Below are 461,373 nucleotides of genomic sequence, written 5' to 3'. Positions count from 1 at the left end.
GTTTGTAATTTTATCTAAAACAGAATAACAACAACAGCAACAACACATTAGTGTATTTGCGTGCATTCGACCTTTAGGAAAATTAAACATATTTTTTCTTTTATTATACATATTCTATATATTTAGTAGAATTTAATACAAACATACTATAATTTCTCTTTTGCAAAAAATATTTTTTTATTATTTTTTGAAAAAATTAAATTTTATAAATCCCAGCTGCAGTTTTTTCGATAAATACCTTTGGTAATATACGGTTGGCATAAACCGAAATGATATTTGTGAAACCAGGAATAACTTCTGATTTTTTGCTAAACATGGCTTTTACTGCCATTTTTGCAACTTCATCTGGCTGCATATTGAACTTTTCAGCCATTTTGCTTAAGGCGTTTAAGCCAGCTCTTTCGGCAAAACCAGTAGCAACCGGACCTGGACTAAAACAGCTTACTGAAATTGAAGTTTGGGCAAGTTCGAAACGCAAAGCACGCGTAAACGATAAAACAAAAGCCTTTGTAGCTGAATAAACAGCTAGCGTTGGCACAGCCTGATATGCAGCAGTACTCGATATGTTTAAAATGTAGGCTTGTTTTTCTTGGGAAAGTATGGGTACTAATAAATGGGAAAGTTCAACAACTACATTCATGTTTAGCTGCATCATACCAAGCTGATCGGTTAAAGAAGACTGACTAAAATAGCCCCACACACCATAACCAGCATTGTTAATTAGAATACCAATTGGATAGTTATTCATTTTAATCCAATCGGTTACTTTTTGCGATGCACCATTTGTCGAAAGATCAATCGATAAAATAGCAGCATTGATGCCGTATTTAAGCTGAAGATCATCAGATAGTACTTTTAATTCCTCGTCACTTCTTGCAACAAGCAATAGTGGATAACCCTGTTTAGCCAATTCATAAGCAATAGATTTTCCAATGCCTTTGCTGGCACCGGTAATTAAGGCGTAGGGTTTCGTTTTTTCGCTCATTTTATTAATTTAATCAACAAATATAGAAATTAATAATATACTAATACTATAGAATTACTATTAAAAAAAAGACTAAAATGATATTCAACTACCAACTCCTAGCAATCTCCGTAAATCCTCTAAAAATGGTTGGCCATTTTTTTGGTCGGACCATAAGAACAAAACCTTAAACAGCAATTATTTAAGGGTTTGTTATTGAGTTTTATTCGGAAAATATTGATAAAAATAAAACTTCGCTTTACATGAACTTTTAATCCCGATTGATAAAAACCAATGGTTGCGCATAATTTGCAATTGAAATTAGAGCATTATAAATATATTGAGAAACCAAAGCTCCGCCTCTAAAATTAATCAATTCAATGTCATCTTCAGGAGTATGGTATTGCGGATGTCCGCCTGTATGAAATCCTACAGCCGAAATGGAAGATTTGTAAAATGACACATGGTCAGAACCGCCTACTCCACCTGCATGAATAACGGGATTTAAACCACTATTCTCTGCTAAATTCTTCATTAGTTCAACACCATCAGGAAAAGTTCCAGCACCACCCATAAAAATTTGGTTTTCGGCATTTAATCTACCTACCATGTCCATATTGAGCATTACTTTGACCGCATCTTTTGGAATTGGTAAGTGATTTACAAAATATTTGGATCCCAACAAACCTTCTTCTTCCCCACTAAAGGAAACAAAAATAATACTCCTTTTAGATTTTACTTTAGACTTGGAAACTTTCTCTAAAATACATAGTAAAGCAGCTACACCAGAAGCATTATCATCGGCTCCATTGTGGATTGCCATTGTATCCTTTTTTTTGCTGCCAGAAGCAATTCCTCCCCATCCCCAATGATCATAATGCGCTCCTATTACTATAAATTCCTTTTTTAGTTTTTCATCTGAACCTTCAATATAGCCCACAACATTTTGAGTTGTAACAGTATCCGATTTCATCTTATTGATTCCTTCTTTTACAAACAATTGAAAAGACTGATAATAATTGCCATTAAATTTTTCCAGACCATATTTCTGAAAATACTTTCTAATGTAAGCTGCTGCCTCATTATTACCTTTCGTCCCGGGAAATCGCCCTTGCATTTTATCTGATGAAAGATATTTATCGTGTTTGTAAAATGTTTTTTCCAAACGGCTATTTTGAGCAGCAACACTAACGGTAAAGCATACCGAAATCATGAAAAAAAACTTGAATTTTGATTTTTTTAAAAACAACATCATTTCTTTTTTTAATAAAAAACTCAAATTACCTGAGTTCAAAAATTTTATCCATCAACAGCCATTTCTCGCCAGGCTGAGCTCCCGGAAGTGCTTTTTGAAATCGCCACATTAATTCTTCCCAATCTTGAACTTTTGGATTTGTTGCATCTAATTTTGCTTTTTCTTCGAAAGAAAAATGAGCCTCTGCTTCGATAATCATAAACAATCGATCTTGAATAGTATAAATCTCCAGATTTCTAATTCCTGATTCTTTTATACTTTCAATAATTTCAGGCCATACATTTTGGTGAAAGGCTTTGTATTCTTCAATTAAATTAGGTTCGTCTTTTAAATCTAATGCCAGACAATATTTTTTCATCATTTATTTTTTTATATAACTACAATTTCTTTTTTATTTTGCTGTTTTAAAGCGAACATGCTTGATATACTTTCGATTATAAGTATATAAAACATGAATTTCTCCATCTAAAGTTTGGATAATTGCCGGATAGCTGAACTCGCCTTCAGGCTGGTATTCCAAATCGAATAATTTCTGCCAATGAATTCCATCTTTTGAATGCTCTACATCTAAAACGTTGCGTCCATTAAACCAATCTTTTCCTTGTTTTAATGGATTGTTAACCAATAAAAACGATTTTTTAGATAAAGTAACCGCATCAACACCCGAATTTGAATTGACAACAGCAATGCTATCGGTATTTTTCCAGCTATTACCATAATCTTCTGACCAACTCGTTATCAGTTTATTGTGCTTACTTCTAAATAGCATCTGCACTTTTTTATTCGAATGCACTAAAAATGTGGGTTGGATAATATCAAAATTTTGTTTGTTTTCGATAGTAATTTTTGTCCACTTTTCAGTAGCCTCATCATAGGTTTCTACATGAGCTCTCCATTCATTATTTTCAACGCTTTCATTACTACTTCCGCATAAAATTACTCCGGTAGTTAGCTCTATTGGCTTGTTTTTTATAGGACCAAGAATACCTTTTGGGAGCAATTTTGGAACACTCCACGTTGCTCCATCATCAACCGATACTATCATTGCTCCAAACCATTCTCTTGGATTTTTTCCAATTTTATAAAACAAGTATAATTTTTCGCTTTTGCTTTTAAATAAAACAGGATTCCAACAAGGCAAAGTATCTCCTTTTTGGATATAGGGCGGAACCAAATTTTGTGGAGCAGACCATTTCTTATTTTTGTATTTAGAAAAATAAATCCCAACATCTTTGGCACCTTCGTATTTTCCACCAAACCATGCCGCTATAATTTCATTTGGCTTTACCTCAACTAAAGTAACAGCATGACTGTTAGTCGTAATAGGCTGCGTTGTTATAAAAGTATTGTTGATCGAATACACTTTTGGCAACTGCTTTACCGAAGTACAGGCAACACAAACCAAAAGCATTAAAAAGATGGAATATTTCAATTTAAAAATCATTGTAAATTTTAACTATTAATTTATTTTTTACTTAAGCCCAACTTATGTCCTGCTATTGCATAATATAAAATCACAAGATAACAAGGCAATAAAATCCAATATCCTTTAGTTGAAGCGGTTGCAGTAGCTAGGGCTTCATTCATTCCTTGAGCTATATAATCGGCTTTATTGGCATCGACCAAATTTCCGTATAAAGGTGGAATGATGGCACCACCAGAAATAGCCATAATCAATAAGGCCGAAGCGGTTTTAGTATATTTTCCCAAACCTTTTAAAGTTAAAGGCCATACCGCAGGCCAAACCAAAGCATTAGCCATACCCAATGCTGCTACAAATAATACGGAAGTAAATCCATCGGTAAAAACAATACAAAACGACAATACGATTCCTAAAATAGCACTAAGTTTTAAAGCTAAAGTCTGTGTAATGTATTTAGGAATTAAGAACGCTCCCAAACCATAAGTAGCTACCATAGCCATCAAGGTGAATGTGGTAAAAAATTTGGCATCAGCAACTGGAATACCTAATGAAATTCCATAAGCAATAATAGTATCCCCAGCGATAACCTCAACACCTACGTACATAAAAAGAGTTAATACTCCAAGCCATAAATGTGGGAAATGAAAAATACTCGTTTTAGTGGTGCTGCCGTCTTTTGGTTCTTCAATTGGTTCCGCTTCTACATCTGGCAATGGTGCTTTTCGAATTAATATTCCCAAAATAAATAAAACCAAAGCCATTACCACATAAGGTGTTACGACACTATCGGCCATGGTGTTTAATAATTCTGCTTTTTCAGCAGCACTCACGACATTTAGTTTTTCTTTAATTTCATCAATCCCTGATAAAAGTAATGCTCCAAAAATAAGCGAACCTAAAGCTCCTGCCACTTTATTGGCAATTCCCATAATGGAAATGCGTTTTGCAGCACTATCAATAGGCCCAAGAATAGTAATATAAGGGTTGGATGCTGTTTGCAATAAAGTCATCCCTGCACCCTGAATAAATATTCCAGTCAAAAACATCCAATAGGTTCTTGCCTCGGCAGCGGGTATAAAAACCAAAGCGCCTAACCCCATAATAAACACCCCTAAAGACATTCCTTTTTTATATCCAATTTTTGATAAAATATAAGAAGCGGGCAATGCCATCACCACAAAAGAAATATAAGAAGCCGAAGCAACCAAAAGAGATTGCGCTGATGTCAATTCGTTTATGGTTTTCATAAACGGAATTAAAGCTCCATTAATCCAGGTTACAAATCCAAATATAAAAAATAGCCCAGCTATAATTATAATTGGAATTAACGTAGTGTTTTTTGTTTTAGAAGATGCTATACTAATTTCCATAAGTATTCATTTATTTTTTAATAATTTCAATTGTTTTCTTATATATTTTTCAAATCTTTATTTTCTAATTAAAAGCAGTTATTATTTAACTTATACTATCCAAAATAGCTGTAATTGTATCGCTATCCGAATGAACAATAATACGATCGTCAAATAATTTTTGATTGTTCATGGACAGCTTTTCATCCGTTTTTTGATAGCTTATTATTGAAGCTGAACAATGAATTTCTTTAAATTTCTTATTTTTAAATAAGAAGGCATTCTTTTTATTGATTCCTCCTCCCGGAAGAATGATAATCTTATTTTTTGCTCTTTCTTTCAACACTTTCAAAAGTTTCATCCCTTCAAGAGCGGTCTGTTTTTTTCCTGAAGTCAACACTCTCGTTGCTCCAATTGTTATTAATTGTTCTAAGGCTTCAAAAGAATTTTCAACCCAATCAAAAGCTCGGTGAAAAGTAAATTCCAATGGTTTTGATAATTCGATTAATTCTTTTGTTCTTACAATATCAATAGTGTTATCAGGATTTAACACACCAGAAACAATACCACTACAGCCCATATCTTTACACAGTTGAATATCGGTTTTCATGATAGCAAATTCTTCTTCAGAATAAGTAAAATTGCCGCTTCGTGGTCGTATCAACACATTGACAGGAATTGTTACAGTTGCTAACACATTTTTAAGTAATCCATAAGAAGGTGTAATTCCTCCAACCGCTAATTCGGAACACAATTCTATTCTGTGAGCTCCTGCATTTTGCGCATTAATTGCCGATTGATAAGACGAGGTACAAATTTCTAATAACATATTTTTTAACCTTTTATCGAATAATCTTCATAATGAATACATCTTGATTTTAATCTTATAAAAGACAAAAGGAGAGCTGGCTCTCCTTTTAATCTTTTTAAATAAAAGTGATAAACTTTTTTATTTGTATTAACATCTTAATCAATGTCCCACCAAAGTCTTGTACCGCCTGAATCCGGTCCTCCCAATTTTACAATTCCATCAAGTACAGCACTATTATTTGAAGAATATTCATTAGTAGTATAAATGACTCTTTTCATTAAGCTTTTACCAACACCTGCATCCACATTATCAGTATTCAATAATGGATAAACTACACTAACATCTGTTCTGCGTAAATCAGCCCAAGTTTCCCAGGATTCCGGAAATAAAGCCAAATATTTTTGAACTGTAATTTGTTTGCGTTGATCCGCTACAGTACCAGACCAAGCAACTGAAACAGTTACTGGAGGTGTGTATAAATCTAAACTAGGATATAAAGTAGTAATAGCTGGTACTACAGGTGTTGTAGTTCCCGCAATATAATTACTAATTGCTGTAGCATCTGTAATCCCCCATTGATTCATCGATAGAGTAATTCCTGTTTCATACAAACTTTTAGCATTACCATCCATGCTCCATCCATTCAAAGCTCCTTCTGCTCTATTCAGATAACACTCAGAAGCCATCATAATTTCAATAGCTTTCGAATTTTGAAAGTCTCCGGCTAAAGCAGCACTGAATGGAGAAAACTTAGTTGTTCCAAATTGACTTTGTAAGCCTCCTGCCGGTTTACCTAAATAAATTCCATCAGCATTCGGTGCAAACCATTTTTGCATTCTTGGATCATTATATCCTTTAAGAATACTTTCCATAGATGCTGTCATAAAATAGCCCCAACTATTTACAATCATGTTTAAGTTATTTGGAGTAATATCACTAACCTTAAAAGTCGCACTTTGTGTATTAGATTCCATAACCCCAGCAGCAACAGCAGCTTCAGCTTGTGTTTTGGCTTTATCAGGTTGTACATCTGAAATACGTAATGCTAAACGCAATCTAAGACTATTTCCAAATGTTCTCCAATTAGCAACATTACCATTAAAGATTCGGTCAGAAACCGAATACAAACCTACAGTTGATGTTGATGTAGTGCTTAAAGTGGCATTTGCTTCATCTAACAATTTAAAGAAATCTTCATAAATAGACTCCTGACTATCATAAGCAACTTTCGGAAGTCCGTTTCCAGCCTCTGTGTAAGGTATTGGTCCATAATGATCAGTCATTTGATTGAACATAAAAACTTTCCAAATTTTTAAAATTGCCGTTGCATCTGCATCGTCTTTAGCTGCTATAAAAGCATTATTCAATGCTGGAACTGCAACAGTGTAAAATCGTAACCAACCACGTTCTCCAAAAGATCCAAAAGCATTTCTGTCTGTACTATATCCTGTATTCATGTATTGAACAAAAGTGGAAGATATAATACCGGTAGCAATACCCCAAGTACCTTGGTCATCTACACCAGGAGAAGAATAAGAACCATTATGAATTCCCGCATACAAAGCTGATGCAAAAGCAGGACCTGCTAAAGAGGCGTCTAACTGATCGGCTGTTAAGGTATTTTTATTGGTATTTATTTCATCAAAATCTTTTGTACAACTTGAAAAAACGCTAACAGTCAATAATGCTGCTATTGTTTTAATTTTATAACTATTTTTCATCCTATCTTTTTTTAAAAATTAAAATCCAAATTTCACATTCACTCCATAATCTCTTGTTGAAGGAATATTGAAAGATTCTACACCTTGTAAGTTTCCTGTACCTGCTCCTTGTTCCGGGTCAAAATATTTTGCTTTGTTTACTATAAAAAATAAGTTTCTCGCAACGAATGACACATTGAAACTAGTAAAAGCAGAGTTTTTCAATAAACTTTTTGGCATTGTGTATCCTAAAACAAGTTCTCTTAATCGAATATTTGTAGCATCATAAATAAATGGTTCAGCAATTGGAGTTCTTTGCCCTACTGATGTCCAATATTCTTCGGCAGATACTGTTACTGTATTAGGAGTATAACCGCCATTTCCATTTGAAACAACACCATCAACAATAAATCCATTTTCTCTACCTGCTAGTGTCATTGTATTTACTCCCAATCCTGCTTGTCTAGCTTGGGTATATGACACTACTTCTCCTCCAATTCTAAAATCTACTAGAAAACTTAAGTTAAAATCTTTGTATCTAAAATTATTCTTAAATCCGGCTGTCCAATCAGGATTGAAATTACCCGCAAGTACATCAAAACTGTTTGTTGCAAGTGGTAAACCGGCTGAGTTCACAATGATTTCTCCGTCATCAGTTCTTTGAAAACCTTTGATATACAAATCACCATATTCGCCACCTTTAATAATTTTGCTTCTCACTAAACGTCCATCTCCCAGTACTAATTCATCTCTTCCTTCAAAAATAGATTTCACTTTTGATTTATAAGATGCAAAATTGGTTGTAATATCCCATGAAAAATTATCTGTTTCAACAGGAGTTGCAGTTAGCATAACTTCCACACCGTTATTTTCAATATCTCCACCATTTACACTAGCTCTGGAATATCCGGAAGCTTCAGGAGTATTAATGTAAAAAATTTGGTTTTTAGTATTTGTTTTAAAATAAGTAACATCTAATCCTAAACGATTCTTTAGAAATTTTAACTCCGTACCAAACTCCATCGAACTTGAAATTTCTGGTTTTAAATTTGGATTAGCAGCGGTAGTCTGAGAATAAACCATACCACCATTACCTCCTATGTATGACAACTGAGGAACTAAACCATAAGGATTTGTATCATTACCTACTTGAGCAAAAGAAGCTCTTACTTTAGCATAACTAATCGCTTCAGGCAATTCAACGATATCGGAAATCACACTGGAAAGACCTATAGATGGATAAAAATAATCTTCCGGTAAAGTAGAAGACCAGTCATTTCTGGCTGTAACATCTAAGAATAAATAGTTTTTATACCCTAACTGAGCCGAACCATATAGTGAATTAATTTGCTTTTCACTAAGATTTGATGTTGCTCCCGGAGTTCTTAAATTTGACAAAGAAAAATAATTCCTTCTGCTTAATACTCCGCCAGAAGATAATGTTGATGTTGATTGTTTCAATAAACTCGCACCGGCATTGGCTGTTAAAGAAAAATCCCCAAACTTAGTATTATAACTTAATAATGCGTCAGAGTTTAATTCTCTTACTGTTTCTAATGATTCTGCATAGCTTCCAAGATTTTGATTAAACCTGTCTGTAGCATATCTTCTGGAAAAAATTTTGTTTGATGTTTGATCTAAACCTGTTCTTACCTGTAAACTTAATGCGTTAGTGAATTTATATTTCAAGGAAGCAAAACCAATAAATCTATTTCGCTCATCTTCACGGGAATTATCGCGCAAAGCTGACCAATATGGATTTCCTCCTGCTTGTCCTACTTCATCAATAAAATAATTTTGCTGTTTTTGTCCTAAAGCATCTGTATATTCATAATTTTTATAATCACTATGAGCTAAACTTCTTGGTAATAAATAAAGGGAAGTACCTATAGATTCTTCACCTGTTCTTAAAATATTATCGATATTTTGAACGATATAATTCGTTTTCACATCCAAAGACAATTTATCTGTCAACTCGCTAGTCAATCTTAAGTTAGCATTATGCCTTCCTAATTTATTTCCTCCTACAATACCTTCAGCAACGGTATTAGTATATGAAAAATAAGCCTGAGTTTTATCAGAACCTGTCGAAATAGACAAAGTGTTGGCTAAATTATAGCCCGTTTTAAAGAAATCACTAACATTATTAGGCTGAGCAGAATAACTACTAGTTGCTGGTCCAGAATAGTTAGGATTACGCACTAATTGCCAGGCAGAAACCTGACTTCCATCTAAACGTCCTCCCCAGCTCGATTCTGATGTAGCATTATATACGCCACTTTCTCCTTGTCCATATTGATTTTGTAATCCCAATAAATTATACGCTGAAGAAGCCATAAAATTAGAAGAAACAGAGATTTGCATATCTCTTCCTTTTGAACCGGATTTAGTTGTTATAACAATAACTCCATTACTCGCTCTGGAACCATATAAAGCTGCTGCTGATGGTCCTTTAAGTACAGTCATCGAAGCAATATCTTCGGGATTAAGGTTTGAAATTCCGTCCGGCTGTGTTGTTCCCCCTGTATCTACATCAGAATTATCGGTTGTAGAACCATTACTTAACGGTACACCATCCACCACATACAAAGGCTGGTTATTTCCATTAAGCGATCGATTTCCTCTTAAAGTAATTCTGGACGAACTTCCTACACCATTTGAAGTAGTAGAAAAATTAAGACCTGCTACTTTTCCCGAAAGTGAATTCGCAACGTTTAATGATCTTGCTTGAGAAATCTCATCTACATTAACATTTTGTGCCGAATAGGTAATTGCTTTTTTCTCCCTTTTAATACCTAAGGCTGTTACAACAACTTCCCCTAATTGTTCAGCATCCTCTGTTAATGATACATTTATAATAGTCTGGTTCCCTACAACAACTTCTTTTGATGCTGATCCTATATAGGAAAAGACTAAAATTGCCGATTGGTTAGGAACACTAATACTATACTTACCATCCATATCTGATGATATACCGTTTGTTGTCCCCTTAACAACGATGTTTGCTCCCGGCAGTGGAAAACCGCTTTTGGCATCTGTAACTGTTCCCTTCACTGTAGTTTGAGCCTGAACGTTTTGAAAGCCGAACAAGCAAAACACAAACAGTAGTTTTAATACATTTTGAATCATAATTTGGTGTTTAGTTATTAATTTCTCTTTATTCGAATTAACCTCAGGGTTAATACTTTGTTAAATTTATCACTATAAATCCTTACTGGAATATAATTTCGACCAATGACATATTTGCAAAGGTGTTTGTCTAATTTCTCGTTTTTTTTAGACAAAAAGCTGGTTTAATAAACAATTATCAACTAATTACAAATAGCTTTAATTATTTCACAACAAAACTAAACTTATACTAAACAAAAAACATTAACCTTTTTTTAAAGGTTAATGTTTTTAGCATTTTTATAAAAAATAAGTTTTTTGATTTTCCTAAAACAATAATATTTACTCTGAAACCTTAAACTTTGACTTCATTAAATTTACTGAATTTCCTCCTACCATTACTTCAAAATCGCCAGGTTCTACTACGTTTTTCATTTCCCGGTTCCAAATAGCCAATTCGTCAGGAGTTAAAGTAAATTCTACCGTTTCAGTCGCTCCTTTTTTGATATGTACTCTTTTAAAACCTTTTAATGTTTTTTCAGGAGTTGTTACGGAACTATACACATCATTAATGTACAATTGCACCACTTCATCTCCATCATAATTTCCGGTATTTTTAACATCGACGCTTACTTTTAAGCTTCCGTCAGCTTTAATTTCGGAAGTACTTAAAGTTAAATTCGAATATTCGAATGTGGTATAACTCAAACCGTATCCAAAAGTATACAACGGATTTTCACTTTCAGAAACATAACGATGGATTGCAGATGGTTTTTGGTTGTAATAAATAGGCAATTGCCCGACCGATTTTGGAAAAGTAATCGGCAATCTTCCGCCTGGATTGTAATCTCCAAACAAAACATCAGCTACTGCTTTTCCTCCTGCTTCTCCTGGAAACCAACCTTCCACAATAGCTGGAATGTTTTCATTAATCCAGTTTATAGAAAGCGGACGACCGTTTAACAACACACAAACTACTGGTGTTCCTGTTTTTTGAATCGCTTCAATTAATTCCTGTTGCATTCCGTGTAAATCTAAAGAAGCAACATCTCTGTTTTCTTCCACTAATTCGTTTGATTCTCCTAAAACCACAACGGCAACATCGGCTTTTTTAGCAATATCAATTGCTGGCTGGAAGTTTATCTTATCTAAGTTCCAACGCAAATGCGCTCGGGCTCCCCAGCCGCCTTCCCACATTTCAATGCGGACTTTGTATTTTTTTCCTGCCTCAATATTTTTTGGAGTGGTAACAATACTTGTTGCTCCTTTTGTCCAGTTGTCAATAACCAATTGATCGTCAATCCACATTCTGATTCCGTCATCAGAACTTAAGCCTAACCAACCGTCAAAGGATTTTTCGGATTGAATGTAACCGGTCCAGCGAATCGAAAAATCATCATCATTTACCCCTAAACCCGGATTCCAAGGCCAGTCAAATTCTAATTGACTATCAATACGCGTTAATGCAGGAGTTCCTTCCACATTTCTATTATTGAAATATTCTCCTTTTAATCCGTTTTGAGAACCATCAGGAGTAAATAAATATTTAGACGGAATAATTTGCCCTTTTACAATCAAAGGAACACCTTCTTCATAAAGTACATTGCTATTTTTACCCACCACTTGTTTGATTCCCTCCAGAACTGTAGTTCCTACTTTATTTTTAACTGCATAGCCTCCTAATCTTGATGCATCGGCATTAGGTCCGATAACAGCAATAGTTTGAAGATCTTTTTTCAGAGGTAAAAGATTGTTTTCATTTTTCAATAAAACCATCGATTTATGTCCTGCTTCAAGGGCGATGTCCTGATTTTCTTTGGTATGAAAACGCTCTTTAATTAGATTTTTGTCAGTATATGGATTTTCGAATAAACCTAACATAAACTTCAATCGTAAAACACCACCAGCCGCACGGTCAATTTGCTCCATAGTCAGTTTCTTTTCATTTACCAATTCAATCAGGCTTTGTTGCCAAAATTCATTGGTAAAATCATAAAATTGCATATCCACTCCTGCAGCAACTGCTTCACGGATACTTTCTTTTGGAGAATTGGTAACATAATGTGTAGTTTGAAGGTATTTGATAGCTCCCAAATCAGAAACTACAATTCCTTTGAAACCCCATTCTTTTCGTAAAACATCAGTCAACAACCAATGATTAGCAGCACAAGGAATCCCGTCTAATTCAGAATAAGCACACATGGTTCCTAACGCTCCGCCTTTTGTAAATGCTTTTTGAAAAGATGGTAAATGATCTTCACGAGCCGAACGTTCACCCACTAGAATAGGAGAAGAATTTCCTCCAGCTTGCGGAATTCCGTGAACAGCAAAGTGTTTGGGTTCAGCAATTATCGAACGATCTGATTTTAAATCATCGCCTTGCATTCCTTTAATCATTGCCAAACCAATTTCGCTGTTCAAGTAAGCATCTTCACCAAAAGTTTCTGCCACTCTTCCCCATCTTGGTTCGCGACCTAAATCTAAATTGGGTCCAAGGCCAAAATGAACGCCGTGCGCTCTGGCTTCGGTAGCAATTACTTTACCTACTTTATCCATTAAATTAGTGTCCCAGCTAGCTCCTAAACCAATGTTCATAGGAAAAGCGGTACTTCCATCGTCTAAATAACCGTGAAGCATCTCACACATAATCAATGCTGGAATTCCCCAACGGTTGTTTTTAATCACTTCTTTTTGAAGATCATTAATCATTTTTGCCGAACGAGGATAAATATCATGAATGGCTCCTATTCCTAATTTTCCAATTTTAGCATTGGATTTCGTTTTAGAGAAATCTTCTTTTTCTTTAAAAAATTCTCCTTTGTACATATCCATTTGACGTACTTTTTCTTCCAGACTCATTCGGCTCAACAAGTCTTTTACCCGCGCTTCAACTTCTAATTTGGAATCCTGATAAGGTAGTTTTTTTTGAGCAAAGCTAAGGCTGCTAAAACCTACAAACGCTACTAAAACAAGACTTATCTTTTTTACTTTTATTACTAACATAAAGTTGTTTTTTTAATTTTGAATCACTTTTAAGCTTGTTCCATTCACAAAATTATCATGCGAAATAAAATAACTATTTATTGCTTTTCCGTCTAATTGAATTTGTTTGATTGTACCGTCATTATTGACTTCTCGCTCAATTACAATGTTTTCTTTTTTATAATAATTAGCATCTAATTTGATGGTGATTTTATCAAACATAGGCGTTGTAATCGTGTAAACAGGTTCACCCGGAGAAATAGGATAAATTCCCATCATCGAATACACTAACCAGGCTGACATAGTTCCTGTATCATCATTTCCAGGTAATCCTTTTGGCTTGTTTTGGAAATATTCGCGAACTAATTTTTTAACCAAGTCCTGACTTTTAAATTCTTCTCCTTTCAAATAATTAAACAAATACGGATAAGCAATATCAGGTTCGTTTGCCATATCAAATTGCTTGCTATCAAATACTTTTTGCAATTGGCTGGAGAAGCCTTTATTTCCGCCCATCAATTGGATTAAACCTTTAATATCGTGCGGAACCATAAAAGCATATTGCCAGGCATTCCCTTCGATAAAACCTACATTCTCCTCAAAATTAGCTCCCAAAATAGGATCAAATGGTTCGTACCATTTTCCGTCAGCTAGTCTTGGTCGCAATAATTTTAAATTTTTATCGAATAACTTTTTGTACGATAACGAACGCTTTTTAAATCGATTCGCATCGGCAGTTTTTCCCAGGGCTTTCGCCAAAAGTGAAATGGAATAATCCGACGCATTGTATTCTTGTGTGGTAGAAACGGGCCCACGATCATTAGTAGTCAAATATCCTTTTTCTATGTAATCTTTCAATCCTGGACGAAGTGGGTTATTCTCCATTTGATCAGCGCCTTTCAGCATTGCCTTATAGGCTTTTTGAACATCAAAATCACGAATTCCTTTTAGATAAGTATCTGCAATTACAATACTGGCAGGGTCGCCTACCATCGTAAAAGTTTCGGTAGCATTCAATTCCCATTTAGGCAACCAGCCATTTTCATCGTACATTTCGAGCATACTTTTCACCATATCCGATTGTTGTTTTGGATAAGCCAAAGACATCAGTTGGTGCAAATTTCTATACGTATCCCAAAGTGAAAAAACCGTGTAACGAGTGCCATCCGTTTTTCCAATTTTACTTTTTTTTATTTCAGGATATTCTCCGTTATAATCATTTAAAGTATTGGGATGAATTAAAGTGTGATACAATGCAGTGTAAAAAATAGTTTTATCATCTTCTGAACCGCCTTCAACTAGAATTTTAGAAAGCTCAGTATTCCATTCGTCATACGTTTCTTTGTAAACCGCATCAAAGGATTTATTGGCTGTTTCTTTTTCGAGATTTTCACGGGCATTTTCAATGCTTACATAGGAAATTCCTATTTTAACATTAACCGTTTCTTCCTTGTCAAATTGATAGGTAAAATACGTTCCAATACTATCGCCAACTACGGTTTTGATGGTATTTTCCATCATTCGGGTTTTGCCATTATACCCCATCCATTGGGCTTCAGCTCCATTGTATTGGGCTGGTTTTTTCCAAACGCCAAATTGGTCTGCTGGTTTCGAAAATTTGGCTACAAAATAAACGGGGTAAGCATCTTCCGGACTGTTGTAACAAAACGAACCCACGCTTCGCATTCCTTCAATTTCTGTGGAAGAAACTATTTTTACCATTGCTCCTTCTTCATTGGTTAAACCGACACCAAGATTCAGTAAAATATTGGATTGTCCTTTAGGGAAAGTAAATTGGCTGACACCTACTCTTTTCGAAGCTGTAAATTCAGCTTTCACTTTATATTTATCAATATTTACGCTGTAATAGGCCGTTTTGGCAATTTCGTTAGAATAAGTAGAACCGTATTTTAAATGATTGGTTTCAACAGTTCCCGTAGTGGGCATCAGCAAAATAACGCCTAATTCCGGACAGCCAACTCCGCTTAAATTAACCTGACTGAAGCCTGTTAAAAATTTATTTTCGTTCACATACGGATTGGACAGCCACTGACTGTCTTTTTCCAAAGGTCGGTTTTGAGGTCCAGAAACATTAAACGGACTAATACTAGCCATTCCTCTTGGCGCAATTGGTCCTGGGAAAGTAGCTCCAAAATTGGAAGTTCCAATAAACGGATTGACAAAATCGGCTGGCTGCTGTGCTAAAATAGCTGCGCTAAAAAACAGCATGTAAAAAAAACATGCTGTTTGTAATGTTATCCTTTTATATAAAACCATAATTTAATTTTATCTGTTAATCGCTTCAATTTTTAAAGTCCAGGCTTCTTTTGATGGTAAATTATTTCTCAAACTTTCTGGAATTACCACTTTAAATCCTTTGTCTAATTTAGTCCATTTTAAGGACGTTTTAGAACCTAACATGGTGATTTTTGTTCCTTTTTTTGGACTAATCGAATTCACAATCACTTCTGATGGAATGGTGTTTTCTCCTTCTTTAGCCAAATAAAACAAGAACACATTTCCTGCCTTATTTTGAGTCATACAAATATTATTTTCTTTGTATGGAGCAATAGGTTTAGTGTTATAAATGGCAGTGTTGTTTACTTTCATCCAATCACCGTAAGCTACCAATAAATCATAAGCACCTTGCTGCCATTCGCCATCAGGTCCAGGAGCTACATTTAGCAACAAATTTCCACCTTTGGCAACCACATCAATCAACATGTGAATCCCTTGTCTTCCTGTTAAATATTTAGCATCCGGAGTGTAAGACCATCCTCCGCCTGAAGTAATACAAGATTCCCAAGGATAAGGCAAAGTTTTCTCTGGAACACGGTTTTCAGGAGTTAAGTAGTTTTGGTTTTTTCCGTGAACTGCTCTGTCAACTACAATTAATCCGGGTTGTTTTTGACGTGCTTTAACTACCAATTCATCCATTTTAATGTCCTGATCTACTACTCTGTGTTTGATAAATCCGTTCCCTGATTCGTTTTCTGCAAATTTTTCAGCAAATCCTTTCTTAACATCCTCTTTGCTGGTTTTAGCAACCCAGCCACCATCTAGCCATAAAATATCAATTTTACCGTAATCCGTCAATAATTCTAAAATTTGGTTATGCGTGAAGTCAACGTATTTTTTCCATTTATCCGGATATGCCGCTGGATCATAATTTACATTTCTGTCGAAAGGTGGAAAATAAGGATCCCAATAATTTTCGTTATGCCAGTCTGGTTTCGAGAAATAAGCTCCTGTTGAAATATTTTCTTTTCTAAAAGCATTAAAAACTTCTTTTGCAATATTTGCTTTTGGATTTGTACTAAAAGCACAACCTGCATCGGTTACTTTATAATCCGAATATTTGGTATCGAACATATTAAATCCATCATGGTGTTTTGTGGTAAAAACCATGTATTTCATTCCGGCATTTTTAGCTGCTTTTGCCCATTTTTCAGGATTAAATTTAGTGGGATTGAAGTTTTTTTTCAATCCTTCATAATCTTTTACATATTGATTGTAATTGGATGGATTGCTTCCTTTTTTGCGTTCGCACCATCCATAATCTTCTGGACAAATCGACCAGGATTCCACAATTCCCCATTCACTGTAAGTTCCCCAGTGCATTAGCAAACCAAACTTTTTGCCCTGCCATTCGTCCAAATTTTTTAGTACTAATGGATCTGTTTCTGGCACATATCTTTCGTCTTCATAAATGGCTTGTGAAAACATTTGTACCGAAAATAATAGGGCTATGATTGCTATACTTTTTTTCATTCTTTCTGTTTTTAATTATTCAATCTGTTATTAGTTTGTATCTCTATTTAACTTTTCAAGTATCGGTTGATCTGTAAAAGTTAATTCTGTCTGGGTATTTTCATTAAGCTGCTCCAATACAACAAACTTATTCTCGCCCGCTTTCAACCAACAGCCTGGTACATAAAGCGTTTGTTGCGGTCCTAATTTCCAGTAGCGTCCAAGATTGTGCCCGTTAACAAATACAATTCCCTTTCCCCAATTTGTCATATCCAGAAAAGTGTCGGCAGGCTTATCTATGTTTACTGTAGCTTCATATAAAACTGGGCGTCCCGATTTTATCGTTTCATTTTTAATAGCTGGCACTTCATTCATCGGCATTTTATACATTTCCCATCCACCACTAATTTCATACTCATTAATGAATACTGGAGCAATAATTCCTTTAGTATTATGTACAATTTCGGCTCCGTAATTAATACGTCCCATATTTTCAACCAGAATTTCTAAAATACCGTTAAAAGGAATAGAAATTGTCAACTCATAATTTTTGAAAACTCTATTCAATTCACCGACCTTAACTCCATTTACATAAACTGTAGTAAAGTCTCTCAATCCCTCAATCTTTAATTTTCCAGAAGAAATTGGCTGCGTAAATCTTTTTCGATACAAAACATATCCATTTCCCTGACCTAACTTTTCAAATGTCAAAGGTTGATCATTTACAACCGGTTTTTCTTTTTTGATCCAGCTTAAAACATCCATACTCGATTTGATACCCTGATTAGGATATTTTGTAACTGGTATTTTCTCTGGAATCGCTGCTAGTTTTGTTTTAGAATACTTTTGCATGACATCACGTATAGCCATGAATTTTGGTGTTGCCCAACCTGCTTCGCTAATAGGCGCATCATAATCATAGCTTGTAATATCAGGCTGAATATCACTTTCTTCATTATAATTTGCTCCAGAGGTAAATCCAAAATTAGTACCACCATGCGCCATATAATAATTAAAAGAAACACCTGCATCAAGGTATTTTTTAGTTTGGCTTGCAATTTCCTCAGATCCAATCTTAACAAATGGTTCTGCCCAATGATCCAACCAGCCAGAATAAAACTCTGCTACCATATATGGTCCTTGTCCTTTATGGAATTTATCAACCTGCTTCTTTAAATTCTCTATATTTGATTCTCCATTTGCAGTAGGTAACACGCCTTCAACAGCACCGCCTTCAAACAACCAGGTACCGTCAGAAGTAAAAAAAGGCTCTGGAAACCCCGTTTCTTTAAGCATATTGTAAATGGCTGTTTTGTATGCTTTATGATCCTCAGCACTAATATCGGTTCTTTGAGAAACATAAGAACCAAATTCATTTTCAGCCTGAACCATAATAATTGGCCCTCCCTGATTAGCAAAATTTCCTTTTACCACTGCATACAAATTTTCCAGATATGTTTTACAAGCTTCTAAAAATGCTTTGTTATTGGTACGAATTACTAAATCTGGATTATTTTGCAGCCACCAAGGATATCCTCCAAATTCCCATTCCCCACATGCATACGGACCTGGCCTAAGAATCACATATAACCCTTCACTTTTAGCAATGCGTAAAAACTCAGCCAAATCTTTATTTCCTGTTTTAAAATCCCATACACCTGGCTCAATTTCATGATAATTCCAAAACACATAAGTTGCCACAGTATTCATTCCCATAGCTTTAAGCATTTGTAATCGATGTCTCCAATATTCTTTAGGAATACGCTCATAGTGCATTTCTCCCGAATGTATTTTAATAATTTTCCCGTCTTGATGAAATTCTCCATTAGATATAGAAAATCCTTTGGTTTGCGCCATATTAAAAAACGGCATCAGGCAAATCAATAATACTCGGAGCTTAAATAATATCTTATTCATTTTCTTCCAGATTATATTCTTATTAATCAACTAAAATTTCGTCAAAAAACAGAAAAGAACTTTCTCCTTTTGGACTTTTCTTTAAATTAGTTGCAATTACTTTTACAAATCTCGCATTGGTTTTTTCGAAACTAATTTTAAAATCTTTCAATTCTGAATTCGAATTAATAGCAAACGGACGAATTATTTTCCCAACTTCTTTATACATTTTTCCATCGGTAGAAATAAAAGCTTTTATTTCGGTTGGAAAATAAATCCCCGAACCTTGATTTTCTAAAGCCCCTAAAGTTACCTGATGAATGGATTGGTTTTTCTCTAAATCAATAACTACTTCCATATCATCCACCAGCCAGGCTTGCCATTGTCCGTCATGAAAATTTTTGCTTCCTCTAATAATATTAACTAAACCCAATGGACCATCCGCTTTGTAGTTTTCATGATATGGATTTTTAAAAGTCAATTTATTAGCTACCGCTTTATGAAATTGAATGCTATCCGTAAAAACTTTACCTATCGGTTTATCTTCTTTAAACAAAGAAGCTTTTAAAATAGTTGTTCCTTGAATTGTAATAGAATCAGTGTATTTTATGGCTTGATTGTCTAAATTTTTATTGTCCAAAACATAGCGAATATCCGCATTAGGAAATTCATTTTTCAAAGCTACTTTTATCTGTTTTTTATCCAAATGAGCCTTTGAAGCAGCAGATACCAAATAAGCACTTTTAGAATAATTGATTCCCAAATAATCAAAACGTGCTAATAAAGAAGGTAATCTGGTTGTAAAATCATTCCAGTTTCGGGCTGCTTTTGGACTCCATAAAACCTCTGCCATAGCTCCTAATCTTGGAAAAATCATGTATTCTGATTCTTGTGTACTCTCAATGTATTCAGCCCATAAATTAGCCTGAGCGCCTAAAATATGTTTGGCTTGTTCTGGTGTCATTTCGTCCACCACAGGATCAAAATGATATACTTTAGTCAGTGGAATAAATCCTCCAAAAGCCAAAGGTTCTTCATTTTGAGGCCCTTGATAGATGTTAAAATAACAATGTGATTCTGGTGTCATAATTACATCGTGACCTTGTTTAGAAGCTTCAATTCCGCCTTCAGTTCCTCTCCAGCTCATTACTGTGGCATCAGGAGCCAATCCACCTTCTAAAATTTCGTCCCAGCCAATTACTTTTTTGCCTTTCGAATTGATGTATTTCTCCATTCGTTTTACAAAATAACTCTGTAATTCATGTACATTTTTCAAACCTTCCTCCTGCATTCTTTTTTGACAATGAGGACAGGTTTCCCAATTGGTTTTAGTTGCTTCATCTCCACCAATGTGAATGTATTTTGAAGGAAAAATGGCAATCACCTCGTCAATTACATCTTCTAAAAATTCAAAAGTATTCTCTTTTCCCGCACAATAAATATCCGTAATAGGCCAAACTCCACCAGATGGCACACCTATTTTTTGATTGAAACAAGCCAATTCAGGATAAGCAGCAATAGCACTGCTCACGTGAGCTGGCATTTCGATTTCTGGAATAACTTGAATATTTTTAGTTGCGGCGTATTTTACAATTTCTTTTAATTCCTCTTGGGTTAAAAATCCTCCATAAGTTCCTTTTTCATTTGGATCAACAGTTAATCTGGCATTCCAAATCACATTTTCCTGATTGACTCTCCAGGCGCCAATTTCTGTTAGTTTTGGATATTTTTTAATTTCAATTCGCCAGCCTTGATCGTCAACTAAATGCAAATGCAATACATTCATTTTTAGCATTGCCAATCGGTCAATTGTTTGAATTACATAATTTTTATCAAAAAAGTGACGCGATAAATCCAGCATCAAACCTCTCCATTGAAAACGAGGTTCATCTTTAATACTAACATTTGGAATAACCCAATTTAAATTGGACACCTGATTTTTACTTTCGATAGCTGTGGGTAATAATTGTCTAATAGTTTCCAGTCCATAAATCAAACCCGCATTTTCTTTGGCAGTAATTACAATACTTTTAGAAGTTACTTCTAATTGGTACGCCTCACGATTCAGATTTTTATCTATTTTGAATTCGATATAGTTGTTCTTTGGTTTTTTATTCGAAAATTCAGGCTGCCATCCCGTTGCGGCTTTAAATTTGTTCATCAAAGCAGTTGCTATTTCTTTTTGAGTTGCAGTCGTAGCAATAATTTTAGTGTTTTCAGAAAACTGAAAAACGCCTTCTTTAACCTCGATATTAGCGGGTTTTGGTATTATAGCAATGTCTTTTTGTGCAACAACAGCACTCGAAACAAGAATGAAAAGCGCTACTAGGGTTGTTTTGATTAATCTCATAAATTATTATTTTAAAGAAGCTGTTATTTTAATTTGATACTGAATGCGTTTCTTATTTGTCCCAGGACATTTTAAATTTTGCATCTTCCATTCTGTTTCCTTTTTCGTCATCGCAAATGGCATAGTTGAAACCAGAACGTAAACTATACCCAGCGTGCTCACCATTTTTATTCAAAGCAATAAATCCCACTTGTAAATATTCCATGTCTTTATGGTTTTTATGTTTGTTGTAAATACGTTCAGTGATTTCTTTACAAGCTTCGAATGGTGATTTTCCCTGACGCATTAACTCCACCACCATAGCACTTCCAGCTGTTCGAATCACTGCTTCTCCTAATCCTGTTGCCGCAGCTGCACCAACTTCATTATCCAGAAAAAGTCCTGCTCCAATAATGGGAGAATCACCAACACGACCGTGCATTTTCCAGGCTGCCCCACTTGTAGTACAGCCGCCAGAAAGGTTTCCGTCTTCATCAATCATCAGCATACTAATGGTATCGTGATTTTCAATATTAATAACAGGTTTATATTTGGATTCCTCTAACCATTTTTTCCAGTCTTTCTCTGATTCTGGGGTTAGTAAATTTTCTTCTTTAAATCCTTCTGAAAGTGCAAACTGTAATGCGCCTTGCCCGGATAACATAACGTGTGGCGTATTCTCTAAAACTCTTTTCGCTACCGAAATAGGATGCATAATTCCTTGCAAAAAAGAAACAGATCCGCAATTGCTGTTGTGATCCATAATGCAGGCGTCTAATGTTACCTTTCCTTCACGATCCGGATATCCTCCGTAACCCACACTGCGTACATTAGGATCAGCTTCCGGAATTTTCATTCCGGCTTCTATTGCATCCAGAGCTGGTTTTCCTGCTTTTAATTGTTTCCAGGTTTCTGCATTAGCAGGCAAACCATGATTCCAGGTAGAGATCACTACCGGTTTTTTTACTTTTTTGACAGGCTCTTTTTTTACTTCTTCGGTATTTTGAGCCACTCCCTGTAATCCAAATAATGAGCTTACAGCGAATGTTCCTAATGTAGTTTTTTTGATAAAATCTCTTCTGTTTGACATGGCTTTGATTGTTTTATTTCAAACTTGCTTTGGTTGCTGCAATGACTTTTAAATAGGCATCAGAAATGGCTGGACCATCAAAAAAAGTAACTCCAGCTGCACCGTTTTCTTTCGCTAATAAAATCGTTTTTCTCAATTCCTCTTCACTTTCTACACCTGGAATGTAAATTCCTGTGTTTAATTTGGTTTGTTTTCCTTTTAAATCAGTAACTCCTTGTTGGGTAGCAAAACCTATCCAATTCATTCCTTCATTATAAAAGTTATGATAAATCATCGGATACACTTCATCAATATTCCATTTGTCCCAACGTTGACGCACCATGTGATCGGCCATTTCTGGATAAGGAAATACCGCTGCGGTTAATTTTTTTCCGTTTTTGTGTGCAATTTCATAAGCATGATCCACCACATTTTTAATTTGATTCAAACGAAATTGTTTCCATTCCATATCTATTTCAGGATGTTCCAGTTTTCTTGGATCTCTGCCAAATTCCTTCATAAAAGCATTTACGCTGGCATCCGAATAATCAAAATCGTAATCGGGTAACTCGGTGTTTTGTACCAAATTGTATTTCGGTAATAATCCAACAGGTAAAAACACATCGGGATAACGGATGTAATCTAAATGCACACTTTCGATGCCTTTTACTTTTGCCAATCCTTCCAGTAAATCATAAATATGCTGGCGTGCTTCGGGATGACTTGGTGACAACCATTGGTAATAATCCACATAAGGACGATCGTCAAAACAAGATTTTCCACTTCGGCTAACCATATACCAATCCGGATGTTGTAGAGCCACAGCATCTCCCGGACGATTCATGGTCATAATCCAGGCGTGTACTTTTAAACCTTCTTTGGCAGCTATTGGAACTAATCTTTTTAAAAGTTCGGGACTTGTGCTGGTATTAATCAACACTTCATCAATTCCTGCATTTTTATATTTTTTAAATTCTTCGGTATAAGATTCGTTTGTTCTTTTAGCATCCGCAGTAATCCATACTCCAAATTTGAATTCGGTTTTAGTTTCACCCTTTTGAATGCTATTCTTTTCGAAATCCCGAATATTAAAGGACACTAAAAAATATCCAATTATGAGTAGTGTGATATATTTCATAACTCTGAAATTTATTTTTTGGCGGTCATAGTTTCATACAGCTTGTTCAATAACTCTTGCTTGTTGTCTAAACTGTATTCCCAAAACATAGCACCGCCTAGTTTTTTTTGTTTGATAAATGCTGATTTTAAGGCAATTTCTCTTGGCGTTTCATAAGAAATAAAAATCTTGTCCTGTGCATTCCATAAATAGGAAGCTTTTGCCGAATCATCATATAATTCCTGAAATTTTCCTGATTTCATATCGGCTGCAATTTCCCAGGATGCCACAATAGCGCTTCCTGTTTGAGCGGATTGGTATAAACCATTATTTGTTGGTACAACTTTCTCCCATTTTCTTCCATAAAAAGGAATTCCTAAAATAAGTTTGTTTGCAGGAACGCCTGCTTTTAAAAATAAATCTACTGATTGACTACTACTGTTTCCTCCAAATTTTTCTTCTTTAGACGGATATAAATTAGCATGATGTCCGGTTTGAAAAAACCAACCGTTATAAAAATCGTAACACATTAGGTTTATAAAATCCAGATACTGATGCGCCTTTTTTAAATCGGTATGGTTCAAATATTCCTGATCTGCTCCTGCGGCAATGGTTAGTAAATAATGGGTATTATCTGCTTTCGTTTGAATTTCTAATTGATTGCTCAATTCAGCCAACAACAAAGTAAAATTTTCTTTATCCGAAGGTCTAAAAACATTATCCTCTGCACGTTGTCCTGGAAATTCCCAGTCGATATCAATGCCGTCAAAACCATACGATTTCATTAATTTCACAGCACTTTTAGCAAATTTTTCTCTGGATTCAGCATAAGCCGCAATATTCGAAAATTGGTCTGACCAAACCCAGCCACCAATAGAGTACAATACTTTTAAATCAGGATTTTGCTTTTTAAGCCCTATTACGCTTTCGATTTTTGCCTTATCGGTAGCCAACTCAAATTGTACATTCCCATCAACAATATTGGCAAATGCATAATTAATGTGTGTCAATTTAGTGGCATCTACTTTTGCTGGATCAAATTTTTCGTAACCAGCAACATATCCAATTATTTTAAAATCGTCTTTCGATTGATTTTCTTTTTTTCCCAATGAAGCACAAGCCAGAAATAAGCTAGTAATTAGGATTAAAAAAACGGATTTGGTTGCTGTATTGTTCTGTTTCAATTGAATCATTGGTATGAATTGGTATTAATAATTTGTCTAATTTTTTACTTTAAAAACCGACCGTCTTCTTTAATAGTCACTATTTTATTGGAAAAAGGACTCTTTACGGAAATAGTATATCCTGTTTTGTAATTTTCTAAAACGGGTTTTATTGTTTTTCCGTCAATGACAATAGGACTTTTACTCAATAATTCTAATGATTTAGCCCAAGTGTTGTTTTTTTGATAATATCTTTTTTGTGCACGATACAGTGTGTACAATTCCCATTTTACTTTTTCATCTTGTGGAATGGTAAATATATCTTTTCCTTCTTTCGAAGAAAAATAAACATAACCCCATTTTTCAGGTTCGTGCATGTTGATTACCCCTTGCGGAGACCAAACCCAATTGTATTCAGGCAAAAATTTTCCAGCGGCATCTTTCTTCCTTTCGTATTTGCCATTGATAATATCATGTTGCCAATTGACTCTCGAGAAATTGACTCTCCAAAAATTATCTCTTGGTACATTGTCCTCTCCGTACGATTTTTGATAGGCAGCCCACGGAATCGCAATTTCCAGCATCCAGCCTTCATCGGTATCGTTTGGATTATTTAAAGTGCCGCTTATCTTAACCGCCGATTGCAACCCTGTAATATTCCAATCGTTTAAAACCACAAGATCATTTTCTCTGTAAGGTTTTGATAAAAATAAATCCCAGACGGTATTTAAGGCGTTGATTTCTAATTCGTAATAATTAAAAGTATCGCCATCTGGATCGATAAAAACTTCAAAATCGTTATTGTAAAAAATAATAGTATCGCGCTGTTTTAAGTTTGCCCAAACATGTGGTTCCTGCATTTTAGCCAAAATGTAATAATTGGTCTCATCCCAAAGCATTTTTACTTGTGTATTGTACTTTGGTTTTTGTACGCCTTCGATATCGATAAAAGCATCTGACCAATCTACTTTAGACCAGGAAGCATCCGAATCGTCGCCATCTACTACAATTTTATCGATAGTTTTATAAGCTACATACGTTTTTGGCACCATTCCTTTTTTGGATTGGGTAAAACCAATTACAGAAATTAATCCGAATACAAGGGCTAAGTATTTCATTTTTACAACCATACTTTTTTATAAACTGTTCTCTTTTGTAAATTTGATCACTTCACTTAATTTTCCAAAAGCAATTGCTACCGCTGTATCTGCTGCACCGTAATATACGGCTAATTTATCTTCTTTTGCATCATGCAAAGCGGCACATGGAAAAACTACATTTGGAACATCTCCTACCATTTCATAAATTTCTGCTGGTCCTAATAAATACGGCTGTGTTCTGTATTTAACCTGGTCTGGTGAATCAACATCTAAAAGTGCTGACCCCATGGCGTAACGAAAACCATTACAAGTGTTAATTACACCGTGATAAATCATCAGCCAGCCTTCATCGGTAAGAATTGGAATTGGGCCTGCTCCTACTTTGGTACACTGCCAGGCACTTTGTTCAAAAGGACTTGGTTTCATAACCAAACGATGTTCGCCCCAATATTTCATATCCGGACTGTAACTAATCCAAATATCTCCAAAAGGCGTGTGTCCGTTATCACTTGGACGGCTTAACATCGCATATTTTCCATTTATTTTTTGTGGAAACAAAACACCATTTCTATTGAAAGGTAAAAAAGCATTTTCGCATTGAAAAAATTCTACGAAATCGAAAGTGTATCCAATACCAATTGTTGGTCCGTTGTAACCGTTACACCAGGTTATCCAATAACGATCTTCGATAAAAACCACGCGAGGATCATATTTATAAGCTGATTCAATCATTTCAGTATTTCCAGATTGCATTACAATAGGTTCGTGATTGATCTCCCAATTGATTCCATCTTTACTAAAACCAGCAAAAATATTCATTTGAACCGCTTTGTTATCACATCTAAAAACACCTGCAAATCCGTCTTTAAAAGGAACAACTGCACTATTAAAAATACTATTTGATGATGGTATTGCGTATCTGTCAATAATTGGATTTTCAGAATATCTCCACATTACATCGTTACTGTTTTCGGGTCTATCTTGCCAGGGAATTGTACTCATTTTTTTGTTTTTTGTTTATTATTTTTGTTTGGATTCATTTGGGTGTATTTTATTTAAAAAAATGATACATCCAAGGAACCGTTTTTAGGGTTTGTTATTTTTTATACCAAAATGCAATTCTCTGCATTAATCTTCTATTCTTCGAACTTTATCCAGCCAGGTGAATTTTAATATTGTAGTCGTTACTAAAAACACAATTAAGGCTGCGGTTGCTTTTGGATAATCTCTGATGATAAAGAATATTGGAAGTAAAATCATACTCGACTGCCATACAATTCCAATCACACAATTCAACATATCTTTCCAGAAATCATTATTTTTTTCGAAAGACTGATCTTCTATTTTTAAGGTTTTGTAAACCGGATTCCACCAACCCCAAGGTCTTACATTGGTATAAAAAGATTGCAATACTTCCATATCTGTTGGTTTACTTAAAAAAGTTCCTAAAAGACAACCCAAAATAGAGAAACCGAATATTATTGGAAATAGATAAATGGCTTGTACTTGTGCTAAATCGTATAAAAATGAACCTTCGGAGAAACTTCCTTTGGCCTGACCTAAAGCAAATTGTAAAGAAGCTACAACCAATCCAGCGAACATTCCCCAAAAATATCCCCAGCCGTTAAAACGCCACCAAATCCATTTCAAAAAATTGGCTGCGACATAACCTCCGTACAAAGCACTGGTAATCCAAAGTGTTAAAGAATTAATAGAATCAGCAAAGAATCCCATGAAAACGCCTAAACCAACTACAAGGAAAGAAGAAATCTGACTTACCTTAATGTAATGCTCATTTGTAGCAACGGGTTTGAAATATTTTTTATAAATATCATTTACAATATAAGCCGGTCCAGCGTTTACGAATGCGGAGAATCCAGACATAAAAGCAGCTAATAATCCTGCCAATAAAATTCCTTTGATTCCAACAGGAATGTATAAATTGACCACTTTAGGCATTAATAATTCTAAATCAGCTCCGGTTAATCCAGTATTGGCATTCAATTCGGGTGCTAGATTTACTAACGCAATAACTACAATTCCTGTAATTAATAAATACCTTGGAATAAATAAAATCAGATTGGTAAAACCGCTCATATAAGCCGCTTCTTTAACTGATTTTGTCGAAAGAATTCGTTGCAAATCGTAACTCGGTGTTGGCCCTGCAATACTGGCAAAAAATCCTTTGAATAAGGTCATTCCAATAAAAGCACCAAACATTTTATACCCTTCTGAATCTATTAAATTATTGAAGGTTTGGAATTTATCACTCCACTGGGTTTCAAATTGCCAGCCGAAGAAAACATTTTTCCATTCTTCGGTAATAACTGAATTGATCTGAACATCAGTATAATTGATAAAGGCATAACCCGCTATTAAAACTCCGGCAACAATCATAATCAAATATTGAACGACTTCGGTGGCTACCACCGAAAACATTCCACCTTTTACGGTATAAATTGTTGTTAAAAGAATAATGATTAAAGCATAAGAACGCTCGGATGTCAGTAAAATTAAATCACCAGAATGAAGCGTTAAATCCCAGGGAAGAATAATGGTTACGAACTTTCCAATTCCTTCAAAAAAGTAAGCGATAAATCCAATAGTAGAAATAATGGCAAAAATGGCAACAATAATATGTGATGCTTTACCGGCTTTGTCACTTCCAAAACGGGTTAAAATCCATTCCGAACCGGTCATCACTTTTGATCTTCTGATCCAGACTGCCAAGAACATCATGACAAAAATCTGATTCCATATTGGCCAAAGCCACATGAACATAAAACTTTTTACTCCGTACAAAAACAATACTCCAATCATCCAGGAAGTTCCCGAAACATCAAACATTCCCGAGCCATTGCTCAAGCCTAAAAAATACCATTTGATTGTTTTTCCGCCAAGAAAATAGTCATCCAAACCTTTTGATGCTTTTCTTGAAATCCAAATTCCTATTCCTACCGAGAGTAGAATATATGCTACTATGATTGATACGTCGATAATGTCCATTAATCTTATTTATTAGTTAGTTATTTTTTAATCCCCAGTTTTTATTTGGTTCCGATCCCATAACAAAATGAAGCGTTCCACCCCGCAAAAGTTGTTGATGTGAGATTGCTGTTTTATTAAAAGGAACACCATTAAGGGTTGCTGACTGAATGTAAAAATTCTTGTTGGAAACATTTTGAGCTTCAATAACAAAAGTTTTTCCTCCCTGAAGTTGGATGGTTGTTTTTTCAAAAATAGGACTTCCTATTTCGTATTCGCCCGAAGCGGGATTCATAGGATACAATCCCATAGAACTAAAAATATACCAAGCTGACATTTGTCCGCAATCCTCATTTCCACTTAAACCGTTTGGCGTTGTATTGTATTGGGTATCTAAAATATGGCGTGCCCAATATTGCGCTCTCCAAGGCTGATTAGCATGATTGAACATATAAGCAATATGGTGACTCGGCTCGTTTCCGTGTGCATATTGACCAATTAATCCTGAAATATCTGCCGAAATATTGTTTCCTGTAATTTCTGAACTTTCGATGAATAACTGTTCTAAACGTTTTGCAAAAACTTGTTTACTTCCATGCAGCGAAATAAATTCATCTACATTATGAGGCACAAACCAGCTGTGTTGCCAGGCATTACCTTCGGTATAATCGGTATGTTCTCTGTGGTTGGAATGTTTGGGATCAAAAGGTTCGTTCCATGATTTTCCGTCTGCTGATTTTCCGCGCATGAATCCTGTTTTCGAATCAAATAAATGCTGATAGGCTTTAGAACGATTTAGAAAAAACTGATAATCGGCTTCTTTGCCTAATGCTTTTGCCATTTGCGCTACACACCAGTCATCATAAGCATATTCTAAAGTTATAGTAACCGATTCGTCTAATAAATTATAAGGAATAAAACCGTACTGTTTGTAGAAATTCAAACCACGTTCGTCTTGCATCATCGTGGTTTTCATTGCCTGATATGCTTTTTCGGCATCAAAACCTTTAATTCCGTTTTTGTAAGCGTTTAAAATTACAGGAATCGAATGATAACCAGTCATGGTATTGGTTTCATTAGCATATAAAGTCCAAACGGGTAATATTTTTTTGGTTTCATAATATGCCAACATTGAATTGACCATACCCGAAACTCTGTCGGGAGCCAATAAAGTCAACAAAGGATTTTCGGCTCTAAAAGTATCCCAAAGCGACAAAGTAGAATAGGTCGTATTATTTTTATCGGTTACAATTTGATCATTTTCTTTTCTAAACTGACCATTTTTATCGCTATACGTTACAGGTGCTAATTGGGCATGATACATAGCGGTGTAAAAAATAGTTTTCAATGAATCTACAGGAGTTTCTACTTTTATAGTCGATAAAGCCGTATTCCAAGCTGTTGCTGCTGCTGATTTTACTTTTTCGAAATTAAAATTACTCTGGTCTAAATTGTCTTTGGCATTAGCCACACTCACAGATGACAAGGCTATTTTTACGCCTAATTCAGTAGTGTTTTTTTCGTCAAAAAATAACTGTGCGGCAGTTCGTTCTCCTTTTACAGCATTTGATATTATTAATTTTCCATCGGCAGTTAAATCGTGACTGTAAATAGGTTTTGAAAACTCGGCTACAAAAAACACTTTCTGATTTGCTGCCCATCCTTTGCTGTAACGATAACCACTTATAGTTGTTTGATTTTCTATTGTAATCCCCGACTCTGTAGCCTTATCCCAATTAATGGCAAAACCCAAATCAATAATTACGGATTGTTTGTCATTTTTAGTGAAAGTATATTTATGAAAAGCAGTACGTTCAGACGAAGTTAATTCTACATTAATTTTAGGATCATTTAGAAATACCTGATAATATCCTGGACTTGCTTTTTCGTTGTCATGATTGTATCCTGATTTATAAGGAAGTGAATCACGAGAAGTAACTTTAGTAGTTAAATCTACTTTTTTATTGATTGGCATGAAAAGAATATCAGCCAAGTCGCCAATTCCTGTTCCGCTTAAATGTAATTGGCTAAAACCAGCAACAACAGAATCAGAATAATGATAACCCGAACACCAATCCCAACTGGAGATACCGTTATCCGGACTGGGCTGAAGCATTCCAAAAGGAACAGTTGCTCCGGGATAAGTATGTCCATGCCCGCCTGTCCCAATAAAAGGGTCAACATAATTTATTAAATCTTCATTGTTACTGTTAATTTTGTCACTGTTTGACTTACAATTCGAGAGCAAAACCGCAGTTAAAACAACCAAAGCAATATTCTTCATAAACGATATTCTTATATTTAACATTAAATTTATATAAATTTGACCGCAGTCTAAATATTTTTAGACGGACAACAAAAAAACAAAGCTAAACACCACAAAAAAGGTGTAAGAAACCTAAAATCCCTACAATGATCTTCAATTCAAACAAGTTTCACAAAATCCCATTGCATTACCATATTATCTTTTGGTCAATCTACTTTGTATTTAATACTTTTAGATGGGGAAGTTATTTTAATGATTATGTGTATTCGTTAAAATCTAATTTACTAGGGTTTCCTATTCACATGACTTTATGTTATTTGAATATTTTAGTGCTCATGCCTAATTTAGTCTATAAAAAAAGATACCTTACCTATGTTATAGTGCTGTTAGTTGCCTTGTTTAGCATGGTGCTTATAAAATTTAATCTTACATATTTATTAATAAGCCGCAATGTATGGCCTGAAGGTCCGGAACACGTAGATAAGTTATCGCTGAACTACACTATCGATATGATGATAGGCGAACTTTATGTTATTACTTTTGTAACGGCTATCAAAATCACTTTAGACTTTATCAAAGAACATAAACGAGTAACTGATTTAGAAAAATCAAATCTTGAAACCGAATTACTCTTTTTAAAATCACAAATTTCTCCGCATTTTTTCTTTAATACACTGAATAATATTTACTCGTTATCGGTTGAAAAATCGAATAAGACACCAAGAATCATTCTGAAGTTATCCGAATTAATGCGCTACATGCTTTATGAAACACAGAGCAAAAAGCAAACTTTAGAAAACGAAATTCTTTGTATCCAAAATTATCTGGATTTAGAACGAATACGTCATGATGAAAGACTGGAAGTCAATATGTATATTTCTGGCGATATTCAGGATAAGGAAATTTCGCCAATGTTATTACTCACATTTATCGAAAATTCTTTCAAGCACGGTGTCAATAAAAATGTGGGACATGTTAAAATAGATATCAATTTTAAGATTAAAGAAGATTTTCTTTATTTTTCGGTTTCCAACCCTATGCCTACTATAACCGAGCACGTTGATAATTTTAACAAGTCAAGTGGTATAGGAATTGAAAATGTTAAAAAAAGACTCGAATTAGGGTACAACAAAAACGATTATAAGCTGTCAATTAAAAATAAAAACAATATTTTTGTGATTAAGCTTAAAATTAGAGTTTCCTGAAAAACTTATTTTCTCCCTCCTTTTTTACAATTGTTTTGACTCTTAAAAAAATTATATAAAAAATGAAAATCAAATGTCTAATAATAGATGATGAGCCATTAGCAATTAATGTAATAAAAAACTACATCGAACAAATTGAAGATTTAGAATTAATCAATTCATTCAGTAATTCCATTGAAGGTTTAAATTTTTTAAAAAACAACAGTGTTGATGTTATTTTTCTCGATATTAACATGCCCGTTTTAGATGGAATTAATTTTATTAAAAGTCTGGAAAATCCACCGCTACTTATCATCACAAGTGCCTATGACGAATTTGCAATAGAAACCTATGAATTAGATGTTCTGGATTATTTAGTCAAACCTATAGAATTTCCAAGGTTGATGAAAGCCGTGAATAAAATCAACAAAAGACTTGATACTACACATAAAACCCCTCAGGAAAACAGTAAAGATCATCCATTTATTTTTGTGAAAATTGACAAAAAGAAAATGAAAAAAATATTTTTAGACGAAATATTAGTCATCGAAAGTCTAAAAGATTACCTAAAAATAAACACTACTTCAGGCAAATACATCATCCACAGCACCTTATCTGATTTTACTAGTTTATTACCCGAAAGAGATTTTATCAGAATACACCGCTCTTATACTGTAGCTATTGATAAAATTGATGCTGTAGAAGGAAATAGCATCGAAATTGAAGGTTTAAGGTACGTTATAGGAAGATCTTATATTGATGAAGTAAAACAAAGAATATTAAATTCGGCTATTTAATACCGATTTTATAAATTCCATCTATTGGCTTTAACCAAATAATATAACCTTTGGCTAAAGCCAATTTAGCATAAAACCTAAACTCTGTTGACTAAAGTCAACGGCTATTAAAAACAAAAAATGCAACCTTTTCAGATTGCATTTTTATATTGGTAACTTAGTAAATAACCAAAAATAAACTAAATTACACTTTTCACCAACTTAACTTTTATATTAAAAATGATAACGCTTAAACGCTTCAATAGCAGCATATTCCGCTAATCCTAAATCATTGTATTTTTTTGCTGTTGCTCTGTTTCTGTCTTCGGCACGAACCCAAAATTCTCTGCTGTCATCCCCTTGAAACATAACACCATCTTTTTGAGATTGGTGGTAAAAAATAGCATGACGCTTTTTAAGCACCTGATCCGGACTCATAGGTACTGCCATTTCTATATGATAGGTTTCCCATTCGTGCCAGGCTCCACGGTACAACCAAACCCAACAATCATCCATATAACTATGGTGTTTCAATCGTTTTAAAGCTTCAAACAAACTATCCAAACAAACTTTGTGCGTTCCGTGTGGATCGGCTAAATCCCCAGCTGCATAAATTTGATGTGGCTTAATGTCTTCAATAAGATCACACATGATTTTTATATCGGCATCTGTAAGATTTCCTTTTTTTACCGTTCCGGTTTCATAAAAAGGTAAATCTAAAAAGTGAACATTAGCATCCGGAACTCCTAAATATCGGGTTGCTCCCAGAGATTCACTTCTTCTGATTAAGCCTTTTAATTTTCGAACTTCGACCGAATCAATATCATTTTTTCCTTTATTTTTCAAAAAATTAATAATACTATCTGATTCACTTGATAATGAATTTAAAACTGTCGAAACTTCGGCAAATTTCAACGCTTCCTCATTAGAAACAGCTATATTTCCTGAGGTTTGATAAGCAATATGTACCTCATGTCCCTGTTCTACCAGCCTGTCAAAAGTTCCTCCCATCGAAATCACATCATCATCAGGATGTGGGCTAAAGATAATCACTCTCTTTTTTGAAGGATTAGAACGTTCCGGTCTATTGGTATCATCGGCATCCGGTTTTCCTCCCGGCCAGCCTGTAATGGTATGCTGCAATTGGTTGAACATTTTAATATTCAAATTATAGGCCGTTCCTTCTTCTGCTAATAAACCTGACATTCCGTTGTCATTATAATCTTTGTCTGTTAATTTCAAAATTGGTTTTGTTGTCAATTCGCTCAACCATACTACAGCTTTTAATTTTAATTCTTCTGTCCAAATGCAGGATTTAACTAACCATGGTGTTTTTACTCTGGTTAATTCAGATGAAGCTTCGCTGTCTAAAACAAAAGTTGTATTGCTATGCTCCTGCAAATAAGTTGCCGGCACCTGAGATGAAACTTCTCCTTCAATAGTACTTTTTAAAATATCAGCCTTACTGATTCCCCAAGCCAAAAGCACTATTCTTTTAGCAGCTCTTACTGTACCAATTCCCATAGTAATGGCTTTCCTGGGTACATTATCAATCCCTAAAAATGCCGGAGCAGCATCAACACGGGTTAAATGATCCAGTGTAATACTTCGCGTTCCTGAGTTAATATGCGAACCTGGTTCATTAAATCCAATGTGTCCCGTTCTACCAATTCCTAGCAACTGAAAATCCAATCCTCCATAAGATTTAATCTTCATTTCATAATCAATACAATATTGTTGTAGTTCTTCGCTGTTTACATTTCCGTCGGGAATATTAATATTTTCCGGAAGAATGTTTACATGATTAAAAAGGTGCTCATGCATAAAATGGTGGTAACTCTGAATATTATTTTTATCCATAGGATAATATTCATCTAAGTTAAAAGTAACCACATTGGCAAAACTCAAACCTTCTTCTTTGTGTAATCTAACCAGTTCCTCATACACTTTTATGGGCGAAGATCCTGTTGCTAATCCCAAAATACAAGGTTCCCCTAATTCTTCTTTTCTCTGAATTAAGTTGGCTATTTCATGTGCTACTAATACGGAAGCTTCTTTAGAGGAATCAAAAATTACATTGTGAATTTTCTCAAAACGTGTTTCTTCAAACTTTCCGGCTTCTCTATAACTTATACCTTCTTTTATCATTTTAACAGTCATTGGTTTATTATTATAGGATAAAATTAAAACTTTAGTATTGGCTAGAATTAAAAATTCGACTAATAACTATTGGTCTTCGCCAAAAGACATAATTGCAAACGTAAAGTTCTGTTCAAATCCACTATTACAATCAAAAGGAAGCTTGTACTTAGGACACGAAAGACCGTATCAGGCTGTCCGAAGCTTATAAAAGGCTGTTCGGAGCTCGGGGGAGGGCATTATTTTTGCTTCGGACGCCATATTTTACTGGACTTAACGTAAAAACAGCATAAATAAGCAACAAAATTAAAATCCCACTTTGTAAGTATTATTTTCTATATTTGAAAAAAGAATAAACGCTGACGTTTATCAGACAAAGCTACCCAAATACGGGTGTATAAGTCTGACAACGTCAGTAGTTATATACAAGTTAGCTGTGATTTTACCGAAACACTGTTCCAAACCTCACAGAAAAACAATTTGAACTTTACAGAAAAACAATATCATTGAAGCTGTTTTAATTTTGTTAAATAATTTTAAAATAGAATAAAATGGCAAAGACAGTAATTATCACAGGTGGAACAACAGGTATTGGCAAAGCAACAGCTCTACATTTTGCAAAAAATGGATACAATGTTGTTATTACAAGTAGAAATGCGAACAAAGAAACGGAAGTTTTGGAAGAATTTAAAAAAGAAGGTGCAGAGGTAACTTTCTTTCCTTTAGATGTAACGCGTGAAGAACAAGTTAAAAACGTAATTGACAAAACGGTTGAAAAATTTGGAAAATTAGATTCTATCGTAAACAATTCAGGAGTTTCTTTAGGGAATGCTTTATTGGCTGATACAGAATCGGACGAACTGAAACAAATGCTGGAAACTAATGTAATGGGTGTTTATTACGGAATGAAACACGCCATTAATACAATGTTGAAAACAGGTGGCGGAACTATCGTAAACCTTGCTTCCATAGCAGGTTTGAATGGATTGGTAAGCACGGCTCAATACAACGCTTCAAAACACGCCGTTGTTGGTTTAACCAAAGGTGGTGCATTGGATTATGCTACCAAAAATATTCGTATAAATGCAGTTGCACCAGGAGCAATTAAAACCGATATTTTGAAAAATGCAATTGCTTCGGGAACTTATGATGTTTCGGGAATTGAAGCATTGCACCCAATGAAACGTTTAGGTGAAGTAGAAGATATTGCAAAAGGAATTTTCTTTTTGGCTTCAGACGAAAATCCTTTTATGACGGGAACTGTATTGAGTATTGACGGTGGCTATAATGCAAAATAATCAAAATAAATAAATCCCTAAATTGGCTGTCTAAAAAGAGACAGCCTTTTCTATTTAAAAAATTAATAAAAATGGATATAATGCAAAACACTATAAATTGGTATAACGGAGAAATATTTGAGGGAAAATTTATCCTCGGATTTGGATTTTTCTTAATCTTAACGGCTTTACTATTTTACTTTTTAGGGAATACGCCAACCGCAAAAGCATTGCTGATTCCAATGTTGGTTATAGGTATATTTTTTTCTATAACAGGTGCAAATATGATTCGTTCCAACGGAAAACAAAAGCAAGAAATTGCGAAAAAATATGAGCAAAACCCAAAAGAATTTATAAATGCCGAAATTAAACGTGTAGATGATTTTCAATATTTATACCCAATGTCTATCGCTATTAGTTTGGCTTGTTTTCTCATAGCCATTGCCCTGCTTTATCTTACACAAAATGTCCATTTAAAAGCAATCGCCATTTCATTAATCTTATTTGGGATGGCTTTTGCTGTAATCGATTATTTTTCAAAAGAAAGAGCGACAATTTATTACGAACAATTAAAATCATAATTCTGAAATAATGATTGAAGATAGAATCCGAATTAATATTTTGTTTTCTTGCACATCGCAAGAGAAAAAAAATTTTGATCCTTTTGTTCAAGACCACGCTTTGGTCTGCGTTCTAAACGGAAAAATGATAATTAACGACGGCATAGAAACCTTTCAGTATAACAAAGGCGATATTGGTTTTGTATCAAAAAATCAATTAGTAAAAACCCAAAAAATCCCTCAAGACAATAAACCCTTTATGAGTATCAGCATTTTTTTACCCAAAGAAACGTTGTATAATTATTCAAAAGAACACCATATTTTACCAAAAGGAAATTATTTAGGAAAACCTAATTTTATATTTCAACCCGACCCATTTTTAAAAGGGTTTTTCAATTCTATGCTTCCTTATTTTGAAAATCAAGAGGCACTCACCAATAATTTAGCGACTATTAAAACTTTTGAAATTATTGAACTTTTGCTTCGGTATACCACAATTCAAAATTTACTTTTCAATTTTGAAGACGATTTTAAAATTGACTTGGAAGCGTATATGAACAAAAATTATATGCACAATATTCCGTTGGCGCAATTTGCAAAACTCACAGGTAGGAGTATTTCAACATTTAAAAGAGATTTCCAAGAAATTTTCAATCAAACCCCTAACAAATGGCTTATCAAAAAGCGATTAGATTTAGCCCACTTTTTAATATCAAAACAAGGCAAAAAGCCCAATGAAATTTATGACGATGTTGGCTTCGTAAATTTTTCACATTTTTCAAGAAGTTTCAAAGCTGAATTTGGAATAAATCCTTCAGAAATAGAAAAAAACCACAGCTAACAAGGGTTTTACAATAGTGGGGCGAAACTGCAAAGTTGAAAAGTTGTTCTTCGGTTCAACTTTTGTGCAAAATTGAAGATTTGTGCTTCGATTGCCCCACCATCGCAAAGCCCCGAAACGTTAGCATTTTTAAATTATTTCTGTGGTAATCAGTTAAAATCCGTTTAACCTGCCTGTCGGCAGACAGGTCTGTGTACCATTTTTACTCCAAACTCAAAAAAGCTGCACCAAGATGGTCAATAATATCCGAAGCGACGAAAGATTGAAATCCGGTTTTAGGCACAGCAATATCAGCCGTTAATCCATGTAAATAGACTCCCAAAATAGCTGCTTGGAGCGGTTCGTAGCCTTGTGCTAATAAACTCGTAATGATTCCTGTCAAGACATCGCCACTTCCGGCAGTTGCTAAGGCGGGATTTCCGGTTGTATTTTTATAAATAGTTTGACCATCAATAATATGTGTTGGTGCGCCTTTCATTACAACTACTACATGATATTGCATCGAAAAAGAAATGGTTTTTTCAAATTTCTCTTCTTCCGAATTCCATTCTCCAATCAATCGTTCCAATTCTTTGGGATGAGGAGTTAGTATGCTTCTGGATGGCAAAAGCAGAAACCAAGCTTTGTTTTTAGATAAAATATTCAAAGCATCGGCATCAATAACTAAAGGGGCTTTATTGTTTTTTAGAAATTTCAAAAAAGTCTTTTGAGTCAGTTCGTCCTGCCCTATTCCCGGGCCAATTCCGATAGCATCGGGCTGAATATCAAAACTGATATTGGAGATACATTTTTTCTTCACATCAGTCAAAACCATCACTTCGGGAATGGCAATTTGAACTATTTCATAACCACAGCGAGGTACAAAAGCAGTTACTAATCCACAGCCCGCTTTCAGAGCTGCTTTCGATGATAAACACACTGCACCTATTTTACCATAGCTCCCCCCAATAATCAACGCATGTCCCTGAATCCCTTTGTGCGTATCTATAGCTATTGGCTTATAATACTTTAGCATTTCGTTCTTATCAATAGGAATAGAAGGTATCATGATAGCTGTTTTTTGAATATATTCCTCTAATTTAGTGGTATTTCGGCGAATAAAATGAATTTCTAAAGTATTTTTCATTGGCATTTATTCCCGATAAACTTTGACTCTCACGCCTTTGCTACTCAAAATAAAAGCAATAAATTAGCACCATCAAAATTTACACAAAAATCATAATGAAAAATACTGCGCTAACGCACATACACGAAGCCTTGGGAGCAAAAATGCTACCATTTGCCGGATACAATATGCCTATAACTTATGAAGGAATAAACGCTGAACATGAAACAGTTCGTACCGCTGTTGGTGTTTTTGATGTGTCTCACATGGGAGAGTTTTTACTTTCGGGACCAAATGCTTTAGCCTTGATTCAAAAAGTAACTTCTAATGATGCTGCTACATTAACTGACGGAAGAGTTCAATATTCTTGTTTACCAAATAATGAGGGAGGAATCGTTGATGATTTACTGGTTTATAAAATCAAAGACGAGCAGTATTTATTAGTGGTTAACGCATCAAATATTTATAAGGACTGGGATTGGATTTCGGCTCACAATGATTTAGGCGTTGAAATGAAAAATCTTTCTGACGACTATTCTCTATTGGCAATCCAGGGACCAAAAGCAATTGAAGCTTTACAATCTTTGACATCAGTAGATTTATCTTCGATAAAATACTATCATTTTGAAGTTGGTGATTTTGCCGAAATCGAAAATGTAATTATTTCGGCTACGGGATATACCGGTGCCGGAGGTTTTGAAATTTATTGTAAAAATGAGGAAGTAGAACAAATTTGGAATAAAGTTTTCGAAGCCGGAGCTGCTTTTGGAATTCAACCAATTGGTTTAGCTGCCCGCGATACTTTACGCCTTGAAATGGGATTCTGTCTTTACGGAAATGATATCAACGATACTACATCGCCAATAGAAGCAGGATTAGGTTGGATTACAAAATTCAACAAGGAATTCACCAATTCGGATAATTTAAAAAAACAAAAAGAAGCTGGAGTAACTAAAAAACTAATCGGTTTTGAAATGCAGGAACGTGCCGTGCCAAGACACGATTACGAAATTGTTGACCAATCGGGAAATCCAATCGGAATAGTAACTTCAGGAACGATGTCTCCTTCATTAAATAAAGGAATCGGAATGGGATATGTAACCATCGACAATAGCGCAGTTGACAGCGAAATCTTTATTCGAATCAGAAAAAAAGATGTTCCTGCCAAAGTGGTAAAAATGCCATTTTATAAAAACTAATACCAAACATAAATACAATACAGTCCAATCGTTGTGGTATAATGCCGTTGTATATTTCATTTGGACCAATTTTTATTGGTCCAAATGAAATATACAACGGTATAAAACTTAAAAAAAACAAAATATTTATATTTTTGCATCGTTAAAAAATAATCAGAAATGGGAAGAGCATTCGAATTTAGAAAAGGAAGAAAAATGAAACGTTGGGCTGCAATGGCCAAAACATTCACCAGAATTGGAAAGGATATTGTTATGGCCGTAAAAGAAGGCGGACCAAATCCTGACGCTAACTCCAGATTGAGGGCGGTAATGCAAAATGCAAAGGCAGCTAATATGCCTAAAGACAACGTAGAGCGCGCCATTAAAAATGCAACGAACAAAGATACTGCCAACTATAAAGAAATTTTATTCGAAGGATATGCTCCTCACGGAATTGCCATCCTGATTGAAACTGCTTCTGATAATAACAACAGAACGGTAGCTAATATTCGTAGTTATTTCAACAAATGCAACGGAACTTTAGGAACTCAGGGTTCAGTAGAATTCATGTTTGATCACACTTGCAACTTCCGTATTCCAAAAGAAGGTTTAGATGCTGAAGAATTAGAATTAGAATTGATTGATTTTGGTGCCGAAGAAGTTTTCGAAGACGAAGACGGAATCTTAATCTATGCGCCTTTCAACAGTTTTGGAACTATCCAGAAAGAATTAGAAAGCAGAAATATCGAAATCCTTTCTTCCGGTTTCGAAAGAATTCCTCAAATCACAAAACAGCTGACTCCTGCTCAGGTTGCCGATGTGGAAAAACTAATCGAGAAAATTGAAGAAGATGATGACGTAATGAACGTTTATCACACAATGGAAGAACAGGAAGAAGCTTAATTCTTCAACTATTCATAAAAAAAAGAGAGTTTAGCATTACGTTAAACTCTCTTTTTTATTTAGGAATTTACGAAGTTACTTATTTTAACTTCTCAGCAAAATATTTCCTCACTTTCTCTATTTTTGGTGTAATTACAAAAGCACAATATCCCTGAGTTTTATTTTGATTGTAATAATTTTGATGATAGTCTTCGGCAGGATAAAAAATGGTCGCAGCTGAAACTTTAGTAACTATTGGTTTTTCAAAAACAGCTTCCTGAGTCAAAAACCGAATAAAATCTTCTGCAATTTCTTTTTGCTCTTCGTTATGATAAAAAATTTCGCTGCGGTATTGCGTTCCCACATCATTTCCCTGACGGTTTAAAGTGGTAGGATCGTGTGTAGCAAAAAACAATTCTAATAATTCTCCAAACGAAATCGCATTAGCATCAAAACTAATCTCAATTGCCTCGGCATGTCCTGTATCTCCCTGACAAATTTCCTTGTATGTGGGATTTACCGTTTTACCTGCAATATAGCCCGAAACGACAGCCTCTACCCCTTTTAATTCTAAAAAAACAGCTTCGGTACACCAGAAACAACCACCTGCAAAAGTTGCCAATTCCATTTTCATTTCTTTTTCCATAACAGTCTTTGTCTATTTTACACAACAGCTCAATTGGTTTCTAAAAAACGTTTGCTTTTTATTAACCCAAATTTATGACTTTATACTCTAAAAAAATAGCTATTCCCATTTTATAATCCTTAAAATCTTTGTTTCTTTGTACAAACTGCAAACCATGATACAAGCCAAAAACTTACATAAATATTACGACCAACTCCATGTTTTAAAAGGTGTTGATTTACATATTCAAAAAGGCGAAATTGTTTCGATCGTAGGGGCTTCAGGAGCAGGAAAAACAACACTTTTACAAATTTTAGGCACACTCGACAGACCTAACACCTCAGACTATAAAGGAGACAAAAATCTTAAAAACGATATTGAACTCCGAATTAATAATGAAGATATTTTGTCTATGAACGACAAAAATTTATCCCGATTTAGAAATTTGAATTTGGGATTTATTTTTCAATTCCACCAATTGCTACCTGAATTTACAGCTCTGGAAAATGTTTGCATTCCGGCTTACATTGCTAAAAAATCCAAAAATGAAACCGAAGCGGAAGCCATAAAACTACTTACTTATTTAGGACTTTCGCATCGAATCAACCACAAACCCAGCGAACTTTCGGGAGGAGAGCAACAGCGTGTGGCGGTGGCCAGAGCATTGATTAACAAGCCTGCAGTAATTTTTGCCGATGAACCTTCGGGAAATTTAGATACCCATTCAGCAGAAAATTTACATCAATTATTTTTTAAACTAAGAGATGAATTTGGACAAACTTTTGTCATTGTAACCCATAACGAAGAATTAGCCAACATGGCTGATAGAAAACTGGTGATGGTGGACGGAATGATTAGTGACCATTAATCCATCTGTTTTATATGAATTTTGACGAACTCAAAGATTTTCTGGACGAAAAAGTACTGCAATATAACACCTTAGATTTTATCGAAAGTGACCCGGTGCAAATTCCGCATTTATTTACCCAAAAAGAAGATATCGAAATTGCCGGCTTCCTGAGCGCTACTATTGCCTGGGGGAACCGAAAAATGATTATTAAAAATTCCCATAGAATAATAGAACTCATGGGTAATACTCCTTATGATTTTGTGATGTCCCACAATGAAACTGATTTAGAACGACTGGAAACTTTTGTACATCGCACCTTTAATGGTCAGGATTTCATCGGTTTTATCCAATCACTACAAAACATCTATAAAAATCACGGCGGACTGGAAGCTGTCTTTTCAAAAAACCAGGAAGTGAATTCGATGCAAAAAAGCATCTCTGAATTCAAAAAAATCTTTTTTGAAATTCCTCATTTAGCCCGTACCCAAAAACACATTTCGGATCCTTTAAATAATTCGGCAGCAAAACGCATCAACATGTACTTGCGTTGGATGTGCCGTCAGGACAACAAAGGAGTCGATTTAGGGATTTGGAAAAGCATTTCCCCTGCTCTGCTTTCTTGTCCGTTGGATGTCCATTCCGGAAAAGTAGCCCGAAAATTAGGCTTATTGGAACGTAAACAAAATGACGGCAAAGCACTTTTTGAATTAGATTCTAAACTTCGGGAGTTTGATCCAAAAGATCCTGTCAAATACGATTTCGCACTTTTTGGCCTTGGTGTTTTTGAAGGTTTTTAAATATCAATTTTATAATATTCATTATTGGCAATTCTAGTTAATTCAATTATATTAAAATTGACTGTATAAGTGAAATTTTCTTCGAAATTTATTATATAAAATTTTAAACAGCCCAAAACATTATTTACAATATTATCGACATTATCAGTTGGCAGAGTAATTAAACTACTATCACCTATTTTCAAATCTTTTTTAATAGTCAATAATGTAGCTATATTCCAAGTTGCTCTGGCTCCATCAGAATTCCAAACAGCATCATTTGTCCCATCAATTTCAATTCTATTTTTCATTTTGTTTCCTAATTAAATTTAAGATATGAGACAAAGTTACGAGAGATATTTAAATAATAAAAAGTATTAAACTCCAGATTCAAATCTTAAATTTCCTGACAACAAAAACTTGGCAAGATACTTTTTTGCTCTTTTAGAACTTGGAGCATTTGAATATTTTTAGACAGATTTACTATAGATTATTGTTAGTCTCAATTTAAGTAAATTAAAAAGTATAGCACTAGCCAATAAGTTTTTTTGGGAAAAAACTTTTTTTGTCAATTTACCTCTGTTTTAGGATCAAATTGTGATTTGACCCTGCTTTAAAAGCAATTTTTACCCCTAATTTGTTTTTTGTATATCTAATTTTATCCAGTATAAAATATTTATTAAAAGTTTTTTTATTACTTCATGTAAACGTTTACAAAAAAAACAAACAAGAAAATTATGAATGAAAAATTTTAAACAATAAATCGAATTATTAACCCAAAAACCAACCTTAAAATGTTAAAAAATTACATGAAACCGTCATTGGTCAAGGCGATAGTCTGTCTCACAATGACAACAACCGCAATGCTTGCACAGAATCCAGTAGTAAAAATTGATTTTGACCAATCAGGAAGACAATCAGCCGAAGTAAGTGAACCAGGATATACTCCCTGGGTAGTTACAACAAATACAGCCACTAAAATCCAAAATGGAGTTACATTCACAGTAACCAGAGTTGGAGACAAAGGAGATAATTTAGGAACCAACTGGGAAAAAGTAGGTATTCAAGCCCCCTATTATGCTAAATTAGTATGCGATGGACTCACTGTAAAAGGAACAACTGCCAATCAAGGTGGACAAATAGAACTTCGAATAAAAGGATTAGAAACTGGAACTCATACTATAATGGCTTTTTTAAATGCCGTAGACAGTCCTGTTTTTACTTTTAGTCCCATTGATATTTCTGTAGATGGAAATTTAGTTTTTGATAATGTAATTCCGACTATCAGAGCTCACAAAACAGCCGATGCAAAATCAGTTTATCTAACTTTTCAAGCCACAGCAGGAAACGATGTAGTCATCCTTTTTGCGGCAGAAAGATCAGGTACTGAAGTTTATAAAAATGTAATGTTAAACGGAATCGAGTTAAATACCCCTAACATTTTCAACCAGGCCACCAATCCGACTCCTGGTAACAATGACGAACATGTAGAATTAAACTCTGGAGGTACAATTTTGAGTTGGACACCTGCCATAAATGCGGTATCACACAATATTTATTTTGGAACAGATATAGCATCGATTGAGACAGCAAATACTTCTTCTTCACTATATAAAGGAAATCAGCTTAAAGCAAATAGCACTTATACAGTGAATGGGCTATATACTGGAGAAACCTACTATTGGAGAGTTGACGAAGTTTTAGCCAACGGCGAAGTAGTAAAAGGAAATATTTGGCGTTTGCGACCAGCTCAACTAGCTTTTCCGGGTGCTGAAGGATACGGTCGTTTTGCCCGCGGAGGAAGAGGCGGAAAAGTAGTAGCTGTAACAAACTTGAATGACAGCGGTCCAGGAAGTTTGCGTGAAGCGGTTACTAATGATATCGGTCCAAGAACGATTGTTTTTAATACTTCAGGAATTATCCAATTGAATTCCCGTTTGGTTTTAAACCAGCCTTATGTTACCATTGCCGGACAAACTGCACCCGGAAAGGGAATCTGTATTCGTTCTGCTCCTTTCGGTATTACAGGAAATGATGTAATCGTCCAAAATATAAGAGTCCGATTAGGTGCAGGTCCTACTTATGACGGAATGGGATTAACCGGAGCCAATCATAGTATCATAGACCATTGTTCAATCAGTTGGACAATTGATGAAGCATTTAGTTCACGCTCAGGTAAAAACATTACTTTGCAAAGAACATTAATTTCAGAAGCCTTAAATGCAGCAGGGCATCAAAATTATCCGGCAGGAACTGAACATGGTTATGCAGGAACAATAAGTGGAGATATTGGAAGTTTTCACCATAATTTATTAGCACACAATTACGGACGCAATTGGAGTCTGGGTGGTGGATTAGATGGTAGTGGAGCTTATTCCGGCAGAATGGATATCACTAACAATGTAGTTTACAATTGGGGAGGCAGAACTACAGACGGAGGAACGAAAGAAGTCAATTTTGTAAATAATTATTACAAGCCTGGTGCTGGTTCTAAAATATTTGTTGCATTTAGTGCAGATAATGAAAATGTAGGAACTGGAACACAACGTTGTTATTTTAACGGAAATGTAATGCCTGGTTACTTTGATGAAACCAATCAAACTATTGGTAGAAGAGCTACTTTTAGAAATGGAGCTACATATCAATACGATAACTTTGTGAACACTCCATTTTTTCCTTCTTATGTAACAACTCAAACGGCTGGTCATGCCTATAAAATTGTACTTTCTGATGTAGGTTGTGTTCAGCCAGAATTTGACGAACACGATCAAAGAATCATTACAGAGACATTAGAAGGAACTTATACATACACAGGAAGTGTAACCGGAAAACCTGGATTTCCTGACAATGAATCAGATGTAGGGGGTTATGAAAACTATCCTGTAGTTAACAGAGATGTTGATTGGGATACCGATCAGGATGGATTACCTAACTGGTGGGAAGCCATCAAAGGAACTAATCTGAATTCTGCAATTGGAGATTTTTCAGACACTAATGCCGACGATGATTTAGACGGTTACACTAATTTGGATGAATATTTACAATGGATGTCTCTACCTCATTACGAATCTCCAAAAGGACATCAATTAAGTATTGATATCAAAAAACTTTCGAGAGGATTTACCGATGGAGCTAGTTACTCCCTATCTAATGTTGAAAAAGGAAATGCTACTTTAGTTTCTAACATAGTAGAATACAGACCAACAGCCAACGGCTTAGGTTCATTCGATTTTACCGTTACTGACAATACCGGAGCAACAATGACACGCAGAGTAAATATAGTTAACGGATATTCTTTGTCAGCAACAAAAAAAAATCCAGAAATCTCTACTCAAGTTAATGTTTGGCCTATTCCAAATAATGGTTCATTTTCTATACTAATGACCAATGACAGTGATCAAGCTGAAACAAATACTAATTTTAGCTCTAATGCAGAATACAAAATCTATGATATTTTTGGAAAAGAAGTCAAAAAAGGAATTCTTAAAGAAAGTCGTCAGGAAAATGTTAACCTACAATTAAAAGGAGTTTTTATACTAAATGTTTCAAATATTTCAACTAAAAAAATAATACATTCACAAAAAATCATCATACAATAACTTTTACTTAGCTTTTAGACAAATGGCAACTTTTTTAAGTTGCCATTTTTTTTATACCAGATTCCAAATCTAAAACCTTAATTTTCTCACTACTTCACTACAATCCAAAACTATTCTGTAAATACTATTTTGCACTTTTAGTCTTGGTGTTTTTGAAGGCTTTTAATTTCGGGCATACAAAAAAGCTTTATCGTTTTATAAAAATTATAAACAAAAAACTACAAAACACACAAAATATGTACTTAATCGATGTTTTTATACACTTTATCGATGATATTAACATTTATTTATTACATTTATACCGTAAAACACCCCAATTACAAAACTAATAACCTACAAAAGATGAATCTTACAAAAAAAATTGTTCTAGCTGAGGATAATTCAATCCTTTCTAAATTGTTGCAATTCAAATTAGAAAAAGAAGGTTATCAACTCTTAATAGCTGTCAATGGTAAAGAAGCAGTTGATTTAATTGAAGATCACAACCCTGATATGATACTTACCGATATTATGATGCCTTTCATCAGCGGATTAGAGGTTATCAGTCACGTAAGAAACAAACTGGAAATGCAAACTCCTATAGTTGTTTTTTCTTCTGCCGGTCAGGAAGAAATGGTTCTGAATGCTTTTAATTTAGGTGCTACTGATTTCATGAGTAAACCTTTTAGTCCAAACGAATTAATTATTCGTATTAAAAGATTATTACAATAATTCTATAAAACAGCTATTATGTTAGAATTACTTAAAAATAGCGTTGACACATTAAATAATTCACATCCAATTATTCAATTGTGTATTTATGGGACTATCATTTTGACAATCTCTATTGTAATACTCCTTTTTTACTTAAAAAACCTTAGGTATAAATTAAGAATAAAAGGCAGAATTGAAGCAACGTATCAAAAAAAATACGAATCTGACCTTATCGAATATTTATATGCTGGTGATGAACAAGAAATAAATGAACAACAAAAGCAAATAGTTCGATACTTAAAAAAGTGTGCTGAAAACAGCTTAAAAAGAAAAATTATCATTAAAACCTTTTTAAAACTAAAGGATGATATTTCGGGTGAAACAGCTGATGCAATTCAAAATTTATATTATCAAACAGGACTAATTGACTCGGCTACCGGAAGATTAAAAAGTAAAAAGTGGGATACTGTAGCACGCGCCATAAGAGAATTAACGCAATTTGAAATTAAAGAAGCACATGACGAAATTATCTTATTGATTAATCATCCTAAAAAAGAAGTTCGTAATGAAATTCAAAAGTATTTAGTTAAACTATTTCGTTTTGAAGGTCTTGAATTTTTAAATGTTCTGGAAAATGAACTATCAGAATGGGATCAGATTCAATTATTAGAAATTTTAAATAAATTCAACAATCTTCATATCCCTGATATTGGAAATTGGCTGCGTTCTACTAATCAATCAGTAGTTTCATTTGCTTTAAAACTAGCTAAAATATACAAGCAATTTGATGCTAAAGACGATATAATAACGCTATTTAATCATTCCAATGCCGATATTAGAATCGAAGCGATTAATCTTGTAACTCATTTAGGCATTTTTGAAGCTGTAACTATCTTAAAAAAAGATTTATTTGACAGAACTTTAGACGAACAAATTGCTTTTTTTAAAATGATGGAAGAGATGGCTATGCCTGAAGACATTCCGTTTGTTGAAGAACACATACAGCATGAAAATTTCTTTATTCGAATTTCGGTAATGAAAATCATGAACCTGATTACAGTAGAAGATAACAATACATTCAAAATCAATAATGCCGACCAGTACTACATTATAGACAAAAAATTAACCAAAGCCAGTTAGTTATGTTTCAAAATCTACCCCAACAATTAATTGAAATTTTTGATTTTATTTTTTTCGGCTTTGCATTTGCAGCTATATCCTCTTATATTATTTTAGCAATAATATCAGCTTTTGAAACGGTAAATTACATGAAGAAAAATAGTTTTGTAAACTATACCGAAATATTATCTTCTTCAATTTCACCTTCCATCTCCATTATTGCTCCTGCGTATAACGAAAGTTTAAATATTGTTGAAAATGTTCGCTCTTTGCTCTCAAACCATTATGTAAACTATGATGTAATTATAATCAATGACGGTAGTAAAGACGACACTTTAGAAAAATTAATTACCGCTTATAACTTAGTAAAAGTAGATTATTTAATCAATAATCAAATTGCAACAAAACCGCTTCGAAAAGGCGTTTTTAAATCTACTAATCCGGCTTTCGAAAAATTAATTGTAGTTGATAAAGAAAATGGAGGAAAAGCAGATGCACTTAATTTAGGTTTAAATATCAGTACTAACAAATACGTTGCCTGTATTGATGTGGATTGTTTATTGCTGGAGGATGCTTTACAAAAAATGATAAAACCATTCCTTGAATCAACCAATGAAAAAGTAATTGCTGCGGGTGGTGTAATTAGAATTGCAAATTCATGTAAAATACAAGACGGAAAATTATTAGATATTAATTTTCCTAAAAACCGAATTGTCAGAGGCCAAATTTTAGAATATTTAAGGGCTTTTCTTTTAGGACGAATGGCCTGGAGTAAACTCAACGGATTATTAGTTATCTCGGGAGCATTTGGTTTATTTGACAAAAAAATTGCTCTTGAAGTGGGTGGTTATGACACTAAAACGGTGGGTGAAGATATGGAAATCATTGTGAGAATGAGAGCCTATATGGAAGAGCAAAAAGTAAAATACCGAGTGGCTTACATCCCTGATCCGTTATGCTGGACAGAAGCTCCGGATAGTTATAAAATTTTCATTTCACAAAGAAACCGTTGGACACGAGGTACTATTGAAACCCTTAAAAAACACAGAAAAATTGGATTTAATCGAAAATACAATTCATTAGGAACACTTAGTTATCCTTATTGGTTTTTCTTTGAAAGATTAGCGCCAATAATAGAAATACTTGGATTGGTTTACTTTACCATACTTATTGTAACCAATAATGTAGTTTGGACGTATGCCATACTATTTATGATTGTTGCCTATCTTTTTACCGTATTGTTCTCAATTATTACTATTATTGCCGAAGAACTTACTTACCACCAATACACCAAAAAAGGCATGGGATTACAGCTCATAAAAACTGCTTTTACAGAGCCGATACTTAATCATCCTTTTATTTTGTATGCGGCACTAAAAGGGAATTTTGACTACTATTTTAACAAATCAATTAAATGGGGCGAAATGACTCGAAAAGGTATGAGTAGTAATTAATTTAGTAAAACAACACAACTTATTAATAATGGATAACAATCAACAATTAAAAAATCACTTTAGTTACGGCTTCGCTTGTCTTTCTTTAGTAATTTCTTTTTGGTTCATTAGCATTTTTGAAATCATTGCTAAAATTTATACAGGAATTAAAGTTCCTGCTATTGGACTTAGTTTATTTTACAAAATAGTAAACGACTTTAACACCGTTCTTGTTATTAGTCTTGTTGCTTTGCCTGTATATCTTATATTATATTTTAGCAAACAAAACTGGAAAGATACCTTTATAAAAATTATTTTTACATTAATTGTTATTATCCAATTTGGATTAACCAAATACCATTTGACTACTTTGGTCAATCTGGGAGCTGACTTTTTAGGATATTCAACTGAGGATATGTACACCACAGTTACAGCATCCGAAACTTTCTCTGTTTTATATTTTATTCCCTTTATTGCTTTTCCTTTATTATTTTGGGGAATTAACCACTTTATTTCAAAAAAAATAAAGCAAAAAAATGCACTTATAATTGCTGCTACTATAAGCATCATTAGCCTGGGAACGCGATTTTTAATCACCGAGACCAGCGATTCACAATTTCAAAATAAACTGGCCTATTTTAGCAATCAAATTATCCAATTTCAGGAAAATAAAAAACAATTTAACGCTGCCAATCTAAGCTATAAAAAAGAATATCCTTTACTAAAACCCTTCTCTGCAACACCAGATGTTTTAAGTCCTTTTTTTGAAATAAAAGGAGAAAAACCCAACATCGTTATGATAATTGTTGAAGGTTTAGGGGATGAATTTATTGGTAAAAACGAATACCGAGGTTTTACTCCTTACTTAGATTCTATGATTCCAAAATCTTTATATTGGGAAAACTTTGTTAGTAATGCCGGACGTACTTTTGGTGCTTTACCTTCAATTTTAGGTTCTTTGCCCTATGGCGAGAAAGGCTTTTTAGAACTAAAACCTTTGCCAGCTCACAGCTCATTAATTAGTATTTTAAAATCTAATGGATACAATACCTCTTTTTATTGCGGTGACGAATCGAGTTTTGACCAAAGAATCAATTTCTTAGAATACAACAATATTGATAATGTGACAGACATTAACAAATTTGGTTCTAACTATAAAATGACAAATAAAAACGCCGAAGGCTTTAGCTGGGGTTATCCTGATGCCGAAATTTTTAGAAAAACCCTTAGTGAAATTGACACAAAAAAAGGACCTCGTTTAGACATTGTTATGACATTAACTAATCATGAACCTTTTGATTTTCCTGAAAAAGCAGCCTATTTAAAAAAAGTAGATCAGATTATTAGTACCAATAAAAGTTTACAACTTACCAAATCAGAAATAGAACCCTACAAGAACATCTATGCCAGCTTGTTATATACCGATCATTCTATTCAAACTTTTATGGAATCTTATGCAAAAAGACCCGATTATAAGAACACCATCTTTATAATTACCGGTGATCACCGTTTGATTCCAATTGAGCAAAAAGACAAATTATGTCGTTTTCACGTTCCTTTGTACATCTACAGTCCAATGCTGAAAAAAGCAGAATCTTTCAAATCAGTTTCTTCACATTGGGATATTACTCCAAGCTTACTTTCATTTTTAATGAATAATTATAAAATGAATAAAATAGAAAAAACAGCCTGGATGAGTAGCGGATTAGATACTTACAAAAGTTTTAGAAATATTCACACCATTCCAATAATGCAAAATAAAGGTGTAATCAACGAACTGATTTATAAAGATTATTTATATTCAAATGGTGAATTATTTAAAATTGATCAAAATTTTTCTACCTCAAAAATTTATGACAGTGAAATATTAAAAACAATTGAAGACAGCTTACAAGAAGTGAAAAAACTCAATGCTTATTTGACACAAAGAAATAAAATTATTCCAAAATCCTTACTTATATACAGCAAAGCTTCCTTTGAATTTTCAAAAGAAGAACTGGCTACCATAAAAAAACATACCAAAGGATTAGATAATGATCAAATATTCTTTAAAGCCAGAGAATTAGCATTTAACGGTCAAAGAAAAGAAGCCCGCTTATTATGCAATTACGTTCTAAACGAATTGCCGAATTATGCCGATGTAAGAACACTAAAAGGAAGAACCTTAGCTTGGGACAAAGACTATATAAACGCTGAGAAAGAATTGTTGGAAGTAATAAAAAGAACCCCTTTTTACTACGATAGCTACCTTGCTCTAATGGACATGTACTGGTGGACTAATCAAGATAAAAAAGGAATTGCTATTGCAAAAAAAGCTTTAGGAAACGATGTTAAAAACCCCGAATTATCAGTTAAATTAGCTAAAGCATACCAAAGAACCAGACTGCTTGCTATGGCTAATAAAACCATAGATAGTATGCTTAAAAAATATCCAAATAATACCGAATACTTACAACTCAAAAAAGAATTGAAATAATGATAAACAAATCAATTTTCAAAGTAACACTACTTTTTATTCTTTTCAGTTTTTTTCAAATGCAAGGACAAATTGCATATAATGGAAATCCTGATACCTCCTTTGAAACCGCCCGTAAACTAGCCTTCAATCAACAGCGAAAACAGGCTCAGGACACCCTAATCAATATATTAACAAAGTATCCCAATTACCATGAAATTCGTTCATTTTTAGCAACTACTTATGCCTGGGACGGCGATTATAAAAAAGCACGTAAAGAATTTGCTTATGTTATCGAAAAAGCTCCTGAAAATAAAGAGAACTGGATTGCAGCCATAAAAAATGAATCCTGGAGTGAAGCTCCTTATGAAGCATTAGAAATGAGTAAGAAAGCATTAAAAATCTTTCCAAATGATTCCGATTTAACTATTTTAAAAGCAACTGCTCTTAAAAACACCAACAACTCATTAGAAGCTCAAAATACAATCAAAGAATTTGTAACTAAAAATCCTGATGATCAAAAATCAAAAGAATTTCTGGACGATTTAAACAGTACTCTAAGAACAAATACTATTGGAATAAGGTCTGCTGTGGATTTATACTCTAAAACATTTGACCCGATGCAGTATTATACTTTGAGTTATGGCAAACAAACCAAATATGGAAGTATCATTGGAAAATATAATTTTAACCGCCGTTTTAATGAAAATGGTTCTCAGATAGAATTTGATTTATACCCTAAAATTACCAAGGGACTATATGCTTATCTAAATGTAGGTTTTGCCAATACTTTTCTTTTCCCTGACTTAAGATATGGTGCTGAATTGTACAAATCATTGCCACATAGTTTAGAAATTTCGGCAGGTTTTAGAACCTTAAAATACAGTACAACTACCAATATATATACAGGTTCTATTGGTTGGTACACAGGGAACAGCTATTGGTCTTTACGCCCTTACTTTACCCCTGGAGAAGGAGGAACCAGTACATCAGCAGCTTTAAACTATAGAAAATACCGCAGCAATGCCGATAATTATATCAGTTTTATGTACAGTATGGGAGTTTCTCCTGAAGTGAACCAATTCCTGTTTGATACTAATGACTCTCCAATTGTTAACTTAAAAACACAACGTTTCAATATTAGTTATTTCTTTTCGACTTCTAAAAATAAAAATGCCTGGGGAGCACAATTTGACATAGCCCATCAGGAAATAAGTTTTGACCCTGGTAATTATTTTTGGATTTACTCACTTACCCTTTCATGGGATTTGAGATTCAAGTAAGGATATATTGACCGCATTACTCTCAAAAAGACTATCTTTGCAGAAAATATACGTTTTATGGCTACTTTCGAGCAATTCAATCTTCCTAAATCATTACAAAAAGCAATAGATACGTTAGGATTTACAACTCCTACTCCTATTCAGGAAAAATCTTTTTCTGTAATTATGTCGGGAAGAGATATGATGGGAATTGCACAAACAGGTACGGGTAAAACCTTTGCCTATTTATTACCCTTACTAAAACAGTACAAATTTAGCACAACACATACACCTAAAATTGTCATTTTAGTTCCTACCAGAGAACTTGTAGTTCAGGTTGTTGAAGAAATAGAAAAGCTAACCCAGTTTATGTCTATTAGAACCATCGGAATTTTTGGTGGTGTTAATATCAATACCCAGAAAAAAACGGTTTACGAAGGTTCAGATATTCTTGTGGGAACTCCAGGTAGAACCATGGATTTAGCTCTTGACAATGTGGTTCGTTTTGAAGATATGCAAAAGCTGGTAATTGACGAATTTGACGAAATGTTGAATTTAGGTTTTAGAGTTCAACTTACAGCCTTATTAGCGATGATGCCTAAAAAACGTCAAAATATCTTATTTTCGGCGACAATGACAGACGAAGTTGATGCTGTTTTGAACGATTATTTTGATTATCCTGAAGAAGTAACGCTTTCAGCATCGGGAACTCCATTAGAAAACATTAAACAAATTACTTATAATGTTCCTAATTTTAATACCAAAGTCAATTTGCTCAAACATTTACTAAATACTAACGAAGACATGAGTCGCGTTTTGATTTTTGTAAATAACAAAAAGATTTCTGATATGCTTCACGAATGCATTGAAGAAGATTTTGAAGGACAATTTGGTGTTATTCACTCTAATAAATCGCAAAATTACCGATTGAATACTATGGCTGCTTTTCAGGAAGGCGAACTTCGCGGATTAATCACTACGGATATTATGGCGAGAGGTTTAGATATTTCGAATATTACCCATGTTATCAATTTTGAAATGCCTGAATTTGCCGAGTTGTATATGCACCGTATTGGGCGTACCGGTCGTGCCGATGCAACAGGAACTGCTATTAGTTTCATTTCGCCACGCGAAGAAGAAGCTAAAGTAGAAGCCGAAGTATTAATGGATATGGAATTAGAAATTGAAGAATTCCCAGAAGAAGTCGAAATTTCCATCAAACTGATTGGGCCTGAAAAAGACAGACAACCCGTTAAGTTTTTAATGAAAAAACCAAAAACCGATGGTGATGGTGCTTTTCACGAAAAAGCCAAAAAAAATCAAAAAGTAAATCTTGGAGGTCCCTCAAAAACAAAGAAAAAAACACATGGTTCTGTCAATAGAAACATGCTGAAAAATCAAGCTGCCAAAAAGAAGAAAAAGAAATAATCAAAAAAATCCTAAAGATGAAATTTCATTTTTAGGATTTTTATTTTGAGTTTTACTAAACAATACAAACAAAATTAGATTAAAAAATTCTATAAAAAAACTACGATCTAAAAATTAGAATCGTAGTTCTTTTGTTATTGCTATTGACTTATACTATTGTTCTAATCAATATTCTCCGTATACTTATAAGCATCAATTACTTTTTTAACTAATCGGTGACGCACAATATCTTTATCGTCCAGATAAATAATCCCAATACCTTCAATATCTTTCAAAACCAATAAGGCTTCTTTTAATCCTGAAATGGTTCTTCGGGGCAAATCGACTTGTCCCGGATCACCCGTTACCATGAATTTAGCATTTTTTCCCATACGGGTCAGAAACATTTTCATCTGTGAGTGGGTGGTGTTTTGAGCTTCATCCAGAATCACAAAAGCATTATCCAGTGTTCGTCCGCGCATGAATGCCAATGGTGCAATTTGTATAATTCCTTTTGCAATATGATCTTCTAATTTTTCATTCGGAATCATATCTCGCAAAGCATCATAAAGCGGTTGCATATAAGGATCCAGTTTTTCTTTCATATCTCCCGGAAGAAAACCTAAATTTTCCCCGGCTTCAACTGCCGGACGCGTCAAAATAATGCGTTTTACCTGTTTTTCTTTCAATGCTTTGACAGCCATTGCTACTCCGGTATAAGTCTTTCCTGTACCTGCCGGTCCTACAGCAAAAACCATATCATTTTTATTTATGGTATCGACCAATAACTGTTGATTAGGAGTCATTGCTTTAATGATTTTTCCTCCTACTCCATGTACTAAAATTTTGTCATTAGGACTCATTTTTCGGTCGTCCTGAACATCTCCTAAAATTACACGTTCAATCACATTATCGTCAATATTGTTATAACGTGTAAAATGAAGCATCAATCTTTGAAAACGCCTTTCGAACTCGTCCAGAATGTCTTTTTCTCCAAATGCTTTTAAAGTTGTCCCTCTGGCAACTATTTTTAATTTTGGATAGTATTTTTTAATGGTTTCAAGATGAGTGTCTTGAGCACCCCAAAACTCTTTTGGAGCGATGTCTATGAGCTCGATGATTCTTTCGTTCAAAGGGTATAGTTTTAGAATATTACTAAATCAATTAAAAATCTAATCCAAAAGGCTCTTAGACCTTAGGTTTTATTTGGTTACTATTTAGAATTTGTTTTGCTTTTTTGCTTTTTTGAATTTACTATTATTAGCTTTGCATATCTCAAATTTAATGAAAATTAATTTTAGATTTCACCAATAGTTATAAACAAAAATATGTCAATAATTACCCTTACTACCGATTACGGCTTGAAAGATCACTTTGTTGGTGCATTAAAAGGGAAAATTTTATCTGAGTATCCGGAAGCCCAAATTATTGATATTTCACATGATATAGACCCGTTTAACACTGTTGAAGCCAGTTACATCATTGGTGCAGCCTACCCTAGTTTTCCTAAAGGAACCATTCACCTGATTGGTGTGGATATGGAATTAAATAAGGAAAACCAGCACATTGTAATGCAATGGAACGATTCTTACTTTATTGCTGCAGATAATGGAATTTTAAGCATGCTTTCGCAAAAGATTGTTCCTCAAAAAATTGTAGCCATCAACATACATGACCGTTTACCAAACGATGCTTCAGGACTAGATGTTTTTGTCACAGTGGCTTGCCATATTGCCCGTGGTGGTTTACTGAATGTTATTGGAAAAGAAATCAATGCGGTCAAAGAAGTAACCGAAATGAAAGCCGTAGCCTCCAATGACAATAACAGCCTGAAAGGACATGTTATTTATATAGATCATTTTGGAAATGTGGTGACCAATATCAACAAAAAACAATTTCTGGAAGTGGCTAAAGGCCGACCGTATGAAATCCAGATGAAGACCAAAAACATCAAAACCATATTGCCTAATTATTCGGCAATTGCCATTTCAGACAAATACCCAATCAAAAATTATGAAGGAGAACAACTCGCCATTTTTAACGAAGCGGGGTTTCTGGAAATTGCCATTTTTAGAAGCAATCCTTCTAAAGTAGGTTCAGCAAACAGCTTACTGGGATTGAATTACCGCGATGTGGTAACCATAGAATTTAAGAATTAAGTCCCGATAGCCATCGGGATAGATTGTTGATTAACGATTTATGATTTTTGAAGTAGAAAAAAAATGTTTATAAAGCTTATAACTCATAACTATTAACTCATAAAGAATGAAAGCCCTATTATTACGTGAAATTAAATCCTTTTTTGGTTCGCCCATAGGTTATTTAGTGATCGCCATTTTTCTAATCACCAACGGATTATTTCTGTGGGTTTTTGAAGGAGATTACAATATTCCTAACTCAGGTTTTGCCGATATGTCTCCGTTTTTTACGCTTGCGCCTTGGATTTTAATTTTCCTGATTCCGGCAGTAACCATGCGCTCTTTCTCTGACGAAAGAAAACAGGGAACATTGGAATTATTACTGACTAAACCTCTGTCTGTTTGGCAAATAACCAACGGTAAATTTCTGGGTGCTGTACTTTTAATAATCATAGCCATTATCCCAACATTTATTTATGTCAAAGTAATTTCAACTTTAGGAATGCCCGAAGGCAATATCGATATGGGAAGCACTATTGGTTCTTATTTTGGACTTTTATTCTTAATTGGAGCTTATTCTGCAATAGGAATCTTCACTTCTACCCTTTCTGATAACCAAATTGTAGCTTTTATACTTTCGGTGTTTTTGTGTTTCTTTTTCTATTTTGGATTTGACGGTTTTTCGAGCATCATTCCTTCTTTTTCTTCGATTATTTCAGCCATAGGAATGCAGGCTCATTTTAAAAGTATGAGCCGTGGCGTGATTGACACCAGAGACATTATTTACTTTATAAGTGTAATGACAGCGTTTCTGTCATTTACTGTTTACCAACTTAAATCTTTTAAATTGTAATGATAGCTGCCAAAAAAAGAAATCTTAAATCAGTCGTAATTACAATTGCAATTCTGTTAGTATTAAATATTGTTGGTAATTACTTTTTTCATCGTTTTGATTTAACCAAAGACAAAAGATATACCTTATCTCAAACTTCTTTAAATATTATCAAAGAGGTCAAAGAACCGCTTTCGATAAAAATTTATATGGAAGGTGATTTACCTGCCGAATTCAAAAGATTACAACAGGAAACCAAGGAATTATTAGAAGAATTTCAAGCTTACAATTCGAATATTGTTTTCGAATTTGTGAATCCTTTAGAAAATGAAGACGAAAGCATGAACAACATCAAAGCGTTGTACATGAAAGGTATGACTCCTGTAAACATTACCGTTGACGACAAAGGAAAACAATCGCAGGCAATGGTTTTTCCATGGGCAATTGCTGTATATCACAATAAGGAAGTGAATATTCCGCTCTTAAAAAACATTATGGGTGCTTCCACCACCGAAAAAGTAATTGGCTCCGTTCAGCATTTAGAATATTCGATAGCCGATGCTCTGAATAAAATTACCAAAGAGAAACAAAAAAAGATTGCGGTAATCAAAGGAAACGGAGAAATTCAGGATGTTTTAATTGCTAAATTCTTGTTGCAAATAAGAGAAAGTTACCACATTGGCCCATTTACTTTGGATTCAGTTGCCAAGAATCCTGTTGGCAGTTTAGAAGCCTTGCAAAAATACGATTTAGCTATTATTGCCAAACCTACTGAGACTTTCTCTGATAGTGAAAAACAAGTTTTAGATCAATTCATCATCAATGGTGGAAAAACCATGTGGCTGGTAGATCAGGTAGCTGTAGAAATGGATAGTTTGTACAACGATGCCGGAGCAACTTTAGCTTTTCCAAGAGATTTGAATTTGAACGATATGTTCTTTAAATACGGTATCAGAATCAATCCTGATATTGTAAAAGACGAACAAGGAAGTCCTATAAAACTAGCCACAGGAGAACAAGGAAGTGCTACCCAATACCAGACCTTCAACTGGAAATTTGCTCCTTTAGTTTATCCGGCAAGCAAGCATCCTATTGTGAAAAACCTGGGCGGAATCAAATTTGATTTTGCGAATCCAATTGACACTTTGAAAAACGGAATCAAGAAAACGGTTTTATTACAATCGTCTCAATATTCTAAAAAAACAGGAACACCTACAGAAGTCAATTTGAATATTGTAGCCGAAGAAACCAGCCCCAATCATTACATCAATACCGGAAATATTCCTATGGCGGTGTTACTCGAAGGAAAATTCCATTCAGCATTTGAAAACAGAGTTCTAGCTTTCAAACAAAACGATTTTGAATCCACAGGAAAAAGCAACAAAATGATTGTGATTTCGGATGGCGATATTATCAAAAACCAATTGGATAAAAACTTTGCTCCTGTTGAATTAGGATTTGATCAACGCTCGGGAAATTTATACGACAATAAAGATTTCCTGCTTAACTGCGTCAATTACCTGCTTGATGACAGCGGACTTATTAACATTCGAAGCAAAGATTTAGATTTGCCTTTATTAGACAAAGAGAAAGTTTTCGAAAACTACACTCAGACGCAAGTCATAACTATCGGGCTTCCAATTCTAATTTTAACACTTTTTGGAGCCGTATTTAGTTTTTTAAGAAAGCGCAAATACAGCAGATAGATGTTAATAAAAAATTTTCAAAACTAGATTTGTTTACGATATATTTGTAAAAATGTATCTTTTGCAAATTCTAATAAAAGATACCATTTTACAATAAAAAACAAATATAATCTTCATATGAAATTTATAGTATCGAGTTCCTACTTATTAAAGCAATTACAGGTTTTAGGAAGCGTTATCAACAGCAGCAATACTTTGCCTATTTTGGATAACTTCTTATTCGAATTAGACAATAACGAATTAACTGTTTCTTCTTCTGATTTAGAGACAACAATGTCGGCTACTTTGTCAATCGACTCTACCAGTAAAGGAAGTGTTGCCGTACCTGCTAAATTGCTTTTGGAAATTTTAAAAACTTTCCCGGAACAACCTTTGACTTTTACTGTAGAAGAAAATAGCACGATAGAAATTAGTTCTAACTCTGGAAAATATGCCTTAGCCTATGCTCCTGGAGAAGAATTCCCTAAAGCAATCAACTTAGATGATCCATCAGTAACTTTAGTTCCTGCCGATGTTTTGGCAACTGCGGTTAGTAAAACTATTTTTGCTGCCGGAAACGACGATTTGCGTCCGGTAATGTCAGGAGTATTCTTCCAGTTTTCACCTCAAGGTTTGACTTTTGTTGCTACTGATGCTCATAAATTAGTAAAATACGCTCGTACTGATGTTACTGCATCTCACGTTGCTGATTTTATTATGCCTAAAAAACCATTGACTATTTTAAAAAATATTCTTTCTACATCAGACGCTGAAGTAAAAATTGAATACAACGATTCGAATGCTACTTTTTCTTTTGACAACTACGTGTTAATGTGTCGTTTGATTGATGGAAAATATCCAAATTACGAGGCTGTTATTCCAAAGGAAAATCCAAACAAATTAATGATTGACCGTTCTCAGTTTTTAAGTTCTGTACGTCGTGTGGCTATCTTTTCGAATAAAACAACACACCAAATTCGTTTGAAAATTGCCGGTGCTGAATTGAATGTTTCTGCCGAAGATATTGATTATTCCAACAAAGCCGAAGAAAGGTTAACTTGTGATTACCAAGGTGATGATATGCAAATAGGTTACAACTCTCGTTTCCTTACAGAAATGCTAACTAACTTACAATCAGACATGATTATGCTTGAAATGTCATTACCAAATCGTGCCGGAATTTTAACTCCAATTGACGGATTAGAAGAAGGTGAAACAGTAACTATGCTTGTTATGCCGGTAATGCTAAATAGTTAAAATAAAATTAAGAAAATATTAAGTTTTATTTTTGATATTCAAATATAATACTTATCATTGTGCCTCTATTAACCAACCATTTTTTATATTTAAAAAACCGCGATTCCTCCTAGAAAAGCGGTTTTTTTTCGTTTTAAAATTCTTGTTCAGAATTAGATAACCTCCATTTTCTTCATTAAAAAAGTAGCACTTTTATTTTTACAAATACCTTCTCTTAATTTGTAATCAAAATGCAAATCATTGTCTTTAATTTCAACTTCAAAACAATTATTGCTTAAAATTTCCGGATAATCATTGGTAGTCAAACAAACTTCAATATCGTGTGTCGCAATAGCACCAATCGCTTTTTTAGCAATTACTTTTTTTAGCACTTCGATAGTTCCGTTGCGTTTATCATCCGAATTAGTACCTCTTAAAATTTCGTCAAGCAAAACAAAAGCTGGCTCAACTTCCAAACAATCCATAATTTGTTTTAAGCGTTTTATTTCAGCAAAGAAATACGATTCACTATCAGACAAAGAATCAGATAATCGCATGGAAACTAAAACCGGCAAAGGATGAATCGTAGCTTCTGAAGCACAAACTACACAACCCATACCGCCCAAGACCATATTAATCCCTAAGCTTCTCAAAAAAGTACTTTTTCCGGACATATTAGAACCCGTTAAAATCATAAATGATTGCGGATAAAAAAGAGTATCATTCCCTACTCTCGTTTTTGGATTTAACAAAGGATGACTCAAATTAGAAAAACCAATTTTATAGTCGGAATTAATAGTTGGGAAAACAAAATCCGGATTGTTATATGAAAAATTAGCCAGACTGTTGAGTTTTTCGAATTCGCCAATTACAATTAACCAATCTTCAATAGCTTCAGAATGCTCTTTTTTCCACTTTAATAATGCTTTTAAAACATGAAAATTAAAGAGAAACGTACCATTGAAAACTGTAGCTGTAACTAAATTTGCAATAGTATCCATTCTTGAAAACAACTCTGATAATTTTTTAAAATGTGTACTTGCATTGGCTGATTTAAATTGAAGTCTTTTTTGCAAATCAATTAACTTTTGAGAATGAAATTTTTCGTCTTCAATTTTTTTTACCAACAAACCATATTGGGCAATAATTTTATCAATGTTATCGGCATTTGCAATTTCGCTTTGAATTCGTTTAAAAAATTTTCCCAGAAAAATTAAATTAATAACAAACACATACGACATACAACTCAAAAATATAATGCTGTTAGTAATCAAATACGCAATCAATGTTCCTAAAAACAAAGCAGGAAAAACATAAGAAAGAACAATTGCCGTTTTTGATAAATCCGAACGGGAACTTTTACTCCATTTCAACAAAGCTTCATAACTACTTTGATTGTCCTGACTTACTTTGGCAAAAGCCAAAAACTCCTGACGCCAATCTAACTTTTCAGTTAATTCTTTTACGGCTTGCTGATTAGCTATAATCTTGTCATTAGTCGCCTTATACAATAAAGATGTTGCAAATATTTTTTTACCAATAAAAGTAGCGGTTCTGTTTAGATTCTGAAACAAGGAATGTTCTCCGAAAATATCCAAATCATAGGCATAAGGATGGTGAAAATCCTGAAATTCCACTCCGTTTTCAAAAGGGATTTTTTCTCTTTTTAAAAACGAAATTTCATCTTCACTAATTTGCAACAATGCCTTTGTTAAAAGTCTTTGAAAAGACAATCGGGAATGAATTCGCATTAAAAACAAAAAGGAAGTAAAAAATATCACTGCCAAAAGAATCCAAAATCCTTCCGATTTTTGAATGTAAAAATAGATTGAAGCTAGAAACAGAAAAATGCTCAACAATCGAAACAAACTGATTGTATTGTATTTTTTGTTGATTTTGTTTAATTCACCAGTAAAAAAAGTAAGCTTAGATTTATAAATATCCATAATATAACAAATGAGATACAAATATAAACCAGCTAAACCTCAAATTGACAAAATTTACAACTTAATATACAAATTACCTCAATACTACTAAAGAGAAACCCGCAGATTGAAATTAAAAAATACCGCAGATTCGTAGATTTATTATATTTAAAAATCTACGAATCTGCGGTTAAATATTCTGGAATTTAATTTATAATAATCCTTTATTATCTGTTAGATCTATATTTCATCTTTTTCAAAAATAAATTACTCTATTGGAATTGCCAGAATAGGAATATCTAAATGAGCAGCACAATCTTCGGTTAAACTATGATGGAATAAATTTTCGAAAAAATTGCGTTTGTAAGTCAACATAACCAAAACATTGACATCCTTAAACATGATAAAATCCAAAATACTTTCTTTGACTTCTTCGCTAAAAATCACATTAAAATCAATCGGTTCATTAGCAAATTCGGTTTCCCATTCTTTGATAGTTTCTTTTGTCACATCCGAACTGTCTTTTTTCACATAAAGACATTTAATTTTTGCCTTCATTTTTTTAGCAATTACTAAAACTTCTTTCAATGCTATTTTATCTTTGGGTCTAAATCGGGTTGTAAAAACAATATTTTTTATAGGTTTAAATACTGCTTTAGCAGGAATGCTAAAAACAGGAATACTTACATCAGAGATTACCGCTGTAGTTTGCGTACCGAGCAGTAAATCTGACCAATTTTTAGCTCCTTCGGTTCCCATAATGATATAATCAATTTGATCTTCTTTGATGGCTCTTTCTATGGTGTGCAATAAATCGCCGTCCATCAATCGATGCGTCATTTTAATATGACTCAAATTGCGTTTTTGAGCAATTGCGTGCAGTTTAGGCAACTCATCTTTAAAAACCTCAAATTCAGCCAATTCTACTGATTCATATATCAACATGTAATTTTCCGGAAAATACTGACTGTCAAAAACAGGCAAATCAAAGGCGTGCAGCAACACTAACTCTCCATCAACACTTTTGGCAAACTCTAAAGCATGTACAAAAGCATTGGTTGCAGCTTCAGAAAAATCGGTAGGAAATAAGATGCGTTTCATTTTTAATTACTTAAAAGTTAAAGATCAACTAATAAAATAAAGATACAATTTTAACGCTTTAATTCCCAACAAAATATTCTTTTATATTGAGCTGTTCAACAATACTTCATTAGATTTAGTACCTTTGCAACCAATAATTAAGAAAATGCTAAACAACGATTCTATAGTAGCACTAGCCACAGCTTCAGGTGCCGGAGCCATTGCCGTTATCCGTATTTCAGGTCAGGATGCCATCAGCATCGCTAATTCAGTTTTTAAATCAATTAAGGAAAAAGACTTAACTAAGCAAAAAACGCATACGCTGCATTTAGGGCATATTGTTGATGGTGCAAAAACTTTGGATCAGGTACTGGTTTCTATTTTCAAAGGACCTAATTCTTATACTGGCGAAAATACTGTTGAAATTTCCTGTCACGGCTCTACTTATATTCAGCAGCAAATTATTCAGTTATTGCTTCGAAATGGCTGTCGAATGGCCGATGCAGGAGAATTTACATTACGTGCTTTCTTGAACGGAAAACTCGATTTATCACAAGCCGAAGCCGTAGCCGATTTAATTGCGTCTGACAACGAAGCTTCACACCAAATTGCGATGCAGCAAATGCGTGGCGGATTTTCGAATGAAATTGCCAAATTACGTGAAGAATTATTGAATTTTGCTTCTTTAATTGAACTCGAATTAGACTTTGCAGAAGAAGATGTGGAATTTGCCGATAGAAGTCAGTTTAATGAATTATTGAACAGAATCGAATTTGTTTTAAAACGATTAATAGATTCGTTCGCTGTTGGAAATGTTATCAAAAACGGAATTCCGGTAGCCATTGTAGGCGAACCTAATGTTGGAAAATCAACCCTTTTGAATGCTTTGTTGAATGAAGAGCGCGCCATTGTTTCAGACATTGCCGGAACAACTCGTGACACTATCGAAGATGAATTAGTCATTGGGGGAATCGGCTTCCGTTTTATAGATACGGCCGGAATTCGTGAAACTCAGGATTATGTAGAAAGCATTGGAATCAAAAAAACTTTCGAAAAAATAGAACAGGCACAAGTGGTTCTTTATTTAGTTGACAGTTATGAGTTATCGGTTGTGAGTTTAGAAGCTCTAAAAATTGAGATTGAAAAAGTTAAAAATCAATTTCCTTTAAAACCACTTTTGATTGTTATCAATAAAATGGATTTGCTTTCAGAAGAAAAAATCAAGTTAATTGAAACACAACTCACAACACACAACGCACAACTTCAATTTATTTCCGCTAAAAATAAAGTAGGAATTGATGAATTAAAAAATAAATTATTATCGTTTGTCAACACTGGTGCTTTACGCAACAACGAAACAATTGTAACCAACACCAGACATTACGATTCGTTGTTAAAAGCGCTGGAAGAAATTCAAAAAGTAAAATATGGCCTAGAAACCAATCTTTCCAGCGACCTGATGGCTCTGGACATAAAAGAAGCTTTATATCAATTTGGGATGATTACCGGACAGGTTACAAACGACGAATTATTAGGGAATATTTTTGCTAATTTTTGTATCGGGAAGTAATTACCTTTCTTTTAATTACTAACCACCTGTTTTTATTGATTTTACAAATATTATCCTTCTTTTATTTGTTGCCAATTAACACTTTATTCGTTATATTTGTTGTTCAATTGTTGCCCTATGAATAATTTTGTTGCCCAAAACTCAATGACAACAACCTTGGTCAAATGATGCTACCTATTGCTACATTTCGCCACATAAGGCAACATAATGCAACACGTTATGAGTAGTAATATGGCCATACCGAAAACCTGTACTTATTGTGGAAAAGCTTATATAGCCAAAACCACATTAACCCGCTATTGTTGCCTAAAGTGTAATTCTAGACACTACAAACAAAAAGCCAAAGAAGAGAAAATTCAAAACTCTTTAATAGAGCAACAGCAAACAATGCAAAGTTTGCAAACCTTGCCAACTGCAAACCCTAACTCACTAACCAACAAAAACTATTTATGCGTTCAAGATGCTGCCGATTTAATCGGGGTTAGTAGATGGACAATAAATAGGATGATTAAACGAGGGGATTTACAAACACACAAGTTTGGGAGGAAGAAAATAATTGAGCGTTCACAAATAGATAAACTTTTTAATTAACGGTAACATGAAGGTAACTTTAAGACAAAGACAAAAAGGCAAAAAAATAAGCCTGTATCTCGATTACTATAAAAATGGTAAACGAGAGTATGAATATTTAGGACTGTACCTCATCCCGGAACCTGAAACAGGCAAATTAACACAAGCTCAAAAAGACGAAAATAAAAAAATCCTTTCTTTGGCTGAAAGCATTCGTTCTAAAAGACATTTAGAAATCCAAAACGGAATGTACGGATTCAACGATCAAGAAAAACTAAAAGGTTTCTTTATTATCTACATGGAAACCTTAGCCGAAAAACGACTAGAAAGCAAAGGCAACTATGACAATTGGGACAGTACCATCAAACATTTAAGAAAGTTTTGCCCTAAAGATATTTCTTTCGGACAACTTGATAGCAAGTTTGTGGCAGACTTCAAAGAATACTTAACTAAAACAGCTAAAACACCTAGCAATAAAAACCTTTCTGATAATTCAGCACATTCTTATTTCAACAAATTTAGAGCAGCTTTAAAACAAGCTTTTAAAGACGGAATTATCCGCTCCAACCCAGCCGAACAAGTAGAAAGTTTACCACAAGGAGATACCGAAAGAGAATTTCTAACCCTCGAAGAATTACAAAGCATCCTAAAATACGAATGTGAAATTCCAATTCTAAAAACAGCTTTTATATTCAGTTGTCTAACAGGTTTAAGATGGTCTGATATAAACAAATTAGTATGGTCAGAGATACAACACTCTAATGATTACGGTTGGTACATTCGTTTCAGACAAAAGAAAACCAAAGGCGCAGAAACATTGCCAATTTCAGACCAAGCTCGTGATTTATTAAAAGAAATAGGAGAACCTGAAGAAAGAGTATTCAAAGGACTCAAATACAGTGCCTGGCACAACCTAAAATTACAACAATGGGTAATGAAAGCTGGAATAAGCAAAACTATTACATTTCATTGTGCTAGACACACCTATGCCACCTTGCAATTAACTTTGGGAACTGATATATTTACAGTATCAAAATTATTAGGACACAAAGACATCAGAACAACCCAGGTCTATGCCAAAATAATTGATGAAAAGAAAATGGAAGCTGCTAACCGAATTAAACTTGATTTCTAAATATGACTGAATTTATTAAAGAGCGTTTTGTTAAAGTTGTTCATACATTAGAAAGCTTCTATGAATTCCAAAATAAAGAAAACATTTCTTTATCTGAATACACTAACAAACTTCAAGAGCTTTACAATTTTAATTGGTCAACAGTAAGTAATGTCACTATTTTTAACGATAGTATAATTAGGCTTTTTAATATTAGAACTGATGAAAATAATGATGAATTCCTTGAAAGAACTAAAGGAATAAAGATTCCTCCTGTAGATAAAATCATTGCAAAAGTTCTTTATATTGATATTTTAGATATTTTAGAAAATAATTTAAAATCTAAAAAATTCCCTTTTAAAGATTATAAGGCCTATTTTGACAGTATCGATTTAGAAGAATACTGCAATTTTTATTTTTATATCCCTTATAATGCTATCCCAGAGGAATTATCTAAATGCAATACAAATTTCAAAAATGTGGAATCTTTAGATATAGCTAAAGAATTACTAAACCTAATGATTTCAACAATAGAAAACTACATTAATGATATTTTGCTATTCAATATAAAAAAATGGTTTGACCGAACAGAAATTAATTACAGTTATATACAAGATGAAGAAGATAGAATTTATTTTATCAAGCTTAGAGAAAACTATATAAATTCTTGGTTAAATTGTACTGTAACAGCCTCTGGCTGGAGTGTTTTTTCAAAAGAAGATTTATGGGATGAACTTAACAAACTTAATCTAACTGACGAAAAAATAGAAGAAATTGAAAATCACCAACAAAAATTGTTTTTTGAAGAACTAAGCTATTCAATTTATGAAGCAATGCTTAGTTTCAACTCCACCTATATAGTAGACAAAAAATCAGTTATCAAAAAAGAATTAATGCTTTTAAATAATTTCATTAATGGTGATACTTCTGATGTTATAGTAGACAGAATTAGAAAAATCATTGAAATTGATGATCCAAAAGAAGTATTAATTGCTTTTGATGAAATCACAAAATGTAACATCTTTTGCCCTTACGACAGTTATAAATACATTCCCAAAAAAAGTAAAATTTTAAGTCCTAAATTTTCTGCTTACTTCATTAATGGTTATATAAAGCGTTTACAATCAGAATTATTAAAATTACCTTCCGAAATTTCAAATAACAATAAAACAACTACTCCTATTTCTACTTTTAAAATAAAAGCTGGAGCTTCTAAAAAAAAGAAAGCAACAGATCTATTTGAAGCACTTGAAAGAGAAAAACATATTGATCCTAATTCAAAAAATGACTTTATAAATGCTTTCATTGGCAATCCTCCTGACAATAAAATCAATTGGACTGGATTATTTGGCGACTTGAAATCTTTTATTAATTATTCAATCAGCGAAAATCTTATTGAAAAGATTAGTTCTAAATGGATTATCACTGCTGATATATTTTTACACAATGGCATTCATTTCAATAATACTAAAATAAAAGATACCGTAATAACATCAAGCGACGTAAACATAAAAAAAATAGTTAAGTCAATATTATAACTTCAAAAAAATAATCATATTATTGTAAGAAGAATAGTAACGATATATTGCTTCAATATGATTAAACCTTTTATTGAAATTGATGCTTCTAATTTCATTATCCATCCCTTTGAAATTAACAAACCAGATGATTACAATTTTCCAGTTGAATACCCAAACTGTTGCAATGCTCATAAAATTAATTTAAAAAGATTAGAAAACTTTTTTGAACTTTTCCCTAATTGTTGTGAAAAACACTTATCAAGTTACAAAAAATTTAATTTTGATAAGAATACTTTATACAAAAACCTTCCAACACGAATACTAAAAACGGTAGATTATACAAACCACCAAATCATTAAAACAATTGACAATACAGATTGGTTTGAAGATATTAGCGATTATTTTGAATTAGCTATAACTAGCTTGGGTCAACCAGCTGTGGGATATCATATATATGTAGAATTAGTTGAAGCATTTATAAAAAGTAAAAAAAATAAAATACCTGCAAATAAGAAAAAAGTATTATTAAATTATTTTGTCGAACAAAGTAATTATACTCCTAAAAATGAAGAAACAAGCTTGAAATTACTTTTTGAAATTTATCAAAAATGGCTAAGATTCTTTCCTTTTGAATTACCTTTTTTCACACCATTAAAACCTAAGTTTGAAAAAACACTTCCATTTGTGAAAGGAAAACACAAAACAAACAGATATTTAGGACGAACTACTTTACAAATGGTAACTCCCTCTGAACTAGTTGACAGTCTTTACAAAAAAACCTTAGAAATACTATCTTTAATCGAGACTACAATATTAGTTAAAGAAGGAAAAATTACAGATACCGAAAAATTAAAATTTGACTTTATAAATCAAAACCACCAACATAGACAAAAAACACTTTTGAATACCTTCAATAAAGGTGAAAAAAAATACATTAAAACCATAAAGGAATGGCTTGAAAACGAAAAAGAATATTTTACAAGCATTACACCTTTAGCAAGTCAAAAAACTTTAAAAACAACATCTATTATTGAAGCACCAAAAGTATTCAAATTAAAAGGTTTACAAGCCTCTATTAAAGACAAAGCGACCAACTTACATTATGCTTTAGTTACAAAACAATATTTAAACGAAGAGAGTAAAAAAGACTTCCTAAAACTATTCACAGGCAAACAACCGGAAACCAAAATTTCATGGTTAGGTCAAAAAGGAGAATTAAAATCATTTATTGATTATTTATTGTCTTTAGGGAAAATTGAAAACTGCCAAACTAACAAATGGCAAATTACATCAGTTAATTTCAAGTTTGGGAACGAAGACTTTAAACCTGATACTATCAAGGATACCAAAAAGCCAAAGAATGACATCAAATTAAAATACATCGTTCAAAATATTGGCTAACCAACTCCGCACCTCCTTAATTTATTTCAACTTTTTTTAGACTATCTTTCTTTTGCATAGTTAATACTTATTAATCCCAATAAAATCAAGACTCCGCCTTCACTCCGCTCTATAAAGGCGGAGTTCTTTTTGTGCCTGTATCTGAAATATCTTGCACCTATGTTTGAGGATAAAACCTCTCATCCTCAAGCATGAGAGAGGAAGTTTTTAATACTAAAATTTCAAAGCAAGATGGAAGAAATTATCCTTCAAAAATTAGCCAACATCGAAATGATGTTACAAGAGCAAAACTTATTAAAAAAAGAAGTGCTCAATCTTAACGAAGCCTGTACTTATTTAGATATGAGTGCCTCGCATTTGTATAAAATGACTAGCCAAAAGCTAATACCACATTTTTGCCCACAAGGGAAAAAGCTCTACTTCAAACGTGAAGAATTAGACGAATGGTTACAACGCAACCGTCAATCGTCAACGGACGAAATTGAAACTATGGCAGCAAACTATTTACTAACCAATAAAAGAAAATAGGATGCCATTCTACACACCCACCGAAGAAATGTTGGATAAAATCCATACACGCATTAGTGAATTGGCTTTGAATGTAAAAACAAAGCAACACCTAGAACCACAAGATGTATTTTTCGACAATCAGGAATTCCTGCAATTAATGAACATCAGTAAGCGCACAGCACAACTTTGGAGAGACTCAGGTTTTATAGGTTATTCCCAATTAGGCAATAAAATATATTATCGTCTTTCAGACATCCAAGAATTATTAAACGAGAACTATAATCCGAAGAAAAAATGAGCGAAGTAGCAAACAATAAATTGATGGTTAGCGTGTATCAAAACTTTGCAACAAAATTAGAAGATAGAAACATCGTGGAAATCCTAGAAGAAATCAAATCAGGAAAACACCAGGGAGAAATCAATTCTATTCGATACGCTTTACACAAAGGAGACCAAAAAACAGCCGACAAAATCAAGAGTGAATTAATAGGTTTTACAATGTCAGGCACTTTTGGGACAAGCAGAACTAAAGCAAACCTACTCTCCTATTCTCAAATAATAGGATTAGACTTTGACCATATTCCGGTTACAGAACTCAGCACATTGGTAACACTGATAAACGAATGCAAATACACTTTCGCTTCGTTTATCAGCCCAAGTGGCGAAGGAATAAAAGTATTCATTAAAATCGACTCCAATGCAGCACAACACTTTACAGCCTACAATCAAGTGGCAAATTATTACAAAGAGCTTTCAGGCTATGATTTTGATCCAAAATGCAAAGATAGTACCCGATTATGTTTTGTTTCTTCTGATTCAGAATTACATCTAAACGAAGAAGTTACAATTTTCGAAGTTAAGAACGAAGACAAGCCACTTCCTATAAAACAAAAAACAGAAACGCAACCATGGCAATCTACCGACACTTTACTAGATAAATGTCTAAAATTCACGGAAGAGAAAGAAAAGTATGAAATGGGCAACCGTAACAATTTCATTCATCTTTTTGCCTCTAATGCCAATCGGTTCGGGATTATCGAAGCCGATACACTAGACTTTTGTACAACCAATTTTGATTTAGACGAAAAAGAAATTAAAGCATCCGTACATAGTGCTTACAAAAATCAGTCGGCTGAATTTGCCAAGTTTGCCGACTTTGCCAACCGTAAACCTTTACCACAAAAAACAAATGGTAGTAAAACAAAAAAGGAACCAATAGACGACGAAAACTATTTATTAAATACACCAACCATTCCGCAATCGGTTTACGACAACTTACCACCTATTCTAAAACAAGGTGCAGAAGCATTCTCCGAACCAAGAGAAAGAGATACGTTTCTAACAGGTGCTTTAGCAATTCTATCGGGTTGTTTACCAAATGTAACTGGCGAGTATGGTGGAAGAACCGTCTATCCTCATTTATTTTCTTTCATCCTTGCTCCTGCTGCTTCGGGTAAAGGTGCACTTCAATCTTCTAAAGAATTAGCCGATAAATACCACGAAGAAGTGCTCAAAAATTCAAGAGAGCAAAAAAAAGAATACGACATCAAAATGGCGGCTTACAAAAAAGCGCAACGTTTCCAAAAGAAAGACGACAATACACAAGAAGATATTCCCGAAGAACCACCATTCAAAGTAGTATTCATTCCTGCCAATACCAGTAATGCAAAGATTATTCAACACTTGCAACAAAATGAGGGTACGGGAATTATCTGCGAAACAGAAGCCGATACTTTAGGTCAGGTATTTAAAAATGATTGGGGGTCCTATTCTGATTTATTGAGAAAAGCTTTTCATAGTGAAAAAATATCCATTTCAAGAAAAACCAATAATGAGTATTTCGAAATCAACAATCCACGTTTAGCAGTAGCACTTTCAGGCACACCACAACAAGTGTATAACATTATTTCATCTGCCGAAGACGGTTTATTTAGCCGTTTTGTATTCTATGTTTTCAAAACTGATAGCAAATGGATTGATCCTTCGCCGTATGGTTCAAGAGTCAATTTAACAGAACATTTTGCCAAGTTAGCAAATGTAGTCTATGAAATGGTTTTATTTCTCGATAGCGGTAGAACCAAAATACATTTAAGCAGAGAACAATGGGATAAATTCAACCCAACATTCAGTGAATACTTAAGCCAAATCAGTGCTTTTGTTTCCGAAGATGCACAGAGTATTGTAAAACGTTTAGGATTGGTTTTATATCGAATATGCATGATTTTTACAGCGATTAGAAAATTTCAAGCACAGGAAGTAGCTACGGACATTGAATGCCTGAACGAAGATTTTGAAGCAGCATTACAATTGATTGAAGTCTATTTAAAACACAACATTCTAATGTTTGAAAACCTACCAAAACAAGAAGACGAAGAACAAGGGCCTTTCAAATCAGGACAAAACAAAAAAGACTTCTTTGATGCCTTACCTAATCATTTCACTCGAAAAGAAGCTGTTGAACTCGCTAAAAATTTCAATATTGCCGAAAGAACAGCTGGAACTTTTCTTAAATCCTGCCTAGGCAAATACTTACAACAACCTGAGTATGGGGTCTATGAAAAAGTGAATTAAAAGAAGACAAAAAAACAAAAAAAATAAGTTTAAAATACTATTTTTGACCAATAACATTATACTTATGCAAGCAAAACCATTTTTAAAATGGGCTGGTGGTAAAACACAGTTAATTAACGATATTCAAAAAGCCTTACCAAAAGAATTTATTACTCAAAAATTCACCTATGTGGAGCCTTTTGTGGGTAGCGGAGCGGTTATGTTTTGGATGTTAAATGAATTCAAAAATATTGACAAAGCGGTTATTAATGATATTAATAGCGACTTAACTAATGCATACAAAGTCATTGCTACTAAAACGAATGAATTGATTTCTGTTTTACGACATTTTCAAGGGGAATTTCATGCTTTTGAAAACGATCAAGAAAACAAAAAACTATATTATTACGACAAACGCGAATTATTTAATACGCGTTCAACTGATACGGTAATCCAAGCTGCACTATTTATCTTTTTAAACAGAACTTGCTTTAATGGCTTGTACCGCGTAAATAAAAACAACGGTTTTAATGTACCAATGGGGAGTTATAAAAAACCCACCATTTGTGATGATAAAAATTTATTAGCCGTTAGTGAGGTTTTACAACGCGTAGAAATCCTAACAGGAGATTATCAAGAAACCCTAAAACAAACCGAAAAACCTTCGTTGTTTTATTTTGATCCTCCTTATAAACCACTTAGCAATACATCAAGTTTTAATTCTTATGCCAAAGACGAATTTGACGATAATGAACAAATACGTTTACGTGATTTTTGTAAAAAACTAGATAAATTAAACCATAAATGGATATTAAGTAACTCCGATGTGAAAGGAAAAGATATAACTGACACTTTTTTTGACGATATTTACGAAGAATTCAATATCAATCGTGTTTTTGCAACCCGAATGATTAATGCAAATGCTGAAAAAAGAGGAAAGTTAACCGAATTATTAATTACGAATTAAAAGGTAGTGTCTCACTAACTGTGTAAGTTGAAAAGTTATTCTGAAAAATATTTGAGCTCCTTTAAAAAGCTCAAAAATATTTTTCGGAAATAACTTTTTGTTATTTTTAACCTTACATAATTATGATTGACAAAGACGACTTATTAAACAACAAGGATTTCTATAAATCCTTCAAGAATGCAGAAGATTTAACCTCATTCTTTCAAACGATGCACAAACGAGCTGTTGAACATATGCTCGAAGCCGAACTTGATGCTCATTTAGACAATGAAAAACACGATAAAACCACTAAGGGTAATTATCGCAACGGACACGGAACTAAAAAAATAAAGACCTCTTTTGGTCAACAAGAAATCAAAGTTCCTCGTGACAGAGATTCTTCCTTTAATCCCCTGCTTGTTCCTAAAAGAGAAAATATAGCCCAAGGTATTGAAAATGTCATCATCTCACTTTATGCTAAAGGCATGAGTGTTAGTGATATTGAAGAACAGATCAAGGAGGTATATGATTTTGAAGTGTCTTCTTCGACTATATCACGTATTACCAACACAATTACAAATGAAGTAGTTACTTGGCAAAACAGGCCACTAGAAGAGCTTTATTTAATTGTTTGGATGGATGGTATTGTTTTTAAGGTTAGAGAAGGTTCGAAAGTTATCAATAAAACTATTTATTTAGCTGTAGGGCTTAACAGAGATGGTAAAAAAGATGTTTTAGGAATGTGGCTTGGTAAGAATGAAAGCAGTAGCTTTTGGATGAGTGTTTTGACTGATTTAAAAGCCCGTGGCGTTGAAGATATACTTATTACAGCTACCGATAATTTAAATGGATTTACTCAAACAATCCGAAGTGTTTTCCCTGAATCTCAAACACAAATCTGCGTGGTTCATCAAATTAGAAATGCTTGTAAATATGTCGTTTGGAAGGATCGAAAACAATTTACTGCCGATATGAAACATATTTATAACGCTCCAACAAAACAAGCAGTAGAGTTGGCTTTAAACGATTTTGCAGACAAATGGGAATCCAAATATTCTTATGCAATTAAATCCTGGCGAGATAACTGGGATGAATTGACCGTATTTTTTGATTTTCCAATTGAAATTAGAAAAATCATTTATACAACAAATTTAATCGAGAACTTAAACGGAAAAATTAGAAAATACACTAAAAATAAAATGTCGTTCCCAACAGATGATGCTGTATTAAAATCGGTATTTTTGGCTTTAAGAGAAGCGACCAAAAAATGGTCAATGCCTATTCAAAATTGGGGAATTGTTTTAAACCAATTTACCCTTATATTTGAAAAAAGGCTCCGATTATAAAAACGAAGCCTTAACTTTTCAACTTACACACTTTTTGGGATAGTGTCAATTAAAACAGACACATATTTCTCCATATTAAATAATTGGAGAAGTTCTGTAACCTAAATCATAAGCTAATTGTTTATACAACCTTACTTGAAGTCCTTTTCCTGCACCCTTTGAAAAATCTCCATCTTTAGAAAATAATCTTATTGGGTTAAATTTTAAAGTACCGTCGGAATTTTGAAATTCTAATTTTATCTTATCTGCAAGCTCTTTTTCATTACCCTTGTATACAAAATTTTCAACTTTAGGATATATATCTTCAACTAATTTAATAAGCGCAGCTAGACCAGTAGTTTTAAATAAAATGTGTTTATATAAACTAGGTTTATCACCTTCTATTGGCCAAAATTCCTTGAGTAGTTCTTTAATAACATCAAAATAAATTTCTAAAAAAATAATTGGTCTTTCAGATAATGCTTTGTTGGAAATAGATTCATTTAAAAAAACATTCCATACCCCATTTCTTCTTAATAAAGGGAAAAATGATTCAACTAAAAAAGCTTGAGAAATATAACCTTCGCCACTTCCAAGCATCTTTATTTTTTTGCAAAAGGGGCTACCAGATTTGTTATTTAAATATGTTACCCACTGATGTGCAATATATAAATCGTTATTTTCAGTATCAGGATAAGAACCAAAAATATCATAATATAAAGATTTATTTACAGGTTTTTGATTGAAGTTAACGTCGGCAAAAACTTTTCCTTGTTCCCAAACATCAAAATCTAATAATACCATACAATTAAACACGAAATTTTCTACTTTTATTTTTAACTCATCATAATTGTTAAATTCTTCTTTTTCTATGCATTTTCTAGCAAAATCTATTAGCTTTTTGTTTAAATGGTTTCCTTCAATTTCAGATAACAATGAGTAATATATTGCTAGTAAACCTGCAAGTCTATGCTGACCATCTACTACTAATAAAATATTCAAATTTGGTAAAAGTATTTCGCTTTCTGTAATATAAACTCCTACATTTTCATTAAAATCATCTTCATTAAATTCTGTTTCTTCTAAATATTCTAGATATTCCTCTTTTGAATTTAATTCACTGGTATATAAACTAAAAATAAGAGATGTAGGAAACGTTATTAAATAATCGTTGGGATTAGATATTGCAGTTTTTAATTCTTTTATTAGAAATAAAATGACTTTTTTAGTTTTTTCATCATTAATTAGCCTTTGATAATAATCAGTATTAAATTCTGGATATTTTTTACTATCCTGATTAAAAAGATTAGCATCGTCTTGGAATATATTGTAGTTTAATGGCTCTCTTTGTGTGAACTTTAATGATTTTATAAAATCAATTAGTCTCCAAGTCGCATTATATACTCCTTTTGAAGAGTTTGTTTTTTCATTAAATTGATTGATTTTATTTAATTTTAGCGGAATTGCCTTCGTTTTTATCTTTCCCATATGATTTCTCTTATTGTTTTGATTTTATATCCGATACTAAACTCAATAAATCAATATATCTTTTTTCAATTTCAATTATTTTATTATTAAATTCGGTTGTTTTATTATCATTTGTAAGTAGGCCATATGCTTCAGGTCTTTTTAACTTATCAATTTCCTCTTCAATATTAGTTATTCTTTCCTCTCTATTGTCATAATATTCATTTAGTCTAGTTGTCATTTCCCCATTAAATTTATCATCAAAGTATATCTTTATTTCTGATTTAGCTATTTTTTGAGATTCACTTTTAGCAATTTCCTCTGCAACTTCTTTGGCTTTTTCACCAGAGATTCTTTTAGATTCAATTTCTGCAATTTCTTTTGCTTTAGATTCGGCAATATTTTTTGCATCAAACACTGCTCTTTCAATAGCTGCCTGTCTAGTATCAAAAATTGATTTAAATCCAAAAAATCCAACAATAGCAAAGATAAAACCAATAACAGTTAAATAAAACCGGAATGTTTCTGTACTTTCTTTTTGTATTTCTTTTAAATCAGAACTTACTTTATTTATTTTGACTATTTTTGAATTTATACTATCAGTAGTTACATATAAATTGTTGATTAGTTCTTTGTTTAAAGCTATATAATTTGTGTCAATTTTTTTTTGAGAAATTTCAAAATACTTAATTTTTGATATATGAAGTGTATCAATATAAACATTTTCATTTTTTATTTTACTACAAGATCTTGCAAATAAAGTAATTCCAATGGCAAGTATTATAACTGTAATAATTGAAATTCCAGCCCATTCAAGAATCTCTTTTTTCCAATCTTTACTCTCTTTTTTATCTTCAGCCATATTATAAACCTATTTCATTAAACGGCAATTCTTCTATAAAGTATTTACATCCAACACTTTCAATATATTCAAAGACATCATTATATTCAGTTTTATCAAACCAATCATTCAAAACATAATAATATTCTACTTTTATATTAAGAGGAGTAAATAATTTTACATATTGTTTTTTCTTAAAATCACATGTTTGTAGTTTTTCATCAACAGAACCAGAACCTGCTTGGTATTTTTTCTCTATTATATACATTGTGTCTCCAACCAATAGGGCACCATCAGGTAATATTTTCTTAGATAATATACTTTTATAATTTACACCACTAGGTTCTAAAAATCCTTTGTACAAATTATGTTTCTCATAGTAGTGCGCAACAATAGCTCCATCTCTAAATACTTGATTTCCCATCACTGTAAAATCAGGGTGCTGGTTTAATGCTTCTAACAAATCAGTTCTTCCTTCAAAAGCCAATCCATTATGATTCGTTCTAGCTCCACCGCCAACTGTGTTTGGTTTTTTTGCCATTTTAAATTCCTTTTATACCTCCATAAAACATTGCTCTTCCAGAATAATTCCAATAAGTCACATCTTGCTCTACAAACAACCATTTAATACATTCTAGTATTAGTTCCGTTGAATATCCAGAAGTAAAAGCAAAATTAATTTGGGTAGGATTTTGACAATTATAAATTAAATCAATTTGCAATAGTAAAGAATTGTACAATTCAAGATTTTCATTTTTTTTTGATCTTAAATCATCTAATATATGTACATGACTTGGTCTTGTTGTAGATCTTTTTAAATTACCTTTTTCATTATAATAGTCAAGATTAAAATTTATTCCAGAAACATTTAATGTAAAATCAAAACCATTATTAAACTGAGCTGGCCTACTTAAATAAACTTCTCTTCCATCATTTAATGTCTTTGTGATATAATAATATCGACTTGTTAAATGTTCTTTTCCTGTCCCTGGAGTTTCATCTAAAAAAAGGGTAATAATTTGTTTTCTTAAAATTGCTCTATCATTCGAAAAAGCAAAGTTTGTAATATCAATTTTATTCATTCTATTGGTTTAATCTTAATAATTCTGACAATTCAATCTGTAATGAATCTGCCAATTTTTGAATATTAATCAAGGAAGGATTTCTTTCTCCACGCTCTACCATCCCAATATAATTGCGATGCAAACCACTTTTTTCAGCAAGGGCTTCTTGAGATAAATTTTGAGAAATTCGGAGTTCTCGTACTTTATTACCAAATTGAATTAAGACTTCTTCTTTCATAGTTTCAAAGTTGAACTTTTTAATTAACAAAATCTACACACAATAAGTGTGATTATGAATATTTTTCTGTATATTTGTATATAAAAACTTCATTAAATGAAAATAGATTTTAGAGGAATCGAAAAAACAAATTCTAAAATAAAACCCTTAATTGATTTTCTTAAAAACTCAAACGATTATCATATATGGGAATATATGGGTTTAAAAGTAACTATTGATCCAACTGTAGATTGCAAAAATGAAAATATCTTAATAAGATGGCTTGATATTGATGAAGGATTCAATGATAAAAAAATAGTATATTCGTTAAGTGAATTTCAATCACAATTCAAATCCGTTGTTAAATGATAAAACCCTTTTTTAAATCACAAGACAAAAAATTTTATCTTTTACAGGGAGATTGCAAAGAATTATTACCACAAATTGATCATCAATTTGATATGGTTTTTGCCGATCCTCCTTATTTTTTATCTAATGATGGTTTGTCTATTCAAAATGGTCAAATTGTATCGGTAAATAAAGGTAATTGGGACAAATCTGGTGGGTATGACTTTATCAATGATTTCAATCGTAACTGGCTAACTAAAGTACGTGAAAAACTAAAAGATAATGGTACCATTTGGATAAGTGGTACTTATCATAACATATTCTCTATCGGACAATTATTACAAGAATTAGATTTTAAAATCCTTAATGTCATTACATGGGAAAAGAACAATCCACCACCTAATTTTTCATGTCGTTTTTTTACCCACTCAGCGGAGTTAATCATCTGGGCTCGTAAAAAAGAAAAAGTACCTCATTATTACAATTATGAATTAATGAAGCAGTTAAATGACAACAAACAAATGAAAGATGTTTGGAAATTACCTGCAATTGCTGGCTGGGAAAAATCATGTGGTAAACACCCCACGCAAAAACCATTGGCTGTTTTAACTCGAATTATTCTGGCATCTACACAACCTAATGCATGGATATTAGATCCTTTTGCAGGGAGCTCCACGACAGGAATTGCTGCCAATTTATGTAATCGCCGTTTTCTAGGAATCGACTTAAAAACAGAATTTCTGGAAATGAGCACAGCTCGAAAACTAGAAATCGAAAATCCACAAATCGCAGAAAGTTATCGCAAAAAAATAAATGGTTTTGAGAATAAAAAACAATTCCAAAACTATCTTACTGTTGAGCCAAAACCTAAAGAACGTGTTGTCTTAGGATATATAAGAAGTAAAGATTTGGCTAAACTTCCTGAAACAAACACTTTTTATTTTCACTCGACCGATAAGCAAAATAATTTTCTGGAATTTCCTTATGATTTGCACAATGCTAAAAAAATTATCATCTATACTGGAGGAAGATCAAAAGAATTTCAACTAACTGCTTATTGTGGCGAAATAAAATCAATCGCACATAAACACAAATCAAAAATTAAAGGAAAGGAAGATTCAAAAACAGATTATTATTTTGAAATTACATTAAAAGAAAACTTCAAAGAAGAAGCTATGGTTAATCTCAAATCAAACATCAAAAAATGGATGAAAGAATATAGGGAGGAATTTAATTTGAAATCTGTAAATTATCTACCTGTACTAACTTTTTCTGAAAATATTTTTTTAAAAGAAATATAAGTCTTTACTTTAAAAAATCAATTCTATCCTCACTAATATGAACCTCTATCAAGTTTCAAAAACAAATAATCTAAGTGTATTAAAAGAAAAACCTTTTAAATTAGAAAGAGAAATTCAAACCTTGTTTGAGAACAATTTGATAGAATTGATGGGGCTTGAAATGGTAAAGTCTGAATTTGTTATTAAAGGCAAACGAATTGACACTTTGGGCTATGACCCACAATCCAAAGCTTTTATCATAATTGAATACAAAAGAGCTAAAAATGATAGCGTGGTCGATCAAGGTTTTACCTATTTAAGCTTAATGCTCGAAAACAAAGCCGATTTTGTATTGTGCTATAACGAAACCTTGCATAAAACCATTCACAGTTCCACAGTAGATTGGTCACAAACCAGAGTGATTTTTGTATCACCTAGTTTTACAGAGAATCAACGATTAGCTACTAATTTTAAAGACATTGCTATTGAATTATGGGAAATTAAAAGATATGAAAATGATTTAATCGGCATCAGCCCAATTAAAAAAACCAAATCTGCTGAAAGCATTAAACCATTAACGCAACAAAACAGTGTAATAAAGTCAGTTACCGATGAAATCAAAGTATATACAGAAGAAGACCATTTAAATTCATATCCCGAGGAAATAGTTGAATTATACGAAACTTTTAAAAATGCCATCTTAAACCTAACAGATGATATTGAAATTATTCCTAAAAAATTGTATATCGCATTCAAAAAGAACAAAAACATTGCTGACATTGTTACGCTCAAAAAAGGAATTAAAATCTTTATAAACCTTAAAAAAGGAATATTAGATGATCCTAAAAATCTGATGAAAGATGTTTCTGAAACTGGCCATTGGGGTAATGGTGATTATGAAGTCACTGTCAAAGACACCGAAAACTTAGAGTATATTATGAGTCTAGTAAAACAGGCTATTGTCTAGTTATTAAATCATTAATATAATCCCTAACTTTATTATTTGAATTTATTTAAATAATAAAGTGATGGAACAAATTAAACTAACAAGACAGCAACTTTACGATTTAGTTTGGGAAAATCCCTTATCTAAATTGGCAAAGAAATACAATCTTTCAGATAATGGCTTACGCAAAGTTTGCAAAAAACTCGATATTCCATTACCAAAAAATGGCCATTGGCAAAAAATTAAATTCAACAAAAAAGTCATTATTGAAAAGCTTCCTGTAAATAATAAAGTTGAAAACTCAATTACATTAAATTTCAGAGAAAATGCTGAAACAGTCATAAAAGGTGAAGGAAACGAATTGCACCAACTTACAACAGAAATAAAAAACACACTAAAAAGCAGTATTATATTTCCAGAAAAATTAACAAAACCACATCCCCTAATTATTGAGGCAAAAAATGACTTAAAAACTAAAGAACCTTCATACATTCATAATATAAGGGGGCTTCTAAACACTTCTGTTGGTGTTCTCAATATTACGGTTTCACCACAAAATATAAAAAGAGCATTACTATTTATGGATATTTTTATAAAAGCAATACAAAAGAGAGGTCATAAAATAATTGTAAAAGAAGGAAGTAAAATAGTAATTGACAATATTGAGTTAGGTTTTGGGTTAAGAGAAAGATTGAAAAGAAAAATAGTGAAAGGCACCTATTATGATTCAACAGAATTATATCCTTCAAATATTTTATCGCTTAGTTTATATGTTTACCCAGCAAAAGAATGGACAGATACTAATACTAGTAAATTAGAAGATAAAATTCCTAACATAATTGCCAAACTAGAATTACAAGCTGTCAAAGAAAAACAAGACGAAATCCAAAGAGAAATTTGGCATCAAGAAAATGAGAGAAGGCTAAAAATAGAACAAGAATTTAAAGCCCGCAAAGCAAAAGAAATTATTAAAACCCAAAAACTATTTTCAGATGCAGAGAAATTTGAAAAAGCTACAATTTACAGAAACTTTATTAATGCAACGGAGCAAAAAGCTATCCAAGAAAACACGCTCACAGAAGAATTAAAAGAATGGATTAAATGGGCAAACGAAAAAGCGGATTGGTTTGACCCATTCATAAACAGAGAAGACGAATTACTCAATGACAACGACCGGGAAGAATTCCATAAACCGAAACAAACCAACTACTATTACAGATAACAAAAAAACGCATTGTATGCATCATTCACTATGATAAATACAATAGTGAATAATCTATAGTAAAATAATCGTTATGATAAAAATAGGTTCTCCTAATATGCTGATTTTGTTAACAACTACGATTAAATGGTAGTGTCTCACTAACTGTGTAAGTTGAAAAGTTATTCTGAAAAATATTTGAGCTCCTTTAAAAAGCTCAAAAATATTTTTCGGAAATAACTTTTTGTTATTTTTAACCTTACATAATTATGATTGACAAAGACGACTTATTAAACAACAAGGATTTCTATAAATCCTTCAAGAATGCAGAAGATTTAACCTCATTCTTTCAAACGATGCACAAACGAGCTGTTGAACATATGCTCGAAGCCGAACTTGATGCTCATTTAGACAATGAAAAACACGATAAAACCACTAAGGGTAATTATCGCAACGGACACGGAACTAAAAAAATAAAGACCTCTTTTGGTCAACAAGAAATCAAAGTTCCTCGTGACAGAGATTCTTCCTTTAATCCCCTGCTTGTTCCTAAAAGAGAAAATATAGCCCAAGGTATTGAAAATGTCATCATCTCACTTTATGCTAAAGGCATGAGTGTTAGTGATATTGAAGAACAGATCAAGGAGGTATATGATTTTGAAGTGTCTTCTTCGACTATATCACGTATTACCAACACAATTACAAATGAAGTAGTTACTTGGCAAAACAGGCCACTAGAAGAGCTTTATTTAATTGTTTGGATGGATGGTATTGTTTTTAAGGTTAGAGAAGGTTCGAAAGTTATCAATAAAACTATTTATTTAGCTGTAGGGCTTAACAGAGATGGTAAAAAAGATGTTTTAGGAATGTGGCTTGGTAAGAATGAAAGCAGTAGCTTTTGGATGAGTGTTTTGACTGATTTAAAAGCCCGTGGCGTTGAAGATATACTTATTACAGCTACCGATAATTTAAATGGATTTACTCAAACAATCCGAAGTGTTTTCCCTGAATCTCAAACACAAATCTGCGTGGTTCATCAAATTAGAAATGCTTGTAAATATGTCGTTTGGAAGGATCGAAAACAATTTACTGCCGATATGAAACATATTTATAACGCTCCAACAAAACAAGCAGCAGAGTTGGCTTTAAACGATTTTGCAGACAAATGGGAATCCAAATATTCTTATGCAATTAAATCCTGGCGAGATAACTGGGATGAATTGACCGTATTTTTTGATTTTCCAATTGAAATTAGAAAAATCATTTATACAACAAATTTAATCGAGAACTTAAACGGAAAAATTAGAAAATACACTAAAAATAAAATGTCGTTCCCAACAGATGATGCTGTATTAAAATCGGTATTTTTGGCTTTAAGAGAAGCGACCAAAAAATGGTCAATGCCTATTCAAAATTGGGGAATTGTTTTAAACCAATTTACCCTTATATTTGAAAAAAGGCTCCGATTATAAAAACGAAGCCTTAACTTTTCAACTTACACACTTTTTGGGATAGTGTCGATTAAATGTTAAAAAGTTTGCATAATACTGCCTTTGCATCGTATATTTGCACCAATCGTACCAGTAGCGCTTCCCATCAGAACAGCCTTCTGGTCTTTTTTTTTATAACTATATGGCAAATAAATTACCTAAAACAGTTGCTGAACAAATCAATCTTTTAGTAGAAAGAGGAATGTTATTCGCAAATATAGATAACGCTCCACATTTTCTAAAAAACATAAGCTACTACCGGTTAAAAGGCTATTGGTGGGAAATGCAATCGGATAAGGTAGCACATAAATTTAATCCCAATAGTTATTTCGAAGATGTTATCGACTTATATAACTTTGACAGGCATTTACGACTTCTAATGTTTGATGCAATTGAACGTATAGAAGTGGCTTTAAGAACAAAGTTAATTTATCATCTATCATTATCAAAAGGAGCTTTATTCTATCTTGACGATTCTATTTTTACCGATAAATTAAAACAACAGGCAACCGTAGATCATTTAATCAGTGAAATAGACCGAAGCAAAGAACAATTCATAGTAGAGCATAGAAAATATCATAAAGACGAAGCATTCGAGGCATGGAAAGCTTTAGAAGTAACATCATTAGGTACACTTTCTAAATTATATAAAAACCTAAACCATCAACTACCTGAAAAATCAAAAATAGCTCAAGAATTTGGCTTTAATTCTCACAAAGATTTCTCTAGTTTTTTAGAAGCGACAACAGTAATTAGAAACGTCATAGCTCACCATTCCAGATTATGGAACAACAATGTGACAACAAAATACTTATGGCCTAAAAACCTAAAAAATAATCCCATAACATACATACCAAACGAAAATCAAAGAGCAAAACTTTTTCCTTTACTCTCACTAACAGTATATACAATTGAGATCATAAGTCCAGGTAATTCAATTAAAGAAAAATTCTTTAATTTATTAAATGAATATCCAATTGTTCCAGTGCATAAAATGGGATTTCCTGCAAATTGGAAAACACAACCAATATGGATTAAATAAATAATAATTATGCTAAATTACCCAAAATCGATACCCGTGCTAAAAGATAAAGCAGCACAAAATTTTACTAGTAAGATTAATGCTAATACTGCCAAAAAAGCCTCTGTTGATTTTTCCAAACAATTAGAAATTGCAGCAGAAATTTTAAAAAAGGCAAAAATATAATTTTCACAATCAACAATCCGTTAACATCACGGGCAATCAAGCGGTCTCACTACGGTCGTTCCCTTTGTTCCGTTCGGCTGTTCCAGTCGGTCAACCTTATATTTTCATAAGAACTTTTTCGGTAAATAAGCAATCTATTATTTCAATTCAATAATTAGGTTTCCCTCCATTCCACAGTTCGGTCGTCAGCCAAAAACAGCACCAGCCCCAAAAAAGGGCAGGTACCGTTTTCGCTTCCTTCCCCTCATCTTCACACGGTCACTTCCTGCGTTCGGTCGGGCTACTGCATCCACAATACCGCTTCATTTCGTTACACTCCGCAAGCTACGTTTCACTACATTCCAGCAGTATTTGTGTCTGCCGCCCTTTATTTTTTCAGCGGTTGCTCCTTCGCTCAGCCATCGGGGTTGGCTCCGTTAGCACTTTGCCCTAAATCATGGTTTGCCTACGGCAGTTTTTTATTGTGTCCCCGCCGTTACACGCTGCTATCCCTACATTCCACTTCGTCCCGAAAAAGTCGGGACTACGTTTCATTCTCGGTCTAGCGTGGCTGTTCGATTGCCGCAACACCGCCACTGCGCTCCTCATGCATTCCGCTAGAATTCCGCTATCGCTACATTTTAGCTCCATTCCTTGCGGTGCTTGGGGGTGTTTGATTGCCGATTTCCAAAAGAAACATCCCAAACCGATTAAGAAACTCCTTGCTATAAAAAAAAATAAATAAAAAGAAAGTAAAGGTCTGCTACGGTTTCAAATAGTAAAGTTCTAGCCCTACGGGTTTTTGAAAAAATCTCCACCCTTATATTTTCAATTCACCACCCTATTACAAAATCACAATCCGACTAAGCAAGACTAGTTGGGTAGTATTTTTTTCAAAAAAACTTGACTTAATTTGAAACCTTCACAGAAAGGACGACTTTCTTTTTTTTCTTTTTCTTTTAAAATTATATGAAGAAAAAGTGATACCAATTAACGGAACAATTCCGACTTAACTAAGAAGAATTCTAAGGTTAACTTCCAATTATTTATATGAGGAATCTGTTTGTACTGTTTCATCCTTATTAGGTACTTAAAAGCACTATTTCTTATATATAAGTCCCCATTATAGATAAATTGATGCAAAACAAAAAAGCCCTCTCAAAAAGAAAGGGCTTAATTTGCAGCTTTGCAAACTTTGCAGTCTTACAAATAGATGGTTGTTTATAAAACATCTTGGATTTTTAAAGCATTACCTGCATTGAATAAATAATAATTCGATCCTACTTGTTGGTAAAATTCGATACAGATACTTGCTAAAACAGCTACGTTTGTTGTTAATGTTGGTGCTCCCGGTAAAGTAGAAATAACTTCAATTAAAGGAGTTAAACTGTCAACAGCGGTGTAATCAGAATAAGTGATATTCGACATTTCATTGAAACCTGGTTCGGCTGGTTCATAAGCACCAGTTGTAGGATTGTATACAAAATCAGAAAGGACTGATAATGCATTAATAATTCTAAAATGAGTTGCTCCTGATGGAATGTTCAAATAATTAAGAGGATTAAAAGGATAGACGCTAAAAGTACTTTCGTTTCTATCAACTGTTACTGCTAATGAAAAAGGAGCATTAAAAATACCATTAAACGAGATATTTCGATTGAAATCTAAGCCTTTCAAATATTGAGGTTGTTGTGAAACCAAAACAGCTCTTTGCCCTCTAGCTTCTGAACCATCTTCAATATTGATTTTTTTCATAATTGCCGTTAGTCGTCCTGTTAATTGACTATCTGACATTTGTTTCATCAATGCCGATAAACCTGTTCTTAATGATTTACCTGCATTTGCACAAGCAGCAAACTCACTCATATTTTCACGAGTACGAATAAAGCTAGGTGCTGTTTTTACTTGCTCTCCTGTAGGTCCACCTTTTAACCCCGCGAAGTAACCTTCGTTACCCTTTATTTTGAAGTGACGAACTTCACCTAACGTCCCGACATATTTTATATGTCCTTTCTGTCTAGCCATGTTATATAATTTTTAATTACAATTTATTTTGTTAAATTTACACTGTAATCAACTAAATATCAAACACTTAAATAGTGCTATTGAAAGCATTTTAACGCTAAGCAAACAATGAAACAAAATATTATTCTGAAAGTAAAAAGATTTGTAGATGGTGATGGACTTATTGCAGAAGATTTCTATTCTAAAAAAGAATTTGAAATTAGATTATACGGCATTGATGCACCAGAAATGAACTACTGTAGTAAAATAAAAAAAGATGAAAAAGAATTACAACTTCCAGCATCATTATTAATTGAGTTGGGCTATAAATCTTTTGAGTATTTAAAAAATAATGTTTCATTAGGTGATAAATGCACACTCATACAAGAGCAAAATAATCTATATGATAAATATGGTAGATCTTTAGGTTATCTAATTTTAAATGATGGAAGAGTATTAAACGAAATTATGATAAAAGAAGGCTATGCAAAGCCATATAATGACATATTTTGCGAAATGCTTCCAATGTATCAACAATGGAATTTGCAGGCTAAAACAGCTAAAAAAGGATTGTATTCTATTGTAAATAAATTCTAGTATTATTTGTTTATTTTTGCACTGTATTTATGATTACTATCGCTTATCTGATGCCTATTTGTTGCCCAAAATCTGTTAAGTACTATAAATACTGACTACTTCAAATATTGTATCGGGAAGTAACTATCCGAAACATCTAAACCCACAACTTTTTTAAAGTTTTAACACAACAAACACAAATGATAACAATTAACCCAAACCATAAATATTCACTTGATAATGTTCTTTTTGTATTTGCTTTAGAAATGGAAGCAGGCGAAATTTTTCATGCTCAGAATAAATTGTTCACCGGAATAGGCAAACTGAATGCCACCTACGAATTAACAAAGGCAATCCACGAGAAAAAACCTGAACTGATTATCAATTTAGGTTCTGCCGGAAGCAGTCAGTTTAGTAAAGGAGATGTAGTTTGTTGCACGCAGTTTGTACAACGCGATATGGATGTAAGAGGTTTGGGCTACGAACTGTATAAAACTCCTTTTTCTAATATTCCAACAATATTGCAATACGGTTTACCTATGGAAAGTCTTCCTGCCGGAATTTGTGGTACAGGAGATAGTTTTGAAATGGGACATACCGAAACAAAATATGATGTTGTCGATATGGAGGCTTATGCCCTTGCAACTATAGCCATGAAAGAAGAGATTCCCTTTTTATGCCTGAAATACATCTCAGACGGCGCTGATGACAACGCAGCCGATGACTGGACGGTTTTAGTGCACAAAGCTGCTGTTGCTTTTGGTGAAATTCTTCAAATTAATCGCTAATAAATCATAGAAAAATAGCTTTTTTTACAATACTATACCATTAAACCGTTTCAATACTAATTTTGAAACGGCTTAATGGTAAAAACGGTTTGTGGTTCATAACTCCTGATGATTTCTCTTTATTCCCAATTTCAAAAGTCTTAATTTGCGGCCTCAAATAAGGAAGATAAAATGAAGGTCTGTATTGCCGAAAAACCAAGTGTAGCACGTGAAATTGCATCCGTTTTAGGAGCGAATACCAAACATAATGGCTATTACGAAGGCAATGGTTATGCCGTAACCTACACCTTTGGACATTTATGCACCTTAAAAGAACCCAACGATTACAGACCGTATTGGAAAAGTTGGGATTTGAATAACCTTCCGATGCTTCCCGAAAAATTTGAAACTAAGGTAGTGGAGAATGCGGGGATTCAGAAGCAATTTAAAATTGTAAAAAGTTTATTTGATAAAGCCGAATTGGTCATCAACTGCGGGGATGCCGGGCAGGAAGGAGAGCTGATTCAGCGTTGGGTAATGAATGAGGCCAATTATAAAGGAGAAGTGAAACGCCTGTGGATTTCCTCCTTAACTGCCGAAGCTATTAAAGAAGGTTTTGAAAACCTCAAACCATCCACCAATTACGATAATTTATTCTATGCCGGTTTTTCCAGAGCTATTGGCGACTGGTTATTGGGCATGAATGCCACCCGTTTGTACACCGTAAAACACGGCGGTTACAAACAGGTATTATCTATTGGACGCGTTCAAACGCCAACATTAGCTATGGTGGTAGAACGCTTTAAAGAGATTGAAAATTTTGTACCACAACCTTATTGGGAATTGCAGACTTTATACAGAGAAACCCTTTTTAGTTATGAAGAAGGGCGTTTTCTAAAAAAAGAGGATGGAGAACTTTTGGCTAATAAAGTCAACGAAAGTGATTTCGAAATTGTTGCTGTCGAAAAAAAGAACGGAAATGAATATGCACCAAAACTTTTTGACTTAACAGGATTGCAGGTGTATTGCAATACCAAGTTTGGATTTTCTGCAGATGAAACGCTTAAAATAGTTCAGACTTTGTACGAACAAAAAGTAGTTACTTATCCCAGAGTGGATACTACTTTTTTACCAAGCGATATTTACCCAAAAGTGCCTGGGATTCTTCAAAATTTGACTAATTACGCAACGTTGACGGAACCTCTTTTAGGAAAGAAGATTAAAAAATCTCCTAAGGTTTTCAATGATAAAAAAGTAACCGATCACCATGCAATTATCCCAACTGGAGTACAAAATAATCTACCCTACAACCAGCAACAGGTGTATGATATTATTGTAAAGCGTTTTATAGCCGTTTTTTATGATGATTGCCTAGTTGCCAATACGACAGTGATTGGTAAAGCTGCCGATGTAACTTTTAAAACCACCGGAAAAGAGATTTTAAAAAAGGGATTCCGAGTGGTTTTCGAAGACCCAAATACTAAGGAAAAAGAACCTGATTTATTGCCGAGTTTTATAATAGGCGAAAAAGGGCCACACCAACCTTCGTTTTTAGAAAAAGAAACCAAAGCACCCAATCAGTTTACGGAAGCATCTTTATTGCGAGCGATGGAGACTGCCGGAAAACAAGTGGATGATGAAGATTTACGCGAATTGATGAAAGAAAATGGTATTGGACGACCATCTACAAGAGCCAATATTATTGAAACGCTGTTTAAACGCCAATACATTGTTCGAAACAAAAAACAAGTTTTACCAACGCCAACAGGAATTCAGCTTATTGATATTATCCAGAATGATTTATTAAAATCGGCGGAGCTAACCGGTTCCTGGGAAAAACAGTTGAAAGATATTGAAAAAGGAACTTTTACCGCAGCTGCGTTTATCAATAATATGAAGCGCATGGTGGATGCTCTGGTGTATGAAGTTCGAAGTGAAGCTACCCGCGCCAATATTTCGCATGCCGGAAGTATTCAAAAACAGGAAGCGACTGTAGAGAAAAAAAAAGCTGCCGGAATTGCTGCTGAATCTTGTCCGAAATGCAAAAAAGGAAACCTGATAAAAGGAAAATCGGCTTATGGCTGTAGTGATTATAAATCAGGTTGTGATTTTGTATTGCCATTTGTTTTTGGAACCAAAAAAATATCGGAAAATCAATATTTGCGATTACTTCAAAAAGGATCAACAGTCAATTTAAAAGATTTTAAAATAGACGACAATGTTGTTGAAGGTTTATTGCGTTTTGATGAAAATTTCAAACTCAAATTAGAACCTAAAAAAACTTCTCCGAAAGTAACAGAAGCAACTTCAGATGAATTAGCCTGTCCAAAATGTCAACAAGGAACCATTATAAAAGGCAATACAGCTTATGGTTGCAGCCATTATAAATCAGGCTGTAATTTTAAAGTTCCTTTTGAAACCATTAGAGAAAAACTAAATAATGAAAAAGCCACTAAGGAATTGGTCTATGCTATTTTGTGTCAAGAGGCCTAAAGAACAACACAAAACAGCAATAATACCTTTCCTTTTCTGAATCTTTCCTTTTTACCAATCCAATTTAACCAATGCCACTGCCTGACGCATTAATTGTAAAGGCACATTAACTTTTCCTGAACGGATTTCTACTTTTTTAGTCGTCACACATTTTAATTTCCCTGACTTTTCTAAAAGAGCTATTTGCTCAGAAGTCGGATTTTGTGGCGAACCCATTTTTTTCCAAACTTCGTATGAATTACTATTATCCCTGTCGATAAGATAAACGTTTAAAGTCGCTTTCTTAGCAGGAATGCTATTCAAAGTTACATCTACTGCTTCCGCTGAACCTTGTTCGTCTTTATCATGATAGTTCCAAACCATCACAGCCGTAGATTTAGAATCAGCACTGGCTAATACCCCAATATCCGATTGACTGTCACGAATACTTTTTTCAAGTACCGCTTCTAAAGGATACATTCGGTTACTCACCGCTTCCACTCGACTTCCTTTCATCATTCCAAACATTCTAAAGACATTCAACACCGGTTTGTCAACTCCATTTGTTGCCAAATCCCTGAAACCATAAAACCAAGGTTGATTTTCAAATTCGAAAGACCAGGAAACAGCTCCTAGAAAATTAGCTTTGGTCTTATCTGCCAATAAATATTTACGGGCAAAAGAAGCCGCTGTATAACTGGAATACATGGTTCCGTTTCGATACGCATTTTCAGGATTAGTTGCCATACCGCAAGCGGCGCAACCTTCAGGATCTGATTCTCCAATGATAACCGGCAAATCCTTAGTTTCAGGATAAGACATCGTAATTTTAAAACCAGTTTGAATGTCCCTCAACTGAGGAGCCATATCCATTATAACAGTTCCGTCCATTAATCTTGGACGGCCTTTAGCGTGAAAAAGTATTGCGTCTAAAGGAGAACCTATTTTTCCGGTAGCATAATTAGTACCCGAAATACAATGCTTTATAAAATTATTCATCCAGCTGCTTGCTCCTTTTCCGGAAGTTCCCGCAACGTTCAAACCACCTATTTTGGCTGTTGGTAATGCTTTTTTCACTCCATCGGCTGCATAATCGTATAATTTAAAAAATTCTTCCTGAGTTCCTTTCCAGTAATGTCCGTTAGCCTCATTCCAAACTTCCCAATACCAACTCTCCACTTCGTTTTTTCCATAACGTTCAACTGAATGTTTTACCCATTCGTAAACCAGATTACGCCACTTATCATAATCCTTTGGCGGATAAGCCCAACCCGTGATAATATCGGTATAAGGATCGCCCGGTTTCCAATAATGTCTGTACGGACTGGGATGAGTTGATAAAGCTTCGGGCATAAAGCCAATTTGTGCCAAAGGCTTCATTCCTCTTTTTACATAAGTATCAAAAATACTATCTACAATTTTCCAGTTGTAAATTGGATTTCCATTAGCATCTTCTGAATAAGCATTTGTTGAACCCCATTTTAAGGCTGCCACACCATCACCGCTTACTAATAAACTATGTGTACGTACATAAACCGGAACAGGGCTTAAATCAGCAATTTCAGAAAGCAGCTTTTTACCGTCTTTCATATAGGTATAATTAGGCTCATCGTAGCCAAACCAAGCCCAAACAGGTTCCATTGGAGCTATTTCTTTTTTTAAATCAACAGTAATTAAAGCCTTTTTTTCTTGTAAAACCTGCGCACGAACAGATACAAACGAAAAAAAGAACACAGCCCCCAAGAAGCAATTGGATAATTTTAGCATAGTTAAATTGGTTTTGGTAGAATAGAAAACTAAAATAGTACTTTTTAACTTAACTCTTAAAACATTTGAATATTAATCTATTACAAAATTAATTTCTTTAGAAAAAGAGCAAAAAAAACTCCAGATTGCTCTGGAGTTTGCTATAATCGAAAATAGAAAAATCTATTTTATCATTTCAATTTTTTGTACTTCTTCTTCATTGATACTATCAAAGAATCCTTGTTCATTCATCCAGTCATCGCTGAAAACTTTGCTCATATAACGGGAACCATGATCAGGGAAAATAGCAATTACATTACTATTAGCATCAAACTCACCTTCTTCGGCATATTGCTTTATTGCCTGCAAAACAGCTCCTGATGTATAACCTACAAACATCCCTTCTTTTCTGGTGATTTCTCTTGCTGAATGAGCACTTTCCTCATCTGTTACCTTCATAAATTTATCGATAACATCAAAATCTGTTGCTGATGGAATTAAATTTTTCCCTAAACCTTCAATACGGTAAGGATAAATTTCTTCAGTATCAAATTCTCTTGTTTCGTGGTATTTTTTCAATACAGAACCAAAAGCATCTACACCAAGAACTTTAATATTGGGATTTTGTTCTTTTAAGAATTTAGCTGTTCCTGAAATTGTCCCTCCTGTTCCGCTACAGGCAACTAAGTGGGTAATTTTACCATTGGTTTGTTTCCAAATTTCCGGCCCTGTAGTATTGTAATGGGCATCGATATTTAATTGATTAAAATATTGATTGATATAAACGGAGCCTTTTGTTTCTTCGTGTAATCGCTTAGCAACACTGTAATAAGAACGCTCATCATCAGCCGAAACGTGTGCAGGACAAACATAAACCTTAGCTCCTAAACTACGTAGCATGTCTATCTTATCTCTTGATGATTTAGAGCTTACCGCTAATATGCAATTATATCCTTTTATGATACTCACCATGGCTAAACTAAAACCTGTATTACCGGATGTAGTTTCGATTATGGTGTCTCCAGGAGATAATATCCCTTTTTTTTCTGCTTCTTCAATAATGTATAAAGCGATCCTATCTTTTGAGGAATGTCCCGGATTAAAAGCTTCTACCTTAGCATAGAAATTACCTTCTAAATTTTCGGTGACTTTGTTTATCTTGATAAGAGGTGTATTTCCTATCAATTCTAAAACATTATTATAAGCATTTATTTCTTCTTTCATAAAAAAATAGTTAATCAAGATTAAGTTTTATTTAACCTGGATACGCAGCAAATTTAACAAAAAAAAACTAATTAGATTTTAATTTTTTCCAAATCTAGTAAAAAACTAAATTCTTTAGCTAATTCTTTTAATGCTTCAAACCTTCCCGAAGCTCCTCCATGACCTGCATCCATGTTTGTATCCAAATACAAAATAGTATCATCTGTTTTATATTCTCTTAGCTTAGCCACCCATTTAGCTGGTTCCCAATACTGTACTTGCGAATCGTGCAAACCTGTAGAAACATACATATTAGGATATTTTTGTTTTTTAACATTATCATAAGGAGAATACGATCTCATGTATTGATAGTATTTTTTAACATTTGGATTTCCCCATTCGTCATACTCACCCGTAGTTAACGGTATCGTATCGTCCAGCATTGTAGTCATCACATCCACAAAAGGAACCTGCGCAATTACCCCATTATATAACTCCGGAGCTTCATTAATAATCACTCCCATAAGCAATCCTCCTGCCGAACCGCCTTCGGCATACAAATGTGCTGCTGAAGTGTATTTTTGTTCAATTACATACTTAGAACAATCAATAAAATCAGTAAATGTATTCTTTTTATGAAGCAATTTGCCGTCTTCATACCAATGTCTTCCTAAGTCTTCTCCTCCACGAATGTGAGCAATAGCATAAATAAACCCTCTGTCTAACAATGACAAACGTGTCGATGAAAAATAAGCATCCATTGAATGACCGTAAGAACCATAAGCATAAAGCAATAACGGATTTTTTCCGTCTTTATTTAGTTCTTTTCTATAAACCATCGAAATAGGAATTTTAGTTCCATCTTTGGCTGTTGCCCAAATACGTTCTTCGGTATAATTATTTTTATCGAATTTGCCTCCTAAAACCTCTTGCTCTTTTTTGACTTCTTTCTCTTTGGTACGCATATTAAAATCAATCACCGATGATGGCGTTGCCATCGACTGGTAACTGTAACGCAAAATTTCAGTTTCAAAATCAACATTTGTCGATGTGTAAGCCGTATAAGTTTCGCTGCCAAAAGGCAAATAATATTCTTCTTTTCCATCCCAGCTCATGATTCGGATTTTATTCAATCCTCCTTGGCGTTCATCGATAACTAAATAATTGGCAAAAATTTCAATATCTTCCAATAAAACATCTTCACGATGCTCGATAATTTCAACCCAATTTTCTGCGGAAGTAGCATCTTCAGGGGTTTTCATCAATTTAAAATTTTCGGCATCGTCTTTATTCGTAAGAATGTAAAAACTATCTTTATAGTGATTAATGCTGTACTCTACTCCTCTTTTTCGCTTTTGAAAAATTTTAAATTTCCCATCCGGATTATCAGCATTTAAAATACGAAATTCAGAAGTCAATGTACTTCCCGATTCAATTGATAAATATTTTCTGGATTTGGATTTACCTATATCAACATTAAAAGTGTCGTCTTTTTCGAAATAAACTAATACATCATCTTCCTGTTTTGTACCCAATTTATGCTTGAAAATCTTATCCGAACGCAAAGTAACCTCATCTTGTTTCGAATAAAAAATCGTTTTATTATCATTAGCCCAAACTGCTGAACCCGTTACTTTTTCGATTTTATCTTCCAGAATCTCATCAGTTTCTAAATTCTTAACCTGAATGGTATAAATTCTTCTGCCAATAACGTCAGTACTAAAAATAGCCAACTTATTATCGGGACTAATACTCATTCCGCCTAATTTGAAATAAGCCTGACCTTCGGCTAATACGTTACAGTCAAAAAGAATTTCTTCTTTTGCTGAAAGACTGCCTTTTTTTCGGGAATAAATAGGATAGTTTTTAGCCGTTTCATATCGGGTGATGTAATAATAGCCATTGTACAAATATGGAACCGACTCATCGTCTTCTTTAATTCTGGCCTTCATTTCCTCATACAATTGCGTTTGGAAATCCTGCGTATGAGCTGTCATCTGTTGGTAATATTCGTTTTCCTTGTTGAGATAATCGATAACCTCCGGATTTTCGCGATCTTTTAACCAAAAATAATTATCGATTCGTACATCACCAAACTTTTCAAATTCGGTAGCTATCTTTTTAGCAACAGGCGGTTGTAATTTTTCTATCATCTGGTAAATCTTCACATTTATGTAAAAGCTCGCACAAAAATAGTTGAAACAACTTCTAATACGAGCCCCTTTTTCATCAATTTTAACATTGTATTCAGCGTAAAAATAGTAATTTCGTAAACTAATTATTAAAAAAAATAAAAATGGATTTAATGGGAATGATGGGTAAATTAAAAGAAACCCAAAATAAAATTGAAGAGACTAAAAAACGTCTAGATACCGTTCTTGTTGACGAGCAAAGTACAGATGGTTTATTAAAAGTAACCATTACTGCCAATAGAAAAATAAAATCCATCACTATTGCCGATGAATTATTGGAAGACAAAGAACAACTGGAAGATTATATGATTTTGGTTATCAATAAAGCTATCGAAAAAGCAACTAAAGTAAACGAAGCCGAACTGGATGCAGTTGCCAAAATGGATATGCCAATGATTCCTGGAATGGACAATCTTTTTAAGTAAAGAAATTAGAAGTTAGAGGTTAGAAGTTGAGACACTTTGTAAAACTTCTAACCTCTAACTTCAATCTACATTTTCGCCAAGGTTTCAATTACATAGGTGTGCATTACCTCGCGATAATCCAAATGCGTCACCATTCTTAATTTTCTATTTCCAACGGCACTAATCGAGATGTTTTTTTGTTTTAATTTCTCAATCAAATCATCGTCTTTATATTCCGGAACTAAAGAAAAAATTAAAATATTGGTTTCTACAGGCTCCACCGAGGCTACCCAAGTTTTTTTCTTCAAAATATTTGCCAATTCCTTAGCTCTTCGGTGATCTTCGGTTAACAATTTGATATTATTTTCCAAAGCATAAATTGCACCTGCCGCCAAATATCCCGATTGACGCATAGCACCTCCCAATACTTTTCGGATTCTCAAAGCACGCTGAATTGTTTTTTTATCGCCTAACAAAACCGAACCTACAGGCGCTCCCAATCCTTTTGAGAAACAAACCGAAATAGTATCAAATAGTTTCCCAAAATCTTTCGGATTCTGTCTTTTGGCCACCAAAGCATTCCAGATTCGGGCACCATCCAGGTGTAATTTCAAATTATTCTCCTCACAAACGGCTTTTATTTTTTGCAAATCCTCCATTTCATAACAGGCACCACCACCAATATTGGTTGTGTTTTCAAGACAAACCAAACTCGTTAACGGACTGTGGTAAAAATCAGGCTTATTGATTGCAGCGGCCACCTGATCAGCGGTAATCATTCCGCGATTTCCTTCAACTAAGCAGCAGGAAACCCCACTGTTAAAAGAAACGCCACCAGCTTCAAAATGAAATATATGCGAATGTTTATCGGCTATTAATTGTTCACCCGGTTGGGTATGCAGTTTTATGGCCGTTTGATTTGCCATAGTCCCCGAAGGAAAAAACAAGCCCGCTTCCATCCCAAAAATAGCCGCCACTCTCTCTTCTAACTCAACAACCGTAGGGTCTTGTTTATAGACATCATCCCCTACATCGGCGTTAAACATATATTGTAACATTTCGTAGGACGGTTTCGTAACCGTATCACTAACTAAATTTATTTGCATTTTTATATTTTTAATAGAGATACAGTGTCTGTAGTCCCTACGTGATTTTTTTTACTATTTTTGCGCAACAAAATTACACATTTTATGACAACTACCGAACAAATAAAAGGTATTGTGGAGCGCCTTGGTGCGTTGAGGAGGTATCTTTGACGTCGATGCTAAACTTATCGAAATTTCTAACGAAGAAGAGAAAACCTTTGCTCCGGATTTTTGGAACAACGCCAAAGAAGCCGAACTTATTGTAAAGAATCTTCGAAACAAAAAAAAGTGGATTGAAGACTACGACAAAGCCGTTGCCTTAACTGAGGAATTGCAGCTCGCCTACGAATTTTACAAAGAAGGCGAACTCACATCAGACGAACTTGACGAACAATACCAACTGACTCAAAATCATATCGAAGGCATCGAATTTAAAAATATGCTTTCGGATGAAGGAGACACTTTGAGTGCTGTTTTGCAAATTACAGCCGGTGCCGGTGGAACCGAAAGTTGCGATTGGGCTTCAATGCTAATGCGTATGTACATGATGTGGGGTGAAAAATACGGTTTCAAAATAAAAGAACTGAACTATCAGGAAGGCGACGTTGCGGGAATCAAAACCGTGACCTTAGAATTTGAAGGCGATTATTCTTTTGGCTATCTAAAAGGCGAAAATGGAGTGCATCGATTGGTGCGTATTTCTCCGTTTGACAGTAATGCCAAGCGTCACACCTCGTTTGCTTCTGTTTATGTGTATCCATTGGTGGATGACAGTATCGAAATCGACATTAATCCTGCCGATATCGAAATTACCACTTCCCGCTCCAGTGGTGCCGGAGGACAGAACGTAAATAAGGTGGAAACCAAAGTACAGCTGTATCACAAGCCTACAGGAATCCAGATTCAGTGTTCTGAAACCCGTTCGCAGCAAGACAACAGACAGCGTGCCATGCAAATGCTTCGCTCTCAATTGTACGAAATCGAATTGAAAAAGAAACAGGCACAACGCGCCGATATCGAAGCCGGAAAGATGAAAATCGAATGGGGTTCGCAAATACGCAATTACGTGATGCAACCTTATAAATTAGTCAAAGACGTCCGCACAGGATGTGAAACCAGCAATGTCGATGGCGTAATGAACGGCGAAATTGACGAATTCCTGAAAGCTTATCTGATGATGATGGGACAGAAAGAAGAAGAATAGATTGCAGATTTTTGGAAACGTCAGTTCGAGTGTTTTTTGTGTAGTGAAACGAAACAAAAAATGTATCGAGAACCTTTAATAAATTTTACATATCAGAAAGCAGAAGGCAGATTTTAGAATGCAGAACGCAATTTTCTAAAATCTGCCTACTTCTAACTTCCCACTTCTAACTTCTAACTTAAAAAAATGACTGAGTATTTCTTTGACCAACACTACAACAACCTCCATTATGGTCTGGAAACGCTCAACCTTAAAGAATTTGAAAGCTGCTCATTTACCAATTGCAATTTTTCTGAATGTAATCTCATAGGCGTCACTTTTATAGATTGCCAGTTCAACCACTGCATTTTTGATAATGCTAAAATCAATCACACGGCTTTTAGAACCGTATTTTTTAATGATTGCCAAATCAAAGAAGTCAATTTTGCTATGAGCGACAAACTCATCTTCGAAATTCACTTTAACAACTGCGCCTTAGATTTCTCTAAATTCTACGCCTTGAAACTAAAAGGTATCTCGTTTAACAATTCCAGTCTGATTGCTGTTGATTTTATGGCTACTGATTTAACCGGAGCTCAATTTTACAACTGCGATTTGTACCGCTCGGAATTTGAAAAAGCCATCGCCAACAAAGTCGATTTTAGAACGAGCTACAACTACACCATCGACCCCTCGAAAACCAAATTAAAAAAAGCGCAATTCGCGCTTGAAGGGTTAAAAGGCTTGCTGTATAAGCATGGGATTATTGTGGAGTAATATATTCTTTTTCAGCAATTCAACTATTAGCAACCCTGTCAGAGTTTAAAAGGCTGACAGGGTTTTATCGTTCAAAAACATTTATTTCTAAAATACATTTTGTAAGAATATTTTAATATATTTGAGAATAATATAGTAAAACATGAAACAGAAAATTTTAATTTTATTCATTATTTTATCCTCATTCAAAGTTCAAGCAAAAAAAATGATTTTACCTTTAAGTATAATTGCAGGGATCTCAGATTTAATTGTTATGGGAGAAATTGATATTGTAAAAAACGATACCTATATATTCAAAATAAGTGAAACTCTAAAAGGAAAAGCGTATAAGACAATATCTGTACAAATGTTTGAAGAGTGGACTTGTGATAATAGATTTGAAAAAGCTAAAAAAGGACAGAAACTTTGCTTATTTTTAAAGAAAGGACAAAGCCAGTGGAAAATAATCAACGGAAGTTCAGGTGAACTTTTTATTTCTAATAAATCAATCTATTTAGGTGGAGAGGATGCTATAAAAATAATAAATAATAAAATCTCTCGAAATTCTGTATCCTTAATAGAATTTAAAAATGCAGTCAGAGATTTCTGCAAATGCTACATATTCATCGGAGATGGTGATTATCATAACAATAATCCTCAGTATTTCAAACAAATAGGTAGTAACAAACAAATTTCTGAATTCAAAAAACGCAGTAAATTTTCAACAAAATTATTTGAAGAAACAACAAGGTATTCAGTAAAGAAAAATTAAATTTTCCCACTCTAGCACAAACGTCCCACTTGTACCTACAAAAGAGAAGCTTTAATTATCTATACATAAAAAGCAATACAAATAACGATATTCATACTACTTGAAAATTGATAACGAATTAATGCGTTGTCCTAAAACAGTTTTACACAAAAGAGAAAAATTGATGGAAGCTCTAGAAAACTATTACCTAAACAAAACCGAACCCAACCAGAGTTGCTTGCTGGCGTTGCGGAGTATTATCTTAAATCAGGACAAAGACATAAACGAAACACAAAAATGGGGAATGCCCTGTTTTTGCTATAAAAAGAAGATATTCTGCTATTTATGGACCAATAAAAAAACAAACGAACCTTATATTCTTATGGTAGAAGGAAAACTCCTTGACTTTCCCGAATTAGAAGAAGGAGACCGAAAAAAAATGAAAGTTTTAAAAGTCAACCCAAACCAGGATTTACCCATAAAAACAATTGAAACAATTTTACAGAAAGCTTTGGAATTCTATAGAATATAGCTTTTTAACAAAACTAAATTTGACTTTACTATAGTTTACAACCTGAAAAATTGACATTTCTTTCTTAAAAATTATTAAAATTTTTAGAAACAAAAAAGCCTAACAAAAGCAAACAACTTACTTATTGTCAGTTTATTGCAAATGGCATTTTCTTTGTTATTTCAAATAAAAAAGCAATGTTTAACTTAAAAAATTATTTATTATGACAATTGTTAAGTATCAAAACCAATGGCCTAGTTTATTTGACAAATTTTTTAATAATGATTTTGAAGGTTGGAATAGAGACAATTTTTCAAAAACCAACACCACTCTACCTTCTTTAAATATCAAAGAAAACAAAGATTCTTTCTTTGTAGAGGTTGCGGCTCCCGGTTTTGAAAAATCAGATTTCAAAATTGAACTGGATAATGATTTATTGACTATTTCTTCAGAAAAAAAACTAAGCAATGAAGTTAAGGATGGAGAAAGAATTACCAAACAAGAATTCAGCTACCAGTCCTTTAGAAGATCTTTCAGTCTTCCTGAATTAGTGAATGATGAAAAAATTTCGGCTAAATATGAAAATGGAATTTTATCCATCACAATCCCTAAAAAAGAAGAGGCAAAGCCCAAAGCTGCAAAAGTTATCGACATCAAGTAAAATCAGATTTAAGAAATGAGTTAGGAAAACACTAACTCATTTCTTTTTTTATACTAAATTACTACCATAACAGATGCTTCTTGTTTTTACTTATTTTAAAACCGAATATAGTACCAGTCTAATTGCTGTTCTTTTTATAAATTTGAAAAACGAGTTTTTTTCTTAATTTTACCCTATGATTAAAGTAAGTATTATTGGCTCTGGAAATGTAGCCCAACATCTTATCGCTACATTTCAAAACCTTGAAAAATCGGGCAGTGAAATGGAGTTGGCGCAGGTATTTTCGAGAAAAAGAGAAACATTAGTGACCTTACTTCGCCCGGAACAAATCATTACCGACTATTCTGATTTACAAGAAGCTGATTTGTATATCATTGCCGTTTCTGACGATGCAATCGAAACTGTTTCTAAGCAACTTCCGTTTAAAAATCGTTTGGTAGTGCATACTTCCGGCAGCATGCCTTTGACTGCTTTGCATAACAACAACCGAAAAGGTGTTTTTTATCCTTTACAAACATTCACCAAAGGAAAAACAGTCGATTTTAAGACAATTCCTATTTGCTTAGAAGCCGAAAATGCGCCTGATTTTCAGGTTTTGGACAAAATTGCCAAAAGTATTTCGGATAAAGTACACGCAATCAATTCAGAACAACGAAAAGCACTCCATGTTGCAGCCGTTTTTGTCAATAATTTTACCAATCACCTCTACTCAATTGGAAATGATATTTGTCAGAAAAACCAAATCCCTTTTGATATTCTAAAACCTTTGATACAGGAAACGATGGAAAAACTGGCAACTCTTTCTCCTAACGAGGCACAAACAGGACCGGCAATTCGCAAGGATCAGAAAACCATTGCAGCGCATGAAGCCTTTTTAACCAATGAAACACAACTCACTATATATAAAATCCTAACCCAATCGATTCAAGATAATGGCAAAAAGTTATAAAGAAATAATGAACGACATCACTACTTTTATTTTTGATGTTGATGGTGTACTTACTGATGGCTCCGTATTTGTAAGCCCTGATGGCGAAATGCTAAGAACCATGAACATTCGCGATGGTTATGCGTTGAAAGCAGCGGTTGACAGCGGCTACAATGTTTGTATTATTTCAGGCGGAAGCAACGAAGGCGTGCGTGTGCGTTTGCGAAATCTGGGTATCACCAACATTCATTTAGGAACACCGGACAAGGTTGAAACCTTTGATGAATTCATCGATATTCACCAAATCAAACAAGAAAACATTCTATACATGGGTGACGATATTCCTGATTATCATGTGATGAAATTAGTAGCTTTACCAACTTGCCCTCAGGATGCCTCACCGGAAATCAAAGGGATTTCTAAATACATTTCGCACAAAAATGGTGGAAAAGGCGCTGTTCGGGATGTTATTGAACAAGTAATGAAAGTACAAGGGAAATGGATGGAAAGTTTTAACGCAAAATACGATTAAAAGTGGGAAGCTAGAAGTTGGAAGCCAGAAGTTTTTTAAAATCTGTATTACGCCTCCTGCTTTCTGTTTTCTGAAATCTTCCAACTTCTAGCTTCTAGCTTCCAACTCCCTACTCCTAACTTCTAACTTCTAACCCATGTCCTTCCTAAATCTCATTAGATACAAAAACCTGTTGATGCTAGCCTTGATGCAAATCATTTTCAGATATGGTTTTTTGAAATTACAAAAAATTGATTTGGCCCTGGCTGATTGGCAATACGGTCTATTGGTTTTAAGTACAGTTTTAATCGCGGCGGCGGGTTATGTAATCAATGATATTTTTGATCAGGAAACCGACAAAGAAAACAAACCGAATAAGGTCATTGTAGGTAAATTTATTTCGGAAAACCAGGCTTATAATATTTATGCCTTATTAAATATTAGTGGAGTTGCTATTGGATTTTATTTATCCAATGTAATCATGCGACCTAATTTTGCAGCGATTTTTGTTCTAATTGCTGCAACTTTATATATTTATGCTACCAGTTTAAAACAAATGCCACTTTTGGGCAATATAGTTGTGGCTTTGTTATTGTCATTAAGTGTTATTATCATTGGGATTTTCGACATTTTTCCGGCAACTGACACTACCAATAAGGAAATAATGGCTAGTATGTTTTCAATTCTTTTAGACTATGCTATTTTTGCTTTTATCATCAATTTATTACGTGAAATTGTTAAAGATTTAGAAGATTTCGACGGCGATTCTAAACAAGGAATGCGCACCTTAGCAATTGTTTTGGGCGTTCAAAAAACAACAAAATTAGTTTTTGCTTTAAGCTTTATTCCTGCAATTATCCTGCTTATTTACATCAATAATTATTTGGTGACTAATAATTTGATTGCAGCCACCATTTATAGTTTGTTATTTGTTTTAGGACCTATTCTCTATTTTAGCATTAAAATTTGGAATTCACAATCAAAAACCGACTTTCAGAAATTGAGTAAAGTCCTGAAATGGATCTTATTTTTCGGAATTTTATCTATTCTGTTTATCACTTTAAATATACAATATCATGCTTCGAAATAAATTAAAAAACTATCAAATCATATTAGCTTCGGGTTCACCCAGAAGACAGCAGTTTTTCAAAGATTTGGATTTGGATTTTGAAATTCGATTAAAAGAAATTGAAGAAATATTTCCTCCGGAATTAAAAAGAGAGGCAATCACTAATTATCTGGCCGAATTAAAAGCCGCTGCTTTTGATGGTGAACTAAAAGACAACGAAGTTTTGGTTACCAGCGATACTCTTGTTTGGCACAACGAAAAAGCCTTGGGTAAACCAAAAGACAAAGAAGACGCTTTTGAAATTTTAAAATCATTATCAAATGCTACTCACGAAGTAATTACCTCGGTTTGTTTTAAAACCAATACAAAAACAGAAGTTATATACGAAATAACCAAAGTTACTTTCAATGAATTAAGCGATGAAGCAATTAGGTATTATATCGAAAATTACAAACCTTTTGATAAAGCTGGTGCTTACGGAATTCAGGAATGGATTGGTTTTGTGGGAGTTGCAAAAATAGAGGGGTCTTATGCCAATGTTATTGGACTTCCGGTAGATAAAGTATATCAATATTTGAGTAATTTAGCTTAAAAACGAAACAAATGAATTTTCTAAATAATTTTACAACCGAGTCAATTGCCAGCGGTATAGTAGTATTAATTCTGATTATTTTACGAATTACATCCACAAAATTAGTCCGCAAATTTGCTAAAAGCACTCATATCATTGAAAACAGAACTAATTTAGTTATTAAATACATTCACTTACTGATAAATATTCTGGCAGCTATTGCTTTTATTATTATTTGGGGAGTAAGTTCAAAAGAAATTATTTCAGGAATTGCTTCGGTCGCAACAGTCATAGGGGTGGCCGGTGTTGTTATGATTGCCCAATGGTCTATTTTGAGCAATATTACCGCAGGTGTCATCTTATTCTTTTCTTTTCCCTTTAAAATTGGCGATGTAATTCAAATTTTAGACAAAGATTTTCCTATTATAGGCGAAATTGAAGATATTGGGGCTTTTCATGTAACCATAAAAAACAAAGATGGAGAAATAGTTATTTACCCCAACAATCTGTTTTTTCAAAAAGGAGTTTCTATACTTCCTAATCTACATGAGGAGAAAGAATTTACAGATTAATTGCATAAAAAACAGTTTATAAGGTATTTATAAGTAACTTTATAGGAAAGGTAACTTTTATAAAACCTTTTAAACAATCCTATCATGCTATTTAATCATAAAATAACTGTTTATGCTATAATTTTCCTTTGTCACCAATTTTTATTTTCGCAAGACAAACTAATACCAAAAGACAGTAGTACTGTACTTAGTGGCATTGTAACTCCACCGAAAAACAAAACGGCTAAATTTTTTCATCGCTTAGTATTCAAGCCTGCAAAGTCTCAAAAGATCAAAAAAAAGATTATTGTTCCAAAGCATTTAAAGGTAGAGGGCAAAATCATTCGAAATATTATTATTACTACACTTGATCCATTTGGATATTCAGATAGTGATATTGACAAAATCCCTAAAAACTGGTCCGAGAGAACAGGAAACCGGGCGCATCTGAAATCAAAAAAAATAGCGATAAGAAACTTATTGCTTTTTTCAAAAAACAAGCGTTACAGCTTACTTGAAATAAAAGAATCCGAACGTATTTTAAGAGCTCAAAACTTTATAAACAGGGTAACTATTACCGAGAAATTAGCAGCTCCAAAATCAGATTCTGTAGATGTTTTTGTTCGCGTTCTGGACTCCTGGAGTTCAATACCTAAATTCAATATTTCAAATTCAAAAACAGGATTGGGACTCAAAGAACGTAATTTTTTCGGATTGGGACATCAATTAGATTATTACTACTCCAATCGAAAAAGTGATGGAAAAGAGGCCAATAATATTAGTTATCTGATTCCTAATATCAAAAATTCATTCATTAGAACCGAAGTAAAATATAGTGTCGATTTTGATCGTTATTATTCTAAAGGCATTACTATCGAACGTCCTTTTTATTCTCCATTAACCAAATGGGCAGCCGGAATTGCACTTAATCAAAATTACCTAAAAGACAGTATTCAGGATGTAGAGGAAAACTATATCTCCCAAAATTTCAAATACAACAATCATATTTTTTGGGCTGGAAGAGCTTTTCGTATTATCAAAGCAGACACCATTACAGAACGTACAACCAATTTGATTATTGCCGCCTGTTTTTCAAACTTAAATTATCTAATTGAACCTTCAGAAACATTAGATCCAACAGATTTTTATGACTCTGAAAAATTACTTTTAACGGGAATAGGAATCAACACCAGACAATTTATTGAAGACCGTTACATTTTTAAAAACGGACAAACGGAAGACGTACCTGTAGGACGGATCTACGGAATAACGGGTGGTTATCGGTACAAAAATTCAAAATGGAGTCCTTATTTAGGAGCTCAGATATCTTTTGGCAATTACCATTCATGGGGATTTTTAAGTACCAATTTTGAGGTAGGCAGTTTTTTTAAACAAGCTAAAAAGGAACAGAGTGCCATCAGTTTTCAAGCTAATTATTTCACTAATATCATCGAAATTGGAAATTGGAAATTCAGACAATTTATCAAACCTCAAATAATCATTGGTATCAATAGAGAAAAAAGCTTAGGCGATTTACTAACTATAAACGAAAATAATGGTATTCAAGGATTTAACAGTCCTGTTTACGGTACTCAAAAACTAATATTTACTTTACAAACTCAATCGTACTCCCCAAAGTCAATTTGGGGATTTCGTTTCAATCCCTATTTTAATTATTCCATCGCAGTATTGGGCAATAAGAACAATCCAATTCACACTAACAAAACCTATTCAAAAATTGGGATAGGAGCCATTATTAACAATGATTATTTAGTATTTAGTGCCTTTCAATTATCTATAGCTTATTATCCTAATATTCCGTTTCAGGGAGATAATATTTTCAAAACAAATGCGTTTGAAACTACTGATTTTGGATTTCAAAATTTTGAATTGGCAAAACCAAAAACAATATCTTTCAAATAAAAGAAAAGAAAACCTTATTAATTGATTACCAATTAATTAATCAGTATCTTTATAGAAAGAAATATCAATTTTAATCTAATTTTTTTAAATATGAAAAAACTAAACTTTTATTTGATGGTAATGATACTGTCAATATGCGTACTACCTACCGGCACCTATGCAACAGAAAAAAACACTTCTGATACGCCAAAAGAAATTCCTGCAGAAGTTAAAACGATGCTCAATCGATTAAATGAAATCAAAGAAATGGATAAGTCAAACTTATCTTCTTCTGAAAAAAAAGAATTAAGAACAGAAGTTAAAACCATTAAAAACAATTTAAAAGCATCTGGTCATGGTGTTTATTTATCTGTTGGTGCTATAATTATTATCATTCTGATATTAATCCTATTGCTTTAATAATCAATAAAATACAAGCTAAAAACAGCTCATTCCAAAAGGATGAGCTGTTTTGTTAAACTCAAATTTAAACATTCAATAGCTTTTTTGGCACAATAATTGGCTTTTGGAATCTAAAGAATTGAATAACCCTAAAAAAATAGAATTATGAAAACTTTAAAATTAATCGCAGCAGGAATTATATTATTAGTAACGAGTGCCACACAGGCTCAGGTTTCAGTCAATGTAAACATTGGAGCTCCGCCAGCTTGGGGACCTGCAGGATATTCGAATGTAAATTTCTATTATATTCCTGACATTCAGGCTTATTATGACATTCGTCTTTCGCAATTTATTTATTTTGGAAACGGAAGATGGATTCGTTCAAGACAGCTTCCTGTACACTACCGAAATTATGACTTGTATCGAGGTTACAAAGTAGTCTTAACGGATTATCACGGAAAAAAACCTTATATTCATTATAAAGCTCACAAAGCAAAATATTATAAAGGATATAAAGGTAAACCACAAAAAAATATAGGGAAGCACTACGATTACAAACACGACAACAAACGTGATTTTAATTATAGCAAAGGAAACCACCCTAACAAAAATAATTCCGGGAACAACAAACAGAATCAGGGTGGAGGTCACGGAAATAATAAACGTTAAATTTTAACTCCTCAAATACTAAAGAAACGCTAACTGCGTTTCTTTTTTTTAAGCTATTTTAAATAGTTAAAATTATGTTAACAAAAACAATATTGGCACGCAAATTGAATTAAATACTAAAAAAACTATTCTATAAAAAGAAAGAAAAAAATTGATAAAACAATTCGATACTGATATAATAAAGAGAAAGAAAAAAATCCGAAAAGACTTTAATTGCATACTAAAAAACAAAATATATTAGTTTTTTAGGAAATATTAATCGTAGAAAAAAGTTTTATAGCAACGAATGTTTTGGAATACTTTTTTTCAATCTAAGATTAAAAAAGTTAAAACTAAGTTAACAAAATATTTTTGGCACAGTAATTGAAAACAACTAACATAAGTAGAAAATAAATCATAAACCCCAAGTAACTTTAAAATATAGAAATCATGAGAACTTTAAAATTAATCGCAACAGGAATCATTTTATTTGCAGCAAGTACTTCACAAGCACAAGTTTCAATTAATGTAAACATAGGAGCACCGGCAGTAGTTGTTAGACCAGCCTGGGTACCTCAAAACCATGTAAATGTAGATTTTTATTACATCCCTGAAATTGAAGCATATTACGATGTAAATGCCTCTTTGTATGTTTATTTAAACAATGGAAATTGGGTTCGCACCAGATACGTTCCGGTACAATACAGAGGCTGTGATTTGAATCGTGCCCATCGAATTGCCTTGAGAGGTTACCACGGAAATCGTCCTTATGCTTATTTCAACAATCACAATGTTAGATATCATGATAATAGAAATTATCACCCTAGATATGTAGAAGGTCGTCGTTATAATGACAACCGTTATGCCGATAACTATAAATCAAAAAATCGATACGATCGATACGATAGAGATGACAGAGACGACAGACGCGATAGAGGAAATCACTACGGACACAGAAACCGTTAATCAAATCATACAAAAAATTAAAGGCGAATTTCAAATTGGAATTCGCCTTTCTGTTTGTTAAGCATTGGACAAAGCCCCCGATAATGATTTTATTCCAAAAAAATAATTACTACATTTGAGCTTATTGAGAAAAATTATGCAAAAAACACTAGAAAATAGATTTTTAATTATTCTGCTATCCTTATTATTCTTTCAATTTACATCAGCTCAAAAACCACAAAAATGGAATGCAGTTGAAATTTACAACCAAATTCAAAAACTGAATTTTCTAGGGAGCGTTCTCTACATTGCAGCACATCCCGATGACGAAAACACCCGATTAATTTCTTATCTATCGAATGATAAAAAAGCAAGAACTGCTTATTTATCATTAACCCGCGGCGATGGAGGACAAAATTTAATAGGACCTGAATTAAGAGAATTATTAGGTGTAATTCGTACTCAGGAATTGATTGAAGCCCGAAAAATTGATGGTGGAGAACAATTTTTTTCCCGTGCCAATGATTTTGGTTTTTCTAAAAACCCGAATGAGACTTTCGAAATTTGGGATCGTGAAAAAGTTTTGGCCGATGTGGTTTGGACAATTCGAAAATTCCAACCTGATGTTATCATCAATCGTTTTGACCATCGCACCTCAGGAACGACCCACGGCCATCATACCGCTTCGGCAATTTTAAGTGTTGAAAGTTTTAAACTAGCCAATAATCCAAAACGTTTCCCAGAGCAGCTAAAATGGTTTAGTACCTGGCAACCCAAACGTTTATTCTTTAATCCTTCCATTTGGTTTTACGGAAATCAGGAAAAATTTGACCAGGCTGATAAATCCAAATTTATTAGTATGGAAACCGGTGTTTATTATGCCGAAACAGGAAAATCCAATCAGGAAATTGCAGCTTTAAGCAGAAGCAGCCATAAATCTCAGGGTTTTGGAAGTACAGGCAGTCGTGGTCAGGATACGGAATATTTGGAACTAATTAACGGCGAAAAATTAAACAATAAATCGAATATTTTTGATGGCATTGACACGAGCTGGAATCGCGTAAAAGGCGGAAAAGCAATTGGAGAATTACTTAACCAAATTGAATCGAAATTCAATTTTTCTAATCCTTCGGCATCACTTCCTGATTTAATTAAAACCTACCAAATGATAGCTTCTTTAGACGAAAATCATTGGAAATCCATAAAATTAGAAGAGCTAAAAAATATTATTGCCGGCTGTAGTGGTTTGTATCTGGAAGCCGTTTCCAACGTACAACAAGCCACTCCCGGAAGTACTGTCAAATTAAAACTGGAAGCCATTAACCGAAGTGCTATTCCAATGGAATTAAGTGGCATCAGTCTTTTTCCTAATCAAAAAAACATTATTTTAAATACAAAATTAAGCACCAATATTGCCGAAAAAACTACTATTGATTTAGAATTAGACGAAAATTTAGAATACAGCCAACCTTATTGGCTCAAAAACAAAGGAACAACCGGAATGTATGAGGTTACTGAGCAACAAAACATTGGAATTCCGGATATTATAAGAGAGGTTAAAATTCAATTTAACATTAAAATAAATGATATTATCATTCCATTTGAGCGTGATGTTGTCTATAAATACAATGACAAAGTAAAAGGAGAAATGTATAATTATCTCGACATTATACCTGATGCCAGCACTAAAATACTAGATCAGGTTTCTTTTTTTAACGACGGAAAAACTAAAAAAATGGCCGTTCAGGTTAAGGCCGGAAAAGACAATATCGAAGGAAATGTACAACTGGAATTAGCTGATAACTGGCAGGTAACCCCAGCTACAATTGCTTTCAGTCTGGAAAAAAAAGAGATGGAAAAAACATTGTATTTTGATGTTACTCCGCCGGAAAATCCTTCGGAAGTAATAGCAAAAAGCAGTGTAACCATCAACAATAAAAAGCTGGAAAAAGAGCAAATTATCATCAATTACGATCATATTTCCAAACAGCAGGTTTTATTGCCGGCTGAAGCCAAATTTAAAAAACTCGATTTAAAAACCACCAATGAAAGAATTGGCTACATCATGGGTGCCGGTGATGAAGTTCCTGAATGCTTAAGCCAAATGGGATATAGTGTTAGCATACTAAGTCCTGAAGAAATTAACTCCCGAAGCTTAACCAATTTTGATGTTATCATAACTGGAATTCGCGCTTATAATACTTTATCAGGATTAAAAATCAGACAGCATCTATTGCTGGAATTTGTAAAAAAAGGAAAAACATTAATTGTACAATACAATACTCCCGATTCGAATATCCCTCATAACATTGCACCTTATCCACTAACAATATCCCAAGACCGGGTTACCGATGAAAATGCCACAGTGGAATTCCTTGCTCCAAATCATCCGATTTTGAATTATCCTAATCAAATTACACAAAAAGATTTTAAAGGCTGGACACAGGAACAGGGGTTGTATTATCCAAATGAATTCGACTCAGCCTTCACCCCTATTCTATCATCACATGACAAAGGAGAAACGCCTAAAAAAGGAGCTTTATTAGTGGCTACTTACGGAAAAGGACAATATATCTATACCGGTTTAAGTTTGTTTAGAGAATTGCCAATGGGAGTTTCCGGAGCGTATCGATTACTGGCTAATATGATTGCGTTAAAAACACCTGAATCAGAAATTTTTAACCTCAAAGAATAAAAACACATAAAATGGAACAACCAAAAGAGAAAAACTGGAAAACAAATTATACCTGGGTACTCGTTGCCAATGTAATATACATCTTGTTCTTTTATTCAATAATGAAATTATACTCTTAAACTATGCAATTATTTGACTGGATTGTATTAATTATCACCCTGCTCTTCATTGTATTTTATGGAGCCTGGAAAACCAAAGGAAGTAAAAACGTAGAAGACTTTATTCTAGGGAGTAACGAAACCCCCTGGTACACCGTAGGTCTTTCGGTAATGGCTACTCAGGCCAGTGCTATTACTTTTTTATCCACACCGGGACAGGCTTACCATGACGGAATGGGTTTTGTGCAATTTTATTTTGGTTTACCCATAGCCATGATTGTCATTTGTTTGACATTTATTCCCATTTATCATAAATTCAAAGTTTTTACTGCTTATGAGTACCTAGAAAAACGATTTGACTTAAAAACCCGTTCCTTAGCAGCTATTCTTTTTTTATTCCAAAGAGGTCTCGGAACAGGATTAACCATCTATGCACCAGCCATTATTTTATCGGCATTACTGGGTTGGAATCTTAGTTATATGAATATTGTTATTGGTATTCTGGTTATCATTTACACCTTTTCAGGAGGAACTAAGGCGGTAAACGTAACCCAAAAACAACAGATGTTTGTAATTATGTCTGGGATGTTCATTACTTTTTTTCTAATACTTCATTTCCTTCCTAACGACATGACTTTTAGCAATGCCCTTCATATTGCCGGAGCTAATGACAAAATGGATATTGTTGATTTTTCTACCGATCCTGAAGAAAAATACACACTTTGGAGCGGAATAACAGGTGGTTTTTTTCTGGCTTTGGCTTATTTTGGAACCGATCAATCGCAAGTAGGACGGTATTTATCCGGAAAATCGGTTCGAGAAAGCCAGATGGGATTAATCATGAATGGTTTTTTAAAAGTACCTATGCAGTTTTTTATATTGCTGACCGGGGTTATGGTTTTTGTATTTTTCCAATTCAATCCTGTTCCTTTAAATTTCAATCCAAATAATAAAGCTGCAATTGAAAAATCCAAATACAAAGACGAATACCATGCTTTAGAAAAGCAATTAGAAGTTCTTTCAGAAGATAAAAAAGTTATCAATCTGCTGTATATCGACCAATTGAATCAGGATTATGACAATCCGATTCTTAGAAAAGAATTAGTAGCTATTTCGACCAAAGAAAAAGACCTTAGAGATCATGCCAAAGAAATTATTCTAAAAGCCGACAAAGGCAGTGAAACCAACGATAAAGATTATGTTTTCTTCCATTTCATTCTGCATTATTTGCCCAAAGGTTTAATTGGATTATTGCTTGCGGTAATTATCTCGGCCGCCATGTCATCCACAGCTTCCGGACTTACCGCCTTAGCATCTACAACGGCTATAGATATTTACAAAAGAAATTTAAAAGAACCCAAAACCGAAAAACATTATTTGAATGCTACTAAATTTTTCACCTTATTTTGGGGAATCATAGCGATACTTTTTGCCTGTGTTGGAACACTGTTTGAAAATTTAATCCAATTAGTAAATATTGTAGGTTCTATATTTTACGGAACCGTATTAGGGATTTTCTTAGTGGGTTTTTACATCAAATTTGTAAAGGCAAAAGCTATTTTTTACAGTGCTTTATTTAGTCAGTTAACCATTTTTATTATCTACTATTTTGCTATTTACATCTATCCAAGTGGCGAAGAAAAACTGGGGTATTTGTGGCTGAATTTTATTGGAGCCATGATGACGATTGTTCTTTCTTCTTTGTTACAAGCCACAATTTTTAAGCATAGAAAAGTCTAATCCAAAAAAAAATCCCATTCGTACAATTTTGCTCGAATGGGATTTTTTCTTTAATGATTTAATGACTATCCTTTTATTATACCAATTATTGAGAATGCACACAGAGCTGTCTGCCGACAGGCAGGTGAAACTGATTTTAACTGATTTTTTTTGCAGATTGTAATTTACAAAAAGCTTAAAAAATCTGTTTTAATCTGTTTAATCAGTCCCGATAGCTATCGGGATTGTGGCCTCTTTTTCATTTGGTCCGCTTAGTGGACAGCCATTTTTTCTTTTATTAAAGAGCTGAAATAATTACCTACTCCATTCGTCTATACTGGCTTTGTTCATTTCAACATATTCTTTATTTCCGGCAGCCTCTGAAGCCGAAATAGACCATTTTGCTGTTTCTATAGCACCTTTTTTGTCTCCTTGCTTCGCCTGAATTAACGATTTTAATCTCAAATAATAAAAAGGAACCGATTTAGATAATTCAACGGCTTTATCAATATAAGTTCTTCCTTTTTCAATATCACCATTAGACTGATAATAATATTGAGCAGCAGTATAAAATTCTTCCGGTGTAGGACCGGCTAATGCTTTTTCGATACTGGCAATCGCTTTTTTTTGCGTAGGCACTTCAAACTTTAAAGAAACAAATGAATTCTCCCAGGCAATATCCAAAGTAGCCGAATTAGCATCTAAATTTCCAATTGCCAATGTAAATGTTTCAACCGGTTTAATCAAGGCTTCTTCGTTAACAGTAGTTTTCAAAGCCACTTTTGCTTCATCAAATTCCTTAGGTGTACCCCAATTATTGGTTTCGGTATAAAATAATACGTCCCAACTTTGGATATTAGGAATCGTATATAAAGCATATTTACCTTTCTTTAAAGTCTTACCGTTAATCACTACATCATCACTAAAAGATATTGTTGAATTATCATTAGCTCCAGTTCGCCATAATTTACCCAAAGGAACTAAATTTCCTAAAACCGATCTTCCTCTGGCCGAAGGACGTGAATATACAATCTCTACATCAGTTAAACCCACTACTTGTTTTACAACCGATTTTGGGCTTGTTTCAGGGATTTTCACCTGAGCTTCAACAACATAATGAGAAATAATAAGGAATAAAACAACCAATAATCTTTTCATAATTTTGTATTTTTCTTTAATTTCAAATTTACAACTTCCTCTAAAACAAGATGTTAATAATTACATAATTTAGAATCCATTTCTTTAACTCTGGCATAATCCAACTCATCAAAGTGGTTAACAACATAATCCGCCAATGATAAATCCTGATTTTTAGAATGCAAACTATTGTAACCTATACACAAAATCCCTGCCGCTTTTCCTGCAATAATTCCATTAGTACTGTCTTCAATTATAATACAATTCTCTTTTGGAGCTATGGACAAGCTCGCAGCGTGCTCAAAAATAGCCGGATGTGGTTTTGATTTTGGAAAATCTTCTCCACTTACCTTATGTGTAAAATATTGATGCAAATCAAAACGATTAAAAATACGCTCGATAGTAACTTTTGAAGCAGAAGAAGCTAAGATTAACTGCACCCCATTTTGATGTAAATCCTCAATTAAATTGCGAACTCCAGCCAATAATTCCAAATCTTTTTTAGTATCAAAAGCATCATTAAAAATACTTCTTTTTCTTTGAATCAAATCTTCAACTTCGTTTTCAAGTTTGAAAATATCTTTTAACTTTTGGAAAATATTTCGAGTAGAATTTCCCGTAAAAGAAGTGTATAATTCTTCACTTACTTCAATGTTTAATTCGGCAAATTGTTTGTAATAAGCATAACGGTGTACCGGTTCAGTATCTACGATTACACCGTCCATATCAAAAATTACTGTTTGTATCATCTTTTTTAGTTTGTTGTTTTTAGTTTATTGTTTTTAGTTTATTGTTTTTAGTTTTTTTCTATACCCTAATTCCAGCTTACCGCTTCCTACTTCTCACTTTTAAGAATATAACGAATTACGGTTTCGGCTGCATGCAAACCAAATAAACACGGCATATAACTGTTCGTTCCATAAAAAGATTTTTTAAAGTTAGTTCCATCCGTTCTTTTCACACTGCCTTCGTCTGGTTTTTCGACAGAAAATACCGCTTTTACTCCACGGCTCACTCCCATTTTCTTAAGACGTTTTCGAACCACTTTGGCTAACGGACAAACATCGGTTTTACTAATATCTTTTACAACCACTTTACCAGCTTGCATCTTTCCACCGGCTCCCATGTTTGAAATAATTTTGACTCCTTTTTTCTTAGCACCTACAATCAGGTTCAATTTTGGAGTAATACTGTCAATACAATCTAAAACGTAATCAAAATCGGGAGTTACAATTTCGAAAGCACGTTCCGGAGACAAAAATTCCTGTACGCGGGTCAATTGCAATTCAGGATTAATATCCATCAACCGATCCCCAACAATGGTAATTTTAGGTTCTCCTACCGTTGAATGTAATGCTGGCAATTGTCTGTTAATATTGGTAATATCCACCACATCACCATCAACAATAGTCATTTTGCCCACTCCTGCTCTTGCTAAAAATTCAGCCGCAAAAGAGCCCACACCACCTAATCCTACCACAAGAACGTGTGCATTTTGTAATTTTTCTAATCCTTCTTTTCTAAATAATAATTCCGCTCTTTCTGTCCATTCAGCCATAATAAAGTATTCGTTAATTTGGTAATTTATTTATTAAAAACGGTATTGAAATTATTCGAAATAATTTGCTGCAATCCCGTTACAGTTATTTTTTTATATTTTGCTGCCAAGGCATACACTTCTTCGATAGTGTAATCCGAAGTATCGGTTTCCAGAAAAACCCGATTCTCAGGAATACTGTTAAAAACCGATTCCAATTCGGGATTCATCAGTAAATATTTTCCAAAGGAAAGATAAAATCCATTATCTAAAAGTTGTTTTGCCAATTGTTGATTTTTAGAAAAACCATGAATTACAATGGGAACGGTTATTTGTAATTGATTCTTGATTTCTACCAATTCCTGAAAAGCAGCCACACAATGAATCACCACCGGTTTCTTGTATTTTTCGGCCAAAAGCAGTTGTTTTTCAAAAACGGCTTTTTGTAAATCCATCGAAATTTCGATGCGTTTGTCCAATCCGCATTCGCCCAGCGCGAGACAATTTTGCAAAGGCAATTTACTTTCAATAATCGCTAAATCACTGTGAATTCTGGCTTCAACAATATGCCAGGGATGAATTCCTATCGAATAATTAGTAATCGAATCATCAAATTCCCAAGGATATTGATTGACTAATTCCAGGATAGCTTCCTGATTTTTAAACTGATGTGTATGTAGATTGAAATACTGCATTAATCGTGAAATTTCTTTACACCGGCACGAATAGCAACTTTTAAATCATTCTCCAAAGGTACTTTAGGACAAGAATAACGGTAATTATAAGCACAATAGGGATTGTATGAAGTATTAAAATCAATGGCGATGGTATTGCCTTTTGGGATTTTTAAATCAATGTATTTCCCGCCTATGTAACTTTCTTTTCCAGATGTTTTATCAAAAAAAGGTAAAAACAAATCGTCCTTGTATTCTGGATTTCTAGCCGAAACCACATCCTGATAAAGATTCAGTTTGCATTTTTGCCCGTCGATTTCAAAATGTACTTCACCATATTTCACATAAACAGGCGTTCTGTTTGTAGTGGTTTTCATTTGGAATGGCTTCTCTTTTGAAGTTCTCACAAAATGAGCGTTAACAAAAAACTTTTTATTGACAGGATAGAAATCTAAACCTTTAAATCCCCTTAAATCTTCAACTTCCAACGGACTCGTTTTCGGGTCAGCATATTCTTTATTCAGTTCTTGTTGGTACTTTTTGGCAGCAGCCGCATCAAATTTTTTCTGGCTAAAGCCAAAACTACATTGAACTAAAAAAACAAATAACAGAATAAACCTCATCTTCAAAATTTTATGCAAAAATAGCTTAAAAGTTAGAAAGCCACAAAACGGTTTAACAATCCTTTTTTCAGAAACGAAATCATTCCCTTGTTTAATAAACTAATAAGTAACCGCAGCAAAAATATCGTAACCATTTAATTTGTCTCGACCATTTAGAAAAGTCAATTCCATCAGGAAATTTAGCTGTACTATTTCACCACCTAGCTTTTCTACCAATTCACAAACCGCCTTAGCCGTTCCTCCTGTAGCCAGCACATCATCGTGAATCAATACTTTATCTCCTTTTTGAATGGCATCTTTATGGATTTCTAAAGTATCCGTTCCGTATTCCAAATCGTAAGAAGCCGAAATGGTTTCATACGGCAATTTATTTGGCTTTCTAACGGGTACAAAACCAGCATTTAATTCCTGTGCCAATAACATTCCAAACAAAAAACCTCTGCTTTCAGCTCCCACAACCTTATTTATTTTTTGTCCTTTCAAGGATTCCGCCAAAATTTTAAGACATTCCTTAGTCGCATCAGCATCATTTAACAGTGGAGTTATATCTTTAAACAAAATTCCTTCTTTTGGAAAACCCTGAATATCACGGATGTAATTTTCTAACTTCATTTTTTTTAGTATTTATTGAAATTTATGCTTGCAAGTTACACATTTATCCCTATATTTGCACCCGCAATCACGCTTACAAAGCGACTGCAAAATGGCCTCGTGGCGCAACTGAATAGCGCATCTGATTACGGCTCAGAAGGTTACTGGTTTGAATCCAGTCGAGGTCACAAATGAAATCCTTAAACATACTGTAAGTCAGTAGTTTAAGGATTTTTTTTTATTTTATGGAATGGAATTTTAATTATTAAATTCCATTAATTGATCCTTTTTTTCAAAAAGCTTTTTTCGATGGTTTACTCCTCAATCTTGCAACACTTGAAAATATGAAACCATTGGTATTTTGCAGCGCATCAGTATCGAAGAAAAAAATTAATTTAAAAACTCGCACTAACTAAACACTACAAAATAATTATTTTACTCGCATATTTCATGCTTGTCTTTATTCATTGTCTGCTCATTCTGATTCTTTTACAACCTTTCAATTATTGGTTTCTCGAAGTTTATCCATTTCGCATATCCTTTGTCATTTAAATGAATACCGTCTTTTGTCAATTCAGCAGGCAATTCACCTTGTGCATCCACAAATTGTGAATATAGATCAATGACCTCATAACAACCTTTAGCTTCATTTTTTTTTATTATTTTATTTACCGTAAGAATATCTTCTTTAATATATTCCCTTCTACTAGGTAAAAGTGTACGCACATAAATCTTTGTAACCGGCGATTTGCGATGAATTTTTTTTGCAATTTTCAATATATTTTCCCCAATATACTCGGGTGATGGAACAACTTTATCATACTTTAAAGCACGATTGTCTTCATTGTGATGTAAGCTAAACAGGTCATTAATTCCAATAAGAATAAATACCGCTTTTGGTTTGAAATAAATAATTTCATCTAAACGTTTTAATACACCATCGGTAACATCTCCGGCAATTCCACGGTTCCGAATATGATCTATCCCAAATCTTACACTCCAATCCTTTCCTCCTTCTGTAATGCTATTGCCAATAAACACAATTTCTCCAAACTCCAGCGGTTCCTTTTTAAACTCTTGAATACGTTTTGGGTAATATTTTTGTGTCCAATCGTTATGATAAAGAGATACGCTCTTTTTTGTTGGATATAATTTTGACAATTTCTCTGTTGCAAGCGGTAATGATTGTCCAAGAGTACTGCAGCTCAATGCAATCAAAAATAAGACTTGAAATAATTTCTTCATAGTTTTTGGTAATTCTATTTTTAACAGAATAACAATTGATGACTTGGAGTCCTGAATAACTTTTAAAAAGAGCCAAAATACAAATATTTCCTTATAGAATTGTTGGTTTTTATAACTCAAACCAAAACTATTTTGGATTTCATAATCTAGTGAAAAAAATATTTTTACAAAAAAAATGAACGTTGTTCAAAAAATATACATACATTTGCAAAAGAATTTATTAGTTATGAGTGTAGCAGATAGAAAAGCAAGAGAAAAAGAAGCATTAAGAAGCCTTATTCTAAAAGGAGCAAAAAAGCTTTTTTTGGAAAAAGGAATTGAACAAACGACTATTAGAAACATTGCCGATGAAATAGATTATAGCGTTGGTACTGTATATGTCTATTTTAAAGATAAAAATGCGATTTTACATGACCTCCATTCCATAGGATTTCAGGAATTAGGCGGATACTTTAAGGAATTGTTTAGTATAGAAAACCCAATGGAACGACTTCGAAAAATGGGATTTATCTATATCAAATTTGCACTGGAAAATCAAGAAATGTATGATTTGATGTTTAATGTTAAAGCACCTATGGAATTTTTGGAAAACTCCAATAATGACGATTGGGACGAGGGAGCAGTCACGTTTGGTCACGTTAAGCAAACAATTAAAGAATGCATCGATAAAGGGCATTTCGTAGGACATAATGTAGAACCCCTTTCGTTTATGGTATGGAGTTTAGTACACGGTATGTGCTGTCTCCAAATTCGTCAGAGAATCACAGGTGTAAAATTTTCTAATCCCGATACAATTCTGTTTGACGGGTACAATGAATATTTAAAAATAATAGAAAAATTATAATATTTTTTTTGCTAAAAAAATGAACAACGTTCAATTAATAAACAATGTATAAAATGATAAACAAAACACTAACTCTGATACTGGTCTTGCTTGGATATCTAGGATATTCACAAAGTAAGCTTGACGGCTATATTGAAGTCGCACTAAAAAATAATGAAGTAATAAAGCAACATAACTTTGATATCAACAAAAGTATGTGGGCCTTAAAGGAAGCACGTTCCTTGTTCTACCCTACCGTTTCCTTAAATGGAAGTTATACCAAGGCAGAAGGCGGAAGAACAATTAACATTCCTATAGGTGATATGCTAAATCCGGTATATAACACCTTGAATCAAATTACAAATTCCAATGCTTTTCCAACTTTAGAAAATCAGTCTGTACTTATTAATCCAGATAATTTCTATGATGCAAAAATTCATACTACAATGCCTTTACTGAATTTTGAAATTATCTATAATAAAAGGATTAAAACCCAGCAAACGACTTTACAAAAAATAGAATTGGAAATCTACCAACGAGAATTGATTAAGGATATAAAAATTGCCTATTACAAATATTTACAATCGTTAGAGGGAATTAAAATATACGAAGATGCTTTGGCACTGGTTACCGAAAACCAAAGGGTCAACCATTCCTTATTTAAGAATGACAAAATAAACCGTACAGCAGTCTTACGAAGTGATAATGAAGTCATTCGTATTTCAGCCAATTTAGAAACTGCAAAACAAGTTAGCAACAATGCCAGAGCCTATTTTAATTTCCTGCTCAACCAAAAACTCGATACACAAATCATGATTGATGAAAATAATAAAAACCTTCCTAGTGCATTGGTCGAAGGAAATACAGAGAACAGAGAAGAATTAAAAAAATTGGAACAAGTAAAAGAATTAAACGAGAACATTAGTAAACTCACAAAATCACATTGGTTTCCAACTTTAAGCGGTTTTGCCGATTTTGGTATTCAGGATTTTGATTTTGATGTGAACAAAGATTCACGCTATTATTTTGCTGGTTTAGGTTTAGAATGGAACATCTTTTCAGGGAACAAAAACAAATACAAACTCAAACAAGTTGAACAGGATACAAAAAAAATCAGTTCACAGATTGACAATGTAAAGCAACAATTATTGCTTCAGTTTCAGGTTACGCAAAATAATTTAAAATCGGCTTTAGAGCAATTCCATGCTGATAAAAATCAAAAAGAATCAGCAAAAAAATACAATGATGATATAACTAAGCTTTACAAAGAAGGACAGGCTATCTACATTGAACTTCTGGATGCACAAAACCAATGGGTAAATGCCCAGCTCAATGCAAATATCTCTCTTTATAATTCCTGGATCGCTTTCGCAGAAATGGAAAGAGCCAATGCCACTTTTACTTTTAATTAAATCAAAACATAAAATTATGAAATCAACAACAATAATAATCTCTCTATTGACTTTTCCGCTTTTTTTCTCATGTAAAGACGAAAAAAAAGAAAACAATCCATTTGAATCAGCTGATATTATTTCAGTAAAAACGGCATCAGTTGAATCATTAGCATTTACCAACAATATAAGTGTTTCAGGCTTAATAACTACAGAAAACCAAGCTAATTACGGTTTTAAAATTGGTGGCGTAGTAAGTCGCATTTATGTAGAGGAAGGTCAGTTTTTCAAAAAAGGGCAACTCTTAGCAACTTTAGATGAAACAGAAATCGGTGCAGGATTAAATCAAACCGATCTAAATGTAAAAAAATACGAGCGTGATTATACACGAGCCTTAAATCTGTATAAAGACAGTGTTTATACTTTAGAACAATTACAAAATACGAAAACAGGTCTTGACATTGCTAAAAAACAGAAAAATGCTGTGGCTTTCAATGCTCGTTACGCAAAAATATTTGCAACTGCTGATGGTTTTGTAGCAAGAAAAATAGCCAATGTAGGAGAAATTGTTGGTGCTGGTTCTCCTGTTCTAGCGATAAATGAAACAACCCAAAACAACAATTATTTACTAAAAATCGGAGTAACAGACCAAGAATGGGCATCTGTAAAAACAGGTCAGAAAGCTATCGTAAAACTTGATGGCTATCCAGAAAAGAATTTTGAAGCAACCGTATTTAGAAAATCTCAATCTGCTGATGCTGCCTTAGGTTCTTTTCAGGTAGAGTTAAAACTCAAAATGGGAAATATAAAACCAGCTGTAGGTATGTTTGGAAAAGCTGATATTCAAACCAATAAAGCACAAGATCTTATCGTAATTCCATACAATTCACTTATAGAAGCTGACGGAAACAAAGCCTTTGTATTTATCGTAAAGAATAACAAGGTGAAAAGACAGTCGGTTACAATAAATAAGTTTGAAAATAATAAAGTATTCATAAAAGATGGTCTTCAAAAAACGGATCAAATAGTTATTTCTAACAGCGCTTATTTAAACGAACAATCTACAATCAAAATAATTAAATAACAACGTCATGAAGATAACAAACTTTTCAGTTAAGAATTATCAGTTTACACTGATTCTAGCGCTGTTAGTCGCTGTAGTAGGTGTTCTTACCTTATTTACGATGCCACGTGCAGAAGATCCATCAACGCATCCACCACAATATTTGATTACGGTTATTTATCCCGGTACCAGTCCAAAAGATATGGAGGAACAAGTTGTAAAACCTATTGAGAATAAGATTTACAGCTTAGAAAACATCGAAAAAATACTGACAACTGTAGAAGATGGTGTAGCCGCTTTTCAGGTAAAGTTCAAATACGGAGTTGATGTTGATAATAAATATCAGGAAATCGCTACCGAAATGAATGCACTGAAAAGCAGTGAACTTCCAAAAGATATTTATCAGATCAAAACGGAGAAAATTTCGTCTTCAGATGTAAAAATTCTTCAGGTAGCTTTGGTTTCTGAAAATGCATCCGACAAAAAGCTACGAGATGAAGCAGATAAACTAAAAGCAAAAATTGAAAAAATAACCAATCTAAAAGATGTAAAATACTCTGGAATTCCGGAACAGGAAATTCGTGTGGATTTGAACTTGGAAAAATTGGCTCAATTAAGAATCCCATTGAATATAGTAATGGGAAGTTTACAAAGTGAAGCTGCTGATATTCCGGGTGGAAGCATTGATTTGGACACCAAAATATTCAATGTAAAAACAAGCGGAAAATTCAAAAATGCAGATGATGTAGCCAATACGGTTATTTACAATGCCAATGGAAAAATCATCTATATGAAAGATGTAGCGGAAGTAAGTTATAAATCTGAAGTAGCTTATCACATTACAAGAATTAATGGATACCGATGCGTTTTAGTTACTGCCGGAATGAAAGACAATGTAAATATTAGTGATGTTCAGAAAGAATATTTACCAATAGTTGACGAATTCTCTAAAGACTTACCTGCTAACATCAAACTAATAAAAAACTTTGATCAAGCCGATATGGTATCTAAGCGTTTAGGACATTTAGGTTTTGATTTTGGATTGGCCATTCTTCTGGTTGTCATCACATTAGTACCGTTAGGATTAAGAGCATCTGGTATAGTAATGATTTCCATACCGTTATCATTAGCTTTGGGATTAATTGCAATGAATGCTTTAGGCTATTCTTTAAACCAGTTAAGTATTGTTGGATTAGTGGTTGCTTTAGGATTATTAGTCGATGATAGTATTGTAGTTGTAGAAAATATAGAACGTTGGCTTCGTGAAGGGCATTCTAAAATGGATGCCGTTTTAAAGGGTACAAAGCAAATAGGTGTTGCTGTTGTAGGTACTACGGCTACTTTGGTTATAGCCTTTGTACCACTGGCTTTTCTTCCAGATATGGCAGGTGAATTCATCAGAAGTTTACCTATGGCTGTAATCACCAGTGTATTGGCTTCTATGCTTGTGGCTTTAACATTGGTTCCGTTTTTGGGCAGTCGATTTTTAAAAACACACGAACACGAAGGAGGAAACATATTTCTTCAGTACTTGCAAAAATTCCTCACGAATTCGTACAAAAATATCATGCCTAAAGCACTAAAATTTCCAAAAACTACGATTGCCATTTCAATATTTTTAAGTGTAATCGCTTTTGGATTGTTTTCGGTAGCTGGATTTAAGTTATTCCCAACTTCAGAAAAACCAATGTTTCTTATTAATATAAAAATGCCACTTCAAGCCAATATTTCGGAAAGTGACAGAGTAACAAAAATTGTAGAAGCTGAGTTAAAAAAACATAAAGAAATTGTGTATTTCACCTCAAACGTTGGACACGGAAATCCTCAAATTTACTACAACGTACACCCTCAGGACAGAAAATCTGATTTTGCTCAAATTTTCGTTCAATTGGAAGACGAAGCAAAACCTAAAGACAAAACCATTCTGATTGAAAAACTACGTGAAAAATTTAAAACGATGCCTTATGCTAAAGTGGAAGTAAAGGATTTTGAACAAGGGCCACCTTTGGAAGCCAATATCGTAGTACGATTATTTGGCGAAGATCAAGAAGTTTTACGTAAATTATCTTCTCAGGTAGAGACTATTTTAAGAAATCAAGAAGGAACGGTTTACATCAACAATGAATTAAACACCTATAAAACGGATGTTAAAGTAAAAATTAATAAAGAAAAAGCAAGAACATTAGGAGTACTAACGAGTGAAATTGACAAAGTAATTCGTCTTGCCGTTGCTGGTTTAACTGTTGGCGATTATATAGATGACCGAGGTGATGCCAGAAACGTTACTATTACTTTACCTAGGGATAAGTTTTCAAATCTTGATGCACTGAAAAATTTATATGTAAACAATGTCCAGGGAACACCAATTGCTCTAAATCAAATTGCAACAATAACTTTTGAAACAGCACCAACAGCAATAAACCACTTTAACAAATCACGTTTTTCAAAAGTTAGTGCAATGACAAAAGAAGGTTATTTAGCAAATGATTTGTTGGTAGACATTATACCAAAACTGGATAAACTTGAAATGCCAAAAGGATATTATTACAAACTATCTGGAGAAAAAGAATCGGAAGGAGATTCCTTGGGAGGTAATTTTCTTGCTGTAATTATATTGAGTACGTTTTTATTCATCGCTGTTTTATTACTACAATTCAAAACATTTAAAGGAATCATCATTGTGATGTCTATTATTCCGTTAGGAGTTCTTGGAGGTGTCATATTCTTAATAGCATCAGGAAATCCTATGTCACTGGTTTCTATTATCGGCTTCATCGGATTGTCTGGAATTCAAGTAAAAAACTCCCTTCTTCTGGTTGATTTTACAAATCAATTAAGACAAGAAGGAAAATCCATTGACGAAGCTATTGCTATCGCTGGTGAAACTCGTTTCCTTCCAGTGGTTCTAACATCAGTTACCGCAATCTGTGGTTTAATTCCTTTAGCATTAAATTCTAATCCTCAAATATCTCCGCTGGCAATTGTATTGATTGGTGGGCTTATAAGTTCAACAATTTTGGCAAGAATTGTAACACCGGTAATGTATAAACTGATACCACCAACAATTGAGATTGATAATAACTAACAAAATATAAAACATTTAATAAATTCAAGATGAAAAAAACAATTTTAATAACAGGTGCATCATCAGGCTTTGGCTTGATGTTGGCAAACAAATTACACGAACAAGGATATAATGTAATTGGTACAAGTCGAAACCCTGAAAAAATACAAACCCCTTTTAAAATGCTGACTTTGGATATTGATAATGAAACTTCTATCAACCAATTCACCAAAAAGCTTTTTGAAACTTCCAACACATTAGATGTTTTAGTAAACTGTGCAGGTTATATGCTCAATGGAATTGCGGAAGAAACACCAACAGAAATTGCAAAGAAACAATTTGACACAAATTTTTGGGGAACAATAAATGTAACAAACGCTTTATTGCCACATTTTAGAAAACAAAAAAGTGGACAAATTATCACCGTTAGCTCAATTATGGGATTGATTGGTTTACCTAATAATTCTGTTTACGCTGCATCAAAACACGCCTTGGAGGGATACTTTAAATCATTGCGTTTTGAGGTAAGTCAATTCAATGTAAAAGTAAGTATGGTTCAGCCTATGTGGGCGAAAACAAATATTGGTTCTAATATGATTTCGGCAAGTGGAAATATTGCAGAATACAAACAGTATAAGGAACAAGTAAATAAATACATCAAAAATAGTTTGGCAGAAGGAAATGATCCATCTGTAATAGTGAATGCAATTATAAAAATCATTAATACAAAGAATCCAAAATTCCGCAACCTTGTTGGAAAAATGGCAGGGATGATTTTATTCCTTAATAATTATGCCTATTCTATGTTTGAAAATGCAATACATAAAAGTGTAATAACCGCAAAATAAAAGAATTTAAAAAAGTTGAAAATATTTTATTACTACTTTTTAGCAAGATAGCAACATCAATTTCACAAATATATAATTCATTAAAAAATACTATTAAATGAAACAGAAAATAGTTTTTGCTCTCTTAATGGGCATTTTCACAACTGGTATTATTTCTTTCGCACTTATTGCTCTGAACATTGGTTTCTCAGACATTTTTTTTAAAATATGGTTTAAATCATGGCTTCTAGCTTATTTGATGGTGATACCAATTATTTTAATTATTGGTCCAATAATTAAAAAATTAGTAGATAGAATGTTTAGTAATGAATAAAGAAGTCAATCAACTATTTTCTATACTAAATGAGCAATTAACCTTTTGGAGATTTAGAAATAGATAATCGAATAACAAGAAGTGAAATCATAGTAGAAAAATCAAGCCAATTGGTCTAAGTAATAGCAAGTGGTTCAATATTTCAAAATCACGAAGATTTTGTAAAAAAGCTGTCGGAATTCTTAGTTAAAGAACTTTGTTTGTAATTAATCTAAATTAACTTAAAATAAATTTTATATTTGCACTTCTTTGTTAACAACATATAAAATCCTGAATTATGAAATTAAACTTATTCAAAACCGTTTTAGTTACCCTTTTGTTAATTTCAGCACCTGCTGTATTTGCTCACGCCTTATGGATTGAAACTAAAACTACCGGTACTAAAGGAAAACCACAGGAAATCTCGGTATATTTTGGCGAATTTTCAGAAAACGACATCACAAAAGCCGACAAATGGTTTTCGGATTTAAAAGATTTTACACTGACGGTAATCAGTCCGTCTAAAAAAGAAATTAAATTACAATCGACCGCACTGGAAAACAAATATCAGGCTTTCTTTACCCCTGATGAAGATGGCGTTTACACTGTAGTGATGCAGCATACTGTAAAAGATGTTTATGGAACAATGGTACTGGATTACAATTCGAGTGCTAACATCGTAGTCGGAAATAAATTAAATGGTAATTCCGGTACTAACAACACAAACAAAATAGCTGTATTTAGCAAAAACACTACTTCACTAGCAAAAAACACAAAAATTACTGCTGTTGCTCTTTATAACAATGCTATTGCAAAACAACAAAAAGTAAAAGTAATTGCTCCAAATGGCTGGGAAAAAGAATTATGGACAAATGAAAACGGTGAAATTTCGTTTACCCCAATTTGGTCAGGAAATTATATGATTGAATTTTCTCAAACAGAAAAAAAATCCGGAGAACACCACGGTAAGAAATATGACGAAATATGGAAAATGGCAACTTACCAACTGGTTGTAAACTAATCCAAAGTTAATTTTACACAAAAAGGTCTTTAACGCAAATAAGCATTAAAGACCTTTTTTATTTATTATTGTTATTTACTATTGCTTTTAGCCGCTTTTTCAGCCTTAATTTTTTTGGTATAATCGGCATACATTTGACGCCAGTTACGGCCGTTATTGTTTAAATACTGCTCGGCTTGTGTTTTATAAATTTCAAAAATTGCCGAAATCTGCTTCATGCTTTTAAAATCTACAGCCTGTTCACGTGCTTTTTCTAATAATTTTTGAATCTCGGCAGTTTCAGCAGCCGTCATTTGAGGAACAATAGCCTGATAACCTTTCATAGTAAAAGCCACTTTTCCAATGGTGTATTTATCCAAAACCAAAGCTACCTGGTCTTCGCTCAAATCTTTTCTTAAACCGGACATCAAATCCTGATGAATGGTTGATGGCATAGCCGAATCGGCAATAATTTGACGATGCAATTCCGAAAGCGGTTTTCCGTCTAAAGGATTGATTCCGGCCGGAACTGTAGAAGCTGGATGACTATTGTGCCAGTCTTTTATCAGTGAAAGATGTGTTGCAACCACTTGTACTAATCGGTCTTCTTTTGCATCATCCTTCAACGCTAAAGTACTAATCCACTCTTTGGCTTTTTTAACTTCTTCATCCGCTGCCTGAACCGATTGCGCTTTTGCCAAGGTACCCAAAGTAATCAACCCGATAAGCAGTAGTACTTTAATCTTTTTTACTTTCATTTGTAACTATTTTTTAGTTTTAATTAGGAATATAAAATTATGTGTTAAAAACACAATTGCATTAATTATCAAAAAACAAGCCAAAAAGGTTTTTTAAAAATTTATTGGAATAAATTCGGTCATTTGTATCAAAACAATTTTCAATTGCTTATTTTTAACCATCCCTTAAACAAAAAACCTACTCTATGAAAAAACTACTTTTATTTTCTTTTCTTACTCTATCAACCCTAGGCTGGAGCCAAACTGCCGAAAACTATTTTGATCAGGCAATGAAAAAATCAAATGCCGGAAATACCCAAGGTGCAATAGCCGATTATAACAAAGCCATCAAAATGAAACCTGATTTTGTGGTGGCTTATTTAAACCGCGGCATGGAAAAAATAAAACTCAACGATCTTCAGGGAGCATTAACTGATGTGAATAAAACAATAGAAATGCACGATGACAACACCTATGCTTACACAACCAGAGCCAATATTTATTACAAATTAAAAGACTACAAGGCAGCTTTGAACGACTGTAATGTGGCTATCAAATTCAATTCGGGAGATTATATCACTTACAATTTAAGAGGACTTACCTACATTCATCTGGAAGACAAAAAGAGTGCCTGCGCCGATTTTATCAAAGCCCAACAACTGGGAAGCCAGAGCGCAACTAAAAATCTAAAGATGTTTTGCAAATAAAACTCAAAACACAATAGTCTTATAAACTAAAAAAGCGATTTCAAAATTTGAAATCGCTTTTTAGTTATGATTAAAAAATTATTTTTGGGTTAATTTCTTAAGTTCAGTTCCGCCGGGAATTTGCATTTTATCCGTTAAAATAGCAATATCACTCAAACTAAAAACTCCGGTTAACGACATTAAAACAGAACGATTAATTCCGTTAGCATCGTCTTCAATAAACATTAAGAACTCTCTTAATTGATTAGTTCCTGTGCGTTTCACATCTATTGTAACTTGTTTTCCATTCTCGTTTACTTTTTTTAATTCTTCTAAATCAGCAGATTTAATGTAACTATCGGCAACGTCTTTCATTTTTCGGGCAGCCAGAGTATTAGTGGTCGAAAAGACTTTTAAATTTTCTAAATTCTGAATTAATTTCAAATATTGCTGCGTTTCCTTGTCCGAAGGATCTACTTTTACCTTACTCATCAATTCAAACATTTTTTTGTTTACTATTACCGAAACAATTTCTTCTTGCCCATCAAACTGATCAAAAACAGCTTGTCCGTAAAAAAAATTCGAAGCAAAGGCAACTACCAATGTAATCAGTACTTTTTTCATTTTCATATCTTTATATTAAAATTATGTTCTTGTTTACAACTACACTTACCATTTCTATGCCAAAAAAAAATGAACCACTTTTGCATTGGTTACAATCATAGAAAATTCAATTTTAGGTAAAAAACAGTTGTATTTATTCTAAAAAAACGATTTATAAAATTAAAGATAGTATTTTTACGTCAATAGCCCTAATAGTTAACAAATATGAAAAGCCTATTCAACTATTTACTGCTGATATTCATCCCTCTTTTGCTATTACAAAGCTGTCAGGATCAGGATGATGCCCTGGCAATACCGACTGATCTTGATATTCCTAAATTTATTTGGAGAGGAATGAACCAAATGTATTTATGGCAGGCCGAAGTACCTGATTTAGCTAACAAACGATTTTCTTCGAATGCTGAGTATGATTTTTTTTTAAGAAGTTATGCCACTCCGGAAGAACTATTTCAAAATTTACTATTCAAACCTCCCATTCCCGATGATGAATCGGCTGAAGTTGTGGATCAATACAGCTGGATAGTTAGTGATTACCTTACACTGGAACAACAACTGGGCGGAACCTCAAAAAACAATGGAGTAGATTTTGGTTTAAGTACTTTTAATAATAGCGACCAGATTATTGGTTATGTTCGTTATATCATTCCAAATTCGGATGCTGCTGCAAAAGATATCCAGCGGGGCGAGATATTTTATGCTGTCAACGGAATTAGTTTAACCCTGTCCAACTACCGAAGTTTGTTATTTAGTTCAAACGAAAATTATACTTTAAATTTTGCTAATCTCACTTATGACAGCAATAATAATCCTGTGATTACTCCTAATGGAAAATCTCTGGCGTTAACAAAAACAATCCTTGCCGAAAATCCTATTTTTATTAAAAAAGTCATTCCTAGCGGTGCCCATAAAATTGGCTACCTTATGTATAATGGTTTTTTTCCAAGTTATGATTCGAAGTTAAGTGAGGCTTTTGGTTACTTCAAATCAGAGGGAATTACTGATTTAGTCGTTGATTTAAGGTACAATAGCGGAGGTTCTGTCCTTAGTGCAGCACGATTAGCCAGCATGATTACCGGACAATTTAGAGGACAGGTTTTTAGTGAATTAGCTTACAATAAAAAAAAATCATACCTCAACAGAAAATACAATTTCACCAGTACTATCAACGGGACAAGCATCAACAGCCTGAATCTTAACCGAGTTTATGTTTTAACAACAAAAAATACCGCTTCGGCAAGTGAACTCATCATTAACGGACTCGATCCTTATATTAATGTTGTACAAATAGGCGATGCAACTTATGGAAAAAATGTAGCTTCGGTTACACTTTATGATTCTCCGAATATGACAAAAGCCAATGCAAATCCTTCCCACCGCTATGCCATGCAATTAATAGTAGCGCAATCTGTAAATTCAGTAGGTTTTGGTGATTATTTAGATGGCTTAGTTCCTGATTACAAATTAACCGAAAGAATTAGAACCTTAGGGGTACTTGGAGACCCCAGCGAACCACTATTAAGCACTGCAATAGGGAAAATAACAGGAACGGCACGATTTATACCGGCAGAAAAACCAAGCGATAATTTTAAATATATCAATGATTCTAAAACTTTAAGAGGACAAAATCAAATGTATATGGAATAAACAAAAAGTCCCTTCTCGTTACAAAAACAAGATGGGACTTTTTTTTTCAAAGCTAGATTAAATCAGCTCTCATTATTCATTTTCTTCAATATGGTGCGATTTAGAATAATTTCGCCATTTTTCGATACAATCCTTAAAATCATCCGGAAGTTCGGTATCAAAACGCATCATTTTACCCGTATTAGGATGCACAAATCCAAGCGTTTTAGCATGTAAAGCCTGTCTTGGCAAAGCCTTAAAACAGTTTTCTATAAACTGCTTGTACTTAGTAAAAGTAGTTCCTTTCAAAATCAAATGACCACCGTAACGCTCATCATTAAACAACGGATGACCTATGTGTTTCATGTGAGCTCTAATTTGATGTGTTCTTCCGGTTTCTAAAATACAGGAAACCAAAGTTACATAACCAAAACGCTCCAAAACCTTATAATGTGTAATAGCAGGTTTTCCAATTTCAGGGTCGGCAAAAACAGCCATTTGCATGCGGTCTTTTAGGTGTCTTGCTAAATTCCCTTCGATGGTTCCGCTATCATCAGCTACATTTCCCCATACCAGAGCCACATACTCCCTTTCGGTAGTTTTAGCTTCAAATTGTTTAGCCAGATGTGTCATCGCAGCTTCGGTTTTAGCAATTACTAACAAGCCCGAAGTATCCTTATCAATTCGATGTACTAGTCCAGGACGTTCGCTGCTGTTCATTGGTAAATTCTCAAAATGAAACGCCAAAGCATTCACTAAGGTTCCGGTGTAATTTCCATGTCCCGGATGCACCACTAATCCCGGTTCTTTATTTACCAATAATAAAGCATCATCTTCATAAACAATATTCAACGGAATATTCTCCGGAAGCACATGATTTTCAAACGGTGGATGCGATAACATTACCGTTACTATATCAAAAGGTTTTACTTTATAATTAGATTTTACCGTAGCATTATTTACAAAAATATTACCATCGGTAGCGGCATTTTGTATTTTATTTCGGGTGGCATTAGGGATTAAACCCATTAAATATTTATCAATTCGCAATAATGCCTGCCCTTTGGGAACTTCAAATTTATAATGCTCAAATAATTCCTCTTCCTCTAATTCAATCGACTCAATATTATTGTTCATTTGGCAATTCTTCTGTTGGTTCAGCAACTACAGTACTATCTGTTTCACTGGTAATATCTTCTTCGTAACTCGCTTTTCCGTCTCCTAAAACCAAGTCAATTTTAGATGACTTCAACACTCTGTCACCTGGTTTTATATTTCTTCCTTTGTAACGCATTTCAAGAACCATATCTTTTCCAAGGTTAGGAATATAAGTAATTGTACCTTCTTCCAATCCTAATGCTCTTAATGTTGGCAAGGCCTCACGATAGGTCTTTTCGATTAAATTAGGAACTTTAACCGATGAAAAACCCGAACTATTAATCTTAATATATACTTTTCTTCCCTCTTTTACCTTAGCACCCGGAATTGGATCCTGCTGAACAACACTGTATTTTGGATAATCACCTCTGTAATCTACACTATCAAGTAATACATAATCTAAATCCAATTCGTCCAATTTCTCTTCCACCTGTTCTTCTGTCAATTTTCTCAAATCAGGTACTGTGATTTCATTTCCATGATCGGTAGTAAAAGTCAACCAGTGCATAAAAAGATAACCCAAAACGGCAATGATTAAAGCAGCAAGAAAAACCTGTGTAAAAAACACACGACTAGTAAGGTATTTACGTAAACTCATAAATTTAATTTTTTCAAAGGTCACAAAGATAAAGCTATTTCGTTTCAAAAAAAATGATAATTTTGTTTAATCTAGCTTCTGTTCTGGCATATTTTATTTCAGGAGCTTTTACCCGCTATTCGTTACAATCTTTTTATCCCTAAAAAATCCGGATAAAAAGGATTTTCACTTCTATCGGGGCTAAAAAAAAACATTTTTTACAATACATAACGAGATTACATGAAAAACATTGCCATCATCATGGGCGGCTATTCCAGTGAGTACAAAATTTCACTTATTAGCGGTAACGTAGTTTACAAATTCTTAGACAAATCAAAATACAATGCGTTTCGCATCCATATTTTCAAAGAAAAATGGGTTTATGTTGACGATACTGATGTTGAATTCCCAATTGACAAAAATGACTTTTCGGTAACAGTAAACGGAAACAAAATTAGCTTTGACTGTGTTTTCAACGCTATCCACGGAACTCCGGGCGAAGATGGTTTAATGCAGGCTTATTTTGAACTATTAGGTATTCCGCAAACCTCTTGCGATTATTACCAATCGGCATTGACATTCAATAAAAGAGACTTACTTTCGGTATTAAAACCATACGGAATTAAAACTGCCATTTCTTATTACCTAAACAAAGGCGATGTAATCAATACCGCCGAAATCATCAATAAAGTAGGATTGCCTTGTTTTGTAAAACCCAATAAAGCGGGATCCAGTTTCGGAATTTCAAAAGTAAAAGCCGAAGCCGAATTGCCTACAGCCATCGAAACCGCTTACAAAGAAGACAACGAAATTATCATTGAAAGTTTCCTTGACGGAACCGAAGTTTCAGTAGGTGTTATCAATTACAAAGGAGAAATTATTGTCCTTCCAATTACCGAAATCGTTTCTGAAAATGATTTCTTTGATTACGAAGCCAAATACCAAGGAAAATCACAGGAAATTACCCCGGCGAGACTTTCTGACGAAATGACCCAAAAAGTCGGTGCTATTGCTAAACGTGCTTACGAGGTTCTAAAAATGAAAGGATTCTCACGTTCTGAATTTATCATTGTTAACAACGAACCGCACATGCTCGAAATGAACACCATTCCGGGATTAACCACCGAAAGTTTAATTCCACAACAAGCTGCTGCAGCCGGAATTTCACTAGAAGACTTGTTTACTAATGCGATTGAGTTGGCTTTGGCCAATTAAAAACATACATAATTATTTTTGCCACAGCTTTAAAAGATTAGCACAGATTAATCTTTTAAAGCTGTGGCTTTATTTTTTAACACCTCAATATGTCATTGCGAGCGACAGCGTGGCAATCTCATCCAGTAACTCGACAAAGTATTCAAGCTGTTTACTCATCTTTGTGAACACAATTTATGTATCGTCCCTACAGGACTTTAAAATACCCCCTTATTATTTTCTCCGAAATAAATTTCGGAGCTACAAAATAGCCCGTTCCTACGGAACTTCATTATAGGTCTGAGTAAAATCAGGTGTATCCTTACCACAATTTACTTCCTCAATCTTGTCATTCCGACGCAGGAGGAATCTCATACAGTAACTCGACAAAGTATTAAAGCTGTTTACTCATTTTATAGGTAAAAATTGTAAATCTTCGTTATCGGGTTATGTAATATTCACCTATCTTTTTTGTAGTCGCTTTTTACTTTTTGAATTTCATCATTCATTTTTGCTTCCCAATTTTTACCATTTCTTTTTTCTAAATAAGGCTTTACGATAATTTCATACTTTTTTTGAGCTTCTATTGCTTTATAATCAACTATACAACCAGTATTAAAATAAATTATTCCGTATTTTTTTCTAATACTATCAATTTTATCATAAGTGTTCTTATCATATTCAGGTACAGGTAAACCTCCTGCAAATTTGAAAGTTACTTTGTCATTTTTTACATCTTTTTTTGCTTGCTCAATATATTCGTTTTCAATTTTTCTCAATTCAGACTTGTTTTTTGCAAATGTTGAAATTGTATAGCAAAAAGTATAAAGTAAAATCAGGACATTTAGAACCAAAAGGATTTTTTGAAATTTATTTCCATAACTCATTTTTTTGAGTGGAAACAAAGCAAAAATTAGTGAAAGAATAACCATCCCTAAAAATAAGAAAAACATTTTTTCCCATTCAAGTATATATATGACTTCCCATATATCAATTATCATTGGATAGTTTATAAAATAAACTCCAAAAAAACTGACTAATAAAATTAAAGTCAAAGTGATTAAATTCCAAAATGTGATTTTATTTAACATTCTTTCGTATATATTAAAAAATATTCGTTCCTTTTCCAAAGTTTTACAACTTGTCTAAGCGCCATTTTTGCTATCAAATATATAAAATTTATCTTTCAAAAAACATTTTATTCCTAGTCACTAACAGCTCCAAAACATACCCCCAACTCCTAAAAAACTTTGTAACTTAGCAACTCAACACCTTAGAAACTTAAATAAATTTAAAAAATCCCCAATAGTTCGTCTATTTTCGAAACAAATAGCCATTTATTATGAACTTAACACAACTTCTAATTTCAATATTCTTCCTTTCTGGTTCAATACTGGCTCAAAATCCTGATAATAAAGAATTCGACATTCTAAACCAATCAAAACAATGGCAACTGCAATTTAAAGACAGCGGAACTAAAGACTGGCAATCCAAATGGTTTCTGGACGGGCTCGAAGCCACTATCAAAAACACTAAAGCAGGAATGCTTTTTAATGCCGGAACTAAAGCCGGAACCGATACTGACCATGCGGTATTATGGACTAAGAATTCTTTTAAGGGAAATGTAAAAATGGAATTCAGCTTTAACAGAAAAGATACCGAAACCAAATGGGCTATTATTTTATATCTCCAAGCAACCGGCACAGGCCTTGCCCCTTACGTTGAAGACATTTCAAAATGGAATAATCTAAGAACGATTCCGGCAATGAAAACCTATTTTACTAATATGAAAACTTTGCATATTAGTTATGCTTCTTTTGAAAATGATAATACTGACAGCAAAAATGATTACATCAGAGTGCGTCAATATCCAGTAATTATAGGACAAAATTTCAACACCACAACCGAAATCCCAAATCCTTATTTTGAAACCGAATTATTTAAAACGGATGAAACTTATAAAATTACATTAATCAAAACCAAAGCAAAACTCTATTTCAAGGTTGCTGGAAAAAACAGTTCCAAATTATTCTCATGGGATCTTAGCAAAAAACCTGAACTTCTGGAAGGTCGAATTGGTTTCAGACAGATGGCAACCCGTTCAGCCTTGTACAAAGACATTTTGATTTACACAATTAATTAGTGTTCAGAAATTAATATCGTATTTTAATAAAGTCTTAAATATCAATTTTTACCACAGATTTACACAGATTATCTTTAGAAATCTTTTTAATCCTTCAAATCTGTGGTAAAAAGGATTCTTAATAATTGTTGGTGTATTTTTATATTTCGACAATATATCTTTCTAATTAAGTGAGAAAATTACACTTTATAACTAAAAAAACTTAGATTTGTAATTCACTATTACCAAACCATTATATTATGAATTATAAGATTACTAAATGCTTTCTGGCATTACTACTACTACTATTTAATACAGCTACTTTTGCCCAAAAAATCGAACAATTTTTTCCTTCTAAAGATTTGACTTCAGTGGGAGTGTATTATTACCCTGAACATTGGGATCCTGCACAATGGGAGCGCGATTTCCAAAACATGGAAAAAATGGGATTTGAGTTTACTCATTTTGGGGAATTTGCCTGGGCACAACTCGAACCCGAAGAAGGCAAATATGATTTTAAATGGCTGGATAAATCCTTAGAACTGGCTAAAAAATACCATCTCAAAGTCATTCTTTGTACTTCTACCGCTACGCCTCCGGTTTGGTTGGTTCGCAAGCATCCTGATGTTTTAGCCACTATGGAAGATGGATCTAAAATGGATCATGGTACACGCCAGCATGCCACTTTCTCCAGCAATTATTATCGTTCTTATTCGATGAAAATGATTGCTGAATTAGCCAAAAGATATGGTAATGATAAAAATGTAATCGGATGGCAAGTGGATAATGAACCTCGTCGTTTTCTGGATTACGGACAAGATGCACACGAACGTTTTCGCAATTGGTTAAAAGAAAAATACAAAACCATCGATGTACTTAACGAAGCCTGGGGAAACAATTTCTGGAGCGGTACTTACAGTAGTTTTGACGAAATTAATATTCCGAAACATGCCATTTGGGGAATGAATCTACACTCCCAATTGGATCACTATCGTTTTGCTGATGATGAAACAGCGACTTTCCTGGACGAACAGGCTAAAGAAATCCGTAAATATTCGAATCCAAATCAATGGGTAACTTCTAATTACATTCCAATGTACGATGTAGGTTATGTAGGAGCCAGTAAAGAACTGGACTTTGTTTCTTATACCCGTTATATGGTTTATGGCAGCGATTTGGGCATTGGACCAAAAGGCTACCGCGTAGGCGATTATTCCCGAATTGCAATGTCTAATGATTTCTTCCGTCCTCTAAAAGGTGCTTATGGTGTAATGGAACTACAACCTGGACAAGTAAACTGGGGAAGTATTAATCCGCAACCTTTACCGGGAGCCATGCGACTTTGGTTGTGGCATGTTTTTGCCGGTGGCAGTAAATTTACCTGTACCTATCGCTATCGTGCGCCTTTGTACGGCTATGAGCAATACCACTACGGAATTGTAAGTACCGATGGAGTGACTCCTACAACTGGCGGATTAGAATTCAGCCAGTTTATCAAAGACATCAATACTTTGCGAAAAAAATACAATCCTAAAGCCCAATTGCCAAAGGAATATTTGCAACGCAAAACCGGAATTCTGTTCAATACCGATAACGTAATGGGAATTGATTTGAATAAACAAACCAACCAATGGAATACAATAGGTCATTTTACCAAATATTACAAAGCAGTGAAATCTTTTGGAGCAGCTGTAGATTTTGTTCGTGATACGACTGATTTTTCTAAATATCCGGTATTGATTGCACCTGCTTATCAAATGATTGACCAGCAAATGATTGATAAATTAACTGCTTATGCCCAAAACGGAGGAAACTTAGTATTGAGCTGTCGTTCAGGAATTCAAAACCGAAAAGGGCATCTTTGGGAAGCTAAATTCTACGAGCCGATGTGGAAATTAATTGGCTCCGAAATTGAATCCTATGATTTGTTAATGCCGCAATCACCTGACAAAATTAAATTTAACAATCAGGATTTTGATTGGGTTTCTTGGGGTGATTTATTAAAACCAAACAAAGGAACCGAAATCTGGGGAACTTACCAAGGTGATTTCTATGCCGGAACTGCTGCTGTAATTTCGCGTAAATTAGGTAAAGGAACCGTAACTTATATTGGTGTTGATTCGAAAAAAGGAGATTTGGAAAAACAGGTTTTGACCAAATTATACCAACAACAAAATATCCCGATTGAAAATTATCCAGAAGGAATATTAATAGAATACCGTGATGGTTTTGGAATCGCTGTAAACTATTCGGACAAAATTTACGAGATGAAACTTCCTGCGAATGCTGAGATTATCATTGGAACAAAATCCATGAAGACTGCTGATGTATTGGTTTGGAAACTATAAATACAATCTCAAATAAATACTAATAAATAAGGCTTCGTTATAAAAATCGAAGCCTTATTCTTTTATTACTCTATTACGTTTATTTCGCAAATAGTGTGATTATTTCCTTTTTCAATAGCTGATTTGGCTACAAATTTTACATACCTGGCATTAACTGCCGAAAAAAGTTTAATCTGTTCTATTGGATTATTTTTAATATTCGAAAACTCACCTTCAGATTGCCTGCTCCAATGTACATTATCCAAACTGGTAAAAAACTCATAATTAGCAATTAAATTAAGATGATGTCCCTGCTGTTTTGGCACATAAGAGAAACCTTTTATACTCATGATTGCTCCCATATCAATTATGACTTCTTGTGGTAATAGATGGGTTTCATTACCAAAACTCCAATCGGTCACTGGGTCTCCGTCTATAATTCGCTGTACATTAGTCATATCTCCACTGGAAACGGAAACTACTTTCCAATTTTCTTTTGACATGCCATACTTAGCTATTTCAATAGCACTACTCCTCTTTTCTAAGGTATCTATAGCTATGGCTTGTATTTTTACCGCTTTAGGGTATCGAAAAGGGGTTGTGTATAAAACACTCTTTGTTGATGGAACTGAGCCGTCAAGAGTATAGTAAATTCGGCTGCCTTGTTCGGATTTCATACGTACTAAGCCATTTTTATCTCTACTTATTTCAGGCATACGAACAAAAACAGCTGCATCAAAAGCCTGGATATTGGATAGCAGAATACTGGCTTTTGAGTCGGTAATATTCACTCGCAGTGCCGAAGCTACAACTCTGTCAAATCTTAAAATTCGTTTGTAACCAATAGTGGTTTGGCTTGCAATTGTTTTCCATTTTCCATCAATCTTAGCCTCAACGGTAAATGCTTTTACTCTTTGCCCCAGCTGTATGTACTCCTGAAGTAATAGTCTGTTAACCGCTGTTGGTTTTTTAAATTCAAATGCAATACTGGCCGTTTTCACTTCATCATCGGTAGCCCAGTAAGTGTTTTTATTGCCATCAATTGCGTTTTGAGGAGCATATTTATCATTGTTCCCTCTGTAATTATTAGCTGTTACTCTGGTTTTTGCCAGAACTTCGGTTCTAAAATCGGCTTTGATAGTTGCGGTAAATTCTTTTAATCTTCGAATATCATTCTCATTAATTAATCCTCTTTTATCAGGTGGTAAATTCAACAAAAGCGTAGCATTGCGACCTATGGATTTATAATAAATATCGACCATTTGGTCTAATGATTTCACTTTGTCATCTTCGGAAGCATGATAAAACCAACCTGGTCTAATGGAAACATCGGCTTCGCCCGGCACCCATTTTTCACCATCTTCATGCCCTGATGTGTATTCAGAATAATGTACTTTGCCTGCTAAATCGTCTTTTTGACGTAACAAACTCCAATTGGTTTCATTAGCAAAACCGTCCTCATTCCCTATCCATCTGGCTTCCGAAGGTCCTATCCCCCACACTAATGTTTTAGGAGCTATTTTATAAATCAATTGATAAGTTTCTTCCCAATCGTAATAGTCTAAAGTGTTTATTTTTCTGATTTCATTGGCACCACCATAATAGCCATCGCCACCATTGGCACCGTCAAACCACATTTCGAAAACCTCTCCGTAATTTGTCAATAACTCTTTTAGTTGGTTTCTAAAATAGCTTATGTATGCCGGTTTACCATAATCGGCATGATTTCTATCCCAGGGAGAAAGATACAAGCCTAATTTTAGACCGTACTCTTTACAGGCAGCGGCTAATTCTTTAACAACATCCCCTTTTCCGTTCTTCCAGGGAGCATTTTTTACAGAACGCTCAGTATATGCCGATGGCCACAAACAAAATCCATCGTGGTGTTTAGCAACCAAAATAATTCCTTTCATACCAGCCTCTTTTGCCACTCTCGCCCATTGACGCACGTCCAAAGCTGTGGGATTAAATAACTGAGGCGATTCGTCCCCAAAACCCCATTCTTTATTGGTAAACGTATTTAGCGAAAAATGGATAAAAGCATAGAATTCCATTTGCTGCCAATCCATTTGTTTTTGAGAGGGTACAGGACCAAATGGCTGTGGGGCTTTAATCGATTCCTGAGCGCTGACAGTCGATAATACTCCTAAAAAACAGAGTGAAAAAAGAAGCTGTTTCATCAAAATGATTATTTATAAAGTATGAATAAATATTGAAAAGATAAATTTAATACAAAACCGCTGTATGGTTAACACTATTTCGACCAACAACATTTTTAAACATATTTAGGTTAAACAAAGGAGTTCCTTTGCCAATCAATCCAGCCCGAAACCTTAAGATAAATAATACGGAAACAACAAAACCATGTACTAATTTGTAAGATTTATTTATGTATTAGCAAAAAATAAGCACTGACGTATATCAGATAAAACTAACCTGTTTTTTTTGGTAGATTGGAGTCATTTTGTAGCTTGTATGAACGATTTAACAGCTATGCCAAGACGATAATTTAAACATCAAAAACAATAAGTAAAAACAACAAACAAGACAAATGAAAAAACTATTAACAATCGTAATGACAGTTCTGACAGCAACTGTTTCCGGACAAAATTTTCAAGGTCAAATCGTTTACCAAAACACTTACACAAGTAAACTTCCAAACGTAACGTCCGAACAATTTTCAACAATGATGGGTTCAACACAAAACTACATCATCAAAGATGGCGACTACAAATCAAGTACTAACGGAACAATGTTTCAATGGCAACTTTATATCAACAAAGACAACAAACTTTACAACAAAATGTCAAACTCTGAAACTGTTTTCTGGAATGATGGTGCGACAAATCCTGATGGAATTTTAAAAATTGAAGTAAACAAAGGCGTTACAGAAGTTCTTGGTCACAAATGTGACGAAATTGTTTTGACTTGTAAAAGTGGAATACAGAAATATTATTTCAACTCTAAAATTAGCGTTGAACCTTCGATTTTTACAGGACATTTGTTTGGAAATTGGTATGATTATTTAAAAGTCGCAAAAGCATTACCATTAAAAATGGTTATTGAAAATGCCCAATTTACAATGACAAGCATTGCGACAGAAATAAAAGAAATGAAACTTGATGACAAAGAATTTCAACTATCTAAAAATACAAAGACAGTGAAAAGCCCATACTAACAAAAAAGAAAAAGACGCAAGCTGCTAACTCATTTTTTACATCAGGCAAACTAACGTGCAGAAATGGAGTTTTGTTATTCTACTCATAATTCAGTACTGGTTGGCAGTTTTGTGTTCCAATACCAATCAGAACGAAAATTCGGAAACATTAGCAATAAATAAAATATTATGGAATCATTAGCAACTGTAGAAATAATTTTAATTGTAGCAATAACAGTTTTGCCAATAGTTATTATCTTGATAATTAAGAAAAGAAAAAAACAATAATTATGACACAAAACGACCTAAAACTTGCAAATCAAGGACAACGAATTTTAAATGCCATTATCGATATGGTTACATTTTTAGTCATTTGGTTTTTACTTTCAATCGGACTTATGCTTTTAGAGCTTAATCAAACATACCCAGACGAAACGCACAAACAATTACCAATAATCCCAATTATCATTTTACTTCCGACTTTTTGGGGTTATTATCTTTTGACTGAGTATAAATTTCAAAGAACATTAGGAAAAGTATTAACCAAAACAAAAGTAGTTTCATCATCGGGTGACAAACCTACTTTAAAACAACTAATCTTTAGAACATTGAGCAGAAGCATCCCGTTTGAGTATTTTTCATATATAGTAACAGTTAAAGGAATACATGATAAGCTTTCTAACACAAGAGTGATTAAAAACTGACAAAACAGACACCGCTTTAGTAGCAGAAAGAAAACCTGCAACTAATAATTAGAATTTTACTGTCTTCAAAAAACTAAGAAGGAAAAACCTCTTGAATCGACCGCAGCGGACTAGCGGAATCACTGCAATACAACGACTATGAGTTTTTCGATAAACTATTTTTAAAACTCAAGAATTCCTTGTCCTCATTTTTATTCTAAACCGTTAAAAGCCTGCTAAAATTGGGTAATTGTTGTTTGTCTTTTTACTAAGTTCCTACCTTTGCCTGCTCATTTAGTTTACAAATCAGATAGCATAGTATGAAATTTAAAATTGACAAATTCGTCCTTTCGATCATTTTGGTAGTGCTTCTGGCCTATATTTTTCCTCAATTGGGCAGTACATCAAGTTCAATTCCTTTAGATAGTATTGCCAGTTTGGGCGTTTCGTTAATTTTCTTTTTCTACGGCCTCAAACTTAGCCCTGAAAAAATAAAATCAGGATTGAAAAACTGGAAATTACATCTTTTGGTACAAGTCTGCACTTTCGTGGTATTTCCGGTCATTATTCTGTGTTTTTACCCTTTAATCCACTCTGAATACGATAAAAATATTTGGCTTGCCTTTTTATTTTTAGCTTCCCTGCCTTCAACGGTTTCTTCATCGGTAGTAATGGTTTCCATAGCCAAAGGCAACATTCCTGCCGCCATTTTTAATGCCAGTATTTCGGGTTTAATCGGGATTATTGTTACCCCGCTTTGGTTGGGACTGTTCCTGAATACTACAACAAACAGTTATAATTTAGGAGACATTTATACCAAATTGATTATAGAAGTGGTAGTTCCGGTTATTTTGGGCTTGTTTTTACATCGTTTTTGGGGTAATTTGGCTCAAAAACACAATAACTACCTGACCTTATTTGACAAATCCATCATCCTATTAATTATCTACAAAAGTTTTGCCCACTCTTTTGAAGAAAATGTCTTTAGCGAAATTGATGCTTTTGCCATTATGACTATTGCAATAGCGGTCACTGTTTTATTTTATTTAGTTTATTTCCTTACGGGTTTTATAAGCAACAAACTTAGATTTAGTGCCGAAGATAAAATTACAGCTCAATTTTGTGGTACTAAAAAATCATTAGTCCACGGAACCGTATTTGCTAAAATATTGTTTCCAAATCCAAGTGTTATGGGGATTGTTCTGCTTCCCATCATGCTTTTTCATGCTTTACAAATTTTCATCATCAGCTTTATAGCCACTCATGCCGCTAATCGAAAAGAGGAAAATCCGATTTATTTAGACCTAAAATAACTCCTTGTTTTTCAAAGAAGTAAAACCCCAAACCAATAGTATTATTTCTTAACTTTATAAGTACAAAAACATTTGTTTAACTTCTAATTTTTGTACTCATGTATATTGTTCGAGAAATTTTTTATCTGCAATTTGGCCGTTATAAAGAAGCCAAAGTTTTGATTGATGAGGCCACCCAGGGTGGATTGTTTCCTCAAACAACCGGAAACAGAGTTTTAACTGATTTTACCGGAGAAAGCTACCGACTTATTTTTGAATCGTCTTATGCCACACTTGCTGATTTTGAACAAGAATTAGCAAGAGATATGGGAGTTGCAGACTGGAAGCCCTGGTACGAAAAATTCAAAGTTCTGGTTCGTCATTCTGAAAGAGAAATTCTCAAACAAATTGATATTAAAAAATTAATCAGTTGAATTGGAACAAAATCAGTATTTCTCTTTTGGATTATAAACAAGATTAAAACAACTTAACTATTGGAAAATTTAGCCTTATTTATTCTCTTAGCACTATTGGCAGAAATTCTGGGTACTGTGGGCGGATTTGGCTCTTCGCTGTTTTTTGTTCCTATTGCCAGTTATTTTTTAGATTTTCATTCGGTATTAGGAATCACAGCCTTGTTCCATGTATCGAGTAATATTAGTAAAATTGCTTTTTTCAGAAAGGGCTTTGATAAAAAACTGCTCATCTCCATAGGAATTCCGGCAGTAATCTTTGTAATTACCGGAGCTTTTATTAGCCGGTTTATTAATCCCAAAACACTCGAAACAGCACTGGCAATCTTCCTGATTGGGACTAGTTTAGTTTTTTTATTTTTTAAAAATCTGAGTATCAAACCCACTACAACAAATTCAATTTTAGGTGGTACTTTCTCAGGATTAATTGCAGGTTTATTAGGTACAGGAGGTGCCATTCGGGGAATGACTCTGGCAGCTTATAATCTTAAAATGGAAGTTTTTATTGCAACTTCGGCCATCATTGATTTAGCCATCGATTCCAGCAGAAGTATTGTGTATAGCTACAACGGCTATGTTCATAAACACGACATCTACCTCATCCCTATTCTGCTTTTGGTAAGCATAGCAGGTACTTTTATTGGAAAAAAAATATTAGAACGTATTTCGGAAACGCAATTCAAATCGATTGTACTGATTTTAATTTTGATTACAGGAATTGTAACGCTTTCTAAAGTGCTATTCAACTAAAAAAAAATGCAAATTAGATGTGCATTCGTATTAAAAAATTTTCACCATAAATTACACAAATAAACACAAATTAAACCCGTTATAATTACACGAATCTGCCAAAGGCAGATAGAAATTTGTGTTATTCAATTTTAATTTTATCAGAATTAGTGACAATTGGTGTAATTTATGTTCAACTTTTTTTAAAAACCAAAAAAAATCGCAAATTAGACACTCAAAAGTTAATGCTAATTTGCGATTTTATTTGAATAGAATAAGCACTATACCGTTTCTTCCTCTTCAGTAACAAATTCCATGTGGTCTTCTACCTCTGAAACAATTTCTGGCTTAGAAGCTTTAAGTGCATTGAACTTTTCTAATTGTTCCAACTCGTCTTCAGCACCACTGAAATAAGGGAAAACATCCAAAACAGCTGATTCAGAAATTGCAGGAATGGTATAATCGCCCATCGTACCTTTCATCGTATGTACCGTATTGTCATAAGCTTCTTTTACATCATTAGCCTGAACTAAAAAATACATATTGGTCTTGCGCTCTTTACCGCTTTCTTCATCATAAGCCAATAATGAAATTTTGGATTTAAACCAGCGATCGGCATTTTCAAAAGGATGAATTTCGGCATAATTAGCCACTTTAATATTGGCTATTTTAAACTCTTCACTCACATAAGCTTTCATCTCTTCATTGATTCTGCTCTCGGCCTCTGTGAAGGAAATTGCGTCAACCAAATAAATTTCGCCTACCATTTTTTGATTTCCTGTCTCGTCAGTTTTTCTATATTTTACTTTGCATTCGTACCAAATTGCGCTCATAATTTCTTTTTTTAAGGATGCCAAAGATAGATTTTAGAGCAAAATAAACATCAAATAAACAAAAATAGATATTCACAATTTTGAATCAAAAAAGCTATCCATTTTACTACGAAGCATTTAGCTTTTATTAAAATAAGCTGCTGAAAAAATCCTTAATTTTGTATTTCACAATAACTTTTCATGGATTTAGTTGCTCATTACAATCAATTGTTTACCGAATCGGCAGAGGCAATTTCGAATAATAATTATGTAATAGACCCTAAAATTGATGCAGAAAACGACAATCGTTTTGGGATTACTTTACTCATTCGCCCCCCGGAATCAATAAAAAATAAGATTCAGTCGTTTTTAAACGAACTTAAGAAAGAGGATACTGCTCAATATTATTATCCCAATTCGGATATGCACATCACCGTTTTATCTATCATTTCCTGTCATGACGGTTTTTCTTTAAGTCAAATCAATCCTTCTGCATATATTGCTGTCATCCATGAAAATTTAATTCACTTGAAGAATTTGGAAATTAATCTAAACGGAATTACAGCTTCCAATTCGACCATTATGATTCAAGGATTTCCAACGAATGAGAGTCTAAATTCATTTCGGGATTCGCTTAGAAAAGCATTCAAAAAAACTAATTTGGAACAAAGTATCGATAGTCGTTATACCTTATTTACTGCTCACATTAGTGTTTGTCGCTTTAGAAAACATATTACCGATACGACAAAACTCGTTTCTTTATTGGAAAAATACCGCAACGAGGATTTTGGAAAATTTGCAGTAAACCAACTCGAATTAGTCTATAATGACTGGTACCAAAGAAAAGAAAAAACGCAACTTTTGCATCAGTTTAGGATTCAAAAATAAAGGTCTTTGTTAGTTTAATGTTTCCTTCCATAATTCTATTTCTCCATAAAAGCCAAGCAACAAAACCAAACAAGCACAACAGAACCAACAACTTACCACATTAAAAACCTCTCAAAAAGACCGAATCAACTTTGTTAATATTACGTTAAAAAATAATTAAACAGCTGTTTAAATTAAACAGTTGTTTAATTTTGTACTGTAATTAAAAACAAATCCAATTGAAAACTGATTTTAACGAAAAGCAAATTCAAATTCTTCTGATAGCAGAAACGCTATTTGCCGAGAATGGATTCGAGGGAACTTCGATTAGAACGATAGCTAAGGAGGCCGAGATTAATGTCGCGATGGTTTCCTATTATTTTGGTTCGAAAGAAAAATTATTAGAAGCATTGATTGTTTATCGAACTTCTGATTTAAAAATTCAAATAGAAAATCTATCTGTTGAAGATTTAGACCCTATTGAAAAAATTGACAAACTGATTGAACTGTACGTCAACCGTATTAGATGCAATAAAGGGATTTACAGAATCTTACATTTTGAATTTGCAACAGAAGAAAAAGAGGATAAATTGAAAGTTCTGAACGAAGTAAGGGATCGAAATTTAAAATCATTGGAAACTATAATTCGGGAAGGACAACAAAAAGGTATTTTCAGAAAAGATGTTATCATTCCACTGATTCCTCCCACAATTATGGGTACATTTTTCCACTTTAGTATGAATAAAGCTTATTTCAAAAAACTGTTGGCTTTAGAAACCGACGAAGATTTCGAAAATTATATCCAAACAAAATTTAAAACGCACATCCAACAAACAATAAAAGCACTTCTAATATATGAAAGCTAGACAATTAATGCTTTTAGGGATTTTATTTCTAGGGATAAGCTCCACAGAAGCACAACAAAGAAAGAGTTTATCACTCAACGATGCCGTTCACTTGGCCTGGGAAAAGAGTAACGAAGTCAACTTAGCTAATGCCAAAGTAGCAACTAAAAAACACGAATTGCAATCGGTAAAAAACAACTTATATCCCGATTTAAAAGCTTCGGCACAATACCAACGATTGACAAAAGCTTCAGTTAATATAAAAAGCAATAGTAGCGACAGCGAATCAGCTAATAAAGCACCAAACGTTGACCAATTGGTTTTGGGACAAATTAATGCCACTTTGCCTATTTTCTCAGGCTTTAAATTAAAGAATAGCATTAAGGTTTCGGATAATTTGTATCAGGCTGAAACGGCTAATGCTTTGCAAACCAAAGAAGAAACAGCAATGAAAGTCATCAACTACTATGCAGCCTTGTACAAAGCACAAAAAACAGTTGAATTGCTGAACGAAAATTACAAAAGTGCCGAACAACGTGTTAAGGATTTTACAGAATTAGAAAAAAACGAAATTGTTCCTAAAAACGATTTGCTAAAAACACAATTACAACTTTCTAAAGTACAACTGTCTTTAGACCAGGCCAAAAGTAATTTAAGTGTTATAAATTATGAATTGACCAATTTCCTGAAACTGGATCCTAAAACTGCAATTGAAATTAAAGAAAGTGATTTCTACAATTTTGAAACAAATAACATTCCCATAGATGAAAATCCGGCATTGGAAAACCGTAAGGATTTAGAAGCAATCCGCCTTCAGGAAAAAGCAAGTCAGGCCAATATTAAAGTAGCTAAAAGTGGCTACTACCCTTCCCTTTCATTAATTGGCGGATACACTACACTTGATTTAAAAAATGTTGTAACGATTCAAAACGCAATGAATTTTGGAGTGGGAATTTCGTATAATTTGAGTGGTATTTTTAAAAATGCAACTGAGGTAAAAGTAGCAAAAAGTCAGGCCGAAGAATTACAGGCTTCGGAAATGATGCTTACCGATTACATCAAAATTGAGGTACAAAAAGCAATTGAAGATTATGATTTGGCAATGAAACAAAAAAATGTTTACGCCCAGGCTGTAGAACAGGCAACTGAAAATTATAGAATTTTAAAAGACAAATACGACAACGGTCTTGCAGACACGAATGATTTACTGGAAGCCGATGTAGAACAACTCAGTGCAAAAATCAACAATACTGTAGCTAAGGCTGATGTAACTCAAAAATATTACAGGCTCCTGGCCGCAACAGGACAACTAAACCAAACCTTCAAGCTTTCTAAAATATAATCGATACCTAAAATGGAAAAGAAAAAAACAAACAAAAAATTTATCGTTATAATAGGTTCCTTAATTCTATTAGGCGTTGTATATGGTTCCTACAAATACATTCACTCTCTATCGCACGAAGGAACAGATGATGCGCAGATAGAAAAATACATGACACCAATAATCCCGAGAGTTTCGGGTTATGTAAAAAAAGTCTATATCAAAGACAATGATTTTGTAAAAAAAGGAGATACGCTGTTTACCATTGATCAGAGAGATTACCAATTAAAGATTGACGAAGCTACAGCTGCATTGGCAGCCGCCGAAGGAAATTTTGAAGTTTCAAAAGCAGATGTGGGTAGTATTCTGGCTAATATTTCGGTATCGGATGCCAATGTAAAATCGGCAGGCGGAAATATTCAATCCGCTAAAATCAAATTAGGTTTGGCAACCAATGATTTCAACCGCTACAGCAATTTATATAAAAACCATACGATTACCAAACAGCAATACGAGCAAGCTTTGGCCGCCAAACAGGAAGCCGAAAATCAGGTGCGTATTTTACAACAACAAGAAAAAGCAAGTGCTTTTCAAAAATCGGTTATTCAGGCAAAATCAGTTGTTTCCAACAAAGAAACCGATGTGGCTGCTGCCAATATAAAAAGAGCACAAGCCTTGTTAGAATCAGCTAAATTAAACTTAAGCTATACCGTAATTACAGCAGCTATTGACGGACAGGTTTCTAAAATTGATATTCAACCGGGACAATTAGTACAACCGGGACAATCTTTGTTTTACATTATCAACAACAACGAAGCATGGGTAATTGCTAATTTCAAAGAAACACAGTTAAACAAAATGGTAGCTGGTCAAAAAGTAGCCCTAAAAGTAGATGCTTATCCTGATTATGAATTCACAGGAACCATTACTTCATTTTCTCCGGCAACAGGATCTCGTTTTTCAATTTTACCTCCGGATAATGCAACCGGAAATTTTGTAAAAACAATCCAACGTTTGCCTGTAAAAATTAGTATTGATGCTGGCAACGACATTGAAAAAGTGAAACTATTACGTCCGGGAATGAATGTGGATGTAGATGTACATATAAAATAAAAATGGTACTAGCAGACGACGATTTAGTAGAATATGGCTTTAGAAGAGTTATCATAACAATTACAGCAGTACTTTGTGCACTGCTGGAAATTGTAGATACCACTATTGTCAATGTGGCTTTGACCAATATGCGAGGAAGCCTTGGAGCCACTTTAACGGATGTTGCCTGGGTGATTACGGCCTATGCCATTGCAAACGTTATTATCATCCCAATGACAAGCTGGCTTTCGCAGCAATTTGGAAGACGTAATTATTTTGCTGTTTCGATTGTAATATTTACGGTTGCTTCTTTTTTATGTGGAAATGCAACGAATATTTGGGAATTAGTAGCCTTCCGATTTGTTCAGGGCTTAGGTGGTGGTGCTTTGCTGGTAACAGCACAAACCATCATTACCGAAAGTTATCCTATTGCCAAACGTGGAATGGCACAGGCTATTTACGGAATGGGTGTAATTGTAGGCCCTACCCTTGGTCCGCCATTAGGAGGTTATTTAGTAGATAATTTTTCATGGCCCTATATTTTTTACATCAATATTCCTCTGGGAATTATTGCTACGCTTTTAACTTTGAGCTTTGTGAGAAGTCCAAAATATGGTGAAAAATTAAAATCGAATCAGGTCGATTGGTACGGAATCATTCTTTTAGCAACTTTTATTGGTTCGTTACAATTTGTTTTGGAACACGGCCAACAAGACGATTGGTTTAACAATAATCTGATTTTAAGCTTAAGTATTATTTCATTATTTGGATTAATCCTTTTTATCTGGCGACAATTGGTTTACAAATATCCAATTGTGAATTTAAGTGTATTAAAAGACAGTAATTTAAGAATTGGAACCATTATGAGTTTTATTCTTGGATTTGGGCTCTATGGTTCTACGTTAATTATTCCTATCTATACCCAATCTCTTTTGGGATGGACTGCTACCGATGCCGGTTTATTATTAATTCCGGGATCGATAACTACAGCCATTATGATGCCGTTTGTGGGTAAAATGATTCAGAAAGGTGTTCCGCAAGGTTATATGGTGGCTGCCGGTTTCTTTGCTTTCTTTATTTTTACCTTGATGATGTATTATAACATGACTCCGGATACAGGAGTAGAACACATGTACTGGCCTTTAATATTGAGAGGAATTGGATTAGGACTACTTTTTGTACCTATTACCACTTTATCACTTTCTACTCTAAAAGGAAAAAACATTGGCGAAGGAGCGGCTTTTACCGGAATGATGCGACAACTGGGAGGATCTTTTGGTATTGCTATTATTACCACTTTTATCACCCGATTAACACAAACACATCGTGTAAATCTGGTTGCCAATTTGGATGGCAGTAAATTAGAAGTACAACAACGTCTGAACCAGTTACAGCAAGGTTTTATGGCTAAAGGCTATTCGATTAACGAATCTTTGAAAAAAGCATACGAAGTACTTGATTTTTCGGTTATCAAACAAAGTACGGTATTGGCTTATATGGATATTTTTCTATATCTCGGATTACTGTTTTTGTGCTGTATTCCTTTTATTTTATTAATTAAAAAAGGAAAAAACAAAATTAATGCAGCCGATGCAATGCACTAAAAAAACTGATACAAAAACAAAACTGCCCCCAAAAAGTCATCACTTATTGGGGGCAGTTTTAATTTAAAGTATTTTATTATAAATTGATATTTAATCCTAATTTAAAGTTTCTTCCTCTAGTACTGAAACCTCTGGCTTCAACAAAATCCTTATTCAAAATATTTTCTGCAGATGCAAAAACATTAAGTCTGTTTTTAATAACAACATAACGAATATTTGCATTTACCAATTGGTAATCTTTCAATATTTCTGAATTAATAATTGTTTCATAATCAGGTGCCGGACCATAAGTACTGTATTCAGTATATCTATCCGAAACAAATTGATAAGTTGCACTAAAAGCTAAACGTTCAGTTGCCTGAATATCCAATCCTGTATTTACTTTGTGTTTAGGATTTAAAATTCTGGACTGTCTTTCCATTTCTGTAAAAGTATAGTTAGCATTCCATTTTATTCTACTATTTAATTGATACGAAAACATAGTTTCAATTCCTCTTGCCTTATTCACACCAGAAACACTAAAATATTTATATGTAACTAAGTCAAAACCTATGGCATCTACTTCATCTCTCAAAAATGCAATTGAAGTAAGTGTTAATTTTTTATTGAATAATTCAGCTTCAAAACCAGCTTCCAATGTTTTATCTTTCTCTGGAGATAAATTTACGTCTCCATAAGAAGAATACAATTGGTACAAACTAGGTGCAATAAAAGCAGTACTGTAAGAGGCTAATAATTTTATTGGCGTATTAGGTATTGAATACGATGGATTCAAATTAAAAACCCAATTATTCCCAAACTTACTATGAATAGTATAACGCAGACCTGCATTAAAATTAAACCCAAAATCAGAATTATAAACCACCGTTGTATAAGGATCAATCATATTAAATTTAGCCAATTCTTTAGGCAAATCAACATAATCACTCTTATTAGACATTTCATGAAATTGAAATTGAGCACCTGTTACAACAAACAGTTCCGGTAGAATACTATATTTATTAAATAAATCAGCATTAATACTTCTGGATTTGTAATACGAAAAACTTCCATAATTAAACAATGCCCTATCCATCACATTCGCACTGGAGTTAAGCACAATTTCGCCATTTGTATATTTATATTTTGGAGAAAAGCCTACTCTATATTGTTCAGAAGTTGCAAAATTATCCGGATTATCTGCAAATGAGCCTGAATCGAATTCATTTTTTATTTTATCATAATTAGCAAAGAAATCCAATGCTAATTTTTTATTTGGTGTAAAACCAAACTTCACAACAGAATTGATTCTGGAAAAACTATCCGCTTCAAAATTTTCTGTATCCAAAGCAGGTTTTGCTTCCGAAATCCCTGATGTCTCTGTACTATTCAAAGAAGCAAAATAATTGAACTTATCTGATTTCCCATTAAATGAAAATCCCTGATTAAAATCCTGAGCCGAATAATCCTTGTCTTTGGCAGCTGTTTGTGTACCCACATTCATATAAACGTTTCCTGCAATAGCATTCTTTGCTGCTTTTTTCAAAGTAATATTGATTACTCCAGTTGCAGCTCCCGAGCCATAAAGTGTACTCGCAGCCCCTTTCATTACCTCAATGCTTTGTACCTGATCAGCAGCAAGTAAACGCAAATCATAAGACAAACTAATTCCTGAGGCATCAGTAACAGGAACACCATCAATTAAAATTAAAACCTGATGTCCTCGTCCACCTCTAATAAAAACACCTAAATCTTTTCCGTTTCGGCTTTGATTTCCGTTAATTTCGACTCCGGCTACAGTACTTAAAACCTGAGCTATGGATTGCCCTGGTCTTTTTTTCAAATCATCGGCTGTAATTTTTACAATTACTTTTCCTGATTTTTCTTTTGGCAATGCAAATTTAGAATCCGAAATAACTACTTCCTCCAGTTCATTGGCTACTGGAAGCACAACTCCTTTTTTTTGCGCAAAAGCACAAGCACCTATTAATACGAATAACGCACTAATACGAACGATTTTTTTGTTCATTTTAAAAAACATTTAATAACAGTTTTTTACTGTTACATTACTAATAAATGGGAGAAAAGCATAGAATGACCCATACCCAAACCTTTTTTCCCGAAAGTTTGATACTCGATGTAGTAGGCAGGTCTCCTGGCTTGCGTCTTGTTGTTGACCTTCTCATCCGCCGCAGCGGACAATGGTTTTGTAGATAACAACAAGCTTTATAGCTTACAGTTGCGGGTACAGCTCAGGTATTTAACCTGATTCCCTTTTAATGTTATTTTTCGAATAGAAAAACAGCAACCTCAATACGGCGGCAAAGATAAAACTTAATTCAGCTAAAAATCAAATTTATTTATAGAACCATTCAAAAGAAAACAAAACAACTAAAAACCAGACAATTAAACTGTTTTTATTGAAGTTATAATTCCAGTTTTATAACATCTCCAAAATCGACTTTATTAGTAAAAGCATCTTTTAAAGGTAAATTAGAAATGGTACATAAGATACTTCTAATTACTCCGGCATGAGTAACAAGCACTATTGGTTTTGAGGTATTTTTAATAAAATCAGCAGTTAAAAAATCACTTACGCGATGATGTAAATCCACGAACGATTCGCCATTGGGAACGGCTACATTTACAAAATCGGTCATCCAGGGTGTAAAATCAGCTTCGGGAATAGCATCCCATTTTTTCATTTCCCAATCGCCAAAATGCATCTCCATCAATCGGGAATCGGTAATTATCGATGGGGCTAAATAATTTGCCAATTGAACACAGCGCAATAACGGACTCGAATAAACAATCGCATCAACAGGAATTTGGCTTTTAATATATTCAAACTGCTCCAAATAAGGTTCTTTCAAAGCCACATCGGTTTGTCCGTAACAAATGCCTTTTTCACAAACTGTTTCGGTATGACGCACTAAATAAACTTCCATAATGCAAAACTTGACAAATAAAAAACTACTTCACATACTTGCTGTGTTGCACCAAGACAATCCCCGGTATAGCCGCCTATCCATTTTTGGAAATAACGAGCCAGAAAAAATCGGAATAAGAAAACAGGAATTACAGCAAACAATATTTGCCAGTAAAAGAAAGAAAGTATCAAAAGAGGTAACAATCCGAAAAAGAAAGCACCAAATACTTCTCTCCAGGTATAACTTTGAGCTATAGGCTTGCTTTTGCTGGTTGCATCTTCTCTTGAATATTGATGGGTAAAAACTATAGAAATAGCTGCCAAGCGACTTAGAGAATGAGCTGTTATAAAGAAAAGTAAAGTTTCAATCCCAAAACTTCTTGACATATTCCAAATTCCAAAACCAAAATCTGGTATTTGAGCTTTATTTGTTAATTGAACCAAACCCTGAAATTTCAACAAGAAAAGTAAAACCAAACCAATAGCTCCATAAGCTCCAATGGCACTGTCTTTCATGATTAAAAGAATCTTTTCTTTAGTCCATCCGCCTCCAAAACCATCACAAACATCAGCAAAACCATCTTCGTGAAAAGCTCCTGTAACCAGAATACCGGCAATGATTGAGAGTATAACAGCAATTTCATTTGAAAAAACCAAAGCTGCAAAATAAAAAAAAACAAAACTAATACTACCTACTAACCAGCCAATTACAGGAAAATATCTCGAAGCTTTATTTAAATAATCGGGATGGTGATCTATATTTTTAGGACAAGGAATACGGGTGTAAAACATCAATGCTGTAAAAAATATATGGAGTTCTTTTTTCATTCTTTTTTTATAAATATTTTTAATCTACTTCTAACTTCCCACCTCTAACTTCTAACTTTTATTTTTCACTCACTCCGGCACTTTCAAAACTGGCCATCTCATTTAAAAAAGCCACAGCTGATTCAATTATTGGAAATACCAGCGCACAGCCCGTTCCTTCGCCCAGGCGCAAATCTAATTGTAAAACAGCCGACACTCCAAGATAATCCAACAATTTTTTATGTGCTTTTTCAGCCGATTGATGGCTAAAAATGGCGTTGTCAATTATGGCAGGATTTTTTTTGAAAGCGATTAAAAAAGCAACACTACAGATAAAACCATCTACCAGAAAAATCATATTCTGTCTGTAAGCCTCCAGCATTCCACCAGCCATTTGCAAAATTTCAAAGCCTCCAAAATAAGCCAAATAACTATCCAAATCCTTTTGTCCGTGATAATTCCCAATGGCTTTTCTTAAAGTATCAATCTTAAATTGCAGCTTTTCATCACTAACTCCTGTACCTCTGCCTACACAATCTTCGATAGAAAAATTACAAATCACACTCATTAAAACGGAAGCGGTAGCTGTGTTGCCAATCCCCATTTCGCCAAAACCAATACAATTACTTCCTTGTTTAGCAATGTTTTCTACAATTTCGCTTCCTTTCCTAAAACACAATTCCATTTGCGCTTTGCCCATAGCCGGACCACTTAAAAACGAATGTGTTCCTTTGTCAATCTTAGCCGAAATTAATGTCGTATTAGACGGAAAATCATAATTTACACCCGCATCAACTACCGAAAGAGCTATTTTATTTTGTTTGCAAAACACATTTATTGCCGCTCCGCCGTCCAGAAAATTAGTCAGCATCTGGCGTGTTACATCCTGCGGATAAGCACTTACACCATGCTGTGCAATGCCATGATCGGCAGCAAAAACTACAATATGAGGCTGTTTTATTTTAGGTTCCATGGTTTGAAAAACAGTTCCTATCTGTTTCGAGATTTTTTCCAAAACACCTAATGAACCTATCGGTTTTGTTTTTTTGTCGATTTTATCTTCTAAGGCTTTCAATGAAAAATCAGCTTTATTGATAGGAACAACATCTTCTTCAAGTTCCTTTGTTACTACTGAATGAAGTTGCCTAATTTCTGAAACAAAAGGCGCCTCGGATTTTTGTTTCCAATGCAACTGTTGCAACATTGGTTGGTTCTCGTAATTTGTCGCTGGTTTGCCTACGCAAAAATACCCCAGCGGTTCAATATGCTCAGGCAAACCCAATATTTTCTTGAATTGGTAATAATTCAAAATCGAAACCCATCCCATTGAATACCCTTGTTCGGTAAGCGAAAGCCAAATGTTTTGAGCCGCACAAACTGCGCTGAATTTTATGGCTTCATTACTTCCCACTGTCCCGATAGTAAAATGATTCAACACCGAACGGTCGTAGCAAATAACTAATCCTAGTGGTGCATCTTCAATTGCCTCGAGCTTTAATTTTTGATATTGTACTTTTTGTAATTCGTCATCCGTACAGGCTGCAGCTTTTTTATCGTATTCCAAAAACAATTCTTTAACTGCTTTTTTAATTTCAGCCGATTTGATTAGATAATATTTGGTTGCCTCAGTCAAACCAACAGAAGGTGCCCAATGCCCCGCCTCTAATGCTTTTTCGATTACGGCATCAGGAACGGCATCATTAGTAAAATGACGGGTATCGCGGCGTGATTTTATTATTTCGTCTAAATTGGTCATCGTCAATTATTACTTTGTTTTTTTATTTCAACGGATTAATCCCGAATGCTTTCGGGACGTTGCTACAATATAAGCCATTACACTGATAATAAACTGAATACTAAATACTGTCCACTGAACACTACTCAGCTATTCCCAAACCACAAAACAATAGTCCTTATAGGTTTTATTCGTAAAAGCAGGCAATTCAATAGCTTCTGAAAATAAGGGACAATTAATTACCATAGTATGAAATTCGCCATTCTCCCCACAAGGATCTATTCCTTTCTCCAATAACTCCAAGGCCAATTCTTTAGTCAAAATCTTCCCTAAATAACTTTCCCCCATCATCGTATTACAGGAAACAATCATGGTTTCGATTCCGTTTTCAATCATTTCATTTACCAATGCAATACGGTCTTGCTGCCACAACGGTAAAATTGCCTTTAAAGAAGCCGCCTGACAAACTTTCTCTTCCCAATATCTGTGAGGCTGCAAATCGATATCTCCAAAAACCGCAGCTTCCAAATCAAAATTTGCTTTAAGTGATTTTAAAATAGCTATGAACTTTTCCTCATAATCGCCCCAGGTCGCTGGAACGGTCTCTATAGGCAATTGCATTTTTTGTGCCTGTTGTTTCAAAATAGCTAATGGCAAACCATGCGAACGGGAAATTTTGCCATTTTCATTCATCATGTTGAGTAAAACCTTGGGTTTAAATCCTTGTTTGACTGCCTGCATCATCGCATAACAGCTGTCTTTTCCACCGGACCAAGAGGTTACAAAATTCATAATCCTCCTTTTATTACTACAGGAATTCCGGAAACCATTAGGATTGCCTTATCCGCTTTTTTAGCTAAATACTGGTTCATCCAACCTTGTAGTTCTGTAAACTTTCTGCCTATATGTGTATCTGCATGAACCCCCATTCCTATTTCGTTAGAAATAATAATGATGGTCGCATTAGGCTGATTGGCTACCGCTTCAAATTCCGCCTTAGCCTGAATCAAACTCAACTCAACATCGTTTTTAGTATCAATAAAAAAATTGGTCAACCATAAAGTTACGCAATCAATTACAGCCACCTGACCTGAAAAATCAATTTCGCTTAAAAATTTTTCTTTTTCTATATTAATCCAACATTCGTCTCTATCTTTTTGATGACGGTCAATTCGTTTTTGAAAATCATCATCCCATTTTCGGGCTGTAGCCACATACATAGGTCTCGTCGATAATTCTTTGGCTATATTTTCGGCATAACTGCTCTTTCCTGAGCGTTCTCCTCCTGTTATGAAATAAATCATTTTTAATTGTAAATTATAAATTGTTGATTATAAATTTTAATTTCTAATTGCATTTTCACTTATACTAAATCCCCCTCTTCTTCACTTCTAACTTCTAACTTCTAACTATTTTTCAGTACGGACAATGACGGCAACCATTACCACAGCAAGAACCTCTTTTTAAATGAAACCAGGCTTTGAAAACATAATTCCCGTTCTCCAAATAATAATCGATTCCTTCAATCAAATAAGTAGTTTTAGGCAAATCTTTAGCTTTATTTTCTAAGGCATTTTCCGGAGAAATAGTGGCTACATATTCTTCAATCTTTATCGCGCAACTATTCTTAAAACAATCAGGACAAAGACAATCTGCTCCTTCCGAAAGAGTAAAAATAGGTGGAAAATCATTGCACCAACATTTCTTTTCCTGAGAAACATCTCCGCAATCAAAGTTTGTCCCGCAATTGGAACATTGTTTTACTTTTATAGCATTCATGAGGTAAAGATAGTACTTGTTGTTTTTTTTATCCTAAAAAACAAAGAAGATATTTTATGGATTTTCTTATACCTTTGCCTTAAATTTTAAAAATTACTATGAAAACCTCTTTGTATAAAATCTTTTTCATTTTGTTTATTAGTTTTTTTGCAAGCTGTAAAAAATCAGAAAACACTAGCTCTAAAACCATTACAGCTGTAAAAAATGAAATTGAATATTCGAGCAATCTAGCCATTTATAAATACAATGGTTTTTCTATTGTTAAGGTACTCAATCCCTGGCCTGATGCTAATAAAAATTTTACTTATATACTGAAAGAAAAAAATGCTACTGTTCCTGACAGTTTACAAAAATATACACAACTATCAGTTCCTTTACAATCTATAGTGGTGACTTCGACTACTAATGTTCCTTTTTTAGAAATGCTGCACGTTGAGAAATCCTTGACCGGGTTCCCGCACACTGACTATGTTTCTTCTGCAAAAACCCGAAAACTGATTGACGCAGGAGTCGTGAAAAATGTGGGACAAAACGAACGCTTAAATATTGAAAAGCTAATTGATTTAGCTCCCGAAGCCATTGTTACTTTTGGCGTTGACAACAACAATCCAATGATTGCTAATCTGGAAAAAAGTGGCTTAAATGTAATTATTCAGGCCGATTGGATGGAGCAATCCCCGCTGGGAAAAGCCGAATGGATTAAACTGTATGCGGCTTTATTTGGCAAAGAAAAAGAAGGTAAAATCCTTTTTGATAATATTGTAAAAAACTACAATGACGCTTTAAAATTAGTAACCAATCAAAAAGCAGAAAAAACTGTTTTATATGGTTCCATGTACCAAAATCAATGGTTTGTAGCCAAAGGACACAGCTGGGTTGCCGAGTTTATGAAAGATGCCAAATCCAATTATTTATGGGCTGATGTTGATGGAAGCGGAAGTTTGGGATTGCCTTTCGAAAAAATATTAGAAAAAGCTAAAAACGCAGAGGTTTGGATTGCTACAGGTTCTTTTAAAAATGCTACTGAACTAGGAAACAGTAATCCGCATTATGAACAATTTGATGCTTTTAAAGCTAATAATGTCTATACTTTTGAAAGCAAACTAGGTGCAACGGGAGGGACAATTTATTATGAATTAGCCCCTAGCCGACCGGATTTGGTTCTGAAAGATTATATCAAGATTTTTCATCCTGAATTATTAGCCAACTATAATTTTACCTTTGCAACGAAACTAAACTAGAAAATAAATTGAAAAACCAAAAACGAAATACAATTCTATTTTCCTACCTCGTTATAGGACTGTTTTTTTTATTTTTTATAAATATCAGTTTAGGATCAATAACCATCCCTTTCAAAGAAGTTTATCATAGCTTAAGCGGAAGTCAGGCCAGCAAATCGACTTGGGAATACATTATTATGGATTACCGATTACCTAAAGCCATCACGGTAGTTTTAGTTGGAATCGGACTTTCGATAAGTGGTTTATTGATGCAAACTTTATTCCGGAATCCACTTGCAGGACCTTATGTTTTAGGACTGAGTTCAGGAGCGAGTTTAGGTGTTGCCTTTACCATTTTAGGAGCAGGTTTACTGCCTGTCTTTTTACAGGAAATAGTGCTTTCGCCATACGGAATCGTTTTAGCTTCCACCCTCGGGAGCACTTGTGTTTTATTGGCTGTCTTATTAGTTTCTATTCGGTTAAGAGACACTATGACCATCCTGATTGTGGGATTGATGTTTGGTAGTTTAAGCGCTGCAATTGTGGGAACTTTAAGCTTCTTTAGCACTGCCGAGCAATTGCAAAAATTCACCTTTTGGTCTTTAGGGAATTTAGGCAATCTTTCGTGGGCATCCATTGTTATTTTATTAGTTTGCGTATCCATTGGTTTATTACTAAGTCTGTGGAGTATTAAGCCATTAAACGCTTTACTTCTTGGAGAAAACTACGCCCGAAGCCTTGGTTTAAACTACAACAAGGCACGATTGATAATTATTCTAGCCACCAGTATTTTAGCCGGAAGTATTACTGCTTTTGCAGGCCCTATAGCCTTTATCGGACTGGCAGTTCCTCATATTGCCAAATTGGTTTTCCAAACCAGTAATCATACTATTTTGTTTTGGAGTACCCTGCTATTTGGAGCCATTATCATGCTTGTTTGCGATACCATTTCGCAAGTTCCGGGTGGCGAAATTACTTTGCCTATCAATGCTGTGACTTCTATTTTTGGTGCACCAATAGTGATTTGGTTATTACTCAGAAAACAGAAAATGGTGGGTTAAAAACGTCTAATTCTAACTAAATATTTAACCGCAAAGGACGCAGTAAAAATCATTTTTTGTCTTTAAAAACGCAAAGAACACAAAGCTTTGCGTTGCTGGCGCAATACTTTTTAATCTTTGCGGTTAAAAAACAGCATTGATGGATTCCTAAAAATATATAAGAAACCAAAGAGATTTTGTTAGATTTTGAAAAATCAACCTTTATAAACAGCATTCTGTTAAAAGTTTGTGCTTTTGTGAGTTTCAAAAACAGAATAAATCCTTAAATTCGCAGTCTCAATTAATTTAGTAATCTACAGAAGATGAAGACCACATTGGCAAACTTCATTTTTTACAACTAAAAATAAAATACATAGAAATGACATGAGCTTGCTCATCGCATTTCACAAATAATAAACAAATAAATACATAGAAATGAAATACGACGTTATTGTTTTAGGAAGTGGTCCCGGCGGATATGTAACTGCCATTAGAGCATCACAATTAGGCTTTAAAGTAGCCGTAGTTGAAAAAGAAAACTTAGGTGGAGTTTGCTTGAACTGGGGATGTATCCCAACAAAAGCATTACTAAAATCGGCTCAGGTTTTTGATTATCTAAAACACGCTTCCGATTACGGATTGACAGTTTCTGAATTTGACAAAGATTTCCCTGCTGTAATTCAACGTAGCCGTAATGTTGCTGACGGAATGAGCAAAGGAATTACTTTCCTGATGAAGAAAAACAAAATCGACGTTATTAATGGTTTTGGAAAATTAAAACCAGGTAAAAAATTAGACGTTACTGATAAAGACGGAAAAGTTACTGAATACAGTGCTGATCATATTATCATTGCTACAGGTGCCCGTTCTCGTGAGTTGCCAAACTTACCTCAGGACGGTGTAAAAGTAATTGGTTACCGTCAGGCAATGACTTTACCTGAACAACCTAAAAAGATGATTATCGTAGGTTCAGGAGCTATCGGAGTGGAATTTGCTCACTTCTACAACTCTATGGGAACTGAAGTTACCATCGTTGAATTCATGCCAAACGTAGTTCCTGTAGAAGACGAAGATATCTCAAAAGAATTTGAAAAATCTTTGAAAAAATCTGGAATTACAGTTATGACTAACTCTTCTGTTGAAAGAATTGACACTTCAGGAAAAGGAGTAAAAGCATTTGTGAAAACAGCTAAAGGAGAAGAAATTTTAGAAGCTGATATTTTACTTTCTGCTGTTGGTATCAAAACTAACATCGAAAACATCGGATTAGAAGAAGTAGGTATTGCTACTGACAGAGATAAAATCTTAGTAAACGCTTACAACGCAACTAATATCCCAGGTTACTACGCTATTGGTGACGTAACTCCGGGACAGGCTTTGGCTCACGTAGCTTCAGCTGAAGGAATCAACTGCGTAGAGAAAATTGCAGGTATGCACGTAGAAGCTATCGATTACGGAAACGTACCAGGTTGTACTTATGCTACTCCAGAAATTGCTTCTGTAGGTCTAACTGAAAAAGCAGCCAGAGAAAAAGGATACGATTTGAAAATTGGAAAATTTCCATTCGTAGCATCTGGAAAAGCAAAAGCATCTGGAAATGCTGACGGATTTGTAAAAGTAATCTTTGATGCTAAATACGGAGAATGGTTAGGATGTCACATGATTGGTGCCGGAGTTACGGATATGATTGCTGAGGCAGTTGTAGCCCGTAAACTGGAAACTACAGGTCACGAAATCCTTAAAGCAATCCACCCACACCCAACAATGAGTGAGGCAGTTATGGAAGCTGTTGCTGCTGCTTATGGTGAAGTAATTCACATCTAGATTTCAGTCCTGATAGTTATCGGGATTAGATTTCAAATTATATACAAAATCCGATTGGTGCAAACCAGTCGGATTTTTTTTATGCTGTTCTTTTTTGATATTGAAATTGTCTTTCTGAATAATTTGTAATACAATTATTATTTTTATATTTGGATAAAAATACGTTATCCAATAGCGACTATACACCCAAAACGGATAGATTCTCGCTATTTTATAGCGAGAATGCACAAATTGGCAGTAATTTAAAACTAAAAAAGAGTGAAAACAATAATTATCATACTCACATTTATTTATACTTTCTCTTCTTACGGACAAAATAAAGAAATTGATAAGAATTGTAGAATCATACAATTTGTAAACAAAGATTCTATAAACAGTATTTCAAAACTAACGCCAATATACAATAAAAGAGGTTTTTATTTAGTCCCAAATGGAGTTTATGATTTTGTAATTGATGGGGAAAAATATTTTCAATCAATATTACTGAAAATTGAAAATGATAAGTTTTATATTTCGAAAAATTGGCAATCAAATGAACAAAGCGAAATAATTTCGGATTCAATTGCAGTATCAATTAATCAAGAAATCCAAATTAGAATGGTATCTATTGATAAAGGAGTTGGAAATATGCCGACTAAAACAAATTTAAAAAAATATAATATGACAATTATCCCAACTGATAAATACTGTAGGTTTGAGAATGTGGAAATATTGAGCAAAGGAAAAAAATATTTGGGTCATTATTATTTTACTGAAATCGGTTTAAAAAAATTAAAAATCGTGAACGAAACTCCATTTTTATGTGAAGAAAACGGAGAATTTATATTAAGAAGAAACTAAACTACTGGTAACATTCACTACAACGGATTTGGGTAATAGGCTTAATGGAAAGATGTTTTTGCATTTGGCAAAAGCCTAAAACAAAGCCTAATTCAGCTACAAACCCGATGATTACCAAAACATCAACAGACACAAAGTCCTTTTCAATCTAAAAACTAAATATTTAAAAAATGGCAAAACAAGTTTTTATCAATTTAGCAGTAAAAGACGTTCAAAAGTCTATGGATTTTTATACTGCATTGGGTTTTACAAATAATCCTCAATTTTCGGACGATGCCGGAAAGTGTATGGTTTGGAGTGAAAACATTTTTGTAATGCTTTTATCGCACGAAAAGTTTGCCAGCTTTGCAACCAAACCCATTGCCGATACAAAATCAGCCGTAGCAGGACTTTTCTCCTTATCGGTTGACAGTGTTGATGAAGTAAACAACATCATGACAAACGGATTAAAAGCAGGGGGAACAGAACCTAACGAAATGAGGGATTACGGTTTTATGCAACAGCGAACCATTGAAGATTTTGACGGACACACCTGGGAAATTTTCTACATGGACATTTCAAAATTCCCAACAGAACAATAATCAAGTAATAACAGCATAGCATTTGATACTTTTCTTTACTTTTATATAGTTGATTTTAATCTAAAAAAATGGATCGTATAACAATTTATCCGAAATACTAAAAGCTAAAATCTTTGCTAAAATTCTTATTGGAAAAAATGAAAGTTCGTTTTGAAATTACAAGATATGATGAGGAAACTTCGCTAAGCGAAAGTGAATTGATCGCTAAAATTGATAAATCTATCTTACAGACTGATTCAGGAAAAACAAAAAAACTCACAAAAGACCAACAAAAGAAATTTTTAGGTTTATGATTTTTTGTGGATTCTAAAATTCAAATTCCATAGAGTATCGTAAAACCAAACAAATTGCTACAATTCAACAAAACTTATTTTACATTTACGGTTTTACTATTTCTGGTAGAAACCTTAATCGCTTTGTTTGTACATGACCAATTGATAAGACCTTATTTTGGGGATGTTTTAATAGTAATCTTGATTTATTGTTTTTTAAAATCCTTTCTCAATTTCTCGGTTTGGACTACTGCAATAATTGTATTTTGTTTTTCTTTTTTCGTTGAATTCACACAATATTTAGATTTAATTGGAAAGCTCGGCTTGGAACATTCAGGAATTGCAAAGGCTATTCTTGGTAATTCCTTTTCTTACTTGGATTTGTTTGCTTACGCTACAGGAATTCTAGTTGTTCTTATTTTCGAAAAAATTTACTCTAAAAATCCTTATTAAGCCAATATCCAGCTCTACACTTCGAATAGCAATTAAAAATACGAAAAATCGTATTTTTAATTGAATTATTTTCTATATTTGATACTGCTCAAAAAAATGCTGTTTTGTTATAACATGCTAAACCAGAATTTTTAGATACAGTGCATCAAACTGATAAACAATTATTTAATCACAAAAATAAGTCTGTCGATATGGAAAAATCACCAAATAAAGATTATAGCAAAATCATCACTATACTTATTTGGTTTTTACTGTTATTTCCACTCCATATTGAGGCACAAGAAAGCGACTTAATTGTTTCCAATACTTCCTTTGCCGAAAAAATATACCTGCAATTAGACCGAAAAGTTTATACTAATAGCGATACGGTGTGGTTTAAATGTATTGTTTCAAATGCTTCCGAACACATTCTTTCACCTTTAAGTGGTGTATTATATGTCGAACTCATTGATGCCGATGAAGTCATACGCCAAAAAAAATTAATCAAAATAGAAAATGGTATCGGTCATGGAAATTTTGAATTAGATAAAAAAATCCCAAAAGGCAATTACCTCATCAGAGCCTATACACAATGGAATCAGAATTTTGATAATGCTTTTGTTTTTGAAGAATACATTCAGGTATTTACAACCGAAACTCAAAATAATGCAGCAATCGAGAACATTAAACTCATCAAGGATGAGGCTACCGGCGATCATTTGGAAGTTTTTTTCAATCCGCAGGTCATTGATTCATTACAAAAAAATAAAATCACCGTATTTGTCACTGTTGATGATAAAAAAGACAGCTTACTGATTAAAAAAGGAAAAAACGACAAATATGTTCTGGATTATTCTCTTGAAAAAGAAAGCCAGTTTGCTACCTTAAAAATACAAACCGAAAACGAAAAAAAATACAGCAAAACATTTGTTTTAAACAAGGATTATCTGGACTTGCAATTCTTTCCCGAAAGTGGTGAATTAGTCCACGGACTCAGTAGCAAAGTGGGTTTTAAAGCTTTAGATGCGAACGGAAAAGGAAAAATTGTAGCAGGTGATATTATTGATGAAAAAGGAAATAATATCTCTTCGTTTAAAAGTAATACATTGGGAATGGGCAGTTTTTTTATTACTAATGCAGACAGTTCTCAAAAATTTTATGCCAGATTAAAAGTTCCTTCTTTAAAAAAATCATTATTATATCCATTACCGAATGTTGCTGCAATCGGAAATACTTTGGCTGTAAATAAACAAGGAGATAAAGTTCTCCTTAAGGTCTTATCTAACTACTTGAAAAACGACAGTATCTTTGTTCGAATTTCATTTAGAGGGATGGATTTATATGAAAAAAAAGTCAGTCTAAATCAGGGGTTTTACCAATCCTTAATCTCTACATCTGAAATTCCGGAAGGCATTATTTGCTTTAGCATTTTGGATAATTCTAAAAATCCCATTGCCAGAAGACTTTATTTTAATGAAAAACCACAAAGCAGAATAAAGATTCAACTTTCCGCCGATAAGAACAAATACAGCAAGCGGGAATTGACTAATCTCAGTATTCAAACCACAAATTACAGCGAAGAACCGATAAAAACCAATACCTCCCTGCTGGTTATCAACAAAGAAGATTTAGGGAATATGCAAAGTTTACGTCAAAACATACTTTCCTACTTTTTAATCAACTCCGAATTAAAAGGAAACATCGAGAATCCGGGCTATTATTTTAACAATAACAGCAACTATGCCGATTTAGAAGCACTGCTGCTCACGCAAGGATGGAGTAAATACAATTATTCTAAATCGTATCCATCCCTTACTGTCAATCCCGAAAAATCACTAACGGTATCCGGTAAAGTAAATAAGCTTTTTTCAGAAAAAAAAGGAGTAAAAGACATCCAATTAACGATGATGACCAATGGAAAAGACAAATCCTTTTATACTCAGGTAACCGACAGCTTAGGTAAATTTAATTTTAGTTTGAATGACGAATATGGAAAGGAAATAGAAATACTGATTCAAACTGCTAAAAAAACAGATAAAAAAGTAAACAATTCAGTTGTTCTGGACCAAAAGAAATCACCTGCTATTCTTTTTGAGCATCATAAATCTATTGAACCAATAGACAGTATTGTAGAGAAATTCATCAAGAAAAGTATTCAGCAAAAAGAAATAGAAGAAAAATTCAAACTGCAATTTGGCGGAATTCTTCTAAATCAAGTTACCATTAGTGGTAAAATGGCTCCTAACAAGCAAAAAGTAACGGAGAAATACGGCAAACCATCTACCATAATTAGTGGTAAAGAGATTCTTTCTAAAGAAAAAAAATGGTCTTATGGATTGTACAGTATATTATTATTTAATTATCCTGATAAAGTCAGGATAGAAAGAATGCCGGATCAAAATTTATACGCCTCTGTCAACAACGAACCTACTCTTGTTCTTGTTGATGGTATTGCTATTCCTTTTTATGATTATGGACATATTCCTAATATTTCGCCAAGTGAAGTAAAAAGTTTTGAAATTATTGAATATGCCAGCGGTTTTTCAACATTATTTTGCGAAGTACATACTGAACTTAATAATTGTGCATTCACAGCTCCGCCTTGGGGAAATGTCATAGCAATCTATACCCATGCTGGAATAGGTCTTGCAGGTGCATACAAACCAACAGGATTAACAAAAACCGCTATTCCTGTCTTTGCTTCGCCTCAGGAATTTTATACTCCAAAATATGAAAACATTCAGCCCGACAGTTGGCAACATCCGGACATCAGAACATTAATTCACTGGCAACCCATCCTAAAAACGGATGATTCAGGCAAAGCATCGGCTTCATATTACAATGCCGATAATAAAGGCGAAATAATGGTAGTTGTAGAAGCTATTTCAGACAAAGGCGAAGTTGGCTATCAGGAACTTAATTACGAAATAAAGGAATAATGAAGTCTAAAGACTAATTAAAAGCAATCCGTTTATAGATTTTAGAATTTTGATGTCTTGTTATTGCTGTAAAACGTCTCGGTAATTTTTAAAATGGACAATGAAATTGACTTTTGATATTGTTATTTTTCCCTTTTCATCACCCTAATCAACTATTCACCTGAAAAACAACAAACTAAAACAAAGATAAAAATCGCTTTCGTTAATTTTATTTAGAATAAGTAAAAATAATTTGTTTAAGAAATATTTAGCATTTACTTTTGCGCAGAATAATTCTAAATAAGAAATAAATGAAAATAGCTCACGTCCAAAAATTCTTATGTTCATTACTACTACTGAGTACAATCAGCGTTATAGGACAACAAGGAAACGGTAAAATAAATGGTAAAATTTCATTAAGTGACAACACCCCTGCCGAAAGTGTTGCCATTGCTCTAAAAGATACTAAATACAGTACCAATGCCAATCATAATGGACAATATGAAATTAAAAACATCAAACCCGGAAATTATACACTAGTTATTAATGGAATAGGAATAAAATCCATTTCAGAAAACATTACAATACGCAACAATCAAACACTTCTAAAAAACTTCAAACTAACGGAAAGCAAAGAAGAACTAAATGAAGTAATTGTTAAAAGAAATAAATACAAACAGGACAAACCTTCCTTATCGCTGCGTTTAAATACACCTGTATTAGAAATACCTCAAAATGTGCAAATTATTAGTGGTCAAACATTAAAAGACCAACAAATTACCAGCATGAGTGATGGTGTAATCCGAAATGTGAGTGGCGCTGTTCGTTTAGAACATTGGGGTGATTTGTACACCAATATCACTATGAGAGGTTCCCAAATACAGGCTTTTCGTAACGGTTTTAATGTAGTATCTTCTTTTTGGGGACCACTTACCGAAGATATGAGTTTTGTAGATCATATCGAATTTGTAAAAGGACCTGCCGGATTTATGCTTTCCAGCGGAGATCCAAGCGGATTATATAATGTAGTTACTAAAAAACCAACCGGAATTACTAAAGGTGAAGTAAATTTAATGGGAGGAAGTTTTGATTTTTACAGAGCCAGTATAGACTTAGATGGCAAACTGGATAAGAAAGGAAAATTATTGTATCGTTTTAATGCCATGGGACAAAACAAAGGTTCTCACAGATCTTTTGAACAAAACGATCGCTACGTTATTGCCCCTGTTATCTCCTATCAATTGGATGATAAAACCAAAATTACAGCTGAATATAACTATCAAAGAGCCAACATGACCGAAGTGGGTTCCTATTATGTATTTGGTAAAGATGGATACGCAACAACACCTAGAAATTTCACAATGACACAACCTGGTTTACCGGATACAAAAATTAACGATCATAGTGCTTACTTTTTGTTTGAACACAATTTTAACAGCAAATGGAAACTTACAGCACAAACATCTTATTTTAAATACATGCAACAAGGTTACAGTTCCTGGCCTGCTGCTGTAGGACCACTTAGTATTGATACTAATAACGATAATATTCCTGATACTCAAGTGTTAGATTCAGGCGAAATAATTAGAGGAGTGAGCATTTGGGATGCCGATAGTAATATGTACTTAGGACAACTATTTGTTAACGGAAAATTCAACACAGGATCAGTAACACACAAAGTATTAGGAGGAATCGATTTAGGAAGTAAAGATTATATGGCCGATTGGGGACAATCGCACGCTTTAGATACTTTTGAAGACCCTTTTAATGTAAACAATCCTGATTATGGAACTCCAGCTAACGGAATGCCTAATTTTGATCGTGAAACACCACTGAAAGAAAGAGCCGGAGGATTATACGGTTCAGAATACGCAGCCGGTTATATTCAGGATGAAATGGGATTTTTTGAAAATAAAATCAGATTGACACTTGCAGCCAGATATACCTGGATAAATCAAACCAGTAGTTATAGTGCTCCTGCTTCAGACAGTCATATTACACCTCGTGCCGGATTAAGTATTTCACTTACACCTAATACTGCAATTTACGGTTTGTACGATCAGGCATTTACTCCTCAAGCTGGAATTGTCAGAGAAGGAAGTGTAAAACCACTGACAGGTAATAATGTCGAATTCGGAATTAAAAGAGATTGGTTTGACGGAGCATGGAGTACCACATTTTCTGCATACAGCATCTTGAAGAAAAATGAGTTAACTGCAGATCCTGCAAACACTCCAGGACAAAATTTTAGTGTGGTTTTAGGTGAAAAAAGAGCGCGTGGTATAGAGGTTGACCTAAGAGGTAAAATTGTAGAAGGCTTGAACTTGATTGCTAATTATGCTTTTACTGAATCTACAGTAAAAAGTTCTAATGTACCTTCTATTGTTGCCGGTTCTACGGTTCCTGGTTTTGCTAAACACACCGCAAATGCCTGGCTAAACTACACTGTTGTAAACGGAAAACTAAAAGGATTAGGTGCCTCTATTGGAGTAACTTATTTGGCAGGTCGTCAAACCGATACCTGGAGTGTAGGACTTGAAAAACTACCTAATTACTTCAAAATGGATGGTGGACTATCCTACGAAACAGGGAAGCTTAAGTTTACAGCCAATATGTTTAATATTCTTGACAAATATCTATACAGTGGTTCTTACTATGCCTGGTTAGGTGCTTACTACTGGCAATCTGAAGCTCCAAGAAATATTAGAGTTGGCGTTACTTACAAATTTTAAAACAGCCACACTTAATACTAAAAAGCCTGCGAAAATCATGATGTCGCAGGCTTTTTTTTATTCCTTTATTTATATCATTCGAAAATAAATTGACACAAAAGCTTTATTGAAATTTACATTTACAGAACTAAAATCCGATACTATTTCCACCATCCACCGGTAAAACCGTTCCGGTTACATATTTAGATTCGGCTGTAGCATAAAAATAAGCAGCATCGGCAATATCATCCGGTTCGCCTAAAAATCCCATTGGAGTTCTTCCTAAAACCTTGTTTTTTCTTTCCGGATCAGTATCTAAAGCTTTGGCAGACATTTTAGTTTTGATAAATCCCGGAGCAATACAGTTTACACGAATTCCAAAAGTAGCCAACTCTACTGCCATAGCGCGGGTCATTGCTTCAATAGCTCCTTTACTTGCACTATAAGCAATTACCTTTGGGATTCCGTATTGAGAAGCCATCGAACTAATGTTTACAATGCTTCCGTTTTTGTGTTCTTTCATGTTTTTTACAACCTCTCTGCTTACAGAAAAAACGCTTAAAAGATTCGTGTGTATCACAGACAGAAAATCCTCATCGGTAACATCAGTAAATTCTTTTTTCAAATTGATACCGGCATTATTAACTAAAATATCAATTGGGGCATCTTTAGCAATTTCGGCAATCATGGCTGGAATTCCTTCTAAATTGTTCAAATCAAAAATTACAGGAATGGCATTACTCCCTATTTCAGCACAGGCTTCCTCCGTTTTATCTTTCGAGCGTCCAATTATATAGGTTTTAACACCGTTGTCGCATAATTTTTTTGCTGTTGCAAATCCTAATCCTGAATTTCCTCCGGTAACAATTGCTGTTTTAGCACTCATAATATATTTTGATTAAATAAGTTGATTGAAAAGCCCAAAAATAGTCATTTTTTTCAGCAGATTAATATCAAAACAGCCGGTTTATTCAACTGTTTTAGAACAAAAACCGAAAACATTGTCAATTTTTCTAAATCTTATTCTGCTTCACATTCAGCGAAATGTACAATGGGAAAATTGCAGGAATTCGCAATAAAACAAAGTTCATTTGCCTTTGTGTGCAAATTTAAAGCTTCCTCTATTTTTTCTTTTTCTTTTATGATTACCTTAGGATATAAACGAATTTCTATAAAACGTCCCGAACCATTTTCAGAAACTTCAAGAGTTGCCTCAGCGTCATCTTGATAAGAAACTACCGTAATATCGTTTTGTGAACAAACGTACAAATAAGACATCATGTGACAAGAAACCACACTGCTCAACAATAAATCTTCCGGATTATACAAAGCAGGATCTCCTTTGAATGCTTTGGCTGCCGAAACATCTAATATTGCTTTTCCTTCAATGGCAATTTGATGTGTTTTACTGTATTTTTTTGAATTTGAATTCGTTTCTTTTGGAACCGAAGTCCAATTTAATTTTGCTTTAAATAAATGTTTAAATCCCATATTTATTTTTTAAGAAGAACCAAATATAGCCAAATAATACCAGCCCTTTAAATTCGAAAAATTAGGATATTATAAACAATGATTGTGTAAATGCTTTTTATCTTTGTATAAACAGTGATGACTGTAAAAGAATCCCAAATTTAATCTCCGCTTAAAAATTCAAAAATGAAACACTACTTAACCACAATTAGTTTATTTTCTTTATCTCTATTATTTACTTCTTGCTGTACCAGCAAAAAATCGATTTCAGAAAACACTGTTTCTCCAAAAGAATCTACTGAAATAGTAGAAAAATACTGGAAATTAATTGAAATTAGAGGTCAAAAAGTAACTGCCGACGATTTTGCTTCCAAAGAACCTCATCTAATTTTGAAATCAGCGGATAATAGAGTCACTGGAAATGGCGGATGTAATTCTTTTTTTGGAACTTATGAACTTCAAGCCAACAAAAACCGAATTTCTTTTTCAAAAATGGGTTCTACAAAAATGGCCTGCATGAAACCTACTGTTGAAGATGCTTTCTTAAACGTATTGGAAACGGTAGATAATTACACTGTAAAAAACGATACCTTACAATTAAACAAAGCCCGAATGGCTCCGATGGCCAAATTTGTAGCTGTATATCTTAAATAAAAAAACTATGCTAAACTGGAACGATCTTATAAAATTTGCCACACATGGCAATCCTACTCCACTAAAAAGAGTAGAGAAAACAGAACTGGAATGGAAATCAGAATTGAGCGATGAAGAATATTATGTGACGCGTCAAAAAGGAACCGAAAGAGCGCATAGTTCTGAAATGTGTAATCTTTTTGAAGCCGGAAAATATGCCTGCAAATGTTGCAAAACGCCCCTTTTTGATTCTACAACTAAATTTCAAAGCGGAACAGGTTGGCCATCCTTTACACAGCCTATAGTTATTGAAAATGTAGCCTATAACAAAGATGTGAGTTATGGAATGATTCGCATTGAATGTGTTTGTAATATTTGTGATGCACATCTAGGACATGTCTTTCCTGATGGACCGGAACCAAGTGGTTTACGCTATTGCATCAACGCTGTTTCTTTAGAAAAAATAAAAGAATAAAAAAATTTTAAACCATTAAGGAATTTAGAAAAATTAAGAGTTAAAAATTCGAAACATTAAAAACAAAGCCGACAGTTTTTAAAAAACTTGTCGGCTTATTTATTTTTAAAGTAAAGTTTAAAACAACACTTAAATTACCTTAATTTCTTAATGGTTTCAACAAACAATTAATTCATCAAAAAAACGGTCAATCCTCTTGCTCCATGAGCTCCCAAAACTAATGATTGCTCAATATCGGCCGTTTTAGAAGGTCCTGCTATAAAAGTTCCAAAACCATAATCTAAATCACCTATACGCTCATAAGCTTGTTGCATAAAGGGAAGAATATCTTTTTTATTGACAATTATGGATAAATATTGAGGAATAAAAGGAGAAACTCTTTGCCCTAAAATAGCATCCGTTACCCAAAGTGCTGAATTCTCAGCCACACCAAAATGTGCTTTCACAATTGCTAATTCTACATTTTGTAAACTATGTGGATCATCATTTGTCCATTCGGTTTCAGCAATATCAGCTAATTCCTGAATTGTAGTAATCTTTCTTTTATCTGATGGATAATGCGCAGCAATGTAGGCTTTGACTTCATCTAAACTACTCACTTCCTCACAAAATCCTCCAATACCTTTTAGTACTGTTTTATAAGTCTCAATTACATCAATTTTGTCTAATCCTAAAAAACTAAGACTAGGCAATTCGTTCACTGATGTAGGCTGATTGTTTTTGATTTTACTTAAAATACTGTCTCTACTGCTCATTATTTTTTGTCTTTAGATTCTTTTGCTTTTCTGGCATACCATTCTCTAAATGATTCTTCTGGCGGTGCTGGCATTTCTCTTTGCTTGTACCAGGCATTAAGATTGTTGTTTACCATAAAAGGCAAATTCTTCATTACAAATCGACCTGCTTTTCCTGCAATTTTAAAAACTGATGGATTAGCTAAAACAGCCGACATTCCTTTCATAGCCATTGTTTTAGAAGATGGCGTATAGCCTTCTTTCACCAATACCTGACGCCATTTGTACAATTGGTCATGAATATCAATTTTTACCGGACATACATTAGTACAAGAACCACATAAGGTACTTGCAAAAGGCAAATCGGCATTCTTTTTCATGTCTAAGTTTGGCGCTAAAATAGAACCAATAGGACCTGCAACCGCATTGTGGTAACTGTGTCCTCCACTTCTTCTGTAAACCGGACAAGTATTCATACAAGCCCCACAACGGATACATTTCAATGAATTTCTAAACTCTTCACGTCCTAATTGTGTACTTCTGCCATTATCAACAATCACAATGTGCATTTCCTGACCTTCTCTTGGTTTTTTAAAATGACTAGAAAAAGTTGTAATTGGCTGACCTGTTGCACTTCGTGCCAAAAGTCTTAGAAATACACCCAGGTGTTTGCGCTCTGGAATTAATTTTTCAAATCCCATACAGGCAATATGAACATCAGCAAGATGCGCGCCCATGTCGGCATTTCCTTCATTGGTACAAACCACAAATTCACCCGTTTCAGCAACTGCAAAATTCACTCCTGTAAGGGCTACTTTTCTAGTTAAGAAAGTATCTCTTAATTCTTTTCGAGCCGCTTCTGTTAAATATTGTGGATTGTTATTTCCTTTTTCTGTTCCAAGATGTTCGTGAAAAGTATTACTTACATCTTCTTTTTTAAGGTGAATAGCAGGCAATACGATATGGCTTGGTGGTTCTTTTCTTAATTGAACAATAAATTCCCCTAAATCGGAATCAATTACTTCAACTCCATTGTCTGCTAAATATTCATTCAAATGACATTCTTCGGTAAGCATTGATTTTGATTTTACCATTTGGGTAACACCATGCTTAGCAATAATCGAATGCACTATTTTATTGTGTTCTGCTCCATCAGCAGCCCAATGCACAATAATTCCGTTTTCTTTTGCTTTGGCCTCAAACTCCTGCAAATAGTGATGCATGTTTGAAAGCACATTGTTTTTAATATTTGAGGCTGTCTCACGAAGCGTTTCCCACTCTGGGATAGCATGAGCTGATTTATCTCTTTTTGAACGAACAAACCAAAGCGTATCATCATGCCAGTTTACACGTTCCACATCTTTATTAAAAATAGCCGCTGCGTGACTATGATCTATTGTATTTTCTTTCATATATGTGAAAGTTTAATTTTTTATTGTCATATATGTTATCGCCTTTAATTCATCGGTATTTGTTTTCAACAAATTTGTTAATAGTGGCGATTTCATATTGAGTTTAAAATTTCTGCAATGTGAATTACTTTAATATTGCTTTTTTGTCTTTTTAGAATTCCTTCTAAGTGCATTAAGCAGGACATATCTCCACCAGTAATGTAATCTACCTGGTGTTTTTTGTGATCTTCTATACGGTCTTGTCCCATTTTTACTGAAACTGCCTCTTCGGTGACACAAAAAGTACCTCCAAAACCACAACATTCATCTTTTCTGCTTAAGGATACTAAATCCAAACCTTTAATTTTACTCAGTAATTGTTCCGGTTTAGAAAAAGGAGCCGCATTTAACTCTGTCATTTGCGATAATTTCAATCCACGTTGACCGTGACAACTTTGGTGCATTCCTACACGATAAGGAAAATTTCCTTCGATAGATTCTACCTTCAATACATCGGTTAGAAATTCTGTAAGTTCGTACACATTATTTCTAATATGTGTAGCAGCAGCTTCATTCTCCTTAGAATGAAGGTGATCCTTCACATGTAGCGTACAACTTCCTGATGGGCAAACGATGTAATCAAATTCAGAAAAATTAGCTACAAAATTACTATCACATCCTCCTGTTAAATGAGCATAACCGCTGTTTGCCATCGGCTGTCCACAGCAGGTTTGATCCATTGGAAAACTCACTTCGCATCCAAATTTTTGTAATAATTCCAAGCTTGCAATACCTATTTGTGGATAAAACTGATCCACATAGCAAGGTATAAAAAGTCCAACTTTCATAGGTTGTTATTTATATTTATGTCAAAAAAAAATTGCCTATCAATATTCGTTTTAAGATTGAATTATGATAGGCAAATTTAGATATTAATGTTTGTAAAATTTTAAATCAATTAAATCATTTTGAATTGGTTTTGTATTCCAATTTTTATGAATGGCTAAGGCAGCTCCTAACGAACTGGCTTGCGCCATTGACGCTGCGTAAACTTCCATTTCAGGGAAAGCTTCGGCTAACAAATTCATATAAATCGAATTTTTACTGAAACCTCCGTCTACAAAAACTTTCTTTACCGGACTGTTATGAATCACTAATTGAGTCGAAACAATTTGTTGGGCAATTAAATCCAACATTAATTGGTGATACCCTTCATCGTAATTTTCAAAATCAGATAGCTCTCTCTCATTGAAAGGACAATCTTTTAGAATATCACTATCTTCCTTAGTATATTGTTTGAATTTAGCTCTCAACTTAGTAATGATGTCTTTATCGTAAAGAACGTGTTTGTAAGAATCAATTGGAGCATTAAAATGCTTTGCCAATTTTACCGATTGAATTTCATGCTCATTTCCTGCAAACAAACGGGAAGCCTTAACCGGTTTTCCTTTGTAATGCAAAAAGCACAAGCAATCGTTTTGCAATTCCTCAAAGGTAAGCTTTTTAGAATTAAATGGATTCATTGTAATTACCCAGGTCCCAGTTGACAACAATACAAACGGATCTTCAAAATTGATAATGTAAGGAATCAAAGCCGAAGAACTGTCATGCAACCCAATCCCTACTGCGATATCACCTTCAACAGTAATAGCGTCTTCAGAATCGTGAATTGGAGGCAGCTTTTCAGTTATCCCTTCTTTTTTAATCCATTTGTGGTATTTCATTTTATTGAAATTCCAAAGATTAGTATGACAACCAATGCTGGTGATATCAGTAAATCCTTCTTTGGTTAAAAGAAAACTCATGTATTGCGGCAAATGCAAACAGTGTTTTACCTTATTGAAAACCTCCGGGTTTTCATATTTCAAACGGTAAATTTGCATTCCTGAATTCAAGCTTCCTAAAACCGGAGAAGCAGTTTTCACTGCGAAAGCTTCTTCCCCTTTGTATTTAGAATAAAACTCATTTTTAAGATTTTCAGGATATGGTCTAAGATAATTGTACAATGGCGTCAAAGGATTTCCTTCTTCGTCAACATATACAAAACTAGCACCATAAGTACTAAAATTAACTGCTTTTAAGTTGTATTGGGTTTGAGATTTCATCTGTTCCCAACATCCCAAAAACCAGTCTTTTAGTGCTACAATATCTTCGCATGGAAATCCGTTTTCATCAACTGTTTCAGGAAGGTTTACTGAATTTTCCCAAACAATTTGATAACTTTCATTGAATAGAAAGGCTTTTTTATTTGTTTTTCCAATATCGAAAATGGCTACTGCATTCATTAATTATGGGTTAATAAGTTATGGGTTATGAGTTTTGGGTTATGAATTATTTTTTTTGCTCGAATAGTTCAATGGCAATAAGCTAAAATCTTTTTGACATCAAATAATCAGCTTTATAACTTATAACCCATAACTCACAACTTATATTAAAACTACAATCCTGTTGCTACAGTTTTCAATCCTCTTGCTCCAATTAAAGCATCACGTACACCTAACTGACGGTATAATGCAACCGGATTAAGCGCAGCTCCTGCACGTAAACGAGCCTCAGCAACTAATGCGCGAACATCTGTACGGAAAGCATTTTGCAAAATTTCCTGAGCTTTAACTACGTCATTTTCGTTTTGAGCAATTTCTAAAGCTTTTCTGTCTACAGAAAGAGCCTGAGCATAAGCAATCATGATAGCCTCAACAGATTGTAATAAATCTTCCATTGGATCTTTTACGTTGTGAGAAGCATCGATCATCCAACCTAAGTCAGTTGCGTGGTTCATTCCTCTTGCATCCATACCTTCAACTAATTCATTGAATATTAAGAATAATTGGTAAGGTTTTAATGCACCTGCAGTTAAATCGTCATCACCGTATTTAGAATCGTTAAAGTGGAAACCTCCTAATTTATCTTCCATCAATAAGATAGAAACAATTTGCTCGATATTAGCATTTGGAAGGTGGTGACCTAAATCAACCAAAGTTTTAGCTCTGTCTCCTAATTTTTTCACATAAGAGTAAGATTGTCCCCAATCTGCAACTGTAGTAGAATAGAAATTAGGCTCAGCACATTTGTACTCTAAGAATAATTTCCAGTTAGAAGGCATAGCCTCGTAGATTTCCTGTAAACTTTCCAATGTATTTTCGTAAGCTTTACGGAAATTCAATTGTCCAGGGAAGCAAGATCCATCAGCTAACCATACAGTTAACGAGTCAGAACCTAACTCAACACCTTGCTGGATAACATCGATATTGTGTTGAACCGCTTGCTTACGGATTGATTTGTTTACGTTTTGTAAAGAACCAAATTTATAAGAATATTGGCTATCAGCCTGATCCTGAAACGTGTTAGAGTTAACAGCGTCAAATTTCAAACCGTGTTGAGCAGCCAAAGCTTTGATAGCATTACGATCAGAAGGGATATCCCAAGGAATGTGTAAAGAGATAGCTCCGGAAGCATTGTTCAAAGCGTGTAACAAACCTACATCTTCGATTTTTTCTTCTAATGAACGAGGCTCTCCACCACCTGGAAAACGTCCAAAACGAGTTCCTCCAGTTCCTAAAGCCCATGAAGGGATAGCGATTTGGAAATCGACTAATTTTTTAATGATCGCTTCAGTTTCAGCTATTTCAGAAGCTGTGAAAACTAATTTATTTTTATGTGCTGTATAAAGCCCATCATTATGAGCAGCAATTTTATTAGAATCTAATATCATGATAATTATAAATTTTTAAGGTAAATAAAAAACTTCTTTGAGTGAAACACTCACTGGCGAATTGTCCGGATTTGCATCCATAATGTCTCCCATATATTTCCACCATTTTTGCATAACTGGATGTTTAGGAAGTTCGTCTAAACGACTTGGGTCTTCGATTTTTAAAACACCAAAAAGGGCATGTGTATCTTCATCAAAAAAAATAGAGTAATCTTCTACTCCTACACTTTTTAACAAATCGGCTAATTCTGGCCACAATTCATCATGTCTTTTTTGGTACTCCTGAACCTGACCTTGATGCAACTGCATTTTAAATGCTACTTTTTTCATAATTTATGGTGATTATAAGCGGTAGACATAAAACAATTTCGAAACCCTAAATTGTTATGAATAATTGTTTTTAAAAAAGGTAAAAAAATTAAAAATGCAGTTATCAGATTAAGAAAAATCTAACGCCCGAAAAGAATCGGACGTTAGATAAATCAATCTAAAAACTAACATCTAAAATTATCTATAGAATCCCATAGCAACACCACCATCAACATTTAATGCGTTTCCTGTTGATTTGCCTAACAAACCTCCAACAAAAGCATAACAAGCGTTAGCGATATCGTCTGGTAATATAATTTCATTTAATAAAGTACGCTTAGCATAGTAAGCCGGCAATTCAGCTACAGTAATACCGTAAGCCTTAGCACGTCCTTCAGCCCATCCACCTGACCAAATGTTTGAATCAGAGATTACAGCATCTGGGTTAACAGTGTTCACACGGATTTTATCAGCACCTAATTCAGCAGCCATCAAACGAGTCAAGTGAGCCTGAGCCGCTTTAGCTGAACCGTATCCAGGGTTGTTTGGTCCTGCAACTACTGCATTTTTAGATACGATGTTTACGATATCCCCACCAAAACCTTGTTTACGCATTACTTCGATTCCTGCTTTAGAAACAATAAATTGTCCTTTAACTAAGATATCATATAATCTGTCCCACTCTTCTAATGAATGCTCAGCGATAGATTTAGAAATACTGATTCCTGCATTGTTAACAATAATATCAGCACCACCAAATGCTAAACAAGCAGCATCTAAAGCTTTTGCTGTACTATCAGAATCAGTTACGTTTAATAAAGTACTGGAAACTGCATCTTTACCAAAAGTTTTGATAAAATCAGCTGTAGCTCCTTGTAAACGCTCTTCGTTAATATCATTGATAACTACACAAGCACCTTCTTCAGCAAATTTCTTAGCGATAGCCTTACCAATTCCACCTGCAGAACCTGTAATTAAAGCGATTCTTCCAGATAAAGCTTTTGGTTTTGGCATACGTTGTAATTTAGCTTCTTCTAACAACCAGTACTCGATGTCAAAAGCTTCCTGACGTGGCAATGAAGTATATTCAGAAACTGCTTCAGCACCTTTCATTACGTTTACAGCATTGATATAATATTCAGACGCTAAACGAGCCATTGTTTTATCTTTTGCAAAAGTAAACATACCTACACCTGGATATAAAATTACAACCGGGTTTGGATCACGCATTGCTGGTGAGTTAGATTTTTTGCAAGTGTTATAGTACTCAGAGTACATTTGACGGTAAGCTTCAAAAGCTGGAGTTAATTTAGCTTTGATAGCATCAACATCAGATAAATCTTCGTTTGGAGCCAATTCAATCACTAAAGGACTGATTTTAGTTCTCAGGAAGTGGTCAGGACAAGAAGTTCCAAGAGGAGCTAATTTTTCCAAATCATTAGAGTTGATGAATTCCAATACTCTTGCATCATCAGTATAGTGACCAATCATTTTACGCTCAGAAGAACAGAAACCTCTCAAGATTGGAGCTACTTTAGCAGCCTGTACTTTACGAGCTTCTTCAGAAAGGCTTTCAATTTTTTGACCTCCAAAAACCGGACGTGTTTTTCCGTAGTTAGACTCTAAAAACTCAGCACATTTCTCGATTACTTCAAGAGTGTTTACATAACTTTCGTAAGCAGTATCTCCCCAGGTAAATAAACCGTGAGATCCTAACATTACACCTTTTAATTTTTTCCCTTTAGCAGCAGCTTCTTCAAGGCAAGCACGCATTTGCAAACCTAAGTCGAAACCTGGACGTTGCCATCCAACCCATCCAATCTCACCGTTGAATAATTCTTCAGTGATTTTTGCACCGTCTTTTGCAGCAGCAATAGCAATAGCAGCATCCGGGTGCAAGTGATCGATGTGAGCAAATGGTAAGAATCCGTGTAATGGAGTATCAATTGAAGGCGCTTTTGAAGCTAAATCAAAAATACAGTGGTTGAATAATTCCACCATTTCGTCTTCAAATTCGATTCCTCTGTATACATTTTCAAGGTTACGTAATCTCTCTAAGTAAAGAGCAGCACAACCTGATTTTGTTAATGTTCCAATATCTCCACCAGAACCTTTAATCCACATTACCTCAGTAGCAGCTCCAGTCAACGGATCTTTATCAGTAATTTTTACAGAAGTATTTCCTCCTCCATAGTTCGTTAATCTCAAATCAGCTCCTAATAAATTAGAGCGATAGATAAAAAGTGCTACTTCATCTCCTGCTAATTCAGCAGCTTTAGCATCATCCCAAAGGTAACTTACGTGTTTAAAAGTCATTGTATTTGTATTTGACATTGTTATATTAAATTTAAATTGTTAATCTTTTTTTAAAGTGAATTCCCTAAACCTACTAATACGATTGACAAGAACATCAGGGAAATACCGAAAAAGAATACTTTGTATGTCTTATCAGACACACCTTTCCATTCTTTTAAATAAAATCCCCAAAAATTAGCTGTCAAAATAATCGTTGACATGTGCAAGATCCAAGAACCTGCTCCATTCCCCATCTTACTTTCCCCCATTCCGTAGAAGAAGAATTGTAAAAACCACATTGTTCCGGCAATTCCGGAAAACAAAACATTTTTAGCAATTGGAGTTTCCGTATTTGTATAATCTCCAAAAGTTTTATTTTTAAAGTTAAGATACATACACCACAAGAAATTGGTTGTAAGACCTCCCCAAAGCAATACTACATAAGTAACGTTATTTTGATACAAAAATTCACCCTGACCCGGATTTAAGACTTTCCAAGCCTCATTAGCTGTATCCGCCATTGGCTTCCCTGCTTCAATTCCGAAATTAAAAAACGAACTTAAAATCCCTGAAATAATTGCAATAATTAGACCTTTTACTAAGTTAAAATCTTTATCCTTATCCTCATGACCTACTGCAAAATCTTTTTCTTTAAGCATTCCTGCTTTTCCTAAGAACACAATTCCTAAGATACAAACCAACACCCCTAACAAAACCAATTGTCCCCCTGAAGTAGAAGCCATTTCAGTAAATGATTCTTTTCCGATAGTAGGATTAAAATTATAATAAATAGGTGGTACCAAAGCTCCAAATGCAGAACAAAATCCTAAAGTGATTGAGTTTCCTAAAGACATTCCTAAATAACGAACTCCTAAACCATATGTTAATCCACCAATTCCCCAAATCAATCCCATTGTATAAGTAACCGTTTTAATAGATGGAGCTGCAGCACTAATAATATCTGCAAAATTTGGAATTGTTAAATAAGCCGCTAAAGGCGGTACAATCAACCATGAAAAAAATCCTCCTATAATCCAGTAGCTTTCCCAAGCCCAACCTCTTACCTTTTTGAAAGGCATATAAAAACTTCCGGAAGAAAAACCTCCTATTGAGTGAAAAAGAATACCAAGAATTGATTCCATAAAATAAATTTGAGTTAAAGGTTAATTAATAGAAGTGTAAAATAAAAAAAAAGGAAAATTAAAACTGTCCTGTACAGTCCTTGTATTGGCATTATTTATACTTTTTTTACACATTTATGACAGATTTTATACTAATTGTTAGAATTTAATTAGAATTAAACCTGGAAAAAGACTACTCTTTTACATTATATCTAATAGAATTATAAGCAGCTGTCTGTTTTTTTAGACATACTCATTTTGCTTACAGATTAAGTCAAAACTAAAATCTTAATTTTTAGTGTATGAAACAAAAAATGAAACTTACGATACAACTTTAAAGATTAAAGCAGTAGAACTAAGCAAGAAAAGAAGTAAGCTTTCTTAATTGACCAGAAAAATCAGTGCAAAGGCATCACTGATTGATTAAATAACACAATGTTTATCAAGAATGCTGACAAGGTAGTTTTCAGGAAAAAGAAATTTAAATTTGTCCTGAATAAAAATGATTTTAAAGAAAGTCTAAACTACAATTGATAGTATAAAATATCATTGAGCCTTAGTTCCTGCTATATACGAATCCAGATAATCTATAATATGTTTTTGATTTTCCATAATCGTTTTAACCAGGTCCCCTATTGAGATGACCCCAACAACCTGATTATCCTGTACAACAGGCAAATGACGGATTCGTTTATTAGTAATCAAATCCATACAATAATCTAATTTGTCAGTTGGTTTTACTGTAACCAAATTAGTATCCATTATTTCATGTACCAAAGTATCTCTCGAAGATTTGTTTTTCAGAGCAATTTTGCGGGCATAATCTCTCTCAGACAAAATTCCTTTTAGGACATTATCCTCTATAACCAAAACTGCTCCAACATTTCTCTCTCCCATTATTCTCAAAGCCTCATATACTGTAATAGTAGAAACTATAGAGTAAACATCGCTTCCTTTTACGCTTAATATTTGATTTACAGTCATAATAGATGTTTTTAAGTATCTATAAATTTAACAAAAAAAAACGAAAACAGAAAAAGACTCGCTAACTATATTCGTTTTGGGTTAGTCTATTATTACTGAAAAACAAGCAATTAAAATTACAGAGATCCTCTGAGAATCAATTTGAACGGATTTTCGATATGGTCTTTGGAATTGTTTAATACCAGATTGGCGGCGGTAATTCCCATGGTTTTAAAATCAGTGGAAATAGTGGTGAGTCCGCTCATAATATAATTCTTAAGAGGAGTTTCATTGTACGAAATCAAACCTACCTGCTTACCTAAAGTTAGATTTAAACTTATAATTTTGTCTAAAATTTTAACCAAATCTTCTTCCATCAAATTAATATAAACCTCACCTTCACTCACTTGCTCTTGATCCAAATTATGAACTATCTTAAAGTTAAAAGCATAGTTGTAGCAAAAATTCTCGAAACCTTTTATAATCTCTTTAGAGAAATAACTATTAACCGGAAAAATCAATTTTAAAGTATGATATTTACTTAAAGGATCCAAAGCTTCGGTTAAGGCATTATAAATGTCCTGTTCAAAATTTTCATAAACCGCAGCGTAATCTCCTGTTATGTCTTTTATTTTTTTGCCTACCAAAACCAATTTCTCTTTTGGAAGTGCCTCAATCAGCAATCTGTAAGCATCTGATTTTTCAATAAAATGGGGAATAATTACATAATGCGTATAATCTGTCTTTTGTTGTTGCAATAATTTTTTAAACAAAGCATAATCGTTGTTATAAATATAAAAATCAATGGCTGCTTTATCTCCTAAGGTTTCAACAAAGGCATCATAAATGATTTTTTTATGTGCACTTAACTTGTTAAACATCAAAAATATTTTAATATCCTGTGAAACGTCAGTATTGGCAATAAAATATCCCTTGCCATGATAGGCTTCCAGAATCCCCATTTTTCTTAGGGTGTTATAGCCTTTTTCGATAGTTACTCTCGAAATTTCGTATTGAAAACTCAATTCGTTAATTGATGGCATCGCATCGCCTTTTTTCAAAACTCCCTGCTTAATGGCATTTAATATCGCATTCACCAATTGTTGGTATTTAGGCGTAGCCGAAAACTCATCAATAGTAAGACTGGCTATTTTAGAAGATTTTTTCATTAATTTATTAAATACTGAAATTAAAAAAACAGACGTCAAATATAGTGATTATAAAAAAAGTAAAGAGACTATTTCAATTTTTTGAAACCGTCTCTTTCTGCTCTTAATTGATTATAAATTCATCAATACTTTCTTTTCAGCCATGCTTCCGGCACCGGAATGATACAGATATTCATACTGCGATTGTCTTCGCTTAACATAGCCGATTGAATTTGGATTTTAGTCCCATCAGGACTCATTGTAGGATGCGGATGATCGGAGGCCGTTTGTTTATGCCCAGTAGAAAGCAATAGCATTTCATTGGTTTTTCTATCAATTAGATAAATACTTCTGGAGAAATCATCGCCTACTGCCCAGCGACCATCAGGAGAACCGCTTACATGCCATAAACCACTTCCTGAATCCGTTTGTCCTGCTATTTTCATTTCTCTTGTTCTTAAATTTACAATAGCCAATCCGGTTGGTTTTTCTCTGGTTCCCGAAACTCCCCAGGCAGCTTCCTGACCTGGATTTGCTCCACTTACTGCCGTTCCAGTAGTATCTAAACCCTGAATTTTTCGATGCCCCATTATAGCCATTGCCACTTCGTCCTTACTAATTACTGCTTCATGCGTTACCCATTCGTATTCTGATTCCGGATACAAAGGTCGAAGTCCTGTTCCGTCACTCAATACAGTCCAGGTACGTTGCGGCGATTTTCCTCCAGTTTCCCAGCAAAAAACAATTTCGCCCGCTACCCAGGGATTCGTTTGTATGTGTCCAATCTGGAAAGGAACTGATATTACATATTTAATTTCTCCACTATTCACATTCATAGCTGCAATTCCGGATGGTCCAGCCCCCATTTTTCTTGGACCATAATTTTCTTCGAGTTTGGTACCAGAAGGTAAATATTTTGCTGCATATTCTTTTCCTACCCGAAAATAAGCCCAGTTTTCATCTCCATCCAAAGCCAAATCACCGCCTGCTCCCATTTCTGGTTGAGTAGAACCACAAACACGCTGATAATAATCGGCTTTTTTAAGTTTTCCAATTTTACTATCTGCAAATAATTTTGCCAAATCTACTTCTACAATTTGCATCGAAGTTGCTTCAGCTTTCGAAGTTTTATCTTTTTTGTTTTTCTTTGAAAAATCTTCACCTACTTTTCTCATAAAGAAAAGTTTCATGCTGTTGCGAGCCACATTTAACATTCCAACATAACCTCCTTCGGTTACCTGAACCATTTCGCCTGTTTTTTCATTTACAGCCATGGCTTCCCCTTCTACTCTATTCGAACGAAAAATAAGCCACTCCCCATCCGATGTCCACTGATTGTGCGTTTGGTAAATTTTATTATCACCATTTGGCGTACTAGTCAAAAAAGTCAACATAGTACCTGTTACTGGATCTTTAAGCTCTTTTCGTTCTGAAGGAAAGCGTTTGCCAATTTGAGCATTTGTACTTTGTATTAAAAGTAGAAAGCTAACCAAAACGATGCTATTAGAAAACTGTTTCATATTTTAGATTTTTACCGGTCTGAGAATAAAATTTACTTTACTAATAACTCTTTGACTTTATCTTTTTATCATTCTTATCTTTTAAAGGCGTACTATCTTTTATCGATAATTCACTCACGTCTTTCATTACAAGCGTTCTGGAATCTGTTCCTTTATCGGTAGAAACATTTCGCAGTTTTAATCCTTTTACATCGTTTACAATCATAGCTGGACGGGTTTCATTGCCTAACAAATGAAGATTAACATTATTCAATTCTATGTTTTTTACATGACGAATGAAAAAGCCATAAGCAGGAATTATTCCGAATTTCTGTGGTTCCGGATATCCTTTCTCAAATTCTGGAACTTCTTGTTGAATAGCATTTTTTGAAATTGAATCCAATGGACGATACCAAATACTAATATTGCTCAAACGCACATCTTCAATATCATGTCCTGGAATTCCGCTAATTAGTGTAGCAAAACGAGAATCGGCATTGTAAATATTGATATTACTGATATTAATACGCCGTAAAGCCCCCACTGCAGTACCTTCAGGCGCACGCATTCGACCTCCGAGACGTAAAAAAATAGGCGAATTGATAATATCACGCATTGTAATATTACTGATAGTCACATCTTCTAACAAACCACCATCAACGGTTTCGAGTGCTAATCCGCGGCAATATTCAAAAACACAACTACTGATTGTAATGTTTTTAAAACCGCCATTCGATTCTGTTCCAAATTTTATTCTTCCTGTTGGTCCTTCTTTATCAGGAACCAAATGAGCTTCATTGCGCAGGTAAGTTCCGTTGTAAAAAGTACCTCGATCAAAACCGCTAACACTGCAATTGGTAATAGTTACGTTTTCGGTTGGTCGGGCATAACCCAAAGCAAATGAACTTTTAAGACAAATAGCATCATCCCACGGAGAATTTACAGTGCAATTTGAAATACGAACGTTTTTACAACAATCGATATCCATTCCATCCCGATTGGTATCAATTTTTAAATTATCTATAGTTAGATTATCTACTCCAGTTGCTAATATTCCAAAATGTCCACCGTATAATATGGTAAAATCTTTTAACGTTACATTACGACAAAGCTTCAAAGCAATGGCTTTATTTCCTATTGGCGCACGATAAGGGCCACTTCTTGACAATCCTTTTCCATGAATTATTCCTGGTCCCAAAATGGATATATCCTCCAAATTTTCGCCCCAGATTAGACTGTTTTGCCAATGGCTATGTCCAAAATCCTGATAAATTTCATTATCTGCTTTTTCGGGAGCATCATAACCTATTTTATCAGAAGGTGTTGCTGCTAAAATAGTAGCACCCTGATCTAGATAAAGTGAAATATGACTTTTAAGTCGGATAGAAAAACTAAGATAAGTTCCCGCTGGAAAATAAACTGTTCCACCACCTGCCTTGGCAGCAGCTTCAATTGTATTATTGATGGCCTGTGTATCTAATGTAGTACTATCTCCTTTGGCACCAAAAGTCTTTACATTAAAAACGGTATCTGGCGCGGCCTGAATAGTATTTAATCCTAAGAATAAAAAACACAGACAAAGTCTATACTGAAATAAAAATGACTTTAAAAAACCAATATTTTTTTTCATCTAATAAATATAAATTGAAGTAATAGAATAGCAATTTACAAATACAATACAAACACTTCATCCTGTAGCATCCTGTATTTTAAAAGCTATATGAATATGGGTTTCTCATACAAATAATTGAGAATGGGACACAGATAAAACTGATTCTATCGGATTATTGCAGATTTTCATTTCCAAAGAACTATAAAAATCCGTTTTTTATCTGTTCAGTCATTGTCATCTGTGGCTTTTTTTAGTCCGCTTAGCGGACATTCATAAAAGTTAAAATCAAAAAACCAGTAAACATTCTTATTTACTGGTTTCGAATTTTATTTGAGAAACTAAACTTTTAAAATTTCACCAACTTCTTTTCTCCATTTGCCAAAGAAACATTGACTGTATTTTCTTTCGAAGAAAAATCAATTTGTTTAACAGCTAATAATTCTTTGTCACTCCATTTTTCTCCTGATTTTTTCCACAACATTAATGTGGCATAAACAGTGGATTGTTCTTTTTGAGGTACATAATTATTCGAAAGATTAATAACCGAACTTTCATTGGCCTCAGGATGCAAGCCTTTAGCCTGAATTACTTCTGATTTGTCCCAGCCTAAAAGCGGAATCATTGCCAATTGGTATTTTCCATTATCAATAATGGTTACTTCGCGGTTTTTTACTTTTCTAATAGTCGTTTTAATTTCACCATTCAATTTTGGCAAAGCATAATGTCCTAAACGCATTGCAAATGGTACTGTACTGTTATTTTTATCAACTCTTAAAATTCCGTTTGCCAAAGGAATATCAGCCAGATTAAATTTCACATTCGAATCGGTTTCTAAAACTACGTCTCGATAATAAATGCCATCTTCAAACTTTTTAAAGTTATACAATCGAAAAGCTTCCCATTTGTCCGATTTATTTTTAATGACATAATTCATCGCCACTTCGCCCTTTTCACCATCAGCCTGCCAAGGGAATGCACTATTATAGGATAATCGGTTGTAGTTTTCTGTCGATCTAAATTTCTGCCAATCGTCTTTTACTTTAGCATTACACCAGGCTCTTACTTCCGAAGCGCCAATATTTGGATAATCGGTAATTAAAATTTCAGAAACGCCCTGAAATTTATTGTACACTTTATTTTTCTCGAATTGGGTTTCCCAATCACCATTATTTTCTTTGGCTGTCCAAAACGGATTATCATCAGGAACTAATAAACCAAAAAATATTTTCCCCATCCAATACACACTGCCACGACAGCTGTAAACTTGCACCGCAGGTTCAAAAGGTCCATAAACCCCAAGCGTAGGAACATTATCCTCCATAAAATCAGGATGTGTGAAAAATTGTTTAATCACTCCCGAAGCTATTCTTCGCATCCAACCATAATTAATCGAGGAATCTTTTTGAAATCCCATTAGCGGAAACGGAATAACAGCTCCCACTCTGTAACTCATGCTTCTGCCCCACACAATCATTTCACCATTTTGACTAAATAAATACGGGTAATTATTGTTTAATTCCTTGAAATTATTTTCAAATCGGGCTGCATATTCCGGATAATTTTTCTTTCCAAAATATTCCGACCACATCATCCCATACATCTGAAAAGCCCACATACTGTAATAATCATAAGCAGGACTGTCATTGTACCAGCCGTTTCCTCTGTAATCTTTTAGCGATTTTTCTAAATATTCAACTAATAATTTTTCGTTTACTGCGTAACCTTGTTGCTTAAAGAAACTCAACACAAAAATGTTGAAAAACTTCCAGTTCGAATCCACCGTTGGTCCATCTCCATAACTCAGCATGGTTTTTGCCAAAGCATCTTTTTGTTGCTGAGTCAAAGGATTCCATAACACTTCAGGATTCGTAATTAACGAAATAGACAAAGCTCCAAACTCCACTAAATTCTGACTTGGCCCACCATTTTTAGAACGAGGAACAATATAAGACGAACTTTGAGGATTTGTTAGTTGAGTAATCTGATGTCGATAATAATCGGCAACTTTTATGTTATTGATAACTAAAGAAGGATTTTCTTTTAAAAGCGGAGCTGCCACAAACAAAGTTCTACACAAACCTTCCAGTTTTTCAGTTGGCACTTTCCCTTCATCTTGCGGATAACTTTTCCCTTCTTGTTTGGGAAATTTCATCGGATCGTCTAAGGAATGGATATAACCAAAAGCGCCTTCCAAAAGATACATTGCCGCATCTTTCCAATGTTGTTTGGTCATTCCTGTTACAGGACTTAATTTAAAATCGGGATTTTTAATTTCGAAAACCGAATTACTATTCGATTTTTCAAGTGCTTTTTTATTTTCTGATTGTTGCGCCCAAACAGGTAAACACAATAGTAATAAAACTAGAAATTGGTAGTTCTTCATAATAGTTATAAAAATTTAAAAGTTCTTTTTTAAAAGAATATTTATATAAAAAAATGGTAATTGGTTATAGTTATTTCAAAGATAAAAAGTCAACTCAACTAACAACACTACACCCTACCAGTTTATGAATTATATAAAAAAAGGAAAGCAACTTTATTAAATAGTGCTTTCCTTTTTTAAGGCAAAATTTATTCTTTAATTCTTCTTCACAGGATTAATTCCTGCATGAGTAGGAACAACTTGCTTAATCGTTCCGTCAGCATTGAATTCGAGTTTATCGATGGCCACTTCACGATGAAAACCGGCTGCATCGCCCATATTGATTCCGGTAGGGTACGAAAAACGGTGATATACAATATACCATTCGTCTTTTTTAGGAACTTTCACTACCGAATTGTGTCCTGTAGCATAGATTCCTTGTTCTTTGTTTCCCTGAATGACAATATTATCTTTTGGCATTTCAATCGGTCCCAAAGGTGATTTTGAAATGCCATATCTCACTTTGTAATTTGGACTTCTGGTGTCGTCTTCACTCCACATAAAGTAATATTTACCATTTCGGTAAATCACATAAGTTCCTTCTCTAAAAGTGTTATCCGCCTTAATTACTTTAGTGCTTCCGGCTTTAATTGAAACCATGTCAGGATTCAATTCGGCAACTCCCATATACATATTTCCCCAATACAAATAACTTTTACCCGTTTTTGGATCAGTAAAAACATCCGGATCAATTTCCTGACCGTCTTTTATACCTTCAGGTCTGGTAGCTACAATTGGTTTTCCGCTGTCTTTAAAAGGACCTGTAGGATTGTCCGAAACCGCTACTCCTACTTTTTGCGCTCCCGTGTAATAATAAAAATACTTATATTTTCCTTTTATTTTTTTCTCCACAATACAAGGTGCCCAGGCATTTCTTCCTGCCCAAGGGACATCTTTTTTAAGATCTAAAATGACTCCTTCCGGTTTCCAGTCTACTAGATTATCCGATGAAAAAGCTTTAAAATAATAACCACCCCATCCATCAAATCCATCACTGGTTGGGTAGATATAATATTTTCCCGTTTTCTCAGCATACAAAACTTCAGGATCGGCATGATAGCCTTCAAGAGCAGGATTATTATTAATTTGAGGATAAGCTGCTGGTTTTCCCCATTTAGCAATCAAAGCTTTCAATTCAGAGCGTGTAATAGGTAAAATCGTTCCGTGACGTGGATGAAAATCCATTGAAATTTCGTTGTCAATTACCGTGAAATGTTCTAAATCTTTTGTTTTAGTAAACTGATATTTTCCTTTCATGTAGACATCATACATCAAGATATATTCGTCAGAATTATTTAATTTGAACACACTGGAACCTTCAACACCATCTTTCGTTTGTTGCAAATAATTATCATTTTCTGTCCAATTTCCAGAAGTTAAATCAGTCGTTGTTGCCACTTTAATTCCTGGTGTATTGGTTTCTGTTTTATAAAAAAGATGGTAAACGCCGTCTTTTTCGATAATATCTCCATCTATACAGGCATTTTTAGCCTTTGGAACAAACAATACTTTTGGCTCAGATTCCAAGGCTGTAAAATCCTTATTAGCATAAGCATAATAAATAATATCAGGACCTCCGGCATGTTGCATGCTAAAATAAATCATGTATTTACCCGCTTTTGCATCATAGATAGTTTGTGGTGCCCAAACTCTTTTTAAATTTTCATTTCCGGGAAAAGTCTTTTGGATATTGACTACGTTGCTTTTCCAATTTACCAAATCGGTACTTTTTAATAATACCATTGCACGATTAGAATCCCAACCTTTAGAAGAAGTCATATCAGTCAACACCATGTAAAATGTTTTACCATCGTCACCTCTTAAAATATGCGGATCACGAACACCGCCTGTAGAACTGATAATTTTACTGTCTAAAACCGGCTTATTATTGTTTAAATGGTAATAATGATATCCATCGGCACTAATAGCATAACGCACCGCTTCTTCTTCGACTGAATTTCCTGTGAAATAAACAAACAGGTAAGATGTTAAATCTTTTTCGGCAATAACTGGCGGAACACCCGATTTATTTTGAGCTTTTAAAAAACTAGTTAATAGTAAAAATAGAACTAAACTGAATTGTAATTTGCGCATTATTTTTTTGCTTTTAATTTATAAAGAACAGAACTATGAGCCGCTAACGAAGCGGAAATTTCATTAGAAACTGAACCTGTTTTTTTTCCTGTCCATAGATTAGTAACATCGGCATTTTTAATTCCTAAATCAGATAAAGAAACAGTAACATTTTCAGTCTTTTTATCTGAGATATTAAACAATGCTAAGTAAATGCTTCCGTCTTTTGGATTTTTTGAAGTCACTGCCACTTTTCCATCTTTTTGAAAAAGTTGTTTTACATCAGTACTTTCACGGTGCATTTTTAGGACTTCTTTATTGGTCAATAATGATAAAGTAAACGCATCATTACTTGGTAAATCTCCACCAAAGAACAACGGTGATTTAAAAATATTAAAGAAGGTAATCAAAGTATATTGTTCGTCTTTTGTTAAACGGGACATTCTGTCTTCGCCACGTTCTCCTCTTAACGAAATTCTTCCTAACGGAATCATGTCACAATCAGGCCAGGTTCCAGGTGCAATATATGGATACCATTTTTGAGCCACATCCATTAAGTGCGTAATGTGTGGCCAGGTATCCCAAACATCATCCACCATTCGCCACATATTAGCATGAGAACTTACGTGAGCAGCAGCCGAAATTGGCGTTTCTCCAGGTGAAGTACTTAAAACTATTTTGCGACCACATTTGTCAATGGCTTTTCTAATCAAATTGATTTCTGCTTCGTGATAAGGTCTTGACAAATCGTCAATTTTGATAAAATCTACTCCCCATTGAGCGTACAATTCGAATAAAGAATCATAATATTCCTGAGCTCCCGGTTTGTCAGCCAAAATAGTATAATTGTCTTTCAACCATTCGCATTGTAAGGCTGTAGTGTAAATTTGGTCAGCAGTAATTCCGTTTGCACCTTTAATCGGTAGCTTTTCTTGTACTGCTTTTTTAGGAATTCCACGCATAATATGGATTCCAAATTTCAATCCTTTTTTATGAATATAATCCGAAAGTGGTTTAAAACCTTGTCCGTCTTTTGCCGAAGGAAATCTATTCAATGCTGGTAAATACCTTCCGTATTGATCCATTACATAACGTGGATCTTTCTGGTTGTAGCCTCCCGCTTTGTCATTTTCTACAAACCATCTAATGTCTACCACAATGTATTCCCAACCTAATTTTTTTAGGTTTTTAACCATATAATCTGCATTGGCTTTTACTTCATGTTCTTCGACTGTTGATCCATAACAATCCCAGCTGTTCCATCCCATTGGAGGTGTTTGAGCCCATTGTTTGAATTCATCTTTTTTGAAAACTGATTTTTGAGCATTGGTAGTGACCGATACCAATACAACTCCTAGTGCCAGAGCAATTTTATTCTTTATTCTCATTTTTTGGTTTTATATGTGTCAATATTACACTTCAAATATAATAAACATTTTTATCATAAGAAATAAGCTGTCTGCTAAAAAACAAACAGCTTATTCTATAGAAATATTTTTATTTTATGACTGTCCGCTAAGCGGACTAAATAAAGAAATAGGCCACAGACCTGTCTGCCGACAGGCAGGTGACACTGATTGAACAGATAAAAACGGATTTTTCATAGTTCTTTATAAATTACAATCTGCGATAATCTGTTAAAATCAGTTTCATCTGTGTGCCATTCTCAATAATTGGTATAAATAACGGATAGTAATACTTTATTTTAAAAATCGTAAATTACTGTATAAAAGCGTGTTATTTTACGTTGATAGTAACTTCAACAGCTTTTAACCATGGACTGGAAAACTGAACTTTAATAGGCTCGTTTGTTCCATTTGCCTGAATGTAAGCTAAAATACGTCCGTGGAAAACACGTTGAACATTATCTGTATAATCAGTCATATCCGAATTATTTCCAGCTTCTAAGCCTAATAAACTCGCTGAACCACTTAGAATTTTACAAGTAATTTCGTTATCAGAAATCATTACCGGAACTCCGTTTTCATCAACTATTTGTAACATGATTTCGGCTACACCTTTGTCTTTATTGATAACTGCATCAGCACTTTTTACAACAATAGCATGAGGTTGTTTGGAAGAAGTAATAGCATAACGACTCACTTCTTTATTATTCTTATCCAATCCTACTGCCTCTAATTTTCCTGATTGAAACGGAATATCCCAAGAAATAATTCCAACTTCCGAATCATAGTTTTTCACTTCACCAACAACTTTTCCGTCTAATTCAAGTCGCACTTTGGCTGCATTTGTATAACAAACCACTTTTACTTTTTGACCTTCGTTATAATTCCATAACGGCCAGGCGTCCATTGACAGGTCTTTTTTGTTTGGATTATTCGAAAGATAAGTTCCAATGTAAATCATTGGTGTATCAGACCAAAGTGATTGACGGAAATAACCCCTAGGCTTAATTTGTCCGGCAAAATCAACCAATCCCGAATAGAATCCTCTTGATGGCCATCTTCCTGATTCTCCTAAATAATCTATTCCTGTCCATAAAAATTGTCCAAAAATATGTTCGTTGTTTTTTACCGCTAACCAGGCTTCGTAATCATGACGGTTTTCACTACCAAAAATTACTCTTTTAGGATATTTTTTATGATCAGATTGGTATTTACTTTCTGTATAATTGTATCCTGTAATATCCAAAGCTCCCGGATATTCCGTTTCATTAGACATCGCAACCCCAGCTAAACCAGCAGTTGTAGGACGGGATTTGTCGTATTTTTTTACAGCAGCAACCAGACGTTTTGCAATAGCTCCCAAACGCATCGCATCCGGAGCATCTTTTTTATAACCTCCATAAGCAGCTTGAGAGAATCCTGTATCGCCACCTCCTGCTAATACCGGGTGAGAATATGGATCATTCGGATAATCTACTTCGTTACCAATACTCCAGGCAAAAACAGACAAATGATTTCTATCACGTCGTACAAAATCTTCCAAATCTTTTTCGGCCCAATCAGCAAAAATATCAAAAGAGCCTTCAAATCCTGGTGTTCCCTGATTCCATCCTTCTAACCACTTGCGTTTTGGGAATTCCCATTCGTCATAAGCTTCATTTAAAACTAACAAACCTAATTGATCACACAATTCATAAAAATCAGGTGCCTGAGGATTATGGCTGGTACGTATTGCATTTACTCCAATATCCTTTAAGGTTTTCAATCTTCCTTCTAAAACTTCGCGAGGAACTGCCGAACCTAAAACTCCCGCATCGTGGTGTAAACAAACTCCTTTTATTTTCATCCATTTGCCGTTTAAAGCAAAACCTTTATTGGCATCAAAAGTAAAATTGCGGAAACCTGTTTGAGTCACCGAATGATCAACTACTTGTCCGTCTTTTAACACGGTAGTTTTTAGTTGGTACAAATTTGGATGCGCTAAATCCCATAATTTAGGATTATTCACTTTTATTTTTGTCGCTATTTTTCCTGATTGATTAGCAGCAATTGCTACAGTATTAGTACTCTTTGCAACTGTTTTTCTATCATTGGAAATCAATTCGTTAACAACAGTTAAATTGGTATTTCCAGCAGAAGCATTTTCTACATCCACTTCAACATTCAAAGTTCCTGTATTTTTACTTACTTCAGGATAAGCATAAACACCCCATTGTGCAATATGCACCGGATTAGCATACACTACCCAAACATTACGGTAAATCCCTGAACCAGTGTACCAACGTGAATCGGCACTTTTACTGTGATCTACTCTAACAGCAATCGTGTTTATTTCTCCATATTTAATGTACGGAGTAGCATCATAAGCAAAAGAAAGATACCCATTAGGACGTTTCCCTAAAGACTTTCCATTAACAAAAACTTCACTTCTGTTGTACACCCCTTCAAAATACAAATATACTTTTTGACCTTTCTTTGCTGAAGGTACATCCATTGATTTTCTATACCATGCAATTCCTCCAGGCAAAAATCCTGTAGCACTCGCTAAAGTAGGACTCAACTGTCCTTTGATACTCCAATCATGAGGGACTGCAATATTTTGCCATTTACCATCATCAAAACTTGAATTCTGAAAGTCTTTATTGTCTTGCAGAATAAATTTCCATTGTTCATTAATTTTTTGAGAATCCCCAAATCCTATTTGGCTAAAAGCAGCCCCATAAGAAAAAGCGAGAATTGCTAGAAAAGTTCTTTTTGTTGTTAACATAATTATATTTTTAATAAAATAAGTGCGCTATATCATTATGGTTTTCTATAAATACAGCTTATAGAAGCAAAGAAATGATTAAATAACTATAATAAAGAGGGACAAATTCGCAAATAATGAGGGTAAATTTATCAAAAGTTAATTTTTTTATTCTTTATACGACAAAAACCCTATTTATAAATACCTACATAAGTAACTACAGCTCTTGCCGGAATTTCAAAACTAGTCGCTGTTACATCAGTACCTTTTTTCAAACTCATGGTTTCTGAAGTAGTATAAGGAGTCAATGCTTTTTTTATCAATACGCTTCCAGAAAGATTCAACTTATACCTTTTCATCGAATCGTTATTGTTGACGGCCACAATTACTACTTTTTTATTAGCTACATCTTTGTAAGCAGTCAGCAATATACCATCTTCAACTTTTTGATTTTCGATTTGTAAACGAATCATTCCGGGACGTACAAAACGAGAATAATTACCAAAAGCCCATAATAATTTTGAATCATGATAGAATCCATCATTTTTACAATAACCGTCAATCATACTTCCGTTGTTTGTTCCATCGTCCAGATAAATTAATCCATCCTTGAAATCAGCCCTACTGAGAGCCGTCCACCATTGCCATGAAGAAGCATTGGCAACAGCAATATCGTTATGAATAATTTGTGCAGCAAAAAGTGCCGTTTTCATTCCAAGGTCTCTTTGATGACCAGAGCTACCCGGAATTACATCTTCACCAAGTTGTTCCAGAATACTATATTCCGTTTGCCAATATTTTAAGTTATCAATTTGTTTTAAACGAGAACTTAATTTCTCACGATAACTTATTTGGTCTTTTACTGGCCAAATCGAAAAATAACTGTGACCTGTAATTACTTTTTTCACATGAGGCAATTGTGAAATATTGGTTGAAGATGAACCAAAAAACGTATTTATTTGATCATCTCTGCTTTCGTCATTTACATTTTCATACAAATAATTTATTATAGCTGCTTCCCCCAGAACAATCTCTGTTTTCAGTGATTTTGAATGTATTCGTTCTGATAAAAGTTTTGTAAAATTAAACATTTCCTGATTGGTTGCAGGAGTTCCTTCCTGGCTTGCCAGCCCGTTTTTTCCAGCCATCCAATCCCATTGCGGTTCGTTTATTGGACTTAAATAATCAAAAGTAATTCCTTCATTGCGTTGCAAATTATCGATAGTTTCTACCAAAAAGTCGGCATAATTAGGAAGCATTCCCTTTTTGATATTCATATTTAATTTCTGAGGCGAAAAGGCTTTTCCGTTTAATGTCATTTGTACTGGCGGACTAATGGTGAAAGCCAGAAATTTTTCAACTCCACGACTTTTAGCTGCCTGTAAAAACCATCTTTGTCCCGCTTGCTTTGTCCAGTCATAACTTCCATCTGGATTTTGAAAACATTCACTTCTACGCCATTCATCAGCAATACCGCTATTTAATCCTTGTTCAGCACTTCCTGCTCCTAGATAGAATCTCCAAATAGATAAGCCAATTCCTTTTGGGTTTCCATCTTTATCCACTTCTTTACTAAAAAGTAAATCGGCAATCCCATTTCTTTTTTCTAAAGGCCAATTTTTACCAACCATCTGACATCTCCAGGCATCTGATGCTCCAAAACCATCCATAGTTTGTAATTCCTGATTCAAATCAATTTTAATTTCGGCAATATTCGAAAGTGTTGGTTCTGATTTCGAATTCATTTTTGATGAACAAGATGCAATCAATAACAAACCTGTAAAAAGTGTACTTGCTGAAATTATTTTTAATATTCTCATAAATAATGCTTAACTGTTTTTCAAAAAAAAACAGCGATGTTTATTACAAAACAAACCTATTACAATAATTTACTGCAAATAGGTTTGTTGTTGTTTTTGTGATTTTGTTATTTACTCTAATAAATACTTGTAGCTCCTTCTTTAGCTTTTTCTTTTTCTTCTTTTAAAATCAATTTTAAAGCATCTGGATTTTTAATAGTATCCGGATTAAATGAAGAACTATTCATATAATCTAGTATCGAAATCAACATCTGTTTTGCAACAGGACGTTTTTCTAAATCCGTACTTAAATCAAAGGATGCAATCATCAATTTTCCAGTTCCTACACTTCCTTCAAAAAGCGAAGCTAACTTGCGGTTGTTAGCAAAATTATCAACCATTTCTACAATAGGATTTCCTCCTACAACACTATCCATGATAAGTGTTGTAGAGTTTACGTTCAGATCCCACCATTGCCAATCGGTATTCATATCTGTTGGGAAATGATCCAAAGCTTTGTGTGAAGGATTACACAGCACTCCCATAGTCCCGGCCTGTTTTGGAAAATGAACCGGACTCCAGAATACAGGAACAAATTTTCCTTCGATACCTTTAATTTTTTTCCAATCCGGATTCAATAATACTTTCTTTCCGGCATTAAGCAATTTATACGCTTCATCAAGATTTCTGGTATAAACTACTTTTCCATAATCAATAGTTTGTTGCTGCGGATAAACCCAAATATTCCATTGGTTTTTATAACTTGTTCCCTTTAAATTTACTTTAACGGTCAATTTTGATGCCTTTGTAATTTTCTGAAGACTTTCGTTTAAATCTAAAACTTTATGATTGTAACCAATAGCGATAGTAGCTTTAGTATTTCCCGAAGCAATTACTGTATTTCCATCAGAAATACTCCATTCAATTTCCTGATTATTCAAATTACTTTCAGCATAATTACTTATATCTAATGAAGCTGTAAAAGATTCATTATTAGTATAAGTTGCTTTAGCAAAACGCATAAGTGGCACCACAGGAGCTGAAAACGCTCTAAATTCTTCTGCCGAAATCAAACCTTTGCTGTCCCAAAAAGCATCCAGCAAACCTACTAAAGCCGTTCCTTGTCCCGGAAAATCATGTAAATCTAATAATTGAAAACCACTAATTCCTGCTGTTTTTAAGGCTCTCTCTATTTCTTCTTTATAAAGTATTACAGCTAATTTACCGGAAGCCTGAGTATAATCAGCGGCTTTATTGATTAATCCTTTTCGTTCTAAATCTTCTTTTACCGATTTAAAATTAATAGGATCTAAGACTCCTGTATATTTCGAAATTTCATCTATTTTAGGATAAACCGCATATTGTCCAATTTCATGTGTAACCAATGGCACCGTCATTCCTTCAACCGAAGCTACATAATCTTTGTTAAAATTTGGCGATTCACTATTAAAAACACCCTGACCACGCACCCATCCTTGTTTAGTCCATTGGGTAATAAAGAAATCATCTTCCGGTTCCGGCCATTTTCCATGTCCATTTTCGAAAGTAAAAGAAGTTGTGGTGTACAAATGTCTAGCATCCTGAGCTTTTAAACTGTTCATTAATTTTGTTAAAACAGTCATATCTCCCTGAAGTTCATTACCCATTGACCACATACAAAAAGAAGGATGATTACCATATTCATCGATCATTCGCTGTGCTTCGGCATATAAAAAATCAGTTGTTTTTTGATCTTCTCCAATTTTAAGAACCCAAACCGGCAATTCAACCTGCAAATAAAATCCCATTTCATCTGCTACTTCAAAAGCAGCCTGAGGCGGACACCAGGAATGAAAACGCAGGTGATTCAATCCCCAGTTTTTAGCTGTTCCAAATACTTTTCTCCATCCTTCTTTGTCCATTGGCGCATAGCCAGTAAGCGGAAAAATATCACATTCTAATGTTCCTCTTAAAAATACAGGACGATTATTTATTGTAAGTACCGATCCTTTTTTAGAAAAACTGCGCATTCCAAAATCGGCTGAAATAGTTAATGTATTTTTAGCTGCGTTTAATTCGGCTTTCAATTCATACAGCTCAGGTGAAAATTCACTCCAAAGCTTTACGTCCTTGCCCATATTATAATCTACTTCAATAACAGATTTTCCCATTTTGACCTGGATATCCTTTTGAAGTGTTGCTACCGGAATATTGCTTTTTTTATTTACCGCAGTAATTTTTAATATTCCCTTAGCAATTTTATTGGTATTGTTATTCAATGCCAATTTTACTTGTGCAGTTCCGCTACTAATTTCAGGTTTAATCTGAAGATTACTAATTCGAACGGCATCAAATGCTTCAATTTCCATTTTGCCAATAACACCATTCCAAATAATTTGTGTATGATTAGTATAAGCATGTGCCATATTATCGACACTAATATCAAATAGTTTGCGATTGTCAATACGAATAGTTATACGATGTGTTTTACCGGCAATAAGATATTTACTAAGATCAAAATAATGTGGGGCAATAAGGCTATTTTGTTCCGTTTCCAGTTCTTTTCCATCAATCCAAACATTAGTTTTCCATAAAACACGCTCCAGTTTTAATAGCATTTCTTTGCCTTTCCAATTTTTAGGAATTGTAATTTCACGGCTGTACCAGGCAGCTCCCAAATAACTGTTTTTACGGGTTAAATGACTCATTTGTGGCTTTTCTATACTTGGTTTTAGTTTATTAGGAACTCCAAGACCTGCATCATCTGTAGTTCCCGGTAATTTCATTGACTGCTTAAAAGCCGTATTTTGCCAGCCGTTTTTAAGTCCAATATCGGTACTGTCTAAGGCAACTGTCCAGTCGCCAGCAATATTTATTACCTTCTTATCTCCGGAATTCCATGAGGAGAGAAAGAACAGCAGAAAAACTGATGTTACTATATATTTGATTTGCATGCTGTTGTTTTTCATTATTAACATTTCTTTTGTGCATTAGATAATTAGTAAGGAACAATCTTGATTACTATCTCATTATTGTTTTAGAGAAAGCTATCCGTTTCATCGTAGAAACAATCAGCCTGCCTGAAAACCACTAACAGACAGGTTGATTGAGAAACTAACCTAATTAACACTTATTTTACATTGATAATCATTTCAACTGGTTTTAACCACTGACTTGTAAATGTCACTTTTATGGGTTGCGCTTCACCAGTAGCCTGAATATAAGCAGCTATCTGACCATGAAATACTCTATGTACATTATCTGTATAATCAGTCATGTCGCTATTGTTTCCAGCTTCCAGGCCTAATAAAACTCCAGGCCCACTGATAGTGCATGTCACTTCATTATCTGACAACATTACTTGTAATCCTTTTTCATCTTTTAACTGAACCATTATTTTTGCCACACCTTTATCTTTAGCAATCGTGATGTTTTTATCAGCAATTGATAACTCAACTGGTTGTGCTGTAGATTTAATTGCATATCTGCTTACTTCTTTGTTATCATTACTTAAACCAATTGCTTCTAATTTTCCTGAAGTAAATGGAATATCCCAGTAAATAATTCCTGTTTTTTCATCGTAAGATTTAGTATCACCTACTACTTTTCCGTTTAATTCCAAACGAGCTTTAGCAGCATTGGTATAACAAACCACACGAATTGTTGCTCCGGAATTATAATTCCAAATTGCCCACGCATCTTTAGAAACTTCTTTTTCATCTTTTAACGGATAAGTACCAATGTAGGTCATCGGTTTATCGGACCACAATGACTGACGAAAATACCCCCTAGGTTTGATAATTCCTGCAAAATCAACCAATCCTGAGTAAAAACCTCTTGAAGGCCAACTTCCTGATTCTCCTAAATAATCGATACCAGTCCAGAGAAATTGCCCAAAAATATGCTTGTTATTTTTTACAGCTAACCAAGGTTCCATATCGTGAACATTTTCACTACCAAAAATGACTCTGTTTGGATATTTCTTATGATCGGATAAGTATTTACTTTCGGTATAATTATATCCCGTAATATCTAAAGCTCCCGGATATTCAGTTTCATTAGACATGGCTACTCCTGCTAATCCTGCTGTAGTTGGACGGGATTTATCGTATTTTTTAACTGCTGCAACCAAACGTTTTGCAATAGCACCTAAGCGCATGGCATCTGGTGCGTCTTTTTTGTAACCGCCGTAAGCTGCCTGTCCAAATCCGTCTTTTCCTTTATCCAAAACCGGATGTGAATAGGGATCATTTGGATAATCTACTTCGTTACCAATACTCCATCCAAAAACAGATAAATGATTTCTGTCACGACGAACAAAATCTTCCAGATCTTTTTCGGCCCAATCAGCAAAAATATCAAAGCTTCCTTGAAATTCCGGTGTGCCTACATTCCAGCCTGTCATCCACTTGCGTTTAGGAAACTCCCATTCGTCATAAGCTTCATTTAAGACTAACAATCCTAATTCGTCACACAATTCATAAAAATCAGGTGCCTGCGGATTATGGCTGGTGCGTATAGCATTTACACCTATTTCTTTCAATGTTTTTAATCTTGATTCCCAAACTTCACGAGGAACTGCTGAACCTAAAACACCTGCGTCATGATGCAAGCAAACCCCTTTCATTTTCATCCATTTATCATTTAATGCAAAACCATTATTAGCATCAAATGTAAATTTTCTAAAACCTGTTTTTGTCAACGTTTGGTCTATTTCCTTACCATCTTTAAAAACAGTTGTTTTCAGTTGGTATAAATTTGGATTATCTAAATCCCATAATTTTGGATTTTTAACTTGCAATTTGGTTGCAATTTTACCGTTTGTATTGGTTGTAACCTCAATCTTATTAGAAGTTTTTGCAACAGATTTTCCATCTTTCGAAATCAATTCGTTAACTACAGTAAGAGTAGATTTTGATGCAGAACCATTTTCAACCTCAACCTCAACATTTAAAGTTCCTGTTCCTTTTTTCACTTCCGGATAAGCATAAACTCCCCATTGTGCAATATGCACCGGATTAGCATACACAACCCAAACATCTCTATAAATACCTGAACCTGAATACCATCTCGAATCGGCACTTTGGCTGTGATCCACACGAACAGCAATTGTGTTTTCTGCTCCAAATTTCACATAAGCAGTTGCATCATAAGCAAAAGAAATATAGCCGTTAGGACGTTTTCCTAAAGAATGTCCGTTAATAAAAACTTCGCTTCTGTTGTAAACACCTTCAAAATACAAATAAACTTTTTCGCCACTTTTACTTTGTGGAATATTGATTGATTTTCTATACCAGGCAATTCCTCCGGGAAGATAACCGGTACAACTAGCCAATGTTGGGCTTAATTGTCCTTTTACACTCCAGTCATGCGGTACATTTACCTTCTGCCAATTACTATCGTCAAATGCTGTGTTTTTAGCATCCGAAATATCCTGAAGATTAAACTTCCAGTTATCATTTATTTTCTTCGAATCACCAAATGACAGCTGACTGAAAGCAGACCAACATGACAAGAAAAAAACAGCTACTAAGATTTTTTTTGTAAACACTATTCTATTTTTTTATTTATGAATTATAAATAAGAGTTTACTGTTTTTTACACAGCAAACTCTTATCAATAAAAATGAGAGTTATTAATTCTCATTTTTTAATTTTTATTAAATTTCTTAATTGTAAGTTCCTACATAGGTTACAATAGATTTAGCCGGAATATCAAAAGCAGTTGCATCAACAGCTGCTCCTTTTTTCAAACTCATTGTTTCAGAAGTAATATAAGGTGTGAATTTATTATCAACTAAAGCACCACCTGCAAGATTTAATTTGTATGTTTTTGCCGAAGCAGAAACATTAACCGCTACAATAATCAGTTTTTTTGCTACTTCATCTTTGTAGGCTGTTAGCATTACATTAGTAGTTGCAGCAGCATTATCTATATTAGGTATTTGAACTCTTTGCATACCCGGCTTTATAAAGAAAGAGAAGTTCCCTAAAGCCCAAAGAATTTTAGTTTCTCTTATATTACCATCATATTTACAATAATTAGCATCACCAGCACCATTTGATAATCCATCATCAACATGAAGTAATCCGTCTTTGTAATCACCACGACTTATAGCCGTCCACCATTGCCATGAAGTAACTCCTCCAATGGAAATATCAGTACTAATAATACGGGCAACCCAAAGTGCGGTTCTAATTCCTAAATCTCTACCTGGGCCTGCTCCACCCGGAAGTTCTGATATTCCCGGATTTTCAAGAATACAATATTCAGAAGCCCAAACACTCAATCCCGGAACTGTTGCTGCTCTGGTTGCAACTGATTGTCTTGATGTAATTAATTCTCTCAATGGCCAAGCTTGCCAATAACTATGTCCAGAAATTGTTTTCTTTACATTGCTTAATCCTGCAATGTTTTTAGCCGAATTAACTCCAAAGAAATAATCAATCTGGTTAGAACGATTTTCTTTTCCACTTACCGTTTTATACAACGGTTCGAAAGCACCAGCTTCACCTACAACAATTTTCGAATTCAATCCTTTTGCCTGTAATTTTGGAGACAAAATGTTCACAAAACTATAAATATTGGCATTTGTAGCCGGAGAACCTTCCTGACTTGAACCATCCCATTCGTACTGTGGTTCATTAAACGGACTTAAATAATCAATTGTTAAATCGTGTTCTGTCTTTAGTTTATCAATAGCATTAACCCAAAAATCAGCTAATTCAGGCATTTTACCATCTTTTAGATTGTAAAAAGTGTTAATACTAGCGTGCGCTTTTCCGTTTTGGGTCAAATAAACAGGAGCACTATTAGTAAAAGCCAACAACTTATCAACTCCACGTTGTTTTGCCGCTTTCATAAACCATACCTGACCTGCTTGCTTATTCATATTATAGCTTACACCGTCAGTAGTAAAACACTCACTGCGTCTCCATTCATCAGTAATACCACTTGCTTCTCCTTGTTCAGCACTTCCTGCTCCAAGGTTGAAACGCCATAATGACAAACCAATTCCTTTAGGATTTCCATCGCTATCCAGTTCTTTACTGAACAACAAATCAGCCATTTTATTTTTTTTATCAAGAGGCCAGTTTTTCCCAATATTGTTAGACTGCCAAGCATCAGAAGCTCCAAAACTTTCCATAGTTTGAAGGTTCATATCGAGATTAATTTTCAACTCTGTTGTAGTTTCAACTCCGGTTTCTGAATCTTTAGTATCATCAGATGAACAGCTAACAAAGGCTGAATTAATGGAAAGTAAACCTACTAACAGTAGGCTTACTTTATATTTTTTTAATAAATTCATATTAATAATTTGGATTTTGAGTAATTACACCGTTACTTAAGTCTCTTTCTATCTGAGGAATTGGCCAAAGCAAATGCTTCGTCGGATCAAAATTAATTCCTTTATCCTGAGCTTCTCTTGTATTAGTAGTTTCATAAGGATCAGTTGAATTCAAATTGTATTGTACAAAAGTTCCGTTAGGTCCCATCAAAGTTTCAATCACTTTTTTTCCTGAGCCAGGATCTTTTTGCCTTCTGATATCAAACAAACGCAATCCTTCAAAAGCTAATTCTAAACGACGTTCTTTATAGATTTTTCTCAAAAGATTTGGCCCGGCCATTCCTTCTACTATAGGTAAATCTACACGATCTCTAATTACATTAATATCGTCCATAGCTCCACCGGCATCATTTAAGTGATAATTAGCCTCAGCTCTTGTAAGATACATTTCGGCCAAACGAATCAATGGAATATTCAATGGTAAGTGTCCGTCTTTCTTGTCTAATGCACGACGTGTAGCGATAGGAATATAATATTTACGACAAATACGTCCTGATTTATTATCATTCAAACTAAACTTATGAGTTGGATTCAAGACTTCGTCTCCATAAGCCGCCTCTCCCCATTTAGTGATAGTACTTCTACGACGAATTACATCACCCTCTGAAATATAAGCGTTTTCTAAGTCACTTGTTGGCATACACCATCCCCATCCGTCAATTACATCGGCAGTACTATTACTTGGGAAATTTTGCTTGTCTTCTCCTCTGGCTCCAGAAAAAGTAGGAAGAGCAGCACCTAAGTTTCTATCTTGTACTGATGAAGTTTGTGCTTCCAAAATGGATTCAATTCCGTTATGGTTATCTACACTCCAAATATCTAAGAAATTTTCTTCTAACTGGAAAGGTCCTTCTGCAATTACTTTAGTTGCATATAATTTTGCATCAGCCCATTTTTCCTGAAACAAAGATACTCGGGCTAATAAAGCATAAGCTGCCCATTTATTGATTCTACCATTTCTTGATACAGTAACGTTTTCCAATTTTTCTGCCGATTCTTTAAGATCAGCTTCAATTTGAGCATAAACTTCAGCAGCTGAACTACGAGACAAATTCAAATCTCCTGTTCCAAGAGATCTTGTGTACAAAGGAACTCCTCCAAAAAGGTTTACCAATTCGTAATAACAATAAGCACGAACGAATAAAGATTCTCCCATGTACTGATTTTTTTGAGCATCAGTAATTGGCGCAACAGCCATTCTCTCTAAACCAATATTGGCTGATTGAATAGTATAATAATGTGCTGTATAGATACTATTCATAGCTCCCATATTTTCGGGAGTTACCACATATTGTGCACAAGGTCTAAACGCACCATTGTCCTGACCTGTGTTACCCATCCAGGCATCATCAGTCGCCGTTTCGTTAATTAATCTTGGCGCAAGTAAAGTGTACCAATCTTTTGCCAACAATAATCGCTGGGTTAATTCATTGGTATAATTTTCACATTCCTGTGCTGTTTGAAAGTAATTTTCTAAAGTTTGAGTTCCTCTTGCTTCTTTCTCTATAAAATCACTACAAGAAACTGCAACAGCAGCAAAAGTTAGTATTGATACTAGTATTTTTTTCATATTCGTTTATTATTAAAATGCTACATTAAGCCCCATTAGAATTGTTGGTTGAACCGGGTAATTCCAGCCTCCAAAACCTGATCCTAAAACACCTCCTCCTACTTCAGGATCTACTCCTGTGTATTTAGTCCATGTCCATAAATTTTGACCTGATAATGAAATTCTTAATTTATCTAATCCAAATTTATTGTACAATGAATATCCTAACTGAAGGTTTTTCATACGTACAAAAGAACCATCTTCAACATAGAAAGAAGAGAATTTTGTAAAGTTTTCGTTGTTATCATCTCTTGACAAACGAGGAACGTAATTAGAAGTTCCCTCACCATGCCAAGCCATGTTGTTTAATCCGCTCACTTTGTTAGTTAAACTGGTACCGTTGTATAAATCTGAAATATTTTGGTTAACCAAATCATTACCGATACTAGAATAGAAATTAGCCACTAAATCGAAATTTTTATAAGCAAAATTCAAATTCAAACCAACATTGTAATCAGCCCAAGGAGAACCAATTTTTGTACGGTCTTTATCATCTAATTTACCGTCACCATTTACATCTTTAAAACGAGTATCTCCTAGTTGTGCATAAGGCTGTAACTTAGTTCCATGTTCGTCAGTATGAGCATTCAATTGGGTTTGATTCTGGAATAAACCATCTGCAACATAACCATAAAAATAACCTGGCTCATCACCTTCAATAGTTATTGTTCTGTTACTCGCACCATATAATTTTTCTCCTTTAGTAGATAATGACAACATCTCAACATCAACAGTGGTAAATGTTACATCTACACCATAAGAGAAATCGCCTTTAGTATCTTTATAAGATAATAATAAATCGATTCCGCTAGATTGCATAGAACCTACATTTGTCCAAATGGTAGAATATCCCGGAAAACCACTATAAGTAGGGAACTGTTTAAGAAACAACATATCGTTTGTTTTCTTTTGATAATATTCTAATGATCCTGAGATTTTATTTTGGAACAATCCAAAATCAAGACCAAAACTGATATCCTCAACTGTTTCCCAACGAATGTCTCTGTTAGCCATTGTTGAAGGATATGAAGTATCTACAACCTGACCATCAATAACATAATAACCTTGTCCTATATTAGACTGATAAACAGAAGCAGGTAAATTTTGATTTCCTACTTTACCCCAACCTGCTCTAAAAGTTAAATTATTAAATACAGAGTTGGCATTAGTCATAAAATCTTCATTCGAAATTCTCCAGGAAACTGATGCTGCCGGGAAATTAGCCCATTTGTTGTTAGCCATAAATTTAGAAGAACCATCACGTCTAAATGAAGCTGTTAAATAGTATTTGCTGTCGAAATTATAAGAAAAACGAGAAATGTATGACAGTAAAGAGTTTGACCATCTGTTTCCCCCACTGTTACGGTTTTTAGTTGCTGCATTTAGCTCTCTCATTGACTCAGAGTTATTAGGAACTCCTTCTCCATAACCCCATACATCATTACCATTGTACTCTTCCATTGTACTACCAACCATCAAAGAGGTATTGTGTTTCTCAGCAAATGCTTTAGAATAAGTTGCTGTAGTTTGCCATGTCCAATCACTATTAGTAGTTGCTCTTCTTTCAATACTGTTAATTTCAGCTTTTTCGTGAGCTGCATCAATCACAAAATCGGGTCTGAATATACTTTGCACTCTATTTCCAACTTCAATCGATCCTTGTGTACGGATTATTAATCCTTTAATTGGTTCGTATTGCAAATAACCATTTGTATTTAAATTGTACTGATCAGTATTATCATCAAATCGGCTAACTGTAGCTACCGGATTCCAAACATACGATGGAGAACGTGCATAGATACTATATTCATTTTCAGTTCCGTTTAATTGACTTGCCGGTTTGTAGATAGGAGTAATTGGATCAATCTTCACAAAATCAGCCCAGTTTCCTGGAGATCCCCAAGTTTCATAACGAGGATTTAAAGTAATCCCTGCCGAAAATTTATCAGTAAATTTAAAATCATTAGCAATTCTGGCAGTTACTCTTTCCCATCCTCCAATATCATAAAATGAATCTGAATTGTAATAGTTCAAACTGATGGCATAAGTATTTTTTTCAGAACCTCCAGTTACTCCAATAGAAGTATTGGTTATTGATGAAGCTTTATTGATTCCTGCTTTCCACCAATCAGTAGTTTTTCCTCTGTATTGTTCAGCATTAGGTAAATATTCAGAATACCCAGAATTAGTATAAGCAGTATTCATTATAGTAGCATAATTTTCGGCATTGGCCATATTGTAAGGCTTCTCCATAATTTGGTAACCTGTACTCATATCAACAGTAAACTTTGTTTTACCGGCTTTACCTTTTTTGGTAGTAATCAAAATAACCCCGTTAGATGCACGAGAACCATAAATAGCACTTGCAGAAGCGTCTTTAAGTACATCCATAGATTCAATTTCGTTATTGCTCAAGAAATTGATGCTGGTTCCCATTGGGATTCCATCTACTACATAAAGCGGATCAGTACTTAAATTTACAGTAGAAATTCCACGAATCAATACTCTTGGCTGAGCTCCTGGACCACCTGCCCCAGTAATTTGAACCCCTGAAACTTTTCCTTGTAGGGATTCAGTAACATTTCCTACTGTCATCGTTTGAAGTTCTTTGCCTTTTACGGATGATATAGAGCTGGTAACATCTTTCTTTTTCACGGTAGCATAACCTACCACTACTACTTCTTCTAATGCCTGATTGTCTTCCAATAATACAACATCAAATGTTGTTTTTTGATCTACTTTAATTGTTTGTGTAGCAAACCCAATAAAAGAAAACTCAATTTGTGCTTCTTTATTAGGTACTACGATTGCAAATTTCCCGTCAAAATCAGTAGAAACTGAAGTTTGAGTTCCTTTTACAAAAACATTTACACCCGGAATAGGAATAGCAGTCTTGTCCTTAACAGTACCTTTTACAGTAATTTGTGCAAAGGCTGCCGAGCTACATAAAATAGCAATTAGTAAGCCTATAAATTTATATTTCATATCAAGATAATTTATTAATTAATGTTATATCAGCTATAACAAACTATTTTTTAGTGATAAATGCTCTTTCTAATTCGGTATCCAAAATCACTTTATAAACACCCGGAGCAGCAGGATATTTAGCATTTCCATTTGAACCCGGCGACATGGTAGCAATACCATTTTTAATCAATCTCCAGGATGGACTCCACCACTGACCTGTAAAAGTTCCTTCCATTGTACCTGTAAGTGTATATTCACCTACTAATTGATATGGATTGTTTGGATTATTAGCCAAATGTAAACTTGTTTGAACCCAAGCATTCCAGGTATCCCAGTTAGCACCTTGAATTCCTCCACCAGCAATACTCACAAAAGGTCTTCTTTGAGTTTCATCATCATGCCATAAACCGTTAGCAATATTTGCCCAAACATAACTTGTAGGAGTATATTTAGTTACCGTATAATCTAAAGTACTTGGATTAACTTTGATTTTATAATAGCCTTTTGTAGGTAAAACAATGGCAGACGAAGCCACATCATCCACTAAATCTCCCGAAGCATTTAAACCAAAACAATGTGGTGCAAAATCAGATTCCTGTCCTAAGAAATAAATTTCTTTATTATCAGTATCCGCATAATATTTGAATTCAAAGTCCTGTCCTACTTTAGTATGGAAATACATAGGCACACCTACTGCATCAGTAGTAAGATTAGTTCCTTTAGGCTGGTCACATAAATAAATAGCTGGATATTCATTAGTTGCCACAATGTTAATGTTCATTGTTCCCATATTAGGAATTGCAAATTTATCTTTTGCTGTAATAGTCAAAACATATTGGGCAGCAGTTACAGGCAAATTATAAGTTTTGTTAAATGTGTATGACTGAGGAGAACCTGTTAACTGGATCAATTCATCAATATTTAAAGCTTCACATTTTACTTGGACATAATCAATTCCTGAATCATCATTCACAACAAAATTAACCGGTAATTCAGTACTGGATGATAATAAAATCACTGCACCTTCTTTAGGAGTAATCATGCTAATTGCAGGAGCACTAAATTCGCCATCCAACCGTAAATCAATCTCCTGATCAATTTCGTTACCGGAAACATCTGTAATTGTTAATTTAATTTTAAAAGCCTCTGATGTTCCTCTATCAGCTGGGACTTCAAAGAAATAACTCAAATCATAGGTAGTCAAAAGAGGTTCCGTGGCAAAATTGATTGTTTTATCTAAACTCAATTCCGGAATTTCAATTCTAACACTCTTTAGACCTAAATCATCATTTAAAGTCGCTTTGATTTCAAATTTTCTATTTGGAGCTCCATAAATTTCATTTGTCAATACTTCAACTGTTGGATTTTCAGATGAAGGAAAACTTGGTTCATCTTCCTGACATCCTGTAAAAAGGAGTGCAAAAAATGTAAATAAAAATAAATACGAGAGTTTTTTCATATCATTGATTTTAGTTTTTGTTGTCGTCTATATAATGCTATAAACAACCTTTTGATTTTAATAGTAGTTCTAATTTTTTATAGTAATACATCATTTTATTGAGTTCCTATACTTTTCATAAGCTTTAGTTTTTGTTAGTCTGGTTAATAATATAGTGTGTGATTATTTTTTATGATAATTTAACTTAAAACAAACCTCAAGTCTGAAATAATAAACTATCATCCTAGCAAAGAAATGACTTAATAGCATTATCAATAGGGGGGATTTTCGAAAAAAAAGAAGGGTAAAATTGAAAACGACAAGGACAAAACGTTCAAAAAAGACAATTCAACAAAAAAATCTGACTTTATTTGACTTATACACAAATTATAAGTTATATAATTTCCATATTAACAAAAAATCCCAACCTTATTATTAATAAGATTAGGATTACCTGAAATATGTTTATTATTTGATTTTAAAAAAGAGAATACTCGAAATTTATTATACAGCAGAACAATAACTACTTAATAACATTCAAATCTTTGTTAAAAGAATCTTTATATTTTTTTACATATAAGGAAGGAGTCATACCAAAAAGTTTGACAAATTGCTGTCTGAAGTATTTTTGATCTTCAAATCCTACTTCGGCACTTGCCTGAGATATATTCATGTTTTCGGTAAGCAACAACATTGCAGCTCTTCGTAAACGAATGGAACGAATAAAAGCATTTAAAGTTTCTCCCGAAATTATCTTGATTTTTGTATATAAAGTACGATGACTCATTCCCATTTCGAGAGCAAAATTCTTAATTGTAAAATCACGATTACCCATATTAGCTTCGATAATATCAATACATCGTTTTAAAAATTCCTGATATTCTGCCGGAACTTTTTGAGAGTTCTCCTTTAAGGTAATACTATCTAAGAAATACCTCCTTAAATTGCCTCTGTTTCTCAATAAAGTATCTACACGTGCCAAAAGCAAATCATCATCAAATGGCTTGGTAATATAATCATCTGCTCCGTCGGTTATTCCTTGCAAATGGGTCTCCGGATTATTAGTAGCTGTTAACAACACAACCGGTATATGTGACAATTGCTCACTTTCTTTTATTTTTCTACACAATTCCAATCCATCCATTACCTCCATCGCAATATCCGAAATAACAATATCTGGCATATGTTTTTCGGTCATTTTTAAACCTTCATGACCATTTACAGCATTATAAACCAAATGAGTTTGGGAAAACAACTGAATTAAATAATTTCGAATTTCGGCATTATCGTCAATAATCAATACCGATTTCTTATCAGTCAGTATTTCTTTATTGAATTCTTCATCTGCATTTTCCTTCTTTAATTCATTTTTATCATCAAAATCATCGACTATAAGCTCTTCTAGTAATTCACTCATTTTGGGAGTACTCGAACTTATTGGCAAATCATCAAAATGCTGCTGCCCTTTTAAAAATGTCAATGTAAAACAACTTCCTTTACCCAATTCGCTTTCACAAACAACAGTTCCCTTGTGTTTATCTACAAAATACTTCACAATATACAATCCAATTCCAAAACCCGTACTTACAGCAACTTTTGAATCTAACTGTTTGAATTTTTCAAAAATGGCTTGAATATTTTGCTGGTCAATTCCGGAACCGGTATCAGCAATAGCAACCGATACTTCTTTTTCTGTTTGAGTCAATTTAACAGTAATACTTCCTCCGTCGGGGGTGTATTTAAAAGCATTGGAAACTAAATTAAACAATGAAATTTCAATCTTTTCATAATCCCCAATAATTTGAAGTGTTTCATCAGGAATTTCAATTGCATAATTGATAGCTTTATCCCTGGCCTGCGTTACAAAACACTGATATACTTCCTGACATAAATCGTTCATATTAATTGCTGACAATCGCAATACATCGGCATCATTTTCAGCCTTACGGAAAAGCAACAATTGATCTACTAAACTTAAAAGTCGTCTTGCATTTCTATAGGCAATTTGCAAATCACCCTTAGAAGAATCATTTTGAACTTCCTCCTTTTTAATTACTTTTTTCAAAGGATTTATAATCAACGAAAGCGGTGTGCGGAATTCATGAGAAATATAAGTAAACATCGACGATTGTTTTTCGGCAATTTCTTTCTCTTTTTCCCTTTCTAATTCGGCTATTCTAACCTTATACTTTAATCTTTCTTTGTATTTACTATACCTTACATAATTGTAAATAATAGTTCCCCCAATCATAAAATATAAAAGATAAGCCCACCAGGTTCTGTACCAAGGTGGCAAAACTACTATTCGAATCAAAGTCTCAGCCTTACTTAATTCATCCTGAAAATTAGAGGTCTTTACTTTAAAAAGATAGGTTCCTTCAGAAAGATGCGGATAATTAGCCTTTCTGTTCTGTCCGGCATTACTCCATTGATCGTCCCAGCCTTCCAGAAAATAAGCATAATTAATTTTATCGGCGCTCGAATAATCCAAAGCCACAAACTCAATCGATAAAGTAGTCTGATCATAAGGTAATCGAATTTCTTTGATTTGGTGCTTAGACGTCCATTCCGAAATTAAATCGGGCTTAGTGGCAATAGGTTCATTATTTACATTCAAATCCGAAAGAAGAATCTTAGTATTGGAAACTTGATCTTTTATCAATTCAGGATAAAACAGGTTAAATCCATTAATTCCTCCAAAGAAAAACTCACCCGAAGTCAATTTTAAAGCGGCATTAAAACTAAACTGATTGCTTTGTAATCCATCATTTTTAGAAAAACTTCTAAAAGTATTCGTTTCAGTATCTAAGCTGCTTAAACCATTATAGGTACTCATCCACAAATCACCTTTTTTATCTTCTAATATTCTCAAAACAGTATTAGAAGCCAATCCATCGGCTGTGGTAAACCTTTTGAAGTTATTGTTTTTTCTGTTAAACAACAATAAACCGCCTTCTTGTGTAGCTACCCAAAGTTGTTTTTTTCTGTCTTCATGAATAGCACGAACAGGATAACCAATATTAACTTTGTAATGTTTTTTACGCGCTTTATCTATGCACACAATAGAAGTATAGTTACCTCCCCACAATTTACCATCACTGGTTTGAGTCAGACACTGTAAATTGTTAATGCTTTTATTGTAGAGTAAAAACGTTTTTTTAATAGGATCAAAAAGATACAAACAACCTTCATTAGTGGCACTTGCCCAAATATTTTTTTGTGCATCCTCATAAACCAACCAAACATTTTTCTCTATCTGTTTTGTAAACGGATTATAACAGGAATAACGACTTATTGAATTGGTCTTAGGATTGATTCGGTTAACTCCGCCAGCCCAGGTTGATAACCAAATTTCCTTATTACTATCACAAATAACACTGGTAATAAAATTACTTGAAATAGCATTTGCCGAATTGGGATTATTGTTATAAACGGTATAAGTATTTGTTTTTCTATTCCAATAACGCAATCCCGCTCCATCAGTTCCAATCCATAAATTTTGTTTTTCATCTTCACAACCCGACAAAATAAAATTTTGAGCCAGATTATTTTCTTTCGCATTGTATTTTACAGTTTTAAAATATTTGGGAGCAGCACTTATCATACTAATTCCACCTCGAAGTGTCCCAAACCATACATTTCCAAAATGATCTTCGTAAACACTCCAAACAGCACTACTCTTAATAATTTGCTGAGAATTACCCTTGCTAAAAGGAACTACTTTTTGATTCGCCCTGTCTAAAACATAAATTCCACAACAATCAGTAGCAAACCAAAATTGATTTTTCTTATCTCTCAGAATATTCGTTATCGAATTTTTATTTGAAAAATAATTTTTTGAAATTAAAAAAGTGCTGGTATTAAACAGAAAAAGACCTTCATCTGTCCCAATCCAAAGATTGCCACTTGTATCATTTTCCATACACTTGACCTCCATAATTAAAGGAGTAATCAATTTTATTTTTTTAGTATTAAAACTATAATAGCAAACCCCTAAATCCCTAACATACAACCATAATCCATTTCCTTTTTTATCTTTTTGAACACCTAATACATCATAATTATAAGGATTTTTCAATTTTGTTATGGGAATAGTTTTGCCAACAAATGAACCATTTTCAAAAACCAATAATCCGGCATTTTGCGTTGCTAACACTACTAAATCAGCCGAAACCGCTTTTATCTGATGCACCGCATTTTTTAAAATAAGAGATGATCCATCTTCCTTTAGTTTGTATTTTACCTGATAAAACAAGGCTTTTGATTTATCATAAACAGATGCTCCTTTATTTCCTCCTATCCAAATATTTCTATTTAAATCTCCGTCTAATGTATAGATTGTGTTATTTGATAGTGAATTCTCATTATTAATTTCGTTTCTAAATATCTTAAAGGTATAGCCATCATACCGATTTAAACCATCGTAAGTACCAAACCACATATAACCTTCCTTATCCTGGTAAATTGTAGTAATGGAATTGTTAGACAATCCATCCGAAATATCAAGAAATCGCACTGAGTAATCTTGTGAAAAACTAATAAATGAAGAAAAAAACAGTGTTAGTACTAAAGTTAAATGTCTCAAAATATAGAATTTAAATATTAAGTCTCTTGATTAAAATTGAACAGCACAAGATATAATAAAATTAGTTAATCTCATAAATTCATCGACTTTTTCAAACGTAGATTTTTACTAAGGAAACCGATTTAGAATATAAAAAAAGTGCGAACTAATAAAAATTAGTTCGCACTTTTTAAAAAATATATTTTATTATTTCTTACCAGAACTTCACGTACAAAGCAGCGATAATTAATAAAGTAATAATAATTAATACTGTAGTTTGAGGTTTTACCTTAAACATTTCAGTATCTAATTCGAATGCTTTAGGATTCACTTTTGGTCCGGCAAAACTGATTCCAATCATTAACAACATTGTAAAGGCAAATGATAATCCCATACAAATGTGAAACGGAATTTCGAAACCACCTTTACCATTTGGCCAGGCTGTGTACAATAACGTTTCATTTCCAAACATAGCCGGAGCGTATTCGTTGAATAAAACTGACAATAAGAAACCTGCAATTACCCCAACAATAGCCGCTGTACCTGTAGTTCTTTTCCAGAACATCCCTAAGAAGAACATAGCAAATACTCCAGGGCTAATAAATCCTGTGTATTTTTGGATATAGGTAAATCCACCAACTCCACCGATTCCCAGAACATCATTCCATGTAAACAATACAGCCAAAACCATAGAAGCAAAAACGGCATAACGACCAATGTTTACCTGAGCTCTGTCGGAAGCATTTTTTTGAATGTACTTTTTGTGAACGTCTAAAGTATAAATAGTCGAAATACTGTTTACTTTACCCGCTAACGATGCCACAATAGCAGCAGTTAAAGCCGCAACTGATAATCCTTTTAATCCTGTTGGCAAGAAAGTCAACATAGCCGAATAAGCTCCGTCTTTTCCACCAACTAATTGTGGTAAGTGTCCTCCCTGGTACAATACATAAGCAGCAATACCCGGTAACATTACAATTACAGGCATTAATAATTTTAATAATCCTGCAAACAAAATACCGGTACGTGCTGTTTGTAAATCAGCACCCAAGGCTCTTTGTGTGATATATTGGTTACATCCCCAATAGTTCAGGTTGATAATCCAGATACCTGCTAAATAAGACAACATTCCCGGGAAAGTAAGGTATTTATCGATCTCTAACTGTGTAGAAGTAGCCGTTGGTCTAGGAATAATCATTTTAAAATGCTCAGGTGCTTTTTCCATCAAAATATTAAAACCTGCAATTGCATCCTGACCTACTCCAAAATATTCTCCTACGGTAGTTAAAGCGATATAAGAAGTTACCAAACCTCCAATGATTAATACAGCCACCTGAATAACGTCGGTATAAGCTACTACTTTCATACCTCCAAGAGAGATAATCAAAGCAAAAACAGCCAATCCTAACATAATAACATGAAGAAAATCTCCTCCTGCTAATCCGTTAATGGCAACAGCTCCTAAATATAAAATAGAGGTTAAGTTTACAAAAACATACAAAAACAACCAGAAAACAGCCATAATCAAAGCTGTAGTTTCGTTGTATCTGGTTTTTAAGAATTGTGGCATGGTGTAAATCTTGTTTTTCAAATAAACAGGAATAAACCAAATAGCGATAATAATCAACGCGATAGCAGCAACCCATTCGTAAGCAGCTACAGCAATTCCTAAGAAGAATCCTTCCCCACTCATTCCGATAAACTGTTCTGCCGAAATATTTGAGGCAATTAACGAAGCTCCAATAGCCCACCAGGTTAATGTTCCTTCGGCTAAGAAATACGCCTTAGCATCATGTTCATTTTTTTCGCGCTTGCGATAAATAATATATCCGTAGATTGAGACTACTAGAAAGTAGACAATAAATACTGCATAATCTGCAAATTCGAGACTTGAGCTCATAAGAAAAAGTTGTTTTTAGTTAGTTATAGATTTTAGTTTTAAATTATTTTTCAGGATCTAAATCTTAACATCAAATGTTTTCTATTCTCAATTTTAAGAATATCCAAACGTTAGGATTTATCACTTCAGAATTTCGCTATAATTCCAATTATAAAATAGTGCATCAATTTTATTTCATCACTTTTTTTACGAAAAACGAAATCCAAAAGTAAAATAAAAATACTTATCTACATCATTTTTTTAAATGTAAATACAACATTTATAACCAAAAAACAATTCAAAACACTAAAAACCAATACATTAAATTTTTAAAACAGACTATATTTTTTTAAACAATTAAACAAAAACATTCTAAATAAGGCAAGAAAAACTACTAAACAGGCAACCAAAGTTGTCTAAAAAAGGTAAAAAAACTCAATAAAGCATTTGAATTTCTTTAAGTCCATACTCAACAACTCGATCATCTTCTAACAAAACAATCAATTTTCCCTTTTTAGAAACTCCTTGTATAATTCCCATAAAAACTTTCTCAGTTTCTAACTTAAAAGCCATCGGAAATTCTTTTTTAAACAAATGATTAGTGTATTGAGCCCATAAATAATCAGGATTTGAACCAATAAATGCTAAATTTACTTTTAATCGCTCAACAATTAAAATAAGTAATTCGTCTTTATCAAAAGTCGAATTGGCAATAACTGCCATTGAAGAAGCTTTAGGAAGATTTTCAAAATTAGTTTGATTAACATTCAAACCTATTCCAATAATTGAAGAAATACTGCCGTTACTTTTAAAATTATTCTCGATTAAAATACCAGCAATTTTAAAATTAGCTGACATAATGTCGTTAGGCCATTTTATACTTAAATTTTGAATTTTATAAGTTTTCAAAACCTCAATTATTGCTAAAGCTGTAGCTACATTAAAATTATAAATCTCCTCTGCACTCACCAACAAATCCTTTATAAAAACACTCATTATTAGGTTTTTAGACTTTTCAGAATTCCACACAGCCCCCATCTGCCCTCGCCCTTTAGTTTGATTTTCGGCTGTAACAACAGTAAAGTTTTCAAGCTCATCAGTTGCCGATAATCCTTTAAGAAAATCGTTTGTAGAATCTATGGCATCGAGTTTGATTAGTTTCATTAGCAATTATTTTTGTAACATTATTTAATATTATGTTAAGGTTCAAAAATAATCACAAAAAATGGTAACTTTACACACTTATTATAAAAATAATTCATGGCAAAAAAGACTGTAAATAATGATGACCTATTGGCAAACATTATCAAAGGAATAGAAGAAGTAAAAGGAAATGATATAGATATTCTCGATCTTAGAGAAATCGACACCGCAGTTTGCGACTATTTTGTTATCTGCAACGGAAATTCAAATACTCAGGTTAACGCAATTGTTAACTCCATTCAAAAAATTGTTTCTAAAGAAATTAAAGACAAGCCTTGGCATGTTGAAGGGACTGACAATGCCGAATGGGTACTTATGGATTATGTTAACATTGTGGTTCATGTTTTTCAAAAACAAATTAGAGAATATTACAACATCGAAAGTTTGTGGGGAGATGCAAAAATTACTACAATTGCAAACAAATACTAAAAGCAAGACAGAATAACTATGGCAAAAGATAACAACCCCAATTCTAATAAATTCAGAATAAGTCCTTGGCTGGTTTATACAAGCATACTGCTTATTTTCTTATTTATTAGCTTCGTAACTGGTAGTTCCAGCTTACAGGAGCCTGCTCAATTAAAATCGTCTAACATAGATAATATGTTGACAAAAGGTCAAATTAAAAACGTCATTATTTTTAACAATAAAGATGCTGAAATCTACCTTTCTGATGCAGGATTAAAAGATCCCGCCAACAAAGCTGTAGCCAAAGACATCTTTGACCGACCTAATAAAGGGCCACATTACACTACAAAATTTGGTGATTTAAAATCATTTCAGGAAAAACTTGACAGAGCTAAAGCTGAAAAAAAATTAGTCGATTACGACTTTAAGGAAGCCAGCAATTGGTCTGATATACTAATCAGCTTACTTCCTGTAATCATCATCATTGGAGTATGGATTTTCATCATGCGCAAGATGTCAGGTGGTGGCGCTGGTGGTGGCGGACAAATCTTTAACATTGGAAAATCAAAAGCCAGACTTTTTGACGAAAAAAACGATGTTAAAACCACATTTAAGGATGTTGCCGGATTAGAAGGTGCCAAAGAAGAAATTCAGGAAATTGTTGAATTCCTTAAAAACCCTGAAAAATTCACCAATCTTGGAGGTAAAATCCCAAAAGGAGCATTACTTGTAGGACCTCCGGGAACAGGAAAAACATTATTAGCTAAGGCTGTAGCCGGTGAAGCTCAGGTTCCGTTTTTCTCTTTATCAGGTTCTGATTTTGTCGAAATGTTTGTAGGTGTAGGAGCTTCCAGAGTTCGTGATTTATTCAAACAAGCCAAAGAAAAATCACCGGCAATCATTTTTATTGACGAAATTGATGCTGTAGGTAGAGCCAGAGGAAAAAACAGCATGTCAGGCGGAAATGACGAAAGAGAAAACACTCTGAACCAATTACTAACCGAAATGGATGGTTTTGGTTCCAACTCTAACGTAATTGTTCTGGCCGCAACAAACAGAGCCGATGTTTTAGACAAAGCTTTAATGCGCGCCGGACGTTTTGACAGACAAATATTTGTCGATTTACCAGACATTCGCGAGCGTGCTGAAATTTTCAAAGTGCACTTAGCTCCTTTGAAAAAAGTAGAAGGCTTAGACTTAGACTTTTTAGCCAAACAAACTCCGGGATTCTCAGGTGCCGATATTGCTAATGTGTGTAACGAAGCGGCCTTGATTGCAGCAAGAAACAATAAAACTGCTGTTGACAAACAAGATTTCCTTGACGCTGTTGACCGTATTGTAGGTGGTTTAGAAAAGAAAAATAAAATCATCACTCCGGAAGAGAAAAAAGCAATTGCCATTCACGAAGCGGGTCACGCTACAGTTAGCTGGATGTTAGAGCACGCAGCTCCATTAATCAAAGTAACTATTGTTCCTCGTGGACAAAGTTTAGGAGCGGCATGGTACTTACCGGAAGAACGCCAAATTGTTCGTCCTGACCAAATGCTGGACGAAATGTGTGCTACTATGGGAGGTAGAGCTGCCGAAAAAGTAACGTTTAACCGTATTTCAACCGGTGCGTTAAGTGATTTGGAAAAAGTAACCAAACAGGCTCGCGCTATGGTTACTATCTATGGTTTGAATGACAAAATAGGAAATGTTACTTATTATGATTCATCAGGTCAAAGCGAATACAGTTTCTCAAAACCATATTCAGATGAAACAGCAAAAGTGATAGATGCTGAAATATCAGCACTTATCGAAAGTCAATACCAGAGAGCGATTCAAATTTTAGAAGAGAATAAAGACAAACTAAATCAGCTTGCTGATATTCTTATCGAAAAAGAAGTCATTTTCAAAGACGATTTAGAAGCTATTTTCGGAAAAAGAAGTTTTGACAAAAATTTGGAAGAAGTAGTCTCTTAATTAGTCAGTTGACATAAATTATTTAAAATCTTAATTCAAAACCGCGTTTTGAATTAAGATTTTTTTATCTTTGGACGGTTACAAATAACATATCAAGTACCCTACAAAATATGAGTCTTTTTAGAAAACTTTTTGGATCTAGTATTTCAGCTTCAGATGAGGAAAAAGAAAGTCAGAATAATAATTTCTTTCCTGATAACAATATCTCTGTTGATGAACGATTTATCTACAATTTTAAAAAAAATGGAGGTAAATTCTTGTACTGTGAAAATGCTCAGGAAGTAAAAGACCAATTTGAGAATATATTAGAAGAAAATGACTGGTTTGAAAGCGAAGTATTATGTTATGATTCAAACTTATTTGGACTTTTGGATGAAAACAAATTAAACTATACCAAACCTGCTAATCCTAAATTTCTATTATCAAGTTGCGAAAATTTGATTGCTGAGGAAGGTTCTATACTTTTTTCATCAAAACAAATCAAACAGCACAAACCAAACGAATTACCTACTAACATTGTAGTTTTAGCAACTACAAGTCAAATTCTCGCTATGAAAAGCGACGGACTTAGTGCTATAAAAAAGAAATACGAAAGAGATTATCCTACCAATATTACGGCTATAAAATATTTTGAAAAAGCAAAAGAAGAGGACTTTACCCAATATGGAAGTTCGGCTAAAAATCTTTATTTATTGCTTTTAGAAGATCTTTAAAATGAATGAAACTCTAAAAAGGTCTATATCAGGAGCTATTTACATCTTATTATTAATAACTTCTATTTTATACTCAACCGAAAGTTTTTTTATACTTTTTGGTGTATTTCTAATGATAGCCATATATGAATTTTGCAATTTAACTCAGGTTAACAAAACCCTGCCGCTAATAGCAGGTTTTTTGCTTTATTCCGGCATTACACTAATTAGTCATTACAATAAAATTACTACTCAAACAATCAATGCCTTTTTGGGCTCTACTATTGAAATCACAATCAATATTCAGCAAATGAATATCATTTTATTAGCAACCACATTAGTTGTATCAGTAAAATGTATTCTTTTTTTATTTTATGATAATATTCAAAAGATAAGTACCTCATCAAAATACCTTTATCTATTTGGTTACATCATTCTTCCATTTGTATTTATAACTAAAATTTCTTTCGGAATAAAAGACTACAATCCTAAAATCATTATTGGTTTATTTATTTTAATCTGGACCAATGACTCTTTTGCTTATGTTGTTGGGAAATCCATTGGAAAAAACAAATTATTCGAACGCATCTCTCCTAAAAAAACTATCGAAGGATTTATAGGCGGAATACTTTTTGCCATTTTAGCCGGTTATTTAATATCAAAATACTACATCAAAGCCAAACCTGAGTTCAGCGCACAATCCATACTGATTTGGACTTCTATTGCAACTATTGTAGGGATATTTGGAACAATAGGCGATTTGATTGAATCTAAATTCAAACGAATTGCAGGAGTAAAAGACAGCGGAAATATCATGCCCGGACACGGAGGCGTACTAGATAGACTAGATAGTGTTATATTTGTAGCACCAATTATATTTTTATTTTATCAAATTTTAAATTATGTTTCATAAAGAAGGAGCTCCATCTATTTTATTAGCAACCGTTTTTACGGTAGTTACACTATTACTTGCGGACAAATTTATTGACATCAATTGGTTAAGAATGTCGGTTGAAATCTTTGTTTTCTTAATTTTAATTATTGTATTGCAATTCTTTAGAAACCCAAAAAGAACTGTAATTATCAATGACAAACAAATTCTGGCTCCTGTTGATGGAAAAGTGGTTGTTATTGAAGAAGTTTACGAAGGAGAATATTTCAAAGACAAACGTCTTCAGGTTTCTATCTTTATGTCCCCAATAAATGTACATGTTACGCGATATGCCATGAGCGGAATTATAAAATTCAGCAAATACCATCCCGGTAAATTCTTAGTAGCCTGGCATCCGAAAGCCAGTGAAGAAAACGAAAGAACTACTGTTGTAATAGAAAACAATAGTTTTGGTGCTGTTTTATACCGTCAAATTGCAGGAGCATTAGCACGCCGAATTGTAAATTATGCACAGGAAGGAATGCAGGTCGTTCAGGGTACTGATGCCGGCTTTATTAAATTTGGTTCCAGAGTAGATTTATTTTTACCTTTAGGTACTCCTGTAAATGTGGTTCTCAATCAAAAAGCCATTGGAGGAAAAACTATTATTGCAACAAAAGAATCATAAATGACTAAAAAAGATTTAGATACTCGATTTAATGAAGCGGTTGAAAAGGCCTCTAAAATGACTCAAGCATCTTTACCTCAAGATGTCCAGTTGCGACTTTATGCCTATTACAAACAAGCTACAATTGGTACTGTAGAAATAAGACAAACTTCTAATTTCCACCTTAGAGATGCCTTTAAAATCAATGCCTGGATGCAAATAAGCCATATCACCGCCGATGAAGCCAAAGAAAATTATATCGAAATCATCAATTCTCTTTGAAATAAACAACATCATCATGAAAAAACTTATTTATACAATCAGCAGCCTATTTTTATTTGTTTTTTTAATTTCCTGCAACAATAAAAAACTAACCGAAGTAGTTGAAGTTCCTCTTCCTACTGCCGAAGAAAAAGTAACTCTGGGATTTCCTGACGATGTAAAAGCAGAACCCGGTTCTTTTTTACTGGATAAATTGCCTTATTCTTATGATGCTTTAGCTCCAGCCATTTCAGCTCTTAACTTAGAAGCTCATTATTCTAAACATTATCTGACATACACTAACAATCTTAACGCCGCCATAGCCGGAACAGAATACGAAAACATGTCTATCGAAGACATCTTAGCCAAACTGGACATCAACGATACCGAATTAAGAAATAGTGCCGGAGGTTTTTACAACCATTCGCTTTACTGGAAATCAATGGCTCCTAATGCCGGCGGAACTCCAAAAGATACGATTGCCGGAGCTATCGACCGGGATTTTGGTTCTTTTAATGAATTTAAAACTGCATTCAAAGAAGAAGCCACTAAACAATTTGGCTCGGCCTGGGTTTGGCTAATTGTGGACAAAGCCGGAAAACTAAAAATTACCAGTTCTCAAAATCAGGACAATCCCTTGATGCGAAATGCTGCTGTTCCCGGAACTCCTATTTTAGCCCTGGATTTATGGGAACACGCTTATTATTTGGGTCACCAATACCGTCGTGCAACCTACATTGATTCGTTTTTTAACGTAATCAATTGGGGAAAAGTAAATGAAAATTATCAAAATTCATTCATCAAAAAATACTAATCTGTTTCTCCGAACAAATAAACAAAAAGCTGATGCACTACTCTCATAGTATTCATCAGCTTTTTTGTTTAAAAATCAACGCAAAATATCCCTTTAAAAATCATAAATAAATAGTAATATTTATTGGGTTTGTTTCCTTTTTCATAAATTTGACAAAAATATACACCCTTGAATAAATCGCTATTTTTCATCTGTTTTTCTCTGTTTTTACTTCTTTCGACAAAAGTAAATGCGCAAACACCTAAAAAAATAATTGTTGAACATTCTGATTTCGCTGATGTCAATCAAGCCGAAATGCCCGATGCTTTTTTACTTACCGGAAATGTGGTTGTCAATCATGACGGAGTGGTGCTGAGTTGCAATAAAGCCTATTTTTTTCAAAAAGAAAATTACATCAAAGCCTTTGGAAATGTCCAACTCGTACAAGGAGACACCCTTTATTTGAACAGTAAATATGCCGAATACAATGGAAATGTAAAAAAAGCATTCGCCACCGGAGAGGCTGTAATGAGTTCGCCTAATGCCACTTTAGCAACAGATACTATCAATTTTGACCGAAATACACAGGAAGTATTTTACAACACCAAAGGAACAATTACCAACAACGAAAACACCTTAGTGAGCAAATCGGGGAGATATTATGTGGCTCAAAAAAAATTCCAATTTCTAACAGAAGTAATTATTACCAATCCAAAATATGTTATCAAATCCAATCATTTAGATTACTATAGCAACTCAGGGCATTCCTATCTTTTTGGTCCGTCAACCATTACCAGCAAAAACAATTACATTTATACCGAAAAAGGTTTTTATGACACTAAGAAAAACCTCTCTCATTTTCTTCGAAAATCCTACATAAAATACGATGACCGACGTATAGAGGGCGATAGTCTATACTATGATCGAAACAAAGAATTTGCATCGGCTACCCGAAATGTAAAAATTACCGACTCCATCAATAAAGGAATCGTAAAAGGACATTATGCCGAAGTTTTCCAGAAAAAAGATTCCATGTATGTAACCAAAAGAGCTGTTGCTGTTAATTTTGTAGAAAACGACTCCGTTTACATTCATGGAAAAAAATTGATGGTAACAGGAAAAGAAGGTGATCGAATTATTCGTGCTTTCAACAACGTTCGATTTTACAAAACCGATATGAGCGGTAAATGCGATTCGATACATTCCAGTACCAAAACTTCACTAACAAAACTCATTGGAAATCCTATTCTTTGGAATGGCGAAAGCCAAATTACAGGAGATGTAATGCACCTCATCGGAAATAGCAAAACTCAAAAACTGGACTCTCTCAAAGTACTCAACAACACCTTTATCATCTCCAAAGATACCTTAGGAACGGGTTTCAATCAGATAAAAGGACTGAATCTCTATGGGAAATTTGAGGAAGGAAAACTCCACGATGTTGATGTTATAAAAAATGCAGAAGTGATTTATTATATGCGCAATGACGACAATGAGCTCATTGGTATCAATAAAAACGTATGCAGTAAAATCAGTATTCTTTTCGACAAAAATGCTATCGAAACCATTACTTTTTTCCAACAAGTAGATGGCGACATTTATCCCGAGGAAGAACTGGATGAACACGACAGGAAATTCAGAGGATTCAAATGGCGTGCTGATGAGAGAATAAAATCAAAAGATGACATTTTTCCCGAAGAAGAAAATCAATACAACGACAAGATGATTGAACAGAGCAAAAAAGAAGAAGCCAAACCTAACGTCCCTATGGAAATCAGGAAAGAAACGCTCGATTACGATAAAAAGAAGAAAAAAAGTAATCAGTAAGCAGTTTTTAGTATTCAGTTCTTATTAATAACTAAATAAAAAACTCCGTTAAATTTGCGTGTCATCCTGTCCCGATGTTTCGGAGATCATAGGACTTTGCAAACTCTGCGGTAAAAGAAAAACGTGGATAACGATTTTATAAAATATCAAGCACAAACTTCTCCCTATCCTTTAGGAATGGAAGTTTCACACGCTATCGGCTCTTACATATACGATACCAATAATAAAAAATATCTGGATTTTGTAGCAGGGGTTTCGGCCTGTACCTTAGGTCATCAACCACCAAGAGTAAATCAGGCTATAAAAGACCAATTAGACAAATATTCGCATGTAATGGTGTATGGCGAATATTCGCAAAGTCCTGCGGTAGAATATTGCAAACTAATGGCTTCACTCCTACCCGCTCCTTTAGACAAAACCTATTTAGTCAATTCAGGAACCGAAGCTATTGAAGGCTCTTTAAAATTAGCCAGAAGAGTTACCGGCAGAAGCCAATTGATTTCTTGTCATAATGCTTACCACGGAAACACTATGGGTTCTATGAGTGTGATGGGATTTGAAGAACGCAAACAGGCTTTTCGTCCTTTAATTCCCGATGTTGATTTCATCACTTTCAACAATGAAGCCGATTTAGAAAAAATAACCACTAAAACTGCAGGGGTTTTACTGGAAACTATTCAAGGCGGAGCTGGTTTTATAGAACCACAGAATGATTTCTTAAAAAAAGTACGCGCCCGTTGTACCGAAGTTGGCGCCATGATGATTCTGGACGAAATCCAGCCTGGTTTTGGAAGAACCGGAACTTTATTTGGTTTCCAAAATTATGATATAGTCCCTGATATTATAGCCATGGGAAAAGGAATGGGCGGCGGAATGCCTGTAGGTGCTTTTACCGCTTCATCAGCTATGATGGATTTATTAACTGAAAATCCTAAATTAGGTCATATCACTACCTTTGGCGGACATCCTGTCATTGCGGCAGCCTGTTTAGCCACTTTGAAAGAAATAACTGAAACCAAGCTAATGCAGGAAGCTTTAGAAAAAGAAAAGCTATTCAGATCACTTTTGGTACATCCTTTGATACAGGAAGTTAGAGGAAAAGGATTGATGCTTGCTGCAATGACAGCAAATGCTGAAATCACGAATGAAGTGATACTAAAATGTCAAGACAAAGGACTGATATTATTCTGGCTACTATTTGAAGGATGCGCCATCAGAATCACACCTCCTTTAACCATTTCTAACGAAGAAATACGTGAAGGATGTTCTATAATACTAACAGTAATGGATGAAGTAATGGCTTCACTAAAAAAATAAGATCAAAACTGAAATTAGCTTAGTTTCCTTTGTTAATTAAATTGTTCACAATAATTCATTTTTTTCTTCTAAAACAAACCGAATGATACCTAACTTTAAGCTAGGTCAAATTCTAAAAACAGAAAGTATGCAACTCAGCAATGAAGAAGAAGATTATAACTTATCTCTATCCAAATTTGAGTCGATGTTGAAGACCAACAAAGTCCTCTTTTTTGACTCCGAAGAATTTGAAGAAATCATACTTCATTATCTTGATACAGGTAAGGCCGCTTTAGCGAAAAAAGCGCTTAAATTAGCATTAGACCAACACCCTAAGTCAACTGGCTTAAAACTCGTTCAGGTTGAAATGCTCGTTTATGATGACAAATTGGATATGGCCGAGAAATTACTCAATGAGCTGTATGCCATAGAACCGAACAATGAAGAAATTTACATTCAAAAGGCCAACATCTACTCCAAAAGAGACCAGCATGAAAAAGCCGTTGAATTACTAAAAATTGCTTTACAATATACCGATGATTATGCCGATGTGTATAATTTAATAGGAATGGAATACCTTTTCATGGATAATCTCGAAGCCGCTAAGGACAGTTTTATCAAATGTTTAGAAGAGGACATCGAAGACCAGTCAGCCTTGTACAATGTAGTGTATTGCTTCGAATTTTTAGACCAAAATGAAGATGCTATCAGCTTTCTTGACAACTATATTGAAAAAAATCCGTACAGCGAAATTGCATGGCACCAAAAAGGAAGATTGCATTATGGTCTAAAAGATTATGAAAAAGCCATTCATGCCTTTGAATATGCTACACTTATAGACGAAGAATTCTTAGGTGCTTTTATGGAAAAAGCCAAAGCTTTGGAACGTTTAGGTAAATATGACGAAGCAATTGAAAGCTACAACAGAACCATCGAATTAGACGATGCTACTTCGTATGCTTTACTTCGAATAGGTAAATGCTACGAAAAATTAGGTAATAAAGTATTAGCTCTTAAGTTCTATAACGAAACCGTACACGAAGATCCTCTATTAGACAAAGGATGGATTGCCATTACCGATTTCTATTTACGTGAAAAAAACTTTCAAAAAGCCTTATTTTACGTAAAAAAAGCCTTAGAAATAGACAATCAAAACCGCTTGTACTGGAAAAGATACGCTTCTATCAACAAACAAATGAACTTTTTTGAAGAAGCTGAATTCGGATACAGAAAAGCGGTTGAATTTGGCGATACCGAATTAGAAACCTGGTTATTCTGGGTGGATATTTTACAATTTCTTGGCGAATTTGAAACCGCTATTCACACCCTCTTGCAGGCTGCCGAATATTTCCCTGAAGAAAATGAAGTAGAATACCGTTTATCCGGACTTTATTTTATGATTCAGGATACCCGAAAAGCCAAATTCCATTTGAGTAATGCCTTGCGATTAAATTTTGACAACTATGTTTTGATTGAAGATTTATTTCCTGTGGTTTGGACAAATAAAATGGTGCAAAATTATATCGAAAAACAGAAAAAACAATAATGACCAAAAATTCAAGAAAACGCTTCGGACTACTGGGGCGCAATATCAGTTATTCCTTTTCTAAAGGACATTTTACGACTAAATTTGAAAAAGAAAAATACCAAGATTACACTTACGAGAATTTCGACATTCAGGAAATCGCTGCATTTCCGGAAATCATTAAAAATACAGAACATTTAAGCGGTTTAAATGTTACTATTCCTTACAAAGAAGAAGTAATTCCTTTTTTGGACAAATTATCTAAAAAAGCCACAAAAATTGGTGCAGTAAACACCATTAAGATTACCAAAAAAGGCAAACTAAAAGGCTACAATACCGATTATTTTGGATTTTTAAAATCCTTAAAACCTTTGCTAAAATCACATCATAAAAAAGCTTTGATTTTAGGAACAGGAGGTGCTTCAAAAGGAGTTGCTTTTGCACTGGAAGAATTAGGTATCAAATATCAATTTGTATCCAGAAAAGCATCTGAAAATGCCATTGACTACAGCCAAATCAATGTCGAAACTTTTCAGAAATATCAAATTATTATTAATTCTACTCCTATTGGAACCAGCCCTAATATAGAAGCTTGTCCTGATATTCCCTATGAATTGTTTACTGAGCAACACATTGCTTACGATTTGATTTACAACCCGGCAGAAACACAATTTCTAAAGAATGCTGCAGCACAAGGTGCACAAATAAAAAACGGTTTGGATATGCTGATTTTTCAGGCCGAAAAAGCCTGGAAAATTTGGAATAAATAAAAAACATTTCAATTGTCAGACTGAGCTTGTCAAAGTCCGAATTAAAAAAACATTATTGTAGCGCAGTCGGGAATCTATTAAAAACTTCCCGACTGTTTCCTTTTTGGCACTATTTGTGAGTTAAAGCAGAAAAAAACTCATTTCCACTATAACTTATGAATCCCAAAAAACTCCTCCTCCTAACTTTAAGTATTTTTATATTCTTTACTTCCAATACTTTTGCCGAAGTAACACTTCCTAAAATTTTAGGGCATAATATGGTTTTACAACGTCATAAAAAAGTCGCAATATGGGGAACTGCAGCTCCAGCCGAAAAAATATCAGTTGCTTTTGCGGGACAAACCAAAACTACAGTTGCTGATAAATCCGGAAAATGGTCTGTGAAACTTAGTCCAATGAAAGCCTCGTTTACGCAACGCGAAATGACCATTAAAGGAATAAATACCATTGTGTTGAAAAACATTTTGGTAGGTGAAGTATGGCTTTGTTCCGGGCAATCCAACATGGAATATGCAATGCGCAAATACAGCAAATTCCAGACAGCCGTAAAAGGAAATAAACCACCTGAAGATGATTTAAACACAGCCAACAACACCAACATTCGTATTTTTTTAGATCGTCGCAAATACATGGCCCCTAGTCCGGAACATCTGGGTTGGGATACAGCCATTGGACGACCTATAGTCGATTTTTCGGCTGTTGGTTATTATTTTGCAAAAGATTTGTATGCTAGATTAAATGTACCTATCGGAATGATTTCGGCAGCAGTTCCGGGTAGCCGTATTGAACCATGGATTGAGGCTTCCAAATTAGAATTTGAACCTAAACTCAAAAACGGAAAAATTCTTGATAAATTGGGTACTGATGATGGTGATGCCGGTAAATTTTACGATACCATGATACAACCGCTCATCCCATACACATTGAAAGGAATGCTATGGTATCAAGGAGAATCGAATTGTTTTTTGAACGAAAACATTCGTTATGCTTATAAATTAAAAACATTGATAGAAAGCTGGCGTAACGACTGGAAAGATAAAAAAATGCCCTTTTATTTTGTACAAATAGCTCCTTACAACTATTCGGCTTCTAAAGACAGACCACTCACCGCCGAACAACTTCCTGAATTTTGGGAAGCACAAAAGCTGGCATTGCATTTAAAAAACACCAATACAATTGCAATTACAGATTTAGTTGATAGCATCGCCGATTTACATCCCGGATACAAATGGGAAGTGGGCCGTCGTTTAAGTCTGCTTGCTCTAAATAAAGCTTACGGAGAAACCAATGTGGTTTACTCCGGACCTACTTATGAAAAAATGAAAATTGTAAACAACAGTATTGAGGTTACTTTTTCAAATATAGGAAGTGGTTTAAGCAGTCGTAATGGCAGATCACTAAGTTGGTTTACTATCGCCGGAGCTGATGGTAAATTTGTAACCGCAAAAGCGGAAATAAAAGGCAATAAAGTAATCGTTTCTGCTCCTGAAGTCCAACACCCCTATTCGGTGCGTTTGGGCTGGAATGAAGCCGCCCAATCCAATTTTATCAATAAAGAAGGTCTTCCGGCCGTTCCTTTTAGAAGCGACAATCCCTGGGATAAGCTTTTTAAATAAAATTATTTCACAATACTAAAAAATCCTATTTTGAACTGATGTTCAAAATAGGATTTTTTAGTTACAAAAAGGAAGTTTTGAAAGCAATTTCGATTTTTTGAATTTTCTAAAATTCCTCAAAATTCAATATACAAAAAAAGCCTCTTCTTTCGAAGGGGCTTTTGCATTTTGGGTGGATGACCGGGTTCGAACCGGCGACCCTCGGCACCACAAACCGATGCTCTAACCAGCTGAGCTACAACCACCATTTGCTTTGCGGTTGCAAATATACAACGTTTATTGACTTCTGCAAACTATTTTTCTAAAAAAAACCAATAAAATTACAGCAAATCCGCTAAACTATTGACAGCCAAACATCTTTCAACTGTAAATCCTTCAGCATAATCTACACCAACGAGCCTTCCTAAGTCTCTGGAACGGTAATTTAAACTCTCAAAGAAGTTTTTTGAGGTAATTGGCGACTCCGGTTCTGTAGAATTCGGATCATAAAACTGAGAACGATAGGCTAAAATGGCTTCAATTTTCTTATCGGTGAATCCTGTAATATCCACTACAAAGTCAGGTTCAATGTTTTTCCACTGGATATAATGGTAAACCAACTTAGGTCGCCAGGCATTTTGCTGCTCTCCTTCCAACTCGGTTTCAATTTTCATCAAACCCGATAAAAAACAAGCGTCAGAAACTAATTTACTTCCCTTTGCATGATCAATATGACGGTCATCTATGGCATTGCATAAAACAATTTCAGGTTTATATTTCCGAATCATTTTGATGATTTCTAATTGGTGTTTTTCATCATTGACAAAAAAACCGTCTCTCATATTCAAATTCTCTCTTACTGAAACTCCTAATATCTTGGCAGCAGCAGCAGCTTCTTCATCTCTAATTTCCGCCGAACCACGGGTTCCTAATTCCCCTCTGGTTAAATCAACAATACCTACCTTTTTCCCTAAGGAAACCTCTTTTAAAATTGTTCCCGCACAACCCAATTCTACATCATCGGGATGAGCTCCAAAAGCTAATATATCTAGTTTCATTATTTTAATATTTTCCCTCCCTCAGCCCCCTCCGAAGGAAGGGGAAACTTTACGGAGTTTTATTGTGTTTTATTTATTCTAATTTCTATTTTTTTTACAGCAAAGAAAAGAAGTCCTTCTACAAGCTCAGGATGACACGCTAACTACACAAAGTTTTTAAATTCTGCCTTCTCTATTCTAAAAACTGCCTTGTCCAAACTCCCAACTCCCAACTCCCAACTTCTAACTTCTAAAGCACACTCTTCATCGTCATGGATTTATTCACACTTTCATTCCACTCTTTTTGCGGAATACTTTCTTTGGTAATACCACAACCCATATACAAATGCGCTGTTTTTTCCTTTATTTGCATGCAACGTAAATTCACATACAAATCAGATTTTTGTTTTTTCTCAGCAAAATCTTTCTTATTCAATTCGCCCAGAAAACCAGTGTAATACTCTCTATCATAAATTTCATTTTCTATAATAAAATCTTTAGCAGCCAGTTTTGGCAAACCACAAACAGCAGGTGTTGGATGCAAAACTGAAACCACCTGATTCAATTTTGATTCTTTATTAATTACTCCTTCAATATCCGTTTTTATATGCAAAACATTTCCGGCCTGAACCGTATATGGACTGGAAATAGCAACTTCAGAAGTCAGTCCTTTCAGGTTTTCTAAGATAAAATCGGTTACAAATTGCTGTTCTTCTATCTCTTTAGATTCCCAAATCACATCTGTTTTTCCTTCAAAATTCTGTGTTCCCGCTAATGCCATAGTACAGAATTTTTTTCGGCTGGCTTTTAGCAATCGTTCCGGTGTTGCTCCCATCCACAAACCTATTTTGGGGTGGTACCAGCAATAACAAAAAACCGCCGGAAAACGATGAATCAGTCTTGTAAAAACAGTGACCAAATCAAAATCAGGCACATCTAAGATTTCTTTTCGGGACAAAACAACCTTGACAAACTCCCCTTTTTCAATAGCTTTAACTGCTTTTTGAATTAGATTTTCAAAATGTGCTTTTTGCTGTTGATTTTCTTCGGTAACTAAACCAACCGTATGATTCTCTTCAAAAGAATCAATTTCTGATTCCCAAATGACCGATTGATTTTTGGGTATCAATATCATCTGATTGCCATTGAAAGGAGCAAAAACAAAACCTGTTTCGTCCAAAGTTTCAGCAAAATACAAATGGTCATTTTTTTGAAAAAAACCTCTCACCTCCGATTTATATGGCTTACTATAAATAACAAAAGGCAATTTTTGAGCTTCTTGTTGCTTTACTTTTATAAAAAAATCAATCATACGTTAATTTTATTAAAGGTTTGTTTCTATTCAAAAAGTTTAATGTGTTTTCTTTCTTTTTGGCAAAACCATATTGGTCAGTTTGCAAAGCGAAATCAGATTATCTCTTTCGTCAACAATGCGAATTTCCCATAAATGAATACTTGCCCCCTGATGAATGATTTTTGCAGTAGCAGTAACTACACCTTCACGCTTGGATTTTAAATGATTGGCCGAAATTTCTATACCACGTACTTCGCTAACTTCCGGATTGATGAATATAAAGGAAGCGGCACTGCCTACACTCTCTGCCAAAGCTACCGTAGCACCTCCGTGTAACAAGCCCATCGGTTGATGAACACTCGAATTTACCGGCATTTTAGCAACTAGAAAACCTTCGCCAGCATCAATATATTCAATATTTAAGGTTTCCATTAAAGTATTTTTTGAAATACGATTACAGTATTCCAATATCTTTTCTTTATCGAATGTCATGAATTTTATTTTAATCGATTGTAAAAATAAAGAAAGAATAGATACTAGCATCCAAATAACAAGCATATTCTGCAATCCATTTTAAAATTAAATCTCAACAAATAAGATTTTTTCTATTTTTACCAAAAAACAAAACGCATGCGTCCTTTTTCGCTATTATTTATCTTCGGAATCTTATTTTCTATCTGTTCTTGCCGTACTGATTTTTCTACTGTACCGAGTAATGGAAAATTAGTTTTTTCAAGAGATACTGTTTTTCTAGATACTGTTTTTTCAACTATCAGTTCGAGTACATATTTATTGAAAGTCTATAATCACAGCAAAAATGATATTAGTATTCCAACGATTAAATTTGGCAAAGGTTTAAATTCTAAATACCGCATGACCGTTGACGGAATGCAGGGTGAAGACAATAAGATTTTTAATAATGTAACTTTATTAGCCAAAGACAGCCTTTATGTTTTTATTGAAACCACTCCAAATAGTTCAGATGCGAATCCTGTCGATTTTTTATATACTGACAACATTGAATTTGACAGCGGTACTAACTTGCAAAAAGTGGCCTTACTGACCTTGGTGAAAGATGCGGTTTTTCTGTATCCAAAGCGCTTCAACGATGGCACCACCGAATCCGTAACTTTTGACAACACAAAACTAAACGGTTTTTACTTAGACGAAAATGATGCTACCAATGGCAACGAATTGCATTTTACCAATCAAAAAGCTTATGTAATTTACGGCTATGCCACCGTTCCTGAAGGCAAAACAGTTATTTTTGATGCAGGAGCCCGCGTTTATTTTCATGCTAATTCGGGTTTGATTGTACCCCAATCGGCTACTTTGGAATGCAACGGAACTGTTTCAACCACTAACAAACAAGAAAACGAAATTATTTTTGAAGGCGACCGTCTCGAAGCAGATTACGCCAATGTTCCCGGGCAATGGGCTACCATCTGGCTTCGTGACGGCAGTACGGCTCACAAAATCAATCACCTTACAATTAAAAACGCTAGCATTGGTTTGCGAATTGACAATCAGGATCAAACTACCGTTTCGATAAAAAATAGCCAAATTTATAATTCGTCCAATTACGGAATTCTGGCTCAAAATGCTAAAATTGAAGGCGAAAATATCGTTATTAATACAGCCGGAAAAGCCACATTGGCATGTACTTACGGAGGGAATTACCTATTTACACATTGTACTTTTAACAACAATTGGAACAACGCCCAACAATTCGCTCTAACGATAAATAATTTCAAAACAGGCGCAAATCCTGAAGCAAAAGATTTAACCAAAGCCACTTTTAACAATTGTATCATTTATGGCACCTATTCAAGCGAATTCAATTTGGACAAAAACAATGCAGCATCTTTTGAATACCAATTCAACAATTGTCTGTTAAAATCGGATGCGAGCAGCTCGAATCCATTATATAATTTCTTAGGTGATGCGACACATTACAAAAACATAATTCTAAACCAAAACCCTCGCTTTTTTGATATTGCAAAAAACAAACTCAACATTGACAATACTTCTGCCGCTTTCGCAAAAGGAAATCCCGCTTATTTAATTCCGCAGGACATCAACGGAAAAACCAGGACTTCTCCTCCTGATTTGGGTGCTTATCAAAGTATGGCGTTTCCTAAATAAGTTTAAAAATTACCGCAGATTCGCAGATTTTTTAGTTTAATTTGCAATTCCGACAAAGGAGGAATCTCATCAATTGACTCACACAACGGAGATTCCTACTTCGTCAGGAATGACAAGATTGAGTAAACACTAAAAATAAAACTCTGTCTGAATTCTACCTTCTACAATCTTAAAAAGAGCACCAAAACATACTAAAAACGACTACTTTAAAAAGTCTTTTTTACACTTGTCGGTACTGTTTTTTTAACCTAAATTTGCATCGCAATTCATCAAATACAAAATAATGATTCATTTCTTTGAAAACCAAAGCAACGCAATTTTTGCCGTACAAACACAAGGCGAAATTTCGGCTCAAGATATTTCTAAACTGAACTGGCTTTTTGCCAATGCAAATAAGATAGAGAAATCCGTATTGACGGATTTTTTTGTTGGTCCTCGCGCCACGATGATTACGCCTTGGAGTACCAATGCCGTAGAAATCACTCAAAATATGGGGATTTCCGGAATCATTCGTATCGAAGAATTTCACAAAGCAACGGAAGATTTCACTGATTTCGACCCTATGCTTTCTCAAAAATATACCGAATTAAATCAGGACATTTTTACCATCAATATACAACCGGAAGCTATTTTGAATATTGATGATATTGACGCTTACAACAAACAGGAAGGTCTGGCTTTAAGCTCAGAAGAAGTTGAATATTTAGATAATTTGGCCACCAAATTAGGAAGAAAACTAACTGATTCTGAAATTTTTGCTTTCTCACAAGCTAATTCGGAGCACTGTCGTCACAAGATTTTCAACGGAACTTTTGTTATTGATGGTATTGAAAAAGAAACTTCTCTTTTCAAATTAATCAAAAAAACATCTCAGGAAAATCCTAACGATATTGTTTCGGCTTACAAAGATAACGTGGCTTTTGTAAAAGGACCAAGAGTACAACAATTTGCTCCAAAAACTGCTGACAAACCTGATTTTTATGAAGTAAAAGAATTTGATTCTGTTATCTCATTAAAAGCAGAAACGCATAATTTCCCAACTACTGTAGAGCCTTTCAACGGTGCTGCAACAGGTTCAGGAGGAGAAATCCGTGACCGTTTGGCTGGTGGACAAGGTTCGTTGCCAATGGCAGGGACTGCGGTTTATATGACTTCATATTCTCGTTTAGAAGCAGAACGTCCTTGGGAAAACGGCGTTGCTGAAAGAAAATGGTTGTATCAAACTCCAATGGATATTTTAATCAAAGCTTCAAACGGAGCTTCTGATTTTGGAAATAAATTTGGACAACCACTTATTACAGGTTCCGTTTTGACTTTCGAACACGAAGAAAACAACCGTAAAATTGGTTACGACAAGGTTATCATGCAAGCTGGTGGAATTGGTTACGGGAAATTAGATCAGGCTATCAAACACAAACCACAAGAAGGCGATAAAATCGTTATCCTTGGTGGAGAAAATTACAGAATCGGAATGGGTGGAGCTGCGGTTTCATCTGCTGACACGGGAGCTTTTGGTTCAGGAATTGAATTAAATGCTATCCAACGTTCGAATCCGGAAATGCAAAAACGTGCTGCTAATGCCATTCGTGGATTGGTAGAAAGCGATAATAACCCAATTGTTTCTATTCACGATCACGGTGCCGGTGGACACTTAAACTGTCTTTCGGAATTGGTGGAAGATACAGGAGGATTAATCGACTTAGACAAATTGCCTGTGGGAGACCCTACCCTTTCGGCAAAAGAAATTATTGGTAACGAATCTCAGGAAAGAATGGGATTGGTTATTGGTAAAAAAGATATTGACACCTTACAAAGAATCGCCGACAGAGAGCGTTCGCCAATGTATCAGGTGGGAGATGTAACTGCTGACCACCGTTTTACTTTCGAATCAAAGACTACTGGGGCAAAACCAATGGATTATGCTTTGGAAGACTTCTTCGGAAGTTCTCCAAAAACAATAATGACAGACAAAACTGTTGATTATAATTATGCAGCATTAGACTATTCAGTAAAAAATATTGCTACTTATTTAGAGCAAGTATTGCAATTAGAGGCTGTAGCCTGTAAAGACTGGTTAACAAACAAAGTAGATCGTTGTGTAGGTGGAAAAGTAGCCAAACAACAAACTGCAGGACCATTGCAATTGCCATTGAACAATTGCGGTGTAATGGCTTTGGATTTTCAGGGAAAAGAAGGAATTGCAACGTCAATAGGACACGCTCCTATTGCTTCACTAATTGATCCTGTTGCTGGAACAAGAACTGCTATTGCCGAATCCTTATCGAATATTGTTTGGGCTCCAATTAAAGACGGATTGAAAGGAATTTCTCTTTCAGCAAACTGGATGTGGGCTTGTAAAAACGAAGGTGAAGACGCTCGTTTGTATGCTGCTGTTGAAGCTTGTTCTGACTTTGCAATCGAATTGGGAATCAATATTCCAACAGGAAAAGATTCGCTTTCGATGAAACAAAAATATCCAAATGATGAAGTAATTGCACCGGGAACGGTAATTATTTCAGCAGCCGGTAACTGTACTGACATTAGAAAAGTAGTAGAACCTGTTTTACAAAAAGACGGTGCTTCTATTTATTATATCAATTTATCTCAGGACGAATTCAAATTAGGAGGATCTTCTTTGGCACAAACTTTAAATGCTATTGGTAACGAAGCGCCTACTATCAAAGATGCTGCGTTCTTTAAAAAGGCTTTCAACACGATTCAGGAATTAATTTTGGATAACCAAATCGTAGCGGGTCACGATATCGGAAGTGGTGGTTTGATTACTACTTTATTAGAAATGTGTTTTGCTGATGTGAATTTAGGAGCAAAAATTGATTTCTCTGTTTTCGAAGAAAAAGACATCATCAAATATTTATTTGCTGAGAACATCGGTATTGTTTTCCAGGCGAAAGAAGATGCTGTTATAGAAAACAAATTGAATGCTAACGGAGTTTCGTTCTACAAACTAGGAACTGCAACTAATGAAGCTACCTTAGACTTTGGTCCTTGTAAATTAGACATTGCTAAATACAGAGACGTTTGGTTTAAAACTTCATTCTTGTTAGACCAAAAACAATCTAAAAACGGAACTGCACAAGAGCGTTACGATAACTATAAAAACCAGGCATTAAACTTTAGTTTCCCTGCTCATTTTACAGGAAAAAAACCTGAAATTGATGCTTCGAAACCAAGACCAAAAGCAGCTATTATCCGTGAAAAAGGAAGTAACTCCGAGCGTGAAATGGCTAATGCGATGTACTTGGCAGGTTTTGATGTAAAAGACGTTCACATGACCGATTTGATTTCTGGTCGTGAGACGCTTGAAGATATTCAGTTCATCGGAGCTGTGGGTGGATTCTCTAACTCAGATGTTTTAGGTTCTGCTAAAGGTTGGGCCGGAGCATTCAAATACAACGAAAAAGCCAATACAGCCCTGAAAAACTTCTTCAAAAGAGAAGACACTTTATCTGTTGGAATCTGTAACGGTTGTCAATTGTTCATGGAATTGGAAGTAATCAATCCGGAGCACGAAGTACACGGAAAAATGCTGCACAACAACAGTCACAAACACGAGAGTATCTTTACTTCGGTAACCGTACAGGAAAACAATTCGGTAATGTTGTCAACTTTAGCTGGTGCAACTCTAGGAGTTTGGGTTTCTCACGGTGAAGGTAAATTTAATTTACCAATGGGTGAAGAAAATTACAACATCGTAGGTAAATACGGTTATGAAGGATATCCTGCAAACCCTAATGGTTCTGATTTCAACACAGCCATGTTATGTGATGCTACAGGACGTCATCTGGTTACCATGCCACACATTGAACGTTCTGTTTTCCAATGGAACTGGGCTAATTATCCAAGCGGCAGAAACGACGAGGTTACTCCTTGGCAGGAAGCCTTTGTAAATGCCAGAAAATGGATTGAAAACAACTAATTTTTAGTTTTAAATAACAGAAAGCGTTCTCGAAAGAGAGCGCTTTTTTTGTGAGATAATTTTTAATTAACAAATTATAAATCCTTACATTTGGTTTTACATTAACTATAAAAACAGCAAATAAAAAACCATGAAAAAATCACTATTAATTTTAAGCTTCTGCGTACTTTCTCTTTCAGCAAACGCACAAAGCACTTCAAAAATCCAAAAAATAAATCAACTACTGGAATTGACCGGTTCGGGAAAAATGGCAATACAAATGATGGATCAAATGATGGGCAGTCTTAAAATTAGTCATTCTAAAACTAGTGAGGATTTTTTGAAAGAATTCAAAAAAGAAGTAAAAGCAGAAGATATAACAAATATGATTATTCCTATTTATGATAAACATTATACTGAAAGTGATATAGACCAATTGATTGCATTTTATAATTCTCCTATTGGAAAAAAAATGATTAGCACCATGCCACAAGTAATGCAAGAATCGATGATTGTGGGGCAAAACTGGGCAAAACAAATTATCGAAAAATCTCAGGCTAAACTTAAAGAAAAAAACAATTTGGAAAAGTAATATAGTATGGATAGTTTTGCTTAAGTCTATCAAAATACCAATATCAATTTATAAAATAAAAAATCATGCCATCACCAGTTTCTGAATGTTTGTATTGCCAGGAAAACGAAACCTTACACAACCTAATGATTAAAATTACCGACCTGAAAGTATCACAATTGTTCTTATTTAAAGAGCAATCATACACTGGCCGTTTAAATGTAGTTTACAAAGATCACGGAGTTGAATTTCATGAACTAAGCGAAGAACAACGCAATGCTTTTATGGATGACGTTGCTACCACTGCAAATGCTATTGCGAAAGTTTTTAATCCTGATAAAATCAATTACGGGGCTTTTTCGGATAAATTATCGCACTTACATTTTCATATCGTACCTAAATATGCAGATGGCTATGGTTTTGGAAGTGTTTTCGAAATGAATCCAAACAAAGTAGCACTTTCTGATGCTGAATACGATGCTATCATTGAAAAATTAAAGCAAACTTATAATAGTCTCCAACTTTACAAAACGAAATCCTCTTTTTAAATCCGTTTAAAAAGAGGATTTTTTTTACCATGTTCTATGAATAACAGGAACACGGACCTGTCTGCCGACAGGCAGGTTAAACTGATTTTAGCAGATTAACTCAGATTAAAATTAAGACAAGTTAATAAAAATCTGGTTTTATCCGTTCAATCCGTTTCATCTGTGGACTATTATTTTAGTCTGCTTAAGCTGACACAATTAACAAACTGTACCCATAAACAACAACATTTCTGTATCTGTACTTATCTTTTTGGAATAGATAATTTTACTTTCTAAATATCAAAGTATGGAAACAATTATCAAACAACAGCAAAATCTAAACTTCAGAGCGGTTACAATCTCTGATATGAATGCAATTGTAAAGCTTTACCAGGAACAAAAAACAACATTAGATTCAGCTTTGACAAAGCAATTTGGACTTCCGTTTTATGTAGCCGAATTGGACAGTAAAATAGTTGGATACTCTTGTGCAACTAAAAATATTCCAAACAATTACCAGATAAATACCTATATTGATTCTCCATTTTCTAATGATTACGTTAACGAAACTTTAGCCCAGGAATCTGCCATTTTTTTCAAAAATGAATGGCAAAATGGTCATTATAAAAATCTATCCACAGCTATAAATCAATTGGTTAATTGGTTAAACAATTCCAATTCCTAAGACTCAAATGGTTACAGTTATAATTTTTACTACTTTTATAGGACACAAATAACACAATCATAAAATGTCGAAAGAAATTTTATATCTAAAGATTGCAAAAATAATCGAAGAGCAAATTGCAACTGGAACCCTCAAAACAGGAGAAAAGCTGCCGTCTATTCGTACCGTACAAAAAATCTACAACGTCAGCATCAACACGGTAAAACAGGCTTTTTTAGAATTAGAAAGCAAATCTTTAATAGAATCCCGACCAAAATCAGGTTATTATGTCAGCAGAGCTTTCAATACCCGACTGGCACTTCCTTCGATAAACAAACTCCATTTATCCGACAAAGAAAAGACTCCTGAAGACTTAATCGGTAAGGTATTCAATACTTTGACCAATAAAGACTTCACACAGTTTTCACTGGGAGTTGTGGATAAAAGTATGCTGCCCATTGCTAAACTCAACAAAGGTATTATAAAAGTATTACGCAATTTAGAAGACAGCGGAACAGGCTACGAACCAGCACAGGGAAACATCAATTTGAGGAGAAATATTGCCAAATGGTCTTTTACCTGGGATGGCCATTTGACAGAAGATGATATTGTAACTACCTCCGGAGCACTAAATGCGCTATTTTATTCTTTAATAACTGTAACTAATCCCGGAGATACGGTTGCCATTGAAAGTCCTGTTTATTTTGGTATTTTGCAAATGATAAAATCACTGGGGTTAAATATTATTGAACTTCCTACGCATCCTGTTACAGGTGTGGCCATCGAAGATTTAAAAAAAGTACTACCTAAAATAAAAGCCTGTTGTTTTGTCACCAATTTCAACAATCCTTTGGGAAGTTGCATGCCTGAAGAAAACAAAAAAGAAGTGGTTCGTTTGCTTACAAAGCATAATATTCCTTTGATAGAAGACGATTTATATGGTGATTTATTTTTTGGTCCCAGCCGACCAAAACCTTGCAAAGCTTTTGACGAAGCTGGGATTGTCATGTGGTGTGGTTCGGTGTCTAAAACCTTAGCTCCGGGTTATCGTGTGGGCTGGGTTTCACCCGGTAAGTTCAAAGAAAAATTAATTCGAAAGAAACTATTGCATACCATGTCGAGTCCGCCTCTTTTTCAGGAAGTAATTGCTGATTTTATGGAATATGGCCGCTACGAACATCATTTAAGAGGATTACGAAATACGTTATATAATAACTATTTGTTTTTTCAACGCACTATTGAAGAATATTTTCCCGAAAATACTAAAATTTCTAAACCACAGGGCGGATTTGTATTATGGCTAGAGCTAGATCCAAAAATTGATACTGCAGTCTTATATGACATTGCTGTACAGCATAAAATAGGTTTTGCTCCGGGAAGAATGTTTACGCAACACGATCAATACAACAATTGTATGCGATTGAATTTTGCCATAAAATGGGATGAAAAAGTCGAGCACAGCCTCAAAAGTCTGGGTACATTAATCAAACAACAACTATAAGATGAAAATATATCAAATTGATGCCTTCACTAAAAGCGTTTTTTCCGGAAATCCAGCTGCCGTTTGTCCACTTGAGGAATGGTTAAGTGATAAAATCATGCAAAAAATTGCCGCCGAAAACAATCTGGCTGAAACTGCTTTTTATGTAAAAAATGGCGATAAATATGATATCAGATGGTTTACTCCTCAAACTGAAGTTGACCTTTGCGGACACGCAACTCTGGCGGCAGCTTTTGTTTTATTCAATTATGAAAATCATAACGATTCGATTATTACATTTCACTCACCCAGAAGCGGAGATTTGACAGTAACCAAGGAAGGCGATTTACTTTCGTTAAACTTTCCCGTTGATGAATTTGAACCAATTCCTTTGACAAATGAAATCTGTGATGCCTTTGACAGTAAACCTCAACTGGCTTATAAGGGAAAAACCGACTACATGCTCGTTTTTAATACTGAAGAAGAAATACTGAACTTAAATCCCAATTTCATTAAGCTTTCAAAACTCCCGGTGCGTGGAATTATTGTTACCGCCAAGGGAAACAACTCCGATTTTGTTTCTCGATTTTTTGCACCTCAATCCGGTATTAATGAAGATCCGGTAACCGGTTCAGCACATACCACTCTTATTCCGTATTGGGCAAAAAAACTGAATAAAACAACATTATCAGCTATCCAACTTTCGGAACGAAAAGGTTATTTAGATTGTGAACTTTTAGAAAACAGAGTTCGCATTAGCGGATACGCTATGTGTTATTTGATTGGGGAATATTTTTTATAAAAAAGAAAAGCCACTTTAAAACTAAAGCGGCTTTCTTTAAAAATTTATCAAACCCTAAAATGACAAATTATATATTTTCTATTTTATATTAATCGATTTCTAATGAAATGTTTTCCATAAAAATTTGTGGTTCTCTTTCATTTTGCCAATAATCAGCAAGAATACTCAAAACAACATCTTTTAATCCACTGAAAGAACTTTCTAATTGATGTTCTTCGTCTTTGATTACTTCAATAAGTAAATCATTTACTTTTCTAATCTTATCTGAATTTGTCATCTTGTCTATAATTAGTTCGTTAATTATTTCCTTTTTTATTCGAAGTAAAAGTATATGAATTCGCTTTTTATAGCAATACCCACTTTTAGTGATTTTTTGATAAGAAATTAAGAAAAAACAACGTATTATCTTACTGCGAATCGAAAAACGTTACAATCATACTTTTAAGCATACTCAAACGCTTTCTCCAAATTCGATATAAACCAAGCAATTGAATTAAAAAAACAATTATAATAAATACCAATAAAAAATACTTAGCGGTGGTAAAATGAATATTGTAACTAAAAAACAGCAACAATCCACACACAAAACCTATTCTACTAATTATGGCAATAAGAGCATATTTTTTTAAGCTATAATAAAGACGTTCTAAAGCGACTTTAATATTCGAACCATTTGCTAAATACTTATTATAATGATAACCATAAATGCTATGTAATATTGGCATTAAAAGAGTGCTTATCAAAACCAAATTAACCCATATAGGTTTTTCTGCTCCATCAAACATTGAATAATACACCATTAAAAATAAACTCCATGCCATAACTTCAATCACAATTTGTTTTCGAATTGATTTCAAAACGGGATGTTTGTTTTCTTGTAACATCAATAATAGTGTTTCCTCGCTTTTGGGAATGGACTGTACCGCATTCCAATCGGATTTTAAATCGTCTATTTCCATGATTATTTCATTAAGGTTTTTATTTTGGCTTTAACGCGATTGAGTTTTACACCAACATAATTTTCATTGATTCCCGTAATTTCAGCTATTTGCTGATAAGACAATTCTTCAAAATACAAGGCTATCAAGGCTTTTTCGCTATCGTCTAATAATTTTAAAACGGCAAACAATCGTTCTTGTCTTAATTCGATTTCATCACTTTTTTGCTCTTCGGCAAAATCAGGCAATTCAGAAGAATAATTAATATTGGTTGTTTTCTTCCTAAAAGAAGCTATTGCTGTATTCAAAGCAATACGATACATCCAGGTACTTATTTTTGCATCTCCTCTAAATTTAGGATAGGATTTCCAGAGTTGAAAAACAATTTCCTGAAATAGATCTTCACAATCTTCATGACTATCACGGTACAACCGACAAAGTTTATGGATCATCGCATTGTATCGGGAAAGTGTGGCTAAAAAATCTTTTTCTATGGATTCCATTTACTATCATTTCATTTCGAAAACCAACTAAGATAAGCTAATCTTATTCATTTTCAATATTTAATTCTTTCTTTATCAAACGAATATCTTCAATAATTTGCTCATTTTGAAGTTTTAAACTATCCAGCTGTTCCTGAAGATTTTTATCTCTAATTTTTGATCTTCCCTCTGGAGATGATTCTTTTCCACAAGACACTACCATAAAAAGTAGCATCATAATAATTGTTTTCATAGGTTTTGATTTTGATACATTAGTTGTCTTTATTTTTAAAAACTTACAACATGCTTCAATTTTTTTCTCAACACAAATAAGCAAGGCTTAAAAACAACACAATCAACTATTAATCAATATCTTAAACAAAACAAACATCCCTGATTTAAAACAAGAGGAAATATTTTTTCGTAAATTTATTTTAAACAATTGCCATAAAAAATGAGTACTGAACTTTGTTACCAACTAACAAAAAAACACATTAAAATAAGGTTTAAAATCTATTTACATCTAAAACAAAAAAGACATGGAAGCACAACTTGAACAAATCCGGGAACAACAAAAAGACTCCTGGAACAAATTTTCACCTGGTTGGAAAAAATGGGACAGCCTGATTATGGAATTCTTACACCCTATAGGTGATGAAATGATAAAACTTCTGAACCCAAAAGAAAATGAAAGCGTACTGGATGTAGCATCAGGAACAGGGGAACCGGGTATTAGCATTGCCCTAAAAATAGGAAACGGTAAAATAATATTCACCGATCTGGCTGCAGGCATGCTTGAAATAGCTGAGGAAAACGCACGTAAAGCAGGAATCCCAAATTTTGAAACCCAGGTTTGCGATGTTTCTGAACTTCCTTTTGCTGACAACAGTTTTGATATTATTAGTTGCCGTCTGGGTTTTATGTTTTTTCCTGATATGCAAATGGCCGCCAAAGAATTAGCCAGAGTACTCAAACCCGGAGGACGAATTACAACTTCGGTGTGGGCTGGTCCTGAAAAAAACTTCTGGGTAACTGCCATTGGTGGAACCATAAACAAAAATATGGGGCTTGAAGCTCCTCCTGAAGGTGCTCCGGGTATGTTTCGCTGTGCCAAACCTGGATTTATTGCCAACATGTTTAAAGAAGCAGGTCTTAGAAACATCTCGGAATCCGAAGTATTAGGAGCGGTAAATTGCGGAACTGATGAAACTTATTGGTCCATGATGACTGAGATTGCAGCTCCATTTGTGGCTGCGCTAAGCAAAGCCGATGACAGCATGAGAGCAAAAATAAAAAAAGAAGTTTCTGAATTAATCAATGAAAAATTTCCCGATGGTAATGTTTCAATTCCTTCAAGTGCATTCGTTATTTATGGAGAAAAATAATATTTAAATATTCCTCTGAGTCATTTTTTTATTATAAATATAAAAAAAAATGCTTCAAAAATTTGCGCAACCAATTAATTGCATTTAAATTTGCAACTAATTGGTTTCTTAATTTAAAATAAAATGAGACGAGATATATTCCAAGCCATTGCCGATCCTACAAGAAGAGCCATTATAAGTCTCATTGCTGTTCAGGCTATGACACCTAATGCCATTGCTGAACATTTTAACACCAGCAGACAAGCCATTTCTAAACATTTGCGGATTCTTTCGGAATGTGAATTAATCCAGCAGGAGCAAAAAGGAAGGGAAATTTATTACCAACTCGAGCTCAATAAAATGAAAGAAATAGACCAATGGTTAGCACAATTTAAAGCCATTTGGGAAAACCGTTTTAACGAACTTGATAACATATTAGCAAACCTTAAAAACAAAACAGATGAAAACGAATCTACAATTTGACTTCATTGTCAACAAAGAAAACAAAACCGTAAACGTAACAAGAGAATTTGCAGCCAAGCTTCCGTTGGTTTGGGATGCCTGGACAAAACCTGAAATATTAGATTTATGGTGGGCACCAAAACCGTATCAAACCAAAACAAAATCGATGGATTTTAGAGAGGGCGGTACTTGGTTGTATTACATGGAAAGTCCTGAAGGAGCAATACACTGGTGTAAAAACGATTATAAAAAAATTGAACTATTAAAAAGCTTTTCTGGTTTGGATGCGTTTTGTGATGAAAACGGCACTACAAACAACGACTTCCCACGTACAGTTTGGAACAATACTTTTACTGAGAACGGAGAAACTACAACAGTAACTATTGTGGCTCAATATGAAAAACTAGAAGACCTGGAACAAATCATTGCTATGGGATTCCAGGAAGGATTTACAATGGCATTGGGCAATCTTGATGACTATTTAAACGAAGCAACTAAATGATTCTATGCAAAAAAGCCCGTCTAGTAGTAGCAATTATTTTTTGTAGCCAAATCAATTTTGGTCAGATCAATTTAAAAATCGAAAAGAATCAAAGCTATTTTACAGAAGGTAAAGACAGTATTTTAACGTACCAAGCCTCAGAAAAATCGATTAATGGGAAATACATCCGTTCGAATTATATTCATCCATTATATACTTTGGATGGTACCGTTTTAACCGAAGATTTCCCTGTCGATCATTTGCATCATCGCGGGATTTTCTGGGCTTGGCATCAATTGTATATTGGCGATAAAAGAATTGGCGACGGCTGGGAAATAGAAAATTTTAAATGGGAAGTTACTTCTGTAAAGGAGAAAAAAACAAAAGACGGCAGCAAGGCCATACAAACTACCGTTCTTTGGAAATCGCCTTTGTGGAAATCCAAAAACGGAAAGGAGAAAGCATTTGTAAAAGAAATGACTACTATCCAAGTCTATCCAAAACAACAGCATTATCGTCTGATTGATATTGAAATTGCACTATTGGCACTCGAACCGAATATAAAAATTGGTGGCTCAGAAGACGAAAAAGGTTATGGTGGCTTTTCTCCCCGAATTCGCCTTAGTGATGATATTGTGTTTACTGATCCAAGCGGAAAAATCACCCCTACTAACCTTCCTATCCCTGCCAGCGAATGGATGGATATTTCGGGGGCTTTAGCTACAAATGGAAATCAAGCCGGACTTACTATTTTATGTAATCCTAAAAACCCGGGAGCTAAAAATCCCTGGATTTTACGGGCTAAAAAAAGTATGCAAAATGCAGTCTATCCGTTTCCCGGAGCAAAAGCAGTTCCGTTATCGAATAAAAAACCAACTGTGTTACGCTATCGATTAATCATTCACGACGGTAATGCCAACAGCATTCCGATTGATGAAATTTATCACGATTATGCTAGTAAATAATATTGGGATGTCTTCCCGAGCGAAGTCGGGGGATTCGTTCTCGACTTCGCTCGAACTGACAATCGAAACATTCCATTCAACTTAAATACTAGTTAGAAACCACTTTATAAGTAGGATCTTCGATAATATTCACCTCAATAATTCCCTGAGCGTTTTGCAATAGTTGGCGACAGTCTTCGCTTAAATGGCGTAGATACAACGTCTTCCCTACTTTAGCATAACGCTCGGTAATTTTGTGCACGGCATCGATAGCACTCATATCGGCAATTTTACTTTCTTTAAAATCAATAATTACTTCATTGGGATCATTCAGCACGTCAAATTTTTCAGCAAATGCGGTAGTTGAAGCAAAAAACAAAGGACCATAAATTTCGTAATGCTTCACTCCTTTATCATCGATATATTTTTTGGCACGAATGCGCTTCGCACTTTCCCAGGCAAAAACCAATGCTGAAATGATAACTCCAATCAATACGGCTAAAGCCAAATTGTGCAACACAATAGTGATAAGTGCGACTGTAATACCCACGAAAATATCGTGTTTTGGCATTTTGTTGATAATTCGAAAACTAATCCATTCAAAAGTACCTATTGCCACCATAAACATTACACCTACTAAGGCTGCCATTGGTAATTTTTCAATTACAGGAGCGCCAAATAACACAATACAAAGTATCGTTAAGGCTGCAACAATTCCGGATAATCGCGCTCTGGAACCTGCCGATAAATTCACCAAAGTTTGTGCAATCATTGGACAACCGCCCATCCCAAAGAAAAAACCGTTTAAAATATTAGCACTTCCCTGAGCCACACATTCCCTGCTTCCATTTCCTTTTGTCCCGGTAATTTCATCCACTAAATTTAAAGTCAACAAACCTTCGGTCAATCCCACACAAGCCATAATCAAAGCATACGGAAGAATCAATTGTAAAGTTTCTAAATTCAAAGGAATATTAGGGATGTGAAAAGGTGGAAATCCACCACTCACCGATGCGATATCGGCAACAGTTTTAGTTTGGATTCCAAAGCCTAAAACCAATGCAAAAACTACCATAATTGCCACCAAAGAAGCTGGAATGGCTTTGGTGATTTTTGGAAAAAACAACACAATTCCAATGGTCAAAGCTACCAAGCCCAACATAATATACAACGGACTTCCTGACAACCAAACACTTTCGCCATTCACTATTGTCTTAAATTGCTCTAATTGCGACATAAATATGACCACCGCCAAGCCATTTACAAAACCAAACATCACGGGCTGAGGCACTAATCGAATGAACTTTCCCAGTTTAAACAAACCTATTAAAATTTGGATTACTCCTGCCAATGCCACAGCGGCAAAAACATAATCCAAACCATGCGATTTCATTAAGGCTATCAACACAATTACGGTTGCTCCTGCTCCTCCGGAAACCAATCCCGGACGTCCGCCAAAAATTGCTGTTACCAAGCCCATTATAAAAGCGGCATACAATCCAACTAAAGGCGGAAATCCTGCCAAAATTGCAAAAGAAAGCGACTCCGGAATCATGGTCATAGCAACCGTTAATCCCGCTAATATTTCGGTTTTATAATTTACTTTTTGCGAAAAATCAAATAAGTTAAAATACTGCTTCATTCTTTTGTGGAAGATTATAATATTAAAGCCTGACAATTAGTGGCTTTTTTCAGGAATTGCAAAAGTAAGTTTTTTAAAAGCTTGTTCAAACTAAATCGGAATTAGCTGCTCTTTGGATTTAAAACTATTTTCAAAAAACAAAAAATTGTATATTTGCCAACTCAAAATACTACATATAAATGTGATAACTAATTTCTTTCAGACTATTTAAAGACGCAAACCTCAACGGGTTTATCTCGTCTATTACTCTTTAAAGAAAGAAATTATGCTTATTTTACAAAACATTAGATACATACATCCTAATAAGGATTTGTTGTTCAGCAACATCAATTTAACTGTAAATCAACACCATAAAATTGCTCTAATTGGCAACAATGGTGTCGGAAAATCAACTTTGTTAAAAATAATTGCTCAGGAGATTCAAGCTTCTGAGGGACAATTAAAAACAGAGACAAAACCCTATTATATTCCGCAAATTGTGGGGCAATACAACCATCTGAGCATTGCAGAGGCTTTGGGCATTGATAAAAAGCTACAGGCTTTACACGAAATCTTAAATGGAAACACTTCAGAAGTAAACTTCAATCTGTTAAACGACGATTGAACTATTGAAGATCGTTGTTTGGAAGCTTTAAAATATTGGCAACTAAACGATTTAGATTTAAATCAGAAAATAGAAAGTTTAAGTGGCGGACAAAAAACGAAAGTTTTCCTCACCGGAATTACCATTCATCAGCCTGAATTGATTTTGCTGGATGAACCGAGTAATCATTTGGATAGCAAAAGTAGAATGTTGTTATATGATTTTATCCAATCTTCTAAAAGTACTTTGATTATAGTCAGTCACGATCGAAAATTACTCAATCATTTAGATACGGTTTGCGAATTAAGTTCAAGCGGCATATCAGTCTATGGAGGAAACTACGATTTTTATCTGGAACAAAAACAAGTTGAAACTGCTGCTTTGCATCACGACATTCACAGCAAGGAAAAAGCGTTGCGAAAAGCCAAGGAAAAAGAACGGGAAACACTGGAAAGACAACAAAAACTGGATTCCCGGGGAAAAGGAAAACAGGAAAAAGCGGGAGTTTCTCGAATAATGATGAACACTTTGCGCAACAATGCCGAAAACAGCACTGCTAAACTAAAAAATGCACATGCTGAAAAAGTAGATTCCATTTCGCAGGATTTACAACAATTGCGTAAAACAATGCCCGATTTTGATAAAATGAAATTTGGGTTTGATAATTCATCCTTACATAAAGGGAAAGTTTTGTTTACTGCAACAGCAATTAATTTTAGTTACGAAGCAAAAAATCTCTGGACAGAAAATTTGAATTTTAAAATCACAAGCGGCGAACGCATTGCCTTGAAAGGTACAAATGGTTCTGGAAAAACTACTTTAATCAAACTTATTTTAGCTAATTTAGAACCGCAATCAGGCATCATTTATAGAGCAGAATGCAAATCGGTTTATATTGACCAGGATTATTCGTTAATCAATAATAGCTTAAAAGTGTATGAACAGGCCCAAACTTTTAACAACTCGGCTTTGTTAGAACACGATATAAAAATGAGGCTCAACCGTTTTTTGTTTTCAAACCAAAGCTGGGATAAAGTTTGCTCCAGCTTAAGTGGTGGCGAGAGAATGCGCTTGATGTTATGTTGCTTAACCATAAATAATCAATCGCCTGATGTTATCATTCTGGACGAACCAACAAATAATTTAGACATTCAAAATATCGAAATTTTAACCCGTGCAATCAATGAATATCAAGGCACATTAATAGTAGTTTCTCATGATGATTATTTTTTAGAACAAATAAATATTCAAAGTACCATTCAACTTTAAATGAATTGACCACAAATTCGCAAATTAATTTAATACTTATATGGGCTTAGCAAACAATTAGTCGTCAACAGATAAGCAAAGACTTAAATGACTTATATGGTTAAAAACTATCATACATTTCAATACTTTTCTTTACATTTAAATAAAACTCACCAAATGGAAACCACCGATTTTTTTAAAGATACTTTCGAATACAATTATCATTTCAACCAGGAACTCATTCAGCTATTCAAAAAAGAGAAACAAAACATTCCCGAAAAATCCATCAAATTATTGAACCACTTGATTAATGCGCAGGAAATTTGGAATGCCCGAATTCTTAATCAAGACATTTCTGTAGCTGTTTGGGAAATCCGACCTTTAGAAAATTTGAAAAATCATAATAAAACCAATTACAACCAAAGTATAAGTATTTTAAACAGCATCGAATTAAGCAAAAAAATAGAGTATAAAAATTCCAAAGGAATCGTCTTTTCTAATACGGTTCAGGATATTATTTTTCATATTATCAATCATTCTACATATCATCGGGCACAAATTGCTAGTGATTTGGCAGCAAATGGCATAGACCCCATCAATACCGATTATATCTTTTACAAAAGAAAATAGCAATTCTAAAAAAATCCTTTTTTAGGATTTAAACCAAAATATGGGATAGATTTTTTAACTTCGTTGCCGCAATGAAAATAAGTACATTCATATTATCCATTTTAATACTTGTTTTATCTTTAAAACCTTGCTCGGACGGAAGTAATGCCGAAGACCTTAAAAAAGATAACATTAGTCTTAGGCACAATCATCAGGAAGATCATGATGATTCCTGCCCTGTGACTTGTATTTGCAGTTGTTGTGGAATGTCAATTACCTTCGAAAGTATTACAAACTATACCTTTAGAGTGCATACTGCCATTTCTAATGTAGTATTATCTTCTTACCAATCTGACTATCAGTTTGATTCTGTTGCTGCTATTTGGCAACCTCCTCAATTAATTAAAATTATCCAGACAAAAAGTCTAATTTTTAATTAATTAAATTTCATTTCTAATGAATAAACTCCTTTTGAGCGCAATGCTCATACTATTATCATGCCTTGCGGTTAAGGCACAAACAACTGATATCCAAATACAAGTAGTTTCTGAAAACGAAGCCGTAATTGGTGCCAACATTTATCTCGAATCAGAACAAAAATCGGCTGTTACGGATGCTGATGGAAAAGCTCAGTTTTCGAATGTTTCCAATGGAAAACAAACGATTATTATTTCTTATCTGGGCTTCGAAACCCTGAAAAAAACAATTCAACTTCCAGACCAAACCGTTTTTGTCTTTCATTTAGAACCCAATGAAAACGAGCTTGAAGAAGTAGTTTTACAAACTTCCCGAACCAGCAGAACGGTTAAAAAAATCCCAACCCGAATTGAATTTATCAATAGCGAAGAATTAGAAGAAAAAGCGACGATGAATCCAACAAATATTTCGATGGTTTTGCGCGAAAGTACCGGAATCCAAATGCAACAAACTTCGTTAAGCAGCGGAAATTCGAATATTAAAATCCAAGGTCTTGACGGACGTTACACCCAACTTTTAAGAGATGGCTTTCCTTTGTATTCCGGTTTTTCCAGCGGATTGAGTATTATGCAAATTCCGCCTTTAGACCTAAAACAATTTGAAATTATCAAAGGAAGTTCGTCCACACTTTATGGTGGTGGCGCCATTGCCGGTTTAGTGAATATGGTTTCGAAAACTCCTGATGAAGATGCTGATTTGGACATCATGCTAACCCAAACACACGCCTTGGGAAGTACTGCCAATGTTTTTTACAGTAAACGAAATCAAAAATTTGGAACAACGCTTTATGGTTCGGCACATTATCAAAAAGCCTATGATCCCGAAGATGATGATTTTAGTAATTTACCCCAAACAAAATCCATTTCTTTTAATCCAAAATTCTTTTATTATCCTTCCGAAAAAACAACTTTTTGGCTGGGCATTAACGGAACTTACGATGACCGAATTGGAGGCGATATGACAAAAATTAAAAGTCAGCAAAACGGCATTCATCAGTACACCGAAGACAACATTTCTAAGCGTTTGAGTTCTCAGGCGGTATACAAAACGCAGCTGGATTCGCTGAGCAATTTCAATATCAAAAACAGTATTTCTTATTTTGACCGTTCGTTGCAAGTGCCTGATTTAAATTTTAGCGGAAAGCAAATCAATACGTTTACCGAAGTAAGTTATGAAAGAGCCAATGCTAAAACCGATTGGATTTTGGGTGCAAATGTGTATTCGGTTAATTTTGATGAAGCCGATAAAGCCGCATTGCAGCGTGATCAAAAAGAACTCACTTATGGATTGTTTGCCAATAGCATTTTTGATATTAGCGAAAACTGGATTCTGGAAACCGGCTTGCGTACCGATTACAATCCCGATTGGGGATTTTTCCCTTTGCCAAGAATTTCCTTGTTGTACAAAAATGAAAATGGTTTTTCCAGCCGAATTGGTGGTGGTTTAGGCTATAAAATCCCGGATATTTTTACCGAAGAAGCTGAATCGATTAATTTCGAAAATGTATTAGGCATTGACAAAGACAATCTAAAAGCCGAACGTTCGTATGGGGTGAATTATGATTTTAATTACCAAACGCGTTTGGGCGAAATTGGATTCTCAGCAAACCAGCTTTTTTATGTTACCGCTATTCAAAATGCCTTATTATTAAATAGCTCCGGAACCAATTTCCAATTTGAAAATGCTGCTGAAGTGATTTTAAGCAAAGGTGCCGAAACCAACATCAAGTTCAATTACAAGGATTTTAAATGGTTTTTAAACTATGCATTTATTGATGCCCGTTTGCATTATCTGGCAGGAAACCCACAAAAACCACTGACTCCAAGGCACAATGCGGGCAGTGTAATTATGTATGAAAGTGAAGCCTGGCGCATTGGTTTTGAAACCTATTACACCGGACAACAATTGTTATCGAATGGAACTAAAACCACTGATTATACCACAATGGGATTTTTACTGATGCGCAATTTTAAATGGGGAGCGCTCTTTACTAATTTTGAAAACTTTACTGACCGAAGACAAAGTCGTTTTTCACCATTGGTTTTACCTACACACGACCGACCTGTTTTTCCAGAAATTTATGCTCCTACCGACGGATTTATTTTCAGTCTGGGAATTATCATAAAGCCTTTTGGGAATAAAGAACATTAATTTAAACGACCCAATTCCCCTCTTGAGAGGGGTTAGGGGTGTGTTTTAATTACTTTTTAAAGCAAACTTTTTATAACAACCTCTTTTATCCTTTTAAAAGAGGTTGTTTTTTTGGGGCGTTCCCTCGTTGAAAAAATTGATTATTAAATTCTGGATTTTTTCAACGAGGTCAGGTTTCCCGATAGCTATCGGGACGCTGTATCTTTTATTTCGCTACGCTTCATAAAAGGATGCCGCTCCCTCCTCAACGCAAATCCTGCTATCAATAAATATTATAAAAAGACAAGTTTTGATTTGTAGGAATATTTTATATATTTGAATGTAATCAAAAGATTATATTAGCTGAGTTCATATTGGTAAAAGTCAACAAAATTTAATTGATAATAACGGAGTACAAGAACCTAATAAAAAATCTATTAAAAAAACAATATTGAAAATATTACATATAATTGGAAATGGTTTTGATTTAAACCTTGGTTTAAAAACAAGCTATAAGGATTTTTATGATTTTTATAAATCTCTTGAATCAACAAAAAATAGTATAAATAATTTAAAGACAAATATTTCAAGTAATTATAATAACTGGTCTGATTTAGAACTTGCATTGGGGCAATATACAGAAGAATTTTCGACAGTTGATGAATTTGATGAAGTCTTTGAAGATATCGGAGAACAACTAGCAAAATATTTGAAATTAGAAGAATCAAAATTTCAATTTGAAGTTGACAAAGAAAAATTTTTTGAAAATCTAGTAAAACCGGAAATTTATCTTCCTGTTGCTGATACAAATAGAATAAATACATTTAAAAGTAGCTTCATAAATAATGCTTGGGTAGTTGATGTTTTCACTTTTAACTATACCTCAATTATTGAAAAAATAATTGAGAATAAAAAAAATATTAAAATTGGAAATCATATAAAAGAAACCAATCCCGTCACTTTAAGAAATGTAGAGCATATTCACGGTTATGTTGACGATAGAATGGTTTTAGGGATAAATGATATTTCTCAATTAAAAAATAAAGAATTCCACAAGAATGTTGATGTATTGGAAGCAATTGTAAAAGAAAAATGTAATATTGCGTATGGTCATACTATAGATAGCTTATTCAAAACAAAAATTTCACAGGCTGAGATAATTTGCATATTTGGTTCTTCTTTGGGCGACACAGACAATATTTGGTGGGAATTAATTGGTAATAGATTAAAAGAAAGAAATATTCCAATAATAATTTTCACTAAAGGGGAAGAAGTTATTTCTCCAAGAATCGGTTATAAAAATAATAGAACAAAAAGAAAAATGATAAACTACTTTTTGAAAAAAACAAATTTATCAAATGAAGAAATTGAAAAAGTAAGTAGTAACATTTTTGTTGCTTTAGATACTGGAATGTTTAAAGAAATATTAAAAAAGTAAAGAACTTATAGGGACCCAACCCCGATCGATAGGATATACGAAAACGTTGGCGCAGAATTGCATTCTGTGCCTACAACAGTGAGTAAATACCACTCTGGCGCTCGTTTGCAAAACGAGTGCCTACTTACCCCACTGGTGCTCGATTGCATCGAGTACCTACTTACATGAATAGATAAATCGTAGCGTTTGCAACGCGGTTCACTAAAAAAATAATTCTTAAACAAATATATCAATGTCTGAAAAATATAAAGTTATTGATAGTACCGTCCCCACTTTTATAACTATAACGGTAGTAGACTGGGTAGATTTATTGGTGAGACCTGTCTATTGCAATATCATAGATGATTCTTTAAATTATTGTATCAAAGAAAAAAGATTAAGTGTACATGCTTATGTTTATATGAGTAGTCATATACATTTAATTGTTACAGCGTTTGATGATGAGCTGCAAAATGTTATTCGGGATTTTAAAAAATTCACTTCCAAAAAACTAATTGAAGCCATCAAAGAACATCCCGAAAGCAGAAGAGAATGGCTATTGCGAAAATTCAGCTATGAAGCACAAAAATCAGGAAAGGCAAAAGATTATAAATTATGGCAGGATGGTTTTCATCCTGTTATATTAGACACTTTAGAAAAAATAGAACAAAGAATAAATTACATTCATTATAATCCTGTAGAAGCCGAAATTGTCTTTCATCAAAGAGATTATGTCAATAGCAGTTATAGAAATTATGAAGAAGACAATACTATTTTTTGTAATGTAAATGTAGAACCTTTATGGTAAGTTGCTAAATTAGCCGCATTGCAAATGCTCTATTTAGTCATCAAACGTAAGTAGGTACTCGATGCAATCGAGCACCAGATATCTTAGGCAAAAATCTACCATTTAAAACCCAAACAGCAACCCGATAGCTATTAAAATCAAAACGAGATAATTTAAACCAATATTAATATTATGAAAAAGTTACAATTCAAAGTAAGCATCAATGCCCCTGTGACCAAGATTTATGATTTTATGCTTGGCATCAACAATAAATCAACTTATGAGCAATGGACTTCTTTGTTTAACCCGACATCGACCTATGAAGGAAGTTGGGACAAAGGAAATAAAATGCTGTTTATTGGAGTAGATGAGAAAAGCGAAAAGGGAGGTATGGTTTCCAGAATAGCTGAAAACATTCCCAACCAATTTGTGTCGATTCAACATTATGGTCTTGTTAAAGCTGACAAGGAAATTACAGCAGGACCGGAAGTGGAAAAATGGGCAAACGGATTTGAAAACTATAGCTTCGAAGAAAATAATGGCACAACAATCGTTACTGTTGACTTAGACACCACTGAAGATTTTGTAGATTATATGAACCAGCACTTCCCAAAAGCACTCGATAAGCTGAAAGAACTTTGTGAAAAATAAGAATTTCACACTGGCTCTCGTTCAATGTCATTAAGTTAAGCTTATTTTGTGTCATTTCGACGAAGGAGAAATCACAAAACGTAAGTAACATGTGCGATTCCTCATTCTTAGAAATGACAAAACAGGCTGTATTTTCAACGCTCGTGCGAATCCTTTCGCGCCAAGCTCGGCGAAGTCTCCTGACTTCGCCAAACAAGCTAAGCAACGCAATAAAGTGGAAATCTTCCATGTTCGCAACATTAAGCAAATAACCTAAACTAATACTTTATCTAGTTAGTGGCGGAGATGCTTCCTTCGTCAGCATGAGAATTTTGTGCATAGCTGGTGTATTAAAAAATTAATTGCAACAGCATAGCACTACTAAGGATGAATTTGAGTTTAACCTGGATTACACATTTGGAAGACACTTAACACAGATGAAGCGAATTCACACGATTATTTAATTGTTTTTAAAGCCTAAAATCTGCAACCATCAGCATAATCTGCGTGACAAAAAAATCAACAAAATACTAATGCGGATTCTGAGTTTAACATAAATATTTCTAAAAAACATATTATTTACAATTGTTAATCCTTTTTTTATTTTTACATTTGCCTTATTTTTATTTATTCTAAATAGAACAAGCAAATTAAACCTAAAAAGAAAAATCCTGTCTAAAATTGTAAAATAATAAAATAATGAAGAAAAATCTATTTGTTTCTCTTGCTTTGGCTACTACTTTCTTTGCTACAGCTCAACAAAAAAATTCACTATTAGAACCGTCTTTTTGGAAAACATCTCCTGATGTTACTGCACTTAAAGCAGAAATTGCAAAAGGAAGTAATCCTTCTGCAAGCAATCCAATGGCTTTTGACGCTGTGGTTTATGCCATTAATAATGAGGCTCCAAATGAAACTATTAAATTTTTATTGGAACAACCAGGAAATACGGTAAGCAAATTAACTCATGATAATCGTATCTATCTGCATTGGGCAGCCAGCAAAGGAAATCTGGAAATAGTAAACTATTTAATTGCTAAAGGTTCAGATATTCATTTTGAAGACAGCCACGGAACTACTCCTATAACATTTGCCATTAATGCCGGTCAAAAAAAAACAGCCCTGTATGACGCTTTTTTCAAAGCCGGATTAGATGTTAAGAAAAAATACAAAGACGGAGCTACTCTCTTACTTTTGGCTATAGCAAATGACAAAGATCTAAGCCTAACTAATTATTTTATTGCTAAAGGACTTTCGTTAAAAGACACAGACAACAATGGTAATACTGCTTTTAATTACGCAGCCAGAACAGGAAATATTGAGCTTTTGAAAACACTTTTACAAAAAGGGGTAAAAGCTACTGACAATGCACTTATTATTGCTGCTCAGGGTTCTCGTCGTGAAGCGAATACCATTGAAGTTTTTCAATATTTAACAGATGATTTAAAGCTAAATCCAGGTGTAGTTTCTAATGAAGGAGAAAACGTATTACACTATTTAGTGCGCAAACCCAATCAATCCGAAATTATCACTTATTTCTTAAACAAAGGAGTTGAGGTTAACAAAGCTGATAACGATGGAAATACGGTGTTAATGAATGCAGCCGCTGCCAGAGATACTCAGGCACTGGAATTATTACTTCCAAAAGTAAAAGACATCAACGTTCAAAATGCAAAAGGGGAATCAGCATTATCTATAGCAATCTTGTCAGGAACTCCGGAAACTGTTGAGCTTTTATTGAGCAAAAAAGCTAATATTGCTGTTTTGGACAAAGACAACAACAACTTAGGCTACTATTTAATCCAATCGTATCGTCCACAAATGATGGGAGGACGTGGTCCAGAATCTAGCAATGCGCCTAAGGCAGACCCTTTTACTACAAAAATAAAATTATTGCAAGATAATGGTTTGAAACTGGCTGAAGCACAAAAAGACGGAAGTACTTTGTATCATTTTGCAGTACTAAAAAATGATTTACTTTTGTTAAAAAAAATAGCCGATTTAAATATTGATATAAATGCCAAAAACAAAGACGGATTAACCGCTTTGCACAAAGCTGTTATGATTGCAGACAATGATACCATTATAAAATACTTATTGTCCATTGGTGCCAAAAAAGATATTAAAACCGACTTTGACGAAAGTGCTTACGACTTAGCCAAAGAAAACGAAACACTAACTAAAAACAACATTTCTGTTGAAATTTTAAAATAATAAAATGAACTCATTAATTAAAACAGCCTTAGCTGGCGCATTTATTTTCCTTATTTCTTTTCAGACTAACGCACAAAGCAGCAAATACAAATGTATGCTTCAAATGTCTAATTATGCTGGCGAAGGCGCTTATGTAGTAGTTTCTTTGATTAATGCCAAAGGTGATTACGAAAAAACACTTTACGTAATGGGAGACGACAAAAAATGGTACAACAGTTTAAAAGAATGGCATAAATTCAACTCTAAAAAACCTTCTAACATTAGTGCTATCACTGGTGCTTCAGTTACTGGTGGAGATCGCAGCATGACAACAATTGAAATTGATGATTCTAAAATTAATAAAGGATATAAATTGCGCTTCGAATCGGCAGTTGAAAATCAAAAATACCATGTTTCCGATGTAGAAATTCCACTTACAACTGCTGGAATTGCAGCAAAATCGGAAGGAAAAGGATACATCCGCTACGTAAGATTAAGCAAAATTTAAAAGCATAGCTAAATGACTCTTTCTTTTTGGCGGTACTCACACCTCGCTTTGGCGGTATTTTCTGCTGCATTTTTAATTATCGCATCCGTTACAGGTACAATACTTGCAGTAGATGCTATACAGCAGAAAATACCTGCCCATCGGGTGGAAAATTTCGATGCTATTACATTGGGGAAAACCCTGCCTGAACTTCGAAAAAGCTATCCCGAAATAACCGAATTAAGTATCGACCACAATCAGTTTGTTACTTTACAAGCGATTGATAATGATGGAAACGATGTCAATGCGTATATCAATCCAGAAACAGCAAAAATCATTGGTACTCCAACTAAGAAAAGTGATTTTATTAATTGGATTACCGGACTTCACCGCTCTTTATTTCTACATGAAACAGGACGATTGTTTATAGGAATTAATTCTTTTTTATTAGTATTAATTGCTATGTCAGGTTTTGCTCTTGTTATCAATAGGCAAAGAGGTTTACGCAACTTCTTCGCTAAAATTATCAAAGAATATTTTGCACAATACTACCACGTTTTATTGGGGCGTTTGGCATTAATTCCCATCTTGATTATAGCACTTTCGGGAACTTATTTATCAATGGAACGATTTCATCTTTTCGAAAATGAAAACCAAACCGAAAACCCAACAACAACTCAAACTAAAAAAACATTCGATTTAAAAAATACTCCTTTAGCCGAGGTTACTAAAATAGAATTTCCTTTTTCAGACGATGAAGAGGATTATTATATTTTCGAACTAAAAGACCGAAAAATAGAAGTCAATCAATATTCTAACGAAATTATTTCAGAAGAACTTTACCCTGCCTCAGCCCTATTAGCCGATTTGAGTTTGGACTTACACACCGGAAGAGCCAATAGTATTTGGGCATTTATTCTCGGATTAGCTTCTTTAAACATTCTGTTTTTTATCTATTCGGGATTTGCTATGACCTTTAAAAGAAGAGCAAGCCGCATTAAAAATAAATTCAAAGCCGAGGAAAGCAAATATATTTTATTAGTAGGCTCAGAAAACGGAAGTTCGTTGCGCTTTGCCAATGCTATTTTGAAACAAATCATTGATAATGACGAAAAAGCACATTTGGCACAACTAAACAATTATACGCTTTACCCAAAAGCGGAACATTTACTCATTTTCACTTCCACTTATGGCTTAGGTGATTCACCTTCTAATGCCAGTAAATTTGTATCGCTTTTAGAAAAAAATTCGCAACATCAAACTATTAATTATTCTGTAATTGGTTTTGGTTCCAAATCCTATCCTGATTTTTGTGGTTATGCCAAAGAAGTTGATGCCCTTTTAGAAACTAAAACCTGGACCAATCGCTTGTTAGAATTACAAACCGTAAATGATAAATCAGCCGAAGAATTTGTCAATTGGGTACAACTATGGAGTGCCAAAACGGGGATTTCATTAAGCACTACTCCATCGGTTTACAATCATATTCCTAAGGGATTGCAACAATTAATGGTTTTAGACAAAACCATCATTTCAGAAACCGACCAAACTTTTTTATTGACTTTAAGAGCCGGAATTCGAAGCAAATTCACATCAGGAGATCTCTTGGCTATTTATCCGGCTAATGACAATCGCGAACGTTTGTACTCTATTGGAAAAAGAAATGGAAATCTTCAATTAGCCGTAAAATTGCATCCTAACGGTTTAGGTTCCGGATTTTTATACAATCTAAAACCAGGAGATACAATCAAATCTCAAATTATAAATAATCACGCTTTTCATTTTCCCAAAAAAGCAAGCCAGGTTGCTCTAATTTCAAATGGAACAGGAATCGCTCCTTTTCTGGGAATGATTGCACAAAATAAGAAAAAAACCTACATTCACTTGTATTCCGGATTTCGCCAAGAAACTGAAATCACGAAGCATTATCAGGATTTTGCTTCAGAAATGATGCAAAAACAATATTTAACACAATTTCATCTGGCATATTCCCGTGAAGCCAACCATCATTATGTGATGGATTTAATCCAAATTGACGCTGATTTCTTTGCTAATTTATTGCAAAATGATGGCGTAATTATGATTTGTGGTGCACTGGCCATGCAGTTTGATGTCGAAAAAGTATTAGACGCTATTTGTATTTCTAAAAATAACACAACACTTTCTGAATACAAAGTCAAAGGGCAAATCCTGACTGATTGTTATTAATTTTATGACTTTCTTATCAATCATTGAGAATGGCACACAGACCTGTCTGCCGACAGGCAGGTGAAGCTGATTTTAACGGATTATCGCTGATTGTAGTTTATAAAGAGCTATAAAAAATCTGTTTTTATCTGTCCAATCAGTCTCATCAGTGGCCTATTTTTTTATTGTGTCCGCTTAAGCGGACTGTTATTAATTTTATTTAATATACGAATGAAAACCAAATCCTTAACAATTATAAGCTTCTTTACTTTTTTGCTATTTGGTTTTTCTTGTCATTCGCAAGTGTTACGAAAAAGATCGACAATGCTCATGGGAGGTCGTTTTGATATTAATATTGTAGCTCAGGATTCTCTTTCTGCCGAACAAAATATTGATGTCATCATTGCCGAAATTGCCCGTATCGAACACCTCATCTCCGACTGGAAACCTACTTCACAAGTTTCAGAAGTCAATCAAAATGCAGGGATTCGTCCTGTAAAAGTGGACAAAGAACTTTTTGAATTAACCAAAAGAGCTTTACACTTTTCTGAAATTACCAATGGCGCTTTTGATATTAGTTTTGCCGCCATGGATCGTATTTGGAAATTTGACGGTTCCATGACCGAAATGCCAACTCCCGAAGCGATTAAAAAATCAGTTGAAAAAGTAGGTTATAAAAACATAATCCTAGACAGTATCAATTCGACTATTTTCTTAAAATTAAAAGGAATGAAAATTGGATTCGGTGCACTTGGCGAAGGTTATGCCACCCACAAATGCCAACAAATGATGCTTGCCAAAGGAATCCAATCCGGAATTGTAAATGCCACAGGCGACATGAGCGTTTGGGGAACACAGCCTGACGGAAAACCTTGGAATATTGGCATCACAAATCCTTTTGATCCAAGCCAAATTTTAGCTACAATTTCCCTGAAACAAGGAGCTGTCACTACTTCTGGCTCTTACGAAAAGTTTGTTGTTTTTAACGAAAAACGTTATTCTCATATTATTAATCCAACTACAGGTTATCCCGCAACGGGATTGTGTAGCGTAAGCGTTTTTGGTCCTAATGCTGAAACTGCTAATGGTTTTAGTACCTCGGCTATGGTTTTAGGTAAAAAAAAAGCTGTAAAACTACTAGATCAGTATCCTGATTATTATTTTATTCTAATTACCGATTCAGGGAAAATGATAAAATCTAAAAACTTCCCTAAGCATTTATTAAAAAGGTATAAATAATCTTAAAATCTTTCCTCTAAAAAAACAGATTTCAGGATTATTATTTTGAAAAACTACCCACTTCTTAAAGTATTAAAAATCTTATTTTAAGTCAAAGCAACGTAAAATAATACTTTCAAAAAAAGCCACCATCAAATAAAATGTACTTTATCGAGATATACGGCCTATCATCGATTAAACTATAATTACCGCGGTTTAATATTTAATTTTACACTATTACTTTAAATAGTAACAATCCAAGAATTGATCCTAGCTGTTTATTGAGAATTTTACTCAAAAAAAACATTCACCTTTTTTCCTAGAAGAGAAACTATTAATCTCTATCAAAAAATATTCAGGCTAAAAAAACATACCCTATTAAAGCTTGATAAAATATTTAAAAATTGTTTTTTGAATTTAAATCGGATTAATCATGAAACAAAAATACTTATTCTTACTATTTATTATATTTAATTTCCTTTCCGCTTACAGTCAGGCAGATGGTGATTTCCAATCAAAAGCTACGGGTAATTGGGAATCTGCTTCTTCATGGGAAATTTACAATGGCACAACACTTAATTGGGAATCTGCTTTGAATTATCCTGGTCAGGCTAATGGAAACTATGCTGTTACGATTAATTCTAGCCATACAATTACGGTTTCCACAAATCTGGTTACAACTTCAATAGGAGATTTAATTGTTAATGGAACTTTAAATTTATTAGCAGGTTCAAATCCGAAACAAGTTGATTTAAAAACACCGCTTTTATACCTAACTGCTACTGGTATTTTAAATTTTACCAACCAAAAAACACAATTGTATTTACCCAACAACGCAGTTATTAAAATCGATGCTGGAGGAACTATTTCAGGGGCCTGTTCCAATAATACCGAAATATACATTGACAACAAATTAATTGCTGTTTGTAATGGATCAGGTAATAGCGACGTATTAACATTTGGAGAAATCGTTGCCGGATCAGGAACACTAAATGCCAACATTATAAACCCTGTTGATTTTTCTTCAACCCTTTGCAATGGAACTAATATAGCACTAACAGGTGGATATACAGGAACTCCAAATGGTAGTGTAACTTATCTTTGGACTGTAAAAGACCCAAATAATAATGCGGTTGCCATTACTAACAGCACCTCAACAACAACCTCATTTACACCTGCGCTTTCAGGACAATACAGTATTTCCTTTAGTGTTACTGATGGAAGCAGTTTTACTAATACAGAAACAAAAACCGTTACAATACAATCAGTGGTTACTCCGGGAACTATTGGTAATACTCAAATGATTTGTAGTGGAACAGTGTCTGACCCACTTACTTCTACAATGGATGGAACCGGAGATGGAACCATTTCTTATCAATGGCAAACCAATGCTAGTGGCAGTTTTCAAACCATTGGAGGAGCAACATTGGCAGCCTACAGTCCTCCTACACTAACTTCCACAACAAGCTACCAAAGAAGAACGGTATCTATTTTAAATGGAGTAGCTTGTTATTCGGCTTACACAACTCCTGTAATAATCACAGTTGGAGACACTACCAATCCTGTTTTAACTGCCGAAGCCAGCCAAAATGCAACTTTAAATGCAAGTTGTTTAGTTACTATTCCAAATTTAGTGGACGGTTCATCAGCAACCGATAATTGTACAGGAACTACCATCACTCAAAGTCCGGCTGCGGGAACGACGCAAGCAGCCGTTCACAACGGAACAATTAACGTTACCGTAACCGCTACCGATACTGCCGGAAATACCGATTCAGAAATTGTGGTGATTACTGCAAAAGATTTGACCGCTCCTGTTTTAACTGCCGAAGCCAGTCAAAATGCAACTTTAAATGCAAGTTGTTTGGTTACCATTCCAAATTTAGTGGACGGTTCTTCAGCAACCGATAATTGTACCGGAACTACCATCACTCAAAGTCCGACTGCGGGAACAACGCAAGCAGCCGTTCACAACGGAACAATCAACGTTACCGTAACCGCTACCGATGCTGCCGGAAATACAGATTCTGAAATTGTGGTGATTACTGCAAAAGATTTGACCGCTCCTGTTTTAACCGCCGAAGCCAATCAAAATGCAACTTTAAATGCAAGTTGTTTAGTTACTATTCCAAATCTAGTTGACGGTTCATCAGCAACCGATAATTGTACAGGAACTACCATCACTCAAAGTCCGGCTGCGGGAACAACGCAAGCAGCCGTTCACAACGGAACAATCAACGTTACCGTAACCGCTACCGATGCTGCCGGAAATACAGATTCTGAAATTGTAGTGATTACTGCAAAAGATTTGACCGCTCCTGCTTTAACTACCGAAGCCAGCCAAAATGCAACTTTAAATGCAAGTTGTTTAGTTACTATTCCAAATCTAGTTGACGGTTCATCAGCAACCGATAATTGTACAGGAACTACCATCACTCAAAGTCCGGCTGCGGGAACAACGCAAGCAGCCGTTCACAACGGAACAATCAACGTTACCGTAACAGCTACTGATGCTGCCGGAAATACAGATTCTGAAATTGTGATAATTACTGCAAAAGATTTGACCGCTCCTGTTTTAACTGCCGAAGCCAACCAAAATGCAACTTTAAATGCAAGTTGTTTGGTTACCATTCCAAATCTAGTTGACGGTTCATCAGCAACCGATAATTGTACCGGAACTACCATCACTCAAAGTCCGGCTGCGGGAACAACACAAGCTGCTGTAAACAATGGAACAATCAACGTTACCGTAACCGCTACTGATGCTGCCGGAAATACAGATTCTGAAATTGTGATAATTACTGCAAAAGATTTGACCGCTCCTGTTTTAACTGCCGAAGCCAACCAAAATGCAACTTTAAATGCAAGTTGTTTGGTTACCATTCCAAATCTAGTTGACGGTTCATCAGCAACCGATAATTGTACAGGAACTACCATCACTCAAAGTCCGGCTGCGGGTTCAACTCAGGCTGCTGTACACAACGGAACAATCAACGTTACCGTAACCGCTACTGATGCTGCCGGAAATAACGATTCTGAAATTGTGGTGATTACTGCAAAAGATTTGACCGCTCCTGTTTTAACTGCCGAAGCCAGTCAAAATGCAACTTTAAATGCAAGTTGTTTGGTTACCATTCCAAATTTAGTGGACGGTTCTTCAGCTACCGATAATTGTACTGGAACTACAATCACTCAAAGTCCGGCTGCGGGTTCAACTCAGGCTGCTGTACACAACGGAACAATCAACGTTACCGTAACCGCTACTGATGCTGCCGGAAATAACGATTCTGAAATTGTGGTGATTACTGCAAAAGATTTGACCGCTCCTGTTTTAACTGCCGAAGCCAGTCAAAATGCAACTTTAAATGCAAGTTGTTTGGTTACCATTCCAAATTTAGTGGACGGTTCTTCAGCAACCGATAATTGTACCGGAACTACCATCACTCAAAGTCCGACTGCGGGAACAACGCAAGCAGCCGTTCACAACGGAACAATCAACGTTACCGTAACCGCTACCGATGCTGCCGGAAATACAGATTCTGAAATTGTGGTGATTACTGCAAAAGATTTGACCGCTCCTGTTTTAACTGCCGAAGCCAACCAAAATGCAACTTTAAATGCCAGTTGTTTGGTTACCATTCCAAATTTAGTGGACGGTTCTTCAGCTACCGATAATTGTACTGGAACTACCATCACTCAAAGCCCTACTGCGGGAACAACTCAGGCTGCCGTTCACAACGGAACAATCAACGTTACCGTAACCGCTACCGATACTGCCGGAAATATAGATTCTGAAATTGTGGTGATTACTGCAAAAGATTTGACCGCTCCTGTTTTAACTGCCGAAGCCAACCAAAATGCAACTTTAAATGCAAGTTGTTTGGTTACCATTCCAAATCTAGTTGACGGTTCATCAGCAACCGATAATTGTACCGGAACTACCATCACTCAAAGTCCGGCTGCGGGAACAACACAAGCTGCTGTAAACAATGGAACAATCAACGTTACCGTAACAGCTACTGATGCTGCCGGAAATACAGATTCTGAAATTGTGATAATTACTGCAAAAGATTTGACCGCTCCTGTTTTAACTGCCGAAGCCAACCAAAATGCAACTTTAAATGCAAGTTGTTTGGTTACCATTCCAAATCTAGTTGACGGTTCATCAGCAACCGATAATTGTACCGGAACTACCATCACTCAAAGTCCGGCTGCGGGAACAACACAAGCTGCTGTAAACAATGGAACAATCAACGTTACCGTAACAGCTACTGATGCTGCCGGAAATACAGATTCTGAAATTGTAGTGATTACGGCTAAAGATTTGACAGCTCCTGTTTTAACTGCCGAAGCCAACCAAAATGCAACTTTAAATGCAAGTTGTTTGGTTACCATTCCAAATCTAGTGGACGGTTCTTCAGCTACCGATAATTGTACAGGAACTACCATCACTCAAAGTCCGGCTGCGGGAACAACGCAAGCAGCCGTTCACAACGGAACAATCAATATTACCGTAACCACTACCGATGCTGCCGGAAATATAGATTCTGAAATTGTGGTGATTACGGCTAAAGATTTGACTAATCCAACCTTAACTGTTGGTGCAAACCAAACTGCAAATACGAATGCTGGTCTTTGTACTGCTTCGGTTGTAGTAACAAACACAACCTTTTCTGACAACTGTAGTGGTTCTTCAATTTCTTATTCGCTAAGCGGAGCTACAAATGCAGCAACTACATCAGGACAAATAGGAACTTATGTCTTTAACAGAGGAGTAACAACTATAAATTATACCGTTACTGATGCTGCCGGAAACACTACCACAGGATCTAAAACAATAACTGTAACTGATAATATCAAACCTACAATAACAGCTCCTCCTACAATTAACACAACTACAAATACCGCTTGTACTGCAACCGGAGTGGCTTTAGGAACTCCTACAACTGCTGATAACTGTGCTGTCGCATCGGTAACTAACAATCATCCATCAACAACTTATCCGTTAGGTAATACTACCGTAATTTGGACCGTAACCGATAGTTCGGGAAACACTGCAACAGCCAATCAAATTGTTACAGTTACAGATAATGTTCCCCCAACAATTACTTGCCCCGGAAATATCAGCGCTAATACTAGTGCAAACGGAACCGGTGACTGTTATACAACGGTAAACATTGGTACACCTACAACAAACGACAACTGTGGGATTGCTTCTGTGGTTGCCAGTGTATCCGGAACTATAATTAATACTGCCACCTATCAATTCCCTATTGGAAATACAACCGTTAACTGGACAGTAACAGACAATGCCGGATTAACAGCTTCTTGTAATCAGACCATTACTGTAATTGATAATGAGAATCCTTCTATAAGTTGTCCTGGAAATCAAAATGTTAATTACAACAACAATTGTCAATTTTCTTTACAGGATTACACCTCACTTGCAACGGCTTCAGACAACTGTGATACTAACCTGACTATTACACAAAGTCCGACTCCGGGAACATTAATTTCTGCTGCCATAACCACAGTAACACTTACAGCAAGAGATGATGCTAACAGAACAAGTACTTGCACATTTACAGTTAGTGCAATAGACAACATTGCACCAACTGCAGTATGTAAAAACTACACTGCTAACTTAAGTGCAGGCGGCACTGTAAATATCGCAGCTTTAAATTTAGATAACGGTTCATCTGATAATTGTGGAATTGTAAATATGACGGTGTCTCCAAATGCTTTTAATTGCAGTAATGTAGGGTCTAACAATGTAGTTTTTACAGTATATGACAATAATGGAAACAGTAATAGCTGTAATGCTGTAATTACAGTAGTTGACAATACACCTCCAACAATGATTTGCAAAAATTTTGTTGTTGTAATTGACCCTATTTCCAGAGTTGCCAACATTAAAGCCTCAGATATTGACAATGGATCAAATGATGCTTGCGGAATTGCCTCTTTGAGTGTATCTCCTAGTACTTTTCCTGATTCCCCTAACCTTTATACCGCCACAACGACATTAACTGCTGTAGATGTTAATGGAAATTCAAATAGCTGTACAGCAACCGTTACTGTCGAACCTCCAAAGAATCTATTTACTTATTTAACTGGAGTTATAATAAACCCTATTCCGGATAACCCGCAACCGCCAAGCGCATTAGTAGAAGTTACAGCCTGTCCTGGTGGAATTACAGTTCCTAAAGACATCCAATTTACATTACAAGCTATTGGGACTTATAATTTGCAAGCTTCACATGTTTTAAATTGGGAATATTCTAATGATAATGGCGAAACCTGGATAAGCATTCCTAATACTGCTGGTTTATTAACTTATACTTTAATTGGGTTAACAAGCGATACTTTTGTCAGACTAAGAATTACCGATGCAGACAATCCTTCTCTTGTTAAAACTTCTGCCGAAGCCTATGCAAGATTCTTACCTCCTGATGAACCGCCTATTATTGTGAGTCATACCGCTTTAGATATTTGTCTGGGAGATTCAGTAACTGTAAATGCCGAAAGTTTTTACGATCAACCCGAAGGACAGTTTGGTAAAGGAGGAAAATTTAATTATGCCCAACCTGACGGATGGCGTGTGGATGGCAAAGATGGCGAATTCCCTGCCAGTGGAAATAATAATGAACAGCCAACTTGGAAAGAAACCAACTCTACCAACAATCCAAATACAACTTTTAGCGGAATTAATTATGACACTTCAGACAACACAAAATTTGCTATTGCACATGCCGCTCAAGCAAACAGAATTACAACATTAGAAACTCCTGTTTTCAGTACTATAGGAATGACTTCCAGTGAAGCAATATTAACATTCTATACCGCTTACTATTTCTGTAATGGTGGTTCTGGAAAAATCGAATTATCTTTTGACGCTGGAAATACTTATACAGTGACATTGAATACGATGCAAAATGACATACTAACAGCTGGAAACACTACAGGTGTTCGTGCTTATAAAGGTTCAGGAGGTTCTGCCTGTACTAAACAATATCTTGTAGCTGATGCGTTTCGATATACCTCAATCAATTTAGGACCTTACGCAGGACTTGCAGGATTGCGTGTTAGATTTACATTTAATTCCGGGCCAAGTGGAGGTAGTTGTAACAATGTAACTTTCCCAAAACATGCTTCTAATAATTGCACCAATAACCAAACTTTTAACGTTGGAAGTGGTTGGGCTATAGACGATGTTGGTTTTACTTTTGGTACTGTTGATGATGAGTTAGAATGGACAGATGAAGACGGAAATGTAATTGCCACTGGAACAACAGCAACTGTTACCCCTGTAACTCCCGGAATTAGAGAATATGGTGTAACTACTTTAGTAAATGGTTGTAGAACTGATAATGATGCCGGAACTAATTATGTTAATATCAACACCAGTTTAGCCTACGCAGGAGAAGACTACATTCCGCTTGCGAGTAATTGTGGCGAAAACACACTGCAATTAAATGCTTATGACAATACCGTTTCTGCCGTAACCAATTACAATAAAGGAGCCTGGAAAAGCAATCTCTATGTAGTTCCTGATACAGCTTCGGGAGACACCGACTATCCTGGAACTGGAATTACAGGAACATGGACTATTATAAGTGCCAGTACTACTTCTTGTGGAAATTCAGCTGTTTTTTCCAGCGCAACAGACCCAAATGCCGTTTTTACCGCTGATCCGGGTAGCTACACTTTGAGATGGACGCTCACTAATGGTTGTTTTGATGAAGTAAACATTACGGTTATTGATTGTAAATCGGTGGATTTTGATGGTAATAATGACTATGTTTCTTTTAAAGACAATTACAATCTCAATGCTGCATTTAGTATCGAAGCCTGGGTAAAACCAAATTCAACTGATGGTACAAGAACTGTTTTCTCCAGAAAAGATAACGGAAGTAATAACAGTGGTTATGATTTAAGCATCGTTAATAGTCAGCTAAGATTCAATTGGTACAATGCTTCCGGAGCTAACAATGTAACATCCGGTTCGTATTCCATTGGTACTGACAGATGGTATCATTTGGCAGTCACTTTTGATGGATCAACTTATAAACTATATGTTGATGGTTTAGAAATAGCTACGAAAAATGGAGCTACTCCTACAGCAACTTCAAATAACATTGAAGCACTTTTGGGTGCTATGGATCAAACAGCAACGAACATTCCAACCAACTATTTTCATGGCTGGATTGACGAACTTAAAATATGGAACAAAGCTATTGGAGTAGAACAAATTAGACAAATGATGAACCAAGAAATTGATATTTCAGGTTCTGATGTGGGAGGTGTTGTTATTCCAATGAAAATTTACGGAACAGATAGTGACCAAAACGGTATAGAAGACAATCCATTATTATGGAATAATCTTTTAGGTTATTATCGAATGAATACCAACTGTGGTGATTTGGCAGCATATAAAGGAATTAGTGGAAGACTGCATAATATAAACTCAAGTCAACAACAAACAGCTCCTATTCCATACACTTCCAGAGTTTCCAATCAAACCTGGAATACTGATAATACATGGACTCATTTTGATGTCTGGAATGTTCCTAATAGTTCTGGAATAAACAACCAACCTATAAATTGGAATATTGTTAGACTCAATCATCAGGTTACATCAAACACCCAAGATCTTACATTATTAGGTCTTATTGTATTGTCTAATGAATTAATAATTACAAATTCAGGTACTCAAAATGAAACTAATCCGGGGCATGGGTTATGGATAACACATTATTTGAAATTAGATGGAAAAATTGATTTAATTGGAGAATCACAATTGGTTCAAAAACGCTATACCCTAGCCCAATACAGCGAAAGTATTTTTGAAGAAAGCAGCACAGGCTTTATCGAAATAGACCAACAAGGCAAGAAAAACAGTTTTAATTACAATTACTGGTCTTCGCCAGTAAGCAATCGCGGAGCTGCTAATAATTCTACTTATGCGATGTTTAATATATTAAGAGACGGTACTGATTCGTCAAACCCAAAAGCGATAACTTTTGGTGATGGTGCTTATTTTGCTGATGGACCACTCTCCAGTCCAATTAAAATTAGTAATCGATGGATTTGGACTTATAGTTCACTAACTCCTGCTTCAAATTCAAATTGGGATAACTACTGGCAATGGCAATATAAAGCCAGTACAGGACTTATAGCCGCTGCTGATGGATTTACCATGAAAGGAACTGGCGGAACGGCTACCATAAACGCTACGCAAAACTATGTCTTTACCGGAAAACCTAATTCAGGAACTATTAACAAGTTCATTGCGATAAACCAAACCTACTTAATAGGAAATCCCTATCCAAGTGCATTAGATGCAGATGAATTTATAAAAGATAACTTAAAAGATTGTACTGGTTGTAAAGGAACAATAAATACTTTTGGTGGTGCACTATATTTCTGGGATCATTTTGGATTATCAAACAATCACGTTTTAGCCCAATACGAAGGAGGTTATGCGGTCTATACCCTAACTGGAGGTGTATCAGCTATTGCTAACGATCCTCTTAATGTAAACAATGGTGCAACAGGTTCAAAAATCCCACAACGTTATATTCCGGTAGGACAGGCTTTCTATATAAATGCTTCTTCAAATGGTGTTGTGCAAGGAGGAACATTTTCATTTAAAAACAGTCAACGTGCTTTTGTTAGAGAAACTTCGGGGAACGCTATTTTTATGAAAGTTGCCAACGACAAAAATTCTTTTGCTGACAAAGAAACTGTTGACAAACGAATGAAAATCAGATTAGGATTTGACTCCCCAATTGCCACTCACAGACAAATACTCGTTGGTACTGATCCTAATACTACCAATCAATTTGATTTTGGTTATGATGCCCGAATGATTGACGTTAACGACAATGATATGTATTGGGAATTAGAAAACACTCCTGTAATAATCCAGGGAATTCCAAGTTTTGGTACTGAACAAATCATACCATTAGGAATTAAAATTGCCAATGAAGGACAATCAACCATAAAAATTGATGCCCTAGAAAATGTTCCTAACAATCTTGATATTTTCCTTTATGACAATGTTACAAAAACATATCATGATTTAAGAATAGCAAATCTGGATATATCATTAGCAGCAGGAGAATATACTGGGCGTTTCTCATTACAATTTGTGAATCGATTAACCAGCATTAACGAAACTACTATCGAAAATGGAATTATAACTTATTATACTAATGAAAATCAAATGCTAAATATTAGAAACTATTTTTCAGATGTAACTATTAAATCAGTTGCTTTATTCAGCATTTTAAAACAAAATATCGATAATTGGAAAATTACAGATAGCGATCAAAATCACATTCAAATCCCTGTTAGAAACCTAAGTTGGGCTGTCTATCTGGTTCTTATTAAAACCAATAAAGGTGAGTTTTACCAAAAAATAATTATCAAATAAGCAAACCCTAATTTCCCCAAAAAACACTTTCAGTAATGGAAGTGTTTTTTTATTTTAACCTAATAGTCCATTCAAAATCCATCTCTGAAACCTGCTCCCCATTTTCATTTGTACCAATAGATTTTAGCCAAAAAGTCTGCCCTTCCCTAGTTGTTATTGCATTTTGTATAGCCATTTCTATCTGATTTGCATTTTGACATTCAAAAGTAATTCTTCCAGTTGCTTTTTTGGTAAACTTACTTTTATTACTAGCAACCAGCATGGCAATATTTCGATTACTGTTTTGAATATGCATCATAACTAAAGCTCCTGTGGTTAATTCGGCTGCCATTGCCTGAACAGCAAAATACATGGAATTGAAAGGATTCTGGTTAATCCATCTGTGTTTTACTGACACTTTACAACTAGTAAAATCGATTTCTTTTACCCGCACACCACAAATGTATGCCGATGGTAATTTGAATAACAAAAAGCGATTGAGTTTTGCGACCGTAAGTTTCATTAAATTGGTTTTGAAACTAATATACAAAATAATTAGTTAGCTCTCCTGAATTCATTTTTGTTAATTATATGTTAATTTTAAGTACTTTGCAATACACAATACCTGTTTTAAGACATATATTTGTATAAGAAATTACTATACACTAAAAATATGGAAACCAAAACCGAAAAAACCACCGCAGCATTAGCTCACCTAAGTGCTCTTTCACAGTACTTTATCCCTTTTGGAAATTTTATTTTTCCAATAATAATTTGGAGTAGTAAAAAAGACAAATCTGAATTTATTGATTATCACGGCAAACAAGTCATCAATTTTCAACTGAGTCTTTTATTATACTCAATAATATTTGCTCTTATTGCCGTTCCCACATTTGCAACAGTAGTTTTTAGCAGTATGGACTGGAACGAACTATTAAACGATCAGGATGTTATTTTCGAAAAAATTAATATGGCTGACAATATTAATCTAATAACCACCGGAATTGTAGCTGTATTATTAATCATTCTATTAAAAATTGCTGAATTTTTCTTAATCATCATTGGGGCTATCAGTGCTTCGAATGGAGAAAAATACAAATATCCTATCACGATAAACTTTATTAAGTAAAACAAAATGACAAATCATGAACATTGAAAACACAAAAGCACAGATGCGTAAAGGTGTTCTCGAGTTTTGCATCTTATCCGTTTTAAAACAACAAGATGCCTATACATCAGAAATATTAGAGACATTAAAAAACGCAAAATTATTAGTCGTCGAAGGCACCATTTATCCTTTGTTAACCCGACTAAAAAACGACGGATTGTTAACCTATCGCTGGGAAGAATCAACCTCCGGACCACCAAGAAAGTATTATGGACTAACCGAAACAGGACAAACTTTCTTAAACGAACTAAATGGCACTTGGACTGAATTGTCAAATGCTGTAAATTTAATAACAAATCAAAAAACAGAGTCATGAACAAAACTGTAAATATAAACCTGGGTGGTGTGTTTTTTCATATAGACGAAGACGCATACCAAAAACTTTCGCGCTATTTTGACGCTATCAAACGTTCTCTTAACAACGCTTCGGGACAGGATGAAGTAATTAAGGATATCGAAATGAGAATTGCCGAATTATTAGGCGAAAAACAAAAAAGTGACAAGCATGTTGTAGGCTTAAAAGAGGTAGATGAAGTGATTGCTATCATGGGACAACCGGAAGACTACATTCTGGAAGACGAACCAAAAACTTTTGAAAACAACTACCAACAAAGCGGAACCGGTAAATCAAAAAAACTATACCGTGATGGCGAAAAAGGAATGATTGGCGGGGTTGCAGCCGGTTTAGGTCATTACTTTAATGTAGATGCCGTATGGATTAGAGTGGTTTTACTTTTATTAGTATTTGCCGGCTTTGGTACAGGAATATTTGCCTACATCATTCTTTGGATTGTAACTCCAGAAGCCAAAACTACATCGGAAAAACTGGAAATGACTGGTGAACCTGTAAATATTTCGAATATCGAAAAAAAAGTAAGACAGGAATTTGAAAATGTTTCTGAAAAAATTAAAAATGCCGATTACGACAAATATGGTAATCAGATAAAAAAAAATGCTTCGAATGTAGGGAATTCATTAGGCAACTTTATTCTAAGCGTTTTCAAAATCATAGCTAAATTTCTGGGAATTATGCTAATAATTGCAGGCATCAGCATATTAGTCATTTTATTGATAGGCGTTTTTACATTAGGAACAAACACCTTTATTGATTTTCCATGGCAGGGATTTGTAGAAACAGGTAATTTTACTGATTATCCTATCTGGACTTTCGGCTTGTTAATGTTTTTTGCAATTGGTATTCCCTTCTTTTTCCTGACATTATTAGGCTTTAAATTATTAGCTCCTAATACAAAATCGATTGGGTCTATTGCCAAATACACTTTGCTGGCGCTTTGGATTATCGCTATTGCTTTAGCCGTTTCGTTGGGATTAAAACAAGCTTCAGCCTTTGCAATGGATGGTCGCGTAGTTAAAAAAGAAGCGTTGAATATTCCGTTACAGGATACTTTGCAAATTAAATTCCAGCACAATGATTATTATGCCAAAGACATTTATGATCGCTCCGAATTTAAAATCACTCAGGATTCAACCAATAATGATATTATTTATTCGAATGAGGTGCGTTTTAGAATACAAAAATCGAACGAAAATTATTCGTATATCCAAATCGAAAAAGAAGCCAAAGGAAAATCATTTTCAGAAGCCAGAGAAAAAGCGGAACAAATTCATTACCAATATAAAATAATTGGAAACCAGCTGATTTTTGATAATTATTTACTAACAGATTTAAAAAATAAATTCAGGAATCAACACATAGAAATCACATTATTTTTAACCGAAGGCACTATATTTAAAATAGATTCCAGCGTTCATGATTACGATCAATCTGATGATGATTTCTTTGATTTAGATTACGATACTGACGAAGCTATCTACAAAGTAAATCATTCAGAAGCTGCATGTTTGAATTGTTCTGATAATGAAAATACGGAAATTAAAACTACTTCTGAAAGTCAAACAACAGACACTATAATCAATTCTGACACACAGATTGAAGAATTAAAAATTGGCAAAGACGGTGTTATCATTAAAACCAAATAATTATGTTAGTAAGCTTAAAAAATAGCCTGATTGTTTTTGCCGCAGCAACATTGATTTCCTGCAACAACAACCATCATCATCATTCAATTAAAGGTAATGGCAATATTGTTACCCAAAAAAGGGATATTGAAGACAATTTTAAAAGTATCGAAGCTAACAGCGGTATCGAAGTAATCGTTGAACAGGCTGACAGAACCCGAATTGCAGTAGAAGCCGATGAAAATATTCAAAATAGTATTACTACCAAAGTTAGAAATGGTGTTTTGATTATCAGTCGAAAAAACGGAAGCTACAGCAGTCATCATGGACAAAAAGTTTTTATAACCGTTCCTGTCATCGAGGAATTGACAGCCAATAGCGCTTCATCAATAAAAACCAAAAACACTTTAAAAGGAGAAAATATTAGTCTAAACACTTCGAGTGCCGCAAAAATAGAAGCGCAATTATCCATTGATAACATCAAAGCCAATAGCAGTAGCGCCAGCAAAATTGACATTAAAGGAATGGCACTCAACCTCGATGCAGAAGCCTCTAGTGCCAGCAAGATAGAGGCCGAAGATTTGCTTGTAAATACTATTACAGTGGAAACTTCAAGCGGATCAAAAGTTAGTGTTCATCCTATCCTAAGTCTAAAAGCTGATGCCAGCAGCGGAAGCCGGATTGAATACCACAATAATCCGAAACAAATTGAAAAAACCTCAAGTTCCGGAGCAAGTATTGAACCGGACTAAACATAAATTCATATAAAAATCGAAATCGCTTACTATTTAAGTAAGCGATTTCTTTATATTTGTAAAGAACCTAAAGAATATTTACATGAAAAAATTTAGCATCCTACTTCTGGCCTTTTTATCCAGCACCATTATTCTAGCTCAGAAAAAAGAAAAAATAAGCGGTTCAAAAACAATCGTAACAAAGCAAAAAAACATCAAAAACTTCAGTGCTATTGAAGTACAAGACAATCTGATTGTTTCATTAGAAAGAGGTGAATATCCTGAAATAAAATTGGAAGCCGATGATAATTTAATTGACATTATAGACATTGATGTTACTGATAGCGTCCTGCATCTTTCTACTTCTAAAAATGTGGTAAAGAGTAAATCTTTAAAAGTAAAAATTACATACACCGAACAACTAAACAGTATTACATCAAAAAATGAAGCTGTAGTTAATGCAATCCAGGAAATCCTTACGGAAAATCTGAACATCAAAACTTTTGACGATTCAAAAATATTCATGAATGCCAAAACAACCCATTTTCTATTACAGGCTGACGGCAGTTCAAAAATTGAGCTGAATCTAAGCAGTGAAAAAATAAAATTCGAATTAACTAAAAATGCAGAACTGAAATCCTTAGTAAAAACCACTGATTTAGCCATAGATATGTATCAAAAAACAAAGGCTAAAATTGAAGGTGAAGCTGATAGTAGTATCATCCGATTAGAAAACAATTCAGAATTAGAAGCCTCTAAATTAGATATAAAAAGCATCGAATTAATTACTGAAGGACAAAGCAAAGCAGCTGTAAATCCTAAAAAAGACATTATTATCAACGCCAGCGAAAAATCGGAAATAGATCTTTATGGTGAGGCTAAAATCGAGATGAATCAATTTATAGACAAAGCCAAAATATCTAAAAAATAATTTTACAAAAAAAAGCCTGTTCCACTCAAAATGAAACAGGCTATTTTTTTATTCTAAAAAAAAATTATCCTTTAGCAGCCAAATATCTTTCGGCATCCAAAGCAGCCATACAACCAGTACCAGCAGCAGTAATCGCCTGACGGTATACATGATCAGCAGCATCTCCGGCTACAAAAACACCTTCAACATTCGTTTTTGAAGTTCCAGGCGTATTAATAATATAACCTGTTTCATCCAGAGTTAAATAATCTTTAAAAATATCAGTATTAGGTTTATGACCAATAGCCACAAAGAAACCTGTCGCTGGAATATCATAAGTTTCATTGGTAGTCTTATTCAATACTTTGATAGCTTCCACTACCTGACCATCTCCTATAACTTCAACCGTGTCGTGGTTTAATAAAATCTCAATATTCTCCGTTTTACGAACTCTTTCTTCCATGATTTTTGAAGCTCTGAATTTCTCACTTCTTACCAGCATAGTTACTTTTTTACAAAGTTTTGACAAATAATGCGCTTCTTCACAAGCTGAATCCCCTGCTCCTACAATCACTACTTCCTGATTTCTATAGAAAAAACCATCACAAACGGCACAAGCCGAAACTCCACCACCCATTTGTAAATAATGTTGTTCTGATGGTAATCCTAAATATTTAGCCGAAGCCCCAGTAGAAATAATTACCGTTTCACAGTGTAATTCGATAGTATCATTAATCCACACCTTATGAATATCTCCTGAAAAATCCACTTTAGTAGCCCATCCATCACGAATATCTGCACCAAAACGTTGCGCTTGTTGCTGCAACTGAATCATCATTTCCGGCCCCGTAACTCCATCAACATATCCCGGAAAATTCTCTACTTCATTAGTAGTAGTCAATTGACCTCCTGGTTGCATTCCTTGGTATAATATTGGATTCATATTAGCTCTGGCCGCATAAATTGCTGCAGTATAACCCGCAGGACCAGAACCTATAATAAGACATTTTATTTTTTCGATTGTATCTGACATAATAATTAAAGGTTTAATTTTAAAAACAGCACAAAAGTAAGTTTTTATTATTTGAAAACGAGACTAGAATTATCAGTTTTTATTATCTTAATATAGAAGAATATGAAAACTTTTCTAATCCTAATAAAGACACCAGTAAAATAATAATGCCACTATCACAAATAAAAAAACCTTCTTGGTTTACAAGAAGGTTTTCGTCGGGGTGGCAGGATTCGAACCTGCGGCCTCCTGCTCCCAAAGCAGGCGCGATAACCGGGCTACGCTACACCCCGTAACGCGGCTGCAAATATACAACTTTTTTTAAGTTTTGCAAACAATTATTGAAAATAAAATAAAAATTATATAATTTGACTAAAATCCAAACCAAAATCCCTCAAAACACCCCAAATCAAGCTTTAACAAATGTTAACAAAATAGATTTTTAGAAACAATAATAAATTGTATTTTTACCGTTCAAAATTATACAAAATAAATGGGCAAAATCATTGCGATTGCTAATCAAAAAGGAGGCGTTGGAAAGACTACAACATCTGTAAATCTTGCAGCTTCCCTAGGTGTTTTAGAGAAAAAAGTATTATTAATAGACGCTGATCCTCAGGCAAATGCCAGTTCCGGATTAGGTATCGATGTGGAAAGTGTAGAAATTGGTACTTACCAAATTCTGGAACACAGCAATACTCCAAAAGAAGCTGTAGTACCATGTACTGCTCCTAATGTTGATGTTATTCCTGCTCACATCGACCTTGTGGCTATCGAAATTGAATTAGTTGACAAGGAAAACAGAGAATACATGCTTAAAAAAGCATTAGAAAGTGTAAAAGACGACTACGATTATATCATTATTGACTGCGCGCCTTCGCTTGGACTGTTGACATTAAATGCCTTAACAGCTGCCGATTCTGTAGTGATTCCTATTCAATGCGAATATTTTGCTTTGGAAGGTTTGGGTAAATTATTAAATACAATAAAAAGTATTCAAAAAATCCACAATCCTGATTTAGACATTGAAGGTTTACTATTGACTATGTACGATTCGAGATTGCGTTTATCAAATCAGGTAGTTGAAGAGGTACAAAAGCATTTTAACGATATGGTTTTTGAAACTATTATCCAACGAAATGTAAAATTGAGTGAAGCACCTAGTTTTGGTGAAAGTATCATTAACTATGATGCTACTAGTAAAGGCGCGACCAATTATTTACATCTTGCTCAGGAAATTATAAAGAAAAACATCCAATAATTATATGACGAAAGCGATAAAAAAACAGGCTTTAGGAAGAGGTTTATCGGCTTTACTAAAAGACCCTGAAAACGATATTAAATCTGTAGAAGATAAAAATGCAGACAAAGTTGTTGGAAATATTATTGAACTTGAAATTGAAGCTATTGAAATCAACCCGTTTCAGCCCAGAAGCAATTTCAACGAAGAATCTTTAAAAGAATTAGCCACTTCCATCAAGGAATTAGGTGTAATCCAACCTATTACTGTTCGAAAATTAGAGTTCAATAAATACCAGTTAATTTCGGGAGAGCGTCGTTTGCGTGCTTCAAAATTAGTTGGATTAACTCATGTTCCGGCTTACATCCGAATTGCGAATGACAATGAATCTCTTGTTATGGCATTGGTTGAAAACATTCAACGTCATGACTTAGATCCTATCGAGATAGCTCTTTCGTACCAACGCTTAATGGATGAAATCCAGCTGACTCAGGAACAAATGAGTGAGCGCGTAGGAAAAAAACGCTCTACAATTGCTAATTATTTGAGACTTTTAAAACTGGATCCAATTATCCAAACGGGAATTCGTGACGGTTTCATCAGTATGGGTCACGGTAGAGCCATCATCAACATTGAGGATCTGGATGCACAAACGGATATTTACCAAAAAATTGTAAGTCAGAATCTTTCGGTTCGCGACACCGAAACTTTGGTAAAAAACTACCACGAAAGTCTAAAACCAAAAGCAGCTGTTGCAAAAACAAAAGCAGCTTCATTTGATGTAAACGAAAGTCAAAAAAGAATTTTTAATGCTTATTTTGGAAACTTAGTTGACATCAAAGTTGCTACTAATGGAAAAGGGAAAATTACTATTCCATTCCAGTCTGAAGACGATTTTAATCGAATTATTGAATTAATTAAGGGATAGTGAACAAAATTATTTCCATAGCACTATTTCTAATTATTTTAAGCAACACTTCTGCATTGGCACAAAAAACAGCCAAAACAGAAGAAGCAGTAGCCAAAGACACTCTGAAGTCAATTGACATCGATCCTTTAACACCGGCAAAAGCAGCATTTTATTCGGCCGTTTTACCGGGTTTGGGTCAGGCTTACAATAAAAAATATTGGAAAATTCCATTGGTTTATGGAGCCATTGGAACCAGTCTGTACTTTTATTTAGACAGCAATAAAAAATACCATCAATTTAGAGATGCTTACAAACGAAGATTAGAAGGATATACCGATGATGAATTTTCGTTTTTGGATGACAGCCGATTGATTGCGGGACAAAAATTTTACCAGCGAAATCGGGATTTCTCTACTTTGTTCATCGTAGGTTTTTATGTTTTAAATATCATCGATGCCAATGTTGATGCGGCATTAATGCAGTTTAATGTTGACGACCGACTGTCGATAAAACCTACTCTTTACAGAAACGATATCAATCTTAAGACAAACGTAGGGCTTAGCCTTAATTATAACTTTTAATCGAATACAAAAGAATTGATTGATTCAATATCTTTTTAATTTAAAATAATACACAAATGAAAATCGCGCTTTTAGGATACGGAAAAATGGGTCAGGTAATTGAAAGAATTGCTCTGGAGAGAGGTCATGAAATTGTTTTGAAAAAAGACGAATTCAACACCTACGACGGACTTGCAACTGCTGATGTTGCAATTGATTTTAGCGTTCCTATGGCTGCTGTAGATAATATTTCGGCCTGTTTCAACAACAATGTACCGGTAGTTTCAGGAACAACCGGCTGGTTAGACCGTTACGACGAAATGATTGCTTTGTGCGCAGCAAAAAACGGTGGTTTTATTTCTAGCTCTAACTTTAGCTTAGGAGTAAATTTGTTTTTTGGTCTAAACGAATATTTAGCTAAAATGATGGCTAACATCGATGGATACAAGGTAACTATGGAAGAAATTCACCATATCCACAAACTGGATGCTCCAAGTGGAACTGCTATTTCATTGGCTCAGGGGGTTATCGAAAACAGCGATTACAAAAACTGGACATTAGAGCAGGCTAAAGAAAACGAAATTCATATTGAAGCGGTTCGTACCGGAGAAGTTCCTGGGACGCACACTGTAACTTATGATTCCGGTATTGACAGCATCGAAATCAAACATACGGCTCACAACCGTGAAGGATTTGCACTTGGAGCTGTAATTGCAGCCGAATGGTTAGCCGGAAAACAGGGGATTTTCAGTATGCGTGATGTTCTTAACATTCAATAATCAAACCCAAATTAACCTTTAATTCAAAAGAACTATGACACTATATCAATGGTTTGTGTTTTTTCTCATTATTCAAGTTGTTCATTTTTTAGGAACTTGGAAATTATATGAAGCAGCAGGAAGAAAAAAATGGGAAGCTGCAATACCTGTATATAACGCTATTGTTCTGATGAAAATCATTAACCGACCTACTTGGTGGACTTTATTGCTTTTTATACCAATTATCAACCTGATTATGTTTCCGGTTATTTGGGTAGAAACATTAAGGAGTTTTGGAAAGCGCTCTCAATTAGATACTATTTTAGGAGTGGTAACTTGCGGATTATATATTTATTACATCAATTACACTCAAAAATTAGACTACATCAAAGAAAGAAGTCTTCATCCTAAAAACAAAACAGCCGATACGGTAAGTTCACTATTATTCGCAATAATTGTTGCTACTTTTGTACATACTTATTTTGTACAACCTTATACCATTCCAACTTCTTCATTAGAAAAATCATTACTCATAGGCGATTTTCTTTTTGTAAGCAAGGTAAATTATGGAGCCAGAGTTCCTATGACAACAGTTGCTTTGCCGATGGTTCATGACTCTATTCCAATGACCAAAAGAAAATCCTACCTGAGTTTTCCGCAATTGCCTTATTTAAGATTACCCGGAATTGAAGACAAAATTGAACGCGCAGACATTGTTGTTTTTAACTGGCCTGTTGACACCGTGCATTACTTTTTTGAGCAAAAAGGAAAACCTGGAGTGATTAAACCTATTGATAAAAAATCCAACTATGTAAAAAGATGCGTAGGTATTCCGGGAGACAGTTTGGCTATAAAAGACGGCACTATCTACATTAACGGAAAAGTATTACAACTGCCTGAACGTGCAAAACCTCAATTTTCTTATGCAGTAGGAATAGACACTAAAAATCCACCTGTTGATTTTGAAAACCTATTAAGAGAATTGGATGTTACCGATGGAGTAGCTATAAACGAAGCAAAAGACACCTTATATTTTAGAGCATTAACTGCTGCAAGTGCCGAAAGATTAAGAAATACAGCCGGAATAACTATTGTAAAACAACAAATCGCAAAGAATGTTGAACCAAGCATTTTTCCAAATATCAACAAATGGAATCAGGATAATTTAGGCCCTATTTATATCCCGGAAGCAGGAAAAACAGTAGCGCTTACTTTAGAGAGTTTGCCCTTTTACAAAAGAATCATTACTGATTATGAAAAAGACGAAAACGGAAACAAAAACGACTTAAAAGTTACCGGGAACGAAATCCGCTTGAATGGGAAAGTCGTAAACAGCTATACTTTCAAACAAAACTACTATTGGATGATGGGTGATAATCGACACAACTCAGAAGATAGCCGTTACTGGGGTTATGTACCCGCAGATCACATTGTAGGGAAACCTGTTTTTATCTGGATGAGTTGGGATGCGAATGGTAAAGGAATCAACAAAGTGCGTTGGGACAGAGTTTTCACTACTGTAAATGGCGAAGGTCAACCACAATCGTATTTCAAAATTTTCTTAATTCTATTGGCAGCGTTCTTCGTTGGAGAATATTTTTGGAAAAAGAGAAAAGAGAAAAACAATATCTAGTTTAAATTCAAAGTTCATAAAGCTGTAATAAAATTATCATGACACTAACCCAGTGGTTTATTTTCTTTCTCGTAATTCAAGTAGTTCATTTTTTAGGAACTTGGAAATTATACAAAGCCGCTGGTAGAAAAAGCTGGGAAGCAGCAATACCAATATATAATGCTATAGTGCTAATGAAAATTATTAAACGTCCAACCTGGTGGACATTATTACTTTTCATTCCCATTATAAACCTGATTATGTTTCCTGTTATTTGGCTAGAAACATTAAGAAATTTTGGAAAACGCAGTCAGTTAGACACTATCTTAGGAATTCTAACATGCGGATTATATATCTATTACATCAATTATACTCAAAAATTAGAGTATAATAAAGAAAGAAGCATACATCCTAAAAGCAAAACTGGAGATACAATAAGCTCTCTATTATTTGCTATTATTGTAGCAACTTTAGTGCATACTTATATTATTCAACCATATACAATTCCTACAGCATCATTAGAAAAAACCCTATTAATAGGCGATTTTTTATTTGTAAGTAAGTTTAATTATGGCGCTAGAGTCCCAATGACAACAGTTGCTGCACCAATGGTTCACGACACTATACCTTTCTTTAACATTAAATCATATTTTTCTAAACCTCAACTTCCCTATTTAAGATTTCCTGGTTATCAAAAAATAAATAATAATGATATTGTTGTTTTTAATTGGCCCACAGATACTTTGTTTAACATGTATCTTCCTGCTGATAAAAAACATTATAAACCTATTGATAAAAAAACAAATTATGTAAAACGCTGTGTAGGAATTCCTGGCGACAGTCTGGAGATAAAAAATGGAATTGTTTTTATCAATGGAAAAGAATTGATTTTACCTGAAAGAGCAAAAACACAGTACTCCTACAAAGCAGTTTATGATGGTAAAACACCAATAGATTTCGAATATTTATTAAAAGAATTAAATGCAACTGACGGAGCCTCTTTTATAAATAGCTCAAGAGACACTTTAATAATATACGCATTAACTTTTTCCGGAGCGGAAAAATTGAAAAAAGTCCCTGGAATTACTTCTGTAAGCAGAGTAATTAACAACGGTTCTGAAGACGGAATATTTCCTGATTTTAAGGACCAAAAACCTTCTGTAACAAACAATTGGTCTAATGATAATTTTGGTCCGATTTACATTCCAAAAGAAGGAGAAACAGTAAATTTAGATTTAAAATCTTTAGTATTCTATAAAAAAATTATTTCTGAATACGAAGGAAACACTCTAAATATAAAAGACAACATAATTTATATAAATAATAAAAAAGTAACGACATATACATTTAAACAAAATTATTACTGGATGATGGGTGACAATCGCCATAATTCACTAGATGCACGTTATTTTGGCTATACACCCGAAGATCATATCGTAGGAAAACCAATATTTATCTGGATGAGTTGGGATTCTAATGCAAAAGGATTAAACAAGATACGGTGGAACAGAATTTTTACAACCGTTAATGGTGAAGGTCAACCACAATCTTATTTTAAAATATTCCTAATTCTATTGACCGTTTTCTTTGTAGGAGAATATTTTTGGAAAAAAAGAAAAGAGAAAAACACAACATATAGCCGAATGTTTAAAAGTTAAAAAGTGCCTATTTTATGGTTCTTTAATACTTATGACTTTGAAAATTTAGACCAATTCACAAATGAAAACCCTATTACATCCCTCCTATTTCCCGTCGATTAGTCATTTTGTTGCCATGCTGCAATCAGAAAGTATCGTCTTTGAAATGGAAGATAATTTCCAAAAACAAACCAATAGAAACCGCACTTATATTTATAGCCCTAACGGAATCCAGCTCCTAAATATCCCTATAAAACATTCCAAAACGAGCCATCAAAAAACCAAAGACATTCAGATAGAAAACGATTTTGACTGGCAGAAACAACATTTTAAATCTCTGGAAGCCGCTTACAGAAGCTCTCCTTTCTTTGAATTTTTCGAAGATGATTTTGTGCCTTTTTTCGAAAAGAAACACACTTTCCTGATGGATTTGAATCTGGAAGCATTCGAGATTATCTCCAAATGTATGCGTACTAAATTCGATTTTGAAACTACTACCGAATATTTTCATGAAGTAGATTCAAATGAAATTCAGGATTATCGTTTTTTAGTAAACGGAAAAAAAGACACTTCTGTATTCGAACCTTACACTCAGGTTTTTGATGATAAATTTGGTTTCATCAACAACTTAAGTATTCTAGATTTACTTTTTAACGAAGGAAAATTTACTGTAGATTATCTAAAAACACAGCATTTAGTTATTCGATAATTTGAGATATTTTTTTTTAACCGTAAAATTTCTCACTAATAATTCGTGCATTCCTGGCTATAAAAACCTAATCCAACGAAAGCTTTGCCATAATCGGATAATGATCGGAATTATCGAATTCAGGGAAGGTTTCAAACTTTTTGACCTTCATTATTCTGTCGGCAAAAATATAGTCTATACGGGCAGGATAATACTTAAAACGATAGGTTTGCCCAAAACCTTTTCCGGCTTCTTCAAATCCATCTTTTAAACTGCCTTTAATGATGCGATACACATAAGAGAAAGCACTATTGTTCATATCCCCACAAATAATAAGCGGATATTTACATTCTCTGATACTTTCTTTTAAAATTTCGGCTTGCTGTTGTTGCTGTTTGAAAGCCTTGCTTATTCGAATAAACAACATTTGGGATTTTTGCTTATTAATCACATCTATATTCTCCGAAATCTCATTAACATCGGGCGAAATCTTGATTGACTGTAGCTGCATATTGTAAACCCTTATAATATCCTTACCTTTCTTAATATCGGCATAAACTACGTTGTTATTCGAATTGGGAAAAGAAATTTTACCCTGCTCAATAATTGGGAATTTCGAAAAAATAGCCTGCCCGGTTTTTATTTGCTTTCCTTCCATAAAAATAGCACGGTGCGGATACACTTTCAAATCAACTTGAGCTGAATTAGAATACTCCTGAACACATAAAATATCGGGGTTTTTATCATTTATAAATTCTAAAATAGTCTCCGGAATATCTGATTTATCTTGCCATTTAAACAAATTAAACAAGCGCACATTGTAGCTCATTACTACAAAATCCTTATCGGTTTCAGGATACTCTTTATTCGAAAATTTATAGAATTTATTAATAAAAGTAATCCCCATTAGCAAAACCAAGCCCGATAGCATCATCCTCTTTTTGAATTGAATGGCCCAATACAGAAAAAAAAGAGTATTAAATATAAAAAACAAAGGCATAAACAAAGTCAGCACCGATAAAAGAGGAAAAATCTTCGGTGACAAAAATGGCAAAACATAAGCGATAAAAGTAAGGGCTATCAAAAGGATATTTAAAGAAAACATTCCCCTGTTAAACCACGAAAGCTTTTTCATTATTTTTTATTTATGCTTAAAGTAAAACTAAGAAACTTCAAACAATTATTTCCCTGATTTGAATAAAAAATCTTTCTCTTCTTTTGTTAAACTATCATAGCCTGACTGACTGATTTTATCCAAAATCTCGTCAATTTGTTGCTGAACTTTATCTTTTGTTACAATTCTGGAAGCACGTTTTTCAACAGGCTGCCTTGAATAATTTTTATGTACTTTTTTAAAAGGTGTCGATGGCGATTTTCTAAAACTATTGACGAAAAAATCAATAATTCTGGTAATTAGCAAACTCATATCGGTTCCGTTTTGTAAAACCTTGATATAAACAAAACCAAAAAAAGCACCCGCCAAATGCGAAATATGACCGCCCATATTTTCCAAACGCAATTGCATCAAATCTAGTATAAGCAAGACTGCTGTAATGTGCCATAATTTTACATTCCCTACCAATAATAAACGTACTTGCATTAAGGGCTGGTAAGTGGTAACAGCAACCAATATTGCCATAATTGCCGCCGAAGCACCTACAATAGGCGCACTAATATTCATCAAATAATAAGTTGTCACAAAAACAATTCCTGCAAAAACAGCACTCAAAAGGTACAAGCCTAAAAACTGTTTCTGATTGAAAAAAGTTAAAAACAACTGACTTGAAAAATTCAAAACAATCATATTAAAAACCAAATGCCAAAATCCATCGTGAAAAAAAGCATAAGTCAAAAATGTCCATGGATTATAAATAAAGTCTTCGGGAGAAGTTGACAACAAAATCCAGGAAGGATAAGCAAACGAACCAGCTTGAAACTGATAGAAAAAAAGCAACGAAATCAAAAAGCAAGCTACATTCCAATAGATTAATCTATTAGCGATTCCTCCAAGTTTGTATTGCAATTTTAAGTCGTCTAGAATATTCATATATCCGGTTTTATCAAAGTTAATTCTCTTTTAAAATATTAATTCCAACGGTTGCTGTTAAACTCATTTTTCTTCCAATACCACATGATTAAGAAACCAAACAAAGCACCTCCTACATGTGCAAAATGAGCAATTCCAGTTCCTCCAAAAATTGATTGTCCGGATACTCCCAAATACAAATCGATTAAAACCAAACCCGGTACAAAATACTTGGCTTTTATTGGTACAGGAATAAATAGCAAAGCCAACTCTGCATTTGGAAACATAAAAGCAAAAGCTACAACAATTCCATAAATAGCACCGGACGCTCCTACAACAGTGCCTACAAAAGCACTAATAAAATTCTGATATTCTGATGCTGTTAAAATCGATTGCCATCGTGTATCAATTTTTCCTTCATTCAACAATTTTAAAATCTCTGTTTTTTGAAAACCCTGTTCTCCTAATATACTGATGGCATCATTAAAATAGTAATAATTAATCCCTGTATGCAATAAAGCAGCTCCTAAACCACAAGAAATATAAAAGAAAAGAAATTTTTGACTTCCCCAAAAATGTTCCAACGCAGAACCAAATGAATACAAGGCAAACATATTGAAGAAAATGTGCATAAAGCTACCGTGCATAAACATGTGCGAGATAACTTGCCAACCATGAAATTCCTGATTTTCGGGAAAATACATTGCCAATATCTCGTAAGCTGGATTACCTACTATTAGAGTTCCTATAAAAAACAGAATATTTATTATCAATAATTGTTTTACTGTTTCGGTAACATTCATCATACTGCAAATTTTTTATCTATATCTTCCACACGCATGGTGATGAAAGTTGGTTTTTGAAAAGGCGATACATTAGGGTCTTTACAGGCAAAAAGACCATTTACTAAATTTTCCTGTTCCTTAACGGTTAAACTTGTTCCTGTTTTCACGGCTAAACTCTTTGCCATAGACTTGGCAATAGTATCATTTTGACTAAAACTATTCTCCGGAATTCCATCCTGCAAATCGTTCAGTAACTGTTCTAAAAGCATTGAAACCTCACTCTCGGTAACATTTACCGGAATTCCTGAAATCACCACATGATCATCATTAGTATCTTCAAAAACAAATCCTGTATTGACAAGGGAAAGCTTCAATTCATCAATTAATTCCATTTCGCTTGACGAAAAATACAAATTCAACGGAAACAACAACTGCTGGCTCGATGCCTGATGCACCGTCATATTCGTCAAAAATTGTTCGTACAAAACCCTCTGATGTGCGCGTTGCTGATCCACAATTACCATTCCAGATTTAATCGGAGAAACAATATATTTTTTATGAATTTGATATACATTCTGAACGGCGTGTTCTACTTCTTCGTCATTAAATAACGAACCCGTAACTTCTTCACTTTCGAATGAAAATTCGGTGCTTTCGGTTTCCGTTGTGAATTCAGGCTCTTGCTTTAACCCCACATATAAACTTTCCCAACTGGCTGTAGCTGCCGGTTTTTTGTATGCAGAAGTCGAAGCTGAACTTAAATTAGAACCAGCATAATGCTTATTGACTTTATCATCCGAAAACGGATTAAAAGTACTATCCACCTGAATGGTAGGCATAGCTCCTTCCATATCTTTATAATGATAAGGCGTATCCAAATTAGCATCTCTTTCGAAATCCAAAACAGGTGCCACATTAAACTGCCCCAAACTGTGTTTTATCGAAGCCCTTAAAATAGCATACAAAGCACTTTCATCATCAAACTTGATTTCAGTTTTGGTAGGATGAATATTGATATCGATAGAGTTCGCAGGAACTGTCAAATACAGGAAATAACTCGGTTGGGTTCCGTCTTTTAAAATTCCGTCATAAGCAGCCATCACCGCATGATGCAAATAACCACTTTTTATAAATCGGTCATTGACAAAGAAAAACTGTTCTCCCCTGTTTTTTTTAGCAAATTCAGGTTTGCTGACAAATCCCTGAACCGTTACAATTTCAGTATCTTCCTGAACGGGAACTAATTTCTCGTTAGTTTTCCCCGAAAAAACATTCACCACACGTTGTCTTAAGGTCGAAATGGGTAAATTATACATTTCACTGCCATTATGATAAAACGTAAAATGAATATTGGAATGTGCCAAAGCCACACGCTGAAATTCATCAATAATATGTCGGTATTCCACCGTATCCGACTTTAAGAAATTACGTCGGGCAGGAATATTGAAAAACAAATTTTTAACGGCAAACGAAGTCCCTTTAGGCAACACAGCCGATTCCTGAGAAACAAATTTACTTCCTTCGATTACAATTTGCGTCCCCAGTTCTTCCTGATCCTGTTTGGTTTTCATTTCCACATGGGCAATCGCCGCAATAGAAGCCAAAGCTTCACCACGAAAACCTTTGGTATGCAAACTAAACAAATCTTCGGCATGGCGAATTTTGGAAGTAGCATGACGCTCAAAACACAACCGTGCATCGGTTACATTCATTCCTTTTCCATTATCAATTACCTGAACCAATGATTTCCCGGCATCTTTTATAATTAACTTAATATCCGTTGCATTAGCATCAACAGCATTTTCAAGCAATTCTTTCACCACCGAAGCCGGTCTTTGAACCACTTCACCCGCAGCGATTTGGTTAGCAACATGATCAGGAAGTAATTGGATGATACTCGACATTTTTTCAGTATTCAGTTTTTAGTAATTAATATTCCGAGGATAACGAAGTCCAGCAAATTTAATAATTTTTGGCTGGCTTTCCTTCATTTGCAAATCATAAATAAAACAAAAAAACCTATACCATTTGGCTAGAATAGTATAGGTTTCATTTTGAATTATTTAGTTTTACTCTTTTAATTCTAAAGGTGTCCCTTCATCGAGCTGAATTGCTCCCGAAGTCAACAAATTTTGCGGTACATAATCATGAGTCAATGAAGCCTGCTGACGGATGTATGCCATTTTTATTGCTGCAATCGCCGCTTCAGTTCCTTTATTTCCGTGAATTCCTCCACTTCTGTCAATGGATTGCTGCATCGTATTATCGGTCAACACACAAAAAATTACCGGAATATCGGTTTGCACATTCAGATCCTTAATTCCTTGTGTTACACCTTCGCAAACAAAATCAAAATGCTTGGTTTGTCCCTGAATCACACAACCTATCGCAATTACAGCATCCACTTTTTGAGTTTGCAACATTTTTTTAGCTCCGTAAATCAACTCAAAACTTCCCGGAACATTCCATCGGATAATATTTGCTGCCGGAACTTCATTGTCTAAAAAAGCGTCTTCCGCTCCTTTGTACAAACCTTCTGTTATAGTGTCATTCCACTCTGAAACTACAACTCCAAAACGAAAATCTTTCGCACTTGGAAGTGTACTCTTATCGTAAACTGATAAATTTTTATTAATCGTTGCCATATCAAATTTATTTTTTTAGACTTTCAATTTATAAATAAAAATTGGTGATTACAAGTATTAATTCCTTGCAATCACCAATTTTTAAATGTGTTTTATATTATTGAGATAAACCTATCAAAGCATCAACTGAAGCAGCTTCAGGTGCATTCTCATAATTATCTTTAATATCTGTAAAATACTTCAAAGCGTCTTCTTTGTTTCCTAATTCCAAAGCTGTTTTTCCGGCTTTCAACAAGAAACGTGGCGTTGTAAAATCATTTTTATTAGATTCAAATGCTTTTATATAATTTTCTAAAGCTTCTTTTGGCTGATTTTTCTCTGCATAAGCGTCACCGATTGCTCCTTTTGCCAAAGCACTCAAAACAACATCATCCGATTTGAATTTCCCTAAATACTCAATAGCCTCTGCAAATTTACCTGTATTCAAATAAGCAATACCAGCACAATAATTCGCTAAATTTCCAGCTGAAGTTCCTGAATATTCGTCAGCTATTTTAATAAAACCAAATTTACCTTCAGAACCGTTTAATGCCAATTTGTACAATGAATCACTTGCAACACCGCTACTGGCCTGTTGAAAATTTTGTTGCGCCACAAACATTTCGCTAGCCGCTTCCTCTTCTTTTGGTTCAGCAATAAATTTTTGATAAGCTACATATCCTACTGTTAATAAAGCAATAGCTCCTACTACACCAATAATGATTTTTTGGTTTTTAGCTACCCAGTCTTCTGTTCTTGATGCAGTTTCATCTAATTTAGAAAAAACCTCAGCCGTTGTGCTGTTTTTTTCGTCGATTACAACTTCTTCAACTGTCTCTTTAACTTCTTTCTCTTTTGGTGCTTTATATCCTCTTTTATTGTACGTAGCCATTTAAAAATAATTTAGTGAACCGCAAAAATAAAATTTTTATTCAAACCCACACATAAAAACTAATATTTTATACCTAAATCGAAAATATTTTTATTTTAACGAATAATCCTCAAATCCTGCGGGATTTTTTTTGGCACAGAAACAAATTCAAAAGCCATTTATATCGATATTTTTCAATAATTTGCAGCCGTTTTTAAACACAGCTACAAAAACAGCAAATACCTCAATAGCAGCAAACCACAAAATGTATTTAAAAAAAATATCTTTATTCAACTATAAAAATTTTTCAGAAGCCAATTTCGAATTTGACGGTAAAATAATCTGCTTTGTTGGAAAAAACGGTATTGGAAAAACCAATGTTCTGGACGCTATTTACCATTTATCTTATGGAAAAAGCTATTTTAATCCGCTGGCAGTTCAAAATATCAAACATGGCGAAGAGTTTTTTGTAATTGATGCCGAATTCATCAAAAATAAAAGAAGCGAACAACTGGTTTGCAGCCTGAAAAAAGGACAAAAAAAAGTACTGAAGCGCAACGGCAAAGCTTATGATAAATTCTCCGATCATATTGGATTTATACCACTCGTGATTATTTCACCAGCCGACAGGGATTTAATTATCGAAGGCAGCGAAACCCGCCGAAAGTTTATTGACAGCATTATATCCCAACTCGATTCGCATTATTTGCAACAACTCATTCAATACCAAAAAGTAATGAGTCAGCGCAACGCTCTGTTGAAATATTTTGCTTTGAATCATGTTTTTGACAACGATACCTTATCTATATATAATGAGCAACTCAACGATTTTGGGAAATACATTTTCGAAAAAAGAAAAGAATTCATTGCCGAGTTTATTCCCATTTTCAACGAACACCATCATGCCATTACGGGTTCGCAGGAATCAGTTCAATTAGTATATGAAAGTCATTTGTTCGAAAATGATTTATTGACACTTTTACAGGAAAACATCAATAAGGACAGAACCTTGCAATATACCAGCATGGGAATCCATAAAGACGATTTATCCTTTAAAATTGACAATCATCCCATCAAAAAATTCGGCTCACAAGGACAACAAAAATCATTTTTGATTGCTTTAAAACTGGCGCAATTTGAATTCCTAAAAAAACAAAGTGGCGTAAAACCCATTTTATTATTTGATGATATTTTTGACAAATTAGACGAGACCCGAGTAGCAAAAATTGTAGAAATGGTTAACTCCGACACTTTTGGTCAACTTTTTATTTCAGATACACATCCGGAACGCACCGAAGCCATTGTAAAATCGACGTTGCAATCTTATAAGATATTCAACTTATAATTTTTTTTAAAACATATAAGTCATATAAGTTATCATCTTAATCAATTATTTAAAGCCTAAACTTTTGAAATATAAGTCCATATAAGAATTTAACATATTAGTAATTTATTATCATATAAAAACACCGCCAAACCTTATATGACCTAATTTACAAAACCATATACCCATTAAGTAAGACACTAACTAAAATAAAACTCATATGACTTATATGTTTTTAAAAACCGACATTATTTCATTCCGATTACTGAACAGCAAATAATTTCAATTACTACTAGATTAATCCGTTTAAATCTGTGTTAATCTGTGGCAAAAAAAATTTACAAACAAAACAAAACCTATACTTTTTAACTATTTTTGAGACTATTAAAATTCAAATCATATGAAATCCAAAATCGTATTCTCGTTAATCTTCTTATTCACACTATTTTCCGGCAAAGCTCAAACGACTACAAATATCAAAACGGTTGAAGTTACTGCTTTCGCAAAAGAAATAAAATCCACTCCAAAACCACAAATTCTGGATGTTCGTACTCCCGAAGAATTTGGCGAAGGACATATCGACAATGCTGTAAATATCGATTGGCAAAACGAAAATTTCGTTAAAAACACTGAAAAACTCAACAAAAACAAAGCCGTTTATGTGTATTGCCGAAGTGGCAAACGAAGTCTGAAAGCATCCGAAAAACTATCAGCATTAGGATTTAAAAAAATATACAATCTGGATGGCGGTTATCTGAAATGGAACGCCGAATCAAAAACTGCAAAATAAAAATTCAAAAAACATCACGAATGCTTACAAAAGAATCACTACAATTCTTAGACGATTTAAGAAACAATAATAACCGAGAATGGTTTCAGGATAACAAAAAACGCTATGAGATTTTTAAAAAAGACTACCATCAACTCGTAGCTGATTTTCTCGATGCAATGAAACCAATGGATTCGGCTCTGGAAATGCTGGAAATCAAAAATTGTACTTTCAGAATCAATCGTGATATTCGATTTTCTAAAGACAAATCGCCTTATAAATCGCATTTGGGAGTTTGGTTGTCTTCCGGTTTAAAAGACGCAAATCGCGCAGGATATTATGTTCATATTGAAAGAGGAGCCAGTTTTATAGCAGGAGGATTTTATTCGCCAGATCCGGATCAACTCAAAAAAATCCGAAAAGAAATTGCTTTTTTCTACGAAGATTTGGAAGCCATTTTGAACGAACCCAATTTCAAAAGGGAATTTGGCGATTTTAGCCGCAATGAAAAAAGCCTGCTTAAAAATCCACCCAGAGGTTACGAAAAAGACCATCCTGCGATTGATTTTTTGAAATTAAAAAGTTTCGAAACCGTTCAAAAATTCGATATTTCCGAAGTATTACAAAAAGATTTTGTTCCTAAAATGAGTCAAAAACTAATCCTTTTAAAACCATTGAACGAATTCATGAATCGCGCTTTAGAAACGGATGAATTTTAGAAAAAGTTAGCCCTTTTTTTTAACCGCTAAGAACACAAAGTATTACGCAAAGCTTTGCGTTCTTTGCGTTTTTATAGACAATGAATAACCTTTCTTTAATCTTTGCGGTTAAACGTATTTTAAAATTCAGGAATTCGATTTAGTTTGTGGTAAAAATTTAAGCTATCTAATGAAAAAAAGAAAAATACTTTTTCTTGGAGAATCCTACCGTGCCGATGCCATCACGTGGACAAATGGCTTAAAGGAATTTGGCGATTTTGAAATTATCAGCTGGGAATTACAAACTCCAAATAATTCGTTGTTGAGCAGAATTCTCAGAACACTGGAATTCAGCTTCGCTCCTTTTACGATTCGAAAAATAATTCGCCAGCAAAAACCCGATATGATTATTGCCGAAAGAACCACCAGTTATGGTTTTTTGGCTGCACTTTCGGGACTAAAACCCAGCGCCATTGCCCAACAAGGCAAAACCGATTTATGGCCTGAAAATTCCATCAGCATTCCTTTCAAAAAGATTTTGCAAAATTACGCATTTAAAAAAGCGACGCTTATTCATGCCTGGGGACCAATTATGGCTGCACACATGGAAAATTCCAGAGTCGATATGACTAAAGTTTTAGTGTTACCAAAAGGAATTGATTTAGACTTATTCGAAAATAAAAACACTGCTAATTCCGATAAAATTTCAGCAATTGTTACGCGTTCACTATTGCCCGAGTACCGTCATGAAGTCATTTTAAAAGCTTTTGGAGTTTTACACCAAAAAGGAATTGATTTTTCTTTAACCATTGTCGGCAGCGGCAAACAACTTCCTTTTTTAAAGGAATTGATCAAAGAATTAAACATTGAAGACAAAGTAATTTTCACGGAAAGAATTTCAAACACCGCCTTACCAAAGTTGCTGCAAGAATCTAATTTTTACATCAGCATGCCCGTAACCGAAGGAGTTTCGGCATCTTTGTTTGAAGCTATGGCTTGCGGTTGTTATCCCATAGTTTCTGATATTCCAGGAAATCAAAGTTGGATTCACCATCGCGAAAACGGACAATTAATTACCGTTGACGATATTGAAATGCTGGCCAATGAAATTCTTTGGGCTTTTGAAAACGAAGCGATTCGAAACGAAGCCATTACAAACAATCGAAAATTCATTGAAAAACATGTGGATTATAGAATTAATATGAAAATCATTGCTCATAAATACCACGAATTGATTAATAATACCATCTGATTTTTTTGACCATTAAGGAATTAAGATTCATTAAATAACTCTAAGTCTTAAATTAGCTTAATTTCTTAATGGTTAAAACAAAAAACCTTACTTTTGAGCCTTCAATTCACGACTAAAAAAGCGCTTTCTTTTATGGAAATTCTAAATAATTTTTCTTTAAAAAACCACAATACTTTTGGCATTGAAGCCAAAGCCAGACAATTTGTTGCTGTTCACAGCATAGCCGATTTGAAAACGATTTTAGAACAACATTCCTCTGAGAAAAAATTCGTTTTGGGCGGTGGAAGCAATATGTTATTGACTCAGGATATTGATGCTTTAGTGATTCACATTGATTTAAAAGGAAAGAAAATCATTAAGGAAGACGAGGATTTTGTTTGGATTGAAAGTCAGGCAGGCGAAAACTGGCACGAATTTGTACTTTGGAACATCGAGCAAGGTTTTGGCGGACTGGAAAACATGTCGCTAATTCCGGGAAATGTGGGCACAACACCGGTTCAAAACATTGGCGCTTACGGTGCCGAAATCAAAGATACTTTCGTTTCCTGTGATGCGATGCGTATTGCCACTCAGGAAATAAAAACCTTCACCAATGCCGAATGCAATTTTGGATACCGCGAAAGTATTTTTAAACACGAGGCAAAAGACCAGTATATTATTACTTCGGTTATTTTTAAATTAACCAAACGCAACCATAAAATCAATACTTCTTACGGAGATATTCTAGGAGAACTAGCTAAAAAAGGCATCGAAAATCCGGGACTAAAAGACGTGAGCAATGCGGTGATTGCCATTAGACAAAGTAAATTACCGGATCCCAAAGAACTGGGAAATAGCGGTAGTTTTTTCAAAAATCCAATTGTTTTAAAAACTGATTTCGAAAAAATCCACCAAAAATTCCCGGAGATGAAATTCTACGAAGTTTCGGAAACCGAAGTAAAAGTTCCTGCGGGCTGGTTGATTGAACAAGCCGGTTTTAAAGGAAAACGCTTTGGCGATGCGGGAGTTCATAAAAACCAGGCCTTGGTTTTAGTGAATTACGGCAATGCAACGGGACAGGAAATTCTGGCTGTTTCTAAAGACATTCAAAAAACGGTTTTTGAGACTTTTGGCATTCACATCGAGGCGGAAGTCAACGTGATATAAACCAAAAAGGGATTGTGAAAATTTTCTTTTAAAATTCATATTTTATCATTTTCAAATCCCTAATTCAATTCATACCTTTGCACTCTCCCGAAAGCTTTCGGGATTAAAAACCTATTAAACTCTGATGCTTATACTGATTCTTTACTTTTTTATTGCTGTTGTTGCTGTTCAAATTGTGTATTATTTAGGCGTTTTTGGGAAATTTACTTTTGCCAAAGCACAAAAAATAACGCCCAAAAGAATCCCTGTTTCAGTGATTGTTTGTGCCAAGAACGAAGAAGAAAATGTAGCCAAATATGTTCCGCTGTTAGCCGAGCAAAACTACCCTGATTTTGAGATTGTTTTAATCGACGATGCTTCGAGCGATAACACTTTGGAACTTTTTGAAGCATTCGAGAAACAATATTCTAACATTCGCCTCGTTAAAGTACAAAACAACGAAGCCTTTTGGGGAAATAAAAAATATGCTTTAACCTTAGGGATTAAAGCCGCTAAAAAAGAATATTTGCTATTTACCGATGCCGATTGTTTTCCTACATCAAAAGATTGGATTACTGCTATGAGTTCGCAATTTACTTTACATAAAACTATTGTTTTAGGATATGGAGGCTATGAAAAAATTGCCAATTCCTTCCTGAATAAAGTTATTCGTTTTGAAACGATATTAACTGCTGTTCAGTATTTTTCATGGGCAAAACTAGGTCATCCTTATATGGGTGTGGGACGAAATTTAGCTTATAAAAAAGAAGAATTTTTTAATGTAAACGGTTTTATCAATCATATTCAGGTGCGCTCCGGTGATGATGATTTATTTATTAACGAAGCGGCAAAGGGTTCTAATACTACCATAGCTTATGCACCGGAAAGTTTCACCTATTCGGCACCAAAAACAACATACAAAGATTGGTTTACCCAAAAAAGAAGACATGTAGCCACTGCAAAGCACTACAAATTCTTTGACAAAATGCAATTAGCAGTGTTTTTCTCTTCGCAATTGCTGTTTCTTGTTTTAGCCACTTTACTGTTAGCTTTCCAATTTCAGTGGATTCTGGTATTGAGTTTAGTCGGTTTCCGCTATTTATGTGCTTGGATTATAGTAGGTATTGCCGCAGGAAAATTAAAAGAAAAGGATATTAAATTTTGGTTTCCATTTGTAGAAATTGCACTTATTTTTACGCAAATCAACGTCTTTATCACTAATATTTTTTCAAAACCAGTCAATTGGAAATAAAAACTCAAATAGAAAAAGCCAAACAAGGAGACCAAACGGCCTTTACTTTTCTATTGAATCATTATTGGAGTGAAGTCTATGGATTCATGCTCAAACGCACCGAAAACGAGACCAATGCCGAAGACATTACCATTGAAACTTTTTCGAAAGCTTTTGACAAAATAGCCACTTACAATCCTGAATTTCAGTTCAACACCTGGCTGATTACGATTGCTAAGAATGTGTATATTGATATGCTTCGCAAAAGAAAATCGAGCCTTTTTGTGGAAATCACCGAGCAGGAAGACCAAAAAGCCTACAATATTGCCGATACTACTCCGTCAAAAGAAGACGAATTGATTACGGAGCAAAATTTATCTCAATTACTGCAATACATTAAAGAATTAAAACCGCATTATCAGGAAGTAATCCAGCTGCGTTATTTTCAGGAAATGAGCTATCAGGAAATAGCCAACAAAATTGACGAACCTCTCAACAACGTCAAAGTAAAACTCCTTAGAGCTAAGAAATTATTAGCTGAGATTATCAACAACCGTAGGTAATTTTTTTTTAAAACCATTAAGGGATTAAGTTATATTAAGATTCTTTTTTAATGTGATAACAAATAATATTGCTTTTACTTTTATAAGTAAGAAAAGTTTTTAAATTTGTATAGAGTGAATAAAATGATTCGCTTAAATTAAAACTTGTGTATAACATGCTGATTTAACATAAAATTAGTGGGATTTATGCGAGTATATATTAATTGCACCTAATTTTAAAACAGAAGATGACGGAAGAATTGAACACATTATTGTCTGATTTAGAAAATGAAGACACCAAGCTTATTGAGATTGGAAAAAACTTAATAAAAACCAATGGAATGACAGAGTTTACATTTTTCTGCAATTCCATTTTGAATAGAACAATAAATTTAAACAGAGGTTATATTACCTTAGTAAAAGACAACAACTACATAGCGGCAGCACCTCTAGTGAGATTAAATCTGGACAGTTTATTAAGATTATTTGCATCTACTCAATCGGAGTTTGATGTTGATACTTTTGCGAAAAATATTCGAAAAGGTGAAATCATTAGAAAAATGAAATATTTCAAGAATAAAAAGGAGAGATTAACAGACAGTAAACTTATTGAAATCATAAAAGAAATCAAAGGTTTTAAATGGACTGAAAAGATATACGAAGCAGGAAGTGGATATATTCACCTTAGCAATCAACATTTCTATTCTTCAGTTAAAATATCTGGCAAAAATACAATTGAAAGTGGAATAAGAAAAACAGATGAATTTGTGCCTATTAAAGAAAAAATTGCAGGAACTTATTATATGCAACAAGCTTCAAAAGGGATTAGAATTTTTATCGGAGATTGGATTGAAGAAAGAAAAAAAAGCTTTCCCGACCGCTCAGATATATCAACACAACAATAGCGCAGAATTTCATTTTGTGCCCGTAATAATGAGCAAATTCCTTTTGGAGTTACTGGATGAGATTCCTCGTTGCTCGGAATGACAAGATTGCGGCTAACCCCCCCCTCTGGTTCTCGTTTGCAACGAGGACCTAACTTCTTTTTAAAACAAAACATAGCGTTTGCAACGCGGCTCATTAAAGAACACATCTCACCATTCGGATATATCAACGCAACGATCGCGTGAAAATGTTTTCCGTGCCCACAACAGTGAGCAACTTTGTGGAATTAATAGATGAGATTGCTTCGCCAGTTCGCTATCGCTCGTGTCCTCCTGCGTCGGAATGACAGGATTGTGTATATGCGGAAATGTTTTCAGTTCCCACAACAATAACAATCAGCAACTTTGTCGAGTTACTGAATGAGATTGCTTCGTTCCTCTCGCAATGACAGGATTGCGGATAATAATATAAAAAATGAATTGGAACAGGCTTTAGCCTGTTTATAAAATAGAAATCCAATATTGGCTTTAGCCAAATCAAAACAATTTTGGCTAAAGCCTTATTCATTATTACTTCCATCATCTGGCTAAAGCCAGACGCTATTGAATCCCGTATACTTTCAATATTTTTTTGATTTACTTATCCACAGCTTTACAATAGGTGTAAGCTGTTTTTTTTTATGTATAAAATGATTGTTGAAAGACACTTAAACAAAATACTTACGTATAAATACTTAATTATTTTTCAAAAGCTGCGTTTTAGCAACTTTTAATCCAAAAAAAGCAAATAATTTTGCCTTGTAAATAAGTAATACACTTAGACATAAGTTTGATACTTAGAAAAAAATAGTGCTAAACAATTAATTTTTTTAAAGATGAGTTCAATTTCAACAAATCAACCGCTTTCTAGTTTAAACATTTTTAGTGGCAAAGGCGTTCAAATGCGTACCTTCCACATTACCTGGTTAACTTTTTTCTTTTCATTTTTTGCATGGTTCGGTATGGCATCACTTATGCCAATTGCTAAAGAACAATTGCACCTGACAAAAGACCAATTAGGTAACATTCAAATTGCATCTGTATCGGCAACTATCATCGCCCGATTATTAATAGGCCGATTAGTCGATAAATTTGGTCCAAGATTAACTTACACTTGGTTATTAATAATATGTTCTGTACCGGTATTATTAATTGGTACTTCACAATCTTATGAAAGTTTCCTTCTTTTTAGATTGGCTATCGGTGTTATTGGTGCTTCTTTTGTTATCACGCAGTTTCATACTTCGGTAATGTTTGCTCCGTCTATTAAAGGAACTGCCAATGCTACAGCAGGTGGTTTTGGAAACGCAGGTGCCGGTTTAGCTAATATTACAATGCCACTTATTGCATCAGGATTCGTAGGATTAGGTTTTTGTACACAGGAAGACAGCTGGAGATATGCAATGATTGTTCCAGGGGTAATGTTGTTGGTTTTTGCTTTTGTATATTTCAGATATACTAAAGATTTACCAAATGGTAACTATAAAGAACTTGGAATTGAAAATGAGAATAAGGAAAACACCTTTATGCTGGCTGTTAAAGATTACCGTACCTGGGTTTTAACCATTGCTTATGCTGCTTGTTTTGGTGTTGAAATCACTATTGACAATTTTGCGCCTATTTATTTCACGGACACTTTTGGTGCCAGTTTAGCAACAGCAGGACTTTGTGCTGGTATTTTTGGATTAATCAACCTTTTTGCCAGACCATTAGGAGGTATTGTTGCTGACAAAGTGGGTAAAAGTTATGGCTTTTCAGGTAAAAATTTATTACTGGCATTGCTGCTTGTTATTGAAGGTATCGGAATTATTTTCTTTGGTATGACGGATCAATTAGGTGTTGCTATCTTTTTAATGTTCCTATTCGGAATGAGTTTAAAAATGGCAAACGGTGCAACGTATAGTTTAGTTCCTTTCGTAAATCCAAAAGCAGTAGGAAGTGTTGCCGGGATTGTGGGTGCAGGTGGAAATATTGGAGCAATGTTAATAGCTTTCTTGTTCAAAGCCAAAGCGGTTAAATTTACTAAAGATGTAATTGATGAAACAGGTGTTTCTCAAACTAAAGATTTAATCGACTATACCAATGCTTTTTACATATTAGGACTTATCATTCTGATAACCGGAGTAATTGTTTTAGCTGTAAAATTTGCAGTTAAAGACAGAGAAGATGAAATTGAAGTAAGCGGCGAAGTAATACCTGCTGTATCTTATGTAAAATCAAAATAAAATAATTTAACATCCACAAAGGATATTTAGGAATAAATCAAAAGTTCTCATTATTGTTTAAAAAGTAAGGCTGTCCGATAAAGACAGCCTTAACTTTTTTTTTAGGTATTATGACCAAAAACAGCTCATTTACAACCCAACTCATCAAAGAGTACATCTCACTTTTAAAACCGGAAACGACTTATTTTATAACTATTCTAAATTATTTTCAAAAAACTAAGAATTTTACATATTAAATCCGTAACTTAATCGTTCTAAATAAAAATACCACATACGCATACGATTTAACAGAACCTTTAACCATTAAATCTATACATTATGTCAAAACTAAGTCTTTATGAAAGCAACTGGATTAATCTGGTATTCGAAAACAGAAACAAAGAGTACGGCGCTTTTCAGCTTCGTCAGGAAACAACCAAAACTTCTTTTCATGCCCTTTGCATCGGAATTTTGCTATGCACCGCACTGGCAATTCTGCCCAATTTATTAAATCTTATTCATCCCAAAGATGTTACTGAATCAACAATTCCGATAAATTCAGAAACGGTAATCGAACTAACAGATATTTATTCGGAACAAGAAAAAGAGAAGGCTGCAGCGGCGGCTCTTCCTGAACTCCAACAACAAACAGTCACTGAGGCAATAGAAACTAAACAACTCATTAATCCAATAGTGGTCAATGCCACGCAAGCTCCAGATGTCGAATTTAGCTTAGTAAAAAATAATCCTGTTGACAAACCAACCGATGGAGTTCTAAGTACCGGATTAGGCAACGGATCTTCGGAAGGAATTGCTAACGGAACCGGAACAGGCAACGGTACCGAAACCACAAACACCAATGGTAACGAGATTATTATCACTGAATTGTTAGATAGTAAACCGCAATATCCGGGAGGAATAGAAAAATTCTACCGCTATATTATCAATCATTTTAATAGTCCAACAGTTGATGCAAGTGGTAACATTCGCATTTTTGTTTCTTTTGTAGTCGAAAAAGACGGAAGTATGAGCAACATCAAAGTTCTAAACAAACCGGGAGCACTTTTAGAAAAAGAAGCCATTAGGGTATTACAATCCATGAAAGCCAAATGGACTCCGGGGATGTTACATTCTAAACCTGTGAGAACCGCTTACAACCTACCTATTACAATACAAATTGATTAACAACGTATCTCCATACAAACAAACAGCAGCCTTAGTGCTGCTTTTTGTTTGTGTTATTTTTAACAAATCTATACCAAAGCTTCACAACTTAAAACAACTCTTTTTAAATCAACATTGCGTATATTTGTAGCCTTAAAATTGATTTATGGAAACTGTTGTAGATAACACCACTCCCGTAGTAGCAACCCGAGGCGCAGCCGAACAGAGCGTAGCTAAACCAAAATGGCTAAAAGTAAAATTACCTATTGGAAAAAAATACACTGAACTTCGTGGTCTAGTTGATAAATACAGCTTAAATACCATTTGTACTTCAGGAAGTTGCCCTAATATGGGCGAATGCTGGGGCGAAGGTACGGCGACCTTTATGATTTTAGGAAATACCTGTACGCGTTCTTGCGGTTTTTGTGGTGTAAAAACAGGACGCCCGGAAACGGTAGATTGGGATGAACCCGAAAAAGTAGCCCGTTCCATCAAAATCATGAATATCAAACACGCCGTAATTACAAGCGTGGACAGAGACGATTTGAAAGACGGTGGTTCTATTATTTGGATAGAAACGGTAAAAGCAATTCGCCGTATGAACCCAAATACGACTCTTGAAACTTTAATCCCTGACTTTCAGGGAATCGAAAGAAATATAGACAGAATCGTAGAAGCCAATCCGGAAGTGGTATCGCACAATATGGAAACCGTTCGCCGACTGACTCGTGAAGTGCGTATTCAGGCCAAGTACGACCGAAGTTTAGAAGTATTGCGTTACTTAAAAGAGAAAGGAATCAACAGAACAAAATCCGGAATCATGTTGGGACTTGGTGAGCAGGAAGAAGAAGTATTCCAAACCATGAGAGACCTTCGTGCTGCCAATGTAGATGTGGTAACTATTGGTCAATATTTGCAACCCAGCAAAAAACATTTACCGGTTAAGGAATTTATTACTCCTGAACAATTTGCTAAATACGAGCAATTTGGTTTGGAATTAGGTTTCCGCCATGTTGAAAGCGGCCCATTGGTTCGTTCATCATACAAAGCACAAAAACACATTCTTTAATTCTCTAAGGTTTACATAAAATTTGAAAACAAGAATTGCCATCAATGGTTTTGGTCGAATTGGTCGAAATCTGTTTCGCCTACTTTTAAATCATCCCGAAATAGAAGTGGTTGCCATCAATGATATTGCCGATACCCAAACTATGGCACATTTGATAAAATACGATAGCATTCACGGTGTTTTGCCTCAAACAGTTATTGCTGACGAAAAAGGCTTTACAATTGACGAAACACATTTTTTATTTTTTCACGAAAAAAATATTTCGAATCTAAACTGGAAAAATTTAGACATTGATTTTGTAATTGAATCCACAGGGAAATACAAAACGTACGAAGACCTCAACAAACACATTATTGCCGGAGCAAAAAAAGTAATTCTTTCAGCACCTTCAGAAGTTGACACCATCAAAACAGTAGTTTTGGGAGTTAACGAACATATACTGGACGGAACCGAAAAAATCATTTCAAATGCGAGTTGCACCACCAATAATGCCGCTCCAATGATTAAAATAATTGATAAACTTTGCGGGATTGAGCAAGCTTACATTACTACTATTCACTCTTTTACAACCGACCAAAGTTTACACGACCAGCCACACAAGGACTTGCGTAGAGCCCGTGGTGCCAGCCAGTCGATTGTTCCTACAACAACCGGAGCAGCTAAAGCATTGACAAAAATTTTCCCTATCTTAGAGGGCAAAATTGGCGGATGCGGTATTCGTGTTCCTGTTCCTGATGGTTCTTTGACCGATATTACTTTTAATGTAAAAAAAGCGGTATCTATAAAAGAAATCAATGAGGCTTTCAAATTAGCTTCGCAAAATGAATTCAAAGGAATACTCGATTACACCGAAGACCCAATAGTTTCAGTGGATATTTTAGGAAACAGAAATTCCTGTTTATTTGATGCTCAACTTACTTCGGTGATTGACAAAATGGTGAAAGTTGTAGGTTGGTATGACAATGAAATTGGCTATTCATCGCGATTAATAGATTTAATACTTTTGACAAAAAACTAATGTACTGAATGAAATTGCAAATCAAATGCTACCTAATTTTAGTTATTTTATTTAATTCAGTTCTGTATTCTCAAATAGCAGAAACAGACAGCATTAGCTATTACAATAGTTTAGCCAATACCAATATAAAAACCAACAGCTACAAAGACGTTTTTTTATACACTCAAAAAGCAATTAATTACGCTCAGGAACATTCTAAAACAAAAGAAGAAGCAATACAACTTGCTAAATTAGGACGTTTATATTATAATCTGGAAAAATACAGTGATGCTATCGACAAACTTAGCGAAAGTATCCAGCTTTTTAAAACCTTAAGCCCTTCAGCCGAATATGCCGAAGCTAATTATTATCTTGCATTAGCTTACATTAAAAATAACAACTTTAAAGCAGCTAAAACCTACAACGAGAAAACAATTGCACTTTCGAAAGCACTACAAATTAAAGACAATGATGATTTAATTAACCTTCAAAAAGCAATTATCTACCGATCTACTCAAAAGCAAAATGTTGCAGCAACGATTCTCAATAGCATTATTTCAAAGCCCAATAAACCAGAAATATTAGACACTAAAGCGGAAGCTTTGTACCAAATGGGATTAATTGAAGCTGAGAATAACAGGAATAATTTGGCTTTAAATTATTTCAACAAAGCCTTAGACTTAAATGCAAAAAATCAAAACCTAACGCAAAAATCCAATATTCTTCTTGCAATAAGTCTTGTTTATGATAAAATGCTGGACAAAAGCAATGCTTATGCCTTTTTAAAGTTACACCTGAATCTAAAAGAAAGTATCGCCATTTCCAACAATGAAAAATTAGGAATTAACGACTACGAAACTTTCAAAGAAAACCAAAGAAAACACCATTTGGCTCTTATTGCTAAAAAGAAAAAAGAACAGGAAAAAACCGAAAGATTCTCCCGATTAATCAATTATCTGTCCATTGCATTAATTGCCATTTTATCCCTGTTAAGTTTTTCGTTGTATCGAAATAATATCATTCGAAAAAAGTCAAATCTTTTATTAAAAGAAAAAAATAACGAACTAATAAAAGCCAAAGAAAAAGCAGAAAAAGCCTCCAATGCAAGAGCTGATTTTTTATCGACAGTAAGTCACGAACTAAGAACACCTCTTAACGCAATTAACGGAATTACACATCTTTTATTAGAAGAAAAACCTAAAAAATCACAGTTACACTACCTTAATTCCTTACAATATTCCGGAAATTACTTAACTGCTTTTATCAATGATATTTTAGAAATCAATAAAATCGATTCCAATAAAATAGAATTAGAGCGTATCAATTTTGATTTAAAACAATTACTCGAAGACATTAAAAACTCTCTAATAGAAGTAGCTACAAAAAACAAAAATGCTTTTGTACTGGACATAGATCCAAAGATTCCTAATCATTTAATTGGTGATCCTATCAAGCTTTCTCAAATTTTTATGAATTTAATTAATAATGCACTTAAATTTACTAAAAACGGAAAAGTCTCTATTGTAGCCAAATTGCAAGATTTACAGGAACAAAAAGCCATTATTCAATTTAAAATAATTGATACCGGAATTGGGATTCCTCCTGAAAAACTAGACAGTGTTTTTGATAGTTTCTCACAAGGTTCAATAGAAATTAACCGAAAATATGGCGGAACCGGTCTGGGCCTAACCATCGTAAAAAAACTATTAAACTTATTAGGCAGCGACATTCATTTAGAAAGCCACTTAGGAGAAGGCTCTTGTTTTTCATTTGAATTAGCCTTAACTGTAAACAATAATTTTGCTACAACAGAACCAAAAAAAGAAATCAGTTTTGATTTATCTAAAATTAAAGGCAAGAATATTTTAGTAGTGGAAGACAACGCAATTAACCAAATGATTACTAAAAGAATGCTCGAAAACAAGGAAATTCTTTGCGAAGTAATTGATAATGGTGAAGATGCAATTGAAGCCCTTAAAAACAACAACTACGATTTAGTGCTAATGGACGTGCATTTACCCGGAATAAACGGAACTATTGCTACTCAGGAAATCCGAAAATTCAATTCAGGAACTCCCATTATTGCCATGACAGCTATTTCGCTGAATGAAAACAGAGAAATGCTGCTTTCTTTTGGAATGAACGATGTGATAACCAAACCTTTTATTCCTAAGGATTTTTACAATCTGCTATCTAAATACCTTGAAAATTAATAACTCAAAATTAATTCTCTGATTAATTTTCGAACCTTAGGCTCTGCATTTCTGGCAGCTTCCAAAACCTCATCATGAGAAATGGTTTCGATACTGTTTTCATCACCCATATCAGTAATCACCGAAACTCCAAAAGTTTCTAAATCCATGTGACGTGCCACAATAACCTCAGGAACGGTGGACATTCCCACGCAATCGGCACCCAGAATTTTAACCATTTTATATTCAGCCAAAGTTTCAAATGTTGGTCCTTGTAAACCCAGATAGATTCCATCTTTGACTTCTATATTGTTTTTTTGAGCCAATTCTTTTGCCTGAGTAATCATTTTTTTCGAATAAGGCTCACTCATATTAACAAATCGAGGACCAAAACGTTCGTCATTCTTCCCTCGCAAAGGATGCTCCGGAACCAGATTGATATGATCCTTGATAATAACAATATCTCCTACTTTGTAATTTGGATTTACTCCGCCCGAAGCATTAGAAACAATCAATTTTTCAACTCCTAAATATTTCATCACCCGTACCGGAAAAGTAACTTCTTGCATCGAATAACCTTCATAATAATGGAAACGACCTTGCATAGCCACCACTTTTTTATCACCAATAGTCCCAAAAACTAAAGCTCCTTTATGTCCTTCAACTGTAGAAACCGGAAAATTAGGTATTTCGGCATAAGGCAAGGTAAATTCTATTTGAATATCAGCAGTAAAATTCCCTAATCCTGAACCTAAAATTACGCCATACTCAGGAACAAAATTTGTTTTCCCTTTGATATAATTAACTGTTTCTTGTACCAGTTCCCACATAATTTTTAATTTTTTTATCAAATTCAATTCCTTTCGAAAGAAACGAACTCTGTATTGGTAAGTAAAAAAGTTGCTCGACAGGCAAACTTCCTTTTAATCGTACATAATCTTTTTCGGTAGTAATAATGATGGAATCCTGAGCTTTAATCAAAATTTCCTGGATATCATTTTCAGAAAAATGATGATGATCCGGATAAGTTAAACAAACATCATTTGGATTTTTTAAATACGAAAAGAATGGCTCCGGCTTAGCAATTCCAGCTAAAAGCAGCTTAGCTTCACCCTGAAGCTCACCTATTTCTATCTTACTGTTTTCTGAATAAATACAATCATCATAAGCAATACAACTAAAATACAATTCTTGATTTATCCCCTTGTCATTCCGACGAAGGAGGAATCTCTTAATTCTATTTTGTTCGTCAAGCGAAAGATCTACAGGGCATTTTGTGACAATAATTACATCGGCTCTTTGCGCTCCGCTTCTACTCTCTCTCAAATTTCCTGTTGGTAGCATAAAATCATCAGCATAAATATCACCATAAGCAGTCAATAGAATATAAAATCCGGCTTTTACTTTTCGGTGCTGGTAAGCATCATCAAGTAAAATCACATCCGGTTTTGGAGTTTTTGAAAGTAACTGTTCTATTCCATTTTTACGATTGGCATCAACGGCAACCTGAATATTTGGGAATTTTTGAAAAAACTGGAAAGGTTCATCACCCAGAATTTCAGCATTGGCATTGGCATCAGCCAAAACAAACCCTTCTGATTTTCTTTTGTAACCACGACTTAAAGTAGCCACTTTGTAATCACCGGAAAGCAATCGAATCAAGTATTCAATCTGAGGCGTTTTTCCGGTTCCGCCCACACTTAGATTTCCCACAGCAATTATGGGCAAATCAAAAGAATAGGATTTTAAAATTCCTTTATCAAAAAGAAAATTTCTAATAGCGGTTATCAAACCATATAAAATGGCAAAAGGAAAGAGTATTTTTCGAAGAATATTCATAATACGAAAGTAGAATATTTTATCTTTGAATTGAAATCAAAAAATGTTTTTGTTCATTTGGTTTTATAGCTATTCGAAAAACCAAGTCTTTAAAAATCCCTTTTCAAATGAAAATAAAAGAAATTCTTTCTGTTCTCGAAGAAATGGCGCCTCTAGCCTATGCCGAAGATTTTGACAACGTTGGTCTATTAGTTGGTGACCAAAATGCAGAGGCTACAGGCGTTTTAGTTTGTCATGATGCTTTAGAAAATGTCATCGACGAAGCCATTGACAAGAATTGCAATTTGGTGGTTTGCTTCCACCCTATTTTATTTTCGGGTTTAAAGAAAATAACGGGCAAGAACTATGTAGAACGGGCGATTATTAAAGCCATAAAAAATGATATTGCCATCTATGCCGTTCATACTGCATTAGACAATCATCAGGATGGAGTCAATAAAATATTTTGTGATGCCCTGGGATTGAAAAAAACAAAAGTATTGATTCCGAAACCGAATTTTATTCGAAAATTAATTACCTACACCATTCCTGAAAATGCCGAGAAGGTTCGCAATGCACTATTTGATGCCGGAGCCGGAAACATTGGCAATTATGAAGATTGCAGTTTCAATTCAAAAGGAATTGGAACTTATATGGGCAACGAACACAGCAATCCCGAAATAGGTGAGCGCTTTGAATTTGTAGAAAGCGAAGAAATAAAAATCGAAGTCACATTCGAGAAATATTTGGAACCCAAAATCCTAAAAGCACTTTTTAAAAACCATGTTTACGAAGAAGTGGCTTATGAAATCTATGATTTGCAAAACCTGCATCAAAATATCGGTTTGGGGATGATCGGTGAATTTGAAAGTCCCATGGACGAAAAAGACTTTCTGGCCTTGGTAAAAGATAAAATGCAAGCCGATGGAATCCGTCATTCGGCATTTTTAGGGAAATCCATAAAAAAAGTTGCCGTCTTGGGAGGCTCGGGAAGTTTTGCCATAAAAAACGCTATTCAGTCCGGTGCCGATGCTTTTTTAACAGCCGATTTGAAATACCATCAGTTTTATGAAGCCGAAAACAGCTTACTTTTAGCCGATATTGGACATTTTGAGAGTGAACGCTATACAAAAAATTATATTGTTGATTTTCTTAGGAAAAAAATCCTTAATTTTGCCATCATTTTATCAGAAGAAAATACAAATCCAGTTAAGTACTTATAGAATATGACTAATACAAAAGAATTAAGTGTAGAGGACAAGTTAAGAGCCATTTACGATTTACAATTGATTGACTCTAGAATTGACGAAATTAGAAACGTTAGAGGGGAACTTCCTCTTGAAGTGGAAGATTTAGAAGATGAAGTTGCTGGTTTAAGCACACGTTCTGAGAAATTGAAAAGTGAACTTGAAGTTATCGAAGAGCAAATAAAAGCTAAAAAGAATAGTATTGATGAGCACAAAGAAACCATCAAAAAATATACTAAACAACAAGAAAGCGTTCGTAACAATCGTGAATTCAACTCTTTGACTAAAGAAATCGAATTCCAGGAACTTGAAATTCAATTAGCCGAAAAACAGGTGAAAGAAATGAAAGCTTCTATCGAACATAAAAAAGAAGTTATTGCTCAGTCTAAAGAAAAATTAGAACTGAAATCAAATCACTTAAAGCATAAAAAATTAGAGTTAAACGACATCATGGCAGAAACTGCTAAAGAAGAAGAATTTTTAACTCAAAAATCGGCTGAATTTCAAGAGCAAATCGAAGACAGATTATTAGCCGCTTACCACAGAATTCGTTCTAGTGTTCGTAACGGATTAGCTGTTGTTTCTATCGAAAGAGGAGCTTCTGCAGGATCATTCTTCACTATTCCACCACAAACACAGGTTGAAATTGCTTCCCGAAAGAAAATCATCATCGATGAGCATTCAGGAAGAATTTTAGTTGACAGCAGTTTAGCTGAAGAAGAAAAAGAAAAAATGGAAAACTTGTTTGCAAGTATCTAAATAAAAAAAATCCCGTCTCGAAATAGACGGGATTTTTTTTTGCATTCAAAAATTAAGATTGACTAATTCAAAAAATCGTATGTAACTTTTCGATACGTTCTTTAGAATTTACTTTTTTAGCTGTAAATTCGGTACTATTATAATGTTCAACATTACCGTTATATTCCATAGAAAAATCAACATTCTCCTGAGTTGATGTCAGTTTACCGTTAGTATAATTACTGGCTGTACCTTTTCCAGAGAAATTCACTTTGTAAGTTTTAGCATTTTCAGTTACAGTAAAAACACCTTCTGTAGGCTTAATACTAATACCATTGGCAACCATCAAACCTTTATCGGTCGATGTAATATTGATACCTAATAAGGATTGTCCCCATTGCGTATAAGTATTGGGTAAAGCTGACGAATAATTGCCCAAACTGTAATTTCCTTTAGCTAATTTTTTCTCTTGAGAAGAAAACAATTCAAAATACACCGCGGCAGCAGCATTGCTATTTCCTGAAAGCGTTTCGGAACGGGCTGAAAAATCGATATTATAGGAATCTCCTTTTTTACCATAATTTTCCAAATAAGCTTGTGCCAAAGTAACGGTTTGATCTCCTATTTTAAGAAAACCTTGATTGTTGGTATTTTGGTTATTCACTTCATCATTTGAACATGAAATGAATAAACTAGCAAAAACCAACGAAAATAATTTGATTATAGTATTCATAATTATTACGTTTTAATTGTGTTTAGTTTCAAAAAAGCAGGAGGCAAAGCCCATGAGTTTTACCTCCTTATTTTAAAACTTATTTAATAATAATTTTGGTTGTCAAACCTGATTTTGCACTTTGAATCAGATAATAACCCGTAGGTAAATCACTTACCGAAATTTCGGTTTCAAGACTGCTGGTATTAATTTGTTTTACAACAACACCCGTTGCCGAAACAATATTCACAGTATCATTTTCAAGTGATGATTTTAAGGTCACACTATGTTTAGCTACCGACGGATAAGCATAAAACGCCTCTAATTTTTTCCAACGGGCATAAACCGTAGTATTTTGGGACTGCGAAACATCAAAAGATGTAATTTCATCTGAATATGCCGCATCCGAATACCAACCCATAAATCGATACCCTCTACACTGTGCTTCCAATAAGTGATAAACAGTACCAATCGATACCGTTTTAGCATTTGGATTGATTACCAATTTAGGCAGGTTTAAATACGAAATGGTATAAGTTGTAGGTGTGTTTACAATTGGTTTATTATTACCTCCTTCGCCCCAAAAAGCATAAAACACCTGAGTTCCTGTTGCAGTTGAAGGAATTGACTTAATTACATTAGGCACAGTAGCTGAATTTGACCAACCAAAAAACACATAACCATCTAACACAGGAGTTGGCAATACTGTTGTGCTTCCTACTCTATATTCTAAAGGAGAAAGTGTTGTAATTGTTCGTCCATCAATTGCATTCATAAAGCTAATTGGCGAAAAAATAGCCGTTGGTTTTAGCCATCTAGGATCTCCTAGGGCAACTCCTCCTATTCCTGCTGTAGCCAAAGGTGAAAATTTAGAAAAACTAAAATCCCCAGCTGCCGGATTTGGAAACGAAAGCATTGGCATAGCTAAACCACTTAGTGTTTTAACATTAGTTTCAGCCACCGAAACCGTTCCCTTTACCGACTGAGATACAACTCCTAACACAAGATTATTATCTAAAACCGTAGTTCCGGCACCGGCAACGTTAGTTGAACGGAACATGAAAATGGCTTTAGGATTTTCTCGTACATCCTGCATGATGTTGTTTTTAAAAGTAAAGCTTGAAGCACTACTATAACGATTATCAACTGTCACAAAAGCATTGTTATCCTGACTACCAATATTGAAAATGGTGTTATTCTCAACCGTAACTTTGATAGCTTGATCTATCGCATCTTTATTTTGAAGAAGAATAAAATGATTCCCTTTATCAAAATTATAAATGGTCGAATTTTTAACTGCAACCTCGGTAACAATACGCAAATCGGGTTGAATAAAATTATACCCGTTAACTGATGTTCCATCGATAATACAATTATCAAATGAAATTTTAGAAATTGGATGTTCACTAACTCCTTCAGTAACTAATAAACTTTGTTTAACCCCTTTGATTGTTGCATTTTTAATTTCTATAGCAGAAATAGAAGCTCCATTTTTCAATTGGATAAGATTAGCATTGGCATTTGATAAATCAAAATCAACACCATTAAAATCAAAGCTACCAGAATTTACCGCTGTATTATCAGCATAAAAAGAAGCTGCAAAAACTGGTTTTGCATTCGCATCAGGAACAAATCTATATTTATGGTTTTTAACTGAAAGCGCATTAGGAGCTGTATAAGTACCTGTTGCCATAATAAACTTGGTACCGTCTTCGGCTTTATTGTATTTTTCAATAAAATCCTGAGGATTTACATAAACATCCAGACTACCATTTTGATTAGTTGTAATGTGATTTACAATGCTGTTGATATAAACTTCTATATTAGTATATCCTCCATCAAGTGTCTTCAAATTACCATCGGTAGCATTTGCAGGATTCAAACCTTTCTCTGTTTCCCAAGTATTTGGCATACCGTCACCGTCAGTATCAACTGGTGCTTCAGCAGTAGGCAATTCTGGCCATCCACCGGCAGCAGTTTGGGTATCAATATACCCATTTGTACTTCCGTTACCACCATTCATAATAGTTGCAGTACCAGATCGTGTATCATCAATCGCTCTTTTATCGACTGCATCTCTATATAAACTTGCACCTACATGATCTAAAACCAGCTCATACGCTTTTGTTGCACTGTGAGTAGTTATCTCTCCTGGATTGTGAGGCACATCAATTTTGAATGCTTTTTTATCTGCATCACTAACAGGAAGCTGACTACCATGAAACTGATTATAAACACCATAAGTCCAGTTATCTTGTGTTGTTCGTGGTGAACCATTTACAAAATTTCCATCAACATAGAATTTACCCCAAATTCCGTAAAGTGGTGATGTAGAATCTAAACTTCTTCCTGTTGACAAAATACGTTCTTTAGTAGAATTAGAAGTTCCTGGTCCTGGTTTCCAATAATTATTTACCAAATTTACATTCATAGCGTCTCCACCGTAACAGCTGTTACCTCCCCAATTGTAAATAACGTTATTACGGATATCAACCAAATCAGTTAAGGCAAAAGGATCATTAGCATATTCACCTAATCTTGGGTTACGGCTATCATGATGTGCTAACAAATTATGATGAAAGGAAGCATTTTTACCTCCCCAAACACCGCCATAACCATGAGCTCCTTTACCATGAACCGAATTTCGGAGACTCTCTGAAATAACACACCATTGCAATGTGAAATTTTCATTTTGATAAAAAGAAACACATTCATCCGTTGACCAGCTCATAGAGCAGTGATCCACTATAATGTTTTTCTGGAAACGTCCTCCCAAAGCATCATTCTCCACATTTTTAGCATCTCCCATTCTAAAGCGTAAATAACGAAGAATAACATTATCACCTCTTACTTTTACATTATAATCTCTCAGGGTAATCCCACCACCAGGTGCCGTTTGACCCGCAATAGTAATATTATCAGTTATATTTAATTCACTTTCTAATTTAATAGTTCCCGATACTTTAAACATAACAATTCTAGGCCCACTTTGATTGATGGCATCACGAAGAGAACCTGCTCCTGAATCATTCAAATTGGTAACATAAATTACTTTACCGCCACGACCACCAGTTACATATTTACCATAACCTTCAGCTCCCGGAAAAGCTGGAGTTCCTTTATCATTTGCTCCTGCTGTTCCCCAAAAAGCATAAAAAGTTTGTGCTCCTTTAGTAGTTGATGCAATTTCTTTTATCGAATTAGGTACTGTGGCAGAGGTTGACCATCCATAGAAAGTATATCCCTGTAAAGTTGGAATAGGCAATGTTAATACTGTTCCTTCGGTATATTCTTTCGGAGTTACATTTGTTAATGCCACACCACCTATTGAATTCATATAAGTTATCCCTGATTTAATAATAGGATCTGGCTGATTATTACCATTAACACCCCAAAACGCATACAACACTTGATTGCCCGTTGCAGTAGCACTAATTTCTTTCATCGAATTTGGCACTGTTGCAGAAGTTGACCATCCAAAAAAAGTATAACCCTGTAAAGATGGTATAGGCAATGTTAGTGCTGTACCTTCGGTATATTGTATTGGAGTCAAATTAGACATCGCTATATTTCCAATAGAATTATTATAAGTTATCGAAGAAGTTACTACTCCTCCCACAGTTACAGTACTCACCTTACTCAAACCTCCGTAAGCATTAGCCGACTGTACTGCATATTCATGAGTACCACTAGCTGTTGCTGTATCTACATAAGTAGGATTGGTTGTAATAGCGACCACTTTACCATCTTTGCAAATTACATAACAAATAGCATATTGATTCGCATCCCAATTAAGAGTATTATTACTGATAACCAAATTAGCCGGAGCTGCAATTTGTTCGACTATTTCAAGAGGATTCCATTTATCAGTTCCGCTTAATACATTTTCTATTGTATAAGCATCCGCCTGCTCCTTAGTTAATACCGGATTGTAATTTCCTGTTTGAGGAACTCCGTTTACATTAAAAATATTGGTTCTGTTATCGGTATTTACTTTTACACCACTCCCGTTAACGCTATTGTATTCGGCAAAAAGTGCCGGTACAGTTCCCATAGAAGCCCAACCCTGAGTATGAGGCTCATTTATCATTTTGGTATTCAAATACACCGCTCTGGGTGCATTTTGCCAAGGGCGACCTAAATAATAACTTCCAGTAGCCGTAATAGTGTTGTTATTAAAAATATAACCATACTGAACATTGGCATCATGATTTGGTGCTACAAGATAGCCATCTGCAACCGAAACTAATTTACATTCCTCAAACCAGTGAGTTCCGCCTCCGCAAATAAAATCCACATCACCTTCGATGGTCGATTTATAGTAAAAACTTCTGTTACCTCCTGTTACCTGAGTATCCTGCTTACTTCTCAGTCTCACTCCGTTATAAACGTTTCTGTCTCCTGCAGGATTTAATGCAGGTCGCTGACCAGATGTTGTGATTCCGTCTTTGTGCTCAATGGTTACATTCTCCATGTATAAATCATTGGCTTCAATTGAAAGTACGGCATTTTTAATACCCCAACCCGGATTTCCCTGAAGAATAACCTTATCCTTTGATTGCGCAATTAAAGAAACATTATTTTTTCCCGAAGGAAGTTGCAAAACGATTCCTTGCGGATTGGTACCATCACCACCCAAATTATAAGTCCCATTGGTAATCAATACAAGAAATTTTGTTGAAGAATTAGAAGGTGCTTTATTAAATGCTTCGGCTATGGTTTTCACATATTTTCCCGAAGTAACTTGCTCATCGGTTGCATTAGCATCCACAATCAAATCAAAAGTACGCTTAGCAGGAATTGGTTTTGCCATTGTTGTGAAAGTCAACTCAAATGCGGCAGCATTATTACCCGAAATATCTTTAATGTATCCTGCCGGAAAACTGAAAGTATATTGTTTATTATATTCCAATCCAAAATAACTGAATTTCACCGTTTTGTTTACAAACTCAGCATTTAGATTTTTACCGTTAAGAGTGGCTTGTCCTGCGCCAAATTGAACTGATTCATCATAAGTCAATATAATATTACCGCTCGCTCCTGCAGATGTAGCTGCAGCTGCCGGAATACTCGATTGAAGAATAGGTGCGGTTGTATCAACAACTAAAACTTCATCCGCTTTAACCATCACATTAGATAAAACTGTAGCAGTTACATCAGTTGCGCTTCCGTGTTTTGTACCATTTACATTAGGAAACCATCTAATATAAACTTTTTCTTTTCCTTCGGCTTCAACTGGTAATAATCCTCCAATAGGCGTAATCGAACTGGTATTAATAGTTGTTAAACTAGAAATATTTTGAAAGTTTACACCATCTAATGAATATTGAAAAGTCCATTCGTCACAGCCGTAATAATACCCAATAAGCCCTGATGAAATATTAATGTTTTTGTATCCAACTGTCGAGAAAGAAGTCATAAAATAGAAAAACTGTCCTCTGGTAGTATTCCATACACCTACTCCATTTGCTCCTCCCCGATTTAATAGTCGAATGTTTGGTGTAAAAACATTGTCAGCAATATTATAGGCAAATAACTGTGGTCTGTTTTCTACTTTAGAATACAATTCGGCAACTCTAGGGTTAGCATATTGATCGTTCTTAAAAGTCCAGCCGGCTATGAACGATACATTGTCAAAAGTTCCTATAACATTCGTATCATTATTTATAGTCACAGCAGTACTTAGTGCTGTAGATCCATTAGACCAATTATTGAATTTTATAACATCATTTTCAATTGCCGTTATCGTAACATTCGTTCCTTTTTCGTAAACCGAAAAAGCACCATCTTTACCTGCGGGTACAATAGAAAATTCACCTAGACCATAGGCTCCTTGAGAACTTGCTGTTAGAGTGTATGTTTCAATTGTTTCGTACTCCGCCACCAATGTAGTATTGGCATTAATTGTAAATGTATAAGGGTTTGCTGTTGAAACTAAGGCTCCATTAGCATCTACCCATCGTGTAAATTTATATCCGAAATTTTTATTAGCTGTCAATGTAACTTCCGTTCCCTGATTAAGTGTAGTTCCGGCTGGATTAGCACTAATAGTTCCCGCAGCTGCAGGAGCTACCGAAGTTGTTAAAGTATAAGTAACTGCATTAGGATTATTCGTTACTTTTTCAAAATAATCTAAATTGAATAAATATCCTGTATTTGTTGGGTGTTTAAAAACAAGATATAAATCATGCGTCCCTGTTGTGGGTGTAAGTGCTGCTGAGAAAATTTTATAATCAGTCCAGCCTGTACTTCCGGATACTGTTGCGGTACCAATTAAAGTACCATCGGCGGCATCTAACCTATATTCTATAGTACCTCCTGTAGTTCCTGAAGCTTTTGCATCAAAACGAATGTCATATTCACTAAATACATGGGCTGTAAATTTAATCCAAGTATTATTTTTAATGTAACCTACATTTCCCGTACCCGAAAGAGTTGCATTCGTTTCTGCTCTTGCTCCCGAAGCGGTATTAAAAGTTTCTGCTTCAATTCGCTGAATTGTCTGCGAAAATCCCATTGCTGAAAAGAGTAACAGCAATAGAAACATAAAGTATTTTTTTTTCATTTTTTGGTTTAGTTTAGTTAAATAGTTTATTATCAACCCTTAATTAAAAATTTCAATCATTTCAAATCAATTCTGAAGGTTCATTAACTTGATTCAAGAATTCTTTTATTTCATATTTTTTTCAGATTTAAGTGTTAGTATTTTTTGATTATAAAAAACCTTCTAAAAGCAATCCGACAGGAATGTTTTATTGGATTATTTTTACCTGACTTTTAACTGATTCTGTTAATTTCACCTTATCAAAAACTATTTTCTTAGTATTTGATTGCAACGAAATCGCTTTTGTTTCGACACCTCCCACCCAGAACATTTGGTTTTCTCCGCTAGCTTTAAAACTTGCAACAGTTACATTCTGACTATTAGAAAAACTTGCAGCTATACCCGGTTTGTCCAGTCTTAAATCAATATTTTGAAAATCAATTTTACTGGCATAATTCATTTGGATACCCAAATCCGAGCGAATAATCATATTTGTAAATTGAAGATTTTCAACAGGCATTTCGGGGATTCCCATAATTTTCAAAGCTTGTTTGGCTCCGTTGACATAAATATTTTTGAAATACATATTTCTAAATGCAGGAGTTGTTTCTGAAACCGGCATTTTAGCAACAGTTACTTCGCCTGTTTGCGGATCTTCTTTAATCGCTTTTTCAAAATAGTACAGGTTAAAATTGATGGCATCGGTAGGGATATTGTTCATTCGGATATCTTCCATCCAAATATTTTCAACCACACCACCACGACCTCGGACAGATTTAAAACGCAAACCACAATCGGTACCATTAAACGTTAGGTTTTTAGCAAATATATTTTTAACACCGCCCGACATTTCGCTACCAATGGTAAAACCTCCATGAGCGTGATACACCACACAGTCGGTAATAACAAATAATTCGGTTGGTTTTCCTCTATCACGTCCTTCTTTGTCTTTTCCTGATTTGATACAGATTGCATCGTCACCCACATCAAAACGACAATTGCTTACTGTACCTATCCGGCAGGATTCTATATCGAGTCCGTCACCATTTTGAGAATACCATGGATTACGGATTGTTAAATTTCTTAAAGTCAAATGTTCGCATAGCAACGGATTGACATTCCAGGCTGGTGAATTTTGAAAAGTAACTCCGTCCAACAGTAGTTTTTTACAATTCACTAAACTTATCATCACCGGACGAAGCGCCTGCTTGTATGGTTCCATATTTTCAGCCGTAGCAATTTTTGGAAGTTTATCTTTTTCTTCATTGCCAATTAATGCTCCCTGAGAAGGATACCAAATTTTACCATCCTTAGACAAAACGCCTCCTGATTTAATTAATTCCTGCCATTGTCCAGCGGTCATTTTACCAATTTTAACCGGACGCCAAGCCGAACCATTTCCGTCAAAAATCCCTTCTCCTGTTATGGCAATATTTTCTAAGTCCACTCCCATAATAGGAGATTCACAGCGAAGCACCTTGTTTCCTTCAAAATAAGATTCTATCAGTTTGTATTGATTTAAATCGCTGGTAAAGGATACAAAAGCACCGTTTTTAGTATGCAGATTAACGTTACTTTTCATTTTTATAGGACCTGTAGTCCACAATCCAGCAGGAATAACAACTACTCCTCCACCGGACTCAGAACATTTTATAATTGCCGCGTTAATCGCTTTGGTGCATAGCTCTTCTGTGTTTGGAACCGCTCCAAAATCAACAATATTCAAAGTATCAGCTTTAAATATTGGAATCTGCACCTCTGGCATTTTGAAAGGAAGATTACTTTTTACAGCTGGCTTATTTTGAGCAAAAACTATATTACTACAAGAAATAGCTGAGAACATTAGCGCAGCAATAAGAAAGTTGGTTTTAATTTTTATCATCATTAATCTCTATTTTACTTTTTATGACTATCCGTTTCTTATACCAATTATTGAGAATGGTACAGAGATCAAACTGATTTTAATGGATTATCACAGATTGTGATTTACCAAAGAGCTATGAAAAATCCGTTTTTATCTGTTCAATCAGTGTCACCTGCCTGTCGGCAGACAGGTCTGTGGCCTATTTTTTTATTTAGTCCGCTAGGCGGACAGTCATTTTTATTTTTTGTCTAAAATCCGTTGTAATTCAATCCCTGCCATAATAAATGGTCCAACCGCTTTAGCATCATCGTTCCTGATAGGTTCTGAAATATAATATTCGAATGAGCCGTCACGATCTTGAGGATTTTTTCCTCCTAAACCTGCAACAGCACAACATTTTGTTATCGAAATAGTATTATCGGGATTTTCTTTGATGAATTGTTTCAGAATTCCGTTAAAACCTTTTTTAGCTGATTTCAGATAAGCTTTACTCACATATCCATTGCGATATGCTTTGGCAAACGAATAGACAAACATCGTTGAACAGGTTGATTCCAGATAATTGCCTTTACGCCCCGGTAAATCCATCACCTGCCACCAAACTCCGGAATCTTTCTCCTGAGCTTTGAGAACAGCCGTGAATACTTTTTGAACAATTTGTATCAGCTCCTTGCGTTTCGGATGATTTTTTGGAACAAAATCTAAAATATCAACCAAAGCCATGCAATACCAGCCCTGAGCGCGTCCCCATACGTGAGAAGATTGACCGGTTTGTTTGTTCGCCCAAAACTGTTCCCGCTTTTCATCATAACCATGAAAATTCAATCCTGTTTTTGAATCAAAAGTGTGTTTCTGAATCAATTCTGCCTGTAAAATAGCATCATCAATTGCTTTTGGGGCATTGAAAACCGCTCCATATTCTGCCGAAAAAGGATCAGCCATATACACACCGTCCAACCACATTTGCCACGGATAAGATTTCTTATGCCAATAACCGCCGTCTGAATTTCTTGGATGGGTTTCCAACTGTTTGTGGAGTACATCCATCGCTATTTTATAGCGTTTATCGTCTGTTTTCTTATAAATTTCAAAAAGTATCTTTCCAGAATTTATTAAATCCAGACTATACTTTTCCAGTTCATAACCTCCCAATATTTTTCCTTCCTTATCAATCAGTTGCTCAACATAAGCAAGGGAGTAATCCCAGTATTTTTGCCCTTTGGTATAATCATATAGTTTTTGATTCGCAAGCGTAACCAATCCGTTGGTGTAATTCCATTTTGGAAATTTTACCCCATCCAGAAATACCGGATTCGGAGTACGTTTTTGGTCAGAATCGGCCATTTTTTTAGACCATTCAATCGGCGAAACTCCTTCAAAATCACTTTTAACTTTTGATTGTCCAAATGAGACCCAATGGCAAACCAACAAAGAGAAAATGTAATATTTGATTTTATTTTTCATAGCCATGTTTATTTTTTAGTGGTCAACTTATTTATTGTTTTGCAATTGCAAATTTGTTGACAATGCTATTTTCTTAACATCATTATTACTTTCTACCCTAAACCAATCGTAATCAGCATAACTGCTATCATTAACAGCCTTAGTACCCGTTGCAAACAATCCGATTTTTGCTCCTACCCAACGACCTGCACGTGGCGTGAATGCTTTTCCAAATACTTTAAAACTCTTACCATCAGTACTATAATAAAAAGTAACTTTTGCATCAAAAGGTTCAATGTTTTGCACCATCTCCACCTTAGTTCGGAAATAGATGTTTTTTTGATCAATAGCTATAGATGCGATTTCAGTCTCCAAATCCTTAGAAGTACGAGCATCTTTAAGTGTGCGTTGTACTAATTTCAATTTACCTTCTTTGTCTTGCTCAATAGCGATGTATGAATAGTCTTCGCCAAAAACGATCAAACCAGTACTGCATTCTCCTGCATCGGGATTATGTTCAAAAGTAAGTTTGGCAGTAGCTGTAAAATTATCAGCAGGAAATTTTTGCAATAAAAGATTAGGCATCATCCACATGGTTTTCATTTCTTCCGGACGTGGAATACAATTTAGGCGCATGAATCCCAAATTGGCTGATAACCATCCCCACTGCTCACTAGGATTTTGATTGGCTTGCCATTGCCACTGTAATCCAAATTGATGACCATTAAATTCATCCGAAGAAACTAATGGCGTTGCAGGGTAATTTTTCCCTACATTGGGTTTTGTCCATTCCATTATTGGTTCTCCAATTCCATCTTTGTTAGTATCTTTCCCAATAATTGGCCAACCTTCTTTCCAGATAACAGGTTGTAAATTAACAATACGCCCATAAGCCCAACGATCCTGAAAATGTATAAACCATCCGTCACCATTAGGAGTTTCAACATAACCTCCCTGATGTGGTCCGTTCATTTCGGTATCACCCTGATGCAAAACCACTCTGGACTCATAAGGCCCCCAAACATTCTTAGAACGCATTGCCAACTGCCATCCCGGTTTTACTCCTCCTGCTGGAGCCATAATCCAATAATAACCATCACGTTTGTACATTTTAGAACCTTCAACGGTAGTATGTCCATTATGTCCGTCAAAAACCATCGCCGGATTACCAATTAATTTAGTACCATCGGGAGCCAATTCAGATAACATTAAAACTGTTTTTACATTGGCACGACTACCCGCAAAAGCATAAGACAGATAGGCTTTTCCATCCTGATCCCAAAACGGACAGGTATCAATAATTCCTTTAGCCTCTTTTACCAATACCGGTTCATCCCAAATCCCCGCAGGATTTTTGGTTTTCACAATATAAATTCCAAAATCAGGATCACCCCAATAAATATAATATTCGCCTTTATGGTAGCGAATGGAAGGAGCCCAAACACCATCGCCGTGACGAACAGTTCTATAGTACTCAACAGGAACCTGATTTTGCAACGCATACCCAATTAATTCCCAGTTAACCAAATCCTTTGAATGAAGAATAGGCAGTCCAGGAGAACTATTAAAACTGGAAGCAGTCATATAATAGCCATCCTCGCCTGCGCATACATCCGGATCTGAATAATCAACATGTAGAATTGGATTTTTGTACTTTCCATTTCCTAAATCGGCATTCCATACCTGAGCATTTGCTCCTAGCGTAAAAACTGTCAAACTTATGGACAGTAATAATTGTTTTAATCTCATTTTAAATGGTTTTCAGTCAAATAGGTCTAAAGAAGTATCCATTGCGGATACTCCTTTTTAAACCTATTCTATTTAGAAATTATTAATAGTTCTTTTTAAGGAAGCCATCTGGTATCTCCCACTCTATTAGTAACAATTGGAGAATTGGAATCTTTAATCATTAGATTTCCTTGAGCAGGATTCACAAATAAATCCTGAGCACTGATTCCTAATTCAGTTCCCTGAATGGCCGATGCCCCAAGTAAGAAGTCGGTAGTGGTGTAATTGTTGCCAAATGTTGTAGTCGAATTAGCCGCAATAGCCTGAACAACTCTACCGGTAGCCGAAGCCAACAACACATTTTTGAAAATCAAAGTAGATCCTACCGCAGCCGGAATATTGATCAGTGCTCTGTTATAAGCATAATCATAAATAGTAATATTTTGATATTCCAAATGAATTGGATAAGTTGATGTTCCATAATCAAATAAATGTCTGAAGTTCAATGTCAAATTAGTAGTTTGATAATGATCTCTCATAAAAGTACAATTAGAGAAAACAGCTCTTTTAATATTATCGGCTCCACCTGAAGCAATAGCAAAAGTTCCATAAGGTCCTGAATGTCCACCAACTTCATCAAGTGTACAATAACTCATTTCTAAACTTCCAATCTCTTTGTATTTCCCATTACCCTGATGTCTCCAAAAACCGCGTTTAAAATGATTGAATACGCAGTTGTAGAATGTAATTTCGCCTATTGTCCATGAAGTTCCACTATTAAAGAAGTAACTGGCATCAATAGTTTGGTAAAAACGAATGTTTTCAAAAGCTAAAGCAGACAGAAAAGATCCTTCGGCAATATTCCAGTTTCCGGTCATTTCAATTTGAGGACGTTCACCTTGAGTTCCTCCGATAAGTTTAAAGCCTTTTAATATGGTAAAAGGAGTAATTTTAAATAAAGAACCTGCTTCAAGGAAATATTCAGTCCCTTCAGGAATAGTTGGATCGGAATTATTAGCTCGCAATAAGGCATCCAGGTCAGTTCCTTTTTCCACCAAAATAGTCTCAGCCGACGGTCCTGCCGAGCGGAAAGTTACCTGATTATAAGGTTTATCATAACGTCTTGTCTTATTATTGTCATAGACATTTACATTGTATAAGGTGTTTTTTTCTAAACCTGTAATTGTAGCTTCTCCACTACTGATTTCTTCAGCTGTCAGGTAGCGACCTATAGCAGGAAGTTCCTTAGCCAATGCCGGTACCACCGAAATACTATCAACCGGATTTTGAGCATCAATTGTCCAACTTACCTTAACCGATGTTTCAGAAATATTGATCTTTTCCACCCTTTGTAAAATTGGCTCAAAAGCCGGACGATCTTCGGTCAAAGCACTGGTATAAGCCCATTGTGAATTATGTGCTGCATCAGCATGATTGGCTCTAAGCCTGATATAAAACTGCGTCTTGTATGGAATATCATCCATAAAAATCTGCGTATCAGTAACTGTATATTCTTTGTATAAACTTTTATAATAGTTATCGGTATGCAATTCTACCGTATATGAATCGGCATCATTGACTTTGTACCACACTAATGCAATCGAATTACTTTCGACCAACGGGGCGGGTAATAGAAATTTGGGTTGAAATAAATCCTTTACATCACTGTAAATCAAATTATCAGCCTGACAGGATTTTAACATTCCTCCTAAAACTATAAAGCCTATGAATGATAAAATACAAATTGTAATCTTTTTAATTTTTTTCATGATCTATTCAGTTTAATAATTAAAACCATAATAATTTTGAATAGCTCCACGGTGATCTGTAATTACTTTTGACGGATATGGACATAAATAACGTACAGGGTCATTAGGCGACACACTTGAAGCATTGTTGAAATTGATGAATCCTCTGAAACTCCATTTGATGTCATTACGAGGTTCGTAAGCTGCAGTCTCACTGTTTAGTGAATACCAACTGGTTGCAAAAACCTGCTCGGTATAACCTGCCGGACGGGCTTGCAGAATTTCGTCAATACCCTGAATATCTAAAATTGTTCTGGACGCATTATTTGGATCCGGAATATTTTTCCAATAAATACTACCCGGTGCTTCGTCAATTCCCGGAACAAAGGCACCATTAGCTACACGTCCCCAGTTAATCAAGGTGTGGTATTGATTGTAAATTACCTCACCAAATTTATTCCAACGTGCCAAATCAAACTTACGCTTACTCTCTCCTCCAAATTCCCAGGCACGCTCATCCATAATGGCTTTAAAAAACGCCTCTGAAGTTGTTTTAGAATCCACATAATTTTCTACTTTTTCTGACCAGCTTGTCTCAGTAAACGCTCTGCGACGCACACGTTTTAAGCATTCTCGAGCATCATTACGAGGGCCAAAACGCTCATTAACCGCTTCGGCATACATTAACAATACGTCAGCAAATCGCATCCAGGAATAATTTACTCCGGTTCCTTTTCCGCTGGTGCTTCCCAGAGGATCATCCATATACAATTTTGACCATTTGGCTACAGCCAAGCGAGCTAAATCCAGACGAATAACCTGATTCAAATTTTCATTATAAGAAAAAGGCGCGCAAGTCATATCACGACGTAAATCGTCTTTATCAAAAGAATACAAATAAGTTCCGCATAAACTAAGATTTCCTGAAGCTCCTCCAAAAGGATGATTCCCTTCGGTAATTGGCACACCAATATAAAAAGCATATTCACCTGAAGAATTTTTCAACAAAGGCAAAGAGAAAAGCACATCATCATCAACAGGCGTTTCCCAATTGTTTTGTTTAATCCAAAAATCGCGATAGCTCAATTTCAAATCATGTTTTTGCTCCTGAATTACTTTTCCTAAATATTCAATCGCTATGTCATAATACAATTCATGGTTTGTTCCGCGTACCATCTGCCCAATGCTGGCAGGATTGTTAGTATCAGGACGCAAAGTCCATCCTCCACGGGTCAATGCCAATAAACCAATCAATCCCTGATTGAAACTTTTTGAAGCACGTTCTACACCATAATCCAATTCATTGGCGTATTGCATTAAAGGCTCTACCGACTTCAAATCGTCAATTAAAAATTCCAGAATTTCGTTTCTGTCTGTGACTCCTACAGCAAAATTTTCTCCTCCAGATGATGATTGCGTACGAAACACCACATCTCCCCAAATACGAATCATATCCAGATACACCATGGCACGAAGTGTTTTCACTTCGCCATACAATTGCGTTACATCGGAAGCAGTGTTTTTGCTGGCCGCCTTATACACATCCGATTTTTCGATTCCTTCGATAACATCATTAGAGAGATTAATAATTTTATACATCGAATTCCAGGTTGAATTTAATGTTGTCCAATAAGGTTTTGGCTCATAACAGGCCAAATCCGAACCGTTAACATTGACCGTATTAGTCGAAACTCCCGTCATTTCCACATCAGTATTCATATTGAAAACAAAAGCAAGACGGTTAGAATAGGCATCTTCACTCAGCATAAGCGTATAAACACCGGCTACGGCAGATTGTATCTCTTTCTCCGATTTGAAAACATCTCCCTGAGTAAAACCTGTTGCCGGCTCCACTTCCAAATAGTCTTCGCAGGCTGTAAAAACCATTACGAAACTTAACAGCAGACTTAATAATATCGTTTTATTCATATATGTAAATTTTATTCGATTAAAATGAAAACTGCGCTCCAAAAGTGTAGTTTCTTGATCTTGGATAAGCGTTATAATCAATGTTTGGTGTTAATCCTGTTTCTAAATTAACCTCAGGGTCATATCCTGAATAATTAGTCCAAACAAATAAGTTAGTACCTGTTGTATATAAACGCACTCTGTTGAATCCAATTTTTCTGGTAATTTTTTGAGGAATTGTATATCCAATACTTAGAGTATTCAATCGTAAGAAAGAACCATTTTCAATAGCATAAGACATTGCAATAGGACGACCTATTGAAGTAGGATTCCACATGGTGGCGTTTTTATTGAATTCGGCTAACAACTCTGGTTGGTAACGGATTTCGTTCCCCATATCATCATAGTTTCTCCAACGATTATCTAATGAAACTTCCATTCCTAAATTGTTTTGATTGTTTTGATACCAGGAAGTCATCATGATTTTATTAGCATTGTAAACATCAAATCCAACCATGAAATTGAAGAAAGCAGTAAGATCAAAGTTTTTCCATACGGTATTCACTCCAAAACCTCCTGAAAAGTCAGGGTTAGTATCTCCAATTACCTTTCTGTCCTGATCTCCAATTACAAAAGTGTTAGGATCGGTTAAATCAATCGGAGTCAGTTTTTTGAACTTTGCATTCCCCGGACGAGGATCTCCTGAAAGATTTTTGGAATTCACTACACCTTCTTTTAATTTCCAGGTTCTGGTTTGCGAATCAAAAGATTCAAAATCATCCATAGTATAGAAGCCATCATTAACAAAACCATAAATCAAACCTTTTGTACCTCCTACATAAGCACGGTAATCATCATCATTCAGCAACTGGTTTCCCGCCCAGCCGGAACTCAAAATCCATTCTTTTTCGCCACTGGCCAGGTTGTCAATTTTGTTTTTGTTATGTCCGATGTTGAATGACAAATCCAATTGCCAGTCTTTTCTCTGAACCACACTGGCGTTCATAGCAAACTCCAATCCTTTATTAGTGGTTTGTCCCACATTGGTCATAATTTTATTAAAACCTGCCACACCCGGAATATCAGATGGTACTAATAAATCTTTCACCGTATTTTTATAGAAATCAATATTTCCTGTAATACGCTCTTTAAAGAAACCAAAATCAATCCCCAGATTTCGCGTATAAGTTGTTTCCCATTTTACATTAGGATTACTTAAAAAATTGGTGTTGTAAAAATTATAATAGTAATGATCAGTCTCTCCCCATCCCACTGAACGGTTTCGGGAAACACCATAATATTTAGCATACAAATCCCCGCTAATTCTGTCATTACCGGAAACACCGTAACTCAAACGTACTTTTAAGTTAGAAACCGTTTTACTATCCTTAAGAAAATCTTCGTTTGACATTCTCCAGGCAAAAGCAGCTGCCGGGAAAACTCCCCAACGATTGCCGGGACCAAACTTTGTAGAACCATCGGTACGTGCTGTAAAAGTAGCCAGGTATTTATCATCGAAACCGTAATTTACACGCCCGAAGAAAGAAGAAATTCTATTAGGCGAACCGGCAGAAGAACCATTTTCAAAAGGAGTTCCCAAGGCTAAATTATCCAAGGCTTTAGATCCTGAAATATCCTCCGGAAAATAACGCGTTCGAAAAAACTTGCCGGCGCTTTTTTGCTCTTTCATTTCCTGCCCCGCCATCAATTGGAAATCATGAACATCTTTTAACTTAAATGAATAATTCAATACATTGTTCAACTGCCAACGCGGACTTTGGGTCATTCCCCAATATACCACCGGCTGATTGTTATTGGCATTAGCCGTACCGGTGTCAGTTCCCCAGAAACGACCGTCTTCGCTGTATTTGTACTCATAACCGTAAGAACTGCGCAGGCTTAAACCATCAATGATATGCCAGGTTAAAGCTCCGACCGTATTAAATGTTCTGGTGTTGCGTTTGCGGTAATTTTTTGCGGCCTCTTGTATAGGATTAAAACGTACAGTTACCTGATAATCCTCCGGATCAAAATAAGTATCATCCTCCGGCAAAGTCATATAATCTTCTAACCCCAGAGTAGGTGCCTGACGCAGGGCATCAAGTAAATTAACTCCATCAGTTCCCGAACCATTAATGGTTTGATTAGAAAAACGCGTCTGAAATTCGAAAGTAAATTTATCAGACAATTTAGTATTCATTATTAAGTTTAAATTGTTTTGTTTTAAACCTGTTCCTAACAAAACTCCCGGTTGATCCTGATTGATATAAGCAAATTTGTACTTTGTATTCTCATTACCGCCGTTCATACTAAAATCCATGTATTTAGCCACCGGGTTAGTTCCAAAAATTTCATCCTGCCAGTCAACTCCTTTGTTTCCCTGATAGATATACAATTCATTGGCACGACCATAACGATTGAAAAAAGCTGTTGGATTTGAATTACGCTGACGTTCAAACTCATATTGTATCATCACAAATTCGTAAGGATCCATTACATCCAGACGGTTAGCCAGTGTTTTCATCTGAGCATAACTATGTATATTTATTGAAACCTTACCTGCTTTTGGTTTTTTAGTAGTTACTAAAACTACCCCATTAGCTCCACGGGCTCCATAAATAGCCGTTGATGCAGCATCTTTTAACACCTCGACCGATTCGATATCTGTAGGTGGAATATCATTTAGATTTGCCACCTCAAAACCATCTACTAAAATTAAAGGTGAATTATCCTCTGTAATAGAACCACCACCACGCACCCTAATCATTACCTCAGCACCCGGTGACCCATCTGATGAAGTAACCTGAACCCCCGGAAGTCTTCCTACCATGGCTTCGGCTACCGAAGCGGTCGGAACTTTGGCTAATTCAGAACCTTTTATACTGGCAATAGCTCCGGTTAAATTTCCACGTTTTTGTGTACCATAACCTATCACAACTACTTCATTTAACTCACTGGTAGATTCTTTCATCTGGACATCAATTCCTGATGTACGCCCTTTAAGAGGCACTGTTACATCATTCATTCCTATGAATTTAATCAATAAAACAGCGGTTTTAGGATCGCTTACTTTTATCGAAAACTTTCCGTCTATATCAGTAGCTGTATTTGCGTTTTGATTCACTACAATAACTGTTGCCGAAGGAATCACCCCCATATTATCTCGTACTACCCCTGTCACAGTTACACGTTCCTGAGCATAACTGTTCAATGCCAAAAGCAAAACAGCCCAAACGCCCACGATATGTTTTTTTATCGTCATAACTAGAATATTTTATTTAAAATTGTTTTTAAAGTCTAAGCACTATTTGGTTAGTTGATTTTTTGCCGTTGGAGCCTCACCATTAATAAGCAGTTCATAATTCTCAATAATTGGGGTATCGGCATCGTTCAAATTAAAACTGATTTGTGTTACTCCATCAGCTAAAATTGGAAAAGAACCCGAAATCTCTTTTGTTTTTACAACCGCCAAATCATCGGTCATAAAATCAATACGGATACTCACTTCATTTGCCTCTTCATCGGTTTGAAATACAATAAAATCATCGGTGTAATTCACTCCTCCGGAAGTTGTTTTCTTCGTTCTGGAAACTTCCATGTCTTCCTGAATAAATGTTTCATCAACTACTTTGTAACCGCTGCGTTTGACCTCAACAGTTACTTTAATATTTGTATAACTTGGATCGGGAGTAATGTCTTTAGCCTTTAGACGCAATATTCCCGTTCTGGTAAGAATGTTCATTGTAAGTGGTTCTTCAAAAGGAGAGTCATAAGGTATAGCGGCAGAAAGATTGACCTTTTGATCAGCAAGAACGGGTTGCGGAATAATTAAATCATTTAGATTTACAGGAGATTTAATCATTTGCTCAGGAATATCGGTAGCTACAAATTTGTATTTTCCATTTTCTAACGCAAAAGAAAAATGCGAACTATAGTTGGCAAAAAATTCACCGTCGTTTTCATAAATAAAAATCGGTTTGGTTGAAATCCCGGTATTCAGACTCCAAGGTTCGCCATTTAACTGAATCTCAAAATTCTTAACAACCGATGTGTCATATTGTAATACATCCTTGCTGCAAGCGGTTACTAACAAAAGTAACATTACACCAAAAAGGATACTATTGATGCTATTTTTCATGCACTGTAATTTTAAAATTGAAATTGGTTAAAGAAGATAACAGCGGCTACATAAACTTTAGGCACTGTTGTTGAGGCTAATTTTAAACTGAAGTTTTGCTTTCTTAATAATGGAATCAATTGCCTCAATTTATCATTGTGATAGCAATACACTATAAACATCCCAGGCAGGATGAAAGTGCTCATTTGTTTCATAAGCTTAATTTTTTAGTTAGTTAAATAGTTTTATAATCCTGAGAGATTACTTTGGTTCGGATGTAAAACTAGAAATAGCATATTGCAATGCGGTGGATAAATTGCTTTTCGAAAAGGGTGAAATTGCTAATAAAGCAACTAAGTCTTTCAAGCGGCTGAAAGAGGTAGAAAAATTGATAAACAACAGGGGGTATTTGTCTAAATTGAGAGAAAAAGACATTGATTTTTTAGCTGCACAAAATCACAATAAACACTAAAAACCAAACATTTACACACACAAACCAACACTCATTCCTAAAAAACAATATAATATCCCAATCATATCAGAAACTTACTAATGTAGTTTTTTAAATCCCCCTAAAAAACATCATTTGAATATTGAAAAATGAACTGAAAATAAAAAGGTCAATATACAAGATGAAAGATTATTTCTTCATGTATATTGACCTAAAGGCTATCTATTTTCGAATAACTATTTAACGATACAAACGACGGTATTCGGCTGGGGTATAATTAAATTTTGCTTTGAAACATTTTCCAAAATATTTCAGGTCGCTAAAACCAACCTCAAAGCAAATTTCCTTGATAAGCATATCTTCATTTTTAAGCATCTCGGCAGCCTCATTCAATCGGATATCACGAATGAAAACTACTGGCGATACTCCTGTCAAATCTTTTAATTTATTAAAAAAACTAGCTCGAGACATGTACATTAGTTTTCCTAATTCTTCCACCGAAAAATCAGTTTTAGACACATTATCCTTAACTAATTTAATTACCTGAAACATAAACTTATGATCCTGATTTGAAATTTGTAAAGGCTCTTCGACTGAAATCTCAGCTATATTTCCGCTGGAATATAAGAGTTGTAATCTTTTACGCTGTTCTAAAACATTTTTTACTCGGGCTCTTAAATAACTCACATTAAAAGGCTTAACCATATATTCATCGGCACCATATTCCATTCCTTCTAATTTGTTTTCTATTGCAGTTTTAGCACTAAGTAAAATTACCGGAATGTGACTTGTGGCAATATTTTTCCGAATTAACTTAAGCATTTCTATCCCATCCATTTGCGGCATCATAATATCACTAATGATAAAATCAGGACACAATCTGGCTGTTTTTAAATGACCTTCGATACCGTTCTCTGCAACATGAATGGTATAATCTTCTTCTAAAACTGAAACTATAAAATCCCTTAATTCAGGATCATCTTCAACGAGTAAGCCTAGGGGTTTTCCTTTGCTATTCTCTTCCGTTTTGGGTATAACAACTTCATTTTCTAATCCTGTAGTGGTTGTTAGATCTTCATCGGCTTCCTCAAATAAAATATCCACATCTTCATCAAAATGATGAAAACCTTTTAAAAAGCAAAGCTGGAAACTACTGCCTTTACCGGCTACACTATCCACCATTATAGTTGCCCCGTGTTTATCGGCTAAGTCCTTCACTATCGAAAGCCCGATTCCCGTACTAGGATTATTTGGATTTTCATTGTAGTTAGAAAAACGTATGAACAATCGTTTTTGAATCACAGGATTGATTCCCGGTCCATTATCACTAACCTTTAATAAAACTTGTTTTTCAGATTCCTCAATAATTACTTCTATTGTATCTCCTTTATGACAGTATTTAAAAGCATTTGAAATTAGATTGACCAAAATTTTGTCCAGACTATCGGCATCGGCCCAAACAATGGGAGTTGTAGCATTCACTTTTAGATCTAAACGGATCTTACTCTGCAAGCTTATTTCTCTGAAGTTTTCACATACTTTAGCGGCAAATTGACCTAAATTAATCGCTTTAACTTCTAATTTTCTATTTTGAATTTTCCTTAAATCTAAAATTTGATTGACTAAATTCAGCAAACGATTACTGTTTCTTTCAATTCCCTGAAGTTGAATTTTTATTGATTCCGGTATATTGTTATCCGATAGCATTTTTTCAACCGGAGCAGTAATCATGGTCAGCGGCGTTCTGATTTCATGTGAAATATCAGTAAAAAACTTCATCTTCAAATCAGATACCTGTTTCTCAATTTGAACATCATTTCGCAATTTCAGGATGGTAGAAAATGTACGCCTGATGAAACTAAAAAGAGCTATAGCCAGTAAAATATAGCAGATTATTGCCAAATTAGTCCACCAAATCGAAGGAAGAATCGTGATTTTAATTTTTCGTTCATTGTTCACCCACAAATTATGATCGTTAGTAGAGGCTATCAAAAGCGTGTATTTTCCTCTGCTTAAATTCGTATAATTGATAGACTGCCCCCCTTTTATATAATTCCACTGATTGTCAACTCCTTCTAATTTATAACGGTAAACAATATTTTCGTTTTTCACATAATCCAATGCCGAAAACTGTACCCTGAAAAAATTCTGGTCGTGTTCCAGCCTGACTTCCTGCAACAAATCAGGATTGCTGGGAGTTTCAGGATTTATTTCGTGCAACTCCTTATTATTAACGGTGAAACTGGTAATAGCCAAATAAGGTCTGAATCGAAAAGGTTTAATGTTTTCAGGCTTAAAAACCACTGCCCCACTGGAATAACCTAAAACAATTTCGCCATCAGGAAGACGACATTTAGTAGCTTCAGAGAATATTTCGTTTCCTATAAGCGATTTCAATTCAGGAAAAGTTTCAGAGGTAGCGTTCTTAGAATCAAATCGCACAATTTGATTGCTTCCCATAAGCCATATTTTACCTAATTTATCCTCCTGTATAGACACAACCCCATCAATAGGGAAACCAATAGTTTCTTCTCCAAAAGATTGTACTTTTAGCTCCTTTTTTTGATTCAAATCAACTAATAGCATCCCTTTTCCATTCGTTGCCAATGCTAATTTATTTTCTGAAGTTACCAGTATGTCCAAAATATCATTGCCTGAAACCTGCGGGTATTCCTTAAATTTTAATGCGTTTGGGGATTGTTTTTTTCCGGAAAAAGAAAACAGTTTATAGGACGAAATAAAAAACAGTTGATGATCCTTACTTTCAACAATAGACCGCACCCTATCAGCCGATTTTATTGGGTAATTTTTCAATTCATTTCGATAATTAATGAACTGAATTTTAGAATTGGATTCCCTGATTAAATTGACTCCTCCGCCCCAGGTAGCCAGATAAATTTGCCCTGAAGCAGCCTGAAAAACCCTGTAAATATCATTAGAACTAATACTGTATCGATTAGCCTCATTGTACTTATAATGAATTACTTTATAATGGAAAGGCTTTGCCGTTGGCAACAAACAATACAATCCATTACCTCTGGTAGCTACCCAAATTCGACTTTTATTATCCTCTAACATGTGGTAAATATCGGCACCCCAGCCCGGACTGCCGGCAGACAAAGTTCCATCGGATCCTAACACGCCTATCTTCCTTTTTTTGGAATCAAACAATGTAATTTTATCGGTACGACTGGCTAGCCAAAGATTGCCTTTTCTATCGGCCATTAAACCTCTGACATTATTTTTTTTTCTGCCTGAAGACACATCTAATTTTAAAGCTGAAAAATGCTTGTTGTCAAAAGTCATCAAATCCAGCCCTTGTCTATATGAACAAAACCATAAATTTCCGAGGCGGTCAAATGTAGCGGCGTGCATCACATCAGAAACAACTTCTGCTGATTCTTTCATAGCATACGATATAGACACCAGCTTATCCTGTTTTTTATCCCAATAAGCCAATGCACCTCCTCGGGGTTGTGTCCAAATAGTTCCATCAGGAGCAGTAATTAAAATGGTTTTTCTGGAAATTCCCTCCGCCGTAGGATCAGTTGAATCGACCTGCAAATGCTTCAACTTTCTGCTAAGCAAATCAAATCGATATATTCCTAAAGCATTGGTTTCAAACCAAAAATATCTGGAATGGGTCAAGCCCAAATACTTACTATTCGCATCCGGAAATCCTGCTGTGGTTTTACTGTTATACACATCCAATTTGGCTGTTTTCATATCATAATAACCAATGCCCTGAGTCTTAGTTACAATAAGTACTTTGCCGCCTCTCACATATTTTATTCGGTCAATATCAGCATTTATTCCTAATTGAACATCAAAAAAAGCATTGGACTGTTTAGAATAACGGGTTAATTTACCGGCAGTTCCTGCAAACCATAACTCGTCTTTAGTTTCCATAACCGAATTATAGGAATACGACCTGCCCGAAGGTCTGGACATATTGAAAAAGAAATATTCAGGCACTTCAGCCGATTTCTTTAACCTGCAAATCCCTTTGCTGGTCAAAAACCAGGTTGTACCCATAGTATCTTCAAATACTTCCTGGATTTTTCCTCCCTGAAGTTTAGCCTTTTCAAAAGAAATTTCACTTAAACTGTTATCCGTTTCAAAAACAACTGCTGTATTTTTATCTTGCGAAAACAACCACACCCTACCCGAAGACATCAGTCTGAATTCTCGAAATGAATTATTGGAATATTTTTTAGAATAAGACTCTAAAGGCGAGTGATAATTTAGATTCTTAGTGTCAAAATAATAGATTTCGTCCTGTTCTGACTTAATCCAGATTCGTCCGTTTTTATCAAATTTAAAACTCGAAACCCGATTAGACAACAAATTTAGCCTTCCTCTTTGCAGTACTTCAAAATTTTGAAAAGTATTGCCATCATATCTTATTAATCCGATATAAGTACCTAACCAAATGAATCCTTTTTCATCTTGTTGAATATCCAGAATACGGGACTGACTTAAATTAGCATCAGCTGAAAACCGCTTTAAAACTCCAAATGGCTGTGCCAGAGAGAATGCAGATAGCAGACAAAAAAAGGCAATAATTATATTTTGCTTCAAAATATTTTTTTTTTTTTAAATCTTAATCATTACAAAAGTATCAAAATTACAGTCTGAACCTAAAACAACGGCTCTTCCTGGCTAAATACCCCTACTTAAATAGCAATTTGTCCACCCTTTCACTATCCTGAAAATTAAAAAATTACAACTTCAAGCTGTACGACATCCCCCAAATAGCAATATGCCCTAAGCTAAAAAGGCTTAAAAATCTAATTTTGTTTTAATTGTAGCTGATCACGTAAAATCTTTTATAAATTAGAAACAACTATTAAAATAAATCAACCTAAAATATTAATCAATAATATGAAAACAATAAACTCTTTAGTGTTTATTATTAGTCTGACAACAATAACCACTTTTGCACAGCATGATTTCAAGTTTACCAATACTGCATTGCCTGTTGAAGAACGCGTAAATGATTTGGTATCCAGAATGACTGTTGACGAAAAAATAAGCCAATTAATGGATTCCTCACCGGCTATAGAACGTCTTGGTGTACCGGAATACAACTGGTGGAACGAATCCTTACACGGTGTTGCCCGTGCCGGATATGCCACAGTCTTTCCGCAATCCATTTCCATCGCCTCTTCCTGGGACAGAAAATTAATATTTGATGTGGCCTCTGCCATTTCTGACGAAGCCCGTGCCAAACACCACGAATTTTTAAGACGAGGACAACACGGTATGTACCAGGGATTGACCTTCTGGTCTCCTAATGTCAACATTTTCCGTGATCCTCGTTGGGGTCGTGGTCATGAAACTTATGGGGAAGATCCTTTTCTGACCTCGCAATTAGGACTTAATTATGTTAATGGTCTTCAGGGAACCGATAAAAAATACCTGAAAGTGATTGCCACCGCAAAACATTATGCTGTGCATTCAGGTCCGGAACCATCCCGTCATCAATTTAATGCCGAAACCAGCGATATTGATCTATACGAAACCTATCTTCCTGCCTTTCGAACTTTAGTCAAAGAGGGACAGGTTTACTCGGTAATGGGGGCTTATAACCGTTTTAGAGGTGAATCGGCCAGTGCCAGTCCCTTTTTATTTGATATTCTTAGAAACAAATGGGGGTTTAATGGCTATATCGTATCCGATTGTGGTGCTGTAACTGATATTTGGAAATGGCACAAAATTACACCTGATGCGGCAACGGCTTCTGCTTTAGCTGTAAAAACAGGACTGGATTTGGAATGTGGCAGCAGTTACAAATCATTGAAAGAAGCATTGGAACGCAAATTGCTGACCGAAGCCGACATTGACATCACTTTAAAACGTTTGTTTACAGCTCGTTTTAAACTGGGCATGTTTGACCCGGAAGAAATTGTACCTTATGCCCAAATTCCATTTTCGGTAAACAATAATTCGTCTCATGACTATTTGGCCAGGGTAGCTTCGCAAAAAAGTATTGTTCTTTTGAAAAATCAGAATCATACACTTCCGCTTTCCAAAAACATTAAAACAATTGCTGTAATTGGACCTAATGCCAATGATATACAATCCTTATGGGGAAATTACAGCGGAATTCCAAGCAATCCTGTCACAGTATTAAAAGGAATCCAAAACAAATTAGAGCCAAACACAAAAGTGTTGTATGCCAAAGGTACCGATTTGGCCAAAGGTGTTCCTGAAATGAAAATTATTCCATCTGTTTATTTTCAAAATGAAAATGGTACACAAGGCTTAACAGCAGAATACTTTGATAATACCAAATGGGAAGGGAAACCGCTTTTTAGCCGAATTGACGACAATATCAATTTTCAATGGGACATCAACACTCCGGATTCCCGATTGAAAATGGGGAATTACAGTGTGAAATGGACGGGTTATCTTGTGGCTCCAAAAACAGGAACTTACAGTATTTCAGAATGGTCAAAACCATTTATGACGGTGGAAATTGAAGGCGGAAAAAATACCGGTGGAAAAAACAACCACCATCCACGTTTTCGCCCGCAAAAAGTAGAACTGGAAGCTGGAAAAAGATACAAAATAGAGGTAAAATACCAAAACTTCTATGGCGATGCCATAGCCCAACTTTTATGGGCTGAACCACAGGAAAATGTATTACAGCAAGCTGTTCAAACGGCTAATCAGGCGGATGCTGTAGTTCTGGTATTAGGATTAAATGAACGTCTGGAAGGCGAAGAAATGAAAGTAGAAGCAGATGGTTTTGATGGTGGAGACCGCACCAGTCTTAACCTGCCGTCTAATCAGGAAGAATTGATAAAAACTATGGTAGCCACGGGAAAACCTGTTATTCTGGTTTTAATAAACGGAAGTGCGCTTTCTGTTAACTGGGCTAACAATAACGTTCCTGCTATTCTAACTGCCGGATATCCGGGGCAACAGGGAGGTAATGCCATTGCTGATGTCCTTTTTGGCGATTACAATCCAGCGGGTCGATTACCAGTTACTTACTACAAATCAGTTGATCAACTTCCAGATTTTGAAAATTATGATATGAAAGGTCGTACCTATCGTTATTTTGATAAAAAGCCATTATATCCGTTTGGATTTGGTTTAAGTTATACCAAATTTAAATACAGTAACCTTCAAATCCCTGCCATTGTTAATGCTGAAAAAGATTTTGAAGTATCTGTTGATGTAAGCAATATTGGCGACCGTGACGGAGATGAAGTAGTAGAATTATATCTAAAAGACGAAAAAGCTTCTACTCCACGCCCTATTGTGCAACTAGAAGGTTTTGAACGCATTCATTTAAAAAAGGGAGAGACTAAAACGGTTCGTTTTACAATAACACCAAGGCAACTTTCTTTAATCAATAACAAAAAACAACGCGTTGTAGAACCCGGATGGTTTACCATCTCAGTAGGAGGAAAACAACCCGATGATTCAAAAGACAACCAAAGTGGTCGTTTTAACATCAACGGCAAAACGCTTCAACTCGAAAAATAGTTTTCTTATACTTCAAACCGTCTCACAAGCTGAGGCGGTTTTTTTATAACCAAAAAGTGGCTTTTTACAACTATTAAAATATAAATAGTTTATAGCTGGTAAAATCGTAAATTTGCCGTTATAGTTACCACATAAAATGGCAGTCAGCATCAAGTGTATTTTGCCTTATCATTTTAAATTTTGTAAAATGAAAATTGAAGTAGCTAACGTTTTTTTGATTATGAAAAAAGCCCTTTATTTTTTATTCACTAAGTCTATAGGTTTATACATCAACCTCTTGAGTTTTATATTTCCTAAAAAAGCAAACCAGCTGGCTTATGCGCTTTTTAGTGAACCAAGAGACGGAAAATTACTCAAAGAAAAACTTCCTAATGTACTTAAAGAAACAGATCAGGAAATTTACCAACATGAAGGCGAATATTTTCAAACCTACACCTGGAAAGGCAACGAGAATGTCATTTTGCTGGTACACGGTTGGGAAAGCAATGCTTCGCGTTGGGAAAATTTATTGACCTACCTAAAAAAATCCAACAGCACCATTGTTGCTCTGGATGCTCCGGGACACGGATTATCGAGTGGAAAAGAATTCAATATTCCGCAATATGCTGCCTTTATTGATATTCTGGTTCAAAAATACCAACCCAAACATCTTATTGGTCATTCTCTGGGCGGGAAAACCTGTCTTTACTACCAATCGACTTATCAAAGTAACAGCATCGAAAAAATGGTGATTCTGGGCTCTCCAAGTGATTTTAAAATTATCCTTAATAATTACATCAATTTGTTGAGCTTAAATTCTAAAATATCCAAAGGACTCGAAAATTATTATCTCCATCATTTTAATCTTCAATTAGAACATTTTTCAGGGAAAGTTTTTGCTTCGAAAATAAAAACCAAAGGACTCATTGCTCATGATACCGATGACAGCATTGTACTATTTGAAGAAGCAAAAAAAATAGCCAGTAGCTGGCAAGATGCTATTTTTATAGAAACCAAAGGTCTTGGTCACAGCCTGCATGGCGAAGAATTATATCAGAAAATTTACGCATTCTTATTCGAATAATTTTTAAAAATTACTGTTTCGCAAAAATTCGCAAAGTAAAAGACAAAGTCTCGCTAAGTTTTTTTTTAAAATCCATGTAAAACTATCAGATTAGGTTTCCCCCTATTCTAATGACGTCAGTAAATTAAATATTTCTTTGAGTCTCTCTGTGATTTACTTTGCGAATCTTTGCGTAATAACCAATTTTCACATTCTCAAATTACTTACTTTTGCACTATGGAAGAAAATCTAAAACGTCTCAACAAATTCATAGCCGAAACCGGTTTTTGCTCCCGTCGTGAGGCCGACAAATATATTGAAGAAGGTCGTGTAACCATCAATGATGTCGTTCCGGAACTTGGGACAAAAGTGGGTATAAATGACGAAGTGCGCATTGATGGCAAACTAATTCATGAGAAAAACGAAAAACCTGTTTATCTTGCTTTCAATAAACCTGTTGGGATTGAATGTACTACTAACCTGGAAGTCCGCAACAACATTGTGGATTACATCAACTATCCCAAACGTATTTTCCCTATTGGACGTTTAGACAAAGCTTCGGAAGGATTGATTTTTATGACCAATGATGGTGATATTGTCAATAAAATATTGCGTGCCCGAAACAATCACGAAAAAGAATATACTGTAACAGTAAACAAACCTATCACCGATCGTTTTATCCAACGAATGGGAAATGGTGTTCCTATTTTAGACACCGTAACCCGAAAATGTAAGGTAGAGCAAATTAGCAAGTACATTTTCAAAATCATACTTACCCAAGGTTTGAACCGTCAAATTCGCAGAATGTGCGAATATTTAGGCTATGAAGTAACTGCTTTGAAACGTATTCGAATTATCAATATTTCGCTTGATGTTCCTGTGGGACGCTACCGCGATTTGACCGATGCTGAAATTAAAGAATTAAATGAATTGATTGAACCTTCGAGCAAAACCGAAGAAGCGAGCTTACCTAAAGTGGAAGCACCAAAACGCCAAACGGAATTCATCAAAAAAAATGATCCCCGATTTAGAAAACGCGGGGATTATTAACTAAAAATCATATACAACAACAAAAAGGGGAAATTCATTTCCTCTTTTTTGTTTATTTCTCTATTCCTAAAGATAGAAAACAAAACAATTCGTTAACCTTTTCTTCGAACTATAGTAAACTACAATTTGGATGAAGCCCTTAATTTTGCGATATAATCCAATATAATACCATTGAAATTTTCATTCCCCAACGTTCGCAATTTTAGAACTCAAATCTTTTTATCATTTTCAGTAATGATTCTTTTAATCATTATCTGGTTTCTAACCTACCTCACTATTGATCGAAAAATAGACCATCTGAATAATTTCAGCTATAAATCGTATCAGGTTTCTCAGGACTTTAGTACTAATATCAAACGGTTTCAAACCTTTTTACTATACGGTTACAAGGAGAAAGATTTTTACATCCATCATAATCAGAAAGATTTAAGCCAATATATTTCTAATTTAAATAGACAAAGAGCAACTATTAATTCGATTTATAAGGAATCCCGGGAACTCCAAATCGAAATTAACGAAAAACAGATGCTCAGGCTTTTTAACAAAATTGATCTGCTTATTGCAAATGTCAATCAGTACAAAAAGATTGCTTTAATTAGAGGATTTAAAGATTATGGTATTGAAGGCAAAATGCGTAACAAAGCACATTTTTTAGAAGAAAAAAAATATTTAAAAGCTTTTACCATTCTCCAGTTTCGCCGCCACGAAAAAGACTATATGCTGCGATCTGAAAAAAACTATCTTCAAAAATTTCAAAATTTATACAACAACACCATACAATCTAACGAAATCAGCCCAGTTTCAAAACAAATTCTTAAAGATTATAAACGCTATTTTGACACCTTGGTAATGCTAACAAACCAATTAGGTCATGCTCAAAATCTGGGATTGAACGGCAAAATAAACCAATCCAACGAAGAAATTGAAAACCTATTCAACCTTATTATTTCTTACAACGAAATCAGGATTAACCAATTAAAAGCCAATTTATTTTATTTCCAAATTGGACAAACCTTGTTAATGATTGCCATTGCTTTGTTTTTATGTGTTTATATCTCCAAATATTTTACCAAAGACATCAAATTACTTTCATTGGACATTTCGAATTTCATTTTTTCGAATTTTAAAAACACTAATTCTAACTTGCTCCAACAATCATCTATCAAAGAAGTTAATTTTTTATTGAACAGTTATAAAATACTAAAAGAAAAACTCAATGAAAACCTGGTTGCTCTTGAAAAAAACAATGAAACAGCTAACAATACTGCCAAATTTAAAACCCAGTTTCTGGCAAATATGAGCCACGAAATCCGCTCGCCCCTAAATGGTGTTATCGGTATGTTGAATATCCTTAAAACAAGTCCTTTAAACAGCGACCAATCGGAATATATTGAAATTGCCGAACACAGTGCCAATCATCTTTTAGGTATTGTCAACATGATTTTAGATCATTCTAAAATGGAAGCCGGAAAGATCAAACTGGAACAACATCCAACGCATCTTAAAAATGAACTTTCAAAATTAATCCGATTATTCGAATACCGCATCAAAGACAAAAACATCGCCTTGCATTTTAATTTTGATGAACGCATTGAAAGCAATATTCTTTGTGATAACTTAAGACTCCTGCAGGTTTTAATCAATCTTTTGGACAACGCCATTAAGTTTACAACTGTAGGCGATGTCAAACTGGAAGTAAATCATATTGAAGAACATGACAATATTCAAAAAATCAATTTTAGGGTGATGGATTCCGGAATAGGTATTGATGTTAATAAAACCGAACAACTGCTACTGGCCTTTGAACAGGCCGATTTAACAACTACCCGAAAATACGGAGGAACGGGTCTGGGACTCACCATTTCAAACCAATTAATCAGTTTGATGGGAGGCTCTAAATTAAACATCATCGCTTTAAAAGAAGGAGGATCCAGTTTTAGTTTTGATATTCCATTCAAAATAAATAAGACTTCGTTAGCTGTCGAAAATACAGCTAATGCATCGATAAGTTCAAACAAAAATAGCGTTAATAAAGCCTTAATTGTTGAAGATAATTTAATCAATCAAAAGGTATTAAGAAAACTCCTGGACAAAATAAATATCCCTGCCGACATAGCTAACAACGGAATAGAAGCCGTTGCCCTTTTCGAAAAAAACGATTACGACATCATTTTTATGGACTTACACATGCCGGAAATGGACGGTTTTGAGGCTACTAAAAAAATCCATTCGTTAGCCAAATACAAAGCTAAAAACATTCCAATTATTGCCGTTACCGCCAGTGCTTTTGATGAAGATAAAATCAAAGCCATAGCCAATGGAATGGATGATTTTGTAAGCAAACCTATTGTACTAAAAAATCTGGAAGAAACTATTGTAAAACAAATGAAACTGCATTATAGCGTATAAAAAAACAAACCCAAAACTTTTCAGCTTGGGTTTAATTTTTTTTTATCATTTCAAATCCAGTGTTTCATAATACAAAACTTTAGATATAAAATTCACATTTTGATATTCTGATAATTCTTCCGTTTTGCCATTATCTAAATCATTAGATTCCTCCGGATACAAACCATAATATATTTCATCATTATAATTTAAACTTCCAAGAAATTCCTTGTCAATTCCCTTGTTTACCGAAATATTATAATTCGTAATCAAATTTCCCCAATTGACATAGCTGCACAAAAGAATTAAACCATAGAAATACCATAGCATTTGGTTAAAAAGAAAGGCATTGGTTTTCTGTTTTACAATTTTTAAAAAAGAATACCACAATCCAACAATTGCCAATCCTAAAAACGCATACACTCCTAACCTTTTATAGGTCAATCCAAAATGAGAGATGTATTCGGTATTTTTAATCACAGCACTTACAATCAAAACTGCGTTCAGAATAATCCACATTTTAGCTAATTGTTTCAGATTTTTTGCTTTCTCATCAAAATTAAATCCGCCTTTAAAATAAAATAAGATAACACCAATAGCCATAACAATGGAGAAAATAACTGCATTGACACGCTCATGTGTATCTGCACTTAGTTTCGATTTTTCGACAACTTCAAAAAATTGCTCATAATTATAAGTCACTATAAAAATCAAAAGCAGTACATTGAGAAAAAACAAAGTGATTTCGCCACTCCTTCTTTCAAAATCAATATCAAGGAATGAAAAAGTGCTTTGATTTTGAAGTTTAGCCTCATCGTTGAAATTATTAGCCAGTAGTTTATTTTTTTCATAGCAAACTTCAGGAATCCAATAATTCCAAAAAGTAAACGAGATATAAAATCCTAAACTTGAAATCACAAAAAGTATCCAAAGATTAATATCGAAATAATAATCGGTAAAAAGCGAAGAAAAATGATTGCTCCCGAAAGAATAAACTATAAAAAACAAGGCTAAAAACACGGCCGGAATAACAAAATAGGCGATTAACTTCTTGGCAAAATTGTTATTGATTTCTCTTTTTGGCAAATACTGACTAAACATCAATACACGCCCCAAAGACGTAATTCCGTTTAAAAATAGCAATGGAATCACCTGAATGATTTTAAGTTCCTGATTTTGTACCCGGAATTGTAAAAAAACCAAAGACAGGAATAATGCCAGAAAAGAAGCAAAATCAGCATACCAGGCAAAAGCCACGCAAGATAGAAATGAAGTTCCAAATAACATCCTATTCAAGCTGTCTTTGAATTTACTCCTGTTATTATAACTTACTAATCCTAAAAGAAATAGACCAAAAACCCCCACATTCAGGCCTATTGTTTCCTTGTAAAAAAGCAGTATAAAAACAAGACTGCTCACTAAAATCAAATGGTATTTTTTCATGATTTAAAATTTTAAAGTACTTTGTATTTCAAAGCTTAAGGTTAAAAAAAAGGATTATTTAGAATTGATTAATTTTTCGAGAAAATTCAAATGCTCTTTGAAGGCCAATCTGCCAATATTAGTAACACGATAAGAGGTTTTCGGCTTTTTACCCACAAACTCTTTCTTAATTTCTATGTATTCTGATTTTTCCAATGCCGTGGAATGACTTGCCAAATTACCATCGGTAATATTCAACAAGGCCTTCATTTCGGTAAAATCCACCCAGTCATTAACCATTAGGATTGACATAATACCTAATCGCACCCGACTTTCGAAATTTTTATTTAATTTATCAATAATTCCCATGAACTATTTGTATTTTTTTAAAAGGAGTAATCCATAAAAAATATGCAAAACACCAAATCCAATCATCCAGAAAACAAAACCACTTCCCAGAAAAAACAAAGCGATAATGCCCAAAATCACTTCCGATATTCCCAAATATTTGATGTCCGAAAAAGTATAATGTGCTGCATTAATCAAAGCTAAACCATAAAAAATAAGGGTTGAAGGAGCCACTAACACAAACATACCGTGGTAAATCAAAGCAATACAAAATAACCCTCCTGCCAGAAGCGGTATCAACAAACCCAACAACATCTTTTTGGTTGTAGCAGTCCAAATAGCCAGATTATTTTTTCTGCTTTTTCTAACAGTGAACAGGATTCCAAAAAACAAAGCCAGCAACAATATTAAACTCGCAATGGTAATGAGCTGTTGGATTAATTCGGGACTATACTCCTGATTCTTTCCGTCTAAATAATCAATTCCATTAGCTTCTAATAATTTAAAAGCAAAACCACCTCCTATTAATGCCGAAATTCCGGCAAAAACACCTGATAATCCGCTTAAGGATATAAATCGGGAAGAACGCTCCATCATGGAACGTATGTGTAACAAATCTTCTTGATGCTTCTGAACCATATTTAAAGTACTTTGAAATACAAAGTTATATTTTATTTTTGAAACGAAACAATAAAAATTGATTTTTTTTTAATCCTTTTCAAAATACAAAATCCCCAGTAAAAGCAGCAGTTACAATTGCTTTTACTGAGGATATTTGTGTTTTTTTATAAAAGTTATTACAGCTGTTTTTCTAAAATCTTTTTTAAAGATTCATTGGAATGGTGTCCTAATTCTGGATTTACTACCTCTCCTTTTTTATTCACCAAAACATAATGTGGAATTCCGGAAATATTAAATTTTTGGGTTAAATAATTCCATTCATCTTCTGAAACTCTGTAGTGTTCGCCTTTTATATTTGGAATGCTGTTATTCCATGTTTTTTCAGGAGAACTTTGGTTTGTTATATACAAAAAGACAACTTCTTGATCTTTCATCTCGTCTTTTAGTGGTGCAATTTCTTTAATTCCTTGCATACATGGGCCACACCAGGTTGCCCAAAAATCGACATAAATTACTTTTCCTTTGAACTTAGCTAACATCAAATCAAATAGTTCATCACTTTCGGTTTTCTTAACCGTATTAACTACAAAACCTGTTTGTTTCTTATTCATTTCTATCTTAGCTTTAATTCTATCATTTTCTCTAACAATAGAATTAGACAAAAAAGGATTCTTTATTTTTCCTTGTATCCATTTTAATTGAGTATCAGTATATGGAGTAAAATTGCTTTCTAAGTCACCTGCTTTATCCTGTAAAGTAAATACATCATATACAAAAGCCTCTTTGATACCAAAAATTTTATTTAGCTTATCATTCAACTTTTCAAATTCTTTTTCATCAGCAATCACCTGAATATTTTCCTTGTATTTTTCATTAAATAACTTTAAACTTTCTCCATATTGGTCATAATATTGTTTTTGGATAGCCAATTCCTCTTTGGTTAATTGAGATAATTTAAATTTTTTCAGCAATTCATTTTCTTCAACTGTAAGTGTTATACCCTGAGTTTTCAAATAAGCTGCCAGAGCTTCAACCGAAACTCCAATCTTTGGATTGTCTTTTTGCAATTTACTGTACGCTTCTTTATGATTGGTTTGGAATTTTTGAATTTCAGTTCTATTAGTGTCAAAAAAACCAATAGTTCTCATCATATTCTTTTCTACTTTTCTACTGGCAGCAGCCATCTGCAACTCGTCTGTAGATAAAGTAACCCCTAATTTTTGAAGCGATTCAGCTGTTTCAGAAGTTAAATTATAAAAAGAACTAACAACATTGTTTCTAAAAATATTAGCAAACCTTAACCTATTTATAAAAATATAGTAACTATTAGTTACTACTGCTGTTACATTATTTAAAACCGATGGAGTTAAAAAATCATAATAGGATTTATCTAACTTAAAATCTTCTGTTTCTGAATCAAATTGATTATTTTCTGACAATTTACTTCTTTTAAAATCTTCTCTGTACATATCATAACTTAGAATATTCTCCAAAGCCATATATTCAATATCAAGCTTTTTAATTTGAAGTGCTTTCTGGCTAATAAATTGCTTTTTAGTAATAGACTCTATAATTTGAAGTTGATTATTTTTTATATCCAGACAAGCCTTTTTATAATCCTCAGGACTTATCTCTAAAATTTTGCCCGATAGTTTTCTATATTCTTCATAATGACTATAAGGTTCACCAAAACTTAGAAGATCAGAATTTATTCTTGCACAATCTCCCATAAACAATGGAGTGTCCCTATCGACAACCATAAAGGTTTCTTTCCCAGGTTCTACAAAAACAGAAGATCTATTCCCAAGAATATTTACATAAATAGATTGCGGATGATTAATTGGAAACTTGACCGAAAAACTGCCATCATCTGCAATTTTAACCAAATGCGAATCTTGATTTCCTGTCAAAACATTACTTACATGTATCGTTCCTGTTTTTCTAGCTGCTCTGGCAGTATAACCTTTTATAAAACCGGAAAAAGTAGCGGAATCTGATTTAAAAATAGCAGAAGTATAGACTTCATCATTAGTTAGTTTATAGTTTGGATTATCTATTTTTTCGGTACTATAAGTTGCTAATTTTTCTTTATTGTCTCCAAACTTAACTCCTTCTTTTTTATCTATTTGAGCATAAATAGTCTTTTCTTTTCCAGCGTTTTCTAGCACAATAGTATAATTGTTTTTTTTGCTTTCTACAGTTTTATATTTCCAGACTCTTTTATCAACCACTGCCTGATTGGCATAAAATCCGTAATCCCATTGATTACTTCCATCGGTTTGAAACCAATTTCCCTGTAAAACTTTAGGCATTAACGATTCAACATCTTTTTCATTAATTACAATATCGTAAACAGACCAATTATTAGGATTATTATTGCCTTCACCAAAATCTATTTTATCTATTCCATTTTTCAACTTAGGGAAGAAAACCTTATAGTTTGCCTCTCCTGTTTCAGGCATCGTATATCTTTCTCCAAATGGGATTCCTTCGGTTTGGGTTGCCAAGTATTTTACACCTCCATTGATATCCTGTATATAGGTATCCTTAGGAACTTGAATCCATTGTCCGGGTTGGTATTTAATATAGAAATGAATGATTGTTGCCGAATCGGTCAATTCAATTTTAGTTAATTTCCCAGGAAGATTACTCAAACCATAGTCTGGTTTGTCAATTGTTTTCTGCGAAAAAGCACTACCGCTTACGAGAATCGCAACAAGAAGAATAAAGATTTTTTTCATGTTTTTTTTTGGTTGGTTAAATTGGTTTAATAAAAAAGCTTACAGCTTTTTTAGCTTAAAACTCTTCAAACTTAATTATTAATTCAGAAAAAGATTATAATTATTTGTTAAAAGAAAGAAAAAACTGTAGCATCTACTATAGTTTTCCAAAAGCAAGATAAAGGCAAATTAATTTTAAATTTATCGAAGTTAAATTCTAAAAGAACAATTGACTCGACTTATCTTTTTGCAAATTTAATTTTCCATCGATAGAACAATTAAGCATTGATTTATTTTTTAAACTCCCTAATACATTTTCAATACTTTTATCCGAATCAATGTTAAGATCTGTTTTATCCAATTGCAATTGTAATTTTTTAATATTATCACCTCTAAAACGCACATAAGAATCTTGGGAAGTAAGACTGACAAATACTGTTTCATTTAATTCTCCTGTTAATTCAGATTTATTCATAGTAATACTCAAAGAGTCAGCTTTAAATTTCTCCATTCGAACATTTGAGCTTTCTTTAATTATAATACTTTTTACGTTTAAACAAGAAACATAAGTTAGATTTCGGGTATGTCTTACTTGATCTTTTTTTAATTGAACCGAAGAAATGAAAAGAGTATCATTCCGAACCACAAAAGAACCAATATCAGGAAGAGTATTTTTCAAATAGGTCTGCGTTATTTTATTTTCCTTTTCACTTCTTAAACTAAAAATTGTACTAGGCTCAGCTACGACAACTGAAAAAGGAGGTAGTAGTTTTTCTTGCTTCATAAAATCAGCTTTATAATCAACTCCTTTATAGTATTTCGAACCGATAAATAATAAAGTAATCCCTCCGAAAAGAAAGGTTAAAAATGAAATTAATATAATGTTAGATATTTTCATGATCGTTATTTTTTATAGCCGTTAATAATTCGTTTAAATCGGCAGAGTTTAGTTGGAGTAATTTTACTTTAAGAAGAAAATCAGGTAAATCCTGACTGAAAAAATTGGCTTTTTCATTGGCTTTAATGAGTTCGAAAGCTTTTTCGGAAACAAAAAATCCAATGCCCCGTTTGTTGTCAAAAATCCCGGATTCCTGCAAATTAGCATAAGCACGCATGACCGTGTTGTGATTCACTTCAAACTCGGCAGCTAAATCCCGCACTGAAGCCACTCGGTCTCCAGCTTGCAATTGTCCTTCTAAAATTTGCCTACAGAGATTATCTACTATTTGCAAATAAATCCCTTTGGTTGATTTAAAATCCATATTAAGCCTCCTTTTCTTTTAATTTAAAATAGGCGATTGGTAAAAAGAATACCCAAGAAAGTAACGACAAGGATAACAAGGAAAATTCAGTACTGTCAAAATTCTCAGTCACTTGAAAAGCATAAAATTGTATATCAAAAAATCGAGGTGCTGAATAAATAATTTTGGATAGTAACATAGAAAACAAAATGCAACTAAAGAATAAAATACCCGAAATCACAACGGTTTTAACCAAAGCATATCTTTTAAAGAAAGTTGTTCCAGCAAAGAGATAAGTTCCGTAGGAGAAAAAACCAAAAATCATAAGCAGTATTTGCCAAGTATCCCACAACTTACCCTCTCTGGTTACTAAAAGGCGATATTCAAAATATGGAACTACAGCCGGATTAAAAAATTGATTTCCATTAATCATTTCTGGAATTAAAGAAGCTTTGGCTAAACGAATGGCAATCCAAAAAATTCCCAAAGCTAAAGGAATAAAAAATCCTATTCTCAATAAAAACTGCACTAAAAATTTTTCGAAAGTTGAGCCTGGAGCAAGCAAATAATTTGCGGTTTTAATTTTATCGATCAAATCAGGGAATGCAGTCCCTACAATCACACCAACTCCCATCATAAAAAACACAAAACAAACCATATAAAGATTATTGATATTTTCAGCATAATTCATTATGCTACTTTTACTCGAACTAAGAAACCAATAGGTCAATAAATAAGTTATCAATCCTAATCCAAGAATAGCCAAAAGGTATTTTGTTCTATTAATTAACAAATCCTGCTGAAATAAACGAACAAATCGGTTGAAATTAAAATGGTTATTAAACGACATGATTTATAGATTTTAAAGTTACTTTATTGATAATGGCATTAAAAAGCAATTCAATGTCAATTTCGGTTTCTTCTAATTCATTTACTGCTGTAATGATTCGGTAACCGCCCAGGCATTTCTCTTGGTAAATTGGATTTTCTATCCCTGCTAAACTAGTCACGGTTTTAAATTGCCATTGTTTACTGATATCAAGAATCGTTTCGTTGTAAACCATCTTACCTTCGTCTAAAACCACAATGGTATCAATTATGGTTTCAATATCTTTTACCTGATGGGTTGAAATCAAAACCAATTGTTCATCAGAAACTGAGCTCACTAATATTTTTCGAAACAAACTCTTAGACGGAATATCTAAACCATTTGTGGGTTCGTCCAGAATAAGCAAACTACAATTAGTCGATAAAGCAAAAGCAATTAAGAATTTCTTGCGTTGTCCGTGCGAAAGTCCGTTCAGATTTTTTTTGGATTCTAATTCGAATTCCTGCAAAATGTGATTCATTTTTTCGTAATCGAATTTAGGATACAAAGGAGCTGTTGCCTTTATATACAAACCAATAGTTATGGAAGGAAACGAAAACTCCTCAGAAACCATATAGACATCAGACAAGAAATCAGGCAATCGATCAAAAGGTTTAAAACCATTAATGTTTAATGCTCCTATTTGAGGTTTTAGTAAGCCTGTAATTAACTTCAAAAAAGTTGATTTACCAGCTCCATTTTTCCCAAGCAGCCCTACAATGCTTCCATTGTACTGCTCAAAAGATAAATCAGTAAATAAAGCGTCCTGCTTTTTATACTGAAACGTTAAGTGTTGAATGCTTATCATAATATATTTTATTAGTGTACTAGTTTTCTAGTACACAAAAGAATAAAAAAAGTAAATACAAAACAAGTGTTTCGATAAAAAATCTTACTTATTTAAATCTAAATCTCTGAAAAAGCCATATATAGCTAGAAAAAAGCAACTAAAAAAATGTATTAATTGATATAAAAAATCAAAACCATCGCTTTCTTTTAAACAGAAACACACCAAAAAGAGACAACAAAAATGAAATAGAGATTACAATTCCTATTCCGTAAGGATTATTTTCTAAATTATTAGGCACGTTCATTCCGTATAAACTCGCAATCAAAGTAGGAATCATCAAAATTATCGAAATAGAAGTCATTTGCTTCATGATAGTATTCATATTATTCGAAATCACAGAGGCATAAGCATCCATAGTCCCTGTTAAAATGTCGCTGTAAATATTAGTGGTTTCCTGTGCCTGACGCAATTCAATTTCTACGTCTTCTAACAACTCCGGATCAAAATGTCCTCTTTGGGATTTTATATTTCGAATGCGCTGTAGCAAAATATCATTTCCTTTCAAGGATGTCATAAAGAAAACCAAGCATTTTTCTATTTGCAAAAGTGCTTGTAATTCTTCGTTTTTGATGGATTTCTCCAGATTATTTTCGGCCAGTTTGATTTTTTGATTGACTTGTTTCAAATATTTCAAATACCACACACTGGAAGACAAGAGCAACTTTAAAACCAAATCAAAATTGTCTTTGATATTAATTCGTTTTCGTTTGGTATAAGCCACAAAATCAGTAAGCATCTCCGTTTGCTGAAAACTTACCGTAACACAAATTTCTTCCTTAAACACAATACCCACAGGAATAGTTTGAAAAGGTAATTTGATATCCTGACTCTTCACCGGAATCCGCAGAATAATTAACGTCCAGCCGTTTTCTATTTCAATACGCGGTCTTTCGTCGATATCTTCGATATCATTAAAGAATGCTTCGGGAATCTGAAGCTCACCAAGCAGGTATTTTTTTTCTGATTTAGTGGGACATTCCACATTAATCCAGCAGTTGGGAGTCCATGTTTCAACCTGAGTTAATCCGTCATTATTTTTATAAAAAGCTCTCATTATAAAATGCTATAAAAGGGTGAATAGCATTTTGAATAATGTTTCAAATGCTATATTAAAATACTATTTCCGAATAATAATCGTCCATCGCTAAGGATTGTTTTTAAAAGTGCTGCAAAAGTATTCTTTAAATTCAGTTTCGATACGAATTCTAAAAAACTTTAAGCAATTTTTAAGACATAAAAAAAGCCCTAAACTTTCGTTCAAGGCTTTCATATAAAAACTAATTTTATTTATTTACGACTTCTGATTTTTCGGGCCAAAAGCGTATTTTTCAGTAACATTGCAATCGTCATTGGTCCTACACCACCCGGAACCGGAGTGATAAAAGATGATTTTTTACTTACACCATCAAAATCTACATCTCCTTTAATCACATATCCTTTTGAATTAGAAGCATCTTCCACACGGGTAATTCCCACATCAATAATAACTACACCGTCTTTTACCATATCAGCCTTTAAAAACTCAGGCACACCTAAAGCCGTGATAATGATATCAGCATTTTTAGTGTATTCTTCTAAATTTTTAGTTCTACTGTGCGTCAAAGTAACGGTTGAATCACCTGGATTTCCTTTACGGCTCATCAAAATACTCATTGGGCGACCTACAATATGACTACGACCAATTACTACTGTATGTTTTCCTGAAGTTTCCACTTTGTAACGCTCTAATAATTCCATAATTCCAAATGGAGTAGCCGGCAAAAAAGTTTCCATTTCTAAAGCCATACGCCCAAAATTTGTTGGATGAAAACCATCAACATCTTTTTGAGGGTCAATAGCTAAAAGGATTTTTTCCTCATCGATATGTTTTGGCAAAGGCAACTGAACTATATAACCATCTAAATTATCATCTTCGTTCAATTCTTTGATTTTTGCTAATAATTCTGCCTCAGTAGTTTCTTCAGGCAAAGCAACTAATGTAGAATCGAAACCTATTTGCTCGCAAGAGCGAACTTTACTCCCTACATAAGTTAAACTCGCTCCATTGTTTCCAACAATTACAGCAGCTAAGTGAGGTACTTTTTCCCCATTGGCTTTCATTTGTTGTACTTCGGCAGCGATTTCGTTTTTAATGTCTTCCGAAGTTTTTTTTCCGTCTAGTATTTGCATAAAACTGTTTATTGTTTTAGTTTATTATTTTTAGTTTGCTTCGCCAGTTCGCTGACGCTCGTGTGTGGTTCGTAACGCTATCGCAAATCTGCCACCTGAAATCTGAAGTCTTTTATTTCATTCCCGGCATACCACCTGGCATTCCTTTCATTCCGCCCATCATTTTCATCAGATTTTTTCCGCCTGGTCCCTGCATCATTTTCATCATTTTGCTCATTTGATCAAACTGCTTCATCAACTGATTTATCTGCTCCACTTTTGTTCCGGAACCTTTAGCAATTCTTGCTTTTCTTTTTACATCAATCAAAGCCGGTTTTTTTCTTTCTAAAGGCGTCATTGAATAAATGATAGCTTCAATGTGTTTAAAAGCGTCGTCTTCAATTTCTACATCTTTCATCGCTTTTGAAGCACCTGGTATCATTCCTACCAAATCCTTCATATTACCCATTTTCTTTACTTGTTGAATTTGAGTCAGGAAATCATCAAAACCAAATTCATTCTTCGCGATTTTCTTTTGTAATTTTCTGGCTTCTTCCTCATTGAATTGCTCTTGCGCTCTTTCAACCAAAGAAACCACGTCTCCCATTCCAAGAATACGCTCCGCCATACGATCCGGATAGAAAACATCAATAGCTTCCATTTTCTCACCAGTTCCAACAAATTTAATTGGCTTGTTTACTACTGATTTAATAGATAATGCAGCTCCACCACGGGTATCTCCATCTAATTTAGTCAGGATAACACCATCAAAATTTAAAATATCATTGAAAGCTTTGGCTGTATTTACCGCATCTTGTCCTGTCATCGAATCCACAACAAATAAAGTTTCCTGTGGTTTGATAGCATCGTGAACACGGGCAATTTCGTCCATCATTTCCTGATCTACAGCCAAACGTCCGGCAGTATCGACAATAACTACATTGAAACCATTAGCCTTAGCGTGTTTGATTGCATTTTGAGCAATTTCAACAGGATTTTTATTCTCCGGTTCTGAATACACTTCAACACCAATCGAGTCTCCTACCACATGCAGCTGATTAATCGCCGCTGGACGGTAAATATCACAGGCTACTAAAAGTGGTTTTTTATTCTTTTTTGTTTGAAGATAATTAGCCAATTTTCCGGAAAAAGTAGTCTTTCCAGAACCTTGTAAACCGGACATCAAAATCACTGAAGGTGTTCCCTGCAAATTAACTCCAGCAACGTCACCTCCCATTAATTCAGTCAACTCGTCTTTAACCAACTTCACCAATAATTGTCCTGGTTGTAAAGTTGTTAATACGTCCTGACCTATTGCTTTGTCTTTTACACGAGCGGTAAAATCTTTGGCAATTTTAAAATTCACATCGGCATCCAATAATGCTCTACGAACTTCTTTTAAGGTATCAGCAACGTTTACTTCGGTAATTTTACCGTGACCTTTTAGTATATGAAAAGCTTTATCTAATTTTTCGCTTAAATTATCGAACATAGTATTGATTTTTTTGAAGTTGCAAATATAAGATAAACGGTTAAAGTTAAAAAGTTTAAAGTTTAAAGTTTTGCTGACTAAGCTTATTTTTTTCGCTTTAGCATAAAACTAAAAAGAGGCTGGAAAAACCCAACCTCTTTCAACAAAAAAAAAATAAAAAAAACCAAGTAATTAAAGTTAATGAGTATCGGCCATTAATTTAATATATCGTATAAAATGTCAAATCAATCCCTTTTGCTATTACTAAAACCCAGCTATTAAATGACTTTATTTACAAAAATCAATTTTATTATCCGGACATCTGGATTTTTTTTACTGCTTCAGTGCAGAAAGTCCAGAATCGGAAAAAATCACTCGGACTGAAATTTTTAACAATTTCACCTTATGAGCTAAAACTACAATAAAGAACAACGATGCAAATATAAAATTATTTTTATTTATTCTAAATAAAAACATATATTTGTCGAAAATAAAAAAGAAAAAAATATTTTACATATATGCGATTAGTCCAAAGCAATTAATTATAAAACAAAAAGCCATCCGATTGGATAGCTTTTGAATAAAATTTGTGTGTTAGTTTGTTTGAAAAGAGTTGATAATCCTAGATTATCGGCTCTTTTCTTTTTATAAGTATCTTAAAAAAGTACGAAAATAAAAATCAGACGGATCTGTAAAATCTGCGTGCTATAATTTTATTTAATCTGCCAAACAGATTATCAATTACATTCTCTCAGGAACATTAATACCTAATAAACTAAATGCAGCAGCAATAGTATCGGCTACTTTTTTAGACAATTGTACTCTGAATATTTTGGTATCCAAATCGGCTTCACCCAAAATTGGCACTGCCTGATAAAATGAATTGTATTCTTTTACCAAATCATAAGTGTAATTCGCAACTAAAGCCGGACTGTGATTTTGTGCTGCATTCTGAATTACTTCGGGGAATAACTCCAATTGTTTTATCAATTCTTTTTCTTTTTCGTGCATTTCAACTACTGTCGATGTAACAGCAAAATCAAAATCAGCCTTTCTTATAATCGATTGGATTCGGGCATAAGTATATTGAATAAACGGCCCTGTATTTCCGGCAAAATCAACTGATTCTTCAGGATTAAACAAAATACGCTTTTTAGGATCTACTTTTAGAATGTAATATTTCAAAGCCCCAAGACCAATCGTCTTGAACAATTTGGCCTTTTCTTCTTCTGAATAACCGTCTAATTTCCCTAATTCTTCAGAGATTTTTTGCGCTGTATCGGTCATTTCCTGCATCAAATCATCGGCATCCACTACAGTTCCTTCACGGGATTTCATTTTTCCGGAAGGCAAATCGACCATTCCATAAGACAAATGAAACAAATTAGCTGACCAATCAAAACCTAATTTTTTCAAGATTAAGAACAACACTTTAAAATGATAATCCTGCTCATTCCCAACAGTATATACCATTCCGCCAACATCCGGGTAATCTTTTACACGCTGAATTGCTGTTCCAATATCCTGCGTCATATACACTGCTGTTCCGTCAGAACGCAAGACAATTTTTCTATCTAAACCTTCCCCCGTCAAGTCAATCCAAACCGAACCGTCAGGATCTTTTTCGAAAATCCCTTTTTCCAATCCCATTTGAACCACATCTTTCCCTAATAAATAGGTGTCACTTTCGTAATAATAAGCATCAAAATCAACACCTAATTTTTTATAAGTAGCAGCAAATCCATCATAAACCCATTGGTTCATGGTTTTCCAAAGAGCGATTACTTCTGAATCTCCGGCTTCCCATTTACGCAACATTTCCTGTGCTTCCAGTATAATAGGCGCTTGTTTTTTAGCTTCCTCTTCTGTTTTTCCTTCCGCTATTAATTGGTTAATTTCTTCTTTGTAAGCCTTATCAAAAGCCACATAGAAATTCCCAACCACCTTATCACCTTTCAATCCCGTTGACTCAGGTGTTTGATCCTGACCAAATTTTTGCCAGGCCAACATCGACTTACAAATATGAATTCCCCTATCGTTGATAATTTGGGTTTTATAAACTTTTTTACCCGATGCTTTGATGATTTCAGCTACCGAATAACCTAACAAATTATTACGAACATGACCTAAATGCAAAGGTTTATTGGTATTTGGTGAAGAATATTCCACCATTACAGCCTTATCTTCCTGACTTGGAGTCACAAAACCATATTTGACATCATCTTTAATCGAATTGAAAAAATTCAAATAATGAGCATCTGAAATAACAATATTTAAAAATCCGGAAACTACATTGAATTGACGCACCTCAGCAACATTTTCAACTAAATAATTCCCTATTTTATTTCCTAATTCTACAGGATTACTCTTTATGATTTTCAACAATGGAAAAATCACCATGGTAATATCTCCTTCAAATTCCTTACGCGTGGCTTGAAATTCAATTTTTTCTACGCTTACTTCAAAAAGATTTTGAATCGCTTTGGTTATAGATGGTGTAAGAATCTGTTGTAATGACATGTAAACTTTATTTTTTAGGTTGGCAAAGATAATCCTAATTCATTAATTAGAAATAGTAAAACACACAATATATCGAATTCAATTCGATATTTTAGTCATTATCATAATAAAATGCTAAGAAAATCTCCTTTAGCTGAAAAGTTTTTACTTTTGCCTTATGTTAGCTACAATTAGAAAAAACAAAGCCCTTCGCTTATTTTGTGCTTTTATGGCACTCTATCTACTCAATTGTAGTGTTGACACCAGTGACATAACTCCCAATTACATTCCCGAAGATTTAGGTTTTAACGAGCAGGAAACGATTATCGAAATTGTTGTCGAAAAGGTTTTGGGCTTTGAAAATGCAATCCCTGAAAATGAAGATCCGGACAGCGAAAATCATAGAATTTTCAAAAAAACAATTTCGGTGGCTTTTTATATTTTACCTGATTTTGACAGCAAAATCAAAGAAATCAAATTCGATAAAAATCCCGTGAACAATCGATTTAATAAAACCGATGTACTGAAAACCTATTTCGAAATTCACTCTCCTCCTCCTGAAGTTTAGTCTGTTTTTTTTTAGTCTTTATTCGATTTTGTTTCTTTTCCAAGAAACAAAACGCATTTACACATCACAAAATCAAACAATTAAACATGAAGAATAATAGTTTAAAAACAGCTTTTTTCACAACAATTACAATGTTGTGGATGACTCAAAATACCAAAGCTCAAACAGAAAAAGAGCAAAGAAACAGTATTATTGACAGTCTTTACATTCAGGAAACAGAAAACAAACACCAGCGATCTAAGGTTTTACATGCCGAACCGCTTTACATTGATTTAATACGGGATCTTGGTGCCCGAAAAGGAGAAAGAGAATGGAATGTAGGTCTTGGACTTACCGATAAAAACAAATACGACGAATATATAGCTCTAGTAGAATATGAATGGGCTCCCATTGACCGTTTAGGGCTTGAAGTCGAATTGCCTTTTACTTTTTATCCTTCTGCCAACGCTACTACTCCGGGCAGTAAACTCAACGGACTGAAATTAGCTACTCAATATTCCTTTTTTGTATCCGAAAAACTAAAAACATCAATGGCTATTGGATATATTCACGAATTTGGGCTCACTTCCTTTAACAGCTATGGCAATGAAAAACTATTTACCGGAAACACCTATAATCCGTTTTTTATAGTGGCTAAACGCTGGGGAAACAATTTTCATACTCTTTTATATACCGGGCCATCCATAGAACATCATTTTGAAACTAATAGTACTCATACTACATGGCAAATCAACAGCAATTTCCATTATATGATTCCCGGAACTAGAAATTTTATTGGAATTGAATTCAACAAAGAAATACAACCCAAAGATTTTGACATTACTATAAGACCTCAGATGAGAGTAGAAATCACAGAGCATCTTTTAGTGGGCATCGTTACAGGAATTCCTGTTAACAGAGAAAACGAGCGATTTAGTTCGTTCTTGCGATTAATTTACGAACCCAAACATTAAGCAAAAAATCCCAACTTTGAAAAACTCAAAATTGGGATTTTCTTTTTAAAAACAAACTATTTTTCTGCCTTCCATCTCCCATCTTCCATCTCCCATCTTCTAACTTCCATCTTCTAACTTCCATCTTCTAACTTCCATCTTCTAACTTCCATCTTCTAACTTCTAACTTCACAACCTACCACTTAATAATAGCACTTGCCCAGGTAAATCCACTGCCAAAGGCCGCTAAAACTACAGTATCTCCTGATTTAATTTTCCCTTGTTCCCAGGCTTCGGTCAATGCAATAGGAATCGAAGCTGCAGTAGTATTACCGTATTTTTGCACATTATTATGAACCTGATTGTCATTCAAATTGAATTTCTTCTGAATATACTGAGAAATCCTCAAATTAGCCTGATGCGGAATTAGCATATCAATATCAGCAACCGATAAATTATTGGTTTCCAAAGCTTCGTTAATAACTTCTGTAAAACGGACTACAGCGTTTTTAAACACAAATTGTCCGTTCATATAAGGAAAATAACTTTCGTCATCAGCATTAGTATCGGCTAGAATATCCGTCACCCAGCGTCCGCCCATTCCCGGAGCTTTTAAAACCAATTCTTCGGCATGAATTCCCTCTGAATGCAAATGAGTCGAAAGAATCCCTTTCGACAAATCTTCTTCTCTGCTTAACACCGCTGCACCAGCTCCGTCACCAAAAATTACCGAAACCGAACGTCCACGGGTAGTCATGTCTAATCCTGCAGAATGTACTTCGGAACCTATGACCAAAACATTTTTATACATACCTGTTTTAATGTATTGATCGGCTACCGAAAGCGCATACACAAATCCCGAACACTGATTTCTGACATCTAAGGCACCTACGGTTTTCAATCCCAAATCTCTTTGTACTAAAACTCCCGGTCCCGGAAAATAGTAATCAGGGCTTAAGGTAGCAAAAACAATAAAATCAATATCCGCTTTGGCAATTCCGGAACGTTCAATAGCAATTTGAGCTGCTTTTACCCCCATTGAAGTAGTGGTATCTTTTCCTTTTTCGATATGTCGGCGCTCCTGAATTCCGGTTCTTTCCTGAATCCATTCGTCATTAGTATCCATAATTTTTGACAAATCGTCATTGGTAACCACATTGGAAGGTACATAAAAGCCCAAGCCCGAAATTTTTGAATGATACATATTTTAGTTTTTAATAACGTCTACTATAAATGTAATAAAAAAACCAGTCTAAAAACTGGTTTTCTCTATTCAATTCTGCTTATTTTAATTAAGCTGTCTGATCCTCTACAACTGCATCAGCTGCATTTTTCTTTACGGATTCAATACCGTTTTCCATGGATGCAAGCGATTCATACATTTCGCTATTACCAATAATCTGACCATTACTGGCTTTTAAATTAAAATAAAATTTGCCGTTTGAAGATTCTTTACGGTCAAATCGACCGTCTTCCTGAGCATTTTTTCTAACCGATTCAATTCCGTTTTCACAAGCGGCTTTGGTTGCATAACCTTCGCTTGCCAAAATGGTCTGACCATTACCCGCTTTCAGATTAAACTGAAATTCGCCATTAACTCTTTTTGTAATTACAAATTTTCCCATTCTTAATTATCTTTTAAATTAATAATCATCTAAAAATCAGAACCTCTACAAAAATTTATCTGATTAGTTAAGCTAAAAATAATAAAAAATAAAACGGAAATCTTTAATTAAATATTAAAATTCAAACAAACTACTGTATCAGTTGCTAATGCTGAGTTGTGTTCGAAAAAAATAACTTTTCTGTCAAAAACCGCTTTTATAAGATAATGACTTCCCTTAAAATAAGATTGCTTGACCAATACATTCATCACTCCGTTTTCGGTTACTTTTAACTGATGCGGATACAGCAAAACCAATTCGTCTTCACCTTCCACATTGATCAATTGGGACAATCTCAATTCATTTACTTCACCAAAAAGAGAAGCCACATACTTATTTATTGGATTGTTGTACAAATCATGTGAATTGGCTTTGGCTAACATTTTTCCGTTTTGCAACACAATAGTTTCATCGGCAAAAGAAAGCGCATCGGTACTATCATGAGTAGCAACAATAACCGTAATTCCCTGTGCTTTTAAGTAAGCAAACAAATTGCGACGCAGTGCATTTTTCCTGAAATTATCAATATGACTAAAAGGTTCATCAAGCAATAAAACTTCGGGTTCTAAGGCTAAAACCCTGGCTAGCGCCACACGTTGCTGCTGCCCGCCACTCAGGTATTTTGCCTTTACATCGGCATATTCGGTCATTTCTACAATTTCCAATAACTCCTGAATGCGTGCTTTTTTCTTTTCAGGAAAAATATTCGACAAATATTTCCCCACATTTTCAGCCACCGTAATATAAGGCATCAGATCAAAATCCTGCGACAAGTATTTCATAAATGGCATTCCGGGAACCAGATTAAAACTCGTACCTAAAACCTCGGTTTCATTCCAAAAAATATTCCCTTCGTTTAAATCATACAACCCATAAATCAATTTCAACAAAGTACTTTTACCACAACCACTTTCGCCAATTACAGCAATATTTTGTCCTTTTTTTACAGAGAAATGAATGTTTTGAACCACTGGTTTTTCGGTATAACCAAAGGAGATATTTTGAACTTGAAGCATTTTTAAAAGAATGTTTTTTTGAGATTGCAAAGATAGATTTCTTTGGTATAAAAAAAGAGGAGAATTTAGAAATATCTATAAAAAAATCAGCCACGGACAACATCCATTTAACGGATAAAAAACAGATTTTATTTTCATAATAAAAATTCTGTCAGGGCAGCGCTTAAGAAGGATTTTTAAAAATTACCACAGATTCGCAGATTGTTTTATAATAATCAGCAAATCTGCGGTAAAGAAACAAAAAAACCGCTTCGCTATAATAACGAAACGGCTTTTGATATTTTAAAAAAACTAAAAAAAAACTACTTCCCTGCTTCTTTTTCAGCGTCAGCTTTCATTTTAGCATTGGCAACAATCGCAAATTCTACACGACGGTTTTGAGCTCTTCCTTCAACAGTTCCATTATCTGCAATTGGATCAGCAATTCCCATCCCCTGAATAGTAAATCTGCTTGCTAAAATTCCTTTGCTTGCTAAATAATTTTTAACCGATGTAGCACGCTCACCTGAAAGTTTCAGGTTGTAATCAGCCGGTCCTGTACTGTCAGTATATCCAAAAATAGTAATATCAGTATCCGGATATTCATTGAAAACAGTTACTAACTTGTCTAAATTTGCTTTTGCAGCAGCTGTCAAAGTTGATTTATTCGTATCAAAACGAATCGCATTTTCATTTAAAACTAATTTAATTCCTTCACCTACACGCTCTACGTCAGCACCCGGAATAGCCTGATCAATTTGACGGGCTTGTTTGTCCATTTTATTACCAATAACACCACCGGCAACTCCACCTACAACACCACCAATAACTGCTCCCATAGCTCCTTTTCCACCTTTTCCAAGGTTGTTTCCAAGGATTCCTCCAAGGATAGCTCCACCGGCAGCTCCAATAGCAGCTCCTCTTTGCGTTTTATTTGTATTTTTTACGGCCTCACAGCTTGTGAAAAGCGAACCTAAAACCATCACAAAAGCTAATGCTAATACTGATATATTTTTCATAATTATTTTTTTTTTGTTATTTATTAAACTTCTTAGGATTAATTCACACGTTGAAACTGGTAAACTACAGCTGTTAATTTTCCGCCCACATCAATTCTATCTACTAATTGGAAAGAACTTTCTGTTTGATTAGCTACCTGCAAAACGTAACCATCTCTCACCTTTCTGGCTTTTTCACCAGCATCTAAAATTTTCAATACAAATTCTCCATTAGAATTCACAAACCAGGTAATAGGCGAACTAAAAACAGGACAATCGTACTTAGTCAAAGCCATTGTTCCCTTGTTGTTATTAGAAACAAACTTCCAGGTACTTCCTTCAAAACATTTTGAATCGGCTAATTGAAAAGAATTTACCTTAATGTACTCTGAACCCGGATAAGAAACAGAACTAATAACCCAATTTCCTTTAATCCCGGTTTGAATCCCCCTGTCTAATTTAGTGGCAGTAACTGAAGATGTTTTACAAGAAAACAACGCTAATGCAATTGCTGTAACAAAAAATATTTTTTTCATCGTTTATCATTTTTAATATTAAACTTAGGCAAAGATACAATCTAACTTACGGATTTTATTTCAAAATGATATTATTTTATTACAAAATTTACGAGTAAGACATTTTGTCACCCCGAATCGAATTGGTACTTTATTTGAATAAGCTGTAACCGATTGTAAAACACTATTAAAAAATTTTAAATATGACAACTGGAAAAATTAATGTTTCGGTGGAAAATATCTTTCCGCTAATTAAAAAGTTCTTATACAGCGATCACGAGATCTTTTTACGTGAGTTAATTTCAAATGGAACAGATGCAACATTAAAATTAAAACACCTGACTAACATCGGTGAGGCCAAAGTAGAATATGGCAATCCAATTCTTGAAGTAAAGATTGACAAAGAGGGTAAAAAACTGCACATTATTGACCAGGGTATCGGTATGACAGCCGACGAGGTGGAGAAATACATCAACCAACTGGCTTTTTCAGGTGCCGAAGAATTCCTTGAAAAATACAAAGACAGCGCTAAAGATTCAGGAATTATTGGTCATTTTGGTCTTGGTTTCTACTCGGCTTTTATGGTCGCTTCTAAGGTGGAAATTATCACTAAATCATACAAAGACGAACCGGCAGCACACTGGATTTGCGACGGAAGTCCTGAATTCTCTCTGGAACCAGCTGACAAAACCGATCGTGGTACTGAAATTATTCTTCACATTGCCGAAGATTCTTTAGAATTCTTAGAAGATTCTAAAATCACTGGATTATTGAATAAGTACAATAAGTTCATGCCTATTCCAATTAAATTTGGAACCAGAACTGAAACTTTACCAAAACCAGAAGATGCTCCTGAAGATTACGTTAATGAAACTGTTGAAACTGACAACATCATCAACAACCCAAATCCGGCTTGGACTAAACAACCGGCTGATTTAAACGAAGAAGATTATAAAACCTTCTACCACGAATTGTATCCAATGCAATTTGAGGAACCATTATTCAACATTCACTTAAATGTAGATTATCCGTTCAACCTTACCGGAATTTTGTATTTCCCTAAATTAGGTTCGGATATGCAAATTCAAAAAGACAAAATCCAGCTGTACCAAAATCAGGTTTTTGTTACTGATAACGTAGAAGGAATTGTACCTGAATTCCTGATGATGCTTCGCGGAGTCGTGGATTCTCCGGATATTCCTTTGAATGTTTCCCGTTCAGGATTACAGGCTGATGGTGCAGTGAAGAAAATTTCGAACTACATCACTCGTAAAGTAGCTGATAAATTGAAATCATTGTTCAACGAAAACAGAGCTGATTTCGAATCAAAATGGAACGACATCAAAATCGTTTTAGAATACGGAATGCTTTCGGAAGATAAATTCTATGAAAAAGCAGGTGCTTTTGTATTGTACCCAACGGTAAATGACAAATATTACACGCTTGAAGAATTAAAAGAAAACCTAAAAGACAAGCAAACTGACAAAGACGGAAAACTGGTAGTTCTTTATGCAGGAAACAAAGAAGCGCAACACGCTTACATTGAAACTGCCGAAGCAAAAGGATACGAAGTACTATTGTTAGACTCTCCAATTATTTCGCATTTAATTCAAAAATTAGAAAACGACAATCAAAACCTGACTTTTGTTCGTGTAGATTCTGATCATATTGATAACTTAATCAAGAAAGACGAAACTACTATTTCTAAACTTTCTGATGAAGAAAAAGAAAGCTTAAAAACATCTTTAGAATCGTTTATCCCAAAAACATATACCGTACAACTAGAATCTTTAGACAGTCAGGCAGCTCCATTTATCATCACGCAACCGGAATTCATGCGTAGAATGAAAGAAATGAGCCAAACTGGCGGTGGCGGAATGTTCGGAATGGGTAACATGCCAGAAATGTACAATTTGGTGGTAAACACTAATTCACCTTTGGCATCAACAATTTTAACAACTGCCGACAAAACAGCTCAGGAAAGCCTTGTAAAACAAGCTTTAGACTTAGCTAAATTGTCACAAAACTTATTAAAAGGAGAAGCTTTAACTGCTTTTGTAAAACGTAGCTTTGAGTTGATAAAGTAGTATCACGTAAATAGAATTAGGTATCAAGACCTGCAAGTTTTTCACTTGCAGGTCTTTTTCGTTTAGGAGTAAATCCGAATATTTATTTTGTAAGAATATTTTAATATATTTGAGAATAAAATAATTACTAAATCAAGAATCATATGAAAAAAGTCGCTGTCTTTTTGATTTTGATTATGACCATAAGTTGTAACAATAGAGAAAATTGTAATACTAATGTAAAAATAAGAGAAATTGAAACTAACAATATAATATTAACTCTTATCGACACTACATCAAAAAATATATTCCCGATTTGTACAAGTTTAAAAAAACTCAATATTAGGATTGATTTCAATGTTAAAAAGAAAAAAGTAATTATAAAACTTCCACCTAAAAAAGATTTAATATCTGAAAAATCGGATGTTTTCATAGAAACACTTCTACAAACGAATTATAATGGCAAAGCATTCTTCGATAAAAATGATTCTTTAAATTTTGTTGAACAAAATTACTGTTTAAGCAGTAATTTGATTTCTAAGGAAATATCAAAAAAAATTAAGACAGTTTCTTTAACTAAACTTGAATACAAAAATTCAAATTTTGAATATATCATTATTTCAAATCCAATATTCTCAAGTAACAATAAAAAAGCATACATAGAAGTTGATATAAATAATAAGAGATGTAAATCTCAAAACTCATATTTCTTGGAAAACATGGAGAAACATGGAAAATAATTCAAATTTAAACAGCCAATACGGATTTACAATCAATACCCAAAATGATAAACAACTTTGTCGAATTACTAAATGAGATTGCTTCGTTCCTCGCAATGACATACTAGACGGTTTAAGTCATTGCGAGCGATAGCGAAGCAACCTCACTAAAAAGAGTAAATCTAGTATGTAAAATACAATTACATCGCTAACCTCTCAATAAAACTAAAAAAAATGAAACCAGGATTTGTGTATATCATTACCAATAAATACCAAACGGTAGTTTATGTTGGTGTCACATCAAATCTTCCAGAAAGAATTTTAGAGCATAAAAACAAGAAATACCCAACATCCTTTTCAGCCCGGTACGATGTAAACATATTAGTTTACTATGAGCAATTTCAATGGATTGAAGATGCTATAGCTCGTGAAAAACAAATAAAAGCAGGTTCAAGGGCTGCCAAAAACAAATTGATTCAATCTATCAATCCAACATGGAAAGATTTATTTGACGAAATTAAAGATATAATGACTGAATAATACTTATTTATAAATTTAAAACCATGTTCACAACAATAAACAACTTTGCCGAGTTACTCGATAAGATTGCTTCGTTCCTCGCAATGACAAAATTGTGGATCATTATATAAATAACACCATGAACGAAAAACCAATACTCTATTTTAAAAATGCTTCCGAATGGAGAGTCTGGCTACATGAAAACCACAGCAGCTATAAGGCGGTGTATTTGATTTTTTATAAAGTAGCACACGAGGCAGAAAGTATGCGTTGGGAAGAAGCGGTAAAAGTCGCTATTTGTTATGGCTGGATTGATTCAACAGTTAGAAAACTGGATGAACACCGCAGACAACAGCTTTTTACGCCTAGAAAAGACAAAAGTATTTGGAGCAAAATAAACAAAGGGTATATCGAAGATTTAATTGCTGCCAATTTAATGCACGAAAGCGGTTTGAAAAAAATTGAAACGGCTAAGAAAAATGGTTCTTGGGAGAGTTTAGATGCAATCGAAAACCTAGAAATCCCGGAAGACTTACAACAGGCTTTTGCTGAAAACCCAGTTGCTTTTTCTAATTATGAAGCCTTCAGTAAATCCTATAAAAAAAATTATTTATATTGGGTAAGCCAAGCTAAACGTCAAGAAACAAGACAATCCAGAATCAGTCAAGTCATCGATTTGTGCGAACGAAATTGTAAAATGAGATAGAATTACTTAATTGTACATCTGCCAGTCTGAGCTTGTCGAAGACCTCGTTAAAACAACACTTCGACAAAGCTAGTATCACAACAAAAACAATCATCACTATGGAAAAGAAATTGTCATCATCAGAATCCGAAGCACTTTTAAAAACACTGAAAGAACGATTTGAAAAAAACCAAAATCGCCATGAAGGTTTGGAATGGGATAAAGTTCAAGTTAAATTGGAAGCAAATCCTGAAAAACTATGGTCACTGAACGAAATGGAAAGAACAGGCGGCGAACCCGATGTTGTCCATTATGATAAAACCACAGACGAATATACATTTTATGATTGCGCTGCCGAAAGTCCTAAAGAACGCCGAAGCCTTTGTTACGATCGTCAGGCATTGGATGCCAGAAAAGAAAACAAACCAAAAAACAGCGTTATTGATTTAGCTACCACTATGGGAATCTCACTTTTATCAGAAGAACAATACCGTGAGTTACAAAAATTAGGAAAATTCGATACCAAAACATCAAGCTGGATTGAAACTCCTGCCGAAATTAGAAAATTAGGCGGAGCTATTTTTGCTGATTTCCGTTACGAAACCGTATTTGTATATCACAATGGTGCTGAATCCTATTATGCTGCCAGAGGATTTCGCGGAGCGTTAAAAGTTTAAATTATTCAAGTCTTACTAACAAATAAACCCAAGTAAAATGATGTTTACATTAATTGGAATGAGTTTGCTTTTTATCGCCATCGGATTTATTGTAAACGAGCATAATGCCAAATACCTGCTTTCAGGATACAATACGATGAGTGAAGAAGAGCGAAAGAAAGTAAACATTAAAGCTTACATTCAGTATTTTAGAAGATTTCATCTCTTTCTGGGCATTTCATTTTTCCCGATTGGAACCTTATTAACTTATTTTATTGATGAAAATGCTACTGGAGTTTTTATTGGAATCTACCCTATTCTAGCCTACACTTTTTTTATTGCCACTAGCTTTAAATATTTTAACTCCCAAAAAAACAAAATTGGAGTTTTTATTCTTTTGGGAGCTTTAATTCTGATTATTGGATTTCTTGGGCGAGACCTTCAGGAAAACAAAATGTTTATCAATTCTGAAACTATTGAATTTCAAGGCAGTTATGGTGAAATTGTACCTTTAAAAACCATAAAAAGTATCGAATTAGTTAGTGACAAACCAAAAATCACTCTAAGAACCAATGGTTTTTCTCTTGGAAGCGTTAAAAAAGGCTATTTCAAAACCGATAAAGGCGAAATTGTGAAACTGATTTTAAACGGGGATAACAAACCCTATATTCTTCTCACAAAATTAGACGGAAAGAAAATTTATTACTCTGCAAAAGAAGAATCGAATGAGAAATTATTTGAGGAAATTAAATCTACACCTGCCAAATAAGTAAAATCCGTCTCGTTTTTTAAAACAAGACGGATTTTAGCGATCTTCAAAAATATTAAAGACCTAATCGCACGCTGGGGGTACGTACACCTATTTGAGTATTGATTCTGGCACCGCTGGCTGGAGTTCTCTGATAATAAGTCGGTTGATTGTATTGGTAATAATAAAATCGGGCGTGGGTATAAAAATAATCATCATGATGACAATGCCTGTCGCAATGATAATAATGTTCGGAATAAACATCTTTCTTGCTGGCAATATAGGCGCGATAAGCTTTTCGATCTCTTTCCTTCAGCTCTTTTTCATAGGCTTTTTGTTCTTTCCAAAAAGCTTTTTCCTCAGCCTTGGTTTTAGCCTCAAAGCGCAATTCATATTGAGCGTCTTCAGTACCTCTTTTTTGATAATAGGAAAGTTTATCAGAGCTATTACTCACACTTACTCTACTTTCCACTCTGGCTTCCTGCGCGTATGTAATTGTCATTGTTCCTAAAAAAAGCAATGCAAATACTGTTTTTATCGTTTTCATAATTTTCAATTTTAATTATCGTTAGTATTACTACTTTCAATTATAAGACAACTATAAGCCGGTTTACCCTACCCTGATGAATAAAAAAATAATCCATTAAACCTTTTTTATTATTTAACATCTTAATTAACAACCATAAAAAAATAAACCAATCCCGATACCGAAGTCTCTCGGTACGGAACTAAAACCTACTCACTATGAATCCTAATACGCTTTGGTCTCTCCGTTTAGGCTTTTCAAACCAGCAAGCTGCTGCAATCGAAAAAATGGGAATTGCTAAATTTCTGGACGCTTCTTTTAAAAGCAATTTTGATAAAAGTATTCCCGATTTTTTAAAAGACAGCCCCAAAACATTGTCGGATTATCGGGAACTCCGAAAAAAATCAAAAGCACTTACCGATGATCAAAAAAAAGATTTTCAAAAACAGGAAGTACTTACCTCATTAGACATGAAAGCCTGGTGGCTGGACAAGATGATGCACAATGATTATCCTCTCCAGGAAAAAATGACCTTGTTTTTACACAATCATTTTGTATCAACCTACCAAAAAGTAAAAGTCAACTACTGGATTTTTGAACACAATCAATTGCTTCGAAAACATGCCTTTGGCAATTTCAAAGAATTGACTAAAGCCATTTTAAAATCCAATGCTATGTTGCGGTACTTAGACAATGTTGATAATCGAAAAGGTAAAATCAACGAAAACCTAAGTCGGGAATTACTGGAACTTTTTACACTAGGTATTGGCAACTACACCGAAGACGACATCAAAAACGGTGCGAAAGCATTGGCAGGATTAGGTGTTGGAGAAAACGGCGGTGTTTACAGGGACAAATTAGCCGACGATTCGGAGATTATTTATTTTGGAAAAAAAGGACATTTTAAAGCTGATGATATTGTTGATATTATTTTTAAGCAAAAAAACAGTCCGTACCTTTTTACCCGAAAGATATTGCAATGGTTCATTTATGATAATCCCGACGAGAAACTGGTGACTTACTATGGTGATTATTTCAGAAAGCAAAATTTTGAAATCAAACCGCTATTGGAAAAAATTTTCACCGAAGAATTTGATAAAAAAACGGCTGGTTCTAAGATTAAAAACCCATTGGAATACAGTGTACAACTACTGTCCGAATTGCATATTAGCCCTAAAAACAATAGACCAATAGTAGTTTTTTTAAAAAATCAGGGTATGGATTTATTCAATCAGCCCAATGTAAAAGGCTGGGAAGGCGGAAAATCCTGGCTAACTTCTCAAATCTATTTGCAACGCAACAATCTGGCCGATTTGTACTGTAGCGGAAGAGAATATTTCAATCAGAGAACGATGACCAACATGATGGAAGAAAACCCAAACAACAATCGGGCTGCACTTAGAAAAACAATAGTTCAACTAAATTGGAACAAAGGAACTAACAAAGAAATCATCAGTGAATTATCAGACCGATTATTATTTCAGGTAGATAATGATGCCCGAAAAGATTTCGAAAATATCTTAAAATACGATTTTGATTTTAATGCTCAAAATGCTAATCAGGCTGTTTTAAGACTCTTTAACGCTATGATCAAAGAACCTGAATTTCAACTAATTTAAACAGAACCTTCTAACAATACCTATTATGAACAGAAGAAATTTTCTATCGCTTACAGGAACATTGACAGGAGGAGCCCTGTTACTACCTGATTTTTTATTTTCTTATGGATCTCAAAAAAACCTAATCATAGGTCAACAATGTCTTGTTTTTGTACAATTGAATGGCGGAAATGACGGTTTGAACACTTTTATTCCTTTTGAAGATCCTTTGTATTATGATTTACGTCCTAAAATTGCTATTTCAAAAAATGAGGTTATCTCTACAACCAAAGGCATGGGATTTCATCCTGCCTTAAAAGGGTTTGCCCAAATGCAACAAAATGGAGATTTATCAGTCATTCAAAATGTAGGTTATCCGGAACCCAATCGTTCGCATTTTAGAAGTCAGGAAATTTGGCAAACCGCTTCAGATTCCAATAAATACGTAAACGAAGGCTGGCTGGGACGTTACCTTGATTTACAATGCGTAAATCACACACCTACTGCGGGAATTAACATCGATTCTATCGATAATTTATCATTAAAAGGAGAAAGCCCTAATTCGATTACGGTAAAAGACCCGGATCGATTTAAAATAAAAAACATCAAAGAAACAGACGTTTTGTCAGAGAACCCTTCATTGGATTTTGTTAGAAAAGTAGCCAATTCGGTCTTAGAAGGCTCGGAAGAAATTCAAAAAGCCCTAACCCAATCGACTACTCAAACCAGCTATCCTAAAAATGCACTGGGTAAAAATCTGGAATGGATTGCCCGATTAATCAAAGGAAATCTGAATTCGAAAGTATATTATACCTCGCAGGGAGGCTATGATACTCACGATAACCAATTGGTGATTCAAAAAAACAAATTCAATGAACTGGATAGTGCTATTTTTAGCTTTTATCAGGATTTAAAACAGGCCAATTTGCTTCAAAATGTAACCATAGTGGTGTTTTCTGAATTTGGACGAAGAGTTAAAGACAACGGTAATGGAACCGATCACGGAACTGCGGCTCCTATGTTTGTCATTGGAGGACAAAATCAGGGAAGAGTCATTGGTTCTAACCCTAATCTAGCCGATTTATCACAAGGGGATTTAAAACATCAAATTGATTTTAGATCGGTATATGCCAGTTTACTAAAAGAAAAAATGGATTTTGATTACACAAAGATTGGTATAAAAAATCAGGCTTTACAAGGTTTATTTTAACAGTATAATAGGACTTTTTATTCTTGTTTCATTTTGCTATAGCGTACTTTTACCGCCATTAAAAAACACAGGAATGATTAAAAATAAAACCTTAAAAGGAGTACTATTTGTAGCATTAGGAGCCAGCAGTTACGGCATGCTGGCTAGTTTTGTAAAAATGGCCTATCAGGAAGGTTATACCACTGCCGAAGTGAGTGGAGCACAATTTTCTTTAGGTCTTTTTACGGTTTTGCTCCTAAATATTTTTCGGAAAATTAAAAAGAATACTGACGATGTAAAAATAACCAAACATCAGATTCTCCAGCTCATTTTAGCGGGAACTTCCATGGGGTTCACCAGTGTGTTTTACTATTTATCTGTTAAATACATCTCGGTTTCCATTGGTATCGTCTTATTGATGCAAACAGTTTGGATGGGGGTTTTACTCGAAATGTTCTTAGACAAAAAAAGACCTTCAACACAAAAAATAATTTCAGTTGTTATTACTTTAATAGGTACAGTCCTGGCAACTAATTTACTTCATGACGAAATTAGTTTAGACTGGCGTGGTTTCTTTTGGGGGATATTAGCCGCTGCGGCATTTACAACTACCATGTTTGGAGCAAATAAAGTTGCTGTAGAAGTTCCTTCGATACAACGCAGCTTTTTTATGCTCATTGGCGGAACATTAATCGTAGTATTATTTGGTTTTATTACACAAATCACTCCTTTTAATTATTCGATTTTCCTGAAATGGGGTATTATACTGTCTTTATTTGGCACCATCATTCCTCCTTTTCTGCTCAATACCGGTTTTCCGCTTACAGGCATTGGACTGGGCAGCATCGTTTCGGCTTTAGAATTACCCGTTTCGGTAACAATGGCTTATTTTTTATTAGCTGAAGAAGTAAATTGGGTACAATGGCTGGGTATTTTGTTAATTCTTACAGCAATTATTCTAATGAATATTCGTTTAAATAAATAATTGGAATTGTTTTTTAATACGCTAAAAACAGCTGAAAAAAGAACGCAAAAACAGCTAAAAAAACAGCAGGAGTCGTAGCTAAAGAGAATTTCATAAAAAGTAAATAATCACACAAAAAAAACTGACTTTTGAATTGAAGTAATTATTTTTTTTATTAATATTGGAATCTATTACAATATCATTTTTTAATTTAAAAAACTATTTAGAATAAATTTTCACCTGATGAAAAAGAGTAACCGTAAAGAACTGACTTGGGAACAAACTGAAAAACTTGTTACATTGGCCTTAGAGGAAAAGAATCCTTTTGAAATAATAAAAAAAGAATTTGGATTGGCTGAAAAAGAAGTTCTGGAAATCATGAAGAAAAAAATGCCTCTGGAAAAATTTGAGATGTGGAAAAAGAAAGCTACGGCTACTAAACCGAAACCTAAGCCGCTTAAAATTGATGATTTTGACGACGATTTAGATGGAAAATATTATATCAAAAATAAATTAGATTAACCTATCGTAAAAGCACTCTCAACCCGAAGTGCTTTTTTTAATTTTCATAAGTTGTAAAATCATTACAGCATTAAAAACTATTGCACCCAAACATCCCATTAAACATGAAAAAAACTTTTTTTGTTCTCGCCATTGCCTCACTATTTTTAAATTATCAAACGCTCCAAGCACAAACTACTAAAGGGGCAATTATTCAGGTGGGTATCAATTTGAATGAGGTTACAAACGACCAGGTTTTAGTAACCGTAAATGCTCCAAAAAGCAATAGTGACGAAATAACCTATCGCATCCCTAAAACAGTTCCGGGAACTTACTCTGAAGACAATTATGGGAAATACATCGAAAATTTGAAAGCTTTTGATAAAAAAGGAAATTTGTTAACTGTTAAAAAAGCAGACGAAAATTCATGGACAATCAGTAAAGCGAAAACTTTGAGCAAAATTACGTATCTGGTTAACGATACTTTTGATAGTGAAAAAGGAACAGGTTTTGGACAAGACGATGTTTTTTCGCCAGCCGGATCTAATATTAATGCAGGCGAAAATTTTATGATTAACACCCATTGCTTTGTGGGCTATTTTGACAATTTTATGACTACTCCTTACGAAATTTCGGTAAGTCATCCTGCAAATTTATGGGGAAGCACATCCATGATTGATAAAGACAGTAGCACTACAAAAGATGTTTTTATTACCTCACGCTATGCCGAATTAGTAGAAAATCCTATCATGTATGCTAAACCGGATTACACCACATTTAATGTGGACGGTATGGACATTCAAATTTGTGTTTACTCGCCTACAGCAAAATATACAGCCGAAAGCATTACCGCTGAGATGAAAACCATGATGACGGCTCAAAAACATTTTTTAGGAAAAATTAATGCTACCAAAAAATATACCGTTCTTTTGTATCTATCGAGTTTAAAACCGGATGATGCCCGTGGTTTTGGTGCTCTTGAACATCCTACTGCAACAACGGTGGTATTGCCTGAAATGATGGAAAAAGAAGAATTAGTAAAATCGATGATGGATGTGGTTTCGCACGAATTTTTCCACATTGTAACGCCATTAACCATTCATTCGAAAGAAATCCATTTTTTTGATTACAATGCACCAAAAATGTCCCAACATTTATGGATGTATGAGGGAGTTACCGAATATTTTGCCAATTTGTTCCAAATCAATCAGGGCTTGATTTCAGAAGAAGATTTCTACAATAGAATTGCCGAAAAAATCGAAGAAGCCAAAACTCTGAATGACACCATGCCTTTTACCGAAATGAGTACTAATGTATTGAAACAACCCTACAAAGACCAATACCTGAATGTGTATCAAAAAGGGGCTTTGATAGGAATGTGTATCGATATTATTATCAGAGAAAAAAGCAACGGACAGAGAGGAATTCTGGATTTAATGCAAAAATTATCTAATGAATACGGAGTAAGTAAACCATTTAATGATGCTGAACTTTTTGACAAAATTACGGCTTTGACATATCCTGAGGTAGGCGATTTTTTAAAGACTTATGTTGCAGGACCAACACCTATTCCGTACGAAGTTTATTTAGCCAAAGTAGGACTGGCAAAATCAATTGTACAGGAACCGGCAGCCGTTTTCCTTAAAGGTCAGACACCTTATGTAATGGTAAATCCTAATAATAATGAAATTAGTGTTGTACCCAATATGGATTTGAATGTATTTTTCACGCATCTGGGATTAAAAGGAGATGATGTTATTTTAGAAATCAACAACGTAGCCTATTCGTATGACAACATTTACGACATGATTAATCAAAGTGACAAATGGAAAGAAAACGAAGAAATCACTCTAAAAATAAGACGCAACGGCAAAGAAGAATTACTAAAAGGAACCGTAAAACTACCTCATGAAGACAAAGAAAAAATAAACGTTGCAGATGATTCTAAAAAACAATTAAAAGAAGCCTGGCTAAAAGCATAATCTAAAAATCAAAACGCAAATAAAGAATCGCTCATTAATTTGTTCAACAATTTTCTTTATTTTGCACAAAATCTATTCATCAATGAAAAAACCAATTCTCGCATTAATTGCCCTAATCCTTATTGTTTCTTGTAACAAAAAAGAACTTAAAGGAAATCTAAACATCACTGGAAATGTAAAAGGACTAAAAGAAGGAACTTTATACATACAAAAATTTGTTGACACCGCCTTAGTTGCCATCGACACCATTAAAATTGACGGAAACTCTCATTTTGAAAGTAATCTTGACTTGAAATCGCCTGAAATGTTGTATTTGTTTTTAGATCGTGGAGTTAGCAATTCCTTAGACAACAATTTGATGTTTTTTGCTGAACCGGGAATTATCAACATCGAAACTAATTTAGATGCTTTCCTGTCTGGAGCTAAAATTACAGGTTCAAAAAATCAGGATTTGTACGAAGATTATAAAAAAACCACTTCTAGATATAAGGATGAAAACTTAGAGCTTATTGAAAAGAAATTCAAAGCCATTAAAAGAAAAGATCTTAAAGCTATTGACAGTCTGACTAAGTTGCAAGACTTAAATCTAAAACGCAAATACTTGTTTGCTGTTAATTTTGCAATGAACAATAAAGATTACGAAATAGCTCCTTACATTGCTCTGGCCGAAGTCTATGATATTAACGTTAAATATTTAGATACTATTAAAAACGCTATGTCGCCTAAGGTAGCCCAATCTTTATACGGTAAAAAACTAACCGAATATGTGGCTAATATAAAAAAAGCTAATTAAGAAAATCGGAATAATTCCAATTCTAAAAAAGCATTTCAACTAATAACTGAAATGCTTTTTTGTTTTTTTAACAAATCGAATGCTAGCTGCTCATTTTAATCTCAAAAAATAAAATGTCACAAAAAAAATAAATATCTTAGCTATCTAACCTACTAATTGCTATGTGGAAAAATTTATCCTTCAAAACACAATTAATATTAATTCTCTTAATACCAGTTACCGGATTACTGTATTTTACAATTACCAATATTAATAATACCTACCAAAAGCATCTCAGAATTGAGAACAGCAGCGAACGAATTGAGAATATCGCTACTTTTTCTGAAGGTATAATGCTAATTAATAACGAAAGAACATTAAGTGAATATTCAAAGTTTAATCCCAATAAAAAAGCGGAATTAAAACTCAATAGAACAAAAACACTGGAATGGTTTTCTAAAATAAATACTACCGATAGCGTTGTTCTAAAAAATATTGATGAAGCTCAAAAAATCATCAATCGCATTCATTTTGATGCTGAGGATAATGCTTCAACATTAACCAACTTTGAGGAATATTCCTCTTTAAACAATATTCTAAACAATTTAATTGACCGGGAAATTGTCAATTCAAACAATGCCAATCTAACCAAACTGGCAAATAATTTTAAATCTTATATCGATTCTAAATCGGCTGCAAACTTAATCAGAGCGGTCGTTTTTATTAAATTGACTGACAAAACAATGCAGTCTAATTTATATGCTTATTTTGAAAACATAAAAAATCAAAATAAAAATGCCGATTTTAAATTAGAAAACTACAACGAACTTCATATCAATGATGCCATTATTCAATTAAAAAAATCAGCCGAATTTCAATCTTTTTTAACTACAGCCGAAGCGGTACTTAACAACAATTCTAAAATTACTCCCGAAATATGGTGGGAGCAATCAACTGCTGTAAACAACAAACTCAACGCCTTAAAAATTAAAAAACTCAATTACATTATTCAGGCTACTCAGCAAGAAAAAAATACAACGGTTTTAAATACTATTCTTGCATTAGCATCATTTTCATTACTGCTGTTAATAACCGGAATTTTAGTCTTTAAATTAATTCAGAATACTTCAAATTCACTCAATACAATTGCTTTTAAAATCAGTAAAATTGCTATTGGATATACTGAATTTGAACATAAACTTACGGGAAACATCGAATTAGATTCCATTAGAGAATCTATAAAAAAACTAACTTCTGCAATTAAAGAACAAATTGATTTAGCTACAAAAATCAGCTCCGGAAATCTGGGCGACACGATTAAAGTTAGAAGTGAATCTGACACTTTGAACCAGTCATTAAACACCATGTCTTTAGAATTAAAACGACTAAAAGATCAGGCAGAAGCCAATAGCTTACTGGAAAAAAACATTAGCGAAATAAACAACGTTATTATAACTTCTAAAAAAATAAATGATTTTGGTACCAATATCAGTAAAATTCTAAGCCAGCAAACCAATGCGTGTCAGGCTACTTTTTACACCACCGATTACATTGACAACAAAGACAATCTAATAAAAATTGGCAGTTATGCTGACGATGATAATAGTCCAAAAACGATTGCTTTTGGAGAAGGGTTAATTGGCGAAGCTGTCAAAAATAACGAACAAAAATGCCTGAACAATCTAAGCAAAGAATACTCCTTCCTTACTTCTTCATTAGGAAAAGCAGCCATTTACAATGTTTTAATCACTCCTATTGCTTATAAAAATACAATTATAGGTGTTATCGAAATTGGCTCTTTGAACAACTTTACCGATACAGATCAAAAACTATTAAACAGCTTAAAAAACTCCTTAGGCAATGCAACGGCTGTTTTTATCAGAAATGAAGAATTAAAAATTTCAATCGAAGAAATCAATCGCAAAAACAATATTTTACAAGTACAGGAAGAAGAACTAAGACAAAACAACGAAGAACTTAACAAACACAGTTTGCTACTGCAACAATCGGAAGAAGAACTAAAAAGTCAAGCCGCAGAATTAGAACAAACCAATGCCTATCTTGAAGAAAAAAGCCGCGAACTGGAAACTAAAAACTACGAAATTGAGAAGAAAAACAGCGACCTCATTATTGCTCAGGAAGAACTCAATATAAAATCAGAAGAAATTGCTCAGGCCAGCAAATACAAATCGGAGTTTTTAGCCAATATGTCACACGAATTAAGAACGCCTTTGAACAGTATTTTAATTCTTTCGGATATTTTAAAAGACAATACATCGGGCAATTTGACTAATGCCCAATTAGAAAACTTATCGGTAATCAACACCTCCGGAAAAGATTTACTAGACTTAATTAATGATATTTTAGATATTTCAAAAATTGAAGCCGGTAAAGTAGAAATCTATCCCGAAAATACCGTCACAGAACGCATTTTCTCGGATATGGAAGGGCTATTCAAAACACAAATGCAGAAAAAGAACATTCGTTTTGAATCCAAAATTACCGAAAAATGTCCCCGAGAAATTTACAGCGATGTAGGCAAAATCGAACAGATTCTTAAAAACTTTCTATCAAATGCTTTGAAATTCACTCCCGATGGAGGAACAGTTTCAATGACTTTTGACCGTCCGGCAGAAAATTGGAACTACAGCAATCCTCAATTGGCATCATTAGACAAAAACGAAGTGCTATTCATTGCAATCAAAGATAATGGTATTGGAATTTCCGAAGAGAACAAGAAAAAATTGTTCCAGAGTTTCCAGCAAGCCGATAGCTCAACCAGTAGAAAATATGGTGGAACAGGCTTAGGATTGTCCATCTCTAAACAATTAGCACAATTACTTAACGGAGAGGTATTTTTTGACAGCCAACTCAATAATGGAAGTACTTTTGGGGTTTTGATTCCAATAAAATATCAAGAAAATAGCAATATTGCTAAAACCGAACCAATTGTTACAGCAATTCCTGAAACTGTAGTTGTGAAGGAAGAACAAATAGAATCCGAATATCCAAAAGCAAATGAAGAATTTGTGGATCTTTCGGCAAACATAAATGATGATCGAAACCTAGCCGATTTTGATGATAAAACAGTTTTAATTATCGAAGATGATCCATCATTTGCCGAGGTATTACTTCAGGTAGCTCACAATAACGGATTTAAAGCCATTATTGCCCATCAAGGTGAAACCGGTTTTCAATATGCTAAAAAGTACAATCCTAAAGCCATTATTCTGGATATGAAATTACCCGGAATTGACGGATGGACGGTTTTAAAATGGCTCAAAGAAGATACCGAATTAAAACACATTCCGGTACACGTCATGTCAGGGATGAAACGAGAAAAATTAGCCAAAGAAATGGGTGCTTTTGATTTCTTAGTAAAACCTATTACGCCCGAAAAACTTAAAAATGCCTTTCTCTCTATCGATGAGGAAATCAACAAAGTGTTTAAAAAAGTACTGATTTTAGAAGATGACGAAAAATTAAACTATTCGATAAAACAATTGCTGCATGCCAATGACAAAAACACCATTTGCATTCAGGCTTATTCCCGATTAGAAGCAGAAAACATACTTACTAATGTTGACATCGATTGTGCCATTATCGATTTAGGCTTACCTGATTCTGACAATGTAAAAGCTATTTCTGAATTAAAAAGCATCTCTAAGAATAAGAATATCAAAATCATTATCAATACCGGAAAATCATTATCGGAAGTTGAACAACTAGAGCTTGAAAAAAGTGTGGACAGCATTGTAATCAAAACTAATAATGCCACCGAAAGACTAAAAGATGAAATTTTATTATTCCTGAACAAAATAGAAACTACCGAAAATACCGAGTACAAAACGGCTCCAAATTTAGCCGGAGGCGAAATTTTAAAAAACAAAAATATCCTGATTGTAGATGACGATATCCGAAATATTTATGCCCTATCAGCAGCTTTAACCGGCAAAGGAGCGGTAATAACCACTGCATTTAACGGAATTGAAGCCCTAAATGCCTTAGAAGAACATCAAAGCTTTGATATTATTCTGATGGATATTATGATGCCTGAAATGGACGGATTTGAAGCCACTAAAAAAATCAGAGAAAATGCAAAATGGAAAAATCTGCCTATTATTGCCTTAACTGCCAAAGCAATGAAAGGCGATCGTGACGAAATTTTAAAAGCCGGCGCATCAGATTACCAGTCAAAACCTATTGATATTCAAAAACTTATTTCACTAATCAGCATTTGGATTTATAAATGATAACTTTAAACGAATTAGACGAATTGCTCTACACAATAAAAAGACAATTTGATTATGACTTTAGTGATTACTCTAAAGCATCGATGCTTAGGAGAATAAATCGTTTTATGGCTATCAACAACATGAAAAATACTGTTGACTTAAAATTTGAACTCATCAACAATCCCTCTATTTTTCAGGATTTCATTAACGAAATTGTGGTTAATGTGAGTGAATTTTTCAGGGATCCCAGCTTTTTTAAATCCTTACAGCAAAAAGTTTTTCCGTATTTAGAAAGTTATCCTAAAATCAATATTTGGAGTGCCGGCTGTTCTTTTGGAGAAGAAACTTATTCGTTAAATATTCTTTTGAAAGAGAATAATCTGTATGCTAAAAGCAGAATTTATGCTACAGACATCAGTACTAATGCCATAGAACGTTCCCGAAAAGGAATTTACGATAACAGCAATTTTAAAGATTATGTTAAAAATTATTACGAATGCGGAGGCAAAGAATCCTTAAAAAACTATTTTGTTTCTGACGAAAAACATTCGATGATACAATCGGAATTGAAACAAAATATTCTATTTTCTAATCATAATTTAGTTGCCGATGGTGTTTTTAAAGAATGCCAGTTGATACTTTGTAGAAATGTATTGATTTATTTCAACAACAATCTACAAAACAAAGCGTTAGAGCTTTTTTACGAAAGTTTACCTGTTCATGGTTTTCTGGCTATTGGAAAAAAAGAATCCTTGCGTTTTAGTTCAGTATATGAAAACTTTAAGGAAATTGACCGCGAAGAAAAAATTTATCAAAAAATAAGATGAAACCGGAGTTAATTGTAATAGGTGGTTCGGCGGGAGCTTTTGATGCCATTTTGTCTATTTTAAATCATTTAGACAAAAGCATCAACGTACCTATTGTTATTGTTTTGCATCGGTTAAAAAATACAAATTCTTCATTTGAGGATATTTTGCAAAGAAATACGCACTATTCGGTCAAAGAAATTGAAGACAAGGAAAAAATAGAAAAAGGATTTATTTATACAGCACCAGCCGATTATCATTTACTCTTAGAAGAAGATCTTTGTTTTTCGCTGGATGTATCAGAAACAGTCAATTTTAGTCGCCCTTCAATTGATGTGACATTTGAGTCATTTTCGAACATATTAAAAGAGAAATGTTGCGCCATCTTATTATCAGGATCTAACCATGATGGTGCAAATGGCTTAAAAATAATTGCCCAAAACAACGGAACAACAATCATTCAGGATTGTGACGAAGCCGAATTTGCCATTATGCCAAAAGCAGCAAAAAACATTTGTAATCAACATCAGGAATTAAATACCACAAACATCATAAATACATTGAATAATGAATTCTGTTAAAAAGCATACCTTATTATTAATAGACGATAAACCTGCCAATCTAATTGCATTAAAAAGTATTCTGGAAAGTCCAGACAGAGAAATAATATGCTGTAATTCGGGAAACGAAGGACTACAAATACTTTTGAAAGAAAAGATTTCGCTTATTTTGGTCGATGTTCAAATGCCCGAGATGGACGGCTATGAATTTGTAGAAATAACAAAACAGCATCCAAATACGGCTAATATTCCAACCCTTTTTGTAACCGCCATAAGCAACGAAGAAAAATACATAAATAAAGCTTATGAATTAGGCGCAATTGATTTTCTATTCAAACCCTTAAACATTGAAATCACGAGGAATAAAGTAGAATCTTTCTTGAAAATATGGGATTACGATCAGGAATTAAAGAGATTGAACGAAAAATTAGTAGCTAAAAATGGTGAGTTAGAACAATTTGCCAATATCATTGCTCATGATTTAAAAACACCTTTAAACAACATTAAATCCCTGGTTGAATTCATCGAAGAAGAACATCTGTTGGACTTAAAAGAAGAAGCTACCGACTTATTTGAGATGGTAAAATCATCTGCTATGACTATGTCTAAACTAATTGATGACTTATTGTATTATTCCAAAAATGTTGAAAACAACGAAGGAAAAGAAAGCATTAATATCCTTAGCGAGGTCAACGCAGTCCTAAAATTAATTAATCCCGGCAATAACATCCAAATTACAAAAGAAAACCTGAATCACACTATTCGTTTTCAATCGGTAGCATTCAAGCAAATTATTCAAAATTTATTATCGAACGCCATAAAATACAATGATAAAGAAATGACCGAGATACGCATTTCGTACAATGATGCACTACAACAAATAGCAGTAACAGACAATGGCCCCGGAATTCCAGAAAGTCAGGCAGAAAAAATATTTCAAATGTTTTATACTCTGGGACAATCCTCAAGAGGAGATTCGGGAACAGGAATAGGATTGAATTTAGTTCGAAAACTAGCAGAAAGAAACGATGCGAAAGTCTCTATCAACAGCCAATTTAAACGTGGTTCTGAATTTATCCTCTCAGCATTAGAATCAGCATAAAAAAAAGGAATTGTAGCGATGCTACAATTCCTTTTTTAGTTTTTTATCTCTTCAATGAAAAATGAGATTTGAACTCTTTTACAATATTATTTTCAAGATAATGAATTACAAACCAGTAATCATCGGCCGGCATGTAATAACCATTATAAGTTCCGTTCCAGCCCGTTCCATTAGGACTTATTTGTTTTAAAAATTTACCATAACGGTCAAATATTCGAATGTAAGCATAAGGCTGCGAACTCAATTCGGATATGTTCCACGAATCATTATAACCATCATTGTTAGGGGTGAAATATTTTGGATAATTCACCACCATAACATCTGTTTTAGTAATAGGTGCACTACATCCTGTTTGGTCAGCAACTGTTATCGAATGCGTACCCGAAGCTACATATTCAAAAACATTACTCGATTGAAAAGGACCATCATCCAATTGATAAAGATAATCGCCTCCCGGATTAATTGCAGTAACTGTCACTTTTTGATTCTCGGCAAAAGCTTCAGTAACTGTCCAGGTAAAATCGACTAAGACATTACTTGGCAAAACTGTTACATCAATTGTTTGTTGAGTGGCACATTGACCGATATCAGGAGTAAAAGTATAGGAATCACTATTAAATTCATCAACCGTAGGCGGATCCCAAGTTCCTGTAACACCACTAGGAGAAGTTGTATCTAATATTGGCGGAGTACTTCCTGAACAGATAGAAAAATCGCTAAAACCAGGGCTAATTGGCTGGTTTACCGTTATGTTCATTGTTTGTGTTGTGGCACATTCATTAGTATTTGGAGTAAATAAATAAGAAGCACTCGCAAAATTATCTACATTAGCAGGAAACCAAGTTCCTGAAACCCCGTTAGGTGATGTCGTAGCTAATATTGGTGCTGGATCTCCTGCACAAAAAGGAGCAATCTGGGCAAAATTTGTTACTGTTTTAGGAATTATAGTCACACTTAAAGGTTGCGGATTGGCACATTGATTCGGATTTGGAGTAAATGTATAAGTTGTTGTACCTAAAGAATTAGTATTAATCACTAAAGGAGACCAGATTCCTGTTACTCCTGATGGAGAAGTAGTATTTAAAGTAGGTGGAGTACTTCCAATACATATTGGAGCGATGGGTGTAAAACCAGGACTTACAACATTTGGTATAATTGAAATTGTAGCTGTTGTAGGAGTAGCCACAACACATTGTCCGGGATTTGGCGTAAAAGTATAAGTAACAGTTCCTAAAACAGAAGTATCGACTGTACTAGGACTCCAGGTTCCAGAAACCGGAGTCGTATTATTTGAATTTGAAGGTAAAATAGGAGCTATCGCATTTTGACATACCGTTAAAGGAATGGAATTAAATGTTGGAGTCTGTCTTGGAAGCACAGTAATATTCATTGTTTGAGGATTCGCACAAGGAAAGCTAGTAGAATTAGGAGTAAAACTATAAGTAACAGTTCCAGAAGTTGCAGTATTAATCACAGATGGAGACCAAGTTCCAGTTATACCGTTATTTGAAGTTGCTGGTAATATTGGAGGTGTATCTCCTTGACAAATAGGTGGTATTTGGGTAAAATTAGGGGTCGTTATAGTTGCTGAACATCTAGTTGAACAACTTGCAGTCTCTTGAGTTACACAAGCCTTTGCCCCTACAGCAGTTAGTGTAAAGACTACTGTTTGACCTTCATTTAATCCAGAAACCGTAAAATTACTTGGAGCATTATGTGTACCTGTTATAGGTAATCCTCCATCAACAGTATAACTATAATTGTAACTACTTTGTCCTGTATTAGCAAAATCAAATCTAATAGAATTTGTAGTTCTTACATCACAAAACAAATTTAATTTTTGATCAACATATACTGTTATTGGAGTTCGCGGAGTACTCTCAACCCCTCCAATGACTTGAGTCACATAATAAATTAGCGGGGTACTTCCTGTTGCAGCAACATTGGTTGGTGGTGTTGGAGCAGTACTAGAAAAAGTCCCACCTGTTGCAACTGTGTACCATCTTAAAGTTCCTCCTCCAGAAGGAGTTGCGTTTAAAGGTACAGCTGCTTCGTTTAAACAATAATATAAAAAGGCTGGATTTGGTGTAGGTGGAGCAGTTTGTGCAAAAGCACTAGTACTAAATAACATATTAGCCAGACAAACAAAGACAAATAAAAGTAGATTCTTTTTCATTGTTCTAATTTTTAAAATAGATTAAGATTTGGGGGAATCCTATTATTAGGTAAATATATTAAAAAACCAAGTTTTATTAAAAGCTTTTGAGAAATATAAAACAGATTTTAAAAAAAGTCGAATTAATTTCAAAAAAAAAAGACCCAACTAAAAAGCCGGGTCTCAATTATATAATAGCAAGCAAATTAGGCTGCTTCGTGTTGCTTTTCAACAGTAGTTTTCTCTTCTCTGGAAATAGTATCCACTAGTACCGGAGTAGCAATGAACAATGAAGAATAAGTTCCTACAATAATACCTACAAGCATTGCAAAAATAAATCCTCTGATAGATTCACCACCAAAAAGAAACATTGTCAATAATACCAGAATCATCGTCAATGAAGTATTTAAGGTTCTTGACAAAGTAGTATTAATAGAAGCATTTACAATATCTTCAAAACTTCCTTTACGTTTTCCTAGTATAAACTCTCTAATTCTATCAAATACAATTACTGTATCATTCATCGAATAACCAATAACAGTCAAAATAGCCGCTATGAAGTGCTGATCCATTTCCATGTGGAAAGGCATAAATTTATAACATAAAGAGTAAATTCCTAATACAAAGATTACGTCATGCGCTACAGCAGCAATAGCACCTAATGAATATTGCCATTTACGGAATGAAATCATTAAGTATAAGAAAATAACAGCTAATGCTCCTAATACCGCCCAGTAAGAATTTGTTTTAATATCTTCAGAGATTGAAGCTCCAACTTTAGACGCTTGTAAAACTCCTACTTTTTTACCATCAAAAGTGTTGATAAATTTATCATAAGAAGTATTTGGATAATACTTAGCTAAAGCGGCATATAACTTCTCATTTACTTCCTTATCAACAGCAATACCATCTTCTTTGATTTTGTATTTAGTTGTAATTTTCAACTGATCTTCATCTCCTAAAACCTTAGCTTCTACCGGAGTTCCAAAAGCTGTAGATAATTCTTCTGAAATCACAACTGCATCTACTGGTTTTTCAAATTTAACCTGAAAAGTTCTTCCCCCTACAAAGTCAACCCCCTGATCCAATCCGTTACCGAAGAAAATGGAAACCAAACTCACAATTACTACAATTGAAGAGAAGATATAAGTGATTTTCTTAATCTTGATAAAATCATAGTTAAAATTAGTAAACCAATTTTTAGTAATATTTGTACAGAAAGTTAAATTAGCCTTTCCAACAATATTTTTATCAATAAAAATTCGGGCAATAAAAATAGACGTAAACAAAGATGTTACAATACCAATAAGTAATGTTAAAGCAAAACCTTTGATTGGTCCTGTTCCAAAAATAAACAAAATCGCTCCAGTCAAAACGTGTGTAACATTAGCATCAATAATAGAACGCATTGCTCCGTGCCATCCGTAAGATGAAGTTACTGCTTCCAGTAAAGATTTACCATCACGCAATTCTTCTTTTGCTCTTTCATAGATAATAATGTTAGCATCAACAGCAGTACCCAATGTTAATACAATACCTGCAATTCCCGGTAATGTTAATACAAAACCAAAACTTGCCATAATTCCGAATAAGAACAATAAGTTCAATAATAAAGCAAGGTTTGCATACCAACCTGCTCTGCCATAATAGAACACCATCCATATACACACCAATAAGAATCCAACAATTGAAGACAGCATACCAGCATCAATAGAAGCCTGTCCTAAGGATGGTCCTACAACTGTTGACTGAATAATATCAGCAGAAGCAGGTAATTTACCAGCATTTAATACATTGGCTAAATCCTGAGTTTCAGTAATATCAAATGAACCTGTAATTTCAGATCTTCCACCTGAAATAGGACCACTGGAAACTCCCGGTGCAGAATATACCACGTTATCCAAAACAATGGCAATATTAGTTTTTTGAGTATAAGCTCTACCTGTTAATTCTTCCCAAGCTTTAGCTCCTTGCGGACTCATTTGCATAGAAACTGCCGGTTTACCGAATTGGTCAAAAGTATCTTTTGCATCAGTAACCACAGCACCAAGCATAGCTGGAGTATTGTCTCTGTTTCCTCTTAAAGCATACAGCTCAACTGCTTCTACTTCTTTTTCTTTAGCATCTTTTAATTTAGTAGCTTTTCCCCAAACAAATTTAGCATAACGTTGATCCGGAGACAACAAAGCTTTAATGTCGGCTCTTTTTAAATAACCATTGATTACAGCAGTATCTTTTGGAGCATAGAAACCTAAACCTCCTCCACTTTGAGATAACATCTTATCAAATAGTGGATTATTTCCTTTTTTAGTCTCTGTTGAATCTTTAGTATCGGTCAATAAGGCGCTTAATGAATCCTTAACTACTGCTTTTTTCTCAACTTTAGCAATTTCAGTCTTTTTCAATGCCTCATTAGCAGCCATTAAGAAATTTCCAATTTCTTCAACTTTATAAGTTTCCCAAAACTCAAGTTGTGCTTTTCCACCTAATAATTTTTTAATCCTATCTACATCTTTAGCCCCCGGAAGTTCTACAAGAATTCTTCCCGTTTCTCCTAATTTTTGGATATTAGGTTGTGTAACACCAAATTTGTCGATACGCTCTCTTAGCACTTTAAAAGCACTTTCGATTGATTCATCAACTTTTCTTTTGATTACTTTTTGAACTTGAGCGTCTGTCATTTGAAAATCAACACCACCTTCTCCTTGCAAAGATCTGTTTGCAAAAATGTCTGGCGAAGCTAATTTTACGCTTCCTTTTGAATTAGCTTCAAAAGCTTCAAAAAACTTATTTAAATACGTTTTATTTCCTTCTAAATTTGCAGTTGCATCAGCTAATGACTTATTAAATACAGGATTTTTAGAATTATTAGATAATCCTTTTAAAACATCTTTAATAGAAATTTGAAGAATCACGTTGATTCCTCCTTCTAAGTCAAGACCTTTATTAAGTTGCTTATTTTTTACTTCATCATAAGTGAATTCAGTAAAACCAAGATTCAACACACTTTCTTTACTAATAGAATCTAAATACTTTAACTCTTTATCAGGATTATCTCCTGCAAAAGCCTTGGCTTCACTTTTGACATTATTGGCCACAAAAGTGAATGTGAGTTGGTAAATACTTACCAATGCAAATAGAATTGCGAAAAATTTAATAAGTCCTTTATTCTGCATTATTACTAAAAATTAATTATTTTAAATTTATTATTTTGTGTTAACCTCTTATAAACAACACTTTAGCTTTTATTTATTCTAATCTAAAAAACTTCAAAAGCCAACGGTCATTTTTTAAACCGAGCAAATATATAATTCTGGTTATGATTAACCAATTTATTTATGAATTAATCTCAAAAAAAAGACTGCAAAATTGCAGTCTTCACTTTATATGTGAAAAAAACTTAAGCTAAAATAGTCTTCAAAGCATCATTCATTGCTCTAACTGCATCAGCACTTTTTGCAAACAATGCTTTTTCCTTATCATTTAATTGAATATCCAAAATCTCTTCTACTCCATTTTTTCCAATGATACAAGGCACCCCGATACAAATATCACTCTGACCATACTCCCCTTCAACATAAACAGAACAAGCAATCATTCTTTTTTGATCATTCAAAATACTATCAACCAAAAAAGCTACCGAAGCTCCAGGCGCATACCAGGCTGATGTTCCTAAAAGCCCTGTAAGCGTTGCCCCTCCTACCATGGTGTCAGCAGCTACTTTTTGCAACACCTCTTCTGACAGAAACTGTGAAACAGGAATTCCATTATAAGAAGCCAAACGCGTTAACGGAATCATCGTGGTATCACCATGACCTCCAATAACCATCCCCGATACATCATTTGCCGGTTTATCTAAAGCCAAAGATAAATAGGTTCTAAAACGGGAACTATCTAAAATTCCTCCCATTCCAATAATCCTGTTTTTTGGCAAACCAGTAGATTTCAACGCCAAATAAGTCATTGTATCCATTGGATTCGAAACCATAACAATTATAGTATCCGGAGAATATTTTAAAATATTTTCAACTACCGATTTTACTATTCCAGCATTAATTCCTATCAATTCCTCGCGAGTCATCCCTGGTTTTCTGGGAATCCCTGAAGTCACCACCACCACATCACTGTTGGCAGTTTTTGAATAATCATTAGTAACTCCTATCACTCGGGTATTAAATCCTGTATCGGTAGCACATTGCATAATATCCAAAGCTTTCCCTTCGGCAAAACCTTCTTTGATATCTAACAATACTACTTCACTGGCAATTCCTCTATAAGAAATAACATCTGCACAGGTTGCTCCTACGTTTCCTGCTCCTACAATAGTAACTTTCATATTTTAATGTTTATTCGGGTTAAGTAAAAAATTGGTTAACTCCCGCTAATCTACAATTTATTGCTTAAAATAACCACCGAATAAACTATTTTTTACGCATCAATATTAGCGTAAACTGCATTTTTCTCGATAAATTCTCTACGTGGCGGAACTTCATCACCCATTAACATAGAGAAAACACGATCAGCCTCGGCTAAACTCTCAATTGTTACCTGACGTAAAGTTCTGAAATTTGGATCCATAGTCGTTTCCCACAACTGCTCTGCGTTCATCTCTCCAAGACCTTTATAACGTTGAATAGCTGCACTCCCACCCATTCTTTCGTTAGCCTGATCACGTTGAACATCATTCCATGCGTACTCTTTTTTGTTTCCTTTTTTAACCAAATACAAAGGCGGAGCCGCAATATATACGTGACCTTCCTCGATTAATTCTTTCATAAAACGGAAGAAGAATGTCAAAATCAAAGTAGAAATATGACTACCATCGACATCGGCATCACACATGATGATTACTTTATGGTAACGCAGTTTCGAAATATTCAAAGCCTTACTATCCTCTTCGGTACCAACAGTTACACCAAGAGCGGTAAAAATATTTCGAATCTCTTCGTTTTCAAAAACTTTGTGATGCATTGCTTTTTCCACATTCAAAATTTTACCACGCAATGGCAAAATAGCCTGAAAATTTCTATCACGACCTTGTTTAGCAGTTCCACCCGCCGAATCTCCCTCGACAAGATACACTTCACATTTTGCAGGATCCTGCTCCGAACAGTCAGATAATTTTCCTGGCAATCCACCACCACCCATCACGGTTTTGCGCTGTACCATTTCACGCGCTTTTTTAGCCGCATGACGAGCCTGAGCTGCAAGAATTACTTTTTGAACTATGATTTTAGCATCATTTGGATTTTCTTCCAAATAAGTTTCCACCATCTCACTCACCGCCTGACTTACTGGAGAAACCACTTCTCTGTTTCCAAGTTTGGTTTTTGTTTGCCCCTCAAATTGAGGTTCAGCTACTTTTACCGAAATAATAGCCGTCAATCCCTCACGGAAATCATCCCCGGAAATATCAAATTTTAATTTATCCAACATACCGGAAGCGTCAGCATATTTCTTAAGAGAACGGGTTAATCCCATTCTGAAACCTTGCAAATGCGTTCCTCCTTCGTGAGTATTAATATTGTTTACATAAGAGAAGATATTCTCAGAGTAACTCGTATTATAAATCAATGCAACCTCAACCGGAATCTCTGCTTTTTGATTATCCATTGAAATCACATGACCAATAATTGGCTCACGATTTCCATCTAAATAACGAATATATTCTTTTAATCCTTCCTGAGAATGAAATACTTCACCCACAGGATTTCCATCTTTGTCTAATTCTCTTTTATCGCAAAAATTAATTGTAATTCCTTTATTCAGGTAAGCCAACTCACGCATACGAGCTGACAAAGTATCATAAGAAAACTCAATAGTTTGCTGAAAAATAGTCGGATCAGGATAAAAAGTAACAATCGTACCTCTTTTATCAGTATCACCAATTTGCTTTACCGGATAAAGTGCTTTTCCTCTTTCATACTCCTGCTGATAAACTTTTCCATCACTACTATGAACCGTGGCAATTAAGTGATTCGACAAAGCGTTCACACAAGAAACTCCAACACCGTGCAATCCTCCGGAAACCTTATACGAATCTTTATCAAATTTACCTCCGGCTCCAATTTTAGTCATTACAACCTCAAGCGCCGAAACTCCTTCTTTTTTATGAATTCCTACCGGAATACCACGTCCATTATCTTCAACTGTAATAGAACCATCTTCATTTATCGCTACACTTATGGCATCACAATGACCACCCATTGCTTCATCAATGGAGTTATCAACAACCTCATAAACCAAGTGATGAAGTCCACGAACCCCAACATCACCTATATACATGGAAGGACGCATTCTTACATGCTCCATTCCTTCTAATGCCTGAATACTATCCGCTGAATAATTGTTCTTAATTTCTTCGCTCATATGTTCTATTCTAAATGTATTTTTTTGTATAACACGCAAATATATAAAAACGCAATTTATATACCGTTAAAAATAGCCTTCAACAGCCTTAAGTTATCAACAAAATAAGAAGATTTCGACAACAAACAGCTATTTTTTTTCAGCATAAATTAAAAACTTGGCAATACTACCAACTGTTCGTATTTTTGCGCCATGAACGATAATTTTACAACCGAATTTTTCGGAATAGGAATACAGAATGGTAAAACCCCTGAAAACTTAGGCGTTTTATGGAGAACTGCCCAAAATCTGGGAGCAAGTTATATTTTCACAATAGGAAACAGATACGCCAAACAGGCTTGCGACACAGAAAATGCCGTAAAATCAATGCCTTATTTTCACTACGAAACCTTTGAAGATTTCTACCAAAACTTACCCAAAGGCGCACGCTTAGTAGGAGTCGAACTTGACGAACGAGCAGCCGATTTGGAAACATTTGAACACCCTAGGCGATGTGTTTACTTATTAGGCGCCGAAGACAATGGTTTATCTAAAAAAGCAATTGCAAAATGCCATCATCTGATCAAATTCAAATCTGAAAAAAGCTTGAATGTATCAGTAGCAGGAAGCATTGTCATGTACGACAGAGGGCTTAATAAACCGAGATCCTGATTCAATTGCAATTAAAAAAAAGCCCTAAAAAAACAAATTCCCAAAACAAACATTAAAAAATGCTGTTTTGGAAATTTATTATTTTCAATTTGCAATTAGCATTGCCATTGAAATTGATTTTTGATATTGTGATTAAAATCAAACTAGGGTTTTAATTGATAACTACCAACTAATACTGAAGCTGAAATATTTAAAACCCTTTCAAGCTCCCGAATCATATCAACAGTTAGTTTTTTTTTCTTGTTCAAAACCTCAGAAACACTACTTTTTCCACCAATTATCCCAACCAGATCTTTTTGCCTAATATTCATTTCTTCCATTCTGATTTTAATAGCTTCAATTGGATCAGGTGCATCAATAGAAAAGAATTGATTTTCATAATTATCTATCAACATTGACAAAATTTCAGCCTCATCACCTTCAACTGAATTTGGCGCAGCATCAAAAATCACCTCCAATCTTTCAAGTGCTTCTAAGTAATCTTTTTCTGTTTTAATAGGTGTAATTTTCATAATTCTACTTTTAAATTGTGTCGGCATTTATTTTATCATACTCAGCATGAGTTCCCACAAATCGAATAAATGCCCATTGTCTTTCAAAATTAAATTTTACAATCAGTCGATAAGAATTTCCTTTTATATTAAAAACAATCCTCCCATCTTTTAAGACACTCGCATTAATAAAAGTTTGCTTAACATCATTAGGTGATTTCCAATTTGAATTTTTTGCTGTTTCATACCATGTTTTTAGATACTGCTCGGCATCTGCATGATTTTCCCAGAAATCTTTCAAAGTCTTTTTCGCAATTATTCTTTTCATATCTCTCAAAACTACACAAAGATACATAAAAAGTTCTTGATACACGAACCTTTGTGTTGATAAATAGAATTTACCCCAAACACCATTTTTCATAAAAAAACAAAATTTCCAAAACAAGCATTTAAAATGTCGTTTTGGAAATTTGAAAATTGAATCATTTCAATCAACTCAATTAATCATTGAAATTGATTTTTGATATTTTTATTTAATAATTCTCACATTCATTTCTTCTACCTTTTTATCTGATAAAAGCGATGGTGCCCCAAATAATAAATCTTCACTAGTTCCTGTTTTCGGGAAAGCCATAACTTCACGAATAGATGCTTTTTTCTCTAAAATCATCATTAAACGGTCAATTCCCCAGGCAATTCCTCCGTGTGGTGGCGCACCGTATTGGAAAGCTTTATACATAGTCCCTACACTCTTAATCATTTCTTCTTTGTTGTAACCCATATTTCTATAAGTCGCTTCCAGAATTTCCGATTTATGCGCACGAACTGATCCTCCTCCAATTTCGTAACCGTTCAGGATTATATCGTATTGCTGCGCGATGATGCTTCCGATTTCCTCTTCTTTACCATCCATGTGTTTTTTCAAATCATAAATAGCCGGCATCGAGAACGGATTGTGCGTAAATGTCCATCTTCCTTCATCTGTTTTTTCAAACATTGGAAAATCAACTACCCAGGCTGGACGTAATTCCTTAGGATTAATCAAATGCAACATTCTACCCAATTCCTGACGAACAGCATCCAAAGCCTTGTTAGCCGTAGCATAATCGGCAGCTGAGAAGAATACAATATCCCCAACCTGCGCATCCGTAGCTTTTATGATTCCTGCTGCAATTTCTTCCCCTAAAAACTTAATAATAGGCGATTGCAACTCTTCTTCATTCACAATAATATAAGCCAATCCACCTAAACCGTGTTGCTGAGCAATAGCAGTTAAAGCTTCGATTTGACCTTTAGACATACGCTTATTTCCTTGCTCCTGAGCCGAAACCTTGATACATTTTACAATTCCGCCTTCTTCAATCGGTTTACTGAATACTTGGAAAGTAGTATCTTTTACAATAGCTGTAATGTCTTGCATTTTCAGACCGTAACGCAAATCAGGTCGGTCACAGCCATAGAAATCCATCGCATCTTTATAGGTAATCACTTCAAATGGTTTCAATATCCATTTGTTACCATATACTTTCTTCACTACTTCATTAAATAGTTTGGTATTCAAATCGATAATCTGCTGCATGCTGGCATAAGCCAACTCCATATCCAATTGCGTAAATTCTGGCTGACGATCTCCACGGGAATCCTCATCCCTGAAACAACGTGCCACCTGGAAATATTTCTCATAACCACTCACCATCAACATCTGTTTGAACTGCTGTGGCGCTTGTGGTAAGGTATAAAACAAACCAGCTTGTTTACGAGTAGGAACAATAAATTCACGTGCTCCTTCATCAGTCCCTGCACTTAAAATTGGTGTTTCAATTTCTAAGAACTCTTCCTCATCTAAGATGTCACGAATTAACTTAATTACTTTATGACGATTTACGATTGCTCGCCTTACTTCTTCGTTTCTGTGATCCAAAAACTTGTATTGAAAACGAATCGCTTCGTTTGTTTTAGCCGCTCTCTTAATTTCGAAAGGCAATGTTTTAGATAAATTTAAAATTTCTAAAACCGAAGTTTCTAATTCTATTTTACCCGTACGCAATCCTGCATTATAATCATCTTCATTACGTCCTACTACAATACCTTTTACCGAAATTACCGATTCCGGTTTCAATTTCACTAACTCGTCGATATTAGGAAAAGTTTCTCTACTGATATTAACCTGGAAAATCTCATAACTTGAATCACGCAAATCAATAAAAATCAATTCACCGTGGTCACGAACACTCGCTACCCAGCCTGACAACATCACCTCTTCGCCGATATTTGCCTCTGATAATTGTGAAATCTTATGAGTTCTGTAGGTATCTTTTACAACAATAGGAATTTCAGGAAGTGCTTCTTCTTGAACTTCTTTAGATTCAGCAATTGCTTCTTTAGAAACTTTTTCCTGCGCTTCTTTTTTCTCCAAAACAGCAGCAGCACCTAATTTGTCTAATATAATCTGACGAATTACTTTTCCATTCGCTCCTTTTCCAATAACACCTAAAACCTTACCAACTAAAATACCTGCTTTTCCTTGGTCACCTGCTTTAATATCATTAGCCACAGCAGCGTTTTCAGCAATTACGGTAGCAATAACTTCCTGAATTTTATCTTCAGAAATCGTATTATCTGCAAAATATTTATTGTAATCGAAATTTTGATCTTTTAAATAACCAGCAATCGCATTTTGAACTAAAACAGCTGTGATTTTTTCCGCTTTGAATAATACAAAAATGGTTATTAAATGCTCAATATTATGAATCTTATCATAATCTTCAGCCTTGATGTTATTCGCTAAAGTTTTAGCAACAAACGATGGATCTTTAATTTCGTTATTTAAAGTCACAAATGTTCTCGAACGCAAAGCATCTGCCGTGAAAAATTTAGCATCTTGTGGCAAAACACCTCCATTAATCAAAATAGATTCAACAGCATAAGGCAAAGCACTAGTATCTACTTTAATCGCTTCAATTTCAGCTTTAATATTTACAAAAGGTAAATCCGGCTCTGATATAAAACGGTAATCCGCTTCAAATTCTTTTTTACGCATGGTTTTGGTTTGCTTTAAATCAGCATCCCACAACACAGTCGTTTGATCAGGTCTAAATTCTTTGTTTTCGATAAAATAATTGAACTGTTTCTCTACTTCTTCTTTCAAAGCTTCGATCATAAACTTAAACGAGTTCAAGTTTTTGATTTCCGTTCTTGGGTTTAAAACGTCTGAATTTATTTTGCGTAAAGAAACCGAAACATCCGATTTGAATTCTCCTTTCTCCAAATTGGCTTCAGAGATTCCTAAATTCTGAACAATACGCTGAATGTATTGCGCATAAGTTGAAGCATCTTCAATATTACGAACACAAGGCTCCGTAACAATTTCAATCAACGGAACTCCCGCTTTGTTAAAATCGACTAACGAAATCTTCTTTTCGTGCATCAATTTCGCAGCATCTTCTTCAATATGCACCTGGGTTAAATTCACGGTAAATTGAGAACCGTCATTTCGGTAACAAGAAACCTGTCCGTCAGGAATTATTGGATTATGAAATTGCGTTATCTGAATATTTTTCGGGTTATCCGGATATTCGTAATGCTTTCTATCCCAGGAAATCACTTCATTACTAAATGTCGAATTTACTGCTTTTCCAAAATAAATAGCTTTTGTAATCGCTTCTTTATTTATGGCTGGCAAAACGCCCATTTGTCCCGTACAAACGGAACATATATTTTCATTAGGTGTTTCTATTTCTTGATTTGGACAAGAACAAAACAACTTGGTTTTGGTATTCAATCGAACATGAGTTTCCAGTCCGATTACCAATTCTAAATCGTGGGCTTTTAATGCCGCCGTTAATTGTTCCAATTCCATTATAGTGTATCTTTTAAGAAGTTAGCAAATTGCATAACTAATTCATCATTATTTTTTGCTGCAGTAATTTGCAATCCGGTACTTGTTCCTTGTGGCACAGTTAAAGTTGGTAATTGCCCTAAACTAAAACCAACCGTATAAGCATCCGACAAATACATCGCCAACGGATCTTTTAAACTGTCTCCGATTTTTGGAGGTGTGCTTGGTGTAACCGGCGATAAAATCACATCTACTTCCTCGAAATCTTTACTGAAGTTCTCCGAAATCTGATCTCTCAAAGCCAATCCTTTTAAATAGATTTCATCTGAAAATCCCTGAGACAACACCTGGTTTCCACCAACAATTCTGCGTTTAGTTTCTTCCGAAAAATTTTCAGAACGCGTTACGGCATACGAATCAATCAAATTATCTCCTTCGATACGGTTTCCATAATTGGTTCCGTCCAAACGGGATAAATTCGAAGCCGTTTCGGCCATAGCCAAAGTATAATAGGTAGAAACTAAAATATCGGATTTGAAGAAATCTAATTCCTTTACTTCAATTCCTTTGGCTTTTATTTTTTCGATACTTGCCAAGAAATCAGCTTTTATTTGGGCATCAATGGCATCACTTTCGATGAAGTTTTTAAAATAACCAACAGCTTTTACAGCAGAAGTTGCAATTTCCTCTTCACTAATTTCCGCTGAAGCGACTGAAGTTTGATCTTTTGGATCTTTCCCGCTCATTACATTCAACACAATTCGGATATCTTCAATAGATTTTGCCAATGGACCAACGCAATCTGTAGAAGATGCATAAGCCATCAATCCGTATCTTGAAATTCTTCCGTAAGTTGGTTTTAAACCGTAAATATGGTTGTACCCGGCAGGCTGACGAATCGAACCTCCTGTATCTCCACCAATAGAAAAAACAGTGTAATCTTTTGCAACGTTAACCGCTGATCCACCACTGGAACCACCTGCAACTAATTCCGGATTTATTGCATTTTTTACTGCTCCAAAAATGGTGTTTTCACTAGAAGATCCATGACCAAAACTGTCACAGTTTTCTTTCACTAGCGGAATAGCACCGGCATCCAATAATTTTTGAATAGCGGTAGCCGTGTAAGGCGATTTATAATTTTTCAACAATTCAGAACTTGCCGTAGTGTAAGTTCCCTGCAACATATATACATCTTTAATCCCGAAAGGAATTCCTTCCAGCAAACCGATTGTTTCTCCGTTTGCAATTTTAGTATCTACTTTAGCCGCTAATTCCAGAGCCAAAGTGTCCAATAAAGAATTAACCGAGTTGTATGTATTTTGTTTAAGTAAGTCTAATTTTTCCTGTACTAAAGCTGTACAAGTGATTTGTTTTGACACCAATTGTTGGTGTATTTCTTTTATTTTAGAATCCATTTTATCCTTCTATAACTTTAGCAACAACTAAAAAACCATTTTTTTTGTTCGGGAAATTTTCTAAAATAAGTTGTTTTTCCATAGCCGAACTCTCTATCACAACATCTTCTCTTAAATCACTTACTGACACACAATTATGATTGACATTATTCAAGGAATTATTATTTGATGGATGTGCATTCTTGATTACATCAAATAATTTGTTCACGCTCTCGGAAGGCTGTGCTCCTTTAATACTCGACAAGATGTCGACTGTCATTATTTTACTCATAATTTTAATTCGTTTTAAAGTCAAACTTTTAAGCTGGCGAATTTACGAAAGTTTTTTTTAGGGAATCCCATTTTTTTAAATGATTTCAAATGCATAAAAACCATTGGGTGTACGTCAGTTCGAGTGTTTTTTGTGCAGTAAAACGGAACAAAAAATGTATCGAGAACCGTTTTTAATGAAATTTTTCTTGTTCTCGATACGGTTTTCTATCGAAATTCACTCGAACTGACGAAAAATTATCATCAAAAACTAATATAACTGTAGACAACTACTCAACACTCTCAATCAAATATTTTGTTCCATTAATTTCGAAAGTAAAACCAACAGCATTTCCCATCAACTTGCTTCCCAATGGAGATTGCGGCGATAACGCAATAACATTTATTCCGTCGATAGTTATTTTTGGCAAAGCCAAAGACAGATACAAATAAATCCCATTGGCTTTTACCAAACTTCCTAAAACAATTGTTTTTGCAATTACCGAAGCATCAATTTTGTCCAAAATTGCTTTTTGCTCTAAAACTTCCCTTAGTTTGGTATTGAATTTTTCCTGTTCCAAGTGCATCATCGATAAAGCCGTTTCGTGTTTATCACCAGCGGAACCTTTGGCATCATTTTTAGAATCCTCGGTCAAAGCCGAAATCATATCCCGGAAAGCATCGATTCTATCTTCTACTAATCGGCAATAATAATCATATATTTTTTGTTTGAAAGTCATTTTATTGAAGCACTACAATTCTTAAACTACAAAGATGTTCTTTTTTTTAAAGTGTAAAAAACATTTTTTCTGTAACTTCGTAAAGAATCTTATTAATCTTATTCTTTTTAAAATCTACTATGAAAAAATTAAAATTCATTTCCGCAATTGCTTTTGGCTCACTATTAATGCTAGCTACCAACGTACAAGCTCAAAAATTCCCTGGCTTAGACAAAAGCCCATTAGACCAAGCTTTATTTCCTGCCGACAATAAAATCCCGGTTAAAACCGCTAAAATTGTTTACAGCCGTCCACAACTTAAAGGACGTACGTTAAGCGAATTAGCTCCAGCTGGAAAAGTATGGAGAACCGGCGCTAACGAAGCAACTGAGATCACTTTTTACAAAGATGTTATGCTTGGTAAAACCAAAATCAAATCAGGAACTTATTCATTATACACTATTCCTGAACAAGAAAACTACACCATTATCATTAATAAAAGTGTTAATGTTTGGGGAGCTTACAACTATAAAGCCGAAAATGATGTTGCCAGATTAGTTGTTCCTGTAACCCAGGCGGAAGAATCTCTGGAAGCTCTTTCAATGGTTTTTACTCCAGCTGACAAAGGTATGATTCTCAACATTGGATGGGACAAAATGCGTATTGCGATTCCTTTTACAGAATAATATATTTTTTTACCACAAAGGACACAAAGTTTTCACAGAGACCACAAATTTTTTTTAAACAATCTGTAAAAGTCTTTAACAAAAAAAGAGCACTAAGATTTCGAAAGTAAAAACAAAGGATTAAAACTTTGTGGACTTAGCGAAAATCTTAGTGCTCTTTGTGGTTAACTAAAAAACTTAAAAATCAAATTTATAATTCGCCCCCAGCATCACCTGAAAACCTTGTACAGGATAATTCATCCATTTTTGATAGGACTTATTGGTCATATTATTCAACTTCAAAAATGCGGTTAGCTGAGAATTGTATTTGTAACCAACATGCGAATTCAAATCTATATAGCTTCCTAATTTCACAGGAGTCCCCACAGGATTTAAATCAATATTCGTTTGCATATCTTTTCTTTCTCCAACATAAAACAGTTTAGCTCCCGCATACCACTTTGGTGTAATATTAAAATCAATAGCCGAATTCAACTCTATTTCAGGCAAATTCCACGCTTCTTGCTGAACGCTATTTTTATAACTGCTAAAAGTTCCTCCAATTCCAAAACTTACATTTTCAGAAAAATCAGCTTTCAAATCTCCTGAAAAACGAAAAGTTCTTACATCATCATAAACTACCTGAAATGAGTTCCCAAAAGCATAATCTTCATTCGAACTATTCTCAGTATAATCATTACTTCTAAACAAAGCCTTATTTCTTTCGTTAATATAAGAACCACGAATGTTATAACTCACACTGGAAGCTAATTTCCCCTTCAAACCGGCAAAAACATCATACTGTTTATCCATAGGTGCAATGGCTAATGTTGGAGATAAAAACGGGTTTTCTTTTACAAAATCCATATACGAGTTTTGCTCTAAACTTCCTTCGGCTCCTGCATAAAAAATCATCAAATCATCCACAACAGAATAAGAAACGCTCACACTTGGGTATATTAAAAATTTATTATCGGCTCCTGTTTTATCTATACTATAAAATAACGAAGCTCCTAATTTTACGTCCCAACCGTTTTCCTGAATGTTCAGACTAGGCGAAAGTCCTAAATTAGTAAAACCATATTTTATTGCTTCCAAATTGTCATTCGCATAATTTTTATCGAAAGTTCCGCCTACATAATCCACAATAATATCGGTTTTTACCAATTGATCAGCAACATCAAATTGCAACTTTGGTTTAATATAAAATCGGTTTTCGGCCGAACCAAAACTATCCGTAAAATGACTGAATTTCATTGCCATTTCTTTAAAAGCTCCTTCGGAAAAATCCAGTTTTCCACCTAAAGAAATTCCATTGTACGCATGCTTAGAATCGATACTTCCTATTAAATTATTTCTATCAGAAGCACTTAATGTACTCCCAAAATCCATTGGCAAACCATACCAATTATACACTTGATTTTGATACCCTAAATCAATATTCCAGGACATTTTATCATAATTAGCTCCGTAAGTTATATCCAAAGCGGTATCATAATACCAATCGTCTAATTTTACATTATTAATACCTCCCTGAGAAGAAAAATGACGAAACATTCCTCCTACATAATCATTCTTTGCTAATTCCTGATTAACAAACAACTCAGCATTCAACGCTCCGTAATTCCCAATTGCCAGAGTAGCATAATTATTAAAAAACTTTTCTTTGGCTTCTTTATCCACTGCTTCAGCCTTTCCTTTGGCCGGAGTAAAAGTCGAAGCTACCGGAAACGAAAAAATAGTATATTTAATCGTTTCTTTTTTAGCATTTGACTCGTCATCAAGAACCGGAGATTCCTGAATTTTTGACGCATCTGATATTGTTGGCGTATAGGATTTTACAATATTTACCTCTTCTGAACCTATGCTTTCATTTTTCTTTTGGGCAAAAGAAAATTGAAAAACCATCACAAACAGACCTAATATTATTTTATTTTGGAAAATGAATTTCATACTTTATTTTTTTTTTTTTACGTGAAGCACTTCGACGCCCGAAACTTTGGGACAGTGTGACAATATTTTAAATTAATTAGCTATCGAAGAATTTGTTTTAGACTCTTCTGATTTAATTCGGGCTAGCTCCGTTTGTGCTTCAGTAACCACATCCGGGAAATCAGAAAAATTCTGAATTACGCTATCTAAAATATAGGTTGCCTGAAAACTATCTTTTAAACCATAAAAGTTTTTAGCCATAAGAATCAAACCTTTGGCTCCGTAAAAACGATAAGCAGCATAACTTTTGGCTAATTTTTGAACCACAGCATTCGATGCTTCAAACTTAGCTTCTTTGTTTTTAAAATAAGCATCATAATACAACGCCTCTGCTGCCAATTCTCCTTTAGCAATCAGCAATACTTTGGCGTAAGCTGCTTTCGCTTTCGATTCATCTCCAGTTTGCATGGCCGAACGTGCAATGATAATTTGCCCATCACTTTTTACATTATCATCGATTTTTGGATTATTCAACACTTTTTCGGCATAAACAACCGCATTAGCATAATCCTTATTTTCATAATAACATTTCATCAAATTAGACTGTGCAAAAACTTTGTTTTGAGACAAATCAGCTTCATTTTCTAAACGCGCCAATACCGGAATAGCTCTTTCTTTTACACCGCTATCTAATAAAATTTGTGCTAATCTTGATAGAGATTGCTCTGTGAATTCGTTTCTTGGCTCATTAACAACATATTCGTAGTTAGGAATCGCTTTGTCTTTTTGACCTTCGGCATAATAGGCCTGCGCCAAATAAAAATTCGCTTTCAAAGCATGAATACCGTTTGGAAAACTCGAGATATAAGCTCTAAAACCTGATATTGCCTGAGCATTATTGTTTTGCTCAAATTGTTTCACAGCCGATTCAAAAGTATCGTTATCCAAATCAGCATCAGTAACAGCAACAAAATCCAATGTACGCACCCAGGCAGCATACTCAGCTACTTTTCCACTATCTACATAAATTAATCTTGCTGTAGCAACTGCCTCTAAAGCTTCAGAAGTTTTAGGATACTCGGCAGCTACTTTTTTGAATTTCATCAAAGCCTCAGAATTGCGATCGGAATTGTAATAAACTAATCCCTGACGCAAAATAGCTCTGGATGTAAACGCACTGTTTTTGTATTCGCTTATTAATTTATCATAGGTTTTCAAAGCTAAATCCTGCTTGCTCGTCGCCACATAGGTATTAGCTAATTCAAACATCGCATCATCACGATAGCTTGATTTAAGATAAGCCAGTAAAAACGAATTTAACTCTTCAATTTTTTTGTCATTTTTAGCCACAAAACCATAACTAATTGCTTTTTGATAATAAGCATAATCAGCATCTACACTTTTAAGTTCGATTACTTTATTGTAGGCATCCATAGCCGGCCAGTATTTAGTAGTCACAAAACGACAATCGGCTAAACGCAAATAAGCATCGGTTATTCTGGTTTTATCATCTTTTACCTTATCAATAAATCTTTGAAAAGCATCTCCGGCTGCATCGTATTCTTTTAATTTAAAATAGGCATACGCAATATTGTAATTGCTGTTTTTATACTCAGGAGTTGTTGCCGCTGATGACATTGCTGCAAATTGTTTGAAGCTCAACAAGGATTTATTGTAATCTTCTAAAACATACTCTGTTTCAGCTTTCCAGAAAGTAGCTCTGGCAGTAAATTGAGCATCAATAGTATTAGCTAAAGATTTTTGAAACATTTGCGAAGCTGCAGCATAATTTCTATCGGTATATAATTCCAGCCCTCTGTAAAAAGTTACTTTTTGGTAAGCCAATTTATTTTCCGGGATTTTGTTTTTTTCCAGTAAAACCAAAGCTTCTTTGTAATTTTTAGAAGAGATATACGAATCAATCAATAATTTCTCCACCACCGGACGACTGGAATTATTGGGGTATTTATTGATAAAACCAAGCAAAACAGCAGGTACACTTTGATAGGAATTCCCTAACTCATAACTCAATTTAGCATAATTCAAATGGGCATCTTCCTGAATGGCTGCATCAAAAGCCATTTCGGAAGCATTTTTGAAAGCATTCAAAGCCTGTGGTTTTTTATCTAATTTCAGGTAACTTTCCCCTAAATGGTAATAGGCATTCTGAGCCACTCCATCTTTTCCGCCAATAATTTTATTGAACTGGGCAATGGCATTTTCAAAGTCGTTTTTCTTGTAATAAGCATAACCCAATTGGTAATAATCGGTGTTATTCCACTTTCCTCTTTTACCTTTATAAGCCACTAAATACGGAATAGCTTCGTTGTATTTTTTTAAATTAAAATAGCTTTCACCAATAATTTTATTCAATTCCGATTGTTCTGCTTCATTCGATTTAGCCATCGCTTTTTGCCCTAAAGCAATTGCTTTTTCAAAATTTCCCGACTTGAAACTCATATCCGCCTGATAATAGGAAAGTTTTTCAGCAAATTTTTCATCAGTTGCTACCTGGTCAAAATACTTATTGGCCTCCTGATAATTATTGCCTTCATAAGCCATAAAACCTAAATAATATTTAGCCTGAGAACCATAAACTTCTGATTTCAAAACCTTATTAAAGTAAGTAGTTGCTTCTTTTTTGTTATTAGAACTAAATAAGCTATACCCTTTTTGAAAATTAAATCGGTCTTTGTCCTTAGCACTCAACTGACTTTCATCTACTTGTTCAAACTTTTTTAGTGCTTCTGAATATTTTTTTTGATTAAAATAAAAATGAGCTACTTCTACATAAGCCTGATTTGTTTTAGAACTTGTTGGATATTTTTCTAAAAATGATTCCATCAGGACATCAGCATTAGCATGTCCTAACCGAACAGCACAACTGGCATCATAATAAGTACAATCTGATTTGATTTCATCGTTTTTTACTTCTGATTTTACTCTCTCAAAAAGAAACTGAGCCGAAGCGTACTGATTGTCTTTATACAAAGCAACCGCTTTATTATAATCCTTAAAATCACTAGTATATACAGCAGTTTTTTGTGCTAAAAGCGAAGTAGTTTTAACAAAAACCAACAAAAAAAAGAGCCTGGAAAATTTACGCATTTTTATCTTATTTTAATATCCAAATATATCATATTCTACATTTGATAACGAGTACCTAATTAATTTTATTATGAACAAATATTTTAACAGAGCGCAAAAAACCAGTATTTTGATATTGCTATTTCATAATTGATAATTACTTTTACACCATAAACAAATTCTAATTATGTCTCAAGCCGTACTATCCTTAAAAAATGCAACTATCTATCAAGAAGATAAAGTAATCTTATCGAATGTTAACCTTGAAGTAAACCGAGGAGAATTCATTTATATTATTGGAAAAACCGGTTCAGGAAAAAGTAGTTTAATGAAAACGCTTTATGCTGACTTACCATTAATTGAAGGCAACGGACACATTGTTGACTTTGATTTAGAGACAATGAAAGAAAACGACATTCCTTTTTTAAGACGTAAAATCGGAATTGTTTTTCAGGATTTCAAATTATTACCGGATCGTTCTATTCAGGACAATATGCTTTTTGTTCTTAAAGCAACAGGCTGGTCAGACCAGAACGAAATGAACCGAAAAATAGAAGAAGTTCTGGATAAAGTAGGTATGAAAAACTACGCTCAAAAAATGCCGCATCAAATTTCGGGCGGAGAACAACAACGAGTAGCCATTGCAAGAGCTTTATTGAACGACCCTGAATTAATCCTTGCCGACGAACCTACCGGAAACTTAGATCCGCAAACCAGCGTGGAAGTTCTGGATGTTTTGAAAAAAATTAATGCCAATGGAAAAACCATTCTTATGGCGACTCACGACTACGCTCTGCTGATGAAATTCCCTTCAAAAACCTTAAAATGTGAGGATGCTAAAATTTTTGAAGTCGTGCAAAGAACTGTTTAATTTTTATAATACTAAAATTTAGAATCTCTTGAAACAAATTACATCTATTCAAAATCCATTCATAAAATCTTTAGTATTATTACAGGAAAAAGCCAAAAACAGAAGACAAACCGGAACTTTTTTAATTGAAGGTGTACGCGAAATTTCGTTAGCCGTAAAAGGAAATTATGAAATTGAAACCGTATTGTTTTATCCTGAAATTTGCAGCGAAATTGAAGCAAAAAAATTAGCCAAATCAGCTGAATTAATCGAAATCAACAAAGAAGTATTTCAAAAACTAAGTTATCGCGAAACCACCGAAGGTGTATTGGCTGTAGCCAAATCAAAATCCTTACAACTTTCTGATTTAAAACTTTCAGCAACACCCTTAATTTTAGTTGCCGAAGCTCCTGAAAAGCCCGGAAACATAGGCGCACTTTTAAGAACCGCCGATGCCGCTAATCTTGATGCTGTAATTATTGCGAATCCCAAAAGCGATTTATACAACCCGAATATTGTTCGTTCCAGTGTAGGCTGCCTGTTTACCAACCAAATTGCAACAGCAAGCACCGCTGAAATCATTTCTTTTTTAAAAGAAAAAAACATCAATTTCTACTGTGCCACCTTGCAAAACTCGACAAGCTATCACACTCAGGACTACACAAAACCAACCGCGCTAGTAGTTGGAACTGAAGCCACCGGACTTACCCAGGAATGGCGTGATGCCGCTACGCAAAACATCATTATTCCTATGCAAGGTGAAATCGACAGCATGAACGTTTCGGTAGCCGCAGCCATATTAATATTCGAAGCCAAAAGACAAAGAGGGTTTTAGATTGTAGATTTCAGATTGTAGATTTCAGATTGTAGATTTCAGATTGTAGATTTCAGATTGTAGATTTCAGATTGCAGAGTTTAGATTGCAGACTTCGGACTAAATTTAAAATCAACAATTCAAACTCTTGCATATATGCGAACTTATCGTTATTTTTAGAAAATGAACCCTGCACTTATGACAGAAATAGATATTGAAAAAGAGAATAAAGCAATTGCTCAAGAATACAAAGAATTACTTCGCATTAGTTACCAAACATTAACTACCGAAGATAAAAAACTGATACGCAAGGCTTTTGACGTTGCTGTGGAAGCTCATAAAGACCAAAGAAGAAAATCGGGAGAAGCTTATATTTTTCATCCCATTGCTGTTGCCAAAATTGTGGCTTCAGAGATAGGCCTTGGAGCTACTTCAATTGCAGCGGCCTTATTACATGATGTTGTAGAAGACACCCCTACTACCGTTAAAGATATTGAGCGAATGTTCAATCCTAAGGTAGCACAATTGGTTGAAGGTTTAACTAAAATATCCATCGTACAAAAAGATATGAATGTCTCTATGCAAGCCGAAAACTTCAGAAAGATGTTATTGACCTTGTATGATGATGTGCGTGTAATCCTGATAAAAATAGCCGACAGATTGCACAATATGCAAACTATGGAGTCTATGGATGACCACAAACAAGTTAAAATTGCATCAGAAACCTTATACATTTATGCGCCATTGGCTCATAGACTAGGCTTATACAACATCAAAACAAAACTGGAAGATCTAGGTTTAAAATATACTGAACCTGCCATATACAATGATATTGTCAGCAAAATAAAAGAGACCAAGGAACAACAGGATGCTTACATCAAAGACATCTCAGACGTACTTAAAGCTTCTTTAGATGCCGAAGGAATTGATTACATCATAAAAGGCCGCCCAAAATCTATCTATTCTATCCGTAGAAAGATGAAAGCCCAAAATGTAACTTTTGACGAAGTTTATGACAAATTTGCACTTCGAATTGTGTATAAATCAGACGCACACGATGAAAAGTTTATTGCCTGGAAAATTTATTCTATCGTTACCGATCATTACAGACCCAGCCCAAGCCGACTAAGAGACTGGATTTCGTCACCTAAATCAACAGGTTATGAAGCCTTGCATATTACGGTAATGGGACCTAAAGGACGTTGGGTTGAAGTACAGGTACGCAGTGAACGTATGGACGAAATTGCAGAAAAAGGTTATGCTGCACATTACAAATACAAAAACGGAGCTACCGAAGAAGGCGGATTGGATGTTTGGTTGAACTTACTTCGAGAAGCTTTAGAAAATCCTGAAACCAACGCAATTGACTTTGTGGAAGATTTCAAAATGAACTTGTACTCGAAAGAAATCTATATTTTTACCCCTAAAGGCGATATTAAATCGCTGCCTAAAGGAGCTACATCACTAGATTTTGCATTTAGTATCCACTCCGAAATTGGAATCAAAACCCGCGGAACCAGAGTCAATGGAAAATTAGTTCCTTTAAATTATGAATTAAAGAGTGGGGATCAGGTAGAAATTATCACCTCTCCAAATCAAAAACCTACTGCCAACTGGTTAGATTATGTAACTACTTCGAGAGCAAAAAATAAAATTAGAAATGTTCTTAACGAAAACACTAAGAAAATTGCCGAAGAAGGAAAAGAAGTTCTTACCCGTAAACTAAAACACCTTAAAGTTACTTTGAATGAAGGAGTAACTAACGAATTAGTTAACTTTTTCCACCTTAAAACCAGTTTGGATTTATTTTACCGAGTTGGAATTGGCACTATTGACAACCAGCAATTAAAGGACTTTGCTGCTCAAAAAAGCAATACCTTAATTAATTTCTTTAAAAGCAAAATCAAACGTAGCGGAAACACAGCCGATACTGACATCCACAGACCTGTACTCAACAACAATTACGACATGTTGGTTTTTGGTAAAGAACAGGATAAATTAGATTACAAACTTTCTACTTGTTGTAACCCAATTCCTGGAGATCAGGTTTTTGGTTTCGTTACCATCAATGAGGGAATAAAAGTGCATAAAAAAGATTGCCCTAACGCCATCTCTTTACAGTCCAACTACGCTTATCGAATTATGCCTGCCAAATGGATTGACTCTTCTCAACAAGAATTCAAAGCCATTTTGAACATCACAGGAATGGACACCATTGGTTTAACTAACGAGTTGACAAAGGTCATTTCGAATAATATGAATGTGAATATTCAAAGTATTTCATTGAGTGGAGACGCAGGACTTTTCAAAGGACAGCTAACGGTAATTGTACAAAACATCACTATTTTGAAAAAACTAATTGACAATATCAAAAAAATTGACGGAATTGACCGTGTAACCCGGGTTTACAAAAATTAGTTTCCCTAATAATATATTTTTTCCCAAATACTTTAGATAACTAAAAAGATTTTGTTTTCAAAAAACACCCCTAAATCAGCGGTTAATTTTATTAAAAAAAACAAAATTATTATCTTATAAGTATTTAAACTTGAAAACTATTAAAATAAAAATTTATCTTTGCCGAATATGACACTCATTTCCACAAATAACGACAAAAATCAAGAAATTGTAAAAAACGTTTTTACAATGTATCTTGAAAAAAACGGGCATAGAAAAACGCCTGAACGTTACTCTATACTTCAGGAAATCTATGAAAGCGAAGAGCATTTTGACATAGAAAACCTCTATATCAAAATGAAAAACAAAAACTACCGTGTCAGCAGAGCTACGCTGTACAACACTATAGAATTACTCTTAGACTGTGCATTGGTACGCAAACATCAGTTTGGTCAAAACCAGGCACACTATGAAAAATCCTATTTTGACAAACAACACGACCATCTTATCATGACTGATACCGGTGATGTAGTAGAGTTTTGCGACCCAAGGATACAAACCATCAAAAAAACCATCGAGGAAATTTTTGATGTAGATATCACTAATCATTCCTTGTATTTTTATGGTACAAAGAAAGTTGCAAAAACAGAAGAAAACAAAGAAGAAACCAATAACGATAAAATTTAGTTTAAAAAAAGGCGGTAATTCTTTACTGCCGAAACGAATTAACGATTAAATAAAAAAATTAAAATGACCGTAGATTTATTACTAGGATTACAATGGGGAGATGAAGGAAAAGGAAAAATTGTTGACGTTCTTACCTCAAATTACGATATTATTGCTCGTTTTCAAGGTGGACCAAATGCAGGACATACTTTAGAATTTGACGGAATTAAACACGTACTTAGAACCATTCCTTCCGGAATTTTCCATAAATCAGCGGTAAATGTTATTGGAAACGGTGTTGTAATTGATCCGGTTGTATTTCAAAAGGAAATCGAAGGATTAGAAAAATTCAACATCGATATCAAAAAGAAATTAATCATTTCAAGAAAAGCACACTTAATCTTACCTACGCACCGTTTATTAGACGCTGCTTCTGAAGCTTCTAAAGGGAAAGCTAAAATTGGATCTACACTTAAAGGTATTGGACCAACTTATATGGACAAAACAGGTAGAAACGGTTTGCGTGTAGGAGATATTGAATTAGAAGATTTCAAAGAAAGATACCGCGCTCTTGCTGACAAGCACGAAGCTATGATTGCATTCTACGGAGTGGAACTACAATACAACTTACCGGAATTAGAAGCTGAGTTTTTCGAATCTATCGAAGAAATTAAAAAATTAGATTTCATCGATAGTGAAGAATACATGCACCAAGCTCAAAAGGCGGGTAAATCAATCTTATGCGAAGGAGCTCAGGGTTCATTGTTAGATGTTGATTTTGGAACCTATCCTTTCGTAACTTCATCTAACACTACAGCTGCCGGAGCTTGTACTGGTTTAGGAATTGCTCCTAACAAAATCAAAGAAGTTTACGGAATTTTCAAAGCTTACACTACCCGTGTAGGTAGCGGTCCTTTCCCTACTGAACTTTTTGACGAAGTTGGTGCTACAATGGCAAAAGTGGGTAACGAATTTGGTTCGGTTACAGGAAGAGCAAGACGTTGTGGATGGTTAGACTTAGTAGCTTTAAAATATGCAGTTCAGGTAAACGGAGTAACGCAATTGATGATGATGAAAGGCGACGTACTTTCAGGTTTTGATACCTTAAAAGTATGTACTGAATACAATTATAAAGGAAAAAACATCGCTCACTTCCCTTACAATGTGGAAGAAGAAAATGTTGCTCCAATTTACAAAGAATTCAAAGGATGGAAACAGGATTTAACCGGAATGACTACTTACGAGGAATTACCAGTTGAATTAAAAGAGTACATCGAGTTTATTGAAAAAGAATTAGAAGTGCCTATCAAAATTGTTTCTGTAGGTCCGGACAGAAAACAAACTATTATGAAATAACAATTAACGCTCTGATTTTTCAGGGCGTTTTTTTATCTCCAAAATCACAACACATGAACGACCCAAAAATAACCATCCAAAAAACCAAACTGCTTTCGGACAACTGGTACATCCTGAACAAAGTAACTTTTGATTATCAAAAACCTGACAATAGCGTGATTACTCAAAAAAGGGAAGTCTATGACCGTGGTAACGGGGCGGCGATTTTACTTTATAACAAAACAGATAAAACCATTATTTTAACCCGTCAGTTTCGTTTACCAACCTACTTAAACGGAAATAAAAGCGGAATGATGATCGAAGTTTGTGCCGGCTTATTAGATCAGGACGAACCCGAACAATGCATCATCCGAGAAACTGAGGAAGAAACAGGCTATAGAATTTCTAAGGTAAAAAAAATCATGGAAACCTATATGTCACCGGGAGCCATAACCGAAATTCTATATTTATTTATTGGCGAATATGACGCTTCCATGAAAGTCAGTGAAGGTGGCGGACTCGACCATGAACAAGAGAATATCGAAGTCTTAGAAATGTCTTTTGACCAGGCTTATGCAATGATTGAAACAGGAGAATTAAAAGATGCTAAAACCATTATGTTGTTGCAATATGCGAAGATAAATGGGTTAATGTAATTTAACACAATCGAAAGACAAATCATCAAATATTGTACATATATTTGTACTTAAACAAATACAGATTATGATAGTTACAAATATTTCTGATTTTAGAAAAGATATTAAATCTTATTTTGATGCAGTAGCGAAGAATTTTGAAACTCTGATTATTAACCGAGGAAAAGATTCCGGCATTGTAGTGATATCACTTGAAGAATATAATTCGTTAATGGCAACAAATTACGAATTGTCATCTCGATTGAATGAAAAACGTCTTGATACTGCTATCGAAAAATTGAAAAACAATCAATCATTTTCTAAAGATTTAATCGAAGAATAAGATGAAATATGTCTTTGTAGATGAATCTTGGGAAGATTATTTGTATTGGCAAAAAATCGATAAGAAAAAAGTAAAAAAGATCAATGATTTACTCAAAGATATTGCCCGTACACCATTTGAAGGCATCGGAAAACCCGAACCTCTAAAACATAAGTATGCTGGTTTTTGGTCACGTCGAATTGATGATGAACACCGATTAATTTACAGGTATTTAGAAGATGAAATACAGATTGTAAAATGCCGACACAATTACGACTAAGACTCTGCCCAAAACAAAAAAAGAACAATAAGAAAATTTCTCATTGTCCTTTTTTTTGTAAACAAAACCTAAAATTATTTATTAGGTTGTGGTGTCATCCTTAAATAATATTTAATACGATTAAATCCTTTTGGGAATTTTGCCGGAATATCTTCATCAGGTATTGATGGAGAAATAACCACATCCTGACCGTCTTTCCAGTTGGCTGGTGTAGCCACACTATAATTAGCCGTTAACTGCAAACTATCAATTACACGTAGCAATTCGTCAAAATTTCTTCCTGTCGAAGCCGGATACGTCAATATTAATTTTACTTTTTTATCAGCTCCAATAATAAATACGGAACGAACCGTGAAAGTATCATTCGCATTGGGATGAATCATATCATACAAATTAGCTACTTCTTTATTTTCGTCAGCGATAATTGGGTATTGTAAAGTTACATCTTGCGTTTCCTCGATGTCTTTAATCCATTTTAAATGCGATTCTAATCCATCCACACTTAATGCAATAACCTTAGTATTTCTTTTTTGGAATTCAGGGAAATAATTAGCTACAGTACCTAATTCTGTTGTACAAACTGGTGTAAAATCAGATGGATGCGAAAATAAAACACCCCAAGAATCACCTAACCATTCGTGAAATTGTACTGTACCCTGTGTAGTTTCTGCTTTAAAATCCGGAGCCGTATCTCCTAAACGTATTGTTGCCATAATATATCAGTATTTTTATATAAGTTCTATAAAATTAGTCAAAAAAAACTAATATGCATTTTTTAATGACGAAAAATTCGTTAAGAAAATACTTAGCCTAAAAATTGCAAAACAAAATACCAAAAAGCCAGTGTAACAAAAGAAATAGGAATTCCAAAACCAATCATCATACTACTCAATCGGGGCTTTAATCCATGAGAGGTCGCTACAATACTAGCCATAATCATAGGAGCCATTGCAGCTTCTATCAAGGCAACCTGAATCATTAAACCAGACTGTTTTAGAGCAAAGACATACAACACAAATAAAATAGCCGGCATAATGAATAATTTATAAGCTAATCCTATCCAAAGAAATTTCCAGTGCTGACTTCGGCTGTCAAAATGCAGTTGTAAACCAACCGAAATAATAGCTAAAGGCGTTAATAAGCTTCCTAATTTTGTCAATCCAAACTGAATATAATCATGGAAATCTAAGTCTAAAATATTGGCAACACAGGAAACTAAAAAACAAACAAAAGGCGGAAACAACATCACTTTTTTAATGATGGTTCCACCGCTAATTTCATCTTTAGAATACATCGTAGCCACAACTATTGCAAGGGTCGAAACCAACACAAAAGTTCCCGGCTGATCGACTAAAATAGCCATTTTCAAACCTTCGGAACCATACAATGCATTTACAATAGGAAATCCTAGGAAAGAAGTATTTCCTAAGCCGGCAGTTATAATCAGGCAGCCTATTAATTTTTTAGACCATCCATATTTCTTTCCAATAAAACGAAATAAAAAGAAAGAGATAGCAAAACCTATCCAAGCAACACCAATAAGATAAAGCAGCTTATTGTCCCATTGAATTTTAGGAATATAATACAAAGCTAAAGCTGGAAGACACACATTAATAACAAACTTATTAATTAGTTTATAGCTATTGGTTGGAAACCATTTGACGTATTGCAAAGCAACACCCAGAAGTAAATAGACAAAAATTAGAATTATATTGCTCATAATGCTGCAAAGATATTTACTAATTTGCAAGTATCATAAACTTATCAGGAATATCAAATTATTTCCTTTTAATGTATTATTTTTACTTAAAGCATTCTGTATTTTGAAAAAAGATAAGCCCACCTCAGCCAACAACGAAGACAGCCCTGAAATTTTCAATACTGCTGTGTTGAAAAAAATTCAGCAAGCCCGAATGGCGCAACCCAGCACCGAGGAACTCATTAGTCGCGTATTGGCAGGAGAAATCAATGCGCTCAGTAGAGCCATTACTTTAATTGAAAGCAGTAATCCCAATCATTTTTCAAAAGCTAATGAAATTATCAATGCCTGCTTACCGCATGCCAATAAATCCATTCGGATAGGAATTACAGGAGTTCCCGGAGTAGGAAAAAGTACGTTTATAGAAGCTTTTGGAAAACATCTAAGAAATCAGGAAAAAAAAATAGCCGTGCTAACAATTGACCCCAGCAGTTCTATTTCGCATGGAAGTATTTTGGGAGATAAAACACGGATGGAAGAATTAGCCAAAGATCCCAATGCTTATGTGCGTCCTTCGGCATCAGGAGAAACACTGGGCGGAGTGGCCCGCAAAACAAGGGAAACCATAATTCTCTGTGAAGCCGCCGGATTTGACACCATTATCATAGAAACCGTAGGCGTGGGACAAAGTGAAACAGCTGTTCACAGTATGGTTGATTTCTTTTTGTTATTACAAATTGCAGGAGCCGGTGATGAATTACAAGGCATAAAAAGGGGAATTATGGAAATGGCTGACGCAATTGTAATCAACAAATCGGATGGGGATAACATTCAAAAAGCCACATTAGCAAAATCCGAAATAAACAGAGCCTTGCATTTATTCCCTTCAAAAAAATCAGGATGGATTCCTATGGCTACAACTTGTAGTGCCAAAACACATGAAGGCATTACCGAAGTTTGGCTCAACATTCTAAAATATATCGAACTCACAAAAAGCAACGGCTATTTTGATACCAAAAGAGCCGAACAAAACGAATTTTGGTTATTAGAAACCATTAACAATCAATTACAACAAGATTTTTATAACAATACTGAAATTCAGGATTTATTAGAAAAAACTAAAAAAGCGGTGCAAAACAATGAATCCTCACCTTTTGCAGCCGCTCAATTATTATTGGAAACTTATTTTAAAAACAAACCTTAGATAGCGTAATACCTTTTATCTAATATTACCTACCGAATTCTTAGCCGTATCGTGTTTGGTTTTCAAGACTCCGTTTTCTACGGTAAAACCAATACGAACCTGAGTCTTTAAAGTATCTTTTAATCCAGAAGTGGCTTTTTGCGAAATCACAAATTCTAATTCGTATTCGCCATCCGGCAGTTCCATTACAGTATCTGTATCCTGATCCTGAACTGTATATACTTTCTTTGCACTTTTAGCATAGGATGCAGCTGCTGCGCCTCCACCAGTGCCACCAGCTAAATTACCAACACTGGAAACGGCTGCCGAAATAATCGCTCCACCCGGTAAAGCACCTCCTAACAATGATGCACCTTGCGATAAAGCACCACCTGCAGCCTGTAAGCCCTGATTTACTTTTTCGCCAAAAGTAGAACGCTCAATCGCTGTCAATTCATTAATGCTATTGTCTTTTAAATTAATCTTATAGCCTGAATTAAGAGGAAATAAAACGACACAGCCATTTTCAATCAGCCTAATATTCATCCCTGAATTTACCTTTTCGCCAAAGGTTGCCCCCTGTGTCTGTTTTGGAACAGTAATATTCATCGAAATCCTATTTGGCATCCCACTATTATTGATTGTATTGATTCCTCTTTGATTGGATTCAGCAGGGACATCTCCTTTTCCTAAACTCACTTTAGCTCTATTTGCAGTAGTCAATTGAGCATTTACAAAACAATAGAAGCTTAAAGCCAAAACAACAGTTATTCGTTTAAAATTTTTCATTTTAGTATCTTTTTAAGTTTATTATATATCAATTAGAATTTGATTTTGTTACCCTTATTTAAAAAAATATTGAAAGAAAAAAATGGCTGTAAACGATTTAAATTTAATCATTTTACAGCCATCAAACTGTTTATTTACAAAGTTTTAAACAGCAAAACTATTCTTTCTCGTAACGTTCCATTTCCCGATCATAAAAAGCATTGGCTTCTTCGATCAAACCTTCCATTTCGGCATTTAATTCGGCTTCATCAAGATCCTCGGCTTCTTCCATAAATTCCACCTCATCATCTTTTAGATTAATAATAAATCTTGGGTAATCTAAATGAATGATAAAAATATCATCCGGAAAATCAGTGTTGTCGCCAAGTAAAAATTTAGGTAATTCCATGCTATAATTAATTTGATTATTTTTTGAGTTGCCTGATTTTTATTCGAAAAAAAGAACAACTATCTTATTTTTAATGTTTTTCTAAAATTAACTTCCTTGTTAATTGAATGAAGCGAATATACAAAAATAAAGCTGCTGTTGTTAATCCTGCCAAAAGTCCAATCCAAATTCCAACTGCTTCTAAACTGGTATAAAATCCCAGATAAATAGACACTGGAAATCCCACAATCCAATAAGCTACAAAGGTAATATACATGGGAACTTTAGCATCCTGTAAACCTCGTAACGCACCTAAGACTACCGCCTGAATTCCATCGGAAATTTGGAAAACAGCAGCTACTAATAACAATTGAGCCGCTATGGTAATCACTTCGGTATTGGCTACAAAATCGGCAGTGTTATTCATATCTACAAACAAGACAGGCATTTGTTTATGAAACAAAACAAAAAACAAAGCAAAGAAAACTTCTAATAAAACGGCCAATAAAAAGATAGAAAAAGCTACGATTTTCATTTTCTTGTAATCACCCAAACCTTTTTGATTCCCTACTCTAATGGTAGCGGCAACGCTCAATCCCATGGCAAACATAAAAGTAAATGAAGCCAGACTCAACGCAATTTGGTTCGCTGCCTGATTGGCAATTCCCAATCGTCCTGAAAGCCAAACCGCTGCTGTAAACAATGCTACCTCAAAAAACATCTGCATAGAAGAAGGAGCCCCTAAACGAATGATTTTCAGATTAATTTCTCGTTGTATTTTTTTTATTGAAAAACCATCAAAAAAGGGATGAAACTTTGCGTTTTTCTTCATCTTATAGTGCATATATCCCAACATTATAAAACGGGAAACCAGGGTTCCAATAGCTGCACCAAGCATTCCTAATTCAGGAAAAATCCAAATTCCGTAAATGAAAACATAATTTAAAAAAACATGAACCACATTGGCCAAAATTGTAGCCCACATAGCATATTTAGTTTCGCTCATTCCATCGGCAAATTGCTTATATCCTTGAAAAATAATCAATGGAACTAACGAAAACGCCACAATGTCCAGATAAGGTTTAGACAATTCGACCACATTTTCGGGCTGTCCCATAAATGCAAGTAACTGTTTGGCAAAAAGAACCAATAGAAAAAGAAAGAATCCTAAAAAAACACACAAATACAATCCATGGTGAAATACACTTCTCCCCTTTTCAATATTCTGCTCGCCATCGGCTTCGGCAGCTAAAGGTGTTATGGCAGTCGAAAAACCAATTCCTAATGACATCGCAATAAAAACAAAACTGTTAGCCAAAGAAGCTGCTGCCAACTCAGTAGGACCTAATTTCCCTACCATCACATTATCTACAAGTCCCACCACAGTATGTCCAAGCATTCCTAAAATAATAGGATAAGCCAATCGTAAATTATAGGAGAACTCTTTGGTATAAGTAGCTAAAGTCACTTTGTTTTTTTTAAGGCGACAAAGGTAAGCAGAAGGAAATCGATATCAAGGTTTGTACAGCATAATATTTTATCCGAAGAATGAGCTATTAGCAAACCAAATAATTAAAAATAGCCACGAATTCACCAATTTTATTTTAAAAACTATTCGTGAATTAGTGGCTGTACTATGCTAAACTTATTTCAAATATTTTTTATCGGTCAAAGTTTTCATAAAATCAACCAACTGTTTTTTTTCCAAATCGGTCAAATTCAATTTATCTTCAGGTAAGGTTTGATTTTCTAATGAGAATCCTAATCCTTTCCCTCCGCCTTCATTATAAAAATCAACTACTTCTTCCAGCGTTTTAAAAACACCATTGTGCATATAAGGCGCTGTTAATGCTGCATTTCTAATCGTTGGTGTTTTAAACGAAAATTTATGAATCAGGGCTTTGGTCAAATTGTACTTTCCCAAATCAGAATCTAATTTGCCATTGGCATCAGGAACGCCTAAAACTTCACTTTCTGATTTCATAAAATTAGGAGGCACAGTTCCATTGGTCAACGGAATAAAATGACAAGTAGCACATTTGGCTTTGCCTGCAAAAAGATTAAAACCTGCTTTTTCATCGGAAGTAAAAGCAACCTCATCACGCATATAGGCATCAAATTTAGAATCGAATTTACTCAGTGTTCGAATATAAGAAGCCAAAGCATTTTTGATTTCAAAAGCAGTAATTCCTTTTTTTGGAAAGGCTTTTTCAAACTTTTGAATATAATTTTTGTCGTTTTTTATTTTCTGAGCCGCTTCTTCTAATGAACCGTGCATCTCATCAGCATTTGTAATCACCGCTACCGCCTGATCTTCTAAATAATTCACTCTCGAATCAGAGAAAAACACACGTTGAAAAGCAATATTGGTAAGTGTAGGCGTATTTCTTTTTACAAAAGACTTGCCATCAAAAGAAAGGGCTTTTTCTAAACCATCGGTAAAAGCTTTATCGGCGTGGTGGCAGGAAGCGCAGGAACGGCTGTTATTTCCTGACAAAACAGGGTCATTAAAAAGTAATTTCCCTAATCCTGCTTTCTCTTTAGTAGTTTTATAATCCGGAAAAGCAGAAAAAGCTTCTTCGTCAAAAACTTCTTTCTCAAATAAGGTCTGCGCATTGGTTTTCAATCCACGTATTTCATCAAAAAAAGGAATTTTCAAGTCTTTCTGATTTTGATATAATTTTCTGCTCAACGGATTGGCATAATTTTGAATAAAAGCCGCACGGTCAAAAGCATTAAAATCAGGGTTGGTTTTTAAATAATTAATTGCCTGATCGATGATTTTTAACGTCGCATCCGAGTCGCTTATGGCATACACCTGATAATATTTTTGTATTCCTTCTAATGCTCCTGCTGCTTCCGGAATGGATTGTTGAGCAACAGGCGAATCAAAACCTGTTATTCCCATGCTTATAATTCGAAAAACTTCCAGTCGCAAGGCATCAAAAACATGCGCATCGGTTAATTCGTTCGTCTCGGCTATTCGATTCAAACGTTTTAAATTAGCCGTAAGAATTCCGATTTCTTTCAATAATTCGGATTTGGATTTCACATCATACGCAGGAAACAAAAACTCTTCAATTACCTGAAATCCTTGTGGCGGCAAAGTCATTTTATCATCTTCCTCAAACTCTGAAAGAGCCGGCCCGTTAATAGCCTTAGAAACTTCCGGGAAATAATATTCGCTAAAAACTTCTATTTTTTTATAATTCAGATGTGCTGCTAAAAATTGCTCCTGAAGTTTTTGGGAATCAGCATTGGATTTTATTAAATTTTCCAAATCGTTTACTGATTGAATTAAAGTAGTTATATCGGCTTGAAATAATTGTTTTACTTGAGTTGGTTTTGGAGTTTCCTGACATGAAATTACCAACAAAAGCAATAAAAAAAAGCATATTTTTTTCATAATAAAAGAGACAGAATGAATATACAAAGTCCACGATTTCAAAATAAGAAACCGTGGACTTTTGGAATTATTTTAAATTTTATTATCTCGCTAATCCTTTGATTAATACAACCTGACTGGCTTGTTTTTCGTTTGGACGACCTGTTCCTCCATCAACTCCTTTGTATTTATCACCATTCCAAGTGTGTGGTTGAACGCACAACATAAAAGTATCATCAATACCTAATTGCTCAGAAACATCAATTAAAGCGCCATATTCCCAACTTCCAAATCTTGAACTTCCTCCTACATTGTATTTAGCAGCATCTGTTTCGGTACGACGGTGGTCTAATTCCACCACTACTTTCATGGTTTTCTTAGCAATATCGTATTGGTAAATGTAAGCGTCATGCGTTTCGTCTCCATAACCGTTTGAATCTTCCTGAACATATACATAGTTTTTAGTTACACAAATGTTATCCGGATTTTGGAAAGTTTTAGCTATTCCGTTACGGTCATCTCCATCAAGTAATACTTTTAAATTTCCTGATAATGGATTGTTTTCATCTAAATCCAATTGGTACACTCTACCGTATTTTGTTCTCGAAGCATCAGCATTAGCACCTGTCCTATCTTGTCCTGTTACATTAAAATAGATTTCTCTGTCGGCTGCTTTTTCCCCTTTTCTATAATCCAAATCTTCTACTCTACCAAACTTAAGTCCTTTTAAAGTATTTACAGTAGCATTGATTTGAGCCCCTGTTAAAGTTGTATGATTGTCAATTTTTACAAATGAAACTGGATAATTTTTACCTACAACCATGTCTGTTTCTCTTTGATTATCGTTGTTTCTTTTCATCATATACAAAGAACCATTCATAAGATCCCCTACTGTATTAGAAACATACATAAATACTTGTCCTCCATTAGTTCCTGAATCGTCATCACCAAGAATGACAATAGTTTTCCCCGGGAAAGCCGAAGCTTTTAATGGTAAAGCATTCTCTGCACTCAAACGTCCTAAACCTGGCAATTCTTTAGAAACACTGTTAGATTCCACATCTCCATAAGGATTTACACCATGTGTGCGAGACTCTTCTCCTGATTCTCCGGAAGTTAAATACAACGGACCAAAACCATGTTCTTTAGGTGTTGCCATTGTTGCACTACACAATCTCCAAACTCCTCCATTAGAATTCAACAAATACTCTCCGGCAATCGGTTTGAAAGTTTTGTCTAAAGTCACTCTTGAAACGGCAAAATTGTCTTCGTGATTTACTAAAAAGGTAAAAGTACCATCGGTGTTTTTTAACAATCCGCTACCATCAGCTGATCCTCCGAAAACAAAATTTGGAGTATCAGGCAATACATCATCAGAAGTTATCAAAGAGAATAACTCTAATTTTTCAAAACCTTCTTTTTTCTTCAATAATACCGGTGTTTCAGATTGATCGGCTAAAACCACCTCTGACTCTGTTTTGTCATTCTCGCACGAGAAAAAAGCTGTACTTAAAAGTAGCCCTAAAATAATTTTTTTCATCTTGGTTTGTATTTTTGTTTTTTTTCAAAGCAAAGAAAGCCCAGGGATTTTAAAACAGCATGAACTAAACATTAGCAAACCTTAAAGAATTATTCTGTTTTTTGATACAAAAAGCCTAAAAAAGCCAGCCTTAAGTTAGCTAAACATTTTCTTTAGATTACCGAAATATCAACTAAGGCTTCTTTTATAAAATTCTCGTTTTAATACAAAATCTCAGCTTATTGAATATCAACAACTAGCTATTTTTTGATGCAAAAAAGTAACGATAGTCACAACATTTGAATACAATTACCGTTTTTTAGCACTAGAAAGTCTTTTTTTAAGTTCGAATCAAATTAAAAATGAATTATAAAACCCCTCAAATCATGAAAACAACAAGAAAAATTACCGCTGCCTTTCTATTTGCATTGGCATTATTTAGTTTTAACGGAGCAAAAGCACAAGAAACCTCAAAATACGACCAAGGTTTTAGACTCGGTTTTGGCTTAAATGCAGGTTATGCTAACGAAGACCCATACAAACTCATTCTGGGAGCCGATGCCCGATTGCAATATGACCTGACCAAAAGATATTCGATAACCTTAACAACAGGTTTCAACAACGTCTTTGTAAGCGAAAATGATGGTGACGACTTAGGTTTTATTCCGGTAAAAGCAGGTTTAAAAGCCTTTGTATGGAATGATCAATTTTATTTAACAGGTGAAGCTGGTGCAGCTTTTGCGGTGACTAATAATTACAACGACACTTCTTTATTGTTGGCTCCGGGAATTGGATATGCTAACAAATATATTGACATTTCGGCGCGCTACGAACACTATTCTGATTTCCCAACTATTAATAATGATGGTACTCCAGGCAAAGGTTTTGGTCAATTTGCGCTTAGACTGGCTTATGGTTTTAAATTGTAATTTATAATAGGAATAAAAAAACTGACAGGTTTTTGAAACCTGTCAGTTTATAACACAGCAATTAAAGGCTTTTATTCTTTAGCCAATTGCTCTTTATACATCGTAAAATTAGCTTTTACTTTTTCTTCTAAATCAGGAACTTGAATGTCGGTTAATTTCTGCATTTCTTCCCAAATAATTTTAGCTACAATATAGCGTGCCATTTCTTTGTCATCGGCAGGAACAATGTACCAAGGTGCTTTTTCGGTAGCCGTTTTATTGATTGCTTCTTCGTAATATTGCATATAAGTGTCCCAATGTTCACGCTCTTTTAAATCTCCGGGCGAGAATTTCCAATGGTGTTCCATATTTTCCAATCGGCGCAACAAACGTTTACGTTGCTCTTCCTTACTCAGATGAAAATAAAATTTCAATACAATTGTCCCATTTTGAGTAATATGTTTTTCGAAATTATTAATCTGTTCAAAGCGATTCTCCCAAAACTGAGGCGTAATATCTTCCAGTTTTTCAATTCCCGGCAAATTTTCATTCAAAATATATTCGGGATGCACACGGGTAACCAAAACATTCTCATAATGTGTACGGTTAAAAACCGCAAATTTCCCTTTTTCTGGCAAGGCCAAATAATGTCTCCATAAATAATCGTGTTCCAGTTCGGTAGAATTAGGCGTTTTAAAACTATGCACCACCACCCCACGCGGATTAAATTCCTTAAAAACCTCCCGAATCAAACTGTCTTTCCCCGAAGTATCCATGCCTTGCAAACAAATCAAAACCCCGTAGCGATTGTGCGCATACATCACATCCTGCAATACACTTAACTTCTCCTGAACTTTTTCCAGCTTTTCTTCCTTATCATCATCACTGGCCTCATTAAATAAATTCGTTGGGATTTTAGACAAACTAATCGCCTTCGTTACTTTAAAATCATCTGGATTAATCGCCTTCATAAGGAATATTTTAACTTTATACTCTCAAATATAAGGAATAAATACTATAATTTTAGCCTTTTATATAGGCCTTTAAGAAGCTATTTCCAGCTATCCGCTTTATCTTTTACTTTTTAAAGAAAAAAGTAAAAGGATACCGCTTCTATCTGGGCTAAGGTAGCTGCTTTCAAAACAAAATACATGGAAAAATTCACACTCGAATTATTATGTCACATCATCGGAATTGGTTCTGCCTCAGGACTTCTTTATAAAGACAATTCCCTGTTTATTGTTGGCGACAACAGCGGTTTTTTATACGAATACCATCTTGATTCTAAAGATTTAAAACGTCATCCGTTAATAGAAAATCCAACCGAAAACATCATCAAAAAAGACAAACCTGACTTTGAAGCCCTAAGTTATTTTCAAGATACACTTTATGCTTTCGGCTCAGGTTCTACTGCAAAAAGGAATTCTATGGTCGAATTTGATTTGGTACAAAAAAAGAAAATTGCCACCAACAATCTATCCGAATTATACGCTGTAATGCAAAATTTCGCCTCCATAAAACCCGAAGATTTCAATATCGAAGGCGTTATTCACGATGGCGAAAACTGGTATTTCTTGAATCGGGGCAATGGAATTTCAAACAAAAACACGCTTTTTAGTCTTCGTGCCAAGAAACTGAATCAAGAATTCACCATGCTATCCAATGACTATAAACTCCCCAAAATTAAAGGAGTACGCAGCAGTTTTACCGATGCCGTTTTGGTTGATGCTAAAATTTATTTTTTGGCCACAGCCGAAGATACCCAATCCACTTATGACGATGGCGAAGTACTGGGAAGCATCATTGGAAGAATTGATTTGGAAACCATGAAAATTGATTTCACCAAAAAAATTAGTGACAGCCACAAATTTGAAGGACTGACCGTTTTTAAAAAAGACAATAATAAAATTGAATTTCTGCTTTGCGAAGACAAGGATACCGAAATTCTTGAAACCGCTATTTATAAATTATCTCTAAATCTTAAATAATCATGACCGACTTAAAAAATAAAAATGCCCTGATTACGGGCGCAGGAAAAGGAATTGGTAAAGCAGTCGCAATTGCTCTGGCTAAAGAAGGTGTAAACATCATTTTAGTAGCCCGAACACAAGAGGACATTGACAGCGTTGCACTAAAAATAAAATCTTTAAGAGTAAAAGTATTGGCTATAACTGCCGATGTTTCTGATATTAATTCCATTAATGCAGCTGTTGAAAAAGCCCTAGCCGAATTTGGAACTATTGATATTTTAATCAATAATGCCGGAATTGCCGCTTTTGGAAAATTCATGGAACTGGAACCTGCCGCTTGGGAACGCATCATTCAGGTTAACTTAATGGGAACCTATTATACTACGCGCGCCGTTTTACCTAACATGATCGAAAGACAAACGGGCGATATTATCAATATCTCTTCGACTGCGGGATTAGCAGGAAATGCTTTAACGAGTGCTTACAGTGCATCTAAATTTGCTGTTCTGGGATTGACTGATTCGCTTATGCAAGAAGTTCGCAAACACAACATTAGAGTTACGGCTTTAACGCCAAGTACCGTTGCCACTGATATGGCAAAAGAATTAAACTTAACCGATGGAAATCCGGAGAAAGTAATGCAATCGGAAGACATAGCCGAATTAATCATCGCCCAACTTAAACTCAACCGACGCGTATTTATCAAAAATAGCAGTATTTGGTCAACGAATCCCTAAAAAAATAAACTCCAATAATTGGAATTTAAGTATTGGAGTTTTATATTTATTAAAAAACTAAACAAATGGAAAACTATTTAAGACAACTGGTTTCAATAGAATTTCTGGATAAAAAAGAAATTTATAACGGTTTTCTCATCGACTATTCTGATGATTGGATTTTATTAAGAAATAATCCTATTGACTTTATAGTAGATGGCTTTGTTATTCTTAGAAATAAGAATGTAGAACACATTCACAGAGATGAAGAACTTGAATTCACTGAAAAAGTGATTCGGTTAAAAGGATCCAAAACAAATGCTGAAGACATTATTCCTATCAAAGATTTAGATTCTATTATTCGCTACATTGATAAAAAACACGGTGTTTTTCAAATTGCAAAAAAATCAGCTAAATCCGCATATTTAGGAAAATTGATTGAATTAAACAATGAAGAACTGACTATTGACTTTCTAGATATCAGAGGTGAATTTGGAGGCGAATTAAGTTTTAATCCCGAAAAAATAAGAGTCATTGAATTTGACACCGATTATATCAATTCGTTGAAACTGGTAGCTCAGGAAAATCAAAACAAGCACTAAATTAGCTAGAAAAAACCATTAAGAGATTTAAGTTTCATTAAGATTTTGCTCCTTAATTTCCTTAAATCTCTTAATGGTTTAAAAAAACTTACGTGTCTTATACCTTAAAAAACACACTGATAACCAATCAGATACCGATTTTTAGTTATTATATTTTAAAAAAAAATTGACTTCTCTCCCAACCTTTTTCCTTTTTTAACGCTCTTTATTATTAAAGACCATATTGTGATAAACGAAAATCTAATAATAGCTTGCAAAAAAATGCAACGCGATGCCCAGCGTCAGGTGTATGAGTTTTTGGCGCCTAAACTATACGCAAGTTGCAAGCGCTATTTAAAACAGGAAGAGGAAATTGAAGAAGCCTTGGCAGATGCTTTTTATATCATTTTTACCAAACTAGACCAATTAAAAGAAATTGGTGCTTTTGAAGCCTGGGCCCGGAAAATAGCTGTCAATCAATGTTTGGCAACTATTAAAAAGAAAACCAACTTCAATATGTATCTCGATGATGTCAAAACATTGTCGCAAGCTTTTACTGATGAGATGACGAATCTTGAAGAAGAAGATTTACTTGATTTACTCAATCATATTCCTGTGGGATGCAAGACTATTTTTAACCTCTTTGTCATTGAAGGCTACAGCCACAAAGAAATAGCCAGCATGCTTAACATTTCTGAAGGCACTTCAAAATCACAATTGAATGCTTCAAAAACAAAATTGAAGGAATTAGTAAATAATCTGTATTACCAAAAATCGAATTAGTCATGGACAATCAAGATAAAATAATTAACAAAATCAAAAGCGCTGCTCAAAAGGCAGAACACCAGGATTTTCCAGGAATGGATAAAGTTTGGGCGCGTGTAGAAGACAAGCTCGATCAAAAAGTACTGGAAACCAAAACCAAACTATGGAAAAAATTAGCCATAGCTGCTTCATTACTATTGTTTATTTCTTTGGGTTACCAATTTTTCAAAAAGGACTCTAAAAACGATGCTATTATCGAAAGTACTTCTATCAAAGTTGCCGTTCAAAAAGAAAAAACTTTGAATGATAGTATTATTCCGTCTGATAAAATCAAACCGGAAGCGACTGAAATTTTGCAAAAACAATTAGAAAAGAAAAATCCGGTTGCAGTAGTTGAAAATCCTACTCCAAAAAATGACACCAAAATAATTGTTTCTGATAAAAAGGCTGAAGAATCCAATATTCAGGCAGACGGAATCATCAGTCAGGAATCGAATAGTATTTTAAGTGTAGCTCCGTCAGCTCCTGTAGCGGCAAAAAGCCTTACACCAGTTGCCAATGAATACAAAGAAAAAGCAGCTATGTTTTTTTCAAAAACCAGCCCTGTAAAAACTATTTCAGGTGTTTTAACTGATGCAAAAGACAACATGGTTATTCCGGGAGCATCAATTCAAATCAAAGGAACCAAAAAAGTTGCCTTTACTGATTTGGAAGGAAAATATACGATAGATGCTGAAAAAGGGGAAATACTAATTTTTAACATGATAGGGTACAAAACTAAAGAAGCTATAGTTAGTAACTCGGATGAATTAAATCCTAAACTCTCCCCCGCCTCCGATGCTTTGAATGAAGTTGTTGTAGTGGGTTATGGAACAGCACGAAAAAATCAGGCAAAAAATGCAGCGCCAATAGCTAAATATGGGACAACCAAATTTTACAAGACTAAAAAAGAACAAACAGTTCCGCAAATAAAAGATGCTTTATATGTAATTAACGGAGAAGCATTCGACGAAGTTTCCTTATTTGGTCCCAATCCTACAAGCCCCTATGCCCCATTGGACAAACAAAAAATTGAAAGTGTTCAAGTTTTATCTAAGGAAGAAATTTATAAATACAGCAATGTAATTAGCCAGAGAACTTACAATGGAGTAGTAATTATTACCACTGAAAACGGAATTCCACTGAAGCGTTAATTCGCAAAAATACTGTCAAACATTTTAAAAATTATTGTCATGAAAAGTCTAAAACTTATTTCATCAGCCCTTGCTATGCTCTTTTCTATCCTAACTTTTGGACAGGAAATCACCATTACCGGAACAGTAACTGACCAGACTGATGGTTCAGTTCTTCCTGCTGTTTCTGTTACAATTAAAGGAACTAAAACAACTACTCTGACTGATTTTAACGGAAATTATTCCATTCAGGCTCAAAAAGGAAAAATATTAGTTTGTAGCTACATCAGTTATCAAACCAAAGAGGTAAAAATTGGAAACTCAAAAGTGATCAACATTAGTCTACAAAGTAATTCTTCATCCCTACAGGAGATTGTCGTTATGGGATATGGGAACAACCATAAAGGCAAACTTTACTCTGCTAAGGCTGTTGCTTATGAAAAAAAGAATTTAAACAAGGTTGCTTTGAACCAACATACGAGAACGACTGCAATGGTAATGCCTGCAAAAGCAAAAGCTGAATCAATTACCGAATCTCTTCAAATTTATGGGAATACAAATCCCATAAACATCAATCCTCCATTGCCAAACACGCCCAATCAGGAAGATTACGAAACTTTTGTTGAAAATCAGTTTGAAACTCCTAAAAACGCGCCTCTTTCTACCTTTTCTATCGATGTGGACAATGCTTCTTATACTAACATTCGTCGTTTTATCAATAACGGACAAGCCGTTCCTAAAGATGCCGTTCGAATCGAAGAAATGATGAACTTTTTCAAATATAATTACCCACAACCTAAAGAAAATCATCCTTTTTCTATTAATACGGAATACAGCGATTGTCCTTGGAACAGCAAACATAAATTATTAAAAATAGGATTGCAGGGCAAAAACATTCCAACCGAAAGTTTACCCGCTTCCAATTTGGTTTTCCTGATTGATGTGTCAGGTTCTATGAGCGATCCCAACAAACTCCCATTGCTCAAACAATCGATGAAAATTTTAGTGAACGAATTAAGAAAAGAAGACAAAGTTTCCATGGTGGTTTATGCAGGAGCAGCAGGAATGGTTTTGCCACCAACCTCCGGGGATCAAAAACAAACGATTATTGATGCTTTGGACAATCTGAATGCAGGAGGTAGTACTGCAGGAGGTGCCGGAATTGAATTGGCATACAAAACTGCTATTGCCAACTTTATCAAAGGAGGAAATAACCGTGTCATTCTGGCTACTGACGGCGATTTTAATGTAGGCACTTCATCAAACAAAGACATGGAAACCTTAATTGAAGAAAAACGAAAATCAGGTGTTTTCCTGACTTGTTTGGGTTACGGAATGGGAAATTATAAAGACAGTAAAATGGAGATTCTTGCCAATAAAGGAAATGGAAATTATGCATACATTGACAACATTCAGGAAGCCAATCGCTTTTTAGGAAAAGAATTCAAAGGTTCGATGTTTGCCATTGCCAAAGATGTTAAAATCCAAATTGAATTCAACCCAAAACATGTCCAAGCTTACCGCTTAATTGGTTACGAAAACCGAAAATTACGCCCAGAGGATTTTAAAAATGATGCCATTGATGCAGGTGAATTAGGAAGTGGACATACCGTTACCGCTTTATACGAAATCATCCCAACAGGCATTGACAGTGATTACAGCGTTGCCGATTTAAAATACACAAACACGACTATAAACAAAGAGTCTTATAGTAATGAATTAGCCACCATAAAATTCAGATATAAAAAACCCGATGGTGACAAAAGTATCGAAATGATTCAAACCATTGCCAACCATTCTGCTCAACTCGCCACTACTTCAAACGATTTTAAATTCAGTTCAGCTGTAGCCTGGTTTGGATTAAAACTAAGAGATTCCAAACTCGTAACCGACAAAGAATCAAAATCAATTTTAAAACTAGCCCAACAAGGACTTAGCAACGACAAAGAAGGTTACCGTACTGAATTTGTTCGATTAGTAGAAGCAGTGCAATAATTCATTAAAAACAAAACCATTAAGAGCTTAATTTTCTTAATGGTTTTGTTTTTTTATAGACTTATAGTAAAAAGAATATATTACATTTTCTTTTGGAATGCTTCTCTCTTTTTTTGCTCTTTTAAAATCACACTAATATGTGGCTGAGTCCATTTTTTAATTTCACTTTCAGCTATATTCAGACTATTTGGACTGGAAACTAACTGATACCAAGGTTTTGGTTTGTCAAATTCATAAGCTCCAAAAACAATCACAGGAGTTCCTTTGACTTTGACGTTTTCATCATCCTTAAGTTCCCATTCATCAGCCCAATCATACAGATATTTAGCATCTTTTTCCTGAAGTCTCAAACAAGAATGTGAGGCTGGATAACCTGGTAATTCATATTGATGCCATCCTACACCTAGTTTGTTTTCAATATTAAAATTCCATTTTAAATCCCACTCATCGTTAAAAGTACTGATAGTTTCCTCTGCTTTCCAATTGGTAAAAAACAATCCTGTTGGTGTGGGATCCTTTTTTCTACCCATATTTGTTGGTCCTGTGTAAACCAACTGGCCATGCTCATAAGCTCCAAATGTTTGTGTTGGATATGAAAAGTAAATGATTTTATCAATTTCTTCCAAATAAGGAATTTCTAGCGGAAAAGGCAAATAATAAGCTAAATCTCCCGAGCTGTCATTGGGCACTACAATGGAATCTAATTTTTTAAGATTTTGGGCATCCGTTCTATTAATAGCATACACAATATGAAATTGTGTACTATCATTGGCCGTTTTTTCTAACCATTCTTTAGTGTTTTCAAAATGATAGAAAACATCCTTTGGTTTTTTGCGCTCAATTTTAATTACTTTTTTTTCTTCTTTTACTGTTTTATCATTCTCTTTACAAGAAAATAAAACAGAACCTACAACAGCACTAAGTATAAATAGTATTGGCTTCATAATGATTCAATTTTTAATTATTTAAAATTACCCTATTAAAAGCTCTACTCCCTTATACAATTAACCTAAGGATTTATAAAATTTAACCTTTGATGTAAATAAAAAACCATTAAGAAATTAAGTTCCATTAAGTTTTGCGCTTAATTTCCTTAATCTCTTAATGGTTTAAAAACTTATATGACTCCTGCCTGTCGGCAGACAGGTATATGTTTAAATCTAAACCAAAGCAGCAGCAAATTCCATTCGAACACTTCCGTCTTCATCAATTTTAGTCAAATTGATTTGGTGCAAAGTATTCACTAATTCCGGATTCCAAGGCGTTTTTACTTTTACGTAATTCTCGGTAAAACCATGAATATAACCTTCTTTATTTTCGCCTTCAAATAAAACTGTTCTACTGGTTCCTAACTGACTTTCGTAAAAAGCACGGCGTTTTTTAACCGATAATCCGCGGAGCATTTTGCTGCGCTTTGCACGAACATTCGAAGGAACCACTCCTTCCATTTCGGCAGCTTCGGTATTATCACGCTCTGAGTACGTAAAAACGTGTAAATACGAAATATCCAAATCATTCAGAAAATGATAGGTTTCTAAGAAATGGGCATCGGTTTCTCCCGGAAAACCTACAATCACATCCACGCCAATACAGGCGTGAGGCATTACTTCGCGAATTTTATTCACTCTTTCGGTATAGACTTCTCGCAAATAGCGACGCTTCATCAATTTCAAAATATCATTGCTTCCTGATTGTAGCGGAATATGAAAATGCGGTACAAAAGTTCTACTTTTCGAAACAAATTCAATCGTTTCATTCTTCAATAAATTCGGTTCGATAGATGAAATTCGCAAACGCTCTATTCCTTCTACCTCATCCAAAGCCTGAACCAATTCCAGAAATGTATGCTCGTGTTTTTTATTCCCAAATTCCCCCTTACCGTAATCCCCAATGTTTACTCCAGTAAGAACAATTTCTTTGATATTTTGCGCCGAAATCTCTTTTGCATTTTTCAATACGTTCTGCAATTCGTCACTACGGGAAATCCCACGAGCCAACGGAATAGTACAATAAGTACATTTATAATCGCAGCCATCCTGAACTTTCAAAAAAGCACGGGTACGATCTCCTATAGAATAACTGCCTACATAAAAATCGGCTTCGGCAATCTCGCAGGAATGCACTTCGCCCATGTCATTTTTAGACAAATCATTGATATAATCGGCTAATTTGAATTTCTCGGTAGCGCCTAAAACCAAATCCACTCCATCAACACTCGCCAATTCTTCGGGTTTCAATTGGGCATAACAGCCTACAGCAGCAACAAAAGCTTTGTCATTCAGCTTCATCGCTTTGCGCACGACTTGTTTAAATTGTTTATCAGCATTTTCGGTAACCGAGCAAGTGTTGATGACATACATATCCGCCACTTCCTCAAAATCCACACGGTCAAAACCCTCGTCCTGTAAGTTACGGGCAATTGTCGAAGTTTCTGAAAAATTCAGTTTACAGCCTAAGGTATAGAAGGCCACCTTTTTTCTTTTTTCCATAAGTAAGCGCTATCTAATGAAATCGTTGTCAAAAAAATAGCGTGTGCAAATTTACAAACAAATACGGGAACTGTACAAGGAATTTTATTTTATTCTAATTCAGGTTGTGGGCGTGTCCCTCCAGATGGCTTCGTCATGCTTCCTCGCCACTTTCGGGTCGGGCTGTCCGCTATATTCCCGATTAAAAAAACTACGGCATTAGCCTTGTTTTTTAAAATCGGGAGATGCCGCTTCCATCCCTCACGCAGTCTCGTTTAGTGAGAAAAATTTGATTTAAAAGATTGTTTTGTAGTTTTTTTCGATATATTTGAAATAAATCAAAAATCAACCTTAGTACAATTCTATGAAACTCTTCAAATATTTATTTTTATTACTTATGGTTGTAATCTCATGCAAAAAAGCAGAAGAGGCTAGTCTGGAATCACCTAAAAGCACCTTCAATTCTCCTTTCCCTAAAAATAACAAACAACTCGATAGAATTTTCGGCGAAACATTGTTAGTCAAAAAATACAATGACACCTTAGTTTTAAATATTAAATCGAACAAATACACTAATCTAATAACCACTAAAGAAGGAGATACCCTTTTCTATGGCAAAGTATGTATATATAGAGACTACTACTATTTCAATCACAAAGTTAACGACACTAGCTATTACATTAGTGCATTCAAAATAAAAGGAAATTTAATTTATGGTTTAGATTTTGGACCCCAGTTTTTTGCAGTGGATGAAAATATTTTAAAAGGGGTTTATAAAAAAGAATTAGTATCTATCAATTCAGATACAACTGTAATTAGCTTAAAGACTAACAAAGTCGAATTAAAAAAATTGTTTACAATCATAATGAACAATACGGTTCCCGATACACTTATTCAACCAAAATCAACAATAAATACTATTTCAAAAAACGAATTAGTCACTGAAAAAGATGAAGATGATTCTGAAAATTTAGAATATTCAGTGAAAGCCTATCCAAATCCAGCTGTAGATTATATCAATGTTGAAACAAATAAAAAATCTAGTTTTCAGCTATTCATCAGTTCTAATAAACTTATATTAGAAGGCCAACTTACTGATGGAAAAAACAAAATAGATATTAGCAATCAACAATCAGGTTTGTATTTTCTCATTGTAAAAAACATCGAAAACAATCAATCTAAAACAATGAAAATAATCATTAAATAGACTTCCTATTTATGATCAATACTTCAGTTGACAATACAAACTTTATGAAAAAAATCATTTCATCCCTTTTTTTATTCGCTCTCATCTCCTGTAATCCATTTGATGAAAACAGAGTTTTAAATTATAAAGATGAATTGAATGAATTAGCTTCAAAAATTAGAAAATACCCAGATGGCACTTTTGACAAGGATGATATTGATGAATTTCTAATTGGGGACATTGAAAGTTTAGGAATTGATTTGGTAGTTAAAAATGGTATAAAAAAGAACCCAACCTATTTGGGATTTACAGAAGAAAATGACAGCCTAATTATTTTTATAAAAAAAGCCAACAACATATTTAACACCGAGAAAAGGATTATTTATGATTTTCATAAAATCCCAAAAAACTATGGAAATCAAAATATTCCAAATGCTTCTTATACTATTAAACAACTTGATGACAGATGGTATTATTCTGAAGAGGGATTTGATTAATACAATAAAAACAAAATATATAATATGAAATACATTCTTTCAATACTTTCTTTTATCCTTACTCTTAGTTGCAATACAAAAAAAATAGAACGTGAAAACGAACCTGATATCTACAATGTAGAAAGTAGCGATATTGAAATGAATGAAGCTATAAAAAAAGCTCAAAAAACTTTAGACAGTTTCGAAATTGCCATACAAAATAACAGTCGTGTTTTTAAATTTTTCGGTTTAAAAAAACGCTTTGAAGAAAACGGAAATATTGAACATATTTGGATTGGAAACATTATAAATTCCAATGGAAAATTTTATGGAATAGTAGACAATTTACCCGAAAAAATAACCAATGTAAAACTTGGTGATACTGTAGAAATTAATAAAAATGAAATTAGTGATTGGATGTATGTTAAAAACTCCAAATTGCATGGAGGATATACGATTCGTTTATTAGTTAAAAGAATGTCTGAAAGTGAAAGACAAGATTTTGAAAAAAATAGCGATATTAAACTTTAAAATTAAAATTTAATCTGCTCTGCGAAGTTTACACACTTCCATCCCTCACGCGGTCTCGTTTAGTAAGAAAAACTTGGTTTCAAAAAATAGTTTTGTAGTTGTTTATTGATATATTTGAAATAAAAGTGAGTCAGATTAGATTTTAAAGTATAAAACACACACTCTCTCTATAAAATATATATTAACAAACAAAGAACGCTAAACAAACTAGTTGTACACTTATTTATTGAAATATGGAGGAAAAATTAAAAGACACTATTGTACTATTCATTAAGTTCGGAAGTGAAGAAAACATAAAATCACTCTATGAAAATGGTTTAATTTATCTAAATACAATTGAATATTTTCAAAATTTAGAAGATAATGGTGTTAGAGGAGATAAATTTGAAGGCACAGTAAATATTAAAAATTTTAAAAATACTGATGAGTTAAAACTCGAAATAACAGACACTATAACTGGAAAAAAAATTAATTTCAAACCTAGTAAATTACAACTACGTCATTATGATTCATATCCAAAAGGAAATTTATACTCACTATATTGTATAAAACAATCAGATTTTTTTAATACTGATGAATTAATAATAGATTCCAAAGTCAAAGACTTTGGAACACACGCATTGTTTATAAGAAATACAAAAATATTCATCGCCAAACTTACAGCTGAAATCACAAAGCTAAACATGTCTTACAAAGCAAAACCAATTGAATATTACGATCATGAAAACATTAATGGTGAGATAAATTTATTCCAAAAAATTCAAAAATATAAATATCAACGTGAATATCGAATTGTTGTCCAAAACAATAAACAAGAGCCATTAAAAATATCAATAGGAAGTTTAAAAGATCATTCAGAAATGTTTGCAATAAATTCTTTAGAAGATCTAAAAATAACAACAAATAGAATAAAACATAAAACTTAACCCGCTCCGCAAAGTCTCTGACTACTATAAAAACAATCGAAAATTAAAATCGGTTAAAAACAGCAATAAACCACTCATAGTCAGAGACTTTACAAGGCACAAGTACTAAAACATTTTAATAACATCATACATAATCTTAACCCAAACCGTTTCACCAATATGAAAAAACTTTTTATTCTTTATTTATTAACCATTACGCATTCCTTACTTGCACAATCTACCACTAAACTAAAAATTACCGAAAGCGCAGAATACAAAGACGAAATTAAAACAATAGACATCCTGGCTATTCACACTTCCGAATCTGGAGAAACGGCTATTATTAGAAATGGAAAACATGATTTCTTATTTGATATTTTTGATAAAAATCTAAAAAAAACCTTTTCTAAAGTGGTCGAAGCAGACAATGACGAAAAATTTGTTGGCGAATTATTTTACCGAGATCAACTTAAGTTTTTTACGGTTAATGCCCCAGAAAAAGACAAACGTATTGTTTACTGCCATACCTTAAATCTAACCACAAAATCTTGCTCAAAAACGACCATTTTTGAAACCACTGCAGAAAAAAACCAAAGCATTTTTGGTTCCGATAGAAAACACAAAACCAATTTTGCTTTATCTCCTAATGGCGATTATTTTGCAATAGCTACAGACAATATTTTAAAAAATAAAAACTCATACACGATTAGAGTTTTTGAGTCAAAATCGGAAAAATTAATTTATACCAAATCCTATCAGGAAGACGAACAAAAGAGATTTGAATTTAATGATTTGTACATTGACAATACCACAACTGTTTTCTCACTAGGCAAACTTTATAAAAATGGTTCATCAAAGAAAAATGAAGATGGCGATGCCAATTATCAATTTGTTCTGAACAAAATAACCAAAGATAAAACTAGCTTTTTGCTTATTGATTTAGAAAACGAACATATTAGCTCGCTAAGCATTTCTAATAATAACGACGAATTACAACTAATAGGATTTTATTCTGAATTAAATATCAGCAGAATAAAAGGAGGTTGCAATTTTGTAATTGACACCAATAACCTAAGTATTAAAAGAAAAAAAACACAAAGTTTACCTAAACAAGTCTATGAGGATTTATACGGCTATCGAACTGCAGAACGTAAAAATGATAAAAAGAAAGAACTAAGAAACTTTGACATCGATTATATATTAAGAGACGAAGAGAATAATACTTACTTAATCGCAGAAGAATTTTACATCACTCAAGTGTATGTCAGTACTGGAATGTATGGCGGTGGTTATTGGCAAACTATACCTCACTATGATGATATTTTGATTCTTAAATTTAATCCAGATGGAGATGTAGTTTGGGGAAGAAGTGTTTATAAAAGAGCTACAACTCCATCTTACAATGCCTTTGTAAAAAACACAGATCTTCATCTAATTTTAAATTCTGGCAAAAATTTAACCGAAAAAACAGATGGTCGTACCAAACTTTCTAAAGCTTGGCTAGAATCTACCTCGTTATACGATTTAGAATACACAAATAAAGGAGAGGTAGCCTACAATAAAATTCAAGACAATAGCGGAAACGAATATTATCTGCCTTTTTTTGGGACATACCAATCCAATAAATTTATCATGATGAATGATGGAAGAAAGAAAAAGGTATTTATGACTTTGGAGTAAGCCGCCCATGCTTGCACAAGCTTCACGCTCTTGCTGTCTAAGATATGCATCAACATATATAGATACTTCACTTCTATACTTTGTAGGAATACTTAATGAGATTGCCACGCTATCGCTCGCAATGACTACAAATTGAAAAAAAACCATTAAGCAATTAAGTTCATTAAGCCTTACACTTAAATTACCTTAATTCCTTAATGGTTTTAAATAGAATATAAAATCTTTAAGCCAAAATAAATCGTTGGATTACCTCAGCAACTCCGTGATTGTTATTAGAAGCAACCACCACATCGCCTTTGTCTCTTAAATGGGCATCCACATTATCAACCCAAACACCAAGTCCTGCATATTCAATCATCGATAAATCGTTACCTGCATTCCCCACCGCAATCACTTCTTCTTGTAAAATATTCAATTTATCAGCCAGGAATTTCACACTCGCACCTTTGTCAATTCCGGTTTGAGCCGCTTCTAAGAAAAATGGCTTCGACATACAAACGCTCAAATGCGGCATAGCTGCTTTCAAATCGGCTTCTACTTCTTTTAGATAATTGGGTTCTTCCAGCAAAATACATTTAATTGCCGAAGTTTGTACACGCTCTTTAAAATTAGGCACCACTTCGTGCTCCAGCCCGGTAATATTAATCTCCACATCAATATATTCCGAACGGGTTTCGCTTACTACTTTCCCGTCTAAATAAGTAATGATATGCGTATTTTTTGCTTTGCTGTAATCATACAAAGTATGAATTTGCTCCTGCGTTAAGTTTTGCTCAAAAATCACTTCATTGGTACTCAAATCGGTAATCACAGCGCCATTAAACGAAATCATATATGAATCCATTAATCCCAAATCCTTAGCATATTCAATCATCGCTGGCGTTGGTCGCCCGGAAGCCAAAATAACATGTACGCCTTTTTCCTTGGCTTTAACAAGCATCGCTCTATTTTCATCCGAAATGATATGGTCATCATTCAACAGGGTATCATCCATGTCTAGAACCAACATTTTGTATTTCATCTTTTATTATTTTTTTATTGTTCCTCAAAGTTGAAAACTTTGTGGAGCAGTATTTAAATATTCAGCCTAAACTCCTCAATAACAGGATTGGCTTTAGCAAAATCAGTTTCCTGAATAAACAATTCCACTGCCGAACCTGAACTTCCAAAACCCGCTAACCTAGCCGATTGAATATTGTCTTTTATTACCGTATCCACTCCTACCGCTTCAATTTTTTCTTTCAATGCCAAAGCTAAAATCTCACTTCCCGAAAACACTTTCATTAATCCCATGGTACCCTTTTTTATTTATTTTTTATTCTTCTTCTCCGTCGTTTTCTTCGTCTTCGTCAAGTTCTTCATCAGTGAATTCTTCATCATAATCAACATCTTCAAAATCAAAGATTTCAGGCTCTTCCATCATTTTATCAGCCAAAATTTCTATTCTTTCTGATAATTGATCTCCAAAAATAATACGCTGTGTTTTAGCAATACTATTCGAAATACGCATAATCTTAGTTTCATGACGCAATTTCAAAATTGGATTTGCATCATCAATAATAAACATCTTCAATCGGTTTACATTGTAACCCGCCGTAGAAAACATATCATTCAATTTATTTGGAGTACCAATTAAAACGTCAATTCCGGTAGAAATATAATTTTTATCATAATCCATATCACCTTTGTCATGAACACCATAAACTTCCAGTTCACTGTATTTTCCGTACTTTTCAAAAAGCGCTTCCATTTCTAAAACCTTGGCTTTATCCTCCACAACTATCAAAGCTCTTGGCGATTCTTCAACACAACCAATCAATCGCTGAATTACGTTTAACACAATTGTAGTCGTTTTTCCTTCTCCATCCGGAGCGATAATAATACAATCGACGCCACTTTTTATAGTCGAAAAAGTTTCTTTTTGGATATCATTTGCCTCGGTTAATCCGTTTTCAATTAATCCCTGCTGTAACTTTTCGTTTATTTTTTTTAGTTTCATTTTTATAGTTTTTACACAAAGATTCGCTAAGTTTAAATGAAGATTCGCTAAGTTTTAATTATAATTCTTTTGCGTTTCTTTGTGTTTTCTCTTTGTGAATCTTTGTGAAATAATTTATTTACTTGCAAACAGCTTCACATCATTTTCGGATATCTGGCTTCCGCCAAGGATAATCAAGCGTTCCACCACATTACGTAATTCGCGGATATTACCCGTCCAATCGTATTCTTGCAATAATTTGATGGCATCATCCGAAAATTTCTTCACTGCATTTCCTTGTTCTGTAGCAATTTTTTCAGCAAAATGAGTCACTAATAACGGAATATCTTCGCGTCTGTCATTCAGCGAAGGTACTTTAATTAAAATTACTGCCAATCGGTGGTACAAATCCTCTCGGAAACGTCCTTCTTCGATTTCTTTTTTCAAATCTTTATTTGTCGCAGCCACTACACGCACATCCACTTTTATGTCCTTATCAGCACCCACTCTGGTAATGATATTTTCCTGTAAAGCACGTAATACTTTGGCCTGAGCCGAAAGACTCATATCGCCAATTTCATCCAGAAAAATAGTTCCTTTATCGGCCGCTTCAAATTTACCCGCACGGTCTTTCACCGCCGAAGTAAAAGCGCCTTTTACGTGACCAAACAATTCGCTTTCTATCAATTCTGACGGAATCGCAGCACAGTTCACTTCGATTAAAGGAAAAGCAGCACGCTCACTTTTTTCATGCAGTTGATGCGCAACTAATTCTTTTCCGGTTCCATTAGGTCCAGTAATCAGTACACGGGCTTCGGTTTGAGCCACCTTATCAATCATAACTTTTATATGATTAATTGCTTCGCTTTCGCCAATCATTTCGTAGTTTTTGCTGACTTTTTTCTTTAGAATTTTATTCTCAACTACCAGTTGTTTTCTGTCTAAAGCATTGCGAACCGTATTCAATAAACGATTCAAATCAGGTGGTTTAGAAATATAATCAAAAGCTCCTAAACGCATCGCCTGAATAGCCGTTTCCATATCGCCATGACCCGAAATCATCACCATCGGAATTTCCGGCTTTATCTTTTTAACTTCTTCTAATAATTCGACACCATCCATTTTTGGCATCTTGATATCACATAGAACCAAGTCGTAATCGTTATTTTTTATTTTTTCGTAGCCTGAAACACCATCTTCCGCTTCTTCAACCTGATAAGCATCATTTTCTTCCGAAAGAATTTTAGTAAGCACCCTTCTAATTGCGGCTTCGTCTTCGATAATTAGTATTTTACTCATATATTTTCTAAATTCTGAGGTTCTAAGTTACTAAGATTCTGAGTTCTTTTTTTTAAACATTAAAAAAACCTTAACAACTTAGAACCTTAGTCGCTTCAAATTAATATTTTAACCAACGGTACAATTCTTTCCAACTTGGTTTTTTCCCATACATCAATATTCCCACACGATAAATTTTGGCAGCAAACCAAACCACCAATAAAAATGTCCCAAATAATAATGTAATTGAAACGGCTATTTGCCAAAATGGAACTCCAAAAGGAATTCGCATTAACATCACAATTGGCGAAGTTAACGGAATAATCGAAAAAGCAACTGCAATCGTACTATTAGGATCATTAACTACGCTAAAAAAACCAACATAAACACTTAACATTAAAGGCAAAATCACAGGCAAAAGAAACTGCTGTGAATCGGTTTGATTATCGACAGCGGCACCAATGGCTGCATAAAATGAACTATATAAAAAATAACCTCCGATGAAATAAACCACAAAACCAATCAAAATGCCGGCTATAGGCAAATTCCATAATTCTTTGAGATACAATTGAGCTGTTCCTGTAAATTCTGTTGCAGAATGCTCCATTAATGCAGGCGATAAATTAGCCGCTGGACCAACATTTACTCCAAAAAATACAGAAGCTGCAAACAGTAATGAAAGTCCAATAATGACCCAAATGGTAAACTGTAAAATTCCCGCTAATGATGTACCAATAATTTTGCCAATCATTAACTGAAAAGGTTTTACCGAAGAAATAATAATTTCTATAATTCGGTTTGTTTTTTCTTCAATCACTGATCGCATGACCATATTCCCATAAATAATAATGAACATCATGATTAAATAACCAAAAGCACCACCAATAGCGATTTTAGCTTCATTCAACCCTTTTAAACCTTGTTCTCCTGATGTTTTTGCTATAGCAATATTAACATGGGCCTGCGCTTTTTTTATAGCCAAAGTATCTAAATGCGCATTTTCCAGATTGATTTTAGTAATTTTTCTGGCAATAATATCCTGAGTATTTTCAATAAACGAAATACTTGGACTGGCATTAGAAATAAACTCTATTTTGTTTTCTAAATCAGTTACAGATGTAGTTTTAGGAATAAGCAATAATCCTTCATAACCATTATTAGCAATACTGTCTTTCAGGTACTGACTGTCAATTTGGGAAAAATCAAAATATTTATAGTCGCTGTCCACATTATTCTGAGCAACAAATTCATTGGCAAACAAACCCGTTTCGTCATGAATAGCCACTCGTTTCACATCGGCTTTCATCGAACTCAAATAGCCCACAAATATTGCTACCGCCACAAATAACAATGGACTTAAAAAGGTCATTACAATAAAGGATTTATTGCGCACCTTGGCAAAAAATTCTCTTTTTATAATCAGTGATATTACACTCATTTCTTGATTTTAGATTTTAGATTGTTGACTTTAGATTTTAGATCTTAGGTTTTACTCTAAAATCTGAAATCTGAAATCTAAGCTTTTTCAGTTACTGTTTGAATAAAAATATCGTTTACACTCGGAATTTTTTCTACAAAGTGAGTGACTTGCCCGCGTTGAGTTATTAAATTCAATAATTCATTAGGCAGTGCATTACCTATTTGAATTTCAAGTTTTAATTCTTTATTCAAGGATTTAAAATTAGCCGGGCTAACAGTGAATTTCTGGGTAATATCATACATCAAACCTTCTACATTATCGGTTAAAACCCCCACTTCAAAACTATTGGTCTTATGTTGTCTTTTAACATCGTCTAATTTCCCTTCGATCAATTTATTCGATTTATGAATCAAAGCAATATGATCACACAATTCTTCCACACTTTCCATTCGGTGAGTCGAAAAAATAATTGTAGAACCCTGTTCTTTCAAAGCCAGAATTTCGTCTTTAATCACATTAGCATTTACAGGATCAAAACCGGAAAATGGTTCGTCAAAAATCAACAATTTAGGTTTGTGCAACACACAAACCACAAACTGGATTTTCTGTGCCATACCTTTAGAAAGTTCCTGAATTTTCTTGTTCCACCAACCTTGAATTCCCAATCGGTCAAACCAATATTCCAGTTGTTTTTTGGCTTCAGCCTTAGACAAACCTTTCATTTGTGCCAAATACAAACACTGCTCACCTACTTTCATACTTTGGTACAAACCTCTTTCCTCGGGAAGATAACCTATATATTGTACGTGTTTGGGTTGCAATTTTTCGCCATCCAGGATAATTAGACCACTATCCGGCATGGTAATTTGATTGATGATTCGAATAAGGGAAGTTTTTCCGGCACCATTAGGACCTAAAAGTCCATAAATACTGCCTTTAGGAACAGACAAAGAAACATCGTTTAATGCCACGTAATCTCCGTATTGCTTCACTACTTTATTGACTTCTAATAAGGTATTCATGCTGATTTTTTGAATTTTCTTCTTCAATTAGGCCTTTTCGACCTTGCGGCTGTAAAAGTAAATAATTACTACCTAAATCGATTACAATTGTTTCATAAAAAAACCCATTGGCCGCGGCGAATGGGTTTATATGATTTTTATTTAAAAAGTCTAAGAAAACATATCTTTTACTTTCTCAAAAAATGACTTATCTGATTTTTCAGGATTTGGTGAGAAGTTATCATCTTCTAAATATTTCTCGAAGAATTGTTTTTGCTCTTTGTTCAATGTTTTAGGAGTCCAAACATTTACATGAACTAACAAATCCCCATTTCCATATCCATTGATACTTGGGATACCTTTTCCTTTTAATCGAAGAATTTTTCCTGATTGGATTCCTTCTTCTAATTTGATTCTTACTTTACCGTTGATAGCCTCAATATCTTTAGAAATTCCAAGGACAGCCTCAGGGAAACTTACATATAAATCATAATGTAAATTCTCTCCTTCACGCTTTAGAAATTCGTGCTCTAACTCTTCGATAGCCACAATTAAATCACCCGGAATACTATTCCCCGGAGCATCATTTCCTTTGTTAGAAACTTTTAATTGCATACCATCAACAACACCTGCTGGAATTTTAATAGAAACCGTTTCGTCTTCTACAATCATTCCTTGCGCATCAGCGTTAGATGGTTTTTTATCTAAAATTTGACCAGATCCACCACAAGCAGGACAAGTTGTCGCTGATTGCATTCTACCTAAAATAGTATTAGTCACTCGCATTACCTGTCCCTGACCATTACAAGTAGAACAAGTTTTGTAAGTAACTCCAGGAGCCTGAACTTTACGTTTTACCTTTACTTTTTTCTCAACACCATTAGCAATTTCTTCCAAAGTCAGTTTTACTTTGATACGCAAATTGCTTCCTTTAGCACGACGAACTCCGCCTCGGCTTCCGCCTCCGCCAAATCCACCGAAACCACCTCCAAAGATATCACCAAACTGACTGAAAATATCATCCATGTTCATGTGATGACCTCCGCCAAAACCACCAGAACCATCAAAAGCTTGGTGTCCAAATTGGTCATACTTTGCTTTTTTGTCAGGATCACCTAAAACTTCATAAGCTTCTGCCGCTTCTTTGAACTTTTCTTCTGCCGATTTGTCTCCAGGATTTTTGTCAGGGTGAAACTCAATAGCTTTTTTTCTGTAGGCTTTCTTTATCGCCGCAGCATCAGCATTTTTAGAAACACCTAATATGTCGTAAAAATCTTTTTTCATTTGTATTTATTTTTTAAAACGCATTGCAATGCATTTCTACCCAAATTTACTGCCCAATAACTACTTTTGGGTAACGAATAATTTTATCTCCCAGTTTGTATCCTTTTTCAAGAACATCTACTATTTTACCTTTTAATTTAGGTGATGGAGCAGGAATTTGTGTAATTGCTTCTGCAAAATCTGCATTAAAAGCATCTCCAACTTTCACATCAACTAACTCTAATCCCTTAGAAGACAAAGTACTTTTTAATTTCTCATGAATCAACTCTACTCCTTTGGTTAAAGTTTCATCTCCTGATTTTGCAATTTCAACTAAAGCACGGTCAAAATCATCCAAAACAGGTAACATTGCTAATAAAACTTCCTGATTGGCCGTTTTAAACAATTCAATACGTTCTTTTGAAGTTCTTCTTTTATAGTTTTCAAATTCAGCAAATAATCGTAAATGTTTGTCTTTTTCATCCGCTAAGTCTTTTGCCAATTGCTCTTCAACACTTAACTCCTCAGCAACTGCCTGCTCTTGGCTTGCCGTATTTTCTACTGTTGCCTCATCCATTTCTTTATCGATCTCTGTATTCTCAGTACTCATATTTCCCTTATTTTTAAATATATTTTTAAACTTCTTCATTTTTACACTTTCCTTTGGATAGCAAAAGTACTGCCAAAGCAATCCAAATGCCAAATTGTCACCCTTTTCTCTTATAACTATTTTTCCACCCTGTTTTTTCTTAATTTAATTTTTTTTAATGTTAAAATTAAAATTTTAATAAATTTTTAAGACATATTTCAAATAGATTCTATATGTTTGTTACTAGGTTCTAATCAATCTCTGATTTTTGACTAAAACAAGTTTAAAAATTACAGTTGATTTCAAAACAATTATTAATTCGCGATTACTTATACTAAAAAAAGCTTTGTCAAACCGACAAAGCTTTTTTTGTGTTTATACATTTCTGAATTAAATCAAAGCATTCTTTAACGATTCAAAATCCATCGTTATTTGCTCTCCAGAAACCAAATTCTTAAGCGAAAAAGTATTCGAACTCATTTCTTCTCCTCCTACAATTACTGCAAAAGGAATATTGCGTTTATCAGCATGCTGAAATTGTTTGGCCACCTTAGCTTTATCAGGATACAACTCTACTTTTATACCTGAAGCTCTTAATTTTTTAATGGCTTGTAAAGCATAAAAAGCTTCAGCATCTCCATAATTCACAAACAAAGCCTTTGAACTTGCCGTAACGGTTTCCGGAAACAATCCTAATTCCTCAATTACCAAATAAATACGATCCAAACCAAAAGAGATTCCCACACCACTCATGTTTTTTAAACCGAAAATTCCAGTCAAATCATCGTACCTACCACCGCCACCAATAGAACCCATAGCAACTCCTTTTGGCGCAGCTACTTCAAAAATAGCTCCTGTATAATAATTTAAACCACGTGCCAAAGTCACATCCAAATCTAAAATGGCAGTTGTCAAGCCTAATTTAGTCACGTTGTCACAAATAAAACGCAACTCCTCCACTCCTTTCATTCCTTCTTCCGAAGCGGCTAAAAGCTGTGATAATTTTTCGATTTTTTCAGAAATACTTCCGGTAAAATTAAACAAAGGCTGCACTTTTACAATTGCCTCCTCAGAAATTCCTTTTTCAATCATTTCCTTTTTTACACCGTCTTCGCCAATTTTATCCAACTTATCTAGAGCCACCGTAAAATCGATTAATTTATCCGAAGCACCAATTACCTCAGCAATTCCAGATAATATTTTTCGGTTATTGATTTTAACTGTCACTCCGTTTAAACCTAAAGTAGTGAAAACTGTATCATATAATTGTACCAATTCCACTTCCTGCCACAATGATTTTGAACCTACCACATCGGCATCACATTGAAAAAATTCTCTAAAACGTCCTTTTTGCGGTCTGTCGGCACGCCAAACCGGTTGGATTTGGTATCTTTTAAAAGGAAATTCAATTTCGTTTTGATGTTGCACCACATATCTTGCAAAAGGCACCGTCAAATCATAACGCAAAGCTTTTTCAGAAATACTTGAAGTTAACTTTACGCTGTCTTTATTTTCTAAATAAGCAGCATTGGCTTTCGCCAAATAATCTCCGGAATTCAATATTTTAAAAATCAATCGATCGCCTTCTTCTCCATATTTCCCCATCAGGGTTTCTGAATTTTCAAACGAAGGGGTTTCTATCGGTTGGAAACCAAATTTTTCAAAATTACTTTTTATAGTCTGAATAATATATTGACGTTTAGCCACCTCAGCAGGTGAAAAATCTCTTGTTCCTTTAGGAATACTTGGTTTTGATGCCATTTTTAAAATTTAGAAATTAGAGGTTAGAGGTTAGAGGTTAGAATCTTTCAGCACTTCTACTTCTAATTTCTAACCTCTAACTTCTATTTTGGCTGCAAATATCTTATTTTTAAAATAAATAACTTGCCTTGAAAACAAACTTCTCTCAAAAATTGTATTTTCGTAGCAAACTACTACAATGCGCAATCTATTAAAGGAAAATATAAGAATAGCTTTTGGCTCTATCAAAACCCAAATCCTACGAACCACCCTCACGATATTAATTATTGCTATTGGCATCACGGCATTAGTGGGAATTTTAACGGTGGTTTCGGCATTAGAAAACACGATTTCTTCTGATTTTGCTTCAATGGGCGCCAACACCTTCAACATTAACCGCTACGAAAACACCATAAAAAGACACGGTGGCGAAGAACGGGAAATCATCAACCCCATTATTTCTTATCCTGAAGCAGTAGCTTTTAAGAACAAATACAATTTTCCGCTTTCGCAAACCTCACTGTCTTTCAAAGCCACTTCAACTGTCGAAGTAAAATTTGAAGCTGAAAAAACCGACCCTGAAATTTCTATTCTGGGTGTTGATGAATATTTTGTTACTAATTCCGGATTAGAAACCAGTTCAGGGCGTAATTTCAATAATTTCGACATCAGCAATAATAATTATGTTTGTGTAGTAGGATCTGATTTTGAAAAAGGATTACTGAAAGACGTCAACCCTATCAACAAAACCATTTCAATTCGCGGTGCAAAATTCAAAGTGATTGGTGTTTTAAAAGAGAAAGGCTCCACTTTTGGCAACAGCCAGGATTTAAGAGTTTTAATTCCTATTCAGGTGGCTCGCTCGCTTTTTACAGCTCCTAATATCAATTACAGCCTGAGTGTCATGGTCAACAATAAAGAATTTCTTGATCAGGCCACTGACAATGCTATCAGCACCATGCGCAGCATTCGAAAATTAAGTCCCATAAAAGACAATAATTTCGGCGTAGTTCGAAGTGATGATTTGATTAATCGAATCCTAAGCATTACGCAATATTTAGGATGGGCATCCTGGGTTATCGGTATTATTACAATTCTTGGTTCTTCAATTGCTTTGATGAATATTATGATTGTTTCGGTTACTGAACGCACTCGCGAAATCGGTGTTCGAAAAGCATTGGGAGCCAAACGCTCTACAGTTGCAGTTCAGTTTTTCATAGAAACTTTACTTATAGGGCAATTGGGTGGATTAGCCGGAATTATTTTCGGAATCTTAATCGGCTACGGAATTGCGACTGCCTTAAGTTTTGCTTTCGTTATTCCGTGGGAAGCTATCATGGCTGCTTTCTTGACCAGTTTTATTGTGGCTATTGTTTCTGGATTGTATCCAGCCATTAAAGCCGCAAAACTAGATCCTATTGAGGCGCTGCGTTATGAGTAATTTTCATCAGTTAAACTGGACTAAAGTCCAGCCTTACAAAATAATCCGAGCCCATGGCTCTAATATGTAATTTGATAGTTCCGTAGGAACGAAGCATATTGTAGAAACGGATTTTTATCCGTTGAAAACAAAAAAAAGAGACCACCTAAAATCGCACAAACAAATACAAAAACTACCTACTAAACACTAGCCTTTGTCATTCTATCATTCCCGTAAATATCTTTTCTCAACTCAACATTCTTGAAATTCATATTTTCGAGTAATGAAATCATTTCTTTTCCAAGATATTGATTGATTTCGAAGAATAATTGTCCGTTTTGAGTCAGGTTTTTCCGAGCTAATTCGGCTATTTTTCGGTAAAAAATTAAGGCATTATCATCTTCTACAAAAAGAGCCAAATGCGGTTCGTTGTCCAAAACATTTTTCTTGATTTCCTGTTTTTCTATATTTCGAACATAGGGCGGATTTGATACAATGATGTCGAAATGAGTTGGAAGCTGGAAGTTAGAAGCTGGAAGTTCTTGTAAATTATTAATATTTAAAATGTTAGTTTTTATAAAATGTACTTCAGTTTGATTCATTTCAGCATTTTTTTGGGCTGTAGCCAAAGCTTTTTCAGAAACATCAATTGCAAAAACCTGCGCATTCGGAATATTTTTTGCCAATGAAATTGCAATACAACCACTTCCGGTTCCTATATCCAAAATCTTCAATTTTTTACTTTCTGACTTCTCACTTCTAACTTCTAACTTCTGACTTCCAATAATCCATTCGACAAGTTCTTCGGTTTCCGGTCTCGGAATCAAAACGTTTTCATTGACTTCAAATTCTAATCCGTAAAAATGAGTTTTTCCCAACAAATACTGAACTGGAATTTCTAGTTTTAGTTGTTCCAAAATGGCATTCCAAATCCTAATTTCTTCTTCAGAAAACTCTAAATCAGGCTGCAAAGCCAAGTCAATTCGTTTCAATTGCTTTTTTTCTTCTAATATCAAATAAAAAAAACTTTCAGCTTCGCCTTCGTCATAAATAATCGAAAGCGCTTGAATAAATTGAGTTCTGTAAGCCTTTATTTTCATTGATATTATTCGTTTAGAATTTGTTTTTCAACAAGCTTTTAATGTAAATCTTTCAACATCCATACCGGACAAGAATCATGACCTGTACTTCCCATGGGCGCGCAAATATACTCAAAGCCAAATTTCTTATACAGTTTTTGAGCATCGTGCATAAAAGGCATGGTTTCGAGGTAACATTTTTCAAAACCAAAATCCTTTGCCGCCTGCATACAAATTTCCATCATTTTGCTTCCAACTCCCAAACCGCGAGCTTCGGGAAGAAAAAAAAACTTTTGCAATTCACAGATGGTTTCGGCTTCATTTTTAAGTGGAGCTAATCCTGCTCCTCCAATGATTTTTCCATTATTTTCGACCACAAAATAAGCTGATTTCGGTTTGTTATATTCCTCAAACATCAAATCCAAACACGGATCGGCATAAGCAGTTCCCACTTTCGGGATATCTAATTCATCGAAAACCGTCCGTATTAATTGAGCAATCGATTGATTGTCTTTCTTTTCTATTTTTCTGAGAACCCAATTTTCCATTTTCTTGAAATATTGATTTATGTTGCAAAAATAGAAATAGTTTATTGTTATTTTTAGTGGTTTCAAAACTAAATCATAAACTCAAAAATAACTACTTTTGCGCCGTGAAAAAGATACATGAAAAATACCTGGCGCGCTGCATTGAACTAGCCAAAAATGGCACGGGAACGACCTATCCTAACCCGATGGTGGGCAGCGTTATTGTTTATGAAAACCAAATTATTGGCGAAGGTTGGCACAAAAAAGCAGGAGAACCACATGCCGAAGTAAATGCCGTAAATTCAGTTAAAGACAAATCTTTACTAGAAAAAGCGACTATTTACGTCAGCTTAGAGCCTTGCAGCCATTTTGGAAAAACACCGCCTTGTTGCGATTTAATCATTCGAAATAAAATCCCAAATGTAGTCATTGGAACGGTAGATCCTAACAAGAAAGTAGCCGGTAAAGGCATCAAAAAACTAATCGAAGCAGGAATTAACGTTACTGTAGGCCTTCTGGAAGAAGAATGCAACGCACTCAACAAACGTTTTTTTACTTTCCACCAACAAAAAAGACCTTATATCATCCTGAAATGGGCAGAAAGTCAGGATGGATTTATTGCTCCAATAGAAAGAAACGAACAAAAACCTATTTGGATCACCAATCAATATTCGAGACAATTAGTCCATAAATGGCGAAGCGAAGAACAGGCTATTCTTGTGGGTACACAAACTGCCATAGACGACAATCCAAAATTAGATGTTCGCGATTGGACAGGAAAAAACCCAGTAAGAGTGGTTTTAGACAAAAATAATCGGATTCCAAAAGAAAATTTTCTACTGGACAATCAAATCAAAACGATTGTTTTTTGCCAAACAAATACCGATGCAAACCAAGAAAACCTTATCTTTGAAAGAATTGATTTTGAACAAAATATAGCTCCCCAAATCTTAACAAAATTATTTGAACATCAAATTCAATCGGTAATAATTGAAGGTGGTCGTCAAACCTTACAAACTTTTATTGACAATAACCTTTGGGACGAAGCACGTATTTTTAAAGGAAAAACCATCTTTAAAAACGGAACAAAAGCACCAACTATACAACCAAAAGCAAACCAAAAACAGTTCATTTTAGAAGATGAACTAATAATTTCTACCAACCATGATTAATACTATTATTTTTGATTTTGGAGATATCTTCATCAATTTAGACAAAAAAGCCACTATTGACGGACTTAAAAATCTAGGTTTAAAAGAATGGAATGAAGATTTAGATCGTTTGAATATTCAATTTGAAAAAGGAAACATTAAAAGAGAGGAATTTTTAGCCGGATTTCAAAAACACATGCCTAATGCCAGCATCGAAGAAATTCTGGAGGCTTGGAATGCTATTTTAGCCGACTTTCCTTTGTATCGATTGGAATTTTTACAAATGCTTTCTAAAAAATACCGTTTGTTTTTATTGAGCAACACCGACTCGATTCACATTGAAACATTCGAGCAAAGAGTAGGAACTTCTTTTTACAGCGATTTTTACCAATGCTTTGAAAAAGTCTATTTTTCATTCGAAATGGGAATGCGCAAACCCGATGCCGAAATTTACCTTTCGGTTTTAAACAAACACGAACTGCAAGCCAAACGCACCTTATTTGTTGACGACAAAAAAGAAAACACCGATGCCGCTCAGGCTTTAGGAATTCACGTTTGGAATCTTCAGGTTGGCAAAGAAGACGTAGTCGATTTATTCAACAAAGACATTCTTTAAATCAATAGCAATGACAATATCAATAAACAATAACAAAATTATATTTTGACATTGAATTTTCATATTGAAATTGTTATTGAATTTTGATTTTTGATATTACTATTGAATAATGAAAGACACCTACAATACCATTGCATTTCCATCCGAAGAAATTCTTTTTAAAGAAAAAGGAAGTAAATTCTTTGGTTATGCTTTCCCAATAACGTCTGAAGAGGAAGTCAAACCAATAATTGAAATTTTAAGAAAAAAGTATCCCACCGCTTGCCATTATTGTTATGCTTACCAGATAGGCAGTGAAAAAATCAGCTACAGGGCCAATGATGATGGAGAACCCAGCAATAGTGCAGGAACGCCTATTTACGGACAAATCCAGTCTTTTTCAGTAACCAACACTCTCGTTGTTATTGTTCGCATTTTTGGCGGAACTAAATTAGGCGTTGGCGGATTAATTACTGCTTATAAAACAGCCGCACAACTCACACTTGAAAATTGCTCCATTGTAGAAAAAACAATCGACATCCATTATTTAATTTCTTTTGATTACAAAAACATGAATAAGGTCATGCGCATCATCAAAGAAAAAAATTTAGACATAGTGAATCAAAAAATGGAAATGAGCTGCGAAATTGAAATCAAAACCCGAAAAAAAAATGCCGAACAAATATTCGACATTTTTAATTCTTTATTCGAAATTGAGATAAAAGCAAAAGAATAATTTTCAAGATAAAATAAAACCCTCAAAAATCAATCCTAAAAAATTCAGAGATTATTAAATTTAATATTCAAATTCCTTCTCAATTTTAAAGAAAATCAAATATAAAATCCTTAGATTTTTATATTCGTAAAAGCTGCGTTTTGACATATTCCGGAGCAGCCATCGGACGACCCGTTTTCATGTTCACAAACACCAAAATTGAGTTCCCAATTGTTAATAACTCATTTTGTTCATTGTATATCTCATAATCAAATTCAATCTTCGCTGAAGTCTGACTTTTAAAAATTGTTTTTACCCTCAACAAATCGTCATATCGGGCTGGTTTTTTATAATTAATATTCAAAGAAACCACAGGAAGCATTACACCATTTTCTTCCATCCATTTGTATGAAATCCCAATGTTTCTAAGCCATTCCACGCGACCCATCTCAAAATACTGTGCATAATTCCCGTGATAAACCACTCCCATTTGATCGGTTTCTGAATATCTTACACGCACATTAAATTCGTATATTTTCATTTTAAACTGTATTATTTTTTATCTTAATTTGGAATATTTTTCTTCTTACTTACAATAATATTTCTTCAAAATCAACCCCTATTTATTTTTTTTTAACGAAAATTGTTCACATATTTGTTACCCCGAGAAATAACATCTTTAACGATATTATTTACTTCAAAAAACAGAATAAAAAATATAATAATTTAACAGAATTTATGAACAAAACTGCTCAATCAGTATGGGATAACTGTTTGTCTTTTATAAAAGACAATATTCAAGACCAAGCCTATAAAACTTGGTTTGAGCCAATCAAGTCAGTTGAACTTACCGATAACGCATTATATATTCAGGTTCCTAGTAAATTTTTCTACGAATGGTTAGAAGAACACTATGTTAAACTATTAAAAGTTGCCCTTACTAAAGAACTTGGTAAAAACGCAAAGTTACTTTATAAAATTAAAATGGAGAACACTTATGGCAACAAACAGCCGTTTACGGAACAATTGCCAAGTGCCAACCGTTCTCCTGTAAAACCGCAAAATGTTGATGCTCCTTTAAAAAATCTGGATCCTGAATTAAAAAATCCTTTTGTAATTCCAGGGATCAGAAATTTAAAAATCGAATCACAACTAAACGCTAATTATAGTTTTGACAATTTCCTTGAAGGAGATTCTAACCGTCTGGCTCGTTCGGCAGGTATGGCTGTAGCCAATAAACCTGGAGGAACTTCATTTAATCCATTATTGATTTTTGGAGGTGTTGGATTAGGGAAAACGCATTTAGCGCATGCTATTGGAGTTGAGATTAAAGACAAATATCCTGAAAAAACGGTCTTGTATATTTCTGCTGAAATCTTCACGCAACAATATATAGACTCTGTAAAGAAAAATAACCGAAATGACTTTATTCATTTCTACCAATTAATTGATGTATTAATCATCGACGATGTTCAATTCCTATCAGGAAAATCAGGAACACAAGATGTATTTTTCCATATTTTCAATTATTTGCACCAAAACGGAAAGCAGGTTATCCTGACTTCTGACAAAGCACCTGTGGACATGCAGGATATTGAGCAACGCTTATTATCCCGTTTCAAATGGGGATTATCAGCCGAATTGCACCAACCGGATTACGAGACCAGAATTTCGATTCTAAAAAACATCTTGTACCGCGATGGTGTGGAAATGCCCGACGAAATTATCGAATACGTAGCCCGCAACATTAAATCTAATGTTCGTGAACTGGAAGGTGCTATTATATCGTTGATTGCACAATCTTCTTTCAACAAAAAAGAAGTTACTATCGAACTGGCGAAGAGCGTAGTTGAGAAATTTGTCAAGAATGTAAAACGTGAAATTTCTATAGATTACATTCAAAAAATCGTTTCCGATTATTTCCAATTGGACGTAGAGACTTTGCAATCAAAAACGAGGAAAAGGCACGTAGTTCAAGCGAGGCAGTTAGCGATGTTTTTCGCTAAAAAATTCACTAAATCGTCTTTGGCAAATATTGGTTCTCAAATTGGTGATCGTGATCACGCAACAGTACTACACGCTTGTAAAACTGTAGATAATTTGGTAGCAACCGACAAACAATTCAAAAAATTTGTCGAAGACATCCACAAAAAACTAACGCTATAAAAACCTTATGTCTGTAAAGATTTTAATGGTATGTTTGGGCAATATTTGTCGGTCACCTTTAGCCGAAGGAATTTTGGCTTCCAAACTACCAAAAGATAAATTCTTTGTTGATTCTGCCGGTACTGGCGCCTGGCACTCAGGAAATCAACCCGACGCACGTTCTATTGCTGTTGCCAAAAAACACCAATTAGATATTTCTACTCAAAGAGCCAGACTATTCAAAGTTGAGGATTTCGAAACTTTTGATTACATCTATGTGATGGATAAATCCAACTTTAGAGACGTGATTCGTTTAGCCAAAAATGATGAGCAAAAAGAAAAAGTTGAAATCATTCTAAACGAATTATATCCTAATGAAAATGTCGATGTTCCTGATCCTTATTACGGCATCTCCAATGGATTTGAAATGGTTTTCCAAATGCTTGATGAAGCTTGCGAAATCATTGCATCAAAACTAAAAGCCAATCACGGCTAACTCTAAAAAAATTCACAATGAATTCAACCCCTCTTTTAGGAAAACTCTATTTAATCCCAACTACAATGGGAGAATGTGACCCGATGGATGTTTTACCGCAAACCGTAAAAAGAACTATTGATTTTATTGATTATTATATTGTCGAAAACGAAAAAACCGCCCGAAAATCCATCAAAGCGGTTCATCCCGAAAAAAAACAAGCAGACTTAGTGCTTTTTGCATTAAACAAACATACTGAAGCCAAAGAACATCTGGATTTCATCAAACCATTATTAGAAGGAAAAAATGTAGGCTTAATGAGCGAAGCCGGTTGTCCCGGAGTTGCCGACCCCGGTGCTGTAATTGTAAAACTGGCACACGACAGAGGAATTCAGGTAATTCCATTAGTAGGACCTTCATCTATTTTATTAGCCATGATGGCTTCTGGAATGAATGGCCAAAGTTTTACTTTTCACGGCTATTTACCGATTGAAAAAGACGAAAAAAGAGCGAGTTTCAAGAGCTTAGAAAGAATCTCATTCGAAAAAAATCAATCCCAGATTTTTATTGAAACACCATATCGCAATAATAAATTACTGGAAGATTTAATCCAAACATTACATCCGGAAACATATTTATGTATCGCAACTGATATTACTTTACCAACCGAATACATCAAGACTAAGAAAATTTCGGCATGGAAAAAAGAAGCTATCGATTTACATAAGCGTCCTACTATTTTTATTATTCATAAAATGTAGTTCTTTAAAAACATATAAGTCATATAAGTTTTTTTTTTAAAGCTTTTGAGCTTACATTATTTTAGCGCACATAAGCTGAAATAAAGAAAATATTTCAATATTATTCCCTTATATAAACTCATCTACAAACTTCATTAAGTTATTAAAAACTTATATGACTTATATGGTTTAATAGACCAGAATTTATTTTCTCAGTACGATTCCTTACTTTTAGCCTTTCAAAAAAGTAAAGCATGTCTAAACTTCCCAACACTATCACCAGCATTTTTACAGTCATGTCAAAAATGGCTGCAGAATACAATGCTATTAATTTATCACAAGGTTTTCCTAACTTTCCAATTGATGAAAAACTGACTGCTATTGTGGCTCAATTGGCTAATGAAGACATTCACCAATACACTCCGATGGCGGGTTATCCTCCTTTGTTGTCAAAAATCGCTTCTCTTGTTGCGTATTCCTACCAAAGAACCGTTCAGGCTGAAACCGAAATTTTGGTTACTACCGGAGCAACCCAAGGTATTTTCACAAGCATTCAAGCCTTGGTAGAAAGTGAGGACGAAGTAATCATTTTAGATCCCAGTTATGATTCGTACGAAGCGCCTATTTTATTATGCAATGCGAAGCCCGTTCGCGTAGCATTAAATGATGATTATACTCCTAATTGGGAAAACATTGAAGCCGCCTGCTCTGCGAAAACCAAAATGATTATCATCAACAATCCGCACAATCCAACGGGAAAAATACTTAATGAAGCGGATTTTGAAGCCTTAGAAACACTGTTTGAAAAATTCCCTAAAATCATTTTGCTTTCTGACGAAGTTTATGAATACATTACTTTCGAAGAAAAACACATTTCGATTCACACCCGCGAACTACTTCGCAATCGGGCTGTAGTAGCTTCCTCTTTTGGAAAGACTTTTCATATCACGGGTTGGAAAATCGGATATTTAGTTGCTCCCGAACATTTGATGAAAGAAATCAAAAAAGTGCATCAATTTCTGGTTTTCAGCGTAAACAGTCTTTCGCAAGCTGCCATAAGTGACTATTTAGACATTGTTTCGGTTGACGAAATTGGTAGTTTCTATCAGCAAAAAAGGGATTATTTCAGGCAATTACTTTCAAAGAGCCGATTCAAATTAATGCCATGCGAAGGCACTTATTTTCAGGTCGTATCCTACGAAGCCATTTCAAATGAAAATGATGTAGATTTTTGCAAGCACCTTATCATCGAACACGGTGTAGCGGCGATTCCTATTTCTAATTTCTACGAAAAAGGCAAAGATTTACATTTAATCCGCTTTTGTTTTGCCAAAGACAACGCCACCTTAGAAGAAGCAGCGAGGAGACTTTACAAAATCTAACAGAAAAAAATTCCCGGTTTTATTTTCCTTTAAAAATACTTCCAATATCTTTTCCAATTTTTTGTATGGTTTCAATACCTATGTTTAATGGTTGCGACGAAAGATCTTCATAACGTTGAGCCGTATAGGCATTATCAAATTGTTGCGGATAAATCACAAACTTATTGTTGTCTGGAAAATGTTTACCTAATTTAAACGGCAATTTTTCAAGTAAATTCATGTATGAAGCAGAACCTTTTCTTGCAGAAATAAGAACAAACAAATCATCTTCATTTATTTTTCTCGACAATACCAGAAAATCTTCCCAATCCTCAAAGATATTTATTGTCATTTTAATGTTCAATTTCATCTCTACTGAGAATTTTTCAACTGCTTTTTGGGTAGCCGGATTGCATTCTAAAAACAAAGGAATACTGAGTTCCTGTGCCAACTTAGCTATCTTTACAACCCATAAATCAAAGCCATTTTCGTGTTCAGCCAACGGTGGTACTACTACCAAAATTCGCTTATGAAGCACCAATGGCTTAACCAAATCGCAAATAAAAACGGTTTTATCTGTATTCTCTAAAATACTTTCAGTTTTTTCGCCAATTAATTTATCCAATACACCACTGCGCACCGGCCAGCCCATAACAATAATATTTGCCATAATTTCTCTGGAAATACGCGCAACTCCACTGGTAATATTATGATCTATAGTTGTAATTGCATTCACTTTTGTCTCGGTTGCCGAGCCTTGCCTTACAAATTCTTCTAACTTATTTCGGGTTTTAATAATGTTAGATTCAGCCTCTTTATCATTAGAAACCACAGATAGAATCGATACGGGATTAGGTGATTTTTTATCCTTAATCAATATTGAAAATTCGAGTAATTTTTCAATTTTTTTAATACTGGCTATGGGAAGTAAAATATGCTCTTCATTGAGTTTATTAGCAACTACCAAATCAGTTTTATCATTTTCAGATTCAATAACAATTTGCTTGGCTGCTTTTTCGGTAACAAATGAAGCAATAACACAGGTTATTAGAATCAAAATAATAGTACCATTTAAGATATTCTCATCCAGAATATTCGCTTTATAACCTACCAATATCACCGCTAAAGTAGCCGCAGCATGCGCACTACTTAAACCAAAAATGAGCTGTCTTTGTACTTTAGAATACTTAAGCGTGTACTGGGTAATCAATGCTGCAACCCATTTTCCCAACAAAGCTACAACCGAAAGCGTTCCCGCCACGATAAGTGCGGTAGGTCCTTTCAAAATAACACTGGTATCGACTAACATTCCTACACTTATCAGGAAAAACGGTATAAACAAAGAATTCCCAATAAACTCAATTCTGTTCATCAATGCAGAAGAATGCGGAATTAATTTATTCAAGGCCAAACCAGCCACAAAAGCTCCAATTATAGGTTCAACTCCGGCCACTTCGGCTAAAAAAGCAGCAAAAAATACTACCGATAGAACAAATATATAATGAGAATGTTTTTCGCTTTCCAACTTTCGAAAAAACCATTTGGCAATTTTTGGAATAAGCAAAAACATAATGGCCGAAAAAATTGCCAGAGAAATCCCTAATCGCAACCAAAACTCCTGATTAAGATTTCCATTCGTATTACCCATAATTACCGCCAGAATAATCAATACTGCCGTATCGGTAAGTATGGTTCCACCAATGGTTATGGCCACCGCCTGATTTTTCACTATTCCTAATTTACTCACAATAGGATACGCCACCAGAGTATGAGTTGCAAACATACTGGCTGTTAAAAAACTAGCATTAAAATCATAGTTTAAAAAATAAAAACAGACTGGGA

The 461,373-nt window shown here is 34.4% G+C and carries 372 protein-coding genes, 3 tRNA genes, 2 pseudogenes and 1 riboswitch (1 of these 378 cut by a window edge); of the genes and pseudogenes, 207 read left to right on the top strand and 170 right to left on the bottom strand.

What is annotated here, in order from left to right; all coding sequences use genetic code 11:
- Positions 1–196: 196 nt before the first annotated feature.
- From BIW12_RS12985 to BIW12_RS12890, 20 genes are all read right to left on the bottom strand, one after another.
- Positions 197–985: an SDR family NAD(P)-dependent oxidoreductase gene (locus tag BIW12_RS12985; protein ID WP_071185505.1), complete on the bottom strand. Its 789-nt coding sequence runs from the start codon at positions 983–985 to the stop codon at positions 197–199.
- 250 nt (positions 986–1,235) lie between these two features.
- Positions 1,236–2,177 (bottom strand): M20/M25/M40 family metallo-hydrolase, encoded by a 942-nt coding sequence (locus BIW12_RS12980; protein WP_071186412.1) that lies wholly within the window; start codon positions 2,175–2,177, stop codon positions 1,236–1,238.
- A 67-nt stretch (positions 2,178–2,244) separates the two neighbouring features.
- Entirely contained in the window at positions 2,245–2,577 is a 333-nt protein-coding gene (locus tag BIW12_RS12975; protein WP_071185504.1) for an L-rhamnose mutarotase, read from the bottom strand.
- A gap of 33 nt (positions 2,578–2,610) precedes the next feature.
- On the bottom strand, positions 2,611–3,663 hold the full coding sequence (locus BIW12_RS12970) for a sialidase family protein (RefSeq protein ID WP_071185503.1): 1,053 nt from the start codon (positions 3,661–3,663) through the stop codon (positions 2,611–2,613).
- 20 nt (positions 3,664–3,683) lie between these two features.
- Positions 3,684–5,012 carry a sugar MFS transporter gene (locus tag BIW12_RS12965; RefSeq protein ID WP_071185502.1) on the bottom strand — a complete coding sequence of 443 codons (1,329 nt, stop codon included), beginning with the start codon at positions 5,010–5,012 and terminating at the stop codon, positions 3,684–3,686.
- Between the two features lie 85 nt (positions 5,013–5,097).
- On the bottom strand, positions 5,098–5,820 hold the full coding sequence (locus BIW12_RS12960; protein ID WP_071185501.1) for a copper homeostasis protein CutC: 723 nt from the start codon (positions 5,818–5,820) through the stop codon (positions 5,098–5,100).
- A 137-nt stretch (positions 5,821–5,957) separates the two neighbouring features.
- Positions 5,958–7,523, bottom strand: coding sequence for a SusD/RagB family nutrient-binding outer membrane lipoprotein (locus tag BIW12_RS12955; RefSeq protein ID WP_071185500.1), 1,566 nt, complete (start codon positions 7,521–7,523; stop codon positions 5,958–5,960).
- Between the two features lie 18 nt (positions 7,524–7,541).
- The gene (locus BIW12_RS12950) at positions 7,542–10,631 is read right to left on the bottom strand and encodes a SusC/RagA family TonB-linked outer membrane protein (protein WP_071185499.1); all 3,090 of its coding nucleotides are present in this window, start codon (positions 10,629–10,631) and stop codon (positions 7,542–7,544) included.
- 321 nt (positions 10,632–10,952) lie between these two features.
- A complete protein-coding gene (locus tag BIW12_RS12945; RefSeq protein ID WP_071185498.1) occupies positions 10,953–13,613 on the bottom strand; it encodes a glycoside hydrolase family 3 N-terminal domain-containing protein in 2,661 nt (886 codons plus the stop codon).
- Between the two features lie 12 nt (positions 13,614–13,625).
- Positions 13,626–15,869, bottom strand: coding sequence for a GH92 family glycosyl hydrolase (locus tag BIW12_RS12940; protein ID WP_071185497.1), 2,244 nt, complete (start codon positions 15,867–15,869; stop codon positions 13,626–13,628).
- Positions 15,870–15,878: 9 nt separating this feature from the next.
- The gene (locus tag BIW12_RS12935) at positions 15,879–17,363 is read right to left on the bottom strand and encodes an alpha-L-fucosidase (RefSeq protein ID WP_071185496.1); all 1,485 of its coding nucleotides are present in this window, start codon (positions 17,361–17,363) and stop codon (positions 15,879–15,881) included.
- Between the two features lie 30 nt (positions 17,364–17,393).
- Positions 17,394–19,259 (bottom strand): glycoside hydrolase family 35 protein, encoded by a 1,866-nt coding sequence (locus BIW12_RS12930; protein WP_071185495.1) that lies wholly within the window; start codon positions 19,257–19,259, stop codon positions 17,394–17,396.
- A 22-nt stretch (positions 19,260–19,281) separates the two neighbouring features.
- Positions 19,282–21,588, bottom strand: coding sequence for a glycoside hydrolase family 20 protein (locus BIW12_RS12925; protein ID WP_071185494.1), 2,307 nt, complete (start codon positions 21,586–21,588; stop codon positions 19,282–19,284).
- A gap of 52 nt (positions 21,589–21,640) precedes the next feature.
- Entirely contained in the window at positions 21,641–22,657 is a 1,017-nt protein-coding gene (locus BIW12_RS12920; protein ID WP_157499552.1) for an isoaspartyl peptidase/L-asparaginase family protein, read from the bottom strand.
- Between the two features lie 13 nt (positions 22,658–22,670).
- The gene (locus tag BIW12_RS12915; protein WP_071185493.1) at positions 22,671–23,774 is read right to left on the bottom strand and encodes a family 10 glycosylhydrolase; all 1,104 of its coding nucleotides are present in this window, start codon (positions 23,772–23,774) and stop codon (positions 22,671–22,673) included.
- A gap of 11 nt (positions 23,775–23,785) precedes the next feature.
- Positions 23,786–24,946, bottom strand: a complete 1,161-nt coding sequence (locus BIW12_RS12910) for a glycoside hydrolase family 18 protein (protein WP_071185492.1) — start codon at positions 24,944–24,946, stop codon at positions 23,786–23,788.
- Between the two features lie 35 nt (positions 24,947–24,981).
- Positions 24,982–26,034 (bottom strand): carbohydrate-binding family 9-like protein, encoded by a 1,053-nt coding sequence (locus BIW12_RS12905; RefSeq protein ID WP_317040836.1) that lies wholly within the window; start codon positions 26,032–26,034, stop codon positions 24,982–24,984.
- A gap of 18 nt (positions 26,035–26,052) precedes the next feature.
- Positions 26,053–27,018 (bottom strand): glycoside hydrolase family 130 protein, encoded by a 966-nt coding sequence (locus tag BIW12_RS12900; RefSeq protein ID WP_071185490.1) that lies wholly within the window; start codon positions 27,016–27,018, stop codon positions 26,053–26,055.
- Between the two features lie 126 nt (positions 27,019–27,144).
- Positions 27,145–29,022: a sodium:solute symporter family protein gene (locus BIW12_RS12895; RefSeq protein ID WP_071185489.1), complete on the bottom strand. Its 1,878-nt coding sequence runs from the start codon at positions 29,020–29,022 to the stop codon at positions 27,145–27,147.
- 16 nt (positions 29,023–29,038) lie between these two features.
- On the bottom strand, positions 29,039–31,285 hold the full coding sequence (locus tag BIW12_RS12890; RefSeq protein ID WP_071185488.1) for a GH92 family glycosyl hydrolase: 2,247 nt from the start codon (positions 31,283–31,285) through the stop codon (positions 29,039–29,041).
- Positions 31,286–31,413: 128 nt separating this feature from the next.
- Here BIW12_RS12890 and BIW12_RS12885 point away from each other — a divergent pair, with 128 nt between their 5' ends.
- Positions 31,414–32,472: a sensor histidine kinase gene (locus BIW12_RS12885; RefSeq protein ID WP_071185487.1), complete on the top strand. Its 1,059-nt coding sequence runs from the start codon at positions 31,414–31,416 to the stop codon at positions 32,470–32,472.
- A gap of 62 nt (positions 32,473–32,534) precedes the next feature.
- The gene (locus BIW12_RS12880) at positions 32,535–33,248 is read left to right on the top strand and encodes a LytR/AlgR family response regulator transcription factor (protein ID WP_071185486.1); all 714 of its coding nucleotides are present in this window, start codon (positions 32,535–32,537) and stop codon (positions 33,246–33,248) included.
- Positions 33,249–33,461: 213 nt separating this feature from the next.
- Here the strand turns inward: BIW12_RS12880 and nagB are convergent, their stop codons facing one another.
- Positions 33,462–35,375: a glucosamine-6-phosphate deaminase gene (gene nagB, locus BIW12_RS12875; protein ID WP_071186408.1), complete on the bottom strand. Its 1,914-nt coding sequence runs from the start codon at positions 35,373–35,375 to the stop codon at positions 33,462–33,464.
- A 49-nt stretch (positions 35,376–35,424) separates the two neighbouring features.
- Here nagB and BIW12_RS16380 point away from each other — a divergent pair, with 49 nt between their 5' ends.
- From BIW12_RS16380 to BIW12_RS12860, 4 genes are all read left to right on the top strand, one after another.
- Positions 35,425–35,577: a hypothetical protein gene (locus BIW12_RS16380; RefSeq protein WP_157499551.1), complete on the top strand. Its 153-nt coding sequence runs from the start codon at positions 35,425–35,427 to the stop codon at positions 35,575–35,577.
- 340 nt (positions 35,578–35,917) lie between these two features.
- Positions 35,918–36,664 (top strand): SDR family NAD(P)-dependent oxidoreductase, encoded by a 747-nt coding sequence (locus BIW12_RS12870; protein ID WP_071185485.1) that lies wholly within the window; start codon positions 35,918–35,920, stop codon positions 36,662–36,664.
- Positions 36,665–36,735: 71 nt separating this feature from the next.
- Complete coding sequence (locus tag BIW12_RS12865; protein ID WP_071185484.1) at positions 36,736–37,224, top strand: manganese efflux pump; 489 nt, start codon at positions 36,736–36,738, stop codon at positions 37,222–37,224.
- A 10-nt stretch (positions 37,225–37,234) separates the two neighbouring features.
- Entirely contained in the window at positions 37,235–38,044 is an 810-nt protein-coding gene (locus BIW12_RS12860) for a helix-turn-helix domain-containing protein (RefSeq protein WP_071185483.1), read from the top strand.
- Positions 38,045–38,246: 202 nt separating this feature from the next.
- Here BIW12_RS12860 and BIW12_RS12855 read toward each other — a convergent pair whose 3' ends face one another.
- Positions 38,247–39,092 carry an NAD(P)H-hydrate dehydratase gene (locus BIW12_RS12855; RefSeq protein WP_071186406.1) on the bottom strand — a complete coding sequence of 282 codons (846 nt, stop codon included), beginning with the start codon at positions 39,090–39,092 and terminating at the stop codon, positions 38,247–38,249.
- Positions 39,093–39,265: 173 nt separating this feature from the next.
- Here BIW12_RS12855 and gcvT point away from each other — a divergent pair, with 173 nt between their 5' ends.
- On the top strand, positions 39,266–40,348 hold the full coding sequence (gene gcvT, locus BIW12_RS12850; protein WP_071185482.1) for a glycine cleavage system aminomethyltransferase GcvT: 1,083 nt from the start codon (positions 39,266–39,268) through the stop codon (positions 40,346–40,348).
- A gap of 159 nt (positions 40,349–40,507) precedes the next feature.
- Positions 40,508–41,230 carry a YebC/PmpR family DNA-binding transcriptional regulator gene (locus BIW12_RS12845; RefSeq protein ID WP_071185481.1) on the top strand — a complete coding sequence of 241 codons (723 nt, stop codon included), beginning with the start codon at positions 40,508–40,510 and terminating at the stop codon, positions 41,228–41,230.
- Between the two features lie 79 nt (positions 41,231–41,309).
- On the opposite strand, the gene msrA is transcribed toward BIW12_RS12845, so the two are convergent.
- Complete coding sequence (msrA, locus tag BIW12_RS12840; protein ID WP_071185480.1) at positions 41,310–41,855, bottom strand: peptide-methionine (S)-S-oxide reductase MsrA; 546 nt, start codon at positions 41,853–41,855, stop codon at positions 41,310–41,312.
- Positions 41,856–42,009: 154 nt separating this feature from the next.
- Here msrA and BIW12_RS12835 point away from each other — a divergent pair, with 154 nt between their 5' ends.
- Positions 42,010–42,702, top strand: coding sequence for an ABC transporter ATP-binding protein (locus BIW12_RS12835; RefSeq protein ID WP_071185479.1), 693 nt, complete (start codon positions 42,010–42,012; stop codon positions 42,700–42,702).
- A gap of 14 nt (positions 42,703–42,716) precedes the next feature.
- Positions 42,717–43,481, top strand: coding sequence for a TIGR02757 family protein (locus BIW12_RS12830; protein ID WP_071185478.1), 765 nt, complete (start codon positions 42,717–42,719; stop codon positions 43,479–43,481).
- Here BIW12_RS12830 and BIW12_RS12825 read toward each other — a convergent pair.
- Positions 43,478–43,771: a hypothetical protein gene (locus BIW12_RS12825; RefSeq protein WP_071185477.1), complete on the bottom strand. Its 294-nt coding sequence runs from the start codon at positions 43,769–43,771 to the stop codon at positions 43,478–43,480. The two genes, BIW12_RS12830 and BIW12_RS12825, sit on opposite strands and share 4 nt — an antisense overlap.
- Before the next feature lie 537 nt (positions 43,772–44,308).
- Between BIW12_RS12825 and BIW12_RS12820 the strand changes: the two genes are divergently transcribed.
- The 7 genes from BIW12_RS12820 to BIW12_RS12790 all read left to right on the top strand — a co-directional run bounded on the left by BIW12_RS12820 (position 44,309) and on the right by BIW12_RS12790 (position 55,449).
- The gene (locus BIW12_RS12820) at positions 44,309–47,059 is read left to right on the top strand and encodes a T9SS type A sorting domain-containing protein (protein WP_232227095.1); all 2,751 of its coding nucleotides are present in this window, start codon (positions 44,309–44,311) and stop codon (positions 47,057–47,059) included.
- 342 nt (positions 47,060–47,401) lie between these two features.
- Complete coding sequence (locus tag BIW12_RS12815; RefSeq protein ID WP_071186402.1) at positions 47,402–47,770, top strand: response regulator transcription factor; 369 nt, start codon at positions 47,402–47,404, stop codon at positions 47,768–47,770.
- Positions 47,771–47,788: 18 nt separating this feature from the next.
- Complete coding sequence (locus tag BIW12_RS12810) at positions 47,789–48,892, top strand: HEAT repeat domain-containing protein (protein ID WP_071185476.1); 1,104 nt, start codon at positions 47,789–47,791, stop codon at positions 48,890–48,892.
- Between the two features lie 128 nt (positions 48,893–49,020).
- The gene (locus BIW12_RS12805; RefSeq protein ID WP_232227093.1) at positions 49,021–50,325 is read left to right on the top strand and encodes a glycosyltransferase family 2 protein; all 1,305 of its coding nucleotides are present in this window, start codon (positions 49,021–49,023) and stop codon (positions 50,323–50,325) included.
- A gap of 28 nt (positions 50,326–50,353) precedes the next feature.
- Positions 50,354–52,780 carry a sulfatase-like hydrolase/transferase gene (locus tag BIW12_RS12800; protein ID WP_071185474.1) on the top strand — a complete coding sequence of 809 codons (2,427 nt, stop codon included), beginning with the start codon at positions 50,354–50,356 and terminating at the stop codon, positions 52,778–52,780.
- Positions 52,780–54,042, top strand: coding sequence for a YaiO family outer membrane beta-barrel protein (locus tag BIW12_RS12795; RefSeq protein WP_071185473.1), 1,263 nt, complete (start codon positions 52,780–52,782; stop codon positions 54,040–54,042). The genes BIW12_RS12800 and BIW12_RS12795 overlap by 1 nt, the downstream gene beginning before the upstream one ends.
- Before the next feature lie 57 nt (positions 54,043–54,099).
- A complete protein-coding gene (locus BIW12_RS12790) occupies positions 54,100–55,449 on the top strand; it encodes a DEAD/DEAH box helicase (RefSeq protein WP_071185472.1) in 1,350 nt (449 codons plus the stop codon).
- A gap of 161 nt (positions 55,450–55,610) precedes the next feature.
- Here BIW12_RS12790 and BIW12_RS12785 read toward each other — a convergent pair whose 3' ends face one another.
- Positions 55,611–56,561 carry a PhoH family protein gene (locus BIW12_RS12785; protein ID WP_035661295.1) on the bottom strand — a complete coding sequence of 317 codons (951 nt, stop codon included), beginning with the start codon at positions 56,559–56,561 and terminating at the stop codon, positions 55,611–55,613.
- Between the two features lie 195 nt (positions 56,562–56,756).
- Here BIW12_RS12785 and BIW12_RS12780 point away from each other — a divergent pair, with 195 nt between their 5' ends.
- The 4 genes from BIW12_RS12780 to dnaN all read left to right on the top strand — a co-directional run bounded on the left by BIW12_RS12780 (position 56,757) and on the right by dnaN (position 61,340).
- Entirely contained in the window at positions 56,757–57,587 is an 831-nt protein-coding gene (locus tag BIW12_RS12780; protein ID WP_071185471.1) for an SAM hydrolase/SAM-dependent halogenase family protein, read from the top strand.
- Between the two features lie 106 nt (positions 57,588–57,693).
- Entirely contained in the window at positions 57,694–58,419 is a 726-nt protein-coding gene (gene gldF, locus BIW12_RS12775; protein ID WP_071185470.1) for a gliding motility-associated ABC transporter permease subunit GldF, read from the top strand.
- A complete protein-coding gene (gldG, locus tag BIW12_RS12770) occupies positions 58,419–60,104 on the top strand; it encodes a gliding motility-associated ABC transporter substrate-binding protein GldG (RefSeq protein ID WP_071185469.1) in 1,686 nt (561 codons plus the stop codon). The genes gldF and gldG overlap by 1 nt, the downstream gene beginning before the upstream one ends.
- A gap of 117 nt (positions 60,105–60,221) precedes the next feature.
- Positions 60,222–61,340, top strand: coding sequence for a DNA polymerase III subunit beta (gene dnaN, locus BIW12_RS12765; RefSeq protein ID WP_071185468.1), 1,119 nt, complete (start codon positions 60,222–60,224; stop codon positions 61,338–61,340).
- 152 nt (positions 61,341–61,492) lie between these two features.
- On the opposite strand, the gene BIW12_RS12760 is transcribed toward dnaN, so the two are convergent.
- Both BIW12_RS12760 and BIW12_RS12755 read right to left on the bottom strand, forming a co-directional pair.
- The gene (locus BIW12_RS12760) at positions 61,493–63,265 is read right to left on the bottom strand and encodes a MutS-related protein (RefSeq protein ID WP_071185467.1); all 1,773 of its coding nucleotides are present in this window, start codon (positions 63,263–63,265) and stop codon (positions 61,493–61,495) included.
- A gap of 246 nt (positions 63,266–63,511) precedes the next feature.
- Complete coding sequence (locus tag BIW12_RS12755) at positions 63,512–64,345, bottom strand: universal stress protein (RefSeq protein WP_071185466.1); 834 nt, start codon at positions 64,343–64,345, stop codon at positions 63,512–63,514.
- Positions 64,346–64,490: 145 nt separating this feature from the next.
- Between BIW12_RS12755 and mnmE the strand changes: the two genes are divergently transcribed.
- The 10 genes from mnmE (at position 64,491) to BIW12_RS12705 (ending at position 75,851) form a co-directional block, all read left to right on the top strand.
- Positions 64,491–65,894: a tRNA uridine-5-carboxymethylaminomethyl(34) synthesis GTPase MnmE gene (gene mnmE / locus BIW12_RS12750; RefSeq protein ID WP_071185465.1), complete on the top strand. Its 1,404-nt coding sequence runs from the start codon at positions 64,491–64,493 to the stop codon at positions 65,892–65,894.
- A gap of 219 nt (positions 65,895–66,113) precedes the next feature.
- The gene (locus BIW12_RS12745; RefSeq protein ID WP_071186400.1) at positions 66,114–66,485 is read left to right on the top strand and encodes a helix-turn-helix domain-containing protein; all 372 of its coding nucleotides are present in this window, start codon (positions 66,114–66,116) and stop codon (positions 66,483–66,485) included.
- A 7-nt stretch (positions 66,486–66,492) separates the two neighbouring features.
- Positions 66,493–67,599, top strand: a complete 1,107-nt coding sequence (locus tag BIW12_RS12740; RefSeq protein WP_071185464.1) for a site-specific integrase — start codon at positions 66,493–66,495, stop codon at positions 67,597–67,599.
- 2 nt (positions 67,600–67,601) lie between these two features.
- On the top strand, positions 67,602–69,116 hold the full coding sequence (locus tag BIW12_RS12735) for a hypothetical protein (protein WP_071185463.1): 1,515 nt from the start codon (positions 67,602–67,604) through the stop codon (positions 69,114–69,116).
- Positions 69,117–69,173: 57 nt separating this feature from the next.
- Positions 69,174–70,499 carry a hypothetical protein gene (locus BIW12_RS12730; protein WP_071185462.1) on the top strand — a complete coding sequence of 442 codons (1,326 nt, stop codon included), beginning with the start codon at positions 69,174–69,176 and terminating at the stop codon, positions 70,497–70,499.
- A 231-nt stretch (positions 70,500–70,730) separates the two neighbouring features.
- Positions 70,731–71,027, top strand: a complete 297-nt coding sequence (locus BIW12_RS12725) for a helix-turn-helix domain-containing protein (RefSeq protein WP_071185461.1) — start codon at positions 70,731–70,733, stop codon at positions 71,025–71,027.
- A gap of 1 nt (position 71,028) precedes the next feature.
- Entirely contained in the window at positions 71,029–71,307 is a 279-nt protein-coding gene (locus tag BIW12_RS12720) for a helix-turn-helix domain-containing protein (RefSeq protein ID WP_071185460.1), read from the top strand.
- Positions 71,304–73,580, top strand: coding sequence for a DUF3987 domain-containing protein (locus BIW12_RS12715; protein ID WP_071185459.1), 2,277 nt, complete (start codon positions 71,304–71,306; stop codon positions 73,578–73,580). Before BIW12_RS12720 ends, BIW12_RS12715 begins: the two co-directional genes overlap by 4 nt.
- 64 nt (positions 73,581–73,644) lie before the next feature.
- On the top strand, positions 73,645–74,526 hold the full coding sequence (locus BIW12_RS12710) for a DNA adenine methylase (RefSeq protein WP_071185458.1): 882 nt from the start codon (positions 73,645–73,647) through the stop codon (positions 74,524–74,526).
- 122 nt (positions 74,527–74,648) lie between these two features.
- Positions 74,649–75,851, top strand: a complete 1,203-nt coding sequence (locus BIW12_RS12705) for an IS256 family transposase (RefSeq protein WP_071185457.1) — start codon at positions 74,649–74,651, stop codon at positions 75,849–75,851.
- A 75-nt stretch (positions 75,852–75,926) separates the two neighbouring features.
- Here BIW12_RS12705 and BIW12_RS12700 read toward each other — a convergent pair whose 3' ends face one another.
- Genes BIW12_RS12700 through BIW12_RS12680 form a run of 5 tightly spaced genes read right to left on the bottom strand, consistent with a single transcriptional unit; the run spans position 75,927 to position 79,440 of the window.
- The gene (locus BIW12_RS12700) at positions 75,927–77,318 is read right to left on the bottom strand and encodes a ParB N-terminal domain-containing protein (RefSeq protein ID WP_071185456.1); all 1,392 of its coding nucleotides are present in this window, start codon (positions 77,316–77,318) and stop codon (positions 75,927–75,929) included.
- 10 nt (positions 77,319–77,328) lie between these two features.
- On the bottom strand, positions 77,329–78,159 hold the full coding sequence (locus BIW12_RS12695; RefSeq protein ID WP_071185455.1) for a hypothetical protein: 831 nt from the start codon (positions 78,157–78,159) through the stop codon (positions 77,329–77,331).
- 1 nt (position 78,160) lies between these two features.
- Positions 78,161–78,679 carry a hypothetical protein gene (locus BIW12_RS12690; RefSeq protein WP_071185454.1) on the bottom strand — a complete coding sequence of 173 codons (519 nt, stop codon included), beginning with the start codon at positions 78,677–78,679 and terminating at the stop codon, positions 78,161–78,163.
- Between the two features lies 1 nt (position 78,680).
- Positions 78,681–79,220, bottom strand: a complete 540-nt coding sequence (locus tag BIW12_RS12685; RefSeq protein WP_071185453.1) for a hypothetical protein — start codon at positions 79,218–79,220, stop codon at positions 78,681–78,683.
- Position 79,221: 1 nt separating this feature from the next.
- Positions 79,222–79,440 (bottom strand): helix-turn-helix domain-containing protein, encoded by a 219-nt coding sequence (locus tag BIW12_RS12680; RefSeq protein ID WP_071185452.1) that lies wholly within the window; start codon positions 79,438–79,440, stop codon positions 79,222–79,224.
- Between the two features lie 96 nt (positions 79,441–79,536).
- Between BIW12_RS12680 and BIW12_RS12675 the strand changes: the two genes are divergently transcribed.
- The 7 genes and pseudogenes from BIW12_RS12675 (at position 79,537) to BIW12_RS16645 (ending at position 85,891) form a co-directional block, all read left to right on the top strand.
- Positions 79,537–79,788 (top strand): hypothetical protein, encoded by a 252-nt coding sequence (locus BIW12_RS12675; RefSeq protein WP_071185451.1) that lies wholly within the window; start codon positions 79,537–79,539, stop codon positions 79,786–79,788.
- Positions 79,785–80,582 (top strand): annotated as a pseudogene (locus BIW12_RS16580) (DNA-methyltransferase); the annotation flags it as partial. The gene BIW12_RS12675 and the pseudogene BIW12_RS16580, both read left to right, overlap by 4 nt.
- Positions 80,583–81,105: 523 nt before the next feature.
- Positions 81,106–82,014, top strand: coding sequence for a DUF5655 domain-containing protein (locus BIW12_RS12665; RefSeq protein WP_071185450.1), 909 nt, complete (start codon positions 81,106–81,108; stop codon positions 82,012–82,014).
- A gap of 61 nt (positions 82,015–82,075) precedes the next feature.
- Complete coding sequence (locus BIW12_RS12660) at positions 82,076–83,215, top strand: hypothetical protein (protein ID WP_071185449.1); 1,140 nt, start codon at positions 82,076–82,078, stop codon at positions 83,213–83,215.
- Positions 83,216–83,463: 248 nt separating this feature from the next.
- Entirely contained in the window at positions 83,464–84,666 is a 1,203-nt protein-coding gene (locus tag BIW12_RS12655; RefSeq protein ID WP_071183980.1) for an IS256 family transposase, read from the top strand.
- Between the two features lie 160 nt (positions 84,667–84,826).
- A complete protein-coding gene (locus BIW12_RS12650) occupies positions 84,827–85,726 on the top strand; it encodes an Abi family protein (RefSeq protein ID WP_071185448.1) in 900 nt (299 codons plus the stop codon).
- A 36-nt stretch (positions 85,727–85,762) separates the two neighbouring features.
- A complete protein-coding gene (locus BIW12_RS16645) occupies positions 85,763–85,891 on the top strand; it encodes a hypothetical protein (RefSeq protein WP_262494210.1) in 129 nt (42 codons plus the stop codon).
- Positions 85,892–87,091: 1,200 nt separating this feature from the next.
- On the opposite strand, the gene BIW12_RS12645 is transcribed toward BIW12_RS16645, so the two are convergent.
- Positions 87,092–87,895, bottom strand: coding sequence for a hypothetical protein (locus BIW12_RS12645; protein ID WP_071185447.1), 804 nt, complete (start codon positions 87,893–87,895; stop codon positions 87,092–87,094).
- A gap of 108 nt (positions 87,896–88,003) precedes the next feature.
- Here BIW12_RS12645 and BIW12_RS12640 point away from each other — a divergent pair, with 108 nt between their 5' ends.
- From BIW12_RS12640 to BIW12_RS12630, 3 genes are all read left to right on the top strand, one after another.
- Entirely contained in the window at positions 88,004–88,471 is a 468-nt protein-coding gene (locus tag BIW12_RS12640) for a thermonuclease family protein (RefSeq protein WP_071185446.1), read from the top strand.
- Positions 88,472–88,650: 179 nt separating this feature from the next.
- Positions 88,651–89,238 carry a 5'-methylthioadenosine/S-adenosylhomocysteine nucleosidase family protein gene (locus BIW12_RS12635; protein WP_071185445.1) on the top strand — a complete coding sequence of 196 codons (588 nt, stop codon included), beginning with the start codon at positions 88,651–88,653 and terminating at the stop codon, positions 89,236–89,238.
- Positions 89,239–89,409: 171 nt separating this feature from the next.
- Positions 89,410–91,710, top strand: a complete 2,301-nt coding sequence (locus BIW12_RS12630; protein ID WP_071185444.1) for a DNA topoisomerase 3 — start codon at positions 89,410–89,412, stop codon at positions 91,708–91,710.
- Positions 91,711–91,761: 51 nt separating this feature from the next.
- On the opposite strand, the gene BIW12_RS12625 is transcribed toward BIW12_RS12630, so the two are convergent.
- From BIW12_RS12625 to BIW12_RS12615, 3 genes are all read right to left on the bottom strand, one after another.
- Complete coding sequence (locus BIW12_RS12625) at positions 91,762–93,456, bottom strand: GH39 family glycosyl hydrolase (RefSeq protein WP_071185443.1); 1,695 nt, start codon at positions 93,454–93,456, stop codon at positions 91,762–91,764.
- 162 nt (positions 93,457–93,618) lie between these two features.
- A complete protein-coding gene (locus BIW12_RS12620) occupies positions 93,619–94,659 on the bottom strand; it encodes a PLP-dependent cysteine synthase family protein (RefSeq protein WP_071185442.1) in 1,041 nt (346 codons plus the stop codon).
- Positions 94,660–94,730: 71 nt separating this feature from the next.
- Complete coding sequence (locus tag BIW12_RS12615) at positions 94,731–96,791, bottom strand: S9 family peptidase (protein ID WP_083382125.1); 2,061 nt, start codon at positions 96,789–96,791, stop codon at positions 94,731–94,733.
- Between the two features lie 143 nt (positions 96,792–96,934).
- On the opposite strand from BIW12_RS12615, the gene BIW12_RS12610 reads away from it, so the two are divergent.
- A complete protein-coding gene (locus BIW12_RS12610) occupies positions 96,935–97,255 on the top strand; it encodes a YbaB/EbfC family nucleoid-associated protein (RefSeq protein ID WP_071185440.1) in 321 nt (106 codons plus the stop codon).
- Positions 97,256–97,320: 65 nt separating this feature from the next.
- On the opposite strand, the gene BIW12_RS12605 is transcribed toward BIW12_RS12610, so the two are convergent.
- Positions 97,321–98,340, bottom strand: coding sequence for a threonine aldolase family protein (locus tag BIW12_RS12605; protein ID WP_071185439.1), 1,020 nt, complete (start codon positions 98,338–98,340; stop codon positions 97,321–97,323).
- An 84-nt stretch (positions 98,341–98,424) separates the two neighbouring features.
- Here BIW12_RS12605 and prfB point away from each other — a divergent pair.
- The 16 genes from prfB to BIW12_RS12525 all read left to right on the top strand — a co-directional run bounded on the left by prfB (position 98,425) and on the right by BIW12_RS12525 (position 114,241).
- Positions 98,425–99,523, top strand: a protein-coding gene (prfB, locus tag BIW12_RS12600) for a peptide chain release factor 2 (RefSeq protein ID WP_140485252.1) whose coding sequence is annotated in 2 segments (ribosomal slippage) — positions 98,425–98,487 and positions 98,489–99,523 — 1,098 coding nt in all. Because the reading frame shifts where the segments join, the coding sequence is not laid out codon by codon here.
- Between the two features lie 186 nt (positions 99,524–99,709).
- A complete protein-coding gene (locus tag BIW12_RS12595) occupies positions 99,710–100,279 on the top strand; it encodes a pentapeptide repeat-containing protein (protein ID WP_071185437.1) in 570 nt (189 codons plus the stop codon).
- Positions 100,280–100,421: 142 nt separating this feature from the next.
- Positions 100,422–101,030: a hypothetical protein gene (locus BIW12_RS12590; protein ID WP_071185436.1), complete on the top strand. Its 609-nt coding sequence runs from the start codon at positions 100,422–100,424 to the stop codon at positions 101,028–101,030.
- A gap of 100 nt (positions 101,031–101,130) precedes the next feature.
- Positions 101,131–101,541, top strand: a complete 411-nt coding sequence (locus BIW12_RS12585; RefSeq protein WP_317040834.1) for a DUF1801 domain-containing protein — start codon at positions 101,131–101,133, stop codon at positions 101,539–101,541.
- A 202-nt stretch (positions 101,542–101,743) separates the two neighbouring features.
- Positions 101,744–102,181, top strand: a complete 438-nt coding sequence (locus BIW12_RS12580; protein ID WP_071185435.1) for an Hsp20/alpha crystallin family protein — start codon at positions 101,744–101,746, stop codon at positions 102,179–102,181.
- 175 nt (positions 102,182–102,356) lie between these two features.
- A complete protein-coding gene (locus BIW12_RS12575; protein ID WP_071185434.1) occupies positions 102,357–103,130 on the top strand; it encodes a Rossmann-like and DUF2520 domain-containing protein in 774 nt (257 codons plus the stop codon).
- Positions 103,114–103,641 (top strand): KdsC family phosphatase, encoded by a 528-nt coding sequence (locus tag BIW12_RS12570; protein WP_071185433.1) that lies wholly within the window; start codon positions 103,114–103,116, stop codon positions 103,639–103,641. Before BIW12_RS12575 ends, BIW12_RS12570 begins: the two co-directional genes overlap by 17 nt.
- Positions 103,642–103,777: 136 nt before the next feature.
- Positions 103,778–104,710 (top strand): geranylgeranylglycerol-phosphate geranylgeranyltransferase, encoded by a 933-nt coding sequence (locus BIW12_RS12565; RefSeq protein WP_083382123.1) that lies wholly within the window; start codon positions 103,778–103,780, stop codon positions 104,708–104,710.
- Positions 104,697–105,281, top strand: a complete 585-nt coding sequence (locus BIW12_RS12560; RefSeq protein ID WP_071185431.1) for a Maf-like protein — start codon at positions 104,697–104,699, stop codon at positions 105,279–105,281. Before BIW12_RS12565 ends, BIW12_RS12560 begins: the two co-directional genes overlap by 14 nt.
- Positions 105,282–105,292: 11 nt before the next feature.
- Positions 105,293–105,832, top strand: coding sequence for a mechanosensitive ion channel domain-containing protein (locus tag BIW12_RS12555; protein ID WP_071185430.1), 540 nt, complete (start codon positions 105,293–105,295; stop codon positions 105,830–105,832).
- An 84-nt stretch (positions 105,833–105,916) separates the two neighbouring features.
- Positions 105,917–107,734: a BamA/TamA family outer membrane protein gene (locus BIW12_RS12550; protein WP_071185429.1), complete on the top strand. Its 1,818-nt coding sequence runs from the start codon at positions 105,917–105,919 to the stop codon at positions 107,732–107,734.
- A 90-nt stretch (positions 107,735–107,824) separates the two neighbouring features.
- Positions 107,825–108,133, top strand: coding sequence for a hypothetical protein (locus BIW12_RS12545; protein WP_071185428.1), 309 nt, complete (start codon positions 107,825–107,827; stop codon positions 108,131–108,133).
- Positions 108,134–108,280: 147 nt separating this feature from the next.
- Complete coding sequence (locus BIW12_RS12540; protein ID WP_071185427.1) at positions 108,281–108,784, top strand: hypothetical protein; 504 nt, start codon at positions 108,281–108,283, stop codon at positions 108,782–108,784.
- A gap of 429 nt (positions 108,785–109,213) precedes the next feature.
- Positions 109,214–109,729, top strand: coding sequence for a hypothetical protein (locus BIW12_RS12535; RefSeq protein ID WP_071185426.1), 516 nt, complete (start codon positions 109,214–109,216; stop codon positions 109,727–109,729).
- A 136-nt stretch (positions 109,730–109,865) separates the two neighbouring features.
- Complete coding sequence (locus BIW12_RS12530; RefSeq protein ID WP_071185425.1) at positions 109,866–112,403, top strand: PIG-L family deacetylase; 2,538 nt, start codon at positions 109,866–109,868, stop codon at positions 112,401–112,403.
- A gap of 122 nt (positions 112,404–112,525) precedes the next feature.
- On the top strand, positions 112,526–114,241 hold the full coding sequence (locus tag BIW12_RS12525; RefSeq protein ID WP_071185424.1) for a sodium:solute symporter: 1,716 nt from the start codon (positions 112,526–112,528) through the stop codon (positions 114,239–114,241).
- Between the two features lie 294 nt (positions 114,242–114,535).
- On the opposite strand, the gene BIW12_RS12520 is transcribed toward BIW12_RS12525, so the two are convergent.
- From BIW12_RS12520 to BIW12_RS12495, 6 genes are all read right to left on the bottom strand, one after another.
- Entirely contained in the window at positions 114,536–115,378 is an 843-nt protein-coding gene (locus BIW12_RS12520) for a DUF2911 domain-containing protein (RefSeq protein ID WP_071185423.1), read from the bottom strand.
- A gap of 53 nt (positions 115,379–115,431) precedes the next feature.
- Positions 115,432–116,106 carry an HAD family hydrolase gene (locus BIW12_RS12515; protein ID WP_071185422.1) on the bottom strand — a complete coding sequence of 225 codons (675 nt, stop codon included), beginning with the start codon at positions 116,104–116,106 and terminating at the stop codon, positions 115,432–115,434.
- Between the two features lie 86 nt (positions 116,107–116,192).
- Positions 116,193–116,915 (bottom strand): tRNA threonylcarbamoyladenosine dehydratase, encoded by a 723-nt coding sequence (locus tag BIW12_RS12510; RefSeq protein ID WP_071185421.1) that lies wholly within the window; start codon positions 116,913–116,915, stop codon positions 116,193–116,195.
- 26 nt (positions 116,916–116,941) lie between these two features.
- Positions 116,942–117,589, bottom strand: a complete 648-nt coding sequence (locus tag BIW12_RS12505; protein ID WP_071185420.1) for a TatD family hydrolase — start codon at positions 117,587–117,589, stop codon at positions 116,942–116,944.
- Positions 117,589–118,191, bottom strand: coding sequence for a DUF1684 domain-containing protein (locus tag BIW12_RS12500; protein WP_071185419.1), 603 nt, complete (start codon positions 118,189–118,191; stop codon positions 117,589–117,591). The genes BIW12_RS12505 and BIW12_RS12500 overlap by 1 nt, the downstream gene beginning before the upstream one ends.
- 99 nt (positions 118,192–118,290) lie before the next feature.
- Positions 118,291–118,803 carry an adenine phosphoribosyltransferase gene (locus BIW12_RS12495; RefSeq protein ID WP_071185418.1) on the bottom strand — a complete coding sequence of 171 codons (513 nt, stop codon included), beginning with the start codon at positions 118,801–118,803 and terminating at the stop codon, positions 118,291–118,293.
- A gap of 93 nt (positions 118,804–118,896) precedes the next feature.
- Between BIW12_RS12495 and BIW12_RS12490 the strand changes: the two genes are divergently transcribed.
- Positions 118,897–118,970: transfer RNA gene (locus BIW12_RS12490), tRNA-Arg, on the top strand.
- A gap of 301 nt (positions 118,971–119,271) precedes the next feature.
- On the opposite strand, the gene BIW12_RS12485 is transcribed toward BIW12_RS12490, so the two are convergent.
- Positions 119,272–120,027, bottom strand: coding sequence for a GDSL-type esterase/lipase family protein (locus tag BIW12_RS12485; protein WP_071186396.1), 756 nt, complete (start codon positions 120,025–120,027; stop codon positions 119,272–119,274).
- A 175-nt stretch (positions 120,028–120,202) separates the two neighbouring features.
- Between BIW12_RS12485 and BIW12_RS12480 the strand changes: the two genes are divergently transcribed.
- From BIW12_RS12480 to BIW12_RS12450, 7 genes are all read left to right on the top strand, one after another.
- A complete protein-coding gene (locus BIW12_RS12480; RefSeq protein WP_232227092.1) occupies positions 120,203–120,871 on the top strand; it encodes a TetR/AcrR family transcriptional regulator in 669 nt (222 codons plus the stop codon).
- Positions 120,872–120,924: 53 nt separating this feature from the next.
- Positions 120,925–122,262 carry a TolC family protein gene (locus tag BIW12_RS12475; protein ID WP_071186394.1) on the top strand — a complete coding sequence of 446 codons (1,338 nt, stop codon included), beginning with the start codon at positions 120,925–120,927 and terminating at the stop codon, positions 122,260–122,262.
- A gap of 16 nt (positions 122,263–122,278) precedes the next feature.
- Positions 122,279–123,325, top strand: coding sequence for an efflux RND transporter periplasmic adaptor subunit (locus BIW12_RS12470; protein ID WP_071186392.1), 1,047 nt, complete (start codon positions 122,279–122,281; stop codon positions 123,323–123,325).
- 7 nt (positions 123,326–123,332) lie between these two features.
- Positions 123,333–126,389 carry an efflux RND transporter permease subunit gene (locus BIW12_RS12465; protein ID WP_071185416.1) on the top strand — a complete coding sequence of 1,019 codons (3,057 nt, stop codon included), beginning with the start codon at positions 123,333–123,335 and terminating at the stop codon, positions 126,387–126,389.
- A 29-nt stretch (positions 126,390–126,418) separates the two neighbouring features.
- A complete protein-coding gene (locus tag BIW12_RS12460) occupies positions 126,419–127,216 on the top strand; it encodes an SDR family oxidoreductase (protein WP_071185415.1) in 798 nt (265 codons plus the stop codon).
- Positions 127,217–127,313: 97 nt separating this feature from the next.
- On the top strand, positions 127,314–127,529 hold the full coding sequence (locus tag BIW12_RS12455; protein WP_071185414.1) for a DUF2798 domain-containing protein: 216 nt from the start codon (positions 127,314–127,316) through the stop codon (positions 127,527–127,529).
- Between the two features lie 277 nt (positions 127,530–127,806).
- Positions 127,807–128,529, top strand: coding sequence for a hypothetical protein (locus tag BIW12_RS12450; protein WP_071185413.1), 723 nt, complete (start codon positions 127,807–127,809; stop codon positions 128,527–128,529).
- 71 nt (positions 128,530–128,600) lie between these two features.
- On the opposite strand, the gene BIW12_RS12445 is transcribed toward BIW12_RS12450, so the two are convergent.
- Positions 128,601–129,266 carry a DUF3826 domain-containing protein gene (locus BIW12_RS12445; RefSeq protein WP_071185412.1) on the bottom strand — a complete coding sequence of 222 codons (666 nt, stop codon included), beginning with the start codon at positions 129,264–129,266 and terminating at the stop codon, positions 128,601–128,603.
- Positions 129,267–129,451: 185 nt separating this feature from the next.
- On the opposite strand from BIW12_RS12445, the gene BIW12_RS12440 reads away from it, so the two are divergent.
- Positions 129,452–129,952, top strand: coding sequence for a tetratricopeptide repeat protein (locus tag BIW12_RS12440; protein ID WP_071185411.1), 501 nt, complete (start codon positions 129,452–129,454; stop codon positions 129,950–129,952).
- A gap of 78 nt (positions 129,953–130,030) precedes the next feature.
- Here the strand turns inward: BIW12_RS12440 and BIW12_RS12435 are convergent, their stop codons facing one another.
- The gene (locus BIW12_RS12435) at positions 130,031–130,555 is read right to left on the bottom strand and encodes a DUF4252 domain-containing protein (protein ID WP_071186390.1); all 525 of its coding nucleotides are present in this window, start codon (positions 130,553–130,555) and stop codon (positions 130,031–130,033) included.
- A gap of 204 nt (positions 130,556–130,759) precedes the next feature.
- Between BIW12_RS12435 and BIW12_RS12430 the strand changes: the two genes are divergently transcribed.
- Positions 130,760–132,199 carry a S41 family peptidase gene (locus BIW12_RS12430; RefSeq protein WP_071185410.1) on the top strand — a complete coding sequence of 480 codons (1,440 nt, stop codon included), beginning with the start codon at positions 130,760–130,762 and terminating at the stop codon, positions 132,197–132,199.
- A 72-nt stretch (positions 132,200–132,271) separates the two neighbouring features.
- On the opposite strand, the gene BIW12_RS12425 is transcribed toward BIW12_RS12430, so the two are convergent.
- Both BIW12_RS12425 and BIW12_RS12420 read right to left on the bottom strand, forming a co-directional pair.
- The gene (locus BIW12_RS12425; RefSeq protein WP_071185409.1) at positions 132,272–133,315 is read right to left on the bottom strand and encodes an RluA family pseudouridine synthase; all 1,044 of its coding nucleotides are present in this window, start codon (positions 133,313–133,315) and stop codon (positions 132,272–132,274) included.
- Positions 133,305–133,934: a PASTA domain-containing protein gene (locus tag BIW12_RS12420; RefSeq protein WP_071185408.1), complete on the bottom strand. Its 630-nt coding sequence runs from the start codon at positions 133,932–133,934 to the stop codon at positions 133,305–133,307. The genes BIW12_RS12425 and BIW12_RS12420 overlap by 11 nt, the downstream gene beginning before the upstream one ends.
- Before the next feature lie 219 nt (positions 133,935–134,153).
- Between BIW12_RS12420 and BIW12_RS12415 the strand changes: the two genes are divergently transcribed.
- Positions 134,154–135,128 (top strand): D-alanine--D-alanine ligase, encoded by a 975-nt coding sequence (locus BIW12_RS12415; RefSeq protein WP_071185407.1) that lies wholly within the window; start codon positions 134,154–134,156, stop codon positions 135,126–135,128.
- 437 nt (positions 135,129–135,565) lie between these two features.
- Here the strand turns inward: BIW12_RS12415 and BIW12_RS12410 are convergent, their stop codons facing one another.
- Positions 135,566–136,198, bottom strand: a complete 633-nt coding sequence (locus BIW12_RS12410) for an FEKKY domain-containing protein (protein WP_071185406.1) — start codon at positions 136,196–136,198, stop codon at positions 135,566–135,568.
- Between the two features lie 251 nt (positions 136,199–136,449).
- Here BIW12_RS12410 and BIW12_RS12405 point away from each other — a divergent pair, with 251 nt between their 5' ends.
- Both BIW12_RS12405 and BIW12_RS12400 read left to right on the top strand, forming a co-directional pair.
- Positions 136,450–137,250 (top strand): DUF1961 family protein, encoded by an 801-nt coding sequence (locus tag BIW12_RS12405; protein WP_071185405.1) that lies wholly within the window; start codon positions 136,450–136,452, stop codon positions 137,248–137,250.
- A 239-nt stretch (positions 137,251–137,489) separates the two neighbouring features.
- Positions 137,490–139,577, top strand: a complete 2,088-nt coding sequence (locus BIW12_RS12400; RefSeq protein WP_071185404.1) for a beta-galactosidase — start codon at positions 137,490–137,492, stop codon at positions 139,575–139,577.
- A 65-nt stretch (positions 139,578–139,642) separates the two neighbouring features.
- Here the strand turns inward: BIW12_RS12400 and BIW12_RS12395 are convergent, their stop codons facing one another.
- Positions 139,643–141,736, bottom strand: a complete 2,094-nt coding sequence (locus BIW12_RS12395; protein ID WP_071185403.1) for an alpha-L-fucosidase — start codon at positions 141,734–141,736, stop codon at positions 139,643–139,645.
- A 371-nt stretch (positions 141,737–142,107) separates the two neighbouring features.
- On the opposite strand from BIW12_RS12395, the gene BIW12_RS12390 reads away from it, so the two are divergent.
- The 5 genes from BIW12_RS12390 to BIW12_RS12365 all read left to right on the top strand — a co-directional run bounded on the left by BIW12_RS12390 (position 142,108) and on the right by BIW12_RS12365 (position 145,911).
- Positions 142,108–142,734, top strand: coding sequence for a hypothetical protein (locus tag BIW12_RS12390; protein WP_232227091.1), 627 nt, complete (start codon positions 142,108–142,110; stop codon positions 142,732–142,734).
- A 269-nt stretch (positions 142,735–143,003) separates the two neighbouring features.
- Positions 143,004–143,417 carry an RDD family protein gene (locus tag BIW12_RS12380; protein WP_071185400.1) on the top strand — a complete coding sequence of 138 codons (414 nt, stop codon included), beginning with the start codon at positions 143,004–143,006 and terminating at the stop codon, positions 143,415–143,417.
- Positions 143,418–143,716: 299 nt separating this feature from the next.
- Positions 143,717–144,709 carry a bile acid:sodium symporter family protein gene (locus BIW12_RS12375; RefSeq protein WP_071185399.1) on the top strand — a complete coding sequence of 331 codons (993 nt, stop codon included), beginning with the start codon at positions 143,717–143,719 and terminating at the stop codon, positions 144,707–144,709.
- A gap of 98 nt (positions 144,710–144,807) precedes the next feature.
- Entirely contained in the window at positions 144,808–145,122 is a 315-nt protein-coding gene (locus BIW12_RS12370; protein ID WP_071185398.1) for a hypothetical protein, read from the top strand.
- A 60-nt stretch (positions 145,123–145,182) separates the two neighbouring features.
- Positions 145,183–145,911 (top strand): sulfite exporter TauE/SafE family protein, encoded by a 729-nt coding sequence (locus tag BIW12_RS12365; protein ID WP_071185397.1) that lies wholly within the window; start codon positions 145,183–145,185, stop codon positions 145,909–145,911.
- A gap of 260 nt (positions 145,912–146,171) precedes the next feature.
- Here BIW12_RS12365 and BIW12_RS12360 read toward each other — a convergent pair whose 3' ends face one another.
- Positions 146,172–146,723, bottom strand: a complete 552-nt coding sequence (locus BIW12_RS12360) for a DUF4494 domain-containing protein (protein ID WP_071186388.1) — start codon at positions 146,721–146,723, stop codon at positions 146,172–146,174.
- 180 nt (positions 146,724–146,903) lie between these two features.
- Here BIW12_RS12360 and BIW12_RS12355 point away from each other — a divergent pair, with 180 nt between their 5' ends.
- The 5 genes from BIW12_RS12355 to BIW12_RS12335 all read left to right on the top strand — a co-directional run bounded on the left by BIW12_RS12355 (position 146,904) and on the right by BIW12_RS12335 (position 152,431).
- A complete protein-coding gene (locus BIW12_RS12355; protein ID WP_071185396.1) occupies positions 146,904–147,590 on the top strand; it encodes a 2'-5' RNA ligase family protein in 687 nt (228 codons plus the stop codon).
- Between the two features lie 218 nt (positions 147,591–147,808).
- Positions 147,809–148,435: a TetR/AcrR family transcriptional regulator gene (locus BIW12_RS12350; protein ID WP_071185395.1), complete on the top strand. Its 627-nt coding sequence runs from the start codon at positions 147,809–147,811 to the stop codon at positions 148,433–148,435.
- The gene (locus tag BIW12_RS12345) at positions 148,425–149,756 is read left to right on the top strand and encodes a TolC family protein (protein WP_071185394.1); all 1,332 of its coding nucleotides are present in this window, start codon (positions 148,425–148,427) and stop codon (positions 149,754–149,756) included. The genes BIW12_RS12350 and BIW12_RS12345 overlap by 11 nt, the downstream gene beginning before the upstream one ends.
- A 12-nt stretch (positions 149,757–149,768) precedes the next feature.
- Complete coding sequence (locus BIW12_RS12340) at positions 149,769–150,848, top strand: HlyD family secretion protein (RefSeq protein ID WP_071185393.1); 1,080 nt, start codon at positions 149,769–149,771, stop codon at positions 150,846–150,848.
- A 2-nt stretch (positions 150,849–150,850) separates the two neighbouring features.
- Positions 150,851–152,431 carry an MDR family MFS transporter gene (locus BIW12_RS12335; protein WP_071185392.1) on the top strand — a complete coding sequence of 527 codons (1,581 nt, stop codon included), beginning with the start codon at positions 150,851–150,853 and terminating at the stop codon, positions 152,429–152,431.
- Between the two features lie 76 nt (positions 152,432–152,507).
- Here the strand turns inward: BIW12_RS12335 and BIW12_RS12330 are convergent, their stop codons facing one another.
- The 7 genes from BIW12_RS12330 to BIW12_RS12300 form a co-directional block, all read right to left on the bottom strand.
- Positions 152,508–154,439: a TonB-dependent receptor plug domain-containing protein gene (locus BIW12_RS12330; RefSeq protein ID WP_071186386.1), complete on the bottom strand. Its 1,932-nt coding sequence runs from the start codon at positions 154,437–154,439 to the stop codon at positions 152,508–152,510.
- A gap of 99 nt (positions 154,440–154,538) precedes the next feature.
- A riboswitch (cobalamin riboswitch) is annotated at positions 154,539–154,739 on the bottom strand.
- 97 nt (positions 154,740–154,836) lie between these two features.
- Positions 154,837–155,358, bottom strand: a complete 522-nt coding sequence (cobC, locus tag BIW12_RS12325; protein ID WP_071185391.1) for an alpha-ribazole phosphatase — start codon at positions 155,356–155,358, stop codon at positions 154,837–154,839.
- Complete coding sequence (locus tag BIW12_RS12320) at positions 155,343–156,167, bottom strand: adenosylcobinamide-GDP ribazoletransferase (protein WP_071185390.1); 825 nt, start codon at positions 156,165–156,167, stop codon at positions 155,343–155,345. The genes cobC and BIW12_RS12320 overlap by 16 nt, the downstream gene beginning before the upstream one ends.
- Positions 156,168–156,225: 58 nt before the next feature.
- The gene (gene cobT / locus BIW12_RS16230; protein ID WP_083382120.1) at positions 156,226–157,902 is read right to left on the bottom strand and encodes a nicotinate-nucleotide--dimethylbenzimidazole phosphoribosyltransferase; all 1,677 of its coding nucleotides are present in this window, start codon (positions 157,900–157,902) and stop codon (positions 156,226–156,228) included.
- A gap of 129 nt (positions 157,903–158,031) precedes the next feature.
- Positions 158,032–158,673 (bottom strand): Dph6-related ATP pyrophosphatase, encoded by a 642-nt coding sequence (locus tag BIW12_RS12310; protein ID WP_071185389.1) that lies wholly within the window; start codon positions 158,671–158,673, stop codon positions 158,032–158,034.
- Positions 158,670–159,185, bottom strand: a complete 516-nt coding sequence (locus BIW12_RS12305; RefSeq protein WP_071185388.1) for a bifunctional adenosylcobinamide kinase/adenosylcobinamide-phosphate guanylyltransferase — start codon at positions 159,183–159,185, stop codon at positions 158,670–158,672. Before BIW12_RS12305 ends, BIW12_RS12310 begins: the two co-directional genes overlap by 4 nt.
- A 112-nt stretch (positions 159,186–159,297) precedes the next feature.
- Positions 159,298–159,660, bottom strand: coding sequence for a DUF5522 domain-containing protein (locus BIW12_RS12300; RefSeq protein WP_071185387.1), 363 nt, complete (start codon positions 159,658–159,660; stop codon positions 159,298–159,300).
- Positions 159,661–159,758: 98 nt separating this feature from the next.
- On the opposite strand from BIW12_RS12300, the gene BIW12_RS12295 reads away from it, so the two are divergent.
- The 9 genes from BIW12_RS12295 to BIW12_RS12260 all read left to right on the top strand — a co-directional run bounded on the left by BIW12_RS12295 (position 159,759) and on the right by BIW12_RS12260 (position 171,519).
- Positions 159,759–160,901: an ABC transporter substrate-binding protein gene (locus BIW12_RS12295; RefSeq protein WP_071185386.1), complete on the top strand. Its 1,143-nt coding sequence runs from the start codon at positions 159,759–159,761 to the stop codon at positions 160,899–160,901.
- 8 nt (positions 160,902–160,909) lie between these two features.
- The gene (locus BIW12_RS12290) at positions 160,910–161,941 is read left to right on the top strand and encodes an iron ABC transporter permease (RefSeq protein ID WP_071185385.1); all 1,032 of its coding nucleotides are present in this window, start codon (positions 160,910–160,912) and stop codon (positions 161,939–161,941) included.
- A 414-nt stretch (positions 161,942–162,355) separates the two neighbouring features.
- Positions 162,356–163,744 (top strand): dihydrolipoyl dehydrogenase, encoded by a 1,389-nt coding sequence (lpdA, locus tag BIW12_RS12285; protein WP_071185384.1) that lies wholly within the window; start codon positions 162,356–162,358, stop codon positions 163,742–163,744.
- A 258-nt stretch (positions 163,745–164,002) separates the two neighbouring features.
- Positions 164,003–164,584 (top strand): hypothetical protein, encoded by a 582-nt coding sequence (locus BIW12_RS12280; protein WP_071185383.1) that lies wholly within the window; start codon positions 164,003–164,005, stop codon positions 164,582–164,584.
- Between the two features lie 170 nt (positions 164,585–164,754).
- Positions 164,755–165,165 (top strand): VOC family protein, encoded by a 411-nt coding sequence (locus BIW12_RS12275; RefSeq protein ID WP_071185382.1) that lies wholly within the window; start codon positions 164,755–164,757, stop codon positions 165,163–165,165.
- Between the two features lie 113 nt (positions 165,166–165,278).
- Positions 165,279–165,458 carry a hypothetical protein gene (locus BIW12_RS16375; protein ID WP_157499550.1) on the top strand — a complete coding sequence of 60 codons (180 nt, stop codon included), beginning with the start codon at positions 165,279–165,281 and terminating at the stop codon, positions 165,456–165,458.
- Positions 165,459–165,512: 54 nt separating this feature from the next.
- Positions 165,513–165,890 (top strand): ribosomal maturation YjgA family protein, encoded by a 378-nt coding sequence (locus BIW12_RS12270; protein ID WP_071185381.1) that lies wholly within the window; start codon positions 165,513–165,515, stop codon positions 165,888–165,890.
- Between the two features lie 191 nt (positions 165,891–166,081).
- A complete protein-coding gene (locus BIW12_RS12265; protein WP_157499549.1) occupies positions 166,082–168,808 on the top strand; it encodes a hypothetical protein in 2,727 nt (908 codons plus the stop codon).
- 290 nt (positions 168,809–169,098) lie between these two features.
- Positions 169,099–171,519, top strand: a complete 2,421-nt coding sequence (locus tag BIW12_RS12260) for a TonB-dependent receptor (protein WP_071185379.1) — start codon at positions 169,099–169,101, stop codon at positions 171,517–171,519.
- A gap of 127 nt (positions 171,520–171,646) precedes the next feature.
- On the opposite strand, the gene BIW12_RS12255 is transcribed toward BIW12_RS12260, so the two are convergent.
- On the bottom strand, positions 171,647–172,384 hold the full coding sequence (locus tag BIW12_RS12255) for an SDR family NAD(P)-dependent oxidoreductase (protein ID WP_071185378.1): 738 nt from the start codon (positions 172,382–172,384) through the stop codon (positions 171,647–171,649).
- 134 nt (positions 172,385–172,518) lie between these two features.
- The gene (locus BIW12_RS12250; RefSeq protein ID WP_071185377.1) at positions 172,519–172,989 is read right to left on the bottom strand and encodes an OsmC family protein; all 471 of its coding nucleotides are present in this window, start codon (positions 172,987–172,989) and stop codon (positions 172,519–172,521) included.
- Between the two features lie 165 nt (positions 172,990–173,154).
- Here BIW12_RS12250 and BIW12_RS12245 point away from each other — a divergent pair, with 165 nt between their 5' ends.
- Positions 173,155–173,622, top strand: coding sequence for an META domain-containing protein (locus BIW12_RS12245; RefSeq protein ID WP_071185376.1), 468 nt, complete (start codon positions 173,155–173,157; stop codon positions 173,620–173,622).
- A gap of 7 nt (positions 173,623–173,629) precedes the next feature.
- Complete coding sequence (gene msrB, locus BIW12_RS12240) at positions 173,630–174,076, top strand: peptide-methionine (R)-S-oxide reductase MsrB (protein ID WP_071185375.1); 447 nt, start codon at positions 173,630–173,632, stop codon at positions 174,074–174,076.
- 167 nt (positions 174,077–174,243) lie between these two features.
- Here the strand turns inward: msrB and BIW12_RS12235 are convergent, their stop codons facing one another.
- From BIW12_RS12235 to BIW12_RS12110, 26 genes are all read right to left on the bottom strand, one after another.
- Positions 174,244–174,831, bottom strand: coding sequence for a LutC/YkgG family protein (locus BIW12_RS12235; protein ID WP_071185374.1), 588 nt, complete (start codon positions 174,829–174,831; stop codon positions 174,244–174,246).
- The gene (locus tag BIW12_RS12230; RefSeq protein ID WP_071185373.1) at positions 174,831–176,222 is read right to left on the bottom strand and encodes a lactate utilization protein B; all 1,392 of its coding nucleotides are present in this window, start codon (positions 176,220–176,222) and stop codon (positions 174,831–174,833) included. The genes BIW12_RS12235 and BIW12_RS12230 overlap by 1 nt, the downstream gene beginning before the upstream one ends.
- A 92-nt stretch (positions 176,223–176,314) precedes the next feature.
- The gene (locus BIW12_RS12225; RefSeq protein WP_071185372.1) at positions 176,315–177,049 is read right to left on the bottom strand and encodes a (Fe-S)-binding protein; all 735 of its coding nucleotides are present in this window, start codon (positions 177,047–177,049) and stop codon (positions 176,315–176,317) included.
- Between the two features lie 84 nt (positions 177,050–177,133).
- On the bottom strand, positions 177,134–178,486 hold the full coding sequence (locus tag BIW12_RS12220) for an FGGY-family carbohydrate kinase (protein WP_071185371.1): 1,353 nt from the start codon (positions 178,484–178,486) through the stop codon (positions 177,134–177,136).
- Positions 178,487–178,638: 152 nt separating this feature from the next.
- Positions 178,639–179,913 (bottom strand): TIM barrel protein, encoded by a 1,275-nt coding sequence (locus BIW12_RS12215; protein ID WP_071185370.1) that lies wholly within the window; start codon positions 179,911–179,913, stop codon positions 178,639–178,641.
- Between the two features lie 15 nt (positions 179,914–179,928).
- Positions 179,929–180,243, bottom strand: a complete 315-nt coding sequence (rhaM, locus tag BIW12_RS12210) for an L-rhamnose mutarotase (protein WP_071185369.1) — start codon at positions 180,241–180,243, stop codon at positions 179,929–179,931.
- A gap of 177 nt (positions 180,244–180,420) precedes the next feature.
- The gene (locus tag BIW12_RS12205; RefSeq protein WP_071185368.1) at positions 180,421–182,556 is read right to left on the bottom strand and encodes a bifunctional aldolase/short-chain dehydrogenase; all 2,136 of its coding nucleotides are present in this window, start codon (positions 182,554–182,556) and stop codon (positions 180,421–180,423) included.
- A gap of 32 nt (positions 182,557–182,588) precedes the next feature.
- A complete protein-coding gene (gene rhaT / locus BIW12_RS12200; protein ID WP_071185367.1) occupies positions 182,589–183,659 on the bottom strand; it encodes an L-rhamnose/proton symporter RhaT in 1,071 nt (356 codons plus the stop codon).
- 525 nt (positions 183,660–184,184) lie between these two features.
- Positions 184,185–184,622: a CBS domain-containing protein gene (locus BIW12_RS12195; protein ID WP_071185366.1), complete on the bottom strand. Its 438-nt coding sequence runs from the start codon at positions 184,620–184,622 to the stop codon at positions 184,185–184,187.
- A 116-nt stretch (positions 184,623–184,738) separates the two neighbouring features.
- A complete protein-coding gene (locus tag BIW12_RS12190) occupies positions 184,739–185,770 on the bottom strand; it encodes a GntR family transcriptional regulator (protein WP_071185365.1) in 1,032 nt (343 codons plus the stop codon).
- 122 nt (positions 185,771–185,892) lie between these two features.
- Entirely contained in the window at positions 185,893–187,269 is a 1,377-nt protein-coding gene (locus tag BIW12_RS12185) for a TolB-like translocation protein (RefSeq protein WP_071185364.1), read from the bottom strand.
- Positions 187,270–187,309: 40 nt separating this feature from the next.
- The gene (locus tag BIW12_RS12180; protein ID WP_083382119.1) at positions 187,310–188,878 is read right to left on the bottom strand and encodes a rhamnogalacturonidase; all 1,569 of its coding nucleotides are present in this window, start codon (positions 188,876–188,878) and stop codon (positions 187,310–187,312) included.
- Between the two features lie 328 nt (positions 188,879–189,206).
- Positions 189,207–191,243, bottom strand: coding sequence for a DUF2264 domain-containing protein (locus tag BIW12_RS12175; RefSeq protein WP_071185363.1), 2,037 nt, complete (start codon positions 191,241–191,243; stop codon positions 189,207–189,209).
- A gap of 195 nt (positions 191,244–191,438) precedes the next feature.
- The gene (locus BIW12_RS12170; RefSeq protein ID WP_071185362.1) at positions 191,439–193,376 is read right to left on the bottom strand and encodes a family 43 glycosylhydrolase; all 1,938 of its coding nucleotides are present in this window, start codon (positions 193,374–193,376) and stop codon (positions 191,439–191,441) included.
- Complete coding sequence (locus BIW12_RS12165; protein WP_071185361.1) at positions 193,376–194,743, bottom strand: glycoside hydrolase family 27 protein; 1,368 nt, start codon at positions 194,741–194,743, stop codon at positions 193,376–193,378. Before BIW12_RS12165 ends, BIW12_RS12170 begins: the two co-directional genes overlap by 1 nt.
- Positions 194,744–195,092: 349 nt before the next feature.
- The gene (locus tag BIW12_RS12160) at positions 195,093–197,528 is read right to left on the bottom strand and encodes a sugar-binding domain-containing protein (RefSeq protein ID WP_071185360.1); all 2,436 of its coding nucleotides are present in this window, start codon (positions 197,526–197,528) and stop codon (positions 195,093–195,095) included.
- Positions 197,529–197,698: 170 nt separating this feature from the next.
- Complete coding sequence (locus BIW12_RS12155) at positions 197,699–199,327, bottom strand: glycoside hydrolase (protein ID WP_071185359.1); 1,629 nt, start codon at positions 199,325–199,327, stop codon at positions 197,699–197,701.
- Positions 199,328–199,443: 116 nt separating this feature from the next.
- The gene (locus tag BIW12_RS12150) at positions 199,444–202,239 is read right to left on the bottom strand and encodes a glycoside hydrolase family 2 (protein ID WP_071186380.1); all 2,796 of its coding nucleotides are present in this window, start codon (positions 202,237–202,239) and stop codon (positions 199,444–199,446) included.
- 176 nt (positions 202,240–202,415) lie between these two features.
- On the bottom strand, positions 202,416–204,836 hold the full coding sequence (locus BIW12_RS12145; protein ID WP_071185358.1) for a sugar-binding domain-containing protein: 2,421 nt from the start codon (positions 204,834–204,836) through the stop codon (positions 202,416–202,418).
- A 117-nt stretch (positions 204,837–204,953) separates the two neighbouring features.
- Entirely contained in the window at positions 204,954–206,594 is a 1,641-nt protein-coding gene (locus BIW12_RS12140; RefSeq protein ID WP_071185357.1) for a glycoside hydrolase, read from the bottom strand.
- 1 nt (position 206,595) lies between these two features.
- Positions 206,596–208,203, bottom strand: coding sequence for a RagB/SusD family nutrient uptake outer membrane protein (locus BIW12_RS12135; RefSeq protein WP_071185356.1), 1,608 nt, complete (start codon positions 208,201–208,203; stop codon positions 206,596–206,598).
- A gap of 12 nt (positions 208,204–208,215) precedes the next feature.
- Positions 208,216–211,227 carry a SusC/RagA family TonB-linked outer membrane protein gene (locus BIW12_RS12130; protein ID WP_071185355.1) on the bottom strand — a complete coding sequence of 1,004 codons (3,012 nt, stop codon included), beginning with the start codon at positions 211,225–211,227 and terminating at the stop codon, positions 208,216–208,218.
- 43 nt (positions 211,228–211,270) lie between these two features.
- Complete coding sequence (locus BIW12_RS12125; protein WP_071185354.1) at positions 211,271–212,668, bottom strand: hypothetical protein; 1,398 nt, start codon at positions 212,666–212,668, stop codon at positions 211,271–211,273.
- 502 nt (positions 212,669–213,170) lie between these two features.
- Positions 213,171–217,232 (bottom strand): hybrid sensor histidine kinase/response regulator transcription factor, encoded by a 4,062-nt coding sequence (locus BIW12_RS12120; RefSeq protein WP_232227090.1) that lies wholly within the window; start codon positions 217,230–217,232, stop codon positions 213,171–213,173.
- Between the two features lie 193 nt (positions 217,233–217,425).
- Positions 217,426–219,111, bottom strand: a complete 1,686-nt coding sequence (locus tag BIW12_RS12115; RefSeq protein ID WP_071185352.1) for a sodium/sugar symporter — start codon at positions 219,109–219,111, stop codon at positions 217,426–217,428.
- A gap of 414 nt (positions 219,112–219,525) precedes the next feature.
- Entirely contained in the window at positions 219,526–220,254 is a 729-nt protein-coding gene (locus tag BIW12_RS12110) for a biotin--[acetyl-CoA-carboxylase] ligase (RefSeq protein WP_071185351.1), read from the bottom strand.
- A 96-nt stretch (positions 220,255–220,350) separates the two neighbouring features.
- Between BIW12_RS12110 and rsfS the strand changes: the two genes are divergently transcribed.
- The 12 genes from rsfS (at position 220,351) to BIW12_RS12050 (ending at position 232,984) form a co-directional block, all read left to right on the top strand.
- Positions 220,351–220,722, top strand: a complete 372-nt coding sequence (gene rsfS, locus BIW12_RS12105; protein WP_071185350.1) for a ribosome silencing factor — start codon at positions 220,351–220,353, stop codon at positions 220,720–220,722.
- 18 nt (positions 220,723–220,740) lie between these two features.
- A complete protein-coding gene (ftsH, locus tag BIW12_RS12100) occupies positions 220,741–222,666 on the top strand; it encodes an ATP-dependent zinc metalloprotease FtsH (protein ID WP_071185349.1) in 1,926 nt (641 codons plus the stop codon).
- 110 nt (positions 222,667–222,776) lie between these two features.
- Positions 222,777–223,379 (top strand): lactate utilization protein B/C, encoded by a 603-nt coding sequence (locus BIW12_RS12095; protein WP_071185348.1) that lies wholly within the window; start codon positions 222,777–222,779, stop codon positions 223,377–223,379.
- A gap of 1 nt (position 223,380) precedes the next feature.
- A complete protein-coding gene (locus BIW12_RS12090) occupies positions 223,381–224,271 on the top strand; it encodes a phosphatidate cytidylyltransferase (RefSeq protein WP_071185347.1) in 891 nt (296 codons plus the stop codon).
- Positions 224,261–224,917 (top strand): phosphatidylserine decarboxylase family protein, encoded by a 657-nt coding sequence (locus BIW12_RS12085; RefSeq protein WP_071185346.1) that lies wholly within the window; start codon positions 224,261–224,263, stop codon positions 224,915–224,917. The genes BIW12_RS12090 and BIW12_RS12085 overlap by 11 nt, the downstream gene beginning before the upstream one ends.
- Entirely contained in the window at positions 224,918–225,178 is a 261-nt protein-coding gene (locus BIW12_RS12080) for an acyl-CoA-binding protein (protein WP_071185345.1), read from the top strand. It abuts the gene before it with no gap.
- A gap of 16 nt (positions 225,179–225,194) precedes the next feature.
- Positions 225,195–225,971, top strand: a complete 777-nt coding sequence (locus tag BIW12_RS12075; protein WP_071185344.1) for a superoxide dismutase — start codon at positions 225,195–225,197, stop codon at positions 225,969–225,971.
- Between the two features lie 168 nt (positions 225,972–226,139).
- Positions 226,140–227,777, top strand: a complete 1,638-nt coding sequence (locus tag BIW12_RS12070) for an OstA-like protein (protein WP_071185343.1) — start codon at positions 226,140–226,142, stop codon at positions 227,775–227,777.
- Between the two features lie 123 nt (positions 227,778–227,900).
- Positions 227,901–229,094 (top strand): aspartate aminotransferase family protein, encoded by a 1,194-nt coding sequence (locus BIW12_RS12065; protein ID WP_071185342.1) that lies wholly within the window; start codon positions 227,901–227,903, stop codon positions 229,092–229,094.
- A gap of 127 nt (positions 229,095–229,221) precedes the next feature.
- Positions 229,222–230,619: a tetratricopeptide repeat protein gene (locus BIW12_RS12060; protein WP_071186378.1), complete on the top strand. Its 1,398-nt coding sequence runs from the start codon at positions 229,222–229,224 to the stop codon at positions 230,617–230,619.
- Positions 230,619–231,368: a shikimate dehydrogenase family protein gene (locus BIW12_RS12055; protein ID WP_071185341.1), complete on the top strand. Its 750-nt coding sequence runs from the start codon at positions 230,619–230,621 to the stop codon at positions 231,366–231,368. The genes BIW12_RS12060 and BIW12_RS12055 overlap by 1 nt, the downstream gene beginning before the upstream one ends.
- 155 nt (positions 231,369–231,523) lie before the next feature.
- Positions 231,524–232,984: a sialate O-acetylesterase gene (locus BIW12_RS12050; protein ID WP_071185340.1), complete on the top strand. Its 1,461-nt coding sequence runs from the start codon at positions 231,524–231,526 to the stop codon at positions 232,982–232,984.
- Positions 232,985–233,155: 171 nt separating this feature from the next.
- On the opposite strand, the gene BIW12_RS12045 is transcribed toward BIW12_RS12050, so the two are convergent.
- The 4 genes from BIW12_RS12045 to BIW12_RS12030 all read right to left on the bottom strand — a co-directional run bounded on the left by BIW12_RS12045 (position 233,156) and on the right by BIW12_RS12030 (position 235,786).
- A tRNA-His gene (locus tag BIW12_RS12045) sits at positions 233,156–233,229 on the bottom strand.
- A gap of 75 nt (positions 233,230–233,304) precedes the next feature.
- Positions 233,305–234,021, bottom strand: a complete 717-nt coding sequence (gene bshB1, locus BIW12_RS12040; RefSeq protein ID WP_071185339.1) for a bacillithiol biosynthesis deacetylase BshB1 — start codon at positions 234,019–234,021, stop codon at positions 233,305–233,307.
- Positions 234,022–234,250: 229 nt separating this feature from the next.
- On the bottom strand, positions 234,251–235,312 hold the full coding sequence (locus BIW12_RS12035; RefSeq protein WP_071185338.1) for a chorismate-binding protein: 1,062 nt from the start codon (positions 235,310–235,312) through the stop codon (positions 234,251–234,253).
- Between the two features lie 39 nt (positions 235,313–235,351).
- Entirely contained in the window at positions 235,352–235,786 is a 435-nt protein-coding gene (locus BIW12_RS12030) for a PaaI family thioesterase (RefSeq protein ID WP_071186376.1), read from the bottom strand.
- Between the two features lie 138 nt (positions 235,787–235,924).
- Between BIW12_RS12030 and BIW12_RS12025 the strand changes: the two genes are divergently transcribed.
- From BIW12_RS12025 to BIW12_RS11995, 7 genes are all read left to right on the top strand, one after another.
- Entirely contained in the window at positions 235,925–237,439 is a 1,515-nt protein-coding gene (locus tag BIW12_RS12025) for a hypothetical protein (protein ID WP_071185337.1), read from the top strand.
- A 283-nt stretch (positions 237,440–237,722) separates the two neighbouring features.
- Positions 237,723–241,376, top strand: coding sequence for a phosphoribosylformylglycinamidine synthase (gene purL / locus BIW12_RS12020; protein WP_071185336.1), 3,654 nt, complete (start codon positions 237,723–237,725; stop codon positions 241,374–241,376).
- 130 nt (positions 241,377–241,506) lie between these two features.
- A complete protein-coding gene (locus BIW12_RS12015; protein ID WP_071185335.1) occupies positions 241,507–241,947 on the top strand; it encodes a DUF2059 domain-containing protein in 441 nt (146 codons plus the stop codon).
- A gap of 65 nt (positions 241,948–242,012) precedes the next feature.
- Entirely contained in the window at positions 242,013–242,474 is a 462-nt protein-coding gene (locus tag BIW12_RS12010) for an HIT family protein (RefSeq protein WP_071185334.1), read from the top strand.
- Between the two features lie 286 nt (positions 242,475–242,760).
- On the top strand, positions 242,761–243,138 hold the full coding sequence (locus tag BIW12_RS12005; protein ID WP_071185333.1) for a hypothetical protein: 378 nt from the start codon (positions 242,761–242,763) through the stop codon (positions 243,136–243,138).
- Positions 243,139–243,202: 64 nt separating this feature from the next.
- Complete coding sequence (locus BIW12_RS12000) at positions 243,203–244,618, top strand: aminotransferase-like domain-containing protein (RefSeq protein ID WP_071185332.1); 1,416 nt, start codon at positions 243,203–243,205, stop codon at positions 244,616–244,618.
- Between the two features lies 1 nt (position 244,619).
- A complete protein-coding gene (locus BIW12_RS11995) occupies positions 244,620–245,399 on the top strand; it encodes a PhzF family phenazine biosynthesis protein (RefSeq protein WP_071185331.1) in 780 nt (259 codons plus the stop codon).
- 88 nt (positions 245,400–245,487) lie between these two features.
- On the opposite strand, the gene BIW12_RS11990 is transcribed toward BIW12_RS11995, so the two are convergent.
- From BIW12_RS11990 to BIW12_RS11975, 4 genes are all read right to left on the bottom strand, one after another.
- Complete coding sequence (locus BIW12_RS11990; protein WP_071185330.1) at positions 245,488–245,676, bottom strand: hypothetical protein; 189 nt, start codon at positions 245,674–245,676, stop codon at positions 245,488–245,490.
- A 130-nt stretch (positions 245,677–245,806) separates the two neighbouring features.
- The gene (locus tag BIW12_RS11985) at positions 245,807–246,358 is read right to left on the bottom strand and encodes a hypothetical protein (RefSeq protein ID WP_071185329.1); all 552 of its coding nucleotides are present in this window, start codon (positions 246,356–246,358) and stop codon (positions 245,807–245,809) included.
- Between the two features lie 2 nt (positions 246,359–246,360).
- A complete protein-coding gene (locus BIW12_RS11980) occupies positions 246,361–246,840 on the bottom strand; it encodes an RNA polymerase sigma factor (protein WP_071185328.1) in 480 nt (159 codons plus the stop codon).
- Between the two features lie 43 nt (positions 246,841–246,883).
- Positions 246,884–247,072, bottom strand: a complete 189-nt coding sequence (locus BIW12_RS11975; protein ID WP_071186373.1) for a hypothetical protein — start codon at positions 247,070–247,072, stop codon at positions 246,884–246,886.
- A gap of 286 nt (positions 247,073–247,358) precedes the next feature.
- Between BIW12_RS11975 and BIW12_RS11970 the strand changes: the two genes are divergently transcribed.
- The 4 genes from BIW12_RS11970 to BIW12_RS11955 all read left to right on the top strand — a co-directional run bounded on the left by BIW12_RS11970 (position 247,359) and on the right by BIW12_RS11955 (position 250,091).
- Positions 247,359–248,204: a class I SAM-dependent methyltransferase gene (locus tag BIW12_RS11970; RefSeq protein ID WP_071185327.1), complete on the top strand. Its 846-nt coding sequence runs from the start codon at positions 247,359–247,361 to the stop codon at positions 248,202–248,204.
- Between the two features lie 123 nt (positions 248,205–248,327).
- Entirely contained in the window at positions 248,328–248,666 is a 339-nt protein-coding gene (locus BIW12_RS11965; RefSeq protein WP_071185326.1) for an ArsR/SmtB family transcription factor, read from the top strand.
- Positions 248,644–249,147 carry an SRPBCC family protein gene (locus BIW12_RS11960; RefSeq protein WP_071185325.1) on the top strand — a complete coding sequence of 168 codons (504 nt, stop codon included), beginning with the start codon at positions 248,644–248,646 and terminating at the stop codon, positions 249,145–249,147. Before BIW12_RS11965 ends, BIW12_RS11960 begins: the two co-directional genes overlap by 23 nt.
- Entirely contained in the window at positions 249,144–250,091 is a 948-nt protein-coding gene (locus tag BIW12_RS11955; protein WP_071185324.1) for a DUF6807 family protein, read from the top strand. The genes BIW12_RS11960 and BIW12_RS11955 overlap by 4 nt, the downstream gene beginning before the upstream one ends.
- Before the next feature lie 88 nt (positions 250,092–250,179).
- Here the strand turns inward: BIW12_RS11955 and BIW12_RS11950 are convergent, their stop codons facing one another.
- A complete protein-coding gene (locus BIW12_RS11950) occupies positions 250,180–251,712 on the bottom strand; it encodes a SulP family inorganic anion transporter (protein WP_071185323.1) in 1,533 nt (510 codons plus the stop codon).
- A gap of 265 nt (positions 251,713–251,977) precedes the next feature.
- Here BIW12_RS11950 and abc-f point away from each other — a divergent pair.
- From abc-f to BIW12_RS11890, 12 genes and pseudogenes are all read left to right on the top strand, one after another.
- Positions 251,978–253,564, top strand: a pseudogene (gene abc-f / locus BIW12_RS11945) (ribosomal protection-like ABC-F family protein).
- Between the two features lie 156 nt (positions 253,565–253,720).
- A complete protein-coding gene (locus BIW12_RS11940; RefSeq protein ID WP_071185322.1) occupies positions 253,721–254,173 on the top strand; it encodes a DinB family protein in 453 nt (150 codons plus the stop codon).
- A gap of 71 nt (positions 254,174–254,244) precedes the next feature.
- Complete coding sequence (locus tag BIW12_RS11935) at positions 254,245–254,592, top strand: DUF6660 family protein (protein ID WP_071185321.1); 348 nt, start codon at positions 254,245–254,247, stop codon at positions 254,590–254,592.
- Between the two features lie 16 nt (positions 254,593–254,608).
- On the top strand, positions 254,609–256,780 hold the full coding sequence (locus tag BIW12_RS11930; protein ID WP_071185320.1) for a TonB-dependent receptor: 2,172 nt from the start codon (positions 254,609–254,611) through the stop codon (positions 256,778–256,780).
- 430 nt (positions 256,781–257,210) lie between these two features.
- The gene (locus tag BIW12_RS11925; protein ID WP_071185319.1) at positions 257,211–258,197 is read left to right on the top strand and encodes a bacteriophage abortive infection AbiH family protein; all 987 of its coding nucleotides are present in this window, start codon (positions 257,211–257,213) and stop codon (positions 258,195–258,197) included.
- Positions 258,198–258,429: 232 nt separating this feature from the next.
- The gene (locus BIW12_RS11920; RefSeq protein WP_071185318.1) at positions 258,430–258,984 is read left to right on the top strand and encodes an REP-associated tyrosine transposase; all 555 of its coding nucleotides are present in this window, start codon (positions 258,430–258,432) and stop codon (positions 258,982–258,984) included.
- A gap of 171 nt (positions 258,985–259,155) precedes the next feature.
- On the top strand, positions 259,156–259,614 hold the full coding sequence (locus BIW12_RS11915; RefSeq protein WP_071185317.1) for an SRPBCC family protein: 459 nt from the start codon (positions 259,156–259,158) through the stop codon (positions 259,612–259,614).
- 678 nt (positions 259,615–260,292) lie between these two features.
- Entirely contained in the window at positions 260,293–261,807 is a 1,515-nt protein-coding gene (locus BIW12_RS11910; RefSeq protein WP_071185316.1) for an ankyrin repeat domain-containing protein, read from the top strand.
- Between the two features lie 4 nt (positions 261,808–261,811).
- Positions 261,812–262,294, top strand: a complete 483-nt coding sequence (locus BIW12_RS11905; RefSeq protein ID WP_083382115.1) for a DUF2271 domain-containing protein — start codon at positions 261,812–261,814, stop codon at positions 262,292–262,294.
- A gap of 12 nt (positions 262,295–262,306) precedes the next feature.
- Positions 262,307–264,481 (top strand): PepSY domain-containing protein, encoded by a 2,175-nt coding sequence (locus BIW12_RS11900; protein WP_071185315.1) that lies wholly within the window; start codon positions 262,307–262,309, stop codon positions 264,479–264,481.
- 210 nt (positions 264,482–264,691) lie between these two features.
- Positions 264,692–265,699: an FAD:protein FMN transferase gene (locus tag BIW12_RS11895; RefSeq protein ID WP_071185314.1), complete on the top strand. Its 1,008-nt coding sequence runs from the start codon at positions 264,692–264,694 to the stop codon at positions 265,697–265,699.
- 412 nt (positions 265,700–266,111) lie between these two features.
- Positions 266,112–276,116 carry a LamG-like jellyroll fold domain-containing protein gene (locus tag BIW12_RS11890; protein WP_071185313.1) on the top strand — a complete coding sequence of 3,335 codons (10,005 nt, stop codon included), beginning with the start codon at positions 266,112–266,114 and terminating at the stop codon, positions 276,114–276,116.
- Between the two features lie 49 nt (positions 276,117–276,165).
- Here the strand turns inward: BIW12_RS11890 and BIW12_RS11885 are convergent, their stop codons facing one another.
- The gene (locus BIW12_RS11885; RefSeq protein WP_071185312.1) at positions 276,166–276,618 is read right to left on the bottom strand and encodes a DUF4442 domain-containing protein; all 453 of its coding nucleotides are present in this window, start codon (positions 276,616–276,618) and stop codon (positions 276,166–276,168) included.
- A 150-nt stretch (positions 276,619–276,768) separates the two neighbouring features.
- On the opposite strand from BIW12_RS11885, the gene BIW12_RS11880 reads away from it, so the two are divergent.
- The 5 genes from BIW12_RS11880 (at position 276,769) to BIW12_RS11860 (ending at position 280,908) form a co-directional block, all read left to right on the top strand.
- Positions 276,769–277,224, top strand: a complete 456-nt coding sequence (locus BIW12_RS11880; protein WP_071185311.1) for a DUF4870 domain-containing protein — start codon at positions 276,769–276,771, stop codon at positions 277,222–277,224.
- Positions 277,225–277,240: 16 nt separating this feature from the next.
- Entirely contained in the window at positions 277,241–277,579 is a 339-nt protein-coding gene (locus BIW12_RS11875; RefSeq protein ID WP_071185310.1) for a PadR family transcriptional regulator, read from the top strand.
- Positions 277,576–279,264 (top strand): PspC domain-containing protein, encoded by a 1,689-nt coding sequence (locus tag BIW12_RS11870; RefSeq protein ID WP_071185309.1) that lies wholly within the window; start codon positions 277,576–277,578, stop codon positions 279,262–279,264. Before BIW12_RS11875 ends, BIW12_RS11870 begins: the two co-directional genes overlap by 4 nt.
- 2 nt (positions 279,265–279,266) lie before the next feature.
- Positions 279,267–279,995 carry a head GIN domain-containing protein gene (locus tag BIW12_RS11865; RefSeq protein ID WP_071185308.1) on the top strand — a complete coding sequence of 243 codons (729 nt, stop codon included), beginning with the start codon at positions 279,267–279,269 and terminating at the stop codon, positions 279,993–279,995.
- 85 nt (positions 279,996–280,080) lie between these two features.
- Positions 280,081–280,908 carry a GIN domain-containing protein gene (locus tag BIW12_RS11860; protein WP_071185307.1) on the top strand — a complete coding sequence of 276 codons (828 nt, stop codon included), beginning with the start codon at positions 280,081–280,083 and terminating at the stop codon, positions 280,906–280,908.
- 64 nt (positions 280,909–280,972) lie between these two features.
- Here the strand turns inward: BIW12_RS11860 and trxB are convergent, their stop codons facing one another.
- On the bottom strand, positions 280,973–281,920 hold the full coding sequence (trxB, locus tag BIW12_RS11855) for a thioredoxin-disulfide reductase (RefSeq protein ID WP_071185306.1): 948 nt from the start codon (positions 281,918–281,920) through the stop codon (positions 280,973–280,975).
- A 197-nt stretch (positions 281,921–282,117) separates the two neighbouring features.
- Positions 282,118–282,192: transfer RNA gene (locus BIW12_RS11850), tRNA-Pro, on the bottom strand.
- Between the two features lie 200 nt (positions 282,193–282,392).
- Between BIW12_RS11850 and BIW12_RS11845 the strand changes: the two genes are divergently transcribed.
- From BIW12_RS11845 to BIW12_RS11815, 7 genes are all read left to right on the top strand, one after another.
- Positions 282,393–283,160, top strand: coding sequence for a ParA family protein (locus tag BIW12_RS11845; RefSeq protein ID WP_071185305.1), 768 nt, complete (start codon positions 282,393–282,395; stop codon positions 283,158–283,160).
- A 4-nt stretch (positions 283,161–283,164) separates the two neighbouring features.
- A complete protein-coding gene (locus tag BIW12_RS11840; RefSeq protein ID WP_071185304.1) occupies positions 283,165–284,067 on the top strand; it encodes a ParB/RepB/Spo0J family partition protein in 903 nt (300 codons plus the stop codon).
- Positions 284,067–284,630, top strand: a complete 564-nt coding sequence (locus BIW12_RS11835; RefSeq protein WP_071185303.1) for a DUF5683 domain-containing protein — start codon at positions 284,067–284,069, stop codon at positions 284,628–284,630. Before BIW12_RS11840 ends, BIW12_RS11835 begins: the two co-directional genes overlap by 1 nt.
- Before the next feature lie 56 nt (positions 284,631–284,686).
- Positions 284,687–285,388 (top strand): 4-hydroxy-tetrahydrodipicolinate reductase, encoded by a 702-nt coding sequence (gene dapB / locus BIW12_RS11830; protein ID WP_071185302.1) that lies wholly within the window; start codon positions 284,687–284,689, stop codon positions 285,386–285,388.
- A 34-nt stretch (positions 285,389–285,422) separates the two neighbouring features.
- Positions 285,423–287,000 carry a signal peptidase I gene (gene lepB, locus BIW12_RS11825; RefSeq protein WP_071185301.1) on the top strand — a complete coding sequence of 526 codons (1,578 nt, stop codon included), beginning with the start codon at positions 285,423–285,425 and terminating at the stop codon, positions 286,998–287,000.
- A 38-nt stretch (positions 287,001–287,038) separates the two neighbouring features.
- On the top strand, positions 287,039–288,637 hold the full coding sequence (gene lepB / locus BIW12_RS11820; protein WP_071185300.1) for a signal peptidase I: 1,599 nt from the start codon (positions 287,039–287,041) through the stop codon (positions 288,635–288,637).
- A gap of 61 nt (positions 288,638–288,698) precedes the next feature.
- Positions 288,699–289,325 (top strand): WbqC family protein, encoded by a 627-nt coding sequence (locus BIW12_RS11815; protein WP_071185299.1) that lies wholly within the window; start codon positions 288,699–288,701, stop codon positions 289,323–289,325.
- A gap of 67 nt (positions 289,326–289,392) precedes the next feature.
- On the opposite strand, the gene BIW12_RS11810 is transcribed toward BIW12_RS11815, so the two are convergent.
- From BIW12_RS11810 to BIW12_RS11785, 6 genes are all read right to left on the bottom strand, one after another.
- Positions 289,393–290,439 (bottom strand): endonuclease/exonuclease/phosphatase family protein, encoded by a 1,047-nt coding sequence (locus BIW12_RS11810; protein WP_071185298.1) that lies wholly within the window; start codon positions 290,437–290,439, stop codon positions 289,393–289,395.
- A 45-nt stretch (positions 290,440–290,484) separates the two neighbouring features.
- Positions 290,485–291,351 carry a rhomboid family intramembrane serine protease gene (locus BIW12_RS11805; protein WP_071185297.1) on the bottom strand — a complete coding sequence of 289 codons (867 nt, stop codon included), beginning with the start codon at positions 291,349–291,351 and terminating at the stop codon, positions 290,485–290,487.
- 38 nt (positions 291,352–291,389) lie between these two features.
- Positions 291,390–292,136, bottom strand: a complete 747-nt coding sequence (locus tag BIW12_RS11800; RefSeq protein ID WP_071185296.1) for a rhomboid family intramembrane serine protease — start codon at positions 292,134–292,136, stop codon at positions 291,390–291,392.
- The gene (mutL, locus tag BIW12_RS11795) at positions 292,133–294,019 is read right to left on the bottom strand and encodes a DNA mismatch repair endonuclease MutL (protein ID WP_071185295.1); all 1,887 of its coding nucleotides are present in this window, start codon (positions 294,017–294,019) and stop codon (positions 292,133–292,135) included. Before mutL ends, BIW12_RS11800 begins: the two co-directional genes overlap by 4 nt.
- Before the next feature lie 165 nt (positions 294,020–294,184).
- A complete protein-coding gene (ribH, locus tag BIW12_RS11790; protein ID WP_071185294.1) occupies positions 294,185–294,760 on the bottom strand; it encodes a 6,7-dimethyl-8-ribityllumazine synthase in 576 nt (191 codons plus the stop codon).
- A 97-nt stretch (positions 294,761–294,857) separates the two neighbouring features.
- Positions 294,858–295,631 carry a tetratricopeptide repeat protein gene (locus tag BIW12_RS11785; RefSeq protein WP_071185293.1) on the bottom strand — a complete coding sequence of 258 codons (774 nt, stop codon included), beginning with the start codon at positions 295,629–295,631 and terminating at the stop codon, positions 294,858–294,860.
- A 244-nt stretch (positions 295,632–295,875) separates the two neighbouring features.
- Between BIW12_RS11785 and recF the strand changes: the two genes are divergently transcribed.
- From recF to BIW12_RS11720, 13 genes are all read left to right on the top strand, one after another.
- Positions 295,876–296,955: a DNA replication/repair protein RecF gene (gene recF, locus BIW12_RS11780; protein ID WP_071186369.1), complete on the top strand. Its 1,080-nt coding sequence runs from the start codon at positions 295,876–295,878 to the stop codon at positions 296,953–296,955.
- Between the two features lie 379 nt (positions 296,956–297,334).
- Positions 297,335–297,724, top strand: a complete 390-nt coding sequence (locus BIW12_RS11775) for a rhodanese-like domain-containing protein (protein ID WP_071185292.1) — start codon at positions 297,335–297,337, stop codon at positions 297,722–297,724.
- A 20-nt stretch (positions 297,725–297,744) separates the two neighbouring features.
- Positions 297,745–298,422: a DUF2461 domain-containing protein gene (locus BIW12_RS11770; protein ID WP_071186367.1), complete on the top strand. Its 678-nt coding sequence runs from the start codon at positions 297,745–297,747 to the stop codon at positions 298,420–298,422.
- Between the two features lie 169 nt (positions 298,423–298,591).
- Entirely contained in the window at positions 298,592–299,653 is a 1,062-nt protein-coding gene (locus BIW12_RS11765; RefSeq protein ID WP_071185291.1) for a glycosyltransferase, read from the top strand.
- A gap of 132 nt (positions 299,654–299,785) precedes the next feature.
- Entirely contained in the window at positions 299,786–300,799 is a 1,014-nt protein-coding gene (gene murB / locus BIW12_RS11760) for a UDP-N-acetylmuramate dehydrogenase (RefSeq protein WP_071185290.1), read from the top strand.
- 124 nt (positions 300,800–300,923) lie between these two features.
- Complete coding sequence (locus BIW12_RS11755; RefSeq protein WP_071185289.1) at positions 300,924–302,030, top strand: glycosyltransferase; 1,107 nt, start codon at positions 300,924–300,926, stop codon at positions 302,028–302,030.
- Positions 302,021–302,572, top strand: a complete 552-nt coding sequence (locus BIW12_RS11750; protein WP_071185288.1) for an RNA polymerase sigma factor — start codon at positions 302,021–302,023, stop codon at positions 302,570–302,572. Before BIW12_RS11755 ends, BIW12_RS11750 begins: the two co-directional genes overlap by 10 nt.
- Positions 302,573–302,823: 251 nt before the next feature.
- On the top strand, positions 302,824–303,456 hold the full coding sequence (locus BIW12_RS11745; RefSeq protein ID WP_157499548.1) for a hypothetical protein: 633 nt from the start codon (positions 302,824–302,826) through the stop codon (positions 303,454–303,456).
- A gap of 854 nt (positions 303,457–304,310) precedes the next feature.
- Entirely contained in the window at positions 304,311–305,699 is a 1,389-nt protein-coding gene (locus BIW12_RS11740) for an MFS transporter (protein WP_071185286.1), read from the top strand.
- 318 nt (positions 305,700–306,017) lie between these two features.
- Entirely contained in the window at positions 306,018–306,863 is an 846-nt protein-coding gene (locus BIW12_RS11735; RefSeq protein WP_071185285.1) for an energy transducer TonB, read from the top strand.
- Positions 306,864–307,008: 145 nt separating this feature from the next.
- Positions 307,009–307,911, top strand: coding sequence for a lipoyl synthase (lipA, locus tag BIW12_RS11730; protein ID WP_071185284.1), 903 nt, complete (start codon positions 307,009–307,011; stop codon positions 307,909–307,911).
- 22 nt (positions 307,912–307,933) lie between these two features.
- Positions 307,934–308,929, top strand: a complete 996-nt coding sequence (gene gap, locus BIW12_RS11725; protein WP_071185283.1) for a type I glyceraldehyde-3-phosphate dehydrogenase — start codon at positions 307,934–307,936, stop codon at positions 308,927–308,929.
- Positions 308,930–308,937: 8 nt separating this feature from the next.
- Complete coding sequence (locus tag BIW12_RS11720; RefSeq protein WP_232227089.1) at positions 308,938–311,121, top strand: tetratricopeptide repeat-containing hybrid sensor histidine kinase/response regulator; 2,184 nt, start codon at positions 308,938–308,940, stop codon at positions 311,119–311,121.
- Here the strand turns inward: BIW12_RS11720 and BIW12_RS11715 are convergent.
- Positions 311,118–311,930, bottom strand: coding sequence for a purine-nucleoside phosphorylase (locus BIW12_RS11715; RefSeq protein WP_071186363.1), 813 nt, complete (start codon positions 311,928–311,930; stop codon positions 311,118–311,120). The genes BIW12_RS11720 and BIW12_RS11715 overlap by 4 nt on opposite strands.
- The gene (lpxK, locus tag BIW12_RS11710; protein WP_071185282.1) at positions 311,902–312,939 is read right to left on the bottom strand and encodes a tetraacyldisaccharide 4'-kinase; all 1,038 of its coding nucleotides are present in this window, start codon (positions 312,937–312,939) and stop codon (positions 311,902–311,904) included. The genes BIW12_RS11715 and lpxK overlap by 29 nt, the downstream gene beginning before the upstream one ends.
- 107 nt (positions 312,940–313,046) lie before the next feature.
- On the opposite strand from lpxK, the gene BIW12_RS11705 reads away from it, so the two are divergent.
- Together BIW12_RS11705 and BIW12_RS11700 are read left to right on the top strand one after the other, a co-directional pair.
- Positions 313,047–314,141: a Nif3-like dinuclear metal center hexameric protein gene (locus tag BIW12_RS11705; RefSeq protein WP_071185281.1), complete on the top strand. Its 1,095-nt coding sequence runs from the start codon at positions 313,047–313,049 to the stop codon at positions 314,139–314,141.
- Between the two features lie 3 nt (positions 314,142–314,144).
- Complete coding sequence (locus BIW12_RS11700) at positions 314,145–314,924, top strand: zinc ribbon domain-containing protein (RefSeq protein ID WP_071185280.1); 780 nt, start codon at positions 314,145–314,147, stop codon at positions 314,922–314,924.
- Positions 314,925–314,991: 67 nt separating this feature from the next.
- Here the strand turns inward: BIW12_RS11700 and BIW12_RS11695 are convergent, their stop codons facing one another.
- From BIW12_RS11695 to BIW12_RS11650, 11 genes are all read right to left on the bottom strand, one after another.
- Positions 314,992–315,636 carry a hypothetical protein gene (locus tag BIW12_RS11695; protein ID WP_071185279.1) on the bottom strand — a complete coding sequence of 215 codons (645 nt, stop codon included), beginning with the start codon at positions 315,634–315,636 and terminating at the stop codon, positions 314,992–314,994.
- A 79-nt stretch (positions 315,637–315,715) separates the two neighbouring features.
- The gene (locus BIW12_RS16370; RefSeq protein ID WP_157499547.1) at positions 315,716–322,180 is read right to left on the bottom strand and encodes a pectinesterase family protein; all 6,465 of its coding nucleotides are present in this window, start codon (positions 322,178–322,180) and stop codon (positions 315,716–315,718) included.
- A gap of 187 nt (positions 322,181–322,367) precedes the next feature.
- Positions 322,368–324,044: a glycoside hydrolase family 28 protein gene (locus BIW12_RS11685; RefSeq protein ID WP_232227087.1), complete on the bottom strand. Its 1,677-nt coding sequence runs from the start codon at positions 324,042–324,044 to the stop codon at positions 322,368–322,370.
- A 216-nt stretch (positions 324,045–324,260) separates the two neighbouring features.
- Positions 324,261–325,487, bottom strand: coding sequence for a glycoside hydrolase family 88/105 protein (locus BIW12_RS11680; protein WP_198033418.1), 1,227 nt, complete (start codon positions 325,485–325,487; stop codon positions 324,261–324,263).
- 27 nt (positions 325,488–325,514) lie between these two features.
- On the bottom strand, positions 325,515–327,215 hold the full coding sequence (locus tag BIW12_RS11675) for a glycoside hydrolase family 43 protein (RefSeq protein ID WP_071185277.1): 1,701 nt from the start codon (positions 327,213–327,215) through the stop codon (positions 325,515–325,517).
- Between the two features lie 95 nt (positions 327,216–327,310).
- Entirely contained in the window at positions 327,311–328,963 is a 1,653-nt protein-coding gene (locus BIW12_RS11670; RefSeq protein ID WP_083382114.1) for a DUF5123 domain-containing protein, read from the bottom strand.
- 12 nt (positions 328,964–328,975) lie between these two features.
- Entirely contained in the window at positions 328,976–330,871 is a 1,896-nt protein-coding gene (locus BIW12_RS11665) for a RagB/SusD family nutrient uptake outer membrane protein (RefSeq protein WP_071185275.1), read from the bottom strand.
- Positions 330,872–330,890: 19 nt separating this feature from the next.
- Positions 330,891–334,112, bottom strand: a complete 3,222-nt coding sequence (locus BIW12_RS11660) for a SusC/RagA family TonB-linked outer membrane protein (protein ID WP_198033417.1) — start codon at positions 334,110–334,112, stop codon at positions 330,891–330,893.
- 42 nt (positions 334,113–334,154) lie between these two features.
- A complete protein-coding gene (locus BIW12_RS11655) occupies positions 334,155–334,988 on the bottom strand; it encodes a hypothetical protein (RefSeq protein ID WP_071185274.1) in 834 nt (277 codons plus the stop codon).
- Positions 334,989–334,999: 11 nt separating this feature from the next.
- Positions 335,000–335,182, bottom strand: coding sequence for a hypothetical protein (locus BIW12_RS16365; protein WP_140485128.1), 183 nt, complete (start codon positions 335,180–335,182; stop codon positions 335,000–335,002).
- Between the two features lie 476 nt (positions 335,183–335,658).
- Positions 335,659–339,999, bottom strand: coding sequence for a hybrid sensor histidine kinase/response regulator transcription factor (locus BIW12_RS11650; RefSeq protein ID WP_071185273.1), 4,341 nt, complete (start codon positions 339,997–339,999; stop codon positions 335,659–335,661).
- Positions 340,000–340,302: 303 nt separating this feature from the next.
- Here BIW12_RS11650 and BIW12_RS11645 point away from each other — a divergent pair, with 303 nt between their 5' ends.
- From BIW12_RS11645 to BIW12_RS11630, 4 genes are all read left to right on the top strand, one after another.
- Positions 340,303–342,918, top strand: coding sequence for a beta-glucosidase (locus tag BIW12_RS11645; RefSeq protein ID WP_071185272.1), 2,616 nt, complete (start codon positions 340,303–340,305; stop codon positions 342,916–342,918).
- A gap of 187 nt (positions 342,919–343,105) precedes the next feature.
- Positions 343,106–343,981: an alpha/beta fold hydrolase gene (locus tag BIW12_RS11640; protein ID WP_232227085.1), complete on the top strand. Its 876-nt coding sequence runs from the start codon at positions 343,106–343,108 to the stop codon at positions 343,979–343,981.
- Positions 343,982–344,197: 216 nt separating this feature from the next.
- The gene (gene rluF / locus BIW12_RS11635; RefSeq protein ID WP_071185271.1) at positions 344,198–345,010 is read left to right on the top strand and encodes a 23S rRNA pseudouridine(2604) synthase RluF; all 813 of its coding nucleotides are present in this window, start codon (positions 344,198–344,200) and stop codon (positions 345,008–345,010) included.
- Between the two features lie 234 nt (positions 345,011–345,244).
- Positions 345,245–347,419, top strand: a complete 2,175-nt coding sequence (locus tag BIW12_RS11630; protein WP_071185270.1) for a response regulator — start codon at positions 345,245–345,247, stop codon at positions 347,417–347,419.
- Positions 347,420–347,464: 45 nt separating this feature from the next.
- Here the strand turns inward: BIW12_RS11630 and BIW12_RS11625 are convergent, their stop codons facing one another.
- The 12 genes from BIW12_RS11625 to argS form a co-directional block, all read right to left on the bottom strand.
- A complete protein-coding gene (locus BIW12_RS11625; RefSeq protein ID WP_071185269.1) occupies positions 347,465–348,841 on the bottom strand; it encodes a DUF4153 domain-containing protein in 1,377 nt (458 codons plus the stop codon).
- A gap of 54 nt (positions 348,842–348,895) precedes the next feature.
- Positions 348,896–349,189 (bottom strand): winged helix-turn-helix domain-containing protein, encoded by a 294-nt coding sequence (locus BIW12_RS11620; RefSeq protein WP_071185268.1) that lies wholly within the window; start codon positions 349,187–349,189, stop codon positions 348,896–348,898.
- A 3-nt stretch (positions 349,190–349,192) separates the two neighbouring features.
- A complete protein-coding gene (locus BIW12_RS11615) occupies positions 349,193–349,807 on the bottom strand; it encodes a hypothetical protein (protein ID WP_071185267.1) in 615 nt (204 codons plus the stop codon).
- Positions 349,808–349,965: 158 nt separating this feature from the next.
- On the bottom strand, positions 349,966–352,530 hold the full coding sequence (locus BIW12_RS11610; protein WP_071185266.1) for a TlpA family protein disulfide reductase: 2,565 nt from the start codon (positions 352,528–352,530) through the stop codon (positions 349,966–349,968).
- A gap of 196 nt (positions 352,531–352,726) precedes the next feature.
- Positions 352,727–353,407 (bottom strand): hypothetical protein, encoded by a 681-nt coding sequence (locus BIW12_RS11605; protein ID WP_071185265.1) that lies wholly within the window; start codon positions 353,405–353,407, stop codon positions 352,727–352,729.
- Entirely contained in the window at positions 353,394–353,771 is a 378-nt protein-coding gene (locus BIW12_RS11600) for a GntR family transcriptional regulator (protein WP_071185264.1), read from the bottom strand. Before BIW12_RS11600 ends, BIW12_RS11605 begins: the two co-directional genes overlap by 14 nt.
- 1 nt (position 353,772) lies before the next feature.
- Entirely contained in the window at positions 353,773–354,600 is an 828-nt protein-coding gene (locus tag BIW12_RS11595; RefSeq protein WP_071185263.1) for a hypothetical protein, read from the bottom strand.
- Complete coding sequence (locus BIW12_RS11590) at positions 354,590–355,426, bottom strand: ABC transporter ATP-binding protein (protein ID WP_071185262.1); 837 nt, start codon at positions 355,424–355,426, stop codon at positions 354,590–354,592. Before BIW12_RS11590 ends, BIW12_RS11595 begins: the two co-directional genes overlap by 11 nt.
- Positions 355,427–355,595: 169 nt before the next feature.
- A complete protein-coding gene (locus BIW12_RS11585) occupies positions 355,596–356,522 on the bottom strand; it encodes a magnesium transporter CorA family protein (RefSeq protein ID WP_071185261.1) in 927 nt (308 codons plus the stop codon).
- A gap of 233 nt (positions 356,523–356,755) precedes the next feature.
- Positions 356,756–357,637 carry a bifunctional 5,10-methylenetetrahydrofolate dehydrogenase/5,10-methenyltetrahydrofolate cyclohydrolase gene (locus BIW12_RS11580; RefSeq protein ID WP_071185260.1) on the bottom strand — a complete coding sequence of 294 codons (882 nt, stop codon included), beginning with the start codon at positions 357,635–357,637 and terminating at the stop codon, positions 356,756–356,758.
- A 112-nt stretch (positions 357,638–357,749) separates the two neighbouring features.
- Positions 357,750–359,108: a signal recognition particle protein gene (ffh, locus tag BIW12_RS11575; protein ID WP_071185259.1), complete on the bottom strand. Its 1,359-nt coding sequence runs from the start codon at positions 359,106–359,108 to the stop codon at positions 357,750–357,752.
- A 720-nt stretch (positions 359,109–359,828) separates the two neighbouring features.
- Positions 359,829–361,607, bottom strand: coding sequence for an arginine--tRNA ligase (gene argS / locus BIW12_RS11570; RefSeq protein WP_071185258.1), 1,779 nt, complete (start codon positions 361,605–361,607; stop codon positions 359,829–359,831).
- Between the two features lie 208 nt (positions 361,608–361,815).
- Here argS and BIW12_RS11565 point away from each other — a divergent pair, with 208 nt between their 5' ends.
- Both BIW12_RS11565 and BIW12_RS11560 read left to right on the top strand, forming a co-directional pair.
- Positions 361,816–362,154: a hypothetical protein gene (locus BIW12_RS11565; RefSeq protein WP_140485115.1), complete on the top strand. Its 339-nt coding sequence runs from the start codon at positions 361,816–361,818 to the stop codon at positions 362,152–362,154.
- 140 nt (positions 362,155–362,294) lie between these two features.
- Positions 362,295–363,107 carry an HAEPLYID family protein gene (locus tag BIW12_RS11560; protein ID WP_140485299.1) on the top strand — a complete coding sequence of 271 codons (813 nt, stop codon included), beginning with the start codon at positions 362,295–362,297 and terminating at the stop codon, positions 363,105–363,107.
- A gap of 175 nt (positions 363,108–363,282) precedes the next feature.
- Here the strand turns inward: BIW12_RS11560 and BIW12_RS11555 are convergent, their stop codons facing one another.
- The 5 genes from BIW12_RS11555 to BIW12_RS11535 form a co-directional block, all read right to left on the bottom strand.
- A complete protein-coding gene (locus BIW12_RS11555; protein WP_071185255.1) occupies positions 363,283–364,290 on the bottom strand; it encodes a 3-oxoacyl-ACP synthase III family protein in 1,008 nt (335 codons plus the stop codon).
- 88 nt (positions 364,291–364,378) lie between these two features.
- Complete coding sequence (locus BIW12_RS11550; RefSeq protein WP_071185254.1) at positions 364,379–364,711, bottom strand: YegP family protein; 333 nt, start codon at positions 364,709–364,711, stop codon at positions 364,379–364,381.
- A 107-nt stretch (positions 364,712–364,818) separates the two neighbouring features.
- Positions 364,819–365,766, bottom strand: coding sequence for an ABC transporter ATP-binding protein (locus BIW12_RS11545; RefSeq protein WP_071185253.1), 948 nt, complete (start codon positions 365,764–365,766; stop codon positions 364,819–364,821).
- A gap of 302 nt (positions 365,767–366,068) precedes the next feature.
- Positions 366,069–366,764 carry an OmpA family protein gene (locus tag BIW12_RS11540; protein ID WP_071185252.1) on the bottom strand — a complete coding sequence of 232 codons (696 nt, stop codon included), beginning with the start codon at positions 366,762–366,764 and terminating at the stop codon, positions 366,069–366,071.
- Between the two features lie 38 nt (positions 366,765–366,802).
- Complete coding sequence (locus BIW12_RS11535; RefSeq protein ID WP_071185251.1) at positions 366,803–367,279, bottom strand: lipocalin family protein; 477 nt, start codon at positions 367,277–367,279, stop codon at positions 366,803–366,805.
- Positions 367,280–367,461: 182 nt separating this feature from the next.
- Between BIW12_RS11535 and htpG the strand changes: the two genes are divergently transcribed.
- The 6 genes from htpG to BIW12_RS11505 all read left to right on the top strand — a co-directional run bounded on the left by htpG (position 367,462) and on the right by BIW12_RS11505 (position 372,672).
- A complete protein-coding gene (gene htpG / locus BIW12_RS11530) occupies positions 367,462–369,345 on the top strand; it encodes a molecular chaperone HtpG (RefSeq protein ID WP_071185250.1) in 1,884 nt (627 codons plus the stop codon).
- A 143-nt stretch (positions 369,346–369,488) separates the two neighbouring features.
- Positions 369,489–370,064: a hypothetical protein gene (locus tag BIW12_RS11525; protein WP_071185249.1), complete on the top strand. Its 576-nt coding sequence runs from the start codon at positions 369,489–369,491 to the stop codon at positions 370,062–370,064.
- A 213-nt stretch (positions 370,065–370,277) separates the two neighbouring features.
- Positions 370,278–370,583, top strand: coding sequence for a GIY-YIG nuclease family protein (locus BIW12_RS11520; RefSeq protein ID WP_071185248.1), 306 nt, complete (start codon positions 370,278–370,280; stop codon positions 370,581–370,583).
- Positions 370,584–370,701: 118 nt separating this feature from the next.
- On the top strand, positions 370,702–371,268 hold the full coding sequence (locus BIW12_RS11515) for a YdeI/OmpD-associated family protein (RefSeq protein ID WP_071185247.1): 567 nt from the start codon (positions 370,702–370,704) through the stop codon (positions 371,266–371,268).
- A gap of 98 nt (positions 371,269–371,366) precedes the next feature.
- A complete protein-coding gene (locus tag BIW12_RS11510) occupies positions 371,367–371,924 on the top strand; it encodes a DUF4256 domain-containing protein (protein WP_071185246.1) in 558 nt (185 codons plus the stop codon).
- Between the two features lie 37 nt (positions 371,925–371,961).
- On the top strand, positions 371,962–372,672 hold the full coding sequence (locus tag BIW12_RS11505) for a DUF3784 domain-containing protein (protein WP_083382113.1): 711 nt from the start codon (positions 371,962–371,964) through the stop codon (positions 372,670–372,672).
- Positions 372,673–372,727: 55 nt separating this feature from the next.
- Here BIW12_RS11505 and BIW12_RS11500 read toward each other — a convergent pair whose 3' ends face one another.
- Entirely contained in the window at positions 372,728–373,198 is a 471-nt protein-coding gene (locus BIW12_RS11500) for a hypothetical protein (RefSeq protein WP_071185244.1), read from the bottom strand.
- Positions 373,199–373,395: 197 nt separating this feature from the next.
- On the opposite strand from BIW12_RS11500, the gene BIW12_RS11495 reads away from it, so the two are divergent.
- The 10 genes from BIW12_RS11495 to BIW12_RS11450 all read left to right on the top strand — a co-directional run bounded on the left by BIW12_RS11495 (position 373,396) and on the right by BIW12_RS11450 (position 386,886).
- Positions 373,396–374,796, top strand: coding sequence for a DUF1800 domain-containing protein (locus BIW12_RS11495; RefSeq protein WP_071185243.1), 1,401 nt, complete (start codon positions 373,396–373,398; stop codon positions 374,794–374,796).
- A gap of 25 nt (positions 374,797–374,821) precedes the next feature.
- Positions 374,822–375,985 carry a DUF1501 domain-containing protein gene (locus tag BIW12_RS11490; protein ID WP_071185242.1) on the top strand — a complete coding sequence of 388 codons (1,164 nt, stop codon included), beginning with the start codon at positions 374,822–374,824 and terminating at the stop codon, positions 375,983–375,985.
- A 73-nt stretch (positions 375,986–376,058) separates the two neighbouring features.
- A complete protein-coding gene (locus tag BIW12_RS11485) occupies positions 376,059–376,949 on the top strand; it encodes an EamA family transporter (RefSeq protein WP_071185241.1) in 891 nt (296 codons plus the stop codon).
- Between the two features lie 222 nt (positions 376,950–377,171).
- Positions 377,172–377,450 carry a DUF2805 domain-containing protein gene (locus BIW12_RS11480; protein ID WP_071185240.1) on the top strand — a complete coding sequence of 93 codons (279 nt, stop codon included), beginning with the start codon at positions 377,172–377,174 and terminating at the stop codon, positions 377,448–377,450.
- A 104-nt stretch (positions 377,451–377,554) separates the two neighbouring features.
- Positions 377,555–379,411, top strand: coding sequence for a M61 family metallopeptidase (locus BIW12_RS11475; protein WP_071185239.1), 1,857 nt, complete (start codon positions 377,555–377,557; stop codon positions 379,409–379,411).
- An 82-nt stretch (positions 379,412–379,493) separates the two neighbouring features.
- On the top strand, positions 379,494–380,204 hold the full coding sequence (locus tag BIW12_RS11470) for a DUF4369 domain-containing protein (RefSeq protein ID WP_071185238.1): 711 nt from the start codon (positions 379,494–379,496) through the stop codon (positions 380,202–380,204).
- 161 nt (positions 380,205–380,365) lie between these two features.
- A complete protein-coding gene (locus tag BIW12_RS11465) occupies positions 380,366–384,436 on the top strand; it encodes a response regulator (protein WP_071185237.1) in 4,071 nt (1,356 codons plus the stop codon).
- Positions 384,433–385,245, top strand: a complete 813-nt coding sequence (locus tag BIW12_RS11460) for a CheR family methyltransferase (RefSeq protein WP_071185236.1) — start codon at positions 384,433–384,435, stop codon at positions 385,243–385,245. The genes BIW12_RS11465 and BIW12_RS11460 overlap by 4 nt, the downstream gene beginning before the upstream one ends.
- Complete coding sequence (locus BIW12_RS11455; RefSeq protein WP_071185235.1) at positions 385,242–385,805, top strand: chemotaxis protein CheB; 564 nt, start codon at positions 385,242–385,244, stop codon at positions 385,803–385,805. The genes BIW12_RS11460 and BIW12_RS11455 overlap by 4 nt, the downstream gene beginning before the upstream one ends.
- Complete coding sequence (locus tag BIW12_RS11450; RefSeq protein ID WP_071185234.1) at positions 385,792–386,886, top strand: hybrid sensor histidine kinase/response regulator; 1,095 nt, start codon at positions 385,792–385,794, stop codon at positions 386,884–386,886. Before BIW12_RS11455 ends, BIW12_RS11450 begins: the two co-directional genes overlap by 14 nt.
- 43 nt (positions 386,887–386,929) lie before the next feature.
- Here BIW12_RS11450 and BIW12_RS11445 read toward each other — a convergent pair whose 3' ends face one another.
- The 4 genes from BIW12_RS11445 to gyrB form a co-directional block, all read right to left on the bottom strand.
- The gene (locus BIW12_RS11445) at positions 386,930–389,062 is read right to left on the bottom strand and encodes a T9SS type B sorting domain-containing protein (protein ID WP_083382112.1); all 2,133 of its coding nucleotides are present in this window, start codon (positions 389,060–389,062) and stop codon (positions 386,930–386,932) included.
- A 185-nt stretch (positions 389,063–389,247) separates the two neighbouring features.
- On the bottom strand, positions 389,248–392,217 hold the full coding sequence (gene secDF, locus BIW12_RS11440; protein WP_071185232.1) for a protein translocase subunit SecDF: 2,970 nt from the start codon (positions 392,215–392,217) through the stop codon (positions 389,248–389,250).
- A 224-nt stretch (positions 392,218–392,441) separates the two neighbouring features.
- On the bottom strand, positions 392,442–393,377 hold the full coding sequence (mdh, locus tag BIW12_RS11435) for a malate dehydrogenase (RefSeq protein ID WP_071185231.1): 936 nt from the start codon (positions 393,375–393,377) through the stop codon (positions 392,442–392,444).
- Between the two features lie 92 nt (positions 393,378–393,469).
- Positions 393,470–395,410, bottom strand: coding sequence for a DNA topoisomerase (ATP-hydrolyzing) subunit B (gene gyrB, locus BIW12_RS11430; protein WP_071185230.1), 1,941 nt, complete (start codon positions 395,408–395,410; stop codon positions 393,470–393,472).
- A 192-nt stretch (positions 395,411–395,602) separates the two neighbouring features.
- Here gyrB and BIW12_RS11425 point away from each other — a divergent pair, with 192 nt between their 5' ends.
- The gene (locus BIW12_RS11425) at positions 395,603–396,061 is read left to right on the top strand and encodes an RNA methyltransferase (RefSeq protein WP_071185229.1); all 459 of its coding nucleotides are present in this window, start codon (positions 395,603–395,605) and stop codon (positions 396,059–396,061) included.
- Between the two features lie 143 nt (positions 396,062–396,204).
- Here BIW12_RS11425 and BIW12_RS11420 read toward each other — a convergent pair whose 3' ends face one another.
- The 6 genes from BIW12_RS11420 to BIW12_RS11395 form a co-directional block, all read right to left on the bottom strand.
- Positions 396,205–396,573 carry a helix-turn-helix domain-containing protein gene (locus tag BIW12_RS11420; protein WP_071186354.1) on the bottom strand — a complete coding sequence of 123 codons (369 nt, stop codon included), beginning with the start codon at positions 396,571–396,573 and terminating at the stop codon, positions 396,205–396,207.
- A gap of 10 nt (positions 396,574–396,583) precedes the next feature.
- Entirely contained in the window at positions 396,584–396,880 is a 297-nt protein-coding gene (locus tag BIW12_RS11415) for a type II toxin-antitoxin system HigB family toxin (RefSeq protein ID WP_071186352.1), read from the bottom strand.
- Positions 396,881–397,081: 201 nt separating this feature from the next.
- Entirely contained in the window at positions 397,082–400,411 is a 3,330-nt protein-coding gene (gene gatB/aspS, locus BIW12_RS11410; RefSeq protein WP_071185228.1) for a bifunctional amidotransferase subunit GatB/aspartate--tRNA ligase AspS, read from the bottom strand.
- Positions 400,411–401,808, bottom strand: a complete 1,398-nt coding sequence (locus BIW12_RS11405) for an amidase (protein ID WP_071185227.1) — start codon at positions 401,806–401,808, stop codon at positions 400,411–400,413. Before BIW12_RS11405 ends, gatB/aspS begins: the two co-directional genes overlap by 1 nt.
- 1 nt (position 401,809) lies before the next feature.
- Entirely contained in the window at positions 401,810–402,079 is a 270-nt protein-coding gene (locus BIW12_RS11400) for an Asp-tRNA(Asn)/Glu-tRNA(Gln) amidotransferase subunit GatC (RefSeq protein WP_071185226.1), read from the bottom strand.
- Between the two features lie 268 nt (positions 402,080–402,347).
- Entirely contained in the window at positions 402,348–402,797 is a 450-nt protein-coding gene (locus BIW12_RS11395; RefSeq protein WP_071185225.1) for a hypothetical protein, read from the bottom strand.
- Between the two features lie 119 nt (positions 402,798–402,916).
- Here BIW12_RS11395 and BIW12_RS11390 point away from each other — a divergent pair, with 119 nt between their 5' ends.
- The gene (locus tag BIW12_RS11390; protein WP_071185224.1) at positions 402,917–403,462 is read left to right on the top strand and encodes a DUF2911 domain-containing protein; all 546 of its coding nucleotides are present in this window, start codon (positions 402,917–402,919) and stop codon (positions 403,460–403,462) included.
- Positions 403,463–403,639: 177 nt separating this feature from the next.
- Here the strand turns inward: BIW12_RS11390 and BIW12_RS11385 are convergent, their stop codons facing one another.
- Positions 403,640–405,394: a porin family protein gene (locus BIW12_RS11385; protein ID WP_071185223.1), complete on the bottom strand. Its 1,755-nt coding sequence runs from the start codon at positions 405,392–405,394 to the stop codon at positions 403,640–403,642.
- Positions 405,395–405,466: 72 nt separating this feature from the next.
- Positions 405,467–408,481 (bottom strand): tetratricopeptide repeat protein, encoded by a 3,015-nt coding sequence (locus BIW12_RS11380; protein WP_071185222.1) that lies wholly within the window; start codon positions 408,479–408,481, stop codon positions 405,467–405,469.
- 166 nt (positions 408,482–408,647) lie between these two features.
- Between BIW12_RS11380 and BIW12_RS11375 the strand changes: the two genes are divergently transcribed.
- The 8 genes from BIW12_RS11375 to BIW12_RS11340 all read left to right on the top strand — a co-directional run bounded on the left by BIW12_RS11375 (position 408,648) and on the right by BIW12_RS11340 (position 415,759).
- Positions 408,648–409,331: a cell division ATP-binding protein FtsE gene (locus tag BIW12_RS11375; RefSeq protein WP_071185221.1), complete on the top strand. Its 684-nt coding sequence runs from the start codon at positions 408,648–408,650 to the stop codon at positions 409,329–409,331.
- Between the two features lie 28 nt (positions 409,332–409,359).
- Positions 409,360–410,145: a TrmH family RNA methyltransferase gene (locus tag BIW12_RS11370; RefSeq protein ID WP_071185220.1), complete on the top strand. Its 786-nt coding sequence runs from the start codon at positions 409,360–409,362 to the stop codon at positions 410,143–410,145.
- 177 nt (positions 410,146–410,322) lie between these two features.
- Entirely contained in the window at positions 410,323–412,542 is a 2,220-nt protein-coding gene (locus BIW12_RS11365) for a RelA/SpoT family protein (protein WP_071185219.1), read from the top strand.
- A 168-nt stretch (positions 412,543–412,710) separates the two neighbouring features.
- Positions 412,711–413,208 (top strand): Fur family transcriptional regulator, encoded by a 498-nt coding sequence (locus BIW12_RS11360; RefSeq protein ID WP_071185218.1) that lies wholly within the window; start codon positions 412,711–412,713, stop codon positions 413,206–413,208.
- A 63-nt stretch (positions 413,209–413,271) separates the two neighbouring features.
- Positions 413,272–414,543, top strand: a complete 1,272-nt coding sequence (locus BIW12_RS11355) for an adenylosuccinate synthase (RefSeq protein ID WP_071185217.1) — start codon at positions 413,272–413,274, stop codon at positions 414,541–414,543.
- A gap of 53 nt (positions 414,544–414,596) precedes the next feature.
- A complete protein-coding gene (gene nudK, locus BIW12_RS11350) occupies positions 414,597–415,178 on the top strand; it encodes a GDP-mannose pyrophosphatase NudK (protein WP_071185216.1) in 582 nt (193 codons plus the stop codon).
- A 67-nt stretch (positions 415,179–415,245) separates the two neighbouring features.
- Entirely contained in the window at positions 415,246–415,500 is a 255-nt protein-coding gene (locus BIW12_RS11345; protein ID WP_071185215.1) for a type II toxin-antitoxin system Phd/YefM family antitoxin, read from the top strand.
- 1 nt (position 415,501) lies between these two features.
- Positions 415,502–415,759, top strand: a complete 258-nt coding sequence (locus BIW12_RS11340) for a Txe/YoeB family addiction module toxin (protein WP_071185214.1) — start codon at positions 415,502–415,504, stop codon at positions 415,757–415,759.
- A 74-nt stretch (positions 415,760–415,833) separates the two neighbouring features.
- Here BIW12_RS11340 and BIW12_RS11335 read toward each other — a convergent pair whose 3' ends face one another.
- A complete protein-coding gene (locus tag BIW12_RS11335) occupies positions 415,834–416,472 on the bottom strand; it encodes a peroxiredoxin (RefSeq protein ID WP_071185213.1) in 639 nt (212 codons plus the stop codon).
- A 92-nt stretch (positions 416,473–416,564) separates the two neighbouring features.
- Positions 416,565–417,479, bottom strand: a complete 915-nt coding sequence (locus tag BIW12_RS11330) for an AEC family transporter (RefSeq protein ID WP_071185212.1) — start codon at positions 417,477–417,479, stop codon at positions 416,565–416,567.
- Positions 417,480–417,582: 103 nt separating this feature from the next.
- On the opposite strand from BIW12_RS11330, the gene meaB reads away from it, so the two are divergent.
- On the top strand, positions 417,583–418,662 hold the full coding sequence (gene meaB / locus BIW12_RS11325) for a methylmalonyl Co-A mutase-associated GTPase MeaB (protein WP_232227083.1): 1,080 nt from the start codon (positions 417,583–417,585) through the stop codon (positions 418,660–418,662).
- Between the two features lie 15 nt (positions 418,663–418,677).
- Here meaB and BIW12_RS11320 read toward each other — a convergent pair whose 3' ends face one another.
- The 5 genes from BIW12_RS11320 to BIW12_RS11300 form a co-directional block, all read right to left on the bottom strand.
- Entirely contained in the window at positions 418,678–419,430 is a 753-nt protein-coding gene (locus tag BIW12_RS11320) for a hypothetical protein (RefSeq protein WP_071185211.1), read from the bottom strand.
- 157 nt (positions 419,431–419,587) lie between these two features.
- Positions 419,588–419,818: a hypothetical protein gene (locus BIW12_RS11315; protein ID WP_071185210.1), complete on the bottom strand. Its 231-nt coding sequence runs from the start codon at positions 419,816–419,818 to the stop codon at positions 419,588–419,590.
- Positions 419,819–419,888: 70 nt separating this feature from the next.
- Positions 419,889–421,265, bottom strand: coding sequence for an MATE family efflux transporter (locus BIW12_RS11310; RefSeq protein ID WP_071185209.1), 1,377 nt, complete (start codon positions 421,263–421,265; stop codon positions 419,889–419,891).
- Positions 421,266–421,442: 177 nt separating this feature from the next.
- On the bottom strand, positions 421,443–423,203 hold the full coding sequence (locus BIW12_RS11305) for a cytochrome c peroxidase (protein ID WP_071185208.1): 1,761 nt from the start codon (positions 423,201–423,203) through the stop codon (positions 421,443–421,445).
- 82 nt (positions 423,204–423,285) lie between these two features.
- On the bottom strand, positions 423,286–424,722 hold the full coding sequence (locus BIW12_RS11300; RefSeq protein ID WP_071185207.1) for a PhoX family protein: 1,437 nt from the start codon (positions 424,720–424,722) through the stop codon (positions 423,286–423,288).
- Positions 424,723–425,087: 365 nt separating this feature from the next.
- On the opposite strand from BIW12_RS11300, the gene BIW12_RS11295 reads away from it, so the two are divergent.
- Positions 425,088–425,630, top strand: a complete 543-nt coding sequence (locus BIW12_RS11295) for a hypothetical protein (protein WP_071186348.1) — start codon at positions 425,088–425,090, stop codon at positions 425,628–425,630.
- Between the two features lie 71 nt (positions 425,631–425,701).
- Here the strand turns inward: BIW12_RS11295 and BIW12_RS11290 are convergent, their stop codons facing one another.
- Positions 425,702–426,580 (bottom strand): PPK2 family polyphosphate kinase, encoded by an 879-nt coding sequence (locus tag BIW12_RS11290; protein WP_071185206.1) that lies wholly within the window; start codon positions 426,578–426,580, stop codon positions 425,702–425,704.
- Between the two features lie 180 nt (positions 426,581–426,760).
- Here BIW12_RS11290 and BIW12_RS11285 point away from each other — a divergent pair, with 180 nt between their 5' ends.
- The 6 genes from BIW12_RS11285 to BIW12_RS11260 all read left to right on the top strand — a co-directional run bounded on the left by BIW12_RS11285 (position 426,761) and on the right by BIW12_RS11260 (position 432,808).
- Positions 426,761–427,597, top strand: a complete 837-nt coding sequence (locus BIW12_RS11285; RefSeq protein ID WP_071185205.1) for a DUF6929 family protein — start codon at positions 426,761–426,763, stop codon at positions 427,595–427,597.
- Positions 427,598–427,599: 2 nt separating this feature from the next.
- Positions 427,600–428,316, top strand: coding sequence for a 3-ketoacyl-ACP reductase (locus BIW12_RS11280; protein ID WP_071185204.1), 717 nt, complete (start codon positions 427,600–427,602; stop codon positions 428,314–428,316).
- Between the two features lie 65 nt (positions 428,317–428,381).
- Positions 428,382–428,897 carry a hypothetical protein gene (locus BIW12_RS11275; protein WP_071185203.1) on the top strand — a complete coding sequence of 172 codons (516 nt, stop codon included), beginning with the start codon at positions 428,382–428,384 and terminating at the stop codon, positions 428,895–428,897.
- Between the two features lie 261 nt (positions 428,898–429,158).
- Positions 429,159–429,659, top strand: a complete 501-nt coding sequence (locus BIW12_RS11270) for an RNA polymerase sigma factor (RefSeq protein WP_071185202.1) — start codon at positions 429,159–429,161, stop codon at positions 429,657–429,659.
- A 2-nt stretch (positions 429,660–429,661) separates the two neighbouring features.
- Positions 429,662–430,834, top strand: a complete 1,173-nt coding sequence (locus BIW12_RS11265) for a carboxypeptidase-like regulatory domain-containing protein (protein ID WP_071185201.1) — start codon at positions 429,662–429,664, stop codon at positions 430,832–430,834.
- 39 nt (positions 430,835–430,873) lie between these two features.
- Positions 430,874–432,808 carry a vWA domain-containing protein gene (locus tag BIW12_RS11260; RefSeq protein WP_071185200.1) on the top strand — a complete coding sequence of 645 codons (1,935 nt, stop codon included), beginning with the start codon at positions 430,874–430,876 and terminating at the stop codon, positions 432,806–432,808.
- Positions 432,809–432,888: 80 nt separating this feature from the next.
- Here BIW12_RS11260 and BIW12_RS11255 read toward each other — a convergent pair whose 3' ends face one another.
- Together BIW12_RS11255 and mtaB are read right to left on the bottom strand one after the other, a co-directional pair.
- Complete coding sequence (locus tag BIW12_RS11255; RefSeq protein ID WP_071185199.1) at positions 432,889–433,752, bottom strand: L,D-transpeptidase; 864 nt, start codon at positions 433,750–433,752, stop codon at positions 432,889–432,891.
- A gap of 216 nt (positions 433,753–433,968) precedes the next feature.
- Complete coding sequence (gene mtaB / locus BIW12_RS11250; protein ID WP_071185198.1) at positions 433,969–435,297, bottom strand: tRNA (N(6)-L-threonylcarbamoyladenosine(37)-C(2))-methylthiotransferase MtaB; 1,329 nt, start codon at positions 435,295–435,297, stop codon at positions 433,969–433,971.
- A gap of 343 nt (positions 435,298–435,640) precedes the next feature.
- On the opposite strand from mtaB, the gene BIW12_RS11245 reads away from it, so the two are divergent.
- From BIW12_RS11245 to BIW12_RS11225, 5 genes are all read left to right on the top strand, one after another.
- Positions 435,641–436,483, top strand: a complete 843-nt coding sequence (locus BIW12_RS11245) for a T9SS type A sorting domain-containing protein (protein ID WP_083382109.1) — start codon at positions 435,641–435,643, stop codon at positions 436,481–436,483.
- 44 nt (positions 436,484–436,527) lie between these two features.
- A complete protein-coding gene (locus BIW12_RS11240; RefSeq protein ID WP_071185196.1) occupies positions 436,528–436,959 on the top strand; it encodes a hypothetical protein in 432 nt (143 codons plus the stop codon).
- 24 nt (positions 436,960–436,983) lie between these two features.
- A complete protein-coding gene (locus tag BIW12_RS11235; protein ID WP_071185195.1) occupies positions 436,984–437,469 on the top strand; it encodes a YegJ family protein in 486 nt (161 codons plus the stop codon).
- A gap of 233 nt (positions 437,470–437,702) precedes the next feature.
- Entirely contained in the window at positions 437,703–438,395 is a 693-nt protein-coding gene (locus BIW12_RS11230; protein WP_071185194.1) for a hypothetical protein, read from the top strand.
- A 159-nt stretch (positions 438,396–438,554) separates the two neighbouring features.
- Complete coding sequence (locus tag BIW12_RS11225) at positions 438,555–440,054, top strand: hypothetical protein (RefSeq protein ID WP_071185193.1); 1,500 nt, start codon at positions 438,555–438,557, stop codon at positions 440,052–440,054.
- Between the two features lie 223 nt (positions 440,055–440,277).
- Here the strand turns inward: BIW12_RS11225 and BIW12_RS11220 are convergent, their stop codons facing one another.
- The 9 genes from BIW12_RS11220 to hisS all read right to left on the bottom strand — a co-directional run bounded on the left by BIW12_RS11220 (position 440,278) and on the right by hisS (position 449,344).
- Positions 440,278–441,075: a Cof-type HAD-IIB family hydrolase gene (locus BIW12_RS11220; RefSeq protein ID WP_071185192.1), complete on the bottom strand. Its 798-nt coding sequence runs from the start codon at positions 441,073–441,075 to the stop codon at positions 440,278–440,280.
- A gap of 53 nt (positions 441,076–441,128) precedes the next feature.
- Positions 441,129–441,347 carry a putative signal transducing protein gene (locus BIW12_RS11215; protein ID WP_071185191.1) on the bottom strand — a complete coding sequence of 73 codons (219 nt, stop codon included), beginning with the start codon at positions 441,345–441,347 and terminating at the stop codon, positions 441,129–441,131.
- A gap of 22 nt (positions 441,348–441,369) precedes the next feature.
- The gene (locus BIW12_RS11210; protein WP_071185190.1) at positions 441,370–442,053 is read right to left on the bottom strand and encodes a DEAD/DEAH box helicase; all 684 of its coding nucleotides are present in this window, start codon (positions 442,051–442,053) and stop codon (positions 441,370–441,372) included.
- Between the two features lie 114 nt (positions 442,054–442,167).
- Positions 442,168–443,331, bottom strand: a complete 1,164-nt coding sequence (locus BIW12_RS11205; RefSeq protein WP_071185189.1) for a sigma-54-dependent transcriptional regulator — start codon at positions 443,329–443,331, stop codon at positions 442,168–442,170.
- A 100-nt stretch (positions 443,332–443,431) separates the two neighbouring features.
- The gene (locus tag BIW12_RS11200) at positions 443,432–444,748 is read right to left on the bottom strand and encodes an ABC transporter permease (RefSeq protein WP_071185188.1); all 1,317 of its coding nucleotides are present in this window, start codon (positions 444,746–444,748) and stop codon (positions 443,432–443,434) included.
- Between the two features lie 77 nt (positions 444,749–444,825).
- Positions 444,826–445,752 carry an ABC transporter ATP-binding protein gene (locus BIW12_RS11195; RefSeq protein WP_071185187.1) on the bottom strand — a complete coding sequence of 309 codons (927 nt, stop codon included), beginning with the start codon at positions 445,750–445,752 and terminating at the stop codon, positions 444,826–444,828.
- 150 nt (positions 445,753–445,902) lie between these two features.
- On the bottom strand, positions 445,903–447,015 hold the full coding sequence (gene dnaJ / locus BIW12_RS11190) for a molecular chaperone DnaJ (RefSeq protein ID WP_071185186.1): 1,113 nt from the start codon (positions 447,013–447,015) through the stop codon (positions 445,903–445,905).
- A 46-nt stretch (positions 447,016–447,061) separates the two neighbouring features.
- On the bottom strand, positions 447,062–447,643 hold the full coding sequence (locus BIW12_RS11185) for a nucleotide exchange factor GrpE (protein ID WP_071185185.1): 582 nt from the start codon (positions 447,641–447,643) through the stop codon (positions 447,062–447,064).
- Positions 447,644–447,973: 330 nt separating this feature from the next.
- Positions 447,974–449,344 carry a histidine--tRNA ligase gene (gene hisS / locus BIW12_RS11180; protein ID WP_071185184.1) on the bottom strand — a complete coding sequence of 457 codons (1,371 nt, stop codon included), beginning with the start codon at positions 449,342–449,344 and terminating at the stop codon, positions 447,974–447,976.
- Positions 449,345–449,522: 178 nt separating this feature from the next.
- On the opposite strand from hisS, the gene BIW12_RS11175 reads away from it, so the two are divergent.
- Positions 449,523–450,764 carry an ABC transporter permease gene (locus tag BIW12_RS11175; RefSeq protein ID WP_071185183.1) on the top strand — a complete coding sequence of 414 codons (1,242 nt, stop codon included), beginning with the start codon at positions 449,523–449,525 and terminating at the stop codon, positions 450,762–450,764.
- Positions 450,765–450,943: 179 nt separating this feature from the next.
- Here BIW12_RS11175 and prmC read toward each other — a convergent pair whose 3' ends face one another.
- Positions 450,944–451,843 carry a peptide chain release factor N(5)-glutamine methyltransferase gene (gene prmC / locus BIW12_RS11170; protein ID WP_071185182.1) on the bottom strand — a complete coding sequence of 300 codons (900 nt, stop codon included), beginning with the start codon at positions 451,841–451,843 and terminating at the stop codon, positions 450,944–450,946.
- A 38-nt stretch (positions 451,844–451,881) separates the two neighbouring features.
- Positions 451,882–452,370: a GNAT family N-acetyltransferase gene (locus tag BIW12_RS11165; RefSeq protein WP_071185181.1), complete on the bottom strand. Its 489-nt coding sequence runs from the start codon at positions 452,368–452,370 to the stop codon at positions 451,882–451,884.
- Positions 452,371–452,474: 104 nt separating this feature from the next.
- Between BIW12_RS11165 and ribD the strand changes: the two genes are divergently transcribed.
- From ribD to BIW12_RS11150, 3 genes are all read left to right on the top strand, one after another.
- Positions 452,475–453,521 (top strand): bifunctional diaminohydroxyphosphoribosylaminopyrimidine deaminase/5-amino-6-(5-phosphoribosylamino)uracil reductase RibD, encoded by a 1,047-nt coding sequence (gene ribD, locus BIW12_RS11160; RefSeq protein ID WP_071185180.1) that lies wholly within the window; start codon positions 452,475–452,477, stop codon positions 453,519–453,521.
- Positions 453,514–454,116, top strand: coding sequence for an HAD family hydrolase (locus BIW12_RS11155; RefSeq protein ID WP_071185179.1), 603 nt, complete (start codon positions 453,514–453,516; stop codon positions 454,114–454,116). Before ribD ends, BIW12_RS11155 begins: the two co-directional genes overlap by 8 nt.
- Positions 454,117–454,225: 109 nt before the next feature.
- On the top strand, positions 454,226–454,831 hold the full coding sequence (locus BIW12_RS11150) for an IMPACT family protein (RefSeq protein WP_071185178.1): 606 nt from the start codon (positions 454,226–454,228) through the stop codon (positions 454,829–454,831).
- A gap of 118 nt (positions 454,832–454,949) precedes the next feature.
- On the opposite strand, the gene BIW12_RS11145 is transcribed toward BIW12_RS11150, so the two are convergent.
- Positions 454,950–455,351, bottom strand: coding sequence for an acyl-CoA thioesterase (locus tag BIW12_RS11145; protein ID WP_071185177.1), 402 nt, complete (start codon positions 455,349–455,351; stop codon positions 454,950–454,952).
- Between the two features lie 197 nt (positions 455,352–455,548).
- On the opposite strand from BIW12_RS11145, the gene dnaA reads away from it, so the two are divergent.
- The 4 genes from dnaA to BIW12_RS11125 all read left to right on the top strand — a co-directional run bounded on the left by dnaA (position 455,549) and on the right by BIW12_RS11125 (position 459,552).
- Positions 455,549–456,976 carry a chromosomal replication initiator protein DnaA gene (dnaA, locus tag BIW12_RS11140; protein ID WP_071185176.1) on the top strand — a complete coding sequence of 476 codons (1,428 nt, stop codon included), beginning with the start codon at positions 455,549–455,551 and terminating at the stop codon, positions 456,974–456,976.
- Positions 456,977–456,983: 7 nt separating this feature from the next.
- Positions 456,984–457,451 (top strand): low molecular weight protein-tyrosine-phosphatase, encoded by a 468-nt coding sequence (locus tag BIW12_RS11135; protein ID WP_071185175.1) that lies wholly within the window; start codon positions 456,984–456,986, stop codon positions 457,449–457,451.
- A 17-nt stretch (positions 457,452–457,468) separates the two neighbouring features.
- Positions 457,469–458,191 carry an SAM-dependent methyltransferase gene (locus BIW12_RS11130; RefSeq protein ID WP_071185174.1) on the top strand — a complete coding sequence of 241 codons (723 nt, stop codon included), beginning with the start codon at positions 457,469–457,471 and terminating at the stop codon, positions 458,189–458,191.
- Positions 458,192–458,424: 233 nt separating this feature from the next.
- Entirely contained in the window at positions 458,425–459,552 is a 1,128-nt protein-coding gene (locus BIW12_RS11125) for a methionine aminotransferase (RefSeq protein ID WP_071185173.1), read from the top strand.
- Positions 459,553–459,571: 19 nt separating this feature from the next.
- On the opposite strand, the gene BIW12_RS11120 is transcribed toward BIW12_RS11125, so the two are convergent.
- Positions 459,572–461,373 carry the 3' portion of a cation:proton antiporter gene (locus BIW12_RS11120; RefSeq protein ID WP_071185172.1) on the bottom strand. Its footprint extends 346 nt past the window's final position, so only the last 1,802 of its 2,148 coding nucleotides appear in the window; its start codon lies beyond the right edge, outside the window — the gene reads right to left on this strand; it ends in the stop codon at positions 459,572–459,574.

It is taken from the genome of Flavobacterium commune (assembly GCF_001857965.1).
GTDB lineage: Bacteria > Bacteroidota > Bacteroidia > Flavobacteriales > Flavobacteriaceae > Flavobacterium > Flavobacterium commune.
Note: the sequence above shows the minus strand (reverse complement) of the source record. Positions and strands in the feature narration are given on the sequence as shown.

Coding starts and splice junctions, on each gene's coding strand:
- BIW12_RS12985 (WP_071185505.1), bottom strand. CDS start 985: ATGAGCGAAAAAACGAAACCCTACGCCTTAATTACCGGTGCCAGCAAA.
- BIW12_RS12980 (WP_071186412.1), bottom strand. CDS start 2,177: ATGATTTCGGTATGCTTTACCGTTAGTGTTGCTGCTCAAAATAGCCGT.
- BIW12_RS12975 (WP_071185504.1), bottom strand. CDS start 2,577: ATGAAAAAATATTGTCTGGCATTAGATTTAAAAGACGAACCTAATTTA.
- BIW12_RS12970 (WP_071185503.1), bottom strand. CDS start 3,663: ATGATTTTTAAATTGAAATATTCCATCTTTTTAATGCTTTTGGTTTGT.
- BIW12_RS12965 (WP_071185502.1), bottom strand. CDS start 5,012: ATGGAAATTAGTATAGCATCTTCTAAAACAAAAAACACTACGTTAATT.
- BIW12_RS12960 (WP_071185501.1), bottom strand. CDS start 5,820: ATGTTATTAGAAATTTGTACCTCGTCTTATCAATCGGCAATTAATGCG.
- BIW12_RS12955 (WP_071185500.1), bottom strand. CDS start 7,523: ATGAAAAATAGTTATAAAATTAAAACAATAGCAGCATTATTGACTGTT.
- BIW12_RS12950 (WP_071185499.1), bottom strand. CDS start 10,631: ATGATTCAAAATGTATTAAAACTACTGTTTGTGTTTTGCTTGTTCGGC.
- BIW12_RS12945 (WP_071185498.1), bottom strand. CDS start 13,613: ATGTTAGTAATAAAAGTAAAAAAGATAAGTCTTGTTTTAGTAGCGTTT.
- BIW12_RS12940 (WP_071185497.1), bottom strand. CDS start 15,869: ATGGTTTTATATAAAAGGATAACATTACAAACAGCATGTTTTTTTTAC.
- BIW12_RS12935 (WP_071185496.1), bottom strand. CDS start 17,363: ATGAAAAAAAGTATAGCAATCATAGCCCTATTATTTTCGGTACAAATG.
- BIW12_RS12930 (WP_071185495.1), bottom strand. CDS start 19,259: ATGAATAAGATATTATTTAAGCTCCGAGTATTATTGATTTGCCTGATG.
- BIW12_RS12925 (WP_071185494.1), bottom strand. CDS start 21,588: ATGAGATTAATCAAAACAACCCTAGTAGCGCTTTTCATTCTTGTTTCG.
- BIW12_RS12920 (WP_157499552.1), bottom strand. CDS start 22,657: ATGTCAAACAGAAGAGATTTTATCAAAAAAACTACATTAGGAACATTC.
- BIW12_RS12915 (WP_071185493.1), bottom strand. CDS start 23,774: ATGAAATATATCACACTACTCATAATTGGATATTTTTTAGTGTCCTTT.
- BIW12_RS12910 (WP_071185492.1), bottom strand. CDS start 24,946: ATGATTCAATTGAAACAGAACAATACAGCAACCAAATCCGTTTTTTTA.
- BIW12_RS12905 (WP_317040836.1), bottom strand. CDS start 26,034: ATGAAATACTTAGCCCTTGTATTCGGATTAATTTCTGTAATTGGTTTT.
- BIW12_RS12900 (WP_071185490.1), bottom strand. CDS start 27,018: ATGAGTACAATTCCCTGGCAAGATAGACCCGAAAACAGTAACGATGTA.
- BIW12_RS12895 (WP_071185489.1), bottom strand. CDS start 29,022: ATGGACATTATCGACGTATCAATCATAGTAGCATATATTCTACTCTCG.
- BIW12_RS12890 (WP_071185488.1), bottom strand. CDS start 31,285: ATGAAGAATATTGCTTTGGTTGTTTTAACTGCGGTTTTGCTCTCGAAT.
- BIW12_RS12885 (WP_071185487.1), top strand. CDS start 31,414: ATGATCTTCAATTCAAACAAGTTTCACAAAATCCCATTGCATTACCAT.
- BIW12_RS12880 (WP_071185486.1), top strand. CDS start 32,535: ATGAAAATCAAATGTCTAATAATAGATGATGAGCCATTAGCAATTAAT.
- nagB (WP_071186408.1), bottom strand. CDS start 35,375: ATGATAAAAGAAGGTATAAGTTATAGAGAAGCCGGAAAGTTTGAAGAA.
- BIW12_RS12870 (WP_071185485.1), top strand. CDS start 35,918: ATGGCAAAGACAGTAATTATCACAGGTGGAACAACAGGTATTGGCAAA.
- BIW12_RS12865 (WP_071185484.1), top strand. CDS start 36,736: ATGGATATAATGCAAAACACTATAAATTGGTATAACGGAGAAATATTT.
- BIW12_RS12860 (WP_071185483.1), top strand. CDS start 37,235: ATGATTGAAGATAGAATCCGAATTAATATTTTGTTTTCTTGCACATCG.
- BIW12_RS12855 (WP_071186406.1), bottom strand. CDS start 39,092: ATGATACCTTCTATTCCTATTGATAAGAACGAAATGCTAAAGTATTAT.
- gcvT (WP_071185482.1), top strand. CDS start 39,266: ATGAAAAATACTGCGCTAACGCACATACACGAAGCCTTGGGAGCAAAA.
- BIW12_RS12845 (WP_071185481.1), top strand. CDS start 40,508: ATGGGAAGAGCATTCGAATTTAGAAAAGGAAGAAAAATGAAACGTTGG.
- msrA (WP_071185480.1), bottom strand. CDS start 41,855: ATGGAAAAAGAAATGAAAATGGAATTGGCAACTTTTGCAGGTGGTTGT.
- BIW12_RS12835 (WP_071185479.1), top strand. CDS start 42,010: ATGATACAAGCCAAAAACTTACATAAATATTACGACCAACTCCATGTT.
- BIW12_RS12830 (WP_071185478.1), top strand. CDS start 42,717: ATGAATTTTGACGAACTCAAAGATTTTCTGGACGAAAAAGTACTGCAA.
- BIW12_RS12825 (WP_071185477.1), bottom strand. CDS start 43,771: ATGAAAAATAGAATTGAAATTGATGGGACAAATGATGCTGTTTGGAAT.
- BIW12_RS12820 (WP_232227095.1), top strand. CDS start 44,309: ATGACAACAACCGCAATGCTTGCACAGAATCCAGTAGTAAAAATTGAT.
- BIW12_RS12815 (WP_071186402.1), top strand. CDS start 47,402: ATGAATCTTACAAAAAAAATTGTTCTAGCTGAGGATAATTCAATCCTT.
- BIW12_RS12810 (WP_071185476.1), top strand. CDS start 47,789: ATGTTAGAATTACTTAAAAATAGCGTTGACACATTAAATAATTCACAT.
- BIW12_RS12805 (WP_232227093.1), top strand. CDS start 49,021: ATGAAGAAAAATAGTTTTGTAAACTATACCGAAATATTATCTTCTTCA.
- BIW12_RS12800 (WP_071185474.1), top strand. CDS start 50,354: ATGGATAACAATCAACAATTAAAAAATCACTTTAGTTACGGCTTCGCT.
- BIW12_RS12795 (WP_071185473.1), top strand. CDS start 52,780: ATGATAAACAAATCAATTTTCAAAGTAACACTACTTTTTATTCTTTTC.
- BIW12_RS12790 (WP_071185472.1), top strand. CDS start 54,100: ATGGCTACTTTCGAGCAATTCAATCTTCCTAAATCATTACAAAAAGCA.
- BIW12_RS12780 (WP_071185471.1), top strand. CDS start 56,757: ATGTCAATAATTACCCTTACTACCGATTACGGCTTGAAAGATCACTTT.
- gldF (WP_071185470.1), top strand. CDS start 57,694: ATGAAAGCCCTATTATTACGTGAAATTAAATCCTTTTTTGGTTCGCCC.
- gldG (WP_071185469.1), top strand. CDS start 58,419: ATGATAGCTGCCAAAAAAAGAAATCTTAAATCAGTCGTAATTACAATT.
- dnaN (WP_071185468.1), top strand. CDS start 60,222: ATGAAATTTATAGTATCGAGTTCCTACTTATTAAAGCAATTACAGGTT.
- BIW12_RS12760 (WP_071185467.1), bottom strand. CDS start 63,265: ATGGATATTTATAAATCTAAGCTTACTTTTTTTACTGGTGAATTAAAC.
- BIW12_RS12755 (WP_071185466.1), bottom strand. CDS start 64,345: ATGAAACGCATCTTATTTCCTACCGATTTTTCTGAAGCTGCAACCAAT.
- mnmE (WP_071185465.1), top strand. CDS start 64,491: ATGCTAAACAACGATTCTATAGTAGCACTAGCCACAGCTTCAGGTGCC.
- BIW12_RS12745 (WP_071186400.1), top strand. CDS start 66,114: ATGAGTAGTAATATGGCCATACCGAAAACCTGTACTTATTGTGGAAAA.
- BIW12_RS12740 (WP_071185464.1), top strand. CDS start 66,493: ATGAAGGTAACTTTAAGACAAAGACAAAAAGGCAAAAAAATAAGCCTG.
- BIW12_RS12735 (WP_071185463.1), top strand. CDS start 67,602: ATGACTGAATTTATTAAAGAGCGTTTTGTTAAAGTTGTTCATACATTA.
- BIW12_RS12730 (WP_071185462.1), top strand. CDS start 69,174: ATGATTAAACCTTTTATTGAAATTGATGCTTCTAATTTCATTATCCAT.
- BIW12_RS12725 (WP_071185461.1), top strand. CDS start 70,731: ATGGAAGAAATTATCCTTCAAAAATTAGCCAACATCGAAATGATGTTA.
- BIW12_RS12720 (WP_071185460.1), top strand. CDS start 71,029: ATGCCATTCTACACACCCACCGAAGAAATGTTGGATAAAATCCATACA.
- BIW12_RS12715 (WP_071185459.1), top strand. CDS start 71,304: ATGAGCGAAGTAGCAAACAATAAATTGATGGTTAGCGTGTATCAAAAC.
- BIW12_RS12710 (WP_071185458.1), top strand. CDS start 73,645: ATGCAAGCAAAACCATTTTTAAAATGGGCTGGTGGTAAAACACAGTTA.
- BIW12_RS12705 (WP_071185457.1), top strand. CDS start 74,649: ATGATTGACAAAGACGACTTATTAAACAACAAGGATTTCTATAAATCC.
- BIW12_RS12700 (WP_071185456.1), bottom strand. CDS start 77,318: ATGGGAAAGATAAAAACGAAGGCAATTCCGCTAAAATTAAATAAAATC.
- BIW12_RS12695 (WP_071185455.1), bottom strand. CDS start 78,159: ATGGCTGAAGATAAAAAAGAGAGTAAAGATTGGAAAAAAGAGATTCTT.
- BIW12_RS12690 (WP_071185454.1), bottom strand. CDS start 78,679: ATGGCAAAAAAACCAAACACAGTTGGCGGTGGAGCTAGAACGAATCAT.
- BIW12_RS12685 (WP_071185453.1), bottom strand. CDS start 79,220: ATGAATAAAATTGATATTACAAACTTTGCTTTTTCGAATGATAGAGCA.
- BIW12_RS12680 (WP_071185452.1), bottom strand. CDS start 79,440: ATGAAAGAAGAAGTCTTAATTCAATTTGGTAATAAAGTACGAGAACTC.
- BIW12_RS12675 (WP_071185451.1), top strand. CDS start 79,537: ATGAAAATAGATTTTAGAGGAATCGAAAAAACAAATTCTAAAATAAAA.
- BIW12_RS12665 (WP_071185450.1), top strand. CDS start 81,106: ATGAACCTCTATCAAGTTTCAAAAACAAATAATCTAAGTGTATTAAAA.
- BIW12_RS12660 (WP_071185449.1), top strand. CDS start 82,076: ATGGAACAAATTAAACTAACAAGACAGCAACTTTACGATTTAGTTTGG.
- BIW12_RS12655 (WP_071183980.1), top strand. CDS start 83,464: ATGATTGACAAAGACGACTTATTAAACAACAAGGATTTCTATAAATCC.
- BIW12_RS12650 (WP_071185448.1), top strand. CDS start 84,827: ATGGCAAATAAATTACCTAAAACAGTTGCTGAACAAATCAATCTTTTA.
- BIW12_RS12645 (WP_071185447.1), bottom strand. CDS start 87,895: ATGGCTAGACAGAAAGGACATATAAAATATGTCGGGACGTTAGGTGAA.
- BIW12_RS12640 (WP_071185446.1), top strand. CDS start 88,004: ATGAAACAAAATATTATTCTGAAAGTAAAAAGATTTGTAGATGGTGAT.
- BIW12_RS12635 (WP_071185445.1), top strand. CDS start 88,651: ATGATAACAATTAACCCAAACCATAAATATTCACTTGATAATGTTCTT.
- BIW12_RS12630 (WP_071185444.1), top strand. CDS start 89,410: ATGAAGGTCTGTATTGCCGAAAAACCAAGTGTAGCACGTGAAATTGCA.
- BIW12_RS12625 (WP_071185443.1), bottom strand. CDS start 93,456: ATGCTAAAATTATCCAATTGCTTCTTGGGGGCTGTGTTCTTTTTTTCG.
- BIW12_RS12620 (WP_071185442.1), bottom strand. CDS start 94,659: ATGAAAGAAGAAATAAATGCTTATAATAATGTTTTAGAATTGATAGGA.
- BIW12_RS12615 (WP_083382125.1), bottom strand. CDS start 96,791: ATGATAGAAAAATTACAACCGCCTGTTGCTAAAAAGATAGCTACCGAA.
- BIW12_RS12610 (WP_071185440.1), top strand. CDS start 96,935: ATGGATTTAATGGGAATGATGGGTAAATTAAAAGAAACCCAAAATAAA.
- BIW12_RS12605 (WP_071185439.1), bottom strand. CDS start 98,340: ATGCAAATAAATTTAGTTAGTGATACGGTTACGAAACCGTCCTACGAA.
- BIW12_RS12595 (WP_071185437.1), top strand. CDS start 99,710: ATGACTGAGTATTTCTTTGACCAACACTACAACAACCTCCATTATGGT.
- BIW12_RS12590 (WP_071185436.1), top strand. CDS start 100,422: ATGAAACAGAAAATTTTAATTTTATTCATTATTTTATCCTCATTCAAA.
- BIW12_RS12580 (WP_071185435.1), top strand. CDS start 101,744: ATGACAATTGTTAAGTATCAAAACCAATGGCCTAGTTTATTTGACAAA.
- BIW12_RS12575 (WP_071185434.1), top strand. CDS start 102,357: ATGATTAAAGTAAGTATTATTGGCTCTGGAAATGTAGCCCAACATCTT.
- BIW12_RS12570 (WP_071185433.1), top strand. CDS start 103,114: ATGGCAAAAAGTTATAAAGAAATAATGAACGACATCACTACTTTTATT.
- BIW12_RS12565 (WP_083382123.1), top strand. CDS start 103,778: ATGTCCTTCCTAAATCTCATTAGATACAAAAACCTGTTGATGCTAGCC.
- BIW12_RS12560 (WP_071185431.1), top strand. CDS start 104,697: ATGCTTCGAAATAAATTAAAAAACTATCAAATCATATTAGCTTCGGGT.
- BIW12_RS12555 (WP_071185430.1), top strand. CDS start 105,293: ATGAATTTTCTAAATAATTTTACAACCGAGTCAATTGCCAGCGGTATA.
- BIW12_RS12550 (WP_071185429.1), top strand. CDS start 105,917: ATGCTATTTAATCATAAAATAACTGTTTATGCTATAATTTTCCTTTGT.
- BIW12_RS12545 (WP_071185428.1), top strand. CDS start 107,825: ATGAAAAAACTAAACTTTTATTTGATGGTAATGATACTGTCAATATGC.
- BIW12_RS12540 (WP_071185427.1), top strand. CDS start 108,281: ATGAAAACTTTAAAATTAATCGCAGCAGGAATTATATTATTAGTAACG.
- BIW12_RS12535 (WP_071185426.1), top strand. CDS start 109,214: ATGAGAACTTTAAAATTAATCGCAACAGGAATCATTTTATTTGCAGCA.
- BIW12_RS12530 (WP_071185425.1), top strand. CDS start 109,866: ATGCAAAAAACACTAGAAAATAGATTTTTAATTATTCTGCTATCCTTA.
- BIW12_RS12525 (WP_071185424.1), top strand. CDS start 112,526: ATGCAATTATTTGACTGGATTGTATTAATTATCACCCTGCTCTTCATT.
- BIW12_RS12520 (WP_071185423.1), bottom strand. CDS start 115,378: ATGAAAAGATTATTGGTTGTTTTATTCCTTATTATTTCTCATTATGTT.
- BIW12_RS12515 (WP_071185422.1), bottom strand. CDS start 116,106: ATGATACAAACAGTAATTTTTGATATGGACGGTGTAATCGTAGATACT.
- BIW12_RS12510 (WP_071185421.1), bottom strand. CDS start 116,915: ATGGCTGAATGGACAGAAAGAGCGGAATTATTATTTAGAAAAGAAGGA.
- BIW12_RS12505 (WP_071185420.1), bottom strand. CDS start 117,589: ATGCAGTATTTCAATCTACATACACATCAGTTTAAAAATCAGGAAGCT.
- BIW12_RS12500 (WP_071185419.1), bottom strand. CDS start 118,191: ATGAGGTTTATTCTGTTATTTGTTTTTTTAGTTCAATGTAGTTTTGGC.
- BIW12_RS12495 (WP_071185418.1), bottom strand. CDS start 118,803: ATGAAGTTAGAAAATTACATCCGTGATATTCAGGGTTTTCCAAAAGAA.
- BIW12_RS12485 (WP_071186396.1), bottom strand. CDS start 120,027: ATGAAGAAATTATTTCAAGTCTTATTTTTGATTGCATTGAGCTGCAGT.
- BIW12_RS12480 (WP_232227092.1), top strand. CDS start 120,203: ATGAACGTTGTTCAAAAAATATACATACATTTGCAAAAGAATTTATTA.
- BIW12_RS12475 (WP_071186394.1), top strand. CDS start 120,925: ATGATAAACAAAACACTAACTCTGATACTGGTCTTGCTTGGATATCTA.
- BIW12_RS12470 (WP_071186392.1), top strand. CDS start 122,279: ATGAAATCAACAACAATAATAATCTCTCTATTGACTTTTCCGCTTTTT.
- BIW12_RS12465 (WP_071185416.1), top strand. CDS start 123,333: ATGAAGATAACAAACTTTTCAGTTAAGAATTATCAGTTTACACTGATT.
- BIW12_RS12460 (WP_071185415.1), top strand. CDS start 126,419: ATGAAAAAAACAATTTTAATAACAGGTGCATCATCAGGCTTTGGCTTG.
- BIW12_RS12455 (WP_071185414.1), top strand. CDS start 127,314: ATGAAACAGAAAATAGTTTTTGCTCTCTTAATGGGCATTTTCACAACT.
- BIW12_RS12450 (WP_071185413.1), top strand. CDS start 127,807: ATGAAATTAAACTTATTCAAAACCGTTTTAGTTACCCTTTTGTTAATT.
- BIW12_RS12445 (WP_071185412.1), bottom strand. CDS start 129,266: ATGAAAGTAAAAAAGATTAAAGTACTACTGCTTATCGGGTTGATTACT.
- BIW12_RS12440 (WP_071185411.1), top strand. CDS start 129,452: ATGAAAAAACTACTTTTATTTTCTTTTCTTACTCTATCAACCCTAGGC.
- BIW12_RS12435 (WP_071186390.1), bottom strand. CDS start 130,555: ATGAAAAAAGTACTGATTACATTGGTAGTTGCCTTTGCTTCGAATTTT.
- BIW12_RS12430 (WP_071185410.1), top strand. CDS start 130,760: ATGAAAAGCCTATTCAACTATTTACTGCTGATATTCATCCCTCTTTTG.
- BIW12_RS12425 (WP_071185409.1), bottom strand. CDS start 133,315: ATGAACAATAATATTGAGTCGATTGAATTAGAGGAAGAGGAATTATTT.
- BIW12_RS12420 (WP_071185408.1), bottom strand. CDS start 133,934: ATGAGTTTACGTAAATACCTTACTAGTCGTGTGTTTTTTACACAGGTT.
- BIW12_RS12415 (WP_071185407.1), top strand. CDS start 134,154: ATGAAAAACATTGCCATCATCATGGGCGGCTATTCCAGTGAGTACAAA.
- BIW12_RS12410 (WP_071185406.1), bottom strand. CDS start 136,198: ATGTTAAATAAAATCACATTTTGGAATTTAATCACTTTGACTTTAATT.
- BIW12_RS12405 (WP_071185405.1), top strand. CDS start 136,450: ATGAACTTAACACAACTTCTAATTTCAATATTCTTCCTTTCTGGTTCA.
- BIW12_RS12400 (WP_071185404.1), top strand. CDS start 137,490: ATGAATTATAAGATTACTAAATGCTTTCTGGCATTACTACTACTACTA.
- BIW12_RS12395 (WP_071185403.1), bottom strand. CDS start 141,736: ATGAAACAGCTTCTTTTTTCACTCTGTTTTTTAGGAGTATTATCGACT.
- BIW12_RS12390 (WP_232227091.1), top strand. CDS start 142,108: ATGAAAAAACTATTAACAATCGTAATGACAGTTCTGACAGCAACTGTT.
- BIW12_RS12380 (WP_071185400.1), top strand. CDS start 143,004: ATGACACAAAACGACCTAAAACTTGCAAATCAAGGACAACGAATTTTA.
- BIW12_RS12375 (WP_071185399.1), top strand. CDS start 143,717: ATGAAATTTAAAATTGACAAATTCGTCCTTTCGATCATTTTGGTAGTG.
- BIW12_RS12370 (WP_071185398.1), top strand. CDS start 144,808: ATGTATATTGTTCGAGAAATTTTTTATCTGCAATTTGGCCGTTATAAA.
- BIW12_RS12360 (WP_071186388.1), bottom strand. CDS start 146,723: ATGAGCGCAATTTGGTACGAATGCAAAGTAAAATATAGAAAAACTGAC.
- BIW12_RS12355 (WP_071185396.1), top strand. CDS start 146,904: ATGGATTTAGTTGCTCATTACAATCAATTGTTTACCGAATCGGCAGAG.
- BIW12_RS12345 (WP_071185394.1), top strand. CDS start 148,425: ATGAAAGCTAGACAATTAATGCTTTTAGGGATTTTATTTCTAGGGATA.
- BIW12_RS12340 (WP_071185393.1), top strand. CDS start 149,769: ATGGAAAAGAAAAAAACAAACAAAAAATTTATCGTTATAATAGGTTCC.
- BIW12_RS12335 (WP_071185392.1), top strand. CDS start 150,851: ATGGTACTAGCAGACGACGATTTAGTAGAATATGGCTTTAGAAGAGTT.
- BIW12_RS12330 (WP_071186386.1), bottom strand. CDS start 154,439: ATGAACAAAAAAATCGTTCGTATTAGTGCGTTATTCGTATTAATAGGT.
- cobC (WP_071185391.1), bottom strand. CDS start 155,358: ATGGAAGTTTATTTAGTGCGTCATACCGAAACAGTTTGTGAAAAAGGC.
- BIW12_RS12320 (WP_071185390.1), bottom strand. CDS start 156,167: ATGAAAAAAGAACTCCATATATTTTTTACAGCATTGATGTTTTACACC.
- cobT (WP_083382120.1), bottom strand. CDS start 157,902: ATGACCAATTTAGACGAAATAATAAAATCACGCCGCGATACCCGTCAT.
- BIW12_RS12310 (WP_071185389.1), bottom strand. CDS start 158,673: ATGAATTTTGTAACCTCTTGGTCCGGTGGAAAAGACAGCTGTTATGCG.
- BIW12_RS12305 (WP_071185388.1), bottom strand. CDS start 159,185: ATGATTTATTTCATAACAGGAGGAGAACGCTCAGGAAAGAGCAGTTAT.
- BIW12_RS12300 (WP_071185387.1), bottom strand. CDS start 159,660: ATGAATGCTATAAAAGTAAAACAATGTTCCAATTGCGGGACAAACTTT.
- BIW12_RS12295 (WP_071185386.1), top strand. CDS start 159,759: ATGAAAACCTCTTTGTATAAAATCTTTTTCATTTTGTTTATTAGTTTT.
- lpdA (WP_071185384.1), top strand. CDS start 162,356: ATGAAATACGACGTTATTGTTTTAGGAAGTGGTCCCGGCGGATATGTA.
- BIW12_RS12275 (WP_071185382.1), top strand. CDS start 164,755: ATGGCAAAACAAGTTTTTATCAATTTAGCAGTAAAAGACGTTCAAAAG.
- BIW12_RS12265 (WP_157499549.1), top strand. CDS start 166,082: ATGGAAAAATCACCAAATAAAGATTATAGCAAAATCATCACTATACTT.
- BIW12_RS12260 (WP_071185379.1), top strand. CDS start 169,099: ATGAAAATAGCTCACGTCCAAAAATTCTTATGTTCATTACTACTACTG.
- BIW12_RS12255 (WP_071185378.1), bottom strand. CDS start 172,384: ATGAGTGCTAAAACAGCAATTGTTACCGGAGGAAATTCAGGATTAGGA.
- BIW12_RS12250 (WP_071185377.1), bottom strand. CDS start 172,989: ATGGGATTTAAACATTTATTTAAAGCAAAATTAAATTGGACTTCGGTT.
- BIW12_RS12245 (WP_071185376.1), top strand. CDS start 173,155: ATGAAACACTACTTAACCACAATTAGTTTATTTTCTTTATCTCTATTA.
- msrB (WP_071185375.1), top strand. CDS start 173,630: ATGCTAAACTGGAACGATCTTATAAAATTTGCCACACATGGCAATCCT.
- BIW12_RS12235 (WP_071185374.1), bottom strand. CDS start 174,831: ATGAGCAGTAGAGACAGTATTTTAAGTAAAATCAAAAACAATCAGCCT.
- BIW12_RS12230 (WP_071185373.1), bottom strand. CDS start 176,222: ATGAAAGAAAATACAATAGATCATAGTCACGCAGCGGCTATTTTTAAT.
- BIW12_RS12225 (WP_071185372.1), bottom strand. CDS start 177,049: ATGAAAGTTGGACTTTTTATACCTTGCTATGTGGATCAGTTTTATCCA.
- BIW12_RS12220 (WP_071185371.1), bottom strand. CDS start 178,486: ATGAATGCAGTAGCCATTTTCGATATTGGAAAAACAAATAAAAAAGCC.
- BIW12_RS12215 (WP_071185370.1), bottom strand. CDS start 179,913: ATGATATTAGATTCTAATAAAATTGCTGCTCATAATGATGGGCTTTAT.
- rhaM (WP_071185369.1), bottom strand. CDS start 180,243: ATGAAAAAAGTAGCATTTAAAATGCAGTTGCATCAAGGTCAGGTTCAG.
- BIW12_RS12205 (WP_071185368.1), bottom strand. CDS start 182,556: ATGTCAAATACAAATACAATGACTTTTAAACACGTAAGTTACCTTTGG.
- rhaT (WP_071185367.1), bottom strand. CDS start 183,659: ATGGAATCAATTCTTGGTATTCTTTTTCACTCAATAGGAGGTTTTTCT.
- BIW12_RS12195 (WP_071185366.1), bottom strand. CDS start 184,622: ATGACTGTAAATCAAATATTAAGCGTAAAAGGAAGCGATGTTTACTCT.
- BIW12_RS12190 (WP_071185365.1), bottom strand. CDS start 185,770: ATGAAAAAATCTTCTAAAATAGCCAGTCTTACTATTGATGAGTTTTCG.
- BIW12_RS12185 (WP_071185364.1), bottom strand. CDS start 187,269: ATGAAACAGTTTTCTAATAGCATCGTTTTGGTTAGCTTTCTACTTTTA.
- BIW12_RS12180 (WP_083382119.1), bottom strand. CDS start 188,878: ATGAAAAAAAATATTGGTTTTTTAAAGTCATTTTTATTTCAGTATAGA.
- BIW12_RS12175 (WP_071185363.1), bottom strand. CDS start 191,243: ATGAAGAACTACCAATTTCTAGTTTTATTACTATTGTGTTTACCTGTT.
- BIW12_RS12170 (WP_071185362.1), bottom strand. CDS start 193,376: ATGCGCAAATTACAATTCAGTTTAGTTCTATTTTTACTATTAACTAGT.
- BIW12_RS12165 (WP_071185361.1), bottom strand. CDS start 194,743: ATGAGAATAAAGAATAAAATTGCTCTGGCACTAGGAGTTGTATTGGTA.
- BIW12_RS12160 (WP_071185360.1), bottom strand. CDS start 197,528: ATGTTAACAACAAAAAGAACTTTTCTAGCAATTCTCGCTTTTTCTTAT.
- BIW12_RS12155 (WP_071185359.1), bottom strand. CDS start 199,327: ATGAGAATATTAAAAATAATTTCAGCAAGTACACTTTTTACAGGTTTG.
- BIW12_RS12150 (WP_071186380.1), bottom strand. CDS start 202,239: ATGCAAATCAAATATATAGTAACATCAGTTTTTCTGCTGTTCTTTCTC.
- BIW12_RS12140 (WP_071185357.1), bottom strand. CDS start 206,594: ATGAATTTATTAAAAAAATATAAAGTAAGCCTACTGTTAGTAGGTTTA.
- BIW12_RS12135 (WP_071185356.1), bottom strand. CDS start 208,203: ATGAAAAAAATACTAGTATCAATACTAACTTTTGCTGCTGTTGCAGTT.
- BIW12_RS12130 (WP_071185355.1), bottom strand. CDS start 211,227: ATGAAATATAAATTTATAGGCTTACTAATTGCTATTTTATGTAGCTCG.
- BIW12_RS12125 (WP_071185354.1), bottom strand. CDS start 212,668: ATGAAAAAACTCTCGTATTTATTTTTATTTACATTTTTTGCACTCCTT.
- BIW12_RS12115 (WP_071185352.1), bottom strand. CDS start 219,111: ATGAGCTCAAGTCTCGAATTTGCAGATTATGCAGTATTTATTGTCTAC.
- BIW12_RS12110 (WP_071185351.1), bottom strand. CDS start 220,254: ATGAAACTAATCAAACTCGATGCCATAGATTCTACAAACGATTTTCTT.
- rsfS (WP_071185350.1), top strand. CDS start 220,351: ATGGCAAAAAAGACTGTAAATAATGATGACCTATTGGCAAACATTATC.
- ftsH (WP_071185349.1), top strand. CDS start 220,741: ATGGCAAAAGATAACAACCCCAATTCTAATAAATTCAGAATAAGTCCT.
- BIW12_RS12095 (WP_071185348.1), top strand. CDS start 222,777: ATGAGTCTTTTTAGAAAACTTTTTGGATCTAGTATTTCAGCTTCAGAT.
- BIW12_RS12090 (WP_071185347.1), top strand. CDS start 223,381: ATGAATGAAACTCTAAAAAGGTCTATATCAGGAGCTATTTACATCTTA.
- BIW12_RS12085 (WP_071185346.1), top strand. CDS start 224,261: ATGTTTCATAAAGAAGGAGCTCCATCTATTTTATTAGCAACCGTTTTT.
- BIW12_RS12080 (WP_071185345.1), top strand. CDS start 224,918: ATGACTAAAAAAGATTTAGATACTCGATTTAATGAAGCGGTTGAAAAG.
- BIW12_RS12075 (WP_071185344.1), top strand. CDS start 225,195: ATGAAAAAACTTATTTATACAATCAGCAGCCTATTTTTATTTGTTTTT.
- BIW12_RS12060 (WP_071186378.1), top strand. CDS start 229,222: ATGCAACTCAGCAATGAAGAAGAAGATTATAACTTATCTCTATCCAAA.
- BIW12_RS12055 (WP_071185341.1), top strand. CDS start 230,619: ATGACCAAAAATTCAAGAAAACGCTTCGGACTACTGGGGCGCAATATC.
- BIW12_RS12050 (WP_071185340.1), top strand. CDS start 231,524: ATGAATCCCAAAAAACTCCTCCTCCTAACTTTAAGTATTTTTATATTC.
- bshB1 (WP_071185339.1), bottom strand. CDS start 234,021: ATGAAACTAGATATATTAGCTTTTGGAGCTCATCCCGATGATGTAGAA.
- BIW12_RS12035 (WP_071185338.1), bottom strand. CDS start 235,312: ATGATTGATTTTTTTATAAAAGTAAAGCAACAAGAAGCTCAAAAATTG.
- BIW12_RS12030 (WP_071186376.1), bottom strand. CDS start 235,786: ATGACATTCGATAAAGAAAAGATATTGGAATACTGTAATCGTATTTCA.
- BIW12_RS12025 (WP_071185337.1), top strand. CDS start 235,925: ATGCGTCCTTTTTCGCTATTATTTATCTTCGGAATCTTATTTTCTATC.
- purL (WP_071185336.1), top strand. CDS start 237,723: ATGATTCATTTCTTTGAAAACCAAAGCAACGCAATTTTTGCCGTACAA.
- BIW12_RS12015 (WP_071185335.1), top strand. CDS start 241,507: ATGAAAAAATCACTATTAATTTTAAGCTTCTGCGTACTTTCTCTTTCA.
- BIW12_RS12010 (WP_071185334.1), top strand. CDS start 242,013: ATGCCATCACCAGTTTCTGAATGTTTGTATTGCCAGGAAAACGAAACC.
- BIW12_RS12005 (WP_071185333.1), top strand. CDS start 242,761: ATGGAAACAATTATCAAACAACAGCAAAATCTAAACTTCAGAGCGGTT.
- BIW12_RS12000 (WP_071185332.1), top strand. CDS start 243,203: ATGTCGAAAGAAATTTTATATCTAAAGATTGCAAAAATAATCGAAGAG.
- BIW12_RS11995 (WP_071185331.1), top strand. CDS start 244,620: ATGAAAATATATCAAATTGATGCCTTCACTAAAAGCGTTTTTTCCGGA.
- BIW12_RS11990 (WP_071185330.1), bottom strand. CDS start 245,676: ATGACAAATTCAGATAAGATTAGAAAAGTAAATGATTTACTTATTGAA.
- BIW12_RS11985 (WP_071185329.1), bottom strand. CDS start 246,358: ATGGAAATAGACGATTTAAAATCCGATTGGAATGCGGTACAGTCCATT.
- BIW12_RS11980 (WP_071185328.1), bottom strand. CDS start 246,840: ATGGAATCCATAGAAAAAGATTTTTTAGCCACACTTTCCCGATACAAT.
- BIW12_RS11975 (WP_071186373.1), bottom strand. CDS start 247,072: ATGAAAACAATTATTATGATGCTACTTTTTATGGTAGTGTCTTGTGGA.
- BIW12_RS11970 (WP_071185327.1), top strand. CDS start 247,359: ATGGAAGCACAACTTGAACAAATCCGGGAACAACAAAAAGACTCCTGG.
- BIW12_RS11965 (WP_071185326.1), top strand. CDS start 248,328: ATGAGACGAGATATATTCCAAGCCATTGCCGATCCTACAAGAAGAGCC.
- BIW12_RS11960 (WP_071185325.1), top strand. CDS start 248,644: ATGAAAACGAATCTACAATTTGACTTCATTGTCAACAAAGAAAACAAA.
- BIW12_RS11955 (WP_071185324.1), top strand. CDS start 249,144: ATGATTCTATGCAAAAAAGCCCGTCTAGTAGTAGCAATTATTTTTTGT.
- BIW12_RS11950 (WP_071185323.1), bottom strand. CDS start 251,712: ATGAAGCAGTATTTTAACTTATTTGATTTTTCGCAAAAAGTAAATTAT.
- BIW12_RS11940 (WP_071185322.1), top strand. CDS start 253,721: ATGGAAACCACCGATTTTTTTAAAGATACTTTCGAATACAATTATCAT.
- BIW12_RS11935 (WP_071185321.1), top strand. CDS start 254,245: ATGAAAATAAGTACATTCATATTATCCATTTTAATACTTGTTTTATCT.
- BIW12_RS11930 (WP_071185320.1), top strand. CDS start 254,609: ATGAATAAACTCCTTTTGAGCGCAATGCTCATACTATTATCATGCCTT.
- BIW12_RS11920 (WP_071185318.1), top strand. CDS start 258,430: ATGTCTGAAAAATATAAAGTTATTGATAGTACCGTCCCCACTTTTATA.
- BIW12_RS11915 (WP_071185317.1), top strand. CDS start 259,156: ATGAAAAAGTTACAATTCAAAGTAAGCATCAATGCCCCTGTGACCAAG.
- BIW12_RS11910 (WP_071185316.1), top strand. CDS start 260,293: ATGAAGAAAAATCTATTTGTTTCTCTTGCTTTGGCTACTACTTTCTTT.
- BIW12_RS11905 (WP_083382115.1), top strand. CDS start 261,812: ATGAACTCATTAATTAAAACAGCCTTAGCTGGCGCATTTATTTTCCTT.
- BIW12_RS11900 (WP_071185315.1), top strand. CDS start 262,307: ATGACTCTTTCTTTTTGGCGGTACTCACACCTCGCTTTGGCGGTATTT.
- BIW12_RS11895 (WP_071185314.1), top strand. CDS start 264,692: ATGAAAACCAAATCCTTAACAATTATAAGCTTCTTTACTTTTTTGCTA.
- BIW12_RS11890 (WP_071185313.1), top strand. CDS start 266,112: ATGAAACAAAAATACTTATTCTTACTATTTATTATATTTAATTTCCTT.
- BIW12_RS11885 (WP_071185312.1), bottom strand. CDS start 276,618: ATGAAACTTACGGTCGCAAAACTCAATCGCTTTTTGTTATTCAAATTA.
- BIW12_RS11880 (WP_071185311.1), top strand. CDS start 276,769: ATGGAAACCAAAACCGAAAAAACCACCGCAGCATTAGCTCACCTAAGT.
- BIW12_RS11875 (WP_071185310.1), top strand. CDS start 277,241: ATGAACATTGAAAACACAAAAGCACAGATGCGTAAAGGTGTTCTCGAG.
- BIW12_RS11870 (WP_071185309.1), top strand. CDS start 277,576: ATGAACAAAACTGTAAATATAAACCTGGGTGGTGTGTTTTTTCATATA.
- BIW12_RS11865 (WP_071185308.1), top strand. CDS start 279,267: ATGTTAGTAAGCTTAAAAAATAGCCTGATTGTTTTTGCCGCAGCAACA.
- BIW12_RS11860 (WP_071185307.1), top strand. CDS start 280,081: ATGAAAAAATTTAGCATCCTACTTCTGGCCTTTTTATCCAGCACCATT.
- trxB (WP_071185306.1), bottom strand. CDS start 281,920: ATGTCAGATACAATCGAAAAAATAAAATGTCTTATTATAGGTTCTGGT.
- BIW12_RS11845 (WP_071185305.1), top strand. CDS start 282,393: ATGGGCAAAATCATTGCGATTGCTAATCAAAAAGGAGGCGTTGGAAAG.
- BIW12_RS11840 (WP_071185304.1), top strand. CDS start 283,165: ATGACGAAAGCGATAAAAAAACAGGCTTTAGGAAGAGGTTTATCGGCT.
- dapB (WP_071185302.1), top strand. CDS start 284,687: ATGAAAATCGCGCTTTTAGGATACGGAAAAATGGGTCAGGTAATTGAA.
- lepB (WP_071185301.1), top strand. CDS start 285,423: ATGACACTATATCAATGGTTTGTGTTTTTTCTCATTATTCAAGTTGTT.
- lepB (WP_071185300.1), top strand. CDS start 287,039: ATGACACTAACCCAGTGGTTTATTTTCTTTCTCGTAATTCAAGTAGTT.
- BIW12_RS11815 (WP_071185299.1), top strand. CDS start 288,699: ATGAAAACCCTATTACATCCCTCCTATTTCCCGTCGATTAGTCATTTT.
- BIW12_RS11810 (WP_071185298.1), bottom strand. CDS start 290,439: ATGAAAAAGCTTTCGTGGTTTAACAGGGGAATGTTTTCTTTAAATATC.
- BIW12_RS11805 (WP_071185297.1), bottom strand. CDS start 291,351: ATGAATATTCTAGACGACTTAAAATTGCAATACAAACTTGGAGGAATC.
- BIW12_RS11800 (WP_071185296.1), bottom strand. CDS start 292,136: ATGATGAATGTTACCGAAACAGTAAAACAATTATTGATAATAAATATT.
- mutL (WP_071185295.1), bottom strand. CDS start 294,019: ATGTCGAGTATCATCCAATTACTTCCTGATCATGTTGCTAACCAAATC.
- ribH (WP_071185294.1), bottom strand. CDS start 294,760: ATGGCAACGATTAATAAAAATTTATCAGTTTACGATAAGAGTACACTT.
- BIW12_RS11785 (WP_071185293.1), bottom strand. CDS start 295,631: ATGGCTACGTACAATAAAAGAGGATATAAAGCACCAAAAGAGAAAGAA.
- recF (WP_071186369.1), top strand. CDS start 295,876: ATGTATTTAAAAAAAATATCTTTATTCAACTATAAAAATTTTTCAGAA.
- BIW12_RS11775 (WP_071185292.1), top strand. CDS start 297,335: ATGAAATCCAAAATCGTATTCTCGTTAATCTTCTTATTCACACTATTT.
- BIW12_RS11770 (WP_071186367.1), top strand. CDS start 297,745: ATGCTTACAAAAGAATCACTACAATTCTTAGACGATTTAAGAAACAAT.
- BIW12_RS11765 (WP_071185291.1), top strand. CDS start 298,592: ATGAAAAAAAGAAAAATACTTTTTCTTGGAGAATCCTACCGTGCCGAT.
- murB (WP_071185290.1), top strand. CDS start 299,786: ATGGAAATTCTAAATAATTTTTCTTTAAAAAACCACAATACTTTTGGC.
- BIW12_RS11755 (WP_071185289.1), top strand. CDS start 300,924: ATGCTTATACTGATTCTTTACTTTTTTATTGCTGTTGTTGCTGTTCAA.
- BIW12_RS11740 (WP_071185286.1), top strand. CDS start 304,311: ATGAGTTCAATTTCAACAAATCAACCGCTTTCTAGTTTAAACATTTTT.
- BIW12_RS11735 (WP_071185285.1), top strand. CDS start 306,018: ATGTCAAAACTAAGTCTTTATGAAAGCAACTGGATTAATCTGGTATTC.
- lipA (WP_071185284.1), top strand. CDS start 307,009: ATGGAAACTGTTGTAGATAACACCACTCCCGTAGTAGCAACCCGAGGC.
- BIW12_RS11720 (WP_232227089.1), top strand. CDS start 308,938: ATGAAATTGCAAATCAAATGCTACCTAATTTTAGTTATTTTATTTAAT.
- BIW12_RS11715 (WP_071186363.1), bottom strand. CDS start 311,930: ATGTGGGAACTGGTACAAGAAACAGTTAATTATATCAAAGGGAAAACA.
- lpxK (WP_071185282.1), bottom strand. CDS start 312,939: ATGAATATTCTTCGAAAAATACTCTTTCCTTTTGCCATTTTATATGGT.
- BIW12_RS11705 (WP_071185281.1), top strand. CDS start 313,047: ATGAAAATAAAAGAAATTCTTTCTGTTCTCGAAGAAATGGCGCCTCTA.
- BIW12_RS11700 (WP_071185280.1), top strand. CDS start 314,145: ATGACTAATACAAAAGAATTAAGTGTAGAGGACAAGTTAAGAGCCATT.
- BIW12_RS11695 (WP_071185279.1), bottom strand. CDS start 315,636: ATGAATACTATAATCAAATTATTTTCGTTGGTTTTTGCTAGTTTATTC.
- BIW12_RS16370 (WP_157499547.1), bottom strand. CDS start 322,180: ATGAAAAAAAAATACTTTATGTTTCTATTGCTGTTACTCTTTTCAGCA.
- BIW12_RS11685 (WP_232227087.1), bottom strand. CDS start 324,044: ATGATGATAAAAATTAAAACCAACTTTCTTATTGCTGCGCTAATGTTC.
- BIW12_RS11680 (WP_198033418.1), bottom strand. CDS start 325,487: ATGAAAAATAAAATCAAATATTACATTTTCTCTTTGTTGGTTTGCCAT.
- BIW12_RS11675 (WP_071185277.1), bottom strand. CDS start 327,215: ATGAGATTAAAACAATTATTACTGTCCATAAGTTTGACAGTTTTTACG.
- BIW12_RS11670 (WP_083382114.1), bottom strand. CDS start 328,963: ATGAAAAAAATTAAAAAGATTACAATTTGTATTTTATCATTCATAGGC.
- BIW12_RS11665 (WP_071185275.1), bottom strand. CDS start 330,871: ATGAATAAAACGATATTATTAAGTCTGCTGTTAAGTTTCGTAATGGTT.
- BIW12_RS11660 (WP_198033417.1), bottom strand. CDS start 334,112: ATGACGATAAAAAAACATATCGTGGGCGTTTGGGCTGTTTTGCTTTTG.
- BIW12_RS11655 (WP_071185274.1), bottom strand. CDS start 334,988: ATGAAAAATAGCATCAATAGTATCCTTTTTGGTGTAATGTTACTTTTG.
- BIW12_RS16365 (WP_140485128.1), bottom strand. CDS start 335,182: ATGAAACAAATGAGCACTTTCATCCTGCCTGGGATGTTTATAGTGTAT.
- BIW12_RS11645 (WP_071185272.1), top strand. CDS start 340,303: ATGAAAACAATAAACTCTTTAGTGTTTATTATTAGTCTGACAACAATA.
- BIW12_RS11640 (WP_232227085.1), top strand. CDS start 343,106: ATGAAAATTGAAGTAGCTAACGTTTTTTTGATTATGAAAAAAGCCCTT.
- rluF (WP_071185271.1), top strand. CDS start 344,198: ATGGAAGAAAATCTAAAACGTCTCAACAAATTCATAGCCGAAACCGGT.
- BIW12_RS11630 (WP_071185270.1), top strand. CDS start 345,245: ATGATTCTTTTAATCATTATCTGGTTTCTAACCTACCTCACTATTGAT.
- BIW12_RS11625 (WP_071185269.1), bottom strand. CDS start 348,841: ATGAAAAAATACCATTTGATTTTAGTGAGCAGTCTTGTTTTTATACTG.
- BIW12_RS11620 (WP_071185268.1), bottom strand. CDS start 349,189: ATGGGAATTATTGATAAATTAAATAAAAATTTCGAAAGTCGGGTGCGA.
- BIW12_RS11615 (WP_071185267.1), bottom strand. CDS start 349,807: ATGGTTCAGAAGCATCAAGAAGATTTGTTACACATACGTTCCATGATG.
- BIW12_RS11610 (WP_071185266.1), bottom strand. CDS start 352,530: ATGAAAAAAATCTTTATTCTTCTTGTTGCGATTCTCGTAAGCGGTAGT.
- BIW12_RS11605 (WP_071185265.1), bottom strand. CDS start 353,407: ATGAAAATATCTAACATTATATTAATTTCATTTTTAACCTTTCTTTTC.
- BIW12_RS11600 (WP_071185264.1), bottom strand. CDS start 353,771: ATGGATTTTAAATCAACCAAAGGGATTTATTTGCAAATAGTAGATAAT.
- BIW12_RS11595 (WP_071185263.1), bottom strand. CDS start 354,600: ATGTCGTTTAATAACCATTTTAATTTCAACCGATTTGTTCGTTTATTT.
- BIW12_RS11590 (WP_071185262.1), bottom strand. CDS start 355,426: ATGATAAGCATTCAACACTTAACGTTTCAGTATAAAAAGCAGGACGCT.
- BIW12_RS11585 (WP_071185261.1), bottom strand. CDS start 356,522: ATGAGAGCTTTTTATAAAAATAATGACGGATTAACTCAGGTTGAAACA.
- BIW12_RS11580 (WP_071185260.1), bottom strand. CDS start 357,637: ATGCAAATACTAGACGGAAAAAAAACTTCGGAAGACATTAAAAACGAA.
- ffh (WP_071185259.1), bottom strand. CDS start 359,108: ATGTTCGATAATTTAAGCGAAAAATTAGATAAAGCTTTTCATATACTA.
- argS (WP_071185258.1), bottom strand. CDS start 361,607: ATGTCATTACAACAGATTCTTACACCATCTATAACCAAAGCGATTCAA.
- BIW12_RS11565 (WP_140485115.1), top strand. CDS start 361,816: ATGGCACTCTATCTACTCAATTGTAGTGTTGACACCAGTGACATAACT.
- BIW12_RS11560 (WP_140485299.1), top strand. CDS start 362,295: ATGACTCAAAATACCAAAGCTCAAACAGAAAAAGAGCAAAGAAACAGT.
- BIW12_RS11555 (WP_071185255.1), bottom strand. CDS start 364,290: ATGTATCATTCAAAAATTTCGGGCTTGGGCTTTTATGTACCTTCCAAT.
- BIW12_RS11550 (WP_071185254.1), bottom strand. CDS start 364,711: ATGGGAAAATTTGTAATTACAAAAAGAGTTAATGGCGAATTTCAGTTT.
- BIW12_RS11545 (WP_071185253.1), bottom strand. CDS start 365,766: ATGCTTCAAGTTCAAAATATCTCCTTTGGTTATACCGAAAAACCAGTG.
- BIW12_RS11540 (WP_071185252.1), bottom strand. CDS start 366,764: ATGAAAAATATATCAGTATTAGCATTAGCTTTTGTGATGGTTTTAGGT.
- BIW12_RS11535 (WP_071185251.1), bottom strand. CDS start 367,279: ATGAAAAAAATATTTTTTGTTACAGCAATTGCATTAGCGTTGTTTTCT.
- htpG (WP_071185250.1), top strand. CDS start 367,462: ATGACAACTGGAAAAATTAATGTTTCGGTGGAAAATATCTTTCCGCTA.
- BIW12_RS11525 (WP_071185249.1), top strand. CDS start 369,489: ATGAAAAAAGTCGCTGTCTTTTTGATTTTGATTATGACCATAAGTTGT.
- BIW12_RS11520 (WP_071185248.1), top strand. CDS start 370,278: ATGAAACCAGGATTTGTGTATATCATTACCAATAAATACCAAACGGTA.
- BIW12_RS11515 (WP_071185247.1), top strand. CDS start 370,702: ATGAACGAAAAACCAATACTCTATTTTAAAAATGCTTCCGAATGGAGA.
- BIW12_RS11510 (WP_071185246.1), top strand. CDS start 371,367: ATGGAAAAGAAATTGTCATCATCAGAATCCGAAGCACTTTTAAAAACA.
- BIW12_RS11505 (WP_083382113.1), top strand. CDS start 371,962: ATGATGTTTACATTAATTGGAATGAGTTTGCTTTTTATCGCCATCGGA.
- BIW12_RS11500 (WP_071185244.1), bottom strand. CDS start 373,198: ATGAAAACGATAAAAACAGTATTTGCATTGCTTTTTTTAGGAACAATG.
- BIW12_RS11495 (WP_071185243.1), top strand. CDS start 373,396: ATGAATCCTAATACGCTTTGGTCTCTCCGTTTAGGCTTTTCAAACCAG.
- BIW12_RS11490 (WP_071185242.1), top strand. CDS start 374,822: ATGAACAGAAGAAATTTTCTATCGCTTACAGGAACATTGACAGGAGGA.
- BIW12_RS11485 (WP_071185241.1), top strand. CDS start 376,059: ATGATTAAAAATAAAACCTTAAAAGGAGTACTATTTGTAGCATTAGGA.
- BIW12_RS11480 (WP_071185240.1), top strand. CDS start 377,172: ATGAAAAAGAGTAACCGTAAAGAACTGACTTGGGAACAAACTGAAAAA.
- BIW12_RS11475 (WP_071185239.1), top strand. CDS start 377,555: ATGAAAAAAACTTTTTTTGTTCTCGCCATTGCCTCACTATTTTTAAAT.
- BIW12_RS11470 (WP_071185238.1), top strand. CDS start 379,494: ATGAAAAAACCAATTCTCGCATTAATTGCCCTAATCCTTATTGTTTCT.
- BIW12_RS11465 (WP_071185237.1), top strand. CDS start 380,366: ATGTGGAAAAATTTATCCTTCAAAACACAATTAATATTAATTCTCTTA.
- BIW12_RS11460 (WP_071185236.1), top strand. CDS start 384,433: ATGATAACTTTAAACGAATTAGACGAATTGCTCTACACAATAAAAAGA.
- BIW12_RS11455 (WP_071185235.1), top strand. CDS start 385,242: ATGAAACCGGAGTTAATTGTAATAGGTGGTTCGGCGGGAGCTTTTGAT.
- BIW12_RS11450 (WP_071185234.1), top strand. CDS start 385,792: ATGAATTCTGTTAAAAAGCATACCTTATTATTAATAGACGATAAACCT.
- BIW12_RS11445 (WP_083382112.1), bottom strand. CDS start 389,062: ATGAAAAAGAATCTACTTTTATTTGTCTTTGTTTGTCTGGCTAATATG.
- secDF (WP_071185232.1), bottom strand. CDS start 392,217: ATGCAGAATAAAGGACTTATTAAATTTTTCGCAATTCTATTTGCATTG.
- mdh (WP_071185231.1), bottom strand. CDS start 393,377: ATGAAAGTTACTATTGTAGGAGCAGGAAACGTAGGAGCAACCTGTGCA.
- gyrB (WP_071185230.1), bottom strand. CDS start 395,410: ATGAGCGAAGAAATTAAGAACAATTATTCAGCGGATAGTATTCAGGCA.
- BIW12_RS11425 (WP_071185229.1), top strand. CDS start 395,603: ATGAACGATAATTTTACAACCGAATTTTTCGGAATAGGAATACAGAAT.
- BIW12_RS11420 (WP_071186354.1), bottom strand. CDS start 396,573: ATGAAAATTACACCTATTAAAACAGAAAAAGATTACTTAGAAGCACTT.
- BIW12_RS11415 (WP_071186352.1), bottom strand. CDS start 396,880: ATGAAAAGAATAATTGCGAAAAAGACTTTGAAAGATTTCTGGGAAAAT.
- gatB/aspS (WP_071185228.1), bottom strand. CDS start 400,411: ATGGAATTGGAACAATTAACGGCGGCATTAAAAGCCCACGATTTAGAA.
- BIW12_RS11405 (WP_071185227.1), bottom strand. CDS start 401,808: ATGGATTCTAAAATAAAAGAAATACACCAACAATTGGTGTCAAAACAA.
- BIW12_RS11400 (WP_071185226.1), bottom strand. CDS start 402,079: ATGAGTAAAATAATGACAGTCGACATCTTGTCGAGTATTAAAGGAGCA.
- BIW12_RS11395 (WP_071185225.1), bottom strand. CDS start 402,797: ATGACTTTCAAACAAAAAATATATGATTATTATTGCCGATTAGTAGAA.
- BIW12_RS11390 (WP_071185224.1), top strand. CDS start 402,917: ATGAAAAAATTAAAATTCATTTCCGCAATTGCTTTTGGCTCACTATTA.
- BIW12_RS11385 (WP_071185223.1), bottom strand. CDS start 405,394: ATGAAATTCATTTTCCAAAATAAAATAATATTAGGTCTGTTTGTGATG.
- BIW12_RS11380 (WP_071185222.1), bottom strand. CDS start 408,481: ATGCGTAAATTTTCCAGGCTCTTTTTTTTGTTGGTTTTTGTTAAAACT.
- BIW12_RS11375 (WP_071185221.1), top strand. CDS start 408,648: ATGTCTCAAGCCGTACTATCCTTAAAAAATGCAACTATCTATCAAGAA.
- BIW12_RS11365 (WP_071185219.1), top strand. CDS start 410,323: ATGACAGAAATAGATATTGAAAAAGAGAATAAAGCAATTGCTCAAGAA.
- BIW12_RS11360 (WP_071185218.1), top strand. CDS start 412,711: ATGACACTCATTTCCACAAATAACGACAAAAATCAAGAAATTGTAAAA.
- BIW12_RS11355 (WP_071185217.1), top strand. CDS start 413,272: ATGACCGTAGATTTATTACTAGGATTACAATGGGGAGATGAAGGAAAA.
- nudK (WP_071185216.1), top strand. CDS start 414,597: ATGAACGACCCAAAAATAACCATCCAAAAAACCAAACTGCTTTCGGAC.
- BIW12_RS11345 (WP_071185215.1), top strand. CDS start 415,246: ATGATAGTTACAAATATTTCTGATTTTAGAAAAGATATTAAATCTTAT.
- BIW12_RS11340 (WP_071185214.1), top strand. CDS start 415,502: ATGAAATATGTCTTTGTAGATGAATCTTGGGAAGATTATTTGTATTGG.
- BIW12_RS11335 (WP_071185213.1), bottom strand. CDS start 416,472: ATGGCAACAATACGTTTAGGAGATACGGCTCCGGATTTTAAAGCAGAA.
- BIW12_RS11330 (WP_071185212.1), bottom strand. CDS start 417,479: ATGAGCAATATAATTCTAATTTTTGTCTATTTACTTCTGGGTGTTGCT.
- BIW12_RS11320 (WP_071185211.1), bottom strand. CDS start 419,430: ATGAAAAATTTTAAACGAATAACTGTTGTTTTGGCTTTAAGCTTCTAT.
- BIW12_RS11315 (WP_071185210.1), bottom strand. CDS start 419,818: ATGGAATTACCTAAATTTTTACTTGGCGACAACACTGATTTTCCGGAT.
- BIW12_RS11305 (WP_071185208.1), bottom strand. CDS start 423,203: ATGAAAAAAATATGCTTTTTTTTATTGCTTTTGTTGGTAATTTCATGT.
- BIW12_RS11300 (WP_071185207.1), bottom strand. CDS start 424,722: ATGAAAAAAATTATTTTAGGGCTACTTTTAAGTACAGCTTTTTTCTCG.
- BIW12_RS11295 (WP_071186348.1), top strand. CDS start 425,088: ATGAAAACAACAAGAAAAATTACCGCTGCCTTTCTATTTGCATTGGCA.
- BIW12_RS11290 (WP_071185206.1), bottom strand. CDS start 426,580: ATGAAGGCGATTAATCCAGATGATTTTAAAGTAACGAAGGCGATTAGT.
- BIW12_RS11285 (WP_071185205.1), top strand. CDS start 426,761: ATGGAAAAATTCACACTCGAATTATTATGTCACATCATCGGAATTGGT.
- BIW12_RS11280 (WP_071185204.1), top strand. CDS start 427,600: ATGACCGACTTAAAAAATAAAAATGCCCTGATTACGGGCGCAGGAAAA.
- BIW12_RS11275 (WP_071185203.1), top strand. CDS start 428,382: ATGGAAAACTATTTAAGACAACTGGTTTCAATAGAATTTCTGGATAAA.
- BIW12_RS11270 (WP_071185202.1), top strand. CDS start 429,159: ATGCAACGCGATGCCCAGCGTCAGGTGTATGAGTTTTTGGCGCCTAAA.
- BIW12_RS11265 (WP_071185201.1), top strand. CDS start 429,662: ATGGACAATCAAGATAAAATAATTAACAAAATCAAAAGCGCTGCTCAA.
- BIW12_RS11260 (WP_071185200.1), top strand. CDS start 430,874: ATGAAAAGTCTAAAACTTATTTCATCAGCCCTTGCTATGCTCTTTTCT.
- BIW12_RS11255 (WP_071185199.1), bottom strand. CDS start 433,752: ATGAAGCCAATACTATTTATACTTAGTGCTGTTGTAGGTTCTGTTTTA.
- mtaB (WP_071185198.1), bottom strand. CDS start 435,297: ATGGAAAAAAGAAAAAAGGTGGCCTTCTATACCTTAGGCTGTAAACTG.
- BIW12_RS11245 (WP_083382109.1), top strand. CDS start 435,641: ATGAAACTCTTCAAATATTTATTTTTATTACTTATGGTTGTAATCTCA.
- BIW12_RS11240 (WP_071185196.1), top strand. CDS start 436,528: ATGAAAAAAATCATTTCATCCCTTTTTTTATTCGCTCTCATCTCCTGT.
- BIW12_RS11235 (WP_071185195.1), top strand. CDS start 436,984: ATGAAATACATTCTTTCAATACTTTCTTTTATCCTTACTCTTAGTTGC.
- BIW12_RS11230 (WP_071185194.1), top strand. CDS start 437,703: ATGGAGGAAAAATTAAAAGACACTATTGTACTATTCATTAAGTTCGGA.
- BIW12_RS11225 (WP_071185193.1), top strand. CDS start 438,555: ATGAAAAAACTTTTTATTCTTTATTTATTAACCATTACGCATTCCTTA.
- BIW12_RS11220 (WP_071185192.1), bottom strand. CDS start 441,075: ATGAAATACAAAATGTTGGTTCTAGACATGGATGATACCCTGTTGAAT.
- BIW12_RS11215 (WP_071185191.1), bottom strand. CDS start 441,347: ATGGGATTAATGAAAGTGTTTTCGGGAAGTGAGATTTTAGCTTTGGCA.
- BIW12_RS11210 (WP_071185190.1), bottom strand. CDS start 442,053: ATGAAACTAAAAAAAATAAACGAAAAGTTACAGCAGGGATTAATTGAA.
- BIW12_RS11205 (WP_071185189.1), bottom strand. CDS start 443,331: ATGAGTAAAATACTAATTATCGAAGACGAAGCCGCAATTAGAAGGGTG.
- BIW12_RS11200 (WP_071185188.1), bottom strand. CDS start 444,748: ATGAGTGTAATATCACTGATTATAAAAAGAGAATTTTTTGCCAAGGTG.
- BIW12_RS11195 (WP_071185187.1), bottom strand. CDS start 445,752: ATGAATACCTTATTAGAAGTCAATAAAGTAGTGAAGCAATACGGAGAT.
- dnaJ (WP_071185186.1), bottom strand. CDS start 447,015: ATGAAAAAAGATTTTTACGACATATTAGGTGTTTCTAAAAATGCTGAT.
- BIW12_RS11185 (WP_071185185.1), bottom strand. CDS start 447,643: ATGAAGAAGTTTAAAAATATATTTAAAAATAAGGGAAATATGAGTACT.
- hisS (WP_071185184.1), bottom strand. CDS start 449,344: ATGGCATCAAAACCAAGTATTCCTAAAGGAACAAGAGATTTTTCACCT.
- BIW12_RS11175 (WP_071185183.1), top strand. CDS start 449,523: ATGCGCAATCTATTAAAGGAAAATATAAGAATAGCTTTTGGCTCTATC.
- prmC (WP_071185182.1), bottom strand. CDS start 451,843: ATGAAAATAAAGGCTTACAGAACTCAATTTATTCAAGCGCTTTCGATT.
- BIW12_RS11165 (WP_071185181.1), bottom strand. CDS start 452,370: ATGGAAAATTGGGTTCTCAGAAAAATAGAAAAGAAAGACAATCAATCG.
- BIW12_RS11155 (WP_071185179.1), top strand. CDS start 453,514: ATGATTAATACTATTATTTTTGATTTTGGAGATATCTTCATCAATTTA.
- BIW12_RS11150 (WP_071185178.1), top strand. CDS start 454,226: ATGAAAGACACCTACAATACCATTGCATTTCCATCCGAAGAAATTCTT.
- BIW12_RS11145 (WP_071185177.1), bottom strand. CDS start 455,351: ATGAAAATATACGAATTTAATGTGCGTGTAAGATATTCAGAAACCGAT.
- dnaA (WP_071185176.1), top strand. CDS start 455,549: ATGAACAAAACTGCTCAATCAGTATGGGATAACTGTTTGTCTTTTATA.
- BIW12_RS11135 (WP_071185175.1), top strand. CDS start 456,984: ATGTCTGTAAAGATTTTAATGGTATGTTTGGGCAATATTTGTCGGTCA.
- BIW12_RS11130 (WP_071185174.1), top strand. CDS start 457,469: ATGAATTCAACCCCTCTTTTAGGAAAACTCTATTTAATCCCAACTACA.
- BIW12_RS11125 (WP_071185173.1), top strand. CDS start 458,425: ATGTCTAAACTTCCCAACACTATCACCAGCATTTTTACAGTCATGTCA.